Here is a 414,951-nt window from a genome sequence, read left to right as displayed (position 1 = left end):
ACATTAAAGCACAACTGATTTAATCAGTTGTGCTTTTTTTATTGTTTAAAATAATGTCTTTAAATAGATGGGTAATTCTTCAGTCGTATAAGAATAAGATTAGTCATTTACATATTTTGGGCAGGTGCAAGCTTTGATATAATATATTCAAAAAGATTGGTGGATTTTTATGACAATAAAAAAACCATTAGTAATTTTACTACATGAAATTTATGGAGTTAACGATCATATGGAGTATTATAAATCTGTTTTTAATGATGCAGAATTTGATGTAATAGTTCCTAATTTACTTGATAGAAAACCTTTTCATTATTCTAAGGAAGCGGAAGCATATACATACTTTATGCTAGAAGTAGGGTTTGAAAAGGCTCAGTTAATAGTTGAGCAAATTATAAACGAACAAAAACAATTTTATGAGGATATTTATCTTGTTGGATTCAGTATAGGCGCAACGCTAGCATGGTTATGTAGCGAAAAGTCAGTATCAGCTATTTTCGCTTTTTATGGATCGCGTATCCGCCAATACTTACATATTAACCCTAAAGTTCCTACTGTAGTTTACTTTGCTAAAAATGAGGAATCTTTTAACCCTCAAATAATTCTTGAGCAATTACAACAAAAAGATCAAGTTTATACCCACTTAGTAAATAAAAGTCATGGCTATATGAACCCTTTTGATAAAAAATATGATAAATTAGCAGCTGATGAAACAACAAATGAAATTGTTAGATGGATTAAATTGTAGGTATTAATTCAATTTGTTATAATGTATATATAACAGAATGGAGTGATACGTATGTTTCTGCAAATTGAGCCACATTCAGATGTGCCGATATATACGCAACTAACGCAGCAAATTATTGAAGGTATTGCCAGTGGACAGTTGAAGTCTGGAGAGTCCTTACCATCAGTTAGAGCATTGGCAGCTGATTTAGGTGTAAATATGCATACGGTTAATAAGAGTTATCATGAATTAGAGAAGAAGGGGATGATACGCATTATCCCAAAGTCTGGTGCAGTTGTTACAGGGCCAAATGATTTAGGTGTGACAAATGCGCAAATACAACAAGTTGAGAGAATGCTACGACCTGTGGTTGCAGAAGGGCTGGTCGTTGGATTAGGGGCACAAGATTTACAACAACTTGTGCAAAAACTAATAAAAAACTTGTCATAAAGGGGCCAAAAGGAAATGGATGGATATATTTTTTCATTAGTTATGTTCGCTTTGATTGGTTTACTACAAGCATTTGTACCATATTGGATTAAAGAGACGATTGTTTTTGGTGTAACTGTACCAGATCAGCAAGTCTATCATCCAATTGTGAAAGCATCAAAGAAGATATACACTTCAACACTTTTAGGTATCCTGATCATTATAGTGGCGGGTTATGTTTTGTGGGAATTAAATAGTAGAGTTAATGATGAGTTAGCCATTATTGTGGGAATAACCCTACAATTTATATTGATAGGTATAAGTATGGTGATGTATTTTATATTTCATAATAAAATTACGAAGTTGAAAAAAGCAGAGGAATGGGGAGCAGACCTGAAACAAGTTAAAGTAACAGACTGGTCTGTAAGGGCACGTGATGAAATGTTACCTATATTCTATTTTTTACTACCGATTTTTGTGGTAGGTGGCCTAATTATGTACACTTATATGCAATATCCACTACTTCCTGAAAAAATTGCAACACATTGGGGGCCTAATGGTCAGCCGGATGCCTTTACAGATAAAAATAGATTTTCAGTAATTGCATTACCACTCATTTTATTAGTGATGCAGATTATGTTTGCAGGCATTATTGAGTTAACACGTCGTTCTGGAATTAAAATTAGTGCGACTAGAACGCAACAATCTATTCGTCAGCAACTGGCGATGAGAAAGTATTCAAGTTGGTTAATGTTTTTAATGACAATGTTAATAACAATTCTCTTTAGTTTCTTACAATTGACCACGATTCATAACGACTTAGTTAGTGAGAGCGTGATGCTTATCATGTTCATTAGTTTCATTTTCATCACAATTATTGGAGTAATTGCTTTTGCGGTGAAATTGAGTAGTTTAGGTGAAGCTAAAGGTACTAATTATTCGTCTTCAGGTATTACAGACGTAGACGAAGACCAGTACTGGATAGGTGGCCTTGTTTATTTTAACCGTAATGATCCATCAGTCTTTGTAGAAAAGCGATTTGGTGTTGGTTGGACAGTGAATTTGGCTCGTCCTACTGCCATTGCATGTATTTTCGGGCCGATTGTATTAATTATTTTGATTTCTATATTTTCATAGAACTATATAGATACTGTAGCTAATATAGCTACTTAAACACATCTATAGATCCGATATAGACTATATAAAAGTAAATATAAACTAGGTCCATCAAATTATCAAACAGCTTAATAAGATATCTAAAGTCGATATTTGAGTAATGAGTTTATTGAATAAAAGGACCATATTTACAACCATACTACTTAATTTGTAACGATTTGTTCATGTGGTGTTCATATTGGCAAAGTAATGTTACTACCATAGTAATAATAAATTCTATGGGGGAATGACATTATGGAGGCAAAATGGAGTTTACGCTTAATTCGTTTAGCAGCAATTTTTGGTTTGATTGGAGCTGGATTAGGTTCGCATATGGCGGGGTCTGGTAGTTATCAATTCCGCCCGATTCATGTTCATATTTTATTAGTAGGTTGGTTATCAGTGTTCTCATGGGGTATGTTCTATCGCGTGTATAAAGTGAAATCAGCAAAATTAGTAGCAGCTCATGGCTGGACTGCCATTATTGGTTCTATTGGTTTAACCGTGGGTATGTGGCTAAACGCACTAAAACCTTTTAACGTAAACGAAACATTTGCATTAGTCTTTTATATCGTAGGTGGAACAATTTTATTAGTAAGCTTTGGCTTATTCATCATTACAACATTTATGATCGATACTAAGGATAGAAAATGAAGTAATATATATGCGAAAAGCATCCTCAGTAAGTTAAGCTGAAGGTGCTTTTTTGTGTTCTTATAGCTATAAATCAAGAGATGTTAAGAAACGATAAATTTAAATCATATAGTGGTATGTATTAAGGTTCTTAGCTTCACAAAGTATTTCCCGGGAAATATATAAATCGAGTTAAAAATATTTTCTCATCTCTTCATGGAGAATTTCATAGGTTAAGTAATCAGTCAAATTATACAAACAAGAAATTGCAAAACGAGCCCTTAACAGTGTAAAATATTGTGTGAATCGATATTAATTTATCGTATCGTCCAATTTATAAAAGGATGTGATTAGGGTGGAATATGAAAAGTATTTACCAGCTACTACAAGAACTCATGCAAAGCCTTTTAATAATAATTTGGCGATTCTTTGCATGGGGTGATTAAAGTATCATCGCCGTTGCATGTCATATTATTCATTGAAATGCTTTGCCCTTAACTTCAATTATGATAGTGGAGGAGCGAGTTCCAATGAGATATGTAAATGCACAGGATATTATTCCGCAAAAACTGTTAGCTGAACTTCAACAGTATGTACAAGGAGATTTACTCTATATCCCCAAACCGGAAAAAAACAGGGTCAAGTGGGGAGTTCATTCTGGTGAGCGTAAACGGCTATCTATACGTAATGCACAGATACGAGATTCATTCCGAAGTGGATTATCTTTAACATACTTAGCTGAGGAATATAATTTATCTGTGGAAACAATAAAAAAAATCATTTATACAAAATAAGCCGTAATAGCTGCTATGATAACTAGCAGCTATTTTTATGTAGAGTTTAATTATAAAAATAATCCCCAATTGTAAACCTAAAATATATGTAGTAAGTTGAATACAAAGGAGTGATACGAATGGAACCCTTTATGAATGTAGAGCAATACCAGTTCGTCAAGAAGCAGGCTAAGAAAATAGCTAATGCTTATGCGAACACCAATGATAAGCACGTCCTTCAGGCGATACAGGCGTTAGTAATGGAGAGTATTAATGAGAAACTCATTGGATTAGATGAAGTGAGAAGTAGCATTGTGAAGCAAATCGTAACTATTCAAACGAAGGAGCAGCTTGAAAATTTTATTGAAAAGATAAAAGTTTATGTAACCCCATTTGAAAAGTTAACTGAAAAAGAACTTAAAAAGCTCTTCCCAAAGGATAAAAAATTAAAAGTTCCAGATTTGAAAAATATAGATTGGACTGAAATTTCTTATTTAAGTTGGTTCGATTCTGGAACTAACCGTAAATATATCGTTTATAGAAATGATAACAACATTAAAAGTATCCGAGGCATCTTTAGTCAATCTAGTAAAAAGGGAATATGTACTATTTGTAACCAGCATCAATCAGTTGGCATGTTCATGAGTTCTAAAAAAGGTAAAGCGGTAGGCACATATGTAAAAAGAGGAAACTATATTTGCGTAGATAGCACGGCATGTAATGAAAACTTAACAGATTTTACAAGGCTAACTGATTTCATTGCAACGATTAATGACTAAATTTTAGCTAAAGCAAATTATCTAATTTAGATGATTTGCTTTTTTTATACTTAATAAAATATGTGTAAGGGTTCGAAACCTATTAAGTGTATTTTCTCCAGTATATAGATCTAAGTATATTTCTTAGAACTTAGTAAACAGAGAGGCAAGAAAATAATTATGGTACAATTAAATTAAATTTATTATTAATATACCGTTGTAAGAAAAGAAGGTGACAATATGTCAAACCCATCAGAAGAAGTAAAAAGTACACATCGATCAACTAAAGAAAAAGACGATATTTTAAATCGACTTAAACGAATTGAAGGACAAGTTCGTGGTATTCAAAATATGGTTGAAAACGATCGTTACTGCGTAGATATCTTAATTCAAGTATCTGCTATCAATGCAGCATTGAAGAAAGTAAACATGAATTTATTAGAAAAGCATACTAGCCATTGTGTATCGGATGCGATTAAGAATGGTGAAGGGGAAGAAGCGATTAAAGAATTAATGGACGTTTTCAAGCAATTTGCAAAGTCCTAATGAGTGATAGTCAGCTATGTATGCTGGCTTTTTATCTCGTTATTGACATACCTAACGGGGGTATGGTAAATTGTTTATAGGGAGTAATTAAACTCCACCGAAGCTTTGGAAGGAGAGATAAAAAGAATTAGCAGAGTTATGGAAGCTTATAGTAATTAAGAAATTTAGCCGAAAATGCCAAGTTTTCAATATAGACGGATAAAAAAATGATTATAAGAAAAACTTAAAGTGAAGTTCCGTTTTAGAACACTTTAATTATTTAAGTAGTATTAATAGTTTTTATGTAGCTATAAGTACGGCTGAAAAGGTATAGATAAGATGGCACAAACAAGGTGAGAGAGTTTGTAGTACTTTTAATTAGATAAATATAAGTTTTATTTTACCCTACGAGGGTATAGTAAAATTATAAAGAAAATGAAAACACATTAGGAGGAATTATTTATGCAACAAGTAACTTTAAATGTACAAGGAATGTCTTGCGGACATTGTGTTAATTCAATTGAAGGAAATGTAGGTAAGTTAAATGGGGTTGAATCTGTAAAAGTACACCTTGATACAGCAAAGGTAGATTTAACATTAGATTCAAATGTAATCAGCTTAAAGGAAATTAAAGATGAAATTGAAGATCAAGGCTATGAAGTAGAGTAATCTACAAAGTGCCAATAAAAAAATCGTGCTGGGTTCAGCACGATTTCTTTTAAAACCAAAGTATTTATATTTGCAGTGAAGTAAGGAGTGAGAAATGATGAGTCAAAAGAAAGCGACTCTACAAATAACAGGTATGACATGTTCTGCCTGTGCAAATAGGATTGAAAAAGGTTTGTCCAAAATGGAAGGTGTTGAAGAGGCAAATGTAAACTTTGCACTCGAAAAAACACAAATCGTCTATGATTCAGAGAAAACTGATGCTTCGAAATTTAAGGAGAAAGTAAAAGCGTTAGGATATGACGTAGTAAGTGAAAAAGTTGATTTTGATGTTACTGGGATGACTTGTGCAGCCTGTGCAAATAAAGTTGAAAAACGCTTAAATAAATTTGATGGAGTTGAACTAGCAACGGTTAACTTTGCGTTAGAATCTGTTCACGTGGACTACAACCCAGAACAAGTGAATATCTCCGAAATGCAAGAGGCGATAAAAAAACTTGGTTACTCTCTTGAAGAAAAACAAGAAAAAACTGGTGACCATATCGACCATCGCCAAAGAGAAATTCAAAAACAACAAGGGAAATTTATTTTCTCGCTTATTTTGTCTATCCCTTTGTTATGGGCAATGGTAAGTCACTTCGAATTTACAAGCTTCATTTGGTTGCCGGATATGTTGATGAATCCTTGGGTTCAATTTGCCCTAGCAACACCTGTTCAATTTATTGTTGGTAAACAATTTTATGTTGGCGCATATAAGTCATTAAAAAATAAGAGTGCAAACATGGATGTACTTGTGGCATTAGGTACATCAGCTGCTTATTTCTATAGTTTATATTTAAGTATCAAGTCGATTGGCACAAATGCTCATATGGTGGAGCTATATTATGAAACAAGTGCGGTTTTAATCACCTTGATTATTTTAGGAAAGCTATTTGAAGCTAAAGCAAAAGGTCGTTCATCTGAAGCTATTAAGAAATTAATGGGGCTACAAGCGAAAAACGCTACTGTTTTTCGTGACGGCAAAGAGATAATCATTCCTATTGAGGAAGTATTAAAAGGGGATATTGTCTACATTAAACCAGGTGAAAAAGTACCTGTTGACGGTGAAATTGTGGAAGGTCAATCAGCACTTGATGAAGCAATGTTAACGGGTGAAAGTATTCCTGTAGATAAAACAGTGGGAGATACGGTTATTGGTTCAACGATTAACAAAAATGGTTTTTTGAAAATTAAAGCAACGAACGTTGGGAAAGATACAGCTCTAGCGCAAATAATTAAAGTAGTTGAAGAGGCACAAGGCTCAAAAGCACCGATTCAACGTTTAGCTGATGTGATTTCAGGTATATTTGTTCCAATTGTAGTAGGTATAGCTATTATTACGTTCCTTGTGTGGTACTTCATGGTGAGTCCGGGAGATTTTGCGGAAGCACTTGAGAAATTCATCGCAGTATTAGTCATTGCTTGTCCATGTGCACTTGGCTTAGCGACACCGACTTCAATCATGGCTGGATCGGGCCGTGCAGCAGAATTCGGAATCTTGTTTAAGGGTGGCGAACATCTTGAAACAACACACCGTTTAGATACAATTATCCTAGATAAAACAGGAACTGTTACAAATGGTAAACCATCATTAACAGATGTTTTGTTAGCACAAGGTGTAGATGAGGTAAACTTCCTTAAACTTGTGGGTACAGCAGAGAAAAACTCTGAGCATCCACTTGCAGAAGCAATTGTATTAGGGATAAAAGAAAAAGGTATTGAACTTGGTTCTTCTGAAATATTTGAAGCAGTCCCTGGTTACGGTATTCAGTCTAAAGTGGATGGTAAACAATTATTGATTGGTACACGTAAACTAATGGCGAAACACAACATTCAAGTGCAAGATGTATTAGTACAAATGGAGAATTTAGAGAAGCAAGGTAAAACAGCTATGTTAGTTGCTATCGATGGTCAATACGCGGGTCTAGTAGCTGTAGCAGATACGATTAAAGAAACATCAAAAGATGCTATTGCTCGTTTACACAAATTAGGGTTAGACGTTGTAATGATTACAGGAGATAACACTCAAACAGCAAAAACAATTGCAGCTCAAGTTGGAATTAAGCATGTCATTGCGGAAGTTTTACCAGAAGGAAAAGCAGATGAAGTAAAAAAACTTCAAGCTGCTGGGAAAATTGTCGCGATGGTAGGAGATGGTATCAACGATGCTCCAGCATTAGCAACAGCTAATATTGGGATGGCAATTGGTACAGGTACGGATGTAGCAATGGAAGCGGCAGATATCACGCTAATTCGAGGCGATTTAAACAGTATTGCCGACGCAATTTTCATGAGTAAGAAGACCATTTTGAATATTAAACAAAACCTTTTCTGGGCACTTGCATATAACAGTTTAGGTGTACCAATAGCCGCAGTCGGTTTATTAGCTCCGTGGTTAGCTGGAGCAGCAATGGCGTTTAGTTCCGTTTCTGTTGTTCTAAATGCTTTAAGACTACAACGTATTAAGCTAAAAGTTTAGAGGAGGCAATATATATGAAACGTAGTACGGCAACTTGGGCTATTTCCGCAATTGTCTACTTAGGAATTATCATAATAGGTTACAGTGTATATGCCAATATGAACCCAAAAGCAGAAGTAACAGACGATCATAATAGTAAAAATGAACATACAGATCATGAGGAAAGTGACATGAGTGAAGTTATCCCTAAAGTAGCTTACGCTAATGGAATCACAACAGTAGAATTAAAAGACAAGAACAATAATGCACCAGAATTAGAAGTTTCCCATGAAAAGCTAATGCATTTAATCGTTGTGAGTTCAGACTTAGAAGAATATCATCATTTTCACCCTGAGGAATCGAATAAAGGAATCTATCAAAACAAGTTTGACTTAGCTGATAATTCTTATAAAGCATTCGTAGATATTAAACCAAAAGAGCTTTCGTATTCAGTGCAACCAATTGAATTTCACGTTGGTGAAATACATCAAAAGAACAATGAAAATAATCTTGTTGTAGATAAAAAATTAACAAAAACGATTAACAATCAACCAGTGGAACTTAAGACTACAGAATTTAATGTGAATAAGGAAATAACTTTAGATTTTGATTTAAAAGGTGCTAAACCTGAACCATATTTAGGTGCTTTAGGTCATGTCGTCATTTTAGATGAAAACGCAGAGAACTTTATTCATGTACATCCTGTTTCGGATGACCAAGCAATTTTTAAAACAGAATTCACTAAGCCTGGTGTATATAAAATGTGGGCTGAATTTAAGTTTGGTGAACAAGTAAATGCGTATCCATTTGTAATAGAAGTAAAATAAGAGTTTGAAAGGGGGTATTTCTAAGTCAGAAAAACGACTTACGAGAAACCCCTTTTGATATTTATGTAAATAATTAATGGAAGGTGATTATGAATGAAAAAACTCCAACTGGAGCTCTATACAAGGCCAACTTGTTCAGATTGTCAGGAGGCAAAAGCGTTCCTTGCAAACAATAACATTTCATATATAGATTATGATCTAACGCAACAACCGTCAAAGGAAAAAGAGTTAATCAAGCTAAGTGGTGCAAGAATGGTTCCTACCTTTGTGTTCAAAAATAAATCTTTGTTTGGCCTGGCTAGCAAATCAACAGTAATGATTGGCTTTGAACAAAATATAGATGAAGTAAAAAGGTTATTAATGATTAATAACTAAAAATCGAGAACCTGCTGCAAAAGTAAGCAGGTTCTTTTTTTCATTCAAATATAAAAGTAATCTTTTCATATATAAAGATATTTAAGATTCTGCATCAATGATGAGAGAGGAATAGTAAAGAACATAAATCATTGGATAGAGCAAAATGAGTATAGAATTTCTATATAGTTGAGATAGCTTAAATAGAAAGAATGCACACGCTTCATTTAGTATGAAATGAAACGTGTGCAAGTGGAATTACAGTATAACTTATATATATTGATATATTACTCTCGAATTTTAAATTTCCTATATTTAATGAACAAGTTGCGCTTTAAGATTGTCTAATCCAAAGCGTTTAATGAATTTAAATAACGGTTCACGCTTTTTACCATTCTCAGCATAAATTTCAACGATTTTCTCTACAACCTCATACAAATGTTCAGGAGTAAGTTGCTCCATTAGTAAAGTCCCTGTTTGAGCATCAAAACCTTTTGCTTTTCCTCCTATATATAAATCATAGCCATTTTTGATTTTCATGACGCCGATATCATTGACTAAAGGTTCACCGCAGCCGATGGGGCAACCTGTATAGGCTGGGCGAAGCGTAAAGGGAACGGGTTTTCCTGCAATACGTTTATTTAGTTCAATAGCAACTGGCATACCTTCTTGTTCTGACCCTTTGCAGAAATTACAAGTTCTTAGGCTTTTGACGAAATTTCCGACAGGGTAACAGGACAGGCCAACTTCTTTAAATTTCCCTTTTACGAATTCCACATTACTTTCAAGTACATCGATGTAAAGCTGCTGGAAAGTCGTCAATTCCAGTTCATCCCCGTCATTCATGTACTGAGCAATGACAGCCAACTGTTTGGCATTTAGTTTAGCACCAAATGAAATTCCACCGTTAACGGCTAATTTCACTGTGTTGTCATTTTGAGCCATATCTATTTTCACAACCTTCTAATCTTTTATCATTTGGATTGCACATTTACATAATACCATACCATGGGAGGGTATATTCAGTTTAAATAAAATAATTCCGCGGATAATTGTTCACGAAATTATTTTCCCATAGGAAACAGGATAGAATTGATTCGTTTTGAAAGATTTCTTAATACCTTCTACATTTCTAGACTTTCATATTTTCATGTTGAAGCGTTGATTTTTCAACTTGAATTGTAGTATGTCCAATATGGAATTCTTTTTCAATTACATGAATGGCTTTTTGAAGAATCACTTGTTCATTCTCTTCATCTTTAATTAGTAAATGAGAACTCAAAGAATTTAATCCAGATGTAATTGTCCAGATATGAAGATCGTGTACATTAATAACACCATCTATACTCTCTAATGTTTTTTTAACCTCTTGTTGATCAATTGCAGCAGGTGTTCCTTCCATTAAAATATGAACGGTATGCTTAATAATTCCCCATGCACCTTTTAGGATTAATAATGCAACAACAACACTAATGATAGGATCTGCAATGTACCAGTCGAAGAAATACATGACAAGACCAGCAACAATTGCTCCGACAGAACCTAATGCATCCCCAAGAACATGAAGATAAGCACTTCGAAGATTGACATTATCTTTTACGTCACCTTTACTCATTAAAGACCATGCGCTAATAAGGTTTGCTAATAATCCCACTAAGGCAATTAACATCATAGAACCACTAGCAACAGTTGGAGGTTCAAAGAATCTTCCATAAGCTTCATATATGATGAAACCGGCAATTAAGAATAGAGTGATGCCGTTAAAAAAGGCTGCTAAAATCTCAAACCGATGGTAACCAAATGTTCTCTTTGGAGAAGCGGCTTTAGCAGCAAATCCTATCGCGACTAAGCTTAGGATTAAAGAAGCCGTATCACTTAACATATGTCCAGAATCTGCGAGTAAAGCTAAACTATTTGTAATTAAGCCTCCAAAAAACTCTAAAATCATTATTCCTGCTGTAATTGTAAGGGCCATAATGAGCCCTTTTTTGTTTCCTTCTCTACCATGATCATGACCGTGGTGGTGATGCCCGTGATCATGACTGTGGTCGTGTCCGTGATGATGCATATAAATTCCTCCTAATCATGTAATGAGTGGTCAATTACTTGTTTGAGTACTTCAATAACATGCTCGTCATCATAGCTATAAAATAATGATTTACCCTGACGACGTGATTTTACTAAACGTAAATTTTTCAGAAAGGATAGTTGATGGGATACAGCAGATTGAGTCATGTTCAGAACATCTGCAATATGTCCAACTGAACATTCTTCCTGCGATAGTAAATATAAAATTTTCACTCTTGTAGGATCTGCTAATGCTTTGAAAGTTCTTGCAACATCTTCGACTGTCGATTCATTTAAAAAGTGATGTTCACTTTGCTCCAAATTAATTGACCCTCCTTGATATTATTATATGAACACATGCTCATATGTTGATATTACAATAGTATATGTTATTTGTAAACTACGTGTTCATTATTTTGCATTAATTTATGAATTTAATGCGTCTAATTATAATAATCCATCATTCATCAACATTATAAGTGCAGAAGATGTTTAACTTAATATCACAGTAAATATTTTCTCTTCACAATGAAGTTCTGGCCCTTTCCACAAAAAGAGTCATAAAATAATTAATTGTATAACTAGCTAAATAGAAGAGTTATTTCTTTATTTTTAGATTCAAAATGGCTATCGGTTTGGATTTAAGAAAACTTTGTTATAATAAAAGATTAGAAAGAGTGGTGAATAGAGAGAATGTCGAATTGGTATAGTATTTTTCCTAAAAATCCATTGCTTAGTATTTCGACTTGGATTTTTTTCTGTTTTGCCCCTCTCTACTTCGTTTTTCGTACAGCATCAACACTAATCGTATCTATTGCAGTGGCAGTTTTAATAGTATATATCATTTGTTTTCGCTTTTCATATAGTACTAATAATGGTTTAGTTTATGTGTGTATTTCCCTAGAGATGGTCATTAATGCAGTGATGACAGTTCTTTTTGGCTACATTTATTTTGCCTTTTTCACTGCTTTCTTCATCGGGCGAATTCGCCATACTGTTGGTTTTTATATTATGTATGGACTTCATATTGCAATGACTGTTGGTTCAATTATAGGTGGTTTCTTTATCGAGACAGAGCTATTTATTAAAGAGATTCCTTTTATCGTTATTGTTGTTTTTGGTGTGATTTTAGGACCTTTTTATTTATATAGCGCGAATAAAAGAGATAAATTACAAGGTCAATTAGAAACTGCTAATGAACGTATTTCTGAACTTAGTGTTTATGAAGAACGTCAACGAATAGCTCGAGATTTACACGATACTCTAGGGCAAAAGCTTTCAATGGTTGGTTTGAAGAGTGATTTAGCTATTCGTTTAGTAAAAAAAGATCAAGACGCTGCAATAGAAGAGCTTCGCGATATTCGTCAAACGGCTAGCATTGCATTAAAAGAAGTGCGGGAAATGGTGTCGAATATGAAGGCTGTGAAATTACAGGATGAACTTCTACATGTTGAAAAAATTTTAACAGCAGCAGATATAAAAATGATTATTGAAGGTAATTCGAAATTCGATAATATTCCTGCAATTACTGGTAATACATTAAGTATGTGTTTGAAAGAGGCTGTTAATAACGTTGTAAGACATAGCAAAGCGACTGAATGTAAAATTACCATTATACAAAAATCCGATGTCATCCAATTGACTGTATTAGATAACGGTATAGGTATTTCTAATATGAATAGGAAACCATCGAGTAACGGTTTGAATGGTATGAAGGAACGAGTCGAGTTTGTAAATGGTGATCTAGAGATTTCTGGACAAAATGGTACGCTGGTGAAGGTTACTTTGCCAAATGTGATTATGTATCAAAAAGAAAATTCAAAGCATAGTTAAAATTATATTATTAAATATACAAAGGCCCCTAAAGGTATTAACTTTAAGGGCCTTTGCTCTGTTATTTATTTCACTGTAAATGTTTTTTCTTCATGGAAATGAAGCTCTTTGCCTTTTTCAACATGAAGAGTCACTTTATAAGTACCTGCATCATTGAAAGTATTTTTAACTTCGTAAGTACCGTTTGCTTTTTCCTTCAGTGTTAACCATCCTGCCTCTTCAGTAGCATTATTAACAATTTGGAAACGAACTCTTGCATCTGTCAGTGCTTTACCGTCATGCTGGATAGTGACACTAAAATTTGTGTTCTCACCTTTTTTAGCAGTTATTTGAGAGAAAGTAGCAGTAGTATCTCCATGTGCATGTTCATGTGCTTCTTCTGAATCGTGATCATTGTCTTTAGATTTTGCAACTTCTCCTGCAACCTTCATATCTGCATCGACCATTTCATGACCCTCGCCATTTGTTACATGTGCTGTAATTTTATAATTACCAGCTTCTTTAACTGTCATTTCAGCTACATAGACATTATCTTTGTTTATTTTAGTTTCTAACATTTTATCTGAATGGGTATCAGCATTTTCCACTTCGAACGTTACTTCTGAAGCATTTGTTATAACTTTTCCGTCTTCTGTTACTTTTACTTTGAATTTAACTTTGTCACCGGCTTCCGCTGTTTTAGGAACAGTTACATCAGCTTTAAGAACAGCGGCTTTAACCTCTTGTTTTTCGACTGTATCTGTATTTTTCCCTTCATTATCATTACAAGCTACAAGTGCAACACTTGAAATTAATGCTAATGCTGTTAGTGCAATTTTGCGCATAAAAAAAAGCTCCCTTCTATTCAATACGATTGATTGTACCAAAAAAGAAGAGAGAGTTTGTAAAATAAGTGTGAAGTTTTGTCTAATTTGCTTTATTTCTTGTCAATAGAGTAGGTAAAGTCATACCGATTAATACTAGAATAATCCCAATAATTTGTATCCAAGTTAAAGATTCATGTAGCACAACAACCGAAACGGTAATTGCTACAGGTAGTTCCATGGCACTTAGAATAGAAGCCATACCTCCACCGACTTTAGGGACAGCGATTGTGAATAATAAAATCGGTAAAATTATACCAAATACCCCGAGTAGTAAGCCGAATTTCCAAAGTCCAGCACCAAATAATTGCCCATTCCAAACAATTTCAGGAGATAAGAAAATAGATATTAAAACAAGTGCAAAGAATGACATAATCAACATCCGTGCAATTGTTGAAATTTCTTCAGTTGGTCTTGAATTGATTTGGATGAAAATAGAGAAGCTGACTGCAGCAGCAAAACCAAATACCCAACCTTGCCAAGCAATACCGCTTAAATCAACGTCCAAAATCCCCGCTGCTAAAATTGTTCCCGCGAAGAGAAAAATAAGAGAAATGACTTCCTCACGCTTTGGTAAGCGACGATGTAGTAAACAATCAATCAACATGCCAACCCAAGTGAATTGGAATAACATAACAACCGCTAAAGAAGCAGGTAAATAATTTAAAGATTTTCCGTAAACAATCCCTGTCGTACCAGTGAAAATCCCGGCTAAAAGTAATATAATCAGACTTTTTTTAGATAGTCTAGGTAACTTACGTTGTGTAAATATAAAGAGCAGCAAGGCTAGTGAAAATCCAACAACATATTGGCTAGTAACTGCCTCAGCTGAATCAAATCCGTGTTGCATAGCTACCTTTATAATAGTGGACAATATTCCGTAACTACTAGCCGCAAGTACAACTAATAGCGAGTAAAATAAATTTTTATTCATATAAACAACTCCTATTATTGGCCAGATTAGAATCAACCAAGAGGATAGTATAACATTTTTTTTGAATTTGTGAAGAGGGAAGTTTACTATGTAGTATTACTTTTTAAACAAAAAAACATGAGTTTCTTCAAAAGAAACTCATGTTTTTATATCACTTGTAGTAATAAGAAAATTTTAAGAATCCAAATTGTATTTGTATGACATCTAGAAGGACAATAGAAAGTTGATAATTTTGGCTAACTTTCTATAGACGAGAGCCTACAGCATTAAAGTGTTTCCAGCTTCAAGCGCTAGACTCTTAGGTCGTTTCGGTCTCTCGGCACAAGACAAAAAGCGTCTTGTGTTCGAGCCCTCCAACGCCACTCGAGTCTGGACGAGCGCCTACAGCATTAAAGTGTTTTAACCATATGGTGGAATGGTTCGTCTATGATTGTCCATGGTTCTGTGATGACGTATCCCATACGTTCGTATAGTTTGAGCGCTTTTTCTTTTTGGGTTTCTACGTTTAATGATATTTTTTTATAACCTTTTTCACGTGCTAGTTGTTCGGAGAATTCTAGAAGAATTGTTCCAATTCCTTTACCACGGAAATTAGGATTGATGCAAATTGTGTCGACGTAATATTCGTCTTCATGGGCTTCTTTATCCACTTTTGGTGTTTCAGCACCTTTTTCTTGTAGCCATGTTTCCAAGTTGGCATCCATTTGCGGTGCTGCATCGCCTGAATAAATTACTAGAGTACCGACTACTTGACCATTATGTTCTGCAACATATGTATTGAGGTATGAGTGACGGTTATCTGTGCGCTCAAATAAGGTAATTAATTCGCTTTCGATAGCTTTAGGTTCTGTTTCCCCTGTCATACGATTTGCGATATCTCCTATTGCCTCAATAATAAGTGGTGCTACAAATTTGCCATCAGTTAGTTCAGCATTTCTTACAGTAATCATCATTTTTTATCAAACTCCTTCGGCTTAAGTATAGCAAAGAGAGGCGTTAATTTCCGATTATAAGTGTTTGTGCCTATGACGAATTAAAGATTGAAAGGGAGGTTCTCCTTAATTTGACGAAAAATGTCGAAAAATACGGAAAGAAACTTTTTCAATGGGTGATTTCATGGTACGCTAGGAGTAAGATATTTTGTGGAGGAGTTTGTGAATGTTAGACTCAAAAAAAGAATTCGTTCTCGTATATGGAGATGCGTTTGTAGATTTTATTGCCAATGATATGACTAACACGTCGTTTACTAAGTTTTTAGGTGGTGCTACTGTAAATGTAGCCGCAGGAATTAGTCGCATCGGTGCGCCTTCTGCATTAATCACTATAACAGGGGATGATGAAACATCTGAATTCGTCCGTAATGAGCTAGACAAAGAGGGCGTAAACATGAATTATGCTAAAATTGTCCCTGAAAAACGTGTAAGTGGTGTACATGTCCATCTAACTGAAGGAAATGATCGCATTTTCACGAATTATATTGATGAAACACCTGATTTACAAGTAGAGCCTGAGCATTTACAAGAAGAAGCATTTAAACGTGCGTCTATATTTAATATCTGTTCAAATACTATGTTCCATCCGACTGCACTTGAAACAACTCGTGCAGCAGTAGCATTGGCTAAAAAACATAATGCATTACTTGCGATGGATGCCAATATTCGCCCATTACGATGGGAAAGCCAAAAAGTTTGTTATGATACTATAAATACATTTTTACAAAATGTGGATATGCTGAAGTTGGCTGATGAAGAATTGCTCTTCTTAACAGAAACTACAACACTAGAAGAGGGAATTGTAGCGTTAGCAAAATACAATATTCCTTTTATAATGATAACGGTTGGTGCGCAAGGCACGTATGTCGTATTGAATGGTGAAGTGAAACATGTACCGTCAATCCCTATTACATGTGTAGATTCGACCGGTGCTGGCGATGCCTTTATGGCAGGTGTTTTACGACACGCACATTTATATGGAATACCGAAAACAATGGAAGATGCTTATAATTGTGTATTCTTTGCCAATCAATTAGGAGCAATGGCTGCAACAAAAGCAGGTGCGATTACAGCAATGCCACGTTTCGAGGAGATAAAATCACTTATTAAAGAAGGGGTTTAATGGTGGAGAAAAAATATCAGGCATTATTGGATGATCGAATTTTCTTTGGAGGAGCAGCAGATGCAGTAGAAGCTGTTACGAATGAAAAAATTGATGTTGTCATCGATTTACGTGTGAAAGAACCAGAAAATGTTACTTATAATAGAGTACATGCCCCCATTGCAGATGAAGCTGAGCAGGTTGAAGCCTCTATTTTGTATGCGGTCGATAAAGTAATATCAGCATATCGTGATGGGAAAAAGGTGTTTTTCCATTGTGGAGGCGGTGGTGGTCGAGCAGGTACCGTAGCAATTGGTACGCTAATTGAACTAGGGCAAGCATCTACTATCGAAGAAGCAGAACAAAAAGCAAAGGCTATTCGCGAAAAGGTAAATGTCCGCGAGCCGATGAGGAAAGCATTGCAAAATATATATGATAAATAATTTTTGAAACCTTGTTGGATTAGCAACAAGGTTTTTTTACCGATTAAGCCTCCAATAAAAATGCCCCTATTCAACAATGTATTACTCACTAAAAACAAAAAAAGGTATTTCCTAGGGAGTTCCTATGATATCTGCTAATTTGCTACACAAAAAGAACAATGAAAACGAATGGTTTATTAACCGAAGTACACTCTACGTTATTACTGATTTGGGAAAGGTGATTATGTAGTTGAAAGCGCCTATCGAATAAAAGCGCTTTTTATTAATAATTGTGTGAGCTAATATTGGAAAACTAATCATTATTTTGATCTTAATAATAAGTAAAGGGATTATTATATATCCTTATCCCTCACGGTAATATACAATGATCCATTTGGTTGGACCTGAGCGTAAAATACATCTTTTACCTCTTCAATCTCTTTTTTGCGGAGCTTACGCATTAACCAATCTTCAGTTAAATTTAGTTCTTCCATTGTACTCCAGACAATCTTCCCATCAGCGATAACTTCCATGGGTATATGAGGAGGAGCTGAGACGTCGGCCTTTACATCTTGTTTTGTGGCACTTTGTTGAGGAGTCTTTTTCAAAATGCTCAGTTCACCATTTGTTTCTAAGACAGCGTATTCTATATCTTGAATTGAGAAGACGGATTGTTCACGCATCATCATCATGACATCATCCATATGCAACCTCGCGGATTTTAATGCTTGTACAGATAGCTCGCCATGTTTAATGATAACTGTAGGTGTATCATCGATTATTACGCGTATCTTTGGAAACTTAATTGCGAGAATACTCATAAGTATGGTCAAAGCGGTCCACCATACAAGAGAGATCAATCCATCTATAAAGGGTGTTTCTTCTTGAGAAGCGATTTCTGCAGCTGTCGATCCAATCGTAATACCTGTAATGTAATGGAAAAACGTTAACTGACTTAGCTGCTTTTTCCCGAGCCAGCGTGCCAAGATGAGGAGTACTATAAATGATATGGTTGTTCTCAGCATCATTTCCCAAAAGTTAATCTCGAAAAAATGGTCCATGTAAATCAAACTCCTTTTCAATTCATATCTGTTAGCTTTCCTTTAAAAACAATAGATATTCCCGATTAATATGAAAACATTTGCGTATTTATTGTTATAATAAGTAAATCGATTATTTCGTAAACAGAAGGAAGTGTAATAAAGGAAGATGACGACAGTAAATAAAACGCACTCATTAGGGAATCCAGTGTATCCGATAATGTTTGCAATAGGGCTTTGTCATTTGTTCAATGATACTTTACAAGCAGTTATCCCAGCCATGTTCCCTGTGTTAGAAAGTGAGAGAGGATTAACATTTACTCAGCTTGGTTTTATAGCCTTCGCATTAAATATGGTAGCTTCAGTATTACAACCGGTTGTTGGTTATTTTAGCGATAAAAAGCAAAAACCTTATGCACTACCGCTTGGTATGACTAGCTCATTTGTTGGTATGGCAGGTTTAGCTTTTGCCGCAGATTACTGGATGATCTTAGTTTCAGTAATATTTTTAGGATTTGGTTCAGCTATTTTTCATCCAGAAGGTTCGCGTGTTTCTTTTATGGCCGCAGGTTCGAAACGTGGATTGTCACAATCCATTTATCAAGTTGGTGGTAATTCAGGACAAGCGCTTGCGCCTTTAATTAGTGGATTTATATTAGTCCCATTTGGACAAAAGGGAGCAGCGTGGTTTTTAATTGTTGCCGCTATAGGGATTATAGTTTTAACTAAAATTTCAGCGTGGTATAAAAAACAATTAGAAGAAGAACGTTTATCTAAAAAGAAAAAAGAGATTATTTCTTCTTTACCACAAATGACGAAAAAGCAAGTAGGAATAGCACTTGGCTTATTAATGATGGTCATATTTGTTCGTTCATTTTATGTGACGAATATAACAAGTTTTTATATCTTTCATTTGATGGATAAGTATGGTTTGACTATACAAAAAGGACAGTTGATTATTTTTTTATTCCTAGCAATAGGAGCAGTAGGAACATTCTTTGGGGGACCGATGGCAGACAAGTTAGGGCGTAAAAATATCATCTTATTATCGGTGCTTGTACCGATGCCACTTGCCTTAATATTGCCTTATGTTCCATTGTGGGGTGTTATTGTGCTACTTATTTTAATAGGATTTTTCATTATGTTAAGTTTTTCTGTGACAGTAGTTTACGCACAAGAGTTAGTGCCAAGTAAAATTGGCACTATGGCGGGATTAACGGTTGGATTAGCTTTTGGGATGGGAGCAATAGGAGCAGTAGTTATTGGTATTATGATGGACCATTATGGGATTTTTAAAACAATGGTTGTTATATCCGTATTGCCAATATTTGCTTTAGTTGCTTTTGCATTACCGACAGATCGTAAATGGAAATTGAAAAGTTAAAGGTGTTTATAAGTGAAAAAGCTGTCTAATGGGTCATTAAATAACCATTTAGACAGCTTTTATTATTGGCGAGATTTACTTGGAATTTTCGTTGAATCTGTTACTTGATTTTCAGAGATATGTACCTCATGCATTTTGTTTTCATGCATAAACTTGAAGATACCATTGTCAAAATCAGTACCAATTTCTTTGAAGAATATACCTTCGTAATATATGTTTTTTGAGCATGTAAAGCTTACTTTATAATCGTTTCCGTCCTCTAGTAAATATGCTCGAACACCTTTTTCGAACATCGCATCTTCTTCATTGCGGACGTGACGTTCAACAGAAACGACATGTAAATCGACAAAGGAGATTGTTTTAAGAAGTAAGTTCATAAAGGAACCTTTCGTAATTTCCTCCCAACGACTTTGTGCAGTTTGTCCAATAACGACCTGTGTGATGTTGTATTGGTGTGCAACCTCTGCAATAACATTTTGTATTGGCTTTTTCTCGTTGTCGCGAATGATAAATTCCTCTACCTCTAGCTCTTCAGCAAGTTGTTGCCAATTGTTAAGATATTCAACCTTTTCAGCATCGAAGTTATCGAATGGCTGTGGATCAACCGTTAGAATATAGAGTGGACAATCTAGCATTTTAGCCATTTTATACCCTCTGCGAATCAATCTTTCTCCGTTTGCTCCGTAGTATGCACAAACTAAAATACTCTCGTCCATACGTCCTCTTAAATGTTTCACGGCAGTTCACACCTCGTGTTTAGTATTTTGTTTCTTTATATGAAATTGTCTAAATTTTATACGATTAGTTGAAGCAACAATATAAATAGCAGACTGTGTCAGTGTAATGATTTCACAAATAGTTTATACAGAAAATCGTTGTTTAACAGCATATTTAATATAATCGTTTTATTATTTATCCTACGTTTCTTTACGCATATAGGAATAATCCGTTATTTATCACTTTTAGAGTTGACTCTTTTTCTTCAAAATAATCACGAATACCCAATATGTATCCATATGGCTTCTTATTATGATGGTACTCACATTTATAGTCAAGTGCCCAAATATGTAAAAATTTATTGTTTAATAAAAGGTTATAAGGAAAGGGCAGGAAAGGTAAACAATAATAAATTAAATTAAAAATTATCTAGGCAATAAATCTTTATATTTACTGCGTAATGAATTTAATTCTTCAAGTTTTGAAATAGAATTTTCCTTCAACTCTTTTCCTACACCAATAATTAAATTTTCTATTAAAAAGGTGGGGGCAATCATTGAATGGAACTCCCATAACTCACCTCTACTTGAAAATAAAATAATGTCCGCAGTTGTATTGAAATCTGAGATCAGACAATCAGTCATGACAATAGATTTAGCCCCAACTTCTTTCGAGTAATCTAAAATAACTTTTGTTTCCGGATGTAACTTAACAAAACCAAATATAAGTACGACATCTTGATCTGTTAGATGTACTAATGATTCAAAAATCTCATGTCCACTTTTAGGCATGTAATAAATTGAAAGACCAAAACGCGAAAGTCTGAAATCTATTAATTTCCCAAGACCTTCTGAAGGGCCAGGGCTGTAGATATATATCTTCTTTGACATTACTAAAGCATCAATGGCCTTTTGAAAGTTTTCTGATGAAAAGTGGAGCAATGTTTCTTCTAAATGATGTGTACTAAGTTTTAACATTTGAGTTTGCAAATCACTAGTTTCGACTTGTTGCATAATATTTTCAAGCTTATTAGCAGGTGATATTTCAATATGCTCCTTAAGGTTATTTTTAAAATCTTTAAAATTTCTGTAGCCAATTGTTTTCCAAAATCGAGAAACTGTAGCGTTGCTTAAATTAAGTTGGTCGGCAATCTCCGTTTCTGTCGAATATAGAATACTAGTCATATTTTTTTGTATATAATCTGCTAGGATTTTTTGATTAGGTGTTAAATTTTCTAGTGGCCAATTATGAGTATTCATTTTCATCGCTCCTAATATTATATGCCTTCTTATACATATTATTTATTTTCTCATATACTATCATATTTAGTGAAAAGTATTTTTCATAAAAAATGAAATGAAAAATTATTTACATAACTTTCTAATTGTATTAACAATTGCTTAATATTTCCTCTGTATCATTTAGATTAACAAATAAAGGAGGAGTTAGTAATGACAAAACAAAATTCATTTCAATTGACTCAATCGCAAAAAATGATGGTTTTTATTTTATCCATGTCTTTATATGGTCTCTCAAATATGTTTACTGAGTTGATTCCTAAAATACAACTTGGGCCAATTGAGTTATCCGTTGAATACTTTGCATTTATCCCTTTAACCCTTTGTATTTTATTTCATCCATTCTACGCGGCTGTCGGTGCATCACTAGGAGAAATTGTCTTTGGTGAATTAATGCTCGGTCAATTTGGTGGAATTGGAGAACTTGAGAAGTTCATTATATTTTCATTGGGAATGTATATCGCTGGGATACTAGTAAGGAATCCATTGAATCGTTTACAAGTTGGAGTGGCAGTTTTTTCAGGTCTCATAGTTTTCCATCTTTTAGGATTTATTGTGGATGTTGCAAAAGTCTGGGTTGGAATTGAAGAATTAGAAGCAGTGCCTGGTTTAACAGAAAGTGTTGTTCTTATTGAAGGTGTTGCACTTTTGAATGATCTACTATTCTCCGGGACTTTGTTTGCCTTACTTCCAACACTTTATCTTGTTCCAAGACTATATGGGAAAATAGAACCTTTACTTGGTATGAAACCTAGAAATAACAAATTAAATTATTCAATCCGTGAAGTGGTCACACCTAAACTAATAATAGGTGGAGTAGTACTATCTGCAATTGCTATTTTAACTGAGTTTTTATCAGAATCAGAGTGGAATATCGGAGAGTGGGAGCCAGACTTCATAGAAATGTTTGGAGAAGGATTTATTTGGATCATTATAGGCATAGCTGCAATTCTCTCAATTCTCACTATTATATTTATGATAAAAAAATCTAAAAATAAATCAAAGGAGATTAACGACTTTGGTTAAACCGATTGTTCAATTAAAAAATGTTTCATTCACGTATCCTGGAGCTGAAAACACTGTATTAAATAATGCTAGTTTAACAATTAATGAAGGTGAATTTCTAGCGATTATTGGAGGTAACGGATCAGGGAAATCAACGTTATGTAAAACGTTTAATGGACTGATTCCTAAGTTTTATGTAGGTGATTTTGAAGGAGAAGTACTAGTTCAAGAAATGTTAACTGCTGATTACACGGTTGCACAATTATCTAAGGATATTGGCTATGTATATCAAGACTTTGAAAATCAGTTGATGCGCCCAACGGTCATCGAGGATGCTAGTTTTGTACCACTAAATTATGGACTAGCAGATTATAAAGAAAGAGGAGAGTGGGCATTAAAAGTAACAGGTTTAACTCCTCTAAGAAACGAATTTATTTGGCAATTAAGTGGTGGACAAAAGCATTTACTAGCACTAGCTGGAGTATTGGCAATGAAGCCTAAAATACTAATCGTTGATGAGCCCGTTGCACAATTGGATCCGCAACATGCAGAAGAAGTATATGACATCTTGAAAAAGTTGAATAAAGATCACGGCATAACAATTATTGTAATTGAACATCATACAGAATTCATTGCAAAATATTGTGAACAAGTTGTTTTAATGGAAAGAGGAAAAGTTTTATGGAAAAAGTGTGTTAAGGATGCTTTGTCTCAAGTAAGTGAGTTAATTGGCCATAGTATTTATCCACCACAAGTTACACAAGCAGCATATTTACTTGATGATTTTTTGAAGAAGGATTCCTATTATCCAATTACAGTAGATGATGCTGTGAAGCATTTCCATAAGGGGAAGGTTGAAAACAACGACATAGATGAGAGTGCTGAGATATCCCAAAGGTTGTTAAAGAAAGAAAAGAAAATAGTTCAATTTAATAATGTTTCGTTACAATACCGCACGTTTAAAAAACAGAAGAAGCAAGTGTTGTCTAATATTAACCTGAATCTGCATGAGGGGGATATGGTTGCTCTTGTTGGCAATAATGGAGCAGGAAAATCTTCATTGATGAAACTCATTACGGGGATTAATAAGCCGACTGAGGGGGACGTATTCATACAAGAGTTGAAGACAGCAAATACATCTGCTGAACGACTTGGGGATATTGTGTCATTTGTATATCAAAATCCAGAAGAAATGTTTATAGATGATTCTGTTAGAAAAGATATCGAATTTTATTTAAAAGTTCGGAAAGTACCTGATTACGAAAAATTAGTTGATCAGCTATTAGAGGACTTTTCACTAACCGAAATTCAACATCGTGATGGGCGACTGCTAAGTGGTGGTCAGCAAAGGAGAGTATCACTTGCTATAGGTGCTGCGATGAAACCATCCATTATTTTGTTGGATGAACCTACAGCAAATTTAGATATTGCAACAAAAAAACAAGTCGTTCATATGCTAGAAAAGTTGAAAAAACATGTCCAAACGGTAGTTGTTGCGACACATGATATGCAGCTTGTATCAGAATGGGCAAATCGAATTGTTGTAATGAATAAAGGGACAATTATTTGTGATGGAAATCGTCAAGAAGTGTTTGGGGATGAGGATTTAATGCAAAAGGCAGGACTCTCTTCACCACAAATCTTACAGCTAAGCAATGCGTTACATATGAATCCTTTATGCTACACAGTTGCAGATTTTGCGAGTAGATGGAATGTGAAAAAAGTGGAAGGAGGTATTTCTGAATATTGTGAAGAATTTGCGTGAAAAAATTTCAATTGAATATGTAAAAGGAGAATTATTAAAAACTGCTTATGGTAGCGGGGATACGTATCTAGGACGGCTAGACCCTAGGACAATAATTATTTGGTACTTATTCTTCGGTATTGCTCCATGGTTTATTCATAACAAAGTAGTACTGGTTGGATTTTTAGTGTTTATGGTTGCTATGACATTGCTTGCACGAGTAAGCCCGCTAATTATAGTAATTATGGGGGTTGGATTACTGAGTGAAATTGGCGTGTTATTTATCATCTCATTATTCTTTGGAGGTGATTTGTCCTCAATTTTACCGATGTTTTGGTTAACAATAAAACTCGCAGTTATATCACTTGCCAGCGTTGCTGTTTTTACAAGTTTGGATCCTGAAAAATTTAGTGATGCTCTGCTGAGTATGGGCGTACCAGGGCAAGTTTCATTTAGTGTTGCATATGGATATCGGATTCTACCAACGTTAATGGAAGAATTGGAACAAGTCATGCTGTCGTATCGACTTCGTGGCAAAGCACCAGATTCACATGGTTTCCTCTATTGGCGTTCAATATATTACTACATGAAAATGCTTGTGCTTTCTTTTTATCCACTTATATTGAATGGAGCAAAAAGGTCAAGAACGACTGTAGAAGCATTAGAAACAAAAGGGTTCAGTTATTCTATAAATAATCCTGCTGTGAAAAAGTTGAAAACGGCATATTTTGCATTTGGTAGAAACGATATGATTTTTATATCATCTTCAGTATTTTATGTAACTGCAGTGTTTCTAGTTAGTGCGTTTAATTAGTTTGATTTGAAAAGGAGAGAGAAATAATGAATTTTGATTTTCATACACATGGTAAGCTTTCGAAAAAGGTGGAATTTTCTTTAGAGTATTTTGTGAACATGGTAAAAGTAGCAAAGGAAAATGGACTTGATGGATTTGCACTAACTGAACATTTTAATACACGAAATTTTATGGATGTATATGATACGTTAGATCAAACATTTGTTTATGAAAATGAATATTATTTAATTGACGGCATAAAGGTCTTTCCGGCAATGGAAGTGGATATTAGAGAAGTAGGACATATTTTATTAATTGGTAATCGTACAGATATTCGTGAACTACGTATAGTCCTTGAACCGTTTACAGAAAAAAATAGCTTTATTGAATTTGAACAGTTACTTGAAAAAGCTGAAGCATATAATCTTTTGAAAATAGGTGCTCATCCATTTAGGGATAGTACGCCATTGAATGAGTTAGATCCACAATTGCTTTGTAGGTTAGATGCATTCGATTTAAATGGAAAAGACTTATATCAACAGGGTATTGATGAAAATTCTGAAAAAGTATATGGTTTCGCAGAAAATCTTAAAAAACCAGTTGTTGGTGGCAGTGATACGCATCATTTTATGCAATATGGTTGTATTGTAAATGAGCTTGGACAAGAATGTTCAACAATCGATGAACTGAAAAAAGTAATCTTTGAAGGTAGATATTCGATTGAGGTATCTTCAGAACTATATGATAAGGTTAAAACAGCAAAAGAAATGAAAGAAATAGAGAAGAGAAAGATGGAAAAGTTAATCATAAATTAAGATAAAGAGGATTTATTATTACGGCGGGTTTTTTATGACATGATTGAGGTTATGTCTATAGAAAACTCGTCTTTTTTTAATATTGATAAAGAAAAATTAACAATTTTATGACTATTTATTGTGTTAAGGTTGTCTATTATGATGATTCGAGTAGCATAAAAGTGAAATAACCGAGAAAATATTGTATAATTTACAGGTAATCTCGTTATATCCTTTTAAATATATTATCGCCATAATATGCGTTCATAGATATTAAATAGATGTAATATTAGTTTTTTACCACGTATTGTTTTACCTCTAATTCTGCATTCTTTCATTAATAAAGCACTATAAGAGCCTTAATCTGGCCTCTTAATATGGTGGTATGTATTTTGCCATCAATTAATCATTTCAAGTTAAAATTCACATGATTTTAGAATACTGCAACAAGGAGGTTTGGAATTTTGACAATAAATTTGGCAATTGTAATACCGTTTTTGATGGCAATACTTATTCCAATACTATATAGGCGTTTTACAAAACTACATATAGGCTGGCTTGTATTAGCTGTACCTGTCATTATTTTTATAATGCTAGTTCGATTAATTCCGTTTGTGGCGGAAGGTCATACTTATTCTCATACGTATAACTGGATTCCTTCTTTAGATATAAACTTTACAACATATTTAGATGGATTAAGTATGATTTTCGGACTTCTTATCACTGGTGTAGGTAGCTTAGTTATTTTATATTCCATTTTCTATTTATCTGCTAAAGAATCCCTTCAACATTTTTACTGCTATTTACTCCTTTTTATGGGCGCTATGCTTGGCGTCGTATTTTCCGATAATTTAATGGTGTTGTACGCTTTTTGGGAGCTTACAAGTGTTTCTTCATTCCTGCTTATTGCGTTTTGGCATCATCGTAAAGCTTCGCGTGCTGGTGCACAAAAAGCGATGCTCATAACAGTTACTGGCGGCGTTTCGATGCTTGTTGGTTTTATTATGTTGCACATGATGACGGGTTCATATAGTGTGCATGAAATCATACGTAATGTAAGTCAATTCACGGACCATCAGCTGTTTGTTCCTGCAATGATATTAATATTATTTGGAGCTTTTACAAAATCTGCACAGTTCCCATTCCATATATGGTTGCCAGATGCAATGGAAGCCCCAACGCCCGTTAGTGCTTATTTACATTCCGCTACTATGGTGAAAGCTGGAATATACTTAGTTGCTCGGTTAACTCCTATTTTTGGTGGAGATGCGATTTGGTTTTGGCTTGTAACTGTAGCTGGGCTTGTGACGTTGTTCTGGGGTTCGTTTAATGCGGTGAAACAAACGGATTTAAAAGCATTACTCGCATTTTCAACCGTCAGTCAATTAGGACTTATTATGAGTTTGTTTGGTATGGGTTCAGTTGCCTTTAAGCTGGGTTATTCGGACTCTACTATTATTTATACACAAGCAACTTTTGCTGCACTTTTCCATTTAGTAAACCACTCAACTTTTAAAGGTGCATTATTTATGATGGTAGGAATAGTGGATCACGAGTTAGGTACACGTGATGTGCGGAGGCTTGGAGGCTTAATGTCATTAATGCCTCTGACGTTTACGGTGGCTGTCATTGGCAGTTTGTCGATGGCTGGTATGCCACCATTTAATGGTTTCTTAAGTAAAGAGATGTTCTTTGCGGCAGCAATCCATATGCGAGAACTTGATATCTTTTCAATCAGTAGTATAGGGATTTTATTCCCTGTTGTAGCATGGGTAGCGAGTATTTTCACCTTTGTATATTGCATGATCATCATCTTCAAAACATTCTTCGGTAAACCTTATGAGAAAAGTGAGGGGAAACTGATTCACGAGGCACCAATAGGAATGCTCGTCTCTCCAATTATTTTATGTGTGTTTGTTGTAGGAATATTCATTTTTCCAAATGTTCTCGGTCAATACATTTTGAAACCTGCAATGGCAAGTATTTATCCAGGATTTGCTCCTGCTGAAGTACTGACGCCTAAAATTCATGCTTGGCATGGTATTAATACGGAATTACTCATGACGATTGGAGTCGTTATTGTTGGGGTAATGTTGTACAGAAAATTAAAAACGTGGAAGCCTGTGTATCGTTTATTCCCATATAGTTTTTCGTTTAATGAGCTATTCAGGCATTTATTAGAGGGACTAGAAAGTGGTTCAAATAAGGTGACAACTAGTTATATGACGGGTTCATTAAGGAAATATGTCCTTTATATCTATTTATTTTTCATTGTAGCGGTTGGAGGTTATTTCTTATTTAGTGGTGGATTTGCGTATAGTAGTGCAAATGATGCACCAGTTGAGATTTATGAATTTATGTTAATCATTGTGATGTTGTTAGCTGGCATATCTATGCTTTTTGCGAAGTCACGATTAACGGCTACTTTATTAAACGGGGTCATTGGCTTCGGTGTATCCATTTTCTTTGTTATTTTCAGAGCACCAGATCTAGCTTTGACACAGCTTATTGTGGAGTCCGTGACTACAGTGCTATTTTTACTTTGTTTTTCATTCTTACCAGAATGGAAACGAGAAGATTCTTCAAGGTCAGTGAAGATAAGTAATGCAGTAGTCGCTGGTGCAGTAGGTGCGCTTGTAGTGGTGATGTCATTTGCAGTAATGTACTATGATGAATTTGATTCAATTTCTTCTTATTTTGAGAATGCATACGAGCTAGCCGGAGGCGCCAATATCGTTAATACGATCTTAGGTGATTTCCGTGGTTTTGATACGATGCTTGAAGTGGTTGTTCTCTTTATTGCCGGTTTAGGTGTTTATACACTGATTAAACTGAAGGCGAGAAAGGAGGATACAGACAATGAAAATTAATGATGTAATTTTGCGGACGGTAACAAAAATTGTCGTCTTTATCATTTTGACATTGTCCGTTTATCTATTCTTCTCAGGGCATTATTCTCCAGGAGGAGGCTTTATCGGGGGGCTGGTACTTGCATCTGCAATTGTATTAATGTACTTAACTTCAGATATTGAGACAGTGCATAAAGGCATGCCGTTTGATTTTAAATTAGTTGCAGCACTGGGCGTGTTGATAGCTACAGGGACGGGTTTTGCCTCAGTCATTTTCGGCAAAGATTTCATGACACAGGCTGCTATGAAATTGAATTTACCGATTTTTGGAGAAACGGAATTAGCCTCTGTTGTATTATTTGAAGCAGGTGTGGCAATGACCGTTATTGGTGTCGTTGTTACCATAATTTTAAGCATAAGTGAGGATGAGTAGACGATGGAAACATTAATGATTTTATTAATCGGTGTGCTAATTGCAGTCGCTACGTATTTAATCCTCTCGAAAAATTTAATCCGAGTGATTTTAGGAACTGCTGTATTATCGCATGCAGTCCATTTATTAATATTAACAATTGCTGGTGTTAAAAAGGGTAATGTACCGCTATTGAAAGAAGCGGAAGCTCCATATACAGATGCACTGCCACAGGCATTAATTTTAACAGCAATTGTTATTAGCTTTGCTGTGACAGCTTTTGTTTTGGTACTAGCTTATCGCACATATCAATCCAATGGAACAGATGACTTGGAAGGATTGCGAGGGCCAGAGAATGAATAACATTGTAGTAATTCCTTTAATTTTACCAATTATGCTTGGTATCGCACTCGTGTTTTTACGTCCATATGTGAAGACACAACGTGTGATTAGTCTGTTGACGATGGTAGCAATAGCTGTTGTAAGTGTGATAATGCTTGGAAGAATTCAAGAGACGGGTATTATGCGACTTGATTTTGGTGGTTGGAAGCCACCGTTCGGTATTTTATTTGTTGCAGATTCTTTTGCTGTATTACTTGTATTAACAACGAGTATTGTGACAGCCATTTGTTTGCTTTATGCGTTTTCGTCTATTGGTGAGAAACGAGAAAACATGTTTTTTTATCCATTCGTACTATTGCTAGTAGCGGGTGTAAATGGTTCGTTTTTAACAGGAGATATTTTTAACTTATTTGTTTGTTTTGAAGTGATGTTGTTGGCATCGTACGTACTTATTACGCTTGGAGGGGAAAAGGCACAGCTACGTGAGTCATTGAAATATGTACTAATAAATGTATTGGCTTCTTGGTTTTTCTTAGTAGCACTTGCGTATTTATACGGTACATTAGGAACATTGAATATGGCGCATTTAGCAGAGCGAGTTGCTGAAGCTGGGCAAGACCCTATTTTGACGACAATAGCGTTACTTTTTCTAGTTGTCTTTGCATTAAAAGCTGGTCTACTTTTATTTTTCTGGTTGCCAGGTTCATATAGTGTGCCTCCTACTGCTGTGGCAGCTTTGTTTGGAGCTCTTTTAACTAAGGTTGGGATTTACGCCTTGTTCCGTATGTTCACCCTTATTTTCATCCACCAGCCGGAAGTGACGCATATGCTCATTAAAGGTATGGCCGCAGTGACGATCATTGCAGGTTGCTTAGGGGCTTTAGCGTATAAAGATATACGTCAAATTGTTGCGTATAATGTTGTCATTGCTGTGGGCTTCGTATTGATTGGGCTTAGCGTTTCGACAGAAGCGGCTTTTGAAGGGGCTATTTATTATTTAATGCACGATATGATAGCGAAGGCTATGCTGTTCTTACTTGCTGGTACGATGATTTATTTAACTGGAGAGACGCGTTTTGACAAGATGAGTGGTTTGATAAGAAATTACCCCGTCTTTGGTTGGATGTTTTTTGTTGTAATGGTATCACTTGCTGGGATTCCGCCTCTTAGCGGATTTGTAGGAAAGGTACTTATTGGACAAGGACTGATTGAGACAGGTTCTTATGTATTATTAGCACTGGCATTTATTTCGAGTGTTGTTGTGTTGTATTCATTATTGCGCATTTTCTTAAATGCTATTTTTGGCGAAACAATTATAAGTATTGAAGATGAAACGCCTTTGCCGAAAAGAATGCTTACTCCAATTGTATTGTTTGCAATTTGTACGATTGCACTAGGCTTTGGAGCAGAGGGGTTGTCCAGTTATGTAAGTGATGCGGCAAATACTTTAGCTAACCCATCAATTTATATTGATGCAGTGCTCGGCGGAAAATAAGAAGGAAAGAGGTGAGACGTGATGCCCGCACAGTTTTTATTGAATATATTTATCGCGGTGCTATGGATGTTATTGAAAGATGAAGATGCCCCGTATTTCTCTACATTTATGGCGGGATTTGTTGTTGGGATTGGAATATTGTATTTGATGCATCGCTTTTTTGGAACTCAATTTTACTTAAAAAGATTGTTTGCACTTATTAAATTGCTGTTTCTTTTTATATGGGAACTGTTATTATCTAGCGAACTTGTTCTGAAGCAGATTTGTAGCCCGAAGTTGAAGATAAAGCCTGGGATTTTCACATATAAAACAGCCTTAAATGGTGATTTGGAAATTACTACTCTTTCAATTTTATTAACGTTGACACCTGGTTCGGTTGTGATGGAAATATCGCCAGAAGGAGACCTTTTCTACATTCATGCGATGGATTTGGAAAAGTCGAAGGCAGATGTACTACGCTCAATTGGTAACTTTGAGAAAGCAATTATGGAGGTGACACGCTAATGAAGGAGACGATATTACTCATTTCACTAACATTATTTGCATTGACGATTATGGTTGCGTTTTACAGAGTTTTACGTGGTCCTTCAATGCCAGATCGCGTAGTAGGTCTTGATATGATTGGTGTTAATTTGCTTTCGATGATAGCGATTATTTCAATTGTATTGAAGACGAAGGCATTTCTAGAGGTTATTTTGATTTTGGGGATTCTGTCGTTCATTGGGACGATCGCATTTTCAAAATATCTAGAGAGGGGCACTATAGTTGAACGTAAATCCGATCATTGAGTGGGCAGGTGTGTTATTGATTTTAGGTGGTAGTCTGATGAGTTTAATTAGCGCATTTGGTTTGCTTCGCTTGCCAGATGTGTATACTCGTTCACATGCAGCCACGAAGAGTTCAACATTAGCTGTACTACTATCGCTTCTTGGTGCGTTCTTATACTTTTGGGCGCATGAAGGCTATATAAGTGTTCGTTTAATACTTGGTATTGTATTTGTGTTTTTAACAGCTCCTGTAGCAGGACATTTGATTACTCGTGCTGCGTATCGTTCCGGTGTTGAGTTATCGGAGTCTTCGGATGATGATGAACTTGAGGAGGTCTTGTTCCCTGAAGGGCGCAATAAGGGGAGTTAGGACTTGAGTTTTATAGGAAGCGAAAGGCTATCTAATTAAGTGGAATTGCTTAATTAGATAGCCTTTTTAATGTATTAGATGCTAAAGCTCTACCTATAGATTAAATGTTTTCTCTACATTATTCGTCCTCATAACGAAGCATTCGGTACCCGACACGTACATGAGTTTGAATATACTTTGGGTTTGCAGGATTCTCTTCAATTTTCTTGCGTAAAGTTGCCATGAAAACCCGCAAACTGGGTACATCAGATGGTAATACTTGTTGCCAAACTTCTTTCAATAGAAAATTGTGCGTCAATACTTTTCCAACATGTTTGGCCAATACGACCAATAATTTGTACTCAATTGGTGTAAGATGTACTTCTTCTCCACGAATAAATACGGTGTTGGCTAAATAGTCAATTTTCAAATTACCATTAGTAAATATGGGAAGTTCCATATCTAGAAGACTGTCTTTCTTTACTCTCCTAAGAGCTACCCGAATTCGAGCCAGTAGTTCATCTACGCTAAATGGTTTTGTCACATAATCATCTGCCCCTGCATCGAGAGCGTGAATTTTATCATGCTCCTCGCCACGTGCGCTGACAATAATAATTGGAGTTTGGGACCATCCACGAATTTTATTAATCACTTCAATGCCATCCATATCTGGTAGGCCAAGATCAAGGATAATTACATCAGGTGGCATTGAAAGTACCTTTTGCAATGCTGATTTACCATCAATAGCAATATCGTATTCATAGCCTTGCGTACTCAATGTCATCTTAATCAAATTTCCAATAGCTTTATCATCTTCTACAACAAGAATTCGGTTATTCACTGACATTGACAACTCCTTTTTGAAGTACAAAACTAAAAACGGTACCTTTTGGTTTATTGTCTGAAACAGTTAATTTACTATCGTGTACTCTTAGGATGGTTTGGCATAGTGCTAAGCCGAGCCCTAGACCCCGTCGGCTATCACTACGATAATTTTTCCCTATTGTAAAAGGTTCAAATAGTCGTGTTTTTAGAGCATCATCAATGCCAGGTCCATTATCGCTAATACTTATATGCACATAGTCTCCCTGCTCCTTTGCAGATAAGATAATCTCACTTCCTGCTGGAGTATATGTCAGTGCATTATCAATAATATTGATAATCACTTGAATGATAAGTCGTGCATCCATCACAGCAAATAACAAGTCTGGCTCGACATGACAATGAATTTGATGTGTATGTTCATTACGAACTACATGCATGAGCGCCTCTTGTATAATATCTTCAACAAGTTCGGGTCTCATCTCAATCGCAAGTTGCCCGTCATCTAACTTTGAAACGGCAAGCAAATTCTCTACCATTTGTACAAGCCACTTTGAGTTGCTGTAAATATCTTGGTATAGCTGTTTTTTTTGCATATCGTCAATTTGGCTGCTTTTGGTTAATAATATATCAGCATTACCTGAAATGCTCGTAAGTGGCGTCCTTAAATCGTGGGAGATGGCACGTAAAAAGTTTGCTCGCATTTGCTCAAGTTCAGCTTCCCGTGTAACTTGCTCATTGGATTTCTGTAAATACCATTTATCAATAGCAAACGAAAAATCATTCATAATCGCATGCAGAATATGTCGTTCAAAGGCAGGTAGTGGTGTTTCTTTCGACAACATAATACCAATTACTCCTTTGACATCATCACCAGAAAGAACTGGTAAATAATAAGAACTTGCTCCAGGAAACGTATCAGTAGAAACACCAGCCACCTGCTTATTATTGGAAACCCATGCTACTACAGCACGCTCGTTTCGATTATTAAATAGATTTTCCAACTCTTTATTTTTTGAATTAGTCATCACATCGGTTGGGAAAAATGATGTTTGCATAATCTGTTGATTGTTTATCTCAAAAAACATCGCTGGCTTTTCGACAAGCTTTACAACTTGTGACATACCCTCTGTAACAATTTCTTGTAACGATTTTGCTTGTTGTAGCTTACGGTTAGTTTCAAGCAAAACCTCCATTCGGTATGACTTCTGTACAGCACCGAGAGCTTGTTTTTTTACTTTCCTAGTCAAACTACTTGTGATTATCCCAGAAATGAACATGATGAAAAATGTCATAGGATAATCTCTGTTGTATGCTTCAAATGAGAACCTTGGTTCAGTGAATATAAAATTGAAAATAAGAACGGCCATCAATGAACTAATTATGCTAAATACCCAGCTTGTCGACCAAATGGCAAGTATTAACACGCCTAAAATGTATATTGTTATGATATTGGCTTCACTTACGCCTATTTTTGCAAAGAACAAACCAATTAAGGATGCCAAGCTAAAAATGAATAGCATTTTTAGTAAGTCATACCAATTGAATTTTAGTTGTGATCGTACATCTGGGAAACGTATTGATTCGTTTTCTTGGTCAGGTACTATATACATAGCTAAATTAGGCACAAATTCGTTGAGCCGATCTCCGATTTTTGAATTAGGTTTCCACCACTGTTTTTTTGTAGTTGTTCTACCGATAACGAGTTTTGTAACACCACTCATTTGAGCATAATTGGCTAGCGCTGCAGCAACATCATCTTCTTGTACAGTCACTATATGGCCTCCAAGTTGCTCCGTTAGTTTAATATGCTGCTGTAACCTTTCTAAATTAACCTCGTTTTCATCCTTCATTTCTTTGTTATGTACATAAAGTGCAGTGAATTTTCCGTGTAAGGCTTGAGCAAGTCTCGCTGCAGTTCGGATTACTTTCGCATTTGTAGGTGAACTGCTGATACCTACTAAAATATGTTCCTCAATTTGAGAGGTATGGAACAGTGAACAGCTTTCTTGCATTTTCTGATAATCAATTGTATCGGCAGTCCTACGTAAAGCTATTTCTCGGAGTGCTATTAAGTTAGCTTTTTGAAAAAAATGTTGCATTGCTTTTTCAGCCTGTTGTGTGTGATAAATTTTGCCTTCTTTTAATCTTTGAATTAGATCATCAGGCTCAATATCTACGAGTTTAATTTGTGTAGCATTATCAATCAGATAATCTGGAATACGTTCATTTACTTTCACACCCGTAATTTCTTCAACCAAATCATGAAGACTCTCAATATGTTGGATATTAACAGTTGTATAAACATGAATTCCTTTTGCTAATAATTCTTGAACATCACCGAATCGTTTTAAATGGCGCATTGTTGGAACATTTGTATGCGCTAGTTCATCAACCAGTACAAGATCAGGTTTACGTTCAAGCACTGCATCTATATCCAGTTCTTCAAATGACTTTCCTTTATAGTGAATCTTTTTAGTAGGAACCATCTCAAGTCCGTCGAGCAAAGCAGCTGTTTCTGGTCGGGGATGTGGTTCAACATAGCCAACAACTACATCCAAACCTAGCTTTTTTGCTTGATGGGCAGTATCGAGCATTGAATATGTTTTTCCTACTCCAGCAGCATACCCAAGAAATATCTTCAGGCTCCCCGATGCTTCTTTTAATTCCTGTCTTTTTACCTTAGCTAAAATAGCATCGGGATTAGGGCGCATGTATTCCATCCATCTTCACCTCCTTCTTATTATAGCCCCAACTAGCATTAAGACAGTATTAAGATTGAATCTTAATACCATTTTAATACAATTAGCTCTTTTTCTAACACTACATTAATTTTAACTGCATTATGATTATCCATGAAATCATTAGAAGGAGTGATCGACTTGATGGATTTATATATGGTCATTGCATTAATCCTAAGTTTTGCTAGCCTCTATTGGCTAACGGCTTGGTGTTACAAGCAAGTAGACAATTAAGGGGGTCTCATTATGTGGGTTGTAATAGGTATCATTATTGTTTCATTGTTTGGTTATTTAGGTTATGCATTGCTCTATCCAGAAAACTATTAATAAATCTATAGGGGGAAATAAATATGTGGCAAATTGCCTTAGTGCTAGTCATTTATTTACCGCTTGTCATTGTAGCAGGTCATTATTTGTATCAAGTGACGATGCAGCAAAAGATATGGCTTGATCCGGTAATGAATCGGGTGGATAACATTATCTATAAATTTTGTGGAATCAAGCAAGCTGATATGACCGGTAAACAATATGTAATAGCGCTCATTCTATCAAACGCAATTATGGTATTCATCGGCTATTTGATATTACGGATTCAGTCGACTTTATTTCTTAATCCAAATGATATCGATAACATGGAATCCACGTTGTCATTCAATACGATTATTTCATTTATGACAAACACAAATTTGCAACACTATAGCGGAGAATCAGGGTTAAGCTATTTGGCTCAGATGCTTGTCATCACATTCATGATGTTCACATCGGCTGCGACAGGTTATGTTGCATGCATGGCATTCTGTCGTAGATTGGTAGCAAAATCGGATACAATCGGAAACTTCTTTGTGGATTTTGTACGTGTGATTACACGCTTATTAATACCTCTTTCATTTATAGTTGCGTTAATTTTAGTAGCCCAAGGTTCGCCACAAACTTTAAAGGGTAACGAAACAGTTCAGACAATAGAAGGGAAAATGCAGGATATTGCACTTGGCCCTATTGCATCCCTTGAATCGATTAAACACATCGGTACAAATGGTGGTGGTTTTAACGGAGCCAATTCAACCACACCCTTTGAAAATCCAACAGTCATTTCAAACATTGTGGAAATGCTATCTATGATGTTATTACCTGGTGCTTGTGTTGTGACATTCGGTTTAATGGTAGCAAATCGACGTAAGAAAACGCTATTTGGCAAACAAGGTTTGGTTATTTTTGCAGCTATGAGTATTCTTCTCCTCATCGGCTTAGTTACTTGTTACATAGCAGAAAGTGCAGGTAACCCCATAATTAATAATCTAGGTATCTCTCAGGATATAGGTAGTATGGAAGGAAAGGAAATGCGCTTTGGTATCCCCCAATCTGTGTTATTTACAGTGGTAACGACGGCCTTTACGACAGGCTCAATAAATAATATGCATGATTCTCTAACGCCGCTTGGTGGTATGGTACCAATGTTTAATATGATGCTGAATGTCGTTTTTGGGGGTAAAGGTGTTGGATTAATGAACATGATGATGTATGTCATGTTAACTATTTTCATCGCGTGTTTAATGATCGGACGTACTCCACAATTTTTGGGCAAAAAAATCGAAGAGAAAGAAATGAAATTAATTGCACTATGCATTTTAATCCACCCGGCTCTTATATTGTTATTCTCAGCTCTTGCTGTAGCGACGACTGCTGGTATCGCAGGAATTACAAATCCGGGAGCACATGGATTATCACAGGTTTTATATGAATATGCCTCTTCCTCAGCAAATAATGGTTCAGGGTTTGAAGGTTTAGCTGATAACTCGCCATTTTGGAACATGACCACTGGATTTGCTATGTTCTTTGGACGCTATCTATCTATCATTATTCAACTAGCCATTGCGTCGCTTCTAGCGAAAAAGTTATGGCACAGTGATTCGGTGGGGACATTGAAAACCGACAATCCAATGTTCACATTCTTGCTTATTGCTATTGTCTTGATGATTGGTGCATTGACCTTCCTGCCAGCCTTAGCATTAGGTCCGATTACAGAACATTTACAAATACGTTCTTAATGAGGAGAGACATAAATGGAAACCGTAACGAAAAAGAGTTTTATAAATCGTGATATTATGAAGAGTTCAATTTTAGGCGCATTCAAAAAATTAAATCCTATATATATGATAAAAAATCCGGTTATGTTCGTAGTGGAAGTAGGTTTTGTTTTTGTCGTTTTGTTAACCATTTTCCCGAATATGATGGGTGATGTCACCGAGGGATCGGCCCGTCTTTATAATGCGATAGTAGCTTTCATCTTGTTCATTACAATCTTATTTGCGAATTTCGCTGAATCCATTGCAGAAGGGCGTGGAAAAGCGCAAGTTCAGTCACTTAAGAAAACAAAAACAGTGACAGAGGCTTGCGTTTTACTTGCTGATGGAACGCAGGTCAAAAAACAAGCCGATGAACTTAAGAAAGGTGATATTGTCTTAGTTCAGGCAGGAGAAGTTATCCCAAATGACGGGGAAGTAATTGATGGAATTGCAACAGTTGATGAATCTGCAATCACTGGCGAATCAGCGCCGGTTGTGAAAGAACGAGGAGGAGACTTTTCATCAGTTACAGGTGGAACAACGGTGACGAGTGATTGGCTGAAAATCGAAATCACCTCACTTCCTGGGGAATCATTCTTAGATAAAATGATTGCTCTTATTGAAGGGGCTAGTCGAAAAAAAACACCGAATGAAATTGCCCTAAATACGTTATTAGTCAGTTTAACGATTATCTTTTTACTTGTTGTTGTTACACTTTATCCTATGACTACTTATCTACAAGTGCATATTCCAATCGCCACACTTGTTGCTTTAATCGTCTGTTTAATCCCAACAACAATTGGAGGGTTGTTATCGGCAATTGGAATCGCAGGCATGGATCGTGTAACGCAGTTTAATGTGATTGCTATGTCAGGAAAAGCTGTGGAATCATGCGGTGACGTGGATACATTGATTTTGGATAAAACAGGTACTATCACTTATGGAAATCGTTTTGCTTCCGAATTTTTACCTATCCAAGGTGTTGGGAAGAAAGAATTAATACGTGCGGCATGGTTAAGTTCATTGACAGATGATACGCCTGAAGGGAAATCTATTTTAGCTCTTGCAAGTCAATTAGATGTGGATAGTACTGATGAAAGAAAGATCATTGATACGAGCGAACATATTGCATTTTCAGCATATACTCGCATGAGTGGTCTAGATATGAAGGATGGTACGAAAATACGTAAAGGTGCGTATGATTCGATAAAAAATAAGAGTGTAAATGCTGGTTATGCAGTACCGAAGGATCTAGAAAGTCTAGTTCATCAAGTATCAACTTTAGGTGGTACACCATTAGTAGTAATGAAGAATGAAAAGATTCTTGGCGTTATATATCTCAAAGATATCGTAAAGCCTGGTTTAAAAGAGCGTTTTGAAAAACTTCGTTCAATGGGGATTAAAACCATCATGTGTACAGGTGACAATCCACTCACTGCAGCTACAATAGCAAAAGAATCTGGAGTGGATAGCTTTATTGCTGAAAGCAAACCTGAAGATAAAATCAAGGTGATTAAGGATGAACAATCTCAAGGGAAGATTGTCGCTATGACAGGTGATGGCACGAACGATGCACCCGCTTTGGCACAAGCGAATGTGGGGTTAGCTATGAACTCGGGTACGAATGCTGCGAAAGAAGCAGCAAATATGGTTGATCTAGATTCTAACCCTACAAAAATTATTGAAGTTGTAGAAATAGGGAAGCAATTACTCATGACTAGAGGTGCATTAACGACGTTCAGTATTGCAAATGACGTAGCAAAATATTTCGCTATCATACCCGCTATGCTAATGGTTGCAGTACCGGAAATGAGTGCTCTAAATATTATGCAGTTAAATTCACCAACAAGTGCCATCATTTCAGCACTAATCTTTAACGCGGTTATTATACCTCTCTTAATCCCGATAGCAATGAGGGGAGTAAAGTATGAGCCAATGAGTGCCTCGAAATTATTAAGAAGAAACTTGCTAGTTTATGGGCTAGGCGGTATTATCGCACCCTTTATAGGTATTAAACTAATCGATTTAATGAGCGGACCAATATTGAATTTAATGGGTTTATAGGAGGGATAACATGAAAGCATTTTTTAGCGATTCTAAACAAGCGCTGAAGGTTACATTATTAATGTTTATATTGTGTGGCTTACTTTACCCATTTGCTGTCACTGGAATGGCCCAAGTGTTATTCAATCATGAGGCAAACGGGAGTTTAATTGAGATGGATGGCAAAATGATAGGCTCGGATAAATTGGGGCAGGCTTTTACTTCACCTGAATTTTTCTGGGGGCGTGTTTCAGCTATCAATTACAACGTTTATACGAAAGAAGATCTTGTACCAGATGCTAAGGGGGAGACAAATTATAATGGCGTCAGTTCAGGTACCTTTAACTATGCACCGTCTAATCCTGAGCTAAAAAAACGAATGGAAGCAGATATTGAAACATTTCTAAAAGCGAACCCAGGGGTACAACGTGAACAAATTCCTGCTGATTTAGTTACGGCATCTGGATCGGGCCTTGACCCACATATCAGTATAGAGTCTGCAAAAATCCAAATAAAACGCATAGCAAAAGCAAGCGGTCTCACTGAAGACGAAGTGAATGACATTGCAAAAGCAAATACTGATAGTCGCGCATTTAATGTTTTTGGAGAGGATAAAGTTAACGTCCTTAGCGCAAATTTAGATATTTATAAAAAAATGAAGGAAAAATAATTAGGAAATATTAATTGTGATAAATAGGATGGAATAGCCATTTAGTTACCATGTTTTATCTGTGCTCTATGGCTAATTCTTTTGTAGATGATTTTGTTATTAAGAAATTGAAATAAATTTTATACAGATAAAACCTAAATAAAATGGCATTTTCATAAGTATTTAAAGCAGGTATTTGCCAGTCTATCAAGAACAAGTATATGAAACCGAAAAAGGAGGAATTGTATATGGAGTTGCAAATTACTAAAGAAAAAAATAAAAGCAGTCACGATTACATAAATGACCAGCTATATAAATATAATTTGGCTCACTTCCCAGGAGATTTAAGAGGCAGGTATCAAGAGATTAGTATTTTTCTTAAAGATGAACACGGCAACGTTCGAGGTGGCATTATAGGTCAAGTGTGTTGGAATTGGTTAGAAATACATTCATTAATCGTTGATGAAGATTTACGTGAATATGGATATGGTACAAAACTTCTATTAGAAATAGAAAAGATTGCAATAGAAACAAAATGTGATTTTATCAAAGTAGATACACTAAGTTTTCAGGCATTAGGCTTTTATGAAAAGCATGGCTATGAGGTATTTGGTAGCATTGATAATGTTGGCAGAGACTATGAGCATTACTATTTAAAAAAAGATTTAAAAAAATAAAAACGAAGGCGAAAATAAATACCCCGATACAATATTGGGGTATTTATTTTCTTATCAAGATTACTTTGCTGTAGGGCTTAAATGCTCATGAATGAGAAGCCATTTATCCGCTTCTTTCACAAAAATATTAGTGGCTCTTCCTTTGCCACATATATACTCATCATTAATATATCCCTCATAGAAATATGTATAAATACAAGTTGCAGAGCTTTCTTTTTGGTCTAACCATTCAACATCATGTGCTTCGTAGTTTTCATTCTTTACTATTGACCAAGCATTTTCAAAGTATTGTTGGATGTCTTCGTGACATGTGCAAGTCTTGTCTGAGAAGAAATATACAGCATTAGGATGTAACAATTTTTTTACTTGTTTAAAATCGTGCGTATTTGTAGCTTTGATATAATTATCTAAAATTTGCATGTAGGCCCTCCTATAGATTGTTAAAAATAGTATACTAACCCCTAAATATCTTGTCTAATTTACATAAATAAAATTCCCCATCGTAGAGCATTCTATTATTTCGAATAAAACAAACAATGCTAAACTATAAAGAAGACGATAAAAAAATATATAAACCACTTCATAAATCACCAATAATCAGAACAATAAAGGAGCCTTACCAAATGAAAATCACAATCTTCGGTGCAACCGGACGCGTAGGAAATGAAGTATTACAATGTGCTTTAGCTGAAGGGCATGAAGTTAAGGTACTCATACGCTCACTAGATAAATTGCCAGTACATCCAAATCTCCAAAAGATTAAAGGTGATGTCAAAAATTTTGAAGATACGGTCCAAGCTATAGAGCAGGCAGATGCAGTAATAAGTGCAATTGGTACGGATAAAACGACAACATTATCAGACGGTGTCCCAAATATTATTAGGGCGATGGAGCAACTAAATGTAAAAAGAATCGTCACAATCGGTACAGCCGGCATTTTAGATAGCCGCGCTGAAAGAGGAAAACTACGTTTCCAATCATCTGAATCCAAACGAAAGCTTACTTTTGCGGCAGAGGAACATGCAAAAGCATTCCGCGCATTAGAGGCGTCGGATTTAGATTGGACAATTGCTTGTCCAACCTATTTACCTGATGGATCAGCTATTGGTGTATATCGTACAGAAAGAAATATGCTACCACTAAACGGTGAGAAAATTACAGTAGGTGACACCGCTCACTTCGTTTATAAAGAATTATTCCAAAGTGAATTTAAACACTCACGTGTCGGTTTGGCATACTAAGTTGGAAAAGTAGTTTCACAAAGAGGAATGGTGAAATCATATGGGAATGCGTAATAAAGCAATTTTTGCAGCTGTATCATTAGGTTTAGTATTTGCAGGTTATGTGACAGTTAAGAAAGTAGGGGTACAGATGTCATTATTTGAAGCAGTTGAAAAGCAAGATAGCAATGCTGTAAAAAAAGCGCTGAAATCTGAACAAAGTATAAACACACAAGATAGCAAAGGACGCACAGCGCTTATGATTGCGACGTATAATAACGATGTGAAATCGGCGAAATTTCTAATTGAAGCAGGAGCAGATGTAAATATTCAAGATGATATGCAAAACTCGCCATTTTTATATGCAGGAGCAGAAGGTTATTTGGATATTTTAAAGCTAACTACAAAAGCCGGTGCGGATCCTAAAATTACAAATCGCTATGGTGGTATTGCTTTAATTCCAGCTTCTGAACACGGCTATGTTGATGTTGTGAAATTTTTATTAACAGAAACAAATAGTGATGTGAATCATATTAATAACCTTGGGTGGACGGCATTATTAGAAGCAATCATCTTAGGCGATGGCAGTAAAAAACAACAAGAAACTGTTCGTATTTTGTTAGAGCATGGAGCTAATCCAAACCTTGCTGATAGAGATGGTGTCACACCACTTGAGCATGCAGAAAAGCTTGGCTACAAAGAGATTGAAAAACTATTAAGAAATGCTCGATATTAATATATTTATTTCTATTAAGTAAGACTCGTCATAATGACGGGTCTTTTTTTATTTTTAGAAATACTTGTTTACTTTACCTAAATAATCCAGTATAGTACATTACAACAGTAATGTACTGATGAACATTGGAGAAAGGAGGACTTCGATTTGCAATTAAATAGTGAAGGCACAAAGCCGATTTATGTACAAATTGCTGAGTGGCTTGAAAATGAAATCATTGCGGACCATTTAAAGACGGATGATAAAGTATATTCTCAATACCAGTTGGCAGAACTATTCAACATTAATCCAGCAACGGCTGGTAAAGGCTTAACCTTACTTTTGGAAGAACAAATAGTGTACAAGAAGAGAGGGCTTGGCATGTTTGTAACAGCAGAAGCGAAGAAAATGATTTTAGAGAAACGACGTAATGAACGACTAACATTAATGATCCAAGAGATTGTGTTAGAAGCGAAGCGCCTCATGGTTTCAGAGGATGAGTTAATCACTTTAATAAAACGGGCGAGTAGTAAAGAGGAGGGGAAATAATGTCGGTTATTCAATGCGAAAATATAGAAAAGAAATTCCGGAAAAAGAAGGCCTTACAAAATATTACTTTCCAGATTGAAGGAGCGAAGATCACAGGACTAATTGGTCGTAATGGGACGGGGAAAACAACATTGTTGCGTATTTTAGCTGGCTTTACGAAGCAAACTTCGGGCACAGTTACAGTCTTTGATAAAACACCGTTCAATAACCTCTTTGTTTCAGCAAATAGCATTCTTATCAATGATCAAATGCAATTCCCTGGTTCATTTAATCTACAAGACATTCTGAACTTCGCAACCGAATTTTACGGGAAATGGGATGCAGAACTAGCGGCACGTTTACTACAATACTTCCGTTTAAACCCACAATCCTATCATTCCGATTTATCAAAAGGTATGAAAAATACCTTCAATTTTATATTTGGTTTAGCTACACGCTGTGATGTGACATTGTTCGATGAGCCGATCAATGGTATGGATGAAGCAGTTCGCAAGGACGTTTATCGTGCATTATTAAAAGATTATCTGGCTTATCCAAGAACGATAATTATTTCGAGTCACTTCCTTGATGAAATGGAGCATTTACTTGAAGATATTTTGCTTCTTGATGAAGGAAAAGTGGCTTTGCATAAATCTTTAGATGAGCTGCGTGAGTATGCAGTAGGGTTGCTAGGACCAACAGATGCAATAAAGAGATGGACAGTTGGGCTTGAAGTGTTACATGAAAAGCAAGTAGTTAGTAATCAGATGTACACCGTTCTAAAAGCACAGGATTGCACGTTCAATGAACAGCAATTACTGCAAGAAGGAATTTCATTTATGCCTGTATCTGCAAATGACCTTTGCTTGTATTTAACGAACTCACGAACGGGGGACATTGACGATGTCTTTAATGAATAAAACCTTTGCGGAGACGCTACAGGTTCAAGTGAAATTTAAACTCCATGCTTATTTAGGGATGGTCGTATACTTAATCATGTTGCAAATTGTTGGCATACTAATGTCACTTATAGGTCCGACAGGGATGTTGTCTGTCTCAAGTTTTGTTGATATCGATGTTGAAATGTATACACCAACTGCTTTGATTTTTCTATCCAATTTATGGGCGTTTTATGTAGGGTTACTTATGACACGCCATGATCAACGTGCAGATATTATGCCATTTGTTTCGACACGTATTATGAGCAGTATTGGCGATGTAGTTGTATTAGTAGTGTTGGCAGTTTACGCGGGTATTACGGCAATGCTATCTAATTATGTTGTACGAATAGTAATCATGTTGAAATCGAATAAGCATATGCTAGCTGATGAAAATATGTTCAATGCACAAGAAGTGTTTTTAGCAAATTTAGTGGCTTTTATATTCTTCATTTTATGTTTTGCTGCAGTCGGTTATTTTTTAGGCATGATAGCTCAGAAATCTAAAAAAGTGTTGTTTATAATCGTAGCTGTATTCCTTTCAATGTTGTTTACATCATTTGGTCAAGAGATTCTACTAGGTACTATTAAGATTGCCCAATCTGGCTTTTTCTCATTTATGGGTGTGATGATTGTATTGAGTGCTATTTGCTTGATAGTAGCAACATTTTTGGCGGGGAATTTGGAGGTGAAGGGATGACTAACTTTAGTTTGTTCATACTTCCAATTCTGTTTCTAATTCTCATTATTTTTATAGGGATGGTATTTTTAAAATCAATATCTAAACATATGAGATTAAATCAAAGGCCACTTAAAATTTTTATCGCGTTTTATACTACTGTTCTTATTATTGCACCAATCATTTATCTTGTTTTGCCAAAAACAGAGGTGACAATACTAACAGATAAAATGCAACAAAAGTTAAGTTTAGAAAACAAATTGCTGTACAACGCACTATTTGAGAATAAAGCTACAGAATTTGATGAGAAATTTTTAGTTTATGAATGGTCTCGTGAGATTAAAGAAAAAGAAATATTTTTGAAGATGATGAATCCAGAAGAAGGCTCTCAAGTAGGTATCATAGTACAACAATCAGATGCATTAAGTAATCAAATAACCGGGAAATTATACCGGAAAAATTATTTTGTCGAAGAAATACATTTAAGAAATTTTGATTCAGTAAATATCAATATTGTAGATACATTAAACGAACCAATAATAACATGGGAAGATGCAACAACATTGGTTGTTAAAAATCCACCAAACAAAAAGTTATCGTTTGTCTCAGTGAGTGATGCGACTGATATAATCGCGTTTAATAATAATGAGGATAGTAGGGAAAATGAGGCGGCAGTTAAGATAAAAGAGTGGGAATATGCAGGTCCGTATTATTTACTTATCACTGTCCCGAAAAATGTAAAAGTGTGGTCGGACGAGGGACTACGGATCTATAAATAAGTTTGTAAGAAGGAGGAATCGTAATGTCTTTGACGACGAAGGCTATAAAGAATCAATTAAAGTTGAAGCTAAATGTCCATGCTGACATGCTTGTCTATTTAATCGTATTACAAATAATAGGTATGATACTTTTCGCGTTTAGTGGTTCAGGCCAGATGGGGAGGGGATCAGTAAATTTCTCGTTAAAATTTACTATTTATTCACCTGTGGGACTTTTCATGCTTTCTGCACTCTGGATATTCTATGTAGCAATCACATTAACACGAAAGGAAACACGTCGTGAAATATTGCCTTATATACGAACTCCGAAGATCAATAGCATTACGGATATTATTATTTTAATATATATGAGCGCATTTTTAACTTTTACAATTATGTTATCGAATTATCTTGTATATGCCATATTAATTTTATTTACTAAGAAAGAATTTGTTGAAGGTATGAACATCTTTAATGAGCCGAAAGTATTCTTCATCAATACAGTTGCTGTTTTTATAGTGAGTATGGTTATTGCAGCTATCGGATATTTAATCGGAACACTGATACAAATTTCGAAGCTTTTTATCTTAGTATTTATTGCACTTTTTATTGGTTATAATAGTTCGAAACTTAGCATGTTCATCGTTAATTATTTTTATGATCAAAATCCAACCTTTTTTCCATTTGCTATTTTTAATATTATTATCATCACTTTTTGCTTATTCATAGCAAATGTCATCGGTTCTCGTATGGAGGTGAAGGAAACATGAGTTTATGGTTTATAACAATTATGCCGTTTATTATCTATTTGCTAATTACGATTATAGTAGTTCGTTTTATTTTCAAAAAGGCGAAACATTTCCAGTTAACCAAACGTCCTACGAAAATAATCATAGGTATATATATTGTATTACTTGTTGCATCCGTAGCTTTATATCCAGCTCTTACATCATCAAATTCTTTATATTTAACAGATGCAAAGGCGAAAAAACAGCTCAAGTCAATTAAAGTTTTCGAACAAAATGCTTTAGCAAATAAGCTAACAGAGGAAGACGAAAAATATTTAGTAGATAAGTGGACATATACTTTAAAAGGTGAAGAATTGTACTTAAAACAAGTATCTACTGAAGAATATATTAATGAACAAGTAATTGTTCATTGGACCGATAATCGAAAACAGCAAATTGAAGGTAAAGTCTATAAAACACGTAATATCCTGAGCAATATGGATCTTTCAGAGAAAATTAAACCAACTATGATTAGCTGGTCAGATGAGCATACATTAAATTTTGAAAATCCTGATTCATATACATTCGAAGGTAATCTTTTCACAGATGAAATTGGTCTTTTTCCATTTGCTAACAGAGGTTTTGACACATTTGATTTTGATAAAAATATCGGTTCTGATGGTTCTACTTATGTTATTCTGAAAGTTCCGAAAAATATCAATGTAATAGACGAAAATGGTTTGAGAATGTACCCACCAGTTGAATATTGATGCCAAGTGAATACAGTTGATAGCGTTATGGTGATAATTGTAATGTGAAAACAAGAAATTAAAGAAACGAGCGATGACCATTGAAAAAGATTTTACGTATTATTATCGGATTAGTACTGGTTGTGATTTTTTGTATAATAAACAATAAATGGTTAGTCACAACAACGTATAAAATAGAATCTAAGAAATTACCGAAATCTTTCGATGGTATGCGTATCGTTCAAGTTTCTGATTTACATGATGCTACATTTGGCAATAAGCAGGATCGCCTTATTAAAAAAATTCAAGATGCAAAGCCTGATGCTATTTTCTTAACAGGAGATGTCATTGACCGCAATCGCTATGATTTAGAGGGCAGCATATATGCTGTCGCTGGTTTTGTGGAAATAGCGCCGGTTTATTATGTTACAGGTAATCATGAAATAGCTGTAAATAAAGTTTCCGAAATTAAAGGAGCTCTTACTGAACTGGGCGTTAATGTATTATCAAACGGTACCCTGCCATTTGAAAAAGATGGAGAAATAATTCAAATTGTAGGCATTGAAGACCCACTAGCTGGAACAGATACACAAGCAATGTTAGATACTGCACTTCTCCAACAATCAAAGGATAGTTTTAAGCTTTTACTAGCTCATCGACCTGAATACATGAAAATCTATGCTAAAAATAATATTGATATAGCTTTTTCTGGCCATGCACATGGCGGACAATTCCGTTTGCCAGGTGTTGGTGGTCTTATCGCACCAGGGCAAGGATTCTTTCCGAAATACACAGCTGGTACAGTTGAGGTCGATCATATGACACAAGTTATTAGTCGGGGACTTGGTAATAGTCTAATGCCTGTTCGCTTACTAAATTTACCTGAGATTGTCGTGGTAGAATTACATTCGATATAACAAAAAAATCGCTAGGTACTGATAAGCATTTCAGCACTTAGCGATTTTATTATTTTAATTTCACATCAAATAGGAATTTTAATCTCCATAGTAAAGCCTTTGACGGTATAAATGGAAAGGCGATATCTCGTGCCTTAGCTAAAATTGGGGAAGAAAATTGAGCGCTCCAACCAATTTGGCGCGAAAGTGAGATTACTTTTGCTGTACGAGCTACGCGTTCCTTTTCATAGTGTTGGAGAGCGTCTTTAAAATCAGTGAATTCAGCAAGCGCTGACGATAAAACAAGTGCATCCTCAATCGATTGCCCAGCACCTTGGCCCATATTTGGCGTTGTAGCATGTGCAGCATCTCCCAACAAAACAATGCGCCCATAAGCGAACTTCTTCAGAGGACGGATATCCTTTAAATCATGGTGTAAGATAACATCTGGCTTTGTATCAAGTATAAGGTCAGCAACGTGAGCAGGGAATTTTTCAAACAAACGAGCGATTTCTTTCCGACCTAAGGTGTGATAAAAAGCATCATTTTCGTGTGTATTTACGCAGGCAAACCAGTAAACTTGTCCATTCTTCAAGGGGGCATAGCCAAAACGTCCAGAAGTTGCCCACATTTCACAGGATGTATGTTCATCAACACGCCCCTTGTTTTCAGCTACACCACGCCAGCACATATAACCGGCATAACGCGGAGCAGAGTCAGGTACAAGTTTTTGCCGAATAGATGAGTGAATGCCGTCTGCCGCAATGAGCAAATCAGCTGTCACATATGTCCCATCTTCAAAATAAGCTGTTACTTGCGTATCTTCAGACACAACGTCTATACATTTCTTACTATATTGCACAGTTCCTTCAACTAAAGCATCTAATAAAGTACTATGTAGGTCAGACCGTTGAATCGTAATGTTTTCCTGTCCGTAAAGTCGTTTAATAGCACCAAAATCGATCGTGTTCAATATTTTTCCATTGCTGTTTTGAAACACTTGCGTTGTTAAAGTCGTCCCATTTGTATAAACCTTTTCTCCAACGCCCATTTTCATAAGTGCCTGCATGGCATTTGAACCAATGCCAATACCGGCGCCAACGGGTAGGAAAGCAGGAGTGGCTTCGAAAACTTCAACTTCAATTTGTCTTTTTTGAAGACCAACTGCAGCACATAAACCTCCGATGCCGCCACCAATAATTGCAATTTTCAACTATACTCAGACCTTTCAGAAAAGAATTATGTACTATAATTATAGGTTATAACAGAGACAGTTGTACCTATTATGCTTACGTTTCATAAATAGGACTAGTCGCAACTACATTAAATTGTTAAAATATTCATACAGATGGAGTCGGTAGTTATACGTTCACATAACCGATAATTACTACTAAAAGGAGGGCGACATGTAAAGTGAACAATTATTATGTACAAAATAGAGTGTCCCTACCTGAACAACACCCAAATCAAACTGGTGAAAATAACATATTAGAGCCTTTTTTAGATGTGGAAACGGTAAAACACTTAAAGAAAAAATATATTGCGGAAGTACAGGAGCGTTTACCAATGTATTTTTCTGCAGATAAGCGAATGAAAATGCAATCGCTTACAGAAGAGCAATTTCAACAACAAGGGCTGCCAAAAGAAATTTTTTGGAAGATGGTCGAATTTAATGTGAGTACAAAAGGTGGGATTTCTTTTGAGCGACTTCCTTCTATTGGCGAGCATCTCGATTATTTAGCTTCCGAATATATCACATATAAAATGCGCATCGAACGTGATTTTGAAAGCGAAGACCAAGTAGCACAGCTTGCTAAACTGGATGAAATTTTTGGCCGTGGGTTTACAAGAATGTCGAATGCTTTTATTGATTATGTCGGCGCTTTTTTTGAAAAAAATGAAGTTGTAGGAGAATCAGCTTTAATGGAGCAATCTATTAAAGGGATTTATCAATATAAACTTGCTAAATACGGAAATTTTGTCTTAGCTAATCCGGATTACGCTTTTATTAAAGGTACACTGGATGCTTGGTTAGAAAGAGATTCATATTTTATGGGGGATATTCTACGCTTAGTAATAGCTAAAATAGATGAGAATCGTATTAAAATTAAAGAAAATCCGTATACAACATTGGAATTAAATGCAGTAGCGGCTTTTTATCAAGCAGTACAACGGAGATTAGCTAACCAAAAGTCAACTTCCGTTAGCGAGGAGCAACTAGGAATAGAACTTGGATTTTTAGGCATGAAATTAGAAATGCTGATTCAAAAAGACGGCGTATCACCTGAGTTAGCAAGTAAAATGGAAACTGCGTATGTATCATTTTTTAACTACAAAATAGAAGATATAAATCAACGTCAAGAAGAGACAAAAAATAATCCTTATACTAGAAATCGAGAAGCATTTTGTGAGTTGAATCGTGAAATGGTTGAGAATTGGGCAAAACGTTTGCGTAATAGCTTACAAGAAGAAAATCCTCAGCAAGTATTTGAAGCAACAATCTTATCAGCCTACAATGTATTCCAAGAGAAAGTGCAACAAGTGAGTAAATTAGAACGCTACCAAGAGCAAAATGATTGGAAAACATTTTATGAGGAATCGCCAACGAATAATTACCAAGTTGAGCTACCAGATGCATTTTGTTATAACGCATTAATAGCCGATTGGAATAAATTTATATCTGAAATAATCGTCGATCAGAAGATGCTTTTCATTAAAGATAAATTTAAAAAATAGTCGTTTCTCTTTGTAGATTTTTTATTTGAAAAAAGTTTAGGAATTTGAACTAGAGGGTATTTGTTAATTACCCATTTTAAAAATTCCTTTTGCCGATCGTTAAGTTTTAAGTTAATAGTTAGTTAAAATGCCCGCATGTGAAAATAGTCAACTCTATATCACTGCGGGCATTTTCTATAATTTTTTATTTAGAAATTTGTATTCCACTAAATGAGGAGGGAAAAAGATGAAGCTAGCTCGTAATATTATTATTGCTCTCATATTAGGTGCGTTAGTTGGTATAGGGATGAATATGTGGGCGGAGGATATCTTTCCTAAGGTCGATCAATACTTCTTTAGCCCATTAGGTACCATCTTCTTGAGTCTTATAAAAATGCTTGTAGTGCCACTTGTGTTCTTCTCCATTATTTTAGGAACTGCGAATATTGGTGATCCAAAAAAGTTAGGACGTATAGGTATTAAAACGATGGTCTTTTTCCTATTGACCACAGCACTGGCTATTATTTTAGCGATTGGCTTAGCCTCGATAATTCAACCAGGGAACATCGGGCAGTTCGAAACAACAGGTTTAGAATATAAAGCAGATAAAGCGCCACCCATTTCAGAAACGTTCCTTTCTATTATTCCAACAAACCCTATTCAAGCAATGGTAGAAGGAAATATGCTTGGGACTTTATATGGTTGTAGTTATGCTCGCACTTATTTTGCATATGATCATTGTTTATGGAACAGCTATATCGTTATTAAGTCGTAGAAATCCGGTTCAATTTTTTAAAGACTTCTTCCCAGCTATGACCGTAGCCTTCAGTACATCAAGTAGTAGTGGAGATAGCTCAGAAGAAGATGGGGATTCCTAAGGCTATTAGTAGTTTTGTCCAACCATTAGGTGCAACAGTGAATATGGATGGCACCGCCATAATGCAAGGGGTAGCCACGATTTTTATCGCTCAAGTATTCAACGTGGATTTAACTTTTGGTCAACTTGTGACGGTTGTTATGATTGCTGTACTAGCGAGTGTTGGAACCGCAGCTGTACCTGGAGCGGGACTGATTATGCTGGCAATGGTTTTACAATCTGTTGGACTTCCAGTTGAAGGAATTGCTCTTATTATTGGTATTGACCGTTTGCTCGATATGGCACGAACAGCAGTTAATACAACAGGTGATATCACTTGTGCAGCTTATATAACAGAAAGTGAAAAGCGCAAAGGTGAAACTTTTGAAGACAGCAATTCAAATGATGAGGATTCATTTGATCTAGATGGTCATAGCTCATATTAAAATGGATGGTCATCCTATGGGTGGCCATTTTATATTTACATTTATTGTTATGCCGACTTCGTATAAAATGAAAGTAGGTTGATAAGATGGAAGAAGGGGTCTTGTGTCATTTTTTATCTTCATTGTGATTGGCTTTGCTGGAAACTTTATTGGGACACTAAGCGGAGGAGGGGGATTGATTTCTTTACCGACGATGCTTCTTTATGGTTTACCCGTTCATTCGGCTATTGGAGCAAATAAAGTAGCGAATACAGTTAGTTCGTTTACTAGCTTTCTAGTAATCTTTAAAGAAAAGGAAATTACGTTAAAGGAAGCAGGCATCGTATTAATCACTTGTTTATTAGGCGGAGCAACAGGCGGACTTGTTGCCTCGTTAATGAGTGGAGATACATTGACGCTAGTAGCAATTTTTTTATTAGGCTTTGCTTTTGTAACTTCATTATTAAAGAAAAGTAATTTTGAAGGGGAAGAGCAATTTAAGCTGAATATTAAAACAGGTTCATCGTTATTTGGAATTGGCATGTATGACGGGATGTTTGGACCTGGCAGTGGAACGTTACAGATGTATTTATATGCAAGTCAGAAAATCGCTTATATCCGTGCAGTAGGCTTAAATAGGGTAGGTGTTTTTGCAGGGTGCTTTGGTAGTTCTATCACATACATTTCTACTGGGAAAATTGAATGGCCACTGACGATTGCTTTAATGTTTGGCGGTATAATTGGCGCTCAAGTTGGCATTAAAGTGGCACGTAAAATGAATGTGAAATATGTTAATCCGCTATTACGGGCTATTACGCTCTTATTAATCGTACAAATTGTTGTTAATTATTATAAGTAATTGCTGAACTCATAAGTTATTTCTAATTTGCGGAGTGGCTATAACGGTATTAATCTAATAATTGGTTTAGTCTACAATAAAAATAATCCACCTCTTTATATAAAGAGGTGGATTATTTTTATTGTAAAACAGTGAGTTAATTGACTGCCTGTTTATATAATATTTCTCATCTTCTCTAGTAATTCAGCACCCGTCATTGTATGATCTCCGCCACCCTGTACGAAGGCATTGCTACCGCCACCTTTGCCATTTAAAAGTGGTAGTACAGCTGAAGATATATCTTTCATACTCATATCAATTGCATTTATACCACGAGCAGCGACAAACTGTAATTTCTCTCCTTGCTCAGCAACGAGAAGTACCACGGTATTTTCATTATCAGCTATTACTAGTCGAGCTAATTTTTGCAATTCTTGAATGGAACGCTCTGTATAAACAGCACCAGTTACACCGTTGTTAGTGGCTGCTGCAAGTTCTAATGCTTCATAGGATAGTAATTGTTCTTTGGCTGTGTCTAAAGCTTTCTCTAACCCTTTTTGGACAGATAATAGTTTTGTAACTGTATCAGCCACTTCATTTTCAGGCGTACTTGCAAGTTTAGCCACTTTGTTTAGTTCATTTTTGCGCCAGTGTAGTTCGCTTAGTACGCGCCCTCCGCAAACGAAATGCACGCGTATTTTCCTTTTTTGTTTTTCAGTATGCATAATTTTAATGGCGCTAACTTGTCCAGTTGAAGTGGGATGAATACCACCGCAGCCATTATAGTCGTAATTTGGAATGATAACTAGACGAATTTCCTCCGTTACACTAAGTTCTTTACGTAAGTTATAGTGTTCTAATTCATCTTCTGTGACCCATTTTGTTTCAATTGGTCGATTTTCTAAAATAATTTTGTTAGCTAGAGCTTCTACTGCTACAAGTTCGTCTTCACTAATGTCTTCAATATCTAAATCTATCGTTACAGTTCCTCGCCCTAGATGGAAGCTAATGGTTTGGTAGCCGAATAGCTCAACAAAAGCAGCAGTCAAAATATGCTGACCTGCATGTTGCTGCATATGATCGAATCGTCGTTCCCAATCGAGTACGCCCATTACCAATTCATCATCGTTAGGTAAAGACTCTGCAATATAATGACGAATTTCGTCGTCCACTTTCTCTACATCTACTACGGCAATACCATTTAAAGTACCTGTATCATGAGGTTGACCGCCACCAGTAGGATAGAATGCTGTGTTATCAAGCACGATAAATTCGCGTCCGTCATCTTCAATCCCTTTTCTTATAATTTTTGCTGGAAACTCTTTCATCATCGCATTTTGATAGTAAAATAATGTCTGCAACGTCACCACTCCTAATTTTTTTATCGAAAAGTACAGGTAAATCAGCTAAAAACTTTACTAATCGCATTTTTGCTTTAATATTAATGATTGAAACATGCAAAAGAGGAGCGATTCTTTATGGACATTTTAGCATATACAATGGATGAAATTTTAGATCCTACAAATATTATTGAAGGACAACGCTTTGAATTCTTATTAGATATCGAAGTAGATGAAGAAGACGAACTATTTGTAGAAGGTGGTCTTGAGATTCGCGCAATCGTAGGAAAAAAAGAGGACGACTATAAACTTGCGAATTACTTTATCATCGATAAAGGTACTGAGAAAATGCTTGAATTTGGATTAGAAGAAGATGAAGAAGAATTGATTTTGAGTTTTTGTAAAGAGCGCATTATAGCAGGCGAATAACAAATTGATTATGTAACAGAAGGCATTCGATTATAGTTTAAATACTTTTAATCTGAGTGCCTTTTTTGATATGATGAGAATTATTTTAAGAATTAATGACGAAAGAGGTAGGAGCATGTCAGCATATACACAGCCAATTTACGTCGCAATGATAGTATTTCTCCTTTTGGCCGTTATTGTTTTTGTACCATGGCTGATTTACACATATCGTAAATATGGATACTTGCCATTATCAACGACGCTAATTGCATTTTCATTTATTTTTTATTTTATTAGCGCATTATTTTTAGTTCTACTACCATTGCCAGAATCACGTAATACTTGTATTACACAACAGCCAGGTACACAGCATTATTCATTGATGCCGTTTACCTTTATCTCAGACATGTTTAAAAATAGTGGTGTGGTTTTATCTCAGCCAAGTACATATGCATTATTGGTTAAACAGTCTGCCTTTTATCAAGCCTTTTTTAATTTCTTATTACTATTACCGTTTGGCGTATACTTACGTTATTTCTTTCAACATAGAAAGTACTGGAAAAGGGCACTTGGTTTAATTTTTGCATTAACATTATTTTATGAAATCACACAAGTGACAGGGATTTACGGTATTTATAATTGTGCGTATCGTATTTTTGATGTGGATGATTTAATGCTTAATACATTAGGAGGCATACTTGGCTTCTTCATCGCACCTGCTATTTTGGCGATGTTCCCTTCAAAAGAGAGCATTAATGCAAAAGCGGAAAGATTAATTGCGCTTGATGATGTTCGTGCAATGTCTGTATTAATCGCATTACTTATCGATATTTTCATTATTAATCTGGTTGGACAATTTAGCACCGCATTTACAGAATCAAATTTAATTGTTAATTTTTTAATTAATTCTATAATTATTTTTATCGCATTTTTTGCCATTCCGATTGTTTGGAATGGACATACAATAGGTTCAAAAATTATGCGCTTCCGCTATGATAGTAAAATAAGCACTATAGATACAAATAAACGTTTGTTCAAACGCTTTGGTGCTATTTATCTCACATACTTTTCTTTCTTTGTACTAAGCATTTTCGCTCAAATGAACTTACAAATTGGTTCTCCGTATTATAAATTAAAAGTATTTTTAGCATTGGGTACTAACTTACTTGAAATAGTATTAATAGTTGCTTTGTTCTTCCATGCATTACTAGTCGCATTTGGTAAAGGTAAAAGACGATTTTACTTTGATGAAGCATCAGACTTATACACAACGAGAAAATAAAGATAGAAAAAGACTTTCTGTAATTCGGGAAAGTCTTTTTTTATTTGAGAAAATAACAATTAATAGCAGCTGAAAAAGATTTAAGGTTCCTGTAAGGTTACGACAATTATGCTGTAAGGATGAGGAGATATAGTATGTATATCAACAAATGACAGCAGAGGTGACGCAAATGGAATCATTATTAAAAGTAGAAAACGTCAAAAAAATATATGGCAAAACATCAAATGCTTACACAGCGTTAGAAAATATATCATTTCAAATTGAGCATGGTGAATTCGTTGGGATTATGGGCCCATCAGGAGCAGGTAAATCTACATTATTAAACCTTCTTGCAACAATTGATTCGCCAACAGAAGGCAAAATCTTTATGAATGATAAGGGTATTCATAATATGAAGGAAGCCGAGCTTTCAGATTTTAGACGCGATAATCTTGGCTTTATCTTTCAAGATTACAACTTGCTAGATTCACTAACTGTAAAAGAAAATATTCTATTACCGTTAGCAATTGCAAAAGTACCTGCAAAAGAAATAGAGCAACGTGTTCAAAAAATAGCTAAAGTTTTTGGAATTGAATCATTGCTTAGTCAATATCCATATCAAATTTCAGGTGGTCAAAAGCAACGTACAGCTGCAGCAAGAGCAATTGTGACAGAGCCGGCGCTCATTTTAGCTGACGAGCCAACAGGTGCACTAGATTCAAAATCCGCAACTGACTTACTAGAAAGCTTAAGTTCGCTTAATGAGAATAACGAATCAACGATTATGATGGTTACGCATGATGCATTCGCTGCAAGTTTTTGTCGCCGTATTATATTCATTAAGGATGGCCGACTTTCAAAGGAAATCTACCGTCGCGATCAAACGCGAAAAGAATTTTTCCAAGAAATCTTAGATACTTTATCTGCAATTGGGGGTAAGGTTGATGACATTATTTAGTTTAGCTAGAAAAAATATAGCACGAAATTTCTCGCAATACTTTTTGTATATAGCATCGATGGTATTCAGTATCGTCATTTACTTTACCTTTGTTACTTTAAAATATAGCGATATTGTCTCTGAGATGACGAAGTCTTCACAGAAGATGGGGTCTCTTATGAGTGGAGCGGCAGTAGTACTAATTTTCTTTGTCGCTATTTTCATCGCATATTCAAATTCATTTTTCATGAAAAAGAGGAAAAAGGAAGTAGCACTTTATGCATTGTTAGGTGTTAGAAAACGTCAAATTGGTTTCATGCTATTTTTTGAAAATTTATTGCTTGGTGTATTTTCATTAGTGATAGGTGTTTTCTTAGGATTCCTTAGCTCGAAATTGTTCGTTACCGTTTTAATTCGTTTAATGGGTTATGATGTTGTCGCTCCATTTACGTTCTCAACGGAAGCGGTTATAAATACAGCATCTGTTTTCCTAATTATTTTCTTCATCACTTCATTTCAAGGATATCGTTTAATCTATCAATTTAAATTAATCGATTTATTCCATGCATCGAAAAAGGGTGAAGTAGCACCCAAACCTTCATGGATTATAGCCATATTAGGAGTAATAAGCATTGGAACGGGTTATTGGTTAGCTTTACAGAATTTATTAACATCCGAGGCATGGCGTATTTTAGGAATGTTTACACCGCTTATTATATTAGCAACAGTTATTATAGGAACATTCCTTTTGTTCCATAGTGTTACAGGTTTTGTCTTAACTTTATTCAAACGTCGTGAAAAATGGCTTTGGAAAGGTCTACATTTAATGACCATTTCACAATTGCTTTACCGGGTTCGAGGTAACGCCCGTACATTAACTGTTATCGCTATTTTGAGTGCAACAACAGTAACTGCTGGAGGAGCGGTCTACAGTCTTTATTACAATATTAATGACAATGTAAAGCTTACTGATCCAAATACGTTCATGTACGAGCAAACAGCGAATGTTGATAACGACAAAGTAACAACTTTACTACCAACTACAAAATATGATGAAAATATCTCAGCATTATTTGTTACATTTGAAGCAAAGCAGCTAGAATCTGCAATGAGCATAGACGAAGATAAACGTATTTACACAGTAATCAATGAAACAACATACAACAAGTTAGCGAGACTTAACCAAAAAGAGGAGCTCAATTTAAAAGGCAATAAAGCGACTATTATTGATGTTCAATATCATGAAAGTCTATCGCCAAAATATGCGGGTAAGACGATTACATCGGAAAAAGGAACCGCAATTACATTAGAAGGATATCATGAAGTTCCAGTGTTAAATCTAATGGCAGGTATGACACTTGTAGTTACAGATGCGCAATATAAAGAACTTGAAAAACAAGGTGAGAGTGTGCAATTCCGTGCAATTGGAGTAGATAATGCAACAACTGATCTATCGAAGAAAATTGCTAGTGCATTACCTGAGAAAGCTCAGTTTTCAAGCGCGCCAGAAGATTATCAAAGCGGTATTGAAGGAATGGGTTCACTATTATTCATTGGTAGTTTCCTTGGTCTTGTATTCTTAGCAGCTACAGGTAGTATTATCTATTTCAAAGTACTAACAGAAGCAGAGGAAGATAAGTCACAATACAATATGCTTTATAAAATGGGTGTTGGTGCTAGAGAAATGAAAAAAACAGTGGCATCTCAAGTATTTGTTATTTTCGCTGTACCACTTATCATCGGCCTTGCACATAGTGCGGTAGCATTAACAGCATTTTCAAAGTTATTTTCAATGGATTTTACTAAGCCTGTCATCATATGGATGGCTGCTTATACAGCTATTTATGGAATCTATTATGTATTAACGGTTTATTCATATAATCGAATTATTACCCAAAATAATAAAAGAGAAGGATGATAATAATGAAAAAATTTTTAATCGCAATTGGCGCACTGATCTTAATTAGTGTTATAGGCATTGTAGTATTAGGGAAAATTGATTTTAATCGTATGAATGCAGATAACTATTATGTGCATATTACAGAGGATGGTTTGAAAAAAGAAGAGAAGCAATCTGATGGGAAAATATTTGTAACTTATATTTATAACCTAGAAGGTGTAAATGCAAAAGGTGAAGCAAAAACATTTGAATTTACAGCAAGTAAAAACTTACGTAAAGATGCATATTTAATGCTTTATGTAAAAGACAAAAAGGGCGTTTCTTCATATGATGAAGTTAAGCTTTCGGATATTCCAAAAGAAGCACAAGCGAAATTAAAATAACTATTTAAATAGGTTGCCACCAAATTCTAACTCACAGAATTGGTGGCAACCTTTTCATATGGTCAAAGAGAAGGGAAATAGATAAAACTTTAATATGAAATAGGTTTAAATAATTTATATGAAAATAATTTCCCGGGACATATTAAGCTCTTCGGTACAAATAGAGTGTGTTAAAAAGAAGGAGTACTAAGTTGTAGATTTACATCACTTAGAAAAAAACCTTTTATTTTTATAGTGAATTATTGTACATTTAATGTATTGAATAAATTTTTTATTCATAAAAAAATCTGAATATTCACACCTTTCTAATTGTTTTTCTATATTAATTAAATACTAGATAAAAAAATATAGGATATTATAATGGTGATGAGAATAGAGATAACGAATAGTAATGATAAATGATATTAAAACAATAAAGTTCAACACACAAGATTACAAGGAGTTCGCCAAATCCATCAACAGGATGTTCATTCCATACAAGATATCCGGTAATAAAAGATATATGTACAACAGAAAAACACAGTGGGAATAATATACAAGTGGTCGCTTCATAGCATTTCAATATGTTGGGACTAGTATTGTGTCAGGGAGAGGTATATAAATGGATCATTTATTTCACCCGTTTACGGGAAAACGTCATACTGTATTTGGAAGAAAGGGTATGGTGGCAACTTCACAACCATTGGCTGCTCAAGCAGGACTAGAAATCTTACAAAAAGGCGGGAATGCGATTGATGCTGCCATTGCAACTGCGGCTGCATTAACAGTTGTAGAACCAACTTCAAATGGTATTGGAGGAGATGCCTTTGCATTAGTTTGGACTAAGAATCAATTACATGGTCTAAATGCATCGGGGGCAGCTCCAAAATCAATCTCAGTTGAGAAGTTACGAGAAAAAGGGTATGAAAAAATCCCTACATATGGGGTATTACCAGTTACAGTTCCAGGTGTACCAGCTGGTTGGGTAGAGCTATCTAAAAAATTTGGTAAGCTACCGTTTAAAGAAGTACTTGAACCTGCCATTCGATATGCTGAAGAGGGATATCCGGTTTCACCAGTATTAGGTAAGTTTTGGGATTCTGCGTATCGTAAATTCAAAGAAACATGTACATCAGAGGAGTTTACTAGTTGGTTTGATACATTTGCTCCGAATAATCGTGCACCGCATATCGGAGAGATGTGGTCATCTCCTGGACACGCTTCAACGTTAAGACAAATAGCAGAAACCGATGGACATGCATTTTACCATGGAGAATTAGCAGAGAAAATGGATGCATTTATGAAACAACATGGTGGCTATTTATCGAAAGAAGATTTAGCTGATTATAAAGTGGAATGGGTAGATCCAATTTCTACTACTTATAACGGATATGATGTGTGGGAAATTCCTCCGAATGGTCAAGGGTTAATTGCGCTAATGGCTTTAAATATTTTCAAACAGACTGGAGACTCTAAGTGGCAAGATGCTGAAACGATTCATCGCCAAATTGAAGCAATGAAACTAGCATTTACTGATGGAAAGGCATTCGTGACAGATCTTGATGAAATGCCCATAGATGTACCGCATTTATTGTCAGGTGAATATGCTACAAAACGTGCGGCGTTAATAGGTAAGCAAGCCATTAATCCGGAACCTTATGAATTACCTAAAGGTGGAACTGTCTATTTAGCTGCAGCTGATGAAGAAGGAAACATGATTTCATATATTCAAAGTAACTATATGGGTTTTGGCTCAGGAATTGTGATTCCCGATACGGGAATTGCATTACAAAATCGTGGGCACGATTTTTCATTGGATAAAGAACACCCAAATGTTCTTAAGCCAGAAAAACGTACATATCATACAATTATTCCGGGATTTTTAACAAAAGAAGGACAAGCAATCGGACCATTTGGCGTGATGGGAGGATATATGCAACCACAAGGCCATTTCCAAGTCGTAACTAACACAGTTGATCACCAATTAAATCCACAAGCTACATTAGATATGCCGCGTTGGCAGTGGGTAGGAGGAAAAACTGTACATGTTGAACCAGAGTTCCCTAATTACATCGCCCAATCACTTATACGAAAAGGTCATAATGTGCAGGTGATGTCAGACGGAGGGAGTTTTGGGCGTGGACAAATTATTTGGCGAGATCCTGAAACGGGCGTATTGCAGGGTGGAACAGAATCACGTACAGATGGAGCTATTGCTACTTGGTGAAAAAAAATGAAGTGAAGTCCCAAAATGAACGCCCTAATTTGCGACTTCATAGAGATATTGCATCCGCATTTTTTAGAGTAGGTATGCTAGGATTTGGTGGTGGACCTTCTGCTATTCCGCTTGTACATCAGGAAGTTGTGAAAAAGTATAAGTGGATGGAAGATGATGAGTTTAGTGATGTAGTTGCTCTTGCTAATACTATGCCGGGTCCAATTGGCACAAAGTTGGCGGGCTATATAGGATATAGAATAGCTGGAGTGGCAGGGGCAATTAATGCAATTTTAGTCAGCGTCGTTCCAACAATTATATTAATGATTGTCTTGCTATTTTTATTGAAAAAGAATAAAGATATACCTGCTGTTCAGGCAATGGCTTCAGCAGTTGTACCAGTCGTAGCTGTAATGCTTGGTATATTGGCTCTAGATTTCGTGAAAAAGTCTGGAGAATCTATGGGATGGAAGAAAACAATCATTATTCTTTTGCTTTCATTCATAGCAATGTCTTTATTAAATATACATCCAGCTTTCGTCATCTTGGCGGTCTTTATAATCGTTTTTGCTCCTCTAGTAAAAAGGAGGAATAATAAATGATTTACTGGAATATTTTTATGGCATTTTTTATTTCTGGCATTTTAGGTTATGGAGGGGGTCCGTCTTCTATTCCGCTTGTTCAACAAGAGGTAGTGGAGCACTATGGATGGATGACCAATCAAGAATTTTCAGAAATGGTCGCAGCGGGCAATGCATTACCAGGGCCAATAGCAACTAAAATGGCTGGCTTTGTTGGATATGACCAAGGAGGTATTTTAGGCATTATTGTTGCAGTTTTTGCTACAGTTGCACCTTCTTTGATTCTCATGATAGCGTTGTTAAGTGTCTTAATGAAATACAAAGAATCACCATACGTTAAAAATTTAACGAAATATATTCGCCCAATCATAGCCGTATTATTATTAGTGATGACTTTCGATTTCGCAAAAGATGCTTGGTTAAGTATTGGTTGGATATCAACATTAATAATATTGATTGGTTCTTACTTGTTACTTGAAAAGCTTAAAATTCATCCCGCTTTTGTTATTTGTATTGCATTAATATATGGGATGGTATCTACTCTTTTTTAGATTACAAGGTAATATGGATAACAAAACAATTGATATTTATAAATAGCCTCAACGGGAAAAATAAAACACCTTCTAGTTAGAAGTTTGGTTTAGATATACCAAACTAACTTGAAGGTGTTTTAAAGTTGACTCATTTTAGCTCCATAGAACTTATTGTTGAAAGATAACAAGTTGTTAGGGAGCTATTTTGTTGTCATCATTTCATTTTTTTAAGTTGGGCATTTAACTCTTGAACACTTTTTACTTCATCTTGAACAGATGTTTTTAGTAATTTTCCCTGTCTTTCAAGAGCTGCATTTAGAGTTGATATTTCTTTAGAAACATCAGCATTCTTTTGGTCACGTTTCTTTTTCAATGATGCTACTGTGTCATATAAGTCTTCGTGACCCATAATACGACCTGCACCCCACATTAAACGATCTGCAGGTTGATCCAATACATAATCTGTGAAGTAATCGAATACCTCTTTGTCAAAATCATAAGTGTACCAGTTATTATCAATTAACCATAAATAATCATCTAGTGCTTTACCCGCATCACCTTTTTCAAGTGCTTTAATTGCTCCTTGTAAGTTAGGGATATTATTTTGTGCGTGTTCGTGAGGGAAAATTGGTTCGTCTTCCCAAGTTAAACGTACGAATTGATCTTGAGCATATTTATAAGTAGCTAATAAACTACTATTTAAAGAGCGACTGTCATCATAAAGCTTTTTCACTTCTTTTTCATCACCGGCTACTAATGCTTTTGTATAGTTAGCATTAATTTTTTCAACTTGAGCATTAATCTCTTTAGCTGTTTTAGCCGTTTCTTCAATAGCTGCTGTTAATTCATTTGAAGAAACATTTGCAGATTTAAAGACATCAGACTTAACAGATTTAGCTAACGCATCTAATCTTGTTGTGAAATCAAGAGGTGTTACAGCTGTTTGGTCATAGTGCATAGCTAGTAGACCATATAAATTCAAGTGGAATTCTAAAGCTTGACCGTTATACGTATCTTCATTGTCGTACTGTGTATGGTAATGTGAATGCATGAATTCACTATCTTGGAAATCGTTTCGTAAAGATGGAACACCTGCAATAGAGAATGAAAAATCATCAGACCAAGTACGTAATGGTGATACAACAGAAATACCGTCTTTATATACGCCATCAACTGTTGGCACAGACTTTGTGAACTTAGTTAAGAAGTTTTTCAACTCATAATCTGCACGAATTTCATTTGTAGTAGTGTGCTCATAAGCTGGAAGCTCGAAGTTCATGTCTGCAAATGCTTTTCCAACCCATTCTGGATGGATACGGAAAATCTGATTGTAAGCACCAGTAGACCAGTCATACCGCGTATTTGAAACGCCCCATTCTTCGGCAGCTAATGCATTAAAGATAATTGTTTTCTCAGGTTTATAGCCACTGTCCACTAAACCTTTTGCTACGCCCATCATTAGGGCAATCGCAGCATTATCATCTTGGAAACCATCAAAGTAAGAATCATAATGTGCTGAAAGGATAATATATGATTCTGGGTCCTTACCTTCGATTTTCCCATAGTAATTGTAAGTTGGTTGATCGAATTTAACTGTAGATTTAGCATCAAAGTTAACAGTAAGTTTATTGTTATTTGCTTTTATTGATTTTTTTAACTCTTTAGCATCATTTTGAGACATAGAGAATGCAGGCGCATCATCAGGTCCACAAATATCCTGTGCATTTAAAGCGTCGCCATCTACTTCGCTATAACCTTCACTTTGCACGGCTATAACTGCGGCTGCCCCTTTTAAATGAGCTTGATAGGCAGGGTAGTTAACCCACCAGTCTTCTCGCTGGTTTACATCTATAAGTACGAGCTTGCCTTTAATATCAAGGTTTTTCAAATCATCTGATGTTCCGCGATTTGCATAAACAACATCAAATTCTTTTGTTCCCTTTGTATCAAAATTCGTTTGATATGCCCCTAAAACAGCTAATTTTTCTTTACCATCAACTGTATTAAATGTCATATCTGCTTTTTCGAATGTCCAGCTATCAACTGTAAATTCATCTTTTGATACGTCGGTAAGCCCAATTTTCTTCATTTCATCTGCAATTTTTTCGCCAGTTTTTAGTTCTGCTTCAGATCCTGCCGAACGATATCCTAGCTTTTCATTTGTTTTAAATTCTTCAAGACTTTTGGCGAAATCAAATGAATAATCAGCACTTACTTTCGATAAATAATTATCGGAGTATTGCTTTACTGCTGCTAAATCATCGCTTTCCTTTACCTCTGTCTTTTTGTCTGCTGGTGTACAAGCCGCAAGTGATGATGCAATTAGAACTGTTGCTATTGCACCACGAAAAAATCTGTTCAATTAACCACATTCCTTTACAATAATTTTTTTCAAGCAGAACTAATTAAACGATAGTTTTAATAAAATAGCAATATTTTTTTGAATTCTTAGAAAGAATATTTTTCGACAAATAGAGGGGAATAGTATCATTAACTTGTATATCGATTTATAAAATATTATTTAAAAATTAATGATCTAGATATATATATAATGAAAAAATACAAAAAAACCAGCATACGCTGGTTCTAAAGTAATATTGTAATAGTTGTACCTTCATTTAATGTACTAGTTAATTGTAGATCACCGCTGTGAGCGAAAATAATATCCCGAGCAATTGCCATTCCAAGTCCGGTACCGTGTGTATTTTTTGTATTTGATCCACGATAATAACGATCAAATACTTGTTTAATATCTTCAGGTGAAATTCCTCTGCCATTATCAATTATCATTATTTGTGTTTTATAAAGGTTAGGCTGTGAATCTTCCGCTTGTCCACATTGTGGATAAATATTATCAATTTTTATTGTTACACACACATTTTCATCGTTATGCACAAGTGCATTGTAGATAAAGTTCAAAATGGCCCTTTTTAATAATTTTTTATCCACTTTATGCACGATTTTATTCACATTACTAACAAACTCTACCTGACTTTCTCCAAATTGAGGGTCATTTAACAATTCAATCGTCAGTTCGCGTATAAAGCTTACTATATTAATATTTTCAAAATGCAGAGGTAGCTGTTGATTACGTAAACGAGTCGTTAAATTTAAATCATCAAGTAAATCTTTCATATAAATAGATTTTTTTTCAATAATAGTTGAGAATTCTTGTACTTCGTCAGCAGTGAGATTATCAGCATCATCCTTCATCAGTTCAGCATATCCTTGAATTGATGCAAGGGGAGTTTTCATATCATGTGATACATTACTAATCCACTCTTCGCGCATTTGATCTAGGCGATTCCTTTCTTTCTCATGTTCACTTAGTTTTATTGAAAGCTCATTTACATTGAGAAAAACGTCCTTATACACACCATTTGGTACGTTTATTTTCTTGAATTGGCGGTTACGTAACTGTCCGATGAAATCGATTAATATGTGAAGTGGTTTCGTTAAATGTCGTGTAAACAACAAACCGATGACCAAAGCTATCAGTACATCCACTATTAAAAATGCTATCAGAAGTAGGTTAATAAATTTGAAAAATTGGTCATAATCATAGGTCAAAACATAACGTCCAACCCCATAATTCTTCACACCAATAAAATAATCTAAATCGTCCATTGTACTAATATAAACAGTCGTATTCCCATCAACTTCTTTATATTTATACATTTGCACTACTTCAGCAGGGGAGTAGCTCGTTGCAAGATTATCTGGTGTCTCATAAGCGGCAACTTGGTTTCCTTTAGAATCTAAAAATTGAACCCATGCATTCTTATCTTGTAATGTTTTTACACCCTCTTCATTCACAATAGGTAATCCATTTTTGATATTGACATATTGAGAGAAGGAACGTGTAAATTCCTCATCAGAGGTATCAGAAGTGTTTAAAGCAGGATGACTTGTTCGATAAAGGAGTAGGCCAACTAATAGCACAGTATTGATGATACCGACAATAATAACAATCATTACAACAGACCATAAAAAACGCCCAGTTATTCTCCACCGCATTCTATCTTCACCCCATACTGTTCAATTTATAGCCTAGACCTTTAACGGTGGTCAAAAATGTTGGATTAGATGGAGTATCCTCAATTTTTTCACGTAATCGACGTATATGCACCATGACTGTATTATCTGAGCCAAAAAAGTCCTCACCCCAAACCCTTTCAAAAAGTGTTTCTTTACTTAAGATTTGATTGGGATGATGGATAAAACAATTCATCAAGCCAATTTCTTTAGCAGTAAGCTCGATTATGTTGCCATTTTTCTTCAATTCAGTACCGTTCATATTCATTTCAAAAGGGCCAACAGTAATAGTGTTTAAAACTGTTTTTTCCTCTGAAAAGCTTGCTCGTCTTAGTTGTGCTTTCACTCGATAAGCTACTTCTTTAGGGCTAAATGGTTTTGTAATATAATCATCCCCACCAATTGCGAGGCCTAAGAGCTTATCTATCTCTTCATCTTTTGCAGACATAAATAAGATTGGTACATTCGAGATTTCCCGAATTTGTTTGCATAAATCATACCCTTCACCGTCAGGAAGCATAATATCTAGTAGCACTAATTCGGGTTTTACTTCTTGAAATTTAACCCAGCCGTCATGAATTGTGCCAGCCTTTATCACATTTGAAAAGCCTTCCTTATGTAATACCGTTTGTAGCAAATTTGCCAAATCTTCTTCATCATCTATTAATAAAATACATTGTGAGTTCATTAGAAAGCCTCCTCCATATAAAATTTCCATATCGTAAGTATAGTATACGTATTCATCTTTCACTGTATATAACAATTTCAATCACTCACCTATTATGTTAAAATAGCCCAAACTAAACTGGCGGAAAAAATTACAAGGAGATGATTAATTTGATTGAAGTAAAGGGATTGCATACAAATGCCAAAATATTCTCCCACATCCAGCAGGACAAAGCAGTAGAACAAGTCCAAGAGTTATGCGACCAACCATTTCTACACGATGCGAAAATCCGTATTATGCCGGATTATCATGCTGGTAAAGGTTGTGTCATCGGTACAACTATCGTATTAAAGGATAAAGTCGTGCCAAACCTAGTAGGAGTGGATGTTGGCTGTGGAGTACACGTGACAAAGCTTGCACCAATTGATATCGATTTCCAAAAACTTGACGATACTATAAAAAAATACGTTCCATCAGGTACTAATTTACATGATTCCGACAGTATTCGATACGTCACAGACAATTTCCCTAAAGCACTGCAATTTATAGCTTCTCATATTTTAAATGATGAAAGAAGTAAGCTTAGTCTAGGTACATTGGGGGGCGGTAATCATTTCATCGAAATGTCTCAAGATGAGGATGGCTATTTGTATTTATGCATTCACACAGGGAGCCGCTCAGTAGGTGCTAAAATTGCTACTTATTATCAAAAGTTAGCATATGAAAAGATACAACGCCGTGATGTATCTGAAATAGTAGCTACTTTAAAAGTGCAGGGGCGCTTTCAAGAAATCCAACCTGCCCTTAAGCAATATCAAAAAGAAACACCACTTATTCCAAAGGATCTTGCTTATGTACAAGGTGAAGATTTTCAGAATTACATTCATGATATGAAGCTAGCACAGCAATTTGCAAAAGAAAACCGTCGCCAGATTGCTCGCTCTATTATTGAACATTTAGATTTTGAAAAATATATCATTGAAGATTTTGATTCTATTCACAACTATATCGATACCGACAATATGATCTTAAGAAAAGGTGCCATTTCTGCACAAAAAGGGGAGCAGCTCATTATCCCTATTAATATGCGTGACGGCTCCATTATCGCTTATGGGAAGGGAAATGAAGATTGGAACTATTCAGCCCCACACGGTGCAGGGCGTATAATGAGCCGTACTCAAGCAAATAAAATTTTAAATCTTGAGGAATATCAAAAAACAATGGCTGGTATTTGGACATCATCAGTTAATAAGGAAACGCTTGATGAAGCACCAATGGCTTATAAACCAATGGAAGAAATTCTTGAAAATGTCCGTAATACTGTAGATATAAAAACAATCATTAAGCCTGTTTATAACTTTAAGGCAAGTGAGAATGAGTGGCCATCTTATCGCCGAAAGAAGCGTTCTAAGTAATTTTTAATCAGAAATGGAACTTGTACTAATGTTACTTCGTATAAAGAGAAGATAGAATAAAATCTTACCATTAGTGGAGGAACAAAATATGCTTAAAAAATTTGCCTCAGATGCACTAGGCCTTTCTGATATTGGGATTGTCGTACCAAAGGAAAATTTCGACAAAACAGAAGCCGACGATTTCGTTCTACACGAATCAGGTGAAGTTGTTTACTTTTTAATTAAAACGAAAGCAGACGAATATTGCTTCACAAATAAAGCGCTGATTCACGTAGACGGCGAAAATGCGATTAGTAAAAAGCGGCTATTAAAGCGCTATGACTATCAACACAGCACAGTCACAGATGTTATGTTAGAAACTGCAGGTACAATCGATTTAGATATTGAAATTAAATTCACTATTAACAATATTCCTATGTCCATCGACATTCACAAAAAATTCGGCACAGAAATTAAAGATTTATATAAAGCACTTCATGCAATTTCCGTAGAGATGAAAAACAACACACAATATTTTGAAATCGCTCAAAACAGTTTAACGTATGCAGCAGAGTCAATCGGCAAAGTAGAGAGTAATGCAGTAACACCAGCACAATCATTTGAACAAATCGCTCGCTTCGCTAACGATTGGGTTCTTCAAAGCAAAAAGCAATATGTTAAAGAAGATTACAGAGAAGTATTTGAGTTATATATCAATCACTAATAAAAAAGTTATCCACTTTAGTGGATAACTTTTTTATTAGATAAGTAAAAGCTTTTCTAGCAATATAATTTAAATATTATAACTCCTTAATTATTCACTTAGTTGTAGTAAAGTAAATAAATTAGGAGGGAAACAACGTGTCACAAATTGCATCACCAAAACAAAAATCAAAAACACTATCTTACATCGCAAAAATGAAAGGTAATGGCCAATCACCGCTGAAAACAAATTGGAAAGATATACTGACGGCTTTAATTGGTTGCTATATCACGATCTTTGTTCTCCTTGAACTTACGAAAGTAACTAATACGATATGGTTTATGGCCCCATTTGGTTCCAGTTGCATACTAGCTTTTGCGCTTTGGAACGGACCACTATCACAGCCACGGAATATTATTGGAAGTCATGTATTAACAAGTGCAGTTGGTGTCATTATGCTAAAACTTTTTGGTAACGAACCTTGGGCAATTGCTCTAGCAGTAGCATTAGCTATAGCACTTATTATGATTACTAAGACAACACATCCACCAGCAGGAGCCAATCCCGTTATTATTATGCTGGGAAACTATAGCTGGCATTATATCATTACACCTGTATTGATAGGTTCACTAATCATTGTTATTTTCGCACTCATAATAAATAACTTGAGAAGCACAAGAAAATATCCAACTTTTTGGTGGTGACAAACTCTACCCAAAAATGGTTAATAATTTTTAGATTAAAACAGCTAATTTAGAAATATCTGTTTTAATTCATAAAATTATTGTTCAATAAAATCCGACACAGCTAAGTTATTGGCTGGTTGTCGGATTTTTTTATTAAATGAATGAAAAAAAAGAGCACCTAACCGAGTGTTAGAAGCTCAAAAACAAGTTTATACTCACATGAAGTTCGAACTTTACCAAATAAAAACGATAAAATTACCGAACGATTGAAATCTTATCAAATTTTAGTTAATGAGTCAACCTTTGGATGTGTTATTTTTTCCGAAAATAAAAGAGCTTCTTTTTAAGAAGCTCTAATTACATTCACTCATTTTTAGATTGCTCTGGTTTTTCATAACTAAAAACGGCCACAATAATATATAAAAGTACAAATATAATAATAGAACCTGCCCATGTTACATCAATGCGACTAAAGCTCATTACTATTAAACTTTTAAAAAGGATAGCACAAATAGCAGTTTGTATGGCATAACTAATTACTGCTACTGGTTTTGACCAAAGTAGGTTAAAACTCGCAACGACAAATAAATTTATGAAGTCCACTATGAACATCATTGCGGCAATCAATAATAAAAACCATCCGTAATATAATCCATTTCTATACCACTGCTCGAAAATTTGTATAGATGCTAAATCATACTTAGCTAATAAATTATACAAACCAAAAAATCCGAAGAGCGGTACAGTCACTACTAAAAAAAGTCCAAGAATTAATATCATTATCAAAATCAGAAGTGCTGACCATCCAGATACACGGATTTTTATTTTTCTATTTTTAAACATAAAACCCTTCTTCACCTACTCATGACGCAACTTATGCGCCTCTCTTTAACCCCAAATTAAAACTCTCTATTCATGTCATACTTTTCATTATAAATCAGGAATGCTCACAATGCACCTGAATGCTATATCAGAGTACTAGAAGACAATAGAAAGTGGCTAGTGAACGATGGAAGAGCAAAGAGGTAAAAGAATTATAGATGCTTATTTATGAAAATCTTCATCCACGTATTCTTTTATACGTTTGAATAAAATGAGTCGGATCTACTTCGATTTCGAACATAAATACCCCTTGGTTTGTATGCAAATAAAATAGTCCGGAACCGCTAGAGAAAGGTTTATATGACATGTCATGAACATGTTCTAATTTAAAGACGTTTTTAGCAGTTGAAACTGAATCGGCATATAAGTGTATGTGGTGAGTAGTACGTTGTGTTGTTTGTTCAAACCAACCCGTAATCCGTTCTACTAAATGATATTTAATGTCGCATATAGCTGCGTTATTTTGTTTAGTCATGACGATACCTCCAATCATAAGATGCCCATGATAGAAAATCTATACGCATATCTTAACAGTTTTCTAATAAAAGAATGTTATCTGAACCCTCAAATTTAATGAATTCATAATGTATATTAATAACTCCAAGATGATATAACAATTAAATAAATTGTATTTGGGGAACAATTCTTGACTGGAAATGGTCATAACACTACAATGAGTAATGTGAGGTGATCAAGTCATGAGGATTCGAAAATTCAAAATGAACGAAAGTGGGTTAAATCGCTTTTTTGGCCCTCTAGAAGCCAAGATTATGGACATTTTATGGAACGATGTAGAAATGACCATCAAAGATGTTCAACAAGTGCTTGATCAAGAAAAGTTGACGAATTTTAACACAGTCATGACAGTCATGAATCGATTAGTCGACAAGGGAATTCTTCAAAAGAGAACTGAAGGTAGATCATCTTTATATAAGCCAGTACTCTCTAGAGAAGATTTTTTGAATACACAATCTAAAGAAATGACTAATGTATTAATGGACGAGTTTGGTAATGTTGTAGTTAGCCATATGCTCGATGCATTAGAAGATGTCGATGAGGATCTCGTAGCTATGCTTGAGAAAAAAATTAAAGAACTAAAAAAGGATACGTAACGTATGTACAAACGTCACTCGTCTATCACCCTCATAGTATCGCTCATTATTTCGGGAACTATTTTTTTAGAAATGGGTTTATATTTTGTCGCAAAGATAGCTGGTTGGACTGTTCAATACAATCTTGTAGTCGTCTGTCATAGCTGGTTGAGAATAATAGGATTGTCTTCACTGGGCTATATACTTGATGTACTTGTCGGCTATACACTAATTTTGACTATATGGAAAATAGGATCTCAATTCTATCATGCTATTCGTATGAAAAAGAGATTTAAGCAATATAGAGAGAATGTGCTTACGCTCAATATGAATTGTACATATTGCCAAGGTAAAGAGGTACTGCTTGTCATTTCGCATCCTACACCATTAGCACTTACGATGGGGTTTATAAAACCCAAGATCGTCTTATCAACAGGTTTGATGAATCTTATATCTGACGAAGAGTTAGAAGCTGTTATTTCTCATGAGATGTACCATAAGGAAAATCGAGATCCACTTAAGATATTTTTAATGGAACTTTGCTCATCTACAATGTGGTATATTCCGATTTTAGATTGGTGTAATCAGAAATATAAAATCATGAAAGAATTGCTAGCAGATGAATATGCCATTAAAAAACAGGAGACAACTGTACACTTAGGTAGTGCTTTGTTGAAGATGTTAAAAGTAAGTAAGTATGAAAAAATGCCTTTTTCTTATGCATCATTTGCAGATACATCTGTTAATTATCGAATTGGCTTTATTTTAGACCCGTTAAGAGAAATTCAATGGAATTTACCAGTGAAGATATTATTAATCTCTTTAGCGATTTTTAGTTTTATTTGTTCTTTATTTATTTACGCCTTGGCGTAAATTTTTTACCCCAATACACTACGCAATGTAGTCCCGATTAGGAGTGCTTATTAATGTCTAAGAAAATATTTTGGTTTGTAGGAATAGTAGTAGTTTGTATCGTAGGTATTATTGTATTAACGAAATCTACTGAAAAATCGGCAGAAATTGATTATAAAGGGCAACCGTTTTTAGGTGAAGCATCTGCACCTGTAGATATTGTTGAATTTGGTGATTATAAATGCCCAAGCTGTAAAGACTTCAATGATCGAATGTTTCCTATTATTAATAAAGATTTTGTTGAAACAGGGAAAGCTAAGTTTTATTTTATGAATTATTCTTTTATTAATATTGATTCAAATCGATCTGCTCAATTTGCTGAAACAGTCTATAAAGAGTTGGGAAATGAGAAGTTTTGGGCTTTCCATGAGCTGCTGTTCAGTAAACAACCAACAGATTTATCTTATGAAAAAGTAGATTTATACACTGAGGACTTTTTAGAAGAAGTATTATCTGAAATAGCTAACGAGAAAGAAACTAAAAAGGTAATGAAAGCTTTTGGTGAAAATGCGGGACAAGAAGCATGGGATAAAGATATGCAAATGGCAAAAAATCTCGGTGTCCAGTCAACACCAACTATCTATATTGATGGCAAGCAATTCACTGGAAAAACATACGATGATTTTGTGAAAATGGTAGAAGAGGCAACTGCTGATGGTAAATAAAGCGCTCCTTTTTGGCTGGATAACGTCGATTATAGCCATGATGGGTAGTTTGTTTTTTAGTGAACAAATGGGTTTTATCCCATGTACACTTTGTTGGTATCAGCGCATATTAATGTACCCACTTGTCTTTTTCTTAGGGATGGCTTTTTACAGAAATGATAAAGAGATTTATAAATATGTGCTTCCGATGTCGGTTTTTGGGATGCTGCTCTCTGGCTATCATTATGCATTGCAAAAGATACCATCAATGCATGAGTTCAGTACGTGCACTAGTGGTGTACCTTGCTCGGGGCAATATATAAATTGGCTTGGTTTCGTAACGATTCCATTTTTATCTTTTATCGGTTTTACAGTGATTACAATTTCGATGTTAGTACTATGGAAACGTAAATAAGTGAAATAGAAAACGCCCATCTCTTATAAAACTTAGAGGTGGGCGTTTTGAATTTAAATAAAGAATGAATAATCTTCAGGTAGAACACGTTTTAAAAATTTCTTCGTACGTTCTTCTTTAGGTTTGACGAAGATTTCATGAGGATTACCTTCCTCAACGACAACGCCACCATCCATAAAGATAACGCGGTTAGCTACATCTTTAGCAAAGGACATCTCATGAGTAACGACAAGCATTGTTGTGCCCTCATTGGCGATATTCTTCATAACAGCTAGTACTTCTCCAACTAGCTCTGGATCTAGTGCAGATGTAGGTTCATCAAAAAGAATAATGTCGGGATTCAAAGCAACTGCACGTGCAATGCCGACTCGTTGTTGTTGCCCACCTGACAGTTGACTTGGATAAGCATCATATTTGTCGGTAAGGCCCACTTTACTTAAAGCTTTTTTACCGATTTCAATAGCTTCATTTTTTGGCACTTTACGTCCAATGATAAGGCCTTCTATGACGTTTTCAAGTGCAGTTTTATTGTTAAATAGATTGTAGTTTTGAAAGACAAATGCAATTTTCTGGCGTATAGCATGAATGTCTTTTTTCTTGGCATCATGTAAATCTACATCAATTTCTCCGAAAGTAGCATGGCCTTGATCGGCCTTTTCTAAAAAGTTAAGGCAACGGAGTAAAGTCGTTTTACCAGAGCCACTAGGACCTAAGATGACGACAACATCCCCCTTATCAATGGATAAGTCGACACCTTTTAATATTTCATTATTGCCAAATGATTTATGCACATTTTTTATACTTAACATATCATCACACTCCAGTTTTAAGCATCTGCCAATTTATATTTGCGTAAGTGTTTCTCGTACAATTTGAAGCCGTATTCGACAACACTACATAAGATTAAGTACACGATGAATATATCTAAATATGCTTCAACATAGTTGTAGCCTACGTTTGCAGCAACCTTAGCTTTCAAGGTGATTTCCTGTAAAGACATTGCGTAACCAAGAGAAGTAGCTTTGATGAGGTTAACGGTAGCTGTACAAATATTCGGTAGTGCTACTACAAGTGCTTGTGGAATGATGATGCGTCGGTATGCTTGATAAGTCGTTAAACCAACCGAATGTGCAGCTTCTAACTGTCCTTTGTTGACTGTGCTTAGCGCAGAACGGAAAACCTCGATTAAAATGGCAGTAGTGCTAAATGAAAAGACGATAAAGGCGTACCAAATTGGATGAATTTTATAGACATCCATAGCCACATCATATTTTTTAAATAGTGCTGTTAAAATTAATGGAACGCTACTATAGACGATGAAAATTTGAATAATAATAGGTGTACCTCGTACAAACGATACGTAAACTTGAGCTAAGCGTTGTATAAAAGGTATTCGATAAATACGTGTTAAAGCGAGTAAAAACGCGAGCGGTATAGCAATCAGTAAAGAAACGATAGTCACAAGTAAGGCCACTGGTACGCCAGACAATGCAATGAAAAATGTATCAATCAAAAATTTATAATTTAATCCTTCAGACATGTGGGTACCTCCTTATGTTGTCTCCAACGTTTTTTTACCTTTACTAAAGAATTTTTCGAGAATTGAGAAGACTTTTTCGATGATCAATGACAATACCCAATAGATGATTGCTAAAGCGATAAAAATTTCAAGAGCATGTGCATTGATATTGCTGGCGATAATGAGATTGGCTTTTCCAACGACATCAATAAGCCCAATAGTATAAGCAAGTGCACCTTCTTGTAATAAGGCAATCATACCGTTACCAAGGTTGGGTAAAGCTACAACTAAAGCTTGTGGAAAAATAATGCGGCGATAGGCTTGAAAAGGTGTTAGGCCGACACTAACAGCGGCTTCGTATTGGCCCTTGTCAATTGAACCATAAGAAGAACGAATTACTTCGGACATAATGGCTGCAAATTGTAGTGTGAAAGTTACGATAACGAATATGGCTGTATCAATATCGTGCAAATTGAGGCCAAAATTTTCAGCTAATGCGGGTACACCATAATAAACGAGAAATAGTAACACAATCGAAGGTGTACAACGCATGATAGTTGTATAACCGTTTGCAAGTTTTTGAGCAATTCTACTGCTGCTCAATTTGGCTATTGCAAGTAATAAACCCAAAAAGGAACCTAGTAAAATGGACAGTCCTGCTATCATAAATGTCACCTTTAGAAAGGGGAGTAAAATAGGGAGTGACTCCCAGATGTAAGATGCATCAAAATATTTTTCCATATGCTCACCATTTTCGTTTTGTATTGGAAAGGCTGTTGAGTTTAATGACTCAACAGCCTAAGGACGTTACGTATGCATAAGCAATTAACGTTCCGCTTGCTCAAGTACTTCAAATAAATCACGATCGTAGAATTTTTTACTCAGTTCATTTGTTTTTTGTTGTTCTTTAATTTGTTTTATAGCTTTGTCATATGCGTCTGCAAATTTCTGCTCTTTTTTGTTGTATAGCGGCCATGTTTTAATTACAGCAAATTCGTTGTACACAACGTCATTTGCTAATTTGTGATAAGCACCATCTTTGGCTGTAACTTGCTGGTTAAAAGGACCTTCGATCATTACACCGCCGTCTACTCGGCCTTCATTGACCCATTGAACAATATCGATAGTGAAAGCATCTCCAGCTTTTAGTTTTACTTTGTTATTTGGATTTTTTTTGTTGTATTCATCGATGACTGTATATTGAGCATTATTTGCGGCAATTGGTGCTAAAGAGTAGCCGGCTGTTGCAAAGTCTTTTAGCGATTTAATATTTTCATCCTCTTTACGTAATACTAAACCTGCACTACTTAAGCCAAGAAACTCTTTAGGGTAGATGAATTTTTCTGTACGCTCTTCTGTGAAGAAGGCGTTTTTGACACCAACTTGGTATTTACCTTGTTCGACACCAATTAATAAGTCGTCACTAGTCGTGCCTACATATTCAAATTTATAGTCTGGTAATAATTCATCCACTAGTTTCATCACTTCTACATCGTATCCAGTTGGATTACCTTGGTCGTCAATATATGAAATCGGCTTACTCGCTTGGTCAAAGGCAACTTTCACTGTACGTACTTTTGAGGAATCTCCTTTAACTTTAGAATCAGAAGCCTCGCTAGTAGAGCAACCAGCTAAAATTGCGATTGAAGTAATACCGACTGCTGCAAATTTTAATAGTTTTTTACTGAACATATCTTAAAACCCCTTTTTAAGTTAATTTTTCATTATTAATTCACAATCGAATTCTTTTTCTTTTGTTCTTCAATAGCTGTTAATGCTAATTTTTTTATAGTCATATCATCCATTGGAGGATTGTGTAGACCCGCGCGTACATTGCGGTAATACCTTTGCAATGGATTAGAGTTTTGTAAACTTTTTGCGCCTACTACTCGCATTGCTTTATCAACGATATCAATGGCTGCATTAGTCACTGTATGTTTGGCAACAGCGATTTCATTGCTCAAAGAATCTCTTCGTTTTGGGTCGTCATAAGCTTCAGCTGTTCCATATAAGACAAATCTAGATTGCTGAAGTTTTAATTCAATTTCACCTAATAGATTCTGCACATTTGGTAATGAACTGATCGGTGCATCTAAACTATTTGGTTGATGGTGATTTGCAAAGTGAACGGCATAATCACGAGCTGCTTGTGCTATGCCTAAATAAGTTGCAGGAATATGCAATAACCAGCCGTTGATTTTACCCCCGCTTGGATGATTTGGTAATTCGACTAAATCCGAGTCACTTACTTTAACGTTTTGTAATATTAAGTCGTGACTTGATGTGCCACGCATCGACATTACATCCCACGTTTCTTCAATAGATACTCCTGCTGTATCTTTATGAATTAAAAAGAATCCAACTTGTTGTTTTTCCTCAATCCAAGCAGAAGTTAAAAAATAATCTAAAACAGGGGAAGCTGTTGTGAAAATTTTACGTCCAGTTATAAGCCACTCATTATTTGAGCGAACGGCGTTTGTTCCAGGACGTCCACCGCGAGTAGGGCTTCCAGTACGCGCCTCACTTACAGAACGATTTACAATAGCACCATTTTGTACTTCATTTGCAAAGAAATTAAGCTTGTCATCTGTCCACAATTTCTGCTCATACAATTCTCCAACAACACCTAAAGTCCAGCCCATAGAAAGGGAAGTATTTTCATCGTAACTAGCAAGTGTTTCTTGCAAGAGGACCATATCGTAAACTGAAAATCCTCCGCCACCGAATTCTGTTGGTAAAGTGATTGCTGGATAGCCAATTTCTCGGAGTAGGCTAAAACTCTCTTTTGGAAAAATCGATAATTCATCTACTATTGCAGCGCCCTCAGTGATTTTATCTTTTAGTAACGCTAATTTATCTAACCATTGACGTTGTAGTTCTGTTTTTATAAATATCTCTTTCACAAAAAATCCCCTCATATCCCTCTAAAATTATAATTCTTATAGAATTACTATGCATTAAAGTTATAAAAAATCCCTCATTAATAAAAGAGGGAGCTTAAAAGTTGAGTATGCACCCTTATCTGTCAAGATTTCTCTTGCTGGAAGTAGCACCATTCTGTTATACAGTGGTTGCTGAAGCTTCATCGGACCAGTCCCTTAGCTTCTCAAGATAAGTAATTTTCTAATGTTTCAATTATCTTACTTTTTCTAAAGATGAAAGTCAATATGAAAAACAAAGTATTTTTGTAGGGATTAAAAGTTTTAGAAAAGAACCTAAGATTAGAGATGGAATTTATGGTGAATAAATGAAGTGTTTTAATTATCAATGATCAGCAGAGGGCAAGGAATCAATGCATTTATCGTATTGAAGCTAGCACATACATATAACTTGCAATTGCAACGATTTATACAATAAAGTAAATATTTTCAATATTTTAGTTTTTTGAGGTTTAATGTCTACCGATAGGGGGTAAAAGAACTTAGGTTATAAAATTTGAGGGGGAATACTTATGCTAAAGATAGAGAATTTATCGAAAGTATATAGGGGTGGAAAGAAAGCCGTTGATGATATGAATATTGAAATAGAACGCGGTGAATTTGTCGCCTTTATCGGTACTAGTGGAAGTGGGAAAACGACTGCCATGCGTATGATTAATAGAATGATAGAACCAACCAAAGGCACCATTTATTTAGAAGGGGAAGATTTAGCGAAAAAGAACCCCGTAGCACTTCGTAGGAGTATTGGATATGTTATTCAACAAATCGGTCTTATGCCACATATGACCATTCGTGAAAATATTACGCTTGTACCTAAATTGTTGAAATGGACAAAAGACAAGAAAGATCAAACAGCAGAACGCCTCATTGAACTTGTAAATTTACCTCAAAGCTATCTCGATCTATATCCCGCGCAATTATCTGGTGGTCAGCAGCAGCGTATCGGCGTGCTCCGGGCATTAGCCGCAGACCAAGACATTATCTTAATGGACGAACCATTCGGCGCATTAGACCCTATTACTCGTGATACGTTACAAGACTTGATGAAAGATTTACAGCAACGTCTTGGTAAAACTGTTATTTTCGTCACGCACGATATGGATGAAGCGATTAAATTGGCAGATCGCATTTGTATAATGCATAGTGGCCAAGTTATCCAATTTGATACTCCTGACAATATCCTATCTAACCCTGCTAACGAATTTGTTCGTGAATTTATTGGCTCTCACCGTTTAATGCAAGAAAAGCCAAGTGCAAAAATTGTTGATGATGTAATGATTAAACCAATTTCTATTACGTTAGAAAAAAGTATTAATGATGCTTTTCGTTTGATGGTAACAAAGCGTGTCGACACATTATTTGTTGTTGATGGACAAAATCATTTGAAAGGTTATATCGATGTAGAGGGATTAACTAAAGCACGACATACCACTTCTAGCATTTCTGAAGCAGTAGAAAAAGACGTCTTTTATGTTCGTAATGGTACAAAATTACAAGATTCAGTACGACGTATTTTAAAGCGGAATTTAAAACACATTCCTGTTGTAGATGAAGAGCATCGTTTAATTGGACTTGTTACTCGTGCGAATATTGTGGATATGGTATATGACACTATTTGGGGTGATGAGGAAATAAATGAGGATGCAAATGATATTAATCTAGAGCAAAAAAGTGTATCTAATAAACAACTTAACTAAATACTAACTAAATAGAAAGGACGTGAGTAGATGATTGATTTTATAACACAAAACGGCGGAGATATTGTACAAAAAACATGGGAACATTTTTATATATCTGCCATAGCTTTAATTTTAGGCATTGTCGTTGCAGTTCCATTGGGTATTTTATTATCAAAACTACAGAGAACCGCTAAAATCGTTTTAGGCATTACAAGTGTTCTGCAAACACTACCATCATTAGCTATTTTAGCAATTATGATTCCATTCTTAGGAGTCGGGAAAATCCCTGCAATTATTGCTCTATTTATCTACACACTATTACCTATTTTAAATAATACGTATATTGGTATGAATTCTGTTAATTCAGGTCTGAAATCAGCCGGAATTAGTATGGGAATGACAAAAATTCAATCCATCGGGATGGTCGAGCTGCCATTAGCTATCCCTGTCATTATGTCGGGGATTAGATTATCAGCAGTCTATGCCATCTCGTGGGCAACTTTAGCATCTTACATAGGAGCAGGAGGCTTAGGTGATTTTATTTTTAATGGACTGAACCTTTATCAACCCGAATTTATTATTGGCGGCGCTGTGTTAGTAACTATTTTGGCCTTAATTACTGACTTTATATTATCTAAAGTAGAAAAGTGGGCTACACCAAGAGGTTTAAAAATTGAACGATAGGAGGGGAACATGCTTATGAAATATAAACAAATAATTACGATTAGCTTGATTATGACAGTGTTATTTTTATCTGCTTGTTCGCTGACTGGTTCAAGTGATGATAATGATGTGAAAATTGCTTCAATGACAACAACAGAAAGTAAGATCATGGCTAATATGCTGAAATTAATGATTGAACATGAAACGGATGAAAAGGTAGAACTGATTAATAACCTAGGATCAAGTGTCGTCCTGCATCAAGCAATGATTAATGGCGATGCAAATATTTCTTCAACACGTTATACAGGAACAGACCTTACTGGGGCTTTAAAAGAAGATCCTGTTAAAGACCCGAAAAAAGCGATGGATAATGTACAAAAAATATTCCAAGAGCGCTACGACCAAACCTTCTTCGACACATATGGTTTTGCAAATACTTATGCATTTATGGTCACGCGTGAAATGGCTGAAAAACATCATTTGAAAAAAGTGAGTGACTTAAAAGATATCGCAAAAGATTTACAGGCAGGCGTCGACAACTCATGGGTCAATCGTGTCGGGGATGGCTATAAAGACTTTGTGAAAAAGTATGGCTTTGATTTTAAAGACGTATACCCTATGCAGATTGGGCTTGTCTACGATGCTGTAGAAGCAGGCAAAATGGATGTGATTCTTGGCTATACAACAGATGGTCGCATTGCAAGTTATGATCTTGTTGTATTAGAGGATGACCGACAATTTTTCCCACCGTATGATGCAAGTACTCTTGCAGTAAATGAATTATTAGAAGCAAAACCAAAAGTAAAAGCAGCGATTGAAAAACTAATAGGTAAAATTTCAACAGAGCAAATGCAAAAGCTTAACTATGAAGCTGATAACAATCTAGTTGAACCAGCTATTGTAGCCGAAAAATTCTTAGAAGAACATAATTATTTTGAGGATGAAGAAGGAGGGAAAAAGGATGACTGATTTAAATACATTCCAACAATTCTTTTACTACTTCTCTGAAAATGGTTCTTATGTATTTGAGCAATTTATAACACATTTTCTTATCTCGATTTATGGTGTAATCTTAGCAGCCATCGTCGGTATTCCACTGGGCATACTTATTTCGAAATACGCTAAATTATCAGGGTTCATCATTACGATAGCGAATATAATACAGACTATACCGGCGCTTGCATTGCTGGCGATTCTTATGCTAGGCATGGGGCTTGGAAAAACGACAGTAATTATTACTGTATTCTTATATTCACTACTTCCGATTATTAAAAACACATATACAGGCATTAATAATATTAACAAAGACCTTACTGATTCCGGTAGAGGAATGGGTATGACACGCATACAAGTGCTGTATATGATTGAGTTGCCACTCTCACTCTCTGTAATTATTGCAGGAATTCGTATAGCCCTTGTTGTTGCAATCGGTATTACAGCAATCGGTGCTTTCATTGGGGCAGGTGGACTCGGGGATATTATTATCCGTGGTACAAATGCTACAGATGGTACAGCGATTATTCTAGCAGGCGCTATTCCAACAGCGCTTATGGCTGTTATAACAGATTTGATACTTGGTTTCATAGAGCGTAAATTGGACCCAGTAAAACGTCAAAAAAATTTAACGACACCAACAGTACAAAGCTTGAATGAGTAATGTAAAAGCCTTGAAACCAAAATTATTTGGTTTCAAGGCTTTTTTGTTACTCGTTAATCATTTTCATATAATCAAACATTAGAGATACATTCGTAAATCTTTCTAAAGAGGCAAGGTCAGCGGATATGCTTTGCCAACTTTCCATATATTTTTCTTCTAATGTCATACTAGTTGAAATGGGTAAAAAATTAGAAAGAAATTCTTCTATTGGCTTTTGTTCATTTTCTAAAAACTCCTCAACCTCACGTACTTTATAACGTGTTTCCGGATTGGCTTCGTTAAATAAAATATGTTCAAGTGCTCTAGAAAAATAATAAATTTGATAATTTACTTTGCCAGATAAAATTGAATTGAGCGTTCGCATAGTATGAATGTTTTTGCTTTTTAATTTGTTTCTTTCAATAATTTTGTTTTGTTGACTACTATTGGGAACACTTATGTTTTTAGCGTTATAGAGTGTTAATCTATCTTGGTTTTCATCAATAATTACGGCGGATTCATCGATGAAGCAGCCGTCTGTATCGGCTATTTGGATAATTGCCAATAAATCTTTAGGTCCTAATTTCATTTTGTTAATATAGCTTTTAACTCGATCTCCAATTAGGTTTTTTATATTGGAGCTCTTTTGATTTAAATCCCCCATAATATCCCCTTTGATAATATCGAATCTAATTTCATTATTATTAAATAATGTGCGTATTCGATCGTATAGTAAAGCTTCTTCACAGGCACCTTCTACTAGTAACAAGACAACTTTTTTCGCTTTATTACTCATTAATAATAGCCGCTTTTCTAAATGCTCGTTTCATATCATAAGCATTCGTTTCCTTGTAAATTGCTTCATCTTGACCACCTAACTGAATTGCACGCAAATAGACATCTCTAGGATTATTAAGCTTTTTGACACCCTTTAATTGCATATAGCGATTCTCTTCATTCGTAGTAGTGAACCATAAATTATGGATTGGTAGTACTTCAAGTATACGTAAATTATGAGAAGTGAATATCAATTGTCCCGCTCCATTCTCATGGATAATTTCAAGTAGTTCCCCTAATAAGTACTCAAATACACCAGCATCTAACTCATCAATAATAACGCATGCATTGGGATTGTTATAAACAGCGATGAGTGTGCTTAAGATAGAAATTATCTTCAATGTACCCTCGGATTCACATTTCAAAGGTAGCTCAATGTCGCCTTTTCGGGATAGAAACTCAACGAGCACACCATCAGATCCGTCATTCAATTTTTGGGTATGAAGAACATGAATTTTAATCTGTAAACCAGGAATAAGCATTTTAAGGACAATGTTTGTTTGTTCTATTAGTTCTTTCATTGCATTGAACATGTCTTTTGGTAGTAAAGTAGTATCTTCTAATTTGGAAGGAATCACACCACGTTTATTTTCGAGATGTATATTAAAAGGCATCGTAATATTAGAGATTAAGTTTCCAAATTGCGTGTTATCAATAATATGCAAATCTCTTTTGAAGTCCAAAATTATATTTTGAATGAGTGCCATTTCCACTTCATCTAAATAATTGGGAAGAATATTTCTAACTTCTTTTCTGAAAATGAAAGAAGAATGATTTTCTTTAGAAAGATGGTTTGCTACTAATACTTTAACTCGATCATTTTGGTTTAAAGAGGTGAGATTGGTAGTGCGGATAGTAACTTCCTCTCCGTTTTTTGAAAGTATATTTTTAAAGCGTTTACCCCGCTTATTTTCTCGGTAACTTAAGCTTTCTGCCATTACATTTAATCTTTGTTCACCAACTACGAGTGAAACAGCGTATTTTAAGAAGTACTCGCCAAATTTATTTTTGATGATGAATTGAAAGTTTAGTTGTAAAGATGATTCACCGTAGTATATATGTAGGTGATGAACATGGGGAAGTTTTTTATGTATCCCACCATCTAAAAGTGCCGATAAAATTTGGAATGCTTGTACAACAGCAGTCTTACCTGAACCATTTTGACCATAGAATCCAATGACATTAGCTTCTTCTAATTTGTTAAAGTTTGTATCGATATGAAATGTTCCGTATTTGACGTTTTTTAGGTTGTTTAATGTGACATCTAGAACTTTAATAATCGGTTTCATGTACTTCCTCCTAAAAACGAACTGTTTATATTATTTAGATAAAGGAAGGAAAATATACTAAATTTAATAATAAACTCGAAGTTGTTAGGCATTATTCACGACACTTACTTCACTAGTATTCTCTCTATTTATTTACACTACTGCTAAATTCATCTTATTAAAAACAGTGGAAATATAAATAATTGTCCAAATTAATAATTGATTTTGAAAAATTTATCCTTTATAATTTCACTAAACCGATTTAGTAACTATATTTCATTAATACTAAACCGATTTATTATCTATAAATACCTAAATTAGCTACATAGAACGACGAAATTCTACAAAGTAATAAATTGATTGATATAAGTAATGTGAATTTTAATTTGAATTTATGAATTTACATCTAAATTAGAAAAACTACTTAGAATTATTAGATTTTAAAGAAGGGGTGTTGAAAATGAAAGCGCTTCAAGTATTAGGGCCATATGAATTAGTGATGCAAGATATGGTAAAACCACAAGTAAAAGAAGGTACAGATGTACTTGTAAAAGTTAAGCGTGTTGGGATATGCGGGTCAGATATGCATATTTATCATGGGACAAATCCACTTGCTACATTACCAAGAGTTGTTGGTCATGAGGTAACAGGGGAAGTAGTAGAGATTGGTTCCGAAGTGACGAATTTAAAAGTAGGAGACCATGTCGTTGTAGAACCAATTAGTTACTGTGGAAAATGTTATGCGTGTCGTAAAGGTCAACCTAATGTATGTGAGCAATTGTCTGTTTTCGGTGTTCATGAAGATGGCGGTATGCGTGAGTGGATCGTACTGCCGGAGAAGCAACTTCATGCAGTAGATTCTGCATTACCATGGGAAGAAGTAGTGTTAGCAGAACCATATACAATTGGTGCGCAAGCGGTTTGGAGAGGCGGAGTAGAAAAAGGAGATACCGTTTTAATCCAAGGTGCCGGTCCAATTGGAATTTGTATTTTGAAACTAGCGAAAATTCAAGGGGCAAAAGTTTTTATTACCGATTTAAGTGAAGAACGACTTGCCTATGCAAAGCAATTAGGAGCAGATGAAATCATACAAGTAGGTTCAGAAGATGTGAAAGAACGTGTGATGGAAATAACAGACGGTGAAGGAGCAAATATTGTGATTGATGCAGTATGTTTACCTTCAACTTTCGAATTGTCATTTGAAGTAGTGTCTGCAGCAGGTAACATTGTCGTGTTAGGATTTGACGAGCGTCCAGCGGCTATTTCACAATTACCAATTACAAAAAAACAAATTACAGTGACTGGATCACGTTTACAAACCTACCAGTTCCCTAAAATCGTTCAATTATTGAATGAAGGAAAGTTACGTCATGATGGTTTAATTACACATACATTTACAGTCGATCAAGTCCAAGAGGCTTTTGATTTTATCGAGAAACACCCAGATCAAGTTAGAAAAGCGATTATTACATTTGATTAATATTAAAAATGTCGGAGGTGCTTTATGAATATTACATTTAGATGGTATGGACGAGGAAATGACACAGTTACTTTAGAACATGTAAAGCAAATCCCAGGTGTACAGGGAATAGTTTGGGCATTACATCAAAAACCGGTTGGTGAAGTTTGGGAGAAAGAAGAGATTCAGAGTGAAGTAGATTATATTCAAAGCTTTGGATTCCATACTGATGTAGTGGAAAGTGTGAATGTCCATGAATCGATTAAATTGGGTAATGCTGAACGTGATCAGTACATCGAAAATTATAAGCAAACAATACGTAATCTTGCAGCAGTAGGAGTTAATACAATCTGTTATAATTTCATGCCGATTTTCGACTGGACACGTACAGAAATGTTCCATCCTTTGGAAGATGGTTCAACAGCATTATTCTTCGAAAAAGCTAAAGTGGAAAATTTAGATCCAAAAGAACTTATTAACACTGTAGCTGCAGCGTCAGATTTAACACTTCCAGGTTGGGAACCAGAAAAAATGGCGAAGATTTCTGAACTATTCGAAGCATATAAAGAAATCGACGAACAACGTTTATGGGAGAACCTAGAGTATTTCCTTAAAGCCATTCTACCAGTAGCTGAAGAGTGCGACGTGAAAATGGCAATTCACCCGGATGATCCACCATATTCAATCTTTGGATTACCACGTATTATCACAGGTGACCAAAGCTATGAAAAATTAATCAAAATTTCTGATTCACCTTCAAATGCATTTACATTCTGCTCGGGTTCTATGGGAGCTAGTCCTGAAAATGATATGGTGAAAATTGCAGAAAAATATGCATACCGTTCTCCATTTGCGCATATTCGCAACGTGAAAATCTATGACAATGGTGACTTTGTTGAAACATCCCACTATACACAAGATGGTTCAATCGATGTCAAAGGTATTGTAAACGTATTGCATAAACAAAATTATGCAGGTTATGTAAGACCAGACCACGGGCGTCATATTTGGGGAGAAAAATGTAGACCGGGTTACGGTTTATATGATCGTGCATTAGGAATTATGTATTTACTTGGCCTTTGGGATGCTTACAAAACAGCTGAGGAAGGTAATACGAAATGATACCAATTCACGAAAATCTAACTGATAGAGTTGCTGTAATTACTGGAGGGAGCGGTGTTTTATGCTCCCGTATGGCAATTGAGCTTGCTCGCCACGGAATGAAAATAGCTATCTTGAATAGAACAGCTGCAAAGGGACAAGTCATTGTTGATGAAATAGTATCAGCAGGTGGGACGGCTATTTCAGTTGTAACAGATGTCCTGAGTCGCGGTGAGTTAGTACAAGCGAAAGAACAAGTTTTGAAGCAATTTGGTCGTATCGATTTATTAATTAACGGTGCTGGCGGAAATGATGATGATGCTATAACATCGACTGAAATTTATGAAGAAGAAGCAGAGGGGAAAAGTTTCTTTGATTTAAAAGAAGAAGGATTTTATAAAGTTTTTTCTAGCAATTTCACAGGAAGCTTTTTGGCTAGTCAAGTATTTGGGGAAGTACTTTTAAAAAGTGAATCACCTTCAATTATTAATATTTCGTCTATGAGCGCTTACTCTCCAATGACTAAAGTACCAGCGTATAGTGCTGCAAAAGCGTCTATTAATAATTTTACTCAATGGTTGGCTGTTCATTTTGCTGAAGCGGGGTTACGTGTAAATGCAATTGCCCCAGGTTTTTTCTTAACAAAACAAAATCATAATTTATTGATCAACGAAGAGGGTGGCTATACACCACGTTCTAAAAAAATATTAACCGCGACTCCGATGAAACGTTTCGGTCAGCCAGAAGATTTACTTGGCACATTATTATGGCTTTCTGATGAAGCTTATTCAGGCTTCGTAACAGGAATAACAGTACCTGTAGATGGCGGTTTTATTGCTTACTCAGGAGTGTAAGAGAAATGTGAATTTTGTACGATTTTACTAAATCGGTTTATTAAAATGACAATTGGGGTGATTTTATGTTTTCACAAGGCAGAGGCGTTGTAATAGCATTTTTATTTTTAGCTGGTGTGATTAACTATCTTGACCGTTCTGCACTATCAATTGCAGCACCGTTCATTAAAGATGATTTATCGTTAACAGCAACGCAAATGGGGATTATTTTTAGTAGTTTCTCTGTTGGTTATGCGCTATTCAACTTTTTCGGAGGTATGGCTTCAGATAAATTCGGCGCAAAAATGACGCTTTTTGTAGCGATGATTGTTTGGTCATTATTTAGTGGAGCGTTAGTTTTGGCAGTTGGATTTGTTAGTATGATTGTTATTCGTGTGTTATTTGGTATGGGAGAAGGGCCGTTATCAGCCACCATAAATAAGATGGTCAATAACTGGTTCCCGCCGAATCAACGTGCGTCAGTTGTAGGATTAACCAATAGTGGTACGCCACTTGGTGGGGCAATTTCAGGACCGATCGTTGGTTATATTGCTATAGCATATGGTTGGAGAATTTCATTTATCGCAATTATGATTATTGGTTTAATCTGGGCTGCATTCTGGTGGAAATTTGTGAAAGAAAAGCCTGGAAAAGCTGCTGACAATGATCAAAAAGAAGATATGGGTTTAATAAAAGAAAGTAAATTAAAATTCACCTTCTATATTAAGCAAAAAACCGTTTTATTTACTGCTTTTGCATTTTTCGCTTATAACTATATTTTATTCTTCTTCTTAACATGGTTCCCTAGTTATTTAGTAAGTGCACGAGGATTGAGTGTTAAGGATATGAGTATTATTACAGTTATTCCTTGGGTATTAGGTTTTATTGGTCTTGCAATGGGCGGTTTTGTTTCAGACTTTATTTATAAAAAGTTTTTACAAAAAGGTGTTTTGTTCTCTCGTAAATTAATACTTGTATCATGTCTATTCCTTTCAGCATTATGTATTGGATTTGCGGGTTTAGTAACAACAACTGTAAGTGCAGTTGCTTTAGTAGCAGCATCTGTCTTCTTCTTGTACTTAACTGGTGCAATTTACTGGGCAATTATTAATGATGTAGTAGATCAAAGTAATGTAGGTTCAGTAGGAGGTTTCATGCATTTCTTAGCAAATACTGCAGGGATTATTGGACCAACTTTAACAGGTTATCTTGTAGATACTACAGGAACATATACTGCAGCATTTTTATTAGCAGGGGGCTTAGCAATAGTTGCTTCGCTATCGGTAATTCGTTTCGTCAAACCTATTATTAAGCCAAATGAAGAGACATTAGCTTAAGTAGATTAAAATATCTTCATGCATAGGGAATTATTTTTCATTTCCGGTCTTCAATAAATTGTAAAAATTGTACTGGAAGTGATAATACCCTATAATTTTAATAAATAACTAAACCGATTTATTAAAAATGGAGAGATGACAAATGGAACGAGTGACAATGGCTGATGTAGCCAACAAAGCAAATGTTTCGAAAAGTACGGTATCGCAGTATATTAATAACCGTTTTGAATATATGAGTTTGGAAACTAAGAAGAGAATTGAATGTGCTATAGAAGAGTTGAATTATCAACCAAACATTATTGCACGTAGTTTAAAACAAAAAAAGACATATACAATCGGTGTTATTGTCGCGAATATCTTGCACACATTTTCAACACAAGTTATTCGAGCAATTGAAGATGAATGCCAGCGCAAAAATGTAAATGTCATAGTTTGTAATGCAGATGATCAACCTTCTAAAGAAAGAAAGTATATAGAAACACTAAGAGCAAAACAGGTGGATGGATTAATAATTTTCCCGACAGGCGGTAATTTAGACTTATATAAAAAGTTAGAGAAAAGTGGGTATCCTCTCGTTTTTGTTGATAGAACTGTAGAAAACACTGACATAACTTCAGTGTTATTAGACAACGAGAAAGCCTCATCTCTTGCTGTTGATCATTTAGTGGGAAAAGGTTATCGAAATATCGCATTTTTAACAACCTCTATTGAGATGAATATTACCCCTCGTATAGAGCGGATGGACGGATTTAAAAAAGCATTACAAAAACACAACTTACCGCTATTAGAACAGTTTTACGCAGGTGAGGAGATTCATAAAATGCAGGAAAAAATGCATTTTATGTTTTCACAAGACAAAGTACCTGATGCAATTATTTGTGGGAATGACCTGACATTACTTGAAGTTTTAAAGTTTTGTCGAAAAAAGGCGTTAACAATTCCTACAGATGTTGCTTTGGTCAGTATAGATGAAGTTAGCTTCTCAGAAATATATAATCCTCCAATCACAGTTGTAACACAGCCATCTTATGAAATTGGCACATATGCTGCAAAGCAGTTATTACAAAAAACAGATGAACATGAAAAAATAGAAGAAATTATTATCCGTTTTGAACCAAAATTAGTAGTACGTTCTTCAACGTAAAAACAAAAAGAATGGGAGCGAATATATTGGATGTTCTAACAATAGGTGACGCACTCATCACGATGAATCCTATGTCTAATGGCCCTTTAAGATTTGTAAATTCCTTTGAAAGAAAAGTTGGAGGAGCAGAGCTTAATGTAGCTATCGGCTGTTCAAGATTAGGATTGAAAACAGGCTGGATTAGTCGTTTAGGACAGGATGAATTCGGCAGGCATATTTATTCATTTGCTCGAGGAGAAGGTATTGATGTTGAGCATGTGAAGCTAGTGGAAGGTTATCCAACGTCAGTGTATTTTAAAGAAATTTTAAATGGCAATCGTATCAACTCATATTACTATAGAGGGAATTCTCCTACAGAAACATTTGAAACTACTGATATAGATGAGGAATACGTAAAGCAATTCAAAGTTATTCACATAAGCGGCGTATTTTCAGCCATTCATAAAAATAACCGAGAAATTATTTTAGCATTATTAAAAATAGCTAAAAAAAATAATGTTTATGTTACTCTTGATCCTAATATTCGCCTGAAATTATGGAGCGCTGAAGAAGCGCGCAATACATTATGTTCTTATTTACCATATGTAGACATGATAATGATGGGCGAAGAAGAAGCAGAAATATTATTTTCAACAAGTAAAATGGATGAACTAACTCAACTTTTAGAAGAAACTTATAGCATCAAGAATTATGTTTTAAAGCGTGGATCTAAAGGTGCAGTTGGTTACGAAGACGACCAAATCACTTCATCACCAGCCTTAGAAAATTTAGAAATTGTCGACGAAATTGGTGCAGGAGATGCCTTTGCATCTGGTTATATTTACGGCATTATTAACGGTTGGACGATGGAGAAACGTTTAAGCTTTGCAAACTCTGTGGCAGCATTCGTATTAACAGTACCAGGAGATAATGAAGGTTTACCTTATATGGAGGATCTAGAAAAATTCCTAGGTTTAAAGAAAGATATACAAAGATAGTATAGACGCAAATCGAATAGGACAAAAAAATGCATGTAATATTTTTCATTAACTTAATTGTATATTGAAATAATACATGCATCTTTTATTTTAGTGGACTATTTAATCTTTCAAGAAGGGATCGTTACTAAGTGGAATCTCAAAAAACTACGCAAATCAATATAGCTGATAATGTTACCATTGCTTTGGAAGATTTAGAAAAGGGCTATGTAATTCGATTACAAGACAAGGAAATCGCTTTGAATGAAGATATAAAACGTGGACATAAAATCGCCATTCAACCAATTCAAAAAGGAAGCAATATTATAAAGTATGGCTATTCAATTGGCAGCGCAACAGTAGATATTGCTATCGGAGATTTTGTCCATAGTCATAATTTAAAAACCAATCTAGCAGGCGAATTGAGCTATACATACGAAGGGGAAAAAGTATTAGCACAAAAAGCAGAAGTCACTTCAGTTCCAACATTTAAAGGCTACCGTAGGGAAGATGGAAATGTTGGAATTCGAAATGAGATTTGGATTATCAACACTGTAGGCTGTATTAATAAAGTAGCTGAAAATCTTGCTAGATTATGTAATAACAGCTTAAAAGCAGCTAACTTTGATGGTGTTTATCACTTTGCACATCCATATGGTTGCTCTCAACTTGGTGATGATTTGAAATATACGCAGAAAATTCTTGCAGATTTAATCCACCATCCAAATGCAGGCGGCATCGTTGTACTTGGTCTTGGTTGTGAAAACAATTACATCGATTTATTCAAAGATGCTGTTGGAGATTACAATCCAAAACGAGTGAAATTTCTTAGCGTGCAACAAGTAGATGATGAAATGGAAAGTGGCATGGAATTAGTAGAAGAGGTATTTGAGTACGTTTCAACATTCCATCGTGAAGAAGTGCCTGTTTCAGAGCTGAAAATAGGGTTGAAATGTGGGGGTAGCGATGGGTTATCAGGCATTACTGCAAATCCACTTTTAGGTTCTTTTTCAGATAAATTGATCCAGTTTGGTGGCTCAACGCTCCTTACAGAAGTACCAGAAATGTTTGGTGCTGAAACGATTTTAATGGATCGTGCAAAAGATCAATCAACATTCGATGATATCGTCAATTTAATCAATGATTTTAAACACTATTTTATAAAATATGACCAACCTGTTTATGAAAACCCATCCCCTGGCAACAAAGAAGGCGGTATTACAACGTTAGAAGAAAAATCATTAGGTTGTGTTCAAAAGGGTGGTTTTGCCACAGTTCAAGATGTATTAGAATACGGTGATTTACTTCAATCTAAAGGATTATCCTTATTGCAAGGACCAGGAAATGATCTAGTTTCTGTAACTGCATTAGGTGCGAGTGGGTGTCAAATTGTTCTTTTTACAACAGGACGTGGTACACCATTTGGCGGTCCAACTCCAACAGTTAAAATTTCAACAAATACACCGCTTTTCAATCGCAAAAAGAATTGGATAGATTTTAATGCTGGAAAACTAGTTGAAAATACTGAAATGGAACAGCTCACAAATGAATTCTTCGATTACATTATTCAAGTAGCATCAGGAGAAGTGCATACAAAAAATGAATTACATGGCTTTAAAGAAATTGCGATCTTCAAAGATGGAGTAACAATGTAAGGAGGAGCAATATGCAAAGTACATATAAGCTTTTATGTAATGAAATAGTAAATGCAGAGAGTAATAGAAAAGTTCTTCCTATTAAAGTGCTACAAATAGGTGATGGAAATTTCATTCGTGCTTTTCTCGATTGGATATTCTATGAATTAAACAATACAGCAAACTTTCAAGGCGGTATTGTTTCCATACAGTCAACTTCAAGAGGCCAAGGTAATCGCAAATTACAACAGCAAAACAATCTATTTACCGTGCTTAGCCGAGGGCTAGTTGATGGTGAAGTAAGTGAACAGACTACAGTAATAGACACCGTTCAAGAAAGTATCAATCCCTATGAGGACTGGCCAGCTGTATTAAAACAAATGGAGAACCCAGAATTACAGTTTATTTTCTCAAATACGACTGAAGCTGGGTTGCAGTACACAATGGAAAAATGGTCCACACATACTGCACAAAACTCTTTCCCCGGAAAGCTTGTTCAGTTATTATTCCATCGTTTCACCTTCTTTAACGGAGAAATAGAGCGCGGTCTATATATTTTGCCATTAGAGTTAGTTGAAGAAAATGGACAAAAGCTGCAACAAATTTGTATGCAAATAGCCCAAGATTGGGAACTGTCATCTGAATTCAAAAAATGGATGATCAATTCATGTTTCTTCTGTAATACGCTAGTAGATCGCATTGTACCGGGATTTCCTGAGGAATCGGCAGATCTATTCCAACACTATGGTTATAAAGATGAGTTGTTAACAATTTGCGAACCTTATCATTTATTTGTTATAGAAGGTCCAGAGAAATTACAGCAATTGATACCTTATAAAGAAGCAAATTTAAATATTAAATTTGAAGATATCAAAAAGTATAGAGAGTTAAAAGTGAAAATTTTAAATGGTATACATACCATTTTAGCGTCCCAGGGTTTACTAATGGATTTACATACAGTCAAAGAGGCTATAGAGCATCCGGTTATAAAGCCATTCATTACTCAAATTGTTGAAGATGAACTGTTTGGGCATTTACATCGTGAAGAAAAAGAACAGACAATAGCGTATATGAATATTGTATTCGAACGTTTCCAAAATCCATTCATTCATCATAAGCTTGCAGATATTCGTTTGAACTCTTTCAGTAAGTTGAAAACGCGCATCTGGCCAAGTATTGAGCAGTATATAGAAATTAACAATAAACTACCGAAGGATTTAATGTTTGCAATGACTATCGCTTTATTTGGCTTAGATCCACAACGTTTCACAGTGCGTGATTCAGAAGAAAATATCGCAATTTTAAGTGTATTTCAGCGTGAAATGTTAACAGAGAGAAAGCTAACTGTTATGGGCGATTTGCTCGATAAAGAATTTGGATGTCCGCCATTACAGCTAGCAGATATGGCTTTCCAAATGGTCTCTTATTGGGAGAATCTCGAACAAAATGATTTACAAACACTACTCTTGAAAACGAAAGGTGACGTTAAGTTATGAAGCAAATCGTCTGTATACAACCACATGAAATGGCATTAGTTGATGTGCCAAAACCAACTATTCAGCAAGCAGATGAAGTGTTGATTCACATAAAACGAATTGGAATTTGCGGTACAGATATTCATGCATATGGGGGTAATCAACCATTTTTCTCTTATCCACGTGTATTAGGTCATGAACTTGCTGGTGAAGTATCAGAGATTGGTCGCAATGTAGAGCATCTACAAATAGGTGACCTAGTAACAATTATTCCATATGTTAATTGTGGACAATGTGCGCCATGTACAGCGGGTAAGACAAATTGCTGTACGAATATCCAAGTAATAGGAGTCCATGCAGATGGCGGTATGGGTGAATACTTAACAGTACCTTCAAAGTATGTCATTAAAACAAATGGTTTGTCTTTGGATGATGCAGCAATTGTAGAGCCACTGAGCATTGGTGCGCATGCAGTAAGACGTGCAAATTTAACTGCTGGAGAATCAGTTTTAGTCATTGGTGCTGGTCCAATTGGTATTGGCGTAGCCAGATTTGCAAAGCTTCAAGGTGCTACAACTTTCCTAATGGATTTAAGTGAAGAACGTCTTAACTTTAGTAAAAACTGGACAGATGCAGATGCTGTATTTCAACCAAGTGAGCAAGTATTAGATGAATTAAGAGAAAAAAATAATGGTCAATTGCCAACGATTGTTTTTGATGCTACTGGTAATAAGCATTCAATGATGAAAGCGTTCGACTATGCAGATCATGGAGGAAAAGTAGTCTATGTTGGTTTAGTGAAAGATACAATTAGCTTCTTTGATCCAGATTTCCATGCTAAAGAGATGACATTACTAGGAAGTAGAAATGCTACTTTAGAAGATTTCCAATATGTTATTGATTCTATGCAAAACGGATCAGTAAAAGAGGGCTATGTTACAAAGAAAATCACATTCGAGAAAACACCTGAATACTTCCAACAAGGTGATTTCCGAACAAATAAAGCACAAATCACTTTAGAGAAGTAATGGAGGAATTCAAATGAATAAAGAACAATCGCTTTTACGTATGAAAGAAGCCGGTGTCATCCCTGTTATGCGCGGTATGAAAACAGCTACAGTTATTGACCTACTACAAGCATTATATGAGGGTGGTTTAAAGGCAGTTGAAATTACAATCGAAGGCGATGAAGGCTTAGATTCTATTAAAGTTGCAAAAGAACATTTCAAGGACAAATTACTTGTTGGTGCAGGCACAATTTTAAGTGGAGCAGATGCACAAGCTTCAATCGATGCAGGAGCAGATTTTATCGTTACACCAATCGTTGTGGAAGACGCCATTACAGTAGCAAAGGAAAATAACTGCTTTGTCGCAATTGGAGCATTCTCACCAACTGAAATTGCCACAGCGTATTCATTAGGTGCAGATATCGTAAAAGTATTCCCGGCGAACACACTTGGGGCTGATTATTTAAAAAATGTTAAAGGTCCACTTCCACAAATTCCATTAATGCCAACTGGTGGCATCGACTTAAGTAATATTCAGTCGTATTTCAACAATGGTGCAATTTGCGTAGGTGTAGGCAGTGCTATTTATAAATTCAACACAGCAGCTGAAATTACAGCTGCAGCTCGTGAATATGTTCAAGCATTTGAATCTGCTAAAAACTAATGAATTTTTTAAAAAAAGAGGTTGCTCATAGTCAATTATATTGGCTTATGAGCAACCTCTTTTTGCATAGTAATATTATTTTGAGTTTTTTCGTAATAAACTTTACCATCTTCTGAAATCTCCCAATAACCGTACTGAGAATCTTTGCGGATAAAGTTTTTAATATTCAGCTGTTGGCTAGCCCAACGAACATTGTTTTTCCATTGAGGTTCTTGACCATCACGCACAGTAATACGTGCTTCATCCTCAGTGATTTCGAATAGCTCACGCATTTCCTCGTATGCATCATTAATTGCTACGGGTTCATTGCGATTGTATAAATAAGCTAGTAAATTTGGCTCTATGTCTGTAGAGGTAGGAAGGATAGGACGTTTGTTTTTAATCTCCAAAGACAAATCCTTAAACCCGTTTCTCTGTATCTCTTGCTCGATTAGGAACCGTATAGAATCTCCGATTTCAGATTGAGCACCGGCCCATCTCATAATGCCCTCATCACTTTTTCGTAATCGTAAAGTTAAAGAGTTTCCGGCATGATATTGCTCCTTTGACATATGTTATCCCCCTGGAAGCCGATTATATCGATTGCTTAATTGAATTTTTTTAGACGAGAATGGAGATAAACTTTTTTTCCTTTTTCGCTAATGCTCCAAAATCCTCGTTTTGCAGTACTCGTAGTATATTCCTTTTTCTTTAATTCAGTATGAGCATTTCTTACTTCATTTTCGAAAAGGCTTGCCCCGCTTTTTAGGGTTAGTTTTTGTTGTGCAGTAGTCAGTTGAAAAACATTGGCCATGGCTGTATATACATCTTGAATAGGTACCTGTCTTTCTTTTAAATAAAGAAATTCGAAAAGACGATTTGTGATAATTTTACGCTCCGGTAAGCCGACCTCTGGAGTTACAACGTTGACATTTGACATAATGTAAAGCCCCCTTAGTTAGTAGAAGCAATTGTAAGTAGCTGCTAATATATTCATTGTAACACAACGGAGTACATTAGTCGACAATGCAATGCATTGTATTATGTTTCTACGCGTTTGTGTCAACCTATGTATTTTAATAGGTTGACACAAGGTGGTTTTTTTTTTACTATATTTATAAATACAAAAATATAAAGGGGTGTAGTATGACAACAAGTACATTGAATTCTAAAAGTAAATTGAGAACAGTCGATTTAGTCTATTGTGCATTATTTGCAACTCTTATGATGATTGGAGCGAATATTACTTCTTTTGCACCGTTTATGGTAGTCGGTGGCGTACCGATTACATTGCAGGCATTCTTCGCAATATTGGCTGGACTCGTTTTGGGAAGCCGACTAGGTGCCCTTTCAATTACGGTGTATATGTTAATCGGTTTAGCAGGTGCACCTGTTTTCGCACGTTTCGGAGGAGGCTTTTCCCAAATATTAAGTCCGACATTTGGTTTTGTTGTTGCATTTATACTAGTTGCATTTATTGTCGGTAAAATTGTAGAAAATAATCGTTCGAAAAAAATGTACATCACAGCAGCGATAATAGGGGTAATCGTGAGCTATTTGATTGGTACTAACTGGATGTATGCTGCATATATGTTATGGTTTAGCGCACCAGAAGCCTTCAATTATAAAATGGCATGGCTTTGGATGATGCCACCATTACCAAAAGATTTAATTTTAGCTGTATTTGCAGGTGTATTTGGTCATCGAATACAAAAAGTGTTGAAGGTGAGGTAATCACGATGAATTTTGAAGTTTTAGCACAGCAAGTTCTAGATGGATATCAACTGACAGATACCGAAGCACTAGCAATATTGAAAAGTCCAGATGAAGATTTATTACCTTTATTACACTCAGCTTATAAAATTCGAAACTATTATTATGGTAATAAAGTGAAATTAAATATGATTATTAATACGAAATCAGGTCTATGCCCAGAAAATTGTGGATACTGCTCACAGTCAATTATTTCAAAAGCACCAATTGAAAAATATGCGATGATGAAACAAGATGAAATTGTAGCAGGAGCGGACCGAGCTGCATCACTAAATGTAGGTACATATTGTATCGTAGCGAGCGGACGTGGTCCTGTTAATCGAGAAATTGATATTGTCGTAGATTCTGTAAAGGCTATAAAAGAAAAACATAGTGATATGACCATCTGTGCGTGCTTAGGTATTCTAAAGCCAGAACAAGCACAGAAGTTAAAGGAAGCGGGCGTCGATCGTTATAATCACAATATCAATACATCTGCTAATCATCACGAGAACATTACGACGTCACATACATATGATGATCGTGTGAGAACCGTAGAACTAGCTAAAGAAGCGGGTATTTCACCTTGCTCTGGTGTTATTGTCGGTATGAGAGAGACACAACAAGATGTGATTGCAATGGCGCGCAGCCTACATGCATTGGATGCAGATTCTATTCCAGTTAACTTTCTAAATGCAGTAGACGGTACACCATTGGAGGGTACACATGAACTTAACCCTCGTTATTGTCTAAAAGTATTATGCCTATTCCGTTTTATCAACCCCTCTAAAGAAATTAGGGTATCAGGGGGGAGAGAAGTGAATCTTGGTACACTTCAACCACTCAGCTTATACCCAGCAAACTCTATTTTCCTAGGTGACTACTTAACAACGGAAGGACAAGCAGGAGAAAAAGATCGTCAAATGCTTGAAGATTTAGGGTTTGAAGTCGATTTGGAGCCCTTACAACATGAATTAAAAGTTAATTAAAAAATACCCTGTCGTAGATTATTACGGCAGGGTATTTGTGTGTACTGTATTTCTATAATATGAATTTATCTTAGAATACACACTCTTTAGGGATCCATCCAATCTCAGCATTTGAATTTTTAATCAGGATATATCCATCTGTAGAATCATTTAAGAGCCATACTTTTTCTAATTCTTGAACTGAAAGAAATGTTGTACTAATCCCTCGGGTACATGTTGCTTTTCCATCAACAATTTGTAAATATTCGTTTTTGATCCATTGTTGTTGATGGAGATTTATATTTACACAAAGCGTGAAATATTGATCTTGTTGTATGATTTGCATTTCATAATACGGATATGTAACAGTACCTATTCGATTTGTTGTATCAAGATGGTCTTTTTTTATAATGACTTCATTTGTTAAATCGTCAACATAACATGACGTATATTGATTATCCTGGATGATTAAAGCATTTAATTGACCGTCATCTTTGATTCGATTTCCTCCATCTATTGCCGTTATTTTCTTATCCCAATCGATTAATGGGAGATGTGAGGTTATTTGGTTAAATCTATAGTTTACAACCGGCCAATGTCCAACAATCACCATTTTGTCAGCTTGATGATTTTTTTCATAAAATGCACCTGCTTGTAAAGCAAATGTCTCCTCTGTTTGTTGCCAATCTTCTTTATTTTCAATTCCTGCATGAATCACTATGAATTCCTCTGTTTCGATTGCATATGGTAGTTGTTCAAGCCAAGTTAATATTTCTCCAAAATGTTGACGGTAATATTGGGTTAGTTGCTCTAAATTTTCAAAATCATTTAAGGATTTATGATTGGCAGCTAGCATGTCATTAAAAATGGAATTCTTCCTTTTTTCAATATAGGGGAGAATACTTTGGTCACCATTTTCTACATAACGGAACAATACATCGCAATTACCTTTAGTGACATACACGTTACTAGAGTGATTACATAGTGTTCTAATGTATTCTACAACTTCTAAACTATTCTCACCTTTCTCACACATATCACCATTAATGATTAAATAATCATTTGTTGTGTAAGTAACTTTATGAAGCAATCTTTTAAATAAATTCAAGCTTGCATGAATATCTGAAACAATAATGACTCGCTTTTCTTTTTCTACACGAACCTTCTTCACTTTCATCGTGGTTGATCCCTCATTTATGTAAAAGTAATAACAGTTCTTAATAATTCAATAAAATAAGTTAAAAATCCTGCTTAAATGGAAACAAATTTTTCCTTTACTATACGAAATAACGTAGAAATGTTGATTTGGCCTTTAGTATTTGCTAGTGAAGAATTCAATAATGTAGAGCATATAAACATAACGATTTGCCCTCATTTGAACATGTTAAACAAAATTATGCAGAACTTATAATGGGTGTTGACACTTTGTATATTAAGGGTTATATTGGTAAAAGTTATTGATATTGATAATCATTATCAATTGTTTAGCTGTAAATAAGTAGGCCTGCTTATATTAACTAATACATAAAGGAGATTTAGCAGATGAAAATGAATAAATTTTGGATATTTGGATTAGCGGTATTTTTAGTAGCTTGTGGAGGGAATGAAACGCCTCCAAAAAAAGAGGGAAATAAAGCGGTAGGAACGGAAGAAACTGCTTCAAAAGAACAAACAGTTACTTATTTAGATAAATCATATACTCTACCATCTAAAGTAAATAATATTATCGCTGCAAGTTTAGAATCTATGGAAGACGCAGCAATGCTTAATGTAAAACCACTTGGAGCGGTAACTACTGCTGGTAAACTACCAGAATACCTTGCTAGTGATTTGGAAGGTGCAACTTCTATCGGTGAAAAAATGCAACCGAACTATGAAACTATTTTAAAGTTAAAGCCAGATGTTATTTTAGGTTCGTCAAAATATCCAGATGAAGTGGCTGAGCAGTTAAATAAAATTGGAACGATGATCCCTGTATCACATATTTCTACGGATTGGGAAGATAATCTACTTTTAATGGGTAAGTTGACTGGTAAAGAATCTGATGCGGAAAAAATTATTAATGATTACAAAACAAAAGCAGAAGCTGCAAAAACTAAAGTAGCTGAAAAAGTGAAAGACAAAAATGTATTTGTAATACGTATCCGTGCCAATAGCATGTTCGTGTATCCATCGGGTGTGTATTTAAATCCTGTTATATATGAAGATCTGGGAATAAAAGTTCCTGAATTAATTACTAAAACTGCTGCTCAAGAAGAGATATCAATTGAAACTTTGGCAGAAGTAAATCCAGATATTATTTTCTTACAATTCGAGGAAAGCGAGAATGATAAGAAAACTGCTGCATTAGATGATGTTTTGAAAAATCCTATCTTCAAAAGCATAAACGCTGCTAAAAACGATAAAGTATTTGTGAACGTAGTAGAACCTATGGCACAAGGTGGTACAGCTTGGAGTAAAGAAAAATTCTTAAATGCAGCTGTTGAAAATCTATCGAAATAATGTGTGAGCCTATGATAAGTAAAATGAAGAAACCTAAATTTGTACCAATCCTAATTATGGGTACTGCACCTCTCTTCATCGTATTTACAATTGCGTTATCGATCTTATACGGCACTAAGGATATTGATGTAACTACAATTTGGATGGCAATTACACAATTCGATTCGGGAAATGTTGATCATAATATTATCATGCAATCTCGTTTGCCACGTGTTTTAGCTGCTCTTCTTGTAGGAGCATTTCTTGCAATATCAGGAGCTATAATGCAGGGGATGACAAGAAACTATCTTGCTTCCCCCTCTATTATGGGGGTAACCGATGGTTCAGCATTTGTAATTACGATATGTATGATTTTTTATCCTGGCATGTCTAACTTTAATCTAATCATTTGCTCAATGATTGGTTCAGCTTTTGGGGCGGGGATTGTATTTGGTTTTGGTTCATTAATGAGAAATGGCCTATCCCCTGTAAGATTAGCCATTATTGGTACAGTTATTGGAACTTTTTTAAGCAGTATATCAGCAGCACTTTCTACATACTTTCAAATTTCACAAGATATGAGTTTTTGGTATAACGCTAAAATTCACAAGGTTGATCCCGAAGTTCTTTTACTTGCTTTACCATTTGGGATAGTTGGTCTTTTTCTTGCTTTATACATTGCTAAATCAATTACTATTTTATCAATTGGCGAGGATATTTCGATTAGTCTTGGCCAGCGTACAAAATGGGTTAAGGCCATTAGTATATTAATAGTCGTTTGTTTAACCGGTACTGCTGTGGCTCTTGTTGGGAAAATTGGTTTCGTAGGATTAATTATTCCTCATATTACGAGATTTCTTATTGGAGTTGATTACCGATTTGTCATCCCTTGTTCAGCGATTATTGGTGGGGTCTTTTTAGCACTTTGTGATGTTGGCAGTCGATTTATTAACTTTCCGTTTGAAACGCCAGTTGGTGTTGTTACATCGTTAATTGGTGTACCTTTCTTCCTCTATTTAATTCGTACGAGAGGGGGAGAACGACGTGCATAAACAACGTTTTATGATAAAAATTACAGCCGCTTTTTTGCTTATTTTTATAGCTATGTATATTCATATCACCAATGGCACTTTCGATATGTCGATTAAAGATGTAATTACAACACTGTTACGAATTAATCCAAATGATGATTTTGATCTAGTTATTTTTCAATTCCGACTTCCGCGAATTGTTATTGCGGCTCTTGTAGGCCTAGGGCTAGGTATAGCGGGTACGGTTATTCAAGGAATAACAAGAAATGGTTTAGCCGATCCTGGAATATTAGGTATCAACGCAGGTGCGGGTACTTCTATCGTAGTATTCATGTTTCTTCTACAGATGCAGTTAGTTGCATCTGGTAGCTCTAACTGGGTATCGATATTAATCATGCCTTTATTTGGCTTTGTAGGTGGATTAGTTGCTGCGATTGTTATATATAGCTTTTCCTGGCGTAATGGCAAATTAGATACGCAGCGTCTAATTTTAACGGGTATTGCTATTAGTTCAGGATTTGGTGCACTTTCAATGTTCATTTCTCTTAAAATGCGTGAAAGCGACTTTGAAATGGCTACTGTTTGGATGACTGGAAGTATCTATAATGCAAACTGGATTTTCATCGTTGCCATGTTACCTTGGCTTCTGATTTTGATACCCATAATTTACAGAAAAGCTTATTTACTAGATTATTTACAGCTTGAAGAGGCAAGTGTTAAAAGCCTTGGGATTGAAATTGAAAAAGAGAAATCGATACTGCTTTTATGTAGTATCGGTGTGATAAGTGCATGTGTAGCAGTATCAGGTAGTATATCCTTCATTGGATTAATGGCTCCTCATATCGCAAGACAACTTGTAGGTATACAACATCGGTATGTCATTCCTATGAGTGCTGCAGTAGGAATGCTACTAGTTATCTTCTCTGATTATATTGCAAAAACAGTATTTGCCCCTGCAGAAATTCCCGTAGGTATCATAGTAGCAATTTTAGGCGTACCTTATTTTCTATATTTATTAGTTAAATCAAAAGCATAAAAGGAGAACCGATAAATGGTGACTAGTGTTATTAGAGCGAAACAATTGACGGCGGGATATGAAAAAGTTACGGTTTTTTCAGATTTGAATACGACAATTAAAGAAGGGAAAATAACAACAATTATCGGTCCAAATGGATGTGGTAAATCGACATTATTAAAAACAATTGGTCGAATCTTAAAACAACAAAGTGGTAATGTATTTTTACAGGAACAAGACATGAAGACGATTTCGACGAAGGAGATTGCAAAGCAATTGGCACTCTTATCTCAAAATCCAGAAGCGCCTTTACAATTAAAAGTAGAGGAGCTTATTTCTTATGGTCGCTTCCCACATCGAAAAAATGTAGGTACTTTATCAAATAAAGATATTGAAGTAATTGAATGGGCTATGGATATAACGAAAACGACTGCTTTTCGTGATCGAGAAATCGCTCAACTTTCAGGTGGTCAACGTCAAAAAGTGTGGCTAGCAATGGCTCTTGCACAAGAGACAAGTATTTTACTGTTGGATGAACCGACGACTTATTTAGATCTTGCTCACCAACTTGAAGTGCTGAAGATTGTAGAGCGTCTAAACAAAGAACATCATTGCACAATAATAATGGTATTACATGATATCAACCATGCGGCTCGTTTTTCGCATGAAATTATTGCAATGAAAGATGGAGAAATTATTACCGTCGGTACACCAAATGAAATTTTAGAAAAAGGAACTCTAAAGCAAGTGTTCAATATCGATGCACGCATAATGATTGATCCAGATAATGGGGCACCAGTGTGTTTTGGATATGATACTTTTCTAGAGCAGGAATTGGAGGGAAAGTAGTGAAAGTAATAAATAAAGTCACTCAAGACAATACAGAACAATGGCTATACTATTCTGATGAAATGGATTATTCATATGATATAAAAGTGTCATTACCTAGTTCACCCCCACCTGTAGATGGCTATCCTATTATTTATATATTAGATGGAAATTCATACTTTCAATTTGCTCAAGGCATTGTAAGTTTGCAATCTAGAAATGCACCGAAAACATTGGTGAATGACGCGATTATTGTAGGTATTGGACATCAAGGTGAGGGGAAGGATGCTTCTAAACGAAGATTCTATGACTTTACTGCACCTGCAAATAAGTATGTTTATCCAGATAGACTAAAGGGTTTTGATGTTGGTATCCACGGAGGAGCGCAGAAATTTCTTAATTTTATTGAGTTAGAGTTAAAGCCAAAAATAGAAAGACGCTATTCTATTAATAAGGAAAAACAAGCTCTGTTCGGACATTCTCTCAGCGGTCTTTTTACATTATGGACACTTTTTACAAAACCAAAAACTTTTCAAACTTATCTAGCTTTAAGTCCTTCAATCTGGTGGAATGATCATGAAATTTTAACATACATGGATGTATTTCTGAGACAATCTGAAGCGTATGAGAAGAAGAACCTTTACCTTGCAGTAGGTGAGTGTGAGGGCTTTATGGTTGACGATGCAAAACAAGTGTTCAGCCGATTAAGTACTGATCAACAAAAGTATGTGGAATGTGAATTTTACTGTGCTCCAGAAGAAAATCATGCGTCTGTCGTGCCTACAGTCATGAGTAGAGCAATTCGCTTTGCAAATAAGAAATAGAAAAGTTCTGATATAATGGATTATTACGAGGCTATGGCGCTTGGAGTAACATGCTGTTAGTTAGCCCAAATGATGAAGTTATTAAAGTACAAAGGAGTTAGAGTAAATGGCAGAACTAAAATACGAAATCGTAGAAAACATTGCGGTACTTTCTGAAGGTGCTAAAGGTTGGCAGAAAGAATTAAATTTAATCAGTTGGAATGATCGTGCACCTAAGTATGATCTACGAGATTGGTCTGAGGATCATACGAAGATGGGGAAAGGCGTAACGTTAAGTTCCGAAGAAGTTCAGGCATTGAAAAAGGCGTTGCAAGAATTGACATTATAATCAAGTGCAATTTTTATGTGAAGATTGACTGATGTATTCAATAGAATAAATAGAAAAAGAGTTATCCGCTAATATGACGGATAGCTCTTTTTCTATTTATATATTTTCTGTAAAAAAATTTCAGAAATCAGCTTATTTTTTGTTATTTAATTTCATATCGTAATAACACGGAAAAAATAAAAAAATTACAAGGGTGTTGTCATGATAGATGAGTATATCAAACAAATAATTCAACAAAAACTACTTCCGGGTGCAGTTATTAGTGTACAGCAGAATTCGAAGCATTTAATAACCAAGAGCTATGGACATTTCATAGGGAAGGATTTGCAATTGCATGCAATCACAGAGAATACCCTTTTTGATTTGGCTTCTTTAACGAAGGTCGTTGCTACATTACCAGCTACCTTATATTTATTAAGCAGAAATGAACTTCAACTTGATAGAAGTGTATCGGAAATTATACCAGCATTCCGTTTTCCAAAGGTGACGATTCGACATTTGTTACAACATAGTTCAGGGTTGCCAGCAGGGTTAGAACCAAAAGTAGAGAGACATCATAACAGGGATGTAATGAGTGAAATATTAGCATGTAATTTAGTCTATAATCCAGGTCGATTTGTCGCGTATAGCGATCTAGGGATGATTTTATTAGGCAAAATAGTAGAAAAAGTGACAGGTGAATTGTTAGATCAATTTGTGAAACGACATTTTTTTAATCCGTGGAATATGCATAATACACAATTTTTATTGCCGGATAACCAAAAATATAAAGTAGCTGCTACTGAACTAGTAAGAGGGAAATATGTCCAAGGAGATGTACATGATGAGAAGGCGCTTTTACTAGGCGGTGTATCTGGTAGTGCCGGCTTATTTTCAAATGCAAAGGATTTACTTTTGTTTTCAGAGTATTGGTTAGGTGTTCGACATCAGTCGGTTATTCCATTCAATTGGATGGAGTCAGCATATAAGAATACGTTTTTAGGAAGGGGTCTGGGATTTGAAGTGCGGACTGGTGAAGAACCATCAGTATCCTTTGGAAAGTGGGTGAGTGTAGGGGCTTTTGGGCATACAGGATTTACAGGAACTAGTATTTGCATGGATCCTGTAAAAAAATCTTCTATCATATTATTAACGAATGCAGTGCATTATGGAAGAAATAGTTCGATTCGAGAAATCAGAAGGCAGATTCACGACCTGGTTTATGAGGAATTTCTTAACTAATCTTGGGGTGGAGGAACAGACGTGAAGGTATTGAATAGGTGGTTCTTTTTGTTTGTACTTTTGTTGACAATCGTATTAGCTGGCTGTGGCTCAAAAGACAAATCTGATGACACTAGCAAGGGAGATAAAGAATCCGAATCTTCAAAGGAAGTGTCACTGACAATTGGTAGCTGGCGTACAGAAGATGTAGCAAAATATGAAAAAGTAATCGCATTATTCAACAAGGAACATCCAGATATTAAAGTCACTTTCAGTCCAACAAAAAACACAGAATATAACACGGTATTAAACACAGCATTACAAGCGGGAGAAGGTCCGGATATTATTCATTTACGTCCATACGCTGCTGGTTTAAAACTAGCAGAATCAGGATTCATAGAAAAAATAAACGATTTGAATGGATTAAATGTATTCTCGGAAGAAGCACTACAAGCTTCTCGAGATGTAGAAGGTAATCAGTACGGGGTACCAATTAATTTGAGTTCTACTCAATTCTTCTATAATAAGAAGATTTTCAAAGAACAAGATTTAGATGTTCCAAATACATGGGATGAATTCATTCAATTAAATGACAAACTTCTAGCAAAAGGTATCACACCTATCGCTATGGGAACAAAGGAAAGTTGGCTATTATCGCTACTCCACGGAATTGTAGGACCTGGTGTCTATGAGGGGAATGATTTCTACAAGTCAGTTTTAGCTGGTGAAAAAGATTTCACAGATGCAAAGTTTAAAGAATCGATTCAAGTGATGAAAGATTTAAAAAAATACTTTCCTAAAAACTCAGAAGGTCTAGGAATGGATGATATTAGAACTGAGTTTGCATTAGAAAAAGCAGCCTTGTTCCCATTGGGGAGTTGGGAAATCCCAGTTGTCTCGGAAATGAATCCAGATTTAGATTTTGGCTTTTTCCCCATGCCGTCTAAAGCAGGTAATAAGACTGTGACAACATGGGTTGATGGCTCATTTGCTATGAATGCCAACTCAAAAAATAAAGAGGCAGCAAAGGTGTTTTTAGAATTTTTAACTACAAAAGAATTTGGTGAACTATTTGTAAAAGAGTTCTCAATGATTAGTGCAATGCCTGGCATTTCTTCGGATCAAGCTTTATTAAGTGATCTTAGTAAAGCAGTAGAATCTAACGCGACACCTTATATGTGGGTAACAAATTTTACAGGTGGAGATCCAACAACGAAAACAGTACTTGAAACTGAACTTCAAGGAATGTTTTTAGGTGATGTGAAGGTTGATGATGTTGCAAAAAAAGTGCAAGAAAATGCTAAAACATGGTTTAAGCCGTTTCAATAAATAATAATTGCCCTCACTGAAAAGAGGTGAGGGCTTATTGTTCCAATTTTACATAAAGGAGGCTCTGGTATATGACAAATGCGACAGCTCCATCGAAAAAAAAGAAACGGAGTTGGTCAAAATGGACAATTCACTTATTCCCTATACCGGCATTAATCATTTATGGAGTGTTCGTGTTATATCCAATAATTGCTGCCCTATCCTATAGTTTTTTTGAATTTAATGGGATGAACAGAGGCAATTTTGTAGGGCTTCAAAATTTCGTTACGCTTTTTACAAAAGAGCCTTATGGGTCTATGTTTTGGAATGCTTTTAAGCATAATGGAATTTATTTCATTATACAGATGGTTGTGATGAATGGTTTGGCTTTCTTTTTAGCCTTTATCATCTATAAAAGAATTCGAGGTTCAGAGTTTTTCAAAGCTGCTTTCTTTTTACCAAGGGTACTCTCTGTTATTGTAGTCGGCTTTTTATGGAAACTTATCTTAAATCCAAACTATGGTACAGTGAATGTTTTGCTTGAAAAGCTAGGCTTAGAAAGTTTGCAAAGAGCATGGTTAGGTGATCCGGATACAGCTCTTATTGTTATTATTCTAGTGAATTGTTGGTTTGGTATTGGATTTGGTGTTCTTATTTTCTTGGCCGGTTTTCAGGGGATTTCAAGTGAACTGATTGAAGCAGCCAGATTAGATGGAGCAAGGGGCTTTAAAATGTTGTCTAAAATCTATTTACCATTAATGATTCCTTCCATTATGATCATGGGCGTGCTCACGTTCATTCAATCGTTTGAAGCTTTCGAACTTATATACGCTATGCAGGGGTCGATGGGTGAACCCTATTATTCTACAGATACATTAGCAGTCTTTTTCTATAGGTTAGCATTTGGCAGTTCGACTGCTTCAGGAAATACCTCTATAGGATTAGGCTCGGCTTTAGCGACATGCTTATTCTGCTTTATTTTAATATGTACTTCGGTTTTCTTACGCATGATGAACAAAAAAGACGTTGAGATGTGAGAGGTGAAGATATGAAGCAAGTAACTATTTGGACTAAACCTTTCTATTATATAGTTGTTTTTGTTGCTGCGACAATTAGTTTGTATCCGATTTTGTTAATGATTCTTTCTTCATTCAAAACGAGTGCAGAAATTTTTAAAAATCCTTTAGGTCTGCCGACAAGTATTAGTTTAGATACTTATCGGACGTTATTATCAAAAGTCCCTTTTACTACCTACTTTATGAATAGTGTCATAGTAAGTGTTGTGTCAGTATCTTTAATTATCATTGTGTGTTCATTAGCAGCCTTTTATATTGCACGTTTTAAATTTTCGTGGACTAATGCCATTTTCTTTATTTTCTTATTAGGAATGATGATACCGATTAAGTTAGGGATCGTACCATTATTCATTTTGATGAGAGATTTAGGATTAATCAATTCACTTTGGTCATTAATTTTTATGAATGTTGCAACAGGGATTCCGTTAACAATGCTTATTTTGACAGGCTTTTTCCGTACAATGCCTGTTGAATTGGAGGAAGCTGCTCGAATGGATGGTGCAGGAAATATACGCATACTCTGGCATGTGCTATTGCCAATTATGCGACCTGCTTTAGGAACTGTAATTATTATTAATTTTATATCTGCATGGAATGATTTTTTCTTCCCATTAATTTTTATTACTGAAAAGGCGAAAATGACAATCCCTGTAGGAATGATGTCCTTATTTGGTGAACATTCAGCGGATTGGGGATCGCTATTTGCAGGATTAACTTTAGCTTCATTACCAATGATTTTACTATTTTTCATCGCTTCAAAGCAGTTTATGGAAGGACTGACGGCAGGTGCAATTAAATAAACGTTATTTTATTGGAATAGATGGTGGCGGTACTAAAACTCAAGCGGTGATTGGCAATAGCGATGGAGAGATTCTAGCTCTCGTAACTGGTGAAGGCTCGAATATAAAGGCTACTCCAAAAGAAAAAGTTAAAATCCAAATAGGCCATCTATTAGATACGTTGTTAGTAAAATCCGCTATTCAAAAAGCGGAGGTCAAGTCTGTCTTTGTATGTGCAGCCGGTGGTGATCGTGAGGAAGATTCGGTCTGTTGGAATGAATGGATACGAGAGTATTTTCAATCGTATCATTGTACAATGCGAGTTACTAATGATGCAGTAGCTGCTTTAGTAAGTGGAACATTTAAATTGGATGGATTGGTTTTAATAGCGGGTACCGGTTCTATTGCTTATTTAGTACAAGAAGATGGTCGCAAAATTCTTCGAGCAGGGGGATGGGGCTATTTATTTGGCGATGAAGGTAGTGGTTATTATATTGGAACACAAGCATTAAGCCATATCTCACAACTCTATGATTTAAATGAAGAGCTTGATGAATTTTCAGAAGAGGTTCTCAAATATCTTCAACTGAATAATACCGTAGACATCATCACGAAAATTTATGAACAGGAACAACCACGTTTGATAGTGTCATCGATTGCGAAAATTGTTTTGAAGTTAGCAGAGCGAGGTAACGATGTAGCATGTCGAATTGTATTTGATGCAGTAGCTCAATTAGTGCACCTATTGGGAATTATATACTCAAGAGAGGAAAGTGCTAAGTCATTACCAATTGTTGTATGTGGTGGGTTATTTGAAAATGAGTATTTTTTAAACCAATTTGAGCACTCTCTAAACTTAGTCATAGGTGACAATGAATTGATTAAACCATTTGTATCACCAGTAGTTGGTGCATTTACTTTAGCACTTCTTGATATGAGCATTCCAATCACAAAAAAAATGCAAGTCGATCTGTTACAGACATGGATGAAAGTTGATCTTGAAAATAAGATTAGGAGGAATTGAAAATCTATGGAGCGAGAGCCTAAACTGCAAACAGAAGCGCATCATAGGGAAACGAGCAATTTAGATTTAATGTCTGTATCTGAAATTATAAAATTAATGAATCAGGATGACCTCAAAATTCCTCTAGCTATTGAAAAGGTACTACCCAAAATAGAAAAAACGATTAAGGTTGTATATCATTCTCTTGAAACAGGGGGGCGATTATTCTATGTGGGTGCTGGAACAAGCGGGAGAATTGGTTTGTTAGACGCAGTGGAATGTCCTCCTACATTTAGTACATCACCAGAAGTAGTACAGGCAATATTAGCAGGTGGAATCGATGCTGTTGTCTTAGCCGTAGAAGGAGCTGAAGACGATGAACAATGGGGTCAATCAAGCCTAAAAGAACATGGTTTAACAGAACGTGATGTGGTGATTGGTATTGCGGCAAGCGGTAGCACCCCTTTCGTAAAAGGGGCTTTAGTTTATGCTCGTTCTGTCGGTGCTAAAACAATGAGTTTAACAAGTAATCCAAACTCAATTATTAGCGAGTGTGCTGATATTGCGATTGAGGTAGATACTGGTCCAGAAATCTTAACAGGATCTACACGATTAAAGGCGGCTTCAGCACATAAAATGGTATTAAACATGATCTCTACAGCTACTATGGTTCAATTAGGTAAAGTATATAAAAATTTAATGGTTGATGTACACGCGAGTAATAACAAATTAAAAGAACGTGCAAAAAGAATTGTTTGTGAGGCAACAGAAGTTACTTACGAACAAGCAGAGCAAGTGTTAGCTAAAACAGGTTACGAAGTGAAACCAGCGATAGTTATGCTTTTAACACAGTCAACTTTGGATGAGTCAAAACAGCTTTTAGCAAATTCAAAAGGTCACGTTCGTGCAGCAATTCAACTTAAAAATATCTAGATAAGGAAGAGAATATAGTAATCTTTCTTCAATATTAAACAAGGAAGCAGGGGGTTATGAGTATAGAAAAGATGAATTCGGGATTACTTATACTTGCTGAAATGGAAGCTAGCTTGCCACCTTCTGAGCGGAAAATTGCCCAATATATTTTAAAACATCCTGCTGAAGCAATTAAAATGACAGCAGTCGACATTGGCAAACAAAGCAATACAAGCAGTGCGGCTGTCATTCGCCTTTGTAAATCATTGAATTTAAGTGGCATACAAGAATTGAAACTTAGAATAGCCGGAGATTTACAAAGTGAAAAGATGGATGTACGTGATATCGAACCGAATGAACCGTTAGAGCTAACAATTGATAAGATCACAAATCATAGTATGCAAATTTTACGTGAGACGGCAGATTTAATCGATCAAAAAGAACTAAAGCATGCTGTGGATGCAATCTTAAATGCTAAGAGAATCTTCTTTTTTGGTGTTGGTGCATCAGCAATAGCTGCAATGGATGCTTATCAAAAATTTGTACGCATTAATAAATATTGTATGTTTTTCACGGATACTCATTTAGGTGCCACCGCCGTTGTCAATGCTGAAGAGGGAGATGTAGTTGTTGGTATTTCCTTTTCAGGTGAAACACATGAGGTGGCAAAAGTTTTGGAGATAGCAAATGGCGTAAATGCTACAACGATTAGCCTTACAAGATACGGAAATTCACTCATTTCCAGTTTGGCGGATATCTGTTTATATACCTCACCTAAAGTAGAAGCTACTTTTAGAAGTGGTGCTACTTCTTCGAGATTAGCACAGCTACATGTGTTAGATATACTATTTATGTGCGTAGCAACTAGTACATATGAAGAGACGATCGAGTATTTGGATAAAACGAGAACAGTAATTAAAACGTTATATGAAAAAGTTGGAAAACGAAGAATCAGTTATTCTTAAACGAAAAATCAGCTCATTAAGAGAAAGAGGCGCAGTTGCGGCCTCTTTTTATTTAAGATAAAATGTTTTTAATTACAAAAATATAAAATTTTACAAAGTGAGGGATTATTTGAGTAGGTTTTTATTTTTAATAGTACTGACCATTGTATTAGCAGCCTGTGGACAGGATAAATCTGTTGAGCAAATACCAATTGATAAAGTGAAATCTGATATCAAAGAATATATCGAAATCAATGCAACTGAAAAAGGAATATATTTATTTCAGCATGAAAAGGATTTTCATATTTACGTGAATAGTGGAAGCGTTAATCCTAAACAGGTTAAAAATGTAGAAATTAAAACAGAAGGTAATGTATTGAAGGTATATATTGATGAGAATAAAGTAGCGAAAAAGAGTAATGAAGATAAGGGACTATATTTTATACAACCCGGAGATTTGGAGTATGATACGAGGGTTGTTATTCAAAACGGTAAAGAAGTATCAATTAATATGATAGTAGGTATTTAATGAAAATAAAATGTAAACGACATGGCAACATTCTTAAGCCGAAAATATAAAAACCGCAACCATTTTGGTTGCGGTTTAAACTATTACTTATTCAACTTTTTAATAAACACAACTTTTAAATAGTTGAACTCAGGGAAGTCGCGGTTTGCGCGGAAATCCTTTGGTAGAGAAGATTGTTCAACAATTTTGTAGCGAGTGTTTGAATCTTTAAATGCCTTATCAATGAATGTCTTGAACTTTTTCATACCGAAGCTTGCATTGTTTGTAGAAGCAACAATAATACCGTTTTTCTCCGTAATAGCAATTGCGTCCATTAGCAATTTCGGATAATCTTTTGCAGTACTAAATGTCATTTTTTTCGAACGTGCAAAGCTAGGAGGATCTAGTACAACTAAATCATATTTCATGTTATGACGAACGGCATATTTGAAATAATCGAATACATCCATTACTTTAATATTTTGCGCTTCATAATCGATACCATTGACACTAAATTGTTCAATCGTTTTCGCTAAGCTACGTTTTGCAAGATCTACACTCGTTGTTTCTTTAGCACCGCCAAGAGCAGCAGCAACAGAAAATGCACCAGTGTAAGAGAAAGTATTCAGCATATTCGTATCTTCTGCATAATAGTCACGGATTGTACGACGTACATCGCGTTGATCAAGGAAGATGCCAGTCATTGCACCATCATTTAGGTTAACAGCAAAATTCATACCATTTTCTTTAATAATGATAGGGAAATCACCAGGTTCACCCATTACGAAATCATCTTGCTCGATATATTGGCCCTTCGTATCAAAACGTTTTTTCTCATAAATAGCTTTGAATTCAACTAATTCAGCAAGTGCGTCATAGATATATTGTTTGAAGCTATATATTCCATCACTATACCAACTAACCATATAATAACCATCAAAATAGTCGATTGTTAGACCGCCAATGCCGTCCCCTTCTCCGTTAAATACACGGAATGCCGTCGTTTGGCTATCTTCGAAAAAGTCAGCACGGTGATCTAGTGCATTTTTCAATTTAGTTTTGAAAAATGCCCCATCGATCTCTTCATGTTCTTTTGTCGTAAGGACCCAACCAATTCCTTTATTTTGATTACCATAATATCCAGTTGCTAAATAGCGGTTAGCACGGTCCACAAGACGAATAAGTTCGCCTTCTTCACGCAGCATATCTGTATTAACTACAGCCTCTTTTAAAATTAATGGATAGCCTCTTTTTAAATCTGCAAGAAAGCTTTGATCCACTCTAAGTGTTATCATTTTTGTCATCATGTCATCCTTAATATTCGTTTTCCTCATTATCGCATTTTTCGCCATAAATTGCGAAACTAATGAGGAAGTTTAGTGTTGATTCAATAATAAAATAGTCGAATATATGAAACACAGCTATTAAAGGTATCTCTTCCAATATGTAACGTTGAACAACAAACATGTACATTTCAGCAATATTCACTAACACTCCCCAATATTCTAAAAATTCATAGTAATATATTTATAATAAGTATCAAGGGGGAATGAAAATGCATTATGATGTGATAGTTATAGGAGCAGGTTCAATGGGAATGGCTGCGGGCTATTTCCTTTCACAAAGTGGAAAAAAGACTTTACTATTAGATGCCTTTAATCCGCCACATGATAAAGGAAGTCACCATGGTGAGACACGCATAATTCGTTATGCATATGGTGAAGGTGTAGAGTATGTTCCACTTGCATTACGTGCACGTGATTTATGGCAAGAACTTGCACAACAAACAGGTAAGGAAATTTTCCTTCAAACGGGTGTCATAAATGTTGGGGACAAAAATATTCCATTCATCAAAAATGTGATTAAGAGTGCAGAGGAATTTGATCTACCTTTAGAAGTTATGACGGCATCTGAGGTGAACGAAAAATGGGATGGTATGCAGTTACCTGAAAATTTCCTCGGTTGTTTCGAACCTACTTCAGGCGTATTAAGAGTAGAATCATGCGTTGAAGCTTATAGAGAATTAGCATTAAATGCAGGAGCAACTATTCGTACAAATAGCCGTGTTACTAAAGTCTATCCACAGTCTGGCAAAGTTACGATTTATACAGAAGATGGTGCAACATTTACAGCAGACTCAGTAATTATTTCTGCAGGTGCTTGGTCAGGCGAATTATTAAAACAGCTGGATTTAGAACTTCCACTAAATCCAATTCGAAAAACATTCGCTTGGTACGATGTAGACGAAAGATACTACAATCAAAACGATTTTCCGGCTTTCACATTCGAGCTTGCGGATAGTATATACTACGGCTTTCCAAGTATTGATGGCGCTGGATTAAAAGTTGGTCGGCATGATGGAGGAGATACCATTATTCCAGATGAAGTCAAACTTGCATTTGGTGATGTTGTCGGCGATGTAGAAAATCTAAATGGATTCCTAGATGAATTTATGCCACGTGAGCATGAGTTGAAATTGGGAAAAACATGTATGTACACAATGACGCCAGATGAAGATTTCATAATAGATGTCCACCCAAAATACAATAATATCGCCATAGCAGCTGGTTTCTCAGGACATGGTTTCAAGTTTGCTAGCGCTGTCGGAGAAGTACTAAGTAACCTGATTACAAAAGGATTTACAGATTTAGATATCAAACCGTTTTCTATTAAACGGTTTAGTAAAGTTGGGAAAATATGATTACAGTAAAAAATGCAGAACAGTATCTCAAAAACAAAATTGCAGGAATTCCAAGTAATCCTGCAACTGTTTGGGAGATATTCAAGGAATTTGGTAGAAATCCGGTAGAGGGAGAGGAGGAAATTGCTTTACTTTTCGAATGTGGTACATATAATTTTACCGGCGAAAATTTGTTTTATTTAGATTTTGTAAGACAATTTGCAACGGAAGATAATGATGAAATGGAACAATTGCATTGTGAATTTACTTTTAAGCCAACTTTTGATCTTGAAAACCTGCAGTTTCACGAATTTTACTTTGATGTTGAGGGTGATGTAGAAGATTTCTATAGAAACATTGAGTCGCTTCAGGAATTTCAAATCCCAATTTCAATGACGCCTCTAAATTTAAATATTTTCCAAGAAGAAACATAATTAGTTCTATTACTAAATAGAAAAACTCCCTTAGCTATTAAAGCATAAGGGAGTTTTTTTACATTTAATAATTATGATTTTAAAAAGTAGTTACCATTCTCAGTAAAAATTGCTCAATTAAATAATGGCATCATAAAAAGTAGTATTAAATGGAAAATTAATCCGTTTATATTTCCGTTGTATTAAAAATTGGATATAGTAAAAGGATTTTGAGTTATTTGTAATAAAGTGTAATGACATTGTAAATGAAATGCCGTTGTTTCTCCAACTGACTTTCCTTAGTATTAGTAGTGGAATTAATAAAAAAACGTTATATACACCCTTAAATATCGAAATATTATTATCTACCATAAAAGAGAAAATTGGAGGAACATTATTCATATGAACAAGCAAACAGTATTTAAAGCTATCACAGCAACTACTTTGACATTAACACTTGGACTTGGAGCATTAGTAAATAATCAACCTCAACAACCAACACAAACAAATGCAACAAATGTTTTACAAGATTCTGCTAACAAAATTACGATGGTCTCAAGCTCAAAAGCAACTAAAATTTCAGGTAAATATAAAACAACAGCAGCATTGAATATGCGTAAAGGTCCATCTACAAGCAGCAAGAAAATTACAACACTAAAAAAAGGTGCAGTCGTAACAGCTACATATAAAAAGAAAGTAAGTGGTACAACATGGTACAAAGTAAAACACGGTGGAAAAACTGGTTGGGTATCTGGTTCATACTTAAAAAAATATAAAAAATCAACAATATCTACTGCGAAAGCAACAAAAATTAGCGGCAAATATAAAACAAAATCAGTATTAAACATGCGTAAAAGTGCATCACTAAAAAGTGGGAAAATAACAACGCTAAAAAAAGGAGCTGTCGTGACAGCTTCATATAAAAAGACCGTAAGCGGAACAACATGGTTTAAAGTTAAACATAGTAATAAGACAGGTTGGGTATCAAGCTCATACTTAAAAAAATACAAAAAAACAACAACAGTTTCTAGCTCGAACTCAGCACTTCGTAACAAAGTTATAAGTGTGGGTAGTCAATATTTAGGCGTTCCTTATGTATGGGGTGGCATGTCGCCATCAGGTTTTGATTGCTCAGGTTTTACAGCTTATGCATATAAAAAAGCTGGATATGGAACATTACCACATAATAGTCGCTCTCAACGTGCTGTTACTAAAAAAGTAAGTAGTCCAGAAGTAGGGGATTTAATCTTTTTCACTGCAACACCAGGCGGTAGCACGATTACACATGTAGGTTTATATGCAGGAAACAACAAAGTATTACATGCAGCAGGGAACAAAGTACAATATCAAAGTGTTGCAAAAGGTAGTTACTGGGAACCACGTATTGTAAGTTACGGTTCATTAGATTAATAGCGTAAATTTAAAAAGGCTCTAACTGGAGAATGACAACTTCAGTTAGAGCCTTTCTTATTGAATAATAGCTTAAGCTTGAGGTGCTTCAATGCGTGAAACAATTTCAGCTATAACGATTTGACTACCAAGCATTGGAGATTCTTTAGGAGCTTCACCTGGTTTTGCCTCTGGACGTTTGTGAGATGCTTTGAATGCATCACTTTCACGCCAAGCTTTGAAGCCATCAAGTGTTTCCCAGTACATATTAACGCTCATTTCATCGTATTCTTCAAAATCTTTGCATACAGCTACTTCAACTTTGACAAAGCCTTCAAATGATTGAAGTGCACCTGGACGAGTGAAATTAGGTGCCATTTTTTCAGCAAAGCCTTTTTTCGTTTTAATACGGTTAGTTACTACGAACATAAACAATCTCTCCTTTTTTAAAAACATAGGCATACTAGAAACTTATGCCTTTTAAGAAATCGTATACCATTCCGAAATGCCAATGCAAATAAGAACCTATATTTTATATAAAATAATTCTAAAAATGCTAATACCGTGCGAGTTAAGTTAAATTCCCTAATTTTAACAGATGCATTACGTGTCTAAATGTTAATGTCCTATGGAGATTTTTGAGTAGTAGAGAATATGGATTTAATCTATAAACGTAATATTTACTATTTCAACGCTAATATTGGTAACTAAAGGTATAATGTAGTGTATATGTACTTATGTTAGAGGAATATTTTATAAATAGAGGTGAATAAAATGGCGAGAGAGAGAAAATTTACACATGATGAACTATTTACAACAACGCATTTACTTTTATTGAGGTATGGATATGAAGGTTTTACGTTTAGCTTACTAGCAGAGACTTTACAAGTTTCGAGGGCGGCAATTTATAAACAATATATGAACAAAGAAGAGCTTATTAGTAATTATATGGTATCGGCTTTGCAGAAGGTGCATGTTGAATTAAAATCGATTGATCAACAGATACCTTTACTAGGGCAGTTAGATGAATTACTTACAAAAGTATACAAATACAAAAGTTTACAGCAATTTTTCGGAATTGGAAATCAAATTCAAGATAATGGGTCTGAATTGGTGATACTGAAAAAGAAAATTCTGATGCAATTGCAATTAGAGATGAGAGATATCATACAAGAGTTGATTGAACAAGGTAAAAAAGAAAATATTTTAAATAAAGAAATACCTAGCGATTTAATACTTGGATTTATACTTCAAAGTATAGCAACACCAAATCGTGAGGGATTTGCACAGGAAGAATGGATTCGTTCTATTAAAGAACTAATTCTCTATGGCATTACTAAGGTAAAATAAGGGGATAGCTTGGCTAATATTTATATAACATATTCGACTTTTTATACATAAGTAGGCGCGTTAATGACAGGGAACAAGGAAATGGAATCAACCATACAATTTTATAAACGTAACGCTTTCCGATATAAATCAGTCTATTTCTTAATTGAAGTAGGCTGTTTTTTTTTTTTTTATAGTAATCATTCGAGCGAAAATTGAGCGTAGGAGCCTTACAAGGGGCAGCTGGTGCCATAAGACTGGACGAAAACATATTAAACAAAGGTATTTTTATTGAAAGTTAGCATAACGGGGCGTCTGCCTCCACTTGATTCACCAGGACCTGTTTCGATTATAAATTCATCGTCATATTGTTCGGCCATCAATGATGAAACGGTTGCTTTGTTTAAACAGGAAGAGAGGGCAATATCTGCTCGTGAAATTGATGTTGAATAGACAAACTAAATTACCTGTGTTAAGATAACATTTAATTTAGAATATTATGGTAATTAAAAAGGAGGATAATGTACGAAGAAGTTCAGAGGATTACTGTTTTTTGTAGCTTATTTTTAGTAATAATTGTTCTTTCTGCTTGTGGTGAAGCTGCAAAAAAATGAAAGCGATAACAATGTTGACAAAGGGAATAACAAGGAAAGATCAGAAAGTATGAAAATTGGTCTTTCAGTTTCAGATTTAACATTGGAGCGTTGACAGCATTCCATAATATGCAAACTATTGAAGCGCGTTTTAAATCTCTTAGTGAAAAAAGATGGTTAAACATTGAAATAGTTATGTTCAGAAAGAGAGTGGACCATATGAAACTTACCACAAAATACATAGGTGAAAAAAATGGCCAAATTATTTATGAATATAGTATTCAAAATAATCAAGGTCTAAAATTTTCTTGTACAAACTTTGGATGTATCATTACGAAATTAATTGTGCCAGACCGAGAAGGAAGATTAGAGAATATCGTATTAGGATTTGATACGATTGAAGAATACGAGAACAACCCACATTTTATCGGTGCAGTTATTGGGCAACATGCCGGAAGAGTTGCAAAGGGGAAAATTTTAATCGATGGAAAAGTCATTCAATTACCATGTAATGAAGGAGGAAATCAATTACATGGTGGTAGAAATGGTTTTGACAAAAGCATTTGGAATACTACTATCATGGAGTCAAAAGATGAAATAGTATTACAATTTGAATATACCAGTGTTAATGGAGATAACGGATTTCCTGGCGCTGTAGCGGCAAAAGTGAAATACATTTTTAATAATGCTGATGAGTTGATTGTTGAATATCGTGGTATATGTGATCAAAAAACAGTATTGAATATGACAAATCATAGTTATTTTAATCTTAGTGGCAATTTAAGAAGAGATATTTCACAACATATTTTGAAAATTAATAGTAGCCACTTTTTGTCTTTAAATGATGAGTTATTGCCGACTGGTAGTTTAGAAGATGTAGAAGGAACAGTATTTGACTTTCGATCTGAACGAGTAATAGCAGATGGTATCCACTCTGCTAATGAACAAGTGATTATTGCTGGTCAAGGCTATGACCATCCTTTTAAATTATTAAAGAGTAGTGAATATGATGTTGTTTTGAAAGATGATAATAGTGGTAGACAATTAAGCATAATAACTAATAATCCATATATCGTTTTATACACAGGCCAAAAACTAGGTGATGGTAATCTTTTTGGGGATATTGAATCTAAAAATTATTTAGGTTTATGTTTAGAAACGCAGTTACCACCTTATTCGATTGAATATGATGATTTAAGAGAATCTACTTTGGAAAAAGGTAAGGAGTATTATAAGTATACAAAGTATATTTTCACAACTAATTAATAGTGAAACCGCTTAGTGCCATCAAATACTAAGTGGTTTTTTGATGCCATTTTCTGCATTATTGTTTACATGAAAAGAAGTCAAAAAGTTCCGAAATAGGTATGGGAAGTCCAAAAATATTAATAAGAAAGATAAGTTATTGATTATATGTTAGACAAACTGTGGGTCTTTAGGCATTAAAATAGAAGTATACTTTGACGATACTATACAGTGTTACGATGGTGAAGATTCTGTTTTTCCCTATTCTAAAAAAGAGCTGAATAATGATTGAGACGTAGTATAATAGAGATTTTGAAACTTCCTAAAATTATTGATTTAATCGTCTTATATAGGCTGAACATATGTTAGAAATAACGTTTTTTTATATCCAATTATAAATTTAGCCATAAATAGTGTTCTATTTATGGCTGACTTTAAAGGATTATTTTTTTAGAATTAATAGTCTTAATGCGACAGTAATCGAGCATGGTTAGCGTCGTATTAGAATTTTTATCAATTTTAATGTATAATAGTAGTAGGAACGAAAGAAAATCATCGAAATAAGTATAGGAATTTCAAGAATGTCAATACGAAGATTAAGGGGTTGATCGTATGTTGGACAGGTTATTGAGGTTTTTAGGTATTAAAATAGATGATGTAGATGAAGATTTTGACGATACTATACACTGTTTCGACAATGCAGATTCTATTTTCAACCACGTTAGAGATAAAGAATAGTAGGGTACTGCCTTACAAATAATTAACATTAATAACTAATAAATTTGGATAAATCGCTTTTAAGCTAAATGGCTTAATAGCGATTTTTTATTTTAAAAAGAGAATAAATTACTTAGAAAATAGTTAATTATTGTATTTTAAACAACTATGGTATGTTACTATTTTACTTGATGTATTATATCAAGTTATAGAAGGAAAATAGGTAGGGGTATATGAAGAAAATTAATCTAAAACTACATCATTTAATTATCAGTGTAGCTGTTTTGGCGTTCCTTTTAACAATTGCTAGTAGTTTGTGGAGTAGTTATCATACGAATACGCAATCCTTACAAGAAAGTACTCTTGAAACGAATCATGCGTACGCTCAAAAGCTAGCAATGACAGCAAATGATTATATGAAAGAGACATTACAAACCCTTAATATAAGTGCTGAAGAAATTACGGCTATTTTTGACGATGAAGATAAGTTGTTACATGAAGCAGATCGGGTAAAGAATCAAACAAATACTTTTAATTCTGTGGCTATTGTAGACGCACAGGGAGAAGTACTTGCAACTTCCCCTCAATCTCTAGATTTAAAAGGAAAGACTCTTACTTCTAATGCTATAAAAGAGGCAATAATACAAAAGAAACCATTAATATCAAAGCCTTATAAAGGAATTACAAATCGTTTGCTCATCTTCATTTCAGTTCCAATTTTTGCTGAAGAGGGCTCATATTTAGGGCTAATAGGTGGAACTATTTATTTGAAAGAAGATAATGTATTGAACGAGGTCCTCGGTGAGCATTTTTATAAAGACGGTTCTTACGTATATGTAGTAGATAACGATGGCCGCATAATTTATCATCAAGATAAATCACGTATTAATGACGTTGTATCTGATAATAAAGTTGTAAGTGAAATGCTTGAAAACCATAGTACAGGTGCAGCTCGATTGATTAATTCTAAAGGTAAGGACATGCTTGCAGGATATTCGTATATTTCAATTGCCGATTGGGGAGTTGTGGCACAACGCTCGACTGAAATTGCTTTGGAACCTGCAACAAAAATGGTGAAGAAGATGCTGTATGTTGCATTACCATTATTGCTCGTTTCACTAATTATCATCTTATGGGCTTCACTTAAAATTGCACGTCCATTACAGCAACTAGCGACATTAACGGAAAGTAGTATGAAAGCAAACGAAGAAAAGAATCTTGCTCAAGTACCCGGCTGGTATTATGAAGTTATACAACTAAAAAAAGCATTAATTCAGAGCCTATCTTTTCTCCATGGACAAGTAAGTTTCTTTATGGACCAATCAACGACAGATCCACTTACAGGATTGACGAATCGAAGAACATTAAATGAACGAATGCAAAAATGGACAAGTGGAAGTACACCTTACTCAATTATTTTAATAGATATAGATCATTTCAAGTCGGTGAATGATACATACGGTCACGGTGTTGGAGATGAAGTATTAAAATTCTTAGCTTTGAAAATGAAAAAAGCAACAAGAGTAAATGATTTATGTTGCCGTTATGGTGGAGAAGAATTTATCATCTTACTGCCGAATACATCTGCAACAGAGGCATATTTAGTAGCAGAGCAGTTACGTACAGATATAGAGCGAACTATAAGTCCAACTGGAAAAAACATAACAATTTCATCAGGGATTGCAGAATATCCTTTAATGGCAAGTGAGCCAGCAACAATGATTGGATTAGCAGATCAATGCTTATATGAGGCGAAAAAACAGGGTAGAAATCGAGTTGTAATGACAAAAGAAATATCCATTGTTCTGTAATTCATCTAATAATAGAAAATTCCCTTTTTGCATTTAATAGTATAAAATTACACTAAAAGAAACAAATAAGGGTGATAAGTATGGATAAAGAAAAAATCATTAGTATCGTTACTGAGAAATTTAAGTTAGTACGTACGGAAAATAACTATACTCAGGATAAAATGGCTGAGGTATTAGGTATTTCAAAAAAAACACTTGTTCAAATCGAAAAACAACGAACCCCATGTGGCTGGACAACAACAGTTGCACTATGTGCCCTATTTAGAGAAAGTTCAATTTTACAAAATGCAATGGGTGGCGATCCGATGGAAGTAGTGGAACTAACAGCGCATGACGTGATTGCACGTCCTAAAGAAAGAACTATGGGCGGGCATGTCTGGTGGCGTACAATTCAAGAGGATAAAGGATATCGTTTGCAACGAAATATTTTAAGTAACCACTATCGAATTTTAGACTCTGAATCATATCGTTGGTTTAGTACTATGAATGAAGAAGCAGCATTGGAAGAATTTACTCGTATATTAGAAGAAAATCACACTATTTAATTATCAGGCATCCATGTAATATGTGGATGCCCTTTTTGATGAGCTATATAATACATATGTGAATATATGCAGTAATTCTTATACAGTCGCTATTAAAATTGTTAGTCCATTTCTGATATCTCTTAACAGTTCGACTTTAGCTTTAGAATATAATGTTGAACCTGAAGCAACTGCCAAACTGTCTTAGTAACAACACTCGCAAGTTGTATTACAGTGACTGTTGTAATATACAGATCGGTCTTACTTTGTATATAGGTAATACATATAAAATATGAAGTTAAATAATTTATTTGAGCATAAACAGCAACTCTTTTACGTGAAGAGTTGTTTTTTTGTGGATAACTTTTTGGTAGGAAAATGATACTATCCACAGGTTAGACAAAGTTATACACCAATTCTGTTAATAAGTGCATAGAATATTCAAAATAATTAAGTAAATTGTGGATAAGTAGTTAAAAAGTAAAAAAGCCTCGCTTAGCATGAGTAGCTAAACGAGGCTTCGTAATATTAGCGATATTGAATTTCTTTGTTTACATCAATGTCGTTGATATCGATGCCCATTGCTTTGGCAACACCTGTACCATAAGCTGGATCTGCTTTGTAGCAGTGAATGATGTGACGTTCTTTAATGAAGAACTCAACACCTTCCATGTTACGAGCAGTATTTTCGAATAAACGTTGTTGCTCTTCTGGGCTCATGATGTTGAACAATTTACCTGGTTGTTCGAAGTAATTGTCATCATCTTCGCGGAAGTCATAGATATCTGCTGGTCCATCAAGTGCTAATGCAGGGTCTTTATATGATGGTTGTTCTTGCCATTGACCATAGCTGTTTGGCTCATAGTGCAATGTGCTGCCTAAGTTTCCATCTACACGCATTTGTCCATCGCGGTGGAAGTTGTGTACTGGGCATTTTGGTGCGTTAACAGGGATAGATGTATTGTTTACACCTAAACGGTAACGAGCAGCATCTGCATAAGCGAATAAACGAGCTTGTAACATACGGTCTGGTGAAAAGCTAATACCAGGAACTACGTTAGATGGTGCGAATGAAGCTTGTTCTACATCTGCAAAGTAGTTAGCTGGGTTACGGTTTAATTCAAATTCACCAACAGGAATTAATGGGAATTCTGATTTGTACCATACTTTTGTTAAATCAAATGGATTGTAACGGTGGTTACGAGCTTGTTCTTCTGTCATCACTTGGATAGACATTTTCCATTTAGGGAAATCGCCTTTTTTGATTGATTCAAATAGGTCACGTTGTGAAGATTCACGGTCGTTTGCAACTACTTCAGCAGCTTCTTGGTCTGTGTAGTTTTTAATACCTTGTTGTGAAGTGAAGTGGAATTTCACATATACACGTTCGTTATCAGCGTTGATCATTGAATACGTATGTGAACCGAAACCGTGCATATGACGGTAATCAGTTGGGATACCACGGTCACCCATAACATAAGTCACTTGGTGTAATGCTTCAGGCAAGTTTGTCCAGAAGTCCCAGTTGTTATTAGCTGAGCGCATGTTAGTATGCGGGTCACGTTTAACAGCATGGTTCAAGTCAGGGAAGTGCATTGCATCACGGAAGAAGAATACTGGAGTGTTGTTACCAACTAAATCCCAGTTACCTTGTTCTGTATAGAATTTTAATGCGAATCCGCGTATATCACGTTCAGCATCTGCAGCACCACGTTCACCAGCTACAGTAGAAAAACGAGCGAACATTTCTGTTTTTTTACCTACTTCAGAGAAGATAGCAGCTTTTGTATATTTAGTAATATCGTGAGTTACTGTGAAAGTACCAAATGCACCTGAACCTTTAGCGTGCATACGACGTTCTGGAATAACTTCACGGTTAAAATTAGCTAATTTTTCGATCAACCATACATCTTGCAGTAAAAGGGGTCCACGTTTACCTGCAGACATAGAGTTGGTATTGCTAACGACTGGTGCGCCGGCAGCAGTTGTTAACTTTTTATTATTATCATTTGTCATAATGTTGTGCCTCCTATTTTGAACTCAATTGAACTCTTCAAAACTAATATAACAGATTGCTAGATGAAAGTAAATTATAATGATTCTCTTTAAGGAATTTATATCTTTAAGTATATTCTATAAAAAAGGGTATAGAGTGAGAGGTCTATAAAATTACAAAAGTCTACTTTTTTTCATAGTTATTGTTTTTTCAGAATTTAGCTAATTGAATTGTAAGCACTACAAAGATAGTGTAAAACGTTCGAAAAATTATCAAAAAGTACAATGAATGTATTTGATTTTTTAAAGCATTAAAGATTTATTTACAAATAATTTATTTCAAATTGATATTTTTCATTTAAGGTATTATTCAAGAATGATTTGCACATTAGTGTAATTATTATTATCAACTCGTTATATTTTTAATAGCTAATTGAAAACATTGTTTAGGGATGAACAGACATGCCTTAATAATTCTATTCGTATAATCCATAGGAACATACAATGATCAAAATGGAATAAATAGATGAATATCGACTAAAAATTTACAATCACTATAATTTAATAAGAATAATATGGAACTCAAATAATCTGCGTATTATAGTTCTATTATTTGTAGTAATAGATTGAAAATATGAAGAGATAATTCACTATGATCAAACTAATAAGTAGACTCTTATTAGTTTTTTCGAATGAACCTTATTCCATTAATATATTTTAATCATAAATAATTTATGACCAAGATAGTGTGACAGTTTTTTGAAATCGCAATGGTGTACTGACTCTAGATAGCTATAGAAGGGAGTTATCAACCACTAACAAGTTTTATATATTTGCTAATGAAGTAGATTATTTTCTATTAGATTTTTAATAAAATGAAGCGGAATGGAAAAATGGGGAGTAATGGAATTAATTGGAGTGAACTCATAAGGATTAAAGAAATAGAATACTTAGAAAAAATATAATATTTAATAATATACTTTTTACTTGTTAAACACTACCTTTATGGTAATATAAATGTGGCTTATAATTTGGTAAAATAAGTTATTTATTAAAAGGTGGGGAAAAAACTCAAAAAAATATCTTTTATTAAAATGATATATCTCTTTATACCTATGTATCCATCAAGTTTAGATTTTGCTTAGTCCACACAGTTAAATTTACATAGAATATTTCTAAAAAATCAACTTCCATTTATTAGAAATAAAAGTATTTGATTGTAAATAAATAGGTGTTTATAGGCTACTTAGAAGATTGATGTGATTGTTAGTCTTTGGGGGGATTTGAGTTAAATGTTTCTAGCGAGTTAGAAAAATTCTAAATGATTATATATCGGTAGATAATGTAATATTTAACTCGAAAAATTAGTTCGGACTGAATGGACTAAAAAGAAGTAATAGTATCGAGTAGTTTGAAATGTAATTTAAAAATAAAACATTAGGATATTTAATAAGGAGGAACTCATGAAAAAAATTAGTGTTATATCGTTAGTTTTTCTACTAGTCTTACAAACTTTTATAACTCCACTAGCATCTATTGCAAGTGCTGAAAGTGGTCAGAACTTTGCAGCAAATGTCGAAGTAATCGATGCTGAAAAGGCAGTAGTGAAATGGGATTTCAAAGCGGGAAATGAAGCAGAGAGTAAAATATATAAATTCTCGCTTCCTAGCGATTTTAAAGTAAAAAAGGAACAAACTAGTGATTTATTAATAGGAGAACAAAAAATAGGGTCATATGTTGTAACAACAGATGGGCATATTAACGTAACAATCTTACCTAAACAAGAAAATGGTGGTTCAGGTTCATTTGAAGTTGTCGGCATACCACAAGAATCAACAACAAAGGAAAAGACTTCGAATGTTGAAGAAGATGTGAAGTTGATAAAGGATATTACTGACAAGACAACTAAAAAAGTTGTTGATCAAAAGAAATCAGTTGGAAAAGATAATGATATAGAGGGGAAATCCGTTGAGGGAGATGACGAATCTTCAGCTGATTTAACTGAGAAAGATAACATTACATCTTCTGAATTTGAAAGCGAAGTTCCAGTCTCTCATATAAATAAGATCTCAGTTCTAGTAGACAAACCAGGTGGAGGTAAGGAAGATATCACAATGATTACTAATTACCAGCCTGAAAATGGCGACTCAGTAACATTGGATTTTGATATCAAAATGGAAGCCGACCATAACTTTGGTGAAGGATCAAAATTAACATATGCTTTACCAGGGATTTTTGCGAATATATCTGGATCTGGAAATGTAGGGTCAGTAGGTACTTTTACAATTGTAGATGGCGAAGTAGTCATTACATTTAATGGTTCGATTCGTGATGATGCGAATCAAGGGATTAAAATAGAGAACGCTAAATTTTCTGTTGGAGCGAAATATAGCGAGACTAATACGGATATAGAATATGAATTGAAATTACCAGGTCAAGAAATAATTAAATTGAATTTCAAACCTAAAACTGGGCAAGCGATTACCAAAAAAGGTACAGCTGAAAATGGGGGTAAGAGTAGTAATTCCATTGATTGGGTAGTCGATATCAACACCGAGTTAGCTAATTTAACTGAGGCTAATTTTACAGATAAGTTAGGTAGTGGCCACACGTACAAAAAGGATTCACTAAAAGTGATCGAGTTAAATGTAAATGCTAAAGGTGAAATTACGCCGGGAGAAGAAATTTCGTTTAGCTCAATACCTGACTATGCAGGAAAGAGTGAACTATTTCTTACTCTTCCAGACCCAAAAAAAGCTTATCGAGTGACGTATACAACAGATCTTGGAGAGACTGACAAGGGAGCAGAAAATTACACAAATACAGCTACAATTAATGGGAAAACTACAAATAGTAGCGTGAAAGTTGAATACGGTACACCTTTAGAAAAATCAGTTTCCCAAAATGGGGAATACGGTGCAAGTGCAGATTGGACTGTAAAATATAACTACAACCGTAAAACAATAGCGCAAAAAGACGCTATACTTAAGGACAAAATTACAGGAAACCATAAAATTGACAATGCGGCAGATGTAAAAGTTTATGACGAACAAGGTAATGCAATAGCTACCAACTTGTATAAAATAGAACTTGCAGCTGATGGTAAAGGTTATACATTAACGTTTAACCAAGAAGTAAAAGAACCTTATCAAATTAAGTATAAAACAGTTAGGACAGATTACTTACAAGACAGTGGTAAAGTAAGTAATGTTATAACAAGAGAAGATAATAAGAATGGTACAAATGGTAGTAATCAAGGAAGCTTTAAATACGGTAATCCTGCCATCGACAAAAAGGCTATAACTACGAACTATCAAGACAAAACAATGGATTGGGAAATCGTGGTGAACAAAGATTCATATTCTATGGAAAATATCACTATTACTGATACGTATGCTGGACAGGGTATGAAATATAAAAAAGGTTCATTGAAAGTAATTGGTTTAGATGAAAAAGACTATACATTTACAGATAAAGGCGCCGATGGATTTACTTTCACTGTAACAGGACCAATTACTGAATCATTCACTATCAAATATACAACAGATTATGAGATTAAAGACGCGGGTAGCAATGATAGAACATATAAAAATACCGCTAATATAAAGTGGGAAAGTGGAAGTAAGGAATATAGTTCTGAAGACTCAGCTGAGGCTTCTATTGATAATAAACAAACAGCGAATGGTTATAAAAACGGTGTTTACAATTATGAAACAAAAGAGTTTAAGTGGAGAGTAGGTATCAACTTCAACTTAAACACACTAAATGATGCTGTATTTAAAGATACATTACCAGAAGGACAAAAAGTAGATATAAAGAGTATCGTCGTACAACCGGTAATCGTTAATCCAAATGGTACTGTTACTCCGAATGGAAAACCGATTACACCAATTATTACTCCAAACGGAGACAATGCTTTTGTAATTGCTCTTGGCAAGATTACAGAGGCATATGAAATTACTTATACAACTATAGATGCAGATGGCATCTTCCCTGTAACAAATGGCAATGTGAAAATTAAAAATGAAGCTGAATTACTAGATGGAACAACTTCAAATGCTAAATGGAGCGATGAAGTAACAGTAGCTCATACAAATGAAACACTTACTAAAAATGGAGCAGGTTTCAATTCAACAGCTCGAATTGATTGGAATTTGAAACTAAACTACGGACAATCTAAATTGTCTAATGTAAAGATTGAAGATATTGTAGGAAAAGATGCTGATGGAAATCCAAACCAGCTTATCTTAGAAGATTCATTTAAAGTGTATGAAGTCTCTTTAACAGGAGAGATGAAAGCTGGAAATCCTGTTGAAACAAAAAATTTAGTAGATGGAATCTACACTGTAAATGTTGATAATACAGAAGGTAAATTTACACTTACTTTCGATCAACCAATTACAAAATCTTACTATATAGAATATCAATCAATTTTCTTAGGTGCACCTAATGAAGAAGTAAAAAACGAAGCAACACTAACTTATGATGGTATTAGTAATGGAACCAAAGAAGAAAAAGAGAAAAAATTCAATTATTGGTTCAGTGGATCTGGCTCTACAAAAAAAGTACCTTATCAGCTTAAAAAGGTAGATAACGTTACAGGTGATTTATTACCAGGAGCTAAATTCGCCCTATATAATAAAGATAATATTAAACTTACTGAAGGCGTAACAAATGAAGACGGTGAATTACTTTTTCCAGTTAAACTAGGAGAAGGAAAGTATTGGTTAAAAGAGGTTGAAGCTCCAAAAGGCTACTTGAAGAATAATCGTCAAGAGATTACATTAAAATACGATTCTTCAATTCCGGATTACGTACAAATATACACAGTTACAAACAAAAAAATACGCCAAGCAATCGAATTAACAAAAGTCGATGCACATGATGGTAAGCCGCTTGACGGCGTTGAGTTTGAACTTCATGTTAAAAATCAAGCAGGAGAATTTGATGTTGTTTCTGGCTATGAAAAATTAATAACTAAAAATGACGGTAAAATTTACGTTGATGGACTTGAACCGGGAGAATATCAGCTTATTGAAACAAAAGCTTTAGATGAATATTGGTTAGATAAAACACCAGTTGACTTTACAGTTGAAAAAAATCAAACAGAAGTTACCACACACACTGTAACTAACATTAAACAAGGTGAGTTAGAGGTTAAGAAAGTTGATGAAGCTGATGGCAAGCTCTTAGAAGGTGCTGAATTCAAACTTTACGTGGGGAATAACGAAGTTGCTACAGCAACAACTGGTAAAGATGGTATCGCGAAATTTACAAATGTAAAATACGGTACTTACACACTAAAAGAAACAAAAGCACCAGAGGGATATTTATTGGATGCATCTAGCGCTATTGTAAAAGATGGTATAAGTGTTGAAATCAAATCGTTTTCAACAAATGTTGGTGAGATTAAGAACAAAAAAATACTGAATGCCTTTAAATTAGTTAAAAAAGATGCAGATAGCCGAGCATTTCTTGAAGGTGCCAAGTTCAAATTATTATACAAAGATCAGGATGAAATAGTTAAAGATAAAGACGGTAATGAATTAAAAGATTTAACAACGAATGAAGATGGAGAAATCCAAATTGGAGATCTTCAACCTGGAGATTATCGCTTAGTTGAAACAAAAGCACCTGATTTTTATATACTAGACACAACAGAACATAATTTTAGTATTTCAAAAGATCAAATTACGTTTACAGAAGTACCTGTTACAAACAAACGTGGTAAAGGTAATATTGTTATCACAAAAGTGGATGCTGCTGATAATTCTATTTTTATAGACGGCGTAGAATTTGAACTATCCAATAAAGATGGTTCTATTAAAATGAAACAGACAACTGTAAATGGAATTGCAGAATTTAAAGATTTGCCATATGACAGCTACACTCTAAAAGAAACAAAAGCTCACACAGATTATATTCTTGATTCTACTGAAAAAACAGTTGTGCTTGATTCAGAAAAAGAAGCAGGAACAGATGGAAATACAAAAAAAGTAACGATTGAAAACAGTAAGACAAATCGCTCTGTTGAATTAACGAAGTATAATTCGAACAAAACCTTAAAACTTAAAGGAGCAATTTTCGAATTAAGAAAAGAAACAAGTGATGTAGATAAAGATGGCAATCCTGTGTTTGAAATTGTTACAGGAATAGATGTTGAAAAATTAACAACAGACGACAATGGTGAAATTAACTTAAAAGATTTACTAGTTGGGAAATATCAGCTTATCGAAACTAAAGCACCTACTGGTTATAAGTTAGACAAAACACCAGTAGAATTCGAAATTATTGAGAAACAGGAAAAAACTATACTAGTTGAAAAAACTAATATCAGAATTTCAACAGGTGGTGGCGGGGGTAACCCAGGAGAACCGGGTAACCCAGGAGAACCAGGTAACCCAGGAGAGCCAGGCAACCCAGGAGAACCAGGTAACCCAGGAGAGCCAGGCAACCCAGGTAAACCGGGCGAACCAGGTGAGCCGAGTAAACCAGGTAAACCGGGCAACACAAACAACAACAGCAACACAAATAAACCAAATGATCAAGAAACAACAGTTGAATCGGAAAGTTCAAACAAACCAAACGATTCTAACAATCCAAAGAAACCAAGTGATATCAAGGGTGCTAATGAAAGTAGTTCGCTACCTCAAACAGGGTCAGAGTATCAATTATGGACACTGCTTGTAGGGGGCGCAGCTATCTTACTCGGATCATGGATATTGTTTAACAGAAGAACTAAAAAAGCATAGTGAAAAAGGACTATTAATTGGTTTTATACCATTAATAGTCCTTTTATTATGTATTGAATAAGGGGAGTTTTTTTATTTATATAGTCTTTACTCATTCATTTTACGTCAAAAATGGCAGTTGCCACAAAATCACCACATTATTTAAGTCTTATGCCTTGTCTGATGGAAATCAATTCTTCTATGATGGTAGTTAGGAAGTCGAGTGGTGACAGGAGGAACTATGCGATGTTAAATGAGGCTATTGATTTTATAAAATTGTATTATTCGGAAACAGAGCGATCTGAAGAGGAATTAGTAAGACGTTTAACTGAAGTAGAACATGATATCCAAGAGAATGGATTTTATGAACATACAATAGATGAACTGAAATTTGGTGCACAAGTAGGTTGGCGTAATAGTAATAAATGTATTGGTCGTTTGTTTTGGCAAACGTTGCAAGTGCTTGATCAGCGCGAACTAACAAGTGAGCAAGACATTTTTCAAGGACTTCTAGAGCATATTGAATTTGCAACAAACGGTGGTCGAATCCGTCCGACGATTACAATTTTCTCTCAACGTAATGTACGTATTTGGAATCATCAATTAATCCGCTATGCTGGTTATGAAACGCCAGATGGCATTGTGGGAGATCCGGATTCGGTGGAGTTTACGAAGAAATGTGAGAAGCTTGGCTGGGAAGGACAAGGTGGTAGATTTGATATTTTACCACTTGTTATTCAAGTTGAAGAAAGAGAACCGCAATTATTCGATATTCCAGCAGAGTATATATTGGAAGTTCCAATCCGACACCCTGAGTTTGAGTGGTTTAAGGACCTTGGTCTGAAGTGGTATGCAGTACCGATGATTTCGAATATGAAATTAGAAGTTGGTGGTATTACATATGCAGCTGCTCCTTTTAATGGTTGGTATATGGGAACTGAAATTGGTGCACGTAATTTAGCGGATGACTATCGATATAATATGCTACCGACAATTGCAGAAAAGATGGGTTTAAATACAGTTTCAAATTCTTCTTTATGGAAAGACCGTGCGTTAGTTGAATTGAATGCGGCAGTTTTATATTCGTATAAAGAAGATGAAGTGAGCATTGTAGATCACCATACAGCAGCACAACAATTCAAACGCTTCGAATCCAATGAACAAAATGCAGGGCGTGACGTAACAGGGAATTGGACATGGCTTATTCCACCATTATCACCGGCTACAACGCATATATTCCATAAACCATATGACAATGAACGCAAAACACCAAATTATTTTTATCAGAAAGCGCCGTATTGATTTAGAAAAACGCAGGAAAATTATTGCAATTTTTAATGGATTGGCGTAACATGATTTTAATTACTACTAATTCAATAGGTTTTCTTATCAAGAGAGATGGAGGGACTGGCCCTGTGATATCTCAGCAACCGCTATTAAAGCAAGGTGCTACTTCCAGCAAGTTGATTAAAGACTTGATAGATGAGAATGGACTTACATACCAAGTCGATTTCTCTAAATGAAATAGAGAAATCGACTTTTTATTATCATGAAATAAATTTATAAAGCATATAATGAAAAGTTTCCTAAGAAAAAAATTTAACTCAAATACAAGTAAACCAATTTGAATTAAAGGTATAAATTGAGGGAGGAATATTGAATGAGTGCGATAACGCAAAAAGAACTTTTAACTACAATTTATGAAGAAATAGATCAAGGTTTTGATGAAATTGTTGGATGGAGGAGATATTTGCATGAGCATCCAGAGTTATCTTTTGAAGAATATGAAACTGCAAAATTTATTGCAGAAAAACTTGAGAGCTTCGGTTTAGAGGTGAAAAAAGGGATAGGAGGAAATGGTTTAATTGGTATTTTGAAAGGAGATCAAGCAGGTAAAACAATCGCTTTAAGAGCCGATTTTGATGCATTACCTATTACAGATTTAAAAGAAGTTGCATACAAATCTCAAAAAGAGGGTGTCATGCATGCATGTGGTCATGATGGACACACGACCGCATTACTTGCGACAGCGAAAACACTAAGTCATTACAGAGAGCATCTGCACGGTAATATCATTTTTATTTTCCAACATGCGGAGGAAAAACCTCCTGGTGGTGCGAAATTCATGATTGCAGAAGAAGTATTGAAGGATGTCGATTATGTATTTGGTGCGCATTTAGATTCAGGTTCACCTGTTGGAAAGGTATCTGTTGGGGATGGTTTTAAAATGGCTGCCGTTGATAAATTCGCGATTAAAATTCAAGGATTAGGAGGCCATGGTGCGAAACCACAGCAGTCCATCGACTCAATTGTTGTAGGTAGTGAAATCGTTGGAGCGTTGCAAAAAATTGTCAGTCGTCGCTTAAATCCATTTGATGCAGCGGTAGTGACAGTTGGTGTATTCCACGCAGGAAGTGCTTTTAATATTATTGCTGACTCGGCAATTATTGAAGGAACGGTTCGTACAATGACGGATGAAGTTCGTAATAAGGTAAAAGAAGAAATCTACTCAATCGTCAAAGGAGTAACGGAATCAGCACATGCAACATATGAAATTGATTATTTACATGGCTATCCAGCCCTTTACAATCATCCAACTGAAACAGAGCTTGTGAAAGAATTATTTGAAGTGGAATTCGGTACAGATTCTGTAATTGAATTTGAACCGTCAATGGGTGGAGAGGATTTCGCGTATTTTTTAAATGAAAAACCAGGTACTTATTTTAAAGCAGGCTCACGCAATGACGATGAACGAACTCATTTTGCACATCATCATCCGAAATTCGACTTTGATGAAAGAGCGTTATTAACAATAGAGAAAGCTTTTGTGAAAATCGTTTCACATTATTTATTTAAATAAGGGGATTTGAACATGACATTATCTTTTGATCACTTAGTACATTTTGTAGATGAACCAAAAGAAGTAATAACATTATTAAAAAATAAAGGAATTCACGCTGTTGAAGGAGGCGTTCATGAAGGGCGAGGAACGTACAATGCGCTTAGCTACTTTGATCTAAGTTATATAGAGTACCTTGGTACATACGATAGGGAGCTAGTAGCAGGGGCAGAACATTTACATCACAGTCTTATTGAAACAGTAGTAAATAACAAATTCAAAGAAGGTTTCGTAAGATTTGCAGCTCGCACAACGGATATTGAAGGGGTAGCAAAAAGTTTAAAAGAGCAAGGTTTATCAGTAAATGGTCCAGTACCAATGAACAGAAAACGACCAGATGGCAGTATTATTAGCTGGCAATTACTATACGTTGGAGAAGAAAATGACTCTCTTCAATTGCCATTTATTATTCAATGGGATGATAATGATGATAAGCGTAGACAGGAGCAAGTTGAAAAAGGAGTCATTGGAAAGCAACCAGAAAAGTTGGACTTTGCAGGTGTTACTTTTGCAGTCATAGATGCTGAAAAAACTGCTGAAAAATGGTCTCGATATTTAGGGTTAGAGGTTGCAGAAGCGTATGTCGATCCGGAGTTGAATGCTATTGTACAGGTTCTTACATTAGCTGGCGGTGACTTATACTTTGCTAGCCCTATTGGAGAGGGAGTTGTTGCAAAAGTATTAGCAGAACTAGGAGAATGTCCATTCCAAGTTAACTTCTCAGGAGCTAAAGAACCAGTCACATTTGATTTATTTAACGGTCGCTATCATTTTGAAAAGTAATTTATATAAATAATTGTATTTGTGTGGCTTAAAGTGGAGAAAAAATATCAAGCTAGCAGGTATAACGACAATAAGTATTAAAAGCTATTATGTAGTGTTCGAAACTATCTAATAGCTTTTTTTCTTTGGCTTGTTTTGTTGAGAGTATTAAGTTGGGGATGCATACCTTGCTTTTAGTAAAATAAAAAACTCCGAGCTAATGTAAGCTCGGAGTTTGCTCTATTTTTCGGGTGTAACATAACCTTCTTTTGCAGCATGCATACTAACTGCCACTAATAGCAGAACTGTAATGATGAATAGAATGATAGCTGTTGTCCAGCTATTGGTAATATCGTGAACATAGCCAAATAAAACAGGACCGATAGCAGCTAATAAATAACCAAGTGATTGAGCAGTACCAGATAATTCTGCTGCTTCATGAGCAGTACGTGTGCGCAATGAAAAATACATCATAGCTAAACTAAATGATGCACCACCTGCAAGTCCAAGTAAAATCATCCACAACACTGTTAAAGAGGTCCATCCAGCTAAAATACCTCCGAAGCCAATAAGATAAAGAACACCGAAAACTAAAACAAGAGGTCTTTGGTCTTTTCTACGACCTGCAATAATCGGAATCATAAATGTAGCAGGTAATTGTGAAAACTGCATAAATGAAAACATCCATCCAGCTGTATTTGCACTCATTCCTTGTGACTGCAACATTTCTGGAATCCAAGCAGCAGTTGTATAGAAAATGAGAGATTGGAGGCCCATTGCTAATGTAACTGTCCAGGTTAAAGGTGATTTCCAAAGAGGGACATGATCTCTATTAGTTTCTGAGTTATTAATTGATTCGGACTTTGCTTTACGAATTTGTGGAAGCCAAACAATAATAGCGATTATTGCTAAAATGACCCAAATACCTAGTGCAATTCTCCAACCGAGTTCTCCGCTAGCGAGCGGATAACTAATCCCAGCAGCAATGCTAGCCGATATATTCATTGAGACTGTGAATAACCCTGTTAATAATCCAACTTGTAAAGGGAATTTCAGTTTAATCAAACTTGGTAATAGAACATTTCCAAAAGCAATTGCCACACCGATTAGGGATGTACCTAATAACAGCATGGATGTCGTGCCTAATGACCGAGTGAGAATCCCTACAGCTAGTAATGCTGTTGAGAATAGTAAAGTACGTTCTATACCAAAGCGCTTTGAGAACTTTGGCGCTAATGGTGAAATAACGGCAAAAGCAAGTAAGGGAATCGTTGTGATAAATCCTGCTAATACATTTGAAATATGAAGGCCATCACGAATAAATGAAATGATTGGACCTACAGATGTTAAAGGAGCACGTAATGTAGAAGCGATGAAAATAATCCCAATTACAAGTAACCAAACATTACGATTCCATTTTATTTTGTTTTCACTTTGAACAGCTTGATTTGTTGCCAATTGTAACGCCTCCTATTACATATATTTATGAATCTTATAATATTTTAAACCCACTAATTGACAAAGGTTAATTATATCAAAGAAAATGGATAATTATAATAAGGTGATTCAAAATAAAATTGCCAATTTAATATGGGGGTATTGATGATGAGAACAGCGCAACAAATGATGGATTTAATCCTAGGTGTAGCGGAAAATGATGAGCGCGTACGTGCCGTTTGTATGAATGGTTCAAGAACAAATATTAATGTAAAAAAGGATCCCTTTCAAGATTTTGATATCGTTTATATTGTGACGGATATTAAATCAATTACTAATAATCCTCATTGGGTAGATATTTTTGGAGAGAGAATCATTATGCAAACGCCAGAAGATATGGTGTTGTTTCCACCTGAACTGGGCGGGCGCTATACATATTTGATGCAATTTTCAGATGGGAACCGAATAGATTTGATGCTTATCCCTGTCGAAGAACAAGAAGCATATTGTAAAGAAGATAGTTTAACTACTATTTTGTTAGATAAAGATGGTTCGCTTCCTAAACTCCCTCCACCAACAGACGTCAATTATTGGGTACAATGCCCAACAGAAGAACATTATAAGGATTGTTGCAATGAATTTTGGTGGGTTTCTACATATATTGCGAAAGGTTTATGGAGAAAAGAAATGCTCTATGCACAAGCACATTTTAATAATACGCGTGAAATGCTGATTCAAATGCTTTCATGGCAAGTCGGAGTGCAATCAGACTTTTCTAGAAGCGTTGGTAAAAATGGCAAGGACCTAGAGTATCTGTTACCAAAAGAAGTGTGGGAGCAGTTACTCGCAACATATAACAATGCTAGTTATGATTCAGCATGGCAAGCACTATTTACTATGTGTGAATTGTTCCAAAGTACAGCAACAAATGTTGCTAATATGCTTTCATTTCAAAGTTATGGAGAAAGTGAGAAAGTGCTCAATTACTTAAAACATATTCAAAATCTACCGAATGATGCGAAAGTTATATTTTGAAGTCTTAACAAAAATTGACTTAAATTGTTTTAATATTCAAGAAAATTTACATCTTGAATATAGAACACTCTTGTATTATAATGGGGACATATTAAATTAATATATTGCAATGCCTCATCCATTCGATGAGGTAGAGGTCGCGGTATTAAAAAGTAAAATGGATGAGACGAAAAGCGTCGGGGATTCTATTTGAAAGGGAATATCGCCGAAGTGATTATAAGCTTTTTCTTATAATCATTGGGGCTGTTGCCGAAAGGTGCAGAACTGTCACGTCTTAGCAGGCGTGTTGAGCTATCTTTATCAAGGTTGATGGGCATGTTTCGATACCATCGCATATTCCTTGTGATGGTATTTTTTATGACATCAAGTTAACCTTCTTGCAATGAAAAATGGAAAGAGGAGATTCTTAATGAGTAATAAAAATAATGGCCAAAGCGTAGAAACGCAAGGTCTTAATAGAGGATTGAAAAGTCGTCACGTGACGATGATTTCACTTGGAGGAACAATCGGTACAGGGCTGTTCTTAGCAAGTGGTGGAGCTATCCACGAAGCGGGTCCAGGTGGAGCGTTATTAGCATATTCTTTAATTGGTATTATGGTGTTCTTCTTAATGACAAGTTTAGGGGAAATGGCAGCATTTATGCCTGTATCAGGTTCATTTAGTACTTACGCATCTAAATTCGTTGACCCAGCGCTTGGCTTTGCTCTTGGTTGGAACTACTGGTATAACTGGGCAATTACGATTGCAGCAGAAATTGCAGCGGTATCACTAATTATGAAATTTTGGTTCCCAGACGTATCATCATTTGTCTGGACAGCAGGATTTTTAGTAGTCATCTTCACTTTGAATGTCTTATCGATTAAAAGCTTTGGTGAAAGTGAATATTGGTTTTCACTAATTAAAGTCGTTACAATTATTGTCTTTATCATCGTTAGTTTCTTGATGGTATTTGGTTTAATGGGTGGACAAGACCCAGTTGGATTCAAAAACTTCTTCATTGAAGATGGTCCATTCCATGGTGGTTTCTTCGCAATGTTCGGTATTTTCTTAGCAGCAGGTTTCTCATTCCAAGGAACTGAACTACTTGGGATTACTGCGGGTGAAACAGATGATCCAGGAAAAAATATTCCGAAAGCTGTTCGTCAAGTTTTCTGGCGTATCCTTTTATTCTACATTTTAGCAATTTTAGCGATTGGCTTATTAATTCCATTTACTGATGAACGTTTAGCTAGTAGTGATATTACAGTTAGTCCGTTCACATTAGTATTTGAAAATGCAGGTATCGCGTTTGCAGCTTCAGTGATGAATGCGATCATTTTAACGGCTATTTTATCTTCAGGTAACTCTGGTTTATATGCATCATCACGTATGCTTTGGGAGCTTGCTAAAGATGGTAAAGCACCAAAAATGTTTACTAAACTAAACAAACGTGGAATTCCAATGGCTGCATTAGTAGCAACTTGTTTAGTTGCTTGTGTATCATTCATCGCTTCATTCTTTGGTGATGGTGTTGTCTACATTTGGTTGCTAAATGCTTCAGGTATGTGTGGATTTGTAGCTTGGCTAGGTATCGCAGTAAGTCATTACCGATTCCGTAAAGCGTATATCATACAAGGTCGCGATTTAAACGAATTACCTTATAAAGCAAAATGGTTCCCATTCGGTCCAATCTTTGCCTTTGTACTTTGTGCAATTGTTGTTGTTGGTCAAAACTATACAGCATTCACAGGTGACCATATCGATTGGTACGGTATCCTTGTTTCATATATCGGATTACCAATTTTCTTAGCCATTTGGTTCGGTTATAAAATTGTTCATAAAACGAAAATCGTTAAACTAGAAGATTGTGACTTTGATAGTCACCGTTAACCTAAAAAACTACGTAGCCTCTAAGCTGCGTAGTTTTTTGTTTTATTAATTCACATACATCTAAGGGAAGTAAAGAAATACATTAACTGAATGGCTTAAAATAATAGTGGAATAAGAAAAGTTATTGCAAATTCTGAGGCTTAATGACATACAGAGCTTCAATGTATCCACAGTTATTACAATACTCAGCAGATACAGGCGAGGATTTGCCTCTAGTATTGCTTGCTGGAACCATTTGAAGTATTACAGCACCACTGTGAAGTACCCCTTGTTTCATGTTGTCTGAGTCACATTTAGGACATTTACTCATATCACATCTTCAACTCCTTGAAATTGTCTTTTATGTTAAATAACTAAAGGAGAATTATAGCATAAGTTCTAATTTGCTGAGCTGAAATAAATGAGGTGCTTATATAGATGGAACTAGTTAAATACCACATAGTTCCTTTTGTTTTAGTGCTTTAAAAACGTGAAAAAGATTGAATAGTCTTTCATTATTTGTAAGGATTGAAATTCAAAATTTCAGTGCTATAATAGGAACATTCTATAACGAAAATCTTAATAGCATTCACTCATATAAAAGCGAGAATAAGGCTCGCAAGTTTCTACCGGTTTGCCGTAAACAAACTGACTATGAGAGGCAATGATATAGAAAATAAATGTCTAATGGCATTATTTTTCTATACCCAACGAACTTTTAGCTCGGGGGACTTTGCTCCACTCATAGTATGATTGGATGCATGGTTTCTGAGTTTTTTTATTATATTCTAATTGATACAAACGAGTATTAATGATTAATATAGTGCGAAATTTGGGAATCGCTAGGAAAAGAAGGGAGCGCCTAAACTTGAAGGCACTGCAGGACAAAATTGTACAAGATGGTAAAGTATTATCAGACACAGTATTAAAAGTTGATTCTTTCTTGAATCACCAAATTGATCCGAAACTTATGCAAGAAATCGGTGAAGAGTTTGCGAATCGCTATAAAGATGCAGGTTTAACAAAAATCGTTACAATCGAATCTTCAGGTATTGCACCAGCTACTATGGCGGGTCTTATTTTAGGTATACCCGTAGTATTTGCTCGTAAACGTAAATCTTTAACTCTAGCAGGAAATTTATATTCTTCAAAAGTTCACTCATTTACAAAAAATGAAACGAATGAAATTTCTGTATCAAAAGATTTCTTAAAATCAGATGACGTTGTACTAATTATTGATGATTTCTTAGCGAATGGAGAAGCTGTGAAAGGCTTACTTGATATCGTTGGACAAGCAGGCGCAACTGCTAGTGGCGTAGGAATTGTCATTGAAAAAGGTTTCCAAGATGGTGGTAAGCTACTTCGTGAAAAAGGTATTCGTATTGATTCTCTAGCAATCATTTCATCTTTGGAAGACGGTAAAGTAACATTTGCCGAAGGAGAATTGGCTCGATGAAAAACCTGAAATTAGTGACACTTGGGATTCAGCATTTATTAGCAATGTATGCAGGGGCTATTCTAGTTCCTTTAATCATTGGTAAATCTTTAGGTTTTGATTCAACGCAATTAACGTATTTAGTTTCCATTGATATTATGATGTGCGGTATTGCAACACTATTACAAGTGGTACGGGGTAAATTCTTTGGTATAGGTCTACCAATCGTTTTAGGTTGTACCTTTACGGCAGTAGCACCAATTATTGCAATTGGTAAAGGATATGGCTTATCCGCAATTTATGGTTCTGTCATTGCTTCAGGTCTAATTGTAGTATTGATTGCAAGTTTTTTTGGAAAGTTAGTACGTTTTTTCCCACCAGTTGTCACTGGTTCAGTTGTAACAATTATAGGAATCACTTTAATACCAGTTGCTATTAACAATATGGGTGGTGGCCAAGGAGCTAAGGATTTCGGTTCTGCTCCTAACATCGCGTTAGCATTTGGAACATTGATTACTATTGTTTTAATTTATCGATTCACAAAGGGATTTGCTCGTGCAATTTCTATTTTAATAGGATTAGTACTCGGAACAATTGCAGCAATCTTCATGGGTAAAGTTGACTTTACTCCAGTAATTGAAGCTGACTTTTTGCAAATGGTTCAGCCATTCTATTTTGGTACACCAACATTCCATTGGGAACCAATCGTTACGATGACACTTGTAGCATTAGTATCTTTAGTAGAGTCGACAGGTTCTTACTTTGCACTTAGTGATATATGTAAGCAACCTGTGACAGAAAAGGATTTAGCTCGTGGTTATCGTTCTGAAGGTTTAGCTTCTATTATCGGCGGTCTTTTCAACTCATTCCCATACACAGCATTTTCTCAAAATGTTGGGTTACTACAAATGACAGGCGTACGTACACGCAATGTTATTTTCGTCACAGGTGGGTTCCTAGTAACACTAGGTTTCTTGCCTAAAGTAGCAGCATTAACGACAATCATTCCAACGCCTGTACTAGGTGGAGCTATGATTGCAATGTTCGGGATGGTTATTGCTCAAGGTATTAAAATGTTAAGTACAACGATCAATCAATCTGAAGGTAATTCAATGATTATCGCTTGTGCAATCGGCATGGGCCTTGGTGTTACAGTTGTTCCAGATATCTTCAAAGTCTTACCTGATAGCGTTCAAATTCTAACAAGTAACGGTATCGTTGCAGGAAGTGTAACTGCTATCGTATTAAATATTATTTTTAATATGATCCCATGGAGAAGAGAAGAATCAAAGGAAGAATTAGTAGATTAGAAAGTTTAATATTATTTTAAGGTACATCACTTCTTTATAGTGATGTGCCTTTTTTTATTGCCGTAGATTACTAAAATACATTGTTTATAAATTAGATCATTAATTTAGTATGATAAATTAAAATCTCGAGCATATAATCTAATAAAATTGTAAAGGGGGTAAGTAACATGCAGACGATCGAAAAGATCGGAAAATTTGTTGGCGATACTTTCGCCATATGGATCTTGGTAATTGCAGGTCTAGCATTATATGCACCAGAGCAATTTACTTGGATTGGGCCTCATATTTCATTATTATTAGGAATTGTCATGTTTGGTATGGGTATGACATTGTCTATAGGAGACTTCAAATTGATTTTGAAGCAGCCAAAAGGGGTTATAGTCGGTGTTCTATCGCAATTTATAGTCATGCCATTATTAGCATACATACTAGCTAAATGTTTTAATTTATCCCCAGAAGTCGCAATAGGTGTCATCTTAGTTGGATCTTGCCCAGGCGGTACGGCTTCAAATGTTATGACGTTTTTAGCAAAAGGGAATACAGCATTATCTGTAACAGTCACTTCTATTACGACTCTACTTGCTCCACTTTTGACACCAGCTATTGTATTTTTACTAGCTAGTGAGTGGTTAAAAGTATCGGCAAGTGATATGTTCATCTCTGTTATTAAAATTGTGTTAATCCCAATTGTTTTAGGCATTGTTGTAAAATTAATATTCAAAAATAAAACAGATGCTGCGATTGGTGTTATGCCTTTGATTTCTGTTATTGCGATAGTGATGATTGTTGCTGCAGTTGTAGGTGGTAGTCGCGATAAAATTTTAGAAACAGGGCTATTAATATTTGCTGTTGTTATTTTACACAATGGTTTAGGGTTACTATTTGGATTCTTAATTGCAAAAGCACTGAAATTGAATTATGAAGATCAAAAAGCAATATCTATAGAAGTAGGAATGCAAAATTCCGGTCTTGGAGCAGCATTAGCAGTTGCTCATTTTAGTCCATTAGCTGCAGTTCCGAGTGCGATCTTCAGTGTATGGCACAATATTTCGGGTCCATTACTTGCAACTTATTGGAGCTGGAAGGCTAACAAAAAAACGTTAAAAGTATTAGATGGAAATAAAGAGTAGTAATTTAAGGCTATTCCACAGGTGTTAAACACCTCGTGGAATAGCTTTTTATTTTGCCATCACTAATATGAGTATCATGCTAGTTGTAGATAGTGAAAAACTACACCAAATTTTAGAAATTAAAATAGGCTCTACATTAATTTTAAATTAATTATGAAACTATTAATTACAGAAAATAGAGAATATAGAGACAATAGTATATGATTTACAAAATGAGAGAAATTTAAGTGCAATTTGTTGCTCATTGTAGTCAATTTAGTTTTATTCATATAGGAGGTAGAAAGTAATGCAGAAACTATTGATAAAAAATGCTAAGTTAGAAACCGGTTTTAGCTATATAAATGGTCATATTGTAAATACGCAAACTGAGATTTTTGATGTATTAATTATGAATGGACAAGTAACTGAAATCGGGAAAGATATCCTGTCTTCAAATATTGAGGTTTTAGATGCTCAAGAATCTTTATTAATGCCTGCCTTTAGAGAAATGCATATTCACGTTGATAAAACATATTTTGGTGGTCCTTGGAAGGCTTGTAGACCAGCTATGAAAGGTATTTTCACTAGAATAGAAGAGGAGGGAGAATTATTACCTGCTCAACTTCCTGTAGCACTTCAGCGTGCGGAAAATATGATTCAATTCCTACTTTCACAGGGACATACACACATTAGATCACATTGTAATGTGGATCCACAAATCGGTACAAAGCATATAGAAATAACGAAAGAGGCATTTCAAAAATTTGAAGGACAAGTTACTTATGATATTGTAGCCTTTCCTCAGCACGGATTATTACGTTCGGGTGTTGAACCATTAATACGTGAAGCAATGAAAATGGGTGCCACATTAGTTGGTGGTTTGGATCCTTCTGTCATAGATCGTGACATCGATAGATCATTGCATACAACTATGGATATAGCAGTGGAAGCAGGAACTGGTATTGATATGCATATTCATGATCCAAATACACTTGGTGCTTTTGAATTCTATCAATTGGCGAAATTAACAAAAGAGGCTAACAAAGTTGGACAAGTAACAATTAGTCATGCAATGGCTTTAGGTGATTTAGAAGGTAAAGAATTAGAAGCATTAACGGCGACTTTAGCAGATGCTCAAATTGATGTCACTTCAACTGTGCCAATTGGTCGAACAACTATTCCAATTCCATACTTATATGATAATGGGGTAAAAGTTTCGCTTGGACACGACAGTTTAACCGATCACTGGTCACCATTTGGGACAGGGAATACTGTAGAAAAGCTAAATACATTTGTAGAAAGATTTAAATGCATTGATGAATACTCTCTTAGTCGTTGCTGGAAATATGCATCAGGTGGAATTACCCCACTAAATGATGTAGGTATGAGAGTTTGGCCTCAAGTGGGAGATCTAGCGAATATAGTATTACTTGATGCAGAGTGTTCAGCACATGCTGTAGCAAGAAGAAGACCAATTACACATGTTATTTCACAAGGTCAACTTATTTTCACCAATGAAGAACTAGTAGGACAGGAGGGGCAATAATGAGTAACGTACAATGGCTTTCAAATGTGAAATTAGAAGTAGGAGATAGAGTCTTACCAAATGGCACAGTTGAAACTGAAACAGCATTATTCCATATTAAAATAACTGAGGGTAAAATAACAAAATTAATTTCTACTTCTGAAAATATTCCTTTTAATGAAGATAGTATCGATATGAAAGAAAAACTTGCCGTTCCAACATTTAAAGAGATGCATAATCATCTTGATAAAACATATATGTCTTTAGGATGGAGAGCTTGTACACCTGTGGCCAACTTAAAAGAACGATTGGCACATGAGGCAAGCGAACTACCTTTACTTGCTGATTCTACACAGCAAAGAGCGACAAAAATGATTGAAACAATTTTAGCAAATGGTGCGACGCATATTCGAACACACGTTAATATTGATCCTTATATCGGACTGAAAAATTTAGAGGGTGTTATTGCAGCACTTGATACATTTAAAGGTAAAGTAACTGCAGACATTATTGCTTTCCCGCAACATGGTTTACTTCGAGATCATGTTCCTGCTTTAATTAGAGAAGCAATGCGTAGTGGAGCAACAATGGTTGGGGGATTAGACCCAGCAGGAATTGATAATGCAATTGAAAAATCTTTATATGAAACTATGAATATAGCTACAGAATTTGATGCAGATGTTGATATTCATCTTCATGATGGCGGACATGTAGGCTATTATACAGTGGATAAATGGGTAGACATTATTGAGGATGCAAATTATTATGGACGTACAGCTTTAAGCCATTCTTTTTGTTTAGGTGAAGTATCTATTCCTGAACAAGAGAAAATTGCAACACGTTTAGCAGAAAATAATGTTGCTATTATGTCCACGGTTCCTATTAACTTAAAGAGAGTTATTCCACCAATCGATTTACTAGATCGGTACGGAGTAAAAGTGAATTTTGGTTGTGATGGATTCTTTGATTCTTGGAGTCCATATGGCTCTGGGGACGTTCTAGAAAAAGTTACTCGCTTTTGTGAGTTAACGCGTAAAATTGATGAGAAATCACTTAGAAATGCTTTGAAATGGATTACAGGAGGAATTACAGCTTTAGACCAGGATGGTCGAAAAGTTTGGCCTAATGTTCAGGATGATGCAGACTTTGTATTCTTTGATGCCGCTTCTTCAGCAGAAGTAGTTGCTCGAAAGCCGCTTAAGCGAACTGTTATGGTGAATGGTCAATTTGTATAAATAATGAGAGGATAACCCGAAAGGAAACGGTGATTGTTGCATTTCCTAGAGGGTATCCTCTTAGCGTTTTAGAAAAGCTGAAAAATTGTAGAAAGGTATTTTTATGAAAAATCAATTAGTTACGTATTTCATTCTATTTTGTTGTGTTTTTGCTTGGGGTAGTAATTTTATTTTTGGTGCAATATTAGTAAATGTATTTGCTCCAAGTGTTATTGCATTTATTAGACTAATTTTTATAGTGCTATTTTTATGGAGCATTACTTTTAGAGATGTAAGAAATTATAGGCTATCTAAAAAGGGGTTTCTAATATTAGTTGTTGCGGGGCTTATTGGTATTACACTTAATCAATGGAGTTTTTATGCAAGTTTACAATATTCAGAACCAGTTAAAGCAGCGCTTATTTTAGCATTGTCTCCTATAATGACGGCGATTTTATCTGTAGCCTTTTTTAAAGAGCGAAAGAAAAAAGTATTTTGGTTCGGTTCATTAGCTGCTTTACTAGGTGTTTGGCTAGTCATAACGAATGGTTCGTTTGTGACAATACACTTTGGTAAAGGTGAGCTATTAATAACATTAACAATGCTATCCTTTTCTATTTTCCTCATTTTTGTTCAACAACTTTCAAAATCGATGCCACCCGGCGTCATAACTTTTTATAGTAATATTTTTGGTTTAATTGGGTTGCTACCATTTGTGCAGTGGAAGTATATGGAGCAAGCTCTTACAGTGCCATTATCATATTGGTTACTTTTGATAGTCACAGCGATTATTATGCACGGCCTATGTACTTATCTTTGGAATAACTCGATTCAGAAAGTAGGAGCATCTAATGCATCGTTGTTGATGAATTTGGAACCATTTATTGCGATGGTTGTTGGTTTAATTGTACTGGGAACGCCAATTGAATTATTTCAATTATTGGGTGGAATTGTAATTGTGTGTGGAGTTACGATTTCATTGAGAACTAAAAAACTCTCCTCTAAAAACTAGTCCCATTCTTTCATCTGTTCTTCTTCAGCAACAACCTGTAGATCATAGGCGTTAATGTTAAGAATTGTGTAATCATGCTTGTCGGCATACAGCTCGGCAAGCTTTTTTATATATTTAGGAGAACCGTCGTTTTCTTCATCATAAATAATGAGAATACCATCTGAATTTTTTATAAGAAATTTATTTTTCTCGATAAATTGCCAAGGGGCTTCATATGGACGCTTCGTTAAACTCGTCACAAAGTTGGCTTTTGCCGCAATCATATCGTATTTTTCTTGTTTTTGTTCATTCCAATTCTTTTGTTGATCCAGAAATGGCGTGATAATCGCATATTTTAACTCTGGATATTCAATTTGCAGTTCTTGTACAATTTCTGCTGCCCAAGTTTCTACACCAAGTTGACCGCTTAAAATAACCCATTCCAATCCATCGTTAATTAATGAAATCAATTGATTATGTATTGACTTCTTTATAATCGGTATACCAGGGTGTTGATCATTAAAAATGCCTAGCTCATGTGCTTTGTAGCCAGTGATGACTATACGTTTTAGCATAAAGTGCCTCCTTTGTGGATTTATAATGCTATAAAGTATTTTACATGCTTTGTGAAGGAATGGAAAAGTATATGCAAGTATTAAAATAGAGAAAAAAGAACCTATTTGAAAGTTAACCTCCCAAATAGGTTCCATAATTGTTTAATCACTTCTAAATTGATCAACTTTAATATTATTTAGTCCAAATCCACTGTATTGGTTAATACATTATTTCCAGAACCTAAACGGAGGCGAAGGTTTGCTGTTGTACTTGAAACAGATGGATTCAGACGAAGGTAAATTGTTTTTGTTGCGCGTCCGTTTTCATCTGCAGTTAATGCACCTATGTCACCATAACCAAAGTTCGCGGGCCAAGAACCATCAGTTCCTTGAACTTTTGAAATACTTTGCCCACCTGCAAGGTAGACTTGAATTTGCCCATTTAACACTTGAGAATTGGGCGTTAATCCATTCAGTACAACCTGAATAGGGAAAGGGTCTCCGTTTTTTGAAAGTGATTTCGGAGTAAGTACAATATATGGATCTGTTAAAGCTGAAAGAGAAACTGTTTTTGTTACAACATTATTACCCGAACCTAAGCGTAAGCGAATAGTCGCTTCATTAGCTGTAGTTGATGGGTTTAAACGCATCATGATGGTTTTACGAGCTTGACCAGTACTATCTGCAGTTAATGTTCCTGTACTGCCGTAACCATAATTTGTAGGCCAAGTTCCATCAGTTGCTTGAACTTGCGAAATACTTTGCCCACCTGGTAAATATACTTGAACTTGCGCATTTGTGACTTGAGAGTTTGGAGTTAATTGATTGAGCACAATCTCTACAGGAAAAGGTATACCCTCTAAAGGAATAGTGCTCGGTGTATTTACACTGTATTGAGCACTAGGTAATGGTGGCGTATTCGTATTCGCTCCATAAGAACCTTTTTTAAATGTTGATGTATCATACCATTTATAATTAGCTGCAGGAGCACGCCATGGTTCTGCTTGTGTTTCAGTTGATAGTTCTGTAGTTTCTAATGGTAGAATCGGTGAAGTTTGATCTAAAGTAATTGAAGTAGATGTGAAATCTGTATAAACTTCTTTTTGTGCCAGCCAATCCACTACTTTTACAAGTAATTCCCCATTATCTTTTTCTGTAAAACCTGAGTAAGTACGCTTAGTACTACCGTTTTCTTCGTTTAGATATTTTGGTGTGTCATCTTCAACAGGTGAAGAATCTCCGATGAAGGCAGATTTTCCAAGTGCTTTTTTTCCGATAGCAACAAATGGTCCTTCATTTATGCCTCCTCCAAAATAGACTCCTTGATCGACAGCGCTATTCCATTTATTTGCAGCTGAAGTTAAACCGTTTGGCAAATAGACAATTCCTTTTGCTAATGAAGGATTGGTAATGGCTAATGTTGAGCCAGCATGGATGGATACTTCATTAATTCCAGTAGTAATACCGAAAGACTCTGTTGCAGGAACAATCATATTGGCAATAGTATTATCGACAGCATTGAATCGGAAGCGAACGCCAAATTCATCACTTAACCAATCGGAACTTTCGACCCCAGCCATTGCAGCAATTTCATCTTGCGACATCCCTTTCGTAGGGTTGTTAAATGCACCTCTGCGCCAGCCATTCATGACTTCATTGGAGTCCCAGCGATTTAAATTTCTATCTGCATTGTAGTGGTCAGCGATAAAAAATACACCCCCACCTTGCTCTGCAAATGTAGCAATTGCTTCTTGTTCAGATTTCTTAAAAGGAATTTGAGCTTCTGGAATTACGAATACATCATAACCTTGTAAGTCTTGTAATGTTAAAGGGTTAGCACTACGATGCTCTTTAACATAATAATCTTCGGCAACTAGTGCATTAGCAAAATCTGAAAATGCTCCATTAATGACCCAATCTGATTGCCCGGCAGTTTGGCCATGACTATTATCAAATAACACTTTTTTCCCATTCGGTGTTGTTGGAACTAATACGGGTGCTGGATCAGAAGAGTTCTCTGCAAAACTGGTGTCCATATTGGCAACTAACGCAAGGAACGCAATAAATGCAATAATACTTCGTAGCAGAATTCTTTTCATTTCAGTTTCCTCCTAATGGTTGATTTTGAGACAAGAGTTTAAACGATTCTTTTTCGAATCGAGCTAGAAATCATATCAATAATCGTGACCATCACAATAATGCCCAATAAAATAATACCGACTCTATTCCAATTGCGTGATTGAATAGCGAATATTAACGGTGTTCCAATACCTCCGGCTCCAATAATACCTAACACACTGGCAGAGCGAAGGTTGATCTCAAAGCGATACAATGTATAAGATATAAAGCCAGGAATTACTTGTGGTACAACGGCAAACCATAACATTTGGATTGGGTTCGCTCCAGTAGCTTTTAATGCTTCAGTTGGTCCAAGATCTATGTTTTCAATTTCTTCAGCAAATAATTTACCAAGCATCCCAATAGAGTGAAGTCCTAAAGCAAGTACACCTGCAAAAGAACCTGGCCCTACAACTTTGATGAATATTAATGCCATGACCAACTCAGGAAATGTTCGGATGAAACTCAACATGAATTTTCCGGTTTGAGTCAGTATTACCCCTTTGGATAAATTATTTGCAGCCCAAAATGCAAATGGGACACATAAGAATGCAGAGACGAAAGTTCCTAATACGGCTATCGCTAATGTATCAAGTAACCCGCGTAGTAAATCTTCACCTTCAGGTAAATAAACATAATCCCAATCTGGAGAAAAAAGACCATTAATAATAGCTTTCGAAATTTGTCCAGCTGTTTCTTTAAATCCATCTAAGGGAACACCAGATAATGCCCACACATATACCAGGAATAACACAATATAGATTGACCAGAGTTTCCATCTCGAACGTTTTGGTTTTATAGGATAGGCTGCATTCTTCATAATAATTTCTCCCGTAGCTTCATACTTACGTAATCGATTGCCAAAACAACAAGTAATGTACAAATGATAATTGTACTTACTTTATCGTATTCTAAAAATCCAAGCGTTTTATCATAGTATTCTCCTATACCACCTGCACCTACTAGTCCTAAAATGGCTGCTGCCCTTACATTAATCTCAAGAGCATATAGCACAAAGGAAACGTAGTAGGGCGTTACTTGTGGTACTACTGAATAGACAATCCACTGTATCTTATTAGCCCCAACAGCTGTCATGGCTTCTAGTGGACCAGGATCTATGCCTTCCGTAGCTTCATAAGTGAGCTTCGCAATAATGCCCATCGAAAAAATTCCTAAAGCAAATATCCCGGGTAACGGACCTAATCCTAAAATCGCTACAAAAATCGCTGCGAGTAAAAGTTCTGGGATGGTCCGGATAAGATTCAAGATGAAACGTATAGGATAATAGAGTGCTTTGTTCTTGAATACATTACTTGCTGAAAGCAGAGCGAATGGAATAGCTAGAATTGCCCCAATTGTAGTTCCTAATAAAGCCATGCGAATGGTATCTAGCATTGGGGGGACTACATTATCAAAATAAGCCCAATTCGGTGGTACCATTTGTATTAATAAATCAAACATATTCGAAAAACCATGAATGAAATCCAAAAGAGACGACTCAGTTTGCCATAAACTCCATGCAAATAGCAGTATTAGGAATAGAGCAGTCCATACATGTTTTTTCTTTCGCATACTCATACTTGAAAGTTCAGTGTGAGATGGGTAAGTTAACGCTTTCCTCATTATTCTTCACCTCAAACGGTTGGCCATAAATTTCTTTAAAGCGTTCATCTGTTGCCTGTTCTACAGGACCATCGAAAACTACACGCCCTTCTTGTAGCCCTACAATTCGTGTAGCATATTGTCTTGCTAATTCGATAGAATGTAAGTTAACTACCAAAGTGATACCAAGCTCAACATTAATAGTTTTTAAATCTTCTAAAACTTGTACCGTTGTTAATGGATCTAATGAAGCTACAGGCTCGTCCGCTAGAATGATTTTGGCTTCTTGGGCTAGTGCACGTGCAATAGAGACACGTTGCTGCTGACCTCCGGATAATTGGTCGGATCTTGAATATGCCTTGTCGATAATATTGACCCGTTCTAGTGCACGCATTGCTAACTCTTTATCTTCTGGCGGGAATAGGCCAAGTATGGTGCGCATTGTAGAATGATAACCGACACGACCCGCGAGTACATTTCGGATGACAGTAGATCGTTTTACTAAATTGAAGCTTTGGAAAATCATCCCTATATCCCTACGGATTTTAAGGAGTTGTTTACCTTTTGCTTTTGTTATGGAAGTATTGTCTATGATAATCTCACCTGAAGTAATCTCGTGCAGGCGATTGATAGAACGAAGAAAAGTGGATTTACCAGCGCCGGATAAACCAACGATTACGACAAATTCACCTTTTTTAATCGTTAAATTAATATTATCAAGTCCGACAACGCCATTTGGATAAATTTTAGATACTTGTTTGAATTCAATCACGTAATTTCCACAACCTCCTTTATACAATTTCAATTGAATGATGAATAAGGGGGTATATTAAGTGGGTGAATCCCATTAATACACCCCTATAGTAATTACTCTGTTTTTACTTTCTCTGCATATTCACGAACAATATCAAATTTACTATCATCAGATTTTACATAACCTTCATGTGTATAGATTTCTTTAATAATTTCATGACCTTTAGGATCTTTACCGATATTGATAAATGCATCGGTAATTTTTTCTGCCCATTTTTTATTCATATCTGAACGAACAGCAATCGTATCATTAGGTATCATCTCAGTAAATTCGATTACTTTTGTATCCTTGAAAACAGTTGGATAATCTTTCATAACAGTATTACGTGCATCTTGGAATACAACGGCTGCATCTACATCCCCATTAAGAACAGAAATAATGCCTTGATCATGCCCTTTAACTGTAACGCCTGTAACATCTTTTAGTGGATCGATTCCATTAGCTAGTAATGTTGCAGCAGGCCATACGTAACCAGCAGAAGAAGTAACATCTTGGAATGCAATTTTTTTGCCTTTCAAATCATTTACACTATTAATTTTAGAATCTGCTTTTACAACGAAAAGAGACTTATAGCCATCAACTAATTGATCTGTTGGTTGCCCTGATGCATCATCAACTCCGTAGCGTTGTGATTGTAAAATGACTTCTGCTGCTCCTTTTTCTTTTGCTAAAACATAAGCGCTAGGAGGCAAAAACCCAACATCAACTTTTTTAGAGTCCATTGCTTCAATAATCGTGTTGTAGTTTGTTGAAACACTTACTTTAACTGGAATGCCAAGCTCATCACTAAGCAATTTTTCTAAAGGTTTTGCTTTTGCTTCAAGTGTATCTGCTGTTTGAGAAGGTACAAATTGAACCGATAATTCTTTTGGTACATAGCCGTCCTCTTTACTAGCACTATTTTCATCATCCTCGCTACACCCAACTAAAAGCCCTGTAGTTATCGCTAACATAGCGGTAACTATACCTAATTTCTTAAACATAAAATGAAAACCTCCTAATGTAAGTTTATTGAATTAAATTACATTTGAAATATAACATTCTAATGTTAACTATATGTCAATATGATGTAAATATTACCAAATGAAGTCAGGGTAGTTTATAAGTTTTGTTAATATAAGAAGCGAAGTGAAAATAGTAATGAAGATTTTTGGAGGAGGGTCATGATGAAAGAAACAAAGATTCATCTGCTGATAACAAGTGATATTCATGGATATGTATACCCAACATTATATCGAGATAAAACAGAAGAACCTATGGGGTTAGCAAAAATAGCGACCATTGTTCAACAAAGAAGAAGGGCAGGGCAAGTGTTATTGATAGATAATGGAGATTTAATACAAGGTAGTCCGCTAACGTATTTTCATTCCAAATTTCACTCGGAAATAGATAATCCAATCATTCAAGTAGCGAATTATTTAAGCTATGATGCTGCTATTTTTGGCAATCACGAATTTAACTTTGGATTAAAAATATTATCAAATGTTGTTGAGCAATCTCAATTTCCGTGGTTAGGCGCAAATATTGTTCATCAAGATAGTGCTGAACCATATTTCGGGAAGCCATATATTATTAAAGAGATAGAAGGTATTAGACTCGCGATTCTTGGGGTTACGACACACTTTGTACCGTTATGGGAAGAGGCCGCTCATATAGAAGGTTTACGATTTGAAGATGCTTTGCAATCAACTGAATATTGGTGCAATCACATACATCAAAAAGAAAAAGTGGATGTGTTAATTGTTGCGTATCATGGTGGATTTGAGCGCCATTTAGAAACAGGGGAAATTACAGAACAAGATACTGGAGAAAATCAAGGCTATGCTATTTGTGAAAAGATACCAAGCATTGACGTTCTCATTACAGGCCATCAACATCGCTTGCTAGCTGATAAATTGAATGGAGTTTCTATCATACAACCAGGAACACAAGGACAGGCACTTGGAGAAATTATTCTTTCCATTTCTCACAATCCAAGCGGGAAGGTAGTAAGGGTAGAGCATGAATCAAAGCTCATTACAATTGATGAAAGTGTTCCAGCAAATATGGCTACACTCGAGGCTATTGCGACAATTCAAGAGGAAACGGAGCAATGGTTGGATCAAAGAATTGGTGAAATTCAAGGGGATATGCAAATTGTGAATGCTTTTCAAACACGTTTGGCAGACCATCCTTATGTAGAGTTTATAAATAAACTTCAAATGAAAGTTACAGGAGCAATGATTTCGAATACAGCGTTATTTAATAACGAGGCAAACGGTTTTAGCAATTCTGTCACAATGCGTGATATTGTTTCGAATTATATTTATCCAAATACATTAAAAGTACTTCAATTGACAGGGCAAGATATAAAAGATGCGCTAGAGCAATGTGCAACTTATTTTATTGAAAATAATGGAGAAATCATTGTAAATCCGATTTTTGCTGAACCTAAAGCTCAGCATTATAACTACGATATGTGGGAGGGAATTGAATACGAATTGAAGATTTCCAATCCTATTGGTGCACGAGTTACAAAACTTTTATACGAAGATTCACCAATAGATATGGATAGACAATTTTCAGTGGTGATGAATAGCTATCGTGCAAGCGGGGCAGGTAATTTTGAAATGTTCAAAGGAAGACCTATTTTAAAAGAAATTCAAACAGATATGACCGAACTCATAGCAAATGAATTACTAGAAATGAAGGAAATTACAGCAACTTGTAATAATAATTGGCGGGTAGTTTTGTAGCGTATATTCACTATTTTATATATTTAGAAGTAAAAAATGCATGTATATTTACATGCGTTTTTTCTTATTTATCTGCAGTTACATAAAGGAAAATTACTAGTGCAAAAGATATTCTGACTAAAAATTTACATTTCGAAAAATATAAAATAAAATATATATCGTACACGATATATATTTATGGAGAGAGTAATGTGAAGAAATCATTTAAATTAGACAACCAGCTTTGTTTTGAAGTTTATAAGGCAGCAAATCAATTTACAAAATTATATCGCCAAATTTTAGAACCTTTTGACTTAACATATCCACAATATTTGGTACTTTTAGTTCTTTGGGAGAAGGATCAATTATTAGTGAAACAGCTTAGTGAAAAGGTGTGTTTAGGCATAGGGACACTAAATCCGATAATTAATAAGTTAGTTGATAAAGGGTGGGTAACAAAGGAAATTTCTACTCAAGATAAGCGGGCTATCATTGTATCACTTACAGAAAAAGCACAGCTACAAGAAACATTAATTACCGAAGAAATTCTCAATAAAGTATCGGAATGTGAAACATTAATAGTGCAAGACGGGGTATTGAAATCACGGTTAAATAAATTAAACGAGTTATTAACACAACTAAATGAAATGGATGGAAAAGGTGAGTATTTATAATTTTGAAGAGATATTAGCTGATGAGACAATATAGTTTTGAAGAGGAAATTCTAAAACATTTATAGAATATAAGATTTACACAATTGGACTTTCTAGTAGGCAACAGCATTATTACATAATTTTAGATATATAACAGCACTGTCATATTGGAACGAGAATAAAAATTAATTCAATCAACTTATAAATTTTTATAGAAAAATTTAAGAGAAATACGTTGAGTAATATTGCCATGAATATTCAAATAAGAGGGGTTGGTTAATATGAATGTGATTGATAATCAAGTGACAGATGAACTAGTAGTGAAAGCCATTGAAAAAAATTTAGCTATTATCCGATTTGATTTAAATAGAAAAGTAGCCTACGTAAATAATCTTTTTGCACAAACTTTAGGGTATAGTGTGGAAGAAATGTACGGGAAGAATCATAAAGAATTTTGTTTTCCATCCTTCGTAAACAGTGTGTCATATGACCGATTTTGGAAAAGTTTATTATCAGGGAAGAGCTTTCAAGATAAAATTGAGCGGATGGATGCTAAGGGAAATCGAGTATGGCTAGAAGCGACCTATATGCCTATCTTTGCTGAAAATAGTAATAAGATAGTAGGTGTTTCGAAAATTGCTACTAATATAACAGAGCGCCAGAATATGATTAGGGAAGTAGCTGGCGATTTAAAAGGCATGTCCAAACAGCTACATAATCGTTCCGAAGCAGGAATAATGAGAAGTCAAGAATTGCGTGAGACGATTAATCGTATTGCAAGAGAATCAGAAGAAAATACAGTTAATTTAGTGAGTTTACAAAGTCAAGCTGATTCTATTAAAGGGATCGTGAAAACCATTCGTGAAATTGCTTCCCAAACAAATTTATTAGCATTGAATGCGGCAATTGAAGCTGCTAGGGCAGGAGAGCATGGTCGAGGTTTTGATGTTGTTGCAAAGGAAGTAAGAAAACTGTCTGAAAAGGTAGCCCATTCAATTTCCGAAGTGAGAGATAATGTTGAAGGAATTACTTTGGAAATTGAAAAAGTAACAGGAAGTATAAATCGAGTATCTCAAAGCGTGGAGCAGACGCATGACCAAATCAATGTAGCAATACAAGACTTTGCAGAAATATCAACTTCTGCTGAAGCATTAGACGAAAAGGCGCAGAATTTTACGGAAGTTATTTAAAGAGATATAAATATGAAAGAAAACGTTCATGAACGTACACACCGTACTAAGTGAACGTTTTTTTGCAATAGTTGGACTTGAATAGAAAGTGAAAATTGAATAAAAAAAACCAGTTCCCTTAAAGGAAACTGGTTTGATAATTTAAAGTTAATAAGCCGCGTATGCCGTAATTTTTTAATATTGAAAGTTTTAAACCACCACTCCTCAAAGTGGGTGTTCGCAGAGGGTTTCATGTTTGTCCGCATTAACAATGGAATGCGGCATGCCAGTCCTTCCTCAATTAAAACTCCCTTTTACAGCTTAAAGGTTAAAACTTAATATGATTACGAACAATGCAGCTTGTATTCATATAATACTGCAAAATTGCTGCGACTGCAAGAACGATGATTGCATAGTATTTACTTTCTTTTTCAAGTACACTAAAGACTGAAAAATGGAATAATAAAGGGAGGTAAATAGATGAATATTGATCATTTAGAAGCCTTTATGTATGTCGTGCATTTGCAGAGCTTTCATAAAGCATCGAAGGCGTTATTCTTATCACAGCCTACAGTTACAGCGCGAATTAAAACATTGGAACGTGAATTGAATACGGAGTTATTTGAAAGGCAAGGAAGAGGAGTAATACTAACTCAGCAAGGGAAGGATTTTATTCCATATGCTCAGCAAATCATTCAAACATTTAATGATGGAAAACAGCAAATGAAACATCGAGAGAATCAGCATGAAATTGTAATTGGGGCAAATATAATAACTTCTCAATACTTTATTCCATTTGCTTTGCCTTTTTGGAAAACGCAAAATCCTGAGTTACGGTTTAAATTTGTATCAGCTACAAATGATGTGTTATTAGAAAAGTTGTTGAATAAGCAAATTGATATGGCTTTTATGAAACAGTTAACAAGTGAAGGTATTCAACAAGATAGTATACTTGATAATTCCGTGAGATTGATTGTTAGTCCGGGACATTCTTTATTAGGTAAGCAAATGATTGACGCAAAAGTACTTGCAGAGGAACCAATGGTGTTTTTTGAGTGTGGTGCCTTTGATTGGAATTTGATTTATAAATTGTTTGAGGTAGAGCAGGTAGAACCTCGTATTGAATTTAAAGTAGATCATTTAGAAGTAGCAAAATCACTCATAAAAAATAAACACTGCATTGGATTCTTACCTTATTTAAGTGTGAAGGATGAGCTTGCAAGAGGTGAACTAGAAGAAATAGATACTTCTCATTTGTTGTTGATAAAGCAACATGTCTATTTAACATATTTTCAAAGTGAAGCGGTGGAACTACTTCGTAAAGATATAAATCGCTCTATAAATGCATTTCTACAATGAAAAATAGATTGATAGAAATTTTTAATCAATTATTAATTTTTCCTATCATTATTACTCTTGTCAGCCCTATAAGAAAAATGTTAGTATTATCCACAATTAGAAAACGTATAATTCTTATAAGTTAACTTGTAATTAAAAATTATGCGGAATTGAAAATGGGAGGTATTAGTATGGCTGGAAAGCGACAAATCAAATTCGGTGCGATTATTCATGGTGTTGGTGGTAATATTTCAGGGTGGCGTCATCCGAAAGTGTTAACAAATTCAAGTGTAAATTTAAATTTTTATACGCAACAGGCACAAAAGGCAGAGGAAGGAAAATTTGATTTAGTATTTATAGCAGATGGTCTATTCATAAATGAGAAATCAATTCCACATTTCTTGAATCGTTTTGAGCCGATAACTATTTTGTCAGCGTTAGCTGCGCTTACTTCAAAAATAGGTCTTGTTGGAACAGTCTCTACTTCTTATAGCGAACCTTTTACAATTGCACGTCAATTTGCCTCACTTGATCATATTAGTAATGGTCGTGCAGGTTGGAATGTCGTAACAACCCCATTAGAAAATACAGCATTAAATTACAATAAAACTGTGGATGAACATCCTGATCATGCAAAACGTTATCGAATTGCGGAAGAGTATTTAGAGGTTGCAACAGGTCTTTGGGATTCTTGGGATGATGATGCATTTGTTGGAGATAAAGAAAATGACCAATTTTTTGACCCGTCTAAGTTACACCAACTTAGTCATCAAGGAGAATTCTTCTCTGTGCAAGGACCGTTGAATATTGGTCGCACAAAGCAAGGGCAGCCAGTTATTTTCCAAGCAGGTTCTTCAGAAGCAGGAAAACGCTTAGCAGCTAAAGATGCCGATGCCATTTTCACAATGGCTAAAACTTTGCAGGAAGCACAAGGGTTTTACCAGGATGTTAAAGAACAAGTTAAAACTTTTGGTCGCAATCCTGATGAAGTTGTTATTTTGCCAGGAATCTCTCCAATTATTGGTGATACTGAAGAGGAAGCAGAAAGAAAATATGAAGAATTAGCAAATTTAGTGTCTATTGAACGAGCACTAGCATACTTGGGGCGCTATTTTGATCATCACGACTTTTCTCAATATCCACTAGATGAAGCATTCCCTGATTTAGGAGATATAGGAGCAAATAGCTTCCGTAGTCATACAGATCGTATAAAAAAAGAAGCAATTGAGCAGAAATTAACATTACGTCAAATTGCGTTACGAGAAGCAACACCACGTACACAATTTATCGGTACACCTGACAAAATTGCAGATTTAGTACAGCTATGGTTTGAGGAGCGTGGAGCAGATGGTTTTATTATAGCAGCTACATTGCCAGACGCATTGGATGATTTTGTTGATAAAGTTGTACCAATTTTACAACAGCGTGGTATTTATCGAGAGGACTATGAAGCTGATACTTTAAGAGGAAATTTAGGATTGCCATTCAAACAAAGTCGCTATATAAAGCAAACAGTTTAAAATTTATAGATTAAAACCAAGTTATTCAATTTGAATAGTAATGATTTATAAAAAAAGTATTGAGAGGAGGTATTAGATGATTGATATTAAAGAATTACGTAAAAGTTTTGGACATAATGAAGTGCTAAAAGGAATTAATATCAAGGTTGATAAGGGGGAGATTATTTCTATTTTAGGACCGAGTGGTTCTGGAAAGACAACACTTTTAAGATGCCTAAATTATTTAGAAAAACCAGATGGAGGCACTGTATCAATCGGTGATATTTCTATTAATTCCGGTAAGGTAAATAAAAAGGAAATTATTAATTTGCGAAAAAAATCTGCAATGGTTTTTCAAAGCTATAACTTATTTCAACATAAAACAGTACTGCAAAATGTAATGGAAGGTTTAATTGTTGTACAAAAAAGAAATGCCAAAGAATCAAAAGAAATTGCATTAGAAGTACTACAAAAAGTAGGGCTAAAAAGTAAAATAGATTCCTATCCTAGTCAATTATCAGGAGGGCAGCAACAACGTGTAGGGATTGCTAGGGCACTTGCCTTAAATCCCGATGTTATTTTATTTGATGAGCCTACATCGGCCTTAGATCCAGAATTAGTTGGAGAGGTATTAGAAGTAATCGCTAAAATTGCTAAAGAAGGAAAAACGATGATTATCGTAACTCATGAAATGAACTTTGCTAGAGAAATATCTGACAGAATTATTTTTATGGATAACGGTGTTGTAGTAGAAGAAGGGACACCAAAAAATATATTTGTTGAACAGAAAGAAGAACGTACAAGACAATTCTTAAAAAGGATGACTCCCGAGTTGGATTATTCTATTTAAGGAGAAAAGAGGAGAGTTAAAACGATGGCGTATAAAATTGGAATTCTTGATCAAAGTCCAGTCATTGAAGGATCTTCTAATCATGATGTTTTACAACAGTCAGTAAAATTAGCACAGCTTGCAGAAGACTGGGGATATGAGCGATTTTGGGTATCGGAACATCATAATTCAGTTGATGTTGCAGGTTCATCCCCTGAAGTATTGGTATCTTACTTATTAGCTAAAACAAAAAGAATTAGAATTGGTTCTGGAGGTGTGATGCTTCAACATTATAGTCCTTATAAAGTAGCAGAAAACTTTCATGTTTTGTCTACTCTAGAACCGGGGCGTGTAGACTTAGGGATTGGCAAAGCACCAGGTGGGTTACCATTATCTACGAAAGCTCTACAATATGGAACAGTCAATAATGGTGAAGATTTTGATGAACGTTTAATATTCTTACAGCAATTAATAGATAACAAAATTCCCGAAACGCACCCTTTAGCAGGAATTCAGGCTACTCCCATACCACCTAGTAAACAGGAATTATATTTGTTAGGTGCTAGTCCAAACAGTGCAAAATTAGCTAGGGAATTAGGAATAACATTTGTATTTGCACGCTTTATCAATAGTGATGATAGCATTATTGCTGAGGCATCGAAAGTGTATAAAGAAAATAATAAGAATGGAAAGTTCATCGTAGCTGTAGCAACAATTGCAGCAACAAGTTCACAAGAAGCAAGAATATTAGCTGAGAACCAAAAGATTGTAAAAGTACATTTAGCGAGTGGACGGAGTTTGACTTTAAATTCGCATGAAGCGGCGGACAAATTCGGCCAAGAGTCCGGTGAGGATTATGAGGTGAAGGAATATGCCGCGAATATAATTGCTGGCACAGCTACTGAAGTGAAGAGTACGCTAGACCAACTGCATCAGTTATACAGTATAGATGAATTTATTTTACATACACCTATACCTAAAAGTGAAGAGCGTTTAAAGTCTTTTGAATTATTAAGTCCAAAATCTTTAGCAACAATGGTACACAAAGAAGTATCAATATAATAGCTATTAAAAAAAATATTATATTCCGGGGGTAGATAGCATGTCAGAAAATTTATCTATTATAATTTGGTCAAAAGAAGGCTGTAGCTATTGTGATGATGTAAAAAAATATTTAGTTGAGAAAGAGTTAGCTTATAAAACAGTGGATGTCACTAATAGTGATCATTTAAGAGATATTTTAGATGTAAAATACGGTGTACGTCACGTACCTGTTGTAGAAATTGGTCAAGGAAATGTATATCGTGGAGTAACGGAAGTAGGAATAGAGCATTTGCAAGAAGCATTAGATGAAGTATTAGTTTTGGATTAAAACCAAGTAAACAAATAAACATTTAGTTATTTAGGTGGGAGGGAAAATAATGAAGAAACTATGGTTTTGGAGTCTTTTATTTGTAATTGCTTTATTGAGTGCTTGCTCATCAGAGTCAGTGGATGATAAAGAAGGAAGTTCAACAAAGGTTCAGAAAATCATTGTTGGTACGGGTACTCAATTCCCAAATATATGTTTTATAAATGATGAAGGAAAGTTGACGGGGTACGATATCGAGATTGTAAAAGCGATAGATGAAAAGCTACCGGAATATGAATTTGAATTTAAAACGATGGAGTTTTCAAATTTATTATTAAGCTTAGAAACTAAAAAAATTGACCTTATTGCGCATCAAATGGAAGTGAATAAAGAAAGAGAAGAAAAGTTTTTATTTAATAAAGAACCGTATAATGTTTTTCCTTTAAAAGTGACCATTCATCAAGGAAATAAGGATATTAAATCGATTAATGATTTAGCAGGGAAAAAAATTAGTGTTACTCCAACTAGTAATTCAGCTGTTTTCATTGAAGAATACAATAAAAAACATAATTTAGGAGCGACGATTAATTACGGAACTAACACAACTGATATTATCAATCAACTTAAAACAAATCGTATAGATGCTATTATTTCAACACCGTTTGCAGCTGAATTTTATAATGAGCAAGCAGATGCAGAGCAAGAAGTAGTTGGGGAAACATTACTAAATTCTAAAGTGTATTTCTTACTCAATAAGGATGAAACAACACTTTCAAATAGAGTGGATGAGGCACTTAGAGAGTTAAAGAAAGAGGGAGTTGTTAGCAAATTGAGCGAGAAATGGCTAGGAGCAGATTATTCTGTTGAGTTTTAAATAATAGTTTGGAAGGAAGCGAGTGGATGGGGAAAGTATTTGATCCGGCATTAATTATTGAATTTATTCCTACATTAATAAAATACTTGGGTATTACTCTAGAAATTTTAATTTATTCTATAATACTTGGAATTTTAATTGGTATAGTTGCGGCTATACCAAAGTTGTTTCATATTCCAATATTAAAGCAATTGATTACTTTATATATATCATTTATTAGAGGTACACCTATACTTATTCAGTTATTTCTTGTTTACTATGGGCTACCAGCAGTTTTAATGATATGGAATATAGATATTACAAGAATGGATGCACTCTATTTCGTTATTATTACTTATTCACTAAGCAATGGAGCAATTTTTGCAGAGATATTTCGCAGTGCCATTTCAGCTATCAATTATGGTCAAACGGAAGCAGCTTATTCAATAGGAATGACTCGTTTTCAAAATTTCTATAGAGTTATTTTTCCACAAGCAATTAGAATCGCATTTCCTAATATCTCGAATTCTATAATAGGTTCTTTAAAGGATACTTCTTTAGCTTTTACAATTGGTGTAATGGATATGATGGGGAGGGGCGAGACGTTAATCGCTTCAACTGCACATGCTTTAGAAGTGTATATTTCTTTAGCAATTGTTTATTACATTGTTGTAGTGATTTTAGAGAAAGCATTTAAAATTTCCGAGAGATATTTAAATCGTTATCAACCAAGTGAAACAGCTACTATTTGAGAAGGGGTGTAAAGTAAAATGACAATTGACTTTCCTTTTATCTGGATTGCATTCAAAGAACTATTAAAAGCAGCCCCGTTAACTCTAATTCTTACATTTACACCTATTATTATTGGTTTTTTTATCGGAATATCTGTTGCAATGATTAGAGCATATAATTTGAGGTTTTTAAGTCGAATAGCTAATGGTTATGTTTCTTTCTTCAGAGGAACTCCTGCAATTATGCATATTATGTTAATTTATTTTGGTGTACCGCTATTACTGGATATATTAATAAAATATTTACATTTACCTATTCAATCTAACTCTATTCCTATTGTCTTGTTTGTCATAACAGCTTTATCTTTAACAGCGGGTTCCTACTTATCTGAGATTATTCGATCAGGGATATCTAGTGTATCACAGGGGCAAATAGAGGCAGCGTTTGCAATAGGGATGAATACATTTCAAGTACTGAAAAGAATTATTTTACCTCAAGCATTAGCTCAGTCTATACCGAATTTTACAAACCTAATAATCGGGTTTTTACATACCACATCAATAGCTTTTCTTGTATCTCAAAAAGAAATTACAGGCGCTGCAAATATAATCGCTTCCAAAAATCTGAAGTTTTTGGAAGCTTTCATAGCAGCTGGCCTTCTATACTGGATTATTACAGCAATTATTGAATGGGTATCTTATGCCGTAGAGAAAAAGGCAAAATCCTATACTAATAGTGCAATTTAAAATGTACCTAGAAAGGGGTCAGGAATAATGGGGAGTGTCATTACGATAGATGTTTTGTCAGAACATGAAAAGGATGCAACAAGAGAAGTTTTAGTAAAAAGCTATGAACAATTTAAAGATAGTTATGAAAACGAGGAGATTTGGAATACGTATATTGGGGAGATTAGAACTTCATTAGACAATCCTAATTTGGACCGCGTTTTAGTAGCGAAAAGCAACGATACTATTCTAGGAACATTACAAATTTTTTCTTCATCTAAGGAAGCATATGGTTTGCCAGAGTTAGAAATCCATACTCCTATTGTACGTTTGTTGGCAGTACACCCTTCTGCTAGAGGGAAAGGCGTGGCAAAAGAACTGTTAAAAGTAAGTATAGAGTATGCTAAACAAAAAGGAGCAGAGTCTCTTTATTTGCATACTACAGATAAAATGTCAGACGCAATTAGATTGTATGAATGGCTTGGTTTTCAAAGAGATCAAACCAAAGAGTTTTATAAATTTGATACATTAGTGAAATGTTACAGGTTTGATATAACAGAGTAGGAGGGAGGCTCTTAAAATGTCAGGAGATTTTTATTCAGCGATAGAAGAAAGACGATCCATTTATGGTATTTTAGATGAATTTGTTATTTCTGACGAACGTATTGAGGAGGTTGTCCAATTTGCTGTAGCAAACACTCCAACAGCTTTTAATTCTCAAACAGGTCGAATCGTTGTCCTGCTTGGAAATAGCAATAAAGATTTTTGGCAAGTTATATTTGAATCTATAAAAGAAGGATTAGCGGAAGAACACATAGAAAAAAACAAAAGAAAGTTTAACGCATTTGCAAGTGGCTATGGGACAGTATTGTTTTTTGAGGATTATGAAGTAGTTGCATCAATGCAGAATAAGTTCCCATTATTTCATGAACAATTTACTGAATGGTCGCATCAAGCGTCAGGAATACTGCAATACTTAGTATGGACTTCATTGGAGTACGAAGGATTTGGCGCTAGTTTGCAGCACTATACTCCAACGTTTTCATCTGCAATCTGCAAGCAGTGGGGAATTCAAAAAGGATGGAAACTGATTGCGCAATTACCATTTGGAAAGCCAACTGTTGCGCCAAAGGAGAAAGAAATACAATCGCTCGACCAAAGAGTTGTTATTGTAAAATAATTTATAAATAAAGAAATACTACGTCATACTCTCGACCGAACCCTTTCGTTAAAAATAAACATATGATAGAGATATCATAATAAAAAGGAATTGAAAAATAGGAGTGGATAATATGTCAGAGCAACAGCAAGCGTTTAAAAAGGCTTTAGGTAACTACCCAACAGGAGTTACAGTGGTGACAACATTCAATGAAAACCATGAACCTCTTGGATTAACGGTCAATTCATTTGCATCGGTTTCTCTAGATCCTTTACTCATTTTGTGGTCAATCGATAAAAAATCAAAATCCTATAATGAATTTATGAAAACTAAAAAATTTGCCGTAAATATTTTAGCAAGCGATCAACAAGAGCTGTGTAACCTATTTTCGAGTAAAATTGAAGATCGTTTTAGCCAATGTAAGTGGCAAGAGTCTGAACTAAGATTACCTATTTTGAATGATATATTATCGGTGCTAGAGTGTGAAACAATCCACCAAATTGATGCAGGTGATCATACGATTTTAATCGGGCATGTTTTCAATATTGAAAATACAGAGAAAGAGCCATTGCTCTATCATAGACGTAATGTTGGGCCAATTCCTAAAGAGTTTTATAAAATAGAAGCAAAGTAAAAGGAAAACTGTGAATTCCTATGGCATCTTGGGATTTGCAGTTTTTTTATGAAATTAAGGTAAAATAAAAAAGCTCTTCGCCTTTTTATTTCCAAGGCTTAGGCTTTATTGATAATTTCATGGGTTAATGCGTAAATATCGATTTGCGTTTCTTCTGCGATAACGTCTGCTAACATAACTTCTTTGAAGTATGCGACACTCGTTGGTAGTGGGATACGTAACAACTTTTCTAAAGCAGTTTGATACATATAAACAAATTCTAAATCAGTATTCCCTCGTTTTAGCTCTGCAAATGCTTCGTAGAATTGGTCGAGTTTGTCTGCGAACTCGAGTAAACGGCCTTCTGTAGTTGCATCTTTACCTTCTTTCATACGGTCAAAGAAGATAGCTTGGAATTCTTCTGGAATTTCTGAGACGATGAATTTTTCCATCATTTTCTCTTCGACATGTGCCAGCATTTGTTTTAACTCAGGTGATGCATGTTTAACTGGTGTCTTGATATCACCAATGAAAACTTCTGCGAAATCATGGTTAATCGTTTTTTCATATAATGATTTCCAGTCAATCGTTGCGCCATTCATTTCCTCTAAGGTTCCGAAGAACATGGCGTATTGTGATACTTTCCAAGAGTGAGCTGCTACATTATGCTCTTCGAATTTGAAGCGTCCGGGACAGCGAATAATTCGCTCTAAGTCGTTTAAACTTGTAAAAAATTTGTGAATACCTATAAAAATCCTCTCCTCTATAATAAGTATATGCTAAAGTGTAACCTTTTATGTGATGGTTTCACCTATATCTGCATTGTACTACAGAAATTTAAAAAACCAGTCCAATTTACGATTTTTTAATAAGTAATTTACATTAGGTTAACACTAATTTAAGTGTAAATGATTAAACCATGAAAATGCTACTTTTTTGCTTATGACTGTTGAATAAAACAACATAGTTTTTTGTTCATAATTCAGACATTGCACTCTATTACCTTTTCAATTATCGTGAATATAGAAGGAATATCGAAAAATAAATACCATTTAAAGGATTCGATCAAATGATATATTCAATAATCGTTTTTATACATGTAATTAGTGCCATTTTGTCGATTGGACCATTTTTTGTATTGCTACCGATGCTAAAGAAAATGCGTACGACGGAAAATCACCATGCATTGGAGGCATATGTGGGGACCTTTTCGAGTTCCATCCGTATTGTGAAGCATGCAGGCCATGTTCTCGTCACAACTGGGTTGCTTGCTATGTGGCTTGGTGGTTGGAACTTATTGACTTCGTGGATTGTCATGACATTTGCTGTAATGATTAGCTCAATTGTCTTTTTGGCAAGTGCTTTTAAACCAACTATTCGAACATTTAATACATCAGAATTCGATCAACAGCTGTTTATCAATAAGTTAGTAAAATCTGTTTGGATTTATATTGTACTGTTGTTAATTATGCTATGGTTTATGGTTGCAAAGCCGACATTATGGTAATAAAAATATGAAGGCTATCTATTCATCAAATTTGATGAGTAAATAGCTTTTAAATTTTTTAGAATCTCCGTTTAAACGTATTATTATAATAGAAGGAAATTTTGAGGTATGACAATGTATTTATTTGAGTTTTCAATTGATTGCTAACATAATTATTATTTGTATTATATTTGTCACAGTATATTAGGTTAAAAAAGCCATTTCATCGAGTAGATGAAATGGCTTTTTGCGTTTAGATCTAAGTGGATTCACTAAGTAATCTAATTATTATTCTAATAAACATAAAAATTTTCTCTTTAAAGCAGAAAAGTTGTTAAAAAGAAAAGGTTTAAGAAGGAGGGTGTCGAATTGTATAGTAGTTGGATTATTTTGCAATAAGGGGGATGAATGTGTATGAATAAGGTAGAAAAAATAGCTATTCAGGATGAATATCCGGATGAGTTTGCTTGGTGCTACGGTTGCGGAAGACTGAATACTGAAGGTCATCATATTCGCACGGTTTGGGAAGGTGAAGAAACCGTTACTTATTATGAATCAGGAGATAAATTCACTGCTATACCAGGATTCGTATATGGTGGCTTTATAGCTTCACTTGTTGATTGTCATGGTACGGGATCAGCAGCATTGGCACTCCATAGAAAAAATGGTCATGAGCCAGGTGATAGTGTGGAGCCGCCAAGATTCGTTACAGCGTCATTACATGTGGATTACTTGAAACCTACGCCACAAGGGGTACAGCTAAAAGCTGTTGGCAAAGTAGAAGAAATTCACCCAAAGAAATTCAAAGTTCACGTGAAATTATATGCTGGGGATGAGCATGTAGTTAATGGAGAAGTAGTAGCAGCTTATATGCCAGCTAGTTTTGTTAAATAACAATTTTATATAGTAAAACATATTAGTTATCAGAGTTAGTTTTCAGCGCTAAATTTTAAGAGTGCAAATATGAAAGCTTAATAATAGAAGTAACTTAAAGACCCACAAATGAAAATACATTAAAAGGAGTGAAAAAAATGTTTGACGCGCAAGCTTTTGGAATGAAGTTGAAGGAATTACGAGAGTTAAATGATTATTCAATGTTGTCATTAGGCAGAAAAATCGGCACGTCCGCAAGCCGTATTAAAAGTTGGGAGATGGGAGAGAGTGTCCCATCAGCAAGCTGGATTGTAAAGTTAAGTGGAGTGCTACAAGTTTCGGCAGATGAATTACTATTGAATGTAATGGATGAATCAGCGGAGCAAAAAGAAGATAAAGACAAATTCAAAAAACGTAAAGTATTACTAAGAGATATTCATTTATTATTGCCTGAACTTAACAAACAGGACTTATTAGAACTTTATACTTTGGCTGAATTAAAGGCGATGCAAAAAGAAGTTATTTCTTAAATAATAAAATGTTTGTAATTATTCATGGTCAGATTAAATATACTCAACACCTTCCTAAATGATAAAGGAAGGTGTTTTTTTGTTAAGAAAATATCTGTTTTATAATGAATTTTTGTTTTATAAGTATTTATTGATTGAATATTTTACTGGAAAATAAAATGAAAAACATTCTTTTACTGTATGTTTAACCTAAAAATAGGTGTGAACTTTTGTAATATTTGACCGGTCAAACCTCTATTTTAACCCTCAAATTTAGCGAAATAACCTCTTTTTTTCAAGAAAACAAAAAAAATGTAGACAATTTCTTGGTGTTTTTTGTGCTTAAAGTGCTTCGGGAATAAGTAATTGGAGGTATATTCCAATGCCTGTTTTAGTAGTTATGACAACGATTTAGAACACTTTGAAAAAATTTTTTTACAGAAAAATGTATAAAATGACAGAATATTGATAACTATTGTAACAGGATTGATACCCCCCCTACATCATTTAGAAATATTCATGACATGTAGGAATGTTAGAGTTATCCGTGTTAGTGAAAAGGAGGTCGTTTTTAACGATGAGAAAACAATTGATTGCACTAGCGGCAGGTTTTTTGATATTAGGATCTGCAACAATGACAGCACAAGCTGCATCTGTTAGTTATAGTTATACTGTTGAAAAAGGTGATACACTTTGGGCTATTGCACAGGCCAATGACATTTCTGTCGAAGACTTGCAAGCATCTAATCTGCTAGATACTTCTTTAATCTTCCCAGAACAACAACTAGAATTAGAATCTAAATCTGATAAAAAATTAGATGACACATATACTATTAAAAAAGGTGATACACTGACAAAAATCGCCGAAAAAAAGGATGTTACTATAGCAGATTTGATGGAGTGGAATAATTTGTCTAGCGATTTAATCTTTGCAGGAGATACACTTGCATTATCGGCTAAGGCAACTTCGAATATTACAAAAGTTCAACAAACACCTGCTCCAAAACAAGCAAAACAAGCCCAATCAACATCTACACAAACAACAACATCAGCACCTCAACAAGGCGGCAAAACGATGACTGTACGTGCAACAGCATATACAGCCTATTGTACAGGGTGTTCAGGTATAACAGCTACTGGTTATGATTTACGTGCAAATCCAGGAGCAAAAGTTATTGCAGTCGATCCTTCTGTCATCCCATTAGGCTCAAGAGTATGGGTAGAAGGTTATGGGGAGGCAATCGCTTCTGATACGGGTGGAGCTATTAAAGGGAACCGTATTGATGTATTTATCCCAGATAATAACAAAGTTTATCAATGGGGCGTACGTAATGTCACAATTAAAGTATTAAACTAATATGCAATATAAAATGTTCCTCTCATGTCGAAAATATTTCGTTGTGAGGGGATTTTTTTATGCTTTTTTAAAAGAGAGTGTTTTAGCATTTCTCATACATAATTTTCAACATTTTAGCCATCCTTTTATAAAAGGAGTGGTATTCAATGAGAGTGAAAAAATCACAATGGATGTTACTAAGTATGACATTATTGCTTGGTGCTTGTTCGTCTAATAAAGAAGCTTATAAGGAAGTAACAGCAATTCCAGCTGAATCTGCACATGCAATGTTTATTAATAGTGAAGGCAAATCTATTGGTGAAGCAGTTTTAACTGAAACAGAAGAAGGTGTTAACATCGGACTTGCTTTACAAGGGTTAGAACCTGGCGAAAAGGCGATTCATATTCATGCAGTCGGAAAATGTGAAGCACCTACATTCGAGTCGGCAGGTATGCACTTTAATCCAACAGATAAGCAACATGGATATTTAAATCCGAAGGGATACCATTTAGGTGATTTGCCAAATTTACAAATAGATAAAGATGGTACAGTTGATTTGGAATTTTCAACTAAAGCATTTACTTTAAAACAAGGAGATAGTCGTTCTATTCTAGATGGAGATGGTAGTGCTTTTGTTATACATGAGTCTTCAGACGATTATAAAACAGATCCATCAGGGAATTCTGGTAAGCGAATAGCGTGCGGAGTTATTAAAAAATAGTCGATTTGTGAAAAAAATAAGAATTTAAGCAACGAATTCAGCATTTTTCGCGCCACAACTGTATAGTAGTAGTATAAGAAGTTGACGTAAATGGGTGGTTGCGAATGAAACTAAACAGATCGACAATTTTTCAATGGCTGAAAATCATTGTTCCGGTACTATTAATGATTTTTGCTATTCATGAAATAGGTAAGATACTTGGGAATGTTAATGGGCAAGAAATTGTTCGAGAGCTAGAGAATTTAGATGTTCGTACTTTAGTATTAATGGCAGCTGTCCCTTTAGTACTTGTATTTCCAATGTTTTTTTATGACTATTTTATTGTGAAAAAACTAAAACTTAAAAGACCATTAAGACGTTTGATGAAAGAATCGTTAATTATTAACTCTTTCTCTAATCTAATTGGTTTTGGCGGATTAATTGGTGTGTTGTTACGAACGCATTATTTTAAGAAAAAAGAAGTAGATAATGGTGCATTTTTCAAAACAATTGCTTCAGTAACTTTATTTTATTTAGCTGGTCTTTCATTATTTGCTTGGGTATTACCAATCTTCTATTGGGATTTTCCATTATTTAATGAACGGAAAATTTTAATTGTCGCTGTATCAATTATTGGCTTATATGTGCCATTTTTAATTATCAAAGCTATTGTTCAATTAGCTAAAAAAACAACGACACCTCGCCATGTATTAGGTGATGTGGGATTACTAGGTGTATCAGTCTTAGAATGGTTAGGTGCATTTGCATTTATATACTTAATCAGTTATATGCTAGAAGTTCCAATTGGATTTGAAAATTTACTACCGATTTTCATTATTGCTTCATGTGCTGGTATTGTGAGTATGATTCCGGGTGGACTCGGATCTTTTGATTTAGTGTTCATCTGGGGAACTCAAAGTTTAAATGTCCCTGAAGAGTCTGTATTATTAATGCTGTTATTTTACCGCGTTGGTTATTATATTATTCCTTTTTTAGCAGGGCTTTCTTTGTTCCTTCGAGAGCTATGGGGTAAATTAAATGCCGGCTTTAATAGTGTTCCGAATATTATTTTAGAACGCGCTAGTCACATCACCGCTACTGTACTTGTGTTTTTGTCAGGGCTCTTACTTTTGTTATCTTCCGCTGCTCCTGGAGCTATTGAAAGAATTAAGTATGCAAAAGATGTATTATCTTTGCCGATAGTCAATGTTTCTCATCAGGTAGCTGTAGCGACAGGATTTATATTGTTAGCGTTATCTAATGGTATTTCATACAAGGATCGACGTTCATACCAATTAACATTATTTGTATTATTGTTTGCTGCAGCATTATTTATTGTAAAAGGTATTCAATATGAACAGGCACTATTTATGATTTTTGTAGCTGGGTTATTATTTGTTTCTAGAGATCGTTTCTATCGTGAAAGTTATATTGTTACGTGGGGTCGCTCCATTATAAATGTATCTATTATTTTGATTATTACAGCATTGTATGTTGGTATAGGCATTTGGGCGAAGCCCTCTGCAAGATATCCAATTCCAGAAAGCATGAGACCATACTTTATTACGGATTCGGGCGATCTATTTCGGAGCGCTTTTATCGCTTTGATTGTTGTAACCATTGTTGTATTAATAGAAGTTTGGTTAAGGAAAGTAACACAATTTAAGAAAATATCTTCAATTCAACATGAGAAAGAGATATTTTTACATCTCAATAAATATGGTGGTAAAGAGTTATCGCATCTTATTTTTTTACATGATAAATATATTTTTTGGAATAAGAAAAAAACTGTATTATTCCCTTATCAGGAAAGTGCCGATAAACTGGTTGTTCTTGGAGACTTGGTTGGAGAAAAGGCAGATTTTGCGGAAGCGATTGAAGAGTTTGTTGCGCATGCTGACTATTACGGTTATACGCCCGTTTTTTATGAAGTAAGCGATCAATTTGTACCTCATCTACATGGCTATGGCTACAGTTTCTTTAAATTAGGAGAAGAGGGCTATATAGATATAGAGAAGCTTGTATATTCAAACGATGATGCAAAGTCAGTTAGTAAGCTAACAAATAGTTTAGAGCAGGAAGGTTATTCTTTTGAGATCATACAACCGCCATTTCAAAAGAATCTGCTAAAAGAATTGCGCACCTTATCAGATGAATGGCTGGATAATCGAAAAGAAAAAGGATTTTCACTTGGCTATTTCAATGAAGATTATTTACAATTTGCGCCACTCGCGGTTGTGAAAAATGGCGAAAATCAAGTTGTGGCATTCTCAAATATCATCCCGTTGTATGATGAAGAACAGACTATCTCGATTGACTTAATGCGTTCGAAAAAGACGGATCTTCCAACTGGTATAATAGATTATTTATTCCTTAATATCTTCATCTGGGCTAAGAGTGAAAATTTCAAACTTTTAAATGTTGGAATGACACCACTTTCGCATATTGGTGTTTCCAAGTATGCTACATTAACAGAGAAAATTGCTGCAGAAATTATATTTAATGGGCAAGAATATTATAATTTCCAAGACGTGAAACATTTTAAAGAGAAGTTCGCAAATACATGGAAGCCTAAATATTTGGCTTATAGAAAACGAGCTTATTTACCTTTTACAATGTTACAAATTATGATATTAATAGGTGACAATAAATACGCTACTATGAGAGAGCAAGTATCTGAAATTAAAAACTCTCGTAAACGATAATATAACTATAAAACCTTAGAGTCATTTATACGATTCTAAGGTTTTATTATAATCAAAGAAAAAAGAAAATTCTTATAAAGGAGTGGTTTTGTTGATAGGTGAACCCATTTTACGATTACAAAACGTTGAGATGTCTTTTGGTAATAAACAAGTCTTAAATGGTATTAATCTAGAAGTAGGCAAGGGACAAATTATTGGTTATATAGGACCGAATGGAGCAGGTAAAAGCACCACGGTAAAATTGATGCTTGGGTTAATTGAAGGCTATTCAGGGAAAATTGAAATTTTCGGTAAGGATATTGCTGATGGGGATTATACATATAAAAAAAGGATTGGCTATGTGCCTGAAACAGCAGAGCTATATGATCATTTAACAGCCGCAGAGTATTTGACCTTTACCGGAGAAATGTATGGTTTAGGACGTGAAGAAGCTGAGAGAAAAGCGTATCAATTGATGTTTCAGTTTGGGTTAGAGCATGCTTTTCATCAACGCTTAACATCTTTTTCAAAGGGAATGCGTCAGAAGGTGCTAATCATTTCTAGCGTATTGCATAATCCAGATTTATTGTTTTTTGATGAGCCTTTAAGTGGGTTAGACGCAAATAGTGTCCTCGTTGTGAAGGAGATTTTAGCAAAGCTTGCTGATGAGGGGAAGACTGTTTTTTATTCTTCTCATATCATGGAAGTTGTTGAGAAGATTAGTGACCGAATTGTGCTTTTAGTTAATGGTTTAGTAGTAGCAGATGGTAGTTTCGAAGAGTTACAACAGCAAGGTAAGGAGGGGACACTAGAGGAAATATTCAATCAGATGACAGGGTTTAATCAACAGGTGGAGATTGCCGAGCGTTTTGTTGAGATTGTGAAAGAAGGTCGAGTACATGAATGATTTTAAGTCGTTAAGAGTACTCGATGCGTTCCGGTGGATTTTTGAGAAATTTGATATCGATTTTCCAATTATGAGGAAACTTATTCAATTAAAACTAACCATGGATAGTCGTCGAATACCGGCTATTTTCAATGGACAAAAGCAGAAAAAAGAAGGCAATCAATTTATTAAATCCCTCTGGCTATATCTTTTTTACGGACTCTTATTGTTAACGCCTTTTCTATTTTTGGGGAATCAATATATGTTCGCGTCGAGCATTTTATTTACTGTGTTAATGTTCATTACAATTACGACGATGGTGTCTGATTTCTCAGCAGTATTGTTAGATGTACGTGACAAAAATATATTACAGCCAAAACCGGTTAGTAATCGTACACTGAATGCGGCTAAATTAATGCATATTGTAATTTATTTAGTATTGCTGGAAGGTGCATTTGTCATTGTTCCACTTGCTGTTGGGATATATCGATTTGGCATTTTTTACGGACTCATTTTCATAGTTAGTATTGTTTTTGTTAGTTGTTTTGTCGTTGTCATCACTGCTTTCACATATTTATTTATTCTACGTTACTTTAGTGGTGAAAAACTGAAGGATCTTATCAATTATGTTCAAATATTTTTAGCAATTGCAGTTATGGTTAGCTATCAAGTAATGGCGAATTCATTTGAATTAACTCAAATGAATTTACAGTATACGTTTACGTGGTGGCACGTTTTTTTACCACCCCTTTGGTATAGTGCCTTTTTTGAAGTATTGTTAAACCAAGATTACTCGATAAATATGCTTATATTAATGGCATGTGGTATTGTTATTCCCTTACTGATGCTGAGGTTATATATTAAGTTGATGCCAACATTTGAGAGAAGCTTATCAAAACTAATGAGTGATACGGTACGTACTAAAGGTAAGTCACATTTCTTTGAAAATTGGACTTCGAAAATCTTATGCCGTAACGATCAGGAGCGTACATTTTATCGATTTGCTTCATTAATGATTCGGCAGGAACGAGAATTTAAGTTGAAGGCATATCCACAAATAGGCTTTGCCATAGTTATTCCATTTGTGATGTTTTTTAATGAAGTACGAATCGATTCTTTAAAAGAAGCTATGGCAAATGAAAATGTATATCCTTTGTATTTTAGTGCGCTCATGATTCCGACGGTTGTTCATTTATTGAAGTTTTCAGGGTCATATAAAGGTAACTGGATTTTTAGAGCAACACCGATTAGCAATTCGAAAATGTTTTATAGTAGTACACTCAAAGCAGCAATTGTGAAGTTGTTCTTCCCGACTTTTGCTCTGCTAAGCATTGTGTTCATTGCCATGTTCTCATGGGCAATAATTCCGGATTTACTTATTATTTTATTAGTTGCAATTATGATGACATTGCTTTCATATGTACTTTTGAATGGAGAAGTATATCCTTTTTCAAATTCTCATGAACTAACGCAAGATAATAATACGTTAAAGGTTTTAGTAGCAATGGTTGTCATTGGTGTATTTGCTTTAGTCCATTATTTAATCGCTATGATTCCATATGCTAAGTTGATATATATGCTGATATTAATAATTGCGGTTGTTATTGGATGGCGTCTTGTTTTTGGAGAAAAGAAAAATCACGGTCACTCATAGAGCGACCGTGATTTTATTTTGTTTCTTTAAAAGAGATTGGAGTAGGTTCTATACTTAAGTCTGGTTGAATAGGCTTAAATTCTAACAATGTATCTTTGGATAGTGAAGATGATGAACGAACTTGTTCAATTTCTAAACGAAGCTTTTCTGTTTCAGCTATAAAACTTTGTTGTTTCAGTTTTTCGAGCTCAATTTCATCTTTTAGTATAGAATGTTTAATTTTCAAGCGATCGTTGAAAGCTTTTGATGAGATGGCGACAATTGGAATTAATAATGCGAAAATTGGGATTAAAAAAGGGCTCATAAACTATCTCCTTTAGTTAAATTATATTGTCTTCATTATACTGTAAAATGTTGGATTTTGTTTCGTTTTTATAAAATGACAGAAAATTTAAATTAATTAGGTTATAACTATTGATTTAACGTACGTAAAATTGTAATATTAAAAGCACTAAAATTATTTTTAAGGGGGAATGCTAATGAAAGCATCAAGATTTGAAACGTATTTAGTAGATCAGGATTTTGAAGTTCAAAAAGAAGAAGAAAAAAGTGAGGAAATTTGCCATGAGAATAATCGTGAGCAATATCCTGAAGGTTTTTTTACCGAGTTATAGCTATTGAACAGCCGTATAAGGGCTGTTTTTTTATGAAAAGGGATTATATTTACATAATTTAGTGTATGTTCATCGGAACTTTAATTCGTTTTCTAGTAAAAATATCAACAAGAAATTAAAGTAGGACAGAAATGCTTAGATGGAAATCTATTTATTTTTGCAGTATGATGTGATTCAGATGGGGTGTTAAACATGACAATTGATGAACAAATAGTAAATTGGTTTGAGTATTTTCATGCAAATCCTGAAATTAGCTGGGAAGAACATGAAACAACAAAGAAAATTGCGTCTATATTAGATGAATTAAACATTTCTTATAGACTACTTGGTGATGTACCAGGTTTACTAGCAGAAATTGGTGAAGGTGAAGATGTAGTAGCAGTACGTGCCGATATAGATGCTTTGTGGCAAGAGGTTGATGGTGAATGGCGTGCAAACCATTCATGTGGTCATGATGCCAATATATCGATGGTGTTGGGTGCGCTATTACATTTAAAAGATCAAGAGTTAAATCATCGTATTCGTTTTATCTTCCAACCGGCTGAAGAAAAGGGGAATGGGGCTGTTGCTGCCTTTGAAAGAGGGGCAGTTGAGGATGTAACCCATTTATTTGGTGTGCATTTACGTCCTGTTGAGGAACTTAAATTAGGGCAAGTATCTCCAGCTATCCACCATGGAGCTGCAGTATTTTTAGAGGGCAGTATCCATGGAACAGATGCCCATGGCGCACGACCACATCAAGGGCAAAATGCTATTGATGTTGTAGTAGCTATACAACAAATGGCGAAGAATATTTATATATCTCCATTTGAACCACATTCAGTGAAATTAACGAAAATTGTAGCAGATGGCGGGAGTATCAATATTATTCCAGGTGGAGCAAGCTTTACTATGGATGTACGCGCACAGAAAAACGTTGTATTAAAAGAGATGCAATCTAAGGTTGAACATGGCTTAGAAGGAATCAAGCAACAATTTAAAATGGATATTCAATGGAGGTGGGTGGATTTAACACCAGGCGCAGAAGTATCTTCAGATGCTGCAAAAATGGCGGAAGAGGCGATTGTTGAAGTGTTAGGTAAAGAGCATTTAGCACCAGCAGTTGTAACACCAGGTAGTGATGATTTCCACTTCTACACAGTATTAAAACCAGAATTAAAAGCGACAATGATCGGTATTGGCGCCAATTTAGCTCCAGGTTTACATCATCCAAAAATGACTTTTGAAAAAGAAGCTTTACTAGATGCTGCTAAAGTATTAGCGAAAGTACTTTCAAAAACTCTAGTGAAATAATATAAGAACCTATGCGAAGAAAATCTTTGCATAGGTTTTTTATTTTTTAGTAATATCAGTTTGTTGAATTTTGCTTGTTGACGCACCAAAATTGATAGCGTTTTCAAAAAAGGTTTGACTCAAAAAGAAGTGGCTATTACTATTATTATAATAGTGAGTATTTATAGACTATTCTAAAATGTTTATATTTTCGCAAAGGGGTTGTGAGAAATGAAAAAGGAGATTAGTGCAGGATGGGCTGGTTTAACATTTTTGATTATGATTATCACAATGTTTGTATCAGTCGTGAAATTTGGTCAAAGTCCACATGTGCCATTAATTGTGGGGACGATTGTAGCAGCGATTGTTGCTTGGAAGCATGGCTATAAATGGACAGAGATTGAAGGCATGATGTATAAGGGGATACGTCTTGCATTACCAGCAATTGTGATAATTATGTTAGTTGGGCTAACTATTGGCGCGTGGATCGGTGGCGGAGTTGTAGCGACAATGATTTTCTACGGTTTGAAAATTATTTCACCAGCATGGTTTTTAGTAACGATTTTGCTTATTTGTTCAATTGTGTCACTAGCTATCGGAAGTTCATGGTCTACAATGGCTACAATTGGCGTAGCTGGAATGGGGATTGGCTTAAGTATGGGGATTCCTGCTGCGATGATTGCAGGGGCTGTTATTTCTGGTTCTTATTTTGGTGACAAAATGTCGCCACTTTCTGATACTACGAATTTAGCTGCGGGTTTAACAGATACAAATTTGTTTGATCATATTAAGCATATGTTTTATACAACAATTCCTGCGTTACTTATTTCGTTAGTTGTATTTGGTATACTTGGTCGACAGTTTTCATCTTCTTCTATGGATATCGAAAAAATTGAAGGAACATTAAGTGTTTTACAAGAAAGCTTTGTTATTACTCCTTGGTTACTATTAGTACCGGTTATTGTAATAGTATTGGTAGCGAAAAAAGTTCCTGCTATCCCTGCTTTAATTGTTGGGATTTTACTAGGTTTTATGGCTCAAATTTTAGTGCAAGGCGGTGCACCAGCAAATGCATTGAATGCTTTGCAAGAAGGATTTAAACTAGAAACTGACAATGAAATGGTCTATGAATTGTTTAATCGTGGTGGGCTAGATTCGATGATGTTTACTGTATCAATGACTCTTGTTGCGATGACTTTCGGAGGTATATTGGAGTATTCTGGTATGCTTCAATCAATGATGAATATTATTGTGAAAGCAGCAAAATCAACAGGTAGCTTAGTTGCTGCAACAATTGCCTCTTGTATTACAACAAATGCAACTTGTTCTGAGCAATACATATCTATCGTTGTACCTTCACGTATGTTCGTTAATGTTTATAAAGACAGAGGACTGCACTCTAAAAACTTATCACGTACTTTAGAGGATGGTGGTACACTAACTTCTGTGTTTTTCCCATGGAATACGTGTGGTGTATTTATATTAGCGACATTAGGTGTAAGTGCTTTTGAATATGCGCCATATGCGATATTGAACTTTACTGTACCCATTCTTTCCATTATTTATGGATATATAGGTTTTTCTATCGTTAAATTAACGCCGGAAGAGCAGGCATTAATAAAGAGTAATGAAGCGAAGTTAAAAGAGAAAGAAGATTTAAATAGTGTACCTGCACTAGATTAATAGGCAAAAGCCTTCTAGAATTTATGTTTTCTAGAAGGCTTTTTTAATGATATGTGGAGAAATTCAGCTCATATAAACTGCGTGGTCGACCTTGTTGATATGTCATCTCTTCTCCAACAATTTTAGCGTAATTATGTTCAACAAGTTTTTTTAGAATACGCTCTGTTGTTCGCCGTGTTACTTGTAAATGCTCGGATAAATCATGAGCTGTAAATTGTAACGATTGTCTCGATTTACTAAAGGCCATAATTTTAGAGATGTTGAGTGGGCTAAGTTTTGTTTCCTTAGCCATAAGGACAATATAAGGGTCTTTCGCTTGTAATGATAATGTTGTGGTGGTATTTGGAAATGGTCCTTGTAATTCTTTATTTTCAGTTAAGATATAAATAGCATTAGGTAAAGCATATTTTAAAGCTTGTTGTGCATTCCTTTGAGCTTCTAGTATAGATTCACCATAACCAAAGACGAGCTTAGCCGACTTTTCTGAAACAGTAAAGAAAGACTCAAGTTTGTTTTGAGTAAGTGCATTTTGCAAATGTCCATACGTCGTAAATAATTCAAACCGGCATGTGTCTACTTGTTGATAAGAAGCATGGATGATAGTAGCTAATTGTTCTACCGTTTGTAATGGATTATGTGTAGTTTTATGGAATTCTATAATTCCGGCAACTGCTTTTGCTGATTCAAACTTTGTTAATTGTGATAAAGATATAGATTCATTTAGACGACGGATAATTGAACTTTTTGGATCAAGCATACGTATGACAGGTATACCCAATGCCGTTAATTCATCATAAATAGCATGGATACTAGTTATGACTAAGTCAATTTGCTTTGACTCCCAAAGTGCAATATGATTTGTAAGTAATTGCTTAGTTGGAGTCGATATTTCAATTTCTTGCATGTATGGTAATGTACCTTCATACTGGATATCTTGTAAGACATTTTGTATAAAGGTAGAACTCATTACATCAATAGATAGGCGGTCAATTGTGACATTATGTTTTGCGATTGCAGAAAGAATAGTTGCTGATATCATCGTTTCATCTTGTTTTATATATGTCCAAGGTATCGGCCATTGACGTAATAAGTGTTTAGCATACAAATAAGGCAATGTACCTGCCAACAGTAGAACATCACAAGGTTTTACTTGTTTCATTAAGTTAGGTGTTTCTTCTGGTGAATTGTAAATATAAAAATCTAATTGTATATGTGGTACTTCATGTGAGATAATATTGAGACGATTCATAAATGCTTTCGAACAAATGACTGCAATTTTTGTTGACATATAATATGACTCCTTTGTTATATTTTTTTACTAATTAGCGACTATTTAACGACAACTATAACAGCTCGTATATAAAAAGAAAAGAGTGAATATAAATGAAAATTACTGAAATTGAAATTTTTGCTATCGAACTACCTTTAATTGAACCATTCATTATTAGCTATGACACATATCCATCAATGCCCTCTATAATCGTGAAAATGACTACAGATGAAGGAATTGTAGGTTACGGTGAGTCTGTCCCTGATGAACATGTAACAGGAGAGACTTGGGAAAGTACCTATGCTGTATTGAAAAACCAACTGGCACCATTGATGATTGGTCAAGATCCAATGGCATTCGAAAAGATTCACGCATTAATGGATAAGGCAGTTTATCAAGTACCTGCAGCAAAAGCGGCAATTGATATTGCTTGTTTCGATATAGCAGGGAAAAAATTAGATGTACCAGTCTACCAACTAATTGGTGGCCGTTATCATGAGAAGTTCCCAATAACACATGTACTAAGCATTGGTACACCTGAAAAAATGGCAAATGAAGCAGAAGAACGTGTGAGACAAGGCTACCGCTCATTCAAAATGAAAGTTGGAACAGAAGTCATGAAGGACGTAGAACGTATTCAAGCAGTACGTGAGCGTATAGGCTTTGATATCGCAATCCGAGTAGATGTTAATCAAGGATGGGAAAATAGTGCTACAACTTTACGCGGGTTAAGAGCATTACGTGACGTTGATTTAGATTGGTTAGAGCAACCTGTTGTTGCAGACGACATTGATGCGATGGTAGAAATAAAATCTAAAACAGACATTCCTTTAATGATTGATGAAGGTTTACATGGTGTAAAAGAAATGCGTGAAATTATTGCTAAACGTGCTGCTGATAAGGTCAATATTAAATTGATGAAATGCGGGGGTATATACCCAGCGATGAAATTAGCAACAATGGCTGAAATGGCAGGAATTGAATGCCAAATCGGATCGATGGTAGAATCATCAGTCGGTTCTGCGGCTGGATTCCATGTTGCATTCTCCAAAAAAATTATGACAAGTGTCGAGTTAACAGGACCATTAAAATTCTCAAAAGATGTGGGTAACTTAAAATATGATGTACCATTTATTTGTTTAAATGAGCGTCCAGGATTAGGCATTGATGTAGACGAGGCTGTCCTACAAGAACTTTGCCACTACTCGCATGTAGTGAAATAACAGTTTGAGGAGGACTTGGATGAACAGTTTATATAAAGGTCATTTAGGTGAAATACCATTTGATATACGCTTATTAGCAATGGAACATTTACCAATCATACAACAGTTACAAACTATTGTTTATAATGCATTACCAGATCAATCCGTGTTACAGCCTCTATCACAAGAGGAATTTGAATATATTCTTCATGGCAACGGCTTAATGATTGGAGCATTTGTAAGAGAAGAGCTAATTGCATTCCGTGCACTTCTTGAGCCTGAAATTGATGATGAGCATCTTGGACGTGATTGTGGAGTTGAAGAATCTCAATTATCACGTGTTTTATACCAAGAAATTTCAAATGTTTCGCCTGATTATCGTGGCTTTGGTCTTCAAAAGACATTGGCTAAAGTTATTATGGAGCAAGTAGATGTGGAACGTTTTGATTATATTTGTGCCACAGTAAAGCCGTTCAATATCCCAAGCTTAAAAGATAAATTTTCACAAGGTATGATGGTTGCTGCTTTAAAATTAAAGTATGGTCGTAAGCTTCGTTATGTATTTTTTAAAAAAACAACTGAAGAGGTTTTATCATTTAGTGAATCTTGTAAAGTTCTAATGAGTGATACCACAATGCAGCAACGTCTATTAAAAGAAGGCTGGCTTGGTGTACAAATGTTCCTAGAAAATGAGGAATGGTTTGTAGAGTATAAAAGAATGAAATGAGTATGAGCCACTTTCGATAAGGAAGGTGGCCTTTAATATAAATAAATAGATAATTAAAAACAAGAACATAAGATGTTGGTGATACAAGCTTCAAAAAAGGTTACAATACTTATTGAAGTAAATATAGTGCTATTTAAAAAATAGTAGTAATTGTATTGAGGAGTGAATCTATTGAATAAGATCCCTGTAATATTAGACTGTGATCCTGGTATTGACGACACAATGATGCTAACACTTGCTTTTGCAAGACCTGAGTTAGATATCCGTTTAGTAACAACTGAAGCTGGAAACGTATCGCAAGATAAAACAACGTATAATGCACTTAGTTTCTTAACGTATATTAAACAAGATGTTGAAGTTGCTAGAGGTCTCGATGCTCCTATGTTCCGTACATTAGAAGTGGCTGAAGAGGTTCATGGTGAAGGTGGATTAGGCAATGTGAAATGGGCTGAACCAACTTTACAAACGAGTGAACGATCAGCTGTTAATGCAATGCGTGAAACGCTTTTAGCTAGTGATGAGCCTGTGATTATTGTAGCAACTGGCCCATTAACAAATGTAGCAGCGTTATTATTAGCACACCCAGAAGTAAAACCGAAAATTAATATGATTTCATGGATGGGTGGAGCAGCAGTAGGTGGTAATATGTCAACAACTGCTGAATTTAATGCTTATGTTGATCCACATGCGGTAGAATTAGTTTTCCGTTCAGGTTTACCGATTGTTATGAGTGGCTTAGATGTAACGCATAAAGCCTATATTACCCTTGATGAAATGGAACGATTAAGCAAGTCAGGAACCGCATTTGCTGAAAAAGTTGCCGAGATGATGAAATTTTATACATTTACACAATCACAAACACCATTCCACGCTCCAAATTTCGAGAACCAAATTCGTGTACATGATGTTTGTGCAGTTGCTTATCTTGTTGCACCAGAGCTATTTCAAGGTGGAGATTATTTTGTAGAAGTAGAGTTAGAAGGCCGTTTAACAGCAGGTTCAACAATTGTTGATTATGTAGGTAAAACAGGTAAAGCTCCTAATGTTAAAGTACTACATACAGTTAATCGAGAAGGATTTATCGAATTATTCTTTAATGCAGTGAATACGATTGGTAAACAACTAGCTTAAGAAGAAGTATTTAAAAACTATTTGATATCTATTTAGATATCAAATAGTTTTTTTGTTTTTAATAGTAGTATTTATTAGCACTCATAAATATATTAAGTAAAACAGTGATTGAAAAATAGCATTGTATCCCCATATTTAAGAGTTTAGATTGAGTTTAATGTCACCAAAAACATGTTTCCATCATTAGATGAAGTAGGAGGAGACAATGCGATTAATAATGGTTTTTATATGAAGAAAGGAAATAAAAAATGTATTCGCTTACACGACTGTCGTGTGTGTTTATATGTATGATAATCAGAATCATCGAGGGAGTTGACTGCTATGTGAAAACAATACGATTGGTATTTGAAGATTCACTTATTGAATGGTTACTTTGAGGATGAAAAATAGTCGAAGGAGGATGACAAGATGAAACGTAGCTTTAAAGATGATTTTAATATGTTAGCAATGCTTTTAATTCCAATAGGTGTTGCGGTTAACTTAGTAGGGTTCCAGGTTGCCAATGTATTAAAATTACCTATCTTTTTAGATACCATTGGCACAATTTTAATTGGTGTAGTGGCAGGACCTTGGGTGGCTCTTTTAGCAGGACTTATTACAAATTTAATTAATGCAATTTTTAATCCTATTTATTTACCGTATGCATTAACGTCAATAGCGATAGGGCTTGGTGCAGGTTATTTATCTAAGTTTGGTATGTTCAAACAAATTGGTAAAGTGATTATTTCAGGTATTATTATCACATTTATTGCTGTCATTGTATCTGCACCAATAACCGTTTTGGTTTTTGGTGGCGCTACTGGTAATACATCGGCAATTATTACAGCGACATTTTTAGCAGCAGGCCAAGAATTATGGACAGCAGTATTCTCTTCTTCATTTATTACTGAAGTAGCTGATAAAGTAGTCTCAGTATTAATTGTATACTTCATTATTAAAAGTATGTCAGATCGTTATTTATCCAAAATGAATTATGGAGAACTTTACATGAAACGTAAACAACGTTAATACTATTAAGCTCTTTCTATTTTCGTTGTTAGTTTCTCAATGGAAAGGAAAGGGCTTTTTCCTCTACGATTTAGATTTTAAGACATATTTTTAAGGAGATGCCAATAATGAAACTAAATCCAATTTTAAATTTACATCCACTGACAAAATTGTACTTTGCTTTATTTGTAACAATCTCAGTAATTATTATACCTAGTTATATATTTGCGTTTACATGGTTTCCTATATTACTTGTGATAGCTATCATTGCGGGAGTAGGCAAACAATATTTAGATATTGTTGTGAAAGCATTAGTGTTGTTATTGGGGATCGTTTTTCTAATGCAACTTTTTTTCTATCCAGGAGATCAAGTTATAGGTGAATGGTGGATCTTTGAGGTCACTAAAGAAGGATTGCAGTACGGACTTGTACTAACTTCACGCGTGTTAGCAATGGGTTCAGCTTTCATACTTTTTTTCAGAATTACAGAAATACGTGATTTCGTAAAAGCGTTGGAGGATTTGGGTATGCCACCAATGGGTGCGTATATTGTATTATCAACGTTACAAATAATACCTGAAATGCGACGTCAAGCACATACTATTATGGAAGCGCAAAAAACTCGAGGAGTGGAAACAGAAGGCTCACTTTTGATACGTGCAAAGGCATTTATACCAATACTAACGCCTCTGATTTTATCTTCTATTGCAAGTACAGAGGAACGTGCTATCACGCTTGAATCACGTGCATTTTCTGCCCCGACTAAAAAAACGAGCTTACATAAGTTAAAGAAAAGTAGCTCTGATAGGACAATACCGATTGTATTACTTATTTTGATGATCAGTCTTATTATTTGGAGGTTATTCTTATGAAAAATATCATTGAAATAAAAAATATGTCTTATCGTTACCCTGTTAGCGATGATTTTTGTTTGAAAAATATTACATTCTCAATCCAAAAAGGGGCGTTTACAGCAATTGTCGGAAATAATGGAGCTGGAAAAACAACACTGTGCAATGCGATACGTGGTTTTGTTCCACATTTTTATAAAGGTGAATTAGCAGGTGAAGTTATTGTAGATGGTAAGCAAATTGTAGATTATCAACTTGGACAACTAGGTGAGAAAATTGGCTATGTTTTTCAAAATCCTTTCAGTCAAATTTCTGGTGTGAAAGATTCTGTTTTTAATGAAGTTGCATATGGCTTAGAAAACTTAGGCGTACCAGTAGATGAGATAATACAAAGAGTTGAAGATGTATTAAAACTAGTGAATATTGAGCATTTAAGAGATAAAAATCCATTTGAATTATCTGGTGGACAAAGGCAACGTGTTGCGTTAGCCGCAATTATTGTAATGAATCCAGATATTTTAGTAATCGATGAACCGACATCTCAGTTAGATCCCATAGGAACTGAAGCTATATTTGATGTTATTCGTTTAATGAAGGAACGAGGGAAAACGGTATTACTTGTTGAACACAAAATGGATTTAATAGCAGAGTATGCCGATAATATTTTAGTACTCCATGAAGGTGCACTTGTTATGCAGGGTCCTGTAAGAGAGGTTTTTTCAGATCCCAAGTATTCAACATTTAATATTCAATACCCACATGTTGCTGAAGTGGCTTTAAATCTTATAGAAATAGGAGTTCCACTAAAATTTATTCCCATTCGAAATGAAGAACTACCGAAAGCTTTAGAGATGGAATGGGAGGAGAATAATGACTAATTTAAAAATGCAAAATATAAGTTATTCTTATCCAGATGGAACACTAGCTTTAGAGGATTTCTGTTTATCTATCTCAAGTAGAGAGCGTATTGCTATTATTGGACAAAATGGCGCAGGTAAAACGACAGCAGTTAAATTAATGAATGGATTATTAAAGCCAACAAAAGGAAATATATTAGTTGGTGATATGGACACAAAAGAATACACAACAGCGCAAATTTCTAGAAAAGTAGGTTATGTTTTTCAAAATCCTGATGATCAAATTTTTCATAATAATATAGAATCTGAAGTACGTTTTGGGCCTAAAAATATGGGTTTTAATGAAGAGCGAGTAGACAAACTAACGAATTGGGCGATGGATTTATGCGGTGTAAAAAATTATAATGATGAGAACCCATATAATTTACCTTATTCTATCCGCAAGTTTGTAACAATTGCATCTGTTTTAGCAATGGATTCAGATGTTATTATTTTAGATGAGCCCACTGCAGGTCAAGATAAGGTTGGTTTAGAACGTTTGGTACACATTTTAAAAGTACTTGAAGAAAAGCGGAAAACGGTTATTACAATTACACATGATATGGAGTTTGTAACTGAATATTTTGATAGAATTGTTGTTATGGCGAATCGTAAAATAGTTGTAGACGATAATGTAGATCAAATTTTTTATAACCATGAAGTTCTAGAAATGAGTATGTTAAAGCCTCCTGCCGTAACAAAAATGGCTAAATTATTATCCCTATCGGATGGTATAACTACGCAGGCCCAGCTTCTAGCTGCTATTTCCGAAAAAGTTAAGCCATAAAGGAGTAAGTTAAATGGAAACTAAAAATATTATAGTAGCAGGTAGTATTAATATTGACCTTGTATATGAAGTACCTCATATAGTTAAAGAAGGTGAAACTATACACAGTACGAAACATGATCTGTATTTTGGAGGAAAAGGAGCTAACCAGGCAGTCACTGCAGGACAGCTAGGTGCAGACGTTCAATTTATCGGGAGCGTTGGAGCCGATGACCATGGCATTCGTGCGAAAGAGAATATGGAGAGAAAAGGCGTTAAAACTGAAGCAATTTCTTCTAAAGGCGTAACTGGCCAAGCAATTATTCAGCTTTCTGATGTTGGCGAAAATTCAATTGTTCTATTCCCAGGAGCCAATTTTCTTGTAACACCTGAGCAAATCCAAGAATCGGAAGCTGCTTTTGAAACAAGTGATATATTGTTATTACAGTTGGAGATACCTATTGAAGCAGTAGAAAAGGCTGCAGAACTTGCATATGCAAATGGAGTGAAAATCATTTTAAATCCAGCACCTGCACGTGGTATTCCAGATTCACTGTTACAGAAAGTATCAATATTAACACCTAATGAAACAGAACTTGAATTGTTAACAGGAATTTCAGCAGATTCAGAAGATAACTTGCAAAAGGCATGTTCGATTATGCTTGCAAAAGGTGTGCAAGCAGTAGTCGTAACGCTAGGGAGTAAGGGGGCATTTTATATGACTTCCGAAGAAAGTGGATTCGTAACAGCTGAAATGGCAAAAGCAGTTGATACAACAGGAGCAGGGGATTCTTTTAATGGAGCATTGGCCGTAGCATTATGCCATGGCGATTTACTTACAGACGCTATTACATACGCTTCAAAAGTAGCGGCATTTGTTGTAACTGAAATGGGTGCTCAACCAGATATCCCAAGCACTTTATGTAGATAATTAATTTTGAAAATAAAAGCCTTACCTAAAGTATAGATAAATACTTTAAGTAAGGCTTTTTAATACTTTAATAAAATATTCGATCTTACATTTCTAAATCCTCTTTCGAGCGTGCGTATCTCCGTTTAGTAGAAGAGGTTGATTTTGTTCCATGATGATTGTCTTCATCCTTCACTTTATCATTCAATTCTTCAACAGGAATGGCGTCAACTGTTTGCATATCTTCATGCAAATCAAACAAGCTAATGGAATCTGTATCGACAACATCAGGATTATCTAGATAGGGCAAATCAGCGAAAATCTTTTTATCAGCTGGAATTTCAGGTCTCTCCATTTAATCACACTCCCTTGTATATAGAAGTGTGCTCGAACTGGTTGATGATTATGCACCGAATGCCATTTGATAAAGTAAATATAAATTTAAGAAAATTACGATTGCAGCAACTATCCAGCCAACAATTGTAGTGATTTTATGATTTACGAGCTCGCCCATGATTCTTTTATTACTTGTAAAGATGATAAGGGGAACAAGCGCAAATGCGATCCCAAATGATAAAATGACTTGGCTTAATACCAATGCATAAGTTGCGTTAACACCAAATGCAATAATAGCAAGTGGAGGTAACATCGTAATAGCTCGTCGTAGGTAAATTGGGATTTTTCTTCGAATAAACCCTTGCATTACGATATCACCAGCCATCGTACCTACTGAAGAACTCGCTAGACCAGCAATCAACAATCCGAGACCAAAAGAAATACCAGCCATCGGTCCGATATATTGTGTTAAACCTTCAAATGCAACGTCTAAATCTTCAACAGCAATACCTTTGGTAAAGAACACTGCAGCTGCAACAATTAACATACTCATATTAATTGCTCCTGCAATTACCATAGCAATGACGATATCGATTAATTCAAAATGGAAAATTTTTCGTTTTTCTTCATTGGTACGGCCAATAACACGACTTTGTGTTAGTGAAGAATGTAAATAAATTGCGTGAGGCATAACAGTTGCTCCTAAAATACCTGTTGCAAGTAAGATGGAATCTATACCCTCAAATTGTGGTGTGAAAATACCTGAAATGACACCACCGACATCTGGTTTTGCCATAAATGTTTGAAAGGCAAACGCTGCAACAACGATTAAAACCATTCCAGAAATGCCTGCTTCAAATGCACGATATCCACGTCGTTGTAATTCCAAAATAGCAAATGAACCGGCTGCTGTAATAAGTGCTGCAGGTAACATTGGAATACCGAATATTAAGTACAGCCCTAGAGCAGCGCCTATAAATTCAGCTAAATCGGTTGCCATAATGACTAGTTCAGCTTGTATCCATAAAAATATTGATGTTTTTCTAGAAAAGTTTTCACGAGCAACTTCCGGTAAATTTTTTCCTGTAGCAATCCCTAACTTCGCAGAAAGAGATTGGATGAGAACAGCCATTAAGTTAGAAACTGCGATTACCCATAATAGTAAATAGCCATATTCAGAGCCGGCAGTAATATTCGTTGCAAAATTTCCTGGATCTATATAAGCGACTGCAGCGATAAAGGCTGGACCTAAAAATGGTAAAATGCGTCTGAAACCCTTCACATCTCCTTTTAATACATCCTCAGCGGTAGGGCCTCGGAAACGTTTATAGACAGTCTTATCTCTAGCTTGCATCATAGTTTCCCTCGCTCTCAAAATTGTTGTATAAACAATAAAGTTTCCTGCGGGAAACTTTAGGTGTTTACATTATAATCCTCAATTTGGAAATTGTAAAGAAAAATTTATGATTATTCTAATCAAAATACCATTTAATTTGCGGGGTTCTTATAGATAGGAAAGAAATTCCTTATTTTAATGGGCAGAAGCCACATTGTAACCATCCTGGTACGTCTTTTGAGAAACAACATGTTTTACGAACAGGTCTATTGACTAATTTGGATGGATGTTGTCCACCAGTATATTTTGCAAACTGAGATCGCTTTAAGAACTTAGACCATACTTTATCATCCTCTAAAATGTCTAAATCAATACGTGCCTGATCTTCAGTTCCAGGATTAGAAAGGAGGGTATGAAAATGCCAAAGCATATACCCGAAAATGTTTTCCCACAGCATTAATGGAGAAACAGATGTTATTTTGCGTAACTGTTGGATGATTTCATGACATTGTGTGAGTAAAATATGTGCAATTACTTCTTCACGTTCTGAATCATCAACAACACGCCAATCATCTTCTTTTATATATGTGCAAAGTGCTGTTCTACCAAATTCTTGATGTGCTCCGAAATGGATTGAGGAAACATCGCTATCCCAAACTTCGTCATATGTACTAAGCATGTAAAACTGCATAGCAATGAACATTCCATAACGTTTTGTGAAATATGAAATTGCAGTTGTTTCCGACGTTACACCACTTATGGCATACAAAACGTTCATAAAATCAGGAAGAAATGAATCATCATGCAATTGATCTAGTCGGAAGAGTATCGTTGACGGCTCGTCCGTATATACACTGTATGCGTTTAGTTGTTGTCTTTGATCTTTAGATAAAGTCCCCATTTAATCACCTCTTACAAACTACTATACAATAAAATTTTAAAGACTTATTGGATAAATATTTATACTTTTATAGAAAAGAGAAAGTAACAATTTCCAAAGTATAAAATATAAGTGAATTTTCTATAAAATGCTTGACTATTTATATGATAATGATTATCATTATCATATAAAGAAAAACCTCCTTTACAACATAGCAAGTAGAGAAGGATTTTTATTAGCTACTTTTCTCCAAAGAATAGCTAAACACAACAATGTGTTCTTAAACCCCCCTCAAAAGTTTAAGAATATATCGATAAAACTGGAACGGTAAGCCTGTAAAGGCTTGCCGTTTTTTGTTGTTCTTAACACTTTCATTTAGTTAAAAGAATCGAGCTCATTGAATTTCTTTAATTATCCATTTTTTGTACATACAAAATAATTAACTATATATTTAATATTTGGTTTAATATGTTTTTTATATAAAGAATAAATTATTATTAGAGAATATTTATTACTATATTTAGGGAGGTAAATGTCTAAAGTTCAAGAGGTTCTCTTAGAAAATAACTGTAAAAGATACATGTTAGTAGATGGTGGAGGATTCCCAGTAATGCCAATTATGAAATATTAAAAGAATTTAGATAAGACAAGAAAATACTCCAAAGACATACTGTTATTTCTTAAAACATTTTTTACTTACTTAGATGAAACAAACAATGCTTATAAATATATTAAGTTAGAAGATTTAGTGGAGTTTATGGGATGGTTAAGAAGTCCTTATGGGAGTTTAAAATTCGCTTCCCTTCAACAAGTGAAAGACAAGCGAATAGAAAAAACCTAATATGATGGAAAAGTTATTTAAAATAGGAGGTTTTAATGGGTTACTCAGAGATTGTAGTAATGCTTTTAGTTTATAGTGGACTCATTGTATTTTTTTTAGTCCCTTTTCAAAGTGGATTGAGTTTAATGAATCAGGAACAAAGGCAAATCAATTTCATAACAGTTTTTAAAGATAGTTTAATTAAAATAGTTTTTCATAAGAAATCTATATTTGCTCTTATTTTACTAATATTTATGTTATTTGGTATATGGTTTGGATACAAAGGCGCAGAAGATCATTTTAATGCTCACAGTGGTTATCCCCCAATAAGTACAGATTTAAAAGCTATCTGCTCTATGTGGGGTGTACTTGTGTATACAGTTGTTCTTTATTTACTTATAGCATTTGTGAGAACGTTCAAAATAGCAAAAAACACAAGTTAGATCATATATGAAAATATAGCACTTCTTCAACTAACGGGGCAGTTAGTTGAAGAAGGAATTGGTAACAAATAGTGGAAGTTAATTAGTGTAATTAACTAAAAGTGATCGATTGTAAATAAGAAGAAAAATAAGAGAAACACATTGGGGGAAAATATATTATGAGTACGTTTGTTTATATGGTGAGACACGGTGAGTCGCCAAAAGAAGGAAATGAAAGAACAAGAGGATTAACCGAAAAAGGTTATTTAGATGCTCAACGAGTAACTGACATAATGAAAGATGAAGAAGTTGATGCAGTTGTTTCAAGTCCATACGTACGCTCAATATTAACTGTTGAAAAGTTAGCTCAACAAATAGGGCAAAAAGTTTTAGTGTTTGAAGATTTAAAAGAGAGGATATTTTCTTCTGAAGACAATCGAGTATCTGATAAGGAATTGGTTCCACTTTTGGAGAAGTCATTTTTCGAATCAAATTTCTCTTTAGATGGAGGAGAATCAAATGCTGATTGTCAAAAAAGAGCTATAAAAGTCTTAAAAGAACTATTAGATACTTTTAGAGATAAAAAAGTAGTGATAGGTACTCACGGGGCAGTTATGACCTTAATGTTAGGATATTTCGATAGCACTTATGAGTTGGATTTTTTACATAGTACATCAAAACCAGATATTTATAGAGTGGAATTCAATGAACAGGAATTGGTGAATATTCAAAGACTATGGGGTGCAAATATTGATGTTAACCAATAAAAACTATTTTTTGTTATTGAACTAACGGGGCAAGTTAGTCCAATAAGCAGTAATGAACTTTTGTTGTAAAGATCGGATTGAAGGGTGAAGTTCTATATAAGTGATAATGAGAAGTATAGTAAGGGACAATTACTAGCATAGTTGGAGCTAAGGATTTTTAGAGAAGGGATTTTTTTACAATAGAAACGAATTATTTCTATATAGGGGGAATTGTAGGGGTGAAATTTAAAAGGTTGGAATCAGCAAAAAGAGGGAGTGGACGCTTATGATACTATGGTTTCGACATTTACCGCAAATAAGTATGGATTTGGTAGAATGGACCCCTTTCATAAAGAATGATTGGTTTCGAAAGAACTTTATGAAGTTTGTTTATTTGCTCCAGATTATCATTTTTCTGATGTCCCTATTCTTTGATGCATGGTCCGTTCCTATCGATACATTTGCTCTCATCTTAATAGGTATCTTTGTCTTCATCATTCATGAATCCCTTCACATTGTTGTGATAAACAAAAAAGGTGATATTAGCTTAACATTTCGCGGAATATTTTTTTGGCTACATACAAATGCAGTCTTATCCAAAACAAGATTTTGGATCTTTATGAGCTTGCCCCTCATTGGATTATCCGTAGTGCCTGCCATTGTCTCATTCTATGTATCAGGGAATATTAAATCAATTTTATTATTTGTAAGTTGGATAAACCTATGGATTTCTTCCTCTGATATCATAAATTCATTTTTAATTGTCATTAAACCAAAGAACTCAGTATTTTGCAGAGGTTATTACCGTGTGGAAAAGAATTAATAGCATTTCTACGAGAAAGGTGTACCGTATCAGAGATTATGTTATTAAATTACATATACTCCTCTAGCGGCTTTGGCAGATAATCATATCATTGATAGGATTATGGGAGAAGATAAATGGCGCAAAAACGAAAATATTTAATTTTTTATTTTTAACTTACGAGTGCATTAGTTAAAGAACAAAGAGTTGCTTAGGCAAGCCTTTTATCTTGTTCAACTAACGCAGCAGGTTAGTTGAAAAAAAGAGGGTAATTTAAACACCTTATAGAACTTTTATTGAGACTATTTTTATTAAGGTGGTAACTAAATATGGGGATGTCTAACTTCTATCAGGAACTTAGAGAAAAAGTTGGTAGTGAATTAATTTTTATGCCTTGTGTAGCAGGAATTATTCGAAATAAACAAGGAGAAATTTTGTTGCAGAATAAAGGTAATGGTGAGAAATGGAGTCTCCCAGCAGGAGCAATAGAAATTGGTGAAGCACCCGCACAAGCTGTTGTACGTGAGGTGTGGGAAGAGACAGGATTATATGTGGTTCCAAAGAGATTAATGGCGATATTTGGTGGGGAAAAGTTCCGTTACGAATATCCGAACGGGCATAAAGTGGAGTATAACATTTTTATGTTTGAGTGTGATATTCAAGGTGGAGAACTGTATCCAATAGATACTGAAACTAATAAGCTTCAGTACTTTAATCCAGATAATATGCCAGAACTAGCTTTACCTTATCCGAAACATATATTTACACAAACAGATAGTAACGAATTATATTTTCAATGGAATAAAACTTGGTTAAATGAGCTTTCTAATAATTAGCTTTTCTTGTTAAGTTAACGGGAGAGCTTTAGTAGAAGATCTGAGCTGTTCAGACAGCTTTTTTATTGTTCAACTAAAAAGGCAGGTTAGTGACAGACTGAATTGTCCCTACTCTGTAAATGGAAAAGTATAGTAACCACGGTTCAGCCCTGTGATTACAGTAACTTATTTAATCTATTTATTTTCTTCCCTATTCTTTTTGTTTCTTTGTGCAGGAGGATTAAAGATCAAAGTCTCCTTGACGTAATTGCATGATAGTTGCCAACAAATAAAAGAGGAGATTTGGGTGTTTTGAGAAGCGTGTAATGCTTTGTTGTAGATAGGAGATCGAGGTAGTACTTAATTCTGAAGTATCTTCAGAATTAATCTTATTAACTATGTGAGTACTATTAATAATTTCTCTTTTACACTAGACAAATATAATTTTTCATTTTAAAATAAATGTGCATTTTTTTTCTTATGAAAAAATATGATATTATTTAATACAATTAATGGAGGTCATTTCATGACACAAGGTACAGTAAAATGGTTTAACGCAGAAAAAGGTTTTGGATTTATCGAAGTAGAAGGCGGAAACGACGTATTCGCTCACTTCTCAGCTATCCAAGGTGACGGTTTTAAAACACTTGAAGAAGGTCAAAAAGTTGAATTCTCAATAGAAGAAGGCCAACGTGGACCACAAGCTACAAACATCGTAAAACTTTAATTTTTAATGATGTAACCAAAAAAAAGAGGCATCCTTTCATTAGGATGCCTCTTTTTTTCACTACTTATTACGAATAACCAAGAATTTGTGAAGAATCATACTATAACTAACGGGTACTTTACTTCAAGAAAGAGTGAAACATTTTTCTTATTGAACTGACGGGGCAGGTTAATGGAATAAGCAGGTATTTTAGGAGGGTTGTAGAAGTAGTTAAAATATGAGAGTCATTCAAGCAACGGACTAAATTTAAAGGAGTTGAAAGTGTGATGAAGAAATACAGTCTATTTTATATATTTAGTATTGTAATTGGGCTGTTTATACTGAATGGATTACTTATGTGGTTAAATATTCCAATGTATGACCAATTACTTGAAATGATACTAGGGGAACCGAATACTTTAAATAAAGTTATAGCAATAACAATTTCAGGCGTATTAATTTATTGGATCATTAAAGGCGTACCTAAACTAAAAAAATCTAATTAAGGGGTGAGGATTTAATAAATAGGTAGCTCCTTTTTTCTTATTGAACTAACGAGGCAGGTTAGTTCAATAAGGATAACTTTAAGGATGTCGCTAATTTAAAAATATATATCTGGTAAAATAGGTTTATTTTGGTGACAAAGACAATTGAAATAAGATAAACTTATCTGTATAAATGAACTCTGCTAATCATTTGTCTATTGCAATCTAAATAACTGCTATGTTCACTTTACTTACTTATTTTAAAGAATAAAATCTAATGAATTAGCGATATTGTTAATTAAGGGGATATAAAATGATTAAGTTTGAAAAATTTAATAATCAAGAATTTGAAAAGTATCTAGATTTTATGATTCCGAATTACGCTAAAGAAATTTCGAGTAATTACACTCTTTCTCTAGATAATGCAATAGAAGAATCTGAAATGATGATGAATGGTATATTTTCTAATGGGTTATCTACAGAGGGTCAATTTTTATACAATATCTGGGACACTGACATGGAAACAAAAATAGGAGTTCTCTGGTATAGTGTAAATACGGAAATTAATCGGGCATACCTTTATCATATTTATATTGAAGAAGCGTATAGAAAAAAAGGCTACGGAACTAGAGTTTTAGAGGAACTGCAAATTAGAATCAAAGAACTTGGTATGAATTCTCTTGCTTTAAGTGTATTTGGCAGCAACGATGCTGCACTGAATCTTTATAAAAAGTTGGGTTATACGACCTCCTCAATATCAATGCATAAGGTATTTTAATCTTGTTAAATTCTATTACAACATGTTCTTAAAAATGGGTCTGAAATCCTTAGTTGAATAAGAGATATGGAACTGCCATTTTTTTTATGTCACAGTTGAAACAAAGCGTGTAACAATGCATATATCAATAATCAAAAAAACTGTCCTAAAAAGGAACAGTTAATTTATAAAAGTTTATCTGGAACCTTTATAAAGAGCTTTTCCTTTATTGTAGACAAATCTTTCCCATTTAGCTAACAACCCGTTTCCATTCTCACTACGTTCTATTTTTAACGCGTGATTTTTATGGAAATTTTTTACCCGTTTATTATGTTCTTTTTGCCATTGGTGCAAAGGATTATGTTTCATTTTTTAACCTCTTTTTTAATTAGTTTCTTCATTATATGGTTAATATGGATAAATTAAAAGCAATCTATATCTTGTCGATTCAAAATAGAAATTGATAGTCCATTGGGACATATTGCTGAATAAATTGGATAGATAACATATAAAATCGGTAAGTGGACTTATAGTGGTAAAGATAATTTTTTTATGACTGGTAAACATTTCTTCTAAAAATGTAATAGAAGTAAAATGCTATTCAACTAACAGGGGCTTTAGCAAAAAATCGTTGAGCTGTTCAGACAGCTCTTTTTTCTTGTTCAACTAATGGGGCTGGTTAGTTGAAGAAGGAAACTTGACATATAAGAACAAGTGTTCTAAGATGTATATCCAATAACAAATGATTGTGATTTATTGAATGGATTTAGGAGGAAATATTTATGTATGTAACGATTTCAGATTTTATCAAAGAATGGAATAAGGAATCTATGCTAACTCAAAACGTTTTGGATGGTTTGACAGATGATTCATTAGAACAATTAGTTTATCCAGAAGGTCGTACTTTAGGAAGAATTGCGTGGCATTTAACAACAAGTATTCCAGAATACTTAGCTAATTTCGGGTTAAAAATCGATGTGGTAAAAAACGCAGAAGACGTCCCAACTTCAGCAAAAGAAATTGCTGAGACATTTAAAAATGTAAGCTCATATTCAGCAAAAATGATTGAAGAACAATGGACGGATGAAACTCTAAAGCAAGTGCAAATTGCATTTGGGAGAGAAGAATCAAATGCTATGATTATTATGGGACTAATCAAACACATTGTTCATCATCGTGGGCAAGTTACAGTTCTTATGCGTCAAGCAGGCATAAAACCATTTGGGGTTTATGGGCCACCAAAAGAAGATTGGATTCATTTAGGTGTGGAAAATCCACCACTATAATCACATTGTGCTAATGCCGTGCGTTAGTTAGATCGTTGAGCTGCTTAGGCGGCTCTTTTTCTTATTCAACTAAAGGGGCAGGTTAGTTTAATAAGCCAAATGGATTTATGCTTATTTCAAATGGAAAATTTATTTAAAATTGGAACCTCTATTTGTTTCAAACGTATTAAAGTAAAGCAGCAGAATAGTTTAAGAAAGAAGGAGTTTGTAATTAGAGTAAATCCAATAGAATTTCATATTCGTAATTTGAGTTATGTAATAAGGTCAGCAAAAGAGGATGATGCAAAAAGCTTGTCTGAAGTGCGATTGCAGATAGATGGCGAAACAGAAAATATGGATAGGGAAGAAGGCGAAGCGTACATAGATGAAGTAGGTTTTAATCAACTAATCAAAGAAGACACCGAAAGTCCTAATAATCTATTTTTAGTTTGCAAAGCAAACGATAAGATTGTTGGCTTTTCAAGGTGTGAAGGCAATCAGTTGAAAAGAATGTCTCATAAAGTTGAGTTTGGTGTTTGTATACTTAAGGATTTCTGGGGATATGGCATTGGTACAAACTTGTTAAAAGAAACAATTAGGTGGGCTGATACAAACAAAATTAAGAAAATTACTTTGAATGTACTTGAAACCAATCAAAAAGCCATAATGCTTTATAAAAACTATGGTTTTGAAGAAGAAGGGGTATTAAAGAAGGATAAGCTACTATCAGATGGAAAATATTATAATACCGTAATCATGGGAAGGTTTAATGAATAATTACATCTTTTATTATTTAGTCTCCTTATACAACTAACGAGGTGCTTTACTTGAAGATTATTGAGTTGCATATGCAGCTCTTTTTTTCTTTATTGAACTAACGAGGCAGTTTAGTTGAAGAGTGTTGTTTAACTTGTGTTCAACAATCGGGCCAAATTGTTGAATAAGGGGTCTAGCCAGATTTATACCGATTCTCAATGGTAAACAAAGAAATATCCCCAAAACGACGCTTTGGCTGCATTTTTTCAATTAACAAGTGGGCGTTACAACTAAAGTTAAATTAATCATTTTATATCTAAAATAAACATGCCATCCTTTGCAGGATGGCTCTATCTTTGACATCGCTTTGTTCATGATTAAGGTATAGTAATAATAATTTTCCCTAAGATACCCCGATTTTCAGCATGTCGATGAGCTTCAACAATTCGCTCCATAGGATAGATTGAATTGATGACAGGAACTATATCACCATTATCGACCAACTGTGCAAGGTGTGTAAGGTTTTTACGATTGGGAAACGCGCGAGTTCGATGCTGTCCGTGCCGTGTAGAAAGAGCAACGCTGATTAGTTTTGAAACACTAATTACAATTGTGAGCAATTTTCCATCTGGTTTAAGCTTCTTTCTAAAAGCATCCTGCTCGGTTCCTACGGTATCAAAGATGATGTCAAACAATTCGAGTTCTTCAGGTGATGTTTTGCGATAGTCGAATACTTTATCTGCACCATAGTTCATTTATTCGTTCATTGTGGCTTTTGAACCGAGTACAGTAACATGGGCTTCAAGTGCTTTTGCAATCTGTACAGCAAAAATACCGACACCACCTGCTCCGCGTATAAGGACTCGATCACCAGCTTTTAATTTCCCTTTATCTACTAAAGTAACTAGAGCGGTGGTTCCTGCACACGAAAATGCAGCAGCTTCTGTAGGAGATATTTGAGAAGGCATTAATGAAAACTTGTTTGCATCTATAACAACATATTGAGCTGCAGCATTGGTACTCGTTGTAGTATTTCCCACACCATGTCATAATCTTAGATATATTATCAAACGCATATCAAACCGAGCTTGAATAAAAAAAAGTATACATCCCCATCAACTACGCCATAGCTATGCAACGCATATGATTAATAACGGTGCGCCAATTGATGTCATTCAAAGTTTACTTGGGCATGAAAAGTGTGAGCCTACAAAGATATATGCTCAGCTAAGCGGAAAACTAAGACAGGATTATTACAGTAAATACTTTTGAAATTAAACTTTTAGTGATTTAAGACACCCATGTAAAAGTGCGTGTCTTTCTGTTATAGGGACAAATTATTAAATAAAATTCTTCTGTAAGAGATTCCTAAACGAGAGTTTGGTGACATTGCTTTTACATCCAATAGATTTCAGAAAAATTTATTAACCTTCGGAAACAGCAGTTGAATTGTAAAACCACGCTTATATTTTGACTCAACCTCAATTTCAACTTGCAAATCGTCACATAATTTTTTCACTAAAAATAATCCAATCCCTGTAGATTGCTTTTGATTGCTAATTTCTCCTGTAAATCCTTTATCAAATATAAATGGCAAATCTGATTGCAAGACACCTACTCCATTATCAGCTACTTTAACGTAATATCTGTCTTTGGCATGTTCAAAACCTGTTTCTAGCCAAATCAAACTTTCACTCTCACTATCTACATTTCGATATTTAATTGCATTTACAAGCAACTGGATCAAAATAAAATGAAGCGCTCTTTCATCAGATACAACGGGTATATCCTTTATCTCCTTATGTACACTTACATGCTGCTCTTCCAATAACGATTGTAGCTCTAGTAATACATCTTCAAAGCATTCCTCAATAGAGACCTTTTTCAAGCTATAGTCAACATGCACAGCTTGTAGCTTTGCATAAAATAATATGCGTTCTACGTGATCATGAATCGTTATGTTTGCATGATCTAGCCGTTGATAAACCAGCGGGGACATTTCGTCTTTCCTATTTTGTAATATAAAATGAAGTAACGATAGTGGTGTTTTAATTTCATGCACCCAGCTTTCGATAAAGGTTTCATATTCTTTTGACTGGTACTTTGCATCTTGTAATTCATCATATAGATGACGTAATTGATTAGCCAAATCATGTAGTGGTTCCTTATGTGTGTCACCTAAAACTTGTAGCAACTTAGCCTCATGCTCAGCGGAAGGCTCTTTTGAAAATTGATAAAACGTGTTTCTTTGCTTTCGTTGTTTTTTCCATGTAAAAAGTACACCAATCAAAATGGTTACAAAATTAAAAATGAGCATCTTCAAAACTAAAAGTTTAAAAGTCTCTGGATACGCAACCCACGCTAAAAAAATAAAAAAACCGCTATTTACACATAAGAGTAAAATCCACTGACGCGATTGCAGTAAAATATGGAGCCAATCTAATCGCCTCAAGGGGTTTCACTCCTTATTAATTGATAGCCAACGCCTCTGACCGTTTTAATATGATGTGACATACCTACTTTATGCAATGTTTTACGAAGTCTAGTCATGTTTACTTGTAGTATATTTTCGTCCACAAATTCACTACTTCCCCACAATTCATAGAAAAGCTGCTCCTTTTCCACAACTGCCGGTGCATGTTGTATTAAAAGCTTCATAATTGCGCCCTCATTTTCAGATAATGAAAGTGAATTATGACCAATATATAATTCATTCGACTTCAAATCTAATTGGAAATCTCTCCAATTTAAAAACATCGGCATTTTGGCATATAGCTGTTGTAGCTTTTGTACTCTTGCAATGAGTCGTTTCGGATGACAGGGCTTTGTTAAAAAGTCATCGGCTCCTAACTCTAATGCATGCAACTCATCTCGTATCTGATTACGAGCAGTTAAAATTAGAATCGGACCAATTCCTTTCATTTTTAAAGTATGACAAATTTGAAAACCCGATAAGTTAGGTAAATTTAAATCTAACAAGACTAATCCGGGCTTGGCAGCGATGATTTCTTCAATAGGTGTATCAAAAGAAGAGATACTCACTACAGAGTACCCCTTCTTTTCTAAAATATTTTGTAATTCTTCGCGTAGGAAAATGTCATCCTCTACAATGACAATATTCGCCATGCCATCACCTCTACTCAATTTCTTTTAACTTTCGAATTTCTACATCACTTTTTCGTTGTATCATTCGAATATAGCCAACTTCAATTAAAATAAATAATAGCACCACTAAACCAATGACGATACCATTTTTAAGACTGAAAACAGTTGTAGGCATGGCAGTTAATAAAGACCAAATGCCAAAAATTCCACTAACAAATGCAACCGAAATAGCTAAGATGAAGTATAGCCAAATTTGCTTGCGTGCTGATATACAAATTGATTCCACATCTGCACCGAGCATCGCTAACGTTTGATAGCGACTATGCGTACTTCTTTGCTGCATTAAAAAGTTTAAGCCTAGCACCGTATTGGCGATAATTAAAAACATCACACCTAAATAAAACGTTGTATAACTGCCTGCTACCGTGTAAAATAGCTGTCTGCCCATACTTCTAAGATAGCTCTCATACTGCAAGTCTGTCGAATTAAGCACCTGATCGACTTCAAGCATCGCCTGCATAAGCCCTTTTTCTTCAATGAATTCGTCTTTTAACGTCATATTCCAAAGCCAAGTTTCATCAGCGACAAAATATTGCTCGAATAATGAATCCGGCACAATTAATGAATACATTAACGTAATGGCTCTATCCGCCACAATCTGATCCGAATATAACGTCGGCAATAATGTGTATTCATTTTCAGCTATTTCTACAGTCGGACACTTTTTCAATATATCTTTTAATATATCATAACTAGCGCCTGTATCGTCACTTGTATACATGGCCACCTCATTATCAGCTAACTGAATCGGCTTCTTTCCAGCTGCCTCAAGCATCGCATTATAGCTCGATAATGAAATAAAATACGGCGTATTTTGCAGCGATAAATTGTTTAATAAGATCTCTTTTGGCTCTGAATCATTTTGACTCGATACGGTTTCTATTAAGCCCATCCATGCAAAATGATAATTTAATACTGGCTCATCTTCAGGTGGGTAGAAATTATTTAACGCCATCCCATAATAACTATCAACGTAAGGTGCTAGCTCATCGGATTTAATCAAAGGCTTAATTTCATCTTCATTACCATTAAACGTATAATCAACCGTTCGATTAGATACAGCGCTATTCGTTAACGCTGTCGACGTACCAAACGCGAAGCAAACCATCGCCATTAAAATTAGTAATGATGATATCGCTAGTGAACTCCATTGATGCAATACATTTTCCTGTAGCTGTCTCGCCGTAAACATCGACAAACCTGTTGAAGAGCTGCCTTTTCGCTTCACATAAACACCAATCAAACTTCCTAAGCCACGGAATAAAATAAATGTCCCACACACACCAACAAGCAAAATCAGCGCAAATACGCGATAATCAAAATTTCGTAAATATAAAATTGACATGCCGTAAGCGATGCATAAAAAAACCGTCCCGAATAATAAAGCCACTCCAGACAGTAAGCTCACGGCGCCCCATTTAGTCGTCATTGTACTTTGCGATTTTTCCTTTTCCTCATGAAGTAATTCAATTGGCTCTTTGCGGCTCATCGTAAAGCTTAAAATAAGCATTGCTAGTAGTTGCACAAGAAAGAAGCCACATATCGTCAAGCTAATGCCTGTCCATGAAATACGGAATGCATGGCCTATAATCCCCATGCCAACTAAACGTGATGTCGTTAAATTAATAAGCTCTGTTAAAAACAATGAAATCGGCAGACCAATACACAGGGCCACAATGCCATTCCAAATCGTTTCACCCATGATCATGAGAAACAGCTTACTTTGCTTCATCCCCATCATTAAGTACAAGCCAAACTCATGACTGCGTTGCTGCAGCTGGTAGCGATTCGCAAAATACACGAGGAAAAACACGAACACTAATGAAACTGCATAAAGCACTGGAATTAATAACAACAATCGCTCTACCGCATCACTTTCAATCGTCTTCAAATACAGCATCACATCTTGCTCACCTAACGACAAGATCACATAAAACGCCACAATTGATACGATGAGCGATGCGAAATACACACCGTTTTCCTTCCGCGTTTTGCGACTATTGTGTTTCACAAAGTCAAAGAACATTACTACTACCTCCAGCAAGCTGCGCCATCACCATAACGATTCGCGCATAAAACGCCTCCTGCGATTCGCCCGGTACATTTCTACGCAGTTCATGGAAAATGATACCGTCCTGGATAAACAAAATTCTTGAGCAATAGCTAGCCGCATTCGCATCATGGGTCACCATTAAAATAGTAGACTCCTGTTGTTGATTATGTTCAGATAGCTTCTTCATTAAAATCTTGGCGTTTTTCGTATCTAACGCACCAGTCGGCTCATCCGCTAACACAATGCAAGGATTTGAAATAAGCGCTCTCGCTGCTGCAACCCGTTGCTTTTGACCGCCAGACAATTGTGACGGAAATTTATTCAACAGTTCTTCTATACCAAATAGTTTCGATAATTGCAGCAAAGCTTGTTCCTGCTCCTTTAAATTAATCCCATGAATCGCTAACGGCAGCATGATATTTTCCTTCGCCGTTAGATTATCAATTAGTTCAAATTGCTGAAATAAATACCCTATTTGATCGCCTCTATATGCAGCCAGTTGGGATCCTTTGAAGGACGAAATATTTTGCCCGTCTAGCAATATTTTTCCTGATGTAGGCTTCATCATTGTGGCGATTACATTTAGTAGCGTAGTCTTACCTGAACCACTAGCACCCATAATGCCAAGAAACTCGCCTGGTAAAACATCAAAAGTTACGCCTTTTAATGCCATTGTTTTATTTTGTCCCTCACCAAAAACTTTACGTACTTCCTTCACTTCAAGTAATTTATTCGAAGCATTCATCTATTTAGCCTCCCGTTTTTATTCATAGGAATACCTTACTACAAAAAATCGGAAAATTATTCTTACAGTTGTTGTAAGATTCGAAAGAACTCTATATTTACTTATAACTTTAGGCGACTTAAAGGAGAGAATGCTTTATAGACAGGGCTAGAAAAGGAGAATCATGTACTTACCGATTACATCTACAATAAAAATCATCGCGCCTCTATAGATTAATTAGAGGTGAGATGATTTTTATTGGATATTTATGTTAATATCACTATAAAGATTGTGAAGCGATGTACTTAAACTAACGGGGCAGGGTTAGTACAATAAGGGGAATATTAAAGTGATACTAAAAAATAATTGAGGAGTCAAAAAACTTGAGAACAGATATAGATAATTGGTCACCATTATCCGTTATTGAAATTAAAGAAGTGTTCGCTCATATTCCATCTATGTGGGGCATTGCGGGAGGATGGGCATTGGATTTACATTTAGGTAAAAAGAGTAGAGAACACAGTGATATAGATGTAGTTATTTTTCGAGAAGAGCAACAAGTTGTGTACCAATCTCTAAAGGTAGATTGGATTTTATACAAAGCAGAGGCTGGCAAACTCAAACCTTGGAAAGATGGAGAGTATTTAGAGTCAACAAATGATATATGGGTTAGTAAAAATGAGGATTCACCCTGGACATTTCAAATTATGCTTATTGACAGTGAAAATAATGATTGGATATATAGAAGAGAAAAGTCTATTAAAAAAGGAAAGAACGAAATATTCCAATGGACAAATAATGGTACACCTTATATAAAACCAGAAGTCCAGCTTCTTTATAAGGCTGGCTCAAAACAAGTGAGGGAAAAGGATTTTAAGGACTTTCGAACTATCCTCCCATTGCTATTACCAAAAGAAAAGGAATGGCTTAAACTATCTTTAAAAAAACAATTCCCAGAAGGACATAGTTGGATTGGCTTCCTTTAAATGATTCATAGGATTAATTTACCTTCTTAAAGTAAAGGGTGCTTTACTTTAAGGAGGTGTAGAGCCATTTTCTTATTGAACTAACGGGGCAGTTTAGTTGAAGAAGAAATCTATTAAAATTGAATGGTGGTTTGTATAAATGAATATATTTATTGAAAAATTACATATGACAGACGCAGAAGATTTGTTTAATTTTGAACTTGAAAACAGAATTTATTTCGAGGAAATGGTTCCGACGCGTGGAGATGAATACTATAACCCTGAGACTTTTAAAAAAAGACATGAAACTTTACTTGAAGAACAAGTTAAAGGAGGTTCATATTTCTATTTAATTAAAGATAAAGATAGCTCAATTCTAGGAAGAATAAATTTAGTGGATATTGATGAATCTGATAAAATCGGTTACCTCGGTTATAGGGTGGGGAAAGCACATACTGGTAAAGGAATTGCTAATAAAGCATTGAAAATATTAGTAGAAACAGTAACTAACGAAGACGTAAAACAGATCAAAGCCAAAACAACAACTAATAACATAGCATCCCAAAGAATTTTAGAGAAAAATGGATTTGAGAGAATAGGTACTAGTAGTGAAGAATTCGAAATGAATGGTCAGAGGTTAAGTTTCGTTTATTATGCTTTGAATATTTCGTCTTATTGAACTAATGGGGTGCGTTTGTTCAGTAAGAGCAACCGCTATTGTGCTAACAACCAGGATTGGGGAAGAAAACTTTGGAAGAAAAAAAACAATCGAAACTAGATAAATGGAGAACGAAATATGGTTCATTAGCTGTTGCTTTGGGATGTTTATATTCTTTGATAGTTACTTGGGGAGAAGGTTGGTTTTTTACAGCAATAATGATTTTAGGGGTCTTCATATGTGGTTCTTTTGCAATTTTTGATTTAAAAAATAGTACATACAATCGGATTGGTTAAAAAGGTACAAGAATAATACCATCTGTATTATTTGTCAAAGTTCCACTCTTCAACTAACGGGTGCTTTACTTCAAGAAGGAGTGGAGTCTATTTCTTATTGAACTAACGCAACAGGTTCATTAATTTTATGGAGGTTTTTTATGAAAATAAAAGAAGTAGATAGCAAAGTCATAATAGATGACTTTGAATTTTATGGTCAAATTGAACAAGAGAAATATTGTTCTAAATGCAAGTTTAATTTAGTTTATTATGATGATTTTGATACGTATTTTTGTCCTAAATGTAATAGTTGGATTGAATCTAAATGTAGTGATCCTAATTGCAAATATTGCCCTAATAGACCAGAAAAACCTTTATCTCACAAGTAGTATTATTCAACTAACGGGTGCTTTAGTTTAATAAAAAGGAAAGAGCGTTACATATTAGTCATACAAAATATGTAACGCTCTTTTATTTATTTGTCTTTTTTTAATTTGGATCTTGATAACCGAAAACAGTGGACGTTTGTTTTTTTTTCATCAACATTGTGTAATAGCTATGTAAGAACATTCCAATGATGATAACAGCTAAGCCGAATAGGGCGAGTGGCTCCGGTAAAGGAATACCTAAGATAATCATCTCTCCTGCAATAACGAATAGAATTTCGGTCGATTGTGTTGCTTCAACGGCTGCAAGTTTTCCTTGGTTATTACGGACGCGATCTGTTGCGATAAAGAATAGGATAGTTGCAATAACACCTGAGCTAATCCCAACAAGAAGTGAATTAATTACTTGGCTAGCAGAAGGCAACCCGACTGTTATCAGAGCAATAATAGCTAATATAATCCAAGCAGGGAGCGAAGCGATGGTCATGCCAAGAACCCTTTGGAAGGTATCTAAGTTACCATCGCACACATCCATCATTTTACGGTTGCCGAGTGGATAAGCAAACGCTGCTACAATAACGGGTAAGATGCCTAGCATTAAGCTTTCAATAGAAACTGTTTTAGCACTAGGGATTTGAATTAATATAATCCCAACTAAAATAATGCACGATATAAGCAAAGACACGATAGGAATCTTTTGTCGTATTGTTTTCTCACCAAGTCGTATGAAGAATAGAGGTGCTAATAATACTCCTGCAACAATTGTAAATTGCCATGTACCCGATACGAGCCAACCCGGTCCATAAGCAGCCGCGAATGTTAACGGTGCATAAAATAGGACGAACCCAACAAAGCTCCATAATAGCCAAGCTTTAGGTTGTTTTTTCATTTCCTTTGTCAGTGATTGTAGGCCTTTACGGTACATCACAATAACTAGTAAAAAAGGGATCATGAAAAAGTAACGTAATGATGAGCTCCATAACCAGCTACCGCCATCTAACTCCATTACTCGATTTAATATAAAAGTTACAGCAAAAAATAATGATGCTAAAACTCCTAAAGCAATTTCCTTCAAAATATCACCTACCTATAAATACGCTTTATGCTCGTTGCTCAAATAATTGGACAATTTCAATGATAACTTCAGTAGCTTTAACCATTGTCTCAGCAGAAACATACTCGAATCGTCCATGCATATTTTCGCCGCCAGCGAAGATATTCGGAGTAGGCATTCCCATATACGATAGTTGGGAACCATCTGTACCACCACGAACTGGCAAAATTAAAGGTTTGATATCTAGATTTTCCATTGCCGTGAAGGCTACATCAACAATATCTTTTTGTGGTTCAATTTTTTCAGCCATATTATAGTATTGATCTGCTATTTCAACAGTAATGGCATCTTCACCGAATTCAGCTTTAATTTTAGCTTCAGCTTCTTTAAATAATTGTTTTCTTGATTCAAATTCTTCTCGGTCAAAGTATCGAATAATATAAGAAAGTCTTGCTTCTTCGATGTGGGCGTTAAAGTTCATTAGGTGAATAAATCCTTCATGACCAGCTGTTTTTTCAGGTACTTCATCTGCAGGCATATAAGATTGGAATTTAATTGCCATTGTAATAGCATTGACCATTTTATCTTTAGCAGATCCTGGGTGTACACTCACGCCGAAAGTTTTTACTTTTACTCCAGCTGCGTTGAAGCTTTCGTATTGTAATTCACCTAAAGGACCACCATCCATTGTATAAGCGAAATCAGCATTAAATGCTTCAACATCAAATTTATGTGGTCCACGTCCGATTTCTTCATCAGGTGTGAAGGCAACTCGGATTTTACCATGTTTAATATCAGGATTAGCAATTAAATATTCCATAGCTGTCATGATTTCGGCAACACCCGCCTTATCATCAGCACCAAGTAATGTATTACCATCCGTCGTGATCAATGTTTGACCTACATAATTAGCAAGTTCAGGTGAATTCTTTGGTGATAGAATTGTGTTTTCATTTAATTGAATATCTCCACCATCGTAATTGTCGTGGCGCTGTGGTTTAACATTTGTACCAGTATAATCAGTAGTAGTATCAACGTGTGCTAGGAAACCGATTGTTGGTAATTGTTTATCTGAATTAGCTGGAAGTGTAGCAAATAGGTATCCATTTTCATCAAGAGAGATTTCTGTCATACCGATTTCGGCTAATTCTTTCTCAAGTACATGTAGTAGATCCCATTGTTTCTCAGTTGAAGGAGTTGTTTCGCTTTCAGCGTCAGATTGTGTGTCAATTTGTGCATAACGTACTAGTCTTTCAATCACTGTTTCTTTCATATTGGAATATCCCCCTTATTGTAAAAGCATTGTCACTATTCTAACACTTTCTTTCGGATGACGGAATAATAAGAAATACTAATAGCAAATAATAGCTGAGCACCATAATAGCTCACCATAATAAGTGCATGAGAAAAAGGTACATCAGTAATGAACATATTAATCGATAATATTGAATCAGAGAAAATAAATGATAGTGCTCCAAATGTAGCAAGCTTCGTGTTTGTCTGAATAGCTGTCCACCCCATTGTTAAAATAACGGCGATGTATGCAACAACTGCAACGGCTAAAATATGATCTCCGGTTTTAAAGACAGTACCAGCAATCCAAATGATCATGAATCCACCATAAAGTAATAAAAGGATAGCTGCAGGCTTAGCAATCACTTTTTCTTTAAGTTGTACAAATGCAACGATGTAGCAAATATGACCGATTAAAAAACTAGTTAAACCAAATAAAAACCATTGGAGTGTTGCGTCACCAATCATACAAAAGAGTAAACCAAGTAGTAACCAATTTTTATAACTTGTATTAGGCGGTGCTTTTTGAAGTGAAGCTAACCAAATAATGAGAAGCATAGGAATTACTTTAAAGCTAAGTTTTATATTGGCGGGTTCTGCAGGTATAAAGAAAATATAAATGATGCCTAATAAAATAATTAAGCTAATGAGAATTTTTTGTTTCATATTCTCACCTCCTTCATTAAAGAGTATTCTTGCTTAAAATAAATAAAACCTTTCTATTATTAAATATAACTGAAACTTTCTGAAGATTGTATCGTAAAATAGATATGTGAAAGGATGATCAAAATGATTGCTACATTAATAATGTCGGCGATAGTTGCAGCGGTAGCTGGACTATTAATCGTACCGATAACAAGTAAAACAAAAGATGGAGATTTAAAAGCTAAATTCAAGGTCCAATTCTTTATCTTAGTGTTCATAGTTGCATTTATAGCTACAGCAACAATTTATTATGTTCTTATAATTGATCAAAATTGGACACTTTTATGGCCAGTAATGATTGTTTTAACAGCGCTTGGAGCTTGGTCTGCAAGTGGAATGGAACGTAATTTAAAAGGTGTTCTGTTTTTAGGAAGCTTAGGTTTGGGTGTATATATTTTGGCAGCGCCATTATTTAATGCGAACGAAAAATACACATCCGCTGAAATGACACAAAAGGTGGAACTGAAAGCATTCGATGAAACAAAAACGCCTGCAAGCGTACCTCCAAAATTTGCTCGAAATAAAATGAAAAAAGCATTTAGCCAAGTACCAAATACAAGCTACTATGAGTTAGGCAGTTTGCAAATTCAAAAGGTAAACGGTGAATTTGTGTATATTGCGCCTGTTGAATTCTCAAGCTTCTTTAAATGGACAAAGGGGAAAGTAACTCCAGGTTATTTTAAAATGAGTGCTACAGATTCTTCAGATAATCCAAAATTCATCAAATCAGAAATGAAATATACAACCTCTTCTTTTTTAAATAATAATGTTGAGCGTCATATTCGTTTAGAAAATCCGACGAAAATCTTCTACGGTGAGCCACAACTTGAAGTAGATGATAATGGTAAACCATATTACATTCGTTCATATGGGAAATTCATCTCAGCGCGTAATGGCTTTGATGCAGAAGGTATTGTCATGGTCGAAGCTAAAACAGGTAAGTCTCAGACATTTGCTTTAAAAGATGTTCCAGAGTTTATCGATGGTGCCGTTTCACCAGAAGCAGTTAGCCTACAGAATAGCTATTTCGGTAACTATGTTCACGGTTTCTGGAATAGTAAATTTGGTAAAAAAGATGTGAAATTACCTTCAGATGAAGGAACGGAAGCTAATGTTAGCCCGATATTTGATGAAAATGGTGATATGTATTACTTCACTGATTTTACAAGTCCTAAAGAAGGTGTCGATTCAATGCTCGGTTATTCATTAACAAATGGCCGCACTGGAGAGGCAACGTATTACACGGGAAACCAAGAGGAAGCGTACATGGATTCTCAAGGTGCATTACAAATAATTGAGAAGAAATTTATCGAGAAAAAATGGCATGGTCAAATGCCAATTATCTACAACTTCTATGGTGAAGCAAGCTGGTTAACACCAGTGCTCGATTCAAACGGTTTCTTACAAAATTATTTCATTGTCTCAGCTGCTAATCCTGAGCTTTCAGTTTCAGGAGCTACTCCAAATGAGGCATTAAGACAATATAAAGCTATCCTAAGTCGTGGTGGTAGTTCAGTAAACGGTAGCTCTAAGCAAGAGGAAGCTACTATTAAAGGGAAAATTGTCCGCGTTTATAAAGAGAAAAGTGGCGACTTCACAACAGTGTCGTTTATGTTAGATAACAAAGATAACTATAGTGTGAACTCAGAAGTTGTACCACTAGCAATTTATCTACAAGAAGGTGACACAGTCGAAGTGAAATATATCAACTCAGGCGAAGTCTTCCTACCTGTAAAAGAGCTAGTAATCGAAGGTTTAGTCAAAGAATAAAATGAAATGCCTGCCTGTCACTAAACAGTGGCAGGTTTTTTAGTGGAAATATGAATAGTGATCTAACGAAGTGAAAGAGATGAGGCGTAGAAAAAATTATAATAGGTTGAACTCATAAAAAAGGCTCTAAAATTAGGTATCCCTAATTTCAGAGCTCGATATATCACTTCCAATTAAATCCTTTTTGTGCTAAAAATTCGTTAATATGTGGTCGACGCTGTTCTATTAAGAAATCCGCCATTTGTTTTGTCCAGTTGGCCATTTTACGATTAGACCCGCGGCTTGCATAGTAGTCTTCCATTGTTGCATCATACTCATCTAATAATGTGTCATATTGTTCTAAATTATAATTGTTTTCATGTAGTACAGCTTGAACTGGTAAACGAGGTTTTGTTTCATTACGCTTCGTAGGTACACCAATCGTCATAGCAAACAATGGGAATACGTATTCAGGAAGACCAAATAATTCACTAATTTCTTTTGGATTATTACGCGCTCCACCAATATAACAAATACCATAACCTTGGTCTTCAGCAGCAATTACGAAGTTTTGAGCGAAAAGAGCAACATCTGCTACACCCACAAGTACGTTCTCCGCAGAATCAGCAATAATTTTAACACCATTTTTTTGTCCAGCAACTTGCAGTCGTTTAAAATCTACACAAAATAGAAATGAAGCACCCGCTGTTCCAAATTGGAATTCGTTATTCGAAAGTTCTCCAAGTTTTTTCTTTTTATCTTCATCTGTTACCCAAATGACGCTATAAGCTTGTACGAAATGCGAGCTCGCTGCCATTTGTGCTGTTTCAATTAAATCGACAACTACTTCTTTAGAAATAGGTTCGCCTGTATATTTACGTACAGAAGCGTGACTGCGTAGTAATTCTCTTGCCATTATCCGAAACCCCTTTGCCAAATAATATATATTTACTTTCTATCTTTAGGCTAACATATTTTAAAGTCTACTTAAAATAAATTCATCTATCTAAAAGTTGTATCTATTAAATTTAATGTTCAGAAAAAACAAATAAAAGTATTGACATTAGTTCGATTTATCTTCTATACTTGTCAACAAGATGGAACTGAATCAAATACTCTTATCAAGAGCGGCGGAGGGATAGGCCCTGCGATGCCCAGCAACCGGTGAGTGACGAACTCACAATGGTGCTAATTCCTACAGATTTTTAATCGGATCTGACAGATAAGGGGAGGAAAAATTGCTTATGCAACCCTCTTCTTAGCGAAGGGGGTTTTTATTTTTCCATAAAATCCTCCTCACACCTCCGATTTGCCATCTCAAAAAACATTTAGGGGGAATGAATGATGACAAATTTACGTCCTGAAACTTTATTATTACACGGTGGCCAAGTGGCAGATCCAACAACAGGTGCACGTGCTGTACCAATTTATCGTACAACTGCTTACGCTTTTAATAGTACGGAGCATGCTCAAAAACTATTTGCACTTGAAGAACCCGGTAATATTTATTCTCGTATTATGAACCCAACTGTCGATGTATTCGAAAAACGCGTTGCTTTATTAGAAGGAGGAACAGCAGCAGTAGCATTATCTTCAGGAATGGCTGCTATTTCATTTTCAATTTTAAATATTGCGCGTGCTGGCGATCATATCGTTGCTTCAGGTAGTTTATATGGCGGTACATATAATTTGTTAGCCAATACTTTGCCTCGCTATGGCATTACAACTTCCTTTGTAGATGAAAGGGATCCAGAAAATTTCCGTACAGCGATTCAAGAAAATACAAAAGCGATTTATGTGGAAACAATCGGTAATCCAAGTTTAACTGTAGTGGATATTGAAGCTTTGGCAAATATCGCACATGAAAATGAGATTCCATTAATTGTTGATAATACATTCCCATCACCATATGGTTCAAATCCAATAGAGTTCGGTGCTGACATTGTAGTGCACTCTGCAACAAAATGGATTGGTGGACACGGTACAGTAATCGGTGGTGTCGCTGTCGATGCTGGTAAGTTTGATTGGACACAGGGAAAATTCCCTGACTATACAGAGCCAGACGCATCTTACCATGGTATTCGATACGGTGTTGATGCTGCTAGTGCTGCATTTGCAACTCGTTTACGCGTTCAATTGCTACGTGATTTTGGTCCAACATTAAGTCCTGACAATGCATTCCAGTTAATTCAAGGTCTTGAAACATTACATTTACGTGTACCACGACATAATGAGAATGCACAAAAAGTAGCTGAATACCTACGTAGTCATGAAAATGTTGAGTGGGTTAGCTTCAATGGCTTTGAAGATAGTGCAACACATGAAAATGCAAAAAAATATTTAAAAAATGGCTTCGGCTCAGTATTAACATTTGGTATTAAAGGTGGTCGTGAAGCTGGTCGCCAATTAATTGATAACATTGAGTTATTCTCGCATGTAGCAAATGTGGGTGATGCACGTTCGTTAATTATCCACCCGGCATCTACAACACACCAACAGTTAAGTGCAGAAGAATTAGTTTTAGCGGGTGTATCTGAAGAGCTTGTACGTTTATCAATTGGTTTAGAAGCAATTGAGGATATTATTGAAGCACTAGATAATGCTTTTGCAAAAGTGGCTGAAGCAGTCGTAGCTAAATAAGTATTTATATATAGAAAAGATCAAGACAAGGGATGACGAGGGGCATTATGTCGTCCTTTTTTCTTTTTAAATCGTTATTTTTAAACTATAAAAATTATGTAGCAAAATTTAAAATACAGTTAAAGTATCGTTAGTATCAGCTTTAGTGACCTTCTAGAAAAAACAATTGTCCTCTCCGGAAAGATTTTTCTTGTAATTTGTTCATTTATAGTCTAAAATCATCAATAAGTAAAAAAATTGAAGCACAGTGTATTAGTAATTGATGAAATTGCTAAACGCTATTTGAAAACTATTCGTAAGGGGATTATGGGGAAGATACGCTGTAAAGGGGTTCAATACAGTTGTACAGCAACATAATTAGTAAATAGCGATATGTCTTTTTCTCTGAATTAATTCGAAGTCAACATCATATGGTATTATGCTGAAAAACAGACAGAATTGGAACTACAAAATGAGTTTTAACATCTGACTTTTATGTCATTAATACTAGATGGAGTTTAAATACAATTTGGAGATTTAGTGTAAGATTGCAATATTATTTTTGGAGGCGATCATATGGCAGCAGTAAAGGTAGCAATTCTAGGATTTGGTACTGTAGGGCAAGGCATTTATCATATCATTAATGAAAAGCGTGAACAGTTTAAGGAAACATTAGGAGTAGATATTGAAATTGCTAAAATTTTAGTGCGTGACGTGACTAAACCACGATCAAATGCACCACAAGATTTAATAACAGATAACTTTGAAGAGATTTTAGCTATTCCAGATTTACAAGTTGTATTTGAAGCAATTGTTGGTGAAGAACCAGCATTTAAATATTCAGCACTTGCAATCGAAAATGGTTGTAACGTAATTACAGCTAATAAAGTAATGTTCTCTAAACATGGTTTAGTTTTACAAGAAAAAGCGAAGCAATATGGCGTACAAGTGGGCTACGAAGCAACAACTGCTGGTGGTGTTCCTGTCATTAAAACAATGCAAAATATCTTACGTGTAAATGATGTACACCACATCCAAGGAATCTTGAATGGAACATCAAACTACATCCTTACTCAAATGCGTAGTGAAGGGCTAGCATTTGATGATGTATTAAAAGATGCACAAAATCTTGGTTATGCTGAGGCAGATCCATATAACGATATTTCTGGTCAAGATGCATTCCGAAAACTGATGATTCTTAGTGCGTTAGCATTTGGTAAACAACCAAGATGGGAAGATGTTGATGTAATTGGTATTACTGAAATCACTTCTGAGCAAGTAGAAGAAGCTTCAGCTAAAGGTTTACGTTACCGTCATGTAGCAGATGTGCAGTTAGGTGAAGACGGAGAATTAATTGCCAAAGTAGGGCCTGAGTTAGTCGGACCAGAACATCCTCTTTATTCAATCGAAGGCGTTAATAATGCTGTTGCTCTTGATACAAACTACATCGGTACTCTAACACTTGTAGGACCAGGAGCAGGAATGTTCCCAACTGCAAGTGTAATGGTTGAAGATTATGCAGATATGCTAGCTAAACAAACAACACCTGTTACAATCTAATTATGAATCGGAGCTGCAATCAGTTGCTAGCTTCTACATATGATAAACACCAGTGGCTATTGTAAAAGGCCATTGGTGTTTTAATTTTCTCTCTATACAATCCAAATTAAAAAGACAGCTCATGGCTGTCTTTTAGTCTTCATCTTTAATATCAATATCTTCTGGAATGGGCGTGTTCTTCCAAATTTCAATTTCTTCTTTGATACGTTCAAGTTGTTCATGGTAACGCTCAAATTGATCACTGCTGATTAAAAATTGTTCGCCATCGTGAACGGCATGAATGCGACCTTCTAGGATGTAACGCATCACTTGTTGCTCTGGCATTGAGATATCTTTCGCTGTATCTGCGACGGTTTTGTACATAATTCAATGCCTCCTTTTGCCTTCATTATAATAGAAGAAACTGTTTGCCTCAACTTTCAGAATTTATGGTATATTTATGAAAAGGTACATAAGGAGTGAGCTGTTAGGTGAGTATTTTACCGTATGCTTTTGTATTACTGGCAGCTGTTTTATGGGGAACAGTTGGTACTACGCAGACATTTTTAACAGATGGTATTAATCCTCTTACTGTTGCCATGATGCGATCAGCAATTGGTGGAGGCACTTTACTGTTCATAGCTATTTTAATGAGAAAGATAAAATTTCGCCATTGGGCTTGGAAGTATACATTTTTTGCGGCATTATCGATGGCCCTGTTCCAACCATTATTTTTTTCATCAGTACGTTTGACAGGCGTAGCAATTGGAACAGTCGTAACGATTGGGAGTTCGCCCGTATTTGCAGGTTTAATTGATTGGCTTTATTTCAAAAATAAACCGACACGCACATGGGGAGTAGCCACATTTCTTGCAATAGTCGGTTGTGTATTATTGTTTGTTAATAAAGGAGAGGCAACTGTCAATCCGATTGGTATTGCCATGGCTCTATGTGCAGGAACAGCTTTTGCAATCTATACACATGTGAGCAAAGCATTAATGGAAAAAGAAGAAGCATTGCCAGCAGTGGCGATGACATTCTCGATCAGTGCGTTATTATTATGTCCAATCTCATTAGTGTATGGAATTGAATGGGTCGGGCAAAGTGCAAACTGGTTACCATTAGTATTCATGGGCGTTTTCGGTACGAGTATCGCGTATTTGTTATTTTTAACGGGCTTGCAAAAAATATCTTCATCTTCAGCAGTGACACTATCACTTGGAGAACCGTTAACAGCTGCTATACTCGGTGTATTTCTAGTAGGTGAGTACCTAAGTGTAACGGCATGGATTGGTGTTGCGATGCTACTGGGAGGTATTTTAGTTATTACATTTGGCGGTCGTGTTAAGAAGGTTAATAAAATTTTAGCTACTTAGTAAAGGCTAAGTAGCTTTTTTGTGGAGAAAATGAAGTATAGATATGGGCTGTATGAGCTATTTTCGGTATTATGGAAGTTGATTAGGACGTGAATATTCTGCTAAATAACAAAGGGCGGAGTTAGCGCAACAAACAATCGAGTTAATGCAACAAACAGCTGAGTTAGCGCAACAAACAATCGAGATAGTACAACAAACAACTGAGTTAGTGCAACAAACAAGTGTTTATCAAGATATGCAGTGCGTGTCGGAGGCCAACAGGATGTTGGTCAGGTTGCCGTTGCCACAGGACGTGGCGAACTTAGGCTATCTTCCTTTATACGGGCCGCTTCAGCATTAAAGTAAGATATCCAGCTTCAGGCGCTAGACTCTCGAGGTCACTTTCACCTTCTCGGTCGAAAACTGAAAAGATGTTTTCGATTCGAAGGTTGCAGTGCTTGTCGAGTCTAGACGAGCGCCTTCAGCATTAAAGTAAGATATCCAGCTTCAGGCGCTAGCTGCTCAGGTCGTTTCAGTCGGGCGCTCAAAGTCAAAAAGCGACTTTGGCTTCCGCCTTCCAACGACCTCGCAGCTGAACGAGCGCCTTCAGCATTTAATATAAACCTTAAGAATTTCTTCATTTTTGTGATAAGGTGGTCTTAAGATTTGATGTGTATTATAAATGTTATAGAAATACGAGATTATTGAATGAGTAAAATATATATTTGAATTTATTGAGGGATGAGGTGCGAGAGATGCCAGAATATACGGTACTTGTGACGGATGATGACCAGGACATTCGTGATGGGATTGAGATTTATTTGAAAAATGAGGGATATAACGTATTAAAGGCAGCAGACGGGCTTGAGGCGTTGGAGATACTTTCAGAAAATGAAGTACATTTAATCATTTTAGATATTATGATGCCTAAGATGGACGGGATTACGGCAACATTTAAAATTCGTGAGGAGCGCAACATTCCTATAATAATGTTGAGTGCGAAGGCGGAGGATTCGGATAAAATACACGGTTTGTCCGTAGGAGCAGATGATTATGTGACGAAGCCATTTCATCCGATGGAGCTTGTGGCGCGTGTGAAATCGCAAATGCGCCGTTATGTGAAACTTGGAACGTATAATGAGCAACAATCGAAAATTGCTGTGCAAGGATTAGTGCTGGATCAGGAATCCAAAGAAGTAACGCTTGATGGAGAGTCAGTGAAACTAACACCGATTGAGTTTAAGATAACTGAACTATTGATGGCGAATGCTGGTCGTGTATTTTCGATTCAGGAAATTTACGAGCGTGTTTGGAACGAGCCTGCATACAATGCGGAAAACATAGTGGCCGTGCATATTCGGAAGATAAGAGAAAAAATAGAAGTGGATCCAAAAAATCCGCGTTTTTTAAAGGTGGTGTGGGGCATTGGCTACAAAATCGAGAAATAATAATGCGTTTTTATGGTCAATCCTTGCAATATTTATAGCAGTCATTAGCTTGACGTATTGCTTATCATTTATTTTAGATTTAGTAGATTTAAGCTTTGCAAGAACGACTAGAACATTTGCTCAGCTAACAAGATGGATGGGAGGGGAGTAGTAATGAAAAACAATTCTAGAAGGCTTGTTAGTCTGTTTCTACTAACAATTGTTGCGTTCAGTGTTTACTCATTAGTTCAGAAGGGTCAGGAGTATATAGGAAAGGATTATTTTGATTCTGAAACTTTCCAATCTAAGTTATATGAGTTTACAAACAATATCGGACCTCTTTTGTTAAACCCTATTGATGCTGATGAGGCGAAAAAGGCAGTTACTGTGACAGATAATGAAATCGAGGAACATCGCACAAGATATGGTAGTTTAAGTGAACAAATTGAGAATATTAATAGCCAATACGAAGACCGTATTGCTGCAGCAATCGATTCTAAGTCAACAAAAGTGAAAGCAGCTTTAATTAAAGAACGCGATGCTAAAATAGATGATATTACGAAAAATTTTGAAGACGATGTGTATATTAAAGCTAAAATTATTGATAGTAAGAAAAGAGCTATAGATGATTACGTGGCAAATGTAAGTAGTGAAAAAAGGAATTTATTGAATAACTATCGCTTTTTTGCTTTTAAATTTACTGATGTGGATACACAGAAAACAACTACATTAGGTGATGTAGATAGTCCTGCTGCATTTAGTATTAAATTTGGAAAAGGAAAAGAATTGCTTAAGTCGAATAGTATTAATAGCAATTATTCAAATTATGATGGAAATCCTTGGTATGATGATTCGGATATTGTATCGACAAGGCTAGAGCCAAGTGATATAGACCAAGCACTTATTGATAAAACGTACCAGTATGAAGGGCTAATCACAATTCCAAAGAATGCACTACAATATGCAGAATTTGCTACAGACTATAAAGCATTTAAAGCAAACCAAATTTGGTACTCTATTATTTGGGGGTTAGGTTTAGTAAGTTTAGTACTATTATTGGCAACTTGGAAATCAAATAAGAAAGCCATTCTAGAGAATAATAATGCAGCTCACTGGATTCGTAAATGGTCGATTGATGTACGAATAATAAGTCTACTTGTTACGGTATGGGCTCTGTTTATCGGTTTGATGTTGGTAGAAGATCAAATTGAATATAGTTTTTATCGTATTAGCGTATATCAGTTACTCAGATTTGTCTTTGCTTTTGTAATTTTATATTTAATTATTTGGATATTCCTTGCACAGTTAGTATCTGTTTTAGAAGATCTAAATAGCGAAGAGAAACTTATGAAAGCATATCAGAATAGTTTAGCAAGAAAAACTTTTGAGAAGTTACAGGATTTATTTTTAAATCGTAGCATCGGTTTCCAATCAGTTATCCTACTAGGGATTATTTTCTTAGGGGGAGTAGGTCTTGCTGGAGCCTTAGTGGCGTGGCACCTATTCCTCATATACATCCCGCTGTTTCTATTCATCCTACTACCAGCGACGCTTCTATTCTTAACACGAATGAGCTATTTAAATCGTATTATGAAAGAAACAGAGCAAATGGCTGCGGGTCGCTTGAGCAATGAAATTAAAATACAAGGTAAGTCAGCACTTGCTTCACATGCCAAAAATTTGAATGATTTACGTGATGGTGTTCGCACGTCGATTTCTGAGCAGGCAAAAAGTGAGCGTCTAAAAACAGAACTAATTACTAATGTTAGTCATGATTTGCGTACACCATTAACATCGATTATTACGTACACTGATTTATTAAAAAAACCAAATGTCACAGAAGAAGAACGCGATTCATATATTGCGATTTTAGATAAAAAATCACAGCGGTTAAAAACGCTTATCGAAGATTTATTTGAAGTTTCGAAAATGGCTTCAGGCAATATAGAGCTTCATAAACAACGGGTCGATTTAAATCAGTTGCTACAACAAGCTCTTGCAGAACATGCAGAGGATATAACAAAATCTGCTTTAGATTTCCGTGTGAATACACCAGATGGGCCGTTATTTGCATATGTTGATGGTCAAAAGTGGTGGAGGGTACTGGATAATTTAATCGTTAACACATTGAAATATGCATTGGAAGGTACACGTGTTTATGTGACACTTCGTCAGCACAATGGTGAAGCAGAATTTGTTGTAAAAAATGTAACTAAATATGAGATTGGTGAAAATGTTGAGGAATTATATGAACGCTTCAAGCGAGCAGATGCTTCTCGTCATACAGATGGATCTGGTCTTGGCTTAGCTATCGCACAATCGATTGTTGATTTACACGGAGCTCGTATGAAAATTGAAGTAGACGGAGATTTGTTCAAAGTAACAGTAAATGTAGTATCCGTTTATTAATAAGAAAACCCAGATTGCTATGGCGCAATTTGGGTTTTTACTGTTATGTGAGGTCTTCCCACTTATTAATATACTTTAATTGATACATAGCTTCAGTTGACCTTTGGAAGTAGGAAGCGGCTTTTTTATATTCATGGTGGTCATAAAGTAAATTGCCTAAAAGAATCGCGTATTTTTGAACGTTTTTAATGTCATTGATTTGTTGGAAATGGTCGATGGCATTAGCGATTAGCTTTTCGTCAAAGGGAATTAACTGATGTTTCATTTTGAAAATTTCAAAGTGATACAAATAGGTTGTTGTAGTGTCGGTTAATTCATTTTCCTTAATAAGGTCTAGCCCTTTTTCGCACCATTTTCGTACATAATCTTCTTGATTTAATTTAGAGTATTCTTTAATGATTGAATGGATAGTTATGAGAATACTAAGAGGCTCTGTTTTAGCATTATAACTTTTCTTGTAAAAAGTAATAGCTTTTTTTGCATGCCCTTGGAGAGCAAAGATAAAGCCCATGTTCTGCGACAGTAAACTTTCAAATTGATGAAGCTGATGCTGATGACAGAAGAGCGAAGTATCTTCTAAAATTTGCTCTGCACTAGCGTAGTGCCCATTTTGAATGTATGTTGCTGCAATTAAAGTTTTACAATCAACTGAGCGGGCGAAGTAACCTAGTGATTCGTAAATAGCACTAGACTTCTTTGCATAATTAAGTGCGTTTAAATTTTGGTTTAAGGAATAATAATTTAAAGCTAATATATAATAATAATCGGCTCTTTCCCAATCTTCTAATTGAATATTAGGTAATAAATTTATAGATGATTCTAAATAGGAAAGCGCTTTTATATAATTGCTTTTTCTAAAATGATAGATATTAGCATTGACGTTATAAATAAAACTTTGACGTTCATCTAAATTTTCTTCCATAGCATAAAAGGCTGTTAAAAAGTGTTCTATTTCATCAAGAGGTTGCTTAGAGACTAAAAAAAGTCTGAACAAATACAGATTATAATAGTAAAAGTTTTTTGGTTCATCAAACCTAATTTCAAAGTTCATATAATGGTTAACTTTGTCCTTAGCAGCTTGCTCATTACGAGTTAGTACAATAGATTTATAATTTTCGTAAAGATTATCCATAATCTGCTCTTCGTTTTCTTGTGAAAAATAATTTAGATTAATTTTTAAACGCGCAATTAAGTCGTTCAGTACTTCGGGAGAGGGAGATTTGTTGCCATTTTCAATTTTACTTAAATAAGATGTAGAACAAATATCTTCAGCAAGTACTTTTTGTTTCATGTTTTGTTTTATACGTTCGGATTTAATAATTCGCCCAATATTTTGCATATATATACCTTCCATAAATTATACTATTTTGGATATTACACTATTAAAATAATTTTAGAATCGGTAAAAAGAGTGATTTTGTGTGACGAAAATTATAATTTGTATAGACTATATTCATAGAAGTAGGAAAATTTAGATAATTCTTTAGAAAATGTGGTATTAAAACATCATATTATTACTTGTTATCACAAAATAGGGGATTTATTGAAATGGGTTATTGTTTCCAACATCACTTACTTCACTAAATGATGTTGGAACGCGTATACGACTGCTTGAGTACGATCTTGTACTTCAAGTTTAGCTAATATATTACTGACATGTGTTTTAACTGTTTTTAAGGCAATGAAAAGTTCGTTAGCAATATCTTGATTGGCCTTTCCTTGAGCAATTAAAAGGAGGATTTCTCTCTCTCGTTCAGTTAAATCTTCATGAAGAGGACGGTCGGTTTGACGTAACCGCTTCATCATTTTACTCGTTACTTCAGGCTCTAAAACAGGGGTACCATTTGCAGTTTGGCGAATAGCATCAGCGATTTGCTTAGCATTAGTTGTTTTGAGCAAGTAGCTAATAGCGCCAGCTTCTAAAGCTGGGTAAACTTTATCGTCATCTAAGAAGCTTGTCACTATCATGATTTTGGCTTGTGGCCACTCTTTAATAATTGCAGCGGTGGCTTCTGCACCTGTCATAATGGGCATTACCATATCCATTAAAATAATATCAGGGCGATATTCTAACGATAGGTCAAACGCTTCTTGACCATTAGTAGCTTCTGCAACTACCTCCATATCAGGTTGTGCTTGAAGATAAGCTGATACACCGATCCGTACCATTTCATGGTCATCCGCTAATAATATTCGAATCATCTGGTTCATGCTCCTTCTCTACTGGAATCTTTACTTCTATAACTGTTCCTTGATTTGGAACAGAAACAATTTTACAAGTACCACCTATTTCGATAGCACGCTCTTCAATGTTTTTTAAACCATAGGAGCCTGCTTTTTCATCATATTCTTGGAAGCCAACCCCATTATCTTGTACACGGAAAATAGCAAGATTATCACGTTCTACCAGTAAGATGTCAACTTCAGTTGCTTTTGCATGGCGTAAAGTGTTGGATAAGGTTTCTTGTGCAATCCGAAATAAATGGTCTTCTGCACCTTTTTGCAAAGAGACTTCTTCTAAACGATGATGTATGTTAAAGAAAACTTTTTGCTTTAATTCAAATAATAAATCTTCAAGACCTTGAGCCAGCGATTTGTTGTGCAGGGCAGCAGGTCGCAAATGTAATAGCAAAGCACGCATTTCAAGTTGAGCTTGTTGTACAATTGTCTCTGTTTGTTTTAATGGTTTTGTGAAATGTAATGGTAAATCTTCAGGTGCTGTTTCATTGACCGTTGATAATAACATAGAGGCTGCAAATAATTGTTGAGATACGGAATCATGCAATTCGCGAGCAAGGCGCTGTCTTTCTTGAATGATTCGCTCTTGAATTATTTTATCCTCAGCCTCAGCTCGTTCATTTGTAATTCGTTGAAGACTTTTCCGTTGAGTAATGATTAAGTCTTCAACAGACTCAATAGATTTACGAACATTTTTAGATAAATATTTTGTTGATACTGGTGTATTTTTATCCGTTTGTATTAAGGATTGTAGTACATCTGCTAATTCTTTTTCTTTATTTTGCGTTAATGAAATAGACCAAATAGCAATACTAATACTGAAAATAGCTAGTAATGTTGCAACCCACAAACCAAGTGGTAGTTCTAAATAATATAGCTTCCATAGAGGGGACCAAGTATCTAATTCTGGTAGCCCCCATAAAATGAAGAAAACGAATACAACAATCGCAATTTCGATAAGGAAAATGGATAGAAATCTTGGAATAAGAGATTTCATTTACGAATCACCTCAACATCCCCCAGTAAAGTTGATACGGTAATAATCAGCTCAACAGTATGTTCAATTTCTGGATTATAGCCATCCTTCATCGAAATAGTTTTATTCCACAAACGTGGCATTTTGTTGCCAAAAAGCTGAACATCACCAACTAGAGTATTAAAATGAATTCGTACTGGAACTTCATAGGGTACAGCAATTCTCACTTTTCCAAAGCCTTGGCGAACTGATATAAGGGAAGTGCCTTTCGGTAAAAGTGTTTGTGTTGTATCAATTGTTAAATCACCAACAATCCCTTGTACATGAATATCTTGCCATTCATAGGCATTTGTAGGAGTCCTTTGAAAAGAGAATGCTTTATTTTGAATAATCGATTGGGCGCCGATTTGATTGTGATTAAATTGCTCTGTTAGTGATATAGAGACTGGAGCACCTTTTTTTAGTTGCCATAAAATATATAAAAGTGTTGCTACAACTAGAATGCGTAAACTCCACATTGAAAATAATGAAATGATACTGATGGTAGCACCCATCCAAAATAACCATTTTCGGCGTTTACTAATGCTCATATAAATCATTACGATGCCAAGAAGGGCGAAAATAATACTGCCATTACCGAAAAACGTCACTTCGGTAAAGACTAGCAATAACGAGATGACAAGTAACATCGTCAGTTTATTTGTTGTAATTTGATTCATATTGTTCCTCCTTCTTCGCATCATGATGTTTATTTAATAGAAAAACTCAAAGGAGAAGGGCATCTGCCTTTCTCCTTTTTAGTATAACTGGCCTTCCAAAGAAGTCTAGTATTAGCTTAATTTTTCTTCGATAATTGTAATCGATTGAGGAGCATTTTTTTCTAACATTGCTAGACGTTGCTCCATAGATGAAATTTCATGATCTTGATCAATTTTTTGCCCTAAACGCTCAATATAAGCTTCCATAGATTCGAAAGTTTCTAAGCGTTTACCGACTTGCCCGTTTGTTTCTGGGTTCAAAACACGATCCATCTGATTATGGGCACGTGTGACATTTTCTTTCCCCATTAATTGAAGCTGGCGGACTTTCATATCTTTAATTTTATGTTTCATTTCTTCGTATTTGCGTTCCAAGCCAAATAATTCTTCAGTTGCTTTGTTAATGCTGTCTTTTAATACAATTTGTCGGTTTGTATAAGCAGTCATTTCTTGTTCTGCAAAGCCGATTAAATCTTCTTCGCCACTTAGCTTAGCAAGTTCAGCTTGCTTTTGGCGCTTATTGAACATTTCGATTGCTACTGCTAGCTCGTTTTCAAGTTCTTTTTTTAGAGATGCTTGGCGTTCTAACCATTTACCAGTCTGCTCTGTTTGCTTTTCTGCTTCACGGATATACTGATTTAGCATAGCAATTGGGTTTTTAGCTTCCTTTTTATCAAATACTGAATGTAAGTCGGCCTCAAGTGTATATTTTAAACGTTGTAGTAAGTTTGCCATTTTTAAATTCCTCCTTATTTTGTTAATTCATCCCATTGGTTTTCGAAATTTGTAAATGGATCATCTGTTTTTGCAGTAATGATTTGTGTTTTTTCTTTACCGTCCCATTTACGAATAATATACCAAAGTACAACGATTGCGATTAAACCGATAAAGCTAGGGATATTCGCTACAGCTGTTAGTAAACCTGCGATTGCAACAAGAGCCCAGATGATTTTTGTAAATGTTGATTCACTCTTTAAGTAGAAGTGAATACCTGCATATAGAATGGCTGCTGAAATAGCCAAACCTGCCATAGCTCCAAGTGAACATAAAATTGTGATAGCGGCGATGACGCCGATGATAAATAAACCGACTTTTTTCATAAGTTAGTGCCTCCCTTCGTTTGTACCTTTATATTACGCTAGGAATGTTCTTGGACAAACGGCCCTGAAATGCATTTTCAACTAAGACTAGAGACGTAGAAATTACTAGGTATGCTTCTAACAAGTCGTCAATAACATGAAATGCTATACTAACAAGAAAAGGAACAAGGAGGAATTTTATGGGGAAAAGAATTGGGTTTGGATTAATCGCGTTTCTACTATATAATGCACTAGTTTTCTATTTAGGATGGAATGTCTATACATGGCTCCATGTTGCTTTTTCCTTTGAGGGAACAGTCATTTTCGGCGTGATTTGGACTATAGTGGCTTATAGCATCTTGATTGAGCGCATTCATCATAAGCTACGATTATTCAAAATTATTGGAAGCTATTGGATGATTGTCATTCAGTATGGCTTGCTGTTATTCCCACTAGCGAATTTACTTGTATGGCTCTTACCAGACTTACAAATAAAATGGGTTGGTTATGTTGTTGCCGTATTATTACTCATAATTGTAGCTTTCGGTAGCTATATGGCATACTCACCAGTTGTAAGAAATCTTACTATTAAAATTCAAAAAACTAATCCTGTACAAAAGCCGTTAAGAATGGTTATAGGCTCAGACTTTCACTTAGGTATTTTATCGAATAAAGCTCATTTAGAACGTTTTGTGAAATTGTCTAATGAAGCAAAACCAGATGTTGTCTTTCTTGTTGGAGATTTAGTTGATGATGATCCTATTTGGTATGTGGAGTATGGAATGAGTGAAGTAATGAAGCAATTGAAAAGTACATACGGTGTATATGGCGTTTTAGGTAATCATGAATATTATGGACGAAAAATTCCATTATTTGTTCATGAAATGGCTGAATCTGGCGTAAACATTTTACAAGATGAAACAATTCTAGTGGCAGATTCGTTTTATGTTACAGGAAGAGAAGACAAAACTAATAGCGATCGAGCTTCGCTAGAAACGTTAGCAACAACCGTTGATCACAAGCTACCTTGGATTGTTATGGACCATACGCCTACGGATATTGAAACACCCAGTAAGCTTGGTGTAGATGTACATTTATCAGGACATACACATTTAGGACAAATGTGGCCTAATCAATACATTACACGAAAAACGTTCGAACACGATTATGGTTATAAACTAAAGGCAGCAACGCATACAATCGTGTCATCAGGGTTCGGATTTTGGGGACCACCAATTCGGACGAATAGTCGTTCAGAAATGTGGGTTGTAGACGTAGAGTTTTGTAAGTGATTTTTAACATAATGGTAAAAGTTAAACGAGGTATATTGTGGTATGATAGTTTAGCTAGAAATGGCGTGAGGATTCGGCATTTCAATTATTAAAAGAATAAGGAGATACTATGGACTTTATTGAATTATTAAAGGCTCTTATACTGGGCTTAGTAGAAGGTATGACGGAGTTTGCACCCGTGTCATCTACTGGACATATGATCATTGTAGATGATATGTGGTTAAAAACGGAAGAATTTTTAGGAATGTATTCTGCTAATACATTTAAAATTGTCGTACAGTTAGGCTCTATTTTAGCGGTTGTCGTAGTCATGTGGAAACGATTATTAAGTTTAGTGGGTCTTTATAAAATTAAAGGTCAACCAGCAAATCGTAAATTTAACTTAATACATGTTATTGTGGGAATGTTACCTGCAGTTGTTTTAGGGTTTGCGTTCAAAGATTATATTGATGACTATTTATTTGGAGTAAAACCGGTTATTTTCAGCTTAGTAGCCGGCGCGATTTTAATGATTGTTGCAGATAAATTTGGGCCGAAAAGACCAACAGTTACTACTTTAGATAAAATTTCATACGGTCAAGCATTAAAGATTGGTTTAGTACAGTGTTTATCATTATGGCCAGGATTTTCACGCTCAGGTGCGACCATTTCAGGCGGGGTATTACTAGGTTTAGATCATAAAACGGCAGCCGATTTTACATTTATCATGGCAGTGCCAATTATGGCAGGAGCTAGCTTAGTATCTGTTATGAAAAACTGGCAGTACATGTCGATGGACCATATTGGATTTTATGCAATAGGATTCGTCAGCGCATTTATCTTTGCGTTATTATCGATTAAATTCTTCTTAAAATTAATCGACAAAATTAAATTAACACCATTTGCCATCTATCGAATTATTTTAGCGATTGTATTGGCAATTATCGTATTTTAATAAAAATTGAGTCTACCTTTATAAAAAAGGGTAGGCTCTTTTTATATAAAAAAATTGTATATCATATAATCCTTCTCATGGAATTTTCATAATGACATGATACTATGGAAATAAAAAATGGTTGGTGAGAATAATGGCTGAGCGCATTTTAATCATAGAAGATGAGGAAAAAATTGCACGTGTGTTACAACTGGAATTAGAATTTGAAGGTTATGAAACGGGAATTGCTCATACAGGAACAGATGGGCTTATATTATACCGAGAACAGCAGTGGGATCTTCTCCTACTTGATATTATGCTTCCAGGTTTGAATGGTCTGGATGTATTGAAGCGAATTCGTGCGACAGAATTTAATACACCTGTTATTATGCTCACTGCTAAAGATGATGTTGAGGATAAGGTGACGGGACTGGATCTGGGCGCTAATGATTACATGACAAAACCATTCGAAATAGATGAATTACTAGCGAGAATTCGGGCAGCACTTCGCTTTAAACCACAACAACAGGAATTCGCTCAAGAGCAGGATGAATTTTTCCACGAGTATAAAGACTTATCTATACATGAACAGACACGTGAAGTTAAAAGAAATGGTCGTTCTATTGATTTAACTCCGAGAGAATATGAATTGTTACTTTATTTAATCAAGAATCCAAAGCAAGTCCTTTCACGTGAGCAAATCTTAGATGCTGTATGGGGTTATGACTATTATGGGGATACCAATGTCGTAGATGTTTATATTCGTTACATTCGTCAGAAAGTGGATAAAGGGAGTAAACAACCACTTATTCAAACAGTCCGAGGTGTCGGTTATGTACTAAAGGAGCAGGTGAATGAAGCTTAAGACAAAAATTCATGTTTTTTCGTCGCTTGTCATGTTGATTATTCTAGTGCTTACGATGATTGGAATTTATTTCTTATATGAAAAAATGGCCTATGACACAGAGTACAATCAACTTTTATCCGAGTCTAAAGAGCTTGTAACGTCTATTAGTCAGACAAGTAAAGTAAATGATCCAGCTACGATATTACGTGCCTATATTCCTCCAAGGGGTGCTGTAAGACCCGTTGATTTAAATGGCAAACCACTCATTACTGTACAATCTACTGAAGGTATGAAGGATTATCATCCCGATATTGATGAGCATAAAAGATACTCAGTGGAAAAATACAAAGGCATACCAGTATTATCAATGAGTATGCCCGCAATTTGGGTTGACGGTTCAGTGGTGCATATTCAGATGCTACAATCCATGAAGGATGTAGCACGAAATCTAGAATTGTTAAGGCTTGTCTTACTAGGTGTTACAATTTTAGCGACAATTCCTATTGTACTATCAAGTATGACGCTAGGGCGTATCGTTACTAAACCAATACATCGGCTAATTGCTACGATGCAGGAAAGTCAAAAGTCAGGAACTTTTGAAAAAATAAATATAGAAGATGACGGCCGAGATGAAATGGCTGAAATGAGTCGTACATTTAATGAGATGATGTTTCAGTTGGAGCAAAACTATCGTAAACAAGAGCATTTCGTATCGAACGCTTCTCATGAATTAAAAACACCTTTAACAGTAGTTGAAAGTTATGCTCGTCTATTAAAACGTCGTGGTTTTGATAATAAAGAAGTAGCAAATGAAGCTGTACAAGCAATTTTAAGTGAGTCCATTCGTATGAACGAAATGATAAAACAAATGCTGGAATTAGCTAAAAATAAGGAGAATATTCCACTAACAATTGCAGCCATCGATATTTATAAAGTATTAGAGGATACACTGCATCAAATGCATCAAGCATACGGGAGAGAATTTAACTTATTAGGAAATGGGCCAGTAATAATAAAAACTGATGAGCAAAAGCTAAAACAGTTATTCTTTATATTCTTAGAAAATGCCCGCCATTATAGTGAACGTGAAATCAATGTAAGCATAGCAAAAGAGGGATCGCAATTAGTTGTTCGCATTCAAGATTTCGGTCAAGGCATTGCCAAAGAGAATATTCCTCATTTATTTGATCGTTTTTATCGTGTTAGTGAGGACCGCAATCGCAAAACGGGTGGTACTGGTTTAGGATTAGCTATTGCACATGAAATTGCTGAGCGTTTAGCTATTAACATCACTGTATTAAGTACACTAGGTGAAGGAACTACAATCGTCTTACGATTTGAAAATAGTAATGAGGGGGAACAATGATATGCGTATCCGCGAAAAACTATCAATACTATTCATTGTGACACTCATCATTATTGCGACTATTCTTAGTATCATGATTTGGGATAAACTGACGAAAGAAACATCACTTACAACGGAAGAAATCTATAATGATATTGAAACGATGTATGGAGGAGAAATTATCTCTTTTCTTACTATAAACGATCAATATAGAGTACAGCTTCAAAGAAATAACAAGCTTTATCAACTCAATGTTGATGCAGAATCGGGTAAAATTCTACAGATGACTCAGGATAAATCGGATGTTAAAGAAGATATAAACTATCTAGCAGAAACTAAAATACGAAAAATTATTAAAGAGCAATATGACGGGAAAATAAAAAAAATATCACTCAATACAAATAAGGAAGAACCCGTATACCAAATAGAAATAGCGAACGGAAAAGAGCATATTAACTTATTAATAGATGCTATTAATGGGGAAGTTTTATCAGAAATTCAAGCTGATGCAGAGCAAGATTCTTCACTCTTATCTAAAGAACAAGTGATTACTATTGCAAAGAAAAAGCTAAATGGAACTGTTGATGAAATTTCTTTTTATGATACGAGTGATGGTGGATATTATTTAGTAGAGATTGAAGGAAACGACAAAGATGCAGTCTTTCAAATTCACGCTATTTCCGGCAAAGTGATTTCGACTACGTGGGATTAATAATTTCTCATCAAATTCTAATCTTGTTCTCCTTATTCTTTCATTTTCGTTGTGTAAAGTATAAGTATCAACAAAGAGGAGGAAATTAATTATGAAAAAAATGATTACGGCATTAGCAATTACAGGGTCACTTGCAGTATCTGGAGTAGTTGCTGCAGCAGGCATTCAAACTAACTCAGGTAAAATTTTATCTTCAGAAGAAATTTCGAAAAAAGCACTTAGCTATGTAAAAGGTACAGTATACAAAGTAGAATTGGACAAAGAAAAAGGTGTTCAAGTATATGAAATTGATGTACGAGGCAAAAGTAAAGAATACGAATTAACATTAGATGCTAAAACGGGAAAGTTACTAGAAAAGAAAACAGAAACAACAAAAGTTTCTAATACAGTAAATAATAAAAATGTAATTGGTTTAGCAAAAGCGAAAGAAATAGCATTAAAATCGGTTAAAGGTTCAGTCAAAAAGGCCAAATTAGATCGAGAAGATGGTATTTACGAGATTGAAATCATTAGAGCTGGGTATGAATACGATTTTGATATCAATGCGTACACAGGGAAAATTGTGAAAAAAGAAAAAGAGAAAATTTCGAAAAAAGTAGTAACTGGCAAAGTAATTGGTTTAGAAAAAGCGAAACAAATAGCTTTAAATAATGTTGGTGGTACTGTACAAAAAGCCAAATTAGATAAAAGTGATGGCGTATACGAAATCGAAATTATTAACGGCACAACAGAATATGAATTTGAAATTCATGCAAAAACAGGGAAAATACTTAAAAAAGAATCAGAAGTAGCTGACGATGTAATCACAACTACTAAACCAAGTACTCCTAACACTGGAAATACAGCAAATCCTTCAACACCTAATAAAGTAATAGGTATTGAAGAAGCAAAAGCAATTGCATTAAAAAGTGTTAATGGTACAGTGAAAAAAGCAGAGTATGACCGTGAAGATGGAGTATATGAATTTGAGATTTTAACTACCGATTATGAATATGATATCGATGTCGATGCAATAACTGGGAAAGTTATGATTACTGATAAAGAAAGAATTACAAAAACACCAAATAATCCAGCAACACCTTTCATTGGTGAGCAAAAAGCTTCTCAAATTGCTTTAACAAAAGCGAAAGGGACAATTACTAAAATTGAATTAGATGAAGAAGACGGCGTTTATGAAATTGAAGTTAAAGATGGTATGTACGAATACGAATTAGAAATCGATGCTAAAACTGGTACTATTCTAGACTTCGAAAAAGAGTATGAAGACGACTAATTGTTACTAAAATAGATTTTGTGCTACCCAAAATACAATTTTGGGTAGCTTTTTATTATTTTTCACTTAAAAACAATCCTAACCTCCTGTTTTTTTAAATTAAAATAGACATTATAGCAAATTATGAAACATTTTTCGTAGGTCTTTTGCTTTCATTTACTTTAATTTTACGATTCTACTTGTCTGAAAGGAACACAATATGTTAGATTAGATTAATTAATAGAACACAATATATAGTATGTGAGCAAAAAAAGGTACCATATACGGTTTAAAAGGGAATTCGGAAAAGAAACCGAAGCTGTCCCCGCAACTGTGAATGCGGACGACTGTCAATTAACCACTGAGCAATGCTTGGGAAGGATGACAGTTGGATGATGCATGAGCCAGTAGACCTGCCTTTTTTTGCATGACGACACTTTCTTCGGGGGTTGAGAAGTGGAAGCGAGAGACTTTACATTAAACAATTTACTTTTGATTTCAAAAGTAATTTTTTGTTGTGATTTCACCAGTTTCCAATTTTAAAACCTAGAGCGATGGCTCTGCCGAAGAAGGCAGATTCATCGCTTTTTATATTTGTAAAAAAGGAGACGACGATATGGTCCAATTAATGACAAATGAAAGATCAATATTATTATCCCAATTGGAGGAAGAGTTCGGTAGAGAAGAAATTAGCCAGCTTATTAGAAAGTCTGAACGTTGGGGAAATAAGAATCCAGAAGGCACTGACGCTGAATGGACAAAGGCGATGAGCCTAGAAGCGTTAAGTTTTTTAGATGAAGAGGACACATATTGGACATTCGTTGCAGCTCGCTTATTATTGGCAGGTGTTTATAGAGAAGCATCTACAGTAAGACAATTAGAAGTAGGGCAGGTATACACAGCATTTGCTAAACAAGTTGAGAAGCTTGTCGAGAAAGGTTTATATGATCCAACTTTAACAACATCATATACAAAACAGGAACTTGAAGAAATAGGCTTAATGATTGAACCTAAACGTGATGAAATCTTTACATATATCGGATTGAAAACACTGTTGGACCGTTATGTAACTCGAGATTTTGATAAAACACCAATCGAATTGCCCCAAGAGCGTTGGATGATTATAGCGATGACACTAATGCAAAATGAAAAAACAGATCGTCTTGCGAAAATTAAAGAATCTTACTGGGCAATGAGTAATTTATATATGACGACTGCTACTCCTACATTATCAAATGCAGGTAAAACGCATGGACAATTGTCAAGTTGCTTTATCGATACAGTTGATGACAGCTTACAAAGTATTTATGATTCAAATACTGATGTTGCGACACTTTCGAAGTTTGGCGGTGGTATCGGCGTCTATATGGGGAAAGTACGTAGCCGTGGCTCATCCATTCGTGGTTTTAAAGGGGCATCAAGCGGTGTTGTTCCTTGGATTAAACAATTAAACAATACAGCAGTATCAGTAGATCAATTAGGGCAACGCCAAGGAGCAATTGCTATTTATCTTGATATTTGGCATAAAGATATATTCCCATTCCTAGATTTAAAATTAAATAACGGTGATGAGCGTATGCGCGCGCATGATATCTTCACGGGCGTTAGCTTACCGGATATTTTCATGGAGGCTGTTGAAGCACGAGAAGATTGGCACCTATTTGACCCACATGAAATTCGCGAAGTAATGGGCTTTAACCTAGAAGATTACTATGACGAAAAACGTGGACAAGGTTCATTCCGTGAAAAATACAAAGCTTGCTTAGCTAACCCGATATTAACACGTGAAGCTGTACCAGCAATTGATATTATGAAACGCATTATGCGTAGCCAATTAGAGACTGGCGTGCCTTTCATGTTCTATCGTGATGAGGTAAACCGTAAAAACCCAAATAAACATGAAGGTATGATTTACTCAAGTAATTTATGTACAGAAATTTTCCAAAACATGAGTGCTACTAAGTTCGAGTCAATTACATTAGAAGATGATGTTATTGTAACGCGTCGCAAACCTGGAGATTTCGTTGTATGTAACTTATCATCTATCAATCTTGGACGAGCTGTACCTGCAGAAGCTTTAGAAAGATTAATCCCGATTCAAGTGCGCATGTTAGATAATGTGATCGACTTAAATCGTATTCCTGTTCCTCAAGCAGAACGTACAAATGCCCGTTATCGTGGTATTGGTCTGGGTACATTCGGTTGGCATCATTTATTGGCATTGAAGAGTATTGCATGGGAATCAGAGGAGTCCGTTGAATTTGCAGACAAGCTTTATGAGCAAATTGCTTATTTAACAATTCAAGCATCCATGGAATTAGCAAAAGAAAAAGGCCAATATCCATTATTTGAAGGTTCAGACTGGCAAACAGGAGAATACTTCAAAAAACGCCAATATAAAAGTGAAAAGTGGGCTGCATTACAACAAGCAGTTGCTGAAAATGGTATGCGTAATGGCTATGTAATGGCTATTGCGCCGAACTCATCAACATCAATTATTGCAGGAAGTACGGCGAGTATCGATCCAATCTTCCAAAAATCTTATTCTGAAGAGAAAAAGGATTATAAGATTCCGGTAACTGTTCCTGATTTGAACCAAGAAACAACTTGGTATTACAAATCTGCATACTTTATTGATCAAAATTGGACTTTAAAACAAAACGCAGCACGTGCCCGTCATATTGACCAAGGTATTTCGTTAAATATATATGTACAAAACACTGTAAAAGCTAAAGAACTATTAGAATTGCACTTAAATGCCTGGAAACTAGGCATTAAAACGACATACTACGTTCGCTCAACGTCAGTTGAACTATTAGAATGTGAATCATGTGCAAGTTAGGAGGAACTAACGATGACAAAGCTAGAGAAACGCCAATTAATAGATAAAACAGCTCCAAACCATTCAACGGGTATTGTAAATGGGAGCTCTTCAAATATATTAAACTGGGATGATGTTCGGTTTAGTTGGGCGTATCCAAAATACAAAAAGATGCTTGGTAACTTTTGGACTCCTTTCGAAATTAATATGGGGAACGATATTAAAGAATTCCCAACATTAACAGCGAATGAAAAAGAAGCATTTATGAAAACAATCGGATTACTTGCTATGTTAGACAGTGTTCAAACAGACTATGCAGGAAAAGTGGCTGATTATTTAACAGATTCTAGCTTAAATGCTTTAATGATTATCCTTGCACAGCAGGAGGTAATTCATAATCATTCTTACTCATATATACTTTCAAGTTTAGTATCAAAAGATGAGCAAGATAAAGTATTTGATTTCTGGCGTACAGAGCCTGTTCTTGAAAAACGAAATGACTTCATTATTAAAGGATATAAAACATTTTCTGAAGAACCTAATATCGACCATATGTTAAATTCCATCGTATATGACGTTATTTTAGAAGGTTTATTCTTCTATTCTGGTTTCGCATTTTTCTACCATTTAGCACGCAATCAAAAAATGGTAGCAACGAGTACGATGATTAACTATATAAACCGTGACGAACAGCTTCATGTTGATCTATTCGTTAAAATTTATAAAGAATTGTTAGAAGAGTATCCTGAATACGATACACCAGAGCGCGCTAAGCAAGTTGAAAATATTTTCCGTGAAGCAGCTGCACTTGAAATTGAATGGGCACATGAAGTCATTGGAGATAAAATTGACGGCTTAGATGTAGATGATGTAGAAGATTATATTTATTTCTATACAAATGTACGCTGTTCACAATTAGGCTATGAAAGACCTTTTGACGGCTACCGTAAAAATCCGATGAAATGGATCAAAGCTTATGAAGATGTTGACTTAGGGAAAACGGACTTCTTCGAACAACGTTCTCGTCAATATGTGAAGGTAAATGTTCAAGATAATGGTTTTGATGAACTATAAAAAATGAAATAATAATATGGAGATGGGCGCTGTAGGGAGCGCTCATTTTTTTATGGCATGAATAGTCTTTAGACCTATTTGTAAATGTGGCAGAAAAAACTTATTTAAAAAGTGTTAAAATAATGGATATAAAGACTTGTTTTTTGATATAGTTTAGTAAAATGTATAGATAATTTAGGGGTGAAATAAGTTTATGTTATCATTCAAACGTAATAAGGTGAATAAGGTGATTCTCCCGGAAGTAGACATAACGAAAACTGGGATTTTTATAAGTGATCAGGAACGTCTACACCAAATAGATTTATTAAACCTAAAAAATGAAGATTTACATATCGCGCGTCAATTGCAACCTACAGTTGAGAAACATATAGTCGAGATAGTAGAGCAATTTTATGCATCAATTGAAACTGTCGCTTCTCTAAAGGAACTGATCCAGCAACATAGCTCTGGTGAAAGACTACGTCAAACATTACGACATCATGTAATTGAAATGTTCGATGGTATTATTGATGATACGTTTATCGAAAAGCGCGTTCGTGTGGCAAAAGTACATGTTCGAATTGGATTATATCCAAAATGGTATTTAGCCGCATTCCAAAAAATAGAACATAATTTAATCGAGAAAATATATGACTTAGAGTTAGAGACTACTTTAGAACGTACCGTGATTAATTCTGTGAAAAAAATAATTAGTTTTGAACAACAAATCGTTCTTGAAGAATATGATCAATTTTCAGATCAATTATTAGAACAACAACAAGAAAAAACGCGTATGCATGTGAAAAATGTTATTGGTAGTATTTCTAGTAACTTAGAATCGCATTCTTTCCAAACTTCAGAGTCTGTTGACACATTAATTGCAAGTACTAGTGAAGTGAATAAACATTTGAAGAGCAGTATTCAAGATGCAAAAGGAACTCGAGAAGCATCGGAAAAAGGATATAAGCAAATGCTTCTACTAAAAAAGCATACAAATGAAATTAATGAAAGAACAAATGAAATGTCAAAAATGATTCAGGAATTAGATTCATCTTCATCAGAAATTCATGCAGTAATCGAGATCGTAAAAAATATAGCAGGTCAAACAAATCTACTTGCATTAAACTCAGCAATTGAAGCTGCTAGAGCTGGGGAACATGGTAAAGGATTTGCTGTAGTGGCTGATGAAGTACGTAAACTTGCAGATCAAACGAAGAAATCTGTTGAACAAATTGCAAGTTTAATTGGTATGTCCAGTGGCGTAACCAGTGAAGTAGTAACAGCTATTCAAGATATTCAGAACCTTGTAACTAATGGTATTGAAGAAAATGAAAGATCAATGCAGGAATTTGAGAACATCGGTAAGGCTGTAAATTTAACTATCCAAGATTTTCAAGAAGTAGAGCAACGAATGGACATATTATCGAATGTCGTAACAACTATTGGTGAAACTTCAGAACAATTAAAACAAGCAGCTACAGAATTAGAAACAACTGTGAGAAAGTTTTAATTCACTTTTCTGTTTTAATAGACAAGTTAAATTTATCTATTAAGACAGTTTTTTTATGCATTTTAATCAGAATACTTTGTTAATATGATAAGCTTTCATTATGTTCTTTAAAGGAGGCAGTTTATATGAAACCCATAGTTTGGATTACTAGAAAATTACCAGAGGAGGGCATAGCACCACTCCGTGAAATAGCTGAAGTGAAGATGTGGTCGTCAGAGGAACAACCGATGCCTGCTGAAGAATTAAAACAAGCAGCTGGTGAAGCGGATGCAATGTGGGTCATGATTTCTGATCAAATAACTCGTGAAGTTATTGAAGAGGCACCAAAGTTAAAAATAATCGCTAACCTAGCAGTTGGCTATAATAATATTGATATTAAAGCTGCAAAGGAAAAAGGTATTATTGTAACGAATACACCAGATGTCTTAACAGGAACTACAGCAGATTTAGCATTTGCTCTAATGCTTGCAACAGCTCGTAGAATCCCAGAAGCAGAGGGTGAAGTACGAGAGGGTAAATGGACAGGGTGGTCTGTTAACCAATTAACAGGGATGGACATTCATGGTGCAACTTTAGGTGTCGTAGGAATGGGACGTATCGGAGAAGCGGTAGCAAGACGAGGAATGGGTTTTGATATGAGAGTTTTATATCACAATCGTACAAGAAAGCCTGAAGCTGAAGAAAAATATGGCTTTGAGTATGCAGAGCTAGATATATTACTAAAAGAATCCGATTTTGTTGTGCTATTAACTCCGTTAACATCTGAAACAAAAGGATTAATCGGTAAACGTGAAATTGCATTGATGAAAAATAGCGCAATTCTTATTAATGTTGCACGCGGTGGAGTTGTAGATGAGCAAGCTTTATATGAAGCATTATTAAATAAAGAAATTTGGGCAGCGGGACTTGATGTTTTTGAAACAGAGCCAGTCCCAACTGATCATCCTTTATTAACACTGCCAAATGTTGTAGTGCTTCCTCATATAGGTAGTGCCTCAATTCGTACTAGAAATAATATGATGGCAAAAAATGTAGAGTCAATTGCAGCTTGTTTACAGGGAAAAGAAGTAAAGAGTCAAGTGAAATAAAAAAATGTGCCGGAAGGATCTTGGAATCCACGGCACATTTTTGTTTGTACAATATCTAAATAGATTTGGCAAGCTTTCTTTGCATCAGTACTAAGAAGAATAAAATCGGTAAGATAAACACCACAGTAGATGCGATACCACTAGCGATTGTTGTATAAAGTGCTAATAGTCCAATAATAGGTCCCCCAGCAATTTGCCCAATAGCATCGAGTTGTCCGAACATAGACAAAGCAGTTGCACGACCCTGTGCTTCTAATCTTTCATTCGTCATTACGCTCATTAACGGATAGTTAACATCACGCAGCGCTCCTGCTATCCAGAAAGTTAGAAGAGCTAGTAAAAAGTTTGAACTAAAGGCAAATGCAAGCATTACAATAATTAATAAACCATTGGCAATCAAAAGAATTAAAGGATAATTTTTATTGAAACGACCCTCTACAAATTTTAAAACGACAATGTTTAATAAAAACGCTACTGCATAAAAAGCGCCAAACCAGTAGATAGATTCATCCTCAGGTAAATGGAAGTCTTCAATAAAATGAGCACCCCATAGTCGATCGAATCCTTCACTCGCCAACCCCAAAAGTATAGTTATAATCGCGATACTCACGAGCATTGTATTTCCTTTAATTTGGCGCGCACCGTGTCGAATTGTCGTTATAAGATGATGTATGGCAGAAATATCTTTTTTTCGTGAAATTTTGACGAACTTTGTCTCTGGCATTGTGGATAATACACCAAAAGCTAGTAGTACTAATAAAATTCCAGCAATAATAATTGTTACTTGCACTGAAAATATAGTAGCAATAAAAACGCTAAGCAAAATACCGAAAAATCGACCTAAAGAACTAAATTGAGCACCTTTAAGAAATACTGAATCTAAATTTTTACCTTCTAATTCATCAGCGATCCAAGCCTCCTCAGCACCGCTAATAAATGTCCAGCCTAATCCCCACAAACCTGAAGCGATGGCAATTGACCAAAAGGCTGGGAATATTCCTTCAAGTAAGTGTGCCATTCCAATTATAAAAGTTCCGATGAATAGAGAACGTTTACGTCCATAATGATCTGCAACTAAACCTGTTGGCATTTCACAAAGAAATACAGATACCTCCATAATCGTTCCAATAAGTACTAGCTGTAATGGATTTAAACCTGCATTTATAACGTAATAAATTGCGTTCAGTGTGAATACCATTTGTATAAGTAATGAGCGTGAACTAGTGATTGCATAATAAATATTTTGTGTTTTCAATTTTTTTCCTCCGTATTAGTAAAATACCGGAGGTCAAACTCTCAATATTAAGACAGCATGCCCTCCGAGTTGTCTTTGAAAGTCATTAAAGTGCTTTTCATATTCGTCCACTCCTTTTTTGAAATTATTGTAAGTTTATCATAAGGGAGAGAGGAAAAGAAGAATTTTTAAATAGATTAATAATAGTGAAGGATGACTAATAGAATGTTAGGTACAGTAGTAATAAGATACAACGCTATGTAAAAGAAAAAACCCTACTCTTATTAAAGAGTAGGGTGAGTTATAAGCATTGAATATGAGTTATAAAGGCTGGACGAGCGCTTAAAGTCAAATATTGACTATAGCTTCTATCCTCCAACGTGATTCGTAGCTGAAAGGGTACCTTGGTCCAACAGGGTGTTGGTTATGCAACCCCTGCGATAGGATGTTGTGTAATTAGGTTGCCGTCCTTATTTGTTGAAAATATCAAATAGGCCGCCGATTCCGCCTTCACCTACGGATTTGTTACCTGGTACTTGAGGCGCTGCTGCAAATACACGGCTTGCTAAACGGCTAAATGGAAGCGATTGGATCCATACTGTTCCTGGTCCTCGTAGAGTTGCGAAGAATAGACCTTCACCACCAAATAGGGCAGTTTTTACACCTTTAACCATTTCAATATTGTAATCAACATCTGCTGTCATAGCTACAAGACAACCTGTATCTACACGTAAAGTCTCACCGACTTGTAGGTTCTTTTGAATGATTGTACCGCCTGCGTGAACGAACGCCATGCCATCACCTTCTAGTTTTTGCATGATGAAACCTTCACCGCCGAAAAATCCTGTTCCTAATTTACGTTGGAATTCGATGCCGATCGAAACCCCCTTAGCAGCTGCTAAGAATGCATCTTTTTGGCAAATGATTTTTCCGTTATATCGACTTAGATCCATAGGAATGATTTTCCCAGGATAGGGAGAAGCAAAAGAAACATGTTTTTTTCCATAACCTTCATTTGTGAATGTTGTGATGAATAAACTTTCACCTGTTACAAGTCTTTTACCAGCGCCCATTAATTTACCCATGAAACCGCCACCGCTTGAGGCATCACCAAAAACAGTTTCCATGCGAATGCCGTCTTCCATCATCATTAATGCACCAGCTTCAGCAATGACTGTTTCTTGTGGATCTAATTCTACCTCTACAAACTGCATGTCATCGCCATATAATTTGTAATCAATTTCATGATTATTCATCTTTTTCTTCCTCCCAATTGTTAAAGTCTAGTATTTAATATTAATACGATTCGAGATTTTAAAAGGTTTCGTAAATTTTGAGGAAAAAATAAATTGACTGCAATTTTAAAGAAAATGAAGGATATTTAGGTATTTTGTAGAAAATATATACAGAGAAAGCGTTTTCATTTAGAAGGAGGGATAGCAGTGAAGTTGCAAAATTTTATCGGAGGGCAATGGGGAACCTCTGAAGATTTGAAATTCGTACCCGTTATTAATCCTGCAAATGGTGAGGAATTAGCTCAAGTGCCTATGTCTTCAACAGGAGCTGTGGAGCAAGCAGTAGCTGTTGCAAAAAAGGCGCAAAAAAGTTGGGCACTCGTACCAGCACCAAAACGCGCAGATTATTTGTATGCAATTGGCTTAAGAATGAAAGAAAAGAAAGAACATTTAGCTCAGATACTTACAAAAGAGATGGGAAAAGTAATTGAAGAAGGTCGAGGCGAAGTCCAAGAGGGCATTGATATGGCATTTTATATGGCTGGAGAAGGGCGTCGTTTGTTCGGGGAAACAACTCCGTCAGAGTTAGCCAATAAATTTGCTATGAGTGTTCGTGCTCCAATTGGCGTTGTTGGTTTAATAACACCTTGGAATTTTCCTGTAGCTATTGCAACTTGGAAATCCTTCCCTGCAATTGTCGCGGGGAATACATTTATTTGGAAACCTGCTACAGAAACGCCAATGATGGCTTTTGAAATGGCGAAGATATTTGAAGAAGTAGGTTTACCAGATGGCGTTGCTAATGTTGTTTTTGGATCAGGTTCAGAAGTAGGAACAGCATTAATCGAGCATCCAGATGTCAAAGTCATTTCGTTCACAGGTTCAACTGCTACAGGTAGCAAGGTGGCAGAGTTGGGCGGCCGTCATTTAAAGAAAGTTTCTTTAGAAATGGGTGGCAAAAATGCAGTGATAGTAATGGATGATGCTGATTTAGAATTAGCTGTTGAAGGGATTTTGTGGAGTGCTTTTGGTACAGCGGGTCAACGTTGTACGGCATGTAGTCGAGTGATTGTGCATAAAGATGTAAAAGCAGAGCTGGAAGAACGCCTCCTAACAGCTATGCAACTATTAACGATTGGCGATGGTTTAGATGAGTCGGTAAAAATTGGTCCGGTTATTAATAAAACTGCATTACACAAGATTAATAGCTATGTAGAATTAGGCCGTCAGGAAGGTGCGAAGTTACTTGCAGGTGGCAATATATTAACTGGAACACCTTTTGATCAAGGTTTTTATTACGCACCAACTTTATTTACTGATGTGAAATGGGATGCTCGTATTGCACAAGAAGAGATTTTCGGTCCCGTTGTCTCATTGATAGAAGTAGAAAGTTTAGAAGAAGCTATTGAAGTCAATAACAGTGTGCAATTTGGACTTTCAAGTTCCATCTTTACACAAGATATTAATCGAGCATTCCAAGCGCAGCGTGATTTAGATACTGGTATTGTATACGTCAATGCTGGTACAACTGGGGCAGAAATTCATCTACCGTTTGGTGGCACAAAAGGAACAGGGAATGGTCATCGTGATTCTGGTGTTGCAGCATTGGATGTCTATACGGAATGGAAGAGTATCTACATCGATTACAGTGGCAAGTTGCAAAGAGCACAAATTGATACCGAATAATAACAAAGAAAGGGGACAATCAGATGAAAGTAGCAGTATTAGGTGCAGGTTTAATGGGGAAAGAGGTTGCGCGTGATTTAGTTAAAAGTGACAAGGTTGAAAAAGTTTACTTAGCAGATTTAGATGTTAGCCAAACAACATTATTCGCTGAGTTATTGAAGTCAGATAAATTAGAAGTGCTACATCTAGATGCCAATGATGATGCGGAGTTAAAATGGGTGATGGCAAAAGCAGATGTTGTGATAAACGCTCTATTTTATACATTTAACGAAAAAGTTGCACGTATGGCAATTGAAGTAGGGGTGCATTCAGTCGATCTTGGTGGTCACATTGGCGGTGCAACAAATGCTGTTTTAAAGTTATCTGAGGATGCTAAAGAAAAAGGTATTACATTGATCCCAGACTTAGGTGTTGCACCAGGAATGATTAATATTTTAACAGGTTATGGTGCTTCAAAATTAGATAACATCAAATCGATAAAAATCTTTGTTGGAGGAATTCCAGTTGAAAAAGAACCACCGCTGGATTATAACATTGTGTTTTCACTAGAAGGCGTATTCGATCACTATACTGACCCTTCGCATGTTATTCGTGGTGGAAAACTGCAGGAAATTGCTTCATTGTCAGAGATTGAAAAGGTTTATTTTGATGGTTTTACCGGGCTGGAGGCATTCCATACTTCAGGCGGTTTATCTACTTTGGCACAGACCTTTCCAAATGTGAATACGTTGGAATATAAAACAATTCGCTATCAAGGTCATGCAGAAAAGTTCAAGTTACTTGTAGATTTAGGTTTAACAAATAAGGAGACAACAGTTAATCTAGAAGGTCAGGCCATCAAAGCACGTGATGTTTTACGTGAAGTGCTACAAAGTAAAATGTCTCTTGGAAATAAATCGGATGCGGTATTATTACGGGTAATTGTTTCAGGTGAAAAAGGTGAAGAGCTTGTTTCGTACGAATACGAATTAATTATTAAGAAAGACAAAGATACCAATGAAACAGCAATGGCATTAGCAACTGCAAATACAATTTCAGTAGTTGCTCAATTAGTAGGCGATGGTACGATTTCAAAACGTGGAGTATATCCACCAGAGAAAGTAGTTCCAGGTGAAAAATACATGGAAGAAATGAAAAAACGCGGTGTTTCTATTAAAGAAACTATGCATCGTTCAACCAATATTGTAAAAGGATAAAAGAGGACTACGGAGATGGTCTTTTTATCATAAACAAAATCTGACTAGTAATCTCGTAAAATATTTTATAAAACCAACTATAAATAGTTTGAATATTTGAAATCTATAGTCAATAATATGTATTAAGGGTAAGTTTTGAAGGTAGCCCTAAAACATATAGTAAAGTGCTTGAGTTTACAAATATGACTGCCTAATCTGTTAAAAACCAAAACCCGGTTTTTTGTCGCAGATATAAGCCAGTTCAATTTGACTCACAGATATCTATCTGTAGTCTTTTTGAATTGGTTTTTTTAATGCAGTTAAGAAGGGAGGTTAACATTCTTTTAGCAAAAACAGACATCATTCAGTACATCATGTGTAGTTTACAGTTATACCATCACTTCAATAAGAGATAATAAAAAAAGGAGGAATACAGATGACAACTTTAAAAGAATGGGACAAAAAGCATTTTATTCATCCAACCTCATCAATTCAAGAGCAACAAGCTAATGGACCAAAAGTGATTTTCGATAAGAGTGAAGGAATATATTTAACTAGTAAAGAGGGTACAAAGTATATAGATGCTATGTCGTCGCTTTGGAATGTTAACATTGGGCACGGTCGCAAAGAAATAGCAGAAGCAGCAAAAGAACAAATGGAACAATTAGCATACAGCTCATGTTTTTCAAATTTTAGTAATGAGCCGGCTATTCGTCTAGCAAAGAAAATTGCTGATTTAGCTCCACCTAGTTTAAATGCGGTGTTCTTTACTTCAGGTGGTTCAGAGTCAAATGACTCAGCAATAAAAATTGTTCGTCATTATTGGCGTATTCAAGGTCAACCTGAGCGAAATAAAATCATTGCTTTGCGACGAGGATATCATGGCGTTTCAGCAGGTGCTACAAGTGCAACAGGTATACCTGAGTTTTGGGACATGGCAGGGAATTTGATGCAAGGATTTGTGCATGCAAAATCTCCATATGAAATTGGTACTGAGTCATCGATTCAATCCATTCGCGAAGTAATTGAAGCTGAAGGACCAGAAAAGATTGCGGCATTCATGGCAGAACCTGTCCAAGGGGCAGGTGGAGTACTGATCCCACATAAAGATTATTACAAGGAAGTGCGCAAGATATGCAATGAATATGGCATTTTATATATAGCAGATGAGGTTATTACAGGATTTGGACGTACAGGTAAAATGTTCGGTGTTGAAAATTATGGAGTAGAGCCGGATGTATTATCATTTGCAAAAGGTGTAACAAGTGGCTATTTCCCACTAGGTGGTGTCATTGTTTCCGATCACGTGCATAATGTGCTAAAGGAAAAATCAGAAGGAGTATTATTCCATGGTTTTACCTATAGTGGACATCCGACAGGTGCGGCTGTAGCTCTAAAAAACCTTGAAATTTTAGAACGTGAAAATCTGGTAGATAACTCCTCTAAAATGGGTGAAGAATTACAAAAAGGTTTTAAATCCATTAAAGAGGAATCAACGATTGTAGGCGATATTCGCACATTAGGTTTACTCGGAGCGATGGAGTTTGTACAAGACCCTTTAACGAATAAACGCTTTCCTGCCGAGTTGAAAGTGGCGCCAAGAATTATTGCGGCATTACATGAACGTGGCGTTATATGTCGTGCAGTTACTTATGACAATACAGACATCGTATGTTTCTCACCACCATTGATTATTACAAAAGCGCAGATAGATGACCTCATTGCTATATTACGTGAAGCTGTACTAATTGTTCAACAAGAGGTTGAAGAGCAGCTGGCGGCACTTTAAAAACTAATGAAAAATTATTCAAAGCTAGATAGATCGAGAGTAATTCCATTAATAGAGTCTATTGTGTTTCAATAGACTCTTATCCGGGGGTGTAAGATGGAAGATCAAAAGCTATTGAAAATTTTGGGGAATAGAGACGTTATGGCGCTTGCATTTGGAGCAATGATTGGTTGGGGTTGGGTAGTAACAGCTGGTTTATGGATTACAGAAGCAGGTTCACTAGGAGCAATCATAGCATTTTTAATAGGTGGATTACTTGTTATATTTATAGGGTTAACGTATGCGGAATTGTCCTCAGCTATGCCATTATCCGGCGGGGAACTATTCTTTACCTATAGGGCGACTGGACGGCTCACTTCGTTTATAGCAACATGGGCAATGATTCTTGGGTATGTATCAGTTGTAGCCTTTGAAGCTGTAGCATTACCAACTGTTTTTGAATATGTCGTTCCTGGTTATAGCGTTGGTTATATGTATACAATTGCAGGCTGGGATGTAAATTTCACTTGGGTAGCAGTAGGAATTCTTGGGTCAATTATTATTGCATGGATTAACTATAGGGGTATGAAAATTACAAGTGTTGTGATGTCAATTTTGACATTACTCATATTAATCTCAGGTGTATTGCTTGTTACGGGAAGTTCTATTGCAGGAAGCCCTGAGCATATGCAGCCTTTGTTTGAAAAAGGCTGGGGTGGCATTATGGCTGTATTGATTATGACGCCATTCATGTTTGTAGGATTCGATGTGATACCTCAAGCTGCAGAAGAGATTAATCTACCACGTAAACGAATTGGACAACTTCTAATCATTTCAGTATTTTTAGCTATTACTTGGTATGTAGCAATTATCTTCGGCGTTTCATACGTGCTGACACCATCAGAAATTGCTAGTTCATCGCTTGTTACAGCAGATGCGATGGCAAAGGCATTTGGTGGTAGTAAAATGATGGGAAATGTTTTAGTACTTGGTGGAATCGGTGGGATATTAACAAGCTGGATTGGTTTTTATGTTGGCGGTAGTCGTGCTATTTTCGCATTGGCGAGAGCGGGAATGCTGCCGAAGGCATTAGGCGAGCTACATCCTAAATATAGAACGCCACATAAAGCAATTTTACTCATTGCGGTTTTGACTACTTTAGCACCATTATTCGGTCGCCCAGCACTTGTCTGGTTAGTAGATGCAGGTGGGTTTGCGCTTGTTATTGCATGGGTTTTAGTAGCAATTGCCTTTATTATTTTGCGGAAAAGAGAGCCTAATTTAAAAAGACCTTTTATATTACCAGGAGGTACATTAATTGGTTGGTTAGCTGTCCTAATGTCAATTGGTGTATGTATTTTATATCTACCAGGTATGCCTTCTGCGTTAGTTTGGCCGTATGAGTGGGTAATCATATTAGCATGGGCTGTTTTTGGGGCAGTGTTATATAAAATCTCCATGGTTAAATATGGCGCTAAAAATGCAAACAAACTAATGGATCAGGAAATAGAACGTGTGTTATCTGAAGAAGATATTGAAGAAACTCCATCACAAAAAGATGTAAATGGAGTTTTGGAGAGAGTTTAATATTCGTAAGAATGAAAATGAGATTTGAGCACAAAAAAGACCTCTTGTTATGATGAAAGTGTCCCAAGCTGGCCAGCAAAAAGGATAAAAACATCATAAACAGGAGGTCTATCATTAACTATTAGAAAAATGAAAATCGCTCAAATTTCTTGTAATACGGTACAACTAATGAGTCGTCCCACCTACTATATGAATATCCGTTTCATATTTAGCAGATGTGACAGCAGCTATTTTTAAGCCTTTAACAATTGTCTCAAGACTTAAACTAGGCGCTTCTTTATTAATGGTTTGTTCCGGAATGAAAGGAATATGGATAAATCCGCCTCGAATACTTGATGAAGTTTGGGCGATATAGTCCATTAATCCATAAAAGATATGGTTACATACAAATGTTCCGGCCGTATGGGATACCGATGCTGGAATATTGCTCTCTTTCATGTTTTCGACCATTCTTTTGATGGGGAACGTAGACCAATAGGCTACGGGCCCTTTGTCTACAATGGGTTGATCAATGGGCTGGTTACCCTGATTGTCTGGAATTCTTGCATCATCCATATTGATTGCAACACGTTCAGGTGTGATGTGAAGTCGACCTCCAGCTTGTCCTACACAGATAACGATATCAGGATTATGTTGCTGTATAAGATGCTCCAATACTGCAACTGATTTCCCGAATACAGTTGGAATTTGTTCAGCAACTAGAGTTACATCATCAATAACTTCTCCATGTAATTGTTTTACTGCTTCCCAGGAAGGGTTTATTCTTTCTCCACCAAAGGGCTCAAAGCCGGTTAACAACACTTTTTTCTTCATGTCGATTCCTCCTATATTCCTAATGAAACAAGGAAATACATAAGTATGATATTGAAAACTAATACTGCCAAAGCTGTTGGAATTTGGACTTTTATAACATGATTTTTATCTTTCAAGTCCAACAAGGCTGCCGGTACAATATTAAAGTTAGCGGCCATTGGTGTCATTAAAGTTCCACAATAACCCGCAAACATAGATATGGCAGCTATATGATTTGGATTTGCATCAAATTGTTTAATCAGAAAAGGAATGGCGATGCCTGCAGCCATAATTGGGAAGGCTGCAAAGGCATTTCCCATAATCATAGTGAATATTGTCATGCCAAGACAGAAAATAACGACAATCCAAAATAGCGAACCTTCTGGGATTATTGCTGTTACAGCGTCGGATACGACTGTACCAACCCCTGCATTTGTGTAAATAGTTCCTAATGTTGCAAGTAACTGTGGCAGCAATACAGCCCAACCAATTGATTCTAGTAGACGACGTGATTCTTTCACAGCTCCTGTAGGTGTTCCGCGTGTCATCCACATGGCAACAATAATAGCAGTCAAACATGCCAGACCTAAAGCAACCATTGTTACATTAGATGGATCCAGTAAAGCTTTTCCTCCAATTTTAACACCGTCTAGCAGCTTAGAACCAACTAAGGTTAAAATCGGAATCAAGATAGCAGGTAGGAAAAGACGGCCGCCAAGGCGTTTTCTACGCTCTTCCTTAACAGCAAGGCTTTCTTCAACTTGCTCACCTTTCTTTAACCCACCACTGGCAATGATTAAAACCATAATGATAACCATAAGCCCAATGTAAAATGGTGGAATAATTTTGCCGAACATTAATGTAACTGAATAAATCAAGTAAAAGCTTCCCGAAGCTAACCGCCGGCTGTTTGTCCGATCAGTAAAAATATATAGGGAGCAGCCTAGAACAATGATGCCCATTAATACGTAAATCATTTCAACTGAGAATATCATAATAGACTCTCACTTTCTCTTAAGGTTTTTTTCGTTATTTACCACGATTGCCTAATCGTTTATCTAGCTTTTTATCAAACATACGGAGACGAATGGCGTGTACGATAAAAGCAAAGATGGCAGTAGGAATTCCCCATAATGCCATTGATATTGGATCGGCAGGAATATTATTCTGTTCAAAAAATCCGTTCATCAAAAGAATTGCACCGACAGCCACGAAAATATCTTCTCCGAAAAATAAACCGATATTATCTGTTGCAGCTGCGTGTGCACGGATTTCTTGTTGCTCTTTCTCAGGTAGTTTTCCATATTTCGATAGAGCAGCACCTTCTGCCATTGGAGCAACCAGCGGACGTACAGTCTGCGGATGACCCCCAAGGCTGTTTAAACCAAGAGCAGCTCCGGCTTCCCGGATTAATAAATACACGGTCAATACTCGGCCAACAGTGATGGCTTTAATTTTTGATACAATCTTTGCAGCTTGTTGCTGGAGACCATTTTTTTCAAGCAGACCAATAACAGGAAGTGTGACTATCAGAATAGACATGTACCTGTTAGTTGTAAATGCTTCTCCAAATTGCGTAATAATACTGGTAATAGGAATACCGGCAATCATCCCCGTAACGAGTGCTGAAATAGTTACTACAACTGCTGAATTGATTCTAAGTACAAATCCAATCATGATTAAAAGAACACCAATTAGAACCATAAATATCCCCTTTCTTCTTATTAAAATTATTTTTCAATAATATAAACTAAATATTATTGTATATCAAAGTGAGAATGTTTTAAATATTTTTTTATGATTTAAGTATGTAATTATCTAATAATTTAAGTCTTTAAAGGTTCTAATATGGAAAGGGTAGAAAATTGTGGGTGTTTTAAAAATGAACGCAACTAATTGGAAAATTAGATTACGGTAATAGGTTGGAATGATTTTCAGCAACCCCAGCATTATTTGGCGTTATTAAAGAAAGTGGTATAGGACGTGAAGGTGGATGAGATGAGCTTGATAAGCTTATTAGTATTACAATATAAATCAATAGGCATTGATTAATCTATTAATAGATTTAGGACTGTCCTAAATAGAATAGTGTTTCATTTTCACTCTTAATAAATTGCCATTATCGTTGATAATAGGGCATTTTCACTTATTAAAAAACTTTCAAATTAATGATATATATTGTATGATTTTTATATAATTTCTAAATTTTATAAAAATAATATGCTGAGGGAGTTGAACCATTATGAACACAATTTTTATAGCAGGGCATGCGAGGTTGCCATCTGGTATGGCCGCACAAAACATTTATGAGACACTAACAATCACTGCGGAAATTGATAAGAAATATGGGGTAATCGTTGCAGCAAGTTGTACGTTAGCAACGCAGCATGGGAAATCTTTTGTTGAGCAATTATTAAGAGGGCATAGTTTGCAAGATGGTATTACACAACCGCTCGAAGCAGTGAAAGTACATTATTTAGGTAAAGCAGGAAACGCGTTAATGTCTGCATTGAAAGATTTATATAAACAATATGAATCTCACAAATCGACAAAATAATCCAGAATTTTTAGTTAGTTATAAATTTACAAAAAAAGAATAGTATAGTAAAGTTAAAGATAATAAATCATGCAAAAACGTACAAGACGTTCATTTCGTATGATGAGGTAATAAGGGTATTAGTAAGCCAATACTGTCTAATCTGTTTGAAGCCTAGCCGGGTTTTATGACACAGATAAGAGCCAGTTCAATTTGACACTCAGTATATTCACTGGAGTCTTTTTGAATTGGCTTTTTTATTGACCTATGAAGAGAGGTGACAGGATGTCTGGTGCTTTAGAAAATATTCGTATAATCGATTTATCACGAGTACTTGCAGGCCCATACTGCACAATGATTTTAGGTGATCTAGGGGCTGAGGTCATTAAAGTAGAGGCCCCTGATAGTGGTGATGAGACACGAAAGTGGGGTCCTCCATTCCAAGATGATGTAAGTGCTTATTATTTAACAGCAAATCGTAATAAAAAAGCAATTACACTTAATTTGAAGGAAGAAGAGGGACGCGAAGTTATTAAAAGGTTAGTACAAGATAGCGATGTCATCATCAATAACTTTAAAACTGGTACTATGGAGCGCTTTGGTTTAGGGTATGAAACATTAGCTGAGATCAATCCAGGTATTGTCTATTGCTCGATTACTGGCTTTGGTGAGACAGGACCACATCGCTATTTACCTGGATATGATTTCATTATCCAGGGTATGAGTGGCCTAATGAGCATTACTGGGACAGCAGAATCTGGCCCACAAAAAACAGGCGTAGCAATAGCGGATGTACTTACCGGAATGTACGCATGTATTGGTATTCAATCGGCATTACTAGAACGTAATAGCTCAGGAATCGGTCAAAAAGTCGATATCGCTTTATATGATGCTGCTGTGAGCGCATTAGTCAATGTGGGGAGCAGTTATTTAATGTCAGGTAATATTCCAACTGGACTTGGAAATGCACATGCCAATATCGTACCGTACCAGACATTTAAAACGGCCGATAGTGAGATGGTCATAGCAGTTGGAAACGATCATCAGTTTACAACACTCTGTGAAGTGCTGAAGATACCTCAATATGCACAGGATAAACGTTTTCGTACTAATCCAGATCGCGTAAAGCAACGTGATGTGCTGATACCTTTATTGCAAACAGCTTTTTTACAAGAGTCTACAGAATATTGGTATGAAGCATGCAGAAAAAAGAACATACCAGCTGGGCCGATTCAAAATATTCAAGAGGTTGAACAAGATAAGCAGTTACAGGCACGTAATATGTTCATCACATATGATCACCCTACAATAGGTCAAATCAAAATGATTGGGAGCCCGTTGAAATTATCAAGAACACCTGTGACTGTCAGACATCACCCGCCAAATCTAGGAGAGCACAACGATGAAATTTTACAGCCTTTGTATGAAAAAATGACACATAAGGGAGAGAATTAATATGAATTTTGAATTTACTGAAGAACAAAAAATGTTGAGAAATACAGTGCGTGCTTTTGTTGATAAAGAAATTATGCCTAATATCACTGAGTGGGATAGTCAAGGTAAGTTCGATCCGGAAATTTTTTCTAAGTTATCGGCTTTAGGTTTAATGGGTGTGTGTATTCCTGAAGCTTATGGTGGTAGTGGTATGGACTATAACTCTTTAGCTATTGTTTGTGAGGAATTAGAGCGTGGTGATACAGCGTTTCGTACAGCTGTATCTGTCCATACAGGACTAAATAGTATGACTCTATTGCAATGGGGTAATGAAGAACAAAAGAAAAAGTACCTCATTCCGCAAGCTAAGGGAGCAAAGATAGGTGCCTTCGGTTTAACTGAACCTGGAGCGGGTTCTGATGTTGCAGCTATGTCTACACACGCAGTACTTGATGGTGACCACTATATTTTAAATGGCCAAAAAACGTGGATTTCTTTATGTGATGTTGCCGATTATTTCATCGTATTTGCTTATACTGGTGATCGTTCATTAAAACACAAAGGAATTTCTGCCTTCATAGTGGATCGTACGTGGGAAGGATTCTCTTCAAAAGCGATAAAAGGGAAGTATGGCATCCGTGCTGGTAATACGGGGGAGCTTTTCTTTGAAGATGTCAAAGTTCCAAAAGAAAACTTATTAGGTGAAGAAGGCGAAGGCTTTAAAATTGCAATGGCCGCTTTAGATAATGGTCGTTTTACTGTAGCAGCAGGAGCAGTTGGTTTATCGATGGCATGTATTGAAGAAAGCGTAAAATATTGCCATCAACGCCACACATTTGGCAAGCCAATAGGACAGCATCAGCTTGTAAAACAAATGATTGCGAAAATGGAAGCAGGATATCAGATGAGTCGTTTGTTAGTTTATCGTGTAGGAGAATTAAAAAATCAAGGTGTACGTAATACACGTGAAACGTCTTTAGCAAAGTGGCAGGCATGTGATTTCGCCAACAAAGCAGCAGATGATGCGGTGCAAATCCATGGTGCATATGGATATTCAGATGAATACCCAGTAGCTCGTTTCCTTCGTAACTCAAAAGCACCTGTAATTTATGAAGGAACACGTGAAATCCATACGTTAATGCAAGCAGATTATGTATTAGGAGAACGAGAAGATAAACCATTGAATCATATGCTACCTAAATGGCCATTTGAAATTGATCATCAATTGTGTTAGACTATTCATAATTATTTGAAACGGAGGTGAGGAAAGAATGAAAAACGTTGTGGATGCATATGTTTATACTTTGGAGTTTTTGCCAATTACATGTGCGATTTCTTTCGATTTTGCTGTCAACGGGATAAGTGCGCCCATTTTTCTACAAAATCAAATAATCCACAGCTGATTAGCCATTCTTTCCAAGCCGTATTTTAAGGCGTAAAAGACTGTCTGTTAATCAGGCAGTCTTTTTGTTTTGGCAAAAATTGAATGCTTTCAGCTGTGTCATACGGAAGGAAGTAATCAATCATGATATGTACAGTTCAACATATAAGTAAAATGCTCGGTGGGAATAGTATTTTTGAAGACTTAGTATTAGATATTAAAACAGGAGATCGTTTAGGAATCGTTGGACGTAATGGTTCTGGGAAGACGACTTTATTTAAACTTATTGCAGGGGTAGAATCACCAGACCAAGGAGAAATTCATTTTAAAAAAGGAACTAAGATTGGCTATTTAGCGCAAATTCCAATATTTGCAGAAGAGATTACTGGCCAAGACATATTAGCGCAGGCATTTAAGCATTTACTTGATTTACAGAGGCAAATGCAAGAACTTGAAAATAGTATGGCCACTGCAACGTCGGAGCAACTAGAGAGATATTTAGTTCGATATGGTGATGTGCAAGAACGCTTCACGTTAGCAGATGGTTATAGTATGCAAGCTCAAATTGAAATGATCATTAATGGACTCCAATTAAATGGTTTTGTAGAACAGCCATTTAATAGTCTCAGTGGTGGAGAAAAGACGAAAATTATGCTGGGTCAATTGCTTTTGACTAAGCCGGATTTACTACTATTAGATGAGCCGACGAATCATTTGGATTTGTTCGCTGTAGAATGGTTAGAACAATATTTAGTTGACTATACGGGAACAGTTGTCATCATATCGCACGATCGCTATTTTTTAGATAAAGTTGTCACGAAAATTGTAGATTTAGAGCAAGGTGAGTTGCAAGTTTATCATTGTAGTTATTCAGACTTTTGTGTTGAAAAGGAAGCGCGTCTTATGCGGGAGTTCCAACAATACGAAGAACAACAAAAGAAGATGAAGAAGATGCGTGAAGCAATCAAACGCATGCGACAATGGGCGAATGAAGCCAATCCACCGAATGAGGCAATGCACCGACGTGCGCGTAATATGGAGCGAGCACTAGAACGTATTGAAAAGTTGCGCAAGCCAATTATTGACCCTAAAAGAATGGATTTATCCTTTGAAGCTGCACCTCGAAGTGGAAAGGAAGTTGCAAAACTTGAAAATGTTACAAAAGCTTTTGGAGATAAGGTATTATTCAGAAATGTGAATTTACAACTTCTATGGCAAGAGCATATGGCAATCGTAGGTCGAAATGGTACTGGAAAATCTACTATCTTGAATATGTTACTGAATAAAACAACGGTAGATACAGGAACATGTAAGTTAGGTAGCCAAGTGAAGATTGGTTATCTATCACAGCATTTTCAAATTGATATGCCTAAAGCACATCTCATTGATGTTTTTCGGGATGAAGTTTCTGTCACTGAAGGTGATGCTCGTCATATTTTAGCTAAATTCATGTTTTACGGAGCAGATGTTTTTAAGAGAATAGCAGATTTAAGTGGTGGTGAACGTATGCGACTTAGATTGGCGCAGCTCATGCATCAAGACGTCAATTTACTGATCTTAGATGAACCGACAAATCATTTAGATATAGAATCAAGGGAAGTGCTAGAAGACGCCTTAGAAGACTTTAGAGGTACTATTTTAGCTATTTCTCATGATCGCTTCTTTTTAAATAAATTATTTACAAGAACAGTGTGGCTAGAGAATCAACAATTAATAACATATGAGGGTCCGTACGACTGGGCACGACAAAAGTTTAATGAGAAACAAGCTCTTAACTCGCCACAGTCTATAAAACAAGAAAAAAAAACATCTCTAAAAGTAAAAATAACAAAAAATGATACAAAAAAAGAGCAAGAAATTGCACAGATTGAAGCTACTATAAAACAACTGAATCAGAAAATTCATCAAGAGCAGAATTGGAACTTATATGAACAACTAATAGCTGAGAAAGAAAGAGAAGAGCAACAACTTGAAGTTTTATTAGAGGAATGGATGGAAGAATTAGAATGAGCTAAAAAAAGCCCTCGATTACATTATGTAATCGAGGGCTAACATCACTAGTCTTGCGCTATACAATTATCTTTTTAACTCAGATATGGTTACAAATTCATAACCTTGTTTTTGTAAGTAAGCTAATACAGAATCTAAACCTTGAGCTGTTGTAGGTTGAATATCATGCATTAAAATAATAGCACCATCATGACTATACTGTTTGACCATAGTTAAAAGTGTTTTCGGATTACGATGTTTCCAGTCAAGTGTATCAACATCCCATAAGATAACTGGTAGTTTATTTTGTGAACGCACTCTTTCGTTGATTGAACCGTATGGTGGACGGAATAACGTTGGTTTTTCGCCCGTAGCTTTTTTAATTTCTTCATTGGTCCGGTTGATTTCAGCTTTAATCTTCTTATTTGAAAGAGTGATTAAATTTGTATGTGAAAAAGAGTGATTACCAATTTCATGTCCAGCATCCGCAACTTTTTTTGCAAGCTTTTGATTGTACATTGCTTGGCTTCCAAGCATGAAGAACGTTGCCTTCGCATTATATTTCTTAAGTGATTTTAAGATTTTCGGTGTTACTTTTGCATTTGGACCATCATCAAATGTTAATGCAATTTGTTTCTTTTTTGTACCATCTGGATTTATTCCTGCTATTTGGAATGGTTTCGCTAGTATACTATTTACAGAAGAAAGTGGTATTTTAATCTTTGAGATAGCATTACTATTATCGGACAATTTAGCACCGTCAAAATAAATGTATAAAGAGCTATCAGTTAAAGAAAAGTTTTTATAATTTGAAAACGTAGGTGTTGTAGCATTTTTTAATTTTGTTGTATTGATATATGATTTAAACTGGTCATCGCTTTTTATTTGTTTTTCGACAAAAGGTATAAGTTTTGACAGATTATTTTCGTTTTTAATAACGTTGTTTAAAAACAACTGTTTATTATTTTTTTTATCATACATAAAGGTTTGGATAGTTTTTTCTTTACTTCCTGTGCCTTTATATGTATTTTGAGTTAAAACAAACGAGTAGTAATTCTTTTTATGATGCAAGGTTTTAAATGTTATTGTTAACTTGCCAACTTTATCTGCATCTTTTTGGAGTATTTCCTCCATGCTAGCTAAGTAGGTATCGCGCGTCTTGTAAACGGCATCCTTTATAACTTTATTGAATTCTTTATCTTCAGTTTGGGGATATTCAATTGAATAGGGCATACGTTCGTCTCCTGAAATTATTGAGGCGATTTTAATACCTGTAAATTTCGAATCCTTTGTTTGATGCTCAGGTGGTGCTGCTAAAGCGACCCCATTTGTTACTGAAGATTCTTTGTCGTTTTTTGGTGCTAAAAAAAAGAAAAGCAAAACAGCAGATAGTACAAAAACACTACTAATTAATATTGTGTCAATCCAAAGCCCTCTTTTTTTAGGGCGTGATGTGGTCATTTCCCCTAGACCTCCTTTAAAACTATTATGTGTTCTATTCTATACGATTAGACGGCAAAGTGGCGCGAAAAGTTTTGAATTTATGTTAAAAAATCGTCTTTTGTTGAAAAAAAAGTAAAAATGACACGAAAGAGGCATTTTGCCACGCAAGATATTACATTTTTTACTAATAACTAGTCATACATAACGTTTTTTTTACTAAATTTTGTTTATGAAGGGCAGGGAAAAACAGTGATTGAAATGGAAGAAGAGGAACTCGCAATAGATTGTTTTCTTCTAGCTGGAAGATTACTTATGCAAAGTGGAGCGGAAACGTATCGTGCTGAAGATACGATGTTACGTATGGCGAATTCACAAGGGTTAACATCTGCACAGAGTTTTGTGACGCCTACAGGAATAATATTTTCAGCTGGTCATAAAAGACCAACAAGAATTGCTCAAATACCCAGACGCTCGACAGATTTAGAGAAAATAGCGCTTGTAAATGGTGTATCACGTCGATTAACCGCAGAGCAAATTACTTTGTCAGAAGCATTTGAAGAATTACAACGCATAGACCGTTCAAATTTATATTTCCCAACTTGGCTACAAATAGTCGCTTCGGCAGTTGCAAGTGGATGTTTTTTAATTTTATTTGAAGGTGTTTGGAGTGATGTTCCTGCAGCAATATTAGCTGGTGGAATTGGTTTTTTGCTTTTTGTTTTAATGCATGAGTTAACAAAGGTAAAGTTTTTTGCGGAATTTACAGCTGCATTGTTTGTAGGTATTACAGCTTTTTTAACAGTAAAATTGGGTATAGGTATCCAAATAGATAAAATCATTATTGCTTCTGTGATGCCGTTAGTACCAGGCTTACTTATTGCAAATGCAGTGAGGGACTTGATGGCCGGACATTTTGTATCCGGAGTAGCAAAAGGAACGGAAGCTTTTTTAACAGCATTTGCAATCGGTGCGGGTGTTGCACTAGTATTGTCATTTTAGGAGGAATACTATGTTTTGGGTCACCCAAGGAGTTCTTAGTTTTTTAGCAACAGCTGGTTTTGGAATTCTTTTTAATGCACCGAAAAAAACTCTATTCCATTGTGGGTTAGTTGGGGCCATTGGATGGTTAATATACTATTCTCTATTGAAGCATGGTATGGATGCTGTATTAGCTTCATTTGCGGGTTCATTTGTTATTGCGATTGTGGCACATATGTTGGCAAGACATTTTAAAATGCCGATGATTATCTTTAGTGTTGCTGGCATCATTCCACTCGTACCTGGAGGAATGGCTTACAATGCAATGAGACATGTCGTTGAAAATGAATATCTTGAAAGCATTCAATATGCAGCTAAGGCATTCATTATTACAGGTGCCATTGTTATGGGTCTTGTCTTCGCAGAGGTGTTTATGCAACTTATTTTCAATATAATACGCAAACGTAAGGCAAAAGCGTTACAAAATGAAATTTAAAGAGAAAATGGCCATCGCTAATTTGAGCGATGGCCATTTTTTATTTAGGAACTATATTTATTGGAACATATATAAAGGATTATTTTAAAAGCTTTTCAACTTCTTTAGGTGTGATAGGATGGCTAATATGGTAACCTTGTGCTGCATCACATCCAAATGATGTAAGTAATTCTAATTGCTCTGCGGTTTCAACACCCTCGGCTAAAACACGCATATTGATAGATTTTCCAAATTGGATCATACCTTGTATTAATTTTTGCGCTTTCTTCTGATATTGAAGTGTTGAAATAAATGTTTGGTCGATTTTAATTTCAGCTAATGGTAAGAGTTGCATGAAACGGAAAGATGCATACCCTGTACCAAAGTCATCAAGGACGAAGACAATACCGTCAGTTTCTAATTGCTTCATCTGTTGAATTATAGAAGTTTCTGCTTCAGCTTCTAAAGCAAACTTTTCTGTAATTTCAATTTGCAATAGTTTAGCAGGACAATTTGTTTTCTCTAATACTTTTCTAATATGTTGTACCATGTTTTTATCACGGAATTCTCGTACAGATGAATTAATACTTACTTTTAAATCTAAGCCTTTTTTATGCCAAGCAACTGCTTGTAGGCAAGCTTGTTCAAGCATAAAGGCGCCAATATCATTAATCAAACCAGTTTCTTCGGCGATTGGAATTAAGACATCTGGTGTAACGATACCGATTTCCTCGTCTTCCCAACGTACGAGGGCTTCCACACCAGTAATTTTACCTGTTTCTAAATTTAACTGGGGTTGATAAAGTACTTTTAAGTTCTTTTTATCTAGCGCGATTAGCAGGCGCTTTTCAATAATGGCCTTTGTACTAAGTGCTTTATGATCAGCTTTTGTTAAACTAATAATATTACCACCACCATCAGAACGCACTTTAGAAATTGCCGCATGTGAAGCTTTCACTAAATGTGAGTATGATGACTGATCTTCAGGGTACTTTGTAATACCTCCGCTAATTGAAAGTGGTATTGCACGATTGTTTACATAAATAGGGTGCTGTTTTAGATAGGCAAGGAAGCCTTGGATAAACCATTCACCAAGTGGAGTTAATACGACAAATTCATCTATACCGACTCGAGCCATTGTGCTATCTTGGAAATATATCTTCATACGGTTTGTGAATTCCTGTAAAAGGACAATTTCTGTTTGTTCATCATAAATTTCCTTCAAAGAGTAAAATTTATCAATACTTAGGTAAACAAATGTAAAGTGATTCTTTTCTTGAATCATATCCGTGACGATTTGTTCTAAACGATAGCGATTCATTAAACCTGTTTCTTGATCAATATAAGCGATTTTTTCTAAGCGGTTTTGTAGCAGTTTCTTTTCTGTAATATCATTTTCGAGCAGTATAAAGTAGGAAGGGTTTTTACATGTCACGAAAATCGGAATAGCCGTTAAATCTACCCAATAGGATAAGCCGTCTTTCGACATTTTCTCAACTTCGCCTTTCCAAGTCTTACCGTTTTTAAGGGATGTCCAGATGTTATTTGCATCAGCAGTTCCGTTATCTGTTTGAGGGAACATTTGCCAAAATGTTTTACCTATTATTCTTTTTGGCGTCCATTTGCTCCGTTTTAAGAAATTGTTGTTTGCAAAACTGATTAAACCTTCTTGATCCATCGTTAACATCATAAAGGAGGATTCTAATCCTGATTTTAAACTAATTAATTCTTGATAGGGTGATGGGTCTTTTTGGATCTCATCTGTCATTTCAAAATGGAAAAATACATAACGCTCATTTTCGATAGTAAATGCTTTTGCTAAGGCAGACGAAAAGATAGCTTCTTTATTTTTCGCTATGAATGCCATTTTGTCGAAATGGAAAGGTTCAGGAGAACGTAATAGCTTTGTCCATCCATCTTTATGTAGGCCTGATTTCTCTGCTTCTATGAATGGGGTAAATTTCCCAAGTACTTCATCAGCAGAATAGCCGAAAGTTTTTTCGGCTTGGCGATTCCATGCTGCTACGATTCCTTCATGATTAACAATCATCATTGGGAATGGCATTTGGTTCAAAACTGAATTGGCTGTACTAAAAATTGTTTGAGTTTCATTCATGCATACGACGACTCCTTGAAGTTACTATATCTATTATTATAGTGAAAAGAATGTCATCCGTCATTAGTAATAGGTAATGTATATAAAAGAAATTCAGAATTATATATTAATATTGACAGTGTATAAAGGTTAAAATGGGGAGAAATATGCAAAAAAATATCGAAAATACAGTAAAATATAATCATAAAAGAGGGGTTAGGAATGAATCATCAGTCACATAGATTAAGAGGGATAATACTGATTATTTCTGGAGCAATGCTTTGGGGCGCTACGGGACCACTTATGGAGTGGGTATTATCTAATAGTGAGTTAACTGTACCGTTTATGCTAACAGTCCGCCTCGTTTTGGCCGGTATAATACTATTATCCTTTTTATTTCTAACCAAAAAAGATGTAACAAGTATTTGGAGGTCTCCTGTTTGGTGGAGGAAATTAGTCATATTTGGCGTTTTAGGAATGCTTGGAGTGCAATATTCATTTGTGGCAGCTATTGATGCTAGTAATGCGGTTGTGGCAACATTACTACAATTTTTGGCACCTATTTTCATTATTATTTTTGTTTCAATCTCATATCGCAAATGGCCACCAAAATATCAAGTATTAGGTATTCTAGGGACGCTAATGGGTTTGTTTTTATTACTAACTAATGCTTCTTTTGAGACATTGCTCGTGAGTACTGAAGCTCTATTATGGGGAGTCGCAGTTGGTCTAACCTTTGCTTTTTATACTTTATATCCTGTAGCTATTATGAAAGAATGGGGTGTACTTATTGTAGTAGGATGGGGAATGCTAATCGGAGGTATTGTACTTGGTGTAATCTCGCAAGTTTGGAGTTCAGATGAATGGGGCCTATTATTAGAACCGAAAATCGCATTAATATTAACTGCTATAATATTTTTTGGAACATCTGCCTTTGTATTGTTTTTAAGTAGTATGAAATATATAACAGCTGTAGAAACAAGTGTGTTGTCGAGTATGGAACCATTAACTGCTATGATTATTTCTGTTATTTGGCTTGGAAGAACACTAGCAATATGGCAAATTGTAGGCATAATAATCATGCTTGTTTGTGTGACTTGGCTTTCCTTTGAAGGAGATAAGCAACAAGAAGACATATAAATTTGGTTAAAAAATAAACAAAATGAATGGTCTCTTTCACTTTTGAGTGATGGGGACTTTTTTAAATATATATGAGAGAAAACGTTAATAAAATTATCCTTCTAAATATTTTGAGTTTTTATAACACAAGTTATGGCCATTTTATGGCATAATAAGGAACAATTAAATAAATTTCGAGAGACGAAATGAATATAGGGGGTTATACCATGAAGACAATGTTTTCATACATAAAACCATACAAATGGTTCGCTGTTATTGCTATTTCGCTCATGCTTGTAGAGCTTGCTGTTGAGTTAATACAGCCACTAATTATTAAGAAAATTATTGATGATGGAATCGTTTTACAAGATTCTGCAACGGTTTGGTTATGGGGCGGAATAATGATGCTAATAGCATTCCTAGGTTTTATCGCAGGTGTTACGAATTCATTTTTTTCAGCACATGCTTCACAAAGCTTTGCCTTTGATTTGCGAAATGCATTGTTTAAAAAAGTACAATCATTTACAATGGCGACGTTTTTGAGGTTTCCAACGGCAGGACTGATTACGCGCTTAACAAGTGATGTATCTCAAGTACAACAGGTCTTATTCATGAGTCTAAGAGTCATGTTACGTACGCCTCTTGTTGTAATTGGTAGTTTAACAATGGCTTTTTATGTGAATCCATCATTAGCCGTATATCTTGTAATAGGTGCTCCGTTTTTAGCTATTTTCTTATTTTTAATGGTTCGCAAAGGTATTACATATTTTTCAGCCGTTCAAATGCGTGTTGACCGAGTCAATCGTGTTATTCAAGAGAATTTACAGGCGATGCGGTTAGTAAAAGCCTATTTGCGTGGTTTGTACGAAGCAAGTAGGTTTGAAAAAGTAGCGAAATCTTTGAAGGTAGATACCTCTAAAGCGTTACGAACGATGGAGTATATTCAGCCTTTATTGCTGTTTGTAATGAATGTTAGCTTGCTTGTGGTTCTTTGGTTTGGAGCGGGGAAAATTGAACAAGGAGAAACACAAATCGGTGAACTTGTAGCGATAGTCAACTATGCACTACGTATGACAGGGGCATTTTCAATGTTTTCATTTATTATCGTATTTATTTCACGTGCGAAAGCATCAGCGGATCGTATGGAGGAAGTATTGTTAATTGAAGAAGGTTTAGAAGACGATGAGAAGGATGAAGGTTCTCTGAAAGTTGGGCAACGTGGCACTCTACGTTTTGACAACGTTTCTTTTAAATATCCACAAACAGATGAATTCGTATTACGTAATATCTCTTTTGAATGTGATCAAGGTGAAAAATTAGCTATTATGGGTGCGACTGGCTCTGGTAAATCAACATTGTTACAGCTATTACCCCGTTTTTACGATACGACGTCAGGGGATATCTTGGTGGATGGAGTGAATGTGAAAAACTGGCCTCTAGAAAAGTTGCGTGAGGCGATTGGTTATGTACCACAGCGTGCATTGTTATTCACAGGTTCTATTCACGATAACGTAACATGGGGCAAAACAGCTGCTTCAATTGAACAAGTACAAGAAGCAACAATACACGCCCAAATCCATGATTCAATTCAGCATTTTCCAAATGACTACGAAACGAGAGTTGGCCAAAAGGGAGTAAACTTATCAGGTGGTCAAAAACAACGATTATCTATTGCAAGGGCATTAATACGTAAGCCGGAATTTTTGATCTTAGATGACAGTACAAGTGCATTAGATGTCAAAACGGAATCTGCATTATGGAGTGCGTTAGAGGGTGAAGAGGCAACAATGCTTGTTGTAACTCAGAAAATTCGAACAGCAAAGGGAGCTGACCGTATTTTGCTACTAGAAGACGGATTCGTGTCAGCATTTGGTACTCATGAAGAATTGATGGAAGGCTCTATATTGTATCAAAAAATTGCGACCTCACAACAAGAGCAGGGGGTGGATGATAATGTTTAAAGCAATTCGAGAACCTTTTGGTTATAAAAATATTTTGACGAAAGAAGATATACAAAAGAAGCGTAGTAAGAAGGTGGATCGCGCAACAAATTGGGGTTCAACGTTAGGCCATATTTGGCGTATCGTGGATGAACAACGCGCGCTATTAATTGTTGTACTACTCATGGTAGTAGCGAGCTCGGTATTTTCATTACTAGGTCCTTATTTAATTGGGAAAATTATTGATAATCACATTATGAAAACGCAGTTTGCAGGATTGTCTAAGCTGATATTTGGTTTGATTGCCATTTATATAGGTTTGTCATTATCATTGTTCCTCCAAAACTATTGGATGATTGGTATTGCGCAACAAACGATTTATCGCATGCGCACAGGTCTATTCACAAAACTGCAGAAGTTACCAATTTCATTTTTTGATAAGCGTCAACATGGCGAGTTAATGAGTCGTATGACAAATGATATTGAGAATGTTAGTTCGACCTTGAATAGTACATTTATTCAAGTATTCTCAAGTGTTTTAACGTTAGTTGGGACGTTGGTTGTCATGTTGTCAATGAGTCCTCTATTAACACTTTTGACGATGATCATCATCCCAGTAATGTTCGTTGCTACAAGATGGATTACACGCCGTACAGGTAAGTTATTTAAAGAGCAGCAGCAAGCATTGGGTGCATTAAATGGGATGATTGAGGAGTCGATTTCAGGACAACGAATTGTTAAAGCTTTTTCTCAGGAGCAGCGTATGATTGAAGAGTTTGCAGAGAAAAGCAGTAAGTTACGAAACGTTGGCTTTTGGTCTAATGTTTACTCAGGTGGTATTCCAAAGGTCATGAACCTTTTAAATAATGCAAGCTTTGCCATTGTTGCGGGCGTCGGTGGTTTATTAGCATTGAAGGGCCAAGTGACAATTGGAACGATTGTGATATTTTCAGAATATGCTCGTCAGTTTACACGTCCACTAAACGATTTAGCGAATCAATTTAATAATGTTTTATCAGCTATTGCAGGAGCAGAACGCGTTTTTGGTATTATGAATGAAGAAGAAGAGAAGGATTTAGCTTCAGATAAAGTAATCCAACAACTACAAGGTGACGTAAAGTTCAATGATGTCTCGTTCAAATATGAACAAACAGATGAAGCACATACGATAAAAAATGTTAGTTTTCATGTAGAGGCAGGGCAAACAGCTGCTTTAGTAGGAGCTACAGGGGCTGGTAAAACAACTATTTTACAGTTACTTGCACGTTTCTATGAAGTAAATAAAGGTGAAATTACTATTGATGGTACACCCATTCAAGAAATGTCACGTCAAAATTTGCGCAGTCAAATGGCATTTGTTTTACAAGATCCGTTTTTATTTGAAGAAACGGTTAGGGAAAATATTCGGTATGGTCAGTTAAATGCAACAGATGAGGAAGTAGAAGAAGCTGCACGTAAAGCTAATGCACATGATTTCATTATGAAATTGAAGAATGGTTATGATACATTTCTGTCTGCTGATGGTGCTGAAATTAGCCAAGGTCAAAAGCAGCTATTATCTATAGCAAGAGCACTTGTTGCAGACCCTGTAATTCTGTTGTTAGACGAAGCAACGAGTAGCATAGATACTGTAACAGAGTTGAAAATTCAAGAAGCTCTAGAACGTTTAATGAAAGGGCGTACAAGCTTTGTAATCGCTCATCGATTGAATACGGTACGACAAGCTGATATCGTCTTTGTCATGCAACAGGGTGAACTTGTTGAAGCAGGAAACCAGCAGGAGTTAATGGAGAAACAGGGGCTTTATTATAAAATGTTAGAAGAATCAAATGCATAACTCTTTAGTAAATAGGAAAGGCATTCACCCATTTCATATGGATGAATGCCTCAGAGTGTCGACCAAAGGCATCGAGAAGTCAATTCCCGATGCCTTTGGTCATTTTTACATTCTTTTTTAGGTTTAAATAGAACCACTGGATCAAAACTTGGTCGCCCATAGGGTGAATACAAGTTTTCAACTAATGGATAAATAAAGGAAAGATCGATTGTAGCCTCTAGTATTCGGATTAAATGGTCTGTGGCACCAATTACTCAATTGTCAGCTTTTCTAATTGTTCACGTTCATTGATTTGATTCTTCGTCATCATCTTCCATCACCTTAAAAATATTGTTTATAGTAGACTGTGATAGTTACATTCAGTTGATTGGAGCGGCTCGGCCCCGCCCGCGGAAATCAACGGACTTATTCATACATATTTTTTTATGTGGTAAATAGTTTGCTCTTAAAGAGAATCGGGCGTTTTGCACGAATATCTCCGATGAAGAATAATCCATATGGGATGAACTTTTTAATAACTAAAGAGCCTATGATAGAAATACCCAGACATAGAACTGTATAACCAACGAGACCGTAGTCAAAGAAATTATTCATCTGTTTATCTATCGAAATATGCATATACATAATAGTGATTGACTGCATTTCTATAAATTTCAACGCTTTAAATGGTGTAAAGCGCGTAATAAATTGGAATATACCGAAAATGGTAATGATAAAAATAAATGGGATGATAAGATCCATTAAGGCATCATTGTACCGAATAAACTTCAAGCTTAAGTGATAATCAAATTGATCTATCCATGCCAGATACATTGCTAAGAGCGAACTAACTGTACAAATTGTCCATAAGGGCAAACGTATGTGTAAAAATAAATCTTTTGCATAATAGCCAATGGCGAAGTAGACCAAAGTTATAAGCGTAACATCTAAATTCCATAGTATAGGTATAGTTTGTGAAGCTTCAGCAGACGAGCCACCAATAACATCTATTACATAGTAGCTTTGGATATGAGCGATAATATAGCAAATTGCAAGTACAAAAAATTGATAGAAGCGGTTTAAATATTTTGTTAGTAGTAAGAATAATAAATAAGTAAAGAATAAGACCGTTGTAAACCAGAATACACCGTAAGATCCGCGTGCATAACGTCCACCAATAATGAGCGTACTTAAATCCTCCACATACCATGAAATATCGGTATTTCCATAAGCGAATGCCAATATATAACGAATACATGTAATAACCAATATGAAGAAGAAATAGGGAATCATCAATTGCATAAATCGTTTTTTTACAGCTTTACGAATAGGCTCGTCCTTTGCTAGCGGTTTGAAGAATAATCCACTCAGTACGAAGAAAGCTGGCATATGGAACCAATATATATATTGTAAAAGAGGGTAATCCAATTCTCCAGGAAAATGACCTATTACTACTAATATCATTAAAAATCCCTTAGTAACATCAACCCAAGTTAATCGTTGTTTTGTCATAGTAAAACCTCCATCTCGATATTCTATACCCCTAAAAAGCCAAATGATAGTCGCATTATTTGATAATTTGTTATCATTTAGATGACAAATCAATTACAACAAGGTGGTTTCAATTTGAATATTTTTATAATGAAAGCAACATACCCCATTGATGGTGAAACTTATCAGGAAGTTTTACGATTATTGGGTAAATCTGAATTAGAAGATAAACTAGATTACAAAGTGGTGATGAACGAAAGTAGCTGGTGCAACCCGGAGGCATATGGTTTTCTAGTGCTGGCTTATGATGATGATAAGGATGAACTAGTTGGTGTAGCTAGTGCCGTTGATACAATGGGTTTCAATACATTTGAATGGTCAGCAGTTGTAGCTCCTATGTATCGAGGTATGGGGATTGGAAAACAACTAGTAGAGAGTATTACAACTGGATTTAATGAACGCAATGCTGCTGGAGAATTAGCTCTAACATTAAATGGTGACAAAGGGCGTGAATTCATAGAAGCACAAGGTTATGAATATAGTTTTTCAGAAGCGACACTACGGGCAGATGCTGAATATACAGATGTCCTTAGCGACTTAAAAATTCGCTTATATAATGGAGAACGCGATCCACTTGTTACTATTTTTGAATCTGCATTTGATGATACTCCAGAAGATACAGATCATCTAATCTCTACGAATACGTCAACAGAGGGACGTGTATTATGGGTTGCTGAAAAAGATGGTGTAGTTGTAGGTACTGTGACTTCAGTTGAAGAGAATGACGTCCAGTGGGTAACTGCATTAGCTGTACATCCTGATTTCCAACGCCAAGGTATAGGAGCAGCACTTTTAGCGTGGGTTAAAAATATTGCTGCTCAAAAAGAACAATCTACAGTATTGCTTGATGTTGAGATTGAAAATGAACAAGCGCTATCTGTCTACGAACGTGCTGGATTTTCGAAAATACAGCAAGTAGATTATTTCGCGAAAAAATAATATCTAGAAAAGAATTATCAGAAGGGGATTATTAGATGAAAGTCATATGTTTTGGAGATAGTATTACAGCGCGAAAAGAAAACTATCCAAAACCGGTTTTAACATCCATGCTAAAGCTGAAAATGAAACAGCATCAATTTATTAATGCAGGAGTATCTGGTAATACAACGGAGCAAGCTAGAGTTCGTTTTAAGAAGGATGTACTTTCAAAAAATCCTGATGTTGTAACGATATTATTTGGAGGAAACGATTCTGCAAAGCACAAATTAATCCCGATTGGCATCTTTAAATCTAATATTCGCTACTTTGTTCAGCAAATTGGAGCTGATGGAATAATTCTAATTACATCTCCGCCGGTCGATGAAGCATTACAACCAAATCGTAAAAATAAGAGGTTGAAAGAATACGGCCAAGCAGTCAAAGATGTCGCTGAAGAAACAGGATGTCATGTCATTGATTTTTTTGAAATTCTTTATAGTAAGCCGAATTACAAAGAGCTTTTGGTGGGCATAAAAAACGATGGATTACACTTTGGAGAAGCCGGTTACGACCTGTTATCAGATGCGATAGTAGCAGAAATAAATAAAATAGATGATGTAAGTAAAAAGGGTTTTTTCAAAAGTATATGGAGTATATTTAAATAATCTTAAGAATACCAAGTAAATTGCAGTTTGCTTGGTATTTTTAATTTACTAAGTCATTAAAAGAGGTATCTAAATTCATAAGTCATTTAAGGACAGTAGTAGTGTAATAACGATCTATATTTAACGAATCATATATTTTTCTAGATTCTAACTGAAAATTTGAAATTAATAATAATTTTTACTAAAAATATACATATTCTGTCGATAATATTCATAAACTAATGGTAATGTTAAGTGAGTACAAAAACCATCGCAAAGGGGAGATCTACAATGAGATTACCTGCACTAGGAAAAGTCGATGTAAAAAATGAAAAGCAAGTAGTAAAAGAGAAAAAGGGTATCCGTAGAAAGATAATGAATATCTTTTCTAAAAAACAAAATTATTATCCTCTCTCTGCGAGAAAATAAAAAAGAGGCTTCCAATTGTCGGCTTATAAACGACTTTTGGAATGCCTCTTTATTTTTATTCTGCTAATAAAAACGCACTGCGTGAAGAGCCTACAAGATGTAGCTCATGCATGGCGCGAGTGACAGCTACATATAGAAGTTTACGGTCAAGTGCTGTATCACGGAAAGGCCTTTCGATGGCTGTTACAATAACTGCATCGAATTCAAGCCCCTTCGCTAAATGACTTGGTATGACGAGAAGCGCACCCTGGTCAATCTCGGATGATTCAGATAAAGTCTGAGCCATTACACCTGTATTTTGTAATATCTTCGTATAGTTCATTGCTTCATCAGAAGTTTTACAAATGAGTGCGATGGAACGGTGCCCTTTTGCTCTAATTTGTTGATGAATATTTTCAATCTCTACGGGGTCAATTATTTTCATCTCATGGAAAGTTGGTTCATCTCCATGACGGACAACTGGCTCTACAAGTGGTAAATCTTCGCCCATTTTCGATAAAATCTCATTTGCAATAGCCATAATTTCTATTGTAGTACGATAGCTTTTTTGCAAAGTTTTATAAGTAGCGCGAGGGAATAACTCGCGTACGGGCGTCCAATCCGTTAAGGAGCGATAACTATGTATTCCTTGGGCCAAGTCGCCTACCATAGTGAACATATCAGTTTCTAGACCTTCTTTTAAAGCAGCTAACTGGAATAAGCTATAATCTTGCACCTCATCGATGAAAACTACGCGCATTTTCCATTTTTCGTTGACGCCTTTAATTTTGGCATGCAAATAGAAGATAGCAGCCAAATCTTCTAAGGCCCAAGTTTCTTTTATATGAGCGTTAAAAAATTGCTCATGCTCTGATTCAGACCATTCAGGAGATAGCTCTATTTGCAAATCATAATTTGTCAAAAACTCACGATACAAGGCTTTGACTTTATGCTTTTTAAAGCGCTTCATATAATTTGAACAGGTAGATTTAGCCATCTTTTCAACAGCTGGAATACGAACATCACGTTCATCAATCCATTTTGTTACCGTCTGTTTACGTTTAGCTGCATCTTGAATACCAAACAAAGCTTTATCCAAAATTTCATCATATCTTTTATTTAAAGAAAGTAGTATTTGCTTTTTCTTTTGTCGTACATAATTTTGTAGCACAGCTTTAATTCGTTCAATTCGCTTTTCAATGGGCATATAGGCAAAATCATTTAAGAAAAGTTTTCTTAAATGAGAGCCTGTTAAAATACGATATTTTTCGATATAAACGTCTTCGAATTGATCAGCTATTTGGGATTCAATCTTTTTCAAATAGCGATCCATAACATCTCGGAATTCAAGTGAACCCTTCATTCTGGTTAGCCAAAGCACTGTTTCATCGATAACGTCTTCGCTCACAAGTTTTTCAAGCTGTTCATTTGGATTTTGGATTTTCAGCTTTATATCAGTTGCTTGTTGCACATAATCTGAGTATGTTGTTTGGCAAATTTGATCGACACCAAGCTCAGGTAAAACGTCGCCAATATAGTCTATGAACAGCTGATTAGGTGCTAAAATCATCAATTCTTTTGCGTTGAAATGCTCACCCATTGTATATAAGAAATAAGATATTCTATGGAGTGCAATAGTTGTCTTTCCAGATCCAGCTGCACCTTGTACGAGTATCGGTTGCTTTAAGTGAGCACGAATAACATCGTTTTGTTCAGCTTGAATTGTTGAGACGATTTCAGTAAGCCGAACATCAGCTTTACCTGCCAGTGCATCTTGTAATAGTTCATCGTTTGTTGTTAGGTCAATATCTTGGACGTCTAAAAGTTTGCCTTCTTCAATTTTATATTGCCGTTTTGAAAAGAGATGCCCATTGTATTCTTCGTCATGTACTTTATAAGTAAGATCACCAAGGCGCCCGTCGTAGTATACGTTCGCGACAGGAGAGCGCCAGTCAACTATGATAGGCTCTTGCGTTTCACGGTCAAAGAGAGATGTCTTACCAATATATAATTTTTCTGCTGGTTCGCCTTCTTTTTGGAAATGTATACGGGCAAAATAAGGTTTTTGCTGAACTGCTTCAAGACCTTCTTTTTGATCACGTGCCATTTCAAAAAATCGAGCATTCGTTAAAATATTGAGGTAGCTTAAACTTGAATCTAGGTATTCTAAATCAGCCATCGATTTTCGAATACTGTCCTGTGCTGATTGAACGTCACGTTTGGATTCTTCTAAGAGTTTTCGCATATAATGTTTTGTGTAAGCCAGGCGCTGAGCTTCTTGTTCAAAATCGGGATGCTTCTGTGTCATTTACAGTCCTCCAATTTGGCAATTTTGCGTCCTGTTTAAGATGTTGGGGTTTTGATAGCAATGATAAATATTACTACATGAATTCAGTGAGTACAAGTAAAAGTTTTCAATTGTCTGGAAATTTTAGAAAGTGTAGCATAAAATTAATGATTATATCTTTGGAGGAAATGATTTATGAAAATATTTGCACATCGTGGAGCATCAGGTGATTTCCCTGAAAATACATTATGCTCTTTCCGTGAAGCCGCAAGATTACCCATCTATGGTGTTGAATTGGATGTCCAACGTACAAAAGATGGCGTTCTCGTAATCAATCATGATGAACGTATCAATCGTACTTCAAATGGAGAAGGCTATATCCGTGATATGACCTTTGGAGAACTACGTTCATATGATTTTGGGTCATGGAAAGGCGAGCAATTTGCAGGAGAGAAAATTCCAACGCTGCAAGAAGTATTGGATATTTTCAAAACGACTCATCATATGATTAATATTGAATTGAAAACAGATGTCTTTTTATATAAGGGGATAGAAGATGAAGTAATAACTATGCTTATAGAAAATGACATGTTGGATAGAGTTGTCTTTTCATCATTCGATCATGAAATGGTGGAACGAGTATCAAAAAAGGCACCTCAGAATGAAGTAGGGGCATTATTCATGAAGATTTTAGTGAATCTCCATGAGTACGGTGTCATGATAGGTACAGATGCATTGCATGTTTCATTAGTAGCGGCTAAACGAGAAGCTGTCAAAACCGCAATTGAACGAGGTAATATAGTGCGCGTCTATACAGTAAATACAAAAGAAGACTATGATTTGATGAAAAAACTTGGAGTCGAAGCTGTTTTTACAGATTATCCGGAAAAACTCTATTTGCATGGTAATAGATGAGGGGATAGGGCTCGCTAACGCTATTGGGATTGGTTAAGGGAAATCTGGAGAGGGATTAGTGCTACTGGGGAGAGGATTATCGCTACTCGATGGGATTAGGGCTACCCGGGAAGGAATTATCGCTACTCAGAAGAGGATTATCGCTACTCAGAGTGGGATTATCACTACTCGGGAGAGAATTGTCGCTACTCGATGGGATTAACGCTACTCGGGAAGGAATTAACGCTACTCAGGAGAGGATAAGCGCTACTCAGAGTGGGATTATCACTACTGGGGAGAGAATTATCGCTACTCGATGGGATTAACGCTACTCGGGAAGGAATTAGCGTTACTCAGGAGAGGAAAAGCGCTACTCAGAGAGAGATTATCGCTACTGGGGAGAGAATTGTCGCTACTCGATGGGATTAGGGCTACTCGGGAAGGAATTATCGCTACTCAGGAGAGAATAAGCGCTACTCAGAGAGAGATTATCGCTACTGGGGAGAGAATTGTCGCTACTCGATGGGATTAGCGCTTCTCGGGAAGGAATTATCGCTACTCAGGAGAGAATAAGCGCTACTCAGAGAGAGATTATCGCTACTGGGGAGAGAATTGTCGCTACTCGATGGGATTAGGGCTACTCGGGAAGGAATTAACGCTACTTAGGAGAGGATAAGCGCTACTCAGAGAGAGATTATCCCTACACAGAGAAAAACTATCACTACTCGAGGAGACTGTCGTTTCTCAAAAAAATCTAATCTTCCTCAAAGACCACATTTTTAACAACACCCCAAGATAAAAGGACAGCCTCTCTATCGAAACAGAGGCTGTCCTTTTTACCATTTGGCTAAATGTTCTTCGGCGGTACCGATTAATTGTTGGATAGGTAAGTAACAACCACTGTCTAATCGAACGCGACCGTTAAAATAACCAACCATTTGATGCACTTCGGATTTGATAACTTTGGCGTTTGTTGTAGCAATACGTTCAAAGAATGGGGTGAATGTAAGTTGAACATCATCCGTGAATTTAGATTTAATATGCCAAGGTTGCATAAAATCTTTTGCATTGTATTCGAAAATGACATCTTCATGGATTTTAGTCATTTTACCATCTAGGAATATTGCATTTTCCGTCATGCCAGTGCCATCTGTCCATTGGCCACCTAAGTTTAGGCCGATTCGGTGACCTCTACATTTTTGGGAAGCCATAGCCCAGTTCCAAGTTGCTTCACGTGGCCAAACGCCACGACCGTAATCGAGTACTGCGTAGCACTCTTCTTCTTGAAAATTATAACGTTTTTCACCTATTTTTACGTAACCGTTAGTTGGTAATGAATGATGTTTCCCAGTAAATTGGAAGGTTTGACGGTTCCAAGGAATGACCACATTGAGAGAGTCGTCGTTTACAGGGTGTTTGATTGTTAAGTCAGCATGCAGTAAATCGCCATCAAAATCAGGGATAGTAACAGTCATTTGTGTTTCATTTTGCGCGTATAACAGTTGGATTTTCATATCATCGTGAATGAAATTTACAGTTTCTAAAACGTTTGTAGGCATTTTTACTTTATTGCCCAAGGGAATGGTGATTGTCTTTTCAAAGTAACGTTGAGTTTCGTAATCTAAGAAGTAGACGAAACAAACAGCAGCATAATCTAAATGGCTAATAGTTGCAGAGAACATAATTTCATCTCCGAAAACACACCAATAATTCCATTTCTTTTTACGCATGAAATGGCCTTTCAAATTACTATTGATAATCGGTTTTCGAGCGAATCCTATGGCAGCGGGATTTAGATTACCCTTCTTGTCACATAATAATGTCGACTCAACAATTTCTTTTTCTGCGTGCTGTGTCAATTTCGAACACCCTTTCAAACGTAAAATAGGAGAAACAAATTAGTTGTTTTCATTGTACCAAATTTTTGACTTATATTGGGCGATTCAAATAAGGAATATTGAAATTGTTGTATAAATGTAAAGACACTGACAAATATCATAGAAATGTAATAATGTGAATAATAATTTGAGGTCCTTTATAAATAGATAAATTTAGTTAAAACGACTTTTAATGACAAAATAACTACTTTATAAAATCTTTTGTGATAATGGAAATATTAAATTAGGGCAGTGCATATACTTGGGTAAGGAGGTGTGATGGAGCAGTTTACAATCGACAAGCAGCTGTCGCTTACGCCGATAAATGGTGGGACAGCTACAATCCATCATTTCCGCGATTTGATGTGGATTGTACTAATTATATATCGCAATGTCTTCTTGCAGGCGATGGTCCGATGTGGGGATCGCCAAACCGATCGGAGGGATGGTGGCTTAGAGGAGGGAATTGGAGTTTTAGTTGGAGTACACCGCATTCATTGCGTTGGTATTTAGAAACTTCAAAGAAGGGACTGAGGGGAAAGCGAGTTTCATCTGCCTATGACTTAGAACTTGGAGATATTATTTTTTACGATTTCCAAAATGATGGACGAATAGATCATTCTGTCATTGTTACAAGTTTTCAAGATGGTGAACCTCTAGTGAATGCCCACACATCCAATAGCTTTCATCGACCATGGGAATATTTAGACTCAACTGCTTATACGCCGAATATGAAATACTACTTTTTTCACATAGAAGATGATATATTACCAATATAATAAAGTACCCGACCTATTCAATGGATAATAGGTCGGGTTTGCTGTGTTTTCAAAAAAAGTAGAATATTATAATGTTGATTTTTTTATTATTTTTTTGATTTCCAAGCTTTTTCTTGATAGGATTCGATAATATCAAAGCGATGTTTGTAAACTATGATTAGAATAATAAGAACGATTGGCCACGCAACTGGTAAACATCCGCTGTAAATAATCGATCCTATATAACATACATAACCAAAAAGCATACTTAGTGTTGCGCTTTTTAGGAAAGGAATTGGAATTAAAAATCCAACGACAAAAGCTAGAAATAATAGAGGATTAAAAGCAAGTGTAACTCCGACAAAAGTTGCAATACCTTTTCCACCTTTTCCTTTTAACCAAAAAGGAAATAGATGCCCGATAATGACAAGGACACCAGCAACTGCAATTGAAAATGCTGTTTCGTTCAGCAAGTAGCCCAGTAGAACAATGAGTAACCCTTTGCTACCATCACCAATTGAAGTTAGTAAAAATGCAGATTTACCAATAACTGCACCAGCATTTCTAGCACCTAAATTCCCGCTACGATGCTCCCGTAAATCGATTTTTCGCCATTTGCCTACCCACCATGCAGTCATGAATGTACCGGCAAAGTAACTTATTAGCCAATAACAAATCGTCAAATAAGACATACAAAATCCTCCAGACTCTTTTTTACAGTATGTAGGAAAAATAACTATGAAAACAACCCTTTTTTTAACGAACATCAAATATATGGAGGATTACAATTGAGAAAGATAAGTGCATTACTACTATTTGTAATCATCCTCAGTGGCTGTACATTAGTCGATTTTGAAACTAATTCCCAAATCAAATACGGTTTATTAGTACTCAAGCACACAGATATTGCAGAGAATTCTGTCATTCCATTACGAGGTGAATGGTTATTTTTCACTCATGAATTACTATCTACTAAAGAAATAGAGAAGAGGGTGAAAACATCAAATGTAGATAAAGAATATTTGACGAGCTCTTGGAATGACCCTGTAGGAAGTGTGAAAGGGTATGCAACATATGCTCTCTATTTACAAATTCCTAAAGATCAGATTGGTCACACATTTGCGTTTTCTACTCGTTTCCAATCAAACGCTTATAAATTGCTAGTCGATGGAGTGCTTATTTCATCGAGTGGTTCTGTTGGTACTTCTAAAGATACATCAGCTCCTTCAATGATACCTAGAATTGGTTATTTTGTTCCTAAAGCTGAAAAGATTTTAGTCGTTTTGCAAGTGTCTAATTTTGAAGACATTGTTGGACAAGCAAGTGAAGAGATTTTATTTGGACAAGCAAATGCTATAGTCAATTATCATTCAGATCGACAAGCAGCTCTGCTATTTATGAATGGCAGTGTAATTATTATAGGGATATATCATATAATTATATTTTTATACAGGAAAACTGAACGGCCTTTCCTTTATTTTGGTTTGTTGAGTCTATTCATAGCAATGCGTTCACTTTTCGTAGGGCCATTGCTTTTGCAAATGCAGTTTTCACATTTGTCTTGGTTTTTACTAAAGCGAATAGAGCACACATTAATCTATGGATCAGTCCTTACATATATGGCTTTTATTTCTCGACTATTTCCTAGAGAAGCTGGTAAGAAGACAGTTTATATAGTCATGGCAATAATCATGCCACTACTATTGCTAACTTGGGTGACACCACCGAGCTTTTTTAAACCTCTATTCTTTGATGTGTTTCCCCTTGTTTTTATACTTATGTTTTGCATAACAATTATATTAGTGAAGGCTTTACTAAATAAAAGACCAACTGCTCTAATGAATTTAATTGCGAATTTATTGTTTTTTACAACGGTGGTGAACGATTATTTATTTGCCAAGGGTTTAATAGATACACTCATGCTTTCAATTTACGGATTTTTCTTCTACGTCATTTTGCAGGCATTTAATTTAAGTCGCAATTACGCAAGAAATTTCTATGAATCTGAATTACTAGGTAAAAAATTAATGATATTAAATACATCACTTGATAAAAAAATTCATGAAAGAACATATGAACTACAGTTGAAAAATGAGCAATTGAAGCAACTGACTGAATTAGATGGCTTAACGGGTATTAATAATCGGCGCTATTTTGAAGACCGACTACCAATCTGTTTCCATGAAAGCTACAAAGATAAGTGGCCGCTAACAATACTCATGATTGATATTGATGAATTTAAAAAATATAACGATACATATGGACATCTAAAAGGTGACGATCTTATTTGCCATACTGTGAATATAATGAAGGATATCGTAGCTGACCGAGGCGTGATTTCTCGTTATGGTGGAGAAGAATTCGCAATCGTTATTCGAGAAATGGGTGAGGTTGAGGCAAGGGTACTTGCTGAGAAAATACGCAGTTCAGTTGAAAATTCTAAATTTGAACACAAAGGTAGAAGTGATACACAAATTGCAACTATTAGCATCGGTGGCACTACGACATTTATGCATTCATTTGAATCGGTAAGTGATTTTATCGAAGCAGCAGACCAAGCACTTTATCAATCAAAAAATAACGGTCGCAACCAAACGAACTTTTTATAAAAAAAGATAGTGATTTCTTTCGTCTTTTTTTGTTTTTTTTTAGGAATATGGTATGGTGGATAGTGATGCATACATAAGTCGTATGATGAAACTTACTGCCAAATTGTAAAGATTTGCAGAGTAGGAGTGATAGAAATGAAGGAACAATCATTAACAGTAATAGAGGCAATTACACAACGCCGTTCCATTAAAATGTTCAATGGTCAGCCGATTGATCGTGAAGATTTAATGTCGATAATTGACGATGCGGTATGGGCACCTAATCATGGGAACCGTCAACCTTGGCGATTAGTAGTGGCATGCGATTCTGAATTAGAACCATTAAAAGACCTTATTCGTGAATTTGCTGTACCAAATTGGAAAGAGCTTTCGGAAGATGAGCTTCAAAGCAAGATGAGTAAATTCTCATTACCAGGTGCATATGCATTTGTAGTTATTCCAGAAGATGCACGACAAAAAGAACGCTTAGAAGACTTTGCTGCAGCAAGTTGCTTTATACAAAATATGCAACTACTTGCATGGGATAAAGGAATCGGTGCATGCTGGAAAACTCCTGCTTGGCTAGATAATCCAAAATTCCGTGAACCAATGGGTGTAAAACCAGGTGAACGCATTATTGGCATGTTACAATTTGGCTACTACGACCTTGTACCAAAAGAAAAACCACGTAAATCAGCAAGTGAAATTGTAACGATTTTTGGTGAATAGAAAACCATAGTACTTCTATGTTATTAGAAATCCCGTATGCGTTAACTCAACGTATGCGGGATTTTTTGATTGGGGAGTGGTGAGTAGGTTAAAAGAGAGTATGAGAGTAGGTTAAATGTGAGCTCAAGCGATGCAAAGTAGAAGTTTGATTAATAGCAACTTAGTACTATCAATTAATTCAGTTTTGTACATAAAAAAACGCTCCTATTTTTAATAGGAGCAGATTAATATTTTTATTTATAGGGCATCCTTATCAACTGCTGCTACTTCGTAGTAGTAGTCACTGATAACACGGAGTCCTTTGTCATAATTTTCTAGATGGAAGTGTTCGTTTGGTGCATGGAAGTTTTCGCTTGAAAGTCCGAAGCCCATTAAGATCACTGGAGTTCCTAGAATTTCATCAAATGCTGCGACGATGGGAATTGAACCACCACCACGAATATATGCTGTTGGTGTGTTATATACTTTTTCGTAAGAACGTCCAGCAGCTTGGATTAGTGGATGATTCATTGGTGTAATGAATGGTTTACCCTTATCGAAGTCAGTAACTGTAATCTCAACACCAGTTGGCTTGTGCGCTGCGATATGTGCTCGTAGCTTTTCTACAATTTCTTCAGGATCTTGGTTAGGAACAAGGCGACAAGTTATTTTTGCACCAGCTTCTGCAGGTAAAACTGTTTTAATACCCTCGCCAGAGAAACCACCGAAAACTCCGTTTACTTCTAGTGTTGGGCGCGCCCATGTATGCTCAAGATAAGTGTAGCCCTTTTCACCGAATAATTCTTTCACACCAATTTCCTCTTTGATACCTTCTTCGTCAAAATCTAAAGCGCGAAATGCTGCACGTTCTTCGTCCGTAAGAGGAAGGACATTGTCATAAAAGCCATCTACTGTAATAGTGCCATGTTCGTCATGGAAGGATGCCAAAATATCAGCTAAGGAATGTATTGGATTTTGTACGCCGCCTCCATAAAGTCCTGAATGAAGGTCACCTTTAGCTCCACGAATATCTATTTGTACCCCCGTTAAACCACGTAAAGCATAGCAAACAGCAGGTTTCCCAGGTGCGTAAAGACCTGTATCTGAAATTAAAACTAAATCTGCAGCTAGGTAGTCTTTATGTTCCTCGACGAATGTAGGTAAGTTTTTACTACCAATTTCTTCTTCACCTTCGATTAAAAATTTCACGTTCACGGGTAGCTCACCGTTTATTTGCATTAAAGCTTCTATGACTTTAATATGCATGAACACTTGACCTTTATCGTCACTTGAACCACGTGCATATAAAATATTGTTGCGAATCTCAGGTTTAAACGGTTCGCTATCCCATAAGTTTAAAGGATCAACAGGTTGTACATCATAGTGACCATATACTAAAATAGTTGGTTTTCCTTCAGCGTGTAACCAATCTGCAGTAACAGCGGGGTGGCCACCAGTTTCATTGATTTTGATATTTTCTAATCCGACTTTTTTCATAGCATCACCTAAAAAAGCAGCGGCCGTTTTCATATCTTCTTTATGTTCAGATAAAGAACTGATGCTTGGAATAGATAAAAACTGCTTTAATTCTTCCAAATGTTCCTCGCGTTTGGTAGTGAAATATTGGTCTATACTATTCATAATTATCCCCCATTTCAAAATATTCGATAATAGAATGATTATAGCATATCCCTTAAATTAATTAGAAAGGTACACATGAAAAGAGGGAGATTATCAATAATATGGTATATTATCTATATGAAAATGTACTGAATTCGTTTATTAACAGGAGGAAGTTTAGTTGGAGTTTATAGGTTTAATCATATGTTTGTTGGCGTCATTTTTCTTTTCAGGCAGTGAAACAGCGTTAACAGCTATTAATAGGATGAAGGTCCAGTTGCGTGCTGAGCAAGGAGATCGCATGTCTGAAAAATTGTTTTTGCTCATTTCGCATCCGGACCGCATGATTACAACAATTTTAATCGGGAATAATATTGCGAATATACTACTGCCAACATTCTTAACTATCATCGCACTTCGACATGGTTGGCAACTTTCAGTAGCTACAACAATTTTGACGGTTATTATCATTATATTTGGAGAAGTTCTTCCAAAAACAATCGCAGTAACATTTGCGGATAAAATTGCATACATGGTCGCTCCGATAATTGCATTGCTAGTGCAAATTTTGCGCCCAATTACATGGATTATCCAAAGGTTTACCAATATTTTTATCCAAATTATTTCAAATGGGGCAGTGAAAGAAGCCATACTAACAAAAGAAGAGCTTCGATCGATGGTAGACATTGCTTCTACAGAAGGCACATTTGCTTTTGAAGAATCAGAACGACTTAAAGGTGTTATGGATTTTCCAGATAAAGATGTATCTGATGTTCTTGGTACACACAGAACAGAGGTTATTGGGCTTTCTATCCGTTCAACATTTGAAGAGGTGCGCGATACAATTTTAGAATATTCGTTCACTCGTTATCCGGTATACGATGAAAGTATGGATGATGTTGTCGGCATGTTCTATTCGAAGAAATTTATAGAATGGACATTAGACCCGTCTAAAACGCTTGATGATTTTATAGATCGTGAACCATTATTTGTCGTTTCGAATATCAATGTAGAAAAAGTATTTAAATTAATGCTGGCTAAGAAAAAGCATTTAGCTATAGTTCTTGATGAATATGGCGGGACACTTGGGATTATTTCACATGAAGATATAATAGAAGAAATGATTGGACAAGAAATCGAGGATGAATCAGATGAAGAAGAGGAGTCACTCATTTATGAATTAACTGAAACTAAACTTGTTTGTCATGGTCGTCTTGAAATTGTCGAGGCGAATCGAGTTTTTGAAGTAGATATTCCACAACTTCACGATACATTAGGTGGCTTTGTTTTGGAACAATGCGTTCATGTTCCAGAAGAAAATGAATCATTTAATTATGAAAATTTGCATGTCGTTGTAAATGAAATGGACGATAATCGAATCGTAAAATTAACGATTACAAAGAAGCCAGTCGAACCTGAAAAAGGGGAAGAATAATTGCAAATAAATAAAATCCTATCCAGGAAATTGGGTAGGATTTTTCTTTTGTAATGTAAACTCTCACTTAAGAGTGTTGATAAATCAACGTTTTAAAGACTAGATTACATGATTTATATGCTAACCTTACATGAATGTAATTAAATTGAAAGAGAATCCGATAGAGTGAAAGGTTTGTTTTTGCGACAATAGGTTTAACAAAGCAAGACGCGAATCGGAGGTAATGAAAATGAAAACAAAAACAAATACAAAAACAAATAAAAATACAACACTTGAAACAGTTTATGAGGAATATAATCGTTATATATATCATCTATGTCTAAAACTAACTCGCAATAAAGCAGAGGCAGAGGACTTAATGCAAGAAGTTTGGGTAAAAGTTGTACGTTATGAATCTTATGTAGCTGACGTAGATCACGTCAAAGCTTGGTTAACTACAATTTGTATGAACACTTTCCGCGACCGTTATCGCAAAAATGTTCGTCGTAGCAAATACATGATGAACCAACCTGATACTTTAGACGTTCCTGTGTTAGATTTGGTTCCCAATAATGAACTATCTACTGAGGAAGTTATTGAGCAAGATGCAATCGCTCAAATTGTGCAAGAAAAAATCGGTAAATTAGATGCTATTTATCGTACGACATTAGTATATTTCTATGTAAACCAATACTCACTTGTTGAGATTGCAGAATTAATGAATGTTTCAATCGGTACAGTTAAATCTCGTTTATTCCGTGCGAAACAACGTCTAAAAGAAATGATGATGGCTGATCAATCTTCAGTTGAGGCAATTATGCCTGCTTAATCTATAGTTGTCCGTTAATCAAAAGTCGGGCAATCTATACAGAGATCGCCGCCTTGAAAAACGGTAAATATATAAGAAGATAGCTACTCAAATGTGGGTAGCTATTTTTGTATGGCAGGAAAATATGATGGTTCAATTATAGGATTTGTACATTTTTGCCCAAAATAAAACCGCTAACATAAAAATTTCATGTTAACGGTTGTTATGAACCAAATAAGCATTTAGAGAAAATCTTACGGAGCGTATGAATTTCTTCTTCGCTGAGCATGCCAAACATTTTTTCGATAATTTCATTTACATGGTGATGTGCCGTTGATAGGAGTTCTCTACCAGTATCTGTAATCTCGAGTTGAGATGCACGACGATCTGTTTCATTTTGGGTCTTTTTAACAAGGCCGGCTTTTATTAGCTTGCTAGTTAGAACAGTTACTCCACCTGTTGTCACTTGAAGTTTTTCAGCGATAGCTGAAGGACGTTTTGGACCTTCGTTATTTAGAAGATCTAGTATTAAAATATGCGTTTTAGAAAAGCCCAGACTGTTCTGGCTATTCCATTCATTTGCCCATTTGCGCTCTAAAGAAGCAACCACTTCAAATAATGAAGAAATGCTTTCTCTTCTAGCATCATTCATATTACTCATCTCCAAAATGTTTCATTCAGCCTTCTAGTGAAAGGCGTTGCATTTCATAAAGCTCATAAGCACGCACCTTGCGTGGGATGAAACGACGAATATCCATATCATTATAGCCAACTTGTAGGCGTTTTTCATCGACTAAAATTGGGCTACGTAGCATTTTTGGATGATCCTTTACAATATCATATAGTTCTTGAATAGAAAGTTGATTAATATCGCAATTTAAGTTTTTGAAGTCTTTAGAGTTTGTAGAAATAATTTCGTCTGTACCATCTTCAGTCATGCTTAAAATCAATTTGAATTCAGGCAATGTTAACTGATCAGAAGTAATTCTTTTTTCAGTGAAAGAAATGTTATTTTCCTTTAGCCACTGTAAAGCCTTTTTTGATGATGTACAGCTCGTTTGAGTAAAAATTGTAACAGCCATCTATTTATCCCGCTTTCTCTATTGATTATTATACTTATATCTTACAAGTAAGATATATATAAGTCAATGGTTTTTATATAAAAAACAAGTTAAATTAACGTCTAAAGCAGAAAGTTTGAATTTTCGACAAAAATAGTAGCTGCTAAATAAAAAAATCCACTGTACTAATTATGCCCAGTGGATTTTGAAAGTATGAGTTATTTAGTGAACATCTTTTTTCTTAAAATTTCCGCCTTGAATTTCAGTCATATTACTGAAAGCGAGGAATGCAGAAGGATCAACGTCTTCTACAATGTTTTTTAACTTAGATTCTTCTAAACGGCTGATGACACAGAAAATCACTTGTTTATCATCTTTTGAATAGCCGCCTTGTCCATTTAAGTACGTAATACCGCGACCTAAGCGAGACATAATTTGATCTCCAATTTCATCCGCTTCATCACTAATAATCCAGATAGATTTCGTTTGATTCAAGCCTTCGGAAACAAGGTCAATTGTTTTGAATGCAATGAAATATGAAATAAGCGAATACATAGCTCGGTCAAAACCGAATACGAAGCCTGCACTACCTAAAATAAATAAGTTCATGAATAAAATAATTTGTCCTACAGAGAAGGGCAACTTTTTATTAAATAAAATGGCTAATGTTTCACTACCATCCAAGCAACCTCCAGCTCTAATTGCAATCCCAACACCGATTCCTAGTAATATACCACCTAGAACTGTAGCTAATAGAGTATCATTTGTGAATGCTGATGAATTATGCATAAATGAAGTCGCTATTGATAAAACGACGATTCCATAAGCGACTGAAAAGGCAAATGTACGGCCAATTTGTTTATAGCCTAAATATAGAAATGGTAAGTTAAAGAGGAATAGGAATAACCCTAGTGAAAGATTTGTAAGGTGAGAGGCCATAATGGCAATACCAGTGACGCCGCCATCAATCAAGTTGTTTGGGATGAGTACCATTTCCAGCCCAACAGCCATGATAAGTGCTCCTATTGTTAAAAAGAAAAGTTTAATTACATTTTTCTTAATTTTACTTTTTTTCCTTTGTACTATTTTAGCTTTCTTGTCTGAATCCATAAAAAAACACCGTCCTTATAATAATTTTCACACGATATGTTGCTGATTTCAAGGGATATCTACGAAATCATGGTAAATGTATAGGATTTGAAAAAACTCCGCAAAAGCGGAGTTTTTGTTTTTAGGTAAATATTAAACTTCGGGCGCTAGACTCTCAGTTCGTTTCGGTCTCTCGGCCAAAAGCGTCTTGTGTTCGAGCCCTCCAACGCCAGTCGGGCCAACAGGATGTTGGTCAGGTAGCCGTTGCCACAGGACGTAGCGACCTTAGGCTATCTTCCACCGACCTCGCAGCTGAACGAGCGCCTTCAGCATTTAGATAGATATCCAGCTTCGGGCGCTAGACTCTCAGGTCGTTTCGGTCTCTCGGCCAAAAGCGTCTTGTGTTCGAGCCCTCCAACGCCAGTCGAGTCTGAACGAGCGCCTTCAGCATTTAGTTATTGATGTCCAGTTGAGAACCATTCTGCTACGTCCCATACTTTTGTTACTAGGCCATCGTAAAATTCAGGTTCGTGGCTGACTAGGATGATTGTGCCTTTGTATTCTTTCATAGCACGTTTTAGTTCTTCTTTAGCATGAACGTCTAAGTGGTTTGTCGGTTCATCGAATAGCATCCAGTTACTTTCATCCATCATTAATTTACAAATACGAACTTTTGCTTGTTCTCCACCACTAAGTTGATTTAACGGGCGAGAAATATGCTCGTTTTTCAAACCTGTCGATGCTAGTACTGCACGTATTTGGCTTTGTTCCATGCTAGGGTATGCATTCCAAACGTCTTCAATCGGAGTGATGTTACCAGCTTTAACTTCTTGTTCAAAATAAGAAGGGAAGAGGAAGTCACCGCGTGTTACTTTACCACCAAGAGGTTGGACTTTGCCAAGCATGGTTTTTAATAGTGTTGATTTACCAACACCATTCATACCAACAAGGGCAATTTTTTCACCACGTTCGATTTCGAAAGTAAGTGGTGGTAATAATGGCTTGTCCTTGTCGTAGCCAATTAATAGATTTTCAGCTTCTACGACGTAACGGCCTGAACTACGAGATTCTTTAAAGTCGAATTTTGGTTTTGCTGCTGTTTCAGGACGGTCAATACGCTCCATGCGATCTAATTGTTTTTGGCGTGATTTTGCTCGGCCAGTTGTAGAATATCTCGCTTTATTTTTTGCGATGAAACCCTCTTGCTTTTTAATAAATTCTTGCTGCTTTTCATAAGCATCGATATGTTGACGCTTGTTAATTTCAGCTAGTTCTAAGAATTTCTCATAAGTGGCAGTGTAGCGAGTTAGTTTTGAAAATTCTAATTGGAAAATAACATCTACAACGCCATTCATAAATTCTGTATCATGTGAAATTAAGAAGAATGCGTGTGGATAACCTTTTAAATAATTTGATAGCCAAGTAACATGCTCTTCATCCAAGTAGTTTGTAGGCTCATCAAGTAATAAAACTTTTGGCTTTTCTAATAGAAGCTTCGCAAGTAATAATTTTGTACGTTGACCACCAGAAAGTGCTGTTACATCACGTTCAAGGCCGATTGCATCTAAACCAAGTCCGCGCGCAACTTCTTCAATTTTCATATCTAATGTATAAAAATCTCCTGCATCTAAAGCGTCTTGAATTTCTGCCATCTGTTCTAATAATTCCTCTAGCTCTTCAGGTGTTGCTTCAGCCATTTTGCCAGTAATTTCGTTCATTTCTGCTTCTTTTTGGTAAAGCGGTAAAAAGGCATCGCGTAAAGTTTCACGCATCGTTTTACCTGGTGTTAACACCGTATGCTGATCCAAATAACCGTAATGTGTGTTTGGCAACCATTCAACTTTGCCTTGGTCATGGATTAGTTGTCCCGTGATAATACTCATTAATGTAGATTTACCAACACCATTGGCTCCAACAAGACCAACATGTTCTCCCTCTACTATACGGAACGATACATCTTTAAAAAGTGTACGGTCGCCGAATGTATGGCCAAGATTTTCAACTGTTAAAATACTCATTATTTTGTCCTCCATATAAAATACGACAGTTGCACTTTGGAAATATGCGTTTTCCAACGATAATTGTAAATGTGGCAAGTCGTATTTCTTGTTATAGTTAGTAGTTTGATTTGGGTTTGGGCCAACAGGATGTTGGTCAGGTAGCCGTTGCCACAGGACGTGGCGAACTTAGGCTATCTTCCTTTAAACAACCTCGCAGCTGAACCATCGCCATCAGCATTTAGAGATATCCAGCTTCAGGAGCTAGACTCTCAGAGCGTTTCGGTCTCTCGGCACAAGACAAAAAGCGTCTTGTGTTCGAGCCCTCCAACTCCAGTAAAGTCTGAACGAACGCCATCAGCATTTAGAAGAGATATCCAGCTTAAGTGGCCATCCTCTCGAGGTCACTTCCACTTTCTCGGTCGAAAATTGAAAAGATATTTTCGATTCGAAAGCTCCAGTGCTTGTCGAGGCTAAAAGGGCCGCTTCAGCATTTAGATAGATATCCAGCTTCAGGCGCTAGCGGCTCGGGTCATTTCAGTCGGTCGCTCAAAGTCAAAGAGCGACTTTGGCTTCCGCCTTCCAACGACCTCGCAGCTGAACGAGCGCCATCAGCATTTACAATAAAAAAACCCGCAGTTATGACAACGCTGCGAGTTGTTTGTTCAATTCGGCTAGTTGTTGCTCCATGTCTTTTAGGCGTTGTTCGGCCTGCTCGACAGCTGATCCGTTCCCGATTGAATCGAGTTTTTCGATGTCACCTTGGTGACGGATGTAGTCGCTTTTTAGTTCTAATATTTGGTATTCAATTTCGGCTTTAGTAGGCATGAAAATACTCCTTTAAATAGATTTCGACTATTACCATGTCGAATTCTGGGAATGAGACAAATTTCAACACAGCTTTTCTGTTATTGTATCATACGTGGCGTTTTCTTGGTGTGATCTTGTACTAAAAAAGCCTGTGCTTTTGGTGTTCTGTGCGCAAAATTAATGAGCATGGAATAGATGTAATGGTTGTTACTTTGTAAATCGAGCTTTTTTTGGTTTCTTATCGCGCGGTCGCGACGCGCTTCATGTAAAAGTAGTTCCATAACAGCATTTTGCAAGTGAGATTGTTTTAATTTGCGACCACTTCCAAGTTGAATAAAACCATTTTGATCACGAGGGAATGCATGCATAATTTCTGTTTCATTTTGAGAGATGACGATACAAGGGATACCTACAACTGCAACTTTATACGGGGTATAACTTGCTGAACAAATGACGATTTGTGCTTGAGGAAGTAGAGATTCTAGCATATCAGCAGCTTGTATAACAGTAATATTCCTGCGACTTAAAGCCATCATCTTCAATTCATCTATATCATGTGCGTACGAAGGATCCACTAATACAGAGATACGTACAGGAATTTGTAGTTGCATTAAGTGACGCATAGTCCGATATGTTAAATTTTCCGGATCACTACCTTCATATACGACGACAATATGAGGTCTTTCTCCTTCATCTTCAGTAGAAGTAATGGCTGCGATTTTTTCAGGTACAACAAATGAAGATGGGCCAGTTAAGTAATGAGGATCTACCTTTTCACGGATTTCTCTATAAAGTGTATGCAACACGCAATCGGCAGCTTTACCACCTTCACCAAAATCATCAAAATGAACGAGAGCAGGGACAATTTCTTTTAATTTCTCCGTATCTTCGAGTTCTGTATTTATGCCATCACGTACAAGTAAATCAGGCTTTAATTTAGATATATATTGAAGCAACTGTTTTTGATCGCGGTAAGAAATAGGATCTATTCCTGTCGCTGCTAGCTTTTTCAATGCTAACTCAGAAGGTTGCTTAATGAAAATGAGAATTTTTTCATCGCTGAACATCTTAACAAGTGTCGCGATTCTTTCAACAGGGTAAAGGTCATTATGTGATGAAACTTCAACTGCAAATGCAATCGTTTTTTTAGAATGATTTTCTGTTTGGTTATTAGTCATTTAAATCCCATCCTTTCAACTTATCTATCTACTTTATGGTGGAAAATTAATGATTATGTCTGTAAAATCACTAGAATGTTAGATACACAGGCTAAACTATCCGTAACTTTGGACGGTATATAGATTAGGAAAGGACGTGAACAGTTATGTTGATGCGTTCAGCGATTGTTGTTGGAGCAACTGGTTTGACGGGAAAGGATCTTGTCAAAGTCCTTTGTGAGAGTGAAGAGTACGCGGAGATTACAGTAATTGCTCGCCGCGCATTGAATTTTAAACATCCAAAACTTGTTGTGAAAATTCGTCAGTTCGATCAATTGGAAGAAACAGATTTTAAATTTGCACATGAGCTTTACTGCTGCCTAGGTACTACACGTAAAAAGGCGGGTTCAAAGGTTATGTTTGAAAAAATTGACCTTGAATACCCAGTGAATATCGCATCGATAGCAAAAAAATGTGGTATCCCACATGTGCTTGTTATTTCGGCTATGGGGGCAAATGAAAATTCTAAATTCTATTACAATCAAGTAAAAGGAAAAATGGAGAATAATTTAATTGCGCTAGAATTACCTCAATTATCGATTTTCAGACCGTCATTATTGTTAGGAAATCGTGAGGAAGTACGGCCAACAGAGAAAATTAGTGGGGTAGCGATGAATATCTTGAATCCTATATTCATAGGTCCACTAAAAAAATACCGTGCTATTCCTGCTAATAATTTAGCAAAATCTATGTATAGTGTAGCTATAAAAAATACAAAACATAAGGTTAGGGTATTTGAATCTGAAGAAATTTCAATGATTGGAAAAATAGATTCATTAGTGGATGATCATGAAGAAATAATCGACGAAGAACCTATTTTTAATTGGGAAAAACGTCAAGATATTTTCATAAAAAAGGAAATACTAGAAGAAGAAAAAATAGATAAACCTTTAAATGATAGACAATAAAATTTATAAACTGATGAAGAGATTATATATTTTTCAAAGATGACATTCATAATAAACCATTTTTCTAAAGAAGCATGGATTTTACTATGCTTTAGCGAAAAATGTAGTTTTCTGTTCCGTCTAAAGTCTGAAATTGTGTCGAAATTGTGCTTGTCACCTTATATAACGAATCTGCATTTGTTACAATAACGATAGGAATTTTGAATTGGAGGTAACATCTATGAAGATTTTACTTGTAGACGGTACAATTATCGGAAGAAAAACGGGTGCAATTTTAAAACAGATAGAGACATATATTAAAGAATTTGATGGTAGCCTAGAGCTAGAATTATTACATCTAGCAGACTTCGAACATCAATTTGTAGATGGCCGTCCATTTGATCAATATAATACTGATATGAAAACACTTGTGAAAAAATTCGAGGAAGCTGACGGTTATATTTTAGCTACACCTATTTTCCAAGGATCAATTCCAGGCGTATTAAAAAACGCATTTGATTTTCTACACCCTAAAGCTTTGCGCTACAAACCAGTTTCAATTGTAGCTAATGGTGGTACACAACAACATCACCTAGTTGTAGAAAACCAACTAAAACCAATCCTCGACTACTTCCGTGCACTCGTAACTCCAAACTACGTATACACACATGCTAGTCACTTTGATAAAGACAACAACATTATAGATGAAAATGTTCTTGAACGATTACAAGAATTAGTACGAGTATTCGGGAAGTACTGCGAATTAAGTAATGATCTTCCTAAAGAACCTATCGACCAACATTAAAAGGAGTGGCTTTTGCCACTTTTTTTTAGTTTATATAAATTTTACTGATATACCATATGCACATACATTGACCATTGCATCTACAAGTGCTGCTTTTGTCATTTTAGAATACGATTTAATTTCCCCACCCATAGTGCCTTTTAAAGAGCTAAGAATCTCACGTTCAATATTTTGGAAGTTATAATTACTCCCTCTACTGTAGTAAACTGTTCAATACTTTTCCGAGATTTTGTTCTACCATTGTAATAAGTATATTAAATCTCCTTTACATAAAAATGATACAACTGTATTGAAAAAATAACACAAGTGTATTGAAAAGGGCGGATGTGTTATGATTGGGTTATGGAAAAGATAAATAAATTTGAAGCACAAAGAGAAAAAATTGCTCGAGCAACATGGGCAGTTATTCGAAGAGAGGGACTGGAAAATGCTAGTGTGCGCAACGTTGCACAAGAAGCAAATCTTTCTGTAGGTTCTTTAAGGCACTATTTTTCAACACAAAATGATCTACTAATTTATTCGATGGAATTAATTCAAAAAAAATCGGATGAACGAATTGAAGCGATGCGTTTATTTGGTAACGGTCCTTCAACAGACGATATACTAGAAGTCTTACGTCAGTTTTTGCCGTTAGATACAGAAAGAAGATTAGAAATGGAGGTTTGGCTATCGTTTTCATCTAAAGCATTAGTAGATGAGGCTATTCGGGCAAAATGTCAGGTGCTTTTAGAAAACTCCTATCAAATGTTGAGAACGATGCTTGAATTACTAATTTTCTTAAAAGAGGTAAGAGAAGATTTGGATATTGATGTAGAAGTCATTCGATTATATAGCCTCCTTGAAGGGATGTCCTATCATTGCATCATGCTACCAGATAAATTTACTTCTGAAATCATTAATCATGTATTACATGAACATTTACAAACGTTAAAATAAGGAGATAAGAATTTATATGGGAAAAAGCTTAGTTTTAGCAGAAAAACCATCTGTAGCACGTGATATAGCACGCGTTTTAGGATGTACGAAAAAAGGTAATGGCTTTCTAGAGGGACCACAATATATTGTTACTTGGGCACTCGGCCATTTAGTTACTCATGCTGATCCAGAACAGTATGATCAGAAATTCAAAGAGTGGAAGATGGAAGATTTACCGATATTACCGAATCCTTTCAAACTAGTACCTATTCGTCAAACAACAAAACAATACAATGCTGTGAAAGCACAATTAATGCGTCAAGACGTCAATCAGATTATTGTTGCGACAGATGCAGGGCGTGAAGGGGAACTAGTAGCTCGCTGGATACTAGAAAAAGCGAAATGCCGTAAACCGGTTAAACGTTTATGGATTTCATCAGTGACGGATAAAGCTATTAAAGATGGCTTCAAAAACTTAAAAGATGGTCGTTCTTATGAACATTTATATGAGGCAGCTGTAGCACGTGCAGAAGCTGACTGGGTTGTTGGCATTAATGCGACACGTGCTTTAACAGTAAAATATAACGCGCAATTATCAACAGGTCGTGTACAAACACCTACTCTTGCAATGATTGCAGAACGTGAACAACAAATTAAAAACTTTAAGCCAAAAACATATTACGGTTTACAAGCACATACAAACGATACAAAATTTACTTGGTTTGACCGTCAAAATAATCAATCTCAATCTTTCCAAAAGGAAAAAATTGAACAGTTATTAAAAACATTAGATGCTGTAACTGAAGGGGTTATTCAAGATATCCAAACGTCCCCTAAACGTCAATCTGCCCCTGCATTATTTGATTTGACTGAGCTACAAAAAGAGGCGCATAAGCGCTGGAGTTGGTCTGCAAAAGAAACACTTTCAACACTTCAAAATCTTTATGAGCGCCATAAGATTGTTACTTATCCACGTACAGATTCTAAGCATTTAACAGATGATATGAAGAGCACATTAAAAGATCGTATTAAAGCATCAGCTGTGGGGGATAATCGAGCTGCAGCAAACCTTTTACTACGAAACAATTCTGTACAACCACAAAAAGGTGTTATTGATAATACAAAAGTATCTGATCACCATGCTATTATTCCAACTGAGGAAGTGGCTATTTTACAAGATTTATCTGATAAAGAACGTCGTTTATATGATTTAATCGTCAAACGTTTCTTGGCTGTTTTCTTTGGTCCATTCCAATATGATCAAACAACAGTTACGTTAGCTGTTGGCAATGAAGTATTTAAAGTAAAAGGCCGTACAATTCGTGATGAAGGTTGGAAACGTGTTTATCAGCAAGATGATGATGACGACACAGATGAACGTTCACTACCAAGCTACAATAAAGGTGATAAAATCGCTATCCGTGCCATTGCAATGACACAAGGTGATACAAAACCACCAGCTTATTTCAATGAAGGTACTTTACTAGCGGCGATGGAGAATCCAGCACAATTTATGAGTGGTGAGTCGAAGGACTTAATTAAAACGTTAAATGAAACAGGCGGTATCGGCACTGTAGCAACACGTGCAGATATTATTGAGAAGTTATTTAATTCATTTTTAATTGAGAAAAAAGGTAAGGACCTACACGCTACTTCTAAAGGCCGTCAGCTTTTAGAATTGGTACCGTCGGATTTAAAATCACCTGCTTTAACTGCAGAGTGGGAACAACAATTAACAAGAATTGCAAAAGGTTCAGCAAAAAAATCGGATTTCATTAACGATATGGTTAATTTCTCTAAAAAAGCTGTTAGTGATATTAAGAAGAGCGATCAAAAATTCAAGCATGATAATGTTACAGGGAAAAGATGTCCGGATTGCGGGAAATTATTGCTTGAGGTAAATGGTAAACGTGGTAAAATGCTTGTCTGCCAAGATCGAGCTTGCGGTCACAAGAAAAAAGTTTCGATGGTGACGAATGCACGTTGTCCAGTTTGTCATAAGAAATTGGAACTTCGTGGTGAAGGCGAAGGACGCATTTTCGTTTGCTCATGTGGTCATCGTGAAAAGTTATCTGTATTTGAGAAACGTAAGAAGGAAACTGGTAATACAAAAGTTTCTAAAAAAGAAGTCCAAAAATACATGAAAAAACAAGATGATCAACCACAAAATAATGCGATGGCAGAGGCACTGAAAAAGCTATTAGGAACAAAAGATGAATAAATGGGCATTTTTTACTAATGAAATATTGTAAATATTTGAGAACAACGACCTTTTGAATTTTCTGATAACGGTGTTAAAATAGGTTTTAACTATAATGGTATTAGAAAAGAGGTGATTTGCATGAAATTAGCTGCTCTATTAAACAATCAGTATACAGACATTGAAAATCGTAAACGAGCTCTTAGGCAAAAGAATGCTGGTGATGCTTATCGTAAAACAGCTCAGTATTTCCAACCAAAGTCGAATCCAGCTTTGGAAGAGCTTATGGACTTGTTAACGGGTAAAAAGGAAAAACAACATCAGCCACAAGTCCAAGCTGCTATTCGTGAGCTTCAACAAAAGGACCAGGAATTCCGTGCTAAAACAAAAGGTAACATGGAACAGACATCGCCATTGGTTGAGATCTCAGATGCAGTTAGTCAGGTTAATGAGGAAATGCATGCTTCTACTAGTGCTACGCTCGAAAAAATAAATGTACGCGTTACTGAAGGCGAAAATAAGATAATCCAGCAAACTCGTGATCAAATCACCGAAGTAAAACAACAAGTTACAACAGAAGATTCTACTAATCAATTTGGGCAAGTAACAAATTCAACACAAACGTTAGAGCAAAAGCTTAAACAGCGTCTATTTGATCAAGCAATTTCTCGCTATTCATATCATGTACAGATGGCGAAATCAGGATTTAGAGTGACGCAGCCTAGCTTTTATCGTATTGCTTAGGAGAAGTGAATGTTTTGGCTAAAAATGCAAAAGTACAAAAAACAAATGCAGTGCGCTTATTGGACCAAAAAAAAGTCCCATACTCACTGACAGAATATGAAATCACAGACGGTCAAGTTGATGGTATTACAGTTGCAGGTAAAATTGGTCAACCTGTCGAGAGTGTGTATAAAACGCTCATGTCTACAGCTGGTAAAGGAAAGTTTTACGTTTTCGTCATTCCAGTAGCTGCAGAGCTTAATCTAAAGGCTGCTGCAAAAGCTGTTGGGGAAAAGAAGATAGAGATGCTACCTGTCAAAGATTTATTTCCAACTACAGGTTATATTAGAGGCGGCTGTTCGCCACTTGGTATGAAAAAGTTATTTCCAACCTTCATAGATGAATCAGCAAAAACAATTGACCATATCTTTGTTAGTGCAGGGAAAATAGGCATGCAAATATGTATCCTACCGGCTGATTTAGCGAAAATCATAAATGCGAAATTTGCAGCTATTATATAAATCTAGGACAGTTTTATTTAAAATAGGAACGAATTTTGTTATAATAGTTTAGTTATCATTGAAAAGCCACTTTATGCTTCTTGCGTAGAGGGCTTTTCATTTTTCTGTAGAAAGAAGGATTCTTGTGAATAAAATAAATAGTTGGCGCTGGGGATTTTTCATGATGGGACTTATCGTCATTGCACTCGGTGTTTCGTTGACAATTAAAGGACAAACCTTTGGGGTAGGCTCATGGGATGTACTGCATATAGGTTTATTCAAAAACTTCGGTTTTTCCATTGGTAGTTGGTCAATCATTACTGGCCTTATTATTATTGGTGTTACAGCAATTGGCACTCGTCAATTCCCGAAGATAGGAACCTTTATCAATATGGTGAGTATCGGTATTTTTATTGATTTTTTCAACTGGTTATTGCCGGATGTCGATCATTTAGCCCTACAATTTTTTAGCTTCCTTATCGGTATTATTTTAATTGGTTTAGGTGGTGGAATGTACATTTCAGCAAATCTTGGAGCTGGTCCTCGTGATAGCTTGATGCTTTTAGCTGTAGACAAGCTTGGTTTAAGCATTACTAAAGCCCGTACAATTATGGAAATTGCGGTTGCTGTAGCAGGATGGTTACTTGGTGGTCCTGTTGGCCTTGGTACTGTCCTTATGGCATTTGGTCTTGGTCCAATTGTTCAATTTTCGCTTGCGTATAGCCGCAAATTATTGTTGAAATGTATTGGTGAAGAACAAGTAACATTTTCAGAGTTAACGAAATAAGTAAAAAGTGAGTAGACAATTGTCTACTCACTTTTTTAGTACTCTAGAATAAGACGAGTGAGTTATAACGAGGGAATTTTAATGGAAATCTATTTTCATTAAATACGACTGATGTGCGAAGAAGAAGTTATGAATGTTGGTATTACTTAATAGGATGTACTATTTTCACTAAGAATATATCGAAAATTGAGTATTCTAATTTTTCTGAGTGTACAACTGTGTTTCTTACAAGGACAGTATGTATAGTAATTCCAATGAATATCATCTCGTTGTTAGTAATAGTTCTTTTCAGATGTACAAATAACGGTGAAAGTATGCTACAATATTTTTATCGAAAATTGAAAGGATGATATTCTTGTCAAACGTACTGAACACATTCGTAGACGACAACTTGCAACAACTGCGCGACCAAGGCTTATACAATGAAATAGATCCAGTAGAAGGCCCGAACGGTTCAGTTATTCAAGTGCGTGGCAAAAATTTGGTCAACCTATCTTCAAATAACTATCTTGGCTTAGCAACAAATGATAAATTAAAGAAAATTGCTCAAGAAGCAATCGAAAAATACGGAGTAGGTGCTGGTGCAGTCCGCACGATCAATGGTACACTCGATCTTCATGTTAAATTAGAAGAAAAACTGGCAGAATTTAAAGGTACGGAAGCAGCCATTTCTTATCAATCAGGATTCAACTGTAATATGGCAGCTATTTCTGCTGTTATGGACAAAAATGATGCTATCCTTTCTGATCAATTAAATCACGCTTCTATTATAGATGGTTGTCGCTTATCAAAAGCAAAAATTATTGCTTTTAATCACTCTGACATGGATGATTTACGTGCTAAAGCAAAAGCAGCAACTGAATCAGGGCTATACAATAAAGTAATGGTCATCACTGACGGCGTGTTTTCAATGGATGGAGATATCGCAAAACTTCCTGAAATCGTAGAAATTGCGAAAGAATTTGATCTTATTACATATGTGGATGATGCTCACGGATCAGGTGTAACAGGTAAAGGGAAAGGTACTGTGAAGCACTTCGGTTTAGAAAAAGAAATTGACTTCCAAATCGGTACACTGTCTAAAGCAATTGGTGTAGTAGGTGGTTACGTAGCAGGTAAGAAGAATTTAATTGATTGGTTAAAAGTACGCTCTCGTCCATTTTTATTTTCAACAGCTTTACCACCAGGTGATGTTGCTGCAATCACTGCAGCTGTTCAAATGTTAATTGATTCAACAGAACTTTGCGATAAATTATGGGAAAATGGCGATTATTTAAAAGCGGGTCTGAAAAAACTTGGATTTAACATTGGTGCATCTGAAACTCCGATTACACCGTGTATCATCGGTGATGAAAAACTAACTCAAGCCTTTTCTGCTCGTCTCTTTGAAGAAGGTGTATATGCTAAATCAATCGTCTTCCCAACTGTACCTAAAGGCACTGGACGTGTACGTAATATGCCAACAGCCGCACATACAAAAGAAATGCTAGACGAAGCTTTAGCGTCTTATGAAAAAGTAGGTAAAGAGCTAGGCGTAATTTCATAATATAAAAAATGCTCAGCGCTATGTGCTGGGCATTTTTATTAGGAAATTTTTTTGTTAATTCTATAGTCACCTGTGATTATGTGAATGTTTTATTGTTATATTTATTAAACCCATTCCACTGAAAAACCAACTTATGGGATAAGGTGGTTTTTCAATGTATAAACACTTAAAATAAATTTAGTTTTGAGATACGCGTTATTGCTTCATGAAGCCTGTCCTCATCAACAAGCAAGCCAACACGTACGTACCCTTCTCCGTATTCACCAAAACCATTACCCGCAGCAACTGCTACATCAGCCTGTTCTAGTAATAAATCAGCAAATGCTTCACTCGTATAACCTTCTGGTACAGGAAGCCATGCAAAGAATGAACCTTTTGGTGCTGTCACTGCCCAGCCAATACGATCGCAAGCGACTTTTAATGCGTTCCGGCGGCTTTCATACATAGCTACTAACTCTGTTACACATTCTTGTGAACTAGTAAGTGCTGCAATACCAGCCTCTTGTACAGCAGGGAATAGACTGACAAATAAATGGTCTTGTACTAAATTTAATGCTTCAATTAGCTTTACGTTACCAACTGCAAAGCCAACCCGCCAACCGGCCATATTATACGTTTTCGATAAAGTATACAACTCAACCCCGACATCTTTAGCACCTTCAGCTTGTAAAAAGCTCACTGGTTTTTCATCATCAAATCCAATTGCTCCATATGCAAAGTCGTGCATAACTGCAATATCGTGATCTTTCGCAAACTGCACCGTTTCATCAAAAAATGATAAATTAGCAACAGCACCAGTTGGGTTATTCGGATAATTTAAATACATTAATTTTGCACGAGCTTTTACCTCATCTGACACAGTTGTGTAATCAGGTAGGAAGCCATTTTCCGCTAGTAATGGAATTGTATCGAACTTGACATCAGCTAGTGCTACGCCTGACCAATAGTCCGGATAACCAGGGTCTGGGAGTAGCATTGAATCACCAGGGTTCATAATAGCTAAAGGTAATTCAACTACACCAATTTTTGTGCCAAAAAGTATGGCTACTTCCGTATTTGCATCGATTTCAACGCCGTATTCTCGCGCATAAAATTCAGCAATGGCTTCCTTGAATTCTGGTAAGCCACGGAATGGGGAGTATTTATGAGTTTGCGGATTAATAACAGCTTCCTGCATAGCTTTTATAATATGAGGAGGTGTTGGTTGGTCTGGGTTTCCTTGGCCTAAATTGATGACATCTCTACCTTCCGCAACTGCGGCACCTACTTTTTGTACTAAAGTCGCGAAAAACTGCTTCGGCAACTGTTGTAATCTCGTTGAAAATTCCATCTTCGAACAAACCCCCTTGAATTTTTTTCTTTAATAACTTGTTATCCACAAAATCTTTCTTCTAAATACTCTATACACAACAACTACTTTGTGGATAAAATAGACGTGTGTATAAAATAGTCGCAATAATAAGAGAAATATTATAACCTTTTTAAGAAAATGTCTACAGGTGGTGGAGTTATGAAAATTGCATGTATACAGTTAAATGTTGCCTTCGGGGACATCGAAAAAAATTTTACAAACGTCGAAAAGTTTATCAGGGAGGCCGCTGATAAGGGAGCGGAACTCGCAATTCTTCCTGAAATGTGGAATTCTAGCTATGCTTTAGAGAAATTAGAAGACCTTGCAGATCCGAACGGGGAGCGCACAAAGAATTTTCTACAAAATCTTTCAGAAGAATTACAAATTCATATTGTTGGTGGCTCGGTATCAACAAAAAAAGATGGGGAATTCTACAATACGATGTACGTATATAACAATAAAGGGGAGCTTGTCAGCGAATATGATAAAGCGCATCTTTTCCGTCTAATGGACGAGCATTTGTATTTATCAGCTGGCGATAAGCAAAATAACTTTGAACTGGGTGATATTCCAGCAGCTGGTGTTATCTGCTACGATATTCGTTTTCCAGAGTGGTTACGTCTTCATGCCTTGAACGGAGCGAAAGTAATTTTCGTTTCTGCACAATGGCCAACACCACGTATTGATCATTGGAAAACGTTATTACAAGCACGTGCAATTGAAAGCCAGTGTTTTGTTATTGCGGTAAATAGAATTAGCCATAAAAAACAAAATTTCAACGGTCAATCGATGGTTATTGAACCTTGGGGTGAAGTGTTATGGACTGGTGGAGAAGATGAAGAAATGGCGATTATCGATGTCGATTTCTCTATAGTGGATGAAATTCGACAACGAATCCCGGTATATGATGATCGTCGCCCTGAATTATATAAAGATATTTTGAAATAATACAAAGTTTCAAAAAAGTGTTTGACATCTACATTATTTCACAGTAATATTTAGTTCATAACTTACAAACGAATATTGAACTTTATCTAGAGAGACCGAGGGATAGGCCCTATGACGTCCGGCAACCCCCTGAAAAGGGAAGGTGCCAATTCCTACAGAATGAGTACATTCTGGAAGATAAATCGCCAATTTACATTTACGATGCTTCTTTCAGAAAACCGAAAGAAGCATTTTTTAATACAGTAAATTCCAAGTAATTCTATAGAAGTTACATAATTTAAACAGATTTGAGGGGATACAATATGCTCGAGATTCAGAATCTTACAAAAGTATATAAAACAAAAAAGGGTACGGTAACGGGCGTAGACAACGTATCGTTGACAATCGATAAAGGTGAAGTCTTCGGTATTGTTGGTTACTCTGGCGCAGGGAAAAGTTCACTGCTACGTTGTATCAATTTACTAGAGCGACCAACGAGTGGGAGTATCATCGTAAATGGCCAAGATTTAACGAAGTTAAAAGGTGAACAACTGCGTAAAGCGCGTTTGAAAATCGGTATGATCTTCCAGCACTTTTACTTAATCAGTCAAAAAACGGTTGGCGAAAATATCGAATTTGCTTTAAAAGCAGCGGCTACACCACCGAAGCAAATTAAGGCCCGTGTAAAAGAATTGCTTGAAATGGTCGGTTTATCGGAGAAAATCGACGTTTACCCAGCGCAGTTAAGTGGTGGTCAAAAGCAACGTGTCGGTATTGCTCGTGCACTTGCAAACAATCCATCCGTACTACTTTGTGATGAAGCAACATCAGCACTTGACCCAAAAACAACGGTTTCCATTTTACGCTTACTAAAAAAGATCAATCGTGAGTTGAATATTACAATTATCCTTATCACACATGAAATGGATGTTGTGAAAGAAATTTGTGATCGTATGGTTATTATGCAAGATGGAAGAGTCATTGAAGAAGGAGAAGTTTACGATGTTTTTGCAAATCCGGTTGAGCCATTAACACAAGAATTTATTAGTAGCGTTGTATCATTTGAATTACCGCCAACTATTCTTAAAGGTGTGACAGGGGAAATTGTGAAAGTACTATTCAAAGGAGATGTAGCTGGTGAGGGCGTCATTTCAGATATGATTCAAAACTTTGAAGTACGTGGTAATTTCTTGCACGGCACAATTGAATATATTCAAGAAAAACCGCTTGGTATTTTCCTAATGGAGCTACAAGGTCAACCAGATAATGTAGGGAGAGCTATTTCTTATATGGAAGGGCGCGGTGCGTTTGTGGAGGTGATTAACGATGCTATTTGATTTCGAACATTTTATTAGTATGCTTCCGGACATTTGGAAAGCATTTGGTGAAACGTTACTGATGATTGGTATTTCACTTAGTATTTCACTAATTATCGGTTTACCACTTGGTATTATTTTATTTGTTACAAGCAAAGGTTTATTTTTACGTAATCGTTTTTTTAATGGGGTTTTAGGGTTTATCGTCAATCTAGTTCGTTCCGTTCCGTATATCATTCTATTAGTAGCGTTGTTCCCGCTAACAAAAATACTGGTTGGAGATACAATTGGTCCCGTAGCGGCGAGTGTTTCATTATCTGTAGCAGCCATTCCATTCTTTGCGAGACTAGTAGAAACGTCTATGCGTGAAGTTGATAAAGGTGTCATCGAAGCATCAATAGCTGTCGGTGCAACACCGTGGATGATCATACGAGATGTGCTATTACCTGAAGCGAAATCGGGTATTATTCAAGGGGTGACAATGACGATTATTAGTTTAGTAGCATATTCCGCAATGGCTGGTATTGTCGGCGGTGGCGGAATTGGTGACTTGGCTATCCGTTTTGGTTATTACCGCTATGACAACACAATTATGATTGCGACAGTTGTCATTTTAATTGTTATCGTCCAAATTATTCAACTTTCAGGCGATGCCATTTCAAAAGCAATTGATAAACGATAAAAGGGGAGATTTGAAAATGAAAAAGTTTTTACTAGCAGCGTTATTATTCGTATTAGCAACAGCTTTAGTTGCATGTGGTAACAAAGATGAAAGCAAACCAAAGGATTCAAAAGACATTAAAATTGGCGCAACTGCAGGACCATATAGTGACATGTTAAATAAAGCAATCATCCCGCAATTAGAGAAAAAAGGCTATAAAGTAAAAACGGTTGAATTCAGTGACTATGTACAACCAAATAAAGCATTAGATTCTAGTGATATTGATGCAAACCTTTTCCAACACTCAATTTATCTTCAAAACTTTAATGAACAGAACAAAATGAAGTTAGCTGGTCTAATCAACGTGCCAACTGCACCAATGGGCTTCTTTGCAAAAGATTTTAAATCAATTGATGATATTAAAGACGGTGCAAAAGTAGCGATTGCTAACGATCCATCAAATGCGGCACGTACATTATTAGCATTACAAGAACAAGGTCTTATCAAAATTGACCCTAACATCGAAGAGCTAAAAGCATCTGAAAAAGACGTTGTTGAAAATCCTAAAAACTTAGTGTTCCAACCAATCGAAGCAGCGGGTCTACCTCGTGCAATCGAAAGTGCTGACCTTGTTGGTGTCCCAGGAAACTTCGCGCTTGCAGCAGGACTTAAATTACAAGATGCACTATTCTTAGAAAACATGCCTGATAAATTCCGTAATGTTATTGCAGTTAAGGAAGAAAATAAAGATTCACAACTAGCAAAAGACATTTTAGAAATCGTTAAATCAGAAGAATTCGAAAAAATCATCGATGAAGAATTCAAAGGCTTCGGCAAACCTGACTGGATGAAATAAATGCTGAAGTGGCCCGTTTAGACTCGACAAGCACTGGAACCTTCGAATTGAAAACGTACTTTCAGTTTTCAACCGAGAAGGTGGAAGTGACCTCGAGAGTCTGGCCACTGAAGCTGGATGACTGAGTACGATGGCATTTATCTAAAAGGACTACTGCACACTTAAAAGTGTGCAGTAGTCTTTTTTTATTATGAAATCCGCCTAATTGAAAGTAAATCCCCAATTCCTTATATTCCCACTTGCCATCTCACTCATCTCAATTTAAAATAAGAACAAATGTTCTCTATTGGAGGATAGGTTATGTACGAAAACATGCCAAGGCGATCAATTATGTGTATTGATATGCGTTGCTTCTATGCGAGTTGTATTGCAACGTTAGAGCATTTAGATGTGATGAAGACGCCAATTGCGGTAGTTGGTAACTTCAATCAAAAGGGAAGTATCGTGCTAGCAGCATCACCAATGATGAAAAAACGTTTCCAAGTAAAAACTGGCACACGCCTCTATGAAATTCCGAAGCATCCAGATATTAGGCTATTTGAACCTAAAATGGACTTCTTCATCCGCGTTTCAATGGAAATTACACGCCTACTCAACAGTTACGTCCCAAAGGAAGCTATCCATATTTATAGTGTTGATGAAAGTTTTATTGATTTAACAGGAACAGAAAAATTATGGGGACCAGTTGAACAAACTGCGCAGAAGATACAACGAGATATTTACAACCAGTTTGGAATTCCAAGTGCCGTCGGTATGGGGCCTAATATGTTGTTATCAAAGCTAGCGCTTGATTTAGAAGCGAAAAAAACAGGATTTGCTAAATGGGGATATGAAGATGTGGAAGAAAAGTTATGGCCTACATCACCACTCTCTAAGATGTGGGGTATTGGGAGACAGACAGAACGCTCGCTTAATCATATGGGGATTTTTTCAGTAGGGGATTTAGCAAAAGCAGATTTAAAAACACTAGAGGCTCGTTTTGGTATTATGGGTAATCAGCTTTATCATCATGCGTGGGGAATTGATCTTTCTGAACTTGGCGAACCAATAATTGAAGGGCAAATAAGTTATGGTAAAGGGCAAATTTTAATGCGTGACTATAACAAAAAGGAAGAAGTGCTTGCAGTTATTTTGGAGATGTGTGAAGACATCGCAAGACGTGCACGCGAAGCATTTAAGGTAGGGCGTACCATTTCACTTGGGCTCTCCTACAGCAAAAATGCATTTGGTGGAGGTTTTCATCGTTCGCGCTCAATTGATGAACCAACGAATGAAACGATGAAAATTTATCAGATCTGCCAGCAGTTACTCGATGAATATTATATAGAAGATAGGCCCGTACGTCAGCTTACGATTAGTATTACAAAGCTTGAATCTGAACGTTCAATGCAACTTAGTTTGTTCGACACTGACCGCTTTCGTCGTCGTAAGCTCGGAGCTACCATGGATCAACTGCGCTCTCGCTATGGCCCGACTGCGCTTTTACGTGCGGTCTCTTATACAGAAGCTGGCACCGCCGTCGCACGTTCAAAATTATTAGGAGGTCACAAAAAATAAAACAGTGTATATTTATTCAGTATCCATTTTATTGCTATACACTATTTGAATAATAATTGTATAACACTACGGAGTGATAATGTCTTTTGGATATGTGGATAACTAATTGTTATCTGCAAATAGGTCTAGTTATTCACAACTTATGCACTAAATACACAGGTTGAAACAATTTGCATAAAAGACTGACGTAATATTGAAAAGAAAATAATTTAAAGTGTTTTTTAGTGTGTTCTTTTATATCATGTCGCACAAAATATAATGGAAAAGCAGGTGTTTTAAGATGATTCGTGATAGAGGCAGTATTAAATGGGTTTCGATGATGCTACCAGAACATGTGCAACAAATTAGAGCATGGAAACATGAATCGGAAGAAGAATTACCAAATGGATTGAGTGAATGGGAATTAGAAGAACTACAACAGACTATTCAATTCGCGTATGACCAAAAGTTAATTGTTACGCTTAAAACTCTAGTTGAACATAATTTAAGTCACTACACAGGAATTATTACGGATCTTAAGGCATCCGCTCGTGAGCTATCGTTAGAAACGGACACAGTCATTCGGCGTATACCACTTGATACTATTTACAGAGCGCAATTAGAATGTAATTATTGTGATTAATCTTTAAAAGAGTCAATTACATTAGAAGGCCCTATGCGAATGTATAGAGGCTTTTATTGTTATATAAAAAACAATGGAATCAATCGTGTTTTCCGAAAATCGCTTTTAATAATGGAAGTGTAATCAGTGTCGTGGCAATTACGACGATCATCACTGCGGTGTAATACTGGACCATAGCATTACAGGTGTTGCTCTTTAATTCATTGGGTGATTCTTTTTAGAACACATATAAACTACCCTAAAACATAGGATTGTAATAAAGGTTTTTTGTGAAGAAAATGAATGTATTGCATTGGGATTTCACGTGTAATCTCCTAAGGAGCAAATGCTCAACATATGAAAATAATGTAATGATGGTGACATAAATTAATAAAAGAGAAAGGGGAAAGTAGAAGTGAATTATGGAGGGTTTTGGATCCGTTTCTTAGCGACAATTATTGATAGCGCTGTCGCTATGGTGGCGACAGCGTTAATTGGGGTCGTTTTAAAAATTCCGAAAGGTGTCATATCGGAAATGATATTTGGTGATGAACTATTTCTATCAACTTACCCTTTATATAGTTGGATTCTCATTATCGTAGGTATATTATATTTCGTCGGACTACCAGCAACGACATGGAGAGGTACCGTCGGAAAAAAAGTGCTAGGCATAGAAATTGTTGATACGAATGGTGATACAATCTCTATTTTCCGTAGCATCATTCGAAATATCGCTCGAATCTTTAGTGGTCTTCTACTCTGTCTAGGCTACATAATCGCTGCATTCCACCCACAAAAACGAGCTCTGCATGATTTGGTCGCAAATACTTATGTAGTTAATATTAAATAGTTAAATAAATGGTAATATAAAGTATTTGTTGTTATTTAGTAAAGAGGTTTATACATGGGGTGGCTAAGTAAGGTTATTTGTACGGGAAAAGCTAAATGATTTAAATCTTAAAAGTCATGCGAAAAAAGTGAAGTTTATATTAATTAAAGAGATAGTCACAACTAAAACAAATAAATTTTAAGAAAATGTATAAAACCCACTCGAAATGCCCAATACTATACCAACTCCCCATTGGAATGTAAAAATTCCATCCTTAAAAAACCACCCTCCCCCGGGTGGTTTTTTATTTTGTCTCTAATCTTTCCTTCATTTCCTTGAAAGAATAAAACAATAAATATTTTTGTAGTCCTCTTGCTTTTGTGACAGCTGCAAGCGCTTCTTTTTCAAATGTCCCGAAATCTTGCTGTTCATAGGCGATTAATCCTTCAATAGCGTGTGGCATCCATTTCTTTTTTAGGTTTGGTATGAGTGCTTTTGCTGTCTGAAAGTTGCTGAGCAAAGATTCGATATGTGCGATAGTGTAGCTGCGAATAGGTTCTTTTTGAAGTTGTTTTGCTTCTATTAAAGCAGTTTCGAAATCTTTGTCTAGAGTAGCTAGCAAAGAGCGATAATTGTGTTGTGCATCCTGTTGTTTATAACTAGATAGTATTTTGTGTACGCTTAATTTTTGCTCTGTTACGGTTTCGTGTGCAACGGCGTATGGGTAAGCAAATACGGGATTTGTTTTATGCTTTGTTATAAAGCGGTCCATTTTACTGATGTTGTTAGACCAAATTAAAGTGTTACAGTATGGGAACATTGTGAGAGCGAAGACATACATAAATAGTAAGAGAAAGACTACTACTATAGGTAAGTCCATTATAAGGAGAAATGTACAGCTGATGATGGCGACCAAATAAATCAAAATTAGTTTAAATAAATGCATTGATACCACTCCTTTTGTTTATTATAAAATAAACAATAAATAATTGTATCGTAAACAAACTGTCCTTTGTACAAAAACGATTATTGTGTTTTAGAAATATACATTGTATAATCGAATTATTAAAAACATTGATAAATCAACGTATTTTTGTTGTTATTTGTGTTTTCGAGAAATACATTTGTAATCTCTAGGTGAATGTTCTTTCTAGAAACACAAATGTTTATTGGGTGAGGAGGATTTTAAAATGAAAAAAATTATGATAACCGGTGCGTGCGGTCAAATAGGGTCAGAGTTAGTATCTAAGCTGCGCGAAACATATGGAACGGAAAATGTTTTAGCAACAGATATTCGCAAACCAGCTACACAAAAGGGACCTTTTGAAACGCTGGATGTTATGGATGCTGAGCGCATGAATGATATGGCGAAGGATTTTGGAGCAGACACTTTAATGCACATGGCTGCATTATTATCGGCAACTGCAGAAGCTAAACCGTTATTTGCTTGGAATTTAAATATGGGTGGACTTGTTAATGCTTTAGAAGTTGCACGTGAACAAAATCTGCAGTTTTTCACACCAAGTTCAATCGGTGCATTTGGACCTTCTACGCCCAAAAACAATACACCACAAGATACGTTACAACGCCCTACTACCATGTATGGTGTAAACAAAGTAGCGGGTGAACTATTATGTGATTACTATTACCAACGCTTTGGTGTAGATACTCGCGGAGTACGCTTCCCAGGTTTAATTTCTTACGCAACTCCTCCTGGTGGCGGTACAACAGATTATGCGGTTGATATATACTATAAAGCCATTTCTGAAGGGAAGTATACTTCATATATCGCACAGGGCTCATACATGGATATGATGTATATGCCGGACGCGTTACAAGCTATTGTAGATTTGATGGAAGCAGATCCTGCGAAGTTAATACATCGAAATGCGTTCAATGTAACGGCTATGAGTTTTGAACCTGAAGAAATTGCAGCTTCAATCCGCAAACATATCCCTAATTTTAAAATGGCTTATGAAGTGGACCCAGTCCGTCAAGCCATTGCAGATAGTTGGCCAAATTCTATAGATGCAAGTGCTGCAAAAGAGGAATGGGGCTTTAAAGCAAAATACGACTTAGATGCAATGACAGCAGATATGTTAAAAAAGTTACAAGAGAAAGAAACTAAAACTGCTTAATGAATAGGTAATAAAAAAACCGTACCTTCTTAATTGAAGGTACGGTTTTTTTATTGGTGAAGATAAGTATTTTAATAGATAGAACTGCATATTGTAATGAGATGATAGATTTAAGAATAATCTCTTTTAATTAATATTTTTTCTTTAAAATGATTCATTTTAATAGTTTTATAAGAGCGCTTACATGTATAATTGTGTAAAATATATTTATTTGAAAAGTTTGATTATTTATATTCTTGAAAAGATAATCTATGGATTTGACTACTCTATTAGTATTAAATAGCATAATGAAATTTTGGATGCTACAAAATTGATTTGTCAGATGAAAAATGAGGGAATCGCCTTAGGTATTATCAAGTCAAAGGATAATCGAACTTTAAGTAAGCAATGTATTAAAGCTTCAATAGTAAGAAGCTAGAGGTAAATAAGATTCCGAAGAAAGTTTTATACACACAAGTGTTACTCTACAATGCTTCTAGGAAAATACAAGGTGGTTATGTTTATATGGAGGTAATAAGGTTGATAAATGCTTCCGAGACAGCCCAGTAGAGTCTATTTACGCAAGTACAAATGAAGTCATGAAAATGATTATTGCAAAGAATCTCAGTTTATAAGCAATTGTTTTTAAATAAAATCATATTACTTAATTTAAGGGGAGTTGGATGAGTATGATGCAAACGCCATTAGTACTAACTGATTTTGTGAAACGTGCAGAGAGATATTTTCCGAAAAAATTAATCATTTCTAGAACGAGTGAAACGATGATTCACCGTATTACTTATAAAGAGTTTGGACAGCGTACACGAAAATTATCTGAAGCATTGACGAAATTGGGGATGAAAAAAGGTACAAAAGTAGGCTCATTAGCGTGGAATCATCACCGCCATTTAGAAGCGTATTTCGGTGTACCATGTGCAGGAGCAGTACTCCATATGATCAATATTCGCCTATCACCAGAGCATATAGTATATATTATCAACCATGCTGAAGATGAAATATTACTTGTAGATAGCGATATTTTCCCGTTAATTGCTCAAGCTGCACCTTTATTAAAAACGGTGAAACATTTCGTTGTTATGCAAGACGGAACAGACTTACCTGAAACTAGCTTGAAAAACGTTCATTCTTACGAAAAACTGCTAGAAGAGGCATCAGATTCATATGAATTCCCTGATGATTTAGATGAAAATATGCCGGCCGGAATGTGCTACACAAGTGCCACAACAGGCTTCCCAAAAGGTGTTGTTTACACGCACCGTAGTTTAGTACTACACAGCTTAGCACTTGGTTTAGCAGATTCACTTGGTATTCGCGAGAGCGATGTAGCTATGCCAGTCGTACCTATGTTTCATGTAAATGCCTGGGGTATGCCATTTGCAGCAGTAAATTTTGGTACAACACAAGTATTGCCAGGACCAATGTTTAACCCGCAGCTCTTACTCGATTTAATCGAACAAGAAAAAGTGACATTAACGGCAGGTGTACCGACAATTTGGCTTGGTGTGTTAAACGAACAAGAGCAAAATCCACGAGATTTATCGTCATTACGTGCCATAGTTTGTGGTGGATCAGCTTCACCAAAAGGTCTAATCCGTGCTTTCGAAGAAAAATACAAAGTACCATTTATCGTTGGTTACGGTATGACTGAAACTACGCCGATTGTAAGTCTTTCCACATACACAACGGAAATGGAGAACTGGTCTGCAGAAGAGAAACTTAATATTCGTGCAACACAAGGATTGACGACAACTCTCGTTGAAACACGTGTTGTCAACGAAAATGGAGAAGTGCCTTGGGATGGTAAGACTATGGGTGAGTTAACTGTTCGAGGCCCTTGGATTGCAGATGAATATTATAAGGATGACCGCACGGAAGAAGCGTTTAAAGGCGGTTGGTTATACACAGGTGATATTGCTGTCATAACACCAGAGGGGTATCTCAAAATTACAGACCGAACAAAAGATTTAATTAAGAGCGGTGGAGAGTGGATTTCATCTGTAGATTTAGAAAATGCACTCATGACACATGAGGCTGTATTTGAAGCGGCTGTAATCGCAGTTCCAGACGAAAAGTGGCAAGAACGTCCACTAGCTTGTGTTGTCTTGAAAGAAGGTAGTAGTGCAACGAAGGAAGAGCTTCTTTCGTATTTAGAAGGGCAATTTGCAAAGTGGTGGGTACCAGATCATGTTGTCTTTTTAAAAGAAATCCCAAAAACATCCGTCGGCAAATTCTTAAAGGCAAAATTGCGTGATGAAGTGAAGGATTACCAGCTATAAAAAAGGAGAGAGTCTTAATTTGAGACTCTCTCTTTGTTTTTGGATGAGCGTAAAACAAAAAACCACCCATTCGCAAAAATGCGGTTAGGTGGCAATAATATTAATCTTCAATTAGTTTACTAAAGTTAATACGCTTGTTCAGTGCTAGCATAATCGGAATACCAATACCCATCACAACTAATTCACCGACAGCAACTGTTAGCCAAGTATATAGAAACGGTAGCTGGAATGCGAGATTCAATTCGATGGCAATTAAGAACATCGTAAATGTAAATACAAGTGTACCGAAAATCATTTGCTTAACATGTCCTTTAATAAAACGTTTCGCAAAAATTGTGATGCTTAAGGCTAAGACAGATTGACCAAGGCCAAAGATTAAATCATACATACCAAGTGGTGAAAATAGATTTGTAATCAATACACCAATCACGATACCTACAAAGAATTTCTTGTTGAAGACAACAAGATGATTGAACATTTCAGCAATACGGAACTGTAAAGCACCGAATGCGAGTGGGGCAATTAGCATAGACACAGCTATATAAAGCGCTGCGATAATTCCGCTAGTAGCCAAAGATTTTACTTTCATTATTCATTTCCCCCTAGTTTTTTTTCGTGGGATGGTTACGAACCACGTCATAAAAAGTCTACACTACACCCTATCATAGCCAAAATAAATTGTACATGTATAAATTAACCTTTCAATACAACTTTTATATTTAAATTTAATAAAGTAGAGACAATAAAAAAACAATAGGCTCCATATTTTGGATACCTAGTGTAGAATCTTTTTCCTGAATTAAGATGTAAATTGTTTGTAACCCTCTAAAAACAATGAAAATTTTAAAGCGACATTCCCCATAATGACATGTTTAAATGACGAATTTAAAGTCGTTTAATATAAAGTTTACATTCCTTCCATAACCCATTATTTGATACTTCAACATCTAAATACTCCAAAATTATGATGAAAGAATGAAAGGGGTGGATGTATCTTCCTTTTATATCCTACTATACTATAGTATAGTATTAATGATATTGATAATCATTATCATTAATGTTATATAAGCTGTTAATGAAGAAAAAAAGGTAAGTTTTCTTTTATTAGTAAAGCATAGGAGGGAAATTTTTTTGATCAAAAGTGGAAAATACATAAAGTTAATCAATGTTCTAAAAGATATAAAAATAACAGAAATAAAGCCTAAGAGTGTATTGATATTTAATACTATTAAGTCACCAACCCTCATTTTAGTAGTAAAAGGAGAAGCTAAAGCAAACTTAAATGAAGTACAGTCTTCAATAGTAGAGGGGAATCTTATTAGCATACATCCAGGATCTCTTCTAAGTTTAAAAAATACTTCATCTGATGAAGTTTTTGAATATTATCAAATGACAATAGAGCAATATGAATTGACCAGTATTTTGGACAGTGAATTAAAATATCATCGTCAATTTAATAATCTACCTCAAAATGGATTTCTAACAGAAAAACTCCCTCATAGAGCTTTTATGATTATGAAAGAATTAATGGATTGTTTTTCGTCAATGGAGGAGGATGACCGAATTCATTATTTATTAAAAGAATTCTTAGAGCTCTACTTTTCTACAGATACTAAATATCCGAGTGCAGTATTTAGCTCTACCTGTGCTTATATAGACGAGCATTTTCATGAAAAGATAACGCGTACTTTTATAGCTGAAATGATTGGGTATAATCCACGCTATTTTTCGGCATTTTTCAAAAAACAAATGGGTTGGAATTTCTCTGATTATTTGGCATACGTAAGGGTGAATAAAGCAAAGGAATATTTACTTACTAGCGATTCGCCCTTAAATGATATTGCTTATAAAGTTGGATATGCTGATGGTAGTTCACTTAGTAAAAAATTTAAAAGTTTGGTAGGCATGTCACCAAGTGATTTTCGATTAAAACGTAAGCCAGAGAGAATTATAGCATTACAATTTTTAGGCGATCTGCTTGCGTTAGGAATTAAACCAATAGCATCTACAGATGAAGTCTTAAATGATTCGCAACTTCTACAAGCTGAGTTAAACGGTGTTGTTGATGTAGGAAAAGTCCCTTTAGATGAACTAGCTGCAGATTTAATCATTGTCCCAACTTATTACTATTATGCTAACCCGGAAAGGATAGGGCAAATGGAGAAAATTGCACCTGTTTTGATGGTTAATTGGGGAAACAGTGATTTACTAAAGGAGTTACGTTTTTTTGGAGAGCTTCTTGGGAGAGAGAAACAGGCAGAGGATTGGATAATAGCATTTAAAGAAAAGGTACAGCAGTCTAAACGAAGGATTGAACATGTGAAAAAACAAAATGAAACAGTAGCATTATATGAATTTTGGGACGATCAATACATAAGAATATGGGATCGAACAGCTAGAGCAGCCTATAATTTGTACGACATGCTTGAATTAGCAGCGCCAGAGCGAGTTCAGAGAGAAGTGTTGGATGCTCAAAACCATTTAGTGATTCCAGAGGATCGTTTACCAGAGTATGCAGCAGATCATATGTTTATCATTGCATGTGAAAAAAGTGGATATTTGCATAGAGTGAGAAAAACAATAGAAAATCACCCCATTTGGAGTACAATCCCTGCCGTTCGAAAACAGCAGATTTATTTTTTGAAGCAAGAAGAATTTAGATTTTGTGAAGCATATGCATTGGAAAAACAATTAGAAATTCAAGTGAGACACTTGTTAGAAGAAAAAGAGGGCTGACTATCTAACATATGAAAATACTGACTTATTGACATCGACTATAAATATGTAAACTGATATCCTAAATGAGAATGATAATCATTAACGGGAGGATAAAGATGTTAAAAAAAAAACACCTTTCTTGTTTTGTTTACTATTAATTATGTTTTCAATTGTTATGGTTGCGTGTAACAAAACCGAGGATAGTACAAGTAAACAGCAAAATAATGAGAATAAAGAGGAAAAGGTAACAAGGGTTGTAAAAACCATTCATGGAGATATTGAAATACCATCCAAACCAAAAAGAATCGTTGTAGATGGTTATTTACCTACATTGCTTTTATTAGATGAAAAAACAGTAGGAGCAACTGATTCGGATCTTGAAAATATCCATATTCAAAATTTCATCACCGGAATTGACAGTATCGGGGAAAACTCTAAAGAAAAAATATTAGAGTTGAATCCAGATTTAATAATAAGTGCCAACTCTGAAAATAGTGCGTTCGAAGATTTTTCGAAGATAGCACCTACAATAATAATTCCTTATGAAACTTACAAAGATGCTCATGAGGAAGTAACAGCATTTGGAGAAATGCTTGGAAAGGAAAAGAAAGCACAAGAATGGCTTGCGTCATTTGATGCAAAAATTGAAGAACAGCGAGAGAAAATTAAAAAAGTAATAAGTGCCAATGAAACTGTTTCAATATTTGGTGCTTACAATAAGGACTTCTACATATACGGGGATGGTATTTATAGGGGTGGGCAGGCAATATACAAGCAACTTCAACTCACACCACCTGAAAAAATAAAAAAAGAACTGATTGATACAGGTGATACATTTAAACAAATATCGTTTGAGGCTTTAAATGATTATGCAGGTGACTATATCTTTTTGGACCAATCATACGGGGGCAAATTGGACAAGAAAAATAGTATGTGGACTTCAATGGATGCAGTAAAAAAAGACCGAGTTATTGATCTTGATCCTAAGAGGTTTTGGCCATATGACCCAATCTCAGTATTAGCTCAGTCTGAAGAAATAGCAGATTTGCTAGTATCGAAGAATCAGGAAAAGTAAGATCATATTAATTTTATTACCATCGATGAGAGGCTATGCCTGAAGCAGATTTGATTTAGTAAAGGCACTCTTTTTTTCGATAGCTAATAAGTGTTCGTTTAAATTTTCGATATCATATCCATTGAACAATATATGGATTTGGCATAAAGAAAAATATTGCTGAATAGGGGTGTATTTAACAATGTTAAAGCGATTTTTTTCCTATTATAAACCGTATAAAAGATTGTTTATATTGGATTTTTCTTGCGCAATCATTGCAGCGTTATTAGAGCTTGCTTTTCCATTAGCCGTAAATCGCGTAGTGGATGATTTATTGCCATCAGGAAACTTGGGTTTTATCTTATGGGCGTGTGTCGGATTATTTGCAATTTATATCGTCAGTTCAGCCCTTCACTATGTAGTTACTTACTGGGGACATAAGCTTGGTGTGAATATTGAAACAGATATGCGTAAGGAGTTATTTACTCATATTCAAAAGCAACCATTTAGATTTTTTGATAACAATAAAACAGGTCATTTAGTTTCTCGGATGACAAATGATTTAATGGATATCGGAGAAATTGCCCATCATGGGCCAGAAGATTTGTTTATAGCACTGATGACATTAACGGGTGCATTTGGTTTAATGCTATCAATTAATTGGAAATTAGCTATTCTGACATTTATCATCATTCCACTGATTATCTATTTATCATTGTACTTTAGCAGGAAAATGTCTCGGGCATTCGATCGAATGTTTGCTGATATAGCTGACTTCAATGCAAGAGTAGAAAATAATGTGAGTGGTATGCGAGTGGTACAAGCTTTTACTAATGAAGATTATGAAATTGCTCAGTTCACTGAAAATAACAGCCGCTTTCGTAATACAAAATTGATTGCTTATAGAATAATGGCTTGGAATTCATCTATCAGTTACATTCTTATGAAAGTTGTTTCCATTTTCGTTCTATTATGTGGAACTTGGTTTGTTATACAAGGGAATATGTCATATGGAGAGTTTATAGCCTTTGTACTTCTGTCAAATGTATTTCTTCAGCCGATTCAACAAATAAATTCAGTAATTGAAATGTATCCAAAGGGGATTGCTGGTTTTAGACGTTACTTAGATTTACTTGAAACAGAACCAGATATTGCGGATGCTTCAGAAGCAGAAGATGTCACACAACTACAAGGGAATATTAACTATCAAAATGTATCATTTGGCTATGAAAATAAAGAAAATGTGTTAGAGAAGATTAATTTATCAATCCGTGCAGGTGAAACGGTAGCACTTGTAGGTCCATCTGGTGCAGGTAAAACAACGATTTGTAGCTTACTACCTCGTTTTTACGATGTCAAAAACGGCAAAATTACGATTGATGACATTGATACGAAGAAAATGACTTTAGAATCTCTTCGTTCTCATATAGGGGTGGTTCAACAAGATGTTTTCCTTTTTGATGGAACGATTCGTGAAAATATTGCCTATGGAAAATTAGACGCTTCAGAAGAGGAAATTTGGGAGGCAGCCAAAAAAGCACAGCTTGAAGATATTATCCTTTCTCAATCAAATGGACTAGACACAATGATTGGGGAAAGAGGGGCAAAGTTATCTGGAGGGCAAAAGCAACGTCTTTCAATTGCTCGTATGTTTCTGAAAAATCCATCTATTCTTATTTTGGATGAAGCCACTTCTGCACTTGATACAGAAACAGAAATTGCTATTCAGAAAGCTCTAGCCAATCTATCGAAAGGGCGTACAACGCTTGTTATTGCTCATCGTCTAGCAACGATAAAAAATGCTGATCGTATTATTGTTGTAACGGAAGAGGGTATCAAGGAACAAGGGAATCATAGTGAATTATTGGAGATGAAAGGCACATACAGCAGACTCCATGAAGCACAATTTGGATATTAAAATTGAAATAATATGTAAGGGATATAGTAAATACAAACTTAGAATTACGCGGATAGAGGGGAATATTATAATGTTCAATAAATTGAACTTGAAGGTAATTTTGCTGATGATGCTTAGTTTGATGCTTATTTTAACAGGATGTGGCTCTACTAAGAGCAAAAAAGCACAAGAAGAACAAAAAAATGAAAACGTACAAGCTGAAACGGGAACTCGTACGATTACTGACGATATCGGTCGTAAAGTTGAAGTGCCAGATAAGCCTGAACGAATAGTGACGGATTGGTATTTAGGACAATTGCTGGCACTTGATGTCACGCCAGTAGGAGCTGTTATGGCAAATCTAGATTATGCAGCATATTTGAAAGACTATTATAAAGAAGATGCAATTGAAAATATTGGTGATGGTGAAGCGTCTTTAGAAAAAGTTATGGAATTAAATCCTGATTTAATTATTACATGGGATAAAGAAGCAGTTGAAAAATACGAAAAAATAGCTCCAACGATTGTTTTTTCTGACACTAATTATAAATCTATTCACGAAGAAATCAAAGCGATGGGGGAATACCTTGGACGTACAGATAAAGCGGAGCAATTTCTTGAAGATTTTGATAAACGTATTGCAGTAGCGAAAGAAAAAATTAATAAAGTAGTCAGCAAAGATTCTACCTTTACTATTTTTGATTTAGGAAAAAAGAACCTTTCAGTTATTGCTCCGAACGGTGTTGTTGGAGGACGAGCATTATATGAAACATTAGGAATGACACCTCCACCAAAAGTAAAAGAGTTGTTTGATACGAAAGAAGCGGATGGTAGCCGTTACGAAATATCATATGAAGTTGTAAATGACTATGTAGGAGATTATGTAATAGAGATGAACTACTTTAATAAGGGCGGTTCATTACCAGCGACATGGACAAATCTTGATGCAGTTAAAAAGGGAGAAGTAATGAAATTAGCACCCGAATATTACTTTGCCTCTGATCCCGTTTCAGTACTGCACCAAGCAGAAGATTTAGCAACTAAAATTGAGAAACTAACAAAGGAAAAAAAATAGTGTAGTAGTAAATAATCTAAATTATAAAAAGAAAATTAACTAACAGGATGTAATAGACAAGGGGATATTAATTTGTATATACAACAATATCGAAATTGGAAATTAGGAATAGTAGTAACGCTACTTGTATTCATGGTTTTAGCCCTATCTGCTTGTAGCAGTACAAATAATGATAAAACAGTAGAGGATACAACTAAGAGTTCAGATGTTAAAGAGAGTAAAACAACAAAAACAATAAGTACAATAAATGGAGAAATAGAGATTCCTACACAACCCAAACGCATTGTAGCAGAAGAATATTTAGGTAGTCTAATCGCTCTAAATGTAATTCCAGTTGGTGCACCCGAATTGACACTTAAAAACTATTATTTCAAAGATAAATTAAAAGGTGTTTCTGATACAGGAGTTTATGGGAAACCGTCTGCAGAAAATATACTAGCAATGAATCCTGATCTAATTATTACGGGGAACAATGAAAGCTACAAGATTTTAAGCAAAATTGCCCCTACAATTGTTATTCCATATGGTGATTTAAAAAATGCTCACGAGGAGTTAACTTATTTCGGGGAGCTATTAAATAAGGAAGATGAAGCAAAAGTTTGGTTAGAAAAATACGACCAACAGATTGCAGATGCTAAAGCCAAGGTAGACGCAGCTATTAAAGAAGATAGCAGTTTCTCAATTATGGAAGACGCTGGAAAGGTGACATATGTATACGGTGACAATTTTGGTCGTGGCGGCCAGGCAGTCTATCAAGCTTTCGGAAGGAAACCTCCAAAGAGTATTGCTGAAGAAATTATGAAGAAGCAATGGGCAGAGCTTTCCGAGGAAATGATACCAGAATACGCTGGGGACTATATTATCATGACTTCCAACGGTCGAACAGTTGAAGATTTTAAGAAAGATCCAATTTGGGGCAGTTTGGAAGCGGTTAAGAACGACCGTCTATATATTTGGCCAGAAGAACGCTCTTGGTATTATGATCCCATTGCAACACTTGCACAAGTTGAAGAACTGACTACTTGGCTTACTAATCTTAAACAATAGAAAAGGGTGGTCCCTGCCTACTTAATGGTGAGGGAACATCTTTCTTTTTATAGAAAACTATTAAATTGATCATTATTCAGTAGTAGTTCGACAGGAATGTTTAAGCTATCGGAAAAACGTTGTAAATATTTCCAACATACTTTATACTGAAATAAATGACAATGATAATCATTATCAATTGAATTGTCATAAGGCAAAGGAAGGATGATGAAAAAATATGTCAGTTCTTACTGTTGATCATGTGGCAGTTGGGTATACAAACACTGTAATTATAGAAGAGTTAAGTGCCGCAATTCCTGAAAAAAAAATTACGACCATTATTGGTCCAAATGGATGTGGTAAATCAACGCTCTTAAAAGCAATTGCAAGGATTTTAAAGACACAAAAGGGTGCAATTTTTCTAGACGGGCGTGCAATTCAACAAGTTTCCACAAAAGAAATTGCAAAGAAAATGGCAATCTTGCCACAAAGCGCTGAAGCACCACCTGGACTTACAATATTTGAATTAGTCTCATACGGCCGATTTCCACACCAAAGAGGCTTTGGTACATTGAAAAAAGAAGATTTACAACATATACATTGGGCAATTGAAGTCACTGGATTAGGTGAGCTAAGAGATCGCCCGGTAGAAGCGTTATCAGGTGGACAACGACAGCGCGTATGGATTGCAATGGCCCTTGCACAAGATACGGAAATTTTAATATTGGATGAACCAACAACGTATTTGGACTTAGCTCATCAACTTGATATTCTCTTATTGCTTAAAAAGTTAAACGAAGAGGAAGGGAAAACGATTGTAATGGTACTGCATGATTTGAATCATGCATCACGTTTCTCGCATTATATGATTGCGATGAAGGACGGTAAGATTATTACAGAAGGAAAACCGGAAAAAGTAATGAAAAGTGAAAATTTAAAAGCAGTTTTTGATATTAATGCAATATTAATGACATGTCCTTTTAGCCAGAATCCAATTTGCTTATCTTATCAATTGAATAAAGAAACGGAATGCTTATTGCAAACTGTTGAATAAAAGTAAGGAGAAAGAAGATGTCAGATTCAGTAGAAGAATCAATAGATTTAAAGAAAGTATATAAGGGCTCACGTCCAATTATTGCAACTGTCATATTACTGGGTGGAACAATAGGACTTTTATTCGCTATAGGATTATCAGTATCATTTGGTGCAGCAGATATTGATTTTGGAACTGTTTGGTCTGCTGTTTTTCAATTTAACCCCAATTTAACTACACACCAAATTATTCAAGATATAAGACTACCAAGAGTTCTTGGAGCAGGTTTAGTAGGAGCGTGTTTTGCTGTAGCAGGTTCTATTATGCAAGGAATGACACGAAACCCATTAGCTGACTCAGGTCTATTGGGATTAAATGCAGGTGCTGCTTTCATGCTTGCTATCTGCTTTGCTTTCTTTCCTGGCTTACCTTATATGTATATAATTTTATTTTCATTTTTTGGAGCAGCTTTAGGTGCTGGCATTGTTTATGGAGTGGGTTCTTTAGCAAAGGGTGGTTTAACACCTATGCGTCTTGTATTAGCAGGAGCAGCAGTCAGTGCTTTACTCGGAGCGCTTAGTGAAGGAGTTGCAATTTATTTTCGCATTGGTCAAGATTTGGCGTTTTGGTATGCAGGTGGTGTTTCGGGTACAAAGTGGGAGCATCTTAAAGTTATGTCTCCTTGGATAATAGCAGCAATTATCGGTGCAATCATGCTATCAAAATCAATCACTTTGCTTAGTCTAGGAGACGAAGTGGCGATTGGACTGGGACAACGAACTGGGAGGATAAAATTCTTTGGATCAGTTGTCGTATTAGTGTTGGCGGGAGCAGCCGTTTCAGTTGTAGGTGCCGTTGGATTTGTTGGATTAATTGTTCCTCACTTAACGCGTTTTCTTGTTGGCAGCGATTATCGTTGGATTGTACCTTGTTCAGCAATTTTAGGGAGTCTATTAGTTATACTAGCTGATTTTGCTGCGAGAATGATAAATCCACCTTATGAAACACCTATAGGAGCATTGATTGCTTTGATTGGCGTTCCATTCTTTCTTTACCTTGCTCGTAAAGGAGGAAAAGAGTTGTGACTGAGGAAAATTACATATCTGCTTATCAACAAAAAAAACATAGGAAGAATATCTTTCTTATTCTCACTATTTGTCTCCTCATCATTATTATGTTCATGATAAGTATGGGTACAGGTTTTATAAGGCTCACTCCAATTGAATTAGTTCGAACATTATTTGGAATGGGGACGGATAAACAGAATATAATCTTGTTTGATTTCAGATTACCACGAATTGTTATCTCCATTTTAGTAGGAATGGCATTAGCTGTATCGGGGAGCATATTACAAGGAGTTTCAAGGAACGCATTAGCTGATCCAGGAATTTTAGGTATAAATTCAGGAGCAGGTTTAGCAGTCATGTTATTTATTTCGTTCTTTCCAACTACAACAGCAGCGCCAGTTTTTTTTCTTCCTATATTAGCGTTTGTAGGTGCAGGAGCTACAGCTATTCTGATCTATGTACTTGCATATAAACGTGGTGAAGGAATTTCGCCTACAAGGCTATTGCTAACAGGTGTTGCAGTAGCGGCGGGTATTAGTGCGGCAATGATTGTATTGACATTAAGATTATCACCTGAAAACTACCAATTTGTTGCTATTTGGATGGCAGGTAGCATTTGGGGTTCTAACTGGAGCTTTGTATTGGCATTATTGCCTTGGATTCTTATTTTATTACCAATCGCTTATTCGAAGGCGCGTGTTCTAAATACATTTAATCTTGGAGAGATACCTGCAACGGGCCTTGGACTAGCTATAGAAAAAGAGCGATTAATTTTACTAGCAATTGCAGTTGGCTTAGCTGGTGCAAGTGTATCTGTTAGTGGAGGAATTGGCTTTATTGGTTTAATTGCACCACATTTAGCACGACAACTAGTGGGTGCAAAACATCAGTATCTCTTACCGACAGCGGCTTTAATAGGTAGCCTTTTGTTAATAACTGCTGACACGATAGGTAGATGGATATTACAACCATCTGAAATTCCAGCTGGTATTGTCGTTGCAGTTATTGGAGCACCCTATTTCTTATATCTACTTGCAAAGTCAAAAGCATAGAGTATGAATTTTGAATATTAAAACAATAAGTTAAACAGGAGGATACAAGATGAATTCAGAAGAATTATATGATGTAACAATTATTGGCGGTGGCCCAGCAGGACTTTTTTCAGCTTTCTATAGTGGTCTAAGAGAAATGAAAACAAAAATTATCGAATTCCAACCTTTTCTGGGAGGAAAAGTGCATGTGTATCCAGAGAAAATGATCTGGGATATTGGTGGACTGACACCTGTTACAGGTGAACGATTGATAGAACAATTGATTCAGCAGGGAATGACTTTCAATCCTAAGTTAGCATTAGGAGAAAAAGTTACGTCAATTAATAAAGGCGGAGATGGGAACTTTATTATTTCAACATCAGCAAACAATAAACACTTTTCAAAAACAGTTATTTTAGCAGTTGGGGGCGGTATTATAAATCCAACAAAACTAGATATCGAAGGCGCTGAACGGTTTGAAATTTCAAATTTACATTATACTGTCAAATCTCTAGAACGCTTTAAAAATAAAACTGTATTGATTTCAGGTGGTGGAAATGCTGCAATAGACTGGGCAAATGAATTGGAGCCCATTGCCAAAAAAGTTTACTTAACCTACCGAAAAGATATGTTAAAAGGGCATGAAGCAGAGGTATCACGTCTATTCAATAGTTCTATTGAGTGTTTACTAAATACATCAATTGAAAAGCTAATTGCCTCAAATGATCACGAACGTATTGAAAAAGTCGAGTTGTTGAGTCTTGAAGATGGCAATATTATTCAACTGCCTGTTGATGAAGTTATTATTAATCACGGTTATGATAGAGATAAAGAACTGACATCAAATAGTGGATTAAATATAGAAATGGCAAATGAATATAGTGTTGCAGGAAGTCCTTTAAGTGAAACGTCTGTAGAAGGTCTATATGCTGCAGGTGATATTTTAAATCATGAAGGAAAGTTACATTTAATTGCAGGTGCATTTCAAGATGCAGCAAATGCAGTAAATAAAGCAAAGCAATATGTAATACCAGATGCATATGAGTATGGTATGGTATCATCTCATAATGATATTTTCAAAGAAAAGAATAAGGAATTAGTGAAACATTTATACGTAGCGAAAAATTAGCAATAAATATAAGCGTTTCTTACCAATGTATTTAAGTAACACTAGACTTTGAAACAATTTTTTGTTTTGGAGCCTAGTGTTTTTTATTTTTATGTCGATTTTAAGATGAAATCCATTCCTATTTAAAGTTTTTTCTAGCCCTTTGAAAGTATATAAGGGTATTTTTTGCTATTCTAATCTAATGCATTTATGAGCGGTTTAATTTTGAAATAGGATAAAATTAATTTTATTTCCTTCATTTATAAGTGTTCACAAAATGTTCACATTTAAGTGATATACACTAAAACGTTGATGTTCAACCATTCAACGCGTTAAAGTGACGAAGGTACTATATTTTAAATTGTCGGAAGATTCATAATGTTGTTGACGATTGACTTTTAGCCCTGTAATATAACACTAATTATAATCACACTAGTTCAATAGAAGTGATTACGATTCAAATAGGGGGAATTCAAATGATGAAAGGTTACAAGAAGTTAGCATTTTTGTTATTTGCAGCAATGCTAGTATTAGCGGCGTGTGGAAGCAAAGATAAATCTGGCTCTGCGGGATCAGGTGATTCCGGATCTGAAAAATCAGATGAGAAAACATATAAAATTGGGATTTCTCAATATGTTGAACATCCATCTTTAAATGAAGCTACTGAAGGATTCAAAAAGGCAATTGAAGATAGTGGTCTTAAAGTAGATTTCAAAATTGAAAACGCACAAGGGGATCCAAGTATTAATACAACGGCAGCAAATAATTTAGTTGGTGAAGGTGTTGATTTAATATTCGCTAACGCAACGCCAAGTGCTCAAGCAGTTGCAGCTGCAACATCGGATATTCCGGTTCTTTTCACATCTGTAACAGATGCAGTAGGAGCAGAGCTTGTAAAATCAATGGAGGCTCCAGGTGGAAATGTAACAGGTACTCTTGATACACATCCAGAAGCTATTCCAAGTACAGTGAAGTTTTTAGCTGAAGAACTAAAAGCTAAAAAAATAGGTATGGTTTTCAACTCAGGAGAGCAAAACTCGCGTGTACAAGTGGATATGGTAAAAGCAGAAGCTAAAAAATTAGGTGTGACAATTGTAGAAGCATCTGTTTCAACATCAGCAGAAGTAAAACAGGCAACTGAATCATTAGTAGGAAAAGTAGATTCAATCTATATCATTACGGATAACACAGTTGTAACAGCACTTGAATCAGTATTGGATGTGGCAACTGATAAGAAAATTCCTGTAATGGTTGGAGAATTAGACTCTGTTAAACGAGGCGGTCTAGGTGCTTTTGGCTTTGCGTATTCAGATATCGGTTATGAAGCTGGAGAAATGGCAGTAAAAATTTTAAAAGATGGTGTAAAACCAGCAGATATTCCAGTGGCTTATCCTAAAAACTTAAAATTTGAGATTAACAAGAAAGCAGCCGAACAACTTGGTTTAGACATCAAAGACGAATGGAAAGCAGAAGTAGTCGAATAGATAGGAGATGATTCTACATGTTTACAGCAATCTTTGGCTCTGTTGAGCAAGGAATCATCTATGCAATTATGGCGCTCGGAGTGTATCTTACATTCCGAGTTTTAGATTTTCCTGATTTAACAGTGGATGGTAGTTTTGTGACAGGTGCTGCAACAGCAGCGACTTTAATTGTTCTTGGTTACCATCCAGCATTAGCAACAGCAGCGGCGATTATCGCTGGTTTTTTAGCGGGATGTATGACAGGGATACTTCATACGAAGGCGAAAATAAATCCTTTATTATCTGGGATATTAATGATGATTGCTCTTTATTCCATCAACTTACGTATTATGGGAGCGACGACAGAAACAGCAATTGGTCGTCCAAACGTACCGCTTTCGAACGTCGATTCGCTGTTCACCATCTTCTTTGGTTGGTGGGGTAATCTAGGTATTGATACAGCAATAAATAACGTTTTAATCAGCATAGGTATTGAAAATGTGCCAAAAACATGGGGTACATTCTTTATCATGATCATCGTAACTTTTGTGATTAAAATTATTTTCGATAGGTTTTTAAAAACGGAAGTTGGTTTAGCTATTCGTGCAACAGGTGATAATGACAAAATGATTCGTAGTTTTTCTGCGAATACAGATACATTAATCATCTTAGGGCTGGGTATTTCAAATGCTTTGGTTGCTTTATCAGGGGCCCTTATTGCGCAGTATACGAAATTTGCAGATGTAAGTATGGGGATAGGGATGATTGTTATCGGTTTAGCTTCTGTTATTATCGGGGAAGCGATTTTAGGAACTAAAACAATTGTCCGTACAACTTTAGCTGTAATTGTCGGAGCGATTATCTACCGAATCGTCATTGCTATCGCACTTCGAGTTGAATTTTTAGATACAGGCGATATGAAGCTTATCACAGCATTAATTGTGGTCGTGGCGTTAATATTACCTAAATTCTTTGAAAAACGTAAAGAGCGTGCACGTAAAGCGAAACGTCGTGCAGAACGTAAGGTTACTAGTGAACAGGAGGCGAAACATCTTGCTTAAACTAGAGGGAATCAACAGAATCTTCAACGAAGCAACGCCTGATGAGAAAATTGCCTTAGATAATATTAATCTAGATTTAAAAACAGGTGATTTTGTCACTGTAATTGGTAGTAACGGTGCTGGAAAATCTACAATGATGAATATGATTTCGGGAGCTTTATCACCTGATTTTGGTACTGTTGAAATAGACGGGAAAAACGTAACCAAATATCCCGAATATAAACGCGCTCATTTAATTGGCCGTGTCTTTCAAGATCCAATGGCAGGTACAGCACCAACGATGACCGTAGAAGAGAACTTGGCAATTGCATATTCCCGAAATAAGCGTCGTGGCTTGCGTATAGGAGTCGATAAAAAGAGGCGTGAGTTTTTCCGCGAATCATTGGAATCATTGCATCTTAATTTGGAGAACCGTTTAACAGCGAAAGTCGGCTTGCTATCGGGTGGCGAACGCCAAGCATTATCACTACTAATGGCAACATTTACAAAGCCATCAATTTTATTGTTAGATGAGCATACAGCTGCACTGGATCCTTCACGTGCAGAGCTTATTACGAGTTTAACAAAGCAGTTAGTTGAAAAAGATAATCTGACAACATTAATGGTTACCCACAATATGCAACAAGCGCTTGATCTAGGTAACCGCCTCATAATGATGGATAAAGGCCAAATCATTTTGGAGGTTGACCCAGAAGCGAAGAAAGATTTAACAATCGCCGATCTAATGGATGCATTCCAACGTATTCGCGGAGAAAAGCTTGTATCAGATCGAACTCTACTAAGTGTTTAATAAGTAGAAACTTAAAGCAGGAGCCCCATTTATGGGTTCCTGTTTTTTTGTTACCTACATCAAAATCTAAAAGTAAAAATAGAATTTCACCGTGGGATCAGACAAGATTGCAAAGCAGAGAAATAAAAAAAGAATCCCCTATAATCAGAAGATTCCGTTTATTAATATTAAACTAATAGAGCAAATAACGTACTATCATTGTTCACTTCTTTAAATGAGAAACCGTTAAGTTTCATACGGCCAAGCAAACCAGTATAATCTTCAGGACGCTTTAATTCGATGCCTACAAGTGCTGGACCACTTTCTTTATTATTTTTCTTCGTATATTCGAATGTTGTAATGTCATCATCTGGACCAAGTACTTCTCCAAGGAACTGACGAAGTGCACCTGCACGTTGTGGGAAATTGACGATGAAATAGTATAATAAACCCTCATGAATTAAGGATTTCTCTTTAATTTCTTGCATACGGCCGATATCATTGTTACCACCACTAATAATACAGACTACGGATTTTCCCTTAATCTGGTTTTGATAAGCATCTAGTGCTGCAACTGGTAAAGCACCCGCTGGTTCAGCAATAATTGCATGCTTATTGTACAAGCTTAAAATGGTCGTACACACTTTACCTTCAGGAACAGCAATAATATCATCAACATACTTTTTACAAAGTGCATATGTAGTGTCGCCAACACGTTGTACAGCAGCACCATCAACAAATTTTTCGATATGATCTAAGGCAACAGGACCACCATTAGCAAAAGCTGCTTTCATACTCGCAGCGCCACCTGGCTCAACCCCGATAATTTTAGTCTGAGGGGAAAGGTTTTTAATATAGGCAGATACACCGGCAATTAAGCCACCCCCACCAATACTACCAAATACATAGTCAATTGGCTCTTCAATATCATTCATCACTTCAACGGCAACGGTGCCTTGTCCAGAGATTACATCTATATCATCGAATGGGTGAATGAAAATATGTTCCTCAGCCTTTGAAAATGCCTGTGCACTTCTAGCAGAATCATCAAAAGTATCCCCTGACAAAATAACTTCTACAAATTCACGTCCAAACATTTTCACTTGATCTATTTTTTGAGAAGGAGTAGTCGTTGGCATGAAAATATGCCCACGGATACCTAAATTTGCACAAGCATATGCAACGCCTTGCGCGTGGTTGCCTGCACTTGCACAAACAACACCTTTTTCACGTGCATCATTCTCGATGCTTTTAATTTTATAATAGGCGCCTCGTAGTTTAAAAGAACGTACATGTTGCAAGTCTTCACGTTTTAAATAAACGGTACAACCATACTTTTCAGATAAATACTCATTTTTTTGTAGTGGTGTGTGTGCAACAACATCTTTTAAAAATTGATAAGCAATTAGTACATTTTCCACCTGAACGGTCTTCACATCTGATACTGTCATAATTATTCGTCTAACCTCCGATTCCATAAAATGCATTTATTCATTTTAACATATTATTCAAGCTTAATGGACTAAATATTAAGTTAATTCTAAATGTTTCGTGACTTCTTGCTTAAGCGGGCAAAAAAGCGTTTCCAACTAGCTTTCAGTTATAATAGAAAGAACAGTATGAATGAACGGAAAGGATTACGAGTACAAATGAATTTCTTTGATAAAATGCAACAATATACGGGTGTTTCATTAAATGATGTACAAAAACAGGCAGTTCGATATTCCGATGGTCCATTGCTATTATTAGCATCACCCGGTTCAGGAAAAACGACGACTTTGAATATGAAAATTGGCTATTTATTATTAGTGAAGAAAATACCAGCACAAGCGATCTTAGCCATTACATTTAGTAAAGCATCTGCACAAGATATGGCACAGCGCTTCGACCAATTCTTTGGCAAACTTACGCATGAAAAGGTACATTTCTCTACAATTCATAGCTTTGCTTTTCAAGTAGTGCGAGAATACTTTGCAAAGCAACGCATAACTTTTCAACTAGTAGAAGGGGGTAATGACGTCCCACTTCATAAAAAAATAATTCTTCGAAATATATTCACGGAGATAAAGGATACAAATCCAACTGAAGATGAAATGGATGAGCTCCTTACCTATATAAGCTATGTAAAGAATCGTATGCTTTCAAATAAGCAGTTAAGTACCGTGAAATCCTCTATCTCAGGTATTGGCGATATGTATAAAGCGTATGAACAATTCAAAACGCAAAATCGGCAACATCCACTCCTGGATTTTGATGATATGCTCACTTACTGCTTACGTATTTTACAAGAGGATGAGCAAATTCGTACGAAATATCAGCGCCGCTTTGAATACATTTTAACGGATGAGAGTCAGGATAATTCCGTAATACAGCATGAAATTATCACGATATTAGCCAAACCACAAAACAATCTTTGCGTTGTAGCTGATGATGATCAATCTATTTTCATGTGGCGTGGATCGGATGTCCAAAAGTTATTAGAGTTTGAAAAGAATTATCCACAAGCTAAGATTTTAACAATGACTCAAAACTATCGCTCCACACCAGAAATCGTGAAAACAGCAAATGACTTCATCAAACGAAACCCAAAGCGCTATACGAAGGAAATGTTCACAGAAAATCAATCTGGTGAATCAATTGAAATCCACAATATGCAGCGCTATGAGTTACAACTGAACTACGTAATTCAAGAAATTGAGAATAGAAGTAATCCTCAAGAAACGGCCATTTTATACCGTAATAATTCTTCAGCCATCAGATTAGTGGATAAGTTAAATAAAGCAGGTTTGCCATTCTATATGAAAGACGTAGATTTGAAATTTTTCCGACATTGGATTGTAGAAGATATTATCAATTTTATGCGCCTTTCCTATAATGATTCACGTGTAGACATTCTTGAGAAAGTGCATACGAAAATGAATGCTTACATTACGAAAAAACAAATGATGTATTTAAAAAACAATAATGACAAAACTTCAGTTTTTGATCAGCTTCAATCGGTCCGACACGCAGATTATCAGGAGCAGGCATTAAATAAGACGAAGAAGTTAATTAAAAAGATAAATATACTAGATCCAGAAGAAGCGATTAAAATCATTCGCAAAAATCTAGGCTATGAAAAATCGATACGTAACACAGCTGAGCACCTTGGTTTTAATGAGGAAGGATTATTAGGTGTTCTAAACCAACTAGAGCATATTGCGATTGGTCTACCAAATCTTGAGGCATTCGCAAAACGCTTAAAGGAATTAGAAGAAATTATGAAAACGTCTTGGTCAAACAAAGGGCGTGATGTAGTTACTTTATCTACTTTGCATAGTGCAAAGGGGCTTGAGTATGATACCGTGTATATGATTGATCTAGTTGATGGCATTATTCCTTCTAAAGATGATTTAAAACAACAGGACGAGGGTAATAGCGAACCGATAGAAGAAGCAGTTCGTCTCTTCTACGTAGGGATGACTCGTGCACGTAAGCATTTGGAGTTGCTTACTTACCACCTAAAAGATGATGAACATGTAGAGGAGTCTCAGTTCTTAAAACAAGTACGCCGTTTAGTAAAAGGGAAGGAATTAGTGAAAAAGGAAGTTGGTTATCGAGAAAGTAAGCCTGCTCGAGATATTCCCGTAAATGCCATTACTAAAAAAGAAGATTTGCAGTTGAATAGCTATGTAGAGCATCATGTGTTTGGTAAAGGTGAAATAATAGAGCTAAGTGGACAAGCAATTGGTGTTGTATTTGAATCTGTAGGTTATAAGAAATTTATGATCGATATATGTTTAAAACAAGGGTTTCTTTGTAATATACAGGAATAGGTATCTATTTGTAGTTGCATTAATAAACATATTTTTAAAACAGCATTTAATATTAAAGATAAATTATCTATAAATAAAACGTTGTACGAATTCAGAAAAAATATTTTAAGGTTACTTAATATATAAAGTAGTAGTTGAATAAATAAAAGCAGGACAGCCTTTTACATAAGACTGTCCTGCTTTTGTTATTAAAAAATTAAATGTCCGATACCCGCGATAATTGGTAAAGAAATCAAAGTACGTAATAAGAAAATAACCATTAACTCGAAAAAGTTAAGAGGAATCTTCGTACCAAGGATTAAGCCACCAACTTCTGACATGTAGATTAACTGTGAAACAGAAACACCGGCTATAACAAAGCGTGTTAAGTCTGACTCAATACCAGAACCAAGAATAGTAGGTAAAAACATATCAGCAAAACCAACAACCATAGTTTGTGCTGCTTCAGCAGCTTCAGGTAAACCTAGAACTGTTAAAATCGGTTCGAATGGCTTTCCTAAGAAAGTGAATATGCCAGTGAACTCGGCAAGCATTAACGCTACAGTACCAAATGCCATAACGATCGGTGCAACACCAAACCACATATCTAAAACGTTTTTAAAACCATCGACGAAAAATTTACTGAAATTACGATTACGTTCAGCTGTATTTAATGCATTTTCTAAACCATGTGTAATCATATTATAACCTTCTGGCAATTTTTCGCGCTCAAGGTCAAGTGGTTTTCCATTGATATACGTGTTCTTTTTCTTAGAAAGGGGGTAAATACGTGGCATGATTAATGCTAACACTAAACCACATAGAACAACCGCACCGTAAAATGGAATGAAGTATTCACCTAAATGTACGGTATCAATTACAACGATACAAAATGTGATGGATACGATTGAAAACGAAGTCGCGATAATCGCTGATTCCTTTTGTGTATAGTTGCCCTCTTCATATTGACGACTAGTTAAAAGGACACCAATTGTACCATCGCCTATCCAAGAAGCTAATGCATCAATAGAAGAACGTCCAGGAATTTTGAATAATGGTCGCATAATTTTAACCATCATTGTACCGAAGAATTCGAGTAAACCGAATTCAGTTAAAAATGGAAGCAGTAGGCCAGCGAATAAGAAAATCGTGAATAGGAAAGTCACAAGACCACCGTCTGGATCCATTAACAGTCCACCTGTGTTTTCATTACGGATTGCGCTCGGACCGAAATCTTGGACAACCATGAATGCAAAGACAAAACCAAGTACACGTGCGATTGTCCAAAACCAATTTACACGGAATATTCCATCAAACATTGTAGGTTTCTCAGGATTCTTTTGCGGAATGAAGTGATAAGCAACTGAACCTAATGCTGCGATGAAAAATACGATAACTGTGAACCAGGAAATGAATGAAACTAAAGATCCAGCAAGTAAATTCGCCAAAATCGCAATAGGAACCTTCCAGCCATCAGCTGTCTTAAGTGGCGTCATAAATAAGAATACGCCAATCAGTGACGGGATTATAAATAATAGCCAAGTAGATATAGGGAATTTTTTCATTTTATATTAAATACCTCGTTTTATAGTTGAATATTTATTCATCATAAAGAGTTTACATTCAGATGTAAATAGTTTAGGTAAAAGACGTACTTTTCAGACAATAACAAATGCGAATCCTTGTATTTACTTATGAAAAATAAAAAAATCCCCTATCAATTTTAGTTAAAAATTGATAGGGGAGGAGTAATTCGTTTAAAATTGCTCTTCAAAATCTTCATGCCAGCGATAGCTGAAGAAACGTTCATAAGTTAACCAGTTTTCAGCTTCTGGTTCACCTGCTTCTAGACGCTTTTCATTTTCCTCAAGCATCCAAGCAGTTTGAGAAATATGAGCGCGCATTGAGCCAAGTTTTTGCTCGCGAACGTCACGGATATTATTTACAATATCTGGTTCGCCGAGACCTTCACCAGTATTATTCGCAAAAGCTACAGCATGTAACTTCGGACGTTGTTCAACTGGCATGCGACGTACAGCACGCACAACAGCACGAGCAGTTGCTTCATGGTCAGGATGAACCGCGTAATTTGGATAGAATGTGATAATTAAAGATGGATTCAATTCATCGATTAAATCAGTCATCATTTGAACCATTTTCTCATCATCTTCAAATTCTACTGTTTTATCACGTAAGCCCATCATACGTAAATCTGTAACGCCCATTGCTTCGCATGAAGCTATTAATTCTTTTTTACGGACTAAAGGTAAAGTCTCACGTGTCGCGAATGGGGGATTTCCAAGATTACGTCCCATTTCGCCAAGTGTTAAGCATGCATATGTGACAGGTGTACCTTGATTGACATAAGTTGAGATGGTGCCAGAAACACCAAATGCTTCATCATCAGGATGCGGGAATACGACAAGTACGTGTCGTTCAGGTTGTAGTGTCATCTGAATCACTCCTTAATTAATAAGTAAATGGTGTTTCGCTAATTTCAAGTGCTACTGCTAATTTGCCGTCATAGTCATGTCCAGCCATTAACAAACGATTTTGTTCATCTATTTCAAAGTGAGTAATGCCTTGTGCATAAACCCAGCCATGAGCCATTTTCAAACCAACGCGGTGAGGAACATCTGCTGTAACTTTACCCAATTCATATTGCAGTTTAACGTTACGGATAAATGCACCAGCGTTGAATACTTTTTCATTGAAATGAGAGGCATAAGCCCCGTTGGTTGTCTCTAAATGTATATAAATATCTTTATTCGCAAAGGAATTAAGAAGTTGTTGAAGCTTTTCTATTTGTACTATTTCCATTTAAATTCTCCTTCCAACAGCTAGCAATCTATTCTCTAGTATAGAGAAAAATTCCTACGAATGCGATTCGAAAGCTCAAAAAATATATTTTCTTTATATGCTTTGTAAGAATTAAGCTGAAAGTTGTATCTATAGAAGTAGAGTAAGAAAAAATTGTTCCTTTATTTAAGAGTGCATGATTTTATTTTATGTTCTTTTAAATAAGGACAACCTGTTTATATAAAAGAAATGCTTTTTTTGCATAAAGAACTGTTGTCCCATCATAAATTCTTAGACATCGTTTAAATATGGAAAGATATACATAAAAAACCTCCGCAATAAATGAAATTGCGAAGGTTATAATATTCGATATTAAACTTCAGTAGTTGTGATTTTCGGAGTACCATAAACGCCTTTTGCACCATGCATAACAGGGCCAACGAATTGATTTAATTTCCAGCCATGTTCAATAGCAGCAGCAACGAAAGCTTTTGATTCGAAAACAGCTTCTTTTACAGATAAACCGTTTGCTAGGTTAGCTGTAATAGCAGCAGCAAAAGTACAACCAGCACCGTGATTATATGTAGTATCTACTTTATCAGCTTCAAGCAGGATGAATTTTTCGCCATCTGAGAATAGGTCGATAGCTTTTTCATGTTGTAACGCTTTACCGCCTTTGATAATAACGTTTTTAGCGCCAAGTTCATGGATTTTTTGTGCTGCGACTTTCATTTCTTCAATTGTTTTTGGTGTACCTGTTCCAGCCAATTGTCCAGCTTCAAAAAGATTTGGTGTTGTAACAAGTGCTTGTGGTAGAAGGTATTTAATCATAGCTTCAACGTTTCCTGGATTTAATACCTCATCTTCACCTTTACATACCATTACAGGATCGATAACAACGTTTGTTGTGCCAGAGTTTGCAATTGCTTCACCAGCTACTTGAATAGCTTCTTCAGTAGAAATCATCCCTGTTTTTACTGCATCCACACCAGTAGAAAGAGTTGTTTTTAACTGAGCTTTAAGAACGTCGATTGGTAATGTATATACACCATGAGACCAGTTATTGTCTGGATCCATTGTAGCAACAACAGTCACTGCACACATACCGTATGTGCCATGCTCTTGGAAAGTTTTTAAATCAGCTTGTAAACCTGCACCACCAGAAGCATCTGTGCCGGCAATTGTTAGTGTTTTTTTTAGTGACATTGAAATAGACTCCTTTATGAAAAACTTATTTTATGAAACTTTCCGAATATAAAAAATGTAATTGAATAGTCCTATTATAACGAAATAACTGGCTAGAATGAAATGGTCAAAAATGAACTTTTTAATAAGGTCAGTTTGGATTTCTATTTAGGTAACTGATCTGCATTTATAATTCTTCGAATAATAATAATCCCACCTAAACAAAGTAAACCTACTATGCTAGCTGCTATGTAATGTCCCTTTTGTATAAATCCAATTAATAAAAATAGAAAAAGTAAAATAATTAGAACAAAAAATATATAGAAACAGCCCATGCCAAACGATTTTGCCTGCTCTGGCACGTGTTGGCCACTTTCAGCTACATTCGTAATTCTTTTCACCTTTTCTCGCCATTGTAAATCAGCCATTCCACCAACTCCTTTCCATTATATTACTCTAATACGGTTTTAAATAATATTGCCGTTAATCACCAAATTCAATCGATTGTATTAATAGAGAAGAAACTTTTATAATAGGAGTGAACATAGTAGAATAATGTCGAATTGAATATCGGGAATATTAAATTCCTTTTTAGATTAATAGAAGAGAGGGATTAAGGTGACTTCAAATAAAAAAATACGAGAGCTTGAGAAGATGTTAAAAGAATTAAAGTCAGAAGAACAATCTGCCACAGTTCTTGATTCTCCAGAGTCTCTTTACTATAGGAAAGATAGAAAAAAAGGCTTTATACGCAAATTTTTAATACCTAAGTTCTTTATGCAGTGGTATGTTTGGGCAACTATTATTGTCTTAGCGCTATTAATAATCATTCCGATTGCAACTATGAACATTATTAAAGGTAGTACATTCACAGAAAATAAAGGTTCAATTATGGAACGTATTCAAAATTTAAATGAACTAACAACAGCTGAGGCATATACAAAGATCATGATTGAGCGCTCTGACAATAAACTTTTCGGAAAAGAGATTGGTGTAAACTTACCTGGAACTAAAAGAGAATTATTAGTTGTTATACCTGGTGGCGTTAAAGCAGGTGTAGACTTTTCAAAGATTACCGAAAAAGATATTGAATTAAATGAAGAAAAGAAAATAGCTACGATTACATTGCCAACTGCAAAGATATTAGGGGAGCCGCAAATAGACTTTGATCATGTTCAAGTCTTTTCAAGTGAAGGCCTATTCCGAGAAAAAGCAGATATTAGCGAAGCATATGAACTTGCTAAAGAAGCAAAAAAACTAATGATTGAAGAAGCTACCACTCAAGGAGTTATTGATACAGCAAAAAGTAACGCGCAAAGTTCTGTCGCTGATATGTTTGCACTTGTCGGATATGACGTGACAGTCGAATTTAAGGAGTAGAATAGATGACAAAGCAAATTTTAGACAACGATTGGCAGCGAGTACTCAGTACAGAATTTAATCTGCCGTATTTTTTACAGCTTCAGAATTTTTTAGAAAACGAATATGCCACGCAAACAATCTATCCTCCCAAATCTGAAGTATGGAACGCTTTTCGATATACATCATACGATGATGTGAAGGTTGTCATATTAGGCCAAGATCCATATCACGGAGCAGGTCAAGCACATGGATTAAGCTTTTCTGTGAAACAAGGTGTAAAGCATCCACCAAGTTTACAAAATATGCTGAAGGAATTGGAGTCAGATTTAGGCTTTACGATTCCATTAGACGGGACATTAACGAAATGGGCAGAGCAAGGCGTGCTCATGTTAAACACCGTCTTAACGGTGCGTGAAGGACAAGCTCATTCACATAAAAAACAAGGCTGGGAGCAGTTTACAGACACAGTAATTCAAAAGTTATCTGACCGTGAACAACCTATCATCTTCGTACTTTGGGGTAAACCAGCACAACAAAAAAAACGACTGATTGATACAAGTCGCCATGCTATTATCGAAGCACCTCATCCAAGTCCGCTAAGTTCATACCGAGGCTTTTTCGGTAGTAAACCATACTCTAAAATTAACGCACAGCTCCAAGAGTGGGGAGTATCACCAATAGATTTTGATTTAACAAAATAACCATTCGGAAAACCGTTCTTTTTGTGGAGAACGGTTTTTATTTTTGAGTATTTGATTTGAGCAATGTGAATCAAATGTACTCGGGTTGTTATAAATAGTTGAGAATCGAGGTTTTTAGGACATGAATATTCTGCTAAATAACAAAGAGGCTAGTTAGTGCAACAAAGGGCGGAGATAGTGCAACAAAGGGCGGAGTTAGCGTAACAAAGAGCCAAGTTAGTGCAACAAACAACGCAGTTGGCGCAACAATCCAATCTCCAACAAAGGAGCGCCACTAATGCTAGCCCGCTGCAGCATTAAATAAGCAATTGATAAGGAATAAGGTGAATCAATTATATTGGAATGAATCTAATTGTGGGTGAAAAGAGGTGTTAGGACATGAATATTCTGCTAAATAACAAAGAGGCTAGATAGCGCAACAAAGAGCGAAGATAGAGCAACAAAGGGCGGAGTTAGCGCAACAAAGAGCCAAAATAGTGCAACAAACAACGCAGGTGGCGCAACAATCCAATCTCCAACAAAGGAGCGCCCCCTAATGCTAGCCCTTAAATAAGCTATTGATAGGGGATAAGGTGAATCAATTATGTTGGAATGAATCTAATTGTGGGTGAAAAGAGGTGTTAGGACATGAATATTCTGCTAAATAACAAAGAGGCCAGATAGAGCAACAAAGATCCAAGTTAGCGCAACAAAGGGTGGAGTTAGCACAACAAAGAGCGGAGTTAGCACAACAAAGAGCGGAGTTAGCACAACAAAGAGCCAAAATAGTGCAACAAACAACTCAATTACCACAATAAACAATCAACTTACCACAACAATCACCCCCACCAACTACTTTCCGCCTCTAAATGAACGTCTTCAGCATTAAAGTCAAAAACCCGTCACTTTATGGTTTGATATAATCATGGTAAAGTGAAGTATGAAGAGGGGGAGCGTCATGCAAGAGAGTTGTTTTAAATGTAGGCATTTCTATGTGACTTGGGATCAAAGAAGTCCTAGAGGGTGTCGAGCATACCAATTCAAAAGTAAGGAGCTGCCTTCTGTAATCGTAAAAAGGTCCTCGGGTCTTGAGTGTTTAAAATTTGAGCCGAAGCAGGGAGGAAACATCTAATGATTTCTCATGAATTAATTGTTACTGAAATTGACAAACATTTATTGCAGGCAAAAAATGCAAGAAATGAGCAAGAAATTCGTGAAGCACTTTCTGCGGTTCGGGCGTTATGCGATGTAGTGCTAGCTAAATCTTCAGAAACTATAGCAAGACCATCAAGACCACTTGACATGCAAAATAGCCAAGTTGTTCAAGCACAAAATATACAACCATCACAACAAATAATGCAGACGCAGGTACCGGCTTCCATTACTACAAATAAGCTTCACGAAGAGGATGCAAATGGTGACTCGATTTTTGATTTTTAGAAAAGGAAGTGTCAAAAGAAGATGAGATTCTTTATTATTTCAGGAGCTGTGAATGCATTCATCGCAGTAGCACTGGGTGCTTTTGGAGCACATGCACTTGAAGGGAAATTATCCGATCACTATGCAGCTGTATGGGATACAGCTGTACAATATCAAATGTTCCATGCATTAGGATTAATCGCAATCGGTATATTAATGAGTTCTTCATTAATTGGGCCTGTTACTCAGCTTTCACGTGCTGGATATTTAATGCTAGCAGGAATCGTATTTTTTGCAGGCAGCTTATATGTTCTTTGCTTAACAGGTGTAGGTATTTTAGGGGCTATTACACCAATTGGAGGAGTTCTATTCTTAGCTGCTTGGGTAATGGTTATTCTAGCAACTCTTAAACATGTATAATTTTGAAAGAAATCCTACTTGCTAATTTATCAGGTAGGATTTTTTAGTAAAGGTCGGTACTTTATTAAAAATGCGTATTACTTTTTTAATAAAATATAGAAGATGAGGTGATCAGATGGTAGTAAGCCAAAGAGATTTGAAAAGCTATATTTGGATGGCGTTACTTTTACTTGTTCTTGCGACGAACTTGGCATTATATCGGACGCCATTGTCAGAAGTTTTTTTATCAGAGGAAACAAAAGGTGTTATTCTAGGTAGTCTTTTTGATTTAGCAATTGTCACACCGTTATTAATCATCGCAATCGATCGAAAAAATAAATTTACTATAAAACGTTTCATAATGTTAATGGCGGGCGGGTTAATTTTCGCAAAGCTTTTAATTCCAGCCCAGCATTTAGCGCCGTTCGTCGGGTTTTCTTATGTAGGTTTTGCCATAGAGGGCTCTATAATTTTATTTGAGCTCAGTTTGATTGGATTTCTATTTTTCCTCATGCCTGCGGTCATTCGTGATGTACGTACGTATGATGAAGGTTTATTATTTGCCTTTCCAAAGGCCGTGCGGAAAAGGGTATCTAAGCACCGAATTGTACAAATGATTATCTCAGATTTACTTATGTTTTATTATGCTTTTGCTTCATGGAAAAGGCCAATTCCAGTAGCACCTAACACCTTCACTTTACACAAAAAATCTAGTCTACTTGCCTTTCAAATTATGCTAATACATGCGATAGTAATCGAAACATTAGGCATCCATTGGTGGCTTCACGAAAAATCAATGGTTATTTCCATTATCCTACTCATATTGAATATATATAGCGTTATATTCTTTCTTGGGGATATACAAGCAGTACGTTTGAATCCAGTACGTTTGAAAGAGCAGAAATTATATTTATCATTAGGTCTTGTAAAACAGATGGAACTTTCATTAGACGACATTAAGTCGATTACAACTGATCAAGAAGAACTCAAGAAGAAGCTTAATACGAAAACAACGATTGAATTTGTTGCAAGAGACTTTGAAGAAGTCCATCCACATATGATTTTAGAATTAAAAAAACCATGTACAGCAACTTTGTTAATAGGTTTTAAAAAGCAATATTCACGTGTTGCTATTCGTCTTGATGACCCAATAGCCTTCAAACAAGCATTACAACAGCATTTAAGTAATGAATAAAAAGACAAAAACCCTTCCGATTATATGGAAGGGTTTTGCTATTTACTGAGATTGGTTAAAATAAGCTAATTCCTCATCAAATTCTGCATAATCGAAGTAAATCATAGGGAAGAGATATCGGTGATTCGTTCTGAGATCACGTAAAATGACATGATCGCGACCAGCCGCCTCCACGACACCGCGTACATTAATCGTATTTTTTCCAGCTTCTACTGCATGCTCAAACGAAAAGTGAAAATTCCCTGGCTTCCCACGATTTAGTCGTAAAATATTTTCAATATAAGATTCCTCACGTACTGGAAAACCTGATGGTCTACCAGTACTCGGAATTGTCACTTGGGGAGGAATCATCTGTTGTTGATAGTTAGGTGGCCAATAATATTGGACCATTCATTCATCCTTTCTAACTGTTAAATTTGCGGACAATCACTTTCACTTGGAGAGAAGAAGCAATGCGACTTATAACGCCCAGAATTCCATTGACCATACCATTGATCAGGACAGCCACCCTCAGGTCTGAAAAACCATAGCGAGCGCGTCGCTGGGTGAAATCTTTCACCGTTAATTACTCTGCGCGCTAAACGTTTATCTAGTTCACGTGCCCGTTGATAAAAGTACCCTTTCTGCGTTGCTTCAAATCCACCTGGACTTTGAAAAACCATTTGTTCAATTGTTCGAATATCAGTAAAATCGAGACAGCTAGCAATTACCCTGTTCACACCAACATTGCCAACCATCAGCATACCAAGCTCTCCTTCGCCCTCTGCCTCGGCTCGCATCAATCTTGCTAGTAACTCTAGTTGTTTTTCTGTCGATTGTATGACAGGCATCGCAAGACCTCCTCATTAAAATATATGCAATATTAAGAAAATAAGACCGCCTATTCGTGTATAATGAAAAAAATATCTATTTAGGGAGATGTATTTCATGAAGGAAAGTGCACTTGTCATTCAGACAAAATTACAATCGTTAGGTTTCGATAATCAAGTAGTAGAGTTACCTGACAGCGCGCGTACAGCACAAGAAGCGGCAGATGCCATTGGATGTACGGTTGCGCAAATTGCTAAATCAATCATTTTTCGTATGAAAAATACTAATACTCCACTTTTAGTTGTTGCAAGTGGTATTAATCGTATAAATGAGAAGCATATTGCCAAAGTTATAGAAGACAAGCTTAGTAAAGCTGATGCAGAATTTGTTCGTGAACATACAGGGTTTGTAATCGGGGGAGTAGCTCCCATCGGACATGTATCAGAAATTCAAACTTTAATTGATGAAGACCTTTTTCAATATGATACAATTTGGGCAGCAGCGGGTCATCCAAAAGCTGTGTTCCAGCTAACTGCAGATGAACTCTTACAGCTCACCGGCGGCAAAATTGTCGCAGTTAAATAAAAAGAGGACAAAACTCACGAAACCTCAGAGAAAGAAGTGTCATACATGCATTTTGTTTTCGATTTGGATGGTACGATTTGCTTTAAAGGCCAACCAGTCACAGAACCTATACTCCAAAGTTTAGAGCAACTTACAGCAAGTGGACATGAAGTCGTTTTTGCATCCGCACGCCCGATACGCGATTTATTGCCTGTACTTCATAAAAGATTTCACGGGTATAAAATGATAGGGGGGAATGGCTCACTTATATGTCAAAATGGAAATATTAAACAAGTAGCTCGATTTAGCCCAACAATATTAGTAAAGTTAAAGGCATTATTAGAAAAATATCAAGCTACGTATTTAATTGATGGCGATTGGGATTATGCTTATACGGGGCCTACAGATCACCCGATTTTAAATAATCTTAATCCACATAATTTAGCAGAAAAAAAACCGCTTGAAAAACTAAACTCGATTATAAAAATACTTATTCTGACTTCTTGTAATATGGATGCCCTTCATGAAGATTTGAAACAACTAGATGTTATCATTCACTTACATAGAGATGAAGGGATATTGGATATTAGTCCTACAGGTATTCATAAATGGAGTGCTTTGAAGCAACTTCATATTTCTTCAGGTAGCTATATTGCATTTGGGAATGATACCAATGATATCTCAATGTTCGAACATGCCCATCATGCTGTTATGATAGGTCATCACGAGATACTTGCACCATATTCTGATGAAGCTATTACAAATGATGTTAATGTTGAACAGCAAATTATTGAGAAATTAGCTGAATTTAATGTTCGATATGCATAAAATGCTTTCTGAAAAAATAATATCTATTAAGTAAAAATATACACAAAAACAGCAAACTCTTTGGATTCACTTTAAGAGATTGCTGTTTTTATTTATTTTGTGGAGGACTTTTGCCCCTTCGCATTTTGATTCAGTTAAAATAAAAGACACATATGAACATAAAAAAGAAAGCTCAATAAAATAAAGAGCTTTCATTTAAAAATGAAAAATTAAACAGTTAGAAGTTTCACTAGTTTTTCGTTGTCTAAAATATTACCAACGAAGAATGCGCCGAACTCAGCATAACGAGCACTTACTTCATCAAAACGCATCTCATAAATTAGTTTTTTGAATTGCAATACGTCTTCAGCAAATAGAGTAACGCCCCATTCATGATCGTCAAAACCGACAGAACCCGAGATGATTTGTTTAACTTTACCTGCATAGCTACGGCCGATTAAACCGTGACTGCGCATTAATTCTTTACGCTCGTCCATTGGTAGCATATACCAGTTAGCGCCTTCTTGACGACGTTTATCCATTGGATAGAAACAAATATGATTCCAACGAGGTAATTCAGGATATAAACGAGAGCGTACATGTGGATTTTGGTACGGATCTTCGTCAGAGTCTTTTCCAGCAAGGTAGTTTGAAAGCTCAACCACTGAAACATAAGAGAAAGAAGGAATTGTGAAATCAGCAATTGCTAACTTGTTGAATTCCGTTTCAAGCTCTTGTAATTCTTCCATTGTTTCGCGTAATGTCATAAGTACGAAATCTGCTTTTTGACCTACGATTGAGTAGAAAGCATGGCTTCCTGTTTTCGCAATGTCAGCTTCGTTAATTTTTTCTAGATATTTAATGAACTCTTCAACCGCTGCTTGACGCTCTTCTTCAGAAACTAGTTTCCAAGAAGCCCAGTCAATTGAACGGAAATCATGTAATACGTACCAACCATCTAGTGTTTGTGCTGCTTCGATCATTGTTTATGGACACTCCTTTTAATGAGAATCATTCTGCATTAGTTTAGCATAAAAAAAGAAAATAAGTCTCACTATTGCTTGAAAGTCACGAATTTGACATGAGAAAATTGACCGATTCGTGTATGCTAGTGAAGAAAACAATATAGTCCAGGAGAATAAAAATGTTAACATACCTACAGCAAAAAACATGGCGTTTTTGGGATCAATCTGTGAGTGGTATTGGGCACTCACCATTAGAATCATTTGCTGCTGATGATACATTGTGCCATTTAGTTGGCCAAGACATGTCACCAGCAACAGTCCGCACCTGGGTACATGATCGCTCAGTTGTACTTGGCATTCAGGACCATCGCTTGCCACATATTACAGATGGTATGAATTTTTTGGCGGTAAAAGGTTTCACACCAATTGTTCGAAACTCAGGTGGGCTTGCAGTTGTGTTAGATTCAGGTGTTTTGAATATTTCCATTGTACTGTCTGAACAGCATTCAAAAATCGATATTAATACAGGCTATGAAGTAATGTTAGAACTCATCAAAGCATTATTTCCAAAAGCTGCTGAACATATTGAAGCGTATGAAATCGTCGGTTCATACTGTCCAGGTTCTTATGATTTAAGTATAGGTGGCAAGAAGTTCGCAGGTATCTCACAACGTAGATTGCGTCAAGGTATCGCCGTGCAAATCTATCTATGCATAGAAGGCAGTGGAGCAGAGCGTGCCAGTTTAATAAGGGATTTTTATAAAATAGGTTTGCAGGGTGAGGAGACAAAATTTGAATATCCACAAGTGCGTCCAGAAGTTATGGCTTCCTTAACCGAACTCTTAAATGAAAAATTGACAGTTCAACAAACCGTTATAGATTTACAAAAATTATTAATGGAACTTAGTGATGAAATAAAAATTGGTTCATTACAACAAAAAGAAATGGAACTTTATAGTTTCTATTTGAATCGCGTGTTTGAACGTAATAAAAAGATGTTAAGTGAATAACAGAGAAAAAATAACCCGACTCGCAAGCGGGTCGGGTTTTAGTATTGGATTAAAAAAATGAAATCAAATGGCGGAAGAGAGAGGTAAAATCTATTGAAGAAATGCTATCCTCTCTTAACCCTATTAATTCGTAGGCGGTTCTTTAACAATTAAATTTCCGTTGCGTTCCATAGTGAAAACGGGAGCGATATGCTCTTCCTCTTCATCTAGTGTTATCATTCTGCGAGCGCGATTCATAATTTGAGCAAATTGCTCGTAATCTTTGCGCATGTGGCGATTCTCCTTCTCTAGCTTGTTAAGTTCAGCTTCTAAGCGAGATACTTTATCATTAGCCACATTAGCCAAATGACGCCATCTTGTAGTCTCAGAATCATTACCACTACCCATATGTTGTAGGCGCATTAAATAAGCTATGACAACATCAAGTGATAGCGATGATAGTGGAATAGAACGTTGTTGCTCAGTGACACCATTACTTTCATTACTTCCACTAGTAGGTAGTACGTAGATTCCTGTATTTCGGCGACGTACGGTTTGTCCGAATACACGCATACGTTCCTTACGTTCCTTTTTAGCGCCTGCTAATTCATTTTCATAGATTTTACGAACGACAGCATTCCAACGAAAGCCACATGCAGCAGCGGTCCTATTCAAAGCATCTCCAGCTTCTTCAAAAGCATTTAATTGTGTACTTCCTTCTTTAACATGTCGAATAACTGCTTCTGCTAACAATTCATCGTTTTCTTTTAACCAAGCATCTTGTCTGACTTTTACCATTTTATAACCTCCTATAATGTTGATAGTCTCAGCGTGGTCACTTTCTCTATTTTTTATTCACAAACTTGCAAAATATTATGCTAGGTGTTGTTGTGGGGGCTTTTGTAGTGAAAAGAAAAGAGAATGCTATGAGATAATGCCTCATTATAAGCTTGAAGGAACGGCTATAAATACGATACAATGACTGTTAGACTTCAGATTCAAATATAGAAAGGGTTGTAGACAGATGGCAAACGAATTCCGAGTTTGCGATGAATGTCAGGCCGTTAATTTAAAAACATTAATCCCGAAATTAAAAGAAATCGATGCTGATGCTTCAGTCGATATCGCATGTCAGTCATATTGTGGTCCTGGACGAAAGAAAACATTCGCATTCGTAAATAATCGTCCTTGTGCTGCTTTAACAGAAGAGGAATTAATGGAAAAAGTACGTGCCAAATTAAAATCACAAAATCGTCTATAACAGACGGTTAGTATGTTGATATGACAATCATTATAGTAATTAGAGCAACGAATTGTAGACTTCTTAGCGTAGGAGTTAGTTCATAAACTTACTAAGTTCCTAGCTTGAAGTCAGACTTTAGCCGCCTTTCCGAAAGGTGGTTTTTTCATTTATACTTGTAATTAAAGTTGTAGTAGAATGATTAATTCGATAAGGATTTGAGTGTGATTTACTACAATTATTTGTTTATTTTAGTAAATAAACAATTTTCTTATCACGAATTAAAGATGTTCAATATCATTTAATAGATATAGTTAGTGTAATTTGTCCATTAGTTTAGTTGCCTCGTTAATAGGTTATATATTCAACAATTCAATACAAACAGTGGAAGTGGGGTGCCTTATGAGTTACGCAACAGCAAAGTTAGAAGAAGAAAAAGTATTTAAGGACCCAGTCCATCGCTATATACATGTGCGAGATCAGGTGATTTGGGATTTAATTGGAACAAGAGAATTTCAAAGATTACGCCGTATTAAGCAACTTGGTACGACTTATTTAGTGTTCCATGGAGCAGAGCATAGTCGATTTAATCATTCACTTGGTGTTTATGAAATTGTCCGTCGAATGGTCGATGATGTGTTCAAGGGTAGACCAGAATGGGATGAAAGTGAACGGCTTGTCGTACTTTGTGCTGCATTATTGCATGATTTGGGACATGGACCTTTTTCGCATGCTTTTGAACATGTTTTTGACTTGGACCATGAAGAATTCACACGCCATATTATTATGGGGGATACCGAAGTCAATCAAGTGCTCAGTCGTGTTGCGGCTAATTTCCCATTAAAAGTATCGAATGTCATTGCAAAAACGTATGAAAATAAACAAGTTGTCAGTATGATTTCAAGTCAAATCGACGCTGATCGTATGGATTACTTACAACGGGATGCTTATTATACTGGTGTCAGTTATGGTCATTTTGATATGGAACGTATATTGCGCGTGATGCGTCCGCGAGAGGATCAAGTGGTCATCAAATCGAGTGGTATGCATGCAGTAGAAGATTATATTATGAGTCGTTATCAAATGTATTGGCAGGTTTATTTTCATCCTGTATCACGGAGTGCGGAAGTAATTTTGACAAAGATTTTACATCGTGCGAAAGCATTAAGTGAAACAGGTTATAAATTCTTACACGAGCCTACGCATTTTCAAGCATTTTTTGATGAAAATATTGAACTTGAAGATTATTTAGCTTTGGATGAAAGTATTTTGCTGACATATTTCCAACTATGGATGCGTGAGGCGGATCCTATTTTGAGTGATTTAAGCAGACGTTTTGTGAACCGTAAATTGTTTAATTACGTGGAAATTGACCCTGCCAAAGATTATCAAAAGCTACGTGAACTTGAGAATCTATTCCAAAAAGCTGGTATTGACCCGCAGTACTATTTAGTTTTAGATTCGTCTTCAGATTTACCATATGATTTCTATCGTCCGGGTGAGGAAGAGGAGAGATTACCGATTCATCTATTAATGCCGAATGACGAAATCCGTGAATTATCGAGATCATCTGATATCGTCGATTCCATATCCGGAAAACGCCGAACGGATCATAAGTTATATTTTCCAGAAGATATTTTACTAGAGAACGGTAAGAAAAAAACGCTTAGAAAACAAATATTAGAAATATTAAAAGGTTAATAACCTCCCGGAAGGAGATTTAAAAGTGCTAGAAGAACACGCAAAAGTCGTACAATTTGTGTCATTAGCAGGTCAAGTCACTGGTCGTAAAAAACTACAAAAAATGGTCTATATAGCAAAGAAAATGCGATTTCCATTCCAGGAAAAATACCAATTTCATATATATGGCCCTTACTCAGAAGAGTTAACGTTACGCGTAGAAGAGCTTTGTAATATGGGTTTTTTAACGGAAGAAAAAGAGGATAAGGGATCGTATGTACAATACCGCTATGCGGTTACTGCTGAAGGGACAAGTTTCTCTACTATGCTAGGTAAGCAACATGACAAGCTACCAGAAGTGATTACTATGATGAATGATAGAAGTGCACGTTTTCTAGAGCTTGTTTCAACGCTATTATATTTTGATGCACTCACAAAAGAAGAGCAAATTGAAAAGGTACATGTGGTAAAAGGAAAGCTGAACTTCACAGAAGAAGAGCTAAGAGATGCCTTTGAATTTATAGCACAACTTGCAACAGTATCGATTCAGTAAGAAAATCCCCAAAAGTGGGGTTTTTTTATACAAAAAAAGCCATCCCTAAAAAGGGACAGCCCTGCTTACGATAACTATATTATTAAAGGTCGCTCTTACGTACGCCACCAATAGCGTAGTGTGATTTTTGCATTTCTTCGATTATAATTGAGATGTTTTCTTTTGGTGCATCTACAGATTCGGAAATTGCAGCTGTTACCTTTTCAACCAAATCACGTTTTTGATCGTCTGTGCGACCTTCAAGCATTTTTATTGTTACTATAGGCATCAAGAGTCCTCCTCATTTAAAATATAGTGTATATTCGTTATAATAACAGAACGGAGGGATTTTGAGAAATGACTAATGAAGAAAAACCGAAACAAAAGTTAGGATTTACGATTATTAAAAACGATCCAACAGACGGACATAAAGGATTTGGGGTAGGTTCTTTAACTCTTGAGAACGTATCACCAGTCATCATTGATATTGAAGAAAAAAAAGCTACTGTAGAAGTAGGGGCTATGCATGCACGTAGTGATGTTGAAAGAGGCATTAAATTTACAACGAATCGAGAAGATTCAGCGGGTGGTAAACCATATTGGCTAGTATGGGTGACAATCGATCATAAAGAAGGTGGAGCTTATTTTGCTGGTGTAACGGCTTGTGAAATGGTTGTCAATAGGGAAAAACGTCGTGGTTATAAAATTTTAGCAGACCATGTTAATAAAATGGATAAATCGATGAAGCGTCATATCATTGTAGAGCATATGGACGAAGAGTCAAAACGAGTGCTAGGCGAGTTTTTACACGGCTTTAACGAGAAAATGTGGTCTTTAAGTTCAGAAGAATTACGTGGACAATTAGCCTTCTAAAATTTTGAAAATAATTGAACAAAGTGTGACATTTATAAAGCGATTTCAATACATGGTTGAAACTGTCTTTGAAAGGCAGTACACTTTAACTACAACTTAAGAAAGTAAGCTAGGACATCTGGTAACCGATTTGATATGAGAGACATGCGGCATTTTGACAAACCCAAGCCGAATGCCCCATGTAACTCATATTTTCGAGAACCAAAAAGCTGCATCTCCCTAAGGATAACGGACTCCTTAGAAGATGCAGCTTTTTTTATTCAAATAATGAAAAAGGAAATAGATGCCAAGATGTTTCGTCTTTTTTCGTTAAATCACTAACAATACTTGGATCTGTACATAGCTTTTTCGGGATATCTTTCTTTTTCATATATACAAGTCGTTGTTGATCACAACTTGAAGTCGCTAGACCACCTGTTTTTACATCGACAATTACGCCTTCAATATTATCAGGCGCCATAAATGGCTCACTAGGTAATCCTTCATGTGCTTTTTCCATAAAATCAATCCAAATTTGTTTTGTAGCTCGTGAATCTTCTGCACTGTCCATCTGTTTGCCTTTATCGTAACCATTCCAAACACCAGCAGTTAAAGAAGGGGTATAACCAACCATCATTTGATCGGTTAAAGTTGTACCTGATTTTGCTGCATAAGGTCTAGTTTGTTTGTTACGAATTGAAATCCCAGTTGCTGGTGCATAATCATTAAAGACTGGATCGAACATACCAGTCATCAACTGTGTGATTAAAAACGCATCATCTGAACTAATCACTTGTTTCTGTTTCTGTTTCTTTTCTGCTTTATAAATAACTTTTCCATTTGCATCAGTAATTGAAATAATTGTTGTTGGTTTCTTTTGAACACCTTTTGCCGCTAATGTGTTATAAGCGGAAGTTAAATTCATTAAGCTTACTTCAGAAGTACCAAGAGCTACCGCTGGTGAATTTTGCAATTTACTTTGGATGTTAAATCGATTCAATACATTACTGAATGCCTTATAGCCGATGGTTTCAAACGTCTTCACTGCGTAGATATTATCAGATATAGCAATTGCTTGTGCCAAAGACATTGGATGATCCGCAAATTCGCCATTTACATTTTTGGGCTCGTACTTAGAGCGTCCATCATCATAAGTGAAAATGGTAGGGCTAGTATCCATAAACGTTAAAGGAGTATAACCTTTTTCCAGTGCAGCACTATACAAAAAAGGCTTAATAGCAGATCCAGGTTGCCTTTTAGCTTGTGTTACCCTATTGAATGTACTTGTTAAATAGTGTCGTCCTCCAACTAGTGCAGTAACATAACCTGTAGATGGATCCATACTAACGAAACCAACTTCTAGTTCATCGTTTGGTAACGATTTCTCAACAGCTTCCTCAGCAGCTTTTTGATGTGAAGTATTCAATGTTGTTTTGATTACCCAACCACCTTCTTCAAAGCGACGGCCTTTCTCAGTCAGGATATCTTTTGCTTCCTGCCAAGCTGTATCTAAAAAGTATGGTGCTAGTGATTTCGAATTTTCCCATTCCTCATATTTAAAATCTAGAGTTTCGCTCTTAGCTCTCTCTGCTTGTTCTTCAGAAATAACACTTTGGTTAGACATTAAACTTAATATTAATTGTTGACGACCTATTGATTTTTCTTTATTTACTGCAGGAGAATAAATGCCTGGTCCTTTTGGAATCCCAACTAGCAAAGCAGCTTCAGAAAGTGTTAAATCTTTTGCTGATTTCCCAAAATAAAATCTACTTGCAGCTTCAATACCGTACATACCATGTCCAAAGTAAACAGTATTTAAGTAGCCTTCTAAAATCTTATCCTTATCATAAAAGACTTCCAAACGGTATGCATAGAGTGCTTCATTTGCTTTCCTTAGCCACGATTTCTCATGCGATAAATATAAATTGCGAGCATATTGCTGCGTAATTGTACTCGCTCCTTCAACTTTGCGCATTGCCTTAATATCTTTCAATAATGCGCCTGCAATACGGGTGTAATCAAAACCGTTATGCGAATAGAAATTTTTATCTTCCGTTGCAATAAGTGCTTGTGCAACAAAAGGAGAAATTTCATCTAGGTTTACCCAGTAGCGACGTTCCATAGAAAATTTATCGCCAGCTCGATGCCCATCCGCATCTAAAAAAACGGTTGCCTTCGGAACAGCGAGAGAAGGCGCACCCGCAATTTGTGCGTATATTCTGAGTGACAGCAATACTGTTAAAAAAGCTGAAATACCTACGACACTCCACATAAGAGTGCGTTTCCAGCGCTTATTCACCCTTCTTTTTCGCCAATAGTCTGCTCGATTCATAAGAACAGCTCCGTTCCACCAATTTAGCGATAGTATGTGATGATTCTATGTAAAATAAACGGACGAAAAAAATTAAAAAGGATGAATTTGGTAATTATTTGACAGCGACAAAAAACGCTAAGGGTGAATTCTCTTAGCGTTTTATTACAATAATATTAATTATTCAATTGGTTAAAGTGAACGAGTTGGTTTGAACCTCTTGCTATTGCTTGCATAATGGCCTTATCTGCCGAAAACGCGAGTTCTTTTGAAGTATTACCATTGTCAGGGTATGAACAAATACCAATGGAAACAGTAATAGGAATTACATGACCAGTGGACACAACAAGTGGTGTTTTGGCAATTTGTGATTGAATTAAATTTGCATAATGTATGCCATAGGCAGGCACAGCGTCCTTACAAACAATATAAAACTCTTCGCCGCTAATCCTAGCAGCTTCTGCATTAATCGTTTTCACATAATTTTTTAACTGTGTACCTATTTGTTGTAAGATTTCATCACCAACAGGATGACCATACGTTTTATTAACTTTTTTAAAAGAGTCGATATCAATTAATATCAATGAAAAAGGGACATTATTAGAGAGTAAATCATCTATTATTTGCTGGAAGCGCCGGTTATTCGGTAGTCCAGTTAAGTAATCTGTTTCAGCCATTTTTTCAGTTTCTCGCATACGATTAAATTGATTTCGAATTGATTTTAATACAAGTAAAGTTATGTAAAATGACACGATATAAAAAAGTGCTGTTTGAATAACATTTTGTAAGCCATGTATCCTAGTATCTGAAAGAATATAGAAAACAATGCAAACTTGAAAAACGATATAAGTGAAATAGAAATAAATATTGCCGAAAGTAATTGGTTTTTTTATTGAAATAAATGCGATAACACCACCAATTACTAAAATATTTAATCCTGCAAAAATAGACGTTTCTGACAAGCCAAACACATAAATTCGAAAAACCCCTATGATGAGTGAAGACAGAGCAATAGCAATTGGGCCTCCGAGCAATCCACTGAGTAAGATACTAATAAAACGACTATCACTAATAATATCATTTTGGTAATGTACAGCCGTACCCATCAAAAGTAAGCCAGTAAGTCCTGCTACGAGACCTACGATCCAAGGTTGCAGCTCAATAAAACTATCTTGATAAGGTTCTAAAGACTCGTATAACCAATATGAAAATATAACAAAAGTAAATAATATCGAAAAATTAATGACTAATTCGAGCAACATATAGATTCTCTCCTACCATTTTATGCCTTCATTATAACATTCAATTTTATAAGAAAAATTAAAATAATTATGTTTTCCCTATAAAACGACATAAGGTAGTGAGAAGGAGTGATTATAAAGAATTCACTGTTTGTCTTAAATTTACTTGCACCTTGAAAAAACAAGCGAATCTAACCTATAATAAGAAGGTTATATAAAGAATGGAACGGAGGCCCATAAGTATGGCTAGTGAACTTAAAGCACCCGTAAAATTAAAGTTAAAAACGACAATTCGACAATCATCTGAAACAGAAGCTGAAACTTATGAGCTTTGGTCAGAAGGTACGATAGTTCAAAAAAGGGACCAAACGTACTTACAATATGAAGAAGTTCAAGAAGATAAACATATTCGTTCAACTTTAAAATTCGGTACTAATGAGGCAGTTATTCTTCGAAATGGTGATGTGAAAATGCGTATGCCATTTTTACTTAATCATGAACAAAACGGCCATTATGATAGTGAGTTCGGTGCATTACCAATCGTGACGTATACGAAGGACATGCTATTCGAGCCGCATGACAGTAAAACGAGCGGAAGATTTTATTTAAACTATGATCTAATCGTTGGTGGACAATCAGTAGGCGATTATACTTTAGAAATTAATTACTCGGAGGGAAAATAATGAACGCAGTAGAACAAGTGCAACATGCGATTAAAGAAGCGCTTCTTGCAGCAGTATCAAAAGCAGGTCTTTTAGAAGATACATCAACATTGAATATACATTTAGAAACACCAAAGGATAAGACGAATGGCGACTATGCAACTAATATAGCTATGCAACTTACAAAATTAGCGAAAAAGCCACCACGTGCAATCGCTGAAGCTATTATTGAAAACCTTGATACTACAGGTACTGCAATTGAGAAGATCGACATCGCAGGTCCTGGTTTTATGAATATTGTGCTACGCAAAGACTATTTAGCGGAAGTAATCACAACTGTTTTAGCGCAAGGCGCTGAATACGGACGTTCACAAGCTGGCGCTAATGAAAAAGTACAAGTTGAATTTGTGTCAGCTAACCCAACTGGTGACCTTCATTTAGGACATGCACGAGGAGCATCTGTAGGGGATTCATTATGTAACGTTCTAGACTTTGCAGGATATGATGTCTCACGTGAATACTACATCAATGATGCAGGTAATCAAATCAATAATTTAGCGGCATCTTTAGAAGCCCGCTACAAACAAGCGTTAGGCTTAGAAGCTACTATGCCTGAAGACGGTTATCATGGTCAAGATATCATCGATATCGCAGGTAAACTAGTTGCTGAGTTTGGTGATTCGATTCTAAGTAAGTCAGATGAAGAGCGCTTTGAATTTTTCCGTGAACACGGCTTGAAATTAGAGCTTGGTAAATTACAAAAAGACTTAGCAAACTTCCGTGTTGACTTCGACGTTTGGTATTCTGAGACATCACTTTATAAATCAGGTAAAGTAGAAACGGCTTTAGAAAAACTTCGTGCGAATGGTCATGTATTTGAAGAAGAAGGCGCTACTTGGTTCCGTTCAACAACATTTGGCGACGACAAAGATCGCGTACTTATAAAAAATGACGGTTCTTACACATATTTAACACCAGATATTTCATACCATGAAGATAAAATTCAACGTGGCTTCACTAAACTTATCAACATTTGGGGAGCTGACCATCATGGCTATATCCCACGTATGAAAGCAGCAATCGAAGCACTTGGTTACGATCGTGACACATTAGAAGTTGAAATCATTCAAATGGTGAATTTAATGAAAGACGGCGAAAAAGTGAAAATGAGTAAACGTACAGGTAACGCGGTTACTTTACGTGAACTTGTTGAAGAGGTTGGCTTAGACGCAGTACGTTACAACTTTGCAATGCGTGCAGGTGATTCACATATGGACTTTGACCTTGACCTAGCTGTTAAGCAATCAAATGAAAACCCAGTTTACTATGCACAGTATGCACATGCTCGTATTTCTTCCATCTTGCGCCAAGCAAAAGAACAAGGCTTTGCAGCATCTGAAGAACATTTAGATCTTCTTAATGCAGAGAAAGAAATTGATGTCTTGAAAAAAGTAGGGGACTTCCCACAAGTTGTTGCGGATGCTGCGAAGAATCGCTCTCCACACCGTATTACTAACTACATTCAAGAACTAGCAGCAACTTTCCACAGCTTCTACAATGCTGAAAAAGTATTAGATGCAGACAACAAAGATCGTTCAGAAGCACGCTTATCTCTAATTACAGCAGTTCGTACTACAATCGCAAACGCACTAAAACTTATTGGTGTATCAGCACCTGAGAAAATGTAATGACAGAAAGACCCTTTTAGCTACTGAGATTGAATAAGTTTGTGAATCTAAGAGGTACTTATAAAAAGACTATTTCGCACTGAATAAGTGTGGAATGGTCTTTTGGTTTTTATAAAGAACAAACGAAAGAAAAAAAATTGCGCTAGTTAAAGCTAAAATAGCTACACTTAATCCATTCATGTCACAATTTGTTATTGCTAATAGTTCCACCAAGCCTAGTAACAACTTGGACAAGTATTTAAATTTCTGTATAATTGTACAGGATATAATAAAAAATTGTATATTGTGAGACATGTTGGTTCTTTACTTTCATTAGGTAAAGAGAAAAGGGAAGTCGGTGAAAATCCGACGCGGTCCCGCCACTGTATGTGTGAGTAAGTCGTAATTTGTCACTAAAGCCTAACGCTTTGGGAAGGCACGGCAAGCTGTGATCACGAGCCAGGAGACCTACCAACATGGAGACCACCAATTAGAACTACGCGGATAGAAATGGTGTCAGTAAAAGTGCATTTTGAGTACAGCTATGTATATATTCACTGTCATCGTATCTCTCGTCGTAAAACGAGAGATTTTTTTATGAACAAGGAGGAAATGTAAATGAAGAAAATATGGCAATTTTGTTTAGTGTTTGTTTTAGCACTAGGTGTATTAGTAGGCTGTGGCCAAACGGAAGATACGAAGAAAAAGGAAAATAGTGAGCCAGCGACAGAGCAACAGGTAGCGGGTTATCCATTAACAGAGACTGATGCACTTGGTAATGATGTGAAATTTACAGAAGCACCAAAGAGCATTATTACTTTGGTACCAAGTAACACAGAAATTCTTTTCGCGTTAGGTTTAGAAAAAGAAATTACTGCTGTATCGGATAATGATGATTATCCTAAAGCGGCAACGAAAAAAGAAAAAATCGGTGGCATGAAATTTGACGCCGAGAAAATTATTAGTTTAAATCCAGACGTTGTTTTCGCACACGAAACACTTCTAGGTACTTCAGAAGCAGGTCTCCAACAATTACGTGACGCAGGATTGAAAGTTTTCGTTGTAAAAAATGCTGGGAATTTTGCTGAAACGTATAAAACAATTGAACAAATAGGCCACATTACTGGTAAAGCAGATGAGGCTAAGAAGATTACTGATGATATGAAAGCAAAAGTAAAAGAAGTACAAGCAAAAGTGAAAGATGTAAAACAAAAATCAGCATTCGTCGAAACATCAGATGAACCTAATATTTACACTGCAGGTAAAGATACATTTATGCAAGAAATGTTTGATCTAGCAAATATAAAAAACGTCACAGCAGATCAAACTGGTTGGTTCCAAATTGATCCTGAAGAAATTGTGAAACGTAATCCAGATACAATTATTGTGAAATACAACCATGTAAAAAATATTGTCGAAAAGGTGAAAAAACGCCAAGGGTTCGATAGTATTACAGCTGTTAAAAATGATGCAGTTGTTCAAGTTGATGCGAACTTAACAAGTCGTACAGGTCCTCGTCTTGCTGAAGGATTAGAGGTCATTGCAAAAGCAGTATATCCAGAGGCTTTTGAGTGAGGAAAACCATTTTAGGGTACACCATAGCCTTTGTGATTTTAATTGTTAGCATTTGGCTAGGTGTATCAATTGGTTCTGTAAAAGTACCAATTAGTACGTTATGGAATACGGCAGCGGATCCAACAGCGACGAATATATTGTGGAAAATACGCATGCCGCGTGTTGTGCTTGCAGGGTTAGTAGGAGCCTCACTGGCCATTGCGGGCGCTGCTTTCCAAGGATTGCTTAAAAATCCTCTCGCCGATCCGTATACGTTAGGAGTGTCATCCGGTGCCTCAGTAGGTGCTGTGGTGACGCTCTTTTTCGGCATTTCGACCCCTATTTTTGGTATATACACATTACCAGCCTTCAGCATGCTAGGGGCCTTATTGGCGATGATGGGTGTACTGGCTTTTGCACGATTAGTTGATCGAACTATGAAAATGGAAACTCTGATTTTAACAGGAATTATCGTTAGTTCATTTTTAGGAGCATTAATTTCATTGTTAATTGCGTTAACAGGTGATGAGTTACGGCAAATCATTGGGTGGCTTATGGGAAGCGTTTCAATGCGTGGATGGCCATATGTCAAGATGGTGTGGCCTTTTGTACTCATCGGATCATTTTTATTATGGTTAAACCGTCGTGAATTAAATGCGATGTTATTTGGAGAAGAACGTGCCAAGTATCTTGGTGTTGACGTGAAGAAAAGCAAAATTCTGATATTAATAGGCGGATCTATGTTAACAGGTGCTGCAGTTGCAGTTTCTGGAACAATTGGCTTTGTAGGACTCGTTGTACCACATATGACACGACTATTATTTGGAGCAGATCACCGTCACTTGTTGCCTTTATCGTTTTTAAATGGAGCATCATTATTAATTGTTTGTGATTTATTTGCTCGTACAATTATTTCTCCAACAGAGTTACCAATAGGTGTCATTACTGCACTTATTGGGGCGCCAGTATTTTCATATATCTTTTTCCGACAAAGAAGAACGAAAGGTGCGTAAGTATGCTTACTGTAGAAAATATTACTGGAGGCTATGACGCCACCAGGCCAATAATTCAAGACGTTTCGTTTAGCGTGAAAAAGGGCGAAATTCTTGGCGTATTAGGACCAAATGGTAGCGGCAAATCCACATTATTAAAAGTGATTAGTGGTATCTTGCCATCAACAACTGGTCAAGTACTTATCGAAGAACAAAATATTAAAGATTTCTCACCGAAGGAATTTGCGCGCAAAATGGCTGTATTACCTCAACTTCATGCCCATGCTTTTTCACATACAGTACGAGAGACGGTAGCCTTAGGTCGCTATCCACATCAAAATAGTTGGTTTTCGACATGGTCAGAACAAGATGAAAATGCAGTGAAAAAAGCTATGAAGCAAACTGGTGTGGATAGTTATGAACATACAAACCTCGAATTTTTATCAGGTGGGGAACAACAACGTACATTTGTAGCACAAGCGCTTGCTCAGCAAGCCGATATCTTACTTTTAGATGAACCTACGAATCATTTAGATATTGCACATCAACGACAACTACTAGATATGATTCGTCTAGAAGCAGTACAAAATGGTTTAACTGTTATCTCTGTTTTTCATGATATGAACTTAGCTTCACTCTATTGTGACCGGTTATTGTTAATGGAAAAAGGACATGTAAAAGCTATTGGGGAACCACATGAAGTCTTGAAAGAACAGCAAATTTTAGAAGTATATAATACGCGTGTTTCAAGTTATCCGCATCCAGAATTGCCAAAGCCACAAGTAACACTAATGCCAACAGCTACGGATGAACGTGAATCCTATATAGTGACAAAAGAACAATTTAAAATAAGAGATGAATTTGTTGAGCTTCGTACGGAATTTCCTTTAAAAACAGTTTCCTCAGCCGTTCACAATGCTGGTTTTGGATGGTTCCAATCATTTGTTAATCGTGCAGTTGATTTGAGTTATATGTGTGCAGATGCACATGAAGAATTAAAAAGTTATCTTGAACAACATAATTTTATGCCATCCAATACGGTGGCTATGATGACTGCAGTTGCAGCGAAGCATGTAGTTATTCGTGAATTTTCAAATACAACTGGAAGTATTATTGTTGCAGTTACAGCTGGTGTTGGAAATGCAGTAGATGTTTCAAGAGCACATGAAAGAGTGAGTAAACCGTATATTGGAACGATTAATACTTGGGTCATTATTAACGGGAAACTAACGGAAGAATCCTTTATGCAAGCAATGATAACGGCAACTGAAGCGAAGGTAAAAGCAATGCAGCAAGAAGAAATCATGGATCCAATATCCAATACGATTGCAACAGGTACATCAACAGATAGTCTATTAATTGCTGCGACACAAAATGGAACGTTTATGGAATATGCCGGTCCTATCACAGATATAGGGAAATTGATTGGTCACGGAGTTTACGAAACGACAGTTACAGCACTACAAGATTACAAACGTGCCAAGGGAAGGTTATAAAATGTTAGCACATACAATTGCTTGTACGATTGGGGTAGCTTTAGATTGGTTAATAGGTGACCCGCCGAAAATGCCACATCCCGTACGTTGGATTGGTACATTAATTGCTAAACTAACAGATTGTTTGAATAAAGGTAAGCACCGTAAATTAAAAGGGCTTTTACTTGTCCTAATTGTTGTTGGTTTAACAACTACAATTACTTTTGCAGTAATTTATTTTGCATATTCTATCAATGTTATTCTAGGTATTTTTGTAGAATCAATATTAATAGCTGTAGGTTTAGCGGGGAAAAGTCTAAAACAAGCAGCACTTGAAGTATACAATCCACTTGTATCAGGAGATTTGCAGGAAGCTCGTGTGAAGTTATCGTGGATTGTAGGACGTGATACAGATCATTTATCGGTACCTGAAGTGACGCGAGGTGTAGTAGAAACCGTGTCTGAAAATACGAGTGATGGTGTAACTGCACCACTCTTTTGGGCGTTTTTATTTGGCGGTGCTGGACTATGGATGTATAAGGCAGTTAATACGCTTGATTCAATGGTAGCTTACAAAAATGAACGGTTCGCAGATTTTGGATACGTAGCTGCACATGTGGATGATGTATTAAATTATGTGCCGAGTAGAATGACAGGTTTATTACTTATGCTAGGTACAAAAAATGAAAGTGGAAAACCATTTGCATATCGCATAAAAGGATGGCTAAGTGATGCGAAAAAACATCCAAGTCCAAATAGTGGTTGGCTCGAAGCGGCTACAGCATATCAATTAGGCATTCAGCTTGGTGGTGTGAATAGCTATAAGGGGATTGTCTCAAATCGTGCGAAAATGGGTGAGTGCCATTTTGAACTAGGGCCACAGCATATTATACGTTCTATTAAACAAATGCAAATCGCAACCATATTATTCTGGCTACTAATGGTCATTTTAGGAGGGGTTTTCGTTGTCATTACCTAATCATGGGGCAAATCCATATCGTTTATATACACAGCTGGGCATTCAACCACCAGTTGATATATTAGACTTTAGCGAAAATGTTAATCCAGCAGGTGCACCAGATTTTATCAAAAATGATTGGGTCGATTATTTGCAATTATTGCAACGTTATCCGGACCCAGAAGGTGAGCCATTTCTATCTGCTGTCGCTAAATATCACGACATTTCTACAGAAAACATCGTATTAGGCAATGGTGCGGCGGAAATTTTCTCATTACTTGCGACATATTTCCGGGGAAATAATGCAATTATTTTACATCCGACTTTTTCGGAGTATGAAGCGACATTAAAAGAAAATGATGTAGAAATACAGCGTGTAGTTTGTGAAGATATCGTTAATTGGAAGTTACCATTAGACGAACTTCAACAAGCAATGCAAAATGCAGCTGTCCTATACCTATGTACCCCTAATAATCCGACAGGTGTATTACCTTCGAAAGAAGAACTTCAACAGCTTATTGAATCTGCAAAAGAATCGAATTGTATTATTGTTTTAGATGAAGCTTTTATAGATTTTGTTGATGAAAATGCATCATTTATACAATCAGTAAAAGAAAATCATCAGGTGATTATTGTACGTTCAATGACGAAAATGTACGCAATTGCAGGTATAAGGCTCGGTTATATGGTAGCTGCACCTGAGGTGGCAAGTGCAATACGGAAGCTCGCACCTCATTGGCATATTAATGGTATAGCAGCAGTAATAGGAGCACGCTGTTTAAGTAAGGAAGAAGATTCTTTCCGTCAGAAGGCTTGTGATTATGCTCTTCAAATGCGTACGCGTTTTAAAGCGTTTTTACAACAAAATCATTGTCTTGTTACGAACAGTGTTACTAATTATGTGAGCTTTCAATTGCCCGATCCTACACAGTCACAAAGTTTCTTTACTTATATGCTTGAGCAGGGCATAGTGCTTCGACATACAGAAAATTTCATTGGAATGGAAGGTGCATGGTTCCGAGTAGGTATGAAGGCACCCGAAGCAATGAATCGTTTAGAAGAGGAGATGATGCATTGGTTTCAAGCGAACTCGTCTTTATAACAGGTGGAGTGCGGAGTGGAAAAAGTGCATATGCAGAAAAGTACCTTGTAAATTTAGCAGCGACATCGCCTGAGAAGCGACTTGTCTATGTTGCAACAGGAGTACCGTTTGATGATGAAATGAAACAAAGAATCAACCGGCACCAAAACGATCGAGCAGGGCAACGGTGGACGACAATTGAACAACCAACTGACTTTTCTATGCTCCTCTCTAAAATAAATGAAGGTGACGCGATATTATGGGATTGCGTGACCACTTGGCTAACAAATGAATTTTATAATGGTTATGAAACTGGTATGAGCTGTTTTCAAAAAGAAGGCTGTATTGAAAGGAAATTCATAGCGATGCAAAATACGATTTATGCATTACGTGAAAGAAATATACCGATTGTTGTCGTCTCCAATGAAGTGCTAGATGAGCCCCTTTCTCCTAGTTATGAAGTGAGACTTTATCAAAAATGGCTAGGTCGTATTCATCAATGGTTTGTAGCGGAAGCAACTACTGCAATCGAAATGGAATATGGACAGATGCATCAATGGAAATAATATAGATTTAATAGAGGGGGATTCTTTTGCGTACGATTGTCCATAGTATTTTACTTTCTTTTCAATTTTTTACCGTCGTGCCAGTTCATAAAGAATTACCACTTACAAAGCCGACGATAACGGGGATGTTCTCGTTCCTACCTTGGTTAGGTGCATGTATGGGTGTAGTCATGGCTTCTGTTTTTTATAGTTTGCAACAATGGACAGATATCAGCCCATTATTAACGGCCTTTTTACTTGTTGTTGGATTTATCATTTGTACAGGTGGATTGCATTTAGATGGCTGGGTTGATATGGGAGATGCATTTTTTTCCTACCGTGATACTGAGAAGCGACTAGAAATTTTAGATGATCCTCGTATTGGAGCTTTTGGTGCAATGTCCTTATTGTTCTTAGTACTAACGAAAATTTTCTTTTTAGCTGAATTGATTGAAAAAGGCGAACTGTCGATTATGTGGATTGTCGCGGTACCATTTTTAGCACGGCTGGGAATGTCCTTATATTTTATCCAGACAAAATGTTCAAAGCAAAAAGGGTTAGCCTACTTTTTTAAAGAAAAACTATATGTACCTCAATTTCTTGTTATGACTTGCGTATCAATGCTTATTGGCTTGTTTTTTATAATTTGGTGGAGTGGGGATTTCATCTTACCTCTTATATTACTTGTGGTTGTAGTTGTTGCATCAGGCCTGTATAAAATTTGGACTGTGCGTAATTTCCGCGGTAGCTCAGGTGATTTACTTGGTGCTTTTATTGAAGGAATGGAGGCCATTTTATGGATTACGCTATTACTATTGAGTTAATGCGTCATGCTAAAACTAAAAGTAATGTTGAAAGGAAGTATCTTGGCTGGACTGATGAGCCAATTATTCCTAATCAAAATTTGCCGGTAATAGATGAGTTAGCTCCTGTCGTTTTCGGAAGTGATTTAATACGTTGTAAGGAAACTGCTGCTTATTATTTTCCGAATGCTACCTACGTGAGTAATAAAGGATTTCGTGAAAGTCATTTTGGTGATTTTGAATGCAAAACTTATGACCAGTTAAAAGATATACAAGCCTATCGTAATTGGATAGACGATCCATATGAAATAGCACCACCAAATGGCGAGACATTACAGCAAGTTATGTTTCGCGTTACAGAAGCCGTCAAATCGTTGCCAAAAGATATGGTGAATTACAAGATAGTCGCTCATGGAGGTTCAATTAGAACGTTGTTAATGCAATTCGCACCAGAGGAAAAAAACTTTTGGGATTGGCAAGTACCTCATAATGAGCGATATCTATTACACTGGTCAACGAAGAAACAGTTCGAGGAGGGACAACGATGCACGTTTTTATCGGTGGAGCCTATAATGGTAAAAGAGACTATGTAAGAAAATGGCTAGAAGAAAAAGGGGAAAAAGATGTTGCTTGGCTAGAAAGTGAGTTACCAACGGCTGTTCCTGAAGCTTCGACAATTGTTGTCTCAGGTCTTGAAAATTTCGTGGCAAAACATTTGGATATCGATGAGGATACATTAGCTTCTCAAATATTGCAGCAACTGCAAGCATTAGGAACAGAGAAGGAACTTATTGTTATTGTGACAGAAATGGGCAGAGGCATTGTCCCAATTGATGCTAATACGCGTAAGATCCGTGATATTTGTGGAAGATTTTATCAGAAATTATTTAAAATTAGCCCACAAATAACTCGTATTTGGTATGGTATAGCTGAAACAATAAAATAAATCAGGAAAGAAGGACGAGAGATGAACCTATATACACGTACAGGTGATAAAGGGAAAACAAGTATTATCGGAGCACGAGTTGATAAAGATAGTCAGCGCGTTGAAACTTACGGCACAATTGATGAATTAAATTCATTTATCGGTAAAGCAATGACGGAATTAGATCCTGCTATTTTCAAAGATATATTAGAAGACTTAGAAGCAATGCAAAACGAATTATTCGATTGTGGTGGAGATCTTGCTAATGTCATGAAAGAACGTCATTACAAAATGACAGATGGACCGATAGAAATTATGGAAAAACGAATTGATGTACTAATGGATGAACCACCATTACTTGAAAGATTCATCTTACCTGGGGGTTCACCTGCAGCGGCTACTTTACACATTGCACGAACAATTACTCGTCGAGCAGAGCGTCAAATGGTCACTTTACTAAAAGAGTCAGAAGAGGGCGATGTGCCATTAGTTGTACAACGCTACTTAAACCGTTTATCTGATTATTTATTTGCAGCTGCACGCGTAGTAAACGCTCGCTTAAATGTACCAGATACTGAATACGTTCGAAGTGCCAAAGTATTTAAAGATGGTGGTCGTTCAAAAAAAGCAAAGGAATGAATGATTAATTATGAAACTTAAGACCTTAACTTTAACAGCTATGATTGCAGCTCTATGTGCAGTAGGGGCAATGATTAAAGTGCCGGGTGGGCTAGGTTCTATGGCACTTGATTCGGCTCCTGCTTTTCTAGGTGCAGTCTTTTTACCACCAGTAGCGGCAGGTGCTGCGGCAGCGATTGGTCATCTTATATCGGCAATGACAGGCGGTTCTTTCCTAGGTCCATTGCATATCTTAATTGCTGTAGAAATGTTCATCATACTATGGGGCTTTGCTAAGCTTCATAATGCGGGAAGTAAATATTTGAAATGGATTTTTGCTATGATCGCTAACGGAATTTTAGCGCCGTTACCATTTTATTGGCTGAATTCACCGGAGTTTTTCTTTTCGATGGTACCAGTATTACTAATGACAACGCTTTTGAATGTTGTAATTGCAGCGGTTGTAATTCCAGTATTTTCTCGTGCCTTTCAACGAAAAGAGGCACATTAAAAAATGAGAAATGCTATGCAATTATCGAATGGCTTTATCGTTACAACAGATAATTCCGGAGCAATTGGAGAAAAAGAGCAAGATGTCGTTCATGTGCCAGATGATGTAACAAGTTATTATTCTGCTAGAGTGACATTACTAGAACAATGGGCAGCTGGTGCAGAACCAGAAGCAATAGTTATGCATAATTTCAGTAGTGAATCGAGCTGGGGACGTTATGTGAAAGGTATTACGCAATTATTTGATGAATTAAGTTTGCCAGTACCACCGATCAAAGGCAGTTCTGAAACGAATATGCCTACTTTACAATCTGGTGTTGCTATCACAATGATAGGGGCTCCGATTCGACCTTTAACGGATGTCAAAAAGCTTCATTGGTTTACATATGGTAAACCGTTAGTAGGGAATGAATTACTGGAGCATCCCGAATATATTGCGAATTTATTAGTAGTGAAAAAAGCGCTCGATTCAAATGTTATTGGACGTATTTGGCCTGTCGGGTCAAAGGGAATCCACTCTGAAGTTAGAAGTTTATTTGGCGACGTTTCTTTTTCAAGCTCATTAGACTGTAAAAAAACGGCTGGCCCAGCGACTGTAATTTTACTAGGTATTTCTGAAGAACACGTAAAGTCGGCAGAACAACATTTTGGCCAATTATTAGAACCTATAGTTTTTTAATAAATTGAAGACTAACAAATTACTTAATAAGTAATTCGTTAGTCTTTTTTTAGAGCATTTTTAATGAAATAGGTTGCAAGTTTATCTATAAAATTATGAGTTGATTTTATTATTCAATATTCATATTAAGGAAAATTCAGAATTCACATGTAATTCAATTGGAATTATGCTAGAATTTTTAATAAACTTTGAGAAACATGTATAAGCAACAAGACAACGGAAAATTTATACGAAATCATTGGTAAACTTAAAATTATGAATTCTGCAAATATTGTTGACTGAATGCTCATTCATATTTTACAATGGTTAAAACATATACATTTCATGGTAAATCACTTAGCGTGCGTTTTAACGAAATGTAACAATCGTATATCGAGCATCACAGAGGGGGAAATGTTATGAATCCATTGTTAATTGCAAACTGGATACTATTTTTAGTAGTAGTAGCTTATGGTTTATTTTTATTCGGTTACTTGTTAAAGACGCGTTATGAATTCGTCAAAATGGGGAAACAAGTAGAATTTGACAATGATGTTAAAGCACGTTTACACAAAATTTGGGTGTATGTATTTGGACAGAAGAAGTTATTAAAAGATAAAAAAAGTGGAATTATCCATGTTATGTTTTTCTATGGCTTCATACTAGTTCAACTAGGGGCAATTGATTTTATCTGGAAAGGATTAAAACCGGGATCTCATTTACCTTTAGGACCCGTATATCCGTATTTCACATTCATGCAGGAAATTGTGTCGTTAGTAATTTTAGTCGCTGTTGTTTGGGCGTTTTACCGTCGCTATATTGAGAAGCTCGTCCGCTTAAAGCGTGGCTTTAAATCAGGATTAGTATTAATTTTTATCGGTGGATTGATGGTTACAGTTCTAGTAGGTAATGGTATGGGTATGATTTGGCATGATCATGCTGCTACTTGGTCAGAGCCAATTGCATCATCTATAGCTACGGTATTTGGATTTTTACCACCAACAGCTGCAACTGTTGTGTTCTTTGTTATGTGGTGGATTCATTTATTAATTTTGTTAACTTTCTTAGTGTATGTACCACAATCAAAACACGCGCATCTAATTGCGGGTCCAGTGAATGTTTACTTCAACCGTTTAGATCATGTTGGTAAGCTAACGCCTATTAACTTTGAAGAGATGGAAGAAGAAGGGGAAGATGGAGAAGAAGAAATTCCATCGTTTGGTGTTGGGAAAATTACAGATTTCACACAACTACAACTAATTGATTTGTATGCATGTGTAGAATGTGGCCGTTGTACGAATATGTGTCCAGCAAGTGGAACAGGAAAAATGTTGTCACCTATGGACTTAATTACAAAATTACGTGATCACTTAACATTTACAGGTGCCGTTGCAACACGTCAACAACCTTGGGTACCAACATTCATGTTCAATAAAGCAAAAGGAAATCAGTTAGCCCTTGCAGCTGGAGCGGAAGGTGCTGTTATTGAAGATATCTATAGTCCATCATTAATCGGAGATGTCATCACAGAAGAGGAAATATGGGCTTGTACAACTTGCCGTAACTGTGAAGACCAATGTCCAGTAATGAATGAGCACGTTGATAAAATTATTGACCTTCGTCGATATTTAACAATGACAGAAGGACGTGTGAATCCAGACGCACAACGCGCAATGACTAACATTGAAAGACAAGGGAATCCGTGGGGGATTAACCGTAAAGAAAAAGAAAATTGGCGCGATGCTCGCCCAGATGTTCATATTCCAACGGTGAAAGAAGTATCAAAAGCTGGTGAAGAGTTCGAGTACTTATTCTGGGTTGGTTCAATGGGGTCATTTGATAACCGCTCACAAAAAATTGCATTATCTTTTGCGAAATTGATGAATGAAGCAGGAGTGAAATTTGCGATTTTAGGTAACAAAGAAAAGAATTCAGGAGACACACCACGTCGTCTTGGTAATGAATTCTTATTCCAAGAGTTAGCAACAGCTAATATTAGTGAATTTGAAAAAACAGGCATTACAAAATTAGTAACGATTGATCCACATGCATATAATATTTTTAAAAATGAATATAGTGATTTTGGTTGGACAGGTGAAGTATATCACCATACAGAATTACTTTATGACTTAGTAAAACAAGGGCGTCTAAAACCACAATTTGCAATAGAAGAAACTATTACGTTCCATGATTCGTGTTACTTAGGCCGATACAATGATGTTTATGATCCACCGCGTGAAATCTTAAAAGCCATTCCAGGTGTGAAGTTAGTTGAGATGGAACGTAATCGTGAAACTGGTATGTGTTGTGGAGCTGGTGGAGGCTTAATGTGGATGGAAGAGCACGTTGGTAACCGAGTGAATGTAGCAAGAACTGAGCAAGCACTTGCGGTGAATCCAACGATGATTTCATCAGGTTGCCCGTATTGCTTAACGATGCTTTCAGACGGTACAAAAGCGAAAGAAGTGGAAGAACAGGTTGGCACATATGATATTGCTGAATTACTAGAGAAATCAGTATGTGGAGAATATAAACCACCTGTAGAAGAAGTTGTTGAAGAACCAATTGTCCAATAATTAATTGCATTGAAATTGGTAATTATGTACAATATTACTAAGTAGAATAAGAGAGTGCTAGACGCTCTCTTTTTTTCTAAAATTTTGTTGAGCGAGCGTTCAGTCGAGAGATTAATTGAATTCTCGTTTCTTTAAAAAGAATAATGTAAGCGTATGCATAACGAAGACAAGGGGTGTCTGATTTGGCAAAAACAGTGATTTTAGATGGTGCGCGAACAGCATTTGGGAAATTTGGTGGAGCATTAAGTACTCTTACTGCCAGTGATTTAGGAGGAGTTGCTATTCAAGCAGCTTTGCAAAGAGCAAACATCCTACCACATCAAGTAGATGAAGTTATTATGGGGAGTGTATTACAAGCAGGCCAAGGTCAAATACCGTCTCGGCAAGCTGCTTCAAAAGCCGGAATTCCGTGGTCGGTGAAAACAGAAACAGTGAATAAGGTTTGCGCATCGGGATTACGTAGTGTGACATTAGCCGATCAACTGATTCGTTTAGGGGACGAGGAAGTTATCGTAGCAGGTGGCATGGAGTCAATGTCAAATGCGCCTTACTATTTACCAAAAGGTAGGTTTGGCTTACGCATGGGAGATGCAACTATGATAGACGGCATGGTCTATGACGGCTTATCTTGTGCATTCGATCCACAACATGTACATATGGGAACATACGGAGACAGCACAGCAAAAGAATTTTCACTCTCAAGAGAAGTGCAAGACGAATGGGCGTATCGTAGTCATAAAAGAGCATTAGATGCAATTGACACTGGTAAATTCGCAGAAGAAATTGTGTCAGTGACGATTCCACAGCGCAAAGGAAATCCGTTAGAAATTGATACAGATGAAGCGCCAAGAAGAGATACGTCACTTCAATCTTTAACAAACCTTAGAGCAGCGTTTACGACTGAGGGTACGATTACAGCTGGAAATGCACCGGGTATTAATGATGGAGCTTGTGCAGTAGTTCTTATGAATGAAGAACGTGCTAAAGCAGAAAATCATACACCACTTGCATACATTTTAGGGCACGCAGAAGTTGGGGTAGAACCACAGCACTTTCCACAAACGCCAGGCTTAGTCATCAACAAAATTTTAGAAAAGACAGGGAAAGCATTACAAGAAATCGATTTATTTGAAATTAACGAAGCGTTTGCAGCTGTTGCGCTAGCAAGTAATCAAATTGCAGCTCTAGATGAAGAGAAAGTTAATGTCAATGGTGGGGCAGTAGCATTAGGGCATCCGATTGGGGCATCAGGTGCACGAATTATTCTGACTTTAGCTTATGAATTAAAACGTCGTGGCGGAGGTATTGGTATTGCGGCTATTTGTTCTGGCGGAGGCCAAGGAGATGCCATCATGATTGAAGTACCAAAAACGGGGGGATTCGAGTAATGAGTATTCAGAAAATAATGGTAATTGGAGCCGGTCAAATGGGCTCTGGTATCGCACAAGTATGCGCGCAAGCAGGATTTGACGTAAAACTAAATGATATGAAGGAAGAGTTTTTTGCAAGAGGTTTAGGAACGATTACAAAAAATCTTTCTCGTAATGTTGATAAAGGGCGTATGACGGAGAGTGAAAAAGAAGCCATTCTAGGTCGTCTAACAAAATCTCTTGATATTAATGATGCAAATGATGTTGATTTAGTTATCGAAGCAGCTGTTGAAAATATGGAAATTAAACAATCTATTTTCAAACAGCTGGATACTATCGCACCAGCACATGCTATTTTAGCTTCTAACACTTCATCATTACCGATTACAGAGTTGGCAGCTGTGACTAATCGTCCAGAGCAAGTTATTGGGATGCATTTTATGAATCCTGTACCAGTCATGAAGCTCGTTGAAATTATTCGAGGCTTAGCTACTGCAGATGATGTCTATCAAACAATTGAAGACATGACTAAAAAGCTTGAAAAAGTGCCAGTGGAAGTAAATGATTTTCCGGGGTTTGTTGCAAACCGCATATTAATGCCGATGATCAACGAAGCCATCTACACACTTTATGAAGGTGTAGCAACTAAGGAAGCTATTGATGACGTTATGAAGCTGGGCATGAATCATCCAATGGGACCGTTAACATTAGCAGATTTTATCGGTTTAGATACGTGTCTCTATATTATGGAAACATTATATGAAGGCTTTGGTGATAGCAAATACCGACCATGTCCACTGTTACGTAAATACGTGAAAGCAGGATGGTTAGGTAAGAAATCCGGACGCGGCTTCTACATCTACGAATCTTAAAAGGGGTGTTCCACTATGGAATTGATGTTCACAGAAGAACAACTAATGATGCGCAAGATGGTACGAGATTTTGCGCAAACAGAAATTGCACCAAAAGTTGAGAGCATGGAAAATGGGGAATTTCCACGCGATATACTAGCTAAAATGGGAGAGCTAGGGCTAATGGGCATTACAACACCAGAACAGTACGGTGGAGCAAATATGGATTTTACATCCTATATTATAGCTATAAATGAGTTATCAAAAGTAAGTGCGACAATCGGCGTGATCTTATCAGTCCATACATCGGTTGTGACAAATCTTATTCTTTATTTTGGTAATGAAGAACAAAAACAAAAGTATGTGCCAAAGCTCGCATCGGGACAATATTTAGGTGCTTTTTGTTTAACAGAACCATCTGCAGGATCTGACGCAGGTTCATTAAAATCTAAAGCAGTGAAGGACGGCAATAATTACATTATCAACGGTTCAAAGGTATTTATCACTAATGGTGGAGAGGCAGATGTATATATTGTTTTTGCTTCAACTGATCCATCGCTCGGTTCAAAAGGGATTTCCGCCTTTCTTGTGGAAAAAGAAACTGAAGGCTTAGTGATTGGTAAGGATGAACATAAAATGGGTTTACATGGCTCACGTACAGTTCAATTAAATTTCGATAACATGATTGTCCCTGCTGAAAATTTACTCGGCCAAGTGGGGGACGGCTTTAAAATAGCCATGGCGAACTTAGACGTTGGTCGAATAGGTATAGCTTCACAGGCGCTTGGTATTGCTGAAGCTGCGTTAGAAGAAGCGATTACCTACGCACAACAACGTCACCAATTCGGGAAGCCAATCTCCAATAATCAGGGTGTAGGTTTTAAATTAGCAGATATGGCAACAGCAGTCGAGGCGTCCAGATTACTCGTGTACCGTGCAGCAGATTTACGTAACAAAGGATTAACCTGTGGTAAGGAGGCATCTATGGCAAAGCTTTTCGCTTCAAAAACTGCTGTAGAAGTAACAACAGAGGCAATTCAGGTATTTGGAGGATATGGCTATACAATGGACTATCCGGTTGAACGTTTTTTCCGAGACGCCAAAGTAACGGAAATTTACGAGGGTACTAGTGAAATACAACGACTTGTTATAAGCAAACACTTAAACAAATAGGGATGAAAAAACTAAAACAAAGGTGGAAAAAGAGATGAACTTTCAATTATCAGAAGAGCATGAAATGATTCGTAAAATGGTACGTGATTTCGCTGAAAACGAAGTAGCACCAACAGCAGCAGAACGCGACGAAACAGAAACTTTTGATCGTGCAATATTTGATAAAATGGCAGAGTTAGGATTAACAGGTATTCCGTGGCCAGAAGAATATGGTGGTATTGGTTCTGACTTCTTAGCCTATTGTATTGCAGTTGAAGAATTATCTCGTGTTTGTGCTTCGACTGGAGTAACGCTTTCTGCACATACATCTTTAGCGGGATGGCCGATTTATAAATTTGGTAATGAAGAACAAAAACAAAAATACTTACGACCAATGGCTGAAGGTACTAAAATTGGCGGATATGGCTTAACGGAGCCGAGCTCAGGCTCAGATGCAGGTGGTATGAAAACTACAGCAAAATTAGATGGTGATGATTATATTTTAAACGGCTCAAAAATCTTCATCACAAACGGTGGTATTGCTGAAATTTATGTTGTATTTGCTGTTACAGACCCAACAGTTAAGAATGGTACCAGTGCATTCATAGTAGAATCTGATTTTGAAGGTTTCTCGGTTGGTAAAAAAGAAAAGAAACTTGGAATTCGTTCATCACCTACAACTGAAATTATTTTCGATAATTGCCGTGTGCCAAAAGAAAACTTGTTAGGTGTGGAAGGCGATGGTTTTAAAATTGCGATGAAAACTTTAGATGGCGGTCGTAATGGTATTGCTGCTCAAGCAGTCGGTATTGCACAAGGTGCATTAGATGCATCTGTTGCATACGCAAAAGAGCGTGTTCAATTTGGCAAACCAATTACAGCAAATCAAGGTGTATCTTTTAAACTAGCAGATATGGCTACATCTATTGAAGCTTCAAGATTATTGACATATCAAGCTGCATGGTTAGAGTCGAACAATCTTCCTTATGGTAAAGCATCAGCTATGGCGAAATTGATGGCTGGAGATACAGCGATGAATGTAACAACTGAGGCTGTGCAAGTATTTGGTGGCTACGGCTATACAAAAGATTATCCAGTAGAGCGATATATGCGTGATGCGAAAATTACACAAATTTACGAAGGAACTCAAGAGATTCAACGTCTAGTGATTTCTCGTATGTTAACGAAATAATATATGGTAAAAAGACAAAATAAGAGACAAGTAGAATCGTCGGTTAAAGATGAAAGCCTGATAGAGAAGCGCCGGAATGAGATGATTCATGGCGCTGTTAAATTGTTTAAGCTAAAAGGGTTTCACCGTACGACGACTCGAGAAATTGCTAAAGAAGCTGGTTTTAGTATAGGAACGCTTTATGAATATATTCGAACAAAAGAAGATGTACTATATCTAGTTTGTGACAATATTTATCGTGAAGTAAGTTTAAGGTTAGCAAATTTACCGACGGAAGAAGGTACAATAGCAGGCTTAAAAGCATCTATACGCCAATACTTTTTACTTATAGATTCCATGTCAGATGAAATTCTAGTCATGTACCAGGAGTCTAAATCTTTACCAAAAGATGCTTTGCGTTACGTTTTAACAAAGGAACTTGAAATGGTGGGGTTGTTTGAGAATCTATTAGCTGGTTGCGTACAGTCTGGGGAACTGTCGCTATCAGAAAAAGAAATCAACCTTATAGCAAATGATATCGTGGTGCAAGGCCAAACGTGGGCATTTAGACGATGGGCTTTCAGAAGAAATTATACAATTGATGATTATATCGATATGCAAACGACTATTTTCTTAAATGGTATTTTGAAGAAGTAACTCTACGCTGAGTGCACGGTACGAAAACTCAAACTTTTTATATAGTTTTAGTTTCTAGAACCTTGCACATTTTTTGTTCCAATCATTTCAGGGGAATGGTAAGAGAAACAACTTAGTTTTTCGTTCATAACAAGGGGGAGCTTATATATGGTTCAAGCAACAGTATATCGTCCAAAAAATCACGTAAGATTTGTCACGGCTTCTAGTCTTTTTGATGGCCATGATGCATCGGTAAATATTATGCGTCGTATTTTGCAATCGAGTGGTGTCGAAGTAATTCATCTCGGACATAACCGCTCAGTTGAAGAGGTAGTCAACGCAGCAATCCAAGAAGATGCGCAAGGGGTGGCGATTTCTTCTTATCAAGGGGGGCACGTTGAATATTTTAAATACATGCAAGATCTGTTTAGAGAAAAAGGTGCTCCACATATCGGTATTTTCGGCGGTGGTGGAGGAGTAATCTTACCTCGTGAAATTAAGGAACTACATGAGTATGGTATTGCAGGGCTATTTTCACCTGAAGATGGTCGTGAACTGGGATTACAAGGCATGATTAATAAAATGATTGAAAAAAGTGACTTTACTACGATTAAAGAGAACTTAATTAGTAAGTTAGATACATTATCAACGGAACAACCTGAAGTAATAGCACAACTTATCACTGCAGCTGAAGAAGCAAAAGATGGAGAGTTAACAGACTTCCTAGAAAAAGCACGGAGTTTGTCAAAAAACACTCCTGTACTCGGTATAACTGGTACAGGTGGGGCAGGGAAAAGTTCATTGACTGATGAATTGATTCGTCGATTTTTGCAGGAATTCCCGGATAAAAAAGTTGCTATCCTATCAATTGATCCAACGAAGCAAAAAACTGGTGGGGCTCTACTTGGAGACCGTATTCGTATGAATGCTATATTTAATAATCGCGTTTATATGCGTAGTCTTGCAACACGGGGATCTCACTCTGAGCTTTCAGATGCAATTGCTGACGTATTAGATGTTGTGAAGGTAGCAGGATATGATCTAATCGTTGTTGAAACAAGTGGTATCGGTCAAGGGGATGCTGCTATTACAAAAATTTCTGATTTGTCCATGTATGTTATGACAAGTGAATTTGGTGCACCTACTCAGCTTGAGAAAATTGATATGATTGACTTTGCTGATCTAATTGTCATTAACAAATTCGAACGTAAAGGGTCAGAAGATGCGCTTCGACAAGTACAGAAACAATACCAACGTAGCCATGAACTATGGACAAAAAACTTAGATGAAATGCCTGTATTCGGTACAATAGCTAGCCAGTTTAATGACAAAGGAACAAATTCTTTATTCGCAGAGCTTGTTCAAGTTATTAACGAAAAATGTGGTCTTGATTGGGTAACATCTTACGAACATTTTGTGAAAACTCAAAAGCAAGATGTCATCATTCCAAATGATCGACGTTACTACTTACGTGAAATTACAGATGCTATTCGTAATTATCATAAAAAGTCTGAACAGCAAGTTGAATTTGCCCGTAAGCTATTCCAATTAGAAGGGGCAATTACAACTGTTCAGGAGAAAGCACCAGACGATGCATTAATTGCATCACTGACTTCATTAGTGGAGGATATTAAAAATCAATTAACAGCAGAATCAAAGAACATTTTAGCGAATTGGAAAATGCTTAAGGAAGCATACTCAGGAGATGAATTTGTTACAAAAGTACGTGATAAAGAAATCCGTACAATTTTGACAACTACTAGCCTAGCTGGTTTAAAAATTCCAAAAGTAGTATTGCCGAAATTTGTAGATTACGGAGAGATATTACGTTGGGTATATAAAGAAAATGTACCTGGTTCATTTCCATATACGGCAGGAGTTTTCCCTTTCAAACGCGAAGGAGAGGATCCGAAACGCCAATTTGCTGGCGAAGGGACACCAGAACGTACAAATAGACGCTTCCATTACTTATCTAAAGATGATGATGCAAAACGCCTATCAACTGCATTTGACTCTGTAACGTTGTACGGTGAAGATCCAGATTACCGTCCAGATATTTATGGTAAAGTCGGCGAATCAGGAGTTAGTATTTGTACACTAGAAGATATGAAGAAGCTTTATGATGGCTTTGATCTATGTGCACCATCTACATCTGTCTCGATGACAATCAATGGACCAGCTCCAATTATTTTAGCAATGTTCATGAACACAGCTGTTGATCAACAAGTGAAAATTCAAGAAGGTAAATTAGGACGCTGTTTAACTGTAGAAGAATTCACTGATGTTCGTGAAAAAACCCTTCAAGTTGTGCGTGGTACAGTGCAGGCTGACATTTTAAAAGAAGATCAGGGACAGAATACATGTATTTTCTCTACAGAATTCGCATTACGTATGATGGGGGATATTCAACAATATTTCATTGACCAAAAAGTACGTAACTATTATTCTGTATCGATTTCTGGATATCATATTGCAGAAGCAGGTGCGAACCCAATTTCACAGTTAGCATTTACTTTGGCTAATGGTTTCACTTATGTGGAATACTATTTAAGTCGAGGAATGAATATTGATGATTTCGCACCAAATCTATCGTTCTTCTTCTCCAATGGTTTAGACCCAGAATATACAGTAATCGGTCGAGTAGCTCGTCGTATTTGGTCTATTGTTATGCGTGATAAATACGGTGCAAATGAACGTAGTCAGAAGCTAAAATACCATATCCAAACTTCTGGTCGTAGCTTACACGCACAAGAAATCGACTTTAACGATATTCGTACAACATTACAAGCATTGATGGCATTGCATGATAACTGTAATTCATTACACACGAATGCTTATGATGAAGCGATTACAACACCAACAGAAGAATCTGTTCGTCGCGCAATGGCTATTCAAATGATCATTACAAAAGAACACGGGCTAACAAAAAATGAAAATCCATTACAAGGTGCATTCATAATTGAAGAACTAACTGATCTTGTTGAAAATGCAGTATTGGAAGAATTTGATCGAATTAATGATAGAGGCGGAGTTCTTGGAGCGATGGAAACCCAATATCAACGTGGTAAGATTCAAGAAGAATCCATGTACTATGAAATGCTGAAACACTCGGGTGAACTGCCAATCATCGGTGTTAACACATACTTGAATCCAAATCCACCTTCATCAGAAGCAATCGATAGTATGGAAATTGCCAGAGCATCACAAGAAGAAAAAGAAACACAAATTCAAAATCTACAAAAATTCCAAGCAAAACATGCCGATGAAGCTGAAGGCGCTATTCAAAAACTAAAGGAAGTAGCGGTAACAGGAGGCAACATATTTGCAGAACTAATGGAAACAGTAAAATACGCAAGCCTAGGCCAAATCACCAACGCCCTATACCAAGTAGGCGGGCAATACAGAAGGAATATGTGATTAAATGCTGAAGGCGCTCGTAAAGCTGTGAGGTCGTTGGAGGGCGGAAGCCAATGTCGCTTTTTGACTTTGAGTGCCCGACCGAAACGACCCGAACAGCTAGCGCCAGAAGCTGGATAAAATTAAATGCTGAAGCGGCCCGTTGAAAGGAAGATAGCCTAAGTACGCCACGTCCTGTGGCAACGGCTATCTGACCCACATCCTGTGGGCCTCCGACAAGCACTGGAAGGCTCGAATCAAAGGCGCTTTTGCCTTTGACCGAGAATTAAAGAGGACAACCTAAATGCGCAACGTCCTGTCGCGACGGTTGCCTGACTAACATCCTGTTAGCCCAAGTGACCTCGAGGGGCTGGCCGCTGAAGCTGGATAAAATTAAATGCTGAGGACGCCCGTCTAGCTGCGCCAGTCACTGGAGGGCTCGAAACAAAAGCATTACTTAAGCTTTTGTCCGAGAGACCGAAGTGACCCAAGCAGTTGGCGTCCGAAGCTGGATATGGAGATATGTAACTTTAGGAAGGCAACCTAAGTACGCGACGTCCTGTCGCAACGGTTGCCTGACTAACATAACATCCTGTTAGCCTAAGTATGCCACATCCTGAGGCAACGGCTATCTGACCAACATCCTTTTGCTCCAGGACATTCAATAGTATTGTACAAACAAGCTCAATCTAAAACGCCACTTTCAATGCCTATAAAAGTAATGGAAATGTACAATACTATCAAGAGATAAAAATTAGTGGAAAATAAAAAATGAAGGAACTAATCATTTCATTAGCCCCTTCATTTTTATTTTTTGTATAATAAGGAGTAAAACAAATTTTAAGGAGTTCTTGTTTATATGAAAAGCCTACTACATTGTCTATTTATCATAATTTGCCTGGTACTTATATTCTTTTTGTATAACAAGCAATTAGGGGCCATCCCCATCCTTATTTTTTCCATATATCTTTTTGCTATTGGGTATCGACAATTGAGAAATCAAAAAAAGAATAATTGATTGTGGCGTAATCAAAGAAAGATTGTATATAATGGATATTATGTTTATGTATTAAGAAGGGACGTGCACGATTTGAACTTTCGTGAAATGACAAAAGAACAACTATCAGAAGAATCGTTTATCGATTTAGCATACGGAATTTTAGATTCAAAAAAACAACCATTAACTTTCCCAGAACTGATGAAAGAAATCCAAACAATAAAAGGTTGTACTGATGCAGAAGTAAAAGAGCGCTTGCAACAATTTTATACAGACCTTAACATTGAAGGTCGCTTTATTGTACTAGGTGAAAACCGTTGGGGACTTCGCGAGTGGTATGCAATTGAACAAATCGAAGAAGAAACAGCGCCAACAGTAAAAGTCCGCAAGAAAAAAGCTAAAGCTGTAATTGACGATGAAGATGAACTTGAACTTGAAGAAGAAGAATTAGACTTCGATGAAAACTTCGATGAATTCGTTGAAGATCCAACTGAAGAAGATGAGGAAGAGGAAGAATTCGAAGATGTTGCAATCGATGATATCGATGAAGACCTTGATGAAGACTTGCTTGAAGAAGAAGATGAATTCGAAATTGACGAAGAAGATGATGAGTTAGAAGAAGAGGAAGAAGAATAATTTCTTGACTTCTAGCTGAGTTCCATATAATCTTTTACTTGGGCTCCTTAAAAGGAGAATGACCGTATAATTTATACGCTCCCCCTGCATATTATGCGGGAGGAGCGTTTTTTATTTTTTTTATAAGTGTTTAATTTAAAGGAGGAATTGGCTTTGACCAAATATATTTTCGTAACAGGTGGGGTTGTATCATCACTTGGTAAAGGTATTACAGCTGCATCACTTGGACGTTTATTGAAGAACCGTGGATTAGAAGTAACAATCCAAAAATTTGACCCATACATCAATCTTGACCCGGGTACAATGAGCCCGTATCAACACGGGGAAGTTTTCGTAACAGATGATGGCGCAGAGGCAGATTTAGATTTAGGTCACTATGAACGTTTCATCGATATTAACTTAGGAAAACACAGTACAGTAACTTCTGGACGTGTTTACTCTTCTGTTTTGAGAAAAGAACGTCGTGGAGATTATAACGGTGGAACTGTACAAGTTATTCCACATATTACAAACGAAATTAAAGAGCGTATCCAACGTGCAGGTCGTGAAACAAGCGCGGATGTGGTTATTACAGAAGTAGGCGGAACAGTAGGTGATATCGAATCACTACCATTCCTAGAAGCTATTCGACAAATGAAATCAGATCTTGGTGGGGAAAACGTAATGTACATTCACTGTACTTTAATTCCTTACATCAAAGCAGCTGGTGAATTAAAAACAAAACCAACACAACACTCTGTAAAAGAGTTGCGTTCTCTAGGTATTCAACCAACTCTTCTTGTAGTACGTACAGAACAAGAAGTGCCACAAGAAATGAAAGAAAAATTAGCTCTATTCTGTGACGTAAAAGCAAGTAACGTTATTGAATGTCAAGATGCAAAACATTTATATGAAGTACCATTAAACCTACAAGCACAAGGTATGGATGATATCGTTCTTGAACACTTTGGTATCACTGCTCCTCAAGCTGATATGGCTGAATGGACTGAGTTAGTAGATCGTGTATTAAACTTATCTAAAACAGTGAAAATTGCACTTGTTGGTAAATATGTTGAATTACAAGATGCTTATTTATCAGTAGTTGAAGCATTAAAACACGCTGGATACCCAGTAGATGCAGATATTGATGTAGACTGGATCAATTCTGAAGATGTTACAGCTGAAAATGTTGAAGAATTATTGAAAAATGCAGATGGTATCCTTGTACCAGGTGGCTTTGGTGACCGTGGTGTTGAAGGTAAAATCATTGCAACTCAATATGCACGTGAAAATAACGTACCGTTCTTAGGTATTTGCTTAGGAATGCAATTAGCAACTGTTGAATTTGCACGTAACGTTCTAAACTTAGAAGGCGCGCACTCATCAGAACTTGATGCAGATACTAAATACCCTATCATCGATCTTTTACCAGAACAAAAAGACGTGGAGGATTTAGGTGGAACACTTCGTTTAGGTCTTTTCCCATGTAAATTAAAATCAGATTCTAAAGCTATGGAAGCATATGGTGAAGAAATAGTCTATGAACGTCATCGTCATCGTTATGAGTTTAATAACGAATACCGTGAAGCATTCGAAGCAGCAGGATTCGTCTTCTCAGGTACAAGCCCAGACGGCCGTTTAGTTGAAATTGTTGAATTACCAGAGAACAAATTCTTCGTGGCATCTCAATTCCACCCAGAATTTATCTCACGTCCGAACCGTCCACAACCACTATTTAGAGAATTCATCGCAGCAGCAGTTAAATAAATACTGATTTTGCGTAAGACTTGAATATCGTTGTAAGGATCGTATGAAACTGATTTTACAGATATAATTGAGTCACTAGCATACAAATTTCGCTAGCTCAAAATAAAAAGATTTATACAAAGAGACTACTCCACATGTTTAAATGAAGAGTAGTCTCTTTTTTGTAGAAAATAAATAAATTAGACCATACTATAATAGTAATGAAAATTATTGGGCTAACTAAAAAACATCAAAAAACCACTCCAAGAACCTCTAGAGTGGTCTAAAAAAGAGTTGGATTATTACTAATCGTTTGATAGCATTTCGTCATAAGACATTTTCACAGCTTCATATACAAACATAGCGGCGAAACTATATGGCAGCACAATACGTTCACCTGCATCATTAGGCAATAACCCTTTTTTGATGCCCAGAGATACATAGGTATAAGCTAAATCAGCCATCTCGCCACTATCTTCAGCTTTTTCACTTGCAACTACAGCAAATGGAATAAATAAATCGTATAATGAATGTGCCAATTCGAGAGCCTGTGGATCGTTTGCATGACGAGTGAAAATACATACACGGTCTATTGAGACTAATTTTGTATCTTTAGACCAAGGTTTTAATTTTGTAAAAGGTTCTGCACTGTGCAAAGCATTATTTTCAATTGCTTGCATTTCATCAAAACAAGCAAAATATACCGTTCCTTCGGCGACACCTGCTTGCGCTAATAAACGAGCAGTTTCTTCAATTGCTTCTTCTTGACTAGTGGAAATTCTTTGTAAGAGACCGCCGAGCTGTGTCGATAACATTTTCAACATAATATTCACCTCACGGCTTTTATTATAATAATTGTTCATTTTAAATGCAAAATGAATTATTTTAATGTATTAAAAGGGAAAATGAGGTATATTATCGAATAATACGTACGGGGGAATAAAAAAAGGGAGTATGGTAAAGGTGAAAAAAATACTTATAGTAGACGACCAACAAGGAATTCGCTTGCTACTCAATGAAGTGTTCAAGAAAGAGGGCTATGAAACATATCTAGCGGCTAACGGTCTTGAAGCATTGCAATATATAGATAAAATAATGATGGATTGTGTCTTATTAGATATGAAAATTCCTGGTATGGATGGGATTGAAATACTAAAACGTATAAATAAGCAATTACCTGACCTACCTGTACTTATGATGACAGCATATGGAGAGTTGGATTTGATTAAAGAAGCTGAGGCTCTTGGTGCTAAGCATTACTTTACAAAACCATTTGACATCTACGAAGTGCGAGACGTGGTCAATAAAATATTAAAAGATTGATGGTGAGCAGTGGTCAACGACGTATGTTTTTGATATTATGAGTTATGATATTAAGTAACCTTAATACCACGATTCATACTAGAGGAGGAATTTGTAATGGCTTTGGTTTCCATGAAAGAAATGTTGATTAAAGGTAAAAAAGAAGGTTATGCAGTTGGTCAATTCAACATCAATAACCTTGAATTCACTCAAGCTATTTTACTTGCAGCAGAAGAAGAAAAATCACCAGTAATTTTAGGTGTTTCTGAAGGTGCTGGGAAATACATGGGAGGATTTATTGCCGTAGTCCACATGGTAAAAGGCCTGATCGAAAGCTACAAGATCACAGTTCCAGTAGCAATTCACTTAGACCACGGTTCAAGCTTTGAAAAATGTAAGGAAGCAATTGATGCTGGTTTTACATCAGTTATGATTGATGCTTCACACCATTCGTTCGAAGAGAATGTTGAAATCACTTCTAAAGTGGTTGAATATGCACACGCTAGAGGTGTTTCTGTGGAAGCAGAACTCGGCACAGTTGGTGGCGATGAAGATGGAGTAATTGGTGGCATCATGTATGCAGATCCGCAAGAATGTAAAAAACTTGTAGAAGCAACAAACATTGATTGCCTAGCACCTGCATTAGGTTCAGTTCATGGTCCTTATCAAGGTGAGCCAAACTTAGGTTTTAAAGAAATGGAAGAAATTTCAAACTTAGCTGACTTACCATTAGTATTACATGGTGGTACTGGTATTCCTTTAAAAGATATTCAACGTTCAATCTCTCTAGGAACAGCTAAAATTAACGTTAATACTGAAAACCAAATCGCTGCTACAAAAGCGGTTCGTGAAGTATTAGCAAATGACACTAAAGTATATGATCCACGTAAATATTTAATTCCAGCTCGTGATGCTATTAAAGCGACAGTTATTGGCAAAATACGCGAATTCGGAAGTGCTCAAAAAGCATAATTAATCAGGTGAAATGAGGAGAAGTGTTCGGTTAAATTAATCGGCCCTTCTCCTATTTTCCATCATCCAGGGGGATATTATAATGAAATTTTTTATCGATACAGCTAACTTTGAAGAAATCAAAGAAGCACATTCTTGGGGGATTATCTCAGGTGTAACAACAAATCCGTCACTAGTAGCAAAAGAGCAAAATATCTCATTCCACGATCGTCTACGCGAAATTGCGGATTTAGTAGATGGTTCTATTAGTGGAGAAGTAATTTCATTAGATGCAGAAGGTATGATTAAAGAAGGTCTTGAACTTGCTGCAATTGCACCTAATATTACTGTGAAACTACCAATGACACCAGCTGGTTTAACAGCTTGTTCTACACTATCAAAACAAGGTATTAAAACAAACGTAACATTAATCTTTAGTGCAAACCAAGCACTATTAGCAGCTCGTGCGGGAGCAACTTACGTATCTCCATTCTTAGGTCGTTTAGATGATCTTGGTCAAGATGGTATTGAGTTAGTACGCCAAATCGCTGAAATCTTCGCTATTCATGAAATCCCTACGCAAATTATTGCGGCTTCAATTCGTCACCCACAACATATTACAGAAGCGGCTCTTGCTGGTGCACATATTTCTACAACTCCATTTAAAGTTTTAGCTCAATTATTCAAACATCCTTTAACTGATAAAGGAATTGAAGGTTTCTTAGCGGATTGGAATAAGAAAAACGGTTAATAATAATAGAAATATCCGAAGATGAAGGAGATTTACATGGACGTTTATAAAATTAACGGCGACAAGCGTTTGCAAGGGACGATCAAAGTAAACGGCGCTAAAAATAGTGCTGTAGCCTTAATTCCAGCATCCATATTGGCTAATTCACCCGTCACAATTGAAGGCTTACCAGAAATTCTAGACGTTACAACATTAAAAGCCTTACTTGAAGAAATTGGTGGAGAAGTACAATTTTCTGACGGTCATATGGTTATTGATCCTCGAGGAATGGTTGATATGCCTTTACCAAATGGCAATGTCAAAAAACTTCGCGCTTCGTACTATATGATGGGAGCGATGTTAGGACGGTTTAAAAAGGCTGTTATTGGATTACCAGGTGGTTGTCATTTAGGACCACGCCCAATTGATCAACACATTAAAGGCTTTGAAGCATTAGGTGCTAAAGTAACAAATGAGCATGGTGCAATCTATTTGCGAGCTGATGAATTAGTAGGTGCTAAAATCTATTTAGATGTTAGCAGTGTAGGGGCCACTATTAATATTATGCTTGCAGCAGTTAAAGCAAAAGGACGTACAGTCATTGAAAATGCTGCAAAAGAACCCGAGATTATTGATGTTGCCACGTTACTGACGAATATGGGAGCTAAGATTAAAGGTGCAGGTACGAACGTTATTCGTATTGATGGCGTTGAAGAGCTACACGGTACAAATCATACAATTATTCCAGACAGAATAGAAGCTGGTACATTTATGATAATGGCCGCAGCAATTGGTGATGGTATTATAATCGATAATGTAATTCCTTTACACGTAGAAGCTGTTACAGCGAAACTACGAGAAATGGGTGTTAAAATTATTGAGGAAGAGGAGAGAATCATCATTCCTAAAGTTGAAAAACTTCAGGCAGTTGATGTAAAAACTCTTGTATATCCAGGCTTCCCAACAGATTTACAACAACCCTTTACTGTATTATTAACACAATCTCAAGGTTCATCAGTCGTGACAGATACAATTTATTCTGCCCGTTTTAAACATATTGATGAAATAGCTCGCATGGGAGCAAATGGTAAAGTAGAAGGACGTACAGCCATTATTAATGGTTCGACTAAACTAGAAGCTGCTACAGTTACTGCTACAGATTTAAGAGCAGGTGCAGCACTGGTTATTGCAGGCTTATTAGCTAAGGGCGAAACAGAAATCCATGACATTTACCACATAGAAAGAGGCTATAGTTCATTGGTTTCGAAGCTCCGTGCTCTTGGTGCAGATATTCGCCGTGAGTCGCTACCCTCAGAACAAGAAAACATAGCCACAAATAGATAAAACTGAAAAAAAGTCGCACAGAATTATCTGTGTGCTACAATAGATTTAGTTTTAAAGGATTCCAACCATTTAATGAGTTGGAAAGCGGGAGGATAAGTTAAAAATGAAACGCAGTTTATCAATGGAAGTAGTACGTGTTACGGAAGCAGCAGCAATTGCCTCAGCAAGATGGATGGGCCGAGGATTGAAAATGGAAGCAGATGACGCAGCAACAACAGCCATGCGTCAAGTATTTGATTCCATTCCTATGCAAGGAACAGTCGTAATCGGTGAAGGTGAAATGGACGAAGCACCAATGTTATATATTGGTGAACAATTAGGTCATGATGAAAATGGACCTCATGTCGATATCGCCGTAGATCCTCTAGAAGGGACGAATATCGTAGCAGCTGGTAGTGGTAACGCACTAACTGTATTAGCAATCGCTGATCGCGGAAACTTACTTCATGCACCTGATATGTACATGGAAAAGATTGCAGTAGGTCCAGAAGCAGCAGGGAAAATTGATATTAATGCACCAGTAATTGATAACTTACGTGCAGTAGCTAAAGCAAAAAACAAAGATATTGAAGACGTAGTAGCGACTCTATTAAATCGTGATCGTCACCAACATATTGTTGATCAAATTCGTGATGCTGGTGCTCGTATTAAATTTATCTCTGATGGAGATGTAGCAGCAGCAATTAACACAGCATTTGATGAAACAGGCGTAGATATACTATTCGGAATGGGTGGAGCTCCTGAAGGTGTAATTGCCGCAGTAGCATTAAAATGTCTTGGTGGAGAGTTCCAAGGTAAATTAATTCCATCAAATGATGAAGAGATTGAACGTTGCAAAAAGATGGGTATCGAAGTTAATAAAGTATTATATATGGATGACCTTGTTAAAGGTGACGATGCAATCTTCGCCGCAACAGGTGTTACAGATGGAGAGTTACTTAAAGGTGTTCAATTTAAAGGTGGGCACTGTACAACAGAATCAGTTGTTATGCGTGCTAAATCTGGTACTGTTCGTTTCATCGAAGGACGCCATAGCTTAACTAAAAAACCAAATCTATTTATGGAATATTAAACTTCAATATTAATTGCCCGGCAGTTGCCGGGCATCTTCTTAAAGGACATTTCATTCATTTACTCGCAATTCTCACACATCTATGTTGACCAAATTCATTTATACAAAAAAACTTATATAAGAGTGGTGCTATGTCTATGACGACAATGACAATTTCTCAGCTTGAAGATATGAAACTAAAAGATTTGTATGCGCTTGCGAGAGATTATAAAATTTCATACTATAGTAAGCTGACAAAAAAAGAATTAATTTTTGCTATTTTAAAATCAAGAGCTGAACAAGAAGGTTACTTCTTCATGGAAGGTGTCCTTGAAATTATTCAACAAGAGGGCTTTGGCTTCTTAAGACCTATAAATTATTCACCAAGTTCTGAAGATATTTATATCTCAGCATCACAAATTCGTCGATTTAGTCTACGTAATGGTGATAAAGTAACAGGGAAAGTGCGCCCACCAAAAGAGAATGAACGCTATTATGGTTTGTTACATGTTGAGGCAGTCAATGGGGAAGACCCTGAAACTGCAAAAGAACGTGTACATTTCCCAGCATTGACTCCGCTATACCCGGATCGTCATATTAAACTGGAAACAACTACAACAAAACTATCTACACGTATTATGGATTTAGTGGCACCAGTAGGCTTTGGTCAACGTGGACTTATTGTGGCTCCTCCAAAAGCGGGTAAAACATTACTTTTAAAAGAAATTGCAAACGCAATTACGGAGAAATATCCTGAATCTGAACTTATTGTACTTTTAATAGATGAACGACCTGAGGAAGTAACCGATATTGAACGTTCAGTAGCAGCAGACGTAGTTAGCTCAACATTCGATGAATTGCCAGAAAATCACGTTAAAGTGGCAGAGTTAGTGTTAGAACGTGCTATGCGATTAGTAGAGCATAAGCGTGATGTTATTATCTTAATGGACTCTATTACTCGACTTGCGCGTGCGTATAACCTTGTTATACCTCCAAGTGGACGAACTTTATCAGGTGGTATTGATCCTGCTGCATTCCACCGTCCAAAACGCTTCTTCGGTGCGGCGCGTAATATTGAAGAAGGCGGTAGTTTAACAATATTAGCTACTGCATTAATCGATACAGGCTCTCGTATGGATGAAGTAATTTACGAAGAATTCAAAGGTACAGGTAACTTAGAGCTTCATTTAGATCGTAGTCTAGCAGAACGTCGTATCTTCCCAGCTATCGACATTCGTCGTTCAGGAACTCGTAAAGAAGAACTACTGATTCCAAAAGACCAACTTGATAAACTGTGGGCGATTCGTAAAACATTCTCAGATTCATCTGATTTTGCAGAACGATTCCTTAAAAAATTACGTCAAACAAAAACGAATGATGAGTTTTTTGAACAGCTAAATTCAGATATGAAAGCTGCTCGAAACGGTAAAGGATTACTGTAAAAGCAAAGTGATTTTCTACTAAAATTTAAATTCATATAATTTAATTGCTTGCAACACTGTATAGTTTTTGATATACTTCATAAAGTATTGCAATAAACGTGTTGCATATGCGGCAAACTAATCTGGGTCGTGTAAGGCAACAGTTCGAAATACTCTGTTCCGGATGGTTCAGGGCGAAAGGAGATCATACACATGAAACAAGGTATTCATCCAGATCACAAAGAAGCAACAGTAAGCTGCTCTTGTGGTAACACTTTCACAACTGGTTCAGTAAAAGAAAAAATCGTAGTAGAATTCTGCAACGAATGTCACCCATTCTATACTGGCCGTCAAAAATTCGCGTCTGCTGACGGACGTGTTGATCGTTTCAACAAAAAATACGGTATTAAATAATTTAACCCGTATATACAAAATACCTGCCCGGCAAGTAATTGCTAGGCAGGTATTTTTCTTGCGCCAAAATGCTTTTTCGTGTAGTATAAAGCTCGTTCGTTTAAAATAAAAAGCTGTGTAAATGGATTACATAACATAGTTTTTATATAAAAAAAAGGGAAGTATTCTCTTTATTTTTTCGTTATGATGATGGATATAAGTGTTGAAAGGAGTCTAATTCATGTACGTAATGACTCAAAATGGTTGGATTGAAGTAATATGCGGAAGTATGTTTTCGGGGAAATCTGAAGAGCTAATTCGCCGTGTTCGTAGATCTCAATTTGCAAAGCAGAAAATTGCGGTTTTTAAGCCTGAAATTGATAATCGTTATAGTGAAGAAGCAGTTGTAAGTCATAATGGCACAACAGTAATAGCAAGACCTATCAAATCACCTAAAGAAATATGGGATCACATTTCAGATGATTTCGATGTAATTGCGATTGATGAAGCACAATTTTTTGAAGATGATATTGTGGAAATCGTTCAGCAATTAGCTAATCATGGATTCCGCGTAATATTAGCGGGACTAGATCAGGATTTCAAAGGAGTTCCATTCGGTCCGATGCCGAAGTTAATGGCAATCGCAGAGCTAGTAACAAAATTACAAGCAGTATGTAGTGTATGTGGATCGCCATCGAGTCGTACTCAGCGCTTAATTAATGGACAACCTGCAGGAATCGATGACCCAGTAATATTAGTAGGTGCCTCTGAAGCGTATGAACCTCGCTGTAGACATCACCATGTAGTACCAGTAGGAAAATCAATTTCTCAGTAAGAGTAGCTTGAAGGCTGCTCTTTTTTTTATGTTTTAAATTGGTTTTAATTAACAAAAATAATTATTTTACCCAAAAATGGATTCTGTAATATTAAGGTATGCTAGAATTAAATCTAGTGAATCTATTATAGGAAAGGGGAACATATGAAAAAGATAATACTAATGTTGTTTTCGTTTATCGCCTTAATTGCTATTTTTTCAACAGCTTCAGTAACTGCAAAACCACCATTAAAGAAATCTAGCAAGAAAATAATAGTCATCGACCCTGGCCATCAGCAATATGCAAATACTGATATTGAACCCATTGGGCCGGGAGCAATTAAAACAAAGTATAAAGTGACAGATGGTACGCACAGTCCCTATACAAACAAAAAAGAATCTATCCTTACTTTAGAAGCGTCTAAAATGCTTGGCAATACATTAAAAAAACGTGGTTACAAAGTAATTTATACACGTACAAAACAAAATGTGAATATAAGTAATCGTGAACGTGCCAATATTGCTAATAAAAGCAATGCCGACCTTTTTTTACGTATACATGCAGACGGGTCTATCAATAAAAAAGAAAAAGGCTTTTCGATTTTAACCACATCATCTAAAAATCCATACATATCAAAGAGTGTCAATAAAGCGAGTCTAGTAATCTCAAATGAAATTATACAAAAGATAGAAAAGAATAAAAAAGTTAAAGATATAAAAGGAATTATTTATCGAGATGACTTATCAGGAGCGAATTGGTCAAAGGTACCTGGTGTGTTGCTAGAATTGGGTTACATGACAAATAAGGAAGAGGACAAAAAATTAGCAGATCCATTATATTTAAAAAGCCTGACAAAAAGTATAGCGGATGGTGTTGACCAATATATGAAGAAAAAATAACGTTCAATTCTCAAAAGAGTAGCGATAGCTGCTCTTTTTCATTATACTATTGAAGGAGCATATTTCGACATATAGCTAATCACAAGTTGATTTAAATAAAATTTCCAAAAGAAAGGTCAAGGTGAAAAAATGTTTGATCGCCTACAAGCCGTTGAAGATCGTTACGATCGATTAAATGAATTACTTAGTGACCCTGAGATAGTCAACGACTCAAAAAAACTAGCGAAGTTTTCAAAAGAGCAATCTGATATTAGTGAAACAGTAGAAGTTTATAGAGAATATAAAGAAGTGAAACAACAGTATCAAGATGCAAAAGAAATGTTTGAGGATAAACTAGATCCTGAAATGCGTGAGTTAGTAAAAGAAGAAGTAAATGAATTAGAAGAACAAATTACAAAATTAGAAGACCATCTACGTCTTTTATTAATTCCGAAAGATCCAAATGACAGTAAAAACGTTATTATGGAAATCCGCGGTGCTGCTGGCGGTGATGAAGCTGCTCTATTCGCCAATACATTATTCCGTATGTATAGTCGATATGCTGAAGCACAAGGCTGGAAAATTGAAGTCATGAATGCCAACCCGACAGAACTTGGAGGCTATAAAGAAATTGTCTTCATGATTAACGGACAAGGCGCTTACTCGAAATTTAAATTTGAAAGTGGCGCACACCGTGTACAACGTGTACCAGAAACAGAATCACAAGGCCGTGTGCATACGTCAACATCTACTGTAGTTGTAATGCCTGAAGCCGAAGAAGTAGAGTTGGATATAGCTGATAAAGATATCCGAGTTGATATATATCACGCAAGTGGCGCGGGTGGACAGCACGTCAACAAAACGGCATCTGCTGTTCGTATGACACATATTCCAACAGGCGTAGTTGTTGCAATGCAAGATGAGCGTTCTCAATTAAAAAACCGTGATAAAGCAATGAAAGTATTACGTGCTCGTGTATATGATAAATTACAACAAGAAGCGCAAGATGAATATAATGCAGAACGTAAATCTGCAGTTGGTACAGGTGACCGTTCAGAGCGTATCCGTACTTATAACTTCCCACAAAACCGAGTTACTGATCACCGTATCGGTTTAACAATTCAAAAGCTTGATCAAATCATTGAAGGTAAGATAGATGAAATCTTCGATGCACTAATCTTAGAAGAACAAGCAAACAAACTTGAAAGCTTAAACGATTAATATGACGAGACAAGTATATGAGGCCCTCAATCGGGCTTCTTCTTTTTTACAAGAAAATGGTCGAGAAGAAGGAGCTGCACGATTACTTTTACAGCATGCATTAAATACATCCTACACAGGATTAATGATTATCATGCGAGATGAAATGACGGATGCGCAGTGGGAAAACTATTTTAACATGATTGAGGAACATAAGAATGGCCGTCCTATTCAGTATATTACGGGCTCAGAAGAGTTTTACGGTCGTACATTTAAAGTTGATGAATCAGTCCTTATTCCTCGTCCAGAAACAGAAGAATTAATCGTAGAAGCACTAAAACGCATAAAGAAACTATTTTCATCTACAGCTTCCATTCAAATAGCTGATATAGGAACAGGTAGTGGCGCGATTGCTATAACGATGAAAAAAGAAATACCTCAAGCGACTGTAATCGCAACGGATATTTCTCCTGCAGCACTTGCGACAGCCAAGAATAATGCTAAGCAATTAGATGCCGAAATAATTTTCAGAGAGGGAGATTTAACAGAACCTCTAGTACAAGAACAATGGGATGTTGTGTTATCTAATCCTCCTTATATAGCATTTGATGAAGCGAAGGAAATGTCTGATATCGTTTTAGAACATGAGCCTCATAATGCATTATTTGCAGAAGAAAGTGGACTAGCTTTGTATAGGAAGCTTGCAGAAAACTTGCCACCTCTTATGAAAACACCGAGTTTTATAGGTGTAGAGATTGGTTATAAACAAGGTGAGGCAGTAGCGGAATTTTTCAAAGAAAAATTTCCAAAAGCCAAAGTAGAAGTAGTAAAAGATATTAATCAAAAAGATAGAATGATTTTTTGCGAGATTAGTGAATAAAACATCTGAACCCTGTCTATCCTTGTGACAGGGAGGGATTAAGATGATACCAGATTACAAGACTATTGAAATGCCAAAACAAGAAACAAAAACAAAAATGATTCCAGTGCTACAATTTATTGCAGCTCTGCTTTTTATACAAACACTTATATTTTTACTACCACAGTGGTTTACGCAGGATACTTCACCAATTGCAGATGCCGATCAAATGCGATTCCGTATTGTTGCAAATAGCAACTCAACACAAGACCAGCTTATAAAACAGGATATGTTAAAAGAAATAGAACCTATTATTAAACAGTTATCTGTCCAAACAAATGGAACGGAAATGGACCAGAATCTAGCAGTTGTGGAGCAAGAAATTCAAAATAAATTATCCACAAAATTCAGTCAGCAATCGATACAGGTTTCTAGAAAACAAGAATTGTTCCCAGCTAAACGCTATGAAGGATTTCTATATCCACAAAACTACTATGATGCACTTGTCGTGACAATTGGTAGTGGTAAGGGGGATAATTGGTGGTGCGCGTTATTCCCAAAAGTATGCTATCGCGAAGAAGAACCAAAAAAACCAGAAGAAACAAAAGAGGAAACACAGAAGTTTTTCATATGGGAATGGTTAAAAGATATCTTCTCATAATAGGTTATGCACAATATTTGTAAAATTGTCCACAATATACACAAAGTTATCAACAAATTGTGTATAACTTTCTGAAAACTCTTGATTGAAGGGAGATACAGAGATGGAAACTAAACGTCTAAATGTGGACATAAATGTGGATAATGGAAAAAGTTATTCACAAGCTGTGGATTTGTTAAATAATGGAGAGGTAGTCGCTTTTCCCACGGAAACTGTATATGGTTTAGGTGCAGTTGCTACGGATGAAGCAGCCGTAAAGAAAATCTTTGCAGCAAAAGGTCGACCTTCCGATAATCCACTTATCGTTCATATAGGTACTTTCGAAGAACTAGAAAATTACGTCGACCATATTTCGCAAAAAGCAAAACTTTGTATGGAAGCGTTTTGGCCAGGTCCTCTAACAATGATTTTCAAAGCGAAACCAAATGTTCTTGCTACTAGTGTTACAGCTAACTTGGATACAGTGGGGATTCGTATGCCTGATCATGCAGTTGCCTTACAATTACTCCGACAATTAGGGAAGCCAGTAGCTGCTCCAAGCGCGAATAGGAGTGGTAAGCCTAGTCCGACAGAAGGTATCCATGTTGAAGAAGACTTAAATGGAAGTATCCCTCTGATTTTGGATGGAGGTACTACAGGAATTGGTGTTGAGTCAACTGTACTAGATCTTACATTAGACATGCCTGTTATTTTACGCCCAGGTGGCGTCACAAAAGAAATGTTAGAAGCTGTTATTGGTACGGTTTCACAACCGTCGCATACAGAACAAAATAGTGGCAAAGCGCCAAAAGCACCGGGTATGAAGTATACTCACTATGCTCCGAATGCCCCTGTCTATTTGATAGAGAAAGAAGAAAAAGCAATTGCTATGGCTCTTGAGACTCTTCATCAAAAAGGACTTAAGGTGGCGTTACTAGCCCCAGAAAATTTAAGCCACCTAGCAGCTGATTGGTTTTTTACATTTGGTCAAAAGGATACAAATGAAGAGATGGCAGTTAATCTATACCATGCTTTACGCTCTTGCGATGCAACATCAGCGGATCTTGTTCTTGCTACAACTACATCAACAGAAGGTGTCGGTGCAGCAATTATGAATCGCCTCGAGAAGTCGGCAGGAGGTAAATGGTATTCAGCAGATATACAGCTTTAACTGAGGGCAAATTTATCTAGTGAAAGCCATTAATTAATTTCTGATACTAAGCTGTTCTTTCTATATAAAAGAGAGAACAGTTTTTTTATAGATGAAAGAGAAAAAGAGATTTAAGTATTTTTCGGTTTGGAACATAATTACATTTTAAAAGTGAAGCAACACATTTGAAAGCTAGCATAAAGCTGAACATCCCTTGCATATCGTAAAGAGATATCCAAAAGCAAGGGGGAACAGCGTGCAGGAAATAATAGCAGGCGTAATTACAGCGTTAGATGTACTCGCCCTATTTCTTATTTTACCGAAAGTTCGTTTTCGATTTGCCCTTTCCTGTTGGACAGCCGGTCTCCATGTTATATTTCCACTAATCGGTTTTTATGTAGGGGAATGGGCTGCCCAATATTTAATTACAATTGCCAAGATGCTCTCCGGTGCATTACTCAGTTTGATAGGTCTACAACTCCTATTATCAGCTAGAGTTAAAGAGCCACCCAATCTCTCTCCTATATTATTAGCGGTTACTGCAAGTCTTGATACCTTTTCAGTTAGCGTATCTTTTGGTATGCTTCAACTACAGAAGAGTTTATTTATTATGAGTACAGGTATAACAACTTTTCTCTTTTCTTACATCGCTTTATCAATAAAAAGAAAAACACCAGTGAATTTAGGTATAATGTTACAGATATTAGCGGGTGTCGCATTACTTTTAATGGGGATATTATCTATATTTTAAGAATTATATGGAACATTATTACTACTATGATATATAATGAGGAATGAGGGTGCGTAATGAATATTTATTTTATATGTACTGGAAACACTTGTAGAAGCCCAATGGCAGAAGCTATTTTAAAAGCAAAGAAATTAGATAATTTTGAGGTTCGTTCAGCGGGTATTTTCGCAATGCCAGGTGGTGAAATTTCAGAGAATGCTAAAGTGGTGTTATCAGAGGCAAATATATTTACAGAACATGTTTCAAAACAAATAGAAGCAGAGGATTTAGAGTGGGCTAATCTAATTTTGACGATGACATCAGCTCATAAAGAAATGATTTTGCAGGCTTTTCCATCGATCTCTGATAAAACATTTACATTGAAGGAATACATTGCGCCATATGGCTCTTATGATGTTTCGGATCCATTTGGAGGAGATGTCCATTTGTATCGTCAAACTTTCCAGGAGTTAAATAAATTAATTGATGCACTCGAAACGAAATTATCGGAGGGCTAACGATGAATAAACGAAGTGTGAAGCATTCTTTTGGATTGAGAAAGCAACTCGTATTATTTGTATCAATTTTAGCAATCATCACTTATTCAACTAGTTTAATTTTTATCGAATATATTCAACCACAATTTTTCCCAAATATTAATCGATTAATATTTGAAATTATTACGTATGCATTAGGTATTATATGGTCTGGTATTTTAGCGGCAGCGTTTAGTTCATTTATTATTAAGCCGTTGCAAAATCTAGAGGCTGCTACAAACCGTGCAGCAGAAGGCTATATAGGAGAAGATGTAGATTTACCAAGGTCAAATGACGAAATAAGAGCGCTGGCAGTAGCTTTTCAGTCTATGCTCGAAAATCTGCGTAAAATGGTAGATAGTATTGATCAAAATTTTCAATCGACTAACGAAACAGTTTTAAGTTTATCGAAGGAAACTGAAAATGCAGCAAGTCAAGCAGAGGCAGTTTCTCTTACAATTGCACAAATTTCTGAAGGTGCAGAAAACTCAGCGGTATCTATTCAGCAAACAGCAGAGGCGCTTGAAGATGTTCGGGTTATAGCTAAGGAAGTTAACGGCCGTGCAGAATTATCATCGAAACATTCTGAGCGTATGATGAAAGAATTAACATTTACAACGAAGAAAATTGAAGAACTTGTTTCAGGTATAAAACAAATTGTTTCAGGCAACAAAGACGCTCTAGGAAACATCCATCAACTCGAAAGTAATGCAAAACAAGTTGAACGCATTATCCAATTGGTTGGAGATATTGCCGCGCAAACAAATTTATTGGCATTAAATGCGTCAATTGAAGCTGCCCGTGCTGGCGAGCATGGTAAAGGGTTTGCGGTTGTTGCTGAAGAAGTGCGTCAACTAGCAGACCAAAGTGCAGAAGCTGTACAAGGTATTACGGGATTAATCCAAACGATGCAATCAGATGTACATAATGTTGTAGAACAAATGACTTCTCAAGTAGCTTTTGCAGTAAAAGAAGTAGAGAGAGTATCAGAAACAACAAATGCTGTAGAAGGAATGACATCAATCGTTCATGAAATGGCAGATTCTGTAGTTGAGATTTCTCGATTTGTGGAAAAACAATTGCATAATATTGAAACGACTGCGCATCAATCTCAAGAAGTAGCTGCTATAGCTCAACAAACTTCTGCAGGTGCACAAGAAGTTCGAAGTGTAACTGAGGAGCAAGCTAGGTCAATCGAAGAAATTGATCAACTATCGAAGCATTTGAAAGTGCAGTCAGAAGAGTTGTATAAAATGATATTGCAATTTGATCGCTCATAACCATTGATTTGTACATAATGACTATCACAAAAGCCTTAATGGGGCAATTGTGATAGTTTTTTACTTTTAAAGAATGTATATTTTAGTTTAAAATAACACTTACTATCTTATAGCTCAATAATAGCTTGCACGAATTTTCAGATTTTGAATACCGAAAGAATTTCCAATGAGAAATCCATTGGAATCCGAATTTAATTCATGATAACAACGTTTTATATTCGGTAATTGGTTGATAAAATCCTTGAAAAGTACTATTGAAAGAAGAATATTCGTGTTTATATTTAATGCTTTTATTTAAATACTGTGAAAAATATGTCTTTCTATAGCTAGAAGTGGTAAACTATTGTTGAATAAAATTATCGAAAAGAGGGAACCCATTGAAAATTGCGATTTCATCAGACCATGGTGGCAACAATTTACGAAAAGAGATTATGACACTGCTAGAAGAGCTAGGCATAAACTACGACGATTTTGGACCACAATCCTCTGATTCAGTTGATTATCCTGACTATGCACTCCCAGTTGCAGAAGGCGTAGCAAGTGGAAAGTATGATCGAGGTATTTTAATTTGTGGAACAGGCATAGGTATGTCTATCGCAGCTAACAAAGTGAAAGGTATTCGATGTGCATTAGTTCATGATTTATTCAGTGCAAAAGCAACTAGATGCCATAACAATTCAAACGTGTTAGCAATGGGAGAACGTGTAATTGGCCCAGGACTTGCGCTTGAAATTGTGCGAACTTGGTTATCTACAGAATTTGAAGGTGGTCGTCACGAACGCCGCGTTGAAAAACTTGCAGAGATTGAAAACGACTAAGAAGGTCATAAAGTATGAACTTACAACAAATAACAGATCAACTACAACAGCTTCTAACTGAGTTAGAGCAACAAGTAACATTCCGTAAGGGACAACTCTTTGTTGTTGGTTGCTCAACTTCAGAAGTCAAAGGACAAAAAATCGGTACAGCTGGTGGTTTAGAAATAGCAGAAGCATTGTACAAACCATTACATGCATTTGCTGAAAATCACGGATTATCTTTAGTATTTCAAGGTTGCGAGCATCTCAACCGTGCTTTAACTTTAGAACGTAAAGTAGCAGAAGACTACCGACTTGAGCCGGTTTCAGTTATTCCTGCCCAAACAGCAGGGGGCTCTATGTCGACTTACGTATATAATCAGCTTGCAGATCCGGTCGTTGTGGAAGAAATACAAGCACATGCTGGTATAGATATTGGTCAAACATTAATTGGCATGCACTTAAAAAGAGTGGCAGTTCCTGTTCGTACTTCCGTAACCCATATAGGTGAGGCAGTTGTGACAGTTGCGATAACACGCCCCAAATTAATTGGTGGCGAAAGAGCAGTTTATAAAAAGGACTAGATTACAGGGGGAATATGTATAATGATCAAACTTGCAGCACTAGACACAGCGGTATTTGAAGCAATGGAAGCAGAAAAAGCACGTCAACAAGCTAATATTGAATTGATTGCATCTGAAAATATCGTTTCAGAAGCAGTAATGGAAGCACAAGGTTCAGTATTAACAAACAAATATGCTGAAGGCTATCCTGGCAAACGTTATTATGGTGGATGTGAACACGTGGATGTTGTTGAAAACATCGCACGTGACCGTCTAAAAGAAATTTTCGGTGCAGAATATGCTAACGTTCAACCACACTCAGGTGCACAAGCGAACATGGCTGTATACTTTACAATCCTTGAGCAAGGCGACACTGTATTAGGTATGAACTTATCTCATGGTGGTCACTTAACTCACGGTAGCCCTGTAAACTTCTCAGGCGTACAATACAATTTCGTAGAGTATGGCGTAACAGAAGATACAAATGTAATTGACTATGAAGACGTTCGTCAAAAAGCGCTTGAGCATAAACCAAAACTAATCGTTGCAGGTGCATCTGCATACCCTCGTCAAATTGACTTTGCTAAATTCCGTGAAATTGCTGACGAAGTTGGCGCGTATTTCATGGTAGACATGGCGCATATCGCAGGTTTAGTTGCTGCTGGTGAACATCCAAACCCAGTACCATATGCTGATTTCGTAACGTCTACAACACACAAAACTTTACGTGGACCTCGTGGGGGACTTATTCTTTGTAAAGAAGAGTTTGGCAAAAAAATCGATAAATCGATCTTCCCAGGAATCCAAGGTGGTCCTTTAATGCATGTCATCGCTGGTAAAGCAGTAGCATTCGGTGAAGCACAACAACCAGAATTCAAAGAATACATTGGACAAGTTGTGAAAAACGCAAAAGCATTCGGTGAAGCACTTCAAGCAGAAGGCATTAAATTAGTATCAGGTGGAACAGATAATCACCTACTATTATTAGATGTTCGTTCTATGGGGTTAACTGGTAAAGTTGCAGAAGCATTACTTGATGAAGTACAAATTACAGCGAACAAAAACACAATTCCTTACGAAACTGAAAGTCCATTCGTAACTTCAGGAGTTCGTGTTGGTACAGCTGCAGTTACTTCTCGTGGTTTCAAAGAAGATGATATGAAAGAAGTTGCTTCAATCATTGCATCTGTTCTTAAAAACCCAGAAGATGAAGTGATTAAAGTTGAAGCACAAAAACGTGTTGCTGCATTAACTACTAAACATCCACTTTACGTATAATTTAATAGATTAATAAACTATAATAATAGTCGAAGCTACTTTTGTTCATTCAAAAGTAGCTTTTTTAATACTTGATTTCTAAAATAGAATCCGCTTCGCGAAGGTGAAGCATAATTGATAATATTAGTACCTTTTGCAATCGTCCGTTCGAATATTCAATTAGCTGATGATTCCCTGTGATATCGATCTAGGGAGATGTTGAAACATTCCCAAAAAATGATTATAAAGCGGTTATGTTATGTAATTGGACAAGGTTACTATTTTAATAAGCCATTAACACTAGAACGAGCAGATGAATCACAAAACAAAATGTTACAATTTAAAAAAACGCAATGGACTCATAGTCAAACTGCGTTTTTCTGTTATAATAATCAAGATAAATAAAAGTAGGGAGAGGAACACATTGGGTAAAGTATACGTATTTGACCATCCACTAATTCAACATAAGCTAACATACATTCGCGACAAAAATACAGGAACCAAAGAATTCCGCGAACTTGTAGACGAAGTAGCAACGCTTATGGCGTTTGAAATCACTCGTGATTTACCATTAGAAGAAATTGAAATTGATACACCAGTAACAACAGCTAAAACAAAAGTATTATCAGGTAAAAAGATGGCTATTGTTCCAATTCTACGCGCTGGTATCGGTATGGTAGATGGAGTATTAAAACTAATCCCTGCTGCAAAAGTAGGTCATATCGGATTATATCGTGATCCACAAACTTTAAAACCAATCGAGTATTATGCAAAACTTCCTGCTGATGTAGAAGAACGTGATTTCATCATCGTTGATCCAATGTTAGCAACTGGTGGTTCTGCAATTGAAGCAATTAACTCATTGAAAAAACGTGGCGCTAAAAGCATTAAATTCATGTGCTTAATCGCAGCTCCTGAAGGTGTACAAGCTATTCATGATGAGCATCCAGAAATCGATATTTATATCGCAGCACTTGACGAAAAATTAAACGACCATGGTTATATTATTCCTGGTTTAGGTGATGCTGGAGACCGTTTATTCGGTACAAAATAATGTGAAGGTGGTGCAAGGTCATTGCGTAAAAAATGGAAAGTGATGACTATTTTTGGAACAAGACCAGAGGCCATTAAAATGGCTCCCCTCGTTTTAGAATTACAAAAACATTCGGATCAAATCGAAACAATTGTGACAGTGACAGCTCAACATCGACAAATGCTCGACCAAGTGCTGGATACATTCAAAATTACACCAGATTATGATTTGAACATCATGAAGGATCGCCAAACACTTGTTGATGTCACAACTAGAGGGCTAGAAGGTTTAGACCGAGTGATGAAAGAAGCTAAACCGGACATCGTATTAGTTCATGGGGATACGACCACAACATTTATCGCAAGCCTCGCAGCCTTTTATAACCAAATTGCAATAGGTCACGTTGAAGCTGGACTTCGAACAGGTGACAAATACTCCCCATATCCAGAAGAGATGAATCGTCAGCTTACGGGTATTATGGCAGATATTCATTTTGCACCAACTGAGCAGTCTAAACAAAACCTATTGAAAGAAAATAAAGTAAACAGCACGATTGTAGTTACAGGTAATACTGCAATTGATGCATTAAAAACAACTGTTAACACATCCTACAGTCATCCAGTGCTCGAACAAATTGGACAAGATCGTATGATTTTACTAACTGCACATCGCAGAGAAAATCTAGGCGAACCGATGCGCCATATGTTTAAAGCTATAAAAAGATTGTTAGCAGAGCATAGTGATATACAAGTTGTGTACCCCGTTCATATGAATCCAGCTGTCCGCGAAATTGCCAATGAAATACTTGGAGACGAAGCGAAAGTTCATTTGATCGAACCACTTGAGGTTTTTGATTTCCATAATTTCGCTGCTAAATCATACATGATTTTAACAGACTCAGGTGGCGTACAAGAAGAAGCGCCTTCTCTAGGGAAGCCGGTTCTTGTTCTTCGTAATACGACAGAACGTCCCGAAGGAATTGAAGCAGGTACTTTAAAATTAGCAGGTACAGTTGAAGAAACTATTTATCGCTTAGCAAAAGAGCTTTTAATAGAAGAAAATACGTATAATGCTATGGCACATGCTTCAAATCCATACGGTGACGGATTTGCCTCAAAAAGAATTGTCGAAGCATTACTGACCCATTTGGAAAAGTGAAGTCAATAATTTATTGAAACTACCTTATAACTTGTAATAAGCAATTTGTAAGGTAGTTCTATTTCTGTCTATGAATAGATGATAATCTAATTTAAGTCAATATTGTTGTAAATTTGTCGACAATTTGACAAGGTTACTACCTTTGTGAAGTTTTTCACTCTAACCAATTGACATGAAATATTCACTATTGTATGCTAACTAAGGGTAAGAATGATAAGGGTTCCTTAACTGTAAAGAATCTACAATAACTTGGATTATCAAGTTTCTACTAGACTTACAGTTTGGGCATAATTTGTAAATTCGTACGGTATTGTGCATCATTTTTTGGTGTCCTTATATGCGGTGGTTCTCCATTAAAAGCTTATCTCTCACATTTAATATGGATTCCGATTCATCTCTTTATGAGAGTAGATTACGGCTTCCGCCTCCGCTAGTAGTTTTAAATGACTACTTATCCGGCATCCAACCGGTGGTCAGCTATTACTTCCGTCATTCGAAAATAAGATTCAGGAGATCAAAGACCAATGCTAGAATTGCATCAGATTTTTGCTAAGCAGAAAAGAATGCTATTTTTTTTGCTCGCATTTTGTGCGTTAGGATGGGCTTTTACGCCATATCAAACAGTATTCGCTGGTCTCGCATTAGGTGCGCTTTTTGGTCATTATAACTTTTGGATTCTAGTCCGAAGAATGGAACGATTTGATCGCTCTATTAACGAAGGAAAGAAAGTGGCATCACTAGGTTCGGCTTTTCGCTTTGCATCAGGTATTGCTGCAGTAGCGGTTGCTACCATGTTGCCAAAGTATTTTCATTTAATTAGCACGGTCATTGGGCTAATGATTCCGTACGTTCTGCTTTTAGTAGACAGGATCGTATTTCATGTAAAATACCAATAAGCGCATTTGAAAGAGAGGTGAATGCAAAGTGCAACATGAAAATCCACATTTTGAATTGTGGGGACTAGGATTTAACCCAGGTAATGTTTTAATGTTAGTCGTAGCGGCGTTAATAGTTTTCTTAATTGCTTTCATTTCGACACGAAACTTAAAATTGAAACCAACGGGTATGCAAAACTTTATGGAGTGGGTTATGGACTTCGTAAAGAATATTATTAGCAGCACCACGGACTGGAAAACAGGTGGTAAGTTCCATATACTTGGAATCACGCTGATTATGTTCATCTTCGTTGCGAATATGCTTGGTCTTCCTTTCTCAGTCATAATTCATGGAGAATTATGGTGGAAATCACCAACAGCAGATCCAATCGTTACTATGACACTAGCGGTTATGATAATTGTATTATCTAACTACTATGGTGTTAAAGCGAAAGGATTCAAAGGGTATCTTGGAAGTTTCGCTCAACCGATGGCTTTCTTATTCCCATTGAAAATTATTGAAGAGTTCGCAAATACGTTAACTCTTGGTCTACGTCTTTACGGTAACATCTATGCAGGTGAGATTCTTTTAGGATTACTTGCAAGTATGGGGACGCTTTGGGGAGGATTAGGTTTCTTCGCAGCAGTAGTTCCAACAATGATTTGGCAAGGTTTCTCGATCTTTATCGGTGCAATCCAATCATTTATTTTCGTTATGTTAACAATGGTTTACATGTCTCACAAAGTGAGCGAAGACCATTAAGTATAAAATGCTTAACTTAATAAGTTAAGTAGCTGACACACAAAAAACTTTATATTTCCAAGGAGGAAAAATTTCAATGGTAGGTTCAGTTGGTTTATTAGCAGCAGCAATCGCAATCGGTTTAGGTGCACTTGGTGCAGGTATTGGTAATGGTTTGATCGTTTCAAAAACAGTAGAAGGTATCGCTCGCCAACCAGAAGCACGTGGCGTTCTTCAAACAACAATGTTCATCGGGGTTGCATTAGTTGAGGCCCTTCCGATCATCGCTGTAGTAGTAGCTTTCATCGTAATGAACAAATAATCGTCTTTAATTGTTTTATAAAAAAATGGCGAAGAGACTTTTCGATAAAGGAAAACTTCGCCATTCCTTTATGTCTTTAAGGCATAATATTCCTTTAGACAATACATCTTACTAAGATTCAATCATATAAGATTTGAACTCTAAGCTCTTGAAGGGAGTGAAACAATCGTGTTTTTAGACTATCTAGTACTAGGAAGTTCTGCTGAATTTATTAATGGTGGAGATATCCTTGTAACGTTAGCAGTTTTCATTATCCTAATGTTCGCTTTGAAAAAAGTGGCGTGGGGTCCATTGATGGGAATCATGCAACAACGTGAAGAATTAGTTGCTAGTGAAATCGAGTCAGCTGAAAAGAGCCGTCAAGAATCACAACAACTTTTAGAAGATCAACGCAGCCTTCTTAAAGAAGCGCGTGTAGAAGCACAAACGATTGTTGAAAACGCGAAGAAACAAGGCGACTTGCAAAAAGAAGAAATTATTTCTGCTGCTCGCGCTGAAGCATTGCGTTTGAAAGAATCAGCTGTGCGTGATATCGAGACTGAAAAAGAGAAAGCTATTGCTGCTGTTCGTGGAGAAGTGGTTTCACTATCTGTACTTGCTGCATCTAAAGTTCTTGAAAAACAAGTCTCAGTAGAAGAGAATCGTGCTCTAATTGAAGAAACGATTGCGAAGGCAGGGGAAACTCTATGAGTCAATCGACTGCAGCGAGTCGCTATGCCAAAGCATTGTTCCAATTGGCACAAGAAAAACAATTACTAACTGAAGTAAGTTCTGACTTACGTGAAGTGAAAGTTGTTTTCGAGGAGAACAAAGGGTTATTCCAACTTTTAGATTCTCCAAAATTAGAAGACAAAGAAAAGAAAGAACTTGTTTCTAAAGTATTTGCTTCTGTCCAACCAATCATTGTGAATGCAATTAAAGTCTTAATTGATAAAAAACGTATTCATGAAGTAGTAAGTGTGATTGAAGAGTTTATCCGTTTTGCTAATGATACGCAAGGCGTAGCAGATGCAATCGTATACACTACTCAACCTCTTACAGAAGATGAAACACAACGCATTTCTACGGCATTCGCTCGTAAAGTGGGTAAAAATACACTTAATATCACAAACGAAATCGATCCATCTTTAATTGGTGGAGTTCGACTTCAAATCGGTAACCAAATTTTTGACAGTAGTATTTCACACAAACTAGCTGGCTTAAAACGTACGTTAATCGGTTAATTATATAGAATTTGAGAGGTGAGAAACATGGGCATCAAAGCTGAAGAAATCAGTGGACTTATTAAGCAGCAGATGGAGAATTACCAATCTGCAATGGAAGTTAGCGAGGTAGGTACAGTTATCACAGTTGGTGACGGTATCGCTCGTGCTCATGGCCTCGACAACGTCATGGCTGGAGAATTGCTTGAGTTCTCTACTGGTGTACTTGGTATGGCACAAAACTTGGAAGCGAACAACGTAGGTATCGTTATCCTTGGACCAACTAAAGGCATCAATGAAGGCGATGAAGTGCGTCGTACTGGCCGTATTATGGAAGTACCAGTTGGTGAAGAATTGATCGGTCGTGTTGTCAATTCACTAGGTCTTCCTGTTGATGGTTTAGGACCAATCAACACTACAAAATCTCGTCCAATCGAAAGCCCTGCTTTCGGAGTAATGGATCGTAAATCAGTACACGAACCATTACAAACAGGTATTAAAGCGATTGACGCATTAGTTCCAATCGGTCGTGGTCAACGTGAGTTAATCATCGGTGACCGTCAAACTGGTAAAACTGCTGTTGCAATCGATACAATTTTAAACCAAGCAGACCAAGATATGATTTGTATCTATGTTGCTATCGGTCAAAAAGAATCTACTGTTCGTGGCGTAGTTGAAACACTTCGTCAACACGGTGCACTAGATTACTCAATCGTTGTAACTGCATCTGCTTCTCAACCATCTCCATTATTATACCTAGCTCCTTATGCTGGTATCTCAATGGCAGAAGAGTTCATGTTACAAGGTAAACATGTATTAATCGTATATGATGATTTATCTAAACAAGCATCTGCTTACCGTGAACTTTCATTACTTCTTCGCCGTCCGCCAGGTCGTGAAGCATATCCTGGGGATGTATTCTACTTACACAGCCGCTTATTAGAACGTGCTGCTAAGTTGAATGAAAAATATGACTGTGGTTCAATCACAGCACTTCCATTCGTTGAAACACAAGCAGGGGATATCTCAGCTTACATTCCAACAAACGTAATTTCTATTACGGATGGACAAATTTTCTTACAATCTGATCTATTCCACTCAGGTGTACGTCCAGCGATCAACGCAGGTCTTTCTGTATCACGTGTAGGTGGTTCAGCTCAAATTAAAGCAATGAAAAAAGTTGCGGGTACACTACGTCTTGACTTAGCTGCATTCCGTGAGCTTGAATCATTCGCTCAATTTGGTTCTGACCTAGATAAAGCTACTTCAGCTAAATTAGAACGTGGTAAGCGTACTGTAGAAGTTCTAAAACAAGAACTTCACAAACCTATTAAAGTTGAAAAACAAGTTACAATTCTATATGCACTAACAAAAGGATACTTAGATGATATTCCTGTACAAGATATCGTTCGTTTCGAAAACGAATTATACGCTTGGTTAGATGCAAATGACGAAAGCCACAAAAACGTTTTAAATCATATCCGTACTACTCAAGGACTTCCATCTGATGAAGACATGGCAGAAACTTTAAATGCTTTCAAAAAAACTTTTGCTAAATCAGAATAAGATCTGATAGTTTTACGTCAATATAAAATAAACGGTAAGGTGGTGAAATACCAGTGGCATCATTACGCGACATAAAAAAACGTATCACATCGACTAAAAGCACAAGTCAAATCACGAAAGCGATGCAGATGGTTTCTTCTTCTAAAATGACACGTGCTGAAGCAAATGCTAAAGCTTACGTTCCATACATGGAGAAAATTCAGGATGTTGTTGCTGCAATTGCAGCAGGTACTCCAGACGGTTCACACCCGATGTTAGTATCTCGTCCAGTTAAGAAAACGGCTTATTTAGTTATTACTTCTGACCGTGGTCTTGCAGGTGGTTATAACAGTAACGTAATTCGTACTGCTAAAAACGCTATGGATGAACGACACAACTCTAAAGATGAGTTTGTTATCATCGCTATCGGCCGTATGGCAAGTGAATTCTTTGCGAAACGTGGATATAACGTAGTAGATGAAGAAATTGGTCTACCTGACCAACCTTTATTTGCTGACATTAAACAAATCGCTCGTAAGGCTGTTGGTATGTTCACTGATGGTACATATGATGAACTTTATATGTACTACAGCCACTTTGTCAGTGCCATTCAACATGAACCAACTGAGAAAAAGGTACTGCCAATTACAGACATCGCAGCATCAAGCACAACTGCATCTTATGAATTCGATCCATCTGGTGAAGCAATTCTTGAAGTATTGTTACCACAATACGCAGAGAGCTTGATTTATGGTGCGTTGCTCGACGGTAAAGCTAGTGAACATGCTTCACGTATGACAGCAATGAAGAGCGCAACCGATAATGCAAACGAACTTATTAGTTCATTAACACTTGTATATAACCGTGCACGACAAGCGGCTATTACACAAGAAATTACAGAAATCGTTGGTGGAGCTGCAGCCTTAGAATAGGCGCTCTCCAGCTTCTGTAATGCAAGTACGATAGGAGGGGAAAAGTATGAAAACAGGACACGTTCTTCAAGTAATGGGTGCCGTTGTTGACGTTCAATTCGACAACTCATCATTACCAGAAATTTACAACGCGCTTACTGTAGAAATTAAACGCCCTGGTGAAGAGCCTCAAACACTTACTCTTGAAGTAGCACTTCACCTAGGAGACAATGCTGTCCGCACGATTGCTATGTCATCTTCAGATGGCTTACAACGTGGCGCAGTAGTAACAGACCTTGGTGCTCCAATTTCAGTTCCAGTTGGTGACATCACTCTTGGACGTGTATTCAACGTACTTGGTGAAACAATCGATTTAGCGGAAGAAATTCCAACAACTGAGCGCCGTGATCCAATTCACCGCGAAGCACCAACATTTGAAAACCTTTCAACTCAAGTTGAAATTCTTGAAACAGGTATCAAAGTAGTAGACTTATTAGCACCATATATTAAAGGTGGTAAAATTGGTCTATTCGGTGGTGCCGGTGTAGGTAAAACTGTATTAATCCAAGAACTTATTAACAACATCGCTCAAGGACACGGTGGTATCTCCGTATTCGCAGGTGTAGGTGAACGTACTCGTGAGGGTAACGATTTATTCTTCGAAATGAGCGACTCAGGCGTTATTAAGAAAACAGCAATGGTATTCGGTCAAATGAACGAGCCACCAGGCGCACGTATGCGTGTAGCTTTATCTGGTCTTACTATGGCTGAATATTTCCGTGATGAACAAGGTCAAGACGTACTTCTATTCATCGATAACATTTTCCGTTTCACTCAAGCAGGTTCTGAGGTTTCTGCGTTATTAGGTCGTATGCCTTCTGCCGTAGGTTACCAACCAACTCTTGCTACTGAAATGGGTCGTTTACAAGAACGTATTACGTCAACAAACAAAGGTTCTGTAACTTCTATCCAAGCGATCTATGTACCAGCCGATGACTATACTGACCCGGCTCCGGCTACAACTTTCGCCCACTTAGATGCAACTACTAACCTTGAGCGTAAACTTTCTGAAATGGGTATCTACCCAGCGGTTGATCCATTGGCTTCAACTTCTCGTGCACTATCACCAGATATCGTAGGTGTTGAACACTATGAAGTTGCTCGTCAAGTTCAACAAACTTTACAACGTTACAACGAATTACAAGATATCATCGCTATCTTAGGTATGGATGAATTATCTGATGAAGATAAATTAACAGTTGACCGCGCTCGTCGTATTCAATTCTTCTTATCTCAAAACTTCCACGTAGCGGAACAATTCACTGGTCAAAAAGGTTCTTATGTACCTGTTAAAGAAACTGTTAAAGGTTTCCGTGAAATTCTTGAAGGTAAATATGACAAATTACCAGAAGATGCATTCCGTCTAGTTGGTCGTATTGAAGAAGTTATCGAAAAAGCGAAAAGTATGGGTATTGAACTTTAATACTAGGGACGAGGAGGAAAAAATATGAAGACCATAAAAGTCAACATTGTCACTCCCGACGGCCCAGTATACGATTCAGAAGTCAACATGGTGATTGCTAAAACTGTAACGGGTGAGATGGGTATTTTACCTGGTCACATCCCTACAGTTGCGCCACTAGTAGTAGGTGCTGTACGTCTGGATTCAGACAAGCAAACTGAATTAGTAGCAGTTAGCGGCGGTTTTGTTGAAATTCGTCCTGATAAAGTAACGATTTTAACTCCTTCAGCTGAAACAGCAAGCTCAATCGATCTTGCTCGTGCAAAAGAAGCGTTAAATCGCGCTGAACAGCGACTACAAAGTAAACAAAGTGGCATTGATTTCAAGCGCGCTGAACTTGCACTTAAACGCGCTATGAACCGTATCAACGTTAAAGAGGGTAACATCTAATCTTTATAAATTAGAAATGCGGGCAGAATTTTTCTGCCCGCTTTTTTAAGATTTATTTAAAAGGAGATGAGAAGTGTGGATATAACAGCATCAATTGGTCAAAATGCACTAATTAGCATTATTTCACATATATTTTTTATAGGGATCTCATTCTATGCATTACAAGCAATTATGTTTGAAAAAGTATTTAAAAAGAACCACGTGTTTCAAATACAGTTGCTATTTATTTTATTAAGCATCGCAATTGGATCATCTGTTTCGAATTTTTTCTTAACATTTTCTGGATGGTCAAGTCAGCTTCCATATCTCTTTGAGTAACTTGTTGTATATGGAAAACCAATTATAATATAATATTTCTAGATTATCGGTCATTTTGACAAGATACGCTAAAAATTTTGAACTCTTACAGAGGGAACGCTTTCATTATTGCTAGTTATTTGTTATGGTTGACTTTGTGAGAGTATATTATTATTTTTCCATATAGAATAATCATTACCCAGGAAATATTTTGTGGAAATTTGTTTTATTTAGATAATAATTGGGTAAATAAAATGGGCATCCAGTTTTCTAAAATCAGACACCATTTGCGCTAACTTTGCGTAAAGTATAATGTCTATAGTTAATTGTTATCACTTAATTAAATAGTTTGTTGGATACTTGCCATTAGGCGAAAAAAAAGGTAACATGTTATATGCTTTGCTTACTAATTATTGACATCAAACAATAGAAATTTATCGACTGAAATATATAATAAATGGATACATGGGTTCGGAGGGACAAATGGTGGAGAAAATCATTGTTAAAGGCGGTAATACCTTAACTGGTAACGTTCGAGTTGAAGGGGCAAAAAATGCCGTATTACCTATATTGGCGGCTACATTATTAGCGTCAAAAGGAAAAAATATTATTAAAAATGTGCCAAATTTGGCCGATGTGTATACAATTGATGAAGTATTAAAAAGTTTAAATGTAGAATTATCATTTTCACCTGAAACAAACACAGTAGAAATTGATGCAACTAAACAATTATCATCTGAAGCACAATTTGAATATGTACGTAAAATGAGAGCTTCAATATTAGTAATGGGACCTTTATTAGCACGTAATGGATTTGCCCGCGTAGCTATGCCGGGTGGTTGTGCAATCGGATCACGTCCAATTGATCAACATCTAAAAGGCTTTGAACTAATGGGTGCGAAAATCTCAATGGGACACGGCTATGTCGAAGCAACAACTGAAGGACGCTTACACGGAGCTAAAATTTATTTAGACTTCCCAAGCGTAGGTGCTACTGAGAATATCTTAACTGCAGCAGCTTTAGCAGATGGTACAACATTTATCGAAAATGCTGCTAAAGAGCCAGAAATAGTGGATTTAGCTAACTTTATTAATGAGATGGGTGGTAAAGTTGTTGGCGCTGGTACTGACACAATCCGTGTAGAGGGCGTTAAAGAACTATATGGTACAACTCATTATATTATTCCTGATCGTATTGAAGCTGGTACATTTATGGTAGCAGCGGCGATTACAGGTGGAGATGTACTAATTGAAAATGCCATTGCTGAACATATGACAGCACTTGTCGCGAAAATGCGTGAAATGGGTGTTGAAATTACTGAAGAAGGCGAAGGTTTACGTATTCGTTCAAACGGATCTTTAAAAGCTGTAGATATTAAAACAATGCCACATCCGGGGTTCCCAACAGATATGCAATCTCAATTGATGGCGTTAATGTTGAAAACAACTGGTACGGGTGTTATTACTGAAACAGTATTTGAAAATCGCTTTATGCACGTTGAAGAGTTCAGACGTATGAATGCTTCTGCAAAAATTGATGGTCGTTCTGTTATTATTGATGGTCCATGTGAGTTACAAGGTGCAGAAGTTGCTGCGACAGATTTACGAGCTGCGGCAGCACTTATTCTTGCAGGATTAGTAGCTGAAGGAATTACGCGTGTTTCTGAACTGCATCACTTAGATCGTGGATATGTTAATTTCCATAAAAAGCTTGCCGCTTTAGGCGCTGATATTGAAAGAGTATCGACGATTGAAAAAGCATCTGTAGAATTTCAAACTAATTAAACTAGCATAATACTAAAACGTTTAAGAGCTTAATTGCTCTTGAACGTTTTTTTCGTATAACGACGAATGCCTCAGCATAGAATGGCATATGAAAAAAATCCTTCTAATACCCATCAGCCTTTTTATGGTCATCCTTTTGTTTGTGCTACCGATTGTTAGTATGCATTTTTATCCTAAAAATTTCACAAAGGTATCTACTACTCAACAGACTCAGAAAAAACAACAAGAAAACGAGCCGCCTTGCGAAGTTTACATTACTGTGGAAGGAATTAAAGACCCCCTACCGCTGGAACAATATATCGCTGGAGTTATATCAGCTGAAATGCCCTCTAGCTTCCACTTAGAGGCGCTTGAAGCACAAGCTATAGCTTCACGCACATTTGTCCTTAAAGTCACGGAGAATGGCCAGAAAGCGATAAAACCGAGTGTTCTTCATCAAGTCTTTGAGTCAAAACAGCAAAGAAAGAAAAAATGGGGAGTAAATTTCAATAAGAACGAGAAAAAAATACAACAAGCTGTAGGTACTACAGCAGGTGAAATTCTCACTTATAATGGTGAATTAATCACGGCTATGTTCTTTTCAACAAGCAATGGGAAAACAGAAAGTGCAGAAGAATACAGTGGACAAGATATTCCATATTTACAAACAGTTACAGTAGAAGGCGAAAAAGAATTGTCTCCAAATTACATTCAAAACACAGACTTTTCTCTACCACAGTGGAATACTGCCTTCAATTTTCAATGGTCAGCTGAACAACTAAACGCTATTAAACTAACTAGAAATAGTTCTAATCGTGTTCAAACGATGCAAGTAGGGAGTTACAGTTGGACAGGCCGAGAAATCCGAGAAAAGCTTAATATCCCTTCTACGGACTTCACAATTTATTGGAAACCAGCTCAAAATAAAATCACTGTTACAACAGTAGGGTACGGCCACGGAGTAGGCATGAGCCAATACGGTGCGGAGGCTTTGGCGCGGGAGGGGGTCCAAGCAAAGGACATCTTAAAGCACTTTTATAAGAAAGCTTCTATTACTTCCATAAAAAATAATAAAAACATATGTTTAAACTGAAGCGTTATTGTCTAGAATGACGTTGAGGTGATGACAATGAGGGAAGAAAAAAGACCAAACCCTTCTCCGAAAAAAGGTAGTGTCACAACAAAGCGTTGGTTTTGGCCTACTATTTATGCAAGTTTTTCAATTCTGTTAGTAGGGCTTGTTTGGGGATATAGTGCTTATACAAACTCAGACAATAACAACGCTACGAATTTAGCAAGTAAAGGCGAGACAGGTACATCAGTTGAAACAAATGCTAAGGCAGAGTCTATGAAATACCCATTCCAACAGGATCTTTTAGATGAAGTAGCAATCGTACAAGACTTTTACGATGTCGAAGCAGATGAAAAAACGAGAGAAGGCGCATTGCTTGTGTTCAATCAAACGTTCACAACGAGCAACGGTATCTCAATATCAGTTGATGGAAAACCATTTGAAGTATTGTCAGTTATGAGCGGCAATGTTGAGGAAGTGAAGATGGATCCATTCATCGGCAACGAAATCGTTATTGCACATCCAAATGGTACAACAACGAAATATAGCTCTTTAGGCGACATCAAAGTTAAAAAGGGCGACAAAGTTTCACAAGGACAAGTACTTGGTAAAACAATCGAAAATGAGTGGAATCCAACAGCGGGTAATCACTTATACTTCGAAGTTTTGGAAGAAGGGGTTAATGTTAACCCTAAAAAACTCTTAGCTTTTTAAATTTAGCTGAATAATGTCATTTATCAACGAAATAAGGAATGCTTAGTTCTTAAAAGCTCCAAGCAAACATAAGTTGAAGAAACGTTCGTACATTGTGGAAAGGAAGAGAATGTGCACGAACATATTCGCAACCGCTGTTTGAAACTTGGGTTTATGTTGAAAGAAACGAGGCAAACCGTAAGAGCGATGGCACAAATTACAGGCTATTCAAAAAGCACTATTCATAAAGACTTAACAGAACGTCTCAATGAAGTAAATGAAGAGTTGGCTAAGGAAGTTAGTGAAATTTTGGCGTACCATAAATCGGTACGTCACATACGAGGTGGAGAGGCTACAAGGAAAAAATGGTTAGCCCGACAATCGACTATGGAGAAGGCATCGAAGTAGGCAATATGCTTCGATGTCTTTTTACGTTATTAGGAAAATGAAAAAGCGGATCTAGATTGAAAGAAATCCTTTAAAAAGCCGTTTAAATAAGCTATCCCAATAAAATATGTAGATGTAATTTCCCCCTTGATATGATAAAATATTCTAGATAATTACATATATAAATCGTACGATAAATGCTGTTATGTGAAGGAAGGGGAAAGTTCCATGTTTTCTAAGGATATTGGGATTGATTTAGGAACTGCTAATGTATTAATCCATGTTAAAGGTAAAGGGATCGTTTTAAATGAACCATCGGTTGTAGCGATAGATAAGAATACCAACAGAGTACTTGCTGTTGGGGAAGAAGCACGTAAGATGGTAGGGAGAACACCAGGCAATATTATTGCGATCCGACCATTAAAAGACGGTGTAATTGCTGATTTTGATATTACCGAAGCGATGTTAAGACATTTTATAAGTAAATTAGATGTTAAAGGATTTCTCTCAAAGCCTCGTATTTTAGTTTGTTGTCCAACAAATATTACAAGTGTAGAACAAAAGGCTATTCGTGAAGCAGCAGAGAAATCTGGTGGTCGTAATGTCTACTTAGAAGAAGAGCCAAAAGTGGCTGCTATCGGAGCTGGGATGGATATTTTCCAACCAAGTGGCAATATGGTTGTTGATATTGGTGGAGGCACTACAGATGTTGCTGTGCTATCAATGGGAGATATCGTTACTTCTGAATCCATTAAGGTTGCTGGAGATGTATTCGATAATGATATCTTACAATATATTAAAAAAGAATATAAGTTACTAATTGGGGAACGTACAGCCGAATCAATCAAAATGACGATAGGTACAGTGTATGCCGGTAGCCGTGAAGATGAGATGGACATTCGAGGACGAGACATGGTAACAGGTTTACCAAGAACAATTACAATTGGTTCTGCAGAAATTGAAAAGTCTTTACGTGAATCGATTTCAATGATTGTACAAGCAGCTAAAAACGTATTAGAAAAAACACCCCCTGAACTATCAGCAGATATTATTGACCGCGGTATTATGATCACTGGTGGTGGAGCATTATTGCACGGTCTTGACCAATTATTAACGGACGAGTTGAAAGTACCAGTACTCTCTGCAGAGAATCCGATGAACTGTGTTGCTGAAGGAACAGGCATTATGCTCGACAATATGGACAAAGTATCAAAACATATTTGATTTGTAGCCGAAATAAAGAAAGTATAGAAATCGCATATACTTTAATTTATTGATGAAAGGGTGATTGCAATGTTTCGTGGGTTTTATACAGTAGCTACAGGAATGATTGCGCAACAGCGACGTACTGAATTACTGTCAAATAATATTACCAATGCCAACACACCAGGTTATAAAGCAGACCAATCTACAATTCGTTCTTTCCCAGATATGCTTATGTCGCGTATGACGAAGTCAGGTACGAATTTAGAGAGTGGACTAAATACAACAGCCAATAATCAGATTGGTGCATTAAATGCAGGCGTATATATGCAAGAAACATTACCAGACTATTCACAAGGTCAAATTACAGCAACTGATTTAACCACTGATGTTGCTTTAGTTGATAACCAATTACCGACAGATGCAGAAACAGGCGCTAAAGGTGCAATATTCTTCCGTTTAGAGCATCCTACAGAAGGCGAAACGTATACACGTAACGGTAATTTCACTTTAGATGCACAAGGCTACTTAACAAACGCACAAGGTCTTTATATTTTATCAGATAGAGGTCAGCGTATACAGTTGCAAAATGATGATTATCAAATTATGGATGACGGTCGTATTATCGGCACTGGAGAGCAAGAAGTAGCACGTATCGGCGTATCATACGCAGCACAGCCAGATACACTTCAAAAGCAAGATAACGGACTATATCGTACATACAACGGTGAAGATTTACCATCTGCATACACAGTAAATGGCGTTAGCTTTAATTTAAAACAAGGTTATATTGAACGCTCAAATGTTGATGCTAGTAAAACGATGACAGAAATGCTGACAGCTTACCGTGCATTCGAAGCAAATCAAAAGGTATTACAGGCCTATGACCGTAGTATGGATAAAGCCGTTAATGAAATTGGAAAAGTGTAACAGAAACAGTATTTTTGAAATACATAGGAGGGCTATGATATGCTACGTACAATGATTTCCGCTTCCAACACGATGACTCAATTGCAACAACAGCTTGATACAATTGGCAATAACCTAGCGAATAGTAATACGCATGGTTTCAAAGCTAAGGAAGCTAAGTTTGGCGAACTATTATATCAACAATTTAACAATGACAAGTCTGATAAGGCAGAGCGCCAATCTCCAATAGGCATTCGAATTGGTGTTGGGGCACAACTAGCACAAGCACAAACAGTTTGGAAGCAGGGAAGTATTCAATCGACAGAACGTTCTCTCGACTTTTCATTCACGAAGCCGAAGCAATACTTGAATATCATCATGCCAGATGGTGAAAATGGTGACCGTACAGTCTATACTCGTCAAGGGGATTTATATATATCAACCGATGATTATAACAATGCCATGCTAGTAAATGCAGATGGCTACCCAGTCGCTGGGGCTGATGGGAATCCAATTATTTTCCCTGAAAACGTTAAGGGATTTGGTATGAAGGACAATGGTGAGCTGAATATTACTTTTGATGACGGTTCACAACGTACAGTAGAACTTGCTGTTACAGAGCTTCAACGTCCCCAACTAATGGAACATATTTCGGGTACATACATCGGTCTTCCTGCAAACTTAAATGAATTAGGTGTGACAGAAAATGAAGTCCTACGTAATTTACAAGGTGCAGACCGAGCTGAGATTGGTTTACAAAACGGTTCTTTAGAAATGTCGAATGTTGATACGTCTAAAGAAATGACTGAGCTTATTAATACGCAAAGATCTTATCAATTTAATGCTAGAACGATTACTTTATCAGATCAAATGTTAGGTCTTGTTAACGGCATTCGATAAAGCAATCTGAACAGAGGAGAAAAACAAGTTATGACAAACAATTTGAAAAAAAACGTGACTGAGCCTAATACTTCAAAGCCAATGACTCGTAAAGAAGCAAAAATCGAGAGAGAGGTTAAAGAAGAAGTTAATATGAAATGGTGGTCAAATTTACGACTATTCCCAATCGGGATGCGAATCCTTGTCGTACTCATTTTGCTTGTCATAGCGGCTGTGTCAGGTGCAATGATTGGTTATAGTGTTATTGGTGAAGGCGATGCATTAGATACACTAAAAGTCTCTACATGGCGCCATATATTTGATATTATGAACGGTGTAGTGGACAAATAATCATTATTTCTACAGAACCTTTCATACTTAGGAGGACTAAAATGTTAACTGCAGATCAAATTCAAGCGATTTTACCTCATCGTTATCCCTTTTTACTTGTAGACCGTATTCTTGAACTTGAAGAAGGAAAAAGAGCGGTAGGTTTAAAAAACGTTTCAATTAATGAGCAATTTTTCAATGGGCATTTCCCAGGATATCCTGTGATGCCAGGTGTTTTGATTATCGAAGCACTTGCACAAGTTGGTGGAGTCGCGCTATTAAAGTCTGAAGAGTTCAAAGGGCGATTAGCTTTCTTAACAGGAATTGATAATGCGCGTTTTAAACGTCAAGTAATACCTGGTGATCAACTTCGTTTAGAAGTAGAATTTACTAAATTACGTGGTGTGATGGGTAAGGGACATGCTAAAGCAACAGTTGACGGGGAGCTAGTTTGCGAAGCAGACATTTTATTTGCAATCGGACCAGTTCAAAAAGTATAAAATAAAATAAAATTGAAATCATTTTTTAAAAGGATAGTTTCCTTCTTTCGGGGCAAGATATGTTATATCGCACGTATAGTGTGTGATGGATATGACAATGCAGAAAGGAGGGAACTTTTTTATGTGGATTAAACCTGCAGCAGTGCTATTGCTTGGTTCACTTTTACTCGTTGGTTGTAATAATAATAAAGCAAACGAGCCACTAAATAACGAAACGCCAATGGAGCGTGTCGAGGATGATGTGAATAAAGGAGTGGAAAACGTTACGCCAGATGTTCATGATGAACGTGTGGATGAAACGGTACCAGGTGACAATAAAGTCATAGAAGAGAATACAACAAATGAGAAAATCATAGACGAAAACACAACAACAAATGATGATATCGTCGAGGATAACCTTAATAAAGATAATAAAGACAACAAATAAAGATGTTTATCAAAAAACTCGGCATAAGATTAATATGCCGAGTTTTTATCGTTCTTATGGTTTTATTCGTGGTCTTTTTTTCATATCTGTTTTAAATTGGCTTAAAAGTGCATCACCTTCAAGACCCTCATCAATTAGTTTAGCCAGTAATAGCTCCGAATATTGACGACGTATCGTTTTTAGTGTTCCTTTCAGCAATACGGAAACTTGATTGTCAATTTCCTTCACGGCATTTACGACAACTCTAAAGGCCGCTGGTTCATTGTCTGGATAAGAAATAACTGCGCGCACTTCTAATATTTCATCGGTTCCTAAGTAAGGCTCAAAAACAGCTTTATATTGGCGATCCATATACATTTCCAAAACCCATGATTTATGGCTATTCTCTTGATTGATAATGATGCCATCTGTTAAAGGAAATGACTTCAACTGATCATCCTGTAACAATTCCAAAGAGAGCATTTTAAACGTTTTCACCTAAACCAACCACCATCCTTTATGTAATGTATTATGTCTATTATAACATATTCCTAAATGTTCCAAATTTAACTTTTGTACAGTTATTCTAAAATAGAGAACCTATATAAGACAATAGTTTACAGGAAAGAACTTAAATTGACACGTCTAAAATATTAATTATACATACCAAAAATAGCCCGAAATCTATTTTTAAGACTTTGCGTAAATACTCTTTCCAGAATAAGATGAACTTACATTCAGGCAAAAGGAGGTGAGACATTGAATCAAGTTTCGTTAGTAGGAAGGATTACAAAGGATCCTGAACTACGAAAGTTACAAGAAGGGAGGGTTCAAACTAACTTTATTCTTGCTGTAAATCGAAACTACAAAAATCAAAATGGAGAAATAGAAGCTGATTTCGTCTTCTGTACAGCATGGGGGAGGCTGGCAGATAATGTTGTGAAGTATTGTGGCAAAGGATCACTAATAGGGGTTAGTGGCCGCGTACAATCACGTTCTTATCAAAAGGAGGATGGCAAAAGAACCTATATAACGGAAGTCATTGGAGAGGACGTCCGTTTTCTCGTTTTGAAAGAAAGGGAAGGTAGACATGAACAAGTCGCTACAGAAACTGCTCTAACGACACAACAAACATCTGTAGCTGCAGAATTCACAAAAGAATTCCATCTACCTAATACTGAAAAAGAAAAATTACCGATTGTTTAATCCATATCCCTATTGGAAGACCGCGCCAATAGGCTCATAATTTCTTCATTGAACTACCAAATAATCTACCACCTTAAAAGGGAAATGTTTCATAGATTATGGCATTAACATCGGATCAAGCAATTGGACTCGACCACAGATGGAGTAGTAAAAGTAATGATTTATCATTTCATTGAAATTTCATCTGTCTAAGAAGGGGAAGCAAGAAGTAGAAATAACGATAGTATGTGAATAAGATCTA

The 414,951-nt window shown here is 36.0% G+C and carries 400 protein-coding genes, 1 other RNA gene, 3 pseudogenes and 9 riboswitches; of the genes and pseudogenes, 302 read left to right on the top strand and 102 right to left on the bottom strand.

What is annotated here, in order from left to right; all coding sequences use genetic code 11:
* Positions 1 to 169 precede the first annotated feature (169 nt).
* The 11 genes from MHH85_RS19065 to MHH85_RS19015 all read left to right on the top strand — a co-directional run bounded on the left by MHH85_RS19065 (position 170) and on the right by MHH85_RS19015 (position 9,362).
* Positions 170 to 745 carry a dienelactone hydrolase family protein gene (locus MHH85_RS19065; protein ID WP_340708103.1) on the top strand — a complete coding sequence of 192 codons (576 nt, stop codon included), beginning with the start codon at positions 170 to 172 and terminating at the stop codon, positions 743 to 745.
* Positions 746 to 796: 51 nt separating this feature from the next.
* Positions 797 to 1,174 (top strand): GntR family transcriptional regulator, encoded by a 378-nt coding sequence (locus MHH85_RS19060; protein WP_340708102.1) that lies wholly within the window; start codon positions 797 to 799, stop codon positions 1,172 to 1,174.
* A 15-nt stretch (positions 1,175 to 1,189) separates the two neighbouring features.
* Positions 1,190 to 2,290, top strand: a complete 1,101-nt coding sequence (locus tag MHH85_RS19055) for a DUF1648 domain-containing protein (protein WP_340708101.1) — start codon at positions 1,190 to 1,192, stop codon at positions 2,288 to 2,290.
* A gap of 273 nt (positions 2,291 to 2,563) precedes the next feature.
* Positions 2,564 to 2,962 carry a hypothetical protein gene (locus MHH85_RS19050; RefSeq protein WP_193738027.1) on the top strand — a complete coding sequence of 133 codons (399 nt, stop codon included), beginning with the start codon at positions 2,564 to 2,566 and terminating at the stop codon, positions 2,960 to 2,962.
* 509 nt (positions 2,963 to 3,471) lie between these two features.
* The gene (locus MHH85_RS19045) at positions 3,472 to 3,735 is read left to right on the top strand and encodes a CD3324 family protein (protein ID WP_340708100.1); all 264 of its coding nucleotides are present in this window, start codon (positions 3,472 to 3,474) and stop codon (positions 3,733 to 3,735) included.
* Positions 3,736 to 3,854: 119 nt separating this feature from the next.
* Positions 3,855 to 4,493 carry a FusB/FusC family EF-G-binding protein gene (locus tag MHH85_RS19040; RefSeq protein WP_340708099.1) on the top strand — a complete coding sequence of 213 codons (639 nt, stop codon included), beginning with the start codon at positions 3,855 to 3,857 and terminating at the stop codon, positions 4,491 to 4,493.
* Positions 4,494 to 4,712: 219 nt separating this feature from the next.
* Positions 4,713 to 5,018, top strand: coding sequence for a metal-sensing transcriptional repressor (locus tag MHH85_RS19035; RefSeq protein ID WP_340708098.1), 306 nt, complete (start codon positions 4,713 to 4,715; stop codon positions 5,016 to 5,018).
* 441 nt (positions 5,019 to 5,459) lie between these two features.
* Positions 5,460 to 5,666 carry a copper chaperone CopZ gene (gene copZ, locus MHH85_RS19030; protein ID WP_193738031.1) on the top strand — a complete coding sequence of 69 codons (207 nt, stop codon included), beginning with the start codon at positions 5,460 to 5,462 and terminating at the stop codon, positions 5,664 to 5,666.
* Positions 5,667 to 5,760: 94 nt separating this feature from the next.
* Positions 5,761 to 8,181: a heavy metal translocating P-type ATPase gene (locus MHH85_RS19025; RefSeq protein WP_340708097.1), complete on the top strand. Its 2,421-nt coding sequence runs from the start codon at positions 5,761 to 5,763 to the stop codon at positions 8,179 to 8,181.
* Positions 8,182 to 8,195: 14 nt separating this feature from the next.
* On the top strand, positions 8,196 to 8,987 hold the full coding sequence (locus MHH85_RS19020; RefSeq protein ID WP_340708096.1) for a hypothetical protein: 792 nt from the start codon (positions 8,196 to 8,198) through the stop codon (positions 8,985 to 8,987).
* 93 nt (positions 8,988 to 9,080) lie between these two features.
* On the top strand, positions 9,081 to 9,362 hold the full coding sequence (locus MHH85_RS19015) for a glutaredoxin family protein (protein WP_340708095.1): 282 nt from the start codon (positions 9,081 to 9,083) through the stop codon (positions 9,360 to 9,362).
* A 294-nt stretch (positions 9,363 to 9,656) separates the two neighbouring features.
* Here MHH85_RS19015 and MHH85_RS19010 read toward each other — a convergent pair whose 3' ends face one another.
* From MHH85_RS19010 to MHH85_RS19000, 3 genes are all read right to left on the bottom strand, one after another.
* Positions 9,657 to 10,286: a nitrite reductase gene (locus tag MHH85_RS19010; RefSeq protein ID WP_340708094.1), complete on the bottom strand. Its 630-nt coding sequence runs from the start codon at positions 10,284 to 10,286 to the stop codon at positions 9,657 to 9,659.
* Between the two features lie 187 nt (positions 10,287 to 10,473).
* Positions 10,474 to 11,409, bottom strand: coding sequence for a cation diffusion facilitator family transporter (locus MHH85_RS19005; protein WP_340708093.1), 936 nt, complete (start codon positions 11,407 to 11,409; stop codon positions 10,474 to 10,476).
* An 11-nt stretch (positions 11,410 to 11,420) separates the two neighbouring features.
* Positions 11,421 to 11,729: an ArsR/SmtB family transcription factor gene (locus MHH85_RS19000; protein ID WP_193738036.1), complete on the bottom strand. Its 309-nt coding sequence runs from the start codon at positions 11,727 to 11,729 to the stop codon at positions 11,421 to 11,423.
* A 372-nt stretch (positions 11,730 to 12,101) separates the two neighbouring features.
* Between MHH85_RS19000 and MHH85_RS18995 the strand changes: the two genes are divergently transcribed.
* Positions 12,102 to 13,241: a sensor histidine kinase gene (locus tag MHH85_RS18995; RefSeq protein WP_340708092.1), complete on the top strand. Its 1,140-nt coding sequence runs from the start codon at positions 12,102 to 12,104 to the stop codon at positions 13,239 to 13,241.
* A gap of 65 nt (positions 13,242 to 13,306) precedes the next feature.
* Here the strand turns inward: MHH85_RS18995 and MHH85_RS18990 are convergent, their stop codons facing one another.
* The 3 genes from MHH85_RS18990 to MHH85_RS18980 all read right to left on the bottom strand — a co-directional run bounded on the left by MHH85_RS18990 (position 13,307) and on the right by MHH85_RS18980 (position 15,991).
* Positions 13,307 to 14,065, bottom strand: a complete 759-nt coding sequence (locus MHH85_RS18990; protein WP_340708091.1) for a FixH family protein — start codon at positions 14,063 to 14,065, stop codon at positions 13,307 to 13,309.
* 82 nt (positions 14,066 to 14,147) lie between these two features.
* The gene (locus MHH85_RS18985; RefSeq protein ID WP_340708090.1) at positions 14,148 to 15,038 is read right to left on the bottom strand and encodes an EamA family transporter; all 891 of its coding nucleotides are present in this window, start codon (positions 15,036 to 15,038) and stop codon (positions 14,148 to 14,150) included.
* A gap of 389 nt (positions 15,039 to 15,427) precedes the next feature.
* Positions 15,428 to 15,991 carry a GNAT family N-acetyltransferase gene (locus tag MHH85_RS18980; protein WP_340708089.1) on the bottom strand — a complete coding sequence of 188 codons (564 nt, stop codon included), beginning with the start codon at positions 15,989 to 15,991 and terminating at the stop codon, positions 15,428 to 15,430.
* A gap of 205 nt (positions 15,992 to 16,196) precedes the next feature.
* On the opposite strand from MHH85_RS18980, the gene MHH85_RS18975 reads away from it, so the two are divergent.
* Positions 16,197 to 17,153 (top strand): carbohydrate kinase family protein, encoded by a 957-nt coding sequence (locus MHH85_RS18975; RefSeq protein WP_340708088.1) that lies wholly within the window; start codon positions 16,197 to 16,199, stop codon positions 17,151 to 17,153.
* Entirely contained in the window at positions 17,153 to 17,575 is a 423-nt protein-coding gene (locus tag MHH85_RS18970; protein WP_340708087.1) for a protein-tyrosine phosphatase family protein, read from the top strand. Before MHH85_RS18975 ends, MHH85_RS18970 begins: the two co-directional genes overlap by 1 nt.
* A 332-nt stretch (positions 17,576 to 17,907) precedes the next feature.
* Here the strand turns inward: MHH85_RS18970 and MHH85_RS18965 are convergent, their stop codons facing one another.
* Positions 17,908 to 18,615 (bottom strand): YetF domain-containing protein, encoded by a 708-nt coding sequence (locus MHH85_RS18965; protein ID WP_193738043.1) that lies wholly within the window; start codon positions 18,613 to 18,615, stop codon positions 17,908 to 17,910.
* A 148-nt stretch (positions 18,616 to 18,763) separates the two neighbouring features.
* On the opposite strand from MHH85_RS18965, the gene MHH85_RS18960 reads away from it, so the two are divergent.
* Positions 18,764 to 19,978, top strand: coding sequence for an MFS transporter (locus tag MHH85_RS18960; RefSeq protein WP_340708086.1), 1,215 nt, complete (start codon positions 18,764 to 18,766; stop codon positions 19,976 to 19,978).
* Between the two features lie 62 nt (positions 19,979 to 20,040).
* Here MHH85_RS18960 and MHH85_RS18955 read toward each other — a convergent pair whose 3' ends face one another.
* Both MHH85_RS18955 and MHH85_RS18950 read right to left on the bottom strand, forming a co-directional pair.
* The gene (locus MHH85_RS18955; RefSeq protein WP_193738045.1) at positions 20,041 to 20,715 is read right to left on the bottom strand and encodes a universal stress protein; all 675 of its coding nucleotides are present in this window, start codon (positions 20,713 to 20,715) and stop codon (positions 20,041 to 20,043) included.
* A 405-nt stretch (positions 20,716 to 21,120) separates the two neighbouring features.
* Positions 21,121 to 21,954 carry a MurR/RpiR family transcriptional regulator gene (locus MHH85_RS18950; RefSeq protein ID WP_340708085.1) on the bottom strand — a complete coding sequence of 278 codons (834 nt, stop codon included), beginning with the start codon at positions 21,952 to 21,954 and terminating at the stop codon, positions 21,121 to 21,123.
* A 192-nt stretch (positions 21,955 to 22,146) separates the two neighbouring features.
* On the opposite strand from MHH85_RS18950, the gene MHH85_RS18945 reads away from it, so the two are divergent.
* The 11 genes from MHH85_RS18945 to MHH85_RS18895 all read left to right on the top strand — a co-directional run bounded on the left by MHH85_RS18945 (position 22,147) and on the right by MHH85_RS18895 (position 32,564).
* Positions 22,147 to 23,019, top strand: coding sequence for a cell division protein FtsQ (locus MHH85_RS18945; protein WP_340708084.1), 873 nt, complete (start codon positions 22,147 to 22,149; stop codon positions 23,017 to 23,019).
* Positions 23,012 to 24,763: an ABC transporter ATP-binding protein gene (locus MHH85_RS18940; RefSeq protein WP_340708083.1), complete on the top strand. Its 1,752-nt coding sequence runs from the start codon at positions 23,012 to 23,014 to the stop codon at positions 24,761 to 24,763. The genes MHH85_RS18945 and MHH85_RS18940 overlap by 8 nt, the downstream gene beginning before the upstream one ends.
* Positions 24,747 to 25,556, top strand: a complete 810-nt coding sequence (locus tag MHH85_RS18935; protein ID WP_340708082.1) for an energy-coupling factor transporter transmembrane component T family protein — start codon at positions 24,747 to 24,749, stop codon at positions 25,554 to 25,556. Before MHH85_RS18940 ends, MHH85_RS18935 begins: the two co-directional genes overlap by 17 nt.
* A gap of 26 nt (positions 25,557 to 25,582) precedes the next feature.
* On the top strand, positions 25,583 to 26,350 hold the full coding sequence (locus tag MHH85_RS18930) for a PHP-associated domain-containing protein (RefSeq protein WP_340708081.1): 768 nt from the start codon (positions 25,583 to 25,585) through the stop codon (positions 26,348 to 26,350).
* Positions 26,351 to 26,790: 440 nt separating this feature from the next.
* A complete protein-coding gene (locus tag MHH85_RS18925; protein ID WP_340708206.1) occupies positions 26,791 to 29,199 on the top strand; it encodes a Na+/H+ antiporter subunit A in 2,409 nt (802 codons plus the stop codon).
* Positions 29,189 to 29,611 carry a Na(+)/H(+) antiporter subunit B gene (locus tag MHH85_RS18920; RefSeq protein WP_038180798.1) on the top strand — a complete coding sequence of 141 codons (423 nt, stop codon included), beginning with the start codon at positions 29,189 to 29,191 and terminating at the stop codon, positions 29,609 to 29,611. Before MHH85_RS18925 ends, MHH85_RS18920 begins: the two co-directional genes overlap by 11 nt.
* Before the next feature lie 3 nt (positions 29,612 to 29,614).
* Positions 29,615 to 29,953, top strand: coding sequence for a Na(+)/H(+) antiporter subunit C (locus MHH85_RS18915; protein ID WP_340708080.1), 339 nt, complete (start codon positions 29,615 to 29,617; stop codon positions 29,951 to 29,953).
* On the top strand, positions 29,946 to 31,427 hold the full coding sequence (locus MHH85_RS18910) for a Na+/H+ antiporter subunit D (RefSeq protein WP_053418229.1): 1,482 nt from the start codon (positions 29,946 to 29,948) through the stop codon (positions 31,425 to 31,427). Before MHH85_RS18915 ends, MHH85_RS18910 begins: the two co-directional genes overlap by 8 nt.
* 21 nt (positions 31,428 to 31,448) lie before the next feature.
* Positions 31,449 to 31,931: a Na+/H+ antiporter subunit E gene (locus MHH85_RS18905; protein ID WP_193738050.1), complete on the top strand. Its 483-nt coding sequence runs from the start codon at positions 31,449 to 31,451 to the stop codon at positions 31,929 to 31,931.
* Positions 31,931 to 32,215, top strand: a complete 285-nt coding sequence (locus MHH85_RS18900) for a Na(+)/H(+) antiporter subunit F1 (RefSeq protein ID WP_038180787.1) — start codon at positions 31,931 to 31,933, stop codon at positions 32,213 to 32,215. Before MHH85_RS18905 ends, MHH85_RS18900 begins: the two co-directional genes overlap by 1 nt.
* A complete protein-coding gene (locus MHH85_RS18895) occupies positions 32,193 to 32,564 on the top strand; it encodes a Na+/H+ antiporter subunit G (protein ID WP_053418227.1) in 372 nt (123 codons plus the stop codon). Before MHH85_RS18900 ends, MHH85_RS18895 begins: the two co-directional genes overlap by 23 nt.
* A gap of 118 nt (positions 32,565 to 32,682) precedes the next feature.
* Here the strand turns inward: MHH85_RS18895 and MHH85_RS18890 are convergent, their stop codons facing one another.
* Both MHH85_RS18890 and MHH85_RS18885 read right to left on the bottom strand, forming a co-directional pair.
* Positions 32,683 to 33,384, bottom strand: a complete 702-nt coding sequence (locus tag MHH85_RS18890) for a response regulator transcription factor (protein WP_340708205.1) — start codon at positions 33,382 to 33,384, stop codon at positions 32,683 to 32,685.
* Positions 33,377 to 36,088, bottom strand: a complete 2,712-nt coding sequence (locus MHH85_RS18885; RefSeq protein ID WP_340708079.1) for a sensor histidine kinase KdpD — start codon at positions 36,086 to 36,088, stop codon at positions 33,377 to 33,379. The genes MHH85_RS18890 and MHH85_RS18885 overlap by 8 nt, the downstream gene beginning before the upstream one ends.
* A 264-nt stretch (positions 36,089 to 36,352) precedes the next feature.
* On the opposite strand from MHH85_RS18885, the gene kdpF reads away from it, so the two are divergent.
* The 5 genes from kdpF to MHH85_RS18865 all read left to right on the top strand — a co-directional run bounded on the left by kdpF (position 36,353) and on the right by MHH85_RS18865 (position 41,538).
* A complete protein-coding gene (gene kdpF, locus MHH85_RS22325) occupies positions 36,353 to 36,433 on the top strand; it encodes a K(+)-transporting ATPase subunit F (protein ID WP_076034203.1) in 81 nt (26 codons plus the stop codon).
* A 23-nt stretch (positions 36,434 to 36,456) separates the two neighbouring features.
* Positions 36,457 to 38,151, top strand: coding sequence for a potassium-transporting ATPase subunit KdpA (gene kdpA / locus MHH85_RS18880; protein WP_340708078.1), 1,695 nt, complete (start codon positions 36,457 to 36,459; stop codon positions 38,149 to 38,151).
* Positions 38,152 to 38,166: 15 nt separating this feature from the next.
* Positions 38,167 to 40,233: a potassium-transporting ATPase subunit KdpB gene (gene kdpB / locus MHH85_RS18875; protein WP_340708077.1), complete on the top strand. Its 2,067-nt coding sequence runs from the start codon at positions 38,167 to 38,169 to the stop codon at positions 40,231 to 40,233.
* Between the two features lie 10 nt (positions 40,234 to 40,243).
* Complete coding sequence (gene kdpC, locus MHH85_RS18870) at positions 40,244 to 40,882, top strand: K(+)-transporting ATPase subunit C (protein ID WP_340708076.1); 639 nt, start codon at positions 40,244 to 40,246, stop codon at positions 40,880 to 40,882.
* Between the two features lie 227 nt (positions 40,883 to 41,109).
* Complete coding sequence (locus MHH85_RS18865; RefSeq protein WP_340708075.1) at positions 41,110 to 41,538, top strand: GNAT family N-acetyltransferase; 429 nt, start codon at positions 41,110 to 41,112, stop codon at positions 41,536 to 41,538.
* A 60-nt stretch (positions 41,539 to 41,598) separates the two neighbouring features.
* Here MHH85_RS18865 and MHH85_RS18860 read toward each other — a convergent pair whose 3' ends face one another.
* Positions 41,599 to 41,958 carry a YybH family protein gene (locus MHH85_RS18860; protein WP_340708074.1) on the bottom strand — a complete coding sequence of 120 codons (360 nt, stop codon included), beginning with the start codon at positions 41,956 to 41,958 and terminating at the stop codon, positions 41,599 to 41,601.
* A gap of 203 nt (positions 41,959 to 42,161) precedes the next feature.
* Between MHH85_RS18860 and MHH85_RS18855 the strand changes: the two genes are divergently transcribed.
* From MHH85_RS18855 to MHH85_RS18815, 9 genes are all read left to right on the top strand, one after another.
* On the top strand, positions 42,162 to 42,779 hold the full coding sequence (locus MHH85_RS18855; protein WP_340708073.1) for an NAD(P)-dependent oxidoreductase: 618 nt from the start codon (positions 42,162 to 42,164) through the stop codon (positions 42,777 to 42,779).
* A 40-nt stretch (positions 42,780 to 42,819) separates the two neighbouring features.
* Positions 42,820 to 43,494, top strand: coding sequence for an ankyrin repeat domain-containing protein (locus MHH85_RS18850; protein ID WP_403979977.1), 675 nt, complete (start codon positions 42,820 to 42,822; stop codon positions 43,492 to 43,494).
* A 147-nt stretch (positions 43,495 to 43,641) separates the two neighbouring features.
* Positions 43,642 to 44,022 carry a GntR family transcriptional regulator gene (locus MHH85_RS18845; RefSeq protein WP_340708072.1) on the top strand — a complete coding sequence of 127 codons (381 nt, stop codon included), beginning with the start codon at positions 43,642 to 43,644 and terminating at the stop codon, positions 44,020 to 44,022.
* A complete protein-coding gene (locus tag MHH85_RS18840; RefSeq protein WP_340708071.1) occupies positions 44,022 to 44,921 on the top strand; it encodes an ABC transporter ATP-binding protein in 900 nt (299 codons plus the stop codon). The genes MHH85_RS18845 and MHH85_RS18840 overlap by 1 nt, the downstream gene beginning before the upstream one ends.
* A complete protein-coding gene (locus MHH85_RS18835) occupies positions 44,905 to 45,639 on the top strand; it encodes a hypothetical protein (protein WP_340708070.1) in 735 nt (244 codons plus the stop codon). Before MHH85_RS18840 ends, MHH85_RS18835 begins: the two co-directional genes overlap by 17 nt.
* On the top strand, positions 45,636 to 46,397 hold the full coding sequence (locus MHH85_RS18830; RefSeq protein WP_340708069.1) for a hypothetical protein: 762 nt from the start codon (positions 45,636 to 45,638) through the stop codon (positions 46,395 to 46,397). The genes MHH85_RS18835 and MHH85_RS18830 overlap by 4 nt, the downstream gene beginning before the upstream one ends.
* 23 nt (positions 46,398 to 46,420) lie before the next feature.
* The gene (locus MHH85_RS18825) at positions 46,421 to 47,146 is read left to right on the top strand and encodes a hypothetical protein (RefSeq protein WP_340708068.1); all 726 of its coding nucleotides are present in this window, start codon (positions 46,421 to 46,423) and stop codon (positions 47,144 to 47,146) included.
* Complete coding sequence (locus MHH85_RS18820; protein WP_340708067.1) at positions 47,143 to 47,874, top strand: hypothetical protein; 732 nt, start codon at positions 47,143 to 47,145, stop codon at positions 47,872 to 47,874. The genes MHH85_RS18825 and MHH85_RS18820 overlap by 4 nt, the downstream gene beginning before the upstream one ends.
* Before the next feature lie 80 nt (positions 47,875 to 47,954).
* Positions 47,955 to 48,770, top strand: coding sequence for a metallophosphoesterase (locus MHH85_RS18815; protein WP_340708066.1), 816 nt, complete (start codon positions 47,955 to 47,957; stop codon positions 48,768 to 48,770).
* 49 nt (positions 48,771 to 48,819) lie between these two features.
* On the opposite strand, the gene MHH85_RS18810 is transcribed toward MHH85_RS18815, so the two are convergent.
* On the bottom strand, positions 48,820 to 49,962 hold the full coding sequence (locus MHH85_RS18810; protein WP_340708065.1) for an FAD-dependent monooxygenase: 1,143 nt from the start codon (positions 49,960 to 49,962) through the stop codon (positions 48,820 to 48,822).
* A 200-nt stretch (positions 49,963 to 50,162) separates the two neighbouring features.
* Here MHH85_RS18810 and MHH85_RS18805 point away from each other — a divergent pair, with 200 nt between their 5' ends.
* The 3 genes and pseudogenes from MHH85_RS18805 (at position 50,163) to MHH85_RS18795 (ending at position 53,604) form a co-directional block, all read left to right on the top strand.
* Positions 50,163 to 51,485: a hypothetical protein gene (locus MHH85_RS18805; RefSeq protein ID WP_340708064.1), complete on the top strand. Its 1,323-nt coding sequence runs from the start codon at positions 50,163 to 50,165 to the stop codon at positions 51,483 to 51,485.
* 226 nt (positions 51,486 to 51,711) lie between these two features.
* Positions 51,712 to 52,766, top strand: a pseudogene (locus tag MHH85_RS18800) (dicarboxylate/amino acid:cation symporter).
* Between the two features lie 103 nt (positions 52,767 to 52,869).
* Positions 52,870 to 53,604 (top strand): sulfite exporter TauE/SafE family protein, encoded by a 735-nt coding sequence (locus MHH85_RS18795; protein ID WP_193738073.1) that lies wholly within the window; start codon positions 52,870 to 52,872, stop codon positions 53,602 to 53,604.
* 152 nt (positions 53,605 to 53,756) lie between these two features.
* Here MHH85_RS18795 and MHH85_RS18790 read toward each other — a convergent pair whose 3' ends face one another.
* Positions 53,757 to 54,950 carry an alanyl-tRNA editing protein gene (locus tag MHH85_RS18790; protein ID WP_445684117.1) on the bottom strand — a complete coding sequence of 398 codons (1,194 nt, stop codon included), beginning with the start codon at positions 54,948 to 54,950 and terminating at the stop codon, positions 53,757 to 53,759.
* Positions 54,951 to 55,061: 111 nt separating this feature from the next.
* On the opposite strand from MHH85_RS18790, the gene MHH85_RS18785 reads away from it, so the two are divergent.
* From MHH85_RS18785 to MHH85_RS18750, 8 genes are all read left to right on the top strand, one after another.
* Positions 55,062 to 55,352 carry a DUF6509 family protein gene (locus MHH85_RS18785; protein WP_193738075.1) on the top strand — a complete coding sequence of 97 codons (291 nt, stop codon included), beginning with the start codon at positions 55,062 to 55,064 and terminating at the stop codon, positions 55,350 to 55,352.
* Positions 55,353 to 55,467: 115 nt separating this feature from the next.
* Entirely contained in the window at positions 55,468 to 56,613 is a 1,146-nt protein-coding gene (locus MHH85_RS18780) for a VanZ family protein (protein ID WP_340708062.1), read from the top strand.
* A 169-nt stretch (positions 56,614 to 56,782) separates the two neighbouring features.
* The gene (locus tag MHH85_RS18775; protein WP_193741120.1) at positions 56,783 to 57,550 is read left to right on the top strand and encodes an ABC transporter ATP-binding protein; all 768 of its coding nucleotides are present in this window, start codon (positions 56,783 to 56,785) and stop codon (positions 57,548 to 57,550) included.
* A complete protein-coding gene (locus tag MHH85_RS18770; protein WP_340708061.1) occupies positions 57,537 to 59,447 on the top strand; it encodes an ABC transporter permease in 1,911 nt (636 codons plus the stop codon). Before MHH85_RS18775 ends, MHH85_RS18770 begins: the two co-directional genes overlap by 14 nt.
* A 5-nt stretch (positions 59,448 to 59,452) precedes the next feature.
* Complete coding sequence (locus MHH85_RS18765; RefSeq protein WP_340708060.1) at positions 59,453 to 59,812, top strand: YxeA family protein; 360 nt, start codon at positions 59,453 to 59,455, stop codon at positions 59,810 to 59,812.
* A gap of 601 nt (positions 59,813 to 60,413) precedes the next feature.
* Positions 60,414 to 62,018: a gamma-glutamyltransferase family protein gene (locus MHH85_RS18760; protein ID WP_340708059.1), complete on the top strand. Its 1,605-nt coding sequence runs from the start codon at positions 60,414 to 60,416 to the stop codon at positions 62,016 to 62,018.
* A complete protein-coding gene (locus MHH85_RS18755) occupies positions 62,015 to 62,608 on the top strand; it encodes a chromate transporter (protein WP_409351187.1) in 594 nt (197 codons plus the stop codon). Before MHH85_RS18760 ends, MHH85_RS18755 begins: the two co-directional genes overlap by 4 nt.
* The gene (locus MHH85_RS18750) at positions 62,605 to 63,138 is read left to right on the top strand and encodes a chromate transporter (RefSeq protein WP_193738080.1); all 534 of its coding nucleotides are present in this window, start codon (positions 62,605 to 62,607) and stop codon (positions 63,136 to 63,138) included. Before MHH85_RS18755 ends, MHH85_RS18750 begins: the two co-directional genes overlap by 4 nt.
* A gap of 196 nt (positions 63,139 to 63,334) precedes the next feature.
* Here MHH85_RS18750 and MHH85_RS18745 read toward each other — a convergent pair whose 3' ends face one another.
* The 3 genes from MHH85_RS18745 to MHH85_RS18735 form a co-directional block, all read right to left on the bottom strand.
* A complete protein-coding gene (locus MHH85_RS18745; RefSeq protein ID WP_340708057.1) occupies positions 63,335 to 65,482 on the bottom strand; it encodes a M28 family peptidase in 2,148 nt (715 codons plus the stop codon).
* A 224-nt stretch (positions 65,483 to 65,706) separates the two neighbouring features.
* Positions 65,707 to 67,137 carry a sensor histidine kinase gene (locus MHH85_RS18740; protein WP_193738081.1) on the bottom strand — a complete coding sequence of 477 codons (1,431 nt, stop codon included), beginning with the start codon at positions 67,135 to 67,137 and terminating at the stop codon, positions 65,707 to 65,709.
* A gap of 7 nt (positions 67,138 to 67,144) precedes the next feature.
* The gene (locus MHH85_RS18735) at positions 67,145 to 67,843 is read right to left on the bottom strand and encodes a response regulator transcription factor (protein ID WP_193738082.1); all 699 of its coding nucleotides are present in this window, start codon (positions 67,841 to 67,843) and stop codon (positions 67,145 to 67,147) included.
* A gap of 149 nt (positions 67,844 to 67,992) precedes the next feature.
* Between MHH85_RS18735 and MHH85_RS18730 the strand changes: the two genes are divergently transcribed.
* The 3 genes from MHH85_RS18730 to MHH85_RS18720 all read left to right on the top strand — a co-directional run bounded on the left by MHH85_RS18730 (position 67,993) and on the right by MHH85_RS18720 (position 70,623).
* On the top strand, positions 67,993 to 69,237 hold the full coding sequence (locus tag MHH85_RS18730; RefSeq protein ID WP_340708056.1) for an RtcB family protein: 1,245 nt from the start codon (positions 67,993 to 67,995) through the stop codon (positions 69,235 to 69,237).
* Positions 69,238 to 69,325: 88 nt separating this feature from the next.
* Positions 69,326 to 69,940 (top strand): PH domain-containing protein, encoded by a 615-nt coding sequence (locus MHH85_RS18725; protein WP_340708055.1) that lies wholly within the window; start codon positions 69,326 to 69,328, stop codon positions 69,938 to 69,940.
* A gap of 137 nt (positions 69,941 to 70,077) precedes the next feature.
* Complete coding sequence (locus MHH85_RS18720) at positions 70,078 to 70,623, top strand: HPP family protein (RefSeq protein ID WP_340708054.1); 546 nt, start codon at positions 70,078 to 70,080, stop codon at positions 70,621 to 70,623.
* 345 nt (positions 70,624 to 70,968) lie between these two features.
* Here the strand turns inward: MHH85_RS18720 and MHH85_RS18715 are convergent, their stop codons facing one another.
* Both MHH85_RS18715 and MHH85_RS18710 read right to left on the bottom strand, forming a co-directional pair.
* Positions 70,969 to 71,448, bottom strand: coding sequence for a hypothetical protein (locus MHH85_RS18715; RefSeq protein ID WP_340708053.1), 480 nt, complete (start codon positions 71,446 to 71,448; stop codon positions 70,969 to 70,971).
* Between the two features lie 217 nt (positions 71,449 to 71,665).
* Entirely contained in the window at positions 71,666 to 71,962 is a 297-nt protein-coding gene (locus tag MHH85_RS18710; RefSeq protein WP_193738086.1) for a hypothetical protein, read from the bottom strand.
* Positions 71,963 to 72,185: 223 nt separating this feature from the next.
* On the opposite strand from MHH85_RS18710, the gene MHH85_RS18705 reads away from it, so the two are divergent.
* The 4 genes from MHH85_RS18705 to MHH85_RS18690 are packed head-to-tail and all read left to right on the top strand — an operon-like array spanning position 72,186 to position 74,549.
* On the top strand, positions 72,186 to 72,599 hold the full coding sequence (locus tag MHH85_RS18705; protein ID WP_193738087.1) for a BlaI/MecI/CopY family transcriptional regulator: 414 nt from the start codon (positions 72,186 to 72,188) through the stop codon (positions 72,597 to 72,599).
* A gap of 3 nt (positions 72,600 to 72,602) precedes the next feature.
* Positions 72,603 to 73,451 (top strand): M56 family metallopeptidase, encoded by an 849-nt coding sequence (locus MHH85_RS18700; protein ID WP_193738088.1) that lies wholly within the window; start codon positions 72,603 to 72,605, stop codon positions 73,449 to 73,451.
* Between the two features lie 53 nt (positions 73,452 to 73,504).
* Positions 73,505 to 74,155: a DsbA family protein gene (locus tag MHH85_RS18695; RefSeq protein ID WP_340708052.1), complete on the top strand. Its 651-nt coding sequence runs from the start codon at positions 73,505 to 73,507 to the stop codon at positions 74,153 to 74,155.
* Complete coding sequence (locus MHH85_RS18690; protein WP_193738090.1) at positions 74,145 to 74,549, top strand: disulfide oxidoreductase; 405 nt, start codon at positions 74,145 to 74,147, stop codon at positions 74,547 to 74,549. Before MHH85_RS18695 ends, MHH85_RS18690 begins: the two co-directional genes overlap by 11 nt.
* A 53-nt stretch (positions 74,550 to 74,602) precedes the next feature.
* Here the strand turns inward: MHH85_RS18690 and MHH85_RS18685 are convergent, their stop codons facing one another.
* The 5 genes from MHH85_RS18685 to MHH85_RS18665 all read right to left on the bottom strand — a co-directional run bounded on the left by MHH85_RS18685 (position 74,603) and on the right by MHH85_RS18665 (position 78,971).
* Entirely contained in the window at positions 74,603 to 75,358 is a 756-nt protein-coding gene (locus MHH85_RS18685) for an amino acid ABC transporter ATP-binding protein (protein ID WP_193738091.1), read from the bottom strand.
* Between the two features lie 17 nt (positions 75,359 to 75,375).
* Complete coding sequence (locus tag MHH85_RS18680; protein ID WP_193738092.1) at positions 75,376 to 76,089, bottom strand: amino acid ABC transporter permease; 714 nt, start codon at positions 76,087 to 76,089, stop codon at positions 75,376 to 75,378.
* Positions 76,090 to 76,101: 12 nt separating this feature from the next.
* On the bottom strand, positions 76,102 to 76,809 hold the full coding sequence (locus MHH85_RS18675) for an amino acid ABC transporter permease (protein WP_053418179.1): 708 nt from the start codon (positions 76,807 to 76,809) through the stop codon (positions 76,102 to 76,104).
* An 84-nt stretch (positions 76,810 to 76,893) separates the two neighbouring features.
* Positions 76,894 to 77,760, bottom strand: coding sequence for a transporter substrate-binding domain-containing protein (locus tag MHH85_RS18670; protein WP_340708051.1), 867 nt, complete (start codon positions 77,758 to 77,760; stop codon positions 76,894 to 76,896).
* A 35-nt stretch (positions 77,761 to 77,795) separates the two neighbouring features.
* Positions 77,796 to 78,971 (bottom strand): acyl-CoA dehydrogenase family protein, encoded by a 1,176-nt coding sequence (locus MHH85_RS18665; protein ID WP_340708050.1) that lies wholly within the window; start codon positions 78,969 to 78,971, stop codon positions 77,796 to 77,798.
* Between the two features lie 112 nt (positions 78,972 to 79,083).
* A riboswitch (SAM riboswitch) is annotated at positions 79,084 to 79,186 on the bottom strand.
* A 333-nt stretch (positions 79,187 to 79,519) separates the two neighbouring features.
* Between MHH85_RS18665 and MHH85_RS18660 the strand changes: the two genes are divergently transcribed.
* Genes MHH85_RS18660 through MHH85_RS18645 form a run of 4 tightly spaced genes read left to right on the top strand, consistent with a single transcriptional unit; the run spans position 79,520 to position 83,006 of the window.
* On the top strand, positions 79,520 to 80,704 hold the full coding sequence (locus MHH85_RS18660; protein WP_340708049.1) for a betaine/proline/choline family ABC transporter ATP-binding protein: 1,185 nt from the start codon (positions 79,520 to 79,522) through the stop codon (positions 80,702 to 80,704).
* 30 nt (positions 80,705 to 80,734) lie between these two features.
* Complete coding sequence (locus MHH85_RS18655; protein ID WP_038180651.1) at positions 80,735 to 81,370, top strand: ABC transporter permease; 636 nt, start codon at positions 80,735 to 80,737, stop codon at positions 81,368 to 81,370.
* Between the two features lie 15 nt (positions 81,371 to 81,385).
* Complete coding sequence (locus MHH85_RS18650; RefSeq protein WP_340708048.1) at positions 81,386 to 82,318, top strand: osmoprotectant ABC transporter substrate-binding protein; 933 nt, start codon at positions 81,386 to 81,388, stop codon at positions 82,316 to 82,318.
* Positions 82,311 to 83,006, top strand: a complete 696-nt coding sequence (locus MHH85_RS18645) for an ABC transporter permease (RefSeq protein WP_193738097.1) — start codon at positions 82,311 to 82,313, stop codon at positions 83,004 to 83,006. The genes MHH85_RS18650 and MHH85_RS18645 overlap by 8 nt, the downstream gene beginning before the upstream one ends.
* 46 nt (positions 83,007 to 83,052) lie before the next feature.
* On the opposite strand, the gene MHH85_RS18640 is transcribed toward MHH85_RS18645, so the two are convergent.
* On the bottom strand, positions 83,053 to 83,781 hold the full coding sequence (locus tag MHH85_RS18640; protein ID WP_340708047.1) for a hypothetical protein: 729 nt from the start codon (positions 83,779 to 83,781) through the stop codon (positions 83,053 to 83,055).
* Positions 83,774 to 85,111: an AAA family ATPase gene (locus MHH85_RS18635; RefSeq protein ID WP_340708046.1), complete on the bottom strand. Its 1,338-nt coding sequence runs from the start codon at positions 85,109 to 85,111 to the stop codon at positions 83,774 to 83,776. The genes MHH85_RS18640 and MHH85_RS18635 overlap by 8 nt, the downstream gene beginning before the upstream one ends.
* Before the next feature lie 439 nt (positions 85,112 to 85,550).
* Between MHH85_RS18635 and MHH85_RS18630 the strand changes: the two genes are divergently transcribed.
* The 10 genes from MHH85_RS18630 to MHH85_RS18585 all read left to right on the top strand — a co-directional run bounded on the left by MHH85_RS18630 (position 85,551) and on the right by MHH85_RS18585 (position 96,700).
* Entirely contained in the window at positions 85,551 to 86,570 is a 1,020-nt protein-coding gene (locus MHH85_RS18630; RefSeq protein WP_340708045.1) for a zinc-binding alcohol dehydrogenase family protein, read from the top strand.
* Positions 86,571 to 86,594: 24 nt separating this feature from the next.
* A complete protein-coding gene (gene uxuA / locus MHH85_RS18625; RefSeq protein WP_193738100.1) occupies positions 86,595 to 87,671 on the top strand; it encodes a mannonate dehydratase in 1,077 nt (358 codons plus the stop codon).
* Positions 87,668 to 88,504, top strand: coding sequence for an SDR family oxidoreductase (locus MHH85_RS18620; protein ID WP_340708044.1), 837 nt, complete (start codon positions 87,668 to 87,670; stop codon positions 88,502 to 88,504). Before uxuA ends, MHH85_RS18620 begins: the two co-directional genes overlap by 4 nt.
* A gap of 65 nt (positions 88,505 to 88,569) precedes the next feature.
* Positions 88,570 to 89,820 carry an MFS transporter gene (locus MHH85_RS18615; RefSeq protein WP_340708043.1) on the top strand — a complete coding sequence of 417 codons (1,251 nt, stop codon included), beginning with the start codon at positions 88,570 to 88,572 and terminating at the stop codon, positions 89,818 to 89,820.
* A gap of 142 nt (positions 89,821 to 89,962) precedes the next feature.
* Positions 89,963 to 90,964, top strand: a complete 1,002-nt coding sequence (locus MHH85_RS18610) for a substrate-binding domain-containing protein (protein ID WP_340708042.1) — start codon at positions 89,963 to 89,965, stop codon at positions 90,962 to 90,964.
* Between the two features lie 26 nt (positions 90,965 to 90,990).
* Positions 90,991 to 91,941: a sugar kinase gene (locus MHH85_RS18605; RefSeq protein ID WP_340708041.1), complete on the top strand. Its 951-nt coding sequence runs from the start codon at positions 90,991 to 90,993 to the stop codon at positions 91,939 to 91,941.
* 131 nt (positions 91,942 to 92,072) lie between these two features.
* Positions 92,073 to 93,575: a UxaA family hydrolase gene (locus MHH85_RS18600; RefSeq protein WP_340708040.1), complete on the top strand. Its 1,503-nt coding sequence runs from the start codon at positions 92,073 to 92,075 to the stop codon at positions 93,573 to 93,575.
* Positions 93,576 to 93,586: 11 nt separating this feature from the next.
* Positions 93,587 to 95,050: a tagaturonate reductase gene (locus tag MHH85_RS18595; protein ID WP_340708039.1), complete on the top strand. Its 1,464-nt coding sequence runs from the start codon at positions 93,587 to 93,589 to the stop codon at positions 95,048 to 95,050.
* A complete protein-coding gene (locus MHH85_RS18590; protein WP_340708038.1) occupies positions 95,047 to 96,057 on the top strand; it encodes a zinc-binding alcohol dehydrogenase family protein in 1,011 nt (336 codons plus the stop codon). The genes MHH85_RS18595 and MHH85_RS18590 overlap by 4 nt, the downstream gene beginning before the upstream one ends.
* 13 nt (positions 96,058 to 96,070) lie before the next feature.
* Positions 96,071 to 96,700, top strand: coding sequence for a bifunctional 4-hydroxy-2-oxoglutarate aldolase/2-dehydro-3-deoxy-phosphogluconate aldolase (locus MHH85_RS18585; RefSeq protein ID WP_340708037.1), 630 nt, complete (start codon positions 96,071 to 96,073; stop codon positions 96,698 to 96,700).
* A 35-nt stretch (positions 96,701 to 96,735) separates the two neighbouring features.
* Here the strand turns inward: MHH85_RS18585 and MHH85_RS18580 are convergent, their stop codons facing one another.
* Positions 96,736 to 97,251 (bottom strand): winged helix-turn-helix domain-containing protein, encoded by a 516-nt coding sequence (locus MHH85_RS18580; protein ID WP_053418162.1) that lies wholly within the window; start codon positions 97,249 to 97,251, stop codon positions 96,736 to 96,738.
* A 35-nt stretch (positions 97,252 to 97,286) separates the two neighbouring features.
* Positions 97,287 to 97,619 (bottom strand): winged helix-turn-helix domain-containing protein, encoded by a 333-nt coding sequence (locus MHH85_RS18575; protein ID WP_053418161.1) that lies wholly within the window; start codon positions 97,617 to 97,619, stop codon positions 97,287 to 97,289.
* Between the two features lie 206 nt (positions 97,620 to 97,825).
* Between MHH85_RS18575 and MHH85_RS18570 the strand changes: the two genes are divergently transcribed.
* A complete protein-coding gene (locus MHH85_RS18570) occupies positions 97,826 to 98,413 on the top strand; it encodes a biotin transporter BioY (RefSeq protein ID WP_340708036.1) in 588 nt (195 codons plus the stop codon).
* Between the two features lie 5 nt (positions 98,414 to 98,418).
* A complete protein-coding gene (bioB, locus tag MHH85_RS18565) occupies positions 98,419 to 99,420 on the top strand; it encodes a biotin synthase BioB (protein WP_340708035.1) in 1,002 nt (333 codons plus the stop codon).
* Between the two features lie 70 nt (positions 99,421 to 99,490).
* On the opposite strand, the gene MHH85_RS18560 is transcribed toward bioB, so the two are convergent.
* Positions 99,491 to 100,576: a metallophosphoesterase gene (locus tag MHH85_RS18560; protein WP_340708034.1), complete on the bottom strand. Its 1,086-nt coding sequence runs from the start codon at positions 100,574 to 100,576 to the stop codon at positions 99,491 to 99,493.
* A 371-nt stretch (positions 100,577 to 100,947) separates the two neighbouring features.
* Between MHH85_RS18560 and MHH85_RS18555 the strand changes: the two genes are divergently transcribed.
* The 14 genes from MHH85_RS18555 (at position 100,948) to MHH85_RS18490 (ending at position 113,657) form a co-directional block, all read left to right on the top strand.
* On the top strand, positions 100,948 to 101,901 hold the full coding sequence (locus MHH85_RS18555) for an ABC transporter substrate-binding protein (RefSeq protein WP_445684131.1): 954 nt from the start codon (positions 100,948 to 100,950) through the stop codon (positions 101,899 to 101,901).
* Positions 101,902 to 101,924: 23 nt separating this feature from the next.
* Positions 101,925 to 102,932 (top strand): FecCD family ABC transporter permease, encoded by a 1,008-nt coding sequence (locus MHH85_RS18550; protein ID WP_340708033.1) that lies wholly within the window; start codon positions 101,925 to 101,927, stop codon positions 102,930 to 102,932.
* A 10-nt stretch (positions 102,933 to 102,942) separates the two neighbouring features.
* Entirely contained in the window at positions 102,943 to 103,947 is a 1,005-nt protein-coding gene (locus tag MHH85_RS18545; RefSeq protein WP_340708203.1) for a FecCD family ABC transporter permease, read from the top strand.
* 15 nt (positions 103,948 to 103,962) lie between these two features.
* Entirely contained in the window at positions 103,963 to 104,775 is an 813-nt protein-coding gene (locus tag MHH85_RS18540; RefSeq protein ID WP_193738115.1) for an ABC transporter ATP-binding protein, read from the top strand.
* On the top strand, positions 104,775 to 105,578 hold the full coding sequence (locus tag MHH85_RS18535) for an alpha/beta hydrolase (RefSeq protein WP_340708032.1): 804 nt from the start codon (positions 104,775 to 104,777) through the stop codon (positions 105,576 to 105,578). The genes MHH85_RS18540 and MHH85_RS18535 overlap by 1 nt, the downstream gene beginning before the upstream one ends.
* 106 nt (positions 105,579 to 105,684) lie before the next feature.
* Positions 105,685 to 105,906: a YdbC family protein gene (locus tag MHH85_RS18530; RefSeq protein WP_340708031.1), complete on the top strand. Its 222-nt coding sequence runs from the start codon at positions 105,685 to 105,687 to the stop codon at positions 105,904 to 105,906.
* Between the two features lie 201 nt (positions 105,907 to 106,107).
* Positions 106,108 to 107,127, top strand: coding sequence for a serine hydrolase domain-containing protein (locus MHH85_RS18525; protein WP_340708030.1), 1,020 nt, complete (start codon positions 106,108 to 106,110; stop codon positions 107,125 to 107,127).
* 21 nt (positions 107,128 to 107,148) lie between these two features.
* The gene (locus MHH85_RS18520) at positions 107,149 to 108,435 is read left to right on the top strand and encodes an ABC transporter substrate-binding protein (RefSeq protein ID WP_340708029.1); all 1,287 of its coding nucleotides are present in this window, start codon (positions 107,149 to 107,151) and stop codon (positions 108,433 to 108,435) included.
* Positions 108,436 to 108,506: 71 nt separating this feature from the next.
* Positions 108,507 to 109,451 carry a carbohydrate ABC transporter permease gene (locus tag MHH85_RS18515; protein ID WP_193738118.1) on the top strand — a complete coding sequence of 315 codons (945 nt, stop codon included), beginning with the start codon at positions 108,507 to 108,509 and terminating at the stop codon, positions 109,449 to 109,451.
* A gap of 11 nt (positions 109,452 to 109,462) precedes the next feature.
* Positions 109,463 to 110,290 carry a carbohydrate ABC transporter permease gene (locus tag MHH85_RS18510; RefSeq protein ID WP_340708028.1) on the top strand — a complete coding sequence of 276 codons (828 nt, stop codon included), beginning with the start codon at positions 109,463 to 109,465 and terminating at the stop codon, positions 110,288 to 110,290.
* Positions 110,277 to 111,293, top strand: a complete 1,017-nt coding sequence (locus MHH85_RS18505) for an N-acetylglucosamine kinase (RefSeq protein ID WP_340708027.1) — start codon at positions 110,277 to 110,279, stop codon at positions 111,291 to 111,293. The genes MHH85_RS18510 and MHH85_RS18505 overlap by 14 nt, the downstream gene beginning before the upstream one ends.
* Positions 111,294 to 111,299: 6 nt before the next feature.
* A complete protein-coding gene (gene murQ / locus MHH85_RS18500; protein ID WP_340708026.1) occupies positions 111,300 to 112,205 on the top strand; it encodes an N-acetylmuramic acid 6-phosphate etherase in 906 nt (301 codons plus the stop codon).
* Positions 112,206 to 112,267: 62 nt separating this feature from the next.
* A complete protein-coding gene (locus MHH85_RS18495) occupies positions 112,268 to 113,149 on the top strand; it encodes a MurR/RpiR family transcriptional regulator (RefSeq protein ID WP_340708202.1) in 882 nt (293 codons plus the stop codon).
* A 109-nt stretch (positions 113,150 to 113,258) separates the two neighbouring features.
* Complete coding sequence (locus MHH85_RS18490) at positions 113,259 to 113,657, top strand: hypothetical protein (protein ID WP_340708025.1); 399 nt, start codon at positions 113,259 to 113,261, stop codon at positions 113,655 to 113,657.
* A gap of 83 nt (positions 113,658 to 113,740) precedes the next feature.
* Here MHH85_RS18490 and MHH85_RS18485 read toward each other — a convergent pair whose 3' ends face one another.
* A complete protein-coding gene (locus tag MHH85_RS18485; protein WP_193738124.1) occupies positions 113,741 to 114,940 on the bottom strand; it encodes a class I SAM-dependent rRNA methyltransferase in 1,200 nt (399 codons plus the stop codon).
* A gap of 10 nt (positions 114,941 to 114,950) precedes the next feature.
* The gene (locus MHH85_RS18480) at positions 114,951 to 115,124 is read right to left on the bottom strand and encodes a hypothetical protein (RefSeq protein WP_340708024.1); all 174 of its coding nucleotides are present in this window, start codon (positions 115,122 to 115,124) and stop codon (positions 114,951 to 114,953) included.
* Positions 115,125 to 115,191: 67 nt separating this feature from the next.
* Between MHH85_RS18480 and solA the strand changes: the two genes are divergently transcribed.
* The 3 genes from solA to MHH85_RS18465 all read left to right on the top strand — a co-directional run bounded on the left by solA (position 115,192) and on the right by MHH85_RS18465 (position 118,139).
* Positions 115,192 to 116,337 carry an N-methyl-L-tryptophan oxidase gene (gene solA / locus MHH85_RS18475; protein WP_340708023.1) on the top strand — a complete coding sequence of 382 codons (1,146 nt, stop codon included), beginning with the start codon at positions 115,192 to 115,194 and terminating at the stop codon, positions 116,335 to 116,337.
* A complete protein-coding gene (locus MHH85_RS18470; protein WP_340708022.1) occupies positions 116,334 to 116,750 on the top strand; it encodes a hypothetical protein in 417 nt (138 codons plus the stop codon). The genes solA and MHH85_RS18470 overlap by 4 nt, the downstream gene beginning before the upstream one ends.
* A 381-nt stretch (positions 116,751 to 117,131) precedes the next feature.
* On the top strand, positions 117,132 to 118,139 hold the full coding sequence (locus MHH85_RS18465; RefSeq protein WP_340708021.1) for a C40 family peptidase: 1,008 nt from the start codon (positions 117,132 to 117,134) through the stop codon (positions 118,137 to 118,139).
* A 72-nt stretch (positions 118,140 to 118,211) separates the two neighbouring features.
* On the opposite strand, the gene MHH85_RS18460 is transcribed toward MHH85_RS18465, so the two are convergent.
* A complete protein-coding gene (locus MHH85_RS18460; RefSeq protein WP_053418144.1) occupies positions 118,212 to 118,547 on the bottom strand; it encodes a heme oxygenase in 336 nt (111 codons plus the stop codon).
* Between the two features lie 345 nt (positions 118,548 to 118,892).
* Here MHH85_RS18460 and MHH85_RS18455 point away from each other — a divergent pair, with 345 nt between their 5' ends.
* From MHH85_RS18455 to MHH85_RS18435, 5 genes are all read left to right on the top strand, one after another.
* Positions 118,893 to 119,468, top strand: a complete 576-nt coding sequence (locus MHH85_RS18455; RefSeq protein WP_340708020.1) for a TetR/AcrR family transcriptional regulator — start codon at positions 118,893 to 118,895, stop codon at positions 119,466 to 119,468.
* Between the two features lie 701 nt (positions 119,469 to 120,169).
* Positions 120,170 to 121,306, top strand: coding sequence for an aldose epimerase family protein (locus MHH85_RS18450; protein ID WP_340708019.1), 1,137 nt, complete (start codon positions 120,170 to 120,172; stop codon positions 121,304 to 121,306).
* 591 nt (positions 121,307 to 121,897) lie between these two features.
* Positions 121,898 to 122,023, top strand: coding sequence for a hypothetical protein (locus MHH85_RS18445; RefSeq protein ID WP_340708018.1), 126 nt, complete (start codon positions 121,898 to 121,900; stop codon positions 122,021 to 122,023).
* Between the two features lie 212 nt (positions 122,024 to 122,235).
* The gene (locus MHH85_RS18440) at positions 122,236 to 123,813 is read left to right on the top strand and encodes a sensor domain-containing diguanylate cyclase (RefSeq protein ID WP_340708017.1); all 1,578 of its coding nucleotides are present in this window, start codon (positions 122,236 to 122,238) and stop codon (positions 123,811 to 123,813) included.
* Positions 123,814 to 123,893: 80 nt separating this feature from the next.
* Entirely contained in the window at positions 123,894 to 124,358 is a 465-nt protein-coding gene (locus tag MHH85_RS18435) for a helix-turn-helix transcriptional regulator (protein ID WP_340708016.1), read from the top strand.
* A gap of 507 nt (positions 124,359 to 124,865) precedes the next feature.
* Here MHH85_RS18435 and MHH85_RS18430 read toward each other — a convergent pair.
* Positions 124,866 to 126,353, bottom strand: a complete 1,488-nt coding sequence (locus MHH85_RS18430) for a catalase (protein WP_340708015.1) — start codon at positions 126,351 to 126,353, stop codon at positions 124,866 to 124,868.
* Positions 126,354 to 127,795: 1,442 nt separating this feature from the next.
* On the opposite strand from MHH85_RS18430, the gene MHH85_RS18425 reads away from it, so the two are divergent.
* From MHH85_RS18425 to MHH85_RS18410, 4 genes are all read left to right on the top strand, one after another.
* Complete coding sequence (locus tag MHH85_RS18425) at positions 127,796 to 133,084, top strand: SpaA isopeptide-forming pilin-related protein (protein WP_340708014.1); 5,289 nt, start codon at positions 127,796 to 127,798, stop codon at positions 133,082 to 133,084.
* A 225-nt stretch (positions 133,085 to 133,309) separates the two neighbouring features.
* Complete coding sequence (locus MHH85_RS18420; RefSeq protein ID WP_340708013.1) at positions 133,310 to 134,365, top strand: nitric oxide synthase oxygenase; 1,056 nt, start codon at positions 133,310 to 133,312, stop codon at positions 134,363 to 134,365.
* A gap of 81 nt (positions 134,366 to 134,446) precedes the next feature.
* Positions 134,447 to 134,552: riboswitch (SAM riboswitch) on the top strand.
* A gap of 171 nt (positions 134,553 to 134,723) precedes the next feature.
* On the top strand, positions 134,724 to 135,923 hold the full coding sequence (locus MHH85_RS18415) for a M20 metallopeptidase family protein (protein WP_340708012.1): 1,200 nt from the start codon (positions 134,724 to 134,726) through the stop codon (positions 135,921 to 135,923).
* Between the two features lie 12 nt (positions 135,924 to 135,935).
* Positions 135,936 to 136,745 (top strand): VOC family protein, encoded by an 810-nt coding sequence (locus MHH85_RS18410; RefSeq protein ID WP_340708011.1) that lies wholly within the window; start codon positions 135,936 to 135,938, stop codon positions 136,743 to 136,745.
* Between the two features lie 219 nt (positions 136,746 to 136,964).
* On the opposite strand, the gene MHH85_RS18405 is transcribed toward MHH85_RS18410, so the two are convergent.
* Entirely contained in the window at positions 136,965 to 138,182 is a 1,218-nt protein-coding gene (locus MHH85_RS18405; RefSeq protein ID WP_340708010.1) for a CynX/NimT family MFS transporter, read from the bottom strand.
* Positions 138,183 to 138,329: 147 nt separating this feature from the next.
* On the opposite strand from MHH85_RS18405, the gene MHH85_RS18400 reads away from it, so the two are divergent.
* The 8 genes from MHH85_RS18400 to MHH85_RS18365 all read left to right on the top strand — a co-directional run bounded on the left by MHH85_RS18400 (position 138,330) and on the right by MHH85_RS18365 (position 148,650).
* Positions 138,330 to 139,196: an aminoglycoside 6-adenylyltransferase gene (locus tag MHH85_RS18400; RefSeq protein ID WP_340708201.1), complete on the top strand. Its 867-nt coding sequence runs from the start codon at positions 138,330 to 138,332 to the stop codon at positions 139,194 to 139,196.
* A 123-nt stretch (positions 139,197 to 139,319) separates the two neighbouring features.
* Positions 139,320 to 139,498: riboswitch (Lysine riboswitch) on the top strand.
* 107 nt (positions 139,499 to 139,605) lie between these two features.
* Positions 139,606 to 141,066 (top strand): amino acid permease, encoded by a 1,461-nt coding sequence (locus MHH85_RS18395; protein ID WP_340708009.1) that lies wholly within the window; start codon positions 139,606 to 139,608, stop codon positions 141,064 to 141,066.
* A gap of 552 nt (positions 141,067 to 141,618) precedes the next feature.
* A riboswitch (purine riboswitch) is annotated at positions 141,619 to 141,720 on the top strand.
* 193 nt (positions 141,721 to 141,913) lie between these two features.
* Positions 141,914 to 142,501: a xanthine phosphoribosyltransferase gene (locus MHH85_RS18390; RefSeq protein WP_340708008.1), complete on the top strand. Its 588-nt coding sequence runs from the start codon at positions 141,914 to 141,916 to the stop codon at positions 142,499 to 142,501.
* Positions 142,498 to 143,790, top strand: coding sequence for a nucleobase:cation symporter-2 family protein (locus tag MHH85_RS18385; protein WP_340708007.1), 1,293 nt, complete (start codon positions 142,498 to 142,500; stop codon positions 143,788 to 143,790). The genes MHH85_RS18390 and MHH85_RS18385 overlap by 4 nt, the downstream gene beginning before the upstream one ends.
* A 167-nt stretch (positions 143,791 to 143,957) precedes the next feature.
* A complete protein-coding gene (locus tag MHH85_RS18380; RefSeq protein WP_340708006.1) occupies positions 143,958 to 144,920 on the top strand; it encodes a bile acid:sodium symporter family protein in 963 nt (320 codons plus the stop codon).
* A gap of 286 nt (positions 144,921 to 145,206) precedes the next feature.
* Positions 145,207 to 146,445: an amidohydrolase gene (locus MHH85_RS18375; protein ID WP_340708005.1), complete on the top strand. Its 1,239-nt coding sequence runs from the start codon at positions 145,207 to 145,209 to the stop codon at positions 146,443 to 146,445.
* Positions 146,445 to 147,659 carry an amidohydrolase gene (locus MHH85_RS18370; protein ID WP_340708004.1) on the top strand — a complete coding sequence of 405 codons (1,215 nt, stop codon included), beginning with the start codon at positions 146,445 to 146,447 and terminating at the stop codon, positions 147,657 to 147,659. The genes MHH85_RS18375 and MHH85_RS18370 overlap by 1 nt, the downstream gene beginning before the upstream one ends.
* A gap of 103 nt (positions 147,660 to 147,762) precedes the next feature.
* On the top strand, positions 147,763 to 148,650 hold the full coding sequence (locus MHH85_RS18365) for a DMT family transporter (protein WP_340708003.1): 888 nt from the start codon (positions 147,763 to 147,765) through the stop codon (positions 148,648 to 148,650).
* On the opposite strand, the gene MHH85_RS18360 is transcribed toward MHH85_RS18365, so the two are convergent.
* From MHH85_RS18360 to MHH85_RS18335, 6 genes are all read right to left on the bottom strand, one after another.
* A complete protein-coding gene (locus MHH85_RS18360; RefSeq protein WP_340708002.1) occupies positions 148,647 to 149,204 on the bottom strand; it encodes a DUF1273 domain-containing protein in 558 nt (185 codons plus the stop codon). The two genes, MHH85_RS18365 and MHH85_RS18360, sit on opposite strands and share 4 nt — an antisense overlap.
* Before the next feature lie 176 nt (positions 149,205 to 149,380).
* A complete protein-coding gene (locus tag MHH85_RS18355) occupies positions 149,381 to 151,282 on the bottom strand; it encodes a DNA-binding protein (protein WP_340708001.1) in 1,902 nt (633 codons plus the stop codon).
* A 38-nt stretch (positions 151,283 to 151,320) separates the two neighbouring features.
* Positions 151,321 to 152,121 (bottom strand): phosphonate ABC transporter, permease protein PhnE, encoded by an 801-nt coding sequence (phnE, locus tag MHH85_RS18350; RefSeq protein WP_340708000.1) that lies wholly within the window; start codon positions 152,119 to 152,121, stop codon positions 151,321 to 151,323.
* Positions 152,118 to 152,924 carry a phosphonate ABC transporter, permease protein PhnE gene (phnE, locus tag MHH85_RS18345; protein WP_403980119.1) on the bottom strand — a complete coding sequence of 269 codons (807 nt, stop codon included), beginning with the start codon at positions 152,922 to 152,924 and terminating at the stop codon, positions 152,118 to 152,120. The genes phnE (MHH85_RS18350) and phnE (MHH85_RS18345) overlap by 4 nt, the downstream gene beginning before the upstream one ends.
* Complete coding sequence (gene phnC / locus MHH85_RS18340) at positions 152,890 to 153,675, bottom strand: phosphonate ABC transporter ATP-binding protein (protein ID WP_193738160.1); 786 nt, start codon at positions 153,673 to 153,675, stop codon at positions 152,890 to 152,892. The genes phnE (MHH85_RS18345) and phnC overlap by 35 nt, the downstream gene beginning before the upstream one ends.
* 95 nt (positions 153,676 to 153,770) lie before the next feature.
* Positions 153,771 to 154,700: a phosphate/phosphite/phosphonate ABC transporter substrate-binding protein gene (locus tag MHH85_RS18335; protein WP_340707999.1), complete on the bottom strand. Its 930-nt coding sequence runs from the start codon at positions 154,698 to 154,700 to the stop codon at positions 153,771 to 153,773.
* Positions 154,701 to 154,880: 180 nt separating this feature from the next.
* On the opposite strand from MHH85_RS18335, the gene MHH85_RS18330 reads away from it, so the two are divergent.
* The 3 genes from MHH85_RS18330 to MHH85_RS18320 all read left to right on the top strand — a co-directional run bounded on the left by MHH85_RS18330 (position 154,881) and on the right by MHH85_RS18320 (position 158,274).
* Positions 154,881 to 156,452 (top strand): bifunctional metallophosphatase/5'-nucleotidase, encoded by a 1,572-nt coding sequence (locus MHH85_RS18330; RefSeq protein WP_340707998.1) that lies wholly within the window; start codon positions 154,881 to 154,883, stop codon positions 156,450 to 156,452.
* A 191-nt stretch (positions 156,453 to 156,643) separates the two neighbouring features.
* The gene (locus MHH85_RS18325) at positions 156,644 to 157,105 is read left to right on the top strand and encodes a MarR family winged helix-turn-helix transcriptional regulator (protein WP_340707997.1); all 462 of its coding nucleotides are present in this window, start codon (positions 156,644 to 156,646) and stop codon (positions 157,103 to 157,105) included.
* Positions 157,106 to 157,365: 260 nt separating this feature from the next.
* Positions 157,366 to 158,274, top strand: coding sequence for a methyl-accepting chemotaxis protein (locus MHH85_RS18320; RefSeq protein WP_340707996.1), 909 nt, complete (start codon positions 157,366 to 157,368; stop codon positions 158,272 to 158,274).
* A gap of 148 nt (positions 158,275 to 158,422) precedes the next feature.
* Here the strand turns inward: MHH85_RS18320 and ssrS are convergent.
* Positions 158,423 to 158,618, bottom strand: a non-coding RNA gene (gene ssrS / locus MHH85_RS18315) — 6S RNA.
* Positions 158,619 to 158,733: 115 nt separating this feature from the next.
* Here ssrS and MHH85_RS18310 point away from each other — a divergent pair.
* From MHH85_RS18310 to MHH85_RS18260, 11 genes are all read left to right on the top strand, one after another.
* Positions 158,734 to 159,612, top strand: coding sequence for a LysR family transcriptional regulator (locus tag MHH85_RS18310; RefSeq protein WP_193738165.1), 879 nt, complete (start codon positions 158,734 to 158,736; stop codon positions 159,610 to 159,612).
* 170 nt (positions 159,613 to 159,782) lie between these two features.
* Entirely contained in the window at positions 159,783 to 161,111 is a 1,329-nt protein-coding gene (locus MHH85_RS18305; RefSeq protein WP_340707995.1) for an LLM class flavin-dependent oxidoreductase, read from the top strand.
* 76 nt (positions 161,112 to 161,187) lie between these two features.
* Positions 161,188 to 161,940 (top strand): amino acid ABC transporter ATP-binding protein, encoded by a 753-nt coding sequence (locus MHH85_RS18300; protein ID WP_340707994.1) that lies wholly within the window; start codon positions 161,188 to 161,190, stop codon positions 161,938 to 161,940.
* Between the two features lie 24 nt (positions 161,941 to 161,964).
* Positions 161,965 to 162,981: an LLM class flavin-dependent oxidoreductase gene (locus MHH85_RS18295; RefSeq protein ID WP_340707993.1), complete on the top strand. Its 1,017-nt coding sequence runs from the start codon at positions 161,965 to 161,967 to the stop codon at positions 162,979 to 162,981.
* 40 nt (positions 162,982 to 163,021) lie between these two features.
* Positions 163,022 to 163,291 (top strand): glutaredoxin family protein, encoded by a 270-nt coding sequence (locus tag MHH85_RS18290; protein ID WP_340707992.1) that lies wholly within the window; start codon positions 163,022 to 163,024, stop codon positions 163,289 to 163,291.
* Positions 163,292 to 163,340: 49 nt separating this feature from the next.
* Entirely contained in the window at positions 163,341 to 164,144 is an 804-nt protein-coding gene (locus tag MHH85_RS18285; RefSeq protein WP_340707991.1) for a transporter substrate-binding domain-containing protein, read from the top strand.
* 26 nt (positions 164,145 to 164,170) lie between these two features.
* A complete protein-coding gene (locus MHH85_RS18280; protein ID WP_340707990.1) occupies positions 164,171 to 164,875 on the top strand; it encodes an amino acid ABC transporter permease in 705 nt (234 codons plus the stop codon).
* A gap of 18 nt (positions 164,876 to 164,893) precedes the next feature.
* Complete coding sequence (locus MHH85_RS18275) at positions 164,894 to 165,601, top strand: amino acid ABC transporter permease (protein WP_340707989.1); 708 nt, start codon at positions 164,894 to 164,896, stop codon at positions 165,599 to 165,601.
* 27 nt (positions 165,602 to 165,628) lie between these two features.
* Positions 165,629 to 166,144: a GNAT family N-acetyltransferase gene (locus MHH85_RS18270; protein WP_193738173.1), complete on the top strand. Its 516-nt coding sequence runs from the start codon at positions 165,629 to 165,631 to the stop codon at positions 166,142 to 166,144.
* A 16-nt stretch (positions 166,145 to 166,160) separates the two neighbouring features.
* Positions 166,161 to 166,760, top strand: a complete 600-nt coding sequence (locus tag MHH85_RS18265) for a nitroreductase family protein (protein ID WP_340707988.1) — start codon at positions 166,161 to 166,163, stop codon at positions 166,758 to 166,760.
* Between the two features lie 112 nt (positions 166,761 to 166,872).
* The gene (locus tag MHH85_RS18260) at positions 166,873 to 167,373 is read left to right on the top strand and encodes a flavin reductase family protein (RefSeq protein WP_193738175.1); all 501 of its coding nucleotides are present in this window, start codon (positions 166,873 to 166,875) and stop codon (positions 167,371 to 167,373) included.
* A gap of 98 nt (positions 167,374 to 167,471) precedes the next feature.
* Here the strand turns inward: MHH85_RS18260 and MHH85_RS18255 are convergent, their stop codons facing one another.
* The gene (locus MHH85_RS18255) at positions 167,472 to 168,101 is read right to left on the bottom strand and encodes a YfbR-like 5'-deoxynucleotidase (RefSeq protein WP_193741127.1); all 630 of its coding nucleotides are present in this window, start codon (positions 168,099 to 168,101) and stop codon (positions 167,472 to 167,474) included.
* Positions 168,102 to 168,421: 320 nt separating this feature from the next.
* Here MHH85_RS18255 and MHH85_RS18250 point away from each other — a divergent pair, with 320 nt between their 5' ends.
* The 8 genes from MHH85_RS18250 (at position 168,422) to MHH85_RS18215 (ending at position 177,481) form a co-directional block, all read left to right on the top strand.
* Positions 168,422 to 168,859: a hypothetical protein gene (locus MHH85_RS18250; protein WP_340707987.1), complete on the top strand. Its 438-nt coding sequence runs from the start codon at positions 168,422 to 168,424 to the stop codon at positions 168,857 to 168,859.
* A gap of 393 nt (positions 168,860 to 169,252) precedes the next feature.
* Complete coding sequence (locus MHH85_RS18245; protein ID WP_193738177.1) at positions 169,253 to 169,732, top strand: PaaI family thioesterase; 480 nt, start codon at positions 169,253 to 169,255, stop codon at positions 169,730 to 169,732.
* A 137-nt stretch (positions 169,733 to 169,869) separates the two neighbouring features.
* On the top strand, positions 169,870 to 170,241 hold the full coding sequence (locus tag MHH85_RS18240; RefSeq protein WP_053418095.1) for a helix-turn-helix domain-containing protein: 372 nt from the start codon (positions 169,870 to 169,872) through the stop codon (positions 170,239 to 170,241).
* Positions 170,242 to 170,797: 556 nt separating this feature from the next.
* Complete coding sequence (locus MHH85_RS18235) at positions 170,798 to 171,577, top strand: LysM peptidoglycan-binding and 3D domain-containing protein (RefSeq protein ID WP_340707986.1); 780 nt, start codon at positions 170,798 to 170,800, stop codon at positions 171,575 to 171,577.
* A gap of 146 nt (positions 171,578 to 171,723) precedes the next feature.
* Positions 171,724 to 172,278, top strand: coding sequence for a superoxide dismutase family protein (locus MHH85_RS18230; protein ID WP_370588290.1), 555 nt, complete (start codon positions 171,724 to 171,726; stop codon positions 172,276 to 172,278).
* Between the two features lie 104 nt (positions 172,279 to 172,382).
* Positions 172,383 to 174,962 carry a bifunctional lysylphosphatidylglycerol flippase/synthetase MprF gene (mprF, locus tag MHH85_RS18225; RefSeq protein ID WP_340707985.1) on the top strand — a complete coding sequence of 860 codons (2,580 nt, stop codon included), beginning with the start codon at positions 172,383 to 172,385 and terminating at the stop codon, positions 174,960 to 174,962.
* A gap of 130 nt (positions 174,963 to 175,092) precedes the next feature.
* A complete protein-coding gene (locus MHH85_RS18220) occupies positions 175,093 to 175,848 on the top strand; it encodes an ABC transporter ATP-binding protein (RefSeq protein WP_193741129.1) in 756 nt (251 codons plus the stop codon).
* Positions 175,841 to 177,481: a hypothetical protein gene (locus MHH85_RS18215; RefSeq protein ID WP_340707984.1), complete on the top strand. Its 1,641-nt coding sequence runs from the start codon at positions 175,841 to 175,843 to the stop codon at positions 177,479 to 177,481. The genes MHH85_RS18220 and MHH85_RS18215 overlap by 8 nt, the downstream gene beginning before the upstream one ends.
* Positions 177,482 to 177,494: 13 nt before the next feature.
* Here MHH85_RS18215 and MHH85_RS18210 read toward each other — a convergent pair whose 3' ends face one another.
* Positions 177,495 to 177,785 carry a hypothetical protein gene (locus MHH85_RS18210; protein ID WP_340707983.1) on the bottom strand — a complete coding sequence of 97 codons (291 nt, stop codon included), beginning with the start codon at positions 177,783 to 177,785 and terminating at the stop codon, positions 177,495 to 177,497.
* Between the two features lie 175 nt (positions 177,786 to 177,960).
* On the opposite strand from MHH85_RS18210, the gene MHH85_RS18205 reads away from it, so the two are divergent.
* From MHH85_RS18205 to nhaC, 3 genes are all read left to right on the top strand, one after another.
* Positions 177,961 to 178,095, top strand: a complete 135-nt coding sequence (locus tag MHH85_RS18205) for a hypothetical protein (RefSeq protein ID WP_340707982.1) — start codon at positions 177,961 to 177,963, stop codon at positions 178,093 to 178,095.
* Between the two features lie 192 nt (positions 178,096 to 178,287).
* Positions 178,288 to 179,388, top strand: a complete 1,101-nt coding sequence (locus MHH85_RS18200; RefSeq protein ID WP_340707981.1) for an amidohydrolase — start codon at positions 178,288 to 178,290, stop codon at positions 179,386 to 179,388.
* A gap of 210 nt (positions 179,389 to 179,598) precedes the next feature.
* Positions 179,599 to 181,050 carry a Na+/H+ antiporter NhaC gene (nhaC, locus tag MHH85_RS18195; protein WP_340707980.1) on the top strand — a complete coding sequence of 484 codons (1,452 nt, stop codon included), beginning with the start codon at positions 179,599 to 179,601 and terminating at the stop codon, positions 181,048 to 181,050.
* A 43-nt stretch (positions 181,051 to 181,093) separates the two neighbouring features.
* On the opposite strand, the gene MHH85_RS18190 is transcribed toward nhaC, so the two are convergent.
* Positions 181,094 to 182,338: a hypothetical protein gene (locus MHH85_RS18190; RefSeq protein ID WP_340707979.1), complete on the bottom strand. Its 1,245-nt coding sequence runs from the start codon at positions 182,336 to 182,338 to the stop codon at positions 181,094 to 181,096.
* A gap of 95 nt (positions 182,339 to 182,433) precedes the next feature.
* On the opposite strand from MHH85_RS18190, the gene MHH85_RS18185 reads away from it, so the two are divergent.
* The 8 genes from MHH85_RS18185 (at position 182,434) to rbsK (ending at position 189,811) form a co-directional block, all read left to right on the top strand.
* The gene (locus MHH85_RS18185; protein WP_340707978.1) at positions 182,434 to 183,543 is read left to right on the top strand and encodes a mandelate racemase/muconate lactonizing enzyme family protein; all 1,110 of its coding nucleotides are present in this window, start codon (positions 182,434 to 182,436) and stop codon (positions 183,541 to 183,543) included.
* A 19-nt stretch (positions 183,544 to 183,562) separates the two neighbouring features.
* Positions 183,563 to 184,249, top strand: a complete 687-nt coding sequence (locus MHH85_RS18180; RefSeq protein ID WP_340707977.1) for a GNAT family N-acetyltransferase — start codon at positions 183,563 to 183,565, stop codon at positions 184,247 to 184,249.
* Positions 184,250 to 184,420: 171 nt separating this feature from the next.
* A complete protein-coding gene (locus MHH85_RS18175; RefSeq protein ID WP_340707976.1) occupies positions 184,421 to 185,380 on the top strand; it encodes a nucleoside hydrolase in 960 nt (319 codons plus the stop codon).
* A gap of 408 nt (positions 185,381 to 185,788) precedes the next feature.
* Positions 185,789 to 186,388, top strand: a complete 600-nt coding sequence (locus tag MHH85_RS18170; protein ID WP_340707975.1) for an ECF transporter S component — start codon at positions 185,789 to 185,791, stop codon at positions 186,386 to 186,388.
* Between the two features lie 107 nt (positions 186,389 to 186,495).
* A complete protein-coding gene (locus tag MHH85_RS18165) occupies positions 186,496 to 187,239 on the top strand; it encodes an energy-coupling factor transporter transmembrane component T (RefSeq protein ID WP_340707974.1) in 744 nt (247 codons plus the stop codon).
* A complete protein-coding gene (locus MHH85_RS18160; protein ID WP_340707973.1) occupies positions 187,236 to 188,096 on the top strand; it encodes an energy-coupling factor ABC transporter ATP-binding protein in 861 nt (286 codons plus the stop codon). Before MHH85_RS18165 ends, MHH85_RS18160 begins: the two co-directional genes overlap by 4 nt.
* Positions 188,089 to 188,901 carry an energy-coupling factor ABC transporter ATP-binding protein gene (locus MHH85_RS18155; RefSeq protein WP_340707972.1) on the top strand — a complete coding sequence of 271 codons (813 nt, stop codon included), beginning with the start codon at positions 188,089 to 188,091 and terminating at the stop codon, positions 188,899 to 188,901. Before MHH85_RS18160 ends, MHH85_RS18155 begins: the two co-directional genes overlap by 8 nt.
* A 13-nt stretch (positions 188,902 to 188,914) precedes the next feature.
* The gene (gene rbsK, locus MHH85_RS18150; RefSeq protein WP_340707971.1) at positions 188,915 to 189,811 is read left to right on the top strand and encodes a ribokinase; all 897 of its coding nucleotides are present in this window, start codon (positions 188,915 to 188,917) and stop codon (positions 189,809 to 189,811) included.
* Between the two features lie 85 nt (positions 189,812 to 189,896).
* Here rbsK and MHH85_RS18145 read toward each other — a convergent pair whose 3' ends face one another.
* From MHH85_RS18145 to MHH85_RS18135, 3 genes are all read right to left on the bottom strand, one after another.
* Positions 189,897 to 190,145 (bottom strand): hypothetical protein, encoded by a 249-nt coding sequence (locus MHH85_RS18145; RefSeq protein ID WP_340707970.1) that lies wholly within the window; start codon positions 190,143 to 190,145, stop codon positions 189,897 to 189,899.
* Positions 190,146 to 190,193: 48 nt separating this feature from the next.
* Positions 190,194 to 191,480: an Nramp family divalent metal transporter gene (locus tag MHH85_RS18140; protein WP_445684130.1), complete on the bottom strand. Its 1,287-nt coding sequence runs from the start codon at positions 191,478 to 191,480 to the stop codon at positions 190,194 to 190,196.
* A 172-nt stretch (positions 191,481 to 191,652) separates the two neighbouring features.
* Entirely contained in the window at positions 191,653 to 192,363 is a 711-nt protein-coding gene (locus tag MHH85_RS18135; RefSeq protein ID WP_193738194.1) for a Fe-S oxidoreductase, read from the bottom strand.
* An 855-nt stretch (positions 192,364 to 193,218) separates the two neighbouring features.
* On the opposite strand from MHH85_RS18135, the gene MHH85_RS18130 reads away from it, so the two are divergent.
* The 7 genes from MHH85_RS18130 (at position 193,219) to MHH85_RS18100 (ending at position 197,916) form a co-directional block, all read left to right on the top strand.
* Complete coding sequence (locus tag MHH85_RS18130) at positions 193,219 to 193,605, top strand: hypothetical protein (protein ID WP_340707968.1); 387 nt, start codon at positions 193,219 to 193,221, stop codon at positions 193,603 to 193,605.
* Positions 193,606 to 193,763: 158 nt separating this feature from the next.
* Positions 193,764 to 194,351, top strand: coding sequence for a histidine phosphatase family protein (locus tag MHH85_RS18125; RefSeq protein ID WP_340707967.1), 588 nt, complete (start codon positions 193,764 to 193,766; stop codon positions 194,349 to 194,351).
* A gap of 265 nt (positions 194,352 to 194,616) precedes the next feature.
* On the top strand, positions 194,617 to 195,153 hold the full coding sequence (locus MHH85_RS18120; protein ID WP_340707966.1) for a DUF3267 domain-containing protein: 537 nt from the start codon (positions 194,617 to 194,619) through the stop codon (positions 195,151 to 195,153).
* Between the two features lie 308 nt (positions 195,154 to 195,461).
* Entirely contained in the window at positions 195,462 to 195,968 is a 507-nt protein-coding gene (locus MHH85_RS18115) for an NUDIX hydrolase (RefSeq protein ID WP_340707965.1), read from the top strand.
* Positions 195,969 to 196,473: 505 nt separating this feature from the next.
* A complete protein-coding gene (locus MHH85_RS18110; protein ID WP_193738200.1) occupies positions 196,474 to 196,674 on the top strand; it encodes a cold-shock protein in 201 nt (66 codons plus the stop codon).
* Positions 196,675 to 196,937: 263 nt separating this feature from the next.
* Positions 196,938 to 197,159 carry a hypothetical protein gene (locus tag MHH85_RS18105; protein ID WP_340707964.1) on the top strand — a complete coding sequence of 74 codons (222 nt, stop codon included), beginning with the start codon at positions 196,938 to 196,940 and terminating at the stop codon, positions 197,157 to 197,159.
* A 292-nt stretch (positions 197,160 to 197,451) separates the two neighbouring features.
* On the top strand, positions 197,452 to 197,916 hold the full coding sequence (locus MHH85_RS18100) for a GNAT family N-acetyltransferase (RefSeq protein ID WP_340707963.1): 465 nt from the start codon (positions 197,452 to 197,454) through the stop codon (positions 197,914 to 197,916).
* 174 nt (positions 197,917 to 198,090) lie between these two features.
* Here MHH85_RS18100 and MHH85_RS18095 read toward each other — a convergent pair whose 3' ends face one another.
* Positions 198,091 to 198,264: a hypothetical protein gene (locus tag MHH85_RS18095; RefSeq protein WP_193738203.1), complete on the bottom strand. Its 174-nt coding sequence runs from the start codon at positions 198,262 to 198,264 to the stop codon at positions 198,091 to 198,093.
* Between the two features lie 413 nt (positions 198,265 to 198,677).
* On the opposite strand from MHH85_RS18095, the gene MHH85_RS18090 reads away from it, so the two are divergent.
* Complete coding sequence (locus MHH85_RS18090; protein ID WP_340707962.1) at positions 198,678 to 199,181, top strand: DinB family protein; 504 nt, start codon at positions 198,678 to 198,680, stop codon at positions 199,179 to 199,181.
* 120 nt (positions 199,182 to 199,301) lie between these two features.
* Positions 199,302 to 199,937, top strand: a complete 636-nt coding sequence (locus MHH85_RS18085; RefSeq protein ID WP_445684116.1) for a GNAT family N-acetyltransferase — start codon at positions 199,302 to 199,304, stop codon at positions 199,935 to 199,937.
* A 356-nt stretch (positions 199,938 to 200,293) separates the two neighbouring features.
* On the opposite strand, the gene MHH85_RS18080 is transcribed toward MHH85_RS18085, so the two are convergent.
* Positions 200,294 to 200,671, bottom strand: a complete 378-nt coding sequence (locus MHH85_RS18080) for a zinc-binding dehydrogenase (protein WP_340707961.1) — start codon at positions 200,669 to 200,671, stop codon at positions 200,294 to 200,296.
* Entirely contained in the window at positions 200,672 to 200,956 is a 285-nt protein-coding gene (locus tag MHH85_RS18075; protein ID WP_340707960.1) for a hypothetical protein, read from the bottom strand.
* A 52-nt stretch (positions 200,957 to 201,008) separates the two neighbouring features.
* Between MHH85_RS18075 and MHH85_RS18070 the strand changes: the two genes are divergently transcribed.
* The gene (locus MHH85_RS18070) at positions 201,009 to 201,188 is read left to right on the top strand and encodes a tyrosine-type recombinase/integrase (protein WP_445684129.1); all 180 of its coding nucleotides are present in this window, start codon (positions 201,009 to 201,011) and stop codon (positions 201,186 to 201,188) included.
* 139 nt (positions 201,189 to 201,327) lie between these two features.
* On the opposite strand, the gene MHH85_RS18065 is transcribed toward MHH85_RS18070, so the two are convergent.
* The 4 genes from MHH85_RS18065 to MHH85_RS18050 are packed head-to-tail and all read right to left on the bottom strand — an operon-like array spanning position 201,328 to position 205,879.
* The gene (locus MHH85_RS18065; protein ID WP_340707958.1) at positions 201,328 to 202,368 is read right to left on the bottom strand and encodes a sensor histidine kinase; all 1,041 of its coding nucleotides are present in this window, start codon (positions 202,366 to 202,368) and stop codon (positions 201,328 to 201,330) included.
* Entirely contained in the window at positions 202,365 to 203,042 is a 678-nt protein-coding gene (locus MHH85_RS18060) for a response regulator transcription factor (RefSeq protein ID WP_340707957.1), read from the bottom strand. The genes MHH85_RS18065 and MHH85_RS18060 overlap by 4 nt, the downstream gene beginning before the upstream one ends.
* A 10-nt stretch (positions 203,043 to 203,052) precedes the next feature.
* Positions 203,053 to 205,107 carry an ABC transporter permease gene (locus tag MHH85_RS18055; RefSeq protein WP_340707956.1) on the bottom strand — a complete coding sequence of 685 codons (2,055 nt, stop codon included), beginning with the start codon at positions 205,105 to 205,107 and terminating at the stop codon, positions 203,053 to 203,055.
* Entirely contained in the window at positions 205,097 to 205,879 is a 783-nt protein-coding gene (locus MHH85_RS18050; protein WP_340707955.1) for an ABC transporter ATP-binding protein, read from the bottom strand. Before MHH85_RS18050 ends, MHH85_RS18055 begins: the two co-directional genes overlap by 11 nt.
* 362 nt (positions 205,880 to 206,241) lie before the next feature.
* Here MHH85_RS18050 and MHH85_RS18045 point away from each other — a divergent pair, with 362 nt between their 5' ends.
* The 4 genes from MHH85_RS18045 to MHH85_RS18030 all read left to right on the top strand — a co-directional run bounded on the left by MHH85_RS18045 (position 206,242) and on the right by MHH85_RS18030 (position 208,145).
* A complete protein-coding gene (locus MHH85_RS18045) occupies positions 206,242 to 206,844 on the top strand; it encodes a nucleotidyltransferase domain-containing protein (protein WP_340707954.1) in 603 nt (200 codons plus the stop codon).
* 139 nt (positions 206,845 to 206,983) lie between these two features.
* On the top strand, positions 206,984 to 207,502 hold the full coding sequence (locus tag MHH85_RS18040; protein WP_038183409.1) for a GNAT family N-acetyltransferase: 519 nt from the start codon (positions 206,984 to 206,986) through the stop codon (positions 207,500 to 207,502).
* 71 nt (positions 207,503 to 207,573) lie between these two features.
* A complete protein-coding gene (locus MHH85_RS18035) occupies positions 207,574 to 207,777 on the top strand; it encodes a hypothetical protein (RefSeq protein ID WP_340707953.1) in 204 nt (67 codons plus the stop codon).
* A 140-nt stretch (positions 207,778 to 207,917) separates the two neighbouring features.
* Positions 207,918 to 208,145, top strand: coding sequence for a hypothetical protein (locus MHH85_RS18030; protein WP_053419245.1), 228 nt, complete (start codon positions 207,918 to 207,920; stop codon positions 208,143 to 208,145).
* A gap of 100 nt (positions 208,146 to 208,245) precedes the next feature.
* On the opposite strand, the gene MHH85_RS18025 is transcribed toward MHH85_RS18030, so the two are convergent.
* From MHH85_RS18025 to MHH85_RS18015, 3 genes are read right to left on the bottom strand one after another with little or no spacing between them, the layout of a single operon-like run.
* Complete coding sequence (locus MHH85_RS18025; protein WP_193738208.1) at positions 208,246 to 209,217, bottom strand: DMT family transporter; 972 nt, start codon at positions 209,215 to 209,217, stop codon at positions 208,246 to 208,248.
* A 25-nt stretch (positions 209,218 to 209,242) separates the two neighbouring features.
* A complete protein-coding gene (pepT, locus tag MHH85_RS18020; protein ID WP_340707952.1) occupies positions 209,243 to 210,469 on the bottom strand; it encodes a peptidase T in 1,227 nt (408 codons plus the stop codon).
* Positions 210,470 to 210,504: 35 nt separating this feature from the next.
* Positions 210,505 to 211,155: a lysoplasmalogenase gene (locus tag MHH85_RS18015; protein ID WP_340707951.1), complete on the bottom strand. Its 651-nt coding sequence runs from the start codon at positions 211,153 to 211,155 to the stop codon at positions 210,505 to 210,507.
* 123 nt (positions 211,156 to 211,278) lie between these two features.
* Here MHH85_RS18015 and MHH85_RS18010 point away from each other — a divergent pair, with 123 nt between their 5' ends.
* Positions 211,279 to 212,964 (top strand): hypothetical protein, encoded by a 1,686-nt coding sequence (locus tag MHH85_RS18010; RefSeq protein WP_340707950.1) that lies wholly within the window; start codon positions 211,279 to 211,281, stop codon positions 212,962 to 212,964.
* Positions 212,965 to 213,127: 163 nt separating this feature from the next.
* On the opposite strand, the gene nfsA is transcribed toward MHH85_RS18010, so the two are convergent.
* Positions 213,128 to 213,859 carry an oxygen-insensitive NADPH nitroreductase gene (gene nfsA, locus MHH85_RS18005; protein ID WP_340707949.1) on the bottom strand — a complete coding sequence of 244 codons (732 nt, stop codon included), beginning with the start codon at positions 213,857 to 213,859 and terminating at the stop codon, positions 213,128 to 213,130.
* 199 nt (positions 213,860 to 214,058) lie between these two features.
* Positions 214,059 to 214,172, top strand: a riboswitch (SAM riboswitch).
* Positions 214,173 to 214,287: 115 nt separating this feature from the next.
* On the opposite strand from nfsA, the gene MHH85_RS18000 reads away from it, so the two are divergent.
* Together MHH85_RS18000 and MHH85_RS17995 are read left to right on the top strand one after the other, a co-directional pair.
* Complete coding sequence (locus MHH85_RS18000; protein WP_340708198.1) at positions 214,288 to 215,583, top strand: O-acetylhomoserine aminocarboxypropyltransferase/cysteine synthase family protein; 1,296 nt, start codon at positions 214,288 to 214,290, stop codon at positions 215,581 to 215,583.
* Positions 215,584 to 216,138: 555 nt separating this feature from the next.
* Entirely contained in the window at positions 216,139 to 217,122 is a 984-nt protein-coding gene (locus tag MHH85_RS17995; protein ID WP_193738214.1) for a homoserine dehydrogenase, read from the top strand.
* Positions 217,123 to 217,254: 132 nt separating this feature from the next.
* On the opposite strand, the gene MHH85_RS17990 is transcribed toward MHH85_RS17995, so the two are convergent.
* A complete protein-coding gene (locus MHH85_RS17990) occupies positions 217,255 to 217,485 on the bottom strand; it encodes a hypothetical protein (RefSeq protein WP_053418039.1) in 231 nt (76 codons plus the stop codon).
* 113 nt (positions 217,486 to 217,598) lie between these two features.
* On the opposite strand from MHH85_RS17990, the gene MHH85_RS17985 reads away from it, so the two are divergent.
* From MHH85_RS17985 to MHH85_RS17970, 4 genes are all read left to right on the top strand, one after another.
* On the top strand, positions 217,599 to 218,477 hold the full coding sequence (locus MHH85_RS17985; protein WP_340708197.1) for an EamA family transporter: 879 nt from the start codon (positions 217,599 to 217,601) through the stop codon (positions 218,475 to 218,477).
* A gap of 734 nt (positions 218,478 to 219,211) precedes the next feature.
* A complete protein-coding gene (locus tag MHH85_RS17980) occupies positions 219,212 to 219,904 on the top strand; it encodes a response regulator transcription factor (protein ID WP_193738215.1) in 693 nt (230 codons plus the stop codon).
* Positions 219,882 to 220,055 carry a hypothetical protein gene (locus MHH85_RS17975; protein WP_155981161.1) on the top strand — a complete coding sequence of 58 codons (174 nt, stop codon included), beginning with the start codon at positions 219,882 to 219,884 and terminating at the stop codon, positions 220,053 to 220,055. Before MHH85_RS17980 ends, MHH85_RS17975 begins: the two co-directional genes overlap by 23 nt.
* Before the next feature lie 2 nt (positions 220,056 to 220,057).
* A complete protein-coding gene (locus tag MHH85_RS17970; protein WP_340707948.1) occupies positions 220,058 to 222,292 on the top strand; it encodes a histidine kinase dimerization/phospho-acceptor domain-containing protein in 2,235 nt (744 codons plus the stop codon).
* Positions 222,293 to 222,335: 43 nt separating this feature from the next.
* On the opposite strand, the gene MHH85_RS17965 is transcribed toward MHH85_RS17970, so the two are convergent.
* The 6 genes from MHH85_RS17965 to MHH85_RS17940 all read right to left on the bottom strand — a co-directional run bounded on the left by MHH85_RS17965 (position 222,336) and on the right by MHH85_RS17940 (position 227,364).
* Positions 222,336 to 223,631, bottom strand: a complete 1,296-nt coding sequence (locus tag MHH85_RS17965) for a helix-turn-helix transcriptional regulator (protein WP_340707947.1) — start codon at positions 223,629 to 223,631, stop codon at positions 222,336 to 222,338.
* Between the two features lie 233 nt (positions 223,632 to 223,864).
* On the bottom strand, positions 223,865 to 224,494 hold the full coding sequence (locus MHH85_RS17960; protein ID WP_193738218.1) for a response regulator: 630 nt from the start codon (positions 224,492 to 224,494) through the stop codon (positions 223,865 to 223,867).
* Complete coding sequence (locus MHH85_RS17955; protein WP_340707946.1) at positions 224,469 to 225,527, bottom strand: sensor histidine kinase; 1,059 nt, start codon at positions 225,525 to 225,527, stop codon at positions 224,469 to 224,471. The genes MHH85_RS17960 and MHH85_RS17955 overlap by 26 nt, the downstream gene beginning before the upstream one ends.
* Complete coding sequence (gene liaF / locus MHH85_RS17950) at positions 225,524 to 226,225, bottom strand: cell wall-active antibiotics response protein LiaF (protein ID WP_340707945.1); 702 nt, start codon at positions 226,223 to 226,225, stop codon at positions 225,524 to 225,526. Before liaF ends, MHH85_RS17955 begins: the two co-directional genes overlap by 4 nt.
* Positions 226,226 to 226,336: 111 nt before the next feature.
* A complete protein-coding gene (locus tag MHH85_RS17945; RefSeq protein ID WP_340707944.1) occupies positions 226,337 to 226,999 on the bottom strand; it encodes a PspA/IM30 family protein in 663 nt (220 codons plus the stop codon).
* 14 nt (positions 227,000 to 227,013) lie between these two features.
* Positions 227,014 to 227,364 carry a lmo0954 family membrane protein gene (locus MHH85_RS17940; RefSeq protein WP_053418030.1) on the bottom strand — a complete coding sequence of 117 codons (351 nt, stop codon included), beginning with the start codon at positions 227,362 to 227,364 and terminating at the stop codon, positions 227,014 to 227,016.
* Positions 227,365 to 227,543: 179 nt separating this feature from the next.
* On the opposite strand from MHH85_RS17940, the gene MHH85_RS17935 reads away from it, so the two are divergent.
* From MHH85_RS17935 to MHH85_RS17890, 10 genes are all read left to right on the top strand, one after another.
* Positions 227,544 to 228,635, top strand: coding sequence for a metallophosphoesterase (locus MHH85_RS17935; protein ID WP_340707943.1), 1,092 nt, complete (start codon positions 227,544 to 227,546; stop codon positions 228,633 to 228,635).
* 109 nt (positions 228,636 to 228,744) lie between these two features.
* On the top strand, positions 228,745 to 229,569 hold the full coding sequence (locus tag MHH85_RS17930; protein ID WP_193738223.1) for an undecaprenyl-diphosphate phosphatase: 825 nt from the start codon (positions 228,745 to 228,747) through the stop codon (positions 229,567 to 229,569).
* 133 nt (positions 229,570 to 229,702) lie between these two features.
* Positions 229,703 to 230,413, top strand: coding sequence for a response regulator transcription factor (locus tag MHH85_RS17925; RefSeq protein ID WP_193738224.1), 711 nt, complete (start codon positions 229,703 to 229,705; stop codon positions 230,411 to 230,413).
* Positions 230,403 to 231,761: a sensor histidine kinase gene (locus MHH85_RS17920; protein WP_340707942.1), complete on the top strand. Its 1,359-nt coding sequence runs from the start codon at positions 230,403 to 230,405 to the stop codon at positions 231,759 to 231,761. The genes MHH85_RS17925 and MHH85_RS17920 overlap by 11 nt, the downstream gene beginning before the upstream one ends.
* Before the next feature lies 1 nt (position 231,762).
* Complete coding sequence (locus MHH85_RS17915) at positions 231,763 to 232,452, top strand: PepSY domain-containing protein (protein ID WP_340707941.1); 690 nt, start codon at positions 231,763 to 231,765, stop codon at positions 232,450 to 232,452.
* 91 nt (positions 232,453 to 232,543) lie between these two features.
* The gene (locus MHH85_RS17910) at positions 232,544 to 233,725 is read left to right on the top strand and encodes a PepSY domain-containing protein (RefSeq protein ID WP_340707940.1); all 1,182 of its coding nucleotides are present in this window, start codon (positions 232,544 to 232,546) and stop codon (positions 233,723 to 233,725) included.
* A gap of 235 nt (positions 233,726 to 233,960) precedes the next feature.
* A riboswitch (cobalamin riboswitch) is annotated at positions 233,961 to 234,139 on the top strand.
* A gap of 181 nt (positions 234,140 to 234,320) precedes the next feature.
* Positions 234,321 to 236,546 (top strand): ribonucleoside-diphosphate reductase subunit alpha, encoded by a 2,226-nt coding sequence (locus MHH85_RS17905; protein ID WP_403980215.1) that lies wholly within the window; start codon positions 234,321 to 234,323, stop codon positions 236,544 to 236,546.
* Positions 236,547 to 236,558: 12 nt separating this feature from the next.
* Complete coding sequence (locus tag MHH85_RS17900) at positions 236,559 to 237,599, top strand: ribonucleotide-diphosphate reductase subunit beta (protein WP_340707939.1); 1,041 nt, start codon at positions 236,559 to 236,561, stop codon at positions 237,597 to 237,599.
* Between the two features lie 193 nt (positions 237,600 to 237,792).
* Entirely contained in the window at positions 237,793 to 239,088 is a 1,296-nt protein-coding gene (locus MHH85_RS17895) for a globin-coupled sensor protein (RefSeq protein WP_340707938.1), read from the top strand.
* A gap of 125 nt (positions 239,089 to 239,213) precedes the next feature.
* Complete coding sequence (locus MHH85_RS17890; protein WP_340707937.1) at positions 239,214 to 240,176, top strand: 2-hydroxyacid dehydrogenase; 963 nt, start codon at positions 239,214 to 239,216, stop codon at positions 240,174 to 240,176.
* A gap of 55 nt (positions 240,177 to 240,231) precedes the next feature.
* Here the strand turns inward: MHH85_RS17890 and MHH85_RS17885 are convergent, their stop codons facing one another.
* Together MHH85_RS17885 and MHH85_RS17880 are read right to left on the bottom strand one after the other, a co-directional pair.
* A complete protein-coding gene (locus MHH85_RS17885; RefSeq protein WP_340707936.1) occupies positions 240,232 to 241,431 on the bottom strand; it encodes an MFS transporter in 1,200 nt (399 codons plus the stop codon).
* 449 nt (positions 241,432 to 241,880) lie between these two features.
* Positions 241,881 to 242,666: a TIGR00266 family protein gene (locus MHH85_RS17880; protein WP_193738233.1), complete on the bottom strand. Its 786-nt coding sequence runs from the start codon at positions 242,664 to 242,666 to the stop codon at positions 241,881 to 241,883.
* Between the two features lie 186 nt (positions 242,667 to 242,852).
* Between MHH85_RS17880 and MHH85_RS17875 the strand changes: the two genes are divergently transcribed.
* From MHH85_RS17875 to MHH85_RS17860, 4 genes are all read left to right on the top strand, one after another.
* Entirely contained in the window at positions 242,853 to 244,331 is a 1,479-nt protein-coding gene (locus MHH85_RS17875; RefSeq protein WP_340707935.1) for an aldehyde dehydrogenase family protein, read from the top strand.
* A 23-nt stretch (positions 244,332 to 244,354) separates the two neighbouring features.
* Positions 244,355 to 245,527, top strand: a complete 1,173-nt coding sequence (locus tag MHH85_RS17870) for a saccharopine dehydrogenase family protein (RefSeq protein ID WP_340707934.1) — start codon at positions 244,355 to 244,357, stop codon at positions 245,525 to 245,527.
* A 415-nt stretch (positions 245,528 to 245,942) separates the two neighbouring features.
* Positions 245,943 to 247,295, top strand: coding sequence for an aminotransferase family protein (locus MHH85_RS17865; RefSeq protein WP_340707933.1), 1,353 nt, complete (start codon positions 245,943 to 245,945; stop codon positions 247,293 to 247,295).
* Positions 247,296 to 247,391: 96 nt separating this feature from the next.
* A complete protein-coding gene (locus MHH85_RS17860; RefSeq protein ID WP_340707932.1) occupies positions 247,392 to 248,861 on the top strand; it encodes an APC family permease in 1,470 nt (489 codons plus the stop codon).
* A 165-nt stretch (positions 248,862 to 249,026) separates the two neighbouring features.
* On the opposite strand, the gene pcp is transcribed toward MHH85_RS17860, so the two are convergent.
* From pcp to MHH85_RS17845, 3 genes are read right to left on the bottom strand one after another with little or no spacing between them, the layout of a single operon-like run.
* The gene (pcp, locus tag MHH85_RS17855) at positions 249,027 to 249,674 is read right to left on the bottom strand and encodes a pyroglutamyl-peptidase I (protein ID WP_340707931.1); all 648 of its coding nucleotides are present in this window, start codon (positions 249,672 to 249,674) and stop codon (positions 249,027 to 249,029) included.
* 11 nt (positions 249,675 to 249,685) lie between these two features.
* The gene (locus tag MHH85_RS17850; RefSeq protein ID WP_340707930.1) at positions 249,686 to 250,648 is read right to left on the bottom strand and encodes a DUF979 domain-containing protein; all 963 of its coding nucleotides are present in this window, start codon (positions 250,646 to 250,648) and stop codon (positions 249,686 to 249,688) included.
* A gap of 34 nt (positions 250,649 to 250,682) precedes the next feature.
* On the bottom strand, positions 250,683 to 251,357 hold the full coding sequence (locus MHH85_RS17845; RefSeq protein ID WP_193738240.1) for a DUF969 domain-containing protein: 675 nt from the start codon (positions 251,355 to 251,357) through the stop codon (positions 250,683 to 250,685).
* Between the two features lie 538 nt (positions 251,358 to 251,895).
* Between MHH85_RS17845 and MHH85_RS17840 the strand changes: the two genes are divergently transcribed.
* From MHH85_RS17840 to abc-f, 5 genes are all read left to right on the top strand, one after another.
* Positions 251,896 to 252,210, top strand: a complete 315-nt coding sequence (locus MHH85_RS17840; RefSeq protein WP_193738241.1) for a DUF3870 domain-containing protein — start codon at positions 251,896 to 251,898, stop codon at positions 252,208 to 252,210.
* 264 nt (positions 252,211 to 252,474) lie between these two features.
* Complete coding sequence (locus MHH85_RS17835) at positions 252,475 to 253,644, top strand: CaiB/BaiF CoA transferase family protein (RefSeq protein WP_340707929.1); 1,170 nt, start codon at positions 252,475 to 252,477, stop codon at positions 253,642 to 253,644.
* Between the two features lies 1 nt (position 253,645).
* Entirely contained in the window at positions 253,646 to 254,857 is a 1,212-nt protein-coding gene (locus MHH85_RS17830) for an acyl-CoA dehydrogenase family protein (RefSeq protein WP_193738243.1), read from the top strand.
* A gap of 37 nt (positions 254,858 to 254,894) precedes the next feature.
* Positions 254,895 to 255,026, top strand: coding sequence for an RAxF-45 family protein (locus tag MHH85_RS22320; protein WP_368537708.1), 132 nt, complete (start codon positions 254,895 to 254,897; stop codon positions 255,024 to 255,026).
* A gap of 122 nt (positions 255,027 to 255,148) precedes the next feature.
* A complete protein-coding gene (abc-f, locus tag MHH85_RS17825; RefSeq protein ID WP_340707928.1) occupies positions 255,149 to 257,014 on the top strand; it encodes a ribosomal protection-like ABC-F family protein in 1,866 nt (621 codons plus the stop codon).
* Positions 257,015 to 257,080: 66 nt separating this feature from the next.
* On the opposite strand, the gene MHH85_RS17820 is transcribed toward abc-f, so the two are convergent.
* Complete coding sequence (locus MHH85_RS17820) at positions 257,081 to 258,454, bottom strand: polysaccharide deacetylase family protein (protein WP_340707927.1); 1,374 nt, start codon at positions 258,452 to 258,454, stop codon at positions 257,081 to 257,083.
* Between the two features lie 240 nt (positions 258,455 to 258,694).
* Between MHH85_RS17820 and MHH85_RS17815 the strand changes: the two genes are divergently transcribed.
* The gene (locus MHH85_RS17815) at positions 258,695 to 259,435 is read left to right on the top strand and encodes a threonine/serine exporter family protein (protein WP_340708195.1); all 741 of its coding nucleotides are present in this window, start codon (positions 258,695 to 258,697) and stop codon (positions 259,433 to 259,435) included.
* Between the two features lie 10 nt (positions 259,436 to 259,445).
* Positions 259,446 to 259,910 (top strand): threonine/serine exporter family protein, encoded by a 465-nt coding sequence (locus MHH85_RS17810; RefSeq protein ID WP_193738247.1) that lies wholly within the window; start codon positions 259,446 to 259,448, stop codon positions 259,908 to 259,910.
* Between the two features lie 79 nt (positions 259,911 to 259,989).
* Here MHH85_RS17810 and MHH85_RS17805 read toward each other — a convergent pair whose 3' ends face one another.
* Positions 259,990 to 262,005 carry an EAL domain-containing protein gene (locus MHH85_RS17805; protein ID WP_340707926.1) on the bottom strand — a complete coding sequence of 672 codons (2,016 nt, stop codon included), beginning with the start codon at positions 262,003 to 262,005 and terminating at the stop codon, positions 259,990 to 259,992.
* A gap of 201 nt (positions 262,006 to 262,206) precedes the next feature.
* Between MHH85_RS17805 and MHH85_RS17800 the strand changes: the two genes are divergently transcribed.
* From MHH85_RS17800 to MHH85_RS17790, 3 genes are all read left to right on the top strand, one after another.
* Complete coding sequence (locus MHH85_RS17800) at positions 262,207 to 263,124, top strand: DMT family transporter (protein ID WP_340707925.1); 918 nt, start codon at positions 262,207 to 262,209, stop codon at positions 263,122 to 263,124.
* Positions 263,125 to 263,330: 206 nt separating this feature from the next.
* The gene (locus MHH85_RS17795; protein WP_340707924.1) at positions 263,331 to 265,064 is read left to right on the top strand and encodes an ABC transporter ATP-binding protein; all 1,734 of its coding nucleotides are present in this window, start codon (positions 263,331 to 263,333) and stop codon (positions 265,062 to 265,064) included.
* Entirely contained in the window at positions 265,057 to 266,880 is a 1,824-nt protein-coding gene (locus MHH85_RS17790) for an ABC transporter ATP-binding protein (protein WP_340707923.1), read from the top strand. Before MHH85_RS17795 ends, MHH85_RS17790 begins: the two co-directional genes overlap by 8 nt.
* Positions 266,881 to 267,002: 122 nt before the next feature.
* Here the strand turns inward: MHH85_RS17790 and MHH85_RS22315 are convergent.
* Together MHH85_RS22315 and MHH85_RS17785 are read right to left on the bottom strand one after the other, a co-directional pair.
* Positions 267,003 to 267,190: pseudogene (locus tag MHH85_RS22315) on the bottom strand (IS5/IS1182 family transposase); the annotation flags it as partial.
* A 113-nt stretch (positions 267,191 to 267,303) separates the two neighbouring features.
* Positions 267,304 to 268,371, bottom strand: a complete 1,068-nt coding sequence (locus MHH85_RS17785) for an acyltransferase family protein (RefSeq protein WP_340707922.1) — start codon at positions 268,369 to 268,371, stop codon at positions 267,304 to 267,306.
* A 114-nt stretch (positions 268,372 to 268,485) separates the two neighbouring features.
* Here MHH85_RS17785 and MHH85_RS17780 point away from each other — a divergent pair, with 114 nt between their 5' ends.
* From MHH85_RS17780 to MHH85_RS17770, 3 genes are all read left to right on the top strand, one after another.
* On the top strand, positions 268,486 to 269,349 hold the full coding sequence (locus MHH85_RS17780; RefSeq protein WP_340707921.1) for a GNAT family N-acetyltransferase: 864 nt from the start codon (positions 268,486 to 268,488) through the stop codon (positions 269,347 to 269,349).
* A 35-nt stretch (positions 269,350 to 269,384) separates the two neighbouring features.
* Positions 269,385 to 269,993, top strand: coding sequence for a GDSL-type esterase/lipase family protein (locus MHH85_RS17775; RefSeq protein ID WP_340707920.1), 609 nt, complete (start codon positions 269,385 to 269,387; stop codon positions 269,991 to 269,993).
* Between the two features lie 270 nt (positions 269,994 to 270,263).
* Positions 270,264 to 270,401: a hypothetical protein gene (locus tag MHH85_RS17770; RefSeq protein ID WP_340707919.1), complete on the top strand. Its 138-nt coding sequence runs from the start codon at positions 270,264 to 270,266 to the stop codon at positions 270,399 to 270,401.
* 55 nt (positions 270,402 to 270,456) lie between these two features.
* Here MHH85_RS17770 and helD read toward each other — a convergent pair whose 3' ends face one another.
* Positions 270,457 to 272,688 (bottom strand): RNA polymerase recycling motor HelD, encoded by a 2,232-nt coding sequence (gene helD / locus MHH85_RS17765; protein ID WP_340707918.1) that lies wholly within the window; start codon positions 272,686 to 272,688, stop codon positions 270,457 to 270,459.
* Between the two features lie 174 nt (positions 272,689 to 272,862).
* Here helD and MHH85_RS17760 point away from each other — a divergent pair, with 174 nt between their 5' ends.
* On the top strand, positions 272,863 to 273,582 hold the full coding sequence (locus tag MHH85_RS17760) for a glycerophosphodiester phosphodiesterase (RefSeq protein WP_340707917.1): 720 nt from the start codon (positions 272,863 to 272,865) through the stop codon (positions 273,580 to 273,582).
* Between the two features lie 815 nt (positions 273,583 to 274,397).
* Here MHH85_RS17760 and MHH85_RS17755 read toward each other — a convergent pair.
* A complete protein-coding gene (locus MHH85_RS17755) occupies positions 274,398 to 275,420 on the bottom strand; it encodes a DUF2804 domain-containing protein (protein ID WP_193738259.1) in 1,023 nt (340 codons plus the stop codon).
* Positions 275,421 to 275,725: 305 nt separating this feature from the next.
* Here MHH85_RS17755 and MHH85_RS17750 point away from each other — a divergent pair.
* A pseudogene (locus MHH85_RS17750) lies at positions 275,726 to 276,217 on the top strand (amidase domain-containing protein); the annotation flags it as partial.
* 86 nt (positions 276,218 to 276,303) lie between these two features.
* Here the strand turns inward: MHH85_RS17750 and MHH85_RS17745 are convergent.
* On the bottom strand, positions 276,304 to 276,888 hold the full coding sequence (locus MHH85_RS17745) for a glycerol-3-phosphate acyltransferase (RefSeq protein ID WP_193738260.1): 585 nt from the start codon (positions 276,886 to 276,888) through the stop codon (positions 276,304 to 276,306).
* 96 nt (positions 276,889 to 276,984) lie between these two features.
* On the opposite strand from MHH85_RS17745, the gene MHH85_RS17740 reads away from it, so the two are divergent.
* Entirely contained in the window at positions 276,985 to 278,805 is a 1,821-nt protein-coding gene (locus tag MHH85_RS17740) for a sensor domain-containing diguanylate cyclase (RefSeq protein ID WP_340707916.1), read from the top strand.
* A gap of 135 nt (positions 278,806 to 278,940) precedes the next feature.
* The gene (locus MHH85_RS17735) at positions 278,941 to 279,513 is read left to right on the top strand and encodes a nitroreductase family protein (RefSeq protein WP_193738262.1); all 573 of its coding nucleotides are present in this window, start codon (positions 278,941 to 278,943) and stop codon (positions 279,511 to 279,513) included.
* 237 nt (positions 279,514 to 279,750) lie between these two features.
* Here MHH85_RS17735 and MHH85_RS17730 read toward each other — a convergent pair whose 3' ends face one another.
* Positions 279,751 to 281,133, bottom strand: a complete 1,383-nt coding sequence (locus MHH85_RS17730) for a dipeptidase (RefSeq protein WP_340707915.1) — start codon at positions 281,131 to 281,133, stop codon at positions 279,751 to 279,753.
* A 160-nt stretch (positions 281,134 to 281,293) separates the two neighbouring features.
* Between MHH85_RS17730 and MHH85_RS17725 the strand changes: the two genes are divergently transcribed.
* Positions 281,294 to 282,547: a hemolysin family protein gene (locus MHH85_RS17725; protein WP_340707914.1), complete on the top strand. Its 1,254-nt coding sequence runs from the start codon at positions 281,294 to 281,296 to the stop codon at positions 282,545 to 282,547.
* 229 nt (positions 282,548 to 282,776) lie between these two features.
* The gene (locus MHH85_RS17720; RefSeq protein ID WP_193738265.1) at positions 282,777 to 283,355 is read left to right on the top strand and encodes an RNA polymerase sigma factor; all 579 of its coding nucleotides are present in this window, start codon (positions 282,777 to 282,779) and stop codon (positions 283,353 to 283,355) included.
* A 202-nt stretch (positions 283,356 to 283,557) separates the two neighbouring features.
* Here MHH85_RS17720 and MHH85_RS17715 read toward each other — a convergent pair whose 3' ends face one another.
* From MHH85_RS17715 to MHH85_RS17690, 6 genes are all read right to left on the bottom strand, one after another.
* Positions 283,558 to 283,986, bottom strand: a complete 429-nt coding sequence (locus tag MHH85_RS17715; protein ID WP_340707913.1) for a MarR family winged helix-turn-helix transcriptional regulator — start codon at positions 283,984 to 283,986, stop codon at positions 283,558 to 283,560.
* A 25-nt stretch (positions 283,987 to 284,011) separates the two neighbouring features.
* Positions 284,012 to 284,416 (bottom strand): transcriptional regulator Spx, encoded by a 405-nt coding sequence (gene spx / locus MHH85_RS17710; protein ID WP_053417987.1) that lies wholly within the window; start codon positions 284,414 to 284,416, stop codon positions 284,012 to 284,014.
* A 201-nt stretch (positions 284,417 to 284,617) separates the two neighbouring features.
* Positions 284,618 to 285,505, bottom strand: a complete 888-nt coding sequence (locus tag MHH85_RS17705; RefSeq protein WP_193738266.1) for a YitT family protein — start codon at positions 285,503 to 285,505, stop codon at positions 284,618 to 284,620.
* Between the two features lie 434 nt (positions 285,506 to 285,939).
* Positions 285,940 to 287,502, bottom strand: a complete 1,563-nt coding sequence (locus MHH85_RS17700) for an ABC-F family ATP-binding cassette domain-containing protein (protein ID WP_193738267.1) — start codon at positions 287,500 to 287,502, stop codon at positions 285,940 to 285,942.
* 618 nt (positions 287,503 to 288,120) lie between these two features.
* Positions 288,121 to 288,309: an SE1832 family protein gene (locus MHH85_RS17695; protein ID WP_038180262.1), complete on the bottom strand. Its 189-nt coding sequence runs from the start codon at positions 288,307 to 288,309 to the stop codon at positions 288,121 to 288,123.
* 80 nt (positions 288,310 to 288,389) lie between these two features.
* Positions 288,390 to 289,469 carry a PseG/SpsG family protein gene (locus MHH85_RS17690; RefSeq protein ID WP_340707912.1) on the bottom strand — a complete coding sequence of 360 codons (1,080 nt, stop codon included), beginning with the start codon at positions 289,467 to 289,469 and terminating at the stop codon, positions 288,390 to 288,392.
* 146 nt (positions 289,470 to 289,615) lie between these two features.
* Between MHH85_RS17690 and MHH85_RS17685 the strand changes: the two genes are divergently transcribed.
* From MHH85_RS17685 to MHH85_RS17650, 8 genes are all read left to right on the top strand, one after another.
* Positions 289,616 to 290,416: an oxidoreductase gene (locus tag MHH85_RS17685; protein WP_340707911.1), complete on the top strand. Its 801-nt coding sequence runs from the start codon at positions 289,616 to 289,618 to the stop codon at positions 290,414 to 290,416.
* 220 nt (positions 290,417 to 290,636) lie between these two features.
* A complete protein-coding gene (locus tag MHH85_RS17680) occupies positions 290,637 to 291,200 on the top strand; it encodes an NADPH-dependent FMN reductase (RefSeq protein ID WP_053417982.1) in 564 nt (187 codons plus the stop codon).
* A gap of 342 nt (positions 291,201 to 291,542) precedes the next feature.
* Positions 291,543 to 292,136 (top strand): TetR/AcrR family transcriptional regulator, encoded by a 594-nt coding sequence (locus MHH85_RS17675; RefSeq protein WP_340707910.1) that lies wholly within the window; start codon positions 291,543 to 291,545, stop codon positions 292,134 to 292,136.
* A gap of 16 nt (positions 292,137 to 292,152) precedes the next feature.
* Positions 292,153 to 294,336 (top strand): DNA topoisomerase III, encoded by a 2,184-nt coding sequence (locus tag MHH85_RS17670; RefSeq protein ID WP_193738271.1) that lies wholly within the window; start codon positions 292,153 to 292,155, stop codon positions 294,334 to 294,336.
* A 120-nt stretch (positions 294,337 to 294,456) separates the two neighbouring features.
* Entirely contained in the window at positions 294,457 to 295,059 is a 603-nt protein-coding gene (locus tag MHH85_RS17665; protein WP_340707909.1) for a hypothetical protein, read from the top strand.
* A gap of 14 nt (positions 295,060 to 295,073) precedes the next feature.
* Complete coding sequence (gene ybaK / locus MHH85_RS17660) at positions 295,074 to 295,559, top strand: Cys-tRNA(Pro) deacylase (protein WP_340707908.1); 486 nt, start codon at positions 295,074 to 295,076, stop codon at positions 295,557 to 295,559.
* A gap of 124 nt (positions 295,560 to 295,683) precedes the next feature.
* Positions 295,684 to 296,325, top strand: a complete 642-nt coding sequence (locus MHH85_RS17655; protein ID WP_340707907.1) for a YczE/YyaS/YitT family protein — start codon at positions 295,684 to 295,686, stop codon at positions 296,323 to 296,325.
* A gap of 346 nt (positions 296,326 to 296,671) precedes the next feature.
* On the top strand, positions 296,672 to 297,871 hold the full coding sequence (locus tag MHH85_RS17650) for a glycine C-acetyltransferase (RefSeq protein WP_193738274.1): 1,200 nt from the start codon (positions 296,672 to 296,674) through the stop codon (positions 297,869 to 297,871).
* A 166-nt stretch (positions 297,872 to 298,037) separates the two neighbouring features.
* Here MHH85_RS17650 and MHH85_RS17645 read toward each other — a convergent pair whose 3' ends face one another.
* On the bottom strand, positions 298,038 to 299,201 hold the full coding sequence (locus MHH85_RS17645) for a pyridoxal phosphate-dependent aminotransferase (protein WP_340707906.1): 1,164 nt from the start codon (positions 299,199 to 299,201) through the stop codon (positions 298,038 to 298,040).
* 180 nt (positions 299,202 to 299,381) lie between these two features.
* On the opposite strand from MHH85_RS17645, the gene MHH85_RS17640 reads away from it, so the two are divergent.
* The 7 genes from MHH85_RS17640 to MHH85_RS17610 all read left to right on the top strand — a co-directional run bounded on the left by MHH85_RS17640 (position 299,382) and on the right by MHH85_RS17610 (position 305,990).
* Positions 299,382 to 300,170 carry a carbon-nitrogen family hydrolase gene (locus tag MHH85_RS17640; protein WP_193738276.1) on the top strand — a complete coding sequence of 263 codons (789 nt, stop codon included), beginning with the start codon at positions 299,382 to 299,384 and terminating at the stop codon, positions 300,168 to 300,170.
* Positions 300,171 to 300,249: 79 nt separating this feature from the next.
* A riboswitch (SAM riboswitch) is annotated at positions 300,250 to 300,354 on the top strand.
* 118 nt (positions 300,355 to 300,472) lie between these two features.
* Positions 300,473 to 301,486 (top strand): methionine ABC transporter ATP-binding protein, encoded by a 1,014-nt coding sequence (locus MHH85_RS17635; protein WP_340707905.1) that lies wholly within the window; start codon positions 300,473 to 300,475, stop codon positions 301,484 to 301,486.
* A complete protein-coding gene (locus tag MHH85_RS17630) occupies positions 301,476 to 302,147 on the top strand; it encodes a methionine ABC transporter permease (RefSeq protein ID WP_053417972.1) in 672 nt (223 codons plus the stop codon). Before MHH85_RS17635 ends, MHH85_RS17630 begins: the two co-directional genes overlap by 11 nt.
* Positions 302,148 to 302,163: 16 nt before the next feature.
* The gene (locus MHH85_RS17625; RefSeq protein WP_340707904.1) at positions 302,164 to 302,982 is read left to right on the top strand and encodes a MetQ/NlpA family ABC transporter substrate-binding protein; all 819 of its coding nucleotides are present in this window, start codon (positions 302,164 to 302,166) and stop codon (positions 302,980 to 302,982) included.
* A 300-nt stretch (positions 302,983 to 303,282) separates the two neighbouring features.
* The gene (locus tag MHH85_RS17620; protein WP_340707903.1) at positions 303,283 to 304,539 is read left to right on the top strand and encodes a Y-family DNA polymerase; all 1,257 of its coding nucleotides are present in this window, start codon (positions 303,283 to 303,285) and stop codon (positions 304,537 to 304,539) included.
* 280 nt (positions 304,540 to 304,819) lie between these two features.
* Positions 304,820 to 305,161, top strand: coding sequence for a YolD-like family protein (locus MHH85_RS17615; RefSeq protein WP_340707902.1), 342 nt, complete (start codon positions 304,820 to 304,822; stop codon positions 305,159 to 305,161).
* Between the two features lie 394 nt (positions 305,162 to 305,555).
* On the top strand, positions 305,556 to 305,990 hold the full coding sequence (locus MHH85_RS17610; RefSeq protein WP_340707901.1) for an RDD family protein: 435 nt from the start codon (positions 305,556 to 305,558) through the stop codon (positions 305,988 to 305,990).
* Positions 305,991 to 306,273: 283 nt separating this feature from the next.
* On the opposite strand, the gene MHH85_RS17605 is transcribed toward MHH85_RS17610, so the two are convergent.
* A complete protein-coding gene (locus MHH85_RS17605) occupies positions 306,274 to 306,915 on the bottom strand; it encodes a hypothetical protein (RefSeq protein WP_340707900.1) in 642 nt (213 codons plus the stop codon).
* Between the two features lie 244 nt (positions 306,916 to 307,159).
* Here MHH85_RS17605 and MHH85_RS17600 point away from each other — a divergent pair, with 244 nt between their 5' ends.
* Together MHH85_RS17600 and MHH85_RS17595 are read left to right on the top strand one after the other, a co-directional pair.
* Positions 307,160 to 308,107: an L-threonine 3-dehydrogenase gene (locus MHH85_RS17600; RefSeq protein ID WP_193738284.1), complete on the top strand. Its 948-nt coding sequence runs from the start codon at positions 307,160 to 307,162 to the stop codon at positions 308,105 to 308,107.
* 668 nt (positions 308,108 to 308,775) lie between these two features.
* On the top strand, positions 308,776 to 310,383 hold the full coding sequence (locus tag MHH85_RS17595) for a long-chain fatty acid--CoA ligase (protein ID WP_193741133.1): 1,608 nt from the start codon (positions 308,776 to 308,778) through the stop codon (positions 310,381 to 310,383).
* A gap of 100 nt (positions 310,384 to 310,483) precedes the next feature.
* Here the strand turns inward: MHH85_RS17595 and MHH85_RS17590 are convergent, their stop codons facing one another.
* Positions 310,484 to 310,972: a QueT transporter family protein gene (locus tag MHH85_RS17590; protein ID WP_053417963.1), complete on the bottom strand. Its 489-nt coding sequence runs from the start codon at positions 310,970 to 310,972 to the stop codon at positions 310,484 to 310,486.
* 7 nt (positions 310,973 to 310,979) lie between these two features.
* A riboswitch (PreQ1 riboswitch) is annotated at positions 310,980 to 311,024 on the bottom strand.
* Positions 311,025 to 311,514: 490 nt separating this feature from the next.
* On the opposite strand from MHH85_RS17590, the gene MHH85_RS17585 reads away from it, so the two are divergent.
* From MHH85_RS17585 to MHH85_RS17530, 12 genes are all read left to right on the top strand, one after another.
* Entirely contained in the window at positions 311,515 to 313,119 is a 1,605-nt protein-coding gene (locus MHH85_RS17585; RefSeq protein ID WP_340707899.1) for an AraC family transcriptional regulator, read from the top strand.
* A 157-nt stretch (positions 313,120 to 313,276) separates the two neighbouring features.
* Positions 313,277 to 314,176 carry an ABC transporter substrate-binding protein gene (locus tag MHH85_RS17580; protein ID WP_340707898.1) on the top strand — a complete coding sequence of 300 codons (900 nt, stop codon included), beginning with the start codon at positions 313,277 to 313,279 and terminating at the stop codon, positions 314,174 to 314,176.
* Positions 314,177 to 314,357: 181 nt separating this feature from the next.
* Positions 314,358 to 316,073, top strand: a complete 1,716-nt coding sequence (locus MHH85_RS17575; protein ID WP_340707897.1) for an ABC transporter ATP-binding protein — start codon at positions 314,358 to 314,360, stop codon at positions 316,071 to 316,073.
* 70 nt (positions 316,074 to 316,143) lie between these two features.
* Positions 316,144 to 317,127, top strand: a complete 984-nt coding sequence (locus MHH85_RS17570; protein ID WP_340707896.1) for an ABC transporter substrate-binding protein — start codon at positions 316,144 to 316,146, stop codon at positions 317,125 to 317,127.
* Positions 317,128 to 317,199: 72 nt separating this feature from the next.
* Positions 317,200 to 318,174: an ABC transporter substrate-binding protein gene (locus MHH85_RS17565; RefSeq protein WP_227751972.1), complete on the top strand. Its 975-nt coding sequence runs from the start codon at positions 317,200 to 317,202 to the stop codon at positions 318,172 to 318,174.
* A gap of 217 nt (positions 318,175 to 318,391) precedes the next feature.
* Positions 318,392 to 319,207, top strand: a complete 816-nt coding sequence (locus MHH85_RS17560) for an ABC transporter ATP-binding protein (protein ID WP_193738289.1) — start codon at positions 318,392 to 318,394, stop codon at positions 319,205 to 319,207.
* Between the two features lie 17 nt (positions 319,208 to 319,224).
* The gene (locus MHH85_RS17555; RefSeq protein WP_193738290.1) at positions 319,225 to 320,271 is read left to right on the top strand and encodes a FecCD family ABC transporter permease; all 1,047 of its coding nucleotides are present in this window, start codon (positions 319,225 to 319,227) and stop codon (positions 320,269 to 320,271) included.
* Between the two features lie 50 nt (positions 320,272 to 320,321).
* A complete protein-coding gene (locus tag MHH85_RS17550; protein WP_370588366.1) occupies positions 320,322 to 321,305 on the top strand; it encodes a FecCD family ABC transporter permease in 984 nt (327 codons plus the stop codon).
* A 49-nt stretch (positions 321,306 to 321,354) separates the two neighbouring features.
* On the top strand, positions 321,355 to 322,413 hold the full coding sequence (locus MHH85_RS17545) for an NAD(P)/FAD-dependent oxidoreductase (RefSeq protein WP_340707895.1): 1,059 nt from the start codon (positions 321,355 to 321,357) through the stop codon (positions 322,411 to 322,413).
* Between the two features lie 455 nt (positions 322,414 to 322,868).
* Positions 322,869 to 323,876, top strand: a complete 1,008-nt coding sequence (locus tag MHH85_RS17540) for an ABC transporter substrate-binding protein (RefSeq protein ID WP_340707894.1) — start codon at positions 322,869 to 322,871, stop codon at positions 323,874 to 323,876.
* Between the two features lie 17 nt (positions 323,877 to 323,893).
* Positions 323,894 to 324,916 carry an ABC transporter permease gene (locus MHH85_RS17535; RefSeq protein WP_340707893.1) on the top strand — a complete coding sequence of 341 codons (1,023 nt, stop codon included), beginning with the start codon at positions 323,894 to 323,896 and terminating at the stop codon, positions 324,914 to 324,916.
* Positions 324,909 to 325,706 (top strand): ABC transporter ATP-binding protein, encoded by a 798-nt coding sequence (locus MHH85_RS17530; protein WP_193738294.1) that lies wholly within the window; start codon positions 324,909 to 324,911, stop codon positions 325,704 to 325,706. The genes MHH85_RS17535 and MHH85_RS17530 overlap by 8 nt, the downstream gene beginning before the upstream one ends.
* Positions 325,707 to 325,873: 167 nt before the next feature.
* On the opposite strand, the gene ilvA is transcribed toward MHH85_RS17530, so the two are convergent.
* Positions 325,874 to 327,136 carry a threonine ammonia-lyase IlvA gene (gene ilvA / locus MHH85_RS17525; RefSeq protein WP_340707892.1) on the bottom strand — a complete coding sequence of 421 codons (1,263 nt, stop codon included), beginning with the start codon at positions 327,134 to 327,136 and terminating at the stop codon, positions 325,874 to 325,876.
* 168 nt (positions 327,137 to 327,304) lie between these two features.
* Between ilvA and MHH85_RS17520 the strand changes: the two genes are divergently transcribed.
* Positions 327,305 to 329,500 carry an ATP-dependent helicase gene (locus MHH85_RS17520; protein ID WP_340707891.1) on the top strand — a complete coding sequence of 732 codons (2,196 nt, stop codon included), beginning with the start codon at positions 327,305 to 327,307 and terminating at the stop codon, positions 329,498 to 329,500.
* A 188-nt stretch (positions 329,501 to 329,688) separates the two neighbouring features.
* Here the strand turns inward: MHH85_RS17520 and MHH85_RS17515 are convergent, their stop codons facing one another.
* The 5 genes from MHH85_RS17515 to MHH85_RS17495 all read right to left on the bottom strand — a co-directional run bounded on the left by MHH85_RS17515 (position 329,689) and on the right by MHH85_RS17495 (position 333,891).
* Positions 329,689 to 331,044, bottom strand: a complete 1,356-nt coding sequence (locus MHH85_RS17515; protein ID WP_193738296.1) for a YjiH family protein — start codon at positions 331,042 to 331,044, stop codon at positions 329,689 to 329,691.
* 192 nt (positions 331,045 to 331,236) lie between these two features.
* Positions 331,237 to 331,932, bottom strand: a complete 696-nt coding sequence (gene bshB2, locus MHH85_RS17510) for a bacillithiol biosynthesis deacetylase BshB2 (protein ID WP_193738297.1) — start codon at positions 331,930 to 331,932, stop codon at positions 331,237 to 331,239.
* 16 nt (positions 331,933 to 331,948) lie between these two features.
* The gene (locus tag MHH85_RS17505) at positions 331,949 to 332,299 is read right to left on the bottom strand and encodes a YojF family protein (protein ID WP_193738298.1); all 351 of its coding nucleotides are present in this window, start codon (positions 332,297 to 332,299) and stop codon (positions 331,949 to 331,951) included.
* Positions 332,300 to 332,650: 351 nt separating this feature from the next.
* Positions 332,651 to 333,484 carry a bifunctional hydroxymethylpyrimidine kinase/phosphomethylpyrimidine kinase gene (gene thiD / locus MHH85_RS17500; protein WP_340707890.1) on the bottom strand — a complete coding sequence of 278 codons (834 nt, stop codon included), beginning with the start codon at positions 333,482 to 333,484 and terminating at the stop codon, positions 332,651 to 332,653.
* Between the two features lie 143 nt (positions 333,485 to 333,627).
* Positions 333,628 to 333,891 carry a hypothetical protein gene (locus tag MHH85_RS17495; protein ID WP_053417947.1) on the bottom strand — a complete coding sequence of 88 codons (264 nt, stop codon included), beginning with the start codon at positions 333,889 to 333,891 and terminating at the stop codon, positions 333,628 to 333,630.
* Between the two features lie 190 nt (positions 333,892 to 334,081).
* Here MHH85_RS17495 and MHH85_RS17490 point away from each other — a divergent pair, with 190 nt between their 5' ends.
* The 5 genes from MHH85_RS17490 (at position 334,082) to MHH85_RS17465 (ending at position 338,518) form a co-directional block, all read left to right on the top strand.
* A complete protein-coding gene (locus MHH85_RS17490) occupies positions 334,082 to 334,843 on the top strand; it encodes a DUF4230 domain-containing protein (RefSeq protein ID WP_193738301.1) in 762 nt (253 codons plus the stop codon).
* A gap of 5 nt (positions 334,844 to 334,848) precedes the next feature.
* A complete protein-coding gene (locus tag MHH85_RS17485) occupies positions 334,849 to 335,526 on the top strand; it encodes a uracil-DNA glycosylase (RefSeq protein WP_340707889.1) in 678 nt (225 codons plus the stop codon).
* Between the two features lie 1,110 nt (positions 335,527 to 336,636).
* Positions 336,637 to 336,945 (top strand): YwdI family protein, encoded by a 309-nt coding sequence (locus tag MHH85_RS17475; protein WP_193738304.1) that lies wholly within the window; start codon positions 336,637 to 336,639, stop codon positions 336,943 to 336,945.
* 21 nt (positions 336,946 to 336,966) lie between these two features.
* Complete coding sequence (locus tag MHH85_RS17470) at positions 336,967 to 337,344, top strand: DUF423 domain-containing protein (protein WP_193738305.1); 378 nt, start codon at positions 336,967 to 336,969, stop codon at positions 337,342 to 337,344.
* Positions 337,345 to 337,459: 115 nt separating this feature from the next.
* Positions 337,460 to 338,518, top strand: a complete 1,059-nt coding sequence (locus tag MHH85_RS17465) for a beta-carotene 15,15'-monooxygenase (protein WP_340707888.1) — start codon at positions 337,460 to 337,462, stop codon at positions 338,516 to 338,518.
* 42 nt (positions 338,519 to 338,560) lie between these two features.
* Here the strand turns inward: MHH85_RS17465 and gerQ are convergent, their stop codons facing one another.
* Together gerQ and MHH85_RS17455 are read right to left on the bottom strand one after the other, a co-directional pair.
* Positions 338,561 to 338,908, bottom strand: coding sequence for a spore coat protein GerQ (gene gerQ / locus MHH85_RS17460; RefSeq protein ID WP_193738307.1), 348 nt, complete (start codon positions 338,906 to 338,908; stop codon positions 338,561 to 338,563).
* A gap of 20 nt (positions 338,909 to 338,928) precedes the next feature.
* Positions 338,929 to 339,348 (bottom strand): cell wall hydrolase, encoded by a 420-nt coding sequence (locus tag MHH85_RS17455; protein WP_193738308.1) that lies wholly within the window; start codon positions 339,346 to 339,348, stop codon positions 338,929 to 338,931.
* A 97-nt stretch (positions 339,349 to 339,445) separates the two neighbouring features.
* Here MHH85_RS17455 and MHH85_RS17450 point away from each other — a divergent pair, with 97 nt between their 5' ends.
* Positions 339,446 to 339,913 (top strand): YbaK/EbsC family protein, encoded by a 468-nt coding sequence (locus MHH85_RS17450; protein WP_340707887.1) that lies wholly within the window; start codon positions 339,446 to 339,448, stop codon positions 339,911 to 339,913.
* A 45-nt stretch (positions 339,914 to 339,958) separates the two neighbouring features.
* Positions 339,959 to 340,720: an HAD-IIB family hydrolase gene (locus MHH85_RS17445; RefSeq protein ID WP_193738310.1), complete on the top strand. Its 762-nt coding sequence runs from the start codon at positions 339,959 to 339,961 to the stop codon at positions 340,718 to 340,720.
* 209 nt (positions 340,721 to 340,929) lie between these two features.
* Here MHH85_RS17445 and hemQ read toward each other — a convergent pair whose 3' ends face one another.
* On the bottom strand, positions 340,930 to 341,682 hold the full coding sequence (hemQ, locus tag MHH85_RS17440) for a hydrogen peroxide-dependent heme synthase (protein WP_193738311.1): 753 nt from the start codon (positions 341,680 to 341,682) through the stop codon (positions 340,930 to 340,932).
* Positions 341,683 to 341,843: 161 nt separating this feature from the next.
* Here hemQ and MHH85_RS17435 point away from each other — a divergent pair, with 161 nt between their 5' ends.
* Positions 341,844 to 342,674 carry a lipoate--protein ligase family protein gene (locus MHH85_RS17435; RefSeq protein WP_193738312.1) on the top strand — a complete coding sequence of 277 codons (831 nt, stop codon included), beginning with the start codon at positions 341,844 to 341,846 and terminating at the stop codon, positions 342,672 to 342,674.
* Positions 342,675 to 342,797: 123 nt separating this feature from the next.
* Here the strand turns inward: MHH85_RS17435 and MHH85_RS17430 are convergent, their stop codons facing one another.
* Positions 342,798 to 343,451: an RsfA family transcriptional regulator gene (locus MHH85_RS17430; RefSeq protein ID WP_193738313.1), complete on the bottom strand. Its 654-nt coding sequence runs from the start codon at positions 343,449 to 343,451 to the stop codon at positions 342,798 to 342,800.
* Between the two features lie 226 nt (positions 343,452 to 343,677).
* On the opposite strand from MHH85_RS17430, the gene MHH85_RS17425 reads away from it, so the two are divergent.
* The 3 genes from MHH85_RS17425 (at position 343,678) to MHH85_RS17415 (ending at position 346,126) form a co-directional block, all read left to right on the top strand.
* Positions 343,678 to 343,914, top strand: coding sequence for a DUF1450 domain-containing protein (locus MHH85_RS17425; protein ID WP_038180139.1), 237 nt, complete (start codon positions 343,678 to 343,680; stop codon positions 343,912 to 343,914).
* 381 nt (positions 343,915 to 344,295) lie between these two features.
* Positions 344,296 to 345,594 (top strand): HD domain-containing protein, encoded by a 1,299-nt coding sequence (locus MHH85_RS17420; RefSeq protein WP_340707886.1) that lies wholly within the window; start codon positions 344,296 to 344,298, stop codon positions 345,592 to 345,594.
* 25 nt (positions 345,595 to 345,619) lie between these two features.
* Complete coding sequence (locus MHH85_RS17415) at positions 345,620 to 346,126, top strand: YwgA family protein (RefSeq protein WP_340707885.1); 507 nt, start codon at positions 345,620 to 345,622, stop codon at positions 346,124 to 346,126.
* A gap of 82 nt (positions 346,127 to 346,208) precedes the next feature.
* Here the strand turns inward: MHH85_RS17415 and MHH85_RS17410 are convergent, their stop codons facing one another.
* Positions 346,209 to 346,394, bottom strand: a complete 186-nt coding sequence (locus MHH85_RS17410) for a 2-hydroxymuconate tautomerase (RefSeq protein ID WP_053417932.1) — start codon at positions 346,392 to 346,394, stop codon at positions 346,209 to 346,211.
* A gap of 68 nt (positions 346,395 to 346,462) precedes the next feature.
* On the opposite strand from MHH85_RS17410, the gene MHH85_RS17405 reads away from it, so the two are divergent.
* Positions 346,463 to 346,978, top strand: a complete 516-nt coding sequence (locus MHH85_RS17405) for a YwhD family protein (protein ID WP_340707884.1) — start codon at positions 346,463 to 346,465, stop codon at positions 346,976 to 346,978.
* Positions 346,979 to 347,234: 256 nt separating this feature from the next.
* On the opposite strand, the gene MHH85_RS17400 is transcribed toward MHH85_RS17405, so the two are convergent.
* Together MHH85_RS17400 and MHH85_RS17395 are read right to left on the bottom strand one after the other, a co-directional pair.
* Positions 347,235 to 349,289 carry a transglycosylase domain-containing protein gene (locus tag MHH85_RS17400; protein WP_340707883.1) on the bottom strand — a complete coding sequence of 685 codons (2,055 nt, stop codon included), beginning with the start codon at positions 349,287 to 349,289 and terminating at the stop codon, positions 347,235 to 347,237.
* 155 nt (positions 349,290 to 349,444) lie between these two features.
* Positions 349,445 to 350,530: a GGDEF domain-containing protein gene (locus tag MHH85_RS17395; protein ID WP_340707882.1), complete on the bottom strand. Its 1,086-nt coding sequence runs from the start codon at positions 350,528 to 350,530 to the stop codon at positions 349,445 to 349,447.
* Positions 350,531 to 350,751: 221 nt separating this feature from the next.
* On the opposite strand from MHH85_RS17395, the gene MHH85_RS17390 reads away from it, so the two are divergent.
* The 23 genes from MHH85_RS17390 (at position 350,752) to MHH85_RS17280 (ending at position 377,488) form a co-directional block, all read left to right on the top strand.
* Complete coding sequence (locus tag MHH85_RS17390; protein WP_193738318.1) at positions 350,752 to 351,192, top strand: DUF1934 domain-containing protein; 441 nt, start codon at positions 350,752 to 350,754, stop codon at positions 351,190 to 351,192.
* Positions 351,192 to 352,859: an arginine--tRNA ligase gene (argS, locus tag MHH85_RS17385; protein WP_340707881.1), complete on the top strand. Its 1,668-nt coding sequence runs from the start codon at positions 351,192 to 351,194 to the stop codon at positions 352,857 to 352,859. The genes MHH85_RS17390 and argS overlap by 1 nt, the downstream gene beginning before the upstream one ends.
* 279 nt (positions 352,860 to 353,138) lie before the next feature.
* Positions 353,139 to 353,328, top strand: a riboswitch (cobalamin riboswitch).
* A gap of 128 nt (positions 353,329 to 353,456) precedes the next feature.
* Positions 353,457 to 354,413: an ABC transporter substrate-binding protein gene (locus MHH85_RS17380; RefSeq protein ID WP_340707880.1), complete on the top strand. Its 957-nt coding sequence runs from the start codon at positions 353,457 to 353,459 to the stop codon at positions 354,411 to 354,413.
* A gap of 8 nt (positions 354,414 to 354,421) precedes the next feature.
* Entirely contained in the window at positions 354,422 to 355,405 is a 984-nt protein-coding gene (locus MHH85_RS17375; RefSeq protein WP_409351159.1) for a FecCD family ABC transporter permease, read from the top strand.
* 2 nt (positions 355,406 to 355,407) lie between these two features.
* Entirely contained in the window at positions 355,408 to 356,880 is a 1,473-nt protein-coding gene (locus tag MHH85_RS17370; protein WP_340707878.1) for an adenosylcobinamide amidohydrolase, read from the top strand.
* A gap of 1 nt (position 356,881) precedes the next feature.
* Positions 356,882 to 357,838: an adenosylcobinamide-phosphate synthase CbiB gene (gene cbiB, locus MHH85_RS17365; protein WP_340707877.1), complete on the top strand. Its 957-nt coding sequence runs from the start codon at positions 356,882 to 356,884 to the stop codon at positions 357,836 to 357,838.
* On the top strand, positions 357,825 to 358,919 hold the full coding sequence (gene cobD / locus MHH85_RS17360; RefSeq protein WP_340707876.1) for a threonine-phosphate decarboxylase CobD: 1,095 nt from the start codon (positions 357,825 to 357,827) through the stop codon (positions 358,917 to 358,919). Before cbiB ends, cobD begins: the two co-directional genes overlap by 14 nt.
* Positions 358,892 to 359,464, top strand: a complete 573-nt coding sequence (locus MHH85_RS17355; RefSeq protein ID WP_340707875.1) for a bifunctional adenosylcobinamide kinase/adenosylcobinamide-phosphate guanylyltransferase — start codon at positions 358,892 to 358,894, stop codon at positions 359,462 to 359,464. The genes cobD and MHH85_RS17355 overlap by 28 nt, the downstream gene beginning before the upstream one ends.
* A 26-nt stretch (positions 359,465 to 359,490) precedes the next feature.
* Entirely contained in the window at positions 359,491 to 360,267 is a 777-nt protein-coding gene (gene cobS, locus MHH85_RS17350) for an adenosylcobinamide-GDP ribazoletransferase (RefSeq protein WP_340707874.1), read from the top strand.
* Positions 360,240 to 360,839 carry a histidine phosphatase family protein gene (locus MHH85_RS17345; RefSeq protein ID WP_340707873.1) on the top strand — a complete coding sequence of 200 codons (600 nt, stop codon included), beginning with the start codon at positions 360,240 to 360,242 and terminating at the stop codon, positions 360,837 to 360,839. The genes cobS and MHH85_RS17345 overlap by 28 nt, the downstream gene beginning before the upstream one ends.
* Positions 360,791 to 361,192, top strand: a complete 402-nt coding sequence (locus MHH85_RS17340) for a bifunctional adenosylcobinamide kinase/adenosylcobinamide-phosphate guanylyltransferase (protein ID WP_340707872.1) — start codon at positions 360,791 to 360,793, stop codon at positions 361,190 to 361,192. Before MHH85_RS17345 ends, MHH85_RS17340 begins: the two co-directional genes overlap by 49 nt.
* A gap of 21 nt (positions 361,193 to 361,213) precedes the next feature.
* A complete protein-coding gene (locus MHH85_RS17335) occupies positions 361,214 to 361,810 on the top strand; it encodes a cob(I)yrinic acid a,c-diamide adenosyltransferase (protein ID WP_038180107.1) in 597 nt (198 codons plus the stop codon).
* Between the two features lie 10 nt (positions 361,811 to 361,820).
* On the top strand, positions 361,821 to 362,300 hold the full coding sequence (locus MHH85_RS17330; protein ID WP_340707871.1) for an ECF transporter S component: 480 nt from the start codon (positions 361,821 to 361,823) through the stop codon (positions 362,298 to 362,300).
* Between the two features lie 3 nt (positions 362,301 to 362,303).
* Positions 362,304 to 362,978 (top strand): alpha-ribazole-5-phosphate synthase, encoded by a 675-nt coding sequence (locus MHH85_RS17325; protein ID WP_340707870.1) that lies wholly within the window; start codon positions 362,304 to 362,306, stop codon positions 362,976 to 362,978.
* Between the two features lie 398 nt (positions 362,979 to 363,376).
* Entirely contained in the window at positions 363,377 to 365,533 is a 2,157-nt protein-coding gene (locus tag MHH85_RS17320) for a (Fe-S)-binding protein (RefSeq protein WP_340707869.1), read from the top strand.
* Positions 365,534 to 365,715: 182 nt separating this feature from the next.
* Complete coding sequence (locus tag MHH85_RS17315) at positions 365,716 to 366,921, top strand: acetyl-CoA C-acetyltransferase (RefSeq protein ID WP_340707868.1); 1,206 nt, start codon at positions 365,716 to 365,718, stop codon at positions 366,919 to 366,921.
* Positions 366,921 to 367,775 carry a 3-hydroxybutyryl-CoA dehydrogenase gene (locus tag MHH85_RS17310; RefSeq protein WP_193738332.1) on the top strand — a complete coding sequence of 285 codons (855 nt, stop codon included), beginning with the start codon at positions 366,921 to 366,923 and terminating at the stop codon, positions 367,773 to 367,775. Before MHH85_RS17315 ends, MHH85_RS17310 begins: the two co-directional genes overlap by 1 nt.
* Positions 367,776 to 367,790: 15 nt before the next feature.
* Entirely contained in the window at positions 367,791 to 368,927 is a 1,137-nt protein-coding gene (locus MHH85_RS17305) for an acyl-CoA dehydrogenase (protein WP_193738333.1), read from the top strand.
* Between the two features lie 34 nt (positions 368,928 to 368,961).
* The gene (locus tag MHH85_RS17300; RefSeq protein WP_053417911.1) at positions 368,962 to 370,098 is read left to right on the top strand and encodes an acyl-CoA dehydrogenase; all 1,137 of its coding nucleotides are present in this window, start codon (positions 368,962 to 368,964) and stop codon (positions 370,096 to 370,098) included.
* 3 nt (positions 370,099 to 370,101) lie between these two features.
* Positions 370,102 to 370,734: a TetR/AcrR family transcriptional regulator gene (locus tag MHH85_RS17295; protein WP_193738334.1), complete on the top strand. Its 633-nt coding sequence runs from the start codon at positions 370,102 to 370,104 to the stop codon at positions 370,732 to 370,734.
* Positions 370,735 to 370,881: 147 nt separating this feature from the next.
* A complete protein-coding gene (gene icmF, locus MHH85_RS17290) occupies positions 370,882 to 374,130 on the top strand; it encodes a fused isobutyryl-CoA mutase/GTPase IcmF (RefSeq protein WP_193738335.1) in 3,249 nt (1,082 codons plus the stop codon).
* Between the two features lie 1,060 nt (positions 374,131 to 375,190).
* Positions 375,191 to 375,742 (top strand): DNA-directed RNA polymerase subunit delta, encoded by a 552-nt coding sequence (gene rpoE, locus MHH85_RS17285; RefSeq protein ID WP_370588291.1) that lies wholly within the window; start codon positions 375,191 to 375,193, stop codon positions 375,740 to 375,742.
* Between the two features lie 153 nt (positions 375,743 to 375,895).
* Positions 375,896 to 377,488, top strand: coding sequence for a CTP synthase (locus tag MHH85_RS17280; protein WP_193738337.1), 1,593 nt, complete (start codon positions 375,896 to 375,898; stop codon positions 377,486 to 377,488).
* A gap of 284 nt (positions 377,489 to 377,772) precedes the next feature.
* On the opposite strand, the gene MHH85_RS17275 is transcribed toward MHH85_RS17280, so the two are convergent.
* Positions 377,773 to 378,291 carry a DUF2529 family protein gene (locus MHH85_RS17275; RefSeq protein WP_340707867.1) on the bottom strand — a complete coding sequence of 173 codons (519 nt, stop codon included), beginning with the start codon at positions 378,289 to 378,291 and terminating at the stop codon, positions 377,773 to 377,775.
* A gap of 139 nt (positions 378,292 to 378,430) precedes the next feature.
* Between MHH85_RS17275 and MHH85_RS17270 the strand changes: the two genes are divergently transcribed.
* The 41 genes from MHH85_RS17270 (at position 378,431) to MHH85_RS17070 (ending at position 413,525) form a co-directional block, all read left to right on the top strand.
* Positions 378,431 to 378,790 (top strand): response regulator, encoded by a 360-nt coding sequence (locus tag MHH85_RS17270; RefSeq protein ID WP_038180081.1) that lies wholly within the window; start codon positions 378,431 to 378,433, stop codon positions 378,788 to 378,790.
* A gap of 96 nt (positions 378,791 to 378,886) precedes the next feature.
* Positions 378,887 to 379,741: a class II fructose-bisphosphate aldolase gene (locus MHH85_RS17265; RefSeq protein ID WP_038180079.1), complete on the top strand. Its 855-nt coding sequence runs from the start codon at positions 378,887 to 378,889 to the stop codon at positions 379,739 to 379,741.
* Between the two features lie 82 nt (positions 379,742 to 379,823).
* Complete coding sequence (gene fsa, locus MHH85_RS17260) at positions 379,824 to 380,471, top strand: fructose-6-phosphate aldolase (RefSeq protein WP_340707866.1); 648 nt, start codon at positions 379,824 to 379,826, stop codon at positions 380,469 to 380,471.
* A 36-nt stretch (positions 380,472 to 380,507) separates the two neighbouring features.
* Entirely contained in the window at positions 380,508 to 381,794 is a 1,287-nt protein-coding gene (locus MHH85_RS17255; protein ID WP_053417904.1) for a UDP-N-acetylglucosamine 1-carboxyvinyltransferase, read from the top strand.
* A gap of 103 nt (positions 381,795 to 381,897) precedes the next feature.
* Positions 381,898 to 382,866: a class II fructose-bisphosphatase gene (gene glpX / locus MHH85_RS17250; protein ID WP_038180073.1), complete on the top strand. Its 969-nt coding sequence runs from the start codon at positions 381,898 to 381,900 to the stop codon at positions 382,864 to 382,866.
* 137 nt (positions 382,867 to 383,003) lie between these two features.
* A complete protein-coding gene (gene rho, locus MHH85_RS17245; RefSeq protein ID WP_193738341.1) occupies positions 383,004 to 384,287 on the top strand; it encodes a transcription termination factor Rho in 1,284 nt (427 codons plus the stop codon).
* 192 nt (positions 384,288 to 384,479) lie between these two features.
* Positions 384,480 to 384,680 carry a 50S ribosomal protein L31 gene (gene rpmE / locus MHH85_RS17240; RefSeq protein ID WP_053417903.1) on the top strand — a complete coding sequence of 67 codons (201 nt, stop codon included), beginning with the start codon at positions 384,480 to 384,482 and terminating at the stop codon, positions 384,678 to 384,680.
* 220 nt (positions 384,681 to 384,900) lie between these two features.
* The gene (locus tag MHH85_RS17235) at positions 384,901 to 385,494 is read left to right on the top strand and encodes a thymidine kinase (protein WP_053417902.1); all 594 of its coding nucleotides are present in this window, start codon (positions 384,901 to 384,903) and stop codon (positions 385,492 to 385,494) included.
* A gap of 144 nt (positions 385,495 to 385,638) precedes the next feature.
* The gene (locus tag MHH85_RS17230) at positions 385,639 to 386,373 is read left to right on the top strand and encodes an N-acetylmuramoyl-L-alanine amidase family protein (protein ID WP_340707865.1); all 735 of its coding nucleotides are present in this window, start codon (positions 385,639 to 385,641) and stop codon (positions 386,371 to 386,373) included.
* A 129-nt stretch (positions 386,374 to 386,502) separates the two neighbouring features.
* Positions 386,503 to 387,573, top strand: coding sequence for a peptide chain release factor 1 (prfA, locus tag MHH85_RS17225; RefSeq protein WP_053417900.1), 1,071 nt, complete (start codon positions 386,503 to 386,505; stop codon positions 387,571 to 387,573).
* 1 nt (position 387,574) lies between these two features.
* Entirely contained in the window at positions 387,575 to 388,432 is an 858-nt protein-coding gene (gene prmC, locus MHH85_RS17220) for a peptide chain release factor N(5)-glutamine methyltransferase (protein ID WP_340707864.1), read from the top strand.
* A 43-nt stretch (positions 388,433 to 388,475) separates the two neighbouring features.
* Positions 388,476 to 389,072, top strand: coding sequence for a stage II sporulation protein R (locus MHH85_RS17215; RefSeq protein ID WP_340707863.1), 597 nt, complete (start codon positions 388,476 to 388,478; stop codon positions 389,070 to 389,072).
* 103 nt (positions 389,073 to 389,175) lie between these two features.
* Entirely contained in the window at positions 389,176 to 390,222 is a 1,047-nt protein-coding gene (locus MHH85_RS17210) for an L-threonylcarbamoyladenylate synthase (RefSeq protein WP_340707862.1), read from the top strand.
* 235 nt (positions 390,223 to 390,457) lie between these two features.
* A complete protein-coding gene (locus tag MHH85_RS17205) occupies positions 390,458 to 390,952 on the top strand; it encodes a manganese efflux pump (RefSeq protein WP_340707861.1) in 495 nt (164 codons plus the stop codon).
* Positions 390,953 to 391,008: 56 nt separating this feature from the next.
* Complete coding sequence (locus tag MHH85_RS17200; RefSeq protein WP_193738347.1) at positions 391,009 to 391,449, top strand: low molecular weight protein arginine phosphatase; 441 nt, start codon at positions 391,009 to 391,011, stop codon at positions 391,447 to 391,449.
* A 2-nt stretch (positions 391,450 to 391,451) separates the two neighbouring features.
* Complete coding sequence (locus MHH85_RS17195; protein ID WP_340707860.1) at positions 391,452 to 392,747, top strand: methyl-accepting chemotaxis protein; 1,296 nt, start codon at positions 391,452 to 391,454, stop codon at positions 392,745 to 392,747.
* A gap of 377 nt (positions 392,748 to 393,124) precedes the next feature.
* On the top strand, positions 393,125 to 393,565 hold the full coding sequence (rpiB, locus tag MHH85_RS17190; RefSeq protein ID WP_038180051.1) for a ribose 5-phosphate isomerase B: 441 nt from the start codon (positions 393,125 to 393,127) through the stop codon (positions 393,563 to 393,565).
* Between the two features lie 14 nt (positions 393,566 to 393,579).
* The gene (locus MHH85_RS17185; protein WP_340707859.1) at positions 393,580 to 394,128 is read left to right on the top strand and encodes a TIGR01440 family protein; all 549 of its coding nucleotides are present in this window, start codon (positions 393,580 to 393,582) and stop codon (positions 394,126 to 394,128) included.
* 21 nt (positions 394,129 to 394,149) lie between these two features.
* Positions 394,150 to 395,385, top strand: coding sequence for a serine hydroxymethyltransferase (gene glyA, locus MHH85_RS17180; RefSeq protein WP_193738350.1), 1,236 nt, complete (start codon positions 394,150 to 394,152; stop codon positions 395,383 to 395,385).
* A gap of 403 nt (positions 395,386 to 395,788) precedes the next feature.
* Positions 395,789 to 396,418 (top strand): uracil phosphoribosyltransferase, encoded by a 630-nt coding sequence (upp, locus tag MHH85_RS17175; RefSeq protein WP_053417890.1) that lies wholly within the window; start codon positions 395,789 to 395,791, stop codon positions 396,416 to 396,418.
* 21 nt (positions 396,419 to 396,439) lie between these two features.
* Positions 396,440 to 397,555 carry a non-hydrolyzing UDP-N-acetylglucosamine 2-epimerase gene (gene wecB, locus MHH85_RS17170; protein ID WP_340707858.1) on the top strand — a complete coding sequence of 372 codons (1,116 nt, stop codon included), beginning with the start codon at positions 396,440 to 396,442 and terminating at the stop codon, positions 397,553 to 397,555.
* A gap of 524 nt (positions 397,556 to 398,079) precedes the next feature.
* Complete coding sequence (locus tag MHH85_RS17165) at positions 398,080 to 398,451, top strand: ATP synthase subunit I (RefSeq protein WP_053417888.1); 372 nt, start codon at positions 398,080 to 398,082, stop codon at positions 398,449 to 398,451.
* Between the two features lie 28 nt (positions 398,452 to 398,479).
* Positions 398,480 to 399,193 carry a F0F1 ATP synthase subunit A gene (gene atpB / locus MHH85_RS17160; RefSeq protein WP_193738352.1) on the top strand — a complete coding sequence of 238 codons (714 nt, stop codon included), beginning with the start codon at positions 398,480 to 398,482 and terminating at the stop codon, positions 399,191 to 399,193.
* A 76-nt stretch (positions 399,194 to 399,269) separates the two neighbouring features.
* A complete protein-coding gene (gene atpE / locus MHH85_RS17155; RefSeq protein ID WP_193738353.1) occupies positions 399,270 to 399,494 on the top strand; it encodes a F0F1 ATP synthase subunit C in 225 nt (74 codons plus the stop codon).
* A 168-nt stretch (positions 399,495 to 399,662) separates the two neighbouring features.
* A complete protein-coding gene (gene atpF / locus MHH85_RS17150; protein ID WP_193738354.1) occupies positions 399,663 to 400,184 on the top strand; it encodes a F0F1 ATP synthase subunit B in 522 nt (173 codons plus the stop codon).
* Positions 400,181 to 400,717, top strand: coding sequence for a F0F1 ATP synthase subunit delta (locus tag MHH85_RS17145; RefSeq protein WP_193738355.1), 537 nt, complete (start codon positions 400,181 to 400,183; stop codon positions 400,715 to 400,717). Before atpF ends, MHH85_RS17145 begins: the two co-directional genes overlap by 4 nt.
* Before the next feature lie 27 nt (positions 400,718 to 400,744).
* On the top strand, positions 400,745 to 402,262 hold the full coding sequence (atpA, locus tag MHH85_RS17140) for a F0F1 ATP synthase subunit alpha (protein WP_053417883.1): 1,518 nt from the start codon (positions 400,745 to 400,747) through the stop codon (positions 402,260 to 402,262).
* Between the two features lie 53 nt (positions 402,263 to 402,315).
* A complete protein-coding gene (gene atpG / locus MHH85_RS17135) occupies positions 402,316 to 403,173 on the top strand; it encodes an ATP synthase F1 subunit gamma (protein WP_038180030.1) in 858 nt (285 codons plus the stop codon).
* A 46-nt stretch (positions 403,174 to 403,219) separates the two neighbouring features.
* Entirely contained in the window at positions 403,220 to 404,635 is a 1,416-nt protein-coding gene (gene atpD, locus MHH85_RS17130; protein WP_038180029.1) for a F0F1 ATP synthase subunit beta, read from the top strand.
* A gap of 24 nt (positions 404,636 to 404,659) precedes the next feature.
* Positions 404,660 to 405,064 carry a F0F1 ATP synthase subunit epsilon gene (locus tag MHH85_RS17125; RefSeq protein ID WP_053417881.1) on the top strand — a complete coding sequence of 135 codons (405 nt, stop codon included), beginning with the start codon at positions 404,660 to 404,662 and terminating at the stop codon, positions 405,062 to 405,064.
* 81 nt (positions 405,065 to 405,145) lie between these two features.
* Positions 405,146 to 405,382, top strand: coding sequence for a DUF1146 family protein (locus tag MHH85_RS17120; protein ID WP_370588367.1), 237 nt, complete (start codon positions 405,146 to 405,148; stop codon positions 405,380 to 405,382).
* A gap of 465 nt (positions 405,383 to 405,847) precedes the next feature.
* The gene (gene murA / locus MHH85_RS17115; RefSeq protein WP_193738356.1) at positions 405,848 to 407,146 is read left to right on the top strand and encodes a UDP-N-acetylglucosamine 1-carboxyvinyltransferase; all 1,299 of its coding nucleotides are present in this window, start codon (positions 405,848 to 405,850) and stop codon (positions 407,144 to 407,146) included.
* A gap of 88 nt (positions 407,147 to 407,234) precedes the next feature.
* The gene (spoIID, locus tag MHH85_RS17110; RefSeq protein WP_340707857.1) at positions 407,235 to 408,218 is read left to right on the top strand and encodes a stage II sporulation protein D; all 984 of its coding nucleotides are present in this window, start codon (positions 407,235 to 407,237) and stop codon (positions 408,216 to 408,218) included.
* Positions 408,219 to 408,254: 36 nt separating this feature from the next.
* Entirely contained in the window at positions 408,255 to 408,911 is a 657-nt protein-coding gene (locus tag MHH85_RS17105; protein ID WP_340707856.1) for a M23 family metallopeptidase, read from the top strand.
* 111 nt (positions 408,912 to 409,022) lie between these two features.
* Positions 409,023 to 409,298: a sporulation transcriptional regulator SpoIIID gene (locus MHH85_RS17100; RefSeq protein WP_038180010.1), complete on the top strand. Its 276-nt coding sequence runs from the start codon at positions 409,023 to 409,025 to the stop codon at positions 409,296 to 409,298.
* Between the two features lie 207 nt (positions 409,299 to 409,505).
* Positions 409,506 to 410,501, top strand: coding sequence for a rod shape-determining protein (locus MHH85_RS17095; RefSeq protein ID WP_193738359.1), 996 nt, complete (start codon positions 409,506 to 409,508; stop codon positions 410,499 to 410,501).
* Between the two features lie 69 nt (positions 410,502 to 410,570).
* Positions 410,571 to 411,410, top strand: coding sequence for a flagellar hook-basal body protein (locus tag MHH85_RS17090; protein ID WP_340707855.1), 840 nt, complete (start codon positions 410,571 to 410,573; stop codon positions 411,408 to 411,410).
* A gap of 39 nt (positions 411,411 to 411,449) precedes the next feature.
* On the top strand, positions 411,450 to 412,289 hold the full coding sequence (locus MHH85_RS17085) for a flagellar hook-basal body protein (RefSeq protein WP_340707854.1): 840 nt from the start codon (positions 411,450 to 411,452) through the stop codon (positions 412,287 to 412,289).
* A gap of 30 nt (positions 412,290 to 412,319) precedes the next feature.
* A complete protein-coding gene (locus tag MHH85_RS17080; RefSeq protein WP_053417875.1) occupies positions 412,320 to 412,619 on the top strand; it encodes a DNA-directed RNA polymerase subunit beta in 300 nt (99 codons plus the stop codon).
* Positions 412,620 to 412,660: 41 nt separating this feature from the next.
* Positions 412,661 to 413,098 carry a 3-hydroxyacyl-ACP dehydratase FabZ gene (gene fabZ / locus MHH85_RS17075; RefSeq protein WP_053417874.1) on the top strand — a complete coding sequence of 146 codons (438 nt, stop codon included), beginning with the start codon at positions 412,661 to 412,663 and terminating at the stop codon, positions 413,096 to 413,098.
* A gap of 121 nt (positions 413,099 to 413,219) precedes the next feature.
* The gene (locus MHH85_RS17070) at positions 413,220 to 413,525 is read left to right on the top strand and encodes a hypothetical protein (protein ID WP_340707853.1); all 306 of its coding nucleotides are present in this window, start codon (positions 413,220 to 413,222) and stop codon (positions 413,523 to 413,525) included.
* 54 nt (positions 413,526 to 413,579) lie between these two features.
* Here the strand turns inward: MHH85_RS17070 and MHH85_RS17065 are convergent, their stop codons facing one another.
* The gene (locus MHH85_RS17065) at positions 413,580 to 414,002 is read right to left on the bottom strand and encodes a YwpF-like family protein (protein ID WP_193738363.1); all 423 of its coding nucleotides are present in this window, start codon (positions 414,000 to 414,002) and stop codon (positions 413,580 to 413,582) included.
* A gap of 261 nt (positions 414,003 to 414,263) precedes the next feature.
* On the opposite strand from MHH85_RS17065, the gene MHH85_RS17060 reads away from it, so the two are divergent.
* Positions 414,264 to 414,710: a single-stranded DNA-binding protein gene (locus MHH85_RS17060; RefSeq protein ID WP_340707852.1), complete on the top strand. Its 447-nt coding sequence runs from the start codon at positions 414,264 to 414,266 to the stop codon at positions 414,708 to 414,710.
* Positions 414,711 to 414,951: the final 241 nt, after the last annotated feature.

Source organism: Viridibacillus sp. FSL E2-0187 (genome assembly GCF_038006425.1).
In the GTDB taxonomy this organism is placed as follows: Bacteria; Bacillota; Bacilli; order Bacillales_A; family Planococcaceae; genus Viridibacillus; species Viridibacillus arvi.
This window is presented reverse-complemented; position numbering and strand designations above follow the sequence as displayed.

What these genes read in the sequence shown, in the direction of transcription:
- MHH85_RS17865 (WP_340707933.1), top strand. Translation starts at nt 245,943, where the DNA reads ATGACAACTTTAAAAGAATGGGACAAAAAGCATTTTATTCATCCAACC.
- MHH85_RS17850 (WP_340707930.1), bottom strand. Translation starts at nt 250,648, where the DNA reads ATGATATTCTCAGTTGAAATGATTTACGTATTAATGGGCATCATTGTT.
- MHH85_RS18735 (WP_193738082.1), bottom strand. Translation starts at nt 67,843, where the DNA reads ATGAACTCACAATGTATTTTATTAATAGATGATGAAGAAGATTTGGCA.
- MHH85_RS17980 (WP_193738215.1), top strand. Translation starts at nt 219,212, where the DNA reads ATGCCAGAATATACGGTACTTGTGACGGATGATGACCAGGACATTCGT.
- MHH85_RS18445 (WP_340708018.1), top strand. Translation starts at nt 121,898, where the DNA reads ATGTTGGACAGGTTATTGAGGTTTTTAGGTATTAAAATAGATGATGTA.
- pepT (WP_340707952.1), bottom strand. Translation starts at nt 210,469, where the DNA reads ATGAAAGAAACAGTGATTGAAAGACTAGTACGTTATGCACAAATTGAC.
- MHH85_RS18980 (WP_340708089.1), bottom strand. Translation starts at nt 15,991, where the DNA reads ATGATGATTACTGTAAGAAATGCTGAACTAACTGATGGCAAATTTGTA.
- MHH85_RS17970 (WP_340707948.1), top strand. Translation starts at nt 220,058, where the DNA reads ATGAAAAACAATTCTAGAAGGCTTGTTAGTCTGTTTCTACTAACAATT.
- MHH85_RS19055 (WP_340708101.1), top strand. Translation starts at nt 1,190, where the DNA reads ATGGATGGATATATTTTTTCATTAGTTATGTTCGCTTTGATTGGTTTA.
- MHH85_RS17370 (WP_340707878.1), top strand. Translation starts at nt 355,408, where the DNA reads ATGCTTACTGTAGAAAATATTACTGGAGGCTATGACGCCACCAGGCCA.
- MHH85_RS19005 (WP_340708093.1), bottom strand. Translation starts at nt 11,409, where the DNA reads ATGCATCATCACGGACACGACCACAGTCATGATCACGGGCATCACCAC.
- MHH85_RS18670 (WP_340708051.1), bottom strand. Translation starts at nt 77,760, where the DNA reads ATGTTCAGTAAAAAACTATTAAAATTTGCAGCAGTCGGTATTACTTCA.
- MHH85_RS17455 (WP_193738308.1), bottom strand. Translation starts at nt 339,348, where the DNA reads ATGCCTGTCATACAATCGACAGAAAAACAACTAGAGTTACTAGCAAGA.
- MHH85_RS17275 (WP_340707867.1), bottom strand. Translation starts at nt 378,291, where the DNA reads ATGTTGAAAATGTTATCGACACAGCTCGGCGGTCTCTTACAAAGAATT.
- MHH85_RS17910 (WP_340707940.1), top strand. Translation starts at nt 232,544, where the DNA reads ATGAAAAAAATGATTACGGCATTAGCAATTACAGGGTCACTTGCAGTA.
- prmC (WP_340707864.1), top strand. Translation starts at nt 387,575, where the DNA reads ATGACGAGACAAGTATATGAGGCCCTCAATCGGGCTTCTTCTTTTTTA.
- MHH85_RS17405 (WP_340707884.1), top strand. Translation starts at nt 346,463, where the DNA reads ATGACTAATGAAGAAAAACCGAAACAAAAGTTAGGATTTACGATTATT.
- glyA (WP_193738350.1), top strand. Translation starts at nt 394,150, where the DNA reads ATGATCAAACTTGCAGCACTAGACACAGCGGTATTTGAAGCAATGGAA.
- MHH85_RS17070 (WP_340707853.1), top strand. Translation starts at nt 413,220, where the DNA reads ATGTGGATTAAACCTGCAGCAGTGCTATTGCTTGGTTCACTTTTACTC.
- MHH85_RS18085 (WP_445684116.1), top strand. Translation starts at nt 199,302, where the DNA reads ATGGAAAATTTATTTAAAATTGGAACCTCTATTTGTTTCAAACGTATT.
- MHH85_RS17705 (WP_193738266.1), bottom strand. Translation starts at nt 285,505, where the DNA reads ATGGATTCAGACAAGAAAGCTAAAATAGTACAAAGGAAAAAAAGTAAA.
- helD (WP_340707918.1), bottom strand. Translation starts at nt 272,688, where the DNA reads ATGACACAGAAGCATCCCGATTTTGAACAAGAAGCTCAGCGCCTGGCT.
- MHH85_RS17870 (WP_340707934.1), top strand. Translation starts at nt 244,355, where the DNA reads ATGAAAGTAGCAGTATTAGGTGCAGGTTTAATGGGGAAAGAGGTTGCG.
- MHH85_RS18170 (WP_340707975.1), top strand. Translation starts at nt 185,789, where the DNA reads ATGAAACGTAGCTTTAAAGATGATTTTAATATGTTAGCAATGCTTTTA.
- MHH85_RS18000 (WP_340708198.1), top strand. Translation starts at nt 214,288, where the DNA reads ATGACAAATTTACGTCCTGAAACTTTATTATTACACGGTGGCCAAGTG.
- MHH85_RS18275 (WP_340707989.1), top strand. Translation starts at nt 164,894, where the DNA reads ATGACAATTGACTTTCCTTTTATCTGGATTGCATTCAAAGAACTATTA.
- MHH85_RS17390 (WP_193738318.1), top strand. Translation starts at nt 350,752, where the DNA reads ATGGCTAGTGAACTTAAAGCACCCGTAAAATTAAAGTTAAAAACGACA.
- liaF (WP_340707945.1), bottom strand. Translation starts at nt 226,225, where the DNA reads ATGAATCAAATTACAACAAATAAACTGACGATGTTACTTGTCATCTCG.
- MHH85_RS18360 (WP_340708002.1), bottom strand. Translation starts at nt 149,204, where the DNA reads ATGCTAAAACGTATAGTCATCACTGGCTACAAAGCACATGAGCTAGGC.
- MHH85_RS17945 (WP_340707944.1), bottom strand. Translation starts at nt 226,999, where the DNA reads ATGGCAAACTTACTACAACGTTTAAAATATACACTTGAGGCCGACTTA.
- MHH85_RS17955 (WP_340707946.1), bottom strand. Translation starts at nt 225,527, where the DNA reads ATGAAATCTCTTATTCCAAGATTTCTATCCATTTTCCTTATCGAAATT.
- MHH85_RS18945 (WP_340708084.1), top strand. Translation starts at nt 22,147, where the DNA reads ATGACAAAACAAAATTCATTTCAATTGACTCAATCGCAAAAAATGATG.
- MHH85_RS18400 (WP_340708201.1), top strand. Translation starts at nt 138,330, where the DNA reads ATGAGAACAGCGCAACAAATGATGGATTTAATCCTAGGTGTAGCGGAA.
- bshB2 (WP_193738297.1), bottom strand. Translation starts at nt 331,932, where the DNA reads ATGACACTACAACCTGAACGACACGTACTTGTCGTATTCCCGCATCCT.
- copZ (WP_193738031.1), top strand. Translation starts at nt 5,460, where the DNA reads ATGCAACAAGTAACTTTAAATGTACAAGGAATGTCTTGCGGACATTGT.
- MHH85_RS18615 (WP_340708043.1), top strand. Translation starts at nt 88,570, where the DNA reads ATGTTTTCACAAGGCAGAGGCGTTGTAATAGCATTTTTATTTTTAGCT.
- MHH85_RS17095 (WP_193738359.1), top strand. Translation starts at nt 409,506, where the DNA reads ATGTTTTCTAAGGATATTGGGATTGATTTAGGAACTGCTAATGTATTA.
- MHH85_RS17305 (WP_193738333.1), top strand. Translation starts at nt 367,791, where the DNA reads ATGGAATTGATGTTCACAGAAGAACAACTAATGATGCGCAAGATGGTA.
- MHH85_RS18960 (WP_340708086.1), top strand. Translation starts at nt 18,764, where the DNA reads ATGACGACAGTAAATAAAACGCACTCATTAGGGAATCCAGTGTATCCG.
- MHH85_RS17810 (WP_193738247.1), top strand. Translation starts at nt 259,446, where the DNA reads ATGTTTTGGGTCACCCAAGGAGTTCTTAGTTTTTTAGCAACAGCTGGT.
- MHH85_RS17470 (WP_193738305.1), top strand. Translation starts at nt 336,967, where the DNA reads ATGAGATTCTTTATTATTTCAGGAGCTGTGAATGCATTCATCGCAGTA.
- MHH85_RS18975 (WP_340708088.1), top strand. Translation starts at nt 16,197, where the DNA reads ATGTTAGACTCAAAAAAAGAATTCGTTCTCGTATATGGAGATGCGTTT.
- MHH85_RS18125 (WP_340707967.1), top strand. Translation starts at nt 193,764, where the DNA reads ATGAGTACGTTTGTTTATATGGTGAGACACGGTGAGTCGCCAAAAGAA.
- MHH85_RS17080 (WP_053417875.1), top strand. Translation starts at nt 412,320, where the DNA reads ATGACAAACAATTTGAAAAAAAACGTGACTGAGCCTAATACTTCAAAG.
- MHH85_RS17820 (WP_340707927.1), bottom strand. Translation starts at nt 258,454, where the DNA reads ATGACCACATCACGCCCTAAAAAAAGAGGGCTTTGGATTGACACAATA.
- MHH85_RS17835 (WP_340707929.1), top strand. Translation starts at nt 252,475, where the DNA reads ATGTCTGGTGCTTTAGAAAATATTCGTATAATCGATTTATCACGAGTA.
- fabZ (WP_053417874.1), top strand. Translation starts at nt 412,661, where the DNA reads ATGTTAACTGCAGATCAAATTCAAGCGATTTTACCTCATCGTTATCCC.
- MHH85_RS18200 (WP_340707981.1), top strand. Translation starts at nt 178,288, where the DNA reads ATGACAATTGATGAACAAATAGTAAATTGGTTTGAGTATTTTCATGCA.
- MHH85_RS18040 (WP_038183409.1), top strand. Translation starts at nt 206,984, where the DNA reads ATGAATATATTTATTGAAAAATTACATATGACAGACGCAGAAGATTTG.
- kdpF (WP_076034203.1), top strand. Translation starts at nt 36,353, where the DNA reads ATGTGGGTTGTAATAGGTATCATTATTGTTTCATTGTTTGGTTATTTA.
- MHH85_RS18650 (WP_340708048.1), top strand. Translation starts at nt 81,386, where the DNA reads ATGAAATATAAACAAATAATTACGATTAGCTTGATTATGACAGTGTTA.
- MHH85_RS18715 (WP_340708053.1), bottom strand. Translation starts at nt 71,448, where the DNA reads ATGTTTAAAAATAGAAAAATAAAAATCCGTGTATCTGGATGGTCAGCA.
- spoIID (WP_340707857.1), top strand. Translation starts at nt 407,235, where the DNA reads ATGAAAAAAATCCTTCTAATACCCATCAGCCTTTTTATGGTCATCCTT.
- MHH85_RS18595 (WP_340708039.1), top strand. Translation starts at nt 93,587, where the DNA reads ATGCAAAGTACATATAAGCTTTTATGTAATGAAATAGTAAATGCAGAG.
- MHH85_RS17505 (WP_193738298.1), bottom strand. Translation starts at nt 332,299, where the DNA reads ATGGAAATAGTACAAATAGAAAAGCTTCAACAACTTCTTAATTCCTTT.
- MHH85_RS17900 (WP_340707939.1), top strand. Translation starts at nt 236,559, where the DNA reads ATGACAAAGCTAGAGAAACGCCAATTAATAGATAAAACAGCTCCAAAC.
- MHH85_RS18320 (WP_340707996.1), top strand. Translation starts at nt 157,366, where the DNA reads ATGAATGTGATTGATAATCAAGTGACAGATGAACTAGTAGTGAAAGCC.
- MHH85_RS17965 (WP_340707947.1), bottom strand. Translation starts at nt 223,631, where the DNA reads ATGCAAAATATTGGGCGAATTATTAAATCCGAACGTATAAAACAAAAC.
- MHH85_RS18885 (WP_340708079.1), bottom strand. Translation starts at nt 36,088, where the DNA reads ATGGAATACATGCGCCCTAATCCCGATGCTATTTTAGCTAAGGTAAAA.
- MHH85_RS17230 (WP_340707865.1), top strand. Translation starts at nt 385,639, where the DNA reads ATGAAAAAGATAATACTAATGTTGTTTTCGTTTATCGCCTTAATTGCT.
- MHH85_RS17720 (WP_193738265.1), top strand. Translation starts at nt 282,777, where the DNA reads ATGAAAACAAAAACAAATACAAAAACAAATAAAAATACAACACTTGAA.
- MHH85_RS17730 (WP_340707915.1), bottom strand. Translation starts at nt 281,133, where the DNA reads ATGAATAGTATAGACCAATATTTCACTACCAAACGCGAGGAACATTTG.
- MHH85_RS18330 (WP_340707998.1), top strand. Translation starts at nt 154,881, where the DNA reads ATGATGAAAGAAACAAAGATTCATCTGCTGATAACAAGTGATATTCAT.
- MHH85_RS18705 (WP_193738087.1), top strand. Translation starts at nt 72,186, where the DNA reads ATGAGGATTCGAAAATTCAAAATGAACGAAAGTGGGTTAAATCGCTTT.
- MHH85_RS18185 (WP_340707978.1), top strand. Translation starts at nt 182,434, where the DNA reads ATGAAAATTACTGAAATTGAAATTTTTGCTATCGAACTACCTTTAATT.
- MHH85_RS18460 (WP_053418144.1), bottom strand. Translation starts at nt 118,547, where the DNA reads ATGTTCGTAGTAACTAACCGTATTAAAACGAAAAAAGGCTTTGCTGAA.
- MHH85_RS18375 (WP_340708005.1), top strand. Translation starts at nt 145,207, where the DNA reads ATGCAGAAACTATTGATAAAAAATGCTAAGTTAGAAACCGGTTTTAGC.
- MHH85_RS18470 (WP_340708022.1), top strand. Translation starts at nt 116,334, where the DNA reads ATGATTACAGTAAAAAATGCAGAACAGTATCTCAAAAACAAAATTGCA.
- MHH85_RS17915 (WP_340707941.1), top strand. Translation starts at nt 231,763, where the DNA reads ATGCGTATCCGCGAAAAACTATCAATACTATTCATTGTGACACTCATC.
- fsa (WP_340707866.1), top strand. Translation starts at nt 379,824, where the DNA reads ATGAAATTTTTTATCGATACAGCTAACTTTGAAGAAATCAAAGAAGCA.
- MHH85_RS18555 (WP_445684131.1), top strand. Translation starts at nt 100,948, where the DNA reads ATGAATAAATTTTGGATATTTGGATTAGCGGTATTTTTAGTAGCTTGT.
- MHH85_RS18695 (WP_340708052.1), top strand. Translation starts at nt 73,505, where the DNA reads ATGTCTAAGAAAATATTTTGGTTTGTAGGAATAGTAGTAGTTTGTATC.
- argS (WP_340707881.1), top strand. Translation starts at nt 351,192, where the DNA reads ATGAACGCAGTAGAACAAGTGCAACATGCGATTAAAGAAGCGCTTCTT.
- MHH85_RS18030 (WP_053419245.1), top strand. Translation starts at nt 207,918, where the DNA reads ATGAAAATAAAAGAAGTAGATAGCAAAGTCATAATAGATGACTTTGAA.
- uxuA (WP_193738100.1), top strand. Translation starts at nt 86,595, where the DNA reads ATGAATATTACATTTAGATGGTATGGACGAGGAAATGACACAGTTACT.
- MHH85_RS17085 (WP_340707854.1), top strand. Translation starts at nt 411,450, where the DNA reads ATGCTACGTACAATGATTTCCGCTTCCAACACGATGACTCAATTGCAA.
- MHH85_RS18260 (WP_193738175.1), top strand. Translation starts at nt 166,873, where the DNA reads ATGTCAGAGCAACAGCAAGCGTTTAAAAAGGCTTTAGGTAACTACCCA.
- MHH85_RS18270 (WP_193738173.1), top strand. Translation starts at nt 165,629, where the DNA reads ATGGGGAGTGTCATTACGATAGATGTTTTGTCAGAACATGAAAAGGAT.
- MHH85_RS18725 (WP_340708055.1), top strand. Translation starts at nt 69,326, where the DNA reads ATGCTTAAAAAATTTGCCTCAGATGCACTAGGCCTTTCTGATATTGGG.
- MHH85_RS17090 (WP_340707855.1), top strand. Translation starts at nt 410,571, where the DNA reads ATGTTTCGTGGGTTTTATACAGTAGCTACAGGAATGATTGCGCAACAG.
- MHH85_RS17615 (WP_340707902.1), top strand. Translation starts at nt 304,820, where the DNA reads ATGATTCGTGATAGAGGCAGTATTAAATGGGTTTCGATGATGCTACCA.
- MHH85_RS17575 (WP_340707897.1), top strand. Translation starts at nt 314,358, where the DNA reads ATGTTAAAGCGATTTTTTTCCTATTATAAACCGTATAAAAGATTGTTT.
- MHH85_RS17805 (WP_340707926.1), bottom strand. Translation starts at nt 262,005, where the DNA reads ATGAATGAAACTCAAACAATTTTTAGTACAGCCAATTCAGTTTTGAAC.
- rpmE (WP_053417903.1), top strand. Translation starts at nt 384,480, where the DNA reads ATGAAACAAGGTATTCATCCAGATCACAAAGAAGCAACAGTAAGCTGC.
- MHH85_RS18190 (WP_340707979.1), bottom strand. Translation starts at nt 182,338, where the DNA reads ATGTCAACAAAAATTGCAGTCATTTGTTCGAAAGCATTTATGAATCGT.
- MHH85_RS17335 (WP_038180107.1), top strand. Translation starts at nt 361,214, where the DNA reads ATGAACCTATATACACGTACAGGTGATAAAGGGAAAACAAGTATTATC.
- MHH85_RS18865 (WP_340708075.1), top strand. Translation starts at nt 41,110, where the DNA reads ATGGAGTTGCAAATTACTAAAGAAAAAAATAAAAGCAGTCACGATTAC.
- MHH85_RS17195 (WP_340707860.1), top strand. Translation starts at nt 391,452, where the DNA reads ATGAATAAACGAAGTGTGAAGCATTCTTTTGGATTGAGAAAGCAACTC.
- MHH85_RS17265 (WP_038180079.1), top strand. Translation starts at nt 378,887, where the DNA reads ATGGCTTTGGTTTCCATGAAAGAAATGTTGATTAAAGGTAAAAAAGAA.
- atpA (WP_053417883.1), top strand. Translation starts at nt 400,745, where the DNA reads ATGGGCATCAAAGCTGAAGAAATCAGTGGACTTATTAAGCAGCAGATG.
- MHH85_RS18455 (WP_340708020.1), top strand. Translation starts at nt 118,893, where the DNA reads ATGGCGAGAGAGAGAAAATTTACACATGATGAACTATTTACAACAACG.
- MHH85_RS18990 (WP_340708091.1), bottom strand. Translation starts at nt 14,065, where the DNA reads ATGCGCAAAATTGCACTAACAGCATTAGCATTAATTTCAAGTGTTGCA.
- mprF (WP_340707985.1), top strand. Translation starts at nt 172,383, where the DNA reads ATGAAACTAAACAGATCGACAATTTTTCAATGGCTGAAAATCATTGTT.
- MHH85_RS18585 (WP_340708037.1), top strand. Translation starts at nt 96,071, where the DNA reads ATGAATAAAGAACAATCGCTTTTACGTATGAAAGAAGCCGGTGTCATC.
- MHH85_RS18435 (WP_340708016.1), top strand. Translation starts at nt 123,894, where the DNA reads ATGGATAAAGAAAAAATCATTAGTATCGTTACTGAGAAATTTAAGTTA.
- MHH85_RS18780 (WP_340708062.1), top strand. Translation starts at nt 55,468, where the DNA reads ATGTCAGCATATACACAGCCAATTTACGTCGCAATGATAGTATTTCTC.
- MHH85_RS17235 (WP_053417902.1), top strand. Translation starts at nt 384,901, where the DNA reads ATGTACGTAATGACTCAAAATGGTTGGATTGAAGTAATATGCGGAAGT.
- icmF (WP_193738335.1), top strand. Translation starts at nt 370,882, where the DNA reads ATGGTTCAAGCAACAGTATATCGTCCAAAAAATCACGTAAGATTTGTC.
- MHH85_RS17320 (WP_340707869.1), top strand. Translation starts at nt 363,377, where the DNA reads ATGAATCCATTGTTAATTGCAAACTGGATACTATTTTTAGTAGTAGTA.
- MHH85_RS18230 (WP_370588290.1), top strand. Translation starts at nt 171,724, where the DNA reads ATGAGAGTGAAAAAATCACAATGGATGTTACTAAGTATGACATTATTG.
- kdpA (WP_340708078.1), top strand. Translation starts at nt 36,457, where the DNA reads ATGTGGCAAATTGCCTTAGTGCTAGTCATTTATTTACCGCTTGTCATT.
- MHH85_RS18145 (WP_340707970.1), bottom strand. Translation starts at nt 190,145, where the DNA reads ATGGAGAGACCTGAAATTCCAGCTGATAAAAAGATTTTCGCTGATTTG.
- MHH85_RS19010 (WP_340708094.1), bottom strand. Translation starts at nt 10,286, where the DNA reads ATGGCTCAAAATGACAACACAGTGAAATTAGCCGTTAACGGTGGAATT.
- MHH85_RS18370 (WP_340708004.1), top strand. Translation starts at nt 146,445, where the DNA reads ATGAGTAACGTACAATGGCTTTCAAATGTGAAATTAGAAGTAGGAGAT.
- MHH85_RS18620 (WP_340708044.1), top strand. Translation starts at nt 87,668, where the DNA reads ATGATACCAATTCACGAAAATCTAACTGATAGAGTTGCTGTAATTACT.
- MHH85_RS18155 (WP_340707972.1), top strand. Translation starts at nt 188,089, where the DNA reads ATGACTAATTTAAAAATGCAAAATATAAGTTATTCTTATCCAGATGGA.
- MHH85_RS18055 (WP_340707956.1), bottom strand. Translation starts at nt 205,107, where the DNA reads ATGTTCTTTGACTTTGTGAAACACAATAGTCGCAAAACGCGGAAGGAA.
- MHH85_RS18210 (WP_340707983.1), bottom strand. Translation starts at nt 177,785, where the DNA reads ATGAGCCCTTTTTTAATCCCAATTTTCGCATTATTAATTCCAATTGTC.
- abc-f (WP_340707928.1), top strand. Translation starts at nt 255,149, where the DNA reads ATGATATGTACAGTTCAACATATAAGTAAAATGCTCGGTGGGAATAGT.
- MHH85_RS17745 (WP_193738260.1), bottom strand. Translation starts at nt 276,888, where the DNA reads ATGTCTTATTTGACGATTTGTTATTGGCTAATAAGTTACTTTGCCGGT.
- MHH85_RS18090 (WP_340707962.1), top strand. Translation starts at nt 198,678, where the DNA reads ATGTATGTAACGATTTCAGATTTTATCAAAGAATGGAATAAGGAATCT.
- MHH85_RS17540 (WP_340707894.1), top strand. Translation starts at nt 322,869, where the DNA reads ATGATGAAAGGTTACAAGAAGTTAGCATTTTTGTTATTTGCAGCAATG.
- MHH85_RS18110 (WP_193738200.1), top strand. Translation starts at nt 196,474, where the DNA reads ATGACACAAGGTACAGTAAAATGGTTTAACGCAGAAAAAGGTTTTGGA.
- gerQ (WP_193738307.1), bottom strand. Translation starts at nt 338,908, where the DNA reads ATGGTCCAATATTATTGGCCACCTAACTATCAACAACAGATGATTCCT.
- MHH85_RS17475 (WP_193738304.1), top strand. Translation starts at nt 336,637, where the DNA reads ATGATTTCTCATGAATTAATTGTTACTGAAATTGACAAACATTTATTG.
- MHH85_RS18120 (WP_340707966.1), top strand. Translation starts at nt 194,617, where the DNA reads ATGATACTATGGTTTCGACATTTACCGCAAATAAGTATGGATTTGGTA.
- MHH85_RS18985 (WP_340708090.1), bottom strand. Translation starts at nt 15,038, where the DNA reads ATGAATAAAAATTTATTTTACTCGCTATTAGTTGTACTTGCGGCTAGT.
- MHH85_RS18135 (WP_193738194.1), bottom strand. Translation starts at nt 192,363, where the DNA reads ATGGGGACTTTATCTAAAGATCAAAGACAACAACTAAACGCATACAGT.
- MHH85_RS17845 (WP_193738240.1), bottom strand. Translation starts at nt 251,357, where the DNA reads ATGGTTCTAATTGGTGTTCTTTTAATCATGATTGGATTTGTACTTAGA.
- MHH85_RS18950 (WP_340708085.1), bottom strand. Translation starts at nt 21,954, where the DNA reads ATGAATACTCATAATTGGCCACTAGAAAATTTAACACCTAATCAAAAA.
- MHH85_RS18655 (WP_038180651.1), top strand. Translation starts at nt 80,735, where the DNA reads ATGATTGATTTTATAACACAAAACGGCGGAGATATTGTACAAAAAACA.
- cbiB (WP_340707877.1), top strand. Translation starts at nt 356,882, where the DNA reads ATGTTAGCACATACAATTGCTTGTACGATTGGGGTAGCTTTAGATTGG.
- MHH85_RS17465 (WP_340707888.1), top strand. Translation starts at nt 337,460, where the DNA reads ATGGTAGTAAGCCAAAGAGATTTGAAAAGCTATATTTGGATGGCGTTA.
- MHH85_RS18540 (WP_193738115.1), top strand. Translation starts at nt 103,963, where the DNA reads ATGGTGACTAGTGTTATTAGAGCGAAACAATTGACGGCGGGATATGAA.
- bioB (WP_340708035.1), top strand. Translation starts at nt 98,419, where the DNA reads ATGAATTTTGAAGTTTTAGCACAGCAAGTTCTAGATGGATATCAACTG.
- MHH85_RS17295 (WP_193738334.1), top strand. Translation starts at nt 370,102, where the DNA reads ATGGTAAAAAGACAAAATAAGAGACAAGTAGAATCGTCGGTTAAAGAT.
- MHH85_RS17630 (WP_053417972.1), top strand. Translation starts at nt 301,476, where the DNA reads ATGCTATTTGATTTCGAACATTTTATTAGTATGCTTCCGGACATTTGG.
- MHH85_RS18570 (WP_340708036.1), top strand. Translation starts at nt 97,826, where the DNA reads ATGACAACAAGTACATTGAATTCTAAAAGTAAATTGAGAACAGTCGAT.
- MHH85_RS17165 (WP_053417888.1), top strand. Translation starts at nt 398,080, where the DNA reads ATGCTAGAATTGCATCAGATTTTTGCTAAGCAGAAAAGAATGCTATTT.
- MHH85_RS18970 (WP_340708087.1), top strand. Translation starts at nt 17,153, where the DNA reads ATGGTGGAGAAAAAATATCAGGCATTATTGGATGATCGAATTTTCTTT.
- MHH85_RS17555 (WP_193738290.1), top strand. Translation starts at nt 319,225, where the DNA reads ATGTCAGATTCAGTAGAAGAATCAATAGATTTAAAGAAAGTATATAAG.
- MHH85_RS17940 (WP_053418030.1), bottom strand. Translation starts at nt 227,364, where the DNA reads ATGAAAAAAGTCGGTTTATTTATCATCGGCGTCATCGCCGCTATCACA.
- MHH85_RS18385 (WP_340708007.1), top strand. Translation starts at nt 142,498, where the DNA reads ATGAAAAACCTGAAATTAGTGACACTTGGGATTCAGCATTTATTAGCA.
- MHH85_RS17125 (WP_053417881.1), top strand. Translation starts at nt 404,660, where the DNA reads ATGAAGACCATAAAAGTCAACATTGTCACTCCCGACGGCCCAGTATAC.
- MHH85_RS18820 (WP_340708067.1), top strand. Translation starts at nt 47,143, where the DNA reads ATGAGTTTATGGTTTATAACAATTATGCCGTTTATTATCTATTTGCTA.
- MHH85_RS18675 (WP_053418179.1), bottom strand. Translation starts at nt 76,809, where the DNA reads ATGGAAAAATATTTTGATGCATCTTACATCTGGGAGTCACTCCCTATT.
- MHH85_RS18770 (WP_340708061.1), top strand. Translation starts at nt 57,537, where the DNA reads ATGACATTATTTAGTTTAGCTAGAAAAAATATAGCACGAAATTTCTCG.
- MHH85_RS18680 (WP_193738092.1), bottom strand. Translation starts at nt 76,089, where the DNA reads ATGTCTGAAGGATTAAATTATAAATTTTTGATTGATACATTTTTCATT.
- MHH85_RS18700 (WP_193738088.1), top strand. Translation starts at nt 72,603, where the DNA reads ATGTACAAACGTCACTCGTCTATCACCCTCATAGTATCGCTCATTATT.
- MHH85_RS18240 (WP_053418095.1), top strand. Translation starts at nt 169,870, where the DNA reads ATGTTTGACGCGCAAGCTTTTGGAATGAAGTTGAAGGAATTACGAGAG.
- MHH85_RS18645 (WP_193738097.1), top strand. Translation starts at nt 82,311, where the DNA reads ATGACTGATTTAAATACATTCCAACAATTCTTTTACTACTTCTCTGAA.
- MHH85_RS17760 (WP_340707917.1), top strand. Translation starts at nt 272,863, where the DNA reads ATGAAAATATTTGCACATCGTGGAGCATCAGGTGATTTCCCTGAAAAT.
- MHH85_RS17625 (WP_340707904.1), top strand. Translation starts at nt 302,164, where the DNA reads ATGAAAAAGTTTTTACTAGCAGCGTTATTATTCGTATTAGCAACAGCT.
- nfsA (WP_340707949.1), bottom strand. Translation starts at nt 213,859, where the DNA reads ATGGCAAGAGAATTACTACGCAGTCACGCTTCTGTACGTAAATATACA.
- MHH85_RS17215 (WP_340707863.1), top strand. Translation starts at nt 388,476, where the DNA reads ATGATACCAGATTACAAGACTATTGAAATGCCAAAACAAGAAACAAAA.
- MHH85_RS17685 (WP_340707911.1), top strand. Translation starts at nt 289,616, where the DNA reads ATGTTGATGCGTTCAGCGATTGTTGTTGGAGCAACTGGTTTGACGGGA.
- MHH85_RS18395 (WP_340708009.1), top strand. Translation starts at nt 139,606, where the DNA reads ATGAGTAATAAAAATAATGGCCAAAGCGTAGAAACGCAAGGTCTTAAT.
- MHH85_RS17920 (WP_340707942.1), top strand. Translation starts at nt 230,403, where the DNA reads ATGAAGCTTAAGACAAAAATTCATGTTTTTTCGTCGCTTGTCATGTTG.
- prfA (WP_053417900.1), top strand. Translation starts at nt 386,503, where the DNA reads ATGTTTGATCGCCTACAAGCCGTTGAAGATCGTTACGATCGATTAAAT.
- MHH85_RS18485 (WP_193738124.1), bottom strand. Translation starts at nt 114,940, where the DNA reads ATGACAAAAATGATAACACTTAGAGTGGATCAAAGCTTTCTTGCAGAT.
- MHH85_RS18425 (WP_340708014.1), top strand. Translation starts at nt 127,796, where the DNA reads ATGAAAAAAATTAGTGTTATATCGTTAGTTTTTCTACTAGTCTTACAA.
- MHH85_RS18830 (WP_340708069.1), top strand. Translation starts at nt 45,636, where the DNA reads ATGACTAACTTTAGTTTGTTCATACTTCCAATTCTGTTTCTAATTCTC.
- MHH85_RS17495 (WP_053417947.1), bottom strand. Translation starts at nt 333,891, where the DNA reads ATGGCTGATTTACAATGGCGAGAAAAGGTGAAAAGAATTACGAATGTA.
- MHH85_RS17255 (WP_053417904.1), top strand. Translation starts at nt 380,508, where the DNA reads ATGGACGTTTATAAAATTAACGGCGACAAGCGTTTGCAAGGGACGATC.
- MHH85_RS18410 (WP_340708011.1), top strand. Translation starts at nt 135,936, where the DNA reads ATGACATTATCTTTTGATCACTTAGTACATTTTGTAGATGAACCAAAA.
- MHH85_RS18160 (WP_340707973.1), top strand. Translation starts at nt 187,236, where the DNA reads ATGAAAAATATCATTGAAATAAAAAATATGTCTTATCGTTACCCTGTT.
- atpE (WP_193738353.1), top strand. Translation starts at nt 399,270, where the DNA reads ATGGTAGGTTCAGTTGGTTTATTAGCAGCAGCAATCGCAATCGGTTTA.
- atpD (WP_038180029.1), top strand. Translation starts at nt 403,220, where the DNA reads ATGAAAACAGGACACGTTCTTCAAGTAATGGGTGCCGTTGTTGACGTT.
- MHH85_RS18060 (WP_340707957.1), bottom strand. Translation starts at nt 203,042, where the DNA reads ATGGCGAATATTGTCATTGTAGAGGATGACATTTTCCTACGCGAAGAA.
- murQ (WP_340708026.1), top strand. Translation starts at nt 111,300, where the DNA reads ATGGAGCGAGAGCCTAAACTGCAAACAGAAGCGCATCATAGGGAAACG.
- MHH85_RS19065 (WP_340708103.1), top strand. Translation starts at nt 170, where the DNA reads ATGACAATAAAAAAACCATTAGTAATTTTACTACATGAAATTTATGGA.
- MHH85_RS17635 (WP_340707905.1), top strand. Translation starts at nt 300,473, where the DNA reads ATGCTCGAGATTCAGAATCTTACAAAAGTATATAAAACAAAAAAGGGT.
- MHH85_RS17795 (WP_340707924.1), top strand. Translation starts at nt 263,331, where the DNA reads ATGAAGACAATGTTTTCATACATAAAACCATACAAATGGTTCGCTGTT.
- MHH85_RS17210 (WP_340707862.1), top strand. Translation starts at nt 389,176, where the DNA reads ATGGAAACTAAACGTCTAAATGTGGACATAAATGTGGATAATGGAAAA.
- MHH85_RS18265 (WP_340707988.1), top strand. Translation starts at nt 166,161, where the DNA reads ATGTCAGGAGATTTTTATTCAGCGATAGAAGAAAGACGATCCATTTAT.
- MHH85_RS18690 (WP_193738090.1), top strand. Translation starts at nt 74,145, where the DNA reads ATGGTAAATAAAGCGCTCCTTTTTGGCTGGATAACGTCGATTATAGCC.
- MHH85_RS17815 (WP_340708195.1), top strand. Translation starts at nt 258,695, where the DNA reads ATGGAAGAAGAGGAACTCGCAATAGATTGTTTTCTTCTAGCTGGAAGA.
- MHH85_RS18840 (WP_340708071.1), top strand. Translation starts at nt 44,022, where the DNA reads ATGTCGGTTATTCAATGCGAAAATATAGAAAAGAAATTCCGGAAAAAG.
- MHH85_RS17325 (WP_340707870.1), top strand. Translation starts at nt 362,304, where the DNA reads ATGAGAAATGCTATGCAATTATCGAATGGCTTTATCGTTACAACAGAT.
- thiD (WP_340707890.1), bottom strand. Translation starts at nt 333,484, where the DNA reads ATGTCACTAAAAAAAACACTAACAATTGCCGGCACAGATGCTTCTGGT.
- MHH85_RS19060 (WP_340708102.1), top strand. Translation starts at nt 797, where the DNA reads ATGTTTCTGCAAATTGAGCCACATTCAGATGTGCCGATATATACGCAA.
- MHH85_RS17590 (WP_053417963.1), bottom strand. Translation starts at nt 310,972, where the DNA reads ATGAAAGTAAAATCTTTGGCTACTAGCGGAATTATCGCAGCGCTTTAT.
- MHH85_RS19015 (WP_340708095.1), top strand. Translation starts at nt 9,081, where the DNA reads ATGAAAAAACTCCAACTGGAGCTCTATACAAGGCCAACTTGTTCAGAT.
- MHH85_RS17395 (WP_340707882.1), bottom strand. Translation starts at nt 350,530, where the DNA reads ATGTTGCTCGAATTAGTCATTAATTTTTCGATATTATTTACTTTTGTT.
- MHH85_RS17890 (WP_340707937.1), top strand. Translation starts at nt 239,214, where the DNA reads ATGAAACCCATAGTTTGGATTACTAGAAAATTACCAGAGGAGGGCATA.
- MHH85_RS17330 (WP_340707871.1), top strand. Translation starts at nt 361,821, where the DNA reads ATGAAACTTAAGACCTTAACTTTAACAGCTATGATTGCAGCTCTATGT.
- MHH85_RS17545 (WP_340707895.1), top strand. Translation starts at nt 321,355, where the DNA reads ATGAATTCAGAAGAATTATATGATGTAACAATTATTGGCGGTGGCCCA.
- MHH85_RS17620 (WP_340707903.1), top strand. Translation starts at nt 303,283, where the DNA reads ATGTACGAAAACATGCCAAGGCGATCAATTATGTGTATTGATATGCGT.
- MHH85_RS18280 (WP_340707990.1), top strand. Translation starts at nt 164,171, where the DNA reads ATGGGGAAAGTATTTGATCCGGCATTAATTATTGAATTTATTCCTACA.
- MHH85_RS18510 (WP_340708028.1), top strand. Translation starts at nt 109,463, where the DNA reads ATGAAGCAAGTAACTATTTGGACTAAACCTTTCTATTATATAGTTGTT.
- MHH85_RS18640 (WP_340708047.1), bottom strand. Translation starts at nt 83,781, where the DNA reads ATGAGTAATAAAGCGAAAAAAGTTGTCTTGTTACTAGTAGAAGGTGCC.
- MHH85_RS18835 (WP_340708070.1), top strand. Translation starts at nt 44,905, where the DNA reads ATGTCTTTAATGAATAAAACCTTTGCGGAGACGCTACAGGTTCAAGTG.
- MHH85_RS17535 (WP_340707893.1), top strand. Translation starts at nt 323,894, where the DNA reads ATGTTTACAGCAATCTTTGGCTCTGTTGAGCAAGGAATCATCTATGCA.
- MHH85_RS17880 (WP_193738233.1), bottom strand. Translation starts at nt 242,666, where the DNA reads ATGAATAATCATGAAATTGATTACAAATTATATGGCGATGACATGCAG.
- MHH85_RS18580 (WP_053418162.1), bottom strand. Translation starts at nt 97,251, where the DNA reads ATGTCAAAGGAGCAATATCATGCCGGAAACTCTTTAACTTTACGATTA.
- MHH85_RS17595 (WP_193741133.1), top strand. Translation starts at nt 308,776, where the DNA reads ATGATGCAAACGCCATTAGTACTAACTGATTTTGTGAAACGTGCAGAG.
- MHH85_RS18550 (WP_340708033.1), top strand. Translation starts at nt 101,925, where the DNA reads ATGAAGAAACCTAAATTTGTACCAATCCTAATTATGGGTACTGCACCT.
- MHH85_RS18365 (WP_340708003.1), top strand. Translation starts at nt 147,763, where the DNA reads ATGAAAAATCAATTAGTTACGTATTTCATTCTATTTTGTTGTGTTTTT.
- MHH85_RS17600 (WP_193738284.1), top strand. Translation starts at nt 307,160, where the DNA reads ATGAAAAAAATTATGATAACCGGTGCGTGCGGTCAAATAGGGTCAGAG.
- MHH85_RS18930 (WP_340708081.1), top strand. Translation starts at nt 25,583, where the DNA reads ATGAATTTTGATTTTCATACACATGGTAAGCTTTCGAAAAAGGTGGAA.
- MHH85_RS17570 (WP_340707896.1), top strand. Translation starts at nt 316,144, where the DNA reads ATGTTCAATAAATTGAACTTGAAGGTAATTTTGCTGATGATGCTTAGT.
- MHH85_RS19045 (WP_340708100.1), top strand. Translation starts at nt 3,472, where the DNA reads ATGAGATATGTAAATGCACAGGATATTATTCCGCAAAAACTGTTAGCT.
- MHH85_RS17990 (WP_053418039.1), bottom strand. Translation starts at nt 217,485, where the DNA reads ATGTACAAAACCGTCGCAGATACAGCGAAAGATATCTCAATGCCAGAG.
- MHH85_RS18165 (WP_340707974.1), top strand. Translation starts at nt 186,496, where the DNA reads ATGAAACTAAATCCAATTTTAAATTTACATCCACTGACAAAATTGTAC.
- MHH85_RS18590 (WP_340708038.1), top strand. Translation starts at nt 95,047, where the DNA reads ATGAAGCAAATCGTCTGTATACAACCACATGAAATGGCATTAGTTGAT.
- MHH85_RS17840 (WP_193738241.1), top strand. Translation starts at nt 251,896, where the DNA reads ATGAACACAATTTTTATAGCAGGGCATGCGAGGTTGCCATCTGGTATG.
- MHH85_RS17425 (WP_038180139.1), top strand. Translation starts at nt 343,678, where the DNA reads ATGGCAAACGAATTCCGAGTTTGCGATGAATGTCAGGCCGTTAATTTA.
- MHH85_RS22320 (WP_368537708.1), top strand. Translation starts at nt 254,895, where the DNA reads ATGAAAAACGTTGTGGATGCATATGTTTATACTTTGGAGTTTTTGCCA.
- MHH85_RS18775 (WP_193741120.1), top strand. Translation starts at nt 56,783, where the DNA reads ATGGAATCATTATTAAAAGTAGAAAACGTCAAAAAAATATATGGCAAA.
- MHH85_RS17185 (WP_340707859.1), top strand. Translation starts at nt 393,580, where the DNA reads ATGAACTTACAACAAATAACAGATCAACTACAACAGCTTCTAACTGAG.
- MHH85_RS17960 (WP_193738218.1), bottom strand. Translation starts at nt 224,494, where the DNA reads ATGATTCGAATATTATTAGCGGATGACCATGAAATGGTACGGATCGGT.
- MHH85_RS17675 (WP_340707910.1), top strand. Translation starts at nt 291,543, where the DNA reads ATGGAAAAGATAAATAAATTTGAAGCACAAAGAGAAAAAATTGCTCGA.
- MHH85_RS17895 (WP_340707938.1), top strand. Translation starts at nt 237,793, where the DNA reads ATGTTATCATTCAAACGTAATAAGGTGAATAAGGTGATTCTCCCGGAA.
- nhaC (WP_340707980.1), top strand. Translation starts at nt 179,599, where the DNA reads ATGAAAAAGGAGATTAGTGCAGGATGGGCTGGTTTAACATTTTTGATT.
- rho (WP_193738341.1), top strand. Translation starts at nt 383,004, where the DNA reads ATGACGACAATGACAATTTCTCAGCTTGAAGATATGAAACTAAAAGAT.
- MHH85_RS17200 (WP_193738347.1), top strand. Translation starts at nt 391,009, where the DNA reads ATGAATATTTATTTTATATGTACTGGAAACACTTGTAGAAGCCCAATG.
- solA (WP_340708023.1), top strand. Translation starts at nt 115,192, where the DNA reads ATGCATTATGATGTGATAGTTATAGGAGCAGGTTCAATGGGAATGGCT.
- MHH85_RS18295 (WP_340707993.1), top strand. Translation starts at nt 161,965, where the DNA reads ATGGCGTATAAAATTGGAATTCTTGATCAAAGTCCAGTCATTGAAGGA.
- MHH85_RS17650 (WP_193738274.1), top strand. Translation starts at nt 296,672, where the DNA reads ATGATATTCTTGTCAAACGTACTGAACACATTCGTAGACGACAACTTG.
- MHH85_RS17400 (WP_340707883.1), bottom strand. Translation starts at nt 349,289, where the DNA reads ATGAATCGAGCAGACTATTGGCGAAAAAGAAGGGTGAATAAGCGCTGG.
- MHH85_RS18825 (WP_340708068.1), top strand. Translation starts at nt 46,421, where the DNA reads ATGTCTTTGACGACGAAGGCTATAAAGAATCAATTAAAGTTGAAGCTA.
- MHH85_RS18685 (WP_193738091.1), bottom strand. Translation starts at nt 75,358, where the DNA reads ATGTTAAGTATAAAAAATGTGCATAAATCATTTGGCAATAATGAAATA.
- MHH85_RS18660 (WP_340708049.1), top strand. Translation starts at nt 79,520, where the DNA reads ATGCTAAAGATAGAGAATTTATCGAAAGTATATAGGGGTGGAAAGAAA.
- MHH85_RS17580 (WP_340707898.1), top strand. Translation starts at nt 313,277, where the DNA reads ATGGTTGCGTGTAACAAAACCGAGGATAGTACAAGTAAACAGCAAAAT.
- MHH85_RS18740 (WP_193738081.1), bottom strand. Translation starts at nt 67,137, where the DNA reads ATGCGGTGGAGAATAACTGGGCGTTTTTTATGGTCTGTTGTAATGATT.
- MHH85_RS17515 (WP_193738296.1), bottom strand. Translation starts at nt 331,044, where the DNA reads ATGAAAAAATTCCCTATATCTACTTGGCTATTATTTATAATCCCGTCA.
- MHH85_RS17680 (WP_053417982.1), top strand. Translation starts at nt 290,637, where the DNA reads ATGAAGATTTTACTTGTAGACGGTACAATTATCGGAAGAAAAACGGGT.
- MHH85_RS18140 (WP_445684130.1), bottom strand. Translation starts at nt 191,480, where the DNA reads ATGCAAGCTAGAGATAAGACTGTCTATAAACGTTTCCGAGGCCCTACC.
- MHH85_RS18905 (WP_193738050.1), top strand. Translation starts at nt 31,449, where the DNA reads ATGCCCGCACAGTTTTTATTGAATATATTTATCGCGGTGCTATGGATG.
- MHH85_RS18250 (WP_340707987.1), top strand. Translation starts at nt 168,422, where the DNA reads ATGATATATTCAATAATCGTTTTTATACATGTAATTAGTGCCATTTTG.
- MHH85_RS17790 (WP_340707923.1), top strand. Translation starts at nt 265,057, where the DNA reads ATGTTTAAAGCAATTCGAGAACCTTTTGGTTATAAAAATATTTTGACG.
- MHH85_RS18995 (WP_340708092.1), top strand. Translation starts at nt 12,102, where the DNA reads ATGTCGAATTGGTATAGTATTTTTCCTAAAAATCCATTGCTTAGTATT.
- MHH85_RS17380 (WP_340707880.1), top strand. Translation starts at nt 353,457, where the DNA reads ATGAAGAAAATATGGCAATTTTGTTTAGTGTTTGTTTTAGCACTAGGT.
- MHH85_RS18080 (WP_340707961.1), bottom strand. Translation starts at nt 200,671, where the DNA reads ATGAACTATGGTGCAGATAAAGTATTCGACTATCGCAAAACATCACCT.
- MHH85_RS19050 (WP_193738027.1), top strand. Translation starts at nt 2,564, where the DNA reads ATGGAGGCAAAATGGAGTTTACGCTTAATTCGTTTAGCAGCAATTTTT.
- MHH85_RS18290 (WP_340707992.1), top strand. Translation starts at nt 163,022, where the DNA reads ATGTCAGAAAATTTATCTATTATAATTTGGTCAAAAGAAGGCTGTAGC.
- MHH85_RS18855 (WP_340708073.1), top strand. Translation starts at nt 42,162, where the DNA reads ATGAAAATCACAATCTTCGGTGCAACCGGACGCGTAGGAAATGAAGTA.
- MHH85_RS17905 (WP_403980215.1), top strand. Translation starts at nt 234,321, where the DNA reads ATGGTCCAATTAATGACAAATGAAAGATCAATATTATTATCCCAATTG.
- MHH85_RS18180 (WP_340707977.1), top strand. Translation starts at nt 183,563, where the DNA reads ATGAACAGTTTATATAAAGGTCATTTAGGTGAAATACCATTTGATATA.
- MHH85_RS17145 (WP_193738355.1), top strand. Translation starts at nt 400,181, where the DNA reads ATGAGTCAATCGACTGCAGCGAGTCGCTATGCCAAAGCATTGTTCCAA.
- MHH85_RS19040 (WP_340708099.1), top strand. Translation starts at nt 3,855, where the DNA reads ATGGAACCCTTTATGAATGTAGAGCAATACCAGTTCGTCAAGAAGCAG.
- MHH85_RS18450 (WP_340708019.1), top strand. Translation starts at nt 120,170, where the DNA reads ATGCAAACTATTGAAGCGCGTTTTAAATCTCTTAGTGAAAAAAGATGG.
- MHH85_RS18355 (WP_340708001.1), bottom strand. Translation starts at nt 151,282, where the DNA reads ATGAAAAGAATTCTGCTACGAAGTATTATTGCATTTATTGCGTTCCTT.
- MHH85_RS18100 (WP_340707963.1), top strand. Translation starts at nt 197,452, where the DNA reads ATGATTAAGTTTGAAAAATTTAATAATCAAGAATTTGAAAAGTATCTA.
- MHH85_RS17485 (WP_340707889.1), top strand. Translation starts at nt 334,849, where the DNA reads ATGACAAAGCAAATTTTAGACAACGATTGGCAGCGAGTACTCAGTACA.
- MHH85_RS18420 (WP_340708013.1), top strand. Translation starts at nt 133,310, where the DNA reads ATGTTAAATGAGGCTATTGATTTTATAAAATTGTATTATTCGGAAACA.
- glpX (WP_038180073.1), top strand. Translation starts at nt 381,898, where the DNA reads ATGAAACGCAGTTTATCAATGGAAGTAGTACGTGTTACGGAAGCAGCA.
- MHH85_RS17860 (WP_340707932.1), top strand. Translation starts at nt 247,392, where the DNA reads ATGGAAGATCAAAAGCTATTGAAAATTTTGGGGAATAGAGACGTTATG.
- MHH85_RS18765 (WP_340708060.1), top strand. Translation starts at nt 59,453, where the DNA reads ATGAAAAAATTTTTAATCGCAATTGGCGCACTGATCTTAATTAGTGTT.
- MHH85_RS17605 (WP_340707900.1), bottom strand. Translation starts at nt 306,915, where the DNA reads ATGCATTTATTTAAACTAATTTTGATTTATTTGGTCGCCATCATCAGC.
- MHH85_RS17105 (WP_340707856.1), top strand. Translation starts at nt 408,255, where the DNA reads ATGAGGGAAGAAAAAAGACCAAACCCTTCTCCGAAAAAAGGTAGTGTC.
- MHH85_RS17300 (WP_053417911.1), top strand. Translation starts at nt 368,962, where the DNA reads ATGAACTTTCAATTATCAGAAGAGCATGAAATGATTCGTAAAATGGTA.
- MHH85_RS17345 (WP_340707873.1), top strand. Translation starts at nt 360,240, where the DNA reads ATGGATTACGCTATTACTATTGAGTTAATGCGTCATGCTAAAACTAAA.
- MHH85_RS17670 (WP_193738271.1), top strand. Translation starts at nt 292,153, where the DNA reads ATGGGAAAAAGCTTAGTTTTAGCAGAAAAACCATCTGTAGCACGTGAT.
- MHH85_RS19020 (WP_340708096.1), top strand. Translation starts at nt 8,196, where the DNA reads ATGAAACGTAGTACGGCAACTTGGGCTATTTCCGCAATTGTCTACTTA.
- MHH85_RS18910 (WP_053418229.1), top strand. Translation starts at nt 29,946, where the DNA reads ATGAATAACATTGTAGTAATTCCTTTAATTTTACCAATTATGCTTGGT.
- MHH85_RS17430 (WP_193738313.1), bottom strand. Translation starts at nt 343,451, where the DNA reads ATGGTAAAAGTCAGACAAGATGCTTGGTTAAAAGAAAACGATGAATTG.
- phnE (WP_340708000.1), bottom strand. Translation starts at nt 152,121, where the DNA reads ATGAAGAATGCAGCCTATCCTATAAAACCAAAACGTTCGAGATGGAAA.
- MHH85_RS17640 (WP_193738276.1), top strand. Translation starts at nt 299,382, where the DNA reads ATGAAAATTGCATGTATACAGTTAAATGTTGCCTTCGGGGACATCGAA.
- MHH85_RS18015 (WP_340707951.1), bottom strand. Translation starts at nt 211,155, where the DNA reads ATGAAACAAAAAATTCTCATTAGCTTAATTATTTTATTAGGCATCATT.
- MHH85_RS18380 (WP_340708006.1), top strand. Translation starts at nt 143,958, where the DNA reads ATGCAGACGATCGAAAAGATCGGAAAATTTGTTGGCGATACTTTCGCC.
- MHH85_RS17830 (WP_193738243.1), top strand. Translation starts at nt 253,646, where the DNA reads ATGAATTTTGAATTTACTGAAGAACAAAAAATGTTGAGAAATACAGTG.
- MHH85_RS18440 (WP_340708017.1), top strand. Translation starts at nt 122,236, where the DNA reads ATGAAGAAAATTAATCTAAAACTACATCATTTAATTATCAGTGTAGCT.
- MHH85_RS18300 (WP_340707994.1), top strand. Translation starts at nt 161,188, where the DNA reads ATGATTGATATTAAAGAATTACGTAAAAGTTTTGGACATAATGAAGTG.
- MHH85_RS17520 (WP_340707891.1), top strand. Translation starts at nt 327,305, where the DNA reads ATGAATGAACGGAAAGGATTACGAGTACAAATGAATTTCTTTGATAAA.
- MHH85_RS19025 (WP_340708097.1), top strand. Translation starts at nt 5,761, where the DNA reads ATGATGAGTCAAAAGAAAGCGACTCTACAAATAACAGGTATGACATGT.
- MHH85_RS18545 (WP_340708203.1), top strand. Translation starts at nt 102,943, where the DNA reads ATGATAAAAATTACAGCCGCTTTTTTGCTTATTTTTATAGCTATGTAT.
- MHH85_RS18530 (WP_340708031.1), top strand. Translation starts at nt 105,685, where the DNA reads ATGGCAGAACTAAAATACGAAATCGTAGAAAACATTGCGGTACTTTCT.
- MHH85_RS18245 (WP_193738177.1), top strand. Translation starts at nt 169,253, where the DNA reads ATGAATAAGGTAGAAAAAATAGCTATTCAGGATGAATATCCGGATGAG.
- spx (WP_053417987.1), bottom strand. Translation starts at nt 284,416, where the DNA reads ATGGCTGTTACAATTTTTACTCAAACGAGCTGTACATCATCAAAAAAG.
- MHH85_RS18205 (WP_340707982.1), top strand. Translation starts at nt 177,961, where the DNA reads ATGAAAGCATCAAGATTTGAAACGTATTTAGTAGATCAGGATTTTGAA.
- MHH85_RS17775 (WP_340707920.1), top strand. Translation starts at nt 269,385, where the DNA reads ATGAAAGTCATATGTTTTGGAGATAGTATTACAGCGCGAAAAGAAAAC.
- MHH85_RS17925 (WP_193738224.1), top strand. Translation starts at nt 229,703, where the DNA reads ATGGCTGAGCGCATTTTAATCATAGAAGATGAGGAAAAAATTGCACGT.
- MHH85_RS18130 (WP_340707968.1), top strand. Translation starts at nt 193,219, where the DNA reads ATGGGTTACTCAGAGATTGTAGTAATGCTTTTAGTTTATAGTGGACTC.
- MHH85_RS17770 (WP_340707919.1), top strand. Translation starts at nt 270,264, where the DNA reads ATGAGATTACCTGCACTAGGAAAAGTCGATGTAAAAAATGAAAAGCAA.
- MHH85_RS18860 (WP_340708074.1), bottom strand. Translation starts at nt 41,958, where the DNA reads ATGCAAATTTTAGATAATTATATCAAAGCTACAAATACGCACGATTTT.
- MHH85_RS18560 (WP_340708034.1), bottom strand. Translation starts at nt 100,576, where the DNA reads ATGAAAGTGAAGAAGGTTCGTGTAGAAAAAGAAAAGCGAGTCATTATT.
- MHH85_RS17785 (WP_340707922.1), bottom strand. Translation starts at nt 268,371, where the DNA reads ATGACAAAACAACGATTAACTTGGGTTGATGTTACTAAGGGATTTTTA.
- MHH85_RS18750 (WP_193738080.1), top strand. Translation starts at nt 62,605, where the DNA reads ATGATTTACTGGAATATTTTTATGGCATTTTTTATTTCTGGCATTTTA.
- MHH85_RS18920 (WP_038180798.1), top strand. Translation starts at nt 29,189, where the DNA reads ATGAAAATTAATGATGTAATTTTGCGGACGGTAACAAAAATTGTCGTC.
- MHH85_RS18215 (WP_340707984.1), top strand. Translation starts at nt 175,841, where the DNA reads ATGAATGATTTTAAGTCGTTAAGAGTACTCGATGCGTTCCGGTGGATT.
- MHH85_RS17645 (WP_340707906.1), bottom strand. Translation starts at nt 299,201, where the DNA reads ATGGAATTTTCAACGAGATTACAACAGTTGCCGAAGCAGTTTTTCGCG.
- MHH85_RS18115 (WP_340707965.1), top strand. Translation starts at nt 195,462, where the DNA reads ATGGGGATGTCTAACTTCTATCAGGAACTTAGAGAAAAAGTTGGTAGT.
- MHH85_RS18430 (WP_340708015.1), bottom strand. Translation starts at nt 126,353, where the DNA reads ATGACAAATGATAATAATAAAAAGTTAACAACTGCTGCCGGCGCACCA.
- MHH85_RS17410 (WP_053417932.1), bottom strand. Translation starts at nt 346,394, where the DNA reads ATGCCTATAGTAACAATAAAAATGCTTGAAGGTCGCACAGACGATCAA.
- MHH85_RS18915 (WP_340708080.1), top strand. Translation starts at nt 29,615, where the DNA reads ATGGAAACATTAATGATTTTATTAATCGGTGTGCTAATTGCAGTCGCT.
- MHH85_RS17700 (WP_193738267.1), bottom strand. Translation starts at nt 287,502, where the DNA reads ATGAGTATTTTAACAGTTGAAAATCTTGGCCATACATTCGGCGACCGT.
- phnE (WP_403980119.1), bottom strand. Translation starts at nt 152,924, where the DNA reads ATGAGGAAAGCGTTAACTTACCCATCTCACACTGAACTTTCAAGTATG.
- rbsK (WP_340707971.1), top strand. Translation starts at nt 188,915, where the DNA reads ATGGAAACTAAAAATATTATAGTAGCAGGTAGTATTAATATTGACCTT.
- MHH85_RS18785 (WP_193738075.1), top strand. Translation starts at nt 55,062, where the DNA reads ATGGACATTTTAGCATATACAATGGATGAAATTTTAGATCCTACAAAT.
- MHH85_RS18010 (WP_340707950.1), top strand. Translation starts at nt 211,279, where the DNA reads ATGATTGCTACATTAATAATGTCGGCGATAGTTGCAGCGGTAGCTGGA.
- MHH85_RS17735 (WP_193738262.1), top strand. Translation starts at nt 278,941, where the DNA reads ATGAAGGAACAATCATTAACAGTAATAGAGGCAATTACACAACGCCGT.
- MHH85_RS18220 (WP_193741129.1), top strand. Translation starts at nt 175,093, where the DNA reads ATGTCTTTTGGTAATAAACAAGTCTTAAATGGTATTAATCTAGAAGTA.
- MHH85_RS17560 (WP_193738289.1), top strand. Translation starts at nt 318,392, where the DNA reads ATGTCAGTTCTTACTGTTGATCATGTGGCAGTTGGGTATACAAACACT.
- MHH85_RS17435 (WP_193738312.1), top strand. Translation starts at nt 341,844, where the DNA reads ATGTTAACATACCTACAGCAAAAAACATGGCGTTTTTGGGATCAATCT.
- MHH85_RS18900 (WP_038180787.1), top strand. Translation starts at nt 31,931, where the DNA reads ATGAAGGAGACGATATTACTCATTTCACTAACATTATTTGCATTGACG.
- MHH85_RS18050 (WP_340707955.1), bottom strand. Translation starts at nt 205,879, where the DNA reads ATGAATGCTTCGAATAAATTACTTGAAGTGAAGGAAGTACGTAAAGTT.
- MHH85_RS17715 (WP_340707913.1), bottom strand. Translation starts at nt 283,986, where the DNA reads ATGAATGATGCTAGAAGAGAAAGCATTTCTTCATTATTTGAAGTGGTT.
- MHH85_RS18710 (WP_193738086.1), bottom strand. Translation starts at nt 71,962, where the DNA reads ATGACTAAACAAAATAACGCAGCTATATGCGACATTAAATATCATTTA.
- MHH85_RS18525 (WP_340708030.1), top strand. Translation starts at nt 106,108, where the DNA reads ATGATAGATGAGTATATCAAACAAATAATTCAACAAAAACTACTTCCG.
- MHH85_RS17310 (WP_193738332.1), top strand. Translation starts at nt 366,921, where the DNA reads ATGAGTATTCAGAAAATAATGGTAATTGGAGCCGGTCAAATGGGCTCT.
- hemQ (WP_193738311.1), bottom strand. Translation starts at nt 341,682, where the DNA reads ATGATCGAAGCAGCACAAACACTAGATGGTTGGTACGTATTACATGAT.
- MHH85_RS17445 (WP_193738310.1), top strand. Translation starts at nt 339,959, where the DNA reads ATGCATTTTGTTTTCGATTTGGATGGTACGATTTGCTTTAAAGGCCAA.
- MHH85_RS18285 (WP_340707991.1), top strand. Translation starts at nt 163,341, where the DNA reads ATGAAGAAACTATGGTTTTGGAGTCTTTTATTTGTAATTGCTTTATTG.
- MHH85_RS18850 (WP_403979977.1), top strand. Translation starts at nt 42,820, where the DNA reads ATGGGAATGCGTAATAAAGCAATTTTTGCAGCTGTATCATTAGGTTTA.
- MHH85_RS17665 (WP_340707909.1), top strand. Translation starts at nt 294,457, where the DNA reads ATGAAATTAGCTGCTCTATTAAACAATCAGTATACAGACATTGAAAAT.
- MHH85_RS17450 (WP_340707887.1), top strand. Translation starts at nt 339,446, where the DNA reads ATGAAGGAAAGTGCACTTGTCATTCAGACAAAATTACAATCGTTAGGT.
- MHH85_RS18515 (WP_193738118.1), top strand. Translation starts at nt 108,507, where the DNA reads ATGACAAATGCGACAGCTCCATCGAAAAAAAAGAAACGGAGTTGGTCA.
- MHH85_RS17695 (WP_038180262.1), bottom strand. Translation starts at nt 288,309, where the DNA reads ATGCCTACTAAAGCCGAAATTGAATACCAAATATTAGAACTAAAAAGC.
- MHH85_RS18335 (WP_340707999.1), bottom strand. Translation starts at nt 154,700, where the DNA reads ATGTTTAAGAAATTAGGTATAGTTACCGCTATGTTAGCGATAACTACA.
- MHH85_RS18465 (WP_340708021.1), top strand. Translation starts at nt 117,132, where the DNA reads ATGAACAAGCAAACAGTATTTAAAGCTATCACAGCAACTACTTTGACA.
- kdpC (WP_340708076.1), top strand. Translation starts at nt 40,244, where the DNA reads ATGAAAGCATTTTTTAGCGATTCTAAACAAGCGCTGAAGGTTACATTA.
- MHH85_RS18415 (WP_340708012.1), top strand. Translation starts at nt 134,724, where the DNA reads ATGAGTGCGATAACGCAAAAAGAACTTTTAACTACAATTTATGAAGAA.
- MHH85_RS17935 (WP_340707943.1), top strand. Translation starts at nt 227,544, where the DNA reads ATGGGGAAAAGAATTGGGTTTGGATTAATCGCGTTTCTACTATATAAT.
- MHH85_RS17800 (WP_340707925.1), top strand. Translation starts at nt 262,207, where the DNA reads ATGAATCATCAGTCACATAGATTAAGAGGGATAATACTGATTATTTCT.
- MHH85_RS17995 (WP_193738214.1), top strand. Translation starts at nt 216,139, where the DNA reads ATGGCAGCAGTAAAGGTAGCAATTCTAGGATTTGGTACTGTAGGGCAA.
- MHH85_RS17340 (WP_340707872.1), top strand. Translation starts at nt 360,791, where the DNA reads ATGCACGTTTTTATCGGTGGAGCCTATAATGGTAAAAGAGACTATGTA.
- MHH85_RS19035 (WP_340708098.1), top strand. Translation starts at nt 4,713, where the DNA reads ATGTCAAACCCATCAGAAGAAGTAAAAAGTACACATCGATCAACTAAA.
- MHH85_RS18630 (WP_340708045.1), top strand. Translation starts at nt 85,551, where the DNA reads ATGAAAGCGCTTCAAGTATTAGGGCCATATGAATTAGTGATGCAAGAT.
- MHH85_RS18310 (WP_193738165.1), top strand. Translation starts at nt 158,734, where the DNA reads ATGAATATTGATCATTTAGAAGCCTTTATGTATGTCGTGCATTTGCAG.
- MHH85_RS17420 (WP_340707886.1), top strand. Translation starts at nt 344,296, where the DNA reads ATGAGTTACGCAACAGCAAAGTTAGAAGAAGAAAAAGTATTTAAGGAC.
- MHH85_RS18610 (WP_340708042.1), top strand. Translation starts at nt 89,963, where the DNA reads ATGGAACGAGTGACAATGGCTGATGTAGCCAACAAAGCAAATGTTTCG.
- MHH85_RS18305 (WP_340707995.1), top strand. Translation starts at nt 159,783, where the DNA reads ATGGCTGGAAAGCGACAAATCAAATTCGGTGCGATTATTCATGGTGTT.
- MHH85_RS18965 (WP_193738043.1), bottom strand. Translation starts at nt 18,615, where the DNA reads ATGGACCATTTTTTCGAGATTAACTTTTGGGAAATGATGCTGAGAACA.
- MHH85_RS18235 (WP_340707986.1), top strand. Translation starts at nt 170,798, where the DNA reads ATGAGAAAACAATTGATTGCACTAGCGGCAGGTTTTTTGATATTAGGA.
- MHH85_RS18760 (WP_340708059.1), top strand. Translation starts at nt 60,414, where the DNA reads ATGGATCATTTATTTCACCCGTTTACGGGAAAACGTCATACTGTATTT.
- MHH85_RS17690 (WP_340707912.1), bottom strand. Translation starts at nt 289,469, where the DNA reads ATGACTAATAACCAAACAGAAAATCATTCTAAAAAAACGATTGCATTT.
- MHH85_RS18575 (WP_053418161.1), bottom strand. Translation starts at nt 97,619, where the DNA reads ATGTCAAATGTCAACGTTGTAACTCCAGAGGTCGGCTTACCGGAGCGT.
- MHH85_RS18635 (WP_340708046.1), bottom strand. Translation starts at nt 85,111, where the DNA reads ATGAAACCGATTATTAAAGTTCTAGATGTCACATTAAACAACCTAAAA.
- MHH85_RS18095 (WP_193738203.1), bottom strand. Translation starts at nt 198,264, where the DNA reads ATGAAACATAATCCTTTGCACCAATGGCAAAAAGAACATAATAAACGG.
- pcp (WP_340707931.1), bottom strand. Translation starts at nt 249,674, where the DNA reads ATGAAGAAAAAAGTGTTGTTAACCGGCTTTGAGCCCTTTGGTGGAGAA.
- ilvA (WP_340707892.1), bottom strand. Translation starts at nt 327,136, where the DNA reads ATGACAGTATCAGATGTGAAGACCGTTCAGGTGGAAAATGTACTAATT.
- kdpB (WP_340708077.1), top strand. Translation starts at nt 38,167, where the DNA reads ATGGAAACCGTAACGAAAAAGAGTTTTATAAATCGTGATATTATGAAG.
- MHH85_RS17930 (WP_193738223.1), top strand. Translation starts at nt 228,745, where the DNA reads ATGGACTTTATTGAATTATTAAAGGCTCTTATACTGGGCTTAGTAGAA.